This window comes from Pseudarthrobacter sp. MOO13 (assembly GCF_058267655.1).
Map to the genome: position 1 here is coordinate 732,385 of NZ_CM177848.1, position 453,942 is coordinate 1,186,326.

Genomic DNA, 453,942 nt, shown 5'->3' on the forward strand with positions numbered 1-453,942 from the left:
AGGCCCGGCGGATGGCGGTGGGGCTGGAGAAGCTCGAGCTCCGCCACGGTGCCGAGCTGGCTGCCGCAGAACTGCACGCAGAACAGGGCGTCCTCGACGAGATCGCAGCCACCTCGTGGCACCGCAAGGCCGGGGAGGGGGCGTCATGAGCATGGCCGAAATCATTGGGCGGATCGGAACCATCGAGTCCATGATCAGCGAACTCTCGCGGCCCCTTTCTACGGCGGCTCCGGCGGCGGCCGCCTCCGGCACGTCAGCGGCGAATGCGGCGGCGTTCGAATCAGCGTTGGCCGCTGCCGGTACGGATGCGGGCGCCGAGGCGGGACTGCTTGCATCATCCGGGCTGGCGGGGCTGGCGGGGCTGGCGGGACCGGGCGGCGTCACAGGACCTGGCGGCAGCACGGGCCTGTCCGGCATTGCCGGGACGGCTGCGGCGTCCGCTCCGGCAGCGCCCGGAAAGGCCACCGGCACCGATGTGGTGGCCACCGCCAAGAAGTACATCGGCGTCCCGTACGTGTGGGGCGGCACCAACCCGGCCACCGGAATGGACTGCTCCGGGTTCGTGCAGCGGGTCTTCAAGGACTTGGGCGTGGAACTTCCGCGCGTCGTCAGCGACCAGATGAAGGTGGGCGCCCCGGTGGCGTCCCTCGCCGAGGCCAAGCCGGGAGACCTGCTGGTCAGCTTCGGCGGGAACCACATCTCCATCTACCTGGGCAACGGCAAGGCGATCGACGCGCCCGTCCCCGGCCAGACCATCCAGGTCCGGGACGTCTGGGAACAGCAATCGAACCTGACGGCCATCCGCCGCATCGTCCCCGCAGGGCAGGGCGCCTGATGCCGGCGGCGGTCCTTCTTCCCACCGCCCCGCCCGCAGCGGCGCGGGGCGGGGCCTCTCCAGGGGCGGCGCCTGACCGGGACGGCGGGGCCGGGTTCGGCGCGGTGCTCGGCGGCGTGCTGTCCGGCCCTTCCCCGCAACCGAACGTTCCTGGCCAAGGCAACGGCGGGGACGCCAAAGACACCACGGACGACGCCGGTACCGCGGTGGCTGGGCAGCCCGCCGTTGTGGAGAATTCAGTTGCGGCGTTGCTGGCTGCTGCCGGGATGGTTCCGGCCCAGGCCCACGCAACCCCCGCACCAGGCACGACGGCAGCCACGGCAACAGTTACGACGGCGCCAGGGACGGTAGGAGTCCCGGCAGCAGGCCCGGTCGCTGCTGCTGCGGCCTGGGACGGCAGGCAGCAGCCCGCTCCGGCGGCGGCCCCCGGCGCTTTGGCAGCCGGTGCGGTGGTGGCAGGCGAAGTCGTGGCTGGCGCGGCGCCTGACGCCGGCGTGCTTCCTCCCATGTCTGCAGGCCCGGCAGCCGCGCGCGCTACAAGCCTTCACGCCCCGGCCCCCGGTCTTGCAGGATCCGTGCCGGAGGCGGCTGCGACCACGGCTCCTGAGCCGGCTGCCGCCATGGGGGGAGGGGCTTCCGGCCCCGCCGTGCCGGCCCTGGCTGATGCCGCCGGCACCGGCAAACCCGTGGGCCGGCCGGGGGAACTGGAGCCGGCCGCCGACTCCGGAACCGTTCAAGGCAACCCTGCGCCGGGCAACGGCGAACTGCCCCCGGTGGCTGTGCCCGCGCAGGTTCCCGCAGCACCCCAGCCCGCACCCACCGCCCTTCCTGCCGCGGCAGCCGGTCCTGCACCGTTCACCCACCCGGCAAGGCTGACACCGCAACTGGCCGGCCCGTTATTCTCGTTGGCCAGCGCCGCGCCCGGGGAACATGTGATGACCCTGAAGGTGTCCCCGGAGGCGTTGGGTCCGCTGACCGTGCGGGCCCACATCGACGCCACCGGGGTGCGCATTGAGCTGTTCGCCCCGGCGGACGCAGGACGCGACGCCTTGCGGACCATCCTGCCCGAGCTGCGCCGCGGCCTGGCCGAATCCGGCCTCGCCGCCAACCTCAACCTCTCGCAGCACGGCGCCCCGCCGGACCCGAACCCGGGGGGACCCGGCGGCCAGGCGCCCGGGCAGCACCGTGAACCGGCCGGCCAGCCCCGGCCAGGACAGCCCGCCGCGGCACCGTCCGATGCTGCCCGCCCTTCCCGGCTCCGCGCCGGCGTCGTCCTTTCCGGAAACCGCCCCGGTGTCCTGGACATCCTGGCCTAGCCCGCAACCCATGAAAGAGAGCCACCCATGACCGTCGAAGCCGTCGGCGCCACCACCGGAATCCAGGCAGGCGCCACCGCGCGCAAGCCCGTCCAGACCATGGATTCGGACGTCTTCATGAAACTCCTGGTCACGCAGCTCAAGTACCAGGACCCGGGCGCACCCATGGACACCAACCAGATGATGGCCCAGTCCGTGCAGCTGTCCATGATGGAGAAAATGACCGAGCTCTCCGGCGGCGCCAAGGAAAGCTTCTCCCTGCAGATGCGCACCGCTGCGGCCCAGATCGTGGGATCGGATGTGGGCTACACCCTGGCTGACGGGACCACCGGCAGCGGCGTGGCCAGCGCCGTGTCCTTCGCCACCGGGGTGCCGCTGGTGACCGTGGGGTCCGCCAAAGTCCCGCTCGATTCCCTCACCGGGATCAGCGCCCCCGCCCCGAAGCAATAGCTCCACGACGCCGCCCTACCCACCCGCCCCACCCGACGAAAGGCCCACCCATGCTGCGTTCCCTGTACTCCGGCATCTCCGGACTCCGCGCCCACCAGACCATGCTGGACGTCACCGGCAACAACATCGCCAACGTGAACACCACCGGCTTCAAGGCCTCCGCCACCCAGTTCCAGGACACGCTCTCGCAGATGACGCAGCCGGCCGCCGCGGGACAGGACGGCGGCGCCGGTACCAACCCGGCCCAGATCGGCCTGGGCGTGCGGGTGGCGGGCATCAGCACCGACTTCGGGCAGGGCTCGGCGCAGACCACCGGCAAGGCGTCGGACCTGATGATTTCGGGCGACGGCTTCTTCGTCACCGGCAAGGGTGCGCAGACGTTCTACACCCGCGCGGGCGCCTTCGAACCGGACAACGCGGGCCGGCTGGTCAGCCCGGACGGCGGCATCCTGCAGGGCTGGACCGCGGTCAACGGGGTGGTCAACACCGGCGGAGCGCTGGGCGCCATCGTGGTTTCGCCCAACACCACCTCGCCCGCCGTCGCCACCACCACGGCGGCCCTGGACGGGAACCTGCCGGCGGACGCCGCGGTGGGCACCGTGCTGGAACGCCAGGTCAAGGTGTTCAACGCCGACGGCGCCTCCCGCACCCTGGATCTGACCTTCAGCCGGACGGCGGGCGGCTGGGACGTGGCCGGCAAGGACGCCACCGGCGCCACCGGCGCCACCGCCCTGACGTTCCAGAACGGTGCGCTGGCCTCCGGCGGCACCCTGGCCGTTGGCGGCATCACCGTGAACCTGGGCACCGTCACCGGGTACGCGGGGATGAGCACGCTCACCGTCGCCGGGCAGAACGGGGCCGAGGCCGGAACCCTGCAGTCCTACACCCTGGCCCCGGACGGGTCCGTGGTGGGGTCCTTCAGCAACGGCAGCCGGGCCGTCCTGGCACGGGTGGCGCTGGCCAAGTTCGCCAACCCGGGCGGCCTGGAAAAGGCCGGAGGGTCCTCCTTCGTGGCGACGGGAAATTCAGGTGCTGTCCAGGTGGGAACGCCGGGCGCCGCCGGGATGGGCACCTTGGCCACCGGGTCCCTGGAAATGTCCAACGTGGACCTGTCCCAGGAGTTCACCAACCTGATCGTGGCGCAGCGCGGGTTCCAGGCCAACGCCCGCATCATCACCACCTCGGACGAGGTCCTCCAGGAACTGTCCAACCTGAAGCGCTGAATCTATGGAAGAACTGACTGTCTCCTAGGCGGCACCCACGGGCGGCTGCGGCCCGTGGTCACCTGCGGGGCAGGGGTGTCTCTTGTGCACTGCCCGGGTCAATGGGAGCGTCCCGTTGGTTGCCGGAAGCACAGCTCGGCGACGGATCAGCCGAACACCAAGCACTGAACGGTCGAAGCCCTCGCATCATGAAGAGAGCCGGAGGGCGGCAATTGGTGGCGAACCAGGGTCCTGACGAGCAGTCCTGTGTGGTCTCGGAGAGCTTGCAGGACATGATTTCCGATGAAACCAGTCGCGCCTATCAGCAGCACGACTCTATGGGCAGTTGTGAGAGGAGATACTTGAAGCGGGGTGGGCACGTATGCCTCCTCATTTGGAAGGTGGATAAGGATTGGCGTTACAGGACAGGGCGAAGGCCACCCGCGGTGCAATTATCGAAGGTGCAGCATCCATCTTCGAGACCCAGGGGTACGCCAGCGCTTCTTTGGCTGATGTTGCTGAACGTGCAGGGGTCACTAAGGGAGCACTGTACTTCCACTTCAAATCGAAGGAAGAGCTTGCCAAGGCTGTCATCCAAGCGCAGCATGACATGTCCCTGAAAGGTAGCGCTACGATTCTTGAGGCGCAGCACCCTGCGGTGACGTCCATGAAGCTCCTTTGTCGAAGCTTTGGTGAGCAACTCCAGGGCGAACCCATCATTCGAGCCGGGATAAGGCTCACCTTCGAGGCGTCCTCCTTCGGCTACGCCGTGAAGGAGCCCTATATCGACTGGCTCACGACGATGGAATCGCTTGTTCGCGCAGCACAAGCTGAGGGAAGCGTCCGGGAATCCATTGACGCTGCCGCCCTTGCCCGACATATCGTCGCGTCATTTACAGGGGTCCAGTTGTTGTCCGAGGTTCTCAACGGGCGCAAAACTCTTCTGGATGAGATCGACATCATGTGGGAGTTCCTCGAAGAGGGCATCCGTAGATGAACGAGGAGGGCCGTGTCGCTCCGAGACCCTCACAGGCTGCACGGGCCCGGGCCCATTGCGAGTTCAAATTCTGCTTTACGATCTCTGGCGGCATCGATTGTCAGTGACGCAGTGACGCAGTGACGCAGTGACGACGGCTCCGGCGCCTCGGGTAATTCGGCGCACCTGAACGTGCGGGTCGTCGCCGAACTCAACGATCTTGTCGAAGCGGCCAGAGAACTTCGTGATATCAAAGCCCGCCGACCACCGAATCAAGCGTCTTCCCCCAATCCCGCCAAACGGGGTAGAGCCTACGCGAACGCTCTCCTAGTGTTCAGAAAACAAAACCGGTCATCCAGCTTGTTTTGCCAGGACTGCTGTCGTAGTAACTAAAAGCCCGAGCAGCAGGTTATCCGAGGCCTGCGACCTGGCAGCGCCGGTTCCTTCGCGATGAACCTGCGCGCAATGGGGGGAGTTACCTGAACTTTGGAAGCTTTCCTCTCCAGCCGTCATGAATGTGTCGCCGCACTGGATCAGGTTCTACTACGGCAACCTCCGCACCGCTTCCGCCCGCGTTTAGCACTAGAGATCGGCACTGCAGCAGTGAAAAACAGCATTGTGAGTCTTGACGTGGTTGGTCTGGGACTGGCTGGCAGTGTTGGTGCCGGTCGTTCTGCTTGGCGCGTGACTCGAAAAACAATTTGCCCCATTGAGGGTGCGTTTCCCCCGACTTGTCCGCGCTGGGTGGAGCGGCCGGCGTTGGCCTGTCCCACGTCGGTGGCTTGATTAGAAGCTTGCCCAGCCAGTGGTGGTTGTGGCTCATCACAGTTTTGCCTCGAAGTGACTCTTTCCCAGGTTTAATTCCGGCCGTCATGCGGCCGTTCTTGCCCGTTTACCAGGAAGGAGGGTGGCAGCGTTGGCTATTGTTGCGCAGACCCGCCCGTTCGTCATTGGCGTGGATTGTCACGCCCGCACCCACACCTACGCCGTCATCGAGGCCAGCACCCGGCGACAAGTCGCTAGCGAGCAGTTCCCCACCACCGCGGCCGGGATTTCCCGCGCTCTTGCCTGGGCAGGCCGTAGGACGGGCGGGGACATGGCCTGTTTATGGGCCATTGAGGGTGTCGGCACGTATGGTGCACGTCTGGCCAGGGCAGTAACCGACGCCGGCTACGACGTCGCCGAAGCTCCACGGATGAACGCCCGTGGCCGCCGGGGTCTCGGAAAATCCGACGCGTTGGACGCTGCCGCCATCGGAACCGCAGTTTTGGGCCTGGAGGAGTCCGAGCTCCGCGCCCCACGCAAGGATGAAGGAACCCGTGCCGGGCTGAGGATCCTGAGCGCAGCACGGGATCAGTTGACCCGGGACCGAACATTGAACGCTAACGCCCTGCTGGCCTTGCTCCGGGTGCATAATCTCGGAATCGACGCCCGTAAACCGCTGGTTCCGGCCCAGATCTCCAGCATCACCAGATGGCGCGAACGCCAGGAACCGATCGAGCTCTCGGTCGCACGAGAGGAAGCGGTCCGGTTGGCGCGCCGCGTTCTAGAAGTGACCACCCAGCTCGCTGCGAACCAGAAGCGCATGACTGAGCTGATCCAGCAAAGCCCCGCGGCGCCGCTCTTGGAAATGGTGGGAGCCGGGGCTGTCACGGTCGCTACGGTCCTGACAGCGTGGTCTCATCCAGGAAGGGTCCGCAGCGAAGCCGCCTTCGCCTCACTGGCAGGAGTGAATCCCTTGCCTGCCTCGAGCGGTAACACTGTCCGACACAGGCTTAACCGGGGCGGTGATAGACGTCTGAACCGTGCCTTGCACACGATCACGATGTCCCGGATGGTCCATGACCCCGGGACACGGGACTACGTTGCTAAACGCACCCGAGAAGGCCGCAGCTACCGCGAAATCCGAAGATCTCTCAAGCGCTATCTCGCCCGTACCCTCTATCGGCAGCTCAACGTCCTCTACGCCGCAGCGGAACCGCAACCTGGTACGCCACCAGGGCAGACAGGCCTGGCCCCCCAAGGACCGTAATGGTCCTCGTAACGATGACTTTGTATGGGCTGCTGCGAGTTAGGTCAGTTTTTCATCAAGTTTGTCCAAGGTTTGGATCAAGATCGTTGCTGACTCTTGTGCTGTGCTTTAGCGTCGGGGCATCACTCGTTGGGGGTTCGGGCGTTCGGTGAACTGGGGATTGCCGCGGATCATTTCGTAGAAAGTTCGTGGGGGATGTCTACTGTTCCGAGCTCGATCCGTTCTGCCCTTTTTCGGCCAGTCTCAGCTGGTTTTCTTGGTGTGAGGCTGGTGATCGCCGCCGTTGTTGCTGTGTGCGTCATGGCCGCGGGGCTCTCTACCCCGGCCTTCGCTGCCCCGATAGTTGCCGAATCTGCTGGCGTCGCTTCAACACCTGTTCAGGCCCCGGCCATGGTGCCGACCCAGTCGACGCCGTCGGTCCAGGCCGGCGTGTTTGTCCCGGTCCAAGGGCGGGCGCTGGATACGAGGTCTGGTCTGGGCGGGATTACGGGGCCTGTTCCGGCGCAGACGTGGTTGCCGTTCCAGATTCTTGGCCGGGCCGGTGTGCCTACCACTGGCGTGGACACGGTGCTGGTGAGCCTGACCATTGTCGGCGGTACCAACGTGAACGTGGCCCAGCTGGTACCAAACACTGCACGGCATCACGACACCACTGACCTGTATTCGGGCAACGATGACACCATCTCCAACACGGTCGCGGTAGCGGTCGGCACGGACGGGATGCTGGCGCTGTATTCGAGCTCGTCCCAGCAGTTCATCGTCGATGTTCAGGGCTATTTCACCTCAGGGGACACGCCGGCGCCCGGTGCTTTCGTTTCTGTCCCAGCGTTCCGGGCCGTTGATACACGCAACGGGACCGGGTACCCCGCGGGCATGTGGTCCGGCGGCGGGATCAAGAGCCTCACACTCGAGGGCGGCGCCGTCCCGGATACCGCGACCGCGGTTTTCGCCAACATCACTGTCATCAATGACACTGACCCGTCTCAGGTCACCTTCACGACGCTGCCGGGCGGTGGTTTCGCTGGCGGCGCAGACCCTGGGACGACCATCAACTTCCGTGGCTCCTCCACCACCGCTGTCGCCGCTGTGCTGAACCTCAATGCCGCCGGCGTGGTCGATATTAAGTACACCCCCTCGTACACGACGGGTTTCCATGTCCTGGTCGATATCCAGGGCTATTTCGATGGGCAGGTTTCCAACAGCGCTTTCACCACCGTCGAGTCCCGGATTTACGATTCGCGCGTGACGAACACGCCCATCCCCGGCTTCAGCTCTACGGAGGTCCAGATCGCCGGGGTCGGCGGCCTGCCGGCCGCCTCAACGAACCTCGCCGGGGTGGCTATGAAATGAACATCACCCCGATCACCACCGGGAACGGCAACCTGACCGTGTGGCCCTCGGATGAACCGCAACCGAATACCAGCACGGTGAACTACACCGCTGACTCGGTGTCCAACACGGTCGTGGTCAGGCCCAGCACGACCACCGGGAAAGTGAAGATCTACAACGCTGGCCCCAGTAACGTGGACGTCATCCTCGATTCACAGGGCTGGTTCAGCAACGCGAACCTCCTGCCGCCGGTCACCGTTGATGGTTCGCAGTCCGGGGCGCGGGGCAAGGCTTCGATGGTCTCCCATAGCCTGACCGATGCGAGCAAACTCGCCCTGAACCCCACGAACGGCAACACCGTCTTCACCGGCCGGTTGTTGAATATCCGCGGTGTCGGGCAGGACATGAACGTGGCCTGGCGCTACAACACCAAGTATGACCACCGCCCGACCCTGTCGATGGGCCGGCTGGAAACCGCGCTGCGGGTCGACCCGACCACCGGGAACGTGATTTACACCGCCCCGGACGGTGGCTGGTACACCTTCACCAACACCGCCGGCGTGTACACGATGGCACCGGAGCTGAACGCTTCCCTGACCAAAACCTCCACCAGTGAGTACCAGCTGCGCTTCAACGACACCGGGGTCACAAACGTCTACCAGGACGATGGGACCAACTTTGCCCTCGTCCGGTCGGTGGATGCGAACACGACGACTCCGAACACCGTGACCTACACCTACGGCAACGGCCGGCTGACGCAGACCACGGACACCCAGGGCCGCACCATCTCCTACGTCTACAACGACACCCGGAACCTGAATCAGCCCTCCGCGATCACGGACAACTCCCTGAACCGCACAGTCAACATCGAATACGGCGGCGGCGAAGGCCGGCTGTCCAAGATCACCGACGCCACCGGAGCGGTCACCACCTTCGCCTACACGAACGGAAAGCTCAGCTCCTTCACCGACGGGCGCACCAACGTCACCGCTCTGGCATACGCCACAGACGGGTGGGTCAACACCCTCACCTACGGTCAGGGCTCGGCCTCGGCCGCGACCTGGACGCTCACGCACAACACCGACGGCAGTCTCTCCTACCTGACCGACCCGAACAGCAAACAAACCACCTACACCCTGGACGCCAGCAAAACCCGTGTCCTGACCATCACGGACCCGAACGGCAACAACGCCTCGGCCACGTTCGACGGCCACGACAACCGCCTCACCACCACCAACGGGCTGGGCCAGACCACCACCGCGGCGTACAACGCGAACAACTCCCTGACGAAGATCACCTCACCGCTGGCCGGATCCACCGGCACCGCCGGGGAGGTCTCCTTCACTTACCCGACCGCGAGCGGGGACCCGCTGCTGAACTACCGGCCCGACACCTCCACCAGCGGTGAGGGCAACACCGGCACCATCCAGTACGACCCGAACACCAAGAACCCGTCGGCGATCCTGACTCCTGACAACCTTGGTGGCACACCCCGCCGTTACTATCAGGGCGATGCCGCCGGGACGAGCTGTGGCGCAAAGCCCGGGTCGCTGTGCCGGTCCACGGACGGGAACAGTAACGACACCACCTTCACCTACGACGCTGCAGGCAACGTCACGACGGTGACCCCGCCGGCACCCCTGGGGCCCACGACCTACACTTATGAAGCCGCCGGCAGGGTCAGCACCGCCAAAGACGGGAAGAACCAGACCGCGACCTACACCTACGACAACAACGACCGGATCACCCAGATCCGCTACGCCGCGACCTGCGTCCCTGCCTCCTGCGTCGCCTACACCTACGACAACGCTGGGAACCTCACCACTCGGGTCGACGCTGCCGGGACCACCACTTACACCTGGGACGCCCAAAACCGGCCCACCGGTAAAACCATCGGTGGGACCACCACCAGCGTCACCTATGACGGTGCCTCGAACGTCCTGACCTACGTCGATCCGCTCGGGACGGTGACCTACCGGTACGACGGGGCGAACCGGCTCACCGCCCTGGCCGAACCAGGCGGGTCCTGCCCGGCCACCTTGGTGTTCCCGAACAGCACCAAATGCACCGGCTTCGACTACGACAACGCCAACCGGCGCACCGCCACCAAATACCCCAACGGGGTCAAGAACACCACCAGCTACGACGGTGCCGGGAAGATCACGGCCATCACCGCGACCAACAGCAGCAGCACCGTCCTGGCCAAACGCGCCTACACATACACACTGAACGGGGCCAAAGACGGCGGCCAGCGCAAAACCATGACCACCGACACCGGCGCTGTCACCACCTACACCTACGACAAACTGAACCGGCTCACTTCATCGGTCACGGGCACAGTCACCGATTCGTGGACCTACGACGCCAACAGCAACCGGCTCACTGAAGCCAAAGCCGGGACCGCCACCGTCTACACCACGTTCAACGCCGCCGACCAGCTCTGCTGGCACGGCACCACACCCGGCACCTGCGCCGCACCACCCACCGGCTCGGTGATGTACGGGTACGACGCGAACGGCAACACCACTCTCGCGGGCTCCACCGGCACCACGCAGGCCTACAACGTCTTCAACCAATTCACCACCAACACCAGCGGCTCAACCGTCACGAACTACACCTACGCCGGCGTTCGCAACGACGAACGGATCACCGCTGGATCCACCAACTTCCTCAACGGATCCCTCGGCGTCACCCAACAAACCAAGAGCAGCGGAACAACCTCGTTTATCCGCGGTCCGGACGGGAACCTGATCAGCATGCGCGACAGTGCCGGAGCGAGCTACTACTACACCACTGACGCACTCGGCTCCGTCATCCTGCTCACCGACAGTAACCAGGCCAAAGCCGCGACTTACGGTTACGACTCCTGGGGCCAAGCAACCAGCACCACCGGCGCCCAAGCAGCCACCAACCCCTGGACGTACGCCAGCGGCTACAACGACACCACCAGCAACCGCATCAAACTCGGCGCCCGCTACTACAACCCCGCCCGCGGACGCTTCACCCAGGTTGACCCCTCGGCACAAGAAAACAACGCGTACCTTTACGCCGGCGCCAATCCCGTCAACAATAGCGACCCAAGTGGGCTCCTGAACCTGGGCTGCCCGGATGGAAGCGCTGGATTCTTAGTCTGCGACCCTGTTTCTTATCCGTCCTATTCGCCGGCTTCGACGTCTGTAACACCCCTGACCTTGGACCCGCGTTCTCAGTGCATTTACGGGAGTGGCGTGCAGTCTGCCGGGAACACCGCGGCGGCCACGTTTGTGGGGTCTAGCTTCCTTGCGGCGTTCGGATTCGCCCCGGCCGCTGGCGTCGGACTCGCAACTGTGGCTGGAGGACTTGTTGGATACACGTCCGGCATTCTAAATGGGGTGGAGCACTGTTGAGCAGAAAACGCGTTCTACTGATTATCGCTAGTTTGGTAATCGCCACCATCGCCAGTGCGGTCTTTCTCATCTTAACAATAGGAACCTCCAGCGGCATGTTCTGGCCGACGCTGACTACGACTGTTGGCGTTGTAGCCATCATCACGATACTCACCCAAAAGGGCGGCAAGAAGTAAGGGGTCCACTGACTAGTGCCGGTAGCGGAGGCCTAAGCACTCGGTTTTTCTTCCGGTTCTGCGAGCAGTGTTCCACTTCCTTAGAACCGGGACATCTCCAGTGGTGTCATTTTCCGAAGTCGTCTGCACACGCTGCCCTGACCGGCGCCGTCAGCGACCCTGGCAAGGTACGCACCGAGCGGGCGGTGCACGGCTCCGAGCGCCACGATCAGGACCGCTATCTGGGTGATAAACGAGAGGACGTTGAACTCCATGGCTCAGCGGCCTCCCGGGCGGAACAGCTGGTCCACCAGATACACGCACAAGGCCAGGGCGAACCGCCGAAACCAGGAACTGGTTGATCGCGTACAACGGGGAACCCATCACCCCGCCAATCAGCGCCGACATCCTTGCCCCCACACGCGGCGCCACAGAACCCGCATGGTGGGCCGGTGACTCGGCGGACGGACCCCAACTGGCCGACGCGGCGACGGACTGGATCGAAACCATCGCAAACGGCGAGGACCCCGAACCGATCGAATAGGCAATACGGGGTCCTGAGTGCGAACGCACGAATCGCTGTCTCATCTAAGTACAGCTTTTCAAGACACTGTCTCGGGCCCTCGGGAGGGACTGCGACGGTGCACCGGGAGGCGGAATAACCAGCTGTTCAGCATCTCGTAAAGGTGTCTCGCGGGTAATCGTCTCGCCGCGGGTGCATCGGGGGCTTTTCGAGTCAGAATTGCGTTGTGAGGCTACTGGGTTACACCCGGGTGAGTACGTCCAGTCAGGACGCCCAGCTGCAGCTGGATGCACTGGTCGCCGCAGGTGTGCAGAAACGCGATGTCTTCACCGATGTGACTTCCGGCAGCAAGACGGCGATCGAACGGCCGGGGATGAAGAGACTCCTCGAGTACGCCGAGGACGGCGACACTGTTGTTGTGTGGCGGGTCGACCGGCTGGGCCGGTCGCTGATCGACGTTCTGAACACGGTGGCCCTGTTGCGCGGCCGCGGTGTCCAGGTCCGGTCCATCTCCGATGGCATCGACCCTGCAACCTCGACCGGCCGGTTGATGCTGAACATGCTCGCAACCCTTGCCGAGTATGAGCGCGAGCTCATTGTCGAGCGGGTCAATGCCGGCATTGCTGCGGCACGCCAGAACGGCACACGCTTTGGCCGGCCGCTGTCCGACCCGACAGTCATCGCGGACAAACTCGCGGTCGCCCGGGACGCCCGCGCCAGGGGCCGCACCGCCGAAGACGCTGCCCGTCTGGTGGGCTGGAGCCGTGCAACGCTTTACCGCCACCAGCAAGCCAGCGCTGCTCAAGAGAGCACCACGACGTAGTCCCGAAACTACGCGCTGCCTGAGGGGTTGGGTTTTCCAGCCTCGCCCAGCCAGCGCCCAGGTCCACTGCACGGACCTCGCTTCGCTCGGGCTGTAGAAGCGTTTGTCTGTTTTTTGCTGCTGTCCTGCGGATCGTACGTGCCCGCTCCACCGGCTCAACCGTCCTGCGGACGGCTGCGCAGCCGATGCCTTGTGTCGGCGCTTCGCTTATTTCCTCCCACAATCCATCCGCTGCTCGCCCTTCGGGTTGCCCCGGCTCCGTCGGGCACAGCTACGCGTTGCTCCGCCAGCAGGCAAAAAACGCCCGGGGGAGAGGGGACGCTGGCCGGTCACCAAGGCCGCCCCACCCACCGGATCCTCAGCAAAGGACGAGAGAAACCATGAACGATCGCATTGCACGCGCCGCCCTGACCCGCCTCTTCGAACCCGGCGATCGCATCGGCCAGGCCCTCGTGGGAAGGCTCGGCGCGTACGCCGCACTGCGGCTTGCCACCGGCGCCCAACCCGCCCACACCCTCCCGGACATCACGGCCGAAGAACTGTCAGACGCGTTGAAGCGCTGGGCGCCCCGCGTACCGGAGCTGGACCCGGAGAAGGACCTGGCCACCATCGAACGGCTGGGCGGAGGGTTCCTTATCCCGGGAGATGAACACTGGCCGGAAGGCCTGGACGACCTGCCAGACGCCCCATACGGGCTCTGGTACAGGGGCAACATCGACAACGGCATCCCAGCACCTTCGAAGTGTGTGGCGCTGACCGGGTCCCGGGACTGCACGAGTTACGGCGCTTCCGTGACAGGGGACATGGCGTACGGATTGGCGCAGCGTGGAGTCTGCATCGTCTCGGGCCTTGCCTACGGCATCGATGCGCACGCGCACCGGGCCGCGTTGGCCGGAAGCCAGGGAGACGGACCTGCGACCCTCGCGGTGCTGGCCGGAGGCCTTGACCGGGACTACCCGTCCGGCAACGCTGACCTCGCGGCCGCGATCCGAGGCAACGGCCTCACCCTCTCAGAACTCCCGCCCAGTTCCGCCCCCACCCGGTACAGGTTCCTGCAGCGGAACCGCATCCTTGCCGCCCTCGCAGGGGTGACCTGTGTCGTGGAAGCCCGCTGGCGGTCGGGGGCGCTGAACACGGCCCATCACGCTGAGACCATTGCCCGGCATGTCGCGGCCGTCCCCGGGAGCGTGCACAGCGCCAACTCGGCAGGATGCCACCGGCTCCTGAGAGAAGGCGGGGCGGTGCTGGTGGCCGATGCGGCCGAACTGGCCGAACTCCTCGCAGGCTAGTTCCTTTGAAGGTGGCCGTCCCCTTTAAGGGGGCGGTCACCGCGGCCGGTCCGCCGTCGTGGCCGGGTTGCGCCGTGGGTTGGCGCCGCCGGACCGCCCTTTCGCACACGCAGTGCCGGCGACCCGGGGGCGCGCGGCCACCGAAGCCAGAGATGCCATAAGCAGGGCCGGGGTGCTGAGGGAGGGTTCGCAGGGCTCACAGGAAAGGGCGTCCGCTGGCGCGGCCGGCTGTTGGGGCCAGTGCCGGCTCCGCAGGGCTCCGCCGCCCCTGGCCCTGTCTTGTCTTCGACATTTTGGCTGCTGTCCTGACGGATTGTACGTGTCCGCTCCGACCCGTCTAGCCCCTCCGTTCCTCCGGGGCCTGCGGTGCAGGAAATGTCCCTGCGGCGCTCCTTCGTCGCTGATTTCCTCCGGGAATTTCCCGCCCCTTGCCCAAGGTAGACAGGCCTCCGTCGGCCACAGCTCCGCAAGCTTCGCCAGCAGCCAAAACAACGGTGGGGGAGGGGAAGCTGGCCGGTCACCAAAGCCGCGCCACCCACCATCATCCTCAGCAAAGGACTCTCAAAACCATGACTGATGCAATCCGCATTTCCAGCCCCGCCGACATCCTCGGTTTCATCCCGCACTCCCTCGGGTTCATACCGCGTGAATCCTTCGTGTTCCTGACCATGCGGGGCAAGACGCTGGGCGCGACACTCCGTGTCGATGCCCCCGCGGCCGCGGAACCCGCCGGGTTCGCCGCCTCCATGACGGAGTACCTCGCACTGGACACACAGGCCACGGCGGTGCTGCTGGCCATCTACACGGCCACCACCCCCGCGCCCGGTAAGGAGCGCCCGTTTCACGACCACGTCGAGGCCGTCATCGAGGCGCTGGACTCTGCAGGTACCCCGCTGCAGGACGCCTGGCTGGTCACACCGTCGCACTGGCAAAACCTACTGTGTGACAGCGAAGCCGGGTGCTGCCCGCCCAAACCGCTCGAATCCATCACCGACGGACAACTGAACGCGGAACTGGTGTTCCGCGGCAGCAGCTACCAGAAGACGCCCGGCACCACCTACGCACCGTTCGCAGGCCCGGCAGACAGGGAGGAGCAGATCCGTTACGCGCTCACTGGAGTGCTCGGCGCAGAGCTGACTCCGGGCCGGGAACTGTGGGCCCAGGCCCTGACCCGGGGCGGCTGGTTGGACCCGCAGACCGCGGTGGAGCTGCTGGCGTGCTTCCAGCGCCCCGACCTGCGCGACACATTGTTCTGCAACGTGATCGACCCGGAGGCCCCGGACGCCGAGGGGAGCGGGAACCTGCTCGTGGGAGAGGGGATCACCCCGGACTGGGACCGCGTGGACCGGGGACAGGAAACCGCCCGCGACCTCATCGACGCAGCGCCCGAAGGGTACCGGGCGCCCCTGCTGACCCTGATCGGCTGGCTGGCGTACCTCAAAGGCCAATCATCAGTAGCCGGAGACCACTTCAAGCTCGCCCTGACTGACACGCCGGGGTACCGGCTCGCGGAACTGATGGACCAGCTGGTGAGCCGGGGAACCATCGCCCCCGTCGCAAAGAACCAGGACACCGCCTACAAGCGGCACCGCTAGGCGGGTGGGGCCGGGCCGGGACAACGGTCCGGCCCCTTTGGTGCGGTGGCGGCCTCCCCCGCGTGCGCTCCTCCGGCCGCCGATCACGCTGCCGCGGGCGCAGCTCCAGAAGCGGGAAACGGCCGAACGCCGGGCTACAGTGGAAAAGGAACACGATCCACTAGCCGCCTGGGGGCAGCACATGAGCCACGAATACATCCTCACGGACGACGACGCCGCCCCCGCAGACGCCACCCACGCCCAGGACATCCTCGAACTCTCGATGCTGACCATGCCGCAGCCAGGCGCCCCCATCGTCGATATCTCCTGGGAGAAAAACCCGCTGGACCCTTAAGTTTCTGCAGCGATGGCGCTGCAGCACTGAGTTTTCCTTTTGCTGAGGGAAAAAATGAGGCCGGCCCCAAGGGGCCGGCCTCACTTATTGCCAATATTGGCACTGCTTGAATGGTCAGCCTTTAAGGCTGGCCTCCGGGATGTCGGAGAACCCCGAGTGATAGCCGCTGTAACCGGCATAGCCAGGGTATCCGGGGTAGCCGGCGTATCCGGGATAGCCCGGATACCCGGGATACCCGCGGTAAGGCTGGGAATTCCGCTTGAGAAGGCGATTTCCTACGACCGTACCGAGATAGTTTCCATCCTTGTCGGCTGCGTCGTTATCACCCCATGGGAACCAACCAATCCAGTTGCCCGACTTGTCGAAGAGGAACTTGTCAGTGGGATTGCGCCGGAACGCGATGGGGTTGCCAGTGTTATCGAAGTAGAAGACCGCCACTTACTTACCTTTCCCCTTCTGGGAAAGGGCGCTAGCGGCAGCCCTCTTTGACGCTGCGCTGGTGCGACCGTCCCTTAGGACCTTGCTGGCAGCCGTTGCAGCTTTGCTGCTCGTCTGTTTGGTGTTCTTCGCCATTTTTGGTTGTCCTCTGCTCGGCTCTACTTGAGTGCGTCTGGGCCGGCAACGTCGAGTGACCGCTGTCGGCCCAGGATCTCCAACATCTAGCGTCGGACGGGGATGATTCGGATTGTCCGCTTGATGCGAATGCGGATCCTTTGAGTAGCCATAGCTACTCTCCTTTCCGGGATCGCCGGGCACAGAGGAACGTAAGCTGCCAACTGGATTGACAGGCTACAGACTCACTCGTAGTCTGTTGTGACGTTCCGGAGACATGGAAACGGCACAAAACAATTCCCTTGGGCGGCTTTGACGCAGGCGCCTTGCCTGCGAGGCATTGATCCCTATTTGTTTGTAAAAAGAAGCGCATGATCGGTTGCACCCGATCGTGCGCTTCTGTCGTAGAGGACACCATTGGGATGACCTCTACCTAGAACACTACATCTAGTGCAGACGCCTCTTAGGAACCCCTAGATGATGTATTACAAGTATGTCATTCAATGCACCGTTAATCCACAGGCAGTTGGCCTTCAAAAGAGCCGGAATCCGGGTTCTTTCCCGAATCGATTCCACATCCTGTGGAATACTTGGCAACATTTAGACCCCAGCGTGTCGCCCGAGACGGCGTGTCTAAAACATTGACATAGCAAGCTTGAGCACCACTTAACCTCCATCCATAGACATTCTTCGACGCGTTCTGCTGCTAGGGAGTTTGCAGCATTGGCGGCCATCTTTTCGATGCCTTTACGACTCATCTCGAAATCCAACGGACAGTTCAGGAGAGGGCCAACGATCCTCGCTTCGCTCGGGCTGTAGAAGCGTTTTTCTGTTTTTTGCTGCTGTCCTGCGGATCGTACGTGCCCGCTCCACCGGCTCAACCGTCCTGCGGACGGCTGCGCAGCCGATGCCTTGTGTCGGCGCTTCGCTTATTTCCTCCCACAAGCCTTCCGCTACTTGCCCTTCGGGTTGCCCCGGCTCCGTCGGGCACAGCTACGCGATGCTCCGCCAGCAGGCAAAAAACGCCCGGGGGAGGGGAAGCTGGCCGGTCACCCAAGCCGCCTCACTCGCCGGTCCGCTCCTCCTTTCAGCCGCTTGACAGACATAGAAGCGTCGGGTGGGAGTCGTCGGCCCCATCACCACACACGAATCGTTGGACGCCTGTCATTGCTGACTGCGGCCCTGCTTGCTTTCACTGGCTGCAGTGCCGGTCAAAACCAGCCCAACAACGAGATCTCCACAATCAAAGAAGACGTAGTGAAGCTCCGAGGGGCCAACGGCTTGTTCCGCATGCCGGAAGCCTCAGACTACGAATCCACGTTGGACGTCCAAGCAGCCCTGGAAATGAAGTCCACGCCAAAAAAGGACCCCGTCGTTCCGAACGACGGCTCCGTGCATGCAACCTACCTCGCTTCACGGCTTCTCGACACGAGTTTCCCGGACATCACAAATGAGCGGACGAAACAGGAGCTGGAACGCGTCCTCCAAATACCCGAGACTGACATTCTGACCAGGCTAAAGGCCCTCGTGGCACTTAAAAGGTCTGGCTCGGAAGCCTGGCATAACTACACCCCCGTTGTCGGCCAAGCGCAAGCCAACCTTCCGGCCTCTGTGACTGCTGAAAACCTCAACGAGTACGTCGAACTCATCGACGTGCTGATGCAAGCGGATCCAAGTACCACCCTCAGCAGCCTCAAATCCTTCGATGCCCAGCCCGGCAATGACTCTTCCCTTTCCAAGGCTCTGATTGCGCTTTCGAATTCGATGTACTTCAAAAACAGTGCTGAGGTCCGGTCCATGTTCCCTGCAGTCCAGGCGAAACTCCCGGAGATCATCGCTAACCAGGGAACAGGCGGACTGAACTACTTTAGAGCCCTGACGGCGATGACCAGCGCCAGCCTCTCAGGGCTGGACTCAAACGACTTTGACAGCGCAACGCAAAAGCTCCAGAACTTGAAAGGCTGCAAAGAGTTCTCGTCGCTCTACCGTCTGCAAACCGACGAGGCCTCACCGTGCAGCCTGTCCCTTTCAGCAGCGCTCATTGCCGTGCCGGGCGCCTATGACCTAGGAGCAAACAAGTGAGTACCGTTCTCATGCTGGAAAACATCAGCAAATCCTTCAGGGATGACCACCGTAACCGCCACACTGTGCTCTCCGGGGTCAGTCTGCGGCTCGACGCCGGCGAGATCGTTTGGCTCCACGGCGACTCAGGCTCAGGAAAGTCAACAGTCCTGAACATTGCCGGGCTTCTGTCGACCCCGGATGCAGGAAGTGTTTGGGTTGCTGGTCGTGACCTCACGCGTGCAGCTCCGAAAATCGCTGCTCGGACAAGGGCCGGCCGGATTGGAATGGTCTTCCAAAGCAGCAACTTATTGCCTGAGCTGACAGCGCTGGAAAATGTTCTTCTGGCGGCCCGCGAACGCCCCTCAAGGGACCAGCTCCTGCACGAACTGGACCGATTCGGTCTCACCGCAGTGGCCGATAGAAAAGCGAAGAAGCTGTCCGGCGGACAGCAACAACGCGTTGCATTCTGCCGTGCTGTTTTCAACAGGCCTGCCGTGCTCCTGGCGGACGAACCGACTTCAGGGCTTGATCCAACGAACACGGAACTCGTCCTCGAAGCTTTGCGATCGAGTGCCGCAAACGGCTGTGGTGTGTTGGTCGCGTCGCATGACCAGATTTTCGAGCAAGTCGCTCATCGAGAACTCCCAATGAGCGAGGTGCTGATTGAACAAGTATGACGTTTTTATCAAGAAGTCCGTACAGCTGACGCTTTCCAAACTGCGTCCGCTCGCGGTCCTGATGGCACTCGGCATAGCCGCCTTCGTCTTTGCGGACAGTGTGGTGGGGGCAGGAATATCCTCGTACTCGAACAACATCACCACCAATTCCGCTCTAAACTACGTTGAAGTGAGCTCTGTTGGCCCCGGCAGCGCTAAGGACATCACGGACGAGTCACTCGGGCAGTTTGATGGGATTTCACACGTTGCTGGTTCTACGGGATGGGCTCAGTTCGATCTGGCTCTCCAAGACCCGACCACGTGGCCGACCACTAACAACCCGGGAGCGTTTACCGCCACGCCCTTCATCAGCGGCGTGACGCCGAAAGTACTTCAAGGCGAAGTCCCGGAATCCGGCCCAAAGGCAGGCGAGGTGCTGCTCCCAGACACCGGACAGGGACAGAAATTCGGCCAGCTTCTCGGCAAAGAAATCAACTTCGTTTACACGAAAGTCATCGGCCCCGGGAACGGAGAGCCGGCGGCAATCGCACTGCGGGTAGTTGGCATCTACGACAACTCATCGCCGGGAACCGACGGAACCCAGGCCGCCTATGTCTCCGATAGCGTCCTTAAGTCCACGATCTCAGATTCCAGGATGGCCGGTGAAGAACTCACTTACCCCCGGGCTTTTGTTCGCGTCGACACAGCTGAAGAAGTAGTCAGCGTACAAAACGCTGTCCGTGAATTGGGCTACTCAGTCAACAGTGTGGCAGGGCAGATCAGGTCACTTACCGGACTCTTCGCACTTCTTGCCCTTGCCAGTTGGGTCATCGGAGCAGTCCTCGTCATATTCTGCCTGGGTGTTGGTATCTCAGTGGGTGGAAGTTGGATCAAGCAACGAGCTCGGGAGGTCGGACTCCTCAAAGCTGTCGGGTGGTCTGCGAAGTCGATCGGCGGGGCCTATTTGACTGAGCTGGCCGTGGTGGGACTGGCAATTGGAGTTGGGGGAGCGCTCTTGGGTTCGCTTTTGTCGATATTTGGGACAACTGTATTCAGCAGCCTCCAACTCGAACTCTTGCCAGTGACCCCGTGGGCAGCGCCGAACTGGCTTCTGGTCCTGGGTGCGCTGGGCTGTGTGCCATTGTTTCTATGCTTGGGCGCAGTGGGCCATATCGCTCGGCTCGCCCGCTTGGACGCGGATTCCTCCCTGCGCGATCTCTGAGTGCAGACTGCCGAAGGCGTGCTTTATCAAAAGCACGCGGCGCAGGCGTGCCTGGGACCCGGCGGCGCGCTTCGGCGCTGTGCTTTAGTTGTGCTTCAGGCGGCCCAGCCGCGGGCAACGGCGTCCAGGGCGGCGGCGTAGACGGCGGCCCAGTCGGCATCCGTTGGGCCGACTTGTGCCAGTTCCAGGCTGACCAGGCCATGGACCTGGCCCCAGATGGCGGCGGCGACCAGTTCCACGGGCGCTTCCAGGAGGGTCCCGGCGGACTGTGCAGAAGCGACGGCGTCCATCAGCGGCTGCATGGCATTGAGGGCAACGTCCGGGTCTGGCCGGCACTCGACGTAGGCGGCCAGCACGCCGCCAAACATCAGCCGGTAGAGTGCCTGGTGCTCCAGGGCCCAGGCCCGGTACGCCGTGCCAAGTCCCTGCAGGCCGCCAGCGGCTGCGGCCGCCTGCGATTCGCCGAACGAGCGGAAACCGTCCTCCACGACTGCGGTGAGCAGCTCTGATTTCCCGCCAAACAGCGAGTAAACGGCGGTGGTGGAGGTCCCGGCGGCGGCGGCCACGTCCCGCACCGTCACCCGCGCCGGACCAGTGCGGTCCACCAGTTCAGCCGTGACGGCCAACAGGTCGTGCCTCAGGGAATCGTTATGAACAACAGGTCTTGCCATGGACCCCATTGTTTCATAACCTTGTTTTGTAACAGCGTTACACAACACCGTGCCGAAGGGGTTCCCATGTCGCAGAAGGTATTTCCGGGCCGCTATACAGCCGATCCGGGCCGGGAGTCCGTCACGGTTTTCCTGATCGGGATGCGGGCCAACCGGTGGTGGAAGGTGGGGACCGTGGGGAGGGTTGGTGCCGCCATGGGGCGGATGCTTCAGCATTTGGGAGATGACCCGGCGACGGGGATGCTCGGTTACCAGCAATGGGTGGGGCGCACCACCATGATGCTCAGCTACTGGGAAAGTCCGGAGCACCTGCGGAAGTTTGCGGCGGACAGGGATGCGCCCCATCTGGAACCCTGGCGCCGTTTCATGAAGGAGCTCGCCGGAACCGGGGACGTCGGCGTCTGGCATGAGACCTATCAGGTGCCCGCTGCCGGCATCGAGGTCATCTACAGCGGGATGCCGCTCTTCGGGCTCGCCAAGGCCACGAACCATGTCCCGGTCGGAGCAGGCACCAACACCGCCAAGCAGCGGATGGGGCGGGCTGCCCGCCCCGCCGGCGGTTCCTGACCGCAGGGGTTTGACGACGCCGAACCGGGCTGGGGCCAGGCGTCCCCCGCCGCGGGGCAATGACGCGCGTTTCTTCCCGAGGTCCGGCTGCGCAGTAGAATCCGGATCTGACAGGAGAACAGATGACTGACGCAGCGAAACCATCCAGCCCTGCGCCGTACGTCCCGCGGCAGATCAGCGGGCCGGTGCTGATGGGCGTCGTGCCCGGCCAGCCGCTTGCCGTCGCGCACCGTGCCGCGGAGCTGGCGTTCAGCCTCGGAGTGAAGCTGGTCTGTGCCTACGTGGACGTCACCACCTACCTTGCCGGGGAGCCGGACGGCAGGGCGGAGGCCCGGCCGATCGACCCCGACGGGGTGGATGACGATATCGAAGGAATCGGTGCCACCATCGCCGCGGACCTCCGCGCAGCCTTCGACGGATCCGGGGTCGACTGGTCCTTCGTGACCCTTGCCGGTGACCCGGCCCGGGCGCTGGGACGCCTGGCGGAATCCGCCGATGCGTCCGTCATTGTGGTGGGCACCCGCGAGCGCGGACTCGGGGCCCGGCTTGAGGAAATGCTGGTGGGATCCGTGGCGGTGCACCTCACCCACCGCCAGCACCGGCCCGTGCTGGTGGTCCCGCTGTCGCCGCACAAGCACCAGCCCAAGGCGGGCCGATGATGGAACCGCCTGTCCCCGGCGCCCAGACGCAGGCGGGGAACGCGGACAAGCGGGGGGACGACGACGGGACCGGGCGTCCGGAGGCCGGCGGCCGGGAGGCTGCGGCGGACCAGGGGACGCTTGGTGCGGCGCGCCCGCACCGGCCGGTGCACCTGCATCCCGGGTTCCTGCTGGTCGTCATTGCGGGCGGCATCCTGGGGGCGCTGGCCCGTTTTGGACTGGCCGGCATCCTGCCTGCACCGGGTGGCTGGCCGGTTCCCACCCTGGCCATCAACCTTTCCGGCGCCTTCCTGCTCGGCCTCCTGCTGGAGGCCCTGGTGCGGCGGGGCCCTGACGCGGGGCGGCTTCGGCTGATCCGGCTGTTCGTCGGCACCGGGTTCCTGGGCGCGTTCACCACGTACAGCACCCTGGCGCTGGAAACGAACACCCTGTTCGGAGCCGGCCGCGTCGCGGACGCGCTGCTCTACGTGGCGGTCAGCGTGGTGGCGGGCGCGGCTGCCACCGTGGCGGGAATTTGGCTGGCGGCGGGCAACCACGCACGGGCAACCGGCAGCCGGAAGGCTCTGAAGAAGGAGAACCGGTGAACGTCGCCACCATTATCCTGGTCGGCGTCGCCGGCGGGCTCGGGGCAGCCACCCGGTTCGTGGTGGACGGCCTGGTACGGTCCAGGGCCCGCACCGCCCTGCCGGTGGGAACCATCATCATCAACGTCACGGGCTCGTTCCTGCTTGGCTTGCTCGCCGGCGCCGTGATCGTGCACGCAGCGCCGGTCGAGCTGCAGGCCATTGTCGGCACCGGGTTCCTGGGCGGGTACACCACGTTCAGCACGGCAAGCTTCGAAACCGTCCGGCTCATCCAGTCCCGCCGTACCGGGCTGGCCCTCCTCAACGGCATCGGCACCGCGGTGGCCGCGGTGGCCGCTGCTGCCGCCGGGCTTGCGCTCGGCAGCCTGTTCTAGCCGGGCAGGCCGGCGCGTCCCCAGGCGGCGCCTGTTGCCGCGGTTTAATTCCCGTGCGCGCCGTACTCTTCGATCACCACGCCCGACTGGAACGAACGGGTCCCCGTCGGGGCGAACGACTGTGCAGCGAAGGGCTTGTTGCCGAACAGCGGAATGCCTGACCCGAACACCACGGGGTTTCGCTTCAGCACGAGCCGGTCGATCTCCGGCAAGAGCGAGCCGGCCAGCGCGCCGCCGCCGCACAGCCAGATGTCCAGGCCCTCTTCCCGTTTCAGTGCTCCGACGGCGGACAATGGGTCGGCGGTCACGGTGATGGCGGGGTCCAGCGTGCGCGGGCTCCGGCTGGCCACAATTTGCCGAAGATGCGGATACGGGCTGCTGATTCCGGCGTCGAGTGCCGGGGCCAGGGTGTTCCACCCCATGATCACCGTATCGAACCGTGTTCCGGGTGGCTCCGTGCCGAGTGCACTGTGTGCGTGTGCGGGCAGGGCGTCGGCGTAATCGCCGAACACGAATGACATGTGGTCGCCGTCGGCAGGGAAGGCATCGAATCCGCCGGTTGGATCGGCAATGAAACCGTCGATGCTCACGGCAACGTAGTAAACGAGTTCTCGCATGGTTTCTCCAATCACGACATCTGTCGTAGTTAAAGTACAACAGGCGTCGTGGTTTGGCTAGCATGATCCGTATGGCCCGAAACGATGAACGACGTTCCACCCTTGCCGACGCCGGCATCCGCGTCCTCGCCGAGGAAGGCGTCCGCGGCCTCACGCATCGGGCCGTCGACGCCGCGGCCGGTGCGCCCCGGGGGACTGCCTCCAACTACTTCCCCACCCGGGACGACCTCATCGCCGCGTTGGTTGACCGGATCGGAGAGCGGCTGACTCCTGATCCGGCCGCCGGCCCGGGGCAGGGCCGGGAACCGGACAGGGCACTGTTCGCCGCGTACCTGCGTGACGTTGTGCGGCGGCTCGGTGCCGACCCCCACGTGTCCCTCGCGCTTTTCGAGCTGCGGCTGGTAGCTGCCCGGCGTCCGGCTGTTGCCGACTCGCTGGGCAAGTGGCGGCAACGCGCCTTCGAAGACGACGTGAAATTCAATGACCGGGCCGGACTGCCCGGAGGCCGAACAGAGCTGGCCCTGTTCCACTACGCCATCGACGGGCTCATGCTGGACCACCTCACCGTCCCGCTGACCACGGGACTCTCCCTCGACGCCGTCGTGGACGAACTGGTGGACCGGATCCTCAAATAAACCGTCGCCCCGCATTGTGCCAGGTCAAACGCCTGGCCAAGCGTTGATCGGGCGGCCGGGCGGTGTTACCGTGGGGCCCGATTGGGGGATGCATGGTGTTGTTGCTCGGGTGGGTCATGTTGGAGCACTTTGTCTGCGCCGACGTCGCAATCCGCACAACGCTCAGTGCAGGAGTGCCCCCGGTGACCGCCCTCGTCCTCGTGGCCCTGGTCGTTGCCCTGACAGGCCTCATGGCCTGCGCCTCGCATGCGCTGCTCCGCACCCTCCTGGCCGGACGCGGCCACGCCGCGGCACAGGGACTGGAGGTCCGGCGCGGTTCGCTCTCCGTGTCTTTGGTTTGCTCCGTGCCCGTCGGCGGGGCGGGTCCCCGCGCTCCGGGCGCGCGCCGCCGTCGCCCCGGGAGCCTCCCCGCAGCACTCTAGGACCCACTGCCGGGTTCAGTCCGCACATGGCAGGACCGCGGCTGCGTGCTGCGTGCGCCGTTCCTCCGGGCGACTTCAGGACACTTCCCTGACAGCCGCCACAAGGAGCCCATCGCCATGTCCCGTAATACGTTGTTCTCTGCCCTCCGCAACCAGCCCCCGAGATACCGGGCAGCAACCTCCCGCCGCCTCGGGCTGCTGTGGCTGCTGTGCCGCCGGGCCTGCCGCCGTGTGGCCTTGGGAGCCACGCTGTTCGGCGGGTGGGTGTGGTTCGCCGCCGGCTCGCTGATTGGATTCGAAACATTCGAGATCCTCTTCGGCACGTTTGCCCTGGCGCCCGAGCTGCTCCCGCTCGTCATCCTCGGCCTCGCGCTTACCTGGTGTGTCCGCCGCCAGCTGCGCCGGGCTTCGGTGCGTGTCCGCGCGTCTCGGCGCCGGGATCACCCCTGACCTAACGGCCCGGGCCGGGCGGCCGACAGTAGGGAGGGAACGCCCACCCAACAGAGCAGAAACGGCCCATGATCGTTGTCACCCGCCTCAACGGCACCCGCTTTGCCGTGAATCCGGATGTGATCGAGCGGATCCACGAGAGCCCGGACACACACCTGGTCACGCTCGACGGCGCCACGTACGTTGTGCGCGAAAGCCTGGCTGAGGTTGTGGAGCTGATTGCGAACTACCGGGCCTATGTCCTCCGCCGGGCACGTGACCTGCCGGCAGCCCCCGGGCATTCGCTCAGCCTTGTCCGGACGCCCGAGGAGTAACCCATGGATCCCGCAACAATCATCGGGCTGCTGCTGGCCTTCGGCTCCGTCTTTGCCATGGTCACCCTGGAAGGTGCCAGCGTCGAGGCGCTCCTGCTGCCCGCGCCCATGGTCCTGGTGTTCGGTGCCACCCTGGCGGTGGGCCTGGCCGGAAACACCCTCCGGGACACCCTCCAGGCGTTCAAGGACCTGCCCCGGGCATTCGTGGCCAAACCGGCCAAACCGCAGGACAGCATCGGCCAGCTGGTGGGGTTCGCGGAGATTGCCCGCGGCGAAGGCCTCCTGGCCCTGGAGGATGAGGCCGGCAAGGCCAAGGACCCGTTCCTGGCCCGTGCCCTGCAAAACATCGCCGACGGCACGGACGCCGAAGAGCTGCGGATGCTCATGGAAGACGAGATCGACACCAAGCAGCGCCGCGACCGGATCTCCAGCAAGTTTTTCGCCAGCCTGGGCGGGTACGCACCCACCATCGGCATCATCGGCACGGTGGTGTCGCTGACCCACGTCCTGGAAAACCTCTCCACCCCGGACCACCTGGGCCCCATGATCGCCACCGCGTTCGTGGCCACCCTGTGGGGCCTGGTGTCCGCGAACTTCCTGTGGCTGCCGTTCAGTTCCCGGCTCAAGCGCCTCTCTGACCTGGAAATCGAGCGGATGACCCTGCTGATGGAAGGCATGCTCGCGGTGCAGAACGGCACCCAGCCGCTGCTGCTCGCCGAACGGCTCAACGCCATGGTTCCGGCCGGGCAGGCCAAAGGCAAGGGCAAAACCAAGGGCGCCCCGGCCGCCGGCGAGCTCTCGGACCTGGGCCGGGCCGCTTGAGCAGGCGCCGCCGCCGGAGCCACGAGCCGGAGGAAGAACACGTGGACGAACGGTGGATGGCGTCCTACATGGACATGGTCACCGTGCTCATGTGCATGTTCATCGTCCTGTTCGCCATGTCCACCGTGGACCAGGCCAAGTTCGACAAGCTCCGGAACTCCCTGGCCACCGGATTCGGCGCCGTGGCCACGCAGACGGTGGACACCGCCAGCGGAACCGTGGTGCCGCCCGAGCAGATCAACAAGGATGCCGAAGCCTTCTCCTCCCTGGAACTGGCCATCAAAGAGGTGGACCGGCTCACCGCCCTGCAGCAGAAAATGCAGTCGGACCTCAAGGCCGGCCAGTTGGACGCCAATGTCCAGTTCCAGGTCACCGAGCGTGGCCTGACCGTGAAACTGGTGGGCTCGCAGGCCTTCTTCCTGCCGGACCGGCCCGAGCTCACGCCGCGCGCCAGCCAGGTCCTGGACACCATCAGCCCCACCCTGGCCCCGGCCGGCCTGGAGATCATGGTGGAAGGCCACGCCGCCAACGGCATCACCTCGTTCCCGTCCACCTGGGAGCTGTCCTCCGCACGGTCCGTCAACGTGCTGCGCTACCTGGTGGACCGCGGGGGAGTGCCGCCGGGGCGGATCGGCGCAGTGGCGTTCGGGTCCGCCCGCCAAGTCAACGACGATTCCACCGAGGAACTCATGGAACTGAACCGCCGGGTGGACGTGGTGGTTCTTTCGGACAAGGCGGAGGCCATCCGGGCGCTCATTCCGGAGGCCATCAAAGTGGAGGCCGCGAAACCGGCCCCGTAAGGCACAAGAACACCGGCCCAACCCGCTTACGCGCCGGGAACCGCTGCCGATAGTCCCACCCGTGAGTGAACTGGAGGACCGGCAGGCGCCGCGGCAACGGACCGTGGACGTCTACGATTTCCGCAGGCCCACCACCTTGCCCCGGCAGCACAGCCGCGTCCTGGAAGTGGCGTTTGAAACATTCGCCCGGCAGTGGGGCACCCAGCTCACCGCGAAGGTCCGGGTGAAGTCTTCCGCCACCCTGGACCAGCTGAGCATGCAGAGCTACGACGAATACGCCGCCTCCCTGCCGGCCGTCACCGCCATGGTCCTGTGCCGGATCGAGGGCAGCGAATCCCGGCTGGTCCTGCAGTTCCCGGCCACCGCCGCCCTGTCCTGGATCAGCCGGATGCTGGGCGGCGCCACGGACCCGGTGGTCCCGGAACGGAAGTTCACCCAGATCGAGCATGCCCTGGTGCGGCGCATGGTGGAGGACGGGCTGGAGGACCTGCGCTATTCACTGGGCTCCCTGCTGTCCGCGCCGCTGGCCATGGACGTGGTCCAGTACAACTCCCAGTTCGCCCAGGCGGCGGCGCCCGGCGAGCTGATGATCGTAGCCGCGTTCAGTGTCAAGGTGGGCGAGAACCACAGCGCCGCCACGCTGGCCATCCCGGCGGACGTGCTGCTCCCGGGCCTGGGTGCGGTCAACCCGATGGTTCCCACGGCCGACGCCGGCGCCCTGGTCCGTGCCCAGGTGGCGCAGGTGCCGGTGGACGTGGCCGTGCAGCTGGCGTCCGCGCCGGTGACGCCCGGGCAGATCCTTGGCCTGGCCGTGGGCGACATCCTGCCCGTGCCGCACCGCGAGAACAGCCCGTTCGACGTCACCATCAACGGCACCCGGCTGGCCACCGCGGCCCCGGCCCGGAACGGTTCCCGTGCCGCCGCCGTCATTGTCACCACCGAGGAGAACCAGCGATGACCATCACTTTGAACCTGCACGAATCCTCGGCGCAGCAACTGGCCCTGCACCTGCCGCATCCGGCGGTGCTGTCCGTTTCCGGCATCGTCCCGCCGCTGGCGGCCGCTGCGTACGTGCCGCATGGCATCGCGGCCACGTTCGTGGGCGCCGTGACGGCGGACCTGGCCCTGGTCCTGGCGGACCGTTCGTTCCTGGCCGCGGCCGGCGGTGCGGGAGCGGCGGCCGGCGGCGGGGCACCGGGCCTGGTGTCCGCCGTCGACATCCTGCGCCCTGCCATGGAAGCGGCTGCCGCGGTGTTCGACGCCGGCGTACTGGGCGATCTGCGGGAAGAGGACGCCGCCGGGCTGCTCTCGGACCCGGAAACCGCGGTGTTCGAATTGACGGACGGCACCAGCCCGGCCGGCTGGTTCGCGGTGCGGGTGCGCGAGCACGGCACCGTCCATGACGCCGGCCGCGGCTCCCGCCGGGATTCCGGCGTTCCGGCCCGGCTCAGCCTGATCAGCAACGTGGAAATGTCCCTCACCGTGGAGATCGGCCGCACCAGGATGTCCGTCCGGGACGCCTTGGCGCTGGAACCGGGCAAGGTCATCGAACTGGACCGCTCCGCCGGTGCCCCCGCCGACGTCCTGCTCAACGGCCGCCTGATCGCCCACGGGGAAGTGGTGGTGGTGGACCAGGACTACGCCGTCCGCATCACCCGCATCCTGGATACCGCCGAGGGACTGGGGTAGATGGATTCAGTCATCCTGGGGCTGCGCGTGCTCGTGGCCCTTGGTGCGGTGCTGGGCCTGATGTGGTACCTGCAGCGCCGCCTGGGCAAGGCGAAAGGCCACGGCCGCCGCCGCGCCAACCGCACCCTGAGCGTGGTCAGCCGCCAGAGCGTGGGCCAGAAGGCCTCCGTGGTGGTGATCGACGCCGGGGACAAGCGCTTCCTGCTCGGCGTCACCGAACACAGCATCAACGTCCTGCACGCCGGGGAGATCCCGGTGGAAGCAGTGGATATCACGACGCCGGAGCAGCGGGCCGCGCTCCCGGCACCCGGGCGGGTGGCGGCGGCGCCGTCGGAGAGTTTCGCCGCCGTGTTCCAGGAGGCGGCGGGCATGCCCCGCCGGGCCGAGCTGCACCGCCGCGTTGGCCCCGCGGCCCTGCCCGGATCAAGGCTGCCCGGTCCCGGTGTGCCGGCGTCGAAGCTGCACGGCTCCCTCCTGGCCGGTTCCACCTGGCGGCAGGCCGCCGAAGCGCTCCGCGGACGCCGGAGTTGACCGGAACCGCGGCCGCCAGCCAGCGGCCCCGCCAGGCCGCTCCGGCAACCCGGCTGCTGGCGGCCGCCGTCGCGGCGGTGCTGCTCGCCGTCGTCGTCCTCTGGCTGGGCGCCGCCCTGGCCGGAACCCCCGCGCACGCCGCCCCCGTCCCGGTGCCCACGCCCACCCCGCCCGCGGCCCCCGCCGAACCGGGCAACGGCAACGTGAGCATCAACATCAACGGCCTGGACGGCCAGCCCTCCACCGCCGTGGTCACCCTGATCGGCATCACCCTGCTGTCCGTGGCGCCGGCGCTGCTGCTGATGATGACGTCCTTCACCAAGATCTTCGTGGTGCTGGCCATGACCCGGAACGCCCTGTCGCTGCCGTCCATCCCGCCCAACCAGGTGCTTGCCGGGCTGGCCCTGTTCCTGTCCCTGTTCATCATGTGGCCGGTGATCCAGGACATCAACAGCGCCGCGGTGCAGCCGTACCTGAACGGCAGCATCGACTTCGGCGGGGCCGTGTCCGCCGGTGCCGCGCCGCTGCAGCGGTTCATGCTGGGCCACACCCGGCAGGAGGACATCGCCCTGATGACGCGGGCGGCCAAGATGGCCAACCCGGCCAACCCGGAATCGGTGCCGCTGCAGACCCTCATCCCGGCGTTCATGATCTCCGAGCTGCGGGCGGCGTTCATCATCGGGTTCGTCATCTTCATCCCGTTCCTGGTGATCGACCTGGTGGTCTCCGCCGCCCTGATGTCCATGGGCATGATGATGCTGCCGCCGGTGATGATCTCGCTGCCGTTCAAGATCCTGCTGTTCATCCTGGTGGACGGCTGGGGACTGGTCATCACCTCCCTGATCCAGAGCTACGGCTGATGGATACCAACGCCGTCCTGGACATCTGCCTCCAGGCCATGATCGTGGCGGCCAAGCTCTCCGCACCCGTGCTGGTCACCGCGCTGGTGGTGGGCCTGGCCATCTCGCTGCTGCAGTCCATCACCCAGCTGCAGGAAGCCACCTTGTCCTTCGTGCCCAAGGCCGTGGCCGTGGCCATCGCCCTGGTGGTGTGCGCGCACTGGATGATCACCGAGATGGTCTCGTTCACCAACGAGCTTTTCGCCCGCCTGCCCGGGTTGATCGGGGGAGCGTGAACATCCCCATCGACCAAGGCTGGCTGGAAGTGATGCTGCTGGCCTCCGTCCGGATGGTCGCGTTCCTGGTGGTGGCGCCGCCGTTCGCGCACCAGGCCATCCCGGCGCAGGTCAAGGCCATGCTGGGCATCGGGCTGGGCCTTGCCGTGTCCGGGCGCCTGGCGGCCGGGTACGTGCCGCTGGATACGGCCGGGTTCCTCACCGCGATCGTCCTGGAGCTGGCCACCGGCCTGTCCCTGGGGTTCCTGGTGTACCTGGTGTTCGCCGCCGTCCAGTCCGCGGGCAGCCTGATCGACCTCTCCAGCGGATTCCAGATGGCCCAGGCGTTCGATCCCCAGATGATGGTCAACGGCGCCCAGTTCACCCGGTTCCTGCAGATGGCGGCGCTGGCCCTGCTGTTCGCCTCGGACGGCTACCAGCTGGTGATCGGCGGCCTCACCGGCAGCTTCACGGCCTTCCCCCTGGCCGGCGGAATCGACCTCGCCCGGCCCGCCCAGGCAATGGTCCAGGCCGTCACCGGGATGTTCCTGTGCGCGGTGCAGATCGCCGGGCCGCTGATGGTCGTCCTGCTGCTGGCCGACGTCGGCCTGGGCCTGCTGACCCGCGTGGCGCCGGCCCTGAACGCGTTCGCGCTCGGTTTCCCGCTGAAGATCCTGCTCACCCTGGCCCTGGCGGGTTTCCTGTTCCTGGGGCTGCCGCGGATCGTGGCCGTCCTGGCGGGGCAGGCCGTCAACACGCTGATGGGGGTGGGCTGAATGGCGGACTCGCAGGAGCGCACCGAGCAGGCCACGGACAAGCGGATGCGCGAGGTCCGGTCCAAGGGCCAGCTCAGCCGCTCGCAGGACCTCACCGCTTGGCTGGGTGTCGGTGCCGGCGCCGTGATGCTGCCGGCCACCATCGACCGGGCCGCCAACGCCGCCGTGGACCAGGTGTTCAGCATCCGTTCCGTGATGGAAAGCCCGGACCCCGGCAAGGCCCTGCACGCCTTGGAACTGGGGCTGGGCGCGCTGGCCGGCATCCTGGGGCCCCTGCTGCTGGTGGTGTTCCTGGTGGTGCTGGCCGGATCCGCCGTGCAGGGCGGGGTGCATTTCAAGAAGTTCCGCCCCGAGTTCGGCCATTTCAACCTGCTCAGCGGGCTCAAGCGGCTCTTCGGGATGCAGGCGGTGTGGGGCGGGCTGAAGGCGCTCCTGAAGGCGGCCGTCGCCGGCGTCGTCCTCTATTTCGTGGTCCAGCGCCTCATCCCGGTGCTGCTCACCGCCGGCGGGCTGCCGGTGTCCGGGGTGATCGCCGCGGCCACGGACGGCATCGGCTCCCTGGTGCAGTTCGCCGTGGCGGCGGGCCTGGTGCTGGTCGCCGCGGACGTGCTGGTGGTGATGCGCCGCAACCGCAAGAAGACCCGGATGTCCAAGAAGGAAGTCACGGACGAGAACAAGAACACCGAGGGCGACCCCCTGGTCCGCTCGCACCGGCGCTCCCGGCAGCTGGCCATGAGCCGGAACCGCATGATCGCCGCCATCGCCGACGCCGACGTGGTGCTGGTCAACCCCACCCACGTGGCCGTGGCGTTGAAGTACGACGCCGGCACGTCGGCTCCGCGGGTGGTGGCCAAGGGGGCGGGGGTCATCGCCGCCCGGATCAGGGCCGAGGCGGAGGCCAAGGAGGTGCCCATGGTGCAGGACATCCCGCTGGCCCGGGCGCTGCATTCGGCCTGCGGGCTCGGCCAGGAGATCCCGGTGGAGCTGTACCGGGCGGTGGCCGGGGTGCTGGCGTTCGTGATGTCCCTCAAAGCCCGCGGCGCCGCCCGCGGGATGCACCGGATGGCGGAAGTGCCATGACCGCCGCGCTGCTTGAACCCGACCACCGTGAAAGGACCTCCGCATGAAGAAGCCGCTTGGCCCGTTGGCCGTTCCGGTGGGGATCGTGGGCATCGTGCTGCTGCTCGTGGTCCCCGTTCCGGCGCCGCTGCTGGACGTCCTGATTGTCTGCAACATCCTGCTGGCGCTGCTGGTGCTGCTGACCAGCATGTTCGTCAAGAAGCCGCTGGACTTCTCGGTGTTCCCCTCGCTGCTGCTGGTGGCCACCCTGTTCCGGCTGGGCATCAACGTGGCCTCCACCCGGCTGGTGCTGGGGCAGGGGTACGCGGGGCAGGTGATCGAGGCGTTCGGCCATGTCACGGTGGGCGGGTCCATGATCATTGGCGCGGTGGTGTTCCTGATCCTGGTGGTCATCCAGTTCGTGGTGGTCACCAAGGGCGCCGAGCGCGTGGCGGAGGTGGGTGCCAGGTTCACCCTGGACGCCATGCCCGGCAAGCAGATGGCCATCGACGCGGACCTCAACGCCGGCCTCATCACGGACGCGCAGGCCCGCACCCGGCGCGCGGAGGTCTCGGCGGAGGCGGACTTCTATGGCGCCATGGATGGTGCGTCCAAGTTCGTCAAGGGTGATGCGATCGCGGGCATCATCATTATCATCATCAACTTCATCGGCGGCATTGCCATCGGGGTGCTGCAGCGCGGCATGGACGTGGGGGATGCGCTGGGCACCTTCGGGCTGCTGACCATGGGCGATGGCCTGGTCACGCAGATCCCCGCGCTGCTCATGGCCGTGTCCACCGGCATGATCGTCACCCGGTCCAACGCCGAGGAGGACATGGGCCGCACCGCGTCCTCCCAGCTGATGCAGTCGCCCACGGCCATGATGATCGCCGGGCTGGCCGCGGCCGCCATGGCTTTCATCCCGGGCATGCCCATCCTGCCGTTCCTGCTGGTGGCCGCGCTGCTGCTCTTCGGTTCGCGGCGGCTGGCCGCGGACCAGAAGGCCCGGGCTGACGCGGCGGCGGCGGAGGAAGCCTCGCTGCTGCCGGAGGAGGACCCGAACGAGCGGCTGCTCGAGGACATGCGGGTCCACCCGGTGGAGATCCTGCTGGCCCCGGACCTGGTGGACATCGTCTCCGGAGCCTCGGATGACCTGCTGGCCCGGGTGCGTTCCCTGCGGCACAAGACCGCCATGGACCTGGGGCTGGTGATCCCGCCGGTCCGCACCCGGGACAGCGTGGAGCTGCCGCCGGCCACCTACGTGATCCGGATTGCCGGGGTGGAGGCCGGCCGCGGCACCGCACCGGCCGGGCGGATGCTTGCCCTGGGCGACTTCCTGGACGCCCTGCCCGGCGCCTCCACCGTGGAACCCGTGTTCGGGCTGGCCGGGAAGTGGATCCCGTCCGAGATGCGGCACAGCGCGGAAATGACCGGCGCCACCGTGATCGACCGCGTCTCGGTGCTGGTGACGCACCTGTCCTCGATCGTTACGGCCAACGCGGCGCGGCTGCTCTCGCGGGAGGACGTCCGGGTGCTCACCGAAGGTGTCCGGAAGCTGAGCCCGGCGGCCGTGGAGGAACTCACCCCGGGGCTGCTGTCCCTGGCGGAGATCCAGCGGGTGCTGCAGGGCCTGCTGGAGGAACAGGTCCCCATCAACGACCTCCCGCGCATCTACGAGGCCCTGGCGCTGCGGGCGAAGGCGTCCACTGATCCCGAGGCGCTGATCGAGGCGGCCCGGCAGTCGCTGGGCCCGGCGCTCGCCGCGAAGTTCCTGGACGGCGGAGTGCTGCACGTGATCATGCTCGATCCGCTGCTGGAGCAGTCCATGCTGGAGGACCTCCGCCCGGGGGAGGGCGGCACGCAGATCGTCATGAACCAGGCCCGGCTCGACGCCGTGCTGGGCTCGGTCAAGCAGTCCATGGAATCCGCCGCGGCGGCCGGTCGCCAGCCGGTGCTGGTGTGCGCTCCGGCGCTGCGGCCGGCGGTGCGGCGGCTGGTGGCAGGGCCCGAAGGCGGCGTGCAGGTTTTGTCCTACCGCGAGGTGACAGCCGCGAACGTGGGCATCGAGACGATGGGGGTGGTGCGGCATGCCGAAGCAATTCAGGCTTAAGGGGTCCTCGCTGGAGGCCATCCGGGACAAGGCCGTGGCCCAGTACGGGCCCGGCGCCCGGATTGTCGCGGCCGAGAAAGTGACCAACCCCGGGTTCGGCGGCCTGTTCGCCAAGGACCGGTTCGAGGCCACGGTGGAGGTGCCGGACGGTGCTGCCTCCGCTGGCGTTGGCGCGCCTGTGCAGGCGCTTTTGGCAACCGCGACGCCGGCACCGGGCACGGCTGCCAACGCCCACGCCGGACTCCGGCGCCCCGCTATTGCCGCCCTGCTGGAGCAGGCGGACCAGAGCGAGCTGCGGCTCCACGGCCGGGGTGGCGGGCTTGGCGCTGCTTCAGGTTCTTCGCCCTTCCCGTCCGCTGCCGCGCAAGCCGTGGAGCCCGTGGAGCCCGTGCCGGTTTCGACGGCGCGGGCCGACTTCGCCGGACTGTTGGCTCAGCTGGGTGCCGACTACGGCAAGCCGCTTGCCGCCGTCGAACCTTCCCTGGCGCTTCCCGCAGGTGCTCCGGGTGAGGCCGTTGGCCAGGCAAACACCCGTCCGAAAGCTCCGGCACCCCTCACCGGTGCCGGGGACCTGGTGCTGCTGCTGGGGCTTGGCGACGACGCCCTGGGCCCGGCCCTGGAGATGTCCCTGGCCGCGGGGGGCTGCGATGTCCGGACCAGCGGCAAACTGACCGCGTTCGGCCACCTGCACGTGGCGGACCGGCAGGGCGCGACGGCGGCGCGGGCCTCGGCCGTGGCCACCGGGCAGGCGGTGCTGCTGGCGTTCGGGCTGGGCAGCCCGCGCGACGTCGCCGGCCACGCAGCCGTGATCGCAAGCCTCGGCGCTGACCAGGCCTGGGTGGTGGCGGACGCCCGCCGGAAAACCGACGATACCGCTGCCTGGCTGACGGCACTGCGTAACCTGACCGCTGTGGACGCGCTCGCCGTCGTGGGTTCGCAGGACACCCTGACCCCGGGAACAGTGCACGGTTTGGGGCTGCCCGTCGGTTGGCTGGACGGCAGAAAGGTAGATTGAGTACATGTTGGTTCTGACGCGCAAGCCGGGCGAGAAAATCATGATCGGGGATGACATTGTCATCACCGTCATGGAGGGGCGCGGCGACGGCGTGCGGATCGGGATCGAAGCCCCCCGCGGCGTCACCATCCAGCGCAGCGAGGTGGTGGAAGCCATCGCCGCAGCAAACGTCGCAGCAGCGCAGGCGGGCCCGGAAACCGAAGAGCTCCTGAAGGCGTTCCTCCCGCCCGCGGACTGACGCTTCCGCTGGGTTGGGTCCTTGGCACGTGCGGCGGAAGCCTTACGCCGAGAGGACCGGGCGCGTGATGCCGCCGTGGGTAGCGGCGCCCATTTGGGCCATGTAGTCGTTCCGGCGGCGGGCGTTGATTCGTGACTCCGGCGCGTGGGTGGTGCCGGGGTCGTCGGCGTAGTGCGCGGCCAGGCCGTCGCGCATCAGCCGGATGGCTTCGGCACGCTGCTGGGAGACGGCGGCGTGGGTGGATCCGAGTTCGGCGGCAAGCTCCTTGACGGTGCGGCCGGCGAGGTAGATCTCTTCCACCACGTAGCGCATCTTGGCGGGCAGCGCCGTGACGGCAGCGCGAAGGTACTTGACGCGTTCATCCGCCAGCACTGCGTGTTCGGGGGACGCCGTTTCCGCAGCGAACGTTTCCACAATGACGTCGTCCAGCGGAGTGAGGGTCCTGGCGGCGTCGGCCAGGGCGGCTTCCACCACGCTTCGCTCCACTCCGAGGGATGACGCCATCTCCGACACCGTGGGGTTCCGGCCCAGGAGCCCGCGCAGGGTTTCCTCCACGGCCATGGTTTCCTTGATGCGTTTGCGGGCCGAGCGTGTGGCCCAGTCCTGGGAGCGCATCTCGTCCGCGAAGGCACCGATGATACGACGGCGGGCGAAGGCTCCGAAGGGAACGCCCAGGGCGGGATCGAAGGACTCCGCGGACGTGATCAGCGCGATGGACCCCACCGACGCGAGGTCGTCACGCGACAAATGGGAGGCTTTGGCGCACACCTCGGAAACCAAATAACCCACTAAGGGGAGGTGCTGGAGGACCAGCTCGTTGCGGTGTTCGCGATCCAAAAAAAGTCCCCCCACGAGACTGTAGTGATGGTGCTGCCGCGCAGCACTGAGCGAAGACTATCACCTCAACGCGGCCCCTTACGTGTACTGTCATGCAAAAGACGCCGCGGATTTCGCATCTCCGCGGCGGCAGAACTCCATAGTGATTGGGGAACCATTGGGGGCAGATGGACTTTCCGCGACGTTGTGGCGCGAAAGACGGCAACTCGAGCTGTTGAATTTCCGCTTGGAAACGCAGCTCCTGTACCTGGGCACGGGCAAAACCCAATGGTTAACGTTCACATCCGCGGACCTGGAAGCCGTCCTGGAGAAGCTCCGTTTCGAGACCCTCGCCCGCAATGTCGAGGCCGCCGCGGTCGCCGCTGAGTGGGGCGTTCCCGGCGAACCGGACCTTCAGCGCCTGGCCGCGGCGGCGCCCGAAGGCATCTGGGGCGAGCTCCTGCTGGACCACCGGCGCGACATGGCCCTGCTGCTCCAGCACATCCAGTCCGCGATAGAGGCAAACCGGGAGGCGCTGAAGTCCGCGCTGGAGGGCGTGGCCCGGGAGCTGGATGCGGTCGCGTCGTCCCCCGAGCCGGCCGAAGAACTGGCGATCCTGGCCCGGCAGGCCAACGCGTCGCATGCCCTGGCCGTGGTGGAAAATTGTGGGCAGCCGCTGGTGGCTGAGTTCCTGGGCGCCACCGAGTAAGAGCCCGGCGCAGGGCATTGCGGCCGGTCACGGCGCGGGGCTACGTTGTGGCGATGGAGCGCAAGGCAACACCGGGCGACATTGATGCCATCTGCAGGGGCCTTCCCGAGGTTGTGCTGGGGACCTCCTGGGGTGACCGTCCAACCTACAAGGTGCCGCAGGGACCCAAGGGCCGGGGCTTCGTGCTGTACCGGGCCCCGCACAAGACGGCGATTAATCCGGAATCGGGCGAGCCGTACCAGGACCTGCTGGTCATCGTGGTCCCGGACGATGCCGCGAAGTCAGCCCTGGTGGAGGACCCGTCGCTGCCGTTCTTCACCGTGCCCCACTTCAACGGGTACAACGCCGTCCTGGTGCAGGAGTCCCGGCTTGGCGAGATGTCGCACGAAGAGCTGGCGGAGATCCTGGTGGAAGCCTGGGCGGCCCGGGCACCCAAGAGGCTGGTCAAGGAGTTCTTCGCCGGCCGTTGACGCACGACGCCGGTCCGCGGCGTGCCCCGTGACGCCCCGTCCCTTGGGTGGGCGTCGGCCAAAAGGAGCCGCCGCACACTGTCAGGCCGCCAGGTGGAAGGTGTCCGCAAAGCGGCGGAGGAGTTCTCCCGGCCCGCGCAGCACCCGGATCGCGCCGCTTTCGATCGCCCGGTCCGGTGCCATGTCGCCGGAGATCAGCAGCCGGATGTCCGGCCCGGCGGCAAAGGCGAGGTCCGCCGCGCCGTCACCGCGAATGACGTCGAGGCTGGCCCCCTGGACCCTGATCAGGAGATCGGCGGAACCAAAGTGCGCTGCGTAGGCCGTGGCGGGCAGGGCGGCCGCCACATCCGGCCGGAACGCCGTTCGCAGGTCCATGGTCATCGAGTCGGGGCTGATGATCTGGTCCTCGCGTGGATCGCCCATGGCCTTGAAGCCCCAGGCGCCCAGCGCGAGGACCACCGGTTCCAGTTCCCGTCCGTACGGCGTGAGCTCGTAGACGATGACCCGCGAGCGTGGCGCACGGCGGATCACGCCGGCCGCCTGCAGTTCCTTGAGCCGCGCGGCCAGGATATTGCTCGGGATCCGTGGCAGGCCCTCGGCGAGCTCACCGTAGCGGCGTGGCCCTACGAGCAGGTCGCGGACGATCAGCAGGGCCCACCGTTCGCCGACGATTTCCATGGCCCGTGTGATGCCCGAGTACTGTCCGTAGTCGCGTGCGGCCATGAACCTCAGGCCTGCTGGTTCATGAAGGCTTCCGGGCCCTGTTCGGCGGCGGCGGCTTCCATGTAGCCAAACTCAAGGATGTTGCCGTCCGGGTCCGTCAGCTGGCGCTGGTACATGAAGCCGTAATCGGAAGCGGGCTGGGCCTCGGTTCCGCCTGCTGCCAGGCCACTGGCAACGCTGGCGTCCACTGCTTCCCGGCTCTCCAGGAAGATAGCCGTAGTGGCCGATACGGTCGCGGACGGGTCGCCGATGGGCCGGTCGCTGAAGGTCTGGAAGTACTCGCGGACCAGGAGCATGAAATAGCTGTGGTCTTCCTCCACCACCACGCACGCGGCGTTGTGGTCGGTGAAGAGCGGGTTGATGGTGAAACCCACCGCCGTGTAGAACGCCTTGGCGCGCTCCAGGTCTGTCACCGGCAGGTTTACGAACATTGAGGTCATCACAGTCTCTTTTCCCAAGATGGAGTGGATAACCACGATACTTGCAAAAAACAAGTGATGGGTCAATACCCCCTGACTGCATGCTTCAGTCCCGCGCCAGCGGCAGTGCCAGCCTCATGGTCGTGCCGTCGGATCCGGTCCGCTGTACGTCCACGGTGCCGCCGGCTGCGGTGGCGATGTCGCGGACCAGGGCCAGGCCTATGCCAAAGCTGCGCCTGCCCCCGGCTCCGTCCAACCCCGGGGCGCGGACGAACCGGTCAAAGATCCGGCCGGGGTCCACCCCGGTGATCCCGGATCCGGTGTCTGCCACCAGGACCAGGGCCCGGGATCCCTCAACTCTGGTGCTGATGGTGATGCTTCCGCCGGAGGGGGTGTGGGCCAGGGCGTTATCGGCCAGGGCCAGGATGGCGCGCCGCAGCGAGCCGGGATCCGCGCGCACCCACGCCGTACCGGCCCCGGAGAAGTCCAGCCGGATGCCCTGTTGGCCGGCCAGGGCCTGGAGGCTGTCGGCAGCGGACCGGGCAACCGCCGCGACGTCCACCGGCTCCGGCACGGCACCTCCGGGCGCGCCGGACGCGCCGGGGGAGCCGGTCGCCGCCAACAGGAGTTCGTTGACGATGCCCGTCAGCGTGGCCGTGTCCTCCCGGATCTTCGCCAACGCCTGCGCCGGCTCGGACCCGGGCTCGGCCTTGCGCTGCGCGAGCTGGATGCGGGTATCAAGGATCGCCAGCGGGGTGCGGAGTTCGTGGCTGGCGTCCTGGACGAAGCGCCGTTGCCTGGCCAGGGCCTCGCCCAGCGGCCGGATGGCGCTGCGGGCGCTGATCCAGCCCACCACACCGGCCAGCACGATGCCCGCCAGCCCCGCGAGGATCATGCCCTCGATCAGGTCCTTCGAATCCAGGTAGGTGTAGGCCTTGCCTGCGGTGGAACCGGGCGGCGTGGGATGGGCCAGCTTGTTCATGAGGAACACGGTGGCGGCGGCGAGCAGCACCAGCACCAGGACGGCCACGCCGGCGCTGATCCGCAGTGCCACCTTCAGCGACGCGCGTCGGAGGATGTCCTGGTCCGCGTCCCCGGAACCGGAGTGGGACACGCCGGTGGAGCCAGGGCCGGAGGAGCCAAAACCGGAAGAGGAAGAGGTCATGAGGGGTCGCCGATCTGGTAGCCCACGCCGTGGACGGTGCGGATGACGGTCCGGGAGATCTTGCGGCGCAGGTGGTGGACGTAGGTGTCGATGACGCCGGGCTGGTCCGTGGACTGGAAGTGCGCGGCGAGCAGGTCGTCGCGGGTGAACACCCTGCCGGGTTCGGCGGCCAGCGCCGCCAGGAGTTCGGCTTCCTTGGCGGTCAGCGTCACCACCTCGCCGTAGGCGGAACGGACAGCGCGCGACGCCGGATCGAAGTCCCAGCTGCCGATGCCCACCGGCCCCGCGGGCGGAGTAAACGTGCGCGTCAGGGCGCGCAGCCGCGCCGCCAGCTCGCCGGCGTCGAACGGTTTGGTCATGTAGTCGTTGGCGCCGGTGTCCAGCCCGCGGACCTTCTCGTCCGTCTCGCCCAGCGCGGTGAGGATCAGGATGGGGGTGGCGATGCCTTTGGCCCGGAGCGCCGCGATGACGGCCAGTCCGTCCATGACGGGCAGGCCGCGGTCAATCACCATCACGTCCCAGGGCTGCGTCAGGCCCAGGTGCAGGGCTTCCTGGCCGGTGGCGGCGAGCCGGATCCGGTAGTCGGGCTCCAGCAGTTCCGCGATCATTGGTCCCAGCGCGGGATCGTCCTCGGCGAGCAGCAGGGAGGGCCGGTCCGGGGTGGTCATGCGGCCTATTCTTCCGTGAAAGCGTCCTGCCGGGCGCTGGTGCCCACCGTGTCGAGGTGCGGCGGGGCACCCGCCGCAGCGTCGTCGCCGTACTCGTCGTCGTACTCTGCGGACGGCTCTGCGGCGGCGCGGCGGTTGGCGCGGCGGCGCTTGAGGTATTCCACGGCCCAGGGAACCACGGACACGAGGACCATGAGCACGGCGATGACGTCGATGTTCTTGGCGATGATGTCGTAGTGCCCCAGCCAGGTGCCCAGGAGGGTCACGGACGTGGCCCAGGCGGCGGCTCCCACGATGTTCCACAGCGTGAAGGCTTTGTACCCGTAGCGGGCGGTGCCGGCGGTCAGCGGCGCGAACGTCCTGATGATGGGGACGAAGCGGGCCAGGACCACGGCAGCGCCACCGTGCCGGCGGAAGAAGTCCTCAGTGGCGGTGAGGTGGGCGGTTTTCAGGACCTTGGCGTCGTCCTTGAACCAGCGCCGGCCGAACCGACGGCCCAGCAGGTAACCCACCTGGTCGCCGGCGATGGCTGCGGCCGTGATCACCCCGATTAGGACGGGGAGGGCCAGCTGCAGCTGCTGGTGCAGGAGCCCCGCGGTGAAGAGCAGCGAATCCCCGGGCAGGAACGGGAACAGGACGCCGGATTCGATGAAGACCATCCCGGCGATCACGCCCAGGGCTGCCGGTCCCAGGCCGCTGAGCAGGCCGGCGGGGTCCAGCAGGGACGGTGGTCCGGTGGTGGCCATGGCGGAGACCAGGTCAGGGGTGAGGAAGCTGTGCATGGGGGTCCTTTAGCGTCGGCTGGACGGGGTGGTGAGCGCGGCGGGCAGGCGGTCGAAGAGCCGGGGAGCATAGCGGTTCCAGAGCCCGGCGAGCAGCACGAAGGCGGCGCTCGCGGCCAGGAACGAGGCCGCCACGTCGGTGGGGTAGTGCACGCCGACGTACAGCCGGGACCATGCCACGATGACGGCGACGACGGCGCCGGCCGCGGCCACCAGCTTGGACCAGCGGGTGCCCCGGGCCAGGAAGTACAGGGCGAAGGCCAGGGCGACGGCGAAGCTGACGTGGCCGCTGGGGAAGCTGTTGGATCCGGTCTCCGGCGAGAGGGGGTCGAACAGCAGCGCCGGGTTGGGCCGCTGCCGGGCGACGATCAGCTTGAAGGCTTCGCTGGCCACCCAGCCCGAGCACGCCACCACGCCGAAGGCAACAGCCGTGGCCAGGTCGCGGCGCACCAGCAGCACCACCAGGGCGATGACGGCGATCAGGCCCAAGCCTGCCACCGGGCCGAACAGGAGGTTGATGCCCATCGCGACGGCGGTCAGCACGGCAACGTGGTGCGTGCTGAGGTCCTGGTCCACGTGCAGTTCGGCGGCGGTGTCGCCGGGCAGGAGCTGCACCGTGAAGCCGAGGGCGACGACGGCGGCGCACAGCAGCGCGCCCAGCAGCAGCCAGTGCCGGGCCTGGGGGAGCACGGGGAACCGGGTGCGGGCGGCGGCGATGGTGCGGGGGCCGGCTATTGTCTTGTGGGCTCGGGTTGGTCCGTTCACGAATCCTCCGGGATGGTCCTGCGGCGGACAGGGTTCTGTCCGTGGTCTCTGTTTCGATCCTTCCCCAGGGTTCCTAAGAAAGGCTTAAGAAACGTGGCCGCCGCAGGGCCGCCGAAGGCGCCAGTCAGGTCATGGGCCGGCCGAGATCGCGGTGAGGAGCGCTGCTCCGTCGGGGCTGCCGAGGCCGGTGCACGGGTCCCAGCCGGCGGCGGCCTTGTAGGTGCCGTTGTTTCCGGCGGTAATGTCGCGGAAGGCCGCCTTGTTGCGGTACAGCAGCGGCTGGATCTGCCCGAAGGTGCGGCTGGTGGACTCCGCCAGGAGGGCGATGAGTGCCGCCCAGAGCGGTGCCACGGCGCTGGTCCCGCCGATGACCATGTCCGTGCCGTCCACCCGCACTTTGTAGCCGGTCTGGGGGTCCGCCACTGCGCTGACGTCCGGCACTCCGCGGCCTTTCGTCCCTGTGGGGTGGTGGCCGCCGTGGTGCGCGGACTGGCCTGACTGCCAGGCGGGGACGGGGAAGGTGTCGCTGTAGCCGCCGCCGGTGGCTGAGTGCGGGCCGTCGTTCCACACAGTCTCGGACGTGATGGTTCCCGTGGCGGGGTCCGCGTCGAGGCGGGTTCCGCCGCAGGCCAGCGCGTGGGGGCTGGAGGCGGGGAAATCGGCGTGGTCTTTGCCGTCGGTGGCGCCGTCTGCGCTGCCGTTGTCCCCGGCGGCGGCGGTGACGGTCACGCCGAGTGCCGTGGCGTCGGCCAGGGCCTGGTCGAAGGCTGTCCGGGCCTGGGCGGTCCAGTCGTCCTCGCTTTGGCCCCAGCTGATGCTGATGGACGTGGGTGCCGGGGCGGCGTGGGAGGCGTTGATGATGGCGTCGAGGAATCCGGCGTCGGTGTTGGGCGCGAAGTAGACCGGGATGTCCGCCTGGGGCACCAGGGCGCCCACCACTTCGATGTCCAGGAGGACTTCGCCGTCCGCGCCCGTGGGGTCCTGTCCGGGATGGTTCGCCGCGCCGTCGACCCCCACTGCCCGCACCGTGGGCCCGGTGATGCCCAGTTCGGCGAAGTAGGCGTCCAGGTCGGATTGGGCGAAGCCGCCGCCGAGTTCGATGATGGCCACGGTCTGGCCGGCGCCGCCGCCGCCCGCGGGGAAGTTGTAGATCCGGGCAAGCTCGGGCGGTGTGTAGCTGGTCCCGGACGCCGCCCGCGGAATGGCATGGAACTGGGCGCGCGCCTGGGGCCGGTCATCAAGGCCCAGTACCGCCGTGACAACGCCGTCCAGTTCCGCGGGGATCTCCAGGCCACCGGTCCTGTGCCGGTGGGTGACATCGTGGCCGTGCGGACCGCTGCTGGTGACTTCCTCCAGGCTGGTGCCGAAGATCCGGCTCAGCACCTCCACCGTCCCGGCGAGGCGGATGCGGCGGGAGGCGGCGTCGGCCTCGACCACGTCGGCGCCGAGCCGGGTGAAGGTCTCGGTGGCCAGGCTCAGGTCAGCGTCGGAGGCGCCGTGGCGTGCTGCCAGTTCCTCGCGGGTCAGGGGCTGGGCGGGCTCGGTGAAGGCCTCCGGCAGCGGTTCCTGGCGGCGCAGGATCACGGTGACCTCGATCCTGTGCGCGGGATTGGCAGGACCCAGGGTGTTTTGGATCCGTGCCGCCGCGGGGCGTTCTGAGCCGGGGAGGGGGACACGGCTCTCTGCGTGCTCGGGGGTGGGGTTGGTGTGCTCAGACATGGGATGGCTCCGTTCGTGGTCAGGCAAGGCCAATTGTGCTCCGCGCCACTGACAATGAACAGGGAACTTTGGTCCCGGATGAGCCACCCAACGGACAGCGGCGCGGCTGGTACCTGGTCCGCGCAAAAAACACTCGCGCCGAGTACGGGCTGGGCTGGTGCTGTCAGTCCTTGGGGAGGGCGCGGACTGAGTTATTGCGTTTCTCGTGGGTGAGCTCGGCCAGTCCCAGAGCTTCCAGCAGCGGTGGGAGGTACATTCCGAACCGTCCGCGGTAGCCTTTCCGCAACCCGTACCAACCGCCCACCGGGTTCCCGGGATCCCGGCCCCATGCCTCGACGCTGCCTTCCGGGGCCGGCTTCGATTCATCGGCGGCGCCCAGGGGAACCCAGTCCCCTTGCTCGGTCAGCCACGCATGCAGGTCTTCGATCGCCCGGAGGCGGTATTTCAGGGTGGTTGAGCCCACCTGGCAGACCAGTGCCGGTGGGGCTGCCTCAGGGTCCCGGTACATCTGGTATTCGGATGACCCGGGCGCCGTCACCAGCTGCCACGGATCTGCCATCGTTCCCTCGGACACTAGAACCACGCACCTTCCACGTCGATAGCCTGAGTTTAAGACCAAAATCGCTGATTGCGGCGGTAATCAGTTAAGTGCTTCGCGCGGGTGCGCACGGGTCGCGGTGGCGCACCACGGCGGGCCTCGCCTTGGGAAGTCAGCGCACGACGGCGGCACGCGCCACGCGCAAAAGGTGAGCGCGCGTCGGTGGGAAGGCTGTCGAAGGTGAGCGGGCGTTGGTGGGAGAGCGGCAAGAAGTGAGCGGGCGTTGGGGGATGGGTGGTCGAAGGTGAGCGGGCGTCGGTGGGAAAGCTGTCGAAGGTGAGCGGGCGTCGGTGGGAAAGCTGTCGAAGGTGAGCGGGCGTCGGTGGGAAAGCTGTCGAAGGTGAGCGGGCGTCGGTGGGAAAGCTGTCGAAGGTGAGCGCGCGTCGGTGGGAAAGCTGTCGAAGGTGAGCGCGCGTTGGGGGAGGAGCGGTCGAAGGTGAGCGGGCGTTGAGGGAAGGCGGTCGAAGGTGAGCGGGCGTTAAGGGGAAGGCGGTCGAAGGTGAGCGGGCGTTGGGGAGGGTGCACGCTTGACGAGTTCCGCCGCGCCCGCATATCCTGAACGAACGGTCGGTAAATAATTCCGAGCCGCCCGACAGGTCTTTGCATAGGAGCAACCATGGCAGCGCAGAACTTGCAGTCAGTGCCGGCTGAGCTAACCCAAGAAGCGGACGCCGCGGGCCAGGCCCACTTCGACCGCATCATCGCCGAGGACTCCCGGATCGAGCCCCGCGACTGGATGCCGGCGGCTTACCGCAAGACCCTCCTGCGCCAGGTGTCCCAGCACGCCCACTCCGAGATCATCGGCATGCAGCCGGAGGCCAACTGGATCTCCCGCGCCCCCAGCCTGAAGCGCAAGGCCATCCTCATGGCCAAGGTCCAGGACGAGGCCGGCCACGGGCTCTACCTCTACAGCGCCGCCGAGACCCTGGGCCAGTCCCGGGACAAGATGATGGACGACCTCATCGCCGGCAAGGCCCGCTACTCCAGCATCTTCAACTACCCGGCCCTGACCTGGGCGGACATGGGCGCCATCGGCTGGCTGGTGGACGGCGCAGCCATCTGCAACCAGGTCCCGCTGTGCCGGGCATCGTATGGCCCCTACGGCCGGGCCATGGTCCGCATCTGCAAGGAAGAGTCGTTCCACCAGCGCCAGGGCTTCGAGATCCTGCTGGAACTCTCCAACGGCACGCCCGCGCAGAAGCAGATGGCCCAGGACGCGGTGAACCGCTGGTACGCCCCCGCCCTGATGATGTTCGGCCCGCCGGATGACGATTCGCCCAACTCCAAGCAGTCCATGGCGTGGAACATCAAGCGGTTCAGCAATGACGAGCTCCGCAGCCGCTTCGTGGGCATGATGGTGGAGCAGGTCCGGGTCCTGGGCCTCACCCTCCCCGATGACCAGGTCCGCTTCAACGAGGACACCAAGAAGTGGGAGCACGGCCCGCTGGACTGGCACGAGTTCCAAGAAGTCCTGGCCGGCCGCGGCCCCTGCAACGCCCAGCGCCTTGAGCGCCGGCGGGCAGCGCACGACGACGGCGCCTGGGTCCGCGAGGCAGCCGCCGCGTATGCGGACAAGCAGCGAGCAAAACAGCAGGCAAAAGAGTCGATGAAGACGAAGGAACACGCAGCATGACACCCCACGGCAACCCGGAAACCCCGGCCAGCTCCGCCACCGAGATCAACCGCGAAGTCCCCAAAGCATCCCCCGCGCCGCAGGAGCACCACGACCGCGGAGCGTGGGGCCTCTGGGAGGTTTTCGTCCGCTCCAGCCGCGGCCTGAGCCACGTGCACGCCGGGTCGCTGCACGCCCCGGATGCCGCCATGGCCCTCCGCAATGCCCGCGACCTCTACACCCGCCGCAACGAGGGCGTCTCCATCTGGGTGGTCCCGGCGGACGCCATCGCGGCCAGTGATCCCGATTCCAAGGGCTCCTTCTTCGAGTCCCCGCAGGGCAAGGACTACCGGCACGCCACGTACTACACCAAGAGCGAAGGGGTGAAGCACCTGTGAGCACCCCGGAAACCAGCACCCACGAAAGCACGGGCCACGGCGACATCTCCACGGGCTTGGCCGGCGGCGACTCCAACGCATCGGCAACAAGAATCACCCCCGGCAACGCCCTGCGCCCGGAGGACATCGCCCTGGAGGTAAAGACCGGCCTGGTGAAGCCCAGCGGGGACGTCGCCGAGTATGCACTGAGGCTGGGCGATGACGCCCTGATCCTCGCCCAGCGGCTGGGCCACTGGATTTCCCGCGCCCCGGAGCTGGAGGAGGACATCGCCCTGGGCAACATCGCCCTGGACCAGCTGGGCCACGCCCGCAGCTTCCTGACCTACGCCGGCGCCGGCATGCCCAAGGAGGACGGTACGGCCACGTCCGAGGATGAGCTGGCCTACTTCCGCCGCGAGCACGAGTTCCGGAGTGTCCAGCTGTTCGAGCAGCCCAACGGGGACTTCGCGGCCACCATCGCCCGCCAGTTCGTGGTGAGCTACTACCAGTACGAGCTCTACCGCCGCCTCACCGAATCCACGGACGCCACCCTGGCAGCCATTGCCGCCAAGGCCGTGAAGGAAGTGGATTACCACCGGGACCACAGCAGCCAGTGGGTGCTGCGCCTGGCCGGCGGCACCGAGGAATCCCGCAAGCGGATGATCCACGGCCTGCGCCTGATGTGGCCGTACGTCAACGAACTGTTCCAGGACGATGACCTGACGCAGCGCCTCGCTGCGGCGGGCGCCGCCGTCGTGCCTTCCAGCCTTAGAGGCGACTTTGACCGCCTGGTCACCGCCATCCTTACCGAGGCCGAGCTGGAGGTCCCGGAGGTGCCCGCAGCCCCGGGCGGCGGCCGGTACGGCAAGCACTCGGAGCACCTGGGCTACATCCTCGCGGAGATGCAGGTGCTGGCCCGCGAGCACCCCGGGGCCAGCTGGTGACTGCCATGTACATCTCGGACTTCGAAACCCGGACGCAGACGCCCCGGCAGAAGGCGTGGGACATCGCCGCCACGGTGGTGGACCCGGAAATCCCGGTGCTCACCATCGCGGACCTGGGGATTTTGCGGAAGGTCGACGTCGGCACGGACGGAAGCGTCACGGTCACCATCACGCCCACGTACTCGGGCTGCCCGGCCATGGACGCCATCCGGGATGACCTCTACACGGCCTTCAAGAAGGAGGGCTACGGGGACGTGCACGTGGACCTGGTCCTGGCCCCGGCGTGGACCACTGACTGGATGACGGAGGCCGGCAAGCAGAAGCTGCAGGAGTACGGCATCGCCCCGCCCAGCGGCCACTCCAAAGCCGGCGGCCACTCAGGCCCCATCCGGCTGAGCCTGGCGGTGAAGTGCCCGCAGTGCAACAGCCTGAACACCAAGGAACTCACCCGCTTCGGTTCCACGTCCTGCAAGGCGCTCTATGTGTGCCAGGACTGCAAGGAACCGTTCGACTACTTCAAAGTCCTGTAAGGAACCCCCCATGCCTGTTGTCCGCCAGACCGCCGCCGAAGAGGCTGAGGTGACCGGCCGCCGTCGTCCGTCCTTCCACACCCTCACCGTGCAGGAGGTGCGCCGGCTCACCGATGACGCCATCGAGGTCAGCTTCCACGTCCCCGCGGAGCTCGCTGGCAAGTTCGACTACCTGCCCGGCCAGTACGTCGCCCTGCGCACCACGCTGCCGGACGAGGACGGCGAGCCGAAGGAAATCCGCCGCAGCTACTCCATCTGCGCCGAGCCGCGCAGCTTCGAGGACGGCACCAGCGAGATCCGGGTGGCCATCAAGAAGGACCTGGGTGGGTTGTTCTCCACCTGGGCGAACGCCGAGCTGAAGGCCGGGGACACCTTGGACGTGATGAGCCCCATGGGCGCGTTCGTGTCCAAGCACGGCCGCGACGGCGTGGCCGTGGAGCAGAACGTCATGAATTCGATGAACCACCCCGAAGACCTCGCGGGGGAGGCCGGGAACTTTGTGGCCATCGCCGCCGGGTCCGGGATCACCCCGGTGATCGCGATCGCCCGGACGCTGCTGGCCGCCAATCCGGAGACCCGGTTCGACCTGATCTACGCCAACAAGGCCGCCATGGACGTGATGTTCCTGGAGGAGCTGGCGGACCTGAAGGACAAGTACCCGCAGCGGCTGGCCATCCATCACGTGCTCTCCCGGGAGCAGCGGATCGCGCCGCTGCTGTCCGGCCGGATCGATGCGGAGAAGCTGCAGCAGCTGCTGGGTACCGCCCTGCACGCGGACGATGTGGACGAGTGGTTCCTGTGCGGGCCGTTCGAGCTGGTGCAGCTGTGCCGGGACACCCTGGCCGAGCGCGGGGTGAAGCCGGAGAACGTCCGGTTCGAGCTGTTTACGTCGGGCAAGCCGGACCGCCCGGAGGGCCAGGCCGGCCGCCCCGTGGTGGTGGACGAGTCCAAGGAGACGTACAAGATCACGTTCAAGCTGGACGGCCTGCAGGGCGAGGTGGCCAGCCCCACGCACGCCCGCGAGTCCATCCTGAACGCGGCGTTGCGGGTCCGCCCGGACGTGCCGTTCGCCTGCGCTGGGGGAGTGTGCGGCACCTGCCGGGCCAAGGTGGTCACCGGCAGCGTGACCATGGACGAGAACTACGCGCTGGAGCAGGACGAGCTGGACAAGGGCTACGTGCTCACCTGCCAGAGCCACCCCACCAGCAAGGAAGTCACGGTCGACTTCGACGTCTAACCCGTTTTCACTACAAGGAGCCCCATGATTTCCCTTTCCATCGGCAACGGCATCGCAGAGGTCGTTCTGGACGCACCGCACAAGCTGAACTCGCTGGATGAGCAGGCGCTGCGGGATTTAACCCAGGCGTACGACGACGCTGCTGCCGCCGCCTCGCGCGGTGAGGTGCGGGCGCTGCTGCTGAGGGGAGAGGGCCGGGCCTTCTGCGCGGGCAGGGACATCGCCGGGGTCACCCCGGAAAGCGACGACGCCGCAGCCTACCTGGGCGGGCTGGTGGAGCCGTTGCTGAAGAAGATGGCTGCGTTCCCGGCGCCGACGTTCGCCGCAGCCCAAGGCGCATGCCTGGGCGTGGGGCTGGGGCTGCTGCTGGCCACGGACGTGGTGTACGTGGCGGAGAACGCCAAGTTCGGCTCGCCCTTTGCCAAGCTGGGCGCCACGCTGGATTCGGGCGGGCACTGGTACTTCACGGAGCGGCTGGGCATGCACCGGACGCTGGACCTGATCTACACAGCGGACCTGATCTCGGGGGCCGAGGCCGTGGCGCAAGGCATGTTCAGCCGTGCCATGCCGGCGGCCGAGCTGCTGGACTCCACCCGGGCCATCGTTTCGCGCGTCGCTGCCGGTGCCACGGGTGCCTTCGTTGCCTCGAAGGAGCTGGTGGCACACATCCGCGACCAGCGCCTGGGCCTGTGGCAGGCCATGCAGGAGGAGAACGAGGAGCAGGCGCGGCTCTGCAAGACCGCGGACTATGCGGAGGGTTTCCGGGCTTTCCAGGAGAAGCGCGAACCCCAATTCCGCGGTTGAGCCTGTCGAAACCGAACCGGTCGAAAACCACCGAAACCCGGTCCACGAAATCATAATTGCCCGCCGCTCCATCAAATTTGTTAAGGTTCAGCTATGACTATGGGGAGAGCTATCACCAAAGCCGTCATTCCTGCTGCCGGATTAGGAACTCGTTTCCTGCCCGCCACCAAGGCAATGCCGAAGGAAATGTTGCCGGTGGTTGACCGCCCGGCCATCCAGTACGTGGTTGAGGAAGCGGTGGATGCCGGCCTCACTGACCTGCTGATGATCACGGGCCGCAACAAGCGTGCCTTGGAGGACCACTTCGACCGCGAGCCCGGCCTGGAGGCTGCGCTGGAGGCCAAGGGGGATAAGGACAAGCTGGGCATGGTGGAGTACGCCTCCAACCTGGGTCCCATCCACTACGTCCGCCAGGGCGAAGCCAAGGGCCTGGGCCACGCTGTGCTCTGCGCCCAGCAGCACGTAGGGGACGAGCCCTTCGCGGTGCTCCTGGGTGACGACCTCATCGATGAGGCTGAGAACCTGCTGGGCACCATGATGGAGGTGCAGCAGAAGACCGGCGGTTCGGTGATCGCCCTGATCGAGGTTGACCCCTCGCAGATCAGTGCCTATGGCTGCGCGGACATCTCCGTGGTGGAAGGCGAGGACTACGTCCGCGTCAACAGCCTGGTGGAGAAGCCGGCGGTCGCGGACGCACCGTCCAACCTGGCCGTGATCGGCCGCTACGTGCTGCACCACTCGGTGTTCGGCGTCCTGGAGAACACCGCTCCGGGCCGGGGCAACGAGATCCAGCTGACCGACGCCCTGCAGACCCTCGCGGCCGGCGAGGGCGAAGGCTCCGGCGTGTACGGCGTGGTCTTCAAGGGCCGCCGCTACGACACCGGCGACAAGCTGAGCTACCTCAAGGCCGTCATCACGCTGGCGTCCGAGCGAGTGGAGTTCGGCGAGGACCTGAAGACCTGGATGAAGGGCTTCGTCGGGTAGTCCCGGCGTTCTATTGTTTTTGGGAGGCTCGTTGCCGGATGGCGGCGGGCCTCCCTTTTTGCATGGCCAGGAGTGCCAGCAGGGCGCCGATGACAGCGCCTGACGTGTTGGTCATGACATCTGACGGGCTTGCAAAGCGGCTGTGAAGAAACAGGAACTGTCCGAGTTCGATGCAGCCGGAAACGAGCATTCCGAAAGCTCCGATTTGCCACCATTTTTTGCTGGGAAATGCCAGGGCGGCAACGAAACCAACAGGAATGAACAGGCCAACGTTGGCGGACCGTTCCACAAAGTCGTAGTTAAACCAGCGGGGAATGCCGTGGTGGTGGAGGAAATTCAACACAATGGCCAGCTGCCCTGAGACGGGCTGGTCCACGGGCGTCGGCCAGAAGGCGACAAGCGCCAACGGAACCACCATGGCCGCCAGGATGAGCTGCCACAGCCGGTGGTTGTTGAGGATTCTCAAATGGGCCTCAGGACGTCCGTAGAAGGGCAAAAGCGGCGGTGGCGAAGGCGCAGGCCGCGAGGAGAACGAGAAGGGCGTAGCCGAGCACCTGTGGGCGGGGGAGTGGGACGATAAAGTCGTATTCGCGTGGTGCCCTGCGCCAATGTCTCCCCATAGCCCTAATAGTTACCACAAAACAAGCGTTGCCTTGGCTTGTCGAAGTCAAGGTTGCGGGAACCCGCAGCATCAACCCCAAAGCAAAAGGTGGGTGCATCTCCGTTTCCGGAGATGCACCCACCTTCGTTGGTGCTAGGAGTTGCTGCGGTTAGGCGGCAACCTCTGCCTTGGCGCGGCGGCGAACCACCACAACGGAGGTTGCGCCGGCGGCCAGTGCGCCTGCGCCCACCAGGGTCCACAGGATCAGGCCGGAGTCGGCGCCGGTGTTGGCCAGGCCGCCCGTGTTGGCCAGCGGAGCGCCGCCGGCGTTGCCTGCAACGGTGCTGCCGGTGTTGGCGAGTGCTGCGCCAACCTTGACAACTACGGGGCCGACCGTGATTCCGGACGTATCGCCCTTGGCGGTGACCGAGTACGTACCGGCTTCGCTGATGGCCAGCGGAACGGAGATCTTGCCCTGCGCGTCAGCTTTAGCAGAAAGCGTCTGCGGAGCCTGGAACACAGGGATCTTGGCGGACACTGCGGTACCGCCGGCGTTTGCGGCGCCGGAGGTTACAACGGTGATGGTGATGGTGACGGTTTCACCGGGCAGGAAGCCCTGGGCGGTGAAGACGAAGGTTTCGCCCGGTGCAACGGTTCCGTCAGAGACGCCAGCTGCCGGCGGAAGTGCCGGGTAGGTTGCGGCCATGGCAGGCGCGGAACCAACGAGTGCTATTGAGCCCGCAAGTGCGAGTGCGGCGAGTGTTTTCTTCATGTGTGTCCCCCCGGAGACGTTTCAGTTTTGATTACCCGATTTTGGGGAAATGTCCCCTCCGCACGAGACCATGTGCAGAACTACGGATAGATATCCCAGATAGAAGGTACCATCCCGGATCGGTTGTAACCAACCTCAATCCAGTCGGTTTACATAGTGTTAACGCGACCGTCACTGGCCTTGATCACAGGACGCGTTTTCCGCCGGAAGGACAACGTCCTTTACAGGCTGGACCGTCGGTGTGACAACCACGTTAGGTTCCGTGTGTTGAACGATCTTCCCGAAAGTGAACTCCACCGTTTTGCTTTCGCCTGGAGCAAGCTGTTGGGCAACGACACCCACCGGTCTGTTCGCATGGATGTAAGGAGCAAAAGGAGTCTTCTGGCCGTCAACGGTGGCTGACTCCACGTTTGCTTGTGCAGGGCCGTAGGCGACGACATTTGTTTGGACCGTACCCGGTGCGACTCCAAAGGCGCCTGCACCTGTGACGTAAGCGGGAAGTGAGGTGGCAGCATCGCTGGGCGCCGTGTTGGCGCTGGTCACTCGAACCGTCGTCTGTTCGTAGCCGTCTGCGGGACACTCTTTGATGAGCTGGACGGTGCGTTTGACGTAGTAGTCCATCTTGGCGCCTGTCCCGTCATTGAAGTACACGCCGAACTGAGCAGGGGAAACGCTGGGTCCGGAAATAGAGCCGCTCAAGGAGTACTTTGCGATCACGGCTTGTTCTGACGGCCGAGTTGACCACATCAGGACACGACCCTCTTCAGCTCCACGGGTGAGCCCAGTAACGAGGCCCTTCGCATTCCCCTTGCCATCGGAAAGAGCAGAAAAAACCTCCTTCGCTACGCTGGCAAAGTAGGAATCCTGCAGTTTCGGCTGCTCGATTTTAGAGTAAACATCTGATAGTAGGGTGCGCACAACATTGTTACCTGAGAGTTCGGTCGGCAGTCCTGCAGCCTTCACAGCGGCCAGTTCCGGGCCCGAGATAGAAACCGGTCCCGTGGACTGGAGGACATAGCTAAGAAGGACAGGGTCAACTGAGATAACCCCGTCAACTTTCTGATGCATTGCTCCCTCCCACATCGTCGCTGCAGTGGCAGCAGCTGTAGGGAAGTCAGGCGTGAGGTTTACATCCTGCATATACTTGCCGACGCGTCCCGAAAAAATTGCTCTCTGTTCATCGTCAACCGGTATGACCGGATCAATTGCTCCAAGCGCAGAGGCGCTGCTCTGTTTGCCCAAGGTGAGCTTGCCTCGGTCGGCGCTTAGAACTGCAAGTGCGCCTGGAATGCCTCCAGAAGCTCGCAGCTCGGCGTTATTTTGAACGATAAGGAGATAGGTCCGCGGTGCTTCGCTTCCGAGTAAGGACGGAACAAGCGACGCTGCATCCGATGCACTGTTAAGAGTGTGACTGATCTCCTTGAGTCTCTTCCTAGCGTCGTTTATGGGAATGCCAATTTCAGGAAGAAGCGCCGCGGTGTCGATCTGGTCGAGCTTCGCAGATGACACGCTAACAGCATGCGTAGCTGAGGCGATGCGGGGTGCGGCGTCGCCGATTTTCTGCAGGCTTTCGCCACTGCTATTGGACACAAGATTGTGCCAGTCAAACGATTCAAACACGCTAGACAAAGGAGTGACACCAAGCACTGCGATGTCGTTAGCAGATCGCGCAAGTTCACCTACCGCGCCAAAATTTGCTCCTAGGACCGGTATTGCGGAGGCCGCGTTCCACAGCGGGTCATCTGCTGCTGCCCGAGCGGTGCCAGTGTGAGCTCTAAGTTGACCCACGACAGCTTCGACCCTACCGTGGTCGTCCTCCTTGATGGCATTTTCAAGTTCGGAAGCCAGGGTCGTAGCAGCCGTAAGCTCTTGCCGCACCACACGTACTTTGTCTGCCACGTGAGCGGCAGCTAACACAGCAAGGACGAGCCCAGAGCTTACTACTAGCGCCCAAACGAAAAAGCGATGCTTCGTGTGCCGACGATGATCCTTGCGTGTCCTAACCAGTGCAAAACGCTTTGGTCTCACGGTTTGGTCCTCATAGTTCATCTGTCCGAAACTCCGGTTCCTATATAGATTGGTGACATCATCAATAGGCGCCGGTACTGAAAAAAACAGCTCTGACAGTGCGCAAAATAATGAGTAGATCTCCTGCGAGAGACCAGTTCTCCACGTAGTACAGGTCGAGTCGAACCGAGTCCTGCCATGACAAGTTAGATCTTCCGCTTACTTGCCAAAGCCCGGTGAGGCCCGGCTTCACCAGGAGCCGGCGACGTACATCCTGCTCGTACGCTTCAACTTCCTTAGGTAGAGGTGGCCTTGGACCCACCAAGCTCATGCTCCCAACAAAGATATTGAATAGTTGAGGTAGTTCATCGAGACTGTAACGCCGCAACACTCTGCCGATGCGCGTGACACGCGGATCGTTCTTCATTTTGAAGAGCACGCCATGCCCCTCATTCCGATGCTGCAGTTCTGAAAGTTGCTGCTCGGCGTCCATAACCATGGACCTAAATTTCAACATATTAAATGGGCGTCCCTCTATCCCGACTCTCTCTTGTCTGAATAAGACGGGTCCGCGACTGTCGATCTTGACCAGCACGGCGACCAAAGCCATCACGGGGGCCAAAGCCAAAATAATGAGTCCCGATACTGCAATATCAAAGAGGCGCTTTGCCACTCGCTGCCCCCCTTCGAGGGTTGGCGTGGTGACGTGGATCAGCGGAAGGCCGGAAACTTGTTGGGTATGGATCCTGGGGCCAGCAATATCAGTGAGGGCAGGGGCCATGATGAGTCCAACATTTCGTGCTGCCAATTCCCAACCCAGATGCCGCAGCGTCTGAGGGTGTAGTTGGACTCCGGCTGAAAGCGCCACCGCATCCGCTTTACACTCTTCGATTGCATGCAAAATAGACGCAGTGTCCGGACGATGCCCCAAAACATGGAGCCCTGAACGTGGCTCGATTATGCTCGACTCTGGATAACCAGGGATGTAGGCAGCAACTGGCTTATAACCAGACCTTTTCGCTCGCTCGAGACTTGATGCCAAGTGAGCCACCGCTCCGGGGCCACCCATTAGCATGAGTCGAGAAATACTCGTTCCTTTCAATCGATCGACATTCAGATGCTGCCGCAGATACCAACGGGAAAGAAGAAGCCCGCTGAGGCCGGCGGGCAAAGCCACTCCTACATAGCCTCGTGCCACATCGATCCGCAAAGCGTACGAGACGATAGCTATCAAGCCGAAGAGCCATAGCGACGCAGCAGCAACACGCTTGTACTCGTCACTTCCACTGCCCAGTATTCGGGTTTCGCGGCTACTCCAAGCGCCAAGCATCAACCACCAGATGGGGGCCAAAGCCATGGACAACAGCAGATATGTTGCGTCCTCTCGAGCGGCGCTTGGGTCAAAGCCGAAGCGTACTATGTAGGCGCCCGCCACTGCCCAACTGACTACTGCTGCATCAGCCGCAGCGAGCCGCCGCGAGTATTTTCCACGCCAATCTAGCGCACGTCTCATCAATCCCCCAGTGCCCTTAGGTGTTCACAAATCAGAATACTTGTCCAGCACCTAGGCTTTGACCGTCGCGCGCTCTCAGGTGAAGCTGACCGACTAGATTCTAGCCCGGAGGGCACTAACTACGATCCGCTCAGATGTGTGCTACCAGCACTGTGATAAAAATGGCGCTGCGCCGGAGCATTTTACGAGCTGCCAGCGAAAGCTGTGGCGCCCCAAGTGCAGCTCGAACCGGCATCCCGACGAACCTGCTCCACGCCATCAAATGGACATGCATGACGTACATGCATAATATCTAGCCAGTAGTCCTCTCCTCATCAGTCTCTAAGAATGGGGAGTCCGTAAGCCGCTCAGCGAGTAGGAAGCCCAACCTCACGACTAGTGATGTCGGCTCTTCCGCATGATGCTCAGACCACAGTAACGGCGCGACCAATGTATGCCCCCATGTGAGTTCCTGACATCATTGTGAGTTGCTGTCACATACCAGGGGGAATGTTACCGTGACAATCTTGTTCATTGCCGATGACTCCCTTTTTCCAACCAATAGTGGTGGCCGGGCGGAAGCCCTAGGGGAGTGCCAGGGGCTACTTGAACAGGGCCTGAAGATCAGGCTCATTGTCTCTCATCGTCTCGACATAACGGATGAAGACAAAGAACTTCATCGAAGCATCGATCCAGATGTAGTGTTTGTCAAACGGACGTCCGCTTTTTATGCAACGATGCGCTGGCCACACCTGCCCTACCAGTTGTCTAGCCGTCGCATGGATGAGAGTCTAGTCGGGCGGCTCATAAAGACCGGGGCGCCGACGGCGATTATCGCCTCACACGAGTGGACCCTCGGACTGGCAGGCGTAATTGCAGATGCCTTGGGGGTACCTGTGCTTTTGCGTAGTCACAATGACGAAGTTCAATACATGCGAAGCCTGGCTGCTGATGCAACCGGTGTGAAACGGTGTTACTACACCGCCGAGGCGATTCGGCTCAAGTGGGCCATGCCGAATCTGCTTAGTAGAGTGCAAATGGTCGCGCTGCTTTCCTCCACAGATAAGGGCCCATACAAAGCTCTCAACGCGCCCACCACTGTCGTTCCTCCTGTGTTAATCGATGCCCCTGATCACAATCTCCACCGCCCCAGGATAGCTCCAAAGTCAAGCGAGTTGTTGTTTGTAGGTTCACTTGACGCCCCTCACGCAGTACACGGACTTCGTTGGTTTATATATTCTGTTCTGCCTAAAATACGAAAAAGACTACCGGATGCGAAGCTAGTTATTGCTGGACGGCGGGCGAGTCAATCGTTGAAGCGCGAACTGAGTTTGAATGAATCAGTTTCCTTTTTAGGGGAAGTTTCAGATCTCGAAAGGTTGTTCGCTTCTGCTCGCATCTTTATCAATCCCGTTTTCGGGGGAAGCGGCGTCAATATGAAGGTCGGTCCGCCGAGTCAACGTGGTATACCCGTCGTAACAACTGTTATCGGAGCTCGAGGGTTAGATGCCATCGCAGCCGGGCTGAGTATTGGCGATGATCCAATCCTTTTTGCTCAACACTGCGTGGATCTATTGTCCGACGACTCGTTGTGGTCTGCAAAGTCTCACACTCTACGAACTAGAGTAGTCAAATTTTCCCCTTTGTCATCCGGCGCCGCTTTAGATTCGCTCATAAACGAAATATCGCTGAAGTGACTGACTCTTTGAGATTCAAGGTTTGTCGGCGTGGCAGGTAGAAGCTGATGACTGCCACGTTAGTCTGGTCTTTTATAGAGCGAATATTGCCGCGTGTTGCGACAGCTGGATTAATGTTCCTAGCCGCACTTTTTGTTTCGCCCGAGGTGCTGGGTCTTTATACTTGGGCCATCCTCGGGCTTACTTTCCTACAGTCGGTTTTTGATGTTGCAGTTCGGCAAGTTGCTGTTGGTGCCCTACAGTCTCGAGCAGGAACGAGATTTCTTAGGAGATACACGCGAGCGTTTGGGCTAGTCGGCCCATTGGCGCTCATTTTGATTGTGCTATTACTGATGGGTACTCACTCCCGGTCACTGCAGTCCGATATTTTGGTACTTGCTCCACTTGCATTGGCGCCGATGGCAATGGCCGTGGCCACCAAGCCTGTGGCCCTACTGCAGGCGGCTGGCCATTGGAGGACGCTGGCTTCGCTTCAGGCGACGGCCGCATTACTTTCCCTTCTTATAAGCCTTCCCGTACTACTTCTCACCCACAACATTTTTGGCTGCGTACTCCAGGTCACTATCGTTGAAATATTCTTGGCTTTGGCACTGGTCCGAAAGGTGCGAAATGACAAAGCCTTAGGTTCCCAGCCCATTCACGGCAATGTTGCAACACTAACTAGGATTGCTGCGCAATTCCGCGCTGCCTCCGCTTATTCAGCACTAGGGTGGGGACAAGGCCAGTCGGACCGGATCCTGGTTGGCTTCTTTGCAGGAACGGCTAAATTAGGCCAATACAACCTTGCTTGGTCTGTATCCCGCAGCTTAGGCGATGCAATCGTCAACGCGACGGTCAATGTGGTTCGTCCCCGGATCCTGGATGGCCATTCTCCCGGTACTATCGGACGACTTCTTTCTAGAGCAAGCATGCTAATAGGTGCCACGATCGCCACAACCATCTTGGGGACGGAATTTGTTCTCAAACCGATCCTAGGGACCAGTTGGGTGGACGCTCTGCAAGCAGTCCCGATTATGGCATTATGTACGTTTCCGCAGGTCTTGGCATATTCATCCACGATATACCTGACGAGACTTGGGCGACTCAAAGCTGGTCTACCGGCTAAGTTCCTCGGTCTTGTACTCGCGGTTCCAATCGCTTTTGCTGCGACTAGCAGTCTTGCCTTTGCCGCTTGGCTAGCGGTAGCACGCGAAGTGGTAGTGATGGTCTGGCTTGTCTGGCTAGTCCGCGGTTCGTTACCTCCGAAAGTGCTGCCAATAAGCGGAATATGGTTTGCTGTAACGACTATAGCGGTCATTATTTTTACTGTTTTGCGATGAGTTTAATTTAATGCGGCCGGTTGATCCAGTATGACCTTAAGGGCATGAATCATACGGCGATCAATGGGTCCTGCAGTTGGCCTATCGGAGTACACCTAGGAACGAGCGCCGTTATCGACTACGTTGTCCCATGCTCAATTGCGTGTGAGGAGGTGATTTTGAATCATCGAAACCTGCACTCGATCATGTGTTACTGATAATCCGTGAACCACGGCAAGTTGACGATGATCTCATCGGAAGGAGACAAACTTATGACTACACCTAATTCCTCAACTACAGGTCGTCCCGGGTTTTCGGTTGTGATTCCGTGCCTAAACGGAGAGTTAACCTTAGAGCGGCAACTGCGGGCGCTTGCACGGCAGACCTACGCTGGGCCCTTTGAGGTTTTGGTTGCTGATAACGGATCAACTGACTCCACACGTGATATCGTTGAGAATTTTGCTGAACACTTTCCGCAGCTGCGTGCTGTTGACGCTGGTAGTCGTAGAGGAATAAATCATGCGCGGAATCGTGGTGTGCAAGAGGCGCGCGGCGACTTCATTGTTTTTTGCGACGCTGACGACGAAGTGGACTCTGAGTGGCTTTCCCACATTGCAAAATCAGTTGCCGGCGGCACGCTCGCATTTGGTGGCGCATTGGATCGTCGGCTTCCATCAGGGGAGCGCGTATCGATTGAGCGAACCTTATATACGATGTTCTGGAATATTCCTTGGCCCGTGGGTGCAAATTGCGGTTTTGCGCGATCGATCTACGAGGTTGTAGGTCCCTTTGACGAAAGCCTCGTCGGTGGCGGTGATGAAACGGACTACTTCTGGCGGATTCACTTTGCCGGGTATAAGACTGAACTGATCGAGACTGCTATTGTCAAATACTACTTACGAGATAACTTGCGTCAGGTGTACCGCCAAGCAAGGAACTATGGTTCATCACACGTAAAGCTTTATGTTAAATACCGTAACCGGGGCATGCCGCGCGCTAACTTGCGGCGATCCTTGACCATTCTTTTGTATAGCCTTTTTAGGGCTGCCTTCTCTTCTTCCGGGTCAATACATCGTCGGAAAGCCGTGGAACGCTTAGGAGGACAGGTTGGACGTGTCCGCGGGAGTATCCGCGAGAAGGTTTGGTACCTGTAGCTGACTAGGCGCCGAAGTGTGATAGGTCTTCGTGATTCGAATCCCTGCTGCAGGTGCCCCGGCGCTCGGACTACACCAGATGCCTCCAGACCAGCTCTTGGGGATTCTGTCGTCCGCTACGGCCAGCGCGTGCCGTGGTGGTCGAAGTTGAAGTCGTCGAGTGATTTCCGGCCCGGGAAACCAGCTGCCCGAGCCCTGATCTCGGCGCCGGGGGCTTCCCTGGCTGCGACTTCCCGGGACAGCATAGCAGCGAGGTATTTCTCGTGCGTCCAGCCTCCTTCACGGGCCGGATCCGCGAGCCGGGTCGCTGCTTCGCGGATCCGGGGTGCTTTCATCGCACGGGAGTAGTACTCGATCTGGCCTACGGTTCCGTTAGCGGCCGGCATCAGGCAACCTGCCCATCATCCAGGACAACCCCGAACGCCCGGTCCGTAGTCCGCTAGGTCCCGCAACCCGGTTGTTTCGCCGACTGGGTGAGGGTTCTGGAAGGCCTTCCGCAGTCCCCTTGCCGCATTGGTGTGGTCCGGGATGCTGATGGTCAGAGCGGCGCCCCCAGACCGGGGCGGGTGCCACCCGGTCTGCCGTCCAGGCTGATCCACAGTGGCGAGATCCGCGATGACGTCGACAAACCGGCCGATGGCCTGCGAGTGGACGGAGTAGTCGTTGGATCCCATCCGGACGTAGTAGTCCCTCGGCAGCCGGACCCTTGCGGTGAAGCCGCTGACCGATGGAACCGGCGGCAGCGGCAGCATTGACGTTTTGTCCGCAGCGGGCAGGTCCGCCGGCGGTTGTCGGTCCTCCTAACTAGCCGGGCGTTGGCCTTCGGCGGCCACTGGCCGAGCTGGTTGTTGAAGTCCTCCGGAGAGGTGAAGGCCCGCCCGGGTAGGTAGGACGTTTGCATGAACTGGCTGGCCCGCTCCACCACGCCATTGCTCTCGGACCGTAAGGTTTGACCTGCAGGATTCGGGTGGTTAAGATACCGGCGAAGGCCGCGACTCCGGCGGCGTAGCTGTTCCGCCGGCCGATGCCCGTTCCGTTGTCCCAGATCAGCCGCCGCGGAACCGCACCCAAGGATCCGAGCAGTTCACACATCCCGGCCAGCAGATCTCCGGTCATCCGGGACCGGAGATCTGCTGGCCATGATGAACCGTGAATGCGAGAACACCATTAAAAGCACCGGCAACACCCTGGCTTTGCCGGGACCGACGGGTATCCGCACCTCCGGAAACCACAGATCGCACTGCGCCTGATCCCCGGGCTCGTAGATCCGGTCAGGAGGATCAGCCGGGGCATACTAGGGCCTGGCCAAGTTCTCCCGGGACTAGTCCGCAGAACCAGACCTGCCAGCCCCTTCAGCCAGCACCGTCGCCGGCATCCGCGGACTCTCCACCAGCAGCGCACGAATCGCCGGTTCCACAGCCTTGATCCCGGAGTCCTTCGGCGCTCGAACGTAAGTTGGCGGACCGTCAAGCTCCGACTCCATTCGCGGCCGTGTTCGTGGAGATCCCAACCGCGCATATCGACCTCGTCGACTCACCCTCGGCCAGACGCAACCGCCGAATACGCGCCCAATCTTCCACCGTGATCACCCACCCCTAGTTTGGAACAGGTGACTCCGTTTTCAACCGTCAAAATGGCTTACCTTCTGACCGTCACCGACATCTGCGATCGTGATCCGTTCTGATTCGAAAGGAACCGGGCGGAGATAGCGGCGGGCCTTTAGCAAGAGATGGGGAAACACTTTTTATGCCGCCGGAGCTGAAAGGATCCAACCGGGCGTGCCGTCTTCGAGTTCACGAGATCTGGCTGATCCACAACCCTGCAGGTCTCAGAATTGAATACACCCTGTTTCAGCAGCTAATCATAGGAGGCCCATGAAGCGTACTTTAGAGGGGCGTCTCAGGGCCTACTTGGTCTTCTAATCACTGCCAATTGCACTTTTTACAGGTCTAGGTGTTGCAACAACCAGTAGACACCAAGCCGTCGACGGCGGGCGATCGGCATAGCGCAGTCTTGGCCTTCAGGCGGTCTCCGGCTATTAGGTCTACAGTTGATCGATTCCGGCTGCTGTCTCGCTGGGAAACCAAGCCATACCAGACATCATCCTGCACTGGCGCAAGACCAGGTAAAAACGGCCATTGCCTCAAGCGACCCAGGTCAGGCGCTAACCGTAACCAACGGCTTGATCCGGTTGCTACTTTCAGTTATAGGTTGGCATAGGCACCAAAGAAGGATCGCTGAAGCTGGCTGGCCTAAAGCCCCCGATAGAGCAAAAGTCATAGCGAGCAACGTCAGCCGTGAAGCCAAGCTAAGGTTGGCGCTTTTGTATATAAACAGAGCGACGGCCACGGTTGCGGCGACCCCAAGTATAAGCCCATATTCAATAATCATTTTCGGGGTAAATGTATAATTAACACCGGCGCCATACGCAAGCGAAGTCACACTCACGCCGCCCGGTCCAATTCCAAAAAAAATAGCTTCAGGACTGTCAAAACCAAATTTGGCCAGATGCTCCCAAGGGTCAACGAATCTAAAAGAAGCGGACGTTCCGTCAGACTGAAACTCAGCACTCCTAGAGAACATAGTGTCACCGAGGCCGCTTACAGCCATGACGAATGTGCCGAGCCCTAGAGTCAAGAGGCAAAAGATTCGCTCCACACGTCTTCCGGTGATTGCTATGCCAAGGAGTCCCACTCCTAAAGCTAAAAGTCCAGTGCCGGAACCCGTAACGAGCACTGCCACTACAAATGCAGGCGCGAATAAAGGTTTTGAACGAAAGCTTGTAATTGCGCCCAGCGCAAAGAATTGAGAAGCAATGCTTGGTTCTAGGAAAACCATTCCGTTGGAACGAATGAGGCCTACAAATCCTGGAATCTCAAGGCTGGCCCGATGGACGTAGTTGGGAATTATTATTTGCTGCGGCATTATAGACATCAGATCTATAAATGGGCCACCAATTATCTGCACCGAGAACTGCAGGATTGCGACGACAGCGAAAGCCCCAACGACCCATATGAATGTGCCCGTCACGGCACGGGTAAGGGATTTGCTAGGAGGTATCACGAACAAGAACGGAAGCCAGCACGCCGTTACGTAGATTAAGGAGAAGAGAGACGGAGACGTTGTTGTCGAAATAAACCATGGACCCAGAGATATGGCCACTATGAACGACGCCCCAGCAGCGAAGCCCAAACGTTTGAAACCCAGAGCGATATGGCCCCTTATCCATAGAAATAATATGATCAGCCACAGAAGGCCGAGTGACAGAGGGACTCCAAAGCCAGGTATTGTAATCTGTTGGAAAATTATGGATGCTGCTAGCAGGAAGCAGATGGACTTTGTAAGTAAGGGGCTTGCTTCTGGCTTCTCAAAAGCTGTTGAGAGCCTCAACAATTTGTGGTCGGTAGAGTCCTTCACTGGGGCAGTATCTCGCTTACTCAACAAGGTCTACTACCACCAAAGGAGTTTGCTGGAACTTGCCCTCAGAGTGTACTGATCCACTTTCGGTCTGGAAGCTAGTATCCTCGCGGGGTTGCCACCTGCAAGGGACCACGCAGGAATGCTTTTGGTCACCACGGAGCCGGCGGCCAGCACTGCACCTGCACCCACGGAAGTACCGGGGATGATGATCACACGAGCGCTCACCCACGAATGGTCTCCTACATCCACAGGAGAGGCAGTGTACGCAAAATCGGATGATCGCCAGTCATGCTGCGCGGTCCAAATCTGCACGCCAGAGTTGACACTCACGTGGTCCCCAATGGTTAGATTTCCCCGAGCATCCAGGATGACGTCCTCGGCGATATAACAGTCATTACCAATTTTTAGGCGCCTAGCGCTTCGCACCTGCAGGCCATGGTGTATCGCCACGCCTTTGCCTACTTGGGCACCCCACAAACGGAGTACCAGTGTACGCAACCTGCTCGATGGTACAAAGCTTGCAAGCCATATGGAGTTCACCTCCACAGAGGAAACCAATCTCCGCAAAGCTTTCATGGGCACGAATTTCGGCATATCGCAATCCTAGAATTAATCTTCATCTTCTTGTCAGCGCTTTGGGGAGGACGCTTCTAAAAGTAATTTGCGAAGTTTGGACACGAACGCCTCTTGGGAGAAGCTCTCCGCATGGGCGCGGACCGCCCGGTAGTCCCATTGAATCCCTCTTAGTCGACCGAGGGCGTTCGTAACGCTTGTCGTTGTGTGCTCATCAAAAAGTACGCCTGTGCGGCCATCTTGAACGGTCTCCCGTGCGCCGCCCCCCGCGTAACCTACGACGGGGGTACCAGCAGCCATTGCTTCAAGCGGTACCATTCCGAAATCATCGGCACTTGGAAAAATCAAGGCCTCGGCATTAGCAATTATGCTATTCAACGCTGGGCCATGTTGCTTGCCTACAAATGTCACATTCTTCGGAGCGGATTGTTCAAGGAAATTACGGTCTCGACCGTCTCCAACTACCATCAGCCTCAAATCAGGGTTCTCACGAAAAGTCTCCATGAGAAGCCCAACCCGCTTGTAAGGCTCCACTATTCTACCTACCCATACAAAGTAATCACGCTTGGGATCTTCTACTGGGTGAAATAGGCGCGTATCAATGGGCGGAGGTACAATCGCATCCGGTTCCCGCCCCCAATACTTTCTGATTCGCTCGGCTACTATCTGATTTGTGGCAATAATTAACTCCGCCTCATTTGCGGCTTTTTTATCAATGTACCTGAAGGGTTGAAGAACTACTTTAAGCAATCTTTGCACGAGTGCATTTTTCGGAAAGTAGTCTTCAACGCCGCTATATATTTGCCTAAAAGGTGAGTGGCAATAAATAGCTTTAAAGCCCTTCGCGCGACGAAGATGAGCGAGCGCATATGAAGACGCAAGTAGGTTACCTGAAGTGGGCGGAATTAGTCTTAGTATCGGGTAGAGAGCGGGTGCAAGAGTGCGAACGATAGATCCTGAAAAACGATCCATCGGAAACAGCATCTTGATGTGATTCTTGTCGGCCTCTGGAAACATCCGATACGTGACCTCGGAGTTGCCGCTGATTACCCAGGGGGATGATCCACTCAACACCTCTGAGGCCAGGACCTCTGTACACTTTTCGGCTCCCCCCCAGGAATGTGAGAAATCATGGGTAATGGTCCACGAAGAGGTCTTCAGCATTTTAGGTCTACTCTGCCTTCGGAAAAGCACTTTACTCGGGTCCACATTTTATTGCCGTCTACTTGTTCGAACAGGGAAATTGGCGGCACTGCGGGCATCCGGATCCGTCTCATGAATGCTGTGGCCCTGCATAATATCAGGGTCTGACCGGTGGAGTCGGTCTAAGTTAGCCTCGACAGTGGCGCGTGCAACGTTTCCACGATCTGCTGAGGAGTTGGGCGTGCTGTATGACGTGTAGCTGTACGCGTAGGCATCCGGCCCCTTTGCAGGAAGGCGGTTGAGAACGACTCCTAGTAGGTTGGCTCCGACCAGTTGCAGTGCGTTTACGGAACGCTCGAGCTCCGGCAGTTTGAGTATTTGCACACCTACTACCACGACAACGCCGCCAACAAATTGCGACAACACGGCAGCGTCAGTAACCGGGAGCAGGGGAGGGGCGTCGATAATGACGACATCGAATGCCTCCTCCAAACGCGACAGTAGGTCTTGCATTGCTTGGGAACCAAGCATTTCGCTAGGATTTGGCGGGATTTGCCCTGCCGTTAGAACGTAGAGCGAGTCTTCGCCCCACGGATGCAACAAGTCGTTCACATCGGTTTTTCCAAGAAGAGCGGTGGTTAGGCCGAGGCTTCTGTCTAGGCCAAGGTATTCATTCACCATCGGCCGTCGCAGGTCCGCGTCGATCAAGCAGACGGACTGACCTGCCTGAGCTAGTGCTATTGCCAAGTTTGTCGCGGTGGTGCTCTTGCCTTCGCCTGGCAAGGATGAGGTGACAAGAACGGAGCCTGAAGCGCCCGAGACGTTTGCAAATTGCAGGTTCGTACGAAGTTGCCTGAACGATTCTGCTCTCGGGCTTTGGGCCGCCACCTGCGTTAGCAGAGGAAATTTGGAGGCATCCTGATCGAACGCAATGCCTCCAAGAACCGGTGCTGGGGTAACGCGAAGGAGGTCGGACTCACCACGTACGCGGTTGTCCAAGAGCGTCCTAACTATGGCAGCGCCGATGCCTGCTGCTATTCCAGCGAGGAGGCTGATTATGAGGTTTAGTCGCGTATTTGGCGATGAGGGTGAGGAGGGTGCAACCGCGGGCGTGATGATTGACAGACTTACGGGGGAGACCCCGCCTGCTTTCGGCCTTTCCAGGCTCTCGACTGTCTTTACTAAGCTATTCGCAATTCCCTGAGCGATGGCTGCCGCTTGTGCGGGAGACTGATCTGAAACTTCAATTCTGATCAGGACAGTGTTTAGGTCTGCAGAGGCTCTCACGCGTTTGGCTAACGTAGGTGACGACTCCTGCAGGCCCAGCTGGTCTATGACCGGCTGCAATACGGCAGGGGTCGTAACAGTTTGAACATATGACTTCACGCGCGCCTGACTGAAGGTGTTGCCTTGCTGCAGTTCCGTTATGCTGCCCGACCCTTGTAGGGCTACGAAAAGCTCCGTCTCGGCAGTGTAGGTGGGCTTTACCAGAATTGATGCAGCACCCCCCACCAGGAGGCCAGCCAACGCTAGGGACGTGATGAGTAGCCAGTTGCGGCGCAATAGGCGTAGATACTCGTGCAGATCCAAGTCTAGGCTCCCCGTGTGTAGATAGCTGGAGGTAGCCAAATGGTCCCCCACCAAACCGGCCAAATTTGCCGTCTTCAAGATTCTACCTGTTCTCAATATCGTGCTTGCCTAGCGGACGATGCCGAGGCTCCAGTGCGACGCGATGACTGGTCCCTGACATTGGGTCTCGGATACCGGGCGAGTAGTTATCTGCTCGAAAAGCAGGTATCGACTACCCTAGGCCTTCACTCCTGAGCTTTATAAGCTGCCCGCATGTCCCGTCATGGTCGTCGGCAAAAGTACTCTTGGCAGCGATATCTTCTTCGTCTCCAAGACGTTCTCAATCAGCGCAGCCTTAGACTAGGGAGAGCACGAAGCTGTAGTGGGTGTGAGGGTCCTTTTGTTCGGAACCGCACTTACAAGGGTCGTCTTTGCCCTGACTGCGCCCTCCACTTCGATATTGAGAAGTTTGGCCGGAGGCTTGCGTCTTACCGCAGCGACTAACTCTGGAGTCCGCTGGTTCCATTGGAACGCGCTGCCTGATCAAGCGCGTCCATCCAAGTAATACGCGACCGCCGGATGCATCGCCATGGAACATGCCACGTGGCTGGCGTAACAATGTGACTGTCGTCCCGTTTGCACGGGTTTCTGCAAAGAGCCGCCTCAGCCGTCTGGGCTTGTATACGATTTACGCGGGACGATATTTACCGGAGATTCGGAGACGCTATGTCGGAATGGCTCGAAGTTGGTGCGGACAACTATGTCTTGGCTACTGAAGAATGTTGGCTAAACACCGGGCTTATTGTTGGTTCCGAGCGTGCCATGGTCATAGACACCGGGTGTGGGCCCCGTCAGGGACGCCAGATCCTGAGAGCTGTGCGCGAAAAAACAGAGCTGCCCCTTGTAGCAGTGAACACCCACGCGCACTTCGACCACTTCTTCGGCAACGCCGTGTTCGCCCAAAGCGGGGTGACCGAGTTCTGGGCACATCAAAATTGCGCAAGAGGCATTGATAAGCGAGGCGACCTGCAACGCCGGCAGGTGGCGGCGCTGGAACCAGAGATGTTCGCTGTGGAAGGCGACAACGTTGAACTCGTGGTTCCGAACGCCTTGGTCAAGGACCAGCCTGTACTTGTCGATCTTGGCGGACTTACAGCAACTCTCTTCTACCTTGGGCGTGGCCACACCGATGGAGACCTGTTGGTTGGTACTTCCACCACTCTTTATGTTGGTGACCTTGTAGAACAGGGGAGCCACCCTTCCTTCGAGGACTCTTACCCGGAAGAGTGGGCAGATGTTCTGAGGCACATTTCAGCCCTGCGCCATCGCTATGAATTTCTTGTCCCCGGACATGGAAAGCCGTGTAGCGACCAATTCGTCAAGACAATGGCCGCCACCATGAGCACGGCCGTACGCCAAGCTCGTCAATCCATCCGCGACACCCCAAACGATGCCACTAAGGCGATTCCGGTGTTGCCTTATGGCCCGGAACAGTCCCGTTGGTTCATTAAGCGCCTCCAAGAAAATTGGCGCGGTAGCAATGACGGGGCGTGACCTGGGCGTCAAGTTTCTATAGATGGCCGGATACCCAAGTTGGGAAAGCCGCAGGGCTTGGCCCCGTCTGGCCTGTACTCGTCCAACGCTCCCTTATGGGCCACTCCTAGCGAATCCTTGTTGGCCTAGGCTGGCTCTACTTCTGCTCGAACGACCGATTGCTTTCTCGCCACGTCAGAACTTGTTGCGATAAGCCCTACAGAAAGAGTACGTAGGATAACCGAACTCAGGTACCTGGATCGCGGGCCAGCTCAATGCAGGGTCGCTGGTATTCTTTGGTCATGAACCTTGGGGATATCCAATCGCAAACTTTGTCTGTTCTTTCGAAGCATCTGAAGCGAGGAGACAAGGTTGCGCTCCTAGATTACCCACGGCACCAGAACGCTGGCGATGCGCTGATATGGCTTGGCGCCAAAGAGTATCTGAAGAAGCTGGGCGTCGAGGTTACCTACATTGCCAGTCTCAACCACTTCTCTGCGGACGTACTGCGGAAACGTCTGCCGAGCGGGCCGATCCTGATCAATGGCGGCGGAAACTTCGGTGATCGCTGGGTCGAAAGCCAAGCGTTCAAAGAATCCGTAATTGAGCAGTTCCCAGACCGCAAGATTTTGCAGTTGCCTCAAACGATGGAATTTAACACCCCGAGGGGGCTGGCTCGCGCGCAAGCCGTCTACGGGGCGCACCCTAACCTGACTGTCCTTATCCGCGACACGGCAGGATTTGCGACGGCGCAGAAGTTGTTCCCCAACAACACGGTAGAGTTTTGCCCGGACATGGCGCTGGGATATGGGCACAGGGAACGGGGCAAACCGAAGTACTCCCTGGTGGTCCTAAAGCGCACCGACAATGAGTCCGTGGACCAAGACACGCCGACGCTCCACGGTCCGAGCCACAAGGTCGTGGACTGGGGTTTCCGCGGCCCGCTTCGCGTGCCCACTTGGCGATCCTTGCGGCTCGCTGAGGATATCGTCCGGGTGCTTCCGAAGCTCACGCCGGTACTGTATCCGCTGATCGAAGCAAGCTTTAACGTAATGGCGGAAGCAAACGTCAGGTCTGCTGGCCGCATTCTGTCGGAAGGGGAGGTAGTAGTCACGGACCGCTTGCACGCCATGGTCCTCGCCGCCCTGCTCGGCATTCCGGTTTTCGCCTACGACAATGCGAACAAAAAGGTTTCTGCTCTGTTTAGGGACTATGTAGGGCAACTACCGAACGTGTACTTCGCTGACGACGCGAAGGCGGCATTGGCTCTGGCTCTCGATTTGCGTCCTGCGACACACGCATAGTGGGCGAGTGAAAGACCTGAAATCCTTTGGGGTTTTGAGGCCTTTTGCGCTCTGGCGGGTAAACCGCAGGTTTAGCCAACACTTGGCGCTGCGCGGTCTCTGACACTCTGGCTTCTGTGGGCTCACCGTCCTTTGACATCAGCTTTCTCGTGGACCTTCATGACTCGGTGCCTTTAGCGGTGTTCAGGGGTTGAAAATGAACTCCGCCTTAGGATGAATGACCAGAACCTGTGGCAGGTCATCTCCTTTCGGGTGCCCAAGCAGTCCTTCGTGCCCACCAACAACGCCGCCACATCTATAACGAATCTGCCTCGTGGTCCGAACAGTCCCGGTGGTTCATCAAGCGGCTCCAGGAGAACTGGCGCAGCAGCCACGACGCCTCGTAACAAACCGCCGTCCACAGCCAATCTTGAGGTTTGCTCCCTATGGTCAGCGCATGAGCCGGCACGGGGGAAGTTACGACGTTCGCTATTCGAAGCGGGATGCACGGCAGCGCAGGCTGCGGTTCATCTCCTATGTGGCACTGGCTGCGTTGGCCGTGGCCACCATCGGAGTGGTCCTGATGGCTGTGGAGCGGTAAGCGCGCCACCAGCACGCAGAGCCAAGAAAGTACCCCTGACCTGCACCAACACCCATTCTTGAGTCAACCTTGAGGGTAGACCGCAGGGTAAATTGAGTTCGCCCCGCCAAGGTGGAGGCATGCTCTCACGTCTCCGGGCAGGGAGCGTTGTTCTCACCTGCGCCCTGCTTGCCGCCGTCCCATTCCAGCCCGCCACCGCCGCAGCTCCCGCGGAACGCGTCGCCGCCACCCACACCAACCCGGCCACCGCCAAGGCCAGCCTGGGCTCCGTCTCCGCCATGCCCGGACAGTCCGGCCAACAGCTCGCCGTCCCGGTGGCCCCCGGCCTGCAGCCCGCCCGCATCACCGGCAGCATCGCCGTCACCGGCCAGCCCACCGCCGGCACCATCCGTGTCAGCGCCCAGGGCCGCACCCTTCTCGAAGCACCCGCCAAGGGAACCATCGCCCTGGACGCCCCCGTCAGCGCAGCGGACCTCACCGACCACCAGCTGGTCCTGGCCCTCGAATACACCCCCGCTGTCCGGGACGTCTGCACCGCCACCCAGTCCACCGCCACGCTCAGCGGCCTCAGCCTCACCACCCAGGGCACCGAAACCGCGCCCACCACCGTGGCCGAATTCCTGGCCCCCTCCGTGCCGGCCATCCTCATCCCCGTTCCGGCCGAGCCCGCCACGGACGTCTCGGCCGCCATCCTCGCCGCGTCCGCCGCCATGGCGCACCGCTACCCGGACGCCGCACTCAAGCTCGTGCCGCCGCAGGACATGGACGTCCAGGCCGCCGCCCTCCCGGCCGGCTCCCGCATCATCACCATCCGCAGCACGGACGGCGACCCCAGCACCACGCTCGGCACCCAGACCGGCCGCCCCGCCCTCACCATCACCGGCACCGGCGAGGGCCTCCGCACCGCCGCCCGCGCCCTGGCAGACACCAAATCCGCCTTGGCGGACGGCGCCACCGTCACCGGCATGACCGCCACCGTCCCCGCCGCCGCCGGACCCGAACAAACCTTCACGGACCTGGGCGCCCAGGCCATCCGGCTGTCCGGCTATGGAACCCAGGAAACCTACCTGGGTGTCAACCAGTCCCAGTTCGGCGGCCCCGTCTCCGCCATCAGCCTCCAGCTCCGCGGCACCCACACCGCCATCCCCACCAACGGGCAGGCCGCACTCTCCGTCTACTGGAACGACTACCTCCTCAGCTCCCAAATCCTCAACGGCGACACCTTCGACATCACCGCGGACGTCCCCGCCGGCCACATCCAGTCCCGCAACGGACTCCGCCTGCGCCTCACCGCCCTGCCCGCGGGCGGCGACTGCTCCGGCCCCGCAGGCCTGCTCCCCATGGAACTGACCGTGGACACCACCGGCAGCAAACTCACCGCCCAGCGCGGCCACTCCATCAAGCCCGGCTTCGCCCGCTTCCCCCAGGTCCTGGGCACCACCCTCCCCATCGCGTTCGACGCCGGTGCTACCGCCCAGGAAAACACCACCAACGCCGCCACGCTGGCGTTCTCCCTCCAACGCGACAACGACGCCCTCCTGGACGTCCGCCTCACCACCCCCGCCGCCCTGCTGGACTCCAGCGACTCCGGCCTCCTGGTGGGCGCCACCCCCGCCACCGCCGAACAGGCAGGCGCCCCGCTCCGGCTCGCCGGCTTCCGCACGGTGTCCAGCAAGGACATCGAATACGGCGTGGGCACCACCGCCCCCTACGGCGCCCTGGAAGCCTACGAACACAACGGCCGCAACCTCCTGCTCCTGGGCGGCTGGACCCCGGACACCACCGGCGGCAAATCCTCGGCAGCAGCCACCCCCGGAACCCTGCAGGCCAGCCTGGCCAGCTACATCCAGCAGCAGCCCGGCGGCTGGAGCTCCCTGTCCCGCAACCTCCTGGTCACCCAGACCACCGGCAACCCCGTGCTGCTGGAAACCAACGCCATCACCCCCCAGGCCGAAGTCACCGACGGCTTCCGGCCGCTGGCCCTATGGCTCGCCGCCGCAGCCGCCGCACTCATCCTGGCCGCCGGCACCCGGGTCCTGCTCCGCCGCAAGCACCGCCGCGCAGCCCGGGCCCACGCCGACGCCCTGGAACAGGCCGCCGCGGACACCGCCCATGGCCAGTGACCTGCAGGCGGCCCCCGCACCCCTGACGGACGCGCCGGCCGGACCGGCCGCGCCGGCGGGGGAGCGGACCCCACGGCTGCGCCGCACCTGGACCGCCCTGGGGGCCCCGGCTGCCGGGCGCCGCGTGCCCGGGACGGCCGCCATCGCCGTGGTGGCGGCCGCCGTCGGCTTCCTCGCCTGCCTCTACACCACCGGGCAGGGCAGCAACCTGGATTATTCGGACGCGCAAAGCCACCTCACTATCGCCCGGCGCGTGTTCGACAGCAAAGCCCCCGGGTTCGAACAGCTCGGCACCGTGTGGCTGCCCATGCCGCACCTGCTGCTCATGCCGTTCATCATCGACCTCTGGATGTTCAGCAGCGGCTGGGGCGCCTGCGTGCTGGGCATCATCGCCCTGGCCGCCACCGCCTCCGGGCTGTACCGGATCTGCGCCCGCCTGGGCTACGGGCGCACCGGCCGGCTGGCCGCCGTGCTGGTGCTCCTGGCCAACCCCGCCATCCTCTACACCTACACCACCGCCCTCACCGAGCCCGTGCTGCTCATGTGCCTGGTGGCCGGCATGGCTGGCCTGGCGCACTGGGCCACCAGCCGCCGCCGCATGAGCGCCGGCGAGCTGGCCGTGTTCGCCGGCATCCCGTCCGGCGCCGCCGTGCTCTCCCGCTACGAAGGCTGGGCGCTTGTCCTCACCGGCACCCTGTTCGTCCTGGTCACCGAGCTCCGCCGCTCCCGCCAGTGGCGCGAGGCCACCAAGATGGCCGCCGCCTACGCCATGGTCCCCGCCGCCGCCGTCCTCTGGTGGCTTTCCTACAACTGGGCCATTTACGGCAACCCGCTGGAATTCATGTTCGGCCAGTACTCCGCCTACGCCCAGCAGAAGAACATCACCGACGGCGGCCTGCTCCCCACCAAGGGCAACCTGGGCCTGACCCTCTGGACGTTCCACTGGTCCCTGCTCGAAACCCTGGGCGTGGTGGTGCTCGCCGCCGCGGCCTGCGGCGCCCTGGTGGTGGTGTGCCGGCGCGGGCTGGCCACCAGCACCCTGCTGGTGGCCGTCACGGGCAGCGCCTACGCCTTCGCCCTGGTCAGCCTCTACCTGGGCCAGACCGCCATCAACAACGACCATTCGCTCCCCAGCACCTGGTGGAACAACCGCTTCGCGCTCACCGCGCTGCCCCTGGCCGCGGTGCTCGTGGCGGCATTCGTGCACCAGGTGACCCGCCGCCGTCGGACCCGTTCCTGGGTTGTGGCGTTCCTCCTGCTCGCCCTGGCCGGGCAAAACGCGTGGTGGCTGCAGGACCCCGCCGACAGGATGGCCATCCTGGCCGAGGGCCGCATGTCCCACGATTCCAACACCTACTCCTTCGCCGCGGCCCGCTGGCTGAAACAGCATTACGACGGCGGCGGGATCCTCCTGGACGAAAGCGCCCGCGGGAACGCCGTGCTCCCCATGATGGGCATCCCGCTCGCCAACATCTACAACCGGGCCGCCGGCGACCACTTTGGCCCGGCCCTGCAGGACCCGGCCAAGTACGCCAAATGGGTGCTGGTAAACGTCGAAGGCGAGGACGCGCCCATGGACTCCGGGTTCACGGACCTGGTGCACCAGGCCATCAGCGCCAGCCCCACGTTCAACGCCCGCTACGCCGTGGTGTTCTCCAGCCCCACGCACCGGATCTACGAAAGGACCGTCAACTGATGGCAGAGCACGCCCCGGTCCTCTCCACCGCCCGCGCCGGTGGGCCCGCCGGTTCCTATGACGACGGCGTGGGCGTGCAGTCCGTGGCGCTAGGCCAGTCCCTGCTCATGGCAGGGCTGATCACCCCGGAGCAGCTGGGCCGCGCCCTGGACCGAGCCAACACCGAAGGCGGCCTGCTGGGCCGGCACATCATCCTGGAAACCGGGCTGAACCGGCGGCACGTCTACCAGGTGCTGGCCGAGCAATGGGACGCGCCCTTGGTGGACCTGGTGCAGCACCCCTCGGACGACGCCCTGCTGGAGCAGTTGAGCTTCACCGAAGTGTCCGAGCCCGGCTGGCTGCCCTGGCACCTGGAAGACGGCGTCCTCACCGTGGCCACCGCCGTCAAACCCAGCGACGAGATCCGCCGCGCCGCCCTCCGCATCCCCGGGGCCGAACAGGTGGTGTTCCGCACCACCACCGACTGGGACATCAACCACTCCATCCAGCGCGCCTTCCGCAACCACCTGCTCTACGAATCCGCCGAACGCCTGGCCGAGGAACAACCGGACGGCTCCGCCCGCACCGCCCTGAACCTGTGGCAGCGGCTCCTGCCCGCCGTCCTGCTCAGCTGCCTGCTGGGCGGCCTGCTCCTCGACGCGCAGCTGACCGTGATCGTGCTGCTCACCGCCGTGAACGTGGTGTTCCTGGTGAGCATCGGCTTCAAGACCCTGGCCAGCCTCCGCCAGCCGTTCGACGCGCTGCACGACAGGGCCGCCGCCAAGGCACAAGCCCGGGAACTGGAACGGCGCGGCGTGGGCACCGGGGCTTTAGGCGACGCGTCCGGGCTGGCCGGGCGGATCCCCGACGGCGAACTGCCCATCTACACCATCCTGATCCCGGTGTTCCGCGAGGCCAACATCATCAACAAGCTGCTGGCCAACCTGGGGCAGCTGGACTATCCGCGCTCCAAGCTGGACGTGCTGGTGCTGCTGGAAGAGGACGATACCGAGACCATCGAGGCCGCCAAGCGCTCCCGGCCGCCCGAATACGTGCGGATCCTGGTGGTGCCCCGCGGCGAGCCGCAGACCAAGCCCCGGGCCTGCAACTACGGCCTCACCTTCGCGCGCGGCGAGTACGTGGTGATTTACGACGCCGAGGACCGGCCGGACCCGGGACAGCTCCGCGCGGCCATTGACGCGTTCCGGCAGGACGCCTTCGAACGCCGCTACCTGGCCCCGGGCCGGCGGCCGCTGATCTGCGTGCAGGCCGCCCTGAACTACTTCAACGCGGACCAGAACGTGCTCACCCGGCTCTTCGCCATCGAATACACGCACTGGTTCGACTCCATGCTCCCGGGCCTGGACCGCTCCGGCATCCCGCTGCCGCTGGGCGGCACCTCCAACCACTTCGACACCCGGCTGCTGCGGCTCGTGGGCGCCTGGGACCCGTGGAACGTCACCGAGGACGCGGACCTGGGGCTCCGCGCCGCCGTCGAAGGCTACCGGGTGGGCGTCATCAACTCCACCACCTGGGAGGAGGCCTGCTCGCAGGTGCCGGCCTGGATCAAGCAGCGCACCCGCTGGATCAAGGGCTACATGGTCACCGCGGCCGTGAACACCCGCAACACCGTCCGCTACGTCAAGCGCACCGGGGTGGCCGGCGCCGTCGGCTTCCTGGGCCTGATCCTGGGCACCCCGCTGGCGTTCCTGGCCTACCCGCTGGTGCTCGGCTTCACGGTGGTCACCTATGTGGGCTACAACTTCGTGGGCCTGGTGCTGCCCGAATGGCTGCTGCTGGGCGGGGTGGTGTCCATGCTGTTCGGCAACGCCATGATGATCCTGGTGTCCGGCATCGCCACCTGGCGGCGGCACGGCTGGCGGATCGCCATCTTCGCGCTGCTCAACCCGGCGTACTGGGTGCTGCACGCCGTGGCCGCGTGGCGGGCGGCCTGGCAGATGCTCTCCAGCCCGCACAAGTGGGAGAAGACCCCGCACGGCCTGGACGAGGAATACCACGACGACGGGCGGTGGTCCGCGTGAGCGCGCACCTTTCCGTGCTGGACCCGCTGACCCTTCCGGTGCTGGACCCCCGGCACGTCAGGGACCTGGGGGAGGAGCTGGACAGCCCCGCCGGCGCGCACGCGTTCCTGGGCACCTACCTGGAGATGCTGCCGGACCGGCTGGCGTCGGTGTGCCACGCCGTCCGCGGTGGCGACTGGGACACCGCCATGGACCGGGCGCTCAGCCTCAAAGTCACCTCCACCATGGTGGGCGCCCTGCAACTGGCGGCGCTCGCCGAAACCATGGAGGCGCTGATGTGCCGGGGCGACTGGGCAGCCGCGGAACCCCTGCTCGAGGTGCTGGCACCCGCCGTCGCCGCCGTCCGGAAAGCCGGGACCGCCGTCGTCAACGGCCTGCTGCACCCCTGACCCGGGGTATTGGGGCGGCAGGTGGGCATGCCTGGGGAATCTTGCAGGTCCCCGCTGGAGTTTTCCCGCCGATAGGCTGGCAGGATGACTGATGTGGGGACAGTCCTTGAGGCTGAAGAGCTATTGGTGGGATACGCGGGGGCACCTGTATGCGGTGCGGTGTCGATGGCCTTGCGAGCCGGTGATGTGCTGGGAATTGTTGGCCTCAACGGTGCCGGCAAATCCACCGTCGCCCGGACACTCGCTGGACGGCAGGTTCCACTGGCCGGTGACGTCAGAGTCCAAGGGCTACCCGTGGATCCTGACACGGTCCAGTTTCGCCGGGGCGTATCTGCAGTCTTCGATGATGACCTGTTCTTTCCTTCCCTGACTGTCCGTGAGCACTTGCTGCTCGTGGCACGCGGGCATTCAATGAAAAACCCTGACGAGAGCGTTGACGCTGAACTAGCGTTCTTTGGCCTGGCTGCCCGGTCACACGTCGTACCGGGTGCATTGTCGTCCGGGCAACGGCGCAGGCTGCTGCTGGCAGCCGGCCTGATGCGTCCCTCGAACCTGCTCATCCTCGATGAGCCCGAACAGCGCCTTGACCCGCTGATGCGCGATGATCTCGGGCAGCGGCTACGCGACTATGCCAGGGGCGGGGGAACGGTGGTGCTGGTCACTCACGATCCCGTCCTGCTGAACACTGCCGCATCGACGTGCCTGGTCATAGACGACGCCGTACACACCGTCACACCGGAGCAGGGGGCGTCGACCATTGCCGGGAGTTGACGTTGAAATGCTCGATGGCCGGGCCGCAGCCGTGTCCCGGGCAGCATCGAGCCGGTCTCTTGCCTGGGAAATCGTCAGGTCAACCCGGAGATCTTCGCGCCGGTACAACCGCAGCCGTACATCCGTGGCGGACCTTTTCGCGGACCTTTACAGCTACGCCTTGGCGCTGGGCTGCGCCCTGACAGTGGCTGTGTCTTTCGTTATCGGCCTGCGCATTGAGATTGGTGACCGGGGTCCTGCCGGGCGAGGCGTCATCAGCCCGGAGTGGCTCGTGCTGCCGGCCCCGGTCCTCTGGACGCTTCTCACGTATGCGGCCCTTGCCGGGATCACGACACTTGCCCGGAGGCTCGGTCCGATTTCTGTCCGGGGACCCGAAGGGAATTGGTGGTTGCCCCTGCCGGTGGACCGGCGGCCGATGGTGCTACCGGCCTTTCTGCGCCGGTGCGTCCTCACATGTGCCGGCGCAGTTGCCGCATTCCTGCCCTTCAGTTTCCTGACCTCCCTTGAGCGCACCGCACCCGAACACCTGCTGGCATCAGCTACCTTCGGCGCAGTCAGCGTCCTGGCCGTAGCCCTGGCGGCACTGCAGCAGTTGGAGATAATCAACCACCGGTTCACCCGTTCGGCCTCCGCCGTTGTCCTGCTGCCGTGTGCTGTTCTCCCTTCCCTGACGTGGTCACCCTGGCCGCTGATCCTGGCGGCCTTGTCCGCCATCGTCCTCATCAGCGTCATCGCGCCACGTGCGGGCCAGGTTCGGGGAGCGGAACTGATCCGTGGCGGCGCCGTGGCCGGCCACGCGAGTGCATCCATTTTCTTCATGGACACCAACGAAATGTTCCGGGTGTTCCGAGGAAACCGGCACGCGGTCGAGACCGGGAGAGCAGCCCGGTTCTACGCCCGGCCTGCACGTGGCCCAGTCGGCGCGCTGTTCCGGGCAGACATCGTGGCATTCGTCCGCCTGCACTCGTCCATGGCTGCTCCGGTGTTCTGTCTGGGGGCATGCATCTCGGTTTTGCTCGTCGACGCCGGACTGCCCGCGCCCCTTCAGCTCGCCGTCATCACCCTTGCAGGCTGCGCTACTGCTTCCAGTGTTGGAACCGTGCCGCGCCGGACAGCCTTGGTTCCTGAACTCGACGCACTCCTGCCCGTAGCGCCGGCCCTGGTGAGGGCCAGCAGGACACTCATGCCGGCCCTTGCAATGTCCCTCTGGATGGTATGCCTGAGTGGCATCCTGGTGATGTTGGGGCCAGTTGAACCGGCGCTAATCCTGATGGGGGCGCTATCGGGTGTCGCGATGGGCGCCGGCGCGGTACGCAGCGCGACCCGCCCGGCACCTGACTGGTCCGTTCCCCCGGTCGAAACACCATTCGGGCCGGTGCCCCAATCACAATTTTCGTCCCTCCTGCGCGGGCTGGACGTAACCATCCTCGCGCTGGGCCCGCTGCTGCTCGCCCTCTACTTTGGCGCCGTCAACCCCTTCCTGATCATCCTGCAGGCGATCATCAGCACCGGCGTGGTGGCCGTCGTCGTACTCCGTCCTTTCAGCACGCGGTAGTCGCCGTAACACTGATGGCAACTCCTGCACCGCTGAGCCGCGGTTCCTGGGCTAGGACCCCGCTGGGCGGCACGTGGTCCCGGACCCGTATTGCAGCCAGTCCGGCAAGGCCGCGGTGAAGGCGTCCCGGATGGCGGGGGTGTTGGTGATGGTCCAGTCGATCCGGCCGTTGACCTCGGTCTCGTTCTTGTCCCACTCGAACCAGTTGATCATCTTCAGGTTGGGGAACTGTGCGTGGGTTTGGGCTCCGAACACCTGCTCCCACCAGGCGCGCTTGATCTCCGCCTCGGACGCGCCACCCACCGCAGGGTTGTATAGGGCGGCGGTTTCCGGGATGGCCACAGGCTTGTTGTGGTCCTTGCCGTACACGCCGTAGAAATCAGGCAGGAGGCTGTCATCGCCGTTGGCGCCGTCGTAGTTGCCGGTCAACTGGTCCGCGAACTTCTTCGCCTCCGGGATTTCGTTCTCGCCCCACGGGTACTTCGCGCCCCAGTGGTAGAGGGACATCCCCACCCAGTCCACCGCGTCGTCACCCGGGTAATACGGGGCGTAGGCGTCGTCCGCCATGGTGATCACGCCGTCGTGGTTGGTGTCCAGGGCGGCGAAATCCGCGGTGCCCGGCTTGGCCTCGTATTTGCCGCCGGCGAACGGGTAGCCGCCGCCATAGTTCGGCGCCCACATCATGGCCGACCCCGGCGCGGTGGTGTGCACCGCAGTGGCGAGGGTCTTGAAGGCGGCCACGTACTCCAGCGGCTGCTGCGACCAGGCATACCAGGAGCCGTTCATTTCGTGGGCGAACCGGACGATCACCGGGACGCCGTTCTTGTTGAACCGGTCCAGGTCCTTCGCCAGGGCCGTGGCGGTGGCATCGGTAATGGTGGACAACCCGTCGGCGGGCTCCAGGGTCAGGAGCATCATGTGGCCGTCGGCGCGGATCTGGTCCACCGCTTTGGCAAGGTCATCCTCATCCTTGGCTGTCAGCGGGAAGCCGGTGAACGACACACTGACTGCCGGTTTATGGCCCAGGTCCGCGGCGAACGTGGCCAGCGGCTTGGAGTGGAAATCCAGGTTCACGCCCAACAGGGCGCCGTCAGCCGGGGCAAGCGACGCGTGGGGCTCCACCTCGCACGTGGACGCGGCCGGGGATGACTGCGACTGCCGCTGGGAGAGGTCATTGGCGAAGTTCCATCCGGCAACGCCCAAAGCCACCAGTCCGATCAGAACGGGCAGCACGAACGCCCGGCGCAGTTCTGCCCTGTTCTCTTTCCTGGAATCATCGTCCCCGGCAGGAGATTTCCCCACGGCTACGACCCGGCGGGGCGGCAGTTGGTCCCTGCGCCGTACTCGAGCCAGTCCGGCAATGCAGCGGTGAAGGCGTCCCGGACGGCCGGGGTGGTGGTGACGGTCCAGTCGATCCGGCCGTTCACTTCGGCCTCGTCCTTGTCCCACTCGAACCAGTTGATCATCTTCAGCTGCGGGAACCGGGCGTGGGTCTGGGCGCCGAACACCTGCTCCCACCAGGCGCGCTTGATCTCCGCCTCGGACGCGCCACCCACCGCAGGGTTGTATAGGGCAGCCGTTCCCGGGATGGCCAGCGGCTTGTTGTGGTTCACCGCGTACTCGCCGTAAAAGTCCGGCAGGGACCGCTCGTCCCCGTTGGTGCCGTTGTAGGTGCCGGTGAGCTGGTCCGCGAACTTGCTGGCCTCCGGCACGGCGTTGGCGCCCCACGGGTATGTGGCACCCCAGTGGAAGAGGGACAGGCCCACCCAGTCCACCGCGGCGTCCCCGGGGTAATACGGGGCGTAAGGGTCATCCGCGATGGTGAGGACGCCGTCGTGGTTGGTGTCCAGGGCCGCGAAGTCCGGCGTCCCGGGCTGCGCGTCATTGAGGCGGCCGGGGTAGGCGTAGCCGCCGGCGTAGGACGGCGCCCACATCATGGCCGAGCCCGGCGCCCCCGCATGGACGGCGTCAGCCACCCTGGTGAAGGCCGCCCGGTACTCAATCGGCTGCTGCGCCCACGGGAACCAGAAACCGTTCATCTCGTGCCCAAAGCGGACGATCACCGGCACGCCCTGGCCGTTAAGGGCTGCCAGGTCCTTGACCAGGCCGGAGATGGCGTCGGGGGTGACGGCAGGCAGGCCGTTCTTGGGTTCGAGGGTGAGCAGCATCATCTGCCCGTCGTTGCGGATCTGGGCCGCGGCCTGCTGCAGGTTGGTGCGGTCCTGGTCCGTGTAGGGGAAGTCCACAAAGGAAACGCTCACGGCAGGCTTGTGCCCCAGGTCCGTGGCGTATTGGGCCAGCGGCTTGGCTGCCAGGTCCAGGTTCACCCCAAACAGCGCTCCCGACGACGGCACCAGGCTGCCGCGGTCCGCCACCTCACAGACGGGCAGGCTTGGGTCCGTGGAGGCTTGGCCCGCCGCGCTTTGGTCCGACGCCGGGGTGTCCCTGTTCCGGTCAGCCAGCCCGCTGGAGATGCTGGCCACCCCGAATCCCACGGCTAACACTGCGGCGGCCACGGGGAGGGCCCAGGACTTGAACCGGTCCGCCATGGCCCCCCGGCGGGTCACGGAATTGTCCGTGGACTGCTCTTCAGGCAAAGCGGAACCCCCTGGTGGCCTGCGGTTTTATCTCCCATCCTAAATGTCGTCCGGCGCCCGGCAGGGATCCCCGGACGGACGGCAGAGCGTGCGGCGATCCGCTACGCTCCGGACTATGCCTTCGTCCTGGACTGTGTTGATCTCACTTCATGCCATCGCCGCCAGTTATTCCCTGATCTTCGGCGCCGTGAACCTGTTGAGCCGGCCTAAAGGCGGCAGGGTTCATCGGATCATTGGTCGAATTTGGGTTGTTTCAATGTACGTCGTGGTGCTGACGTCGTTTGGTATCAGAACCATAGATGGCGGGTTCAATTGGCTCCACGCACTTTCCCTACTGACGTTTTGCACGCTGACCGCGGGACTCTTGGCCATCCGTACGGGAAACATCAAAGCGCACCGCGGTTTCATGACCGGCAGCTACTTTGGCCTGCTCGGAGCGTTCGTGGGTGTTCTGGCAGTGCCCTCACGCCGTATCCCGCAGCTTGCCATTCATGAGCTCCCGATTCTGGGACTGCTGATTCTCATTCTGCTGGGTACGGCTGCACTAACCATCACCGGCATTGCCCAGAGCCGCAAAGCCTCGTCCATCCGCGGCGGCCGTTAATCGTTCCCTACCGGGAGCCCCTGCGCCGACGGGGCCGTTAGGAGTTGGAGGATGCGGTCACGCAGATCTGCGAGTACTTCGGTTTCGGGAGTGCTGCGTGCGAGGGCCGCAAGGCCGCGGCAGGCAAGTCCAGCGTCGGTGAGTTCTCCGCTGACAAGAAAATCCATGAGCTCCGCTATAGGAAGAAGGTGCACGCGGCCGGATTCAGAATCATCCCAGGTCGTTGCAAACTCTTCCGATGCATTGGCCGCAATGACAAGATGCTTACGTCGTGACGAGTTCGCAGCAAACCATTCTGAACCAGCGTAGAAGGCCGATTCTGAGGAGTATCCGGTTTCTTCCCGCAGCTCGCGAAGCGCCGCATCCATGGGCTGCTCGGCGTCATTGAGGTATCCGCCGGGGAGTTCGAGTAGTGCCTTCCCGGGTCCAACGCGGAACTGTTCGAAAAGGACGACGTGACTTGCTGCAGGTGTGAATGCAAGGGCCGCTGCAGAATCACGACCGACGATGATGTCCCAGTCGGTCACGGCTCCACTCGGCTCTTCGTAAGTGTGACGGTTGACCGCCACGAAGCCTTTGTACGCGGTCGTCGTTCGAATCTTTTTCCAGGTGTCGCTGACAGGCACAGTTCTCCGTCTCTCAGTGTCTAAACGATCTCACCACGTCCCGTTGCGACAACCAAAGCCGGGGGCACCCGAGGCAGCGAAGGCGAAGATGACGGCAACGATCGGCACAGACCGTGGAAGACGTACCGGGCTATGAAGCGTTGGGCTTTTCAGCCGTGCGAATGGTCAGGATTGCTTTTGACGCAAAGATAATGCCGGCCAGAAGAAGAATGGCGGCCGAGAGCACCAGGTACCAGGTGCCAACGGATGTCAGCGCGATGTAGACGCCCAGGAGTGAAAAAATAACTGCCCCCAGCGACCAAATGAGCGTAGCTCTCTTGGAGTTATTCATGAGCCCAGCCTAGGCCAACGGCCAGGTCGTGAGTCCACTGGCGCGGCCGGGCGTGGATCCATACCGGCTCCGTACCTTTCGACAGAACTGTCGATGCGGCTGTGGCCACGTGCTGACCGAGGGTGCTGCATCTTGAGGAAACCTTGAGTTTTTGACTCAATTTGTCAATTTCGTTTTCATCTGGTTGGGTCTATGCGGGGGCTCACTATCACCAATGGAGACTGTTGTGGCTTTTTCCGACTATGCAATGGCGCTTGGCGCACTGCTCGGCACCTTGTTGATCCCCTTTGCAGTCCTCTACCAGATGCTGCGGCTCAAGCGCCGCGCACTCCGGATCCCCGTCCGTCCTGCACCCCGAGGTAACAAGCGCTGACATGCCGTATGTCGATATCAACCCCCACAAAGGCCGTCCCAAGTGGGTGGGCTACACCGTCCTGACCGTCCTCTTGGTGCTCACCGTCGCCGTCGTGGCAGCAGCGCTCACACACCACTAAGCATCCATTCCGGCCGGTGGAGCACCGCCGCGGCCAGGACGGCCGGGTCTCAGGCCTTGGGGCTGAGCTTTCCCCGCGCCACGCTGTCGTCCGAATGTGCCGGATTCCCGTCGTAGGCCTGGTTTGAAATATCGACGATTGGATATTGGGCCAGGTCGATGCCGGTGGGAATGGTGAACGTCCCCGTGCCGTCGGCCAGGACGCCCAGGCTGACCATCCCGGAGAGGTCGCTGGTGCCCACCCACACCTCCCGGTACCCCGAAGTCTGATCGGCGGAGAGATGGATGGTGAGTTGGCGGGTCCCGTCGGGCAGCTGTTCCATCTGTGCCTCGCCGCTGCCCGTATGCGCGGCCAGGGGAGTCAGCGGCGTTTCGGCGAGGACCCTCGCAACCGGACCTGACCGGGCGGGGCCGGGCGACGGCGTACCCCCTGTCCCAGGACCCCCGCGGCGGTCCACCGGCGGCCGTGCCGAGGACGATCCCGGCGGCGGCGGTTGCCATCCACAGCCTGGGGCGGCGCCGGTCCCTGGCACCCGGCCGCAGCGGAATGGGTGCGGCAACCTTGCCGTCGTCGGGCGATGACGGCGTCTCCACCTCGGCAGGCGGGGCGGCCGGCTGGTCAGGCTGGCTCCCGGGCGTGGCCACGGGATCGGGCCCGGCCAGGGGATCCGCTGCCAGTGCCGGTGAAAGTCCCAAGGCCTGATGGATGGCCGTCCAGGTCCTGGCGCTGGGTTGTTCGAGCACGATGCCCGCAGTATCCAGGGTGGCGATGTCGGTGACCCGCCGGAAACCCCGCAAGGTTGCGGCGCACTCCGGACAGGTGTCCAGGTGGTGTGCGTCGGCCTCCGTGCCCGGTGTCTCGCCCAGGGCGATGAGGCCCAACAGTTCCGCGTCAAGGTGTTCCATGCTCCACCTCCAGGCGGGTGCGCAGCCGGGCCAGGCTGCGCCGGATATGGCTTTTGACGGTTCCGAGCGGCAGGTTCAGCCGCGACGAGATCTGATCGTGGGTCAAGTCATCGTAGAACGCCAGCCTGAGTATCGCCTGTTGGGGGTCTCCCAAATGTTCCAGTTCATCGTCAAGGATCAGCCGCCGGTAGGCCTCCGCGAGGGCGTTCTCGTCCCCGCCGGCAAACGCCGGGTCGAGGCCGGGGTCCCATTCGCGTGTGGCGGCAGCCTCCATCGGGATGCTCCTTGGGCGGCAACGGGCCTGATTGGAAGCCCCATTATGCCGCTGCACGGGACGGTCCTCTACGGGCTCATGGCACTGGCGGGACCCCCGTGCTTGTCCCCGGCGGCGCCAGGGTGCGGGCGCCGCCGGGGACAAGTTGCAGGTGCGTGCGGCCGGACTGCGGGGGTTAGTCGCAGTCGCGTCCGCGTGAGGCGGAGTCCACCACCTGGACGGCCACGCCCAGGGTGTTATCGGCCAGGCTGCCCCAGGCGTACACGATCGTGTTCTTGCCCTCGGCGATGTTCACGTCGGCGGGGCCGATGAGAGGGGTGGTGGTTCCCGCTGCCGCCACCGAGGCAGAGACGGTTCCTTCCTTCAGGGTGAGGGTCTTCTGGTTCGGGTTGGTGAGCCCCTTGACGACGGCGGTCCCGCCGGCCAGGACATCGACGGCCGGGGCGGCGGCGACGTGCCGGACGGTCAGCTTCCCCTTGCCGTCAGGGCTGGGCTTGGTGTTGTTCTTGAAAAGCGTGGCTGTGGGGGTCCCGTCCGCGGCCAGGTGCGCCACCGCCGTGTAGTCCCTGCCGGCCTTGAGGTCCACGGTGACCGGGCCGATTACCGGGTTGTCGGCGCTGGTCGCGTCGGCGCCCGTGATGGCAATTTTGTGGTCTCCGTCCGGAACCTCCAGCGGCCCGGCCAGGGTGCCCGGCGTGAAGTTGTCCAGGGTGAGCTTGCCGTCCACCCAGACGTCCACTGTCAGGCCCGGGACGCCGTGGAGGACGGAGAGTTTGGCCGTTCCGTCATGGTCGTGGTGCCAGCCGGACGCCTGGGCGGGGGTGGCGAAAGCGAGTGCTGCCAGCAGCGTCGTTGCTCCTGCGACTGCAGAAAGTGTCTTGCGCATTCCAACTCCTAATGAGGGGCCCCGATGGGGCCGAGGTTCCGCTTACACCCCCTACTACCGGCTGAATGCCCTGGCCGGATGCAGCCCGCGGAAGAATCTTTGCCACTCTTACCCGGCTGATTCCCCTATGCGGCGCCAAGGAACTCTGCCTGCCCTGCGGTCCATCAGCGTTGCCGCGCCGAGGGCCCCTGAAATGACCACCATGCTGCCCAGCCAACCGGCGGCAAGGATCAGCAAGGTCATCCGGTCACTGGCTTCCACCGGCGCCAGCGACTGGCCGGCCACCACCACCTTGCCGGCCGCCTCCCGCGCGACGATTGCCATCCGCAGGCCGGTCTCCGGCTGCCACGTGACCGTGTCCGTACCCAGCGTCCGCGCCGCCTCAAGCACGCCGGTGGGTACTGCCGGAATGGTCCCGTGCAGCGTGACCGTGCTGGAGAGCGGGGTGTTGTCCTCTCCGTAAACAATGAGGAAGACGCCGCTGTCCGGCGCCAGTTCCAGCCAGGGGCCGGCCGCCGTATCGGGGCCCTCTTGCTGGAGCCGCGCCGCCGCTGCCGCCGCGGGAGCGGTGTTGGCCGCACGGCGTCCGATTTGCTGGAACGTGACGTAGGTGCTGCCGAAAGCGAAAGTGGCAATGATGGCTGCGGTCACGCACCACATGATCCTTCTCATGTGAATATGATCCGCCGGAACCCTGCGAGCAACAGTGCCAAAAGGAACAGGCGCCCGCCGCCCGGGGCCGGATGCTCCCGGCATAGCCCGTAGACTTACTGTTTGAACTAGTGCTGCATAACAGTTTGCCGATCGTCCGGGGGGACAGACATGCCACAACCGGCGGATCAGAATGCAGGCGCCCCAGCAGAGGATGCAGGGCAGCCGCAACTGCGCCGACGCCGCGACCTTCGTCGTGCCGACGGAACAGTGGACGATGCCTGGACAGGAACCATGCCAGCAGTAACCCCTTCCCCTTCCAGCCAGAACGACGCCGGAAAGCCGGTGACGCGCCGCACGTCCTGGGCCGAGGCGGCCGCCGCAGCCGACGCCACCAAGCCGTCCCGCGCCCCGGCCCCCACCCGCACCCCGCCGCCGGCACCCGAAGCCCCGCCCGCTGCGCCGGTGTCGACGCCCGCCGAACCCATCGCCTCCGTGCCGGGCACCTCCCGGCCGGGAACCGCCGAACCTGCCGCGGCTGAGCCAGCCCGCCGCGCCGGCGGGGTTGCTCCGGAAGCGGCAGCGCCGTCGTCGGACACTCCGTCATTCCGCCGCAGCCGGCCCACCGTGGCCGACACGATCGCGGAAAGCCCCATGCCTGACTTCATCAGCTCGCCCGGCCTGTTCGTCAAGGAACAGAAGCCGCGGCCCGTGGGCGGGTTCCGCGGGGCGCTGTACAACCTCACCGGCGGCGCCTGGAACCTGGGCCCCGGACCCAAGCAGCGCCAGGAGGACGAGCTGGGCCGCCGGATTTCCCGGCAGCTCCAAGGCAGCTACAACACCGCTGTCCTGAGCCTCAAGGGCGGCATCGGCAAGACCTCCACCACGGTGGGCGTGGGCCTGACCCTGGCCGAATACCGCGGCGACGCGCCGTGCGCCATCGACGCCAACCCGGACTCCGGCGACCTCGTGGAACGCGCCCTGGGGGAGGGCATCTACCAGCAGTCCAGCCCGCGGACCATCACGGACCTGCTGGAGAACATCGAATCCATCGACTCCCTCACCGCCCTGGCCCGGTACATGCACCACGCCGGCCGGCTGCACCTGATCGCGGGGGAACAGGACCCGGAGGTCTCGGACTCGCTGACCGCCGAGGAATACCTGCGGATCCGCAAGCTCATCTCCAGCTACTACTCGGTGGCGCTGACCGACTGCGGCACCGGCGTGACGCACAACGCGATGAGCGGGATCCTGCAGTCGGCAGACAACCTGGTGATCGCCGCAGGCTACGCCGTCTCCGGCGCCAAGCGGGCCCGCAGCACCCTGCACTGGCTGGCCAGCCACGGGTACGAGGACCTGGCCCGGAACGCGATCGTGGTGATCACGGACAAGGACGAGGTGTCCTCCCGGGTGGACAAGGACGCCATCGAGGAACACCTCTCCGGGATCTGCCGCGAACTGATCGCCGTGCCGCACGACCGCGGGGTGGCCGACGGCGACCTGGTCACCCTGGATGTTTTGAAGCCCGAAACGCGGCGCGCCTACAAGGAGATTGCCGCCGCAATCGTGGACGGGTACCGGTAACCAGTTCGTTATTTTTCGGCGCCGGGGCAGGTATCCCCGCCGCCGGATTCAGGTATCGGTTACTGATCACATTTTTCGGGCCGCTGCATATCCTGCATTCATGCTGAAAACCGTGCTTCGGAGTTTTCGTCCCAAGCCAAAGTGCAAGGTCTGCGGCTTGGTCCTCCCTCCCTCTCCCACTGCGGTGTTTTGCTCCCGGGACTGCTATGACACCTACCTGTCCACGGCTGACGGTGCCCGCCGCAGACAGTAGCTGATGATCGTCTGAGTAGTGCCCGGCGCGAAAGACAGGTAGCCGGTACCGGGGAAATCCCGGCGGCACGCTCGTAGCCTCGTCAGCATGATGGATCTCATGGATGGTGGGCGCCGCCGTCGCCGCCTGCCGAAGCGCGAGACGCTGGAACTCGTTGGGTTCACGGCGTTGTCCGTGGCGGCCGCGGCTGTACTGTTGCCCGTGATCGGGGTGAAGACGGTGGTGAGCTCGCTGCCGTTCGTGAAGCCCGCGCCCGGGCACGACGCCGAGGACAGTTACCTGATCAATTAGCGCCCGGCCCGGCAACGGTGCGCCCCGGCACTTTGCCGCGCGCCGCCGTCGTACTTCCCCTGGCCCGTTTACCGCGGGACGGTGGTTGCCCGCGGCAGCCGGATGCCAAAGCAGGCGCCATCCCCGCCCGGCGCCGTTGGTTCCACCGTGAGGCTGAGATTCATCCGCTGGGCCAGCCGGGCCGCGATGGACAAGCCGAGTCCGCTGCCGGTGGGCCGTTGTCCGCTGTACCGGCGTGCCAGGGCTCCACGGTCGAAGGCGATGGCGGCGTCCTCCGCGGTAAGCCCGGGACCGCTGTCACGAACCTGGATGGCGACGATGCCGCGCTGGTGGTTACCTGGCGCCGTCGCGGGGGAGGGCGGCTCATCTTCGATCATCACCTTCAGGGCCAGGGGTTTCCCCGGCGGCGTGACGCGCAAGGCGTTGCCGATGAGCCCGTCAATGATTTGGCGGAGCCGCTGGGCGTCCGTGGTGACCATCAAGGGTTCCCCGGCATCCGCAGCGGGCAGGTGGACTGTGACCTCCACGCCCGCCTGGGCCGCTGCCGGCTGCCAGGCGCGCTGCGTCTGTTTCAGGAGCGCGGAGACGTCGACAGGTTGGACGTCGAGCGTGAAATCGTCGGCCTCAAGCCGGGCCAGTGCCAGCAGGTCCCGGACAAAGCCGTCCAGCCGGTCCGTTTCCGCGGCCAGGGTTTGGCCCACACGGGCTTCGTCTTCGGGTGGCACCAATCCGTCCTGCAGGGCCTCGGCGTATCCGCGCAGCGCGGTGAGCGGCGTGCGGATCTCATGCGAGATGGACAGCAGGAATTCCCGTTGCCGGCTTTCGCTGGCCAGCAGCGCATGGTCCAGCGTGTTGATCGCCTCGCCCACGGCACGGACCTCGGCAGCGCCTGCGGGTTCAAAATGAACGGTCCGTTCACCGGCGGCCATCCGCCGTGCCGCCGCTGCAGTCCTGACGAGCGGGCCTGAGAGCCGGCGGGCAAGCAGGGTCCCGGCCAGGGCTGCGATCAGGAGCCCGGCCGCCAGGGCAAGGAGCGTTGGTTGCAGGAGCCGGGCCGATGCTGCGTTGACGTCCGAGAGCGACCGGGTCAGGACGATCCCGCCGCCTTTGGCGAGGGGCCTCGCTTCGACCAGGAACTGAACACCTCCACGGGTGACGGTGCGGGAGATTTTTTGCCCGGCGAGCACCGGGTGGACCGCGTCCGGGCCCAGGATCTGGGAGGCCGCACCGGTGACGGAACCGGCGGGAGTAATGGTGGAGAGATCGTAATTGTCCGGTCCGAGGAGATTGCGCTCCCGCAGGTCCAATGCCTGGGCGGCCACCGGGGCGGCGCTGAAGGCATCAGCCTGGCGGGAAAGCTGCTCCCGGGCCTGGTTGACGGCAGCGGAACGGATCAGCGGAAAGGCGACACTGCCGGTGACAAGGACTGCCAGGACGGCGACGGCGGCCGTGACGAGGGTGATGCGACCGGCCAGGGAACGCAGCCACAACATCGTGGCAGGTTCGGGGCGGCGCTCCCCGCGTACGCCCGGTCCGGGCGGCGGGCCACTCACGCCCGGTCGCCGTCCGCAGAGTATCCGACCCCGCGCAGGGTGCGGATGGGGTTGCCCGGACCGAGCTTGGAACGCAGCTGGGCGATATGCACATCCACGGTTCTCCCCGCCGAGTAGTCAGCCTGTCCCCACACCGCCGACAGGAGCTGCTCCCGGCTGAACACCCGGCCGGGGCTGGCCAACAGGTAGGCGAGCACATCGAATTCCCGCGCAGTCAACTCCACCGGCTTCCCTTCCACGCTGGCGGTGCGGTTCTCCCGGTCCAGGGCCACCGACCCGACGCGCAGGATTCCGCTGCCCGGGACGCCGGCGGTGCGGCGGAGCACCGTCTTGAGGCGCACCACCAGTTCCCGGGGCGAAAACGGCTTCGTCAGGTAGTCATCGGCGCCCAGCTCCAACCCCAGCAGCATGTCCACCTCCTCGTCGCGGGCGGTGACGAAGATGATCGGAGTCCAATCGTTCCGGGCCCGCATGCGCTGGCAGACCTCGATCCCGTCAATGCCCGGCAGCCCGACGTCGAGCACCACCGCCACCGGCCGCAGGCTCCGGACCCGCTCCAGGCCGCCTTCCCCGGTGGCCTCGACGTGCACGCCGAAGCCGGCCCGACTCAGGTAGAGGCGCTGCACGTCAGCGATGGCGCGCTCGTCCTCAACAATCAGCACGAGCCCGCGGGACGGCGTGGTGCCGGCAGCTGTTGATTGCTCCATGCATCCATTCAACGCCATGGCAGCACCGGCCCGGCCGGCCGGCGCCTGAACTTTACCGTCCTCTTACATTCGCCGAACACGGTCCTGACTTGCCCGCGCCACAGTGGAAAGGCAACACAGCGCAGGCCTGGCACAAACTGTCCGGGTCCACGGAACCATCGAGGAGATACGCATGAACACCAATCCCACCGCGCCGCGCAAAAGCGACGCACGCCGCTGGCGCGTTCGCGCAGGCGCGGCCGCTGCAGGAGCTGTCCTCATCGGGGGAGCGGTTCTTGGGGCGACGTCGGCCTCGGCGGCCGGCCAAAGCCCGGCACCTTCAGCCGGTGCCACCTCCGCGGCGGCGAGCCCAGGCAACGGGAAACAGTCCGCCGCCCATCCCTTCGCCCACGCCCTCCGGAACGAGCTCAGGGTGGACCTCCAGGGAGCCGACGGCTTCGGGGACAAGGCCCACGAGATCGCCTATGTGCTGATCCACCACACCAAAGCCTTCGAAAAGCTCCCGGCCAACCTGCAGGCAGACCTGAAGACCCTGGAAGCAGCCGCGGCTCCCGACCGTGACGGCGATGCGGCGAAGATCAAGGACACTGCCCTCAACGGCGGCTACGGGGACAAGATCCAAAAGGCGGCCAAGGCCATCCAGGCCAAAGCGGCCCAAACACCCGCGAAGCCGTAAGCGTCTCCACCGGACGTTGGCTTTGCCCCGGCACGTTGGCGCTGCCTTGGCCACCTCGGCCGCTGCCCCGGCCGCAGGGCCGGGGCAGCGGCCGCCGGCCCGTGTGGCTCAGGAAGCGCGGCCCGCAGGAATCTGCTCATCGCTTTGGCCCGGCTGCCCGCGGTGGAGCTGGAAGGCCGTGGTGACCATGGCAAAGTGGCTGAAAGCCTGCGGAGTGTTGCCCAGCTGGCGGCCTGCGCGTGCGTCCCATTCCTCGCTGAGCAGGCCCACGTCGTTGCGGAGCGCAAGCAGCCTTTCAAAGAGTTCCGTGGCTTCGGTCCGCCGCCCGGCGCCGAGAAGGGCGTCCACCAGCCAGAAGGAACACGCCAGGAAGACGCCTTCATTGCCGGGCAGTCCGTCGTCGCTCTCCTCCGGCCGGTAACGCAGGACGAATCCGTCCTGCGTCAGGTCACGCTGGATGGCTTCGATCGTCCCGACGACGGCCGGGTGGTCCGCCGGCAGGAAGCCGACCCGTGGAATGAGGAGCAGGCTGGCATCCAGTTCAGTGCCGCCGTAGGACTGGACGAAGGAGTTCAGCTCAGCGTTGAAGCCGTGCTCCATGACGTCTTTATGGATCGCGTCCCGCAAATCTTCCCACCGGTCCGCCGGGCCCGGCAGGTGGAACTGGCGGACGCCCTTGACCATGCGGTCCACGGCCACCCAGGCCATGACCTTGGAATGGGTGAAATGCCTGCGGGGTCCGCGGACTTCCCATAACCCGTTGTCAGGTTGCTGCCACACACCCTCGAGGTGTTCCATCAGCGCAGTCTGGATGTCCCACGAATCGTCCGGGACATGCAGGAGCGCGTTGCGGGTAAGGGAAAGCCCATCGATGACTTCGCCCCACACATCCAGCTGAAGTTGGTCCGCCGCGGCGTTGCCGGTCCGGACCGGCGAGGACTTTTCGTAACCGGCCAGCCAGGGCAGCTCGGACTCAGGAAGCCGGCGCCGCCCGTCGAGGGAGTACATGATCTGCAGGTCTGCAGGGTCCCCCGCCACCGCCCGCAGCAGCCATTGCCGCCAGGCCTTGGCTTCGTCCGTGTAGCCGGCCGTAATGAGCGACTGGAGGGTGAGGGTGGCATCCCGGAGCCAGCAGTAGCGGTAATCCCAGTTGCGCGGGCCGCCCGGCTGCTCAGGCAAAGAGGTTGTGGCGGCCGCTACGATCCCGCCGGTGGGGGCGAAGGTCAGCGCTTTCAGCGTGATCAAGGAGCGCTGGATGGCGTCGCGGTACGGACCGTCCGCCCCGCTGCGGGCCGACCATTCCTCCCAGTAAGCCACGGTCTGGGACAGCGCGGCGTCAGCACCGATCGTCCGCGAACGCTGGCGGTAGCTGGGGGCCCAGGTCAGGACGAACGGAACCGTGTCCCCGGCATGGACCGTGAACTCACTGACAGTGCGGCGGTGTTCGCCGTGCATGGGAACCGGTGAGGCGACGTGCACCGAGTCGGGCCCGGCGACGGCGTGGATCCCGGTCTTGGTGCGACGAACCCATGGAACCACGTGCCCGTAGTCGAAGCGCAACGCCAATTCGCTGTGCAGCTGGACTGTGCCCTCCAGTCCCTCAACGATCCGGACCAGGTCGGCGGCTTCATCCCGGGGAGGCATGAAGTCGGTGACCCGGACCCGCCCCGTGCCGGTCTCCCACTCGGTTTCCAAGACCAGCGTGTCGTGGCGGTAACGGCGGCTGGTGCAGGCTCCCGCATTCACGGGTGCCAGAAGCCACCGCCCGGCCTCCGGACTGTCCAGGAGGGCTGCGAAACAGGCAGGGGAGTCAAAATGGGGGAGGCACAACCAGTCGATGGAGCCGTCAGCGCCGACCAGCGCGGCCGTGTGCAGATCGCCGATGATGGCGTAGTCCTCGATCTTCCGCATCTCAGAGGTCCTGGAAGTCCAGGACGACTTTCACGTCGTCGTCCCTCCGCCGGAAGGCATCGTCAAAGTCAGCCAAGGGGACCCGGCGGGAAATCAACCGCTGAAGCCAGCCCTGGTCCGCCTTTTCCAACGCCTCAACCGCAGCCTCGTAGTGGCTGCGGTTGGCATTGACGCTGCCGAACACCGATTCGTTGCCCAGTACCAGGGTCCGGTTGACGGAACCAACGTCCACGGAATTGGTCTTGCCGGGTGAGGAAACCCCCGTCAGGCACGTGACCGAATCCACCGCACGGCAGGTCAGGGTCTCCATCACTACGGAGGCCACACCGGTGCATTCGACTAGCACGTCGGCTTCCACCCCGGAGGTCGCAAGGCTTTCCGAATGGTAAATGGCACCAAGGTCAGCGACGAGTTCGGGTTTGGGGCCGGTGGTCACCCGATCAAACACGTGCACTTCCAAACCGCGCTGCACGCCCAGGAGCGCTGCCAGCAGGCCCACGGGGCCGGCACCTGTCACCACGGCGGTTTTGGGCTCGAAAAAGGCGCGCGAACCGATCGCATCAATGTGCTGCCACGCCTTGGCGACGATGGTGGTGGGCTCCAGCAGGACACCCACATCTTCCAGGGACCCCGAAAGCCGCACCAGTGCGTGGGGGTCGGCGCGGTAGCGGTCACGGGCAAAGCCGTGCAGTCCTTTGATTCCATGTTCGGTGTAGCGGCCGTTGCGGCACATGTCCCACTGGCCGGCGGCACAAGCGGGGCACGGCACAGGATCCGGGCGCCTGACGATTCCCACCACCAGGTCACCGGCGCTGAGTCCGCTGCATTCCGGGGCTTCGAGGACCCGCCCGAGGTTTTCGTGGCCCAGGACAAGGTAGGGGGAGCCCTCCGGTGCTTCGCCGTACTCGCCGGCGGTGATTTCAATGTCCGTTCCGCAGAGGCCTATGGCCAGGGTTTCAACGAGGACCGAACCTTCGGCGGTGGCGGGTTCGGCGATTTCCCTGAGCTCCATTGAATCGACGGAACCGGGGATAACGGTTAAAGCTTTCACAATTTCCTCCCTGCCTCAGGACACTTTGTGGTGCCCGTTCCATTTGGATCCGTGCAGAAAACATGTGGTTTTCCCAGCGTTTGCCGTGAGCTTACGCAAATAGCCTGAATACCGGCCCGGAAAAGGCTGGGAGCCGCCACATCACTATTGACGGGTGGTCCACCTTGCCTCGATTTTTCGCTTGGACGGAGGGGGCGGAGTCCTGTGCCAGCAGGTCCTTGCGCAGTTGTGTATTCAGGTCTAACGTCTGGGCTAACTTTGAAATTCGTGGTGACTGGGCGCACGAATAAGAACCAGTGAAGAAATTGCTGATTATTTGCTTATTAGTGCCCAGGAGCCTTTTGTGAGCATCAAGCGTTCCCTGACATGGTTGTCCCAGTCCGTTGTTGCCGCCGCCTTGGTGGCCGGGTCCCTTCTGGCGATGTCGCCGGCGGCCTCGGCTGATCCGGTCTACGGTACGCAAAGCATCTCCTCACTCAGGGGTGGCGAATCCGCCCACCTCGGATAAACCCCAGAGCAAACTGTGGTGGAATGACGGCTCCTGGTGGGCGGATATGTGGACAACCGGCAGCGGCTGGCACATTTACCGCCTCGACCGTGGAACGCATACCTGGGTGGATACCGGATTACTGAATGACGCGCGCGGAAATACGCTGGCCGATGTGCTGTGGGACGGCACGCATCTGTACATTGCCTCCCACGTCGTTGCGGTTTCGACCAACTCAAGCCCCGTCGTTTCGGTGACCGGTCAGCCCGCCAACCTTTACCGGTACAGCTACGCCGGCGGCAAGTACACCCTTGACGCCGGATTCCCCACGGTCATCACGAACAACACCAGTGAATCAATGACCATTGACGAAGACAGTACCGGGGCCATCTGGGCCACCTGGACGCAGGTGGCCGGGAACTCCACCGCCGGCTACACCAACACCGTGTATGTGAACGACTCCGCACCCGGGGGCACCAGCTGGGCAAGCCCGTTTGTCATCCCGGTCTCCAACCCGAATGCCACACCAGATGACATCTCAGCGGTTGTCGCATTCAACAAGAACAAGATTGGCGTCATGTGGAGCGACCAGCTCACCGGGTCTGTCTGGTGGGCCACGCGGACCGACGGAACCTCGCCCACGGCGTCGTCATCGTGGAAACAACAGCCCGCCATCAGGGGTACTGGCCAGGCTGATGACCACCTCAACATCAAGTCGTTGCAGGCTGATCCCAGCGGGCGGGTCTTTGCCGCCGTCAAGACGAGCCTCAACGATACGTCCTCGGATCCCACGCTGCCCCAACTGTTGCTGCTCGTCTTCAAGCCGGGAACCGGCTCCTTCACGCAATCAACGCTTTCCACAACCGGGGACTGCGTCACCCGGCCGCAGATCGTCCTGGACACCCAAAACAACCTGGTCCACGCCTTCGAGACGGCACCGCCGACGTCGGTCAGCGGGTGCGCATTCTCGGGCGTGGCCGGAAGCATCTATGAGAAGACCGCGTCCATGGACAACCCGGTGTTCGGCTCGGGACGTGGAACGCCGGTCATCCAAAGCGCCTCCTCGTCCAACATGAATGATGTGACCACCACCAAACAGGGCGTTGACGGCACCACCGGCCTGGTGGTCATGGCCAGCGACAACGTGGCAAAGCGCTACTGGTTCTCGGACCGGTCCCTCGGCCCCGCCGCCCCTGCCCCGGTGGCGTCGTTTACGGCTTCGCCGACGTCGGGGACGGCGCCGTTGAACGTGACGTTCACGGATACGTCGACGGGCACCCCGACGTCGTGGGCGTGGGATTTTGGTGACGGCGGGACTTCCACGGTGCAGAACCCGACCCACAGTTATGCGGCGGCGGGGACGTATGTGGCCAAGCTGACCGCGACGAACGGCACGGGCCCGTCGGCGCCCGCTTCGGCGACGATTACGGTGACGGCGGCCGGGGTTGCCCCGGTGGCGTCGTTTACGGCTTCGCCGACGTCGGGGACGGCGCCGTTGAACGTGGCGTTCACGGATACGTCGACGGGCACCCCGACGTCGTGGGCGTGGGATTTTGGTGACGGCGGGACTTCCACGGTGCAGAACCCGACCCACAGTTATGCGGCGGCGGGGACGTATGTGGCCAAGCTGACCGCGACGAACGGCACGGGTTCAGGCTCGGCCACCAGCACCATCACGGTGACCACCGCAGGTACCAACACGCCGCTGGAGCTCAATGATGCCACGGTGGGTACGGGGCTGAACCAGTTCAATTACAGCGGTTCCTGGAGCGTCAGCAACCCTGCGACGGCGTACAAGTCGGACAACCACTTTGCCAACGCCACCAACGCCAGTTATCAGGTGCAGTTCAGCGGTACGCAGGCCAAGATCTTCGCCGAGAAGAGTTCGGCCCTGGGCATCGTGGGTGTCTCCATCGACGGTGGCCCCGAGACAATGGTGGACCCCTACGCCTCGTCCCGGTCTGAGCAGAACCTGCTCTACACCAGCCCGGTCCTGGCCAGCGGCACGCACGCCCTGAAGGTCCGCATCACGGGAACCAAGAACGCCTCCTCCACCGGCACCTACGCCGCCGCCGACCGTGTGGAAATCATGGCCAGTGGGACCACCCCGCCGCCGGCTCCTGCGCCGGTGGCGTCGTTTACGGCTGCTCCGACGTCGGGGACGGCGCCGTTGAACGTGACGTTCACGGACACGTCGACGGGCACCCCGACGTCGTGGGCATGGGATTTTGGTGACGGCGGGACTTCCACGGTGCAGAACCCGACCCACAGTTATGCGGCGGCGGGGACGTATGTGGCCAAGCTGACCGCGACGAACGGCACGGGTTCAGGCTCGGCCACCAGCACCATCACGGTGACCACCGCAGGTACCAACACGCCGCTGGAGCTCAATGATGCCACGGTGGGTACGGGGCTGAACCAGTTCAATTACAGCGGTTCCTGGAGCGTCAGCAACCCTGCGACGGCGTACAAGTCGGACAACCACTTTGCCAACGCCACCAACGCCAGTTATCAGGTGCAGTTCAGCGGTACGCAGGCCAAGATCTTCGCCGAGAAGAGTTCGGCCCTGGGCATCGTGGGTGTCTCCATCGACGGTGGCCCCGAGACAATGGTGGACCCCTACGCCTCGTCCCGGTCTGAGCAGAACCTGCTCTACACCAGCCCGGTCCTGGCCAGCGGCACGCACACCCTGAAGGTCCGCATCACGGGAACCAAGAACGCCTCCTCCACCGGCACCTACGCCGCCGCCGACCGCGTGGAAATACTCTCCAACTGACCGTGAGATTTCTTGAGGGGAAGAAATCCCTTGTGGAATGGAAAAGGTCCGACCAGGCATTCGCCGGGCCGGACCTTTTCAACCTCGCCCTGGCCGGCGGCCTGGCCGTCGTCGTCGCCTGTTTCTCGCGCCGGACGGCCGGACGCCTTGGCTGAAGCTTCGATGGGAAGTGTCCCGGCCCAGCGTCGAGGACACGCTTGGTCGGGCCGTTGTTGCTAGGCATGGGACTTGCCATCGTTAGCCTTGATTGACCGAGTAACAGGTGAACCGTTGAGAGCCATTCTTGAGGGGTATCCGTTGCGAGCGGCTCATCGCCACCCCGGGGGCAGTTGACCCCGCCGCCCTCTGAAAGGACCACCATGGACATCGTTGAAGTGATTCTGAACGACCACCACGAACAGCGGCGCCGGTTCGCCCTGCTGGACGAGATGCACGGCTCCGAACCGTCAGACCTCGATGCCGTCTGGAACCAGCTCCGCATCCTGCTGGAAGTCCATGCCAAAGGGGAGGAGGACCTGTTTTACCCCGAGTTGCTGAAATTGGGGGAGGGCGCAGGCGGGAAGGATTCCCCCGAGGACGAAACCACCGATGCGATTCATGACCACAACGAAATCAGGGACGCCATCAGTGAAGTCTCCCGGCACCAGGCGGGGACGCAGCAGTGGTGGGCGGCCTTGGCCAAGGTCAATGAAGCCAACGGTGAGCACATGGCGGAGGAGGAACGCGAAGGCCTGACCGACTTCCGGCAGCACGCGTCCCTGGAGCTGCGCCACCGCCTGGGCTTGTCCTTCGCCATCTTTGAGTCGAAGCACGCCTCGGGCATCAAGGCCCGGGACGTCAGCCCCGAAGATTACGTCCGCGATAACGAATAGCGCATGGCGTGACCGTCAGCGTGTGACCCTTGGCTCGACCGGTTTCTTGACCGTGGCCAGCAGGAAGACACCGGCGACGGCGGTGGCACCGGACAGCAGGAACAGGATGATGGCCAGTGGGGGAGCCGCGGCCGCCTCGCCGAGGATGGTGACGCCGATGGCGACGGCGACGAGCGGGTCGATGACGGTCAGGCCGGCCACCACCAGTTCCGGGGTACCTCTGGTGTGGGCATTCTGGACCAGGAAGCTGCCTGCCAGCGCCGCAATGAGCAGCCCCGCCAGGCACGTCAGGGACAGCCATTCGAAATCACCCTGGAACAGCCTGGCGATGACGGTCTTGGCTAAGGCTGCGACGAAACCGAACAGGATTCCGGCGCCGGCGGTAAACACCACGGCACCCGAGCGGTGGCGCCACAGCGCGTACGCCATCGCCACGCACGCGAGGACGACGGCGAGCACGATCAGGATGGTGACCAGGTGCCGGTCGCTGATTTCCGCATCCGCCGCCGAGAACGCCGCCACGGTGACGAACACACCCACCCCGCCGATGCAGAGGGCGACGGCGGTCAGGGCCCGGCGCCCGGGCGGCCTGCGGGTCATCCGGGCAGTCGCTAGAGTTGTGACCACCAAAGCGACGGCGCCAATGGGCTGCACAACGATCAGGGGAGAGAATCGGAGGCTGGTCAGCTGGAGGAGGACAGCCGCACCCAGCATCCCCGTCCCGGCGAGCCACACCGGCCGGCGTACCAGGGCCTGGAGGCGCCCGCCGCCCATGCTGCCCGCCGAACGCCCTGAGGCGGCCGGCTGGTCTTCTACGGCCCGGTGCTGGAACAGGGTTCCCAGCGCGAGCAGGACTGCTCCCGCCGCGGCGATGGGGATGCCCAGCCAGTTATAAGACGTCAGTGCGGACACAGCCGCTGCCTGGATCATGGTCTGACAGTACCCAAGGGCGGCATCCCCGGTCCGGTGCCGCTAGGCCCGCCCACAGCCCGGCAACCTAGCGTTGGGCGATCCTGAACAGCGCTCCCGTGGGATCGGCCAGGACGGCAATGCGGCCAAACGGCGTATCCTCGGCAGGATGGATCACCGTGCCACCCATGGACGTGGCCATGTCCACGCCCTTATCGGCGTTCCCAATCGCGAAATACACCTGCCAGTTCGACGGAACACCCTCGGGAAGATAGGTGGCCTCCATGATGCCGGCCCGTGATGATTCACCGGAGCCGAGCGTGGTGTAACGGAAGTCCTCCGTGTCGCTCATGACGTCGGTTTCCCAGCCGAAGACGTCCTGGTAGAACTTCACCGAAGGCGCGTATTCGCGGGTGTGGAGTTCGTGCCAGTAGGGGGTGCCGGGTTCGCCCTTCGCCTGGTACCCGGTGTGGCCGCCGAACTGCCATGCGCCCACGGCCGCGCCGCCGGTGTCGCCGAACATGGCCATGTGGCCCTGCTCCGGGACCTCCATGGGCGGCATGAAAACCTGGCCGCCGGCCGCGTGGGCAGCCTCCGCGGTGGCGTTGATGTCCTCCACCCGGAGATAGGTGGTCCACACGTCCGGGTAGCCGGATTCGGCGTCGTTCTTCATCATCCCGGCCACCGGCAAGCCATTGGCGAGGGCGGTGATGTAACCGCCGTATTTCTCCTGGTCGCCTTCCTGGTAGGTCCAGCCGAACAGCCGCGAATAGAACTCGCGGGCCCGATCAGTGTCCGAGGTCATGAGGTCGATCCAGCAGGGATCACCGGGGGCAAACGTGGGCTGGGGCATGGGGACTCCTGGGGTTCGTTGAGGAAAAGCAGGGTGGTCTGCTACCGACTCTAGTGCCGCCCCGGCCGCCCGCGACAGCCCTTGCCGGGAGGCCGCCGTCGTGCCCTGACATCGCAGTGCGGCGGTGCCTGCGTTGTTGCTGTCCGACGGCGGGCTCCGCCACAATGGTGCCCATGGCTCCCGTGTCCCTTCTCGCCTTCGCCGGGCTGTGCCTGCTGCTGTCTGTCACCCCGGGTCCGGACACCTTCCTGGTGCTGAGGATCTCGCTGCAGAACGCCGGGGCCGGAATTGCGGCGGCGTTCGGTTCGGCCGCGGCGGCCCTGGTGTGGGCCGCCCTGGTGGGTGTGGGCCTGGCCGCAGTGCTCGAGGAGTCGGCCGAGGTGTTCCGCTGGCTTAAGATCGCCGGCGGCCTGTACCTGCTGTACCTGGGAGTCTCGTCACTGATCCGGGCGCGGCGCACCTCGGGGACTGCCGGCCCCGAAGTCCCCGCCCGCCGGGCGTACAGCCGCCGGGCCGGGTTCGGCGCCGGTGCCTTCTCCACACTGCTCAACCCCAAAGTTGGGCTGTTCTACCTTGCGGTGGTGCCCCAGTTCATCCCGCACGGCGGCAACACCCTGAACACCGCCCTGGTGCTGGGCGCCATCGAAAGCGTCATCGGGTTCCTGTACTTGGCGGCCGTCGCCGTCGTAGCCGCCAAGGCAATGGCGTGGCTGCAGCGCCCCCGGGTGAGCCGGTCCTTGGAACGCGGGAGCAGTGGCATCCTCGCCGCCTTGGGCCTGGGGATGGTGGCCTCAAGCGCCGGCTCGTAGTTCCTGTGAATTGCCTGCCAGTGTCCCGCGGTCCGGGGTGCCGGTCCGTCACAGCCCTCTTCGCGGAGTAGGGTGAAAAGACGGTTGCCGGCGTGATGTGACGCGGGGAGCTGGCAACCGGTGCTGTACCACCACGCGCGGAACCGGAGACCCACATGCCCAAGGAATCCCCTGCCGCGCCGCAGCCAGCCAAGCGCCGTCGCACGAACCTTTTCCGCGCCACGGGAACCACCCTGGGCTGGATCACGCTTTTCCTGGGCGTTAGCGCGCTCTGTGGCGCCCTGGTGGCGGGCCTGATGATGCCCGCGGCGGCGGTGACCGAGACGGCGGTGGCGGACGGCGCCGCTGCGCTCAAGTCCGATCTGCCCAACGACGTGTTTTCGGCGCCACCGGCCCAGATGACGCGGGTGCTGGCCGCTGACGGGTCACTGATTGCCACCCTGTTCAGTGAGAACCGGACCCGGATTTCCCTGGACCAGATGTCCCCCAACATCAAGAACGCCATCGTGGCCATTGAGGACTACCGGTTCTACCAGCACGGCGGCATCGATCCCGAGGGCATCTTCCGTGCCTTGGTCATTGACGCCGGCGGCGGCCACCAGGGGGCCTCGACGCTGACGCAGCAGTACGTCACCAACATGCTCAACGAAAACCTGATTGCCCAGGGCAAGGACGCCCAGGTGGTGCTGAACGGGCAGAAAGGCCTGGACCAGAAAGTCCAGGAGATGAAGCTCGCCATCGGCCTCGAAGAAAAGTACTCGAAGGACCAGATCCTCGCCGGGTACCTGAACGTGGTGGGTTTCAACGCGAACGCCTACGGCATCGAGGCGGCCAGCCAGTACTTCTTCTCCGTCGACGCCAAGGACCTCACGCTGCCGCAGGGGGCGCTGCTGGCCGGACTGGTCAACGGCCCCTCGCTGTATGACCCCACCGTCCATCCCGAGGCCGCGAAAACCCGGCGTGACCTGGTGCTGGACGCCATGCTGCAGCACGGCTACATCGACCAGCAGCAGCACGACGACGCCGTGAACATGCCCCTCCAGCTCAAGGTCAATCCACCCAAGCAAGGGTGCGCCTACGCCTCCCAGGCCCAGTACTTCTGCGACTACGTGCTCCACCAGATCGAAAATGACCCCGCCTACGGCGCCACGCAGGATGAACGGGACCAGAAGGTCATGGCGGGCGGCCTGACCATCAAGACCACCCTGGACCCGCGGCTGCAAGGACCGGCACAGTCCCAGGTGGACGCCACGGCCGGCGCCAATCCGGACAAATGGGGCGCATCCCTGGTCACCATCGAACCCGGTACCGGGAAGGTGCTGTCCATGGCGCAGAACTCCAGGAAGCTGCCGGACGAAGGCAGCGGATTTGTCTCCGACTACAACTTCAACGTGGACAGCAGCGACGCCGCCGGGAACAGCCTCGGCGGTGTTGGCGGGATGCAGCCCGGTTCCACGATGAAGCCTGTCACCCTCGCTGCGTGGCTGGGGGAGGGCAAGTCCACCAACCAGGTGGTTGATGCCTCCAGGCGCCGCTACGGCATCAACTACCCGTGGAAGACAACCTGCCACCCCGTCCAGGGCTGGTTCGACAGCACCGTGCCGCAGTCCTCCGACCTGCAAAACGACGAGCCCAACTGGTACCGGCCCATGACGGTCCGGGAAGGCATCTACCAGTCGATCAACACGGCAACGTTCGCGTCGCTGGCCGGGTTGAACGATTTCTGCGACGTCCAGCGTGCGGCGGACGCCATAGGGCTGCACCTGGGCAGCGGGCACGACCAAAAGATCGACCTCTCCACCCTGGGCAACATCCTGGGCAGCCAGAACGTTGCCCCCCTGACCATGGCGAACGCCTTCGCAACCTTCGCCGCCAACGGCACCTACTGCGCACCCATCTCCATCACGGAAGTGGACGACGCCCAAGGCAAGAAGATCGGCGGACAGGCACCGTCCTGCCAGCCAGGCTCCCTGAATCCGGACGTGGCCAAAGCCGTCACCAACGTCCTCCAGGACGTCCTCACCAAGGGTTCGGGCCTGCTGATTCCGCAGAAGCTGGGGGTTCCGGACGCCGCCAAGACGGGCACCAACGAGTACAACAACCAGACCTGGGTGGTGGGCTACACCAGGGGGCTGGCCACGGCGTCGTTCTTCGGCGACCCCTTCAACGGCGGGCCCAGCCGGCTGGGGCGCAACATCACTGTCAACGGAAAGTTCTATCCGGCAGTGGACGGGGCCTACATTGCCGGACCGCAATGGGCGCAGTACATGCAGGGCGTGGTGGGCCTCTTCGATCACGGGAACTTTGACGCCCCGCCGCAGAGCCTGGTCAGCGCCCCCGGCCCGCAGCCCACCAGGAGCAGGTAACGGCGGCCCCTTCCGCCGGGTGCTGAAGGTTCCCGCATGCACTGTGGTGCGCGCCGCCGTCGTACTTCCCTGCCCTGCCGCCGGGGCCTGCACGGGCCTACGCGGTGGTTGCGCGGGGCAGCCGGATGCACAAGCAGGCCCCGGTTGCTCCGGGGTGGCTGGTTCCACAGCTCCCGCGGAAGGACCGTCATGGACATCGTTCAAACCGGTTTTGAATGACCACCACGAGACGACATCCGGGACAACGAATAGCGGCTGGCTCTAGGAAGCCGCGACGGCGAACAGCCCGGCAACGCCGAGCAGGTACAACACCAGGACCAGCAGGGAGTCCACGCCCATGCCCAGCAGCTTCTTTTGCGGCCGGAAGAGGATCCCCAGCAGGTAGACGAGGGTGAGCAGGATGGCCAACGCGGTGAGGTAGATGTCCGTTGACTGGGCTTGGGGGAGTACCGGCTTGCCCGTGATCAGCACCGCCAGCAGGAACAGCACCGGAAGGAAGGCGTTGCCGCCGAAGATGTCGCTGAACGCGAGTTTGTAGTCCCCCTGCTTCACGGACGTGAGCCCGGTGGAGATCTCCGGCAGTGAGGTTGCCAGCGCCAGGAACGTGGCACCGAACAGCACCCCGGAGAGTCCGATGTTTCCGGCGATCGCATCACCGCTGCGTTCCAGCACCACACCGGCGCCCAGGGTGGCAAGCGCGGCGACGCTGAAGATCAGCACCGAGGTGCCGGTGCGCAGGTGCTTGTTCTTCTCGGCGCCCTGCTTCTTGGAGTGCCCCCTGGGTTTGTCCTGCGCCCCGGGGGCGTCCCCTTGCTGGTGCCAGGGCAGGTCCTTCTGGGAGCGCTGCACCAGGATCAGGCCAACAATCCAGAACACCGCAATGAGGACCGCGGCGGGCGTGAGCCGGAACGCCACCAGGTTGCCGGGCATCTGGCTGCCGGCGATCACCACGCCCAGGACGGCGACGACGGTGACCGCCTCGATCACCAGCGTCAGGGATGCCGCGCGGTAGCTCAGCGGGTGGCCGCCTTTGGTGCCCAGGGCATCCAGGACCACCAGCACCACCGTCTGGATGGCAATGCCGCCCAGGATGTTGCCCACGGCCACGCCAATGTTGTTGGCCAGGGCTGCGGAGACGGTGATGGCGATTTCGGGCAGGTTGGTGGCGATGGCCAGCAGGATGAGGCCGCCCAGCGCGGAGCCCAGGTGCAGGCGGTCATCGAGGATGTCCGTCTGTTTGGACAGCTGGATCCCGGCCACCCAGATCACGGCCGCAGCGGCGGCAAAGATGAGCAGGAGGACTGCAAGGGGCAGTGATTCCAATCCGGGGTCCCTTCCTGGTGGGGTCGCTAAACCGCGTGACGTATTCCCCCATGCCTGGGCCGTACCCACATTTGTGCTGGTCACCCATCTTCACGCTGCTCAAACCCGCATTCACGCCCATTGGTTAGAGTCGTCTTTCGGGCACTGTGAAAGGGGTATGAGGCCATGGAGGGGAAGCCTTACGTGCCGAATGAATTGCTGTCACGGCTGGTGGGGGACCGGCTGTACTCGGTGGAGTTCGTCCTCAACGACTACGTGCAGCTGCGCTTCGACGGCGCTCCGGCAGGGATCTCAGGTGTTGGTGCCAGGATGCCCAACAGGCGTGCTTGTTGGACTGCCATGAGCCGGTCACGCACGTCCAGTTTGCGGTAAATATGCTCAAGGTGTTTGGTTGCAGTGCGTGGCGATATGGTGAGCCGCCTGGCGAGTGCTTCTGCCGTTAGACCCTCACTCAGGAGCGTGAGGATTGTCAGCTCACGACCCGTCAAATCATGTGCTGAGCTCTTCGGGACCAGGCTGGCCTGAGCCGAGGCAACAATCAGTTGGAGGGACAGCCCGGTGAGCACGGGTTGCAGCAGTCCGGCCAGCGCCATCTCCTGTTCAGTGAAGTCCCTGTCAGGCCGGGAGACAAGGTAGGCGTTATGGTCGGGGCCACCGAGTCGCAGCGGTATGGAGAGTTGATGGTTAACGCCCCAGGGGCGGGACAAGTCTTCCCAAACCCCTTTCTGGTGGTCGCTGGCCAACGCGGCGGGGACCCGGCCGTAGGACTGCGGCGCGGTCTGCCCAGTGAACACAAACCAGCGAAGCAGCGGTTGTTGCCTGAAGTCGTAACCGCCTGGAGGATCGTTCGGAATGTAGTCGAGCGGCCAACAGGAAAGGATATGGTTCTCCCACTCCGGGCTCACGTGGTTCCGCGATGCAAACGAACCGTTGAACGACTCGGCCATGAGCTTAAGAAGCTGTGCCTCGTAGTGCGTGGACGCGGCCGGCGGCCCCTGAAGGACGTCCCCCAAGAACTCCAGCCACAATTTGTAAAGCGCGTCATTGCGAACCACGCGAGAATCTTAGATCCAGGCGGCGCCCAACAACAGCCGCGATACTACCCATTTAAGCCCCTGTTTAGTGTTCCTTCCAGTACGTAGAACTGCTTAGGGAAACAGCCCGCAAACTTTTCTAAGCTGGACATAGCGGGCACAGAAACTTACCTCACTGTCCTGCATCTATTGAACTGGAGCCGCCTGCATCCCAGGGAGGCGGCGATCTAGGTCCGGTCGCACGGCTTGCCCGGAAGCGTGCAGGCACATTCCATTTCCGGAAAGACACATCGCACCAGCACCCAATTTTGAATAGAGAAGAATCATGAAAAATGGAGCCAAACCCTTTGCGCTCGTTGCGCTGCTGACGGCCACCGCGGTGGCCGCGGCCCAACCAGCCCGCGCGGACGATTCCCTCATCCTGCCTGCAGGTTTGGGCTGTGCAAACTTTGACCTGCAACTCCAGAGCTCCGGAGGTAATTTGCAGACAAAAGACTTCTACGACAGGGACGGAAGCAAGGTCCGTACCATTACGGCGGGAAAGGGCGTCCTGCTCACCTATACAAATTTGGCAAACCGGCGATCCATTTCTTTCAACACGAGCGGCTCGGTATCGAAGACCACGTACAACGCTGACGGTTCCTTAACCGTCAGAGCAAGTGGCCATAACGGATTGATTCTCTTCCCCACCGACGTTCCGGCTGGCCCAACCACCACCCAGTACATCGGGGCCATCGTTTACACGGTCGATCCCGCCACTGGCGTGTTCACGTTGGCCAGCACCTCAGGGCAAGCCGTGGACGTCTGCGCTGCGCTGGGCTAGCAAGGCCACAGGACGCCACACGGCAGTCACCGGGCCAGCGCAACAAGGTCGCGGCGAAGTGCTTCAATAGCCGGCATTTCCCGCCACTCTCTTGGGCTGGCCACCCATTACAGTTCATGCCGTACTTGGAGACAGCCATGATCGCACAACACAACTTAGTCATTGCCGCCCTTTTCCCTGCGCTCTTCCTCACCGGAGGAGGAACTGCCAATTCATCCGATTCCGGGGACAATCCACTGACTACATACGTGGACTGCCCGCTGGAAAGGATCGGGTCCCAGCTCGTGCGTTGCGACAATCTCACAGGCACGGGAGCGGAAGCACCTGCCTGGATCCCCGAGCAGAAGTAGGCCACGAAGCCGCTGAGGTCGGCCCCCGCCGCCGGGACGCTGGCGGTGCTTCGCAAAACTGCTAACCATGCTTACTATTGTGGGGCGCGGGCTGCCCGCTGGGGGCAGAGCACCCGCGCCGCACCGGAGGTCTCTCAAGCATGGACAACGAACTGCGTCCCCTCACCGATGATGAACTGATGTCTGAGCAGGCCACCGCCCTGCCGGACAAGGAAGTGGCATCCGTCCTGGACCTGAACGCGGACCTGGACCTGGGCATTAACGCTGCGGCTCCCATCGACCTGGCCGTAGCCGCCAACGCGAACGTGGCGGCCCCCATCGACGCGGCAGCCTCGGCCAACATTCTCTCCTTCGGCTCTGACGCGCAGGCGCTCTCGAACCAGGACGCCGCGATTGACCAAGGCATCGTGGCCGACGCCAATGCCGACTCCGCCCAGGACAGCGTGATCGGCCAGGGCGACGGCACCACCGTCACGGGCACAGGCACCACCGATGCTGGCACCACCGGAACCACGGATGGGACCACCGGAACAGCACCTGCCCCCACAAACACCGGTGGCGTCACCGACGCAGCGGGCGCGCTGAACGGCAACCTGCTGAACGTGGACGTGAACCTGGACGCCGACGCCGCCATCGCCGCCCCCATCAACGGTGCCGTGGCCGCGAACGCCAACGTCGCCGCCCCCATCGATGCGGCCGTTGCCGCGAACATCGGTTCCATCGACAGCCAGGCGTACGCCATCTCGGACCAGAGCGCCACCATTTCGCAGCACATCGACGGCGAGGCCAACGCCACGGCCGGCCAGACGTCCAACCTGCAGCAGTAAGCCAAGATGACCCAAACCCACGGCGGCCCGCCTCCCGAGGCGGGCCCGCCGTCGTCACGCGTTTCCCTCGCCCAGGAACCGCCGGGCCAAGGACGTACGACGGCGGGAGCCCACCTTCCGGCCCTGGCCGACGGCGTGCAGCTGCTTGGCACGGCTGAGGGCTCCGGCTACCGTGAGCCGCCCGCCCTGGTGCGCCGCGGCGACGGCCAGACCCTCCAGCTCACCCGGCTGCTGTACCTGGTGCTGGAAGCGGCGGACGGGAACCGGGACCTCGACGGAATCGCCCGGCACGCCAGCGAGGGATCCGGGCGGCTGGTCAGCGCGGAGAACGTCCGCACCCTGATGGATTCGCAGCTGCTCCCGATGGGCCTGCTCCGGCTTGCCGACGGCAGCCAGCCCGAGGTCAAGAAGTCCAACCCGCTGCTGGGCCTGCGGTTCCGCTACATCGTGACGGATCCCGAACGGACCCGCAGGATCACCGCGCCGTTCGCTGTCCTGTTCAACCCGCTGATCGTGGTGGCCGTGACCGCGGCGTTCCTGGCGGCCTGCTGGTGGGTGCTCATGGTCAAGGGCCTGGGCTCGGCCACCCACGAGGCGTTTGCCCAGCCCGCCCTCTTGTTGCTGATCCTCGCCGTCACCATTCTCTCTGCCGGCTTCCACGAATTCGGCCACGCCGCCGCCACCCGCAAGGGCGGCGCAACCCCCGGCGCCATGGGGGCCGGGCTGTATCTCTTGTGGCCTGCATTCTTCACCGACGTCACCGACTCCTACCGGCTGGGCCGCGGCGGCAGGATCCGCACCGACCTCGGCGGCCTGTACTTCAACGCGATCGTGGCGGTGGCCATCATGGGGCTGTGGTGGGCCACCGGCTTCGACGCGCTGCTGCTGGTGGTGGTTACCCAGATCCTGCAGATGGTCCGCCAGCTGATCCCGCTGGTGAAGTACGACGGGTACCACATCCTGGCCGACGCCACGGGTGTGCCGGACCTCTTCCAACGGATCAAACCCACCCTCCTGGGGATCCTGCCGTGGCGGTGGGGAAACCCGGAAAGCAAGGTGCTCAAGCCCTGGGCACGCGCCGTCGTCACCGCCTGGGTCCTGGTCACCGTGCCGGTACTGCTCTTCAGCATGGTGATGATGGTGCTGTCCCTGCCCAGGCTGCTGGCCACGGGCTGGGCCAGCGCGGGGAAGCAGCAGGAACAGCTCGCTGCCAGCCTGTCCGCCGGTGACTTCGCGGGCGTGGCGGTGCGGGCGCTGGCCATGGTGGTGGTGGCGGTGCCGGTGCTGGGCGTCCTGTACATCGTGGTGCGGCTGCTGCGGCAGCTGGTGACGGGGCTGTGGCAGAAGACCCGCGGCAAGCTGGTCCAGCGGACCATCGCCATGGGTGCCGTGGCCGTCCTGCTCGCCGGGCTGGCCTGGGCGTGGTGGCCCGACGGCGGGACGTACCGTCCGGTCCAGGCGTACGAACGCGGGACGCTCGGTGATGCCACCCGGGCCATCCTTCCCGTCCGCGACAGTGGGGCATTGCGGCAGGGCAGTGCCGGACGGACCCTTGCGTTGTGGCCCGCTGGAGCCGCCAAGCCCACCCGGGACAACCCGCAGCTGAGCATGGTCTTGGTGCCCGTTGGCGGATCCCCGGCGGGTGCATCGCCCGGCACTGCGTCCGGCGGTGCCTCGCCCGCATCCGCTCCGTCCTGGGTGTTCCCGTTCGACCGGCCAGCCGCGCCGGCCGCCGACGGAAACCAGGCGCTCGCCGTCAACACCACCGACGGCTCCGTGGCCTACAGCGTGGCGTTCGCGCTCGTATGGGCCGAGGACGGCGAGCCTGTGACCAGCACCAACGAGGCCTACGCTTTCGCCAACTGCACCGGATGCGCGGCCGTGGCCGTGGGTTTCCAGGTGGTGCTGGTGGTGGGGCAGGCCGATGTCATCGTGCCGCAGAACCTCTCCGCGGCCGCCAACTACAACTGCCTGGACTGCCTGACCTATGCACTGGCCAGCCAGCTTGTCCTCACCCTCGACGGTCCGCTGGATGCGGCCGCCAAGCAGCAGCTCGAGGCATTGTGGGCGCAGATCGCCGACTACGGGAGGCACATCCAGGACGTGCCGCTCTCCGAGATCCAAGCCACGCTGTCCGGATACAAGGACCAGATCACGTCCATCGTCAAGGGCAATTCCGTGGCCGGAGGGACCTCGGTGGCAACGTCCCCGGCGTCCGCGGGCCCGAGCGGCATTCCTACCACGGGGCCCACCGCCCCGGCGGTGGACAGCCCTGCTGCGGTTCCCGCGACAGCGCCCGCCGGTACCGCCGCACCTGCGCCGGCAGGGACCGGGGCGGCCACGGCACCGGCGGGCCAGTACGTGGAAGGCGGGCAGCCGACGTCGGCCGTTACGGGTGCGACGCCGGCACCCACCAACGACGCCGGGTACGGTGCCACGCCTGTTCCGGCGCCCACCTCCAGCGCCGGCTGACCACCGGACCGGTTGCACCTTGAGCCCGGCACCCTTGTGAAAAGGGTGCCGGGCTCAATGGGTTTCCTGTTGGGTTACTGTGCTTCCGGGTCAGCCGGCCTACTGCGTGGACCCGGCGATGAAGTAGCCCGAGATATCGGCGATCAGGTCCGTGGTGCCGGGCGAGTTGTTCTGCAGGGCGATCTTGTTATCGGCACCGACGGGGACGGTGACGTTGTTCGGGATGGTCTGCCCGGCGCTGAAGTTCACGTTGGACGTCACCGGGACTGGAGTTCCGGACGCCCAGGCAATGATGTGTCCGTAGGACTGTGGACGGGTCACCGTGAGGTTGAAGACGATCGCCGAAACTTTCGCAGGGACTCCGGCAACTCCCGAGGCTTGGAAGGAAACCGGGGAGAACGAGCCCGCCGGGGCGGTGTTGCGGGTGTCCAGGAGCCGGGTGGGGGCAACGGGGACGAACGCGCCCGGGACTGTCGGGGTTCCGGCGATGTAGTAGCCGGCGATGTCGGCGATCAGGTCCGTGGTGCCGGGTGAGTTGTTCTGCAGGGTGATCTTGCCGTCGGCACCGACGGGGACGGTGACGTTGTTCGGGATGGTGTCGCCGGCGTTGAAGTTTTCGTTGGAGGTGACCGGGACCGGGGTTCCGGAGGCATAGGCGATGATGTGGCCATAAGACGTCGGCCGGGTCACGGTGAGGTTGAAGACCACCGCCGAGACTTTTGCGGGTACCCCCGCCACACCAGCGGCCTGGAACGATACCGAGGAGAACGAGCCCACCGGGGCGGTGCTGCGGGTGTCCAGGAGCCGGGTGGGGGCAACGGGGACGAACGCGCCCGGAACTGTCGGACTTCCAGCGATGTAGTAGCCGGCGATGTCGGCGATCAGGTCCGTGGTGCCGGGCGAATTGTTCTGCAGGGTGACCTTGCCGTCGGCCCCGACGGGGACGGTGACGTTGTTCGGGATGGTGTCTCCGGCGTTGAAGTTTTCGTTGGAGGTGACCGGGACCGGGGTGCCGGAGGCGTAGGCGATGATGTGTCCGAACGACGTCGGCCGGGTCACGGTGAGGTTGAAGACCACCGCCGAGACTTTTGCGGGTACCCCTGCCACGCCAGCCGCCTGGAACGATACCGAGGAGAACGAGCCCACCGGTGCGGTGTTGCGCGTGTCCAGGAGCCGGGCGGGGGCAACGGGGACGAACGCTCCGGGGACAGTGGGGGCAGGAGCAACGGTGAGCGGCCTGTCGGCGAACCAGTAGCGTTTGGCCACATCATCGCTGGCCAGGATTACCAGCCCTGATGCACTGGTGACCGGCTGCTTGCTCGTGGTCACGTTGTTCATGTTGGGGGACGTAGGGTCCTGGATAACGGGAGTACCGCGGCCTGCCCCGAACACTGGATTGTCCATGGACGCGGTCTTTTCGTAAATGCTGCCCGCTTCCCCTGTGAAGGAGCATCCGCTGACGGAGGCGGCCGGTGCTGTTTGAAAGACATGCACGAGGTTGTTTTCCGGATCCAGCACCACTTGCGGGCGCGTCACGCAATCGCCCAGGGTGGCAATGGTGGTCTGCGTGAAGGCCCCGGTGCCCGGCTTGAAGACGAGCATCAGGAGTTGTGGAAGCTTGGGATCGGACGAAACCTGGTCGAGGCTGGTCTTCACTGCCGCGAACACGCGCCCGGTCGAGTCTGCCTGCAGTGACTTCAGGTTCAGGTGGTCATCGGCCAGGCCGTTGCCCTTGACGGCCGACTGCACCTTCCATGAAGACGCCGCTGCCGGAGCAGTTCCGTCGGTACGCGTAGCCCACCAGACGGACCCGGTGAGCTGATCGGTCCACATCACCCCGATCTTCTTGTTCCCGTAAGCGACCACCGAGGAAATGTCATCGGCTGCCGGGTGCGGGTTGGCCACGGGCAACACAAACGGTGTGGACCAGCTGGTTCCCCCGGGAGCTGAGTTGTTGACGTACACCGTGCTGGTGAAACCGTTGGTTGGATCACCCGCCACCTCCGTCCAGGTGGCCCACATGGTGCCCGTGCTGTCCTGGTCGATCGTCATGGACTCGCTGCTGTTGGGAGCGATGACTGTCGGGAACCCGCTGTCCAGCGTGTACTTGCCGCCGGCGTAGCTGTACCGGTAGAGGTAGGCAGGCTTATTGGGAACGGAGGCCTGCGGTACCGCCTCGGTGGATACCGTTACGACGTGGGAGGCAATGTACAAGTGGGTGCCGTCCCACAGGGTATCCGCCAGGGTATTGGGTCGGCTGTCATTCAGCAGGCCGGTGTCCACCCAGGTCTCGGTCCCGCGGTCCAGGCGGTAGATGTGCCAGCCGCTGCCGGTGGTCCACATGTCGGCCCACCAGGACCCGTCATTCCACCACAGCTTGCTCTGCGGCTTGTCCGCGGTGGGAGGATTTACGGCACCCGCATAGTTGATACTCGGATTCCCGTAGGTACCGTCCGCCGCCGCATTGGCTGGAGCGGCCAGCACCGTAGCGGTAAGGACGGCGGCCAGGGCCAGTAACTGGGCCAGCCAACTAACAGAACGCTTAATCTTCATCACAGCTCTCCCGCGCTTGATCGGATTACCCCAAAGCCGGCCACGTCAGTGTGGGCCGGCAGCAGTTCTTATCCGGTCGCGTTCCGGGCACAAACCCCAGCGTTTATCAGCACACAGGTCGTGGCCGGTCTGCCGAGCCTATGGGCAGGATCCCTGGGCCGTCATGAGTAGTAAGTACTCGATGTTTTGTGGCGGGTACTCTGTGCTGACCGGCAGAATTGGCCAATCAGTACCTGTTTCCTTTGGCGTGCTCTGCCGGAGGCGTCCTTGGGTCCGGTCCTTTGGGGCGTCGAGAAGCAGCGCGCCCGCTGCTAGCCGGACGCGCTGCTTCTCGACGCCGTTGGGGATCAGCCCTGCGGGCCGCCGCCGGGGCCGCCGGTTTCCGTGGAGGTCACGGTGAAGGAGGCGTCCAGGTAGACGGTGGCGCGCGTTCCATCCGACGTGATGATGTGGGCCTCGTAGGTGGCGCCTTCGGCGTCGTTTTCCACGCGCTGGATGGTGGCGCCGGGGTTCGCCGCCAGGGCTGCGTCCGTCACTTTGGTCGCGGTGTCCCCGGTGAGGAGCGTCTCCGTGATGCCGTTGGCCTGGTGGCCGCCCTTTGATTCGTCCCGCGGAGCCTGACTGGTGGACGTGCCGGTGCTGGACTGGCTGGTGCTCGAGTCCGTAGTGGCGGCATTGGCCGGCAACGCCGCACTGGCCAAGGCACCACCGCCGATGGCTGCTGCGAGGGCGAGGCTGGCGATCGCTGACTTTACGGTGGTCTTCATGTGGGGCTCCTTCTGGGTTGGCCCTCCGCTGGAGGGGGATGAATCAAGCATCCGGGCCCCGGCTGTTCCCGATGTAGGGCTCCGCTGTGCAACCGCTGTGGAGATTCTTGGGCCGCTGAACGTTGGTGTTTGTGCCCCTGACCAGCAGGAAGCCCCTGGCATGTGTGCGCCAGGGGCTTCCTTCGGATTCCGTGCCTGTGCCCGCTACTCCGCGAGCTTGGAGACGGCCTGGGCCCAGAGGAAGAACTTGTTGGTCCCCAAGTCCTTGACGGTCTTGATATTCAGCGCCTCTTTGAGCTTTTGGGCGTCGCCCTCGGAAAGGCCCTTCAGTGCTTCGACTGGCGCCGCAGCCAAGTCGTCGATGCCTTTGTCGAGGTATTCCTTGTCGAACTTCGCATTGATTCCAGCCATACTGTCCTCCTGGTGTTCGGGGTCCTGACCGTGCTGTGGGGCACAATCGCCATTGAACCACTGTGTTTATCAATACGCACGGGTTAATCAGTATTGGCGTTGCGGCACCGGAAGTGACCGGCACTCCACATATCTCGAAACACGCAACGGCTCCCCGGCGACGAATCGACGGGGAGCCGCTGCCCGGGCCTAGAAACGAGATGTTGCCGTGAGTGCGAATGAACCGAGCGGGTTGCCCGCCGGGTCGGCAAAGCCGGTCCCGGGGGTGTAGGTGGGAGCGTCCGGGGTAGTGGTGGTCCCGGAGGTCCCTCCGCCGGACTTGCCCAGTTTGATGGTGAGGATGCTGGAACCGTCCCAGGTTACGGAGCTCATGTTGCTCGCGTTGCCATTGCCGCTGAAGCTGAGGGCGCCGGCTGACGCGTACTTGGCGTTGGATCCCAGGGCAATCGAGCCCAGGTTCAAGGTGCAACTTGTACTGGTCACCGTCAGTAGGTTGGCAGTGCTGATGTTCACGGTGACGTTGTTGTTGCCGCTCAGAGTCTGAGTTCCGCTGTTGGTCCAGTTAGAGCAGATCTTCGTTGCGTCGATCTGTTCGGAGAACTGGATTGTCAGCGAGTCCCCTTGTTCCACCTTGCCCAACGTGCCCCCGCTGTTCACCAGCGTGACCGCGGTAACCGTCGGAGCCGCCATGTCCTTCGCGGTAATGCCGGAAGCAGTGGCCGTCCCGGGGTTTCCTGCAGCATCAGTTGCAGCCGCCGTGTAAGTCAGGGTGCCGTCGGTCAGGGTGGACAGGTCCATAGTGGTGGACCAGGCCGTCCCGGTGGCTGTGACCTGCTTGGTGACACTTTGCGAGACTCCGTTCCTGACCGTCACGTTCACGACCGTCCCCGCCTCCGTGGTTCCGCTGACTGGGACCGCCGCCACGTTGCTGCTGAGGTTCACGTACATCGGCGCCGTGATGGTCAGGACGGGTGCCACGGTGTCCTTCGTATCGGTCGCGGTGGCAGGGGCGCTAGTGTTGCCCGCGGAGTCCGCCACGGTGACCGTGTACGTCACCGTTCCGTCCCTCAGGGACGTGAGGTTGAGATTCACCGCCCAGCCTGAAGCGGTGGCAGTCGCCGTGCCGGTAACCGCCGCGGCTGAACCGAGGCTCATCGCCGAAACGGTCACCACCGCGCCGGTTTCAGCGGTGCCGGAAATGGGAACCGAACCAACCCCGGCACTGTTCACGTATTGCGGCACGCTCGAGAACTGCGCTGCGGCCGGAGCCACCGTGTCCTTCGTGGCAGTAGCCGTCCTGGCCGGGCTGGTATTGCCCGCGGCGTCCGTGGCCGTGGCCGAGTAGGTGACGGTGCCCTGGTTCAGGCTGGTCAAGTCCAGGGATGCAGACCAGGTACCCGCCCCGGATGCCGTCACGGTGGCCGTAACAGAATGCGCCGTACCCGCGTCACTGGCAACAAGCGTCACCTTGGACCCCGCCTCAGCGGTGCCTGTCAGCGGCACGGCTCCAACGTTGCCGGCATTCACGTACGCCGGAGGGGTGAACGCCGGCGCGGCCGGTGCCTGGGTGTCGATCCGCACTGTCTGGCTCTTCGCGGACCCGGCATTGCCCACGTTGTCCGTGGCGAAGTACGTGAGCGTGTGGGTCCCGTCGCCGCTGACGGGGACAACGGCCACAGCGCCGCTGACCGTCTGCTGCGCGCCGCCGTCGAGCACGTAGGAAATGGATGCGACGCCGGACCCGGCGGCCCCGTCATCTGCCGTGACCGTCACGCTGACGGGGCTTGTGGTGTTCCAGCCGGCCGCGTTGGGCGTGGGCGAGATCCCGGAAACGGTGGCCACCGGTGCGGTGGAGTCACTGCTGGTGCCGTTGCTCCTCGGGCTTTCGGCGCCGGTCCACAGGGCAATCGCAGGCGTCACCGTGTAGTACCAGATGCCGCCGGGCACAGACTGTTCCGTGCAGGTAAGCGTGGTGACGGTCCCGGCACAGCCGCCCGTGGCCGGGGTAGCCGTGCCGCCGGTGGCCGCCGAATAGCGTGCAACGGTGTAGCCGGTGGCGGCCCGACCGTTCACCGTGGTGCCGCCGGCCCAGGTGACCGTTAATGCGGAGCCGGCGGCGGTGACCGCAGGCTTCGATCCTGGTGAGAGCGTGTCTGCAGCGGCGGCCGCGTTGCTGCTGCTGGTGCTTGAGGCCCAAAACGCGTAGGCGGCGGTGCCCGTTCCCAGCAGGAGCAGCAGGGCGGTAACGATCCAAGGCAGCCGGCGGGACGGGCGGCGCAGCAGGAGGAACCTCATTTCCGCACCTCCGCCGTCACGGGGACGCTGAAGGTTGCGCCCTGGCAGGCGGCGAGGGAAGTGGTGTCCATGGTGGCCGCTCCGGGGAGGGTGATGAGTGCTGATGAGTTGGCGGCAACGTACGTTGCGGGAGCGAGCGGTGCGGCACCCGCGAAGCGGACACCGGTGGTGGTGCAGCCCGGATGCGCGGCATCAGCGGCGGCGGGGCCGTTCGCAGTGACGCCGTAAACCTGCACCGAATAGGGGTTGGGATTGGTCAGGCGGAGCACGACGTCGGCGCTGCCGCCCGGGATGAGGGCCGTCTTCGGGTTGTCGCCGGCCACCAGGGCGTCGACGGTGACTGCCTGCATGGTGCCGGCCGCGGCGGACCCGGAGCCTCCGCCTGCTGCGGACCAGTAGGCGTAGGCGGTACCGGCGCCGGCAGTGGCCAGGAGCCCGGCGAGGGCCGCGGCCTTGATGCCGCGATGCCTGTGGATGCTGGTCATCTCAGTTCCCCTGTCCTGATCCCGAGTACGTGAGCTGGAGGGTTGCGCCTTTGCAACCGTCCTGGTTCCTGGAACTGTCCAGCATCCCCACCCGCGGCCAAGCAGACTGTGCCAGGCGGAGACCGGACAGCGAACTGCTGCCAGTCGGCGCCATCAGGGGGTACGGGCCGCTGTACTGGGTGAGGGCGAAATCGGCCGCCGTGCACGCCAGGTTCCTCGCTGTGGCATCCGCGCTCCTGGTAACCCCCGCGATAGCTACGGACAGGTTGGTCAGGGAAACAGACTTGTTGTTCGGGTTGCTGATCTGCAGGTCCAGTGCGGCCGAGGTACCGGGCGACAGAGTCCCGGGCACGTTACCGGAGAGGGTGAACTGCTTGATGGTTGAATCCAAGACCAGTTGGACGTTCGCGTAGGCGTACTGCGACTTCCCGGCGGCGTCCTTTCCGGTCCCCACCAGGTACAGGTTGTAGCTGCCGGTTGGTGAGGCGGCCGTGGTTGCCACCTGGAGGGTGCTCGAATTTCCCGTTGTCGGGCTGGGAGAGAACGTTGCCGTGGCGCCGGCGGGCAGTCCGCCCTGGACGCTGAAGGAGACGGCGGCGGGGAAGTTGTTGCGGGCCAACTGCAGCGTGTAGACGGCCGTTGCCCCGGGCGGGACGGTGACGGAATCCGGTGTGGCGGCCACCGAGAGCGCGGAGGACGTCTTGTAGTTCACGGTGAGGCTGGCGTCCACGCTGCCGGACACCTTGCCGCTGGTCCCGGTAATGGTCAGGGCATTGGTCCCGGCCGGCGTGCTGGCGCTGGTGGTGGCGTTCAACGTTGCGGTCGCGGTGCTGCCGGAGGTCAGGGTGACGGACGACGGCGTGAAGGCGGCCGCCGCGCCGGCCGGGAGTCCCGCGGTGGCCAGGTTGACGGCTCCGCTGAAGCCTCCGGTGGACGTCACCGTCACCGTGTAGGAGGCCGACTGGCCCTGCTGGACGGACTGGCTGGCAGGGGAGACCTGCACAGTGATGCCCGGTTTTGGATTGTTCGATGCCGCGATCAGCGCCCCCGCACTGCCCAGCAGCAACAGCAGCGCTATCAGCGCTGCCTTGATGCCGTTCCTTGTGCCGTGCCGCGATGGCCCGTCCTGCTTGTGCACCTTGTGCCCCCTTGTTCCTTGGTGCAGACGACGGCAGGCCGGGGGCGGATTGCGCCGCCCCCGGCCAGCTGTTGGTTAGTTGCTGCCGACGGTCACGGTGATGGTTGCGCCCTTGCAGGCATCCTGGTTGACCGTTGCACTGTCAGTCAGGGTCAGGGTTCCGGTGCCCAGGGCAGTGGCTGTCGCGCCGGCAGGAACGTTGGTGGCGCCGGTGGGAGCGGTGGCCGTAAACCAGGCAGGCAGGCAGCCCTCAACATCGGTAGTGACGACGGGGGTTGCCAGCGTCACTTGGGTGTTGCTGGCATTGGGGTTGGCGGCGGTGTAGGTGATGTTCTTAGGCGTGCCTGGGGCAACGCCCGGCGCCACGGTCACGTTGATGGTGACGGGGCTGGTGCCGGAGGAGGCTGCCGCGGAGCCGTTACCACCGCCCGTGGTGCTCCAGTAGGCATACGCGGCACCGCCACCAACGGCCACCAGGGCGATGGAAGCGGCAGCTGCGGCGATCTTGTTCTTCTTGGTCATTGGGCGCATGGAAAGACTCCTTGTGTGTGTGAGTGAGAACCCGTTCCCCCATAGGTGGCTCCATCGAGGTGCCTTCCGGTGGATCGATGACCCAATATTTGCGAACGCAAAGGGGCGCAACAACACGTAGTGGTACCCGAATTTCCAGCGACTGGAGTTGACCGCTACTTGGATCGGGGGTCGAGTACTCGCGCGGGTGGGCAGCGCCCTGACGTGCGCGTCGGCATTACGTCCCGGCACCGGCGACGAACATGCTCGGCGACTTAGCCCGCTTCTACCGCGTATCCACGTCCTCGAACACCAGGAAAGTCTGCGTATCCAGGACGCCCGGCATGGTCTGCAGTTGGTCGAAAATGACCCGGCGAAGGTCGATGTTGTCCACGGCCCGGACCAGGAGGATCACGTCGAAATCACCGCCCACCAGGGCGATATGGTGCACCTCCGGGATGGCGCCCAGCTGGTCCCGAAGTTCCCGCCAGGAGTCCTGCTTCAGCTTGAGGGTGACATAGGCCGATGACTTCAGCCCTGCCTTGATGGGGTCTACCAGTGCGGTGAAGCGGGTCAGCACCCCGTCGCCGGTCAGCCGGGCGATCCGCGAGTAGGCATGTGCCCGGGAGATGTGCACGTTTTCCGCCACCTGGGTGACGGACATCCGTCCGTCCCGGGTGAGCTCACTGATGATCCGGCGGTCAATGTCGTCCAGCGGGACCTCGGCTGCTGCATCCTTGCCCGGCATTTCGTCCACGGCTCCCGTCGGTAATCCACGTCACAGTTACAAATCGTCTCCCATAGTAGGCACTTTGAAGCAGCTTCTCCACGATTTACCTACCCGGTAGATACGAAACCTGCTGCGGGACCATACTGGGAGCGAATAGTGGCAACCGAAGGACGGACCAATGACGATCTCCGCAGACCACACCGCTCCGGACACCACCAGCACCGAGCCAGCAGGAAACGCGCTGACCGAAGCTGTGAAGAAGTTCGGCATCACGGTGGAGGACTACATGCTCCCCGCCCGGCACCAGATCCAGATGGTGGACCCGGACGGCCGGCTCATCCCCGAAGGTGAGCAGGGCACCCAGCCCGGCCACGAATACCCCGTGCCCGGCGACAAGGAACTGCTGGCAGCCTACGAGCAACTCGTCGTCGGCCGCCGCGTCAACGACCAGAACTCCGCCTTGGTCCGGCAGGGCCGGATGGCCGTCTACCCCTCCAGCCACGGGCAGGAAGCCTGCCAGGTTGCCGCCGCCCTGTGCCTCTCCGACGCCGACTGGATGTTCCCCACCTACCGCGACGCCGTGGCCGTCATGACCCGTGGCGTGGACCCGGTGCAGGTGATGACCATTTTCCGCGGCGACTGGCACGGCGGTTACGACCCCCTCGAAAACAAGGTGGGCATCCAGTGCACCCCGCTGACCACCCAGCTGCTGCACGCCGTGGGGGTGGCCCACGCCGCCAAGCTCCGCGGCGAGGACACCGTGGTCCTGGCCATGTGCGGCGACGGCGCCACCAGCGAAGGCGACTTCCATGAGGCCCTCAACTTCGCCGCCGTCTTCCACCTGCCGGTGATCTTCTTCGTCCAGAACAACAAGTACGCCATCTCGGTGCCGCTGGCGCACCAGTCCGTGGCGCCGTCGCTCGCGCACAAGGCCGTGGGCTACGGCATGGCCGGCGAGCGCGTGGACGGAAACGATGTCGTGGCGCTCCTCGCCGTCCTGGACCGCGCCGTCAAGCTCGCCCGTGAAGGCTCCGGCCCGCTGCTGGTGGAAGCGAACACGTACCGCATGCAGGCCCACACGAACGCCGACGACGACACCCGCTACCGCGAAAACAGCGAGGTTGCCGAGTGGCGGGCCAAGGACCCGGTCAACAGGATGCGCACGTACCTCACGGACCGCGGGTTGTTGGATGACGACGGCGAGGCCCGCATCCGTGAACACGCCGAGGCCGTTGCCGCGCAGCTCCGCGAAGGCCTCAGCGAGGACGTTCCCGTCGACCCGCAGGAACTGTTCCGCCACGTTTTCGACCGGCAGACACCGCAGCTGGCGGAAGAATCCGCCATGCTCGCCGACGAACTCGCCCGCGACGCAGCAGCTACTGATTCACAGGAGGCCGGCAAGTGAGCCCCACCATCACCACCTCATCCGAGGCCAACGGCAACGTTTCCGCCGCCACCGCCCGGGCCGCAGCCTCCGCGGCGGCGTCCGCCGAAGCCGCCGGCCCGCAGCCGGTCACCATGGCCAAGGCCCTGAACACGGCGCTCGCCGACGCCATGCACGCCGACTCCTCCGTCCTGGTCTTCGGCGAGGACGTGGGCATGCTGGGCGGCGTCTTCCGCATCACCGACGGCCTCACCGCCACGTTCGGCGAACAGCGCTGCTTCGACACTCCGCTGGCCGAATCCGGCATTGTGGGCATGGCCGTCGGCATGGCGATCAACGGGATGCGCCCGGTGATCGAGATGCAGTTCGACGCGTTCGCGTACCCCGCGTTCGAGCAGATTGTCAGCCACGTAGCCAAGATGCACAACCGCACCAAGGGGGCCGTGAAACTGCCCCTGGTCATCCGCATCCCGTACGGCGGCGGCATCGGCGGAGTGGAACACCACTGCGATTCCTCCGAGTCCTACTACGCCCACACCGCCGGCCTGAAGGTGTACACCCCCGCCACCGTGGCGGACGGCTACCGGATGCTCCGCGAAGCCATCGACTCCGACGACCCCGTCATCTTCATGGAACCCAAGAAGATGTACTGGACCAAGGACCAGGTGGACTTGGGTGAGCTGCGGCGCCTTCATGCGGAAGGCACGACGACGGGACACACCTCCGAAGGCCGGGCCGCCGTCGCCCGTCCCGGAACGGATGCCACGCTGATTGCCTACGGCCCGTCCGTCCCCACCGCGCTCGCCGCCGCCGAGGCCGCCGCCCTGGAAGGGCGCTCGCTGGAAGTGATCGATGTGCGGACGATTGTGCCGTTCGATGATGAGACCGTGTGTGAGTCCGTCCGCAAGACCGGCCGGGCCGTGGTGATCGCCGAGGCCCACGGCTTCGCGTCCGTCTCTTCCGAGATCGTTGCCCGGGTCCAGGAACGCTGCTTCCACTACTTGGCCGCGCCCATCCGCCGGGTCACCGGGTTCGACGTCCCGTACCCGGCGCCCAAACTCGAGAAGTACTACCTGCCCGGCGTGGACCGCATCCTCGACGCCGTCGACGACCTTCAGTGGGAGAACTGACCATGAGCCAAGCACGTGTGTTTTTGTTGCCGGACCTGGGCGAGGGCCTGACCGAAGCCGAACTCGTTGCCTGGCACGTTTCGGTGGGGGACACGATTGTTGTTGACCAGCCGATCGCCGAGGTGGAAACCGCAAAGTCCGCCGTCGAGGTTCCGTCCCCGTACGCGGGGATCGTCACCGAGCTGCACGGGAAGCCGGGGGAGACCCTGGATGTGGGGAAGCCGCTGATCTCGGTGACGCCGCTCTTTACTGGTGTCGCCGGTGGGGCTGACGCGGATGACGCCGCCCCCGCCCCTTCGCCGGACGACCATGCTGCAAGCAGCATGTCGTCCGGCTCAGGAAGGCCCGATGCCACTCCCGGGGCGGCATCATCCGCGCCAGCTGCCTCAGAAGGCGGCAGCCGAGACTTACCGGGAAGAGGAGAAGGCCGGGTCGGGGAATGTGTTGATCGGTTATGGCACTCCCGGCGGTCACGGCGTTGCCCGGCGCACCCGTGCTCCCAAAGCCGCGCTCTCGGTGGTTGAGCCTGTCGAAACCAAGCCTGTCAACACCACCGAGGACGACCTCAGCCTCCTGCGCACCCGCGTCCCCGGCAGGCTCGGCGCGGTGATTTCACCGCTGGTCCGGCGCATGGCCCGGGAGCACGGCGTCGATCTCGGCGGCCTCCAAGGCTCCGGCGACAGTGGCCTCATCATGCGCCGCGACGTCGAAGCGGCCATCTCCACCCCGGCGGTCGAGCCGGCGGAAACCAGGCGCACCCCGGCGGTTGAGCCTGTCGAAACCAAAACCGCAGACCCCCGCACGGGTCTTGCCGTCTCCGCCCGCACTCCTGTCCGCGGTGTCCGGAAGGCAGTGGCCGCAAACATGGCGCGCAGCCGCTCGGAAATCCCGGAAGCGACCGTGTGGGTGGATGTGGATGCCACGGCGTTGATGGAGCTGCGGGAAGGACTCAAAGCCAAGGGTGGGGAAGCTCCGGGCCTGCTCGCCTTCATCGCCCGGTTCGTCACCGCCGGGCTGAAGAAGTACCCGGAACTGAACACGCGGATCGAAACAGCGGAGGACGGCTCGCAGGAGATCGTCTCGTTCGACGGGATCAACCTCGGCTTCGCGGCCCAGACCGAACGCGGCCTCGTGGTGCCTTCCGTCCGCGGCGCCGAGAAACTCAGCGCCCGGGAACTGGACGCGGAAATCCGCCGCCTCACGCAGGTGGCCCGGGACGGCAAGGCGACACCCGCCGAACTCGGCAGCGGCACCTTCACCCTGAACAACTACGGCGTATTCGGCGTGGACGGATCCGCTGCCATCATCAACCACCCGGAGGTGGGCATCCTCGGCGTGGGCCGCATCATCGACAAGCCCTGGGTGGTCAACGGTGAGCTCGCTGTCCGCAAGGTCACCGAGCTCACCCTCACCTTCGACCACCGGGTGTGCGACGGTGGCACCGCCGGCGGCTTCCTCCGCTTCGTGGCGGACGCCATCGAAAACCCCACGTCCTTGCTGGCGGACATCTGAGCTCCTCCACGTTCGACGAGCGCCGCCGGTAGGTTGGCCCTTAGCCGGCCAGCCCTCGGCGGATGTTCCTTATGTGGAGGTAGGCCATCAGCACCAGCAGGGGAGTGTGGATGGCCGGAAGGTTGTGGGCGAACCATTTTGGCAGGTAGATGTCCGTGACCGAGCCGGTTTCGGCGCCGTACCGTTTCGCGAGGCCGGTGAGGGGGCAATGGAATCCGTTGGCGGCAAATACCAGGGTTTCGGCGGTGACCACTGCCGCCGCCATGCCGACGCGCTTGTCGGTCCGCCCGGCCAAGCCGGTGACGAGCACGTAGACGACGCACAGCTCAATCGACAGCCACGCGAGAGTGTGGACTGCCTTGATTGCTGCCACGGCGGACGGATTGTGTTTCGTGGCTGTCACGTTGCCACGGCTTCCCACCGTGACCCCGGGGCTGCTTCGGGAGTCCCCTCGGCGGCCAGCGCGGTGTCCTTGGCCATTCTGCGTTTCCTTTCGGGCGGGATGCACTGGCACCTGCTGGTACCAGTGCATCTCCGGGGATGGTCCCGGACCAGAGGAATAGGTCCCGCCGAAAGGAAGCCTAGGGCGTGGTGTGGCCGGGGAGGTCCTGGCCGTTGGCGTCGCCGGGCTGGTGGGCGCGGTACACGAAGTGCTCCACGCGGCGGTCCGGGACCAGCCAGATCAGCGCCACCACCGTGTACACGGCGATACCCAGGAGCGGCTGGGCGAGGGTCAGGGCTATGCCGACGAGGTAGATCAGTGGCGAGGCCTTGCCTTTCCAGTCGCGCCCCAGGGCCTGGGCGACGGCCCCGGTTTTGCCCTGTTCGCGGATGAGTGCCTGCTCCAGGATGTAGAAAGCGATGGCTGCGGCGAGAAGGTTGATGCCGTAGACCAGCACCGGCACCTCTACGAACCCGGACTCATCCATCCACCGGGTGGTGAAGGGGAACAGGGAGAGCCAGAACAGCAGGTGCAGGTTGGCCCAGAGGATGGCACCGTTGACGCGGTCCGCAATCTGGATCAGGTGGTGGTGGTTGTTCCAGTAGATCCCCACATAGACGAAGCTGAGCAGGTAGCTGAGCAAGGTGGGCAGCACCCCGGCGACGCCATGCCAGGTGGGCTCCTCAGGTACTCGCAGCTCCAGCACCATGATGGTGATGATGATTGCCAGCACGCCATCGCTGAACGCCTCAAGCCGGTTTTTGTTCACAGTTCTGCCCTCCGTCAGAAGCATAATGCCCGGTCGCTGGCTTGGGCACCGGTCGCTGCGATGTCAGACGCCGGCCGCGCCCCGCCGTCGAACGCCGTGCCTTTTTTCGATTAGGGTCTTTACGCCCTAGCCGGAGGTCACTAAAGTGATTTAGGTCATAGTCCGGATGGGCGCCCGGGGGCGTCCGGGAAGGGGGAGTGCATCAACACCGACCACTATCGGAAGCCAAGTGACAACCACTACGTTGAAAGCCCCTCCTAGGAGGGGCTTTCCCTTTGCCGCGGGCCACGGCGAACCGGCAACCGGCGGTGTCAGCCGGCCAGGCCGGACAGGCGGGCACGGAGGAAACGCTGCTCGGCTTCGTTGTCCGTCAGGATCAATGCCTCCTCGAACGCCACCCGCGCCTCATCCGGCCGGCCCAGCCGGACCAGGAAGTCACCGCGCGCCGCAGCCAGGTACGGGTACCTGGCAAGCTGCGGCTCGGCACCAAGCGCATCGAGTTCGGCCAGCCCCTCGGACGGCCCCACGGCGAAGCCCAGGGCGATGGCCCGGTTGAGCCGGACCACGGGGGAGGGCCACCACTCCATCAGCAGGTCGTAAAGGCCAAGGATCTCCTGCCAGTCGGTGCCGGACCAGGACCCGCTCTCGTCGTGGACGGCGGCGATCGCCGCCATGAGGGCAAAGCGGCCCGGTGGCCGCGACACCAGGGCCTCGCGCAGGAGCGCCACTCCTTCCGTGACGGCGTGCCGGTCCCATTTGGACCGGTCCTGGTCCTCCAACAAGACAGGGTCCCGATTCCCGTCCACCCGGGCATCACGGCGCGCTTCGGTCAGCAGGACCAGGGCCAGGAGCCCGGCCACATCGGGGTCGGAAGGAAACAGTTCACGCAGCAGCCGGGCAAGCTCCACACCGCGCTCGGCAAGGTCCCGGCGCATCAGGTCAGCTCCTGACGGCGCCGTGTGCCCGGTGGTGTACACGAGGTACACCACCGACAGCACCCCGTCCACGCGCTCGTGCAGTTCGTCCGCCGACGGCACCCGGTAAGGGATGTTTGCGGCCGTGATCTTCTTCTTCGCCCTGGTGATGCGTGCCGCCATGGTGGCCTCCGGGACCAGGAACGCCCGCGCCACCTCTGCAGTGGACAGTCCGCAGAGCAGCCGCAGTGTCAGGGCCACCCTTGCCTCAAAGGGCAGGGCCGGGTGGCAACAGGTAAAGATCAACCTCAGCCGTTCATCCGGAATATCGTCCCCCTCCGGGAACATGCCGTCGTCGTCCTCACGGCCAAAGAGCTTCGGCAAAGCCCGTTGCGCGGTTGCCGCACGGCGCCGCATATCCAAGGCCCGTCGTCGTGCCGTCACCGTCAGCCAAGCCCCGGGATTGCTCGGGATACCGGTCCCGCCCCAGGTGGACAAGGCGCTGGCGTAGGCGTCCTGGACGGCTTCCTCGGCGGCGTCGATGCCCCCGGCAACCCGCACCGTGGCCGCCAGCACGAACGCCCACTCCCGGCGGTGCGCATCGGCAACCGCGGCAGCAACCGCCGAGCCGGCGGCCCGCGCCATCAGCTGACCACCCGGACCGGCCACACCTCAACCCCGACGCCGGCGGGAACCTCCTTGCCGATCTGCAGCGCCTCGTCGAGGTCGGCCGCCTCCACCAGGTAGTAACCGCCCAGGGTCTCCTTCGACTCGGCGAACGGGCCGTCCGTCACCACGAACCCGCCGGCCCCGTCGCGCCGGATGGATGTCGCCGTGGAGGACGGGTGGAGGGCGGCGCCGCTGATCAGGGACGCTCCGCGGCGTTCCATGAACTCCTGGTAGTTGGCGCTGATCGACTCGCCTTCGGCCTGCCTGGTCACCGCTTCGTCCTGGTAAATCAGGATCAGATACTTGGACATTTTGAACTCCCTTCGCTTGTCAATAAGAGCCCACTGTTGGAGCCCCTACCCATACGACGCGCGGGGGAAGCCCGGATCGACAACGCTCTAAAAAAGTTCGCCCGGGCAGCGGAGTTTATGCCGCCGCCCGGACGAGTGTCCGCCTAGCCCAGCTCAGCGCAGATGTTCCGCTGCGTGCCTGACTGCTGCTGGAAGGGCTGGGTCAGGGTGTAGTTGCTGTCAGTGGTGTACTTGACCACACCGGTGTACAGGATGGTGGACGGTCCGCCGAGGTCAACCTTGTCGAACAACAGGACCAGGTTTGCGCCGGACAGCGACCACGTAATGTCGCCGGTGGCGATGTCCGTGGCGCTCCTGGTGACCGAACCCTTCGTGCCGAACGTTACTGACTTTCCGGATTCGGCATTGGTCACCGTGATGGTTGTTCCACGGCCGGCGACGACGGTGTAGATGATTCCGTCCTTGATTCGTGTCATGCGGACGTCCTGTGTCCCACCGGTCGAACTGAGCGTGACGTCAAAACCGGGGCACGCAGGATACGCCGGGACCGGCGGGGCGGCCTGGACCGCTTGTGGAGCCAGCAGCGCCATCGCTGCCAAGAGCGTCGCCAGAAGCAGGCGCACTAGTATTTTCCTCATTTTTGGTTTCTCCATTTTTGCCTGAATTGAGCAATGTGGTTGGCGCACCACCAAGACGGGGAGGAGACCGTTCGCCATGCAAAGTCGGGGCTATGCCCTGTGTTCAGCACCGGAACGGCGCTGTGTGGCGTCCATGGCCGCTGTGCGGCCTACGCCACAGCGTACGGAGGACCGGTGTGGCGCAAACAGTCTTGACAGGTGTAAAGGCGGGTGAATTCGGCGTAAACGGCGTGCCCACCGGCCGATGACGCACGCGCGTCCTGGGGGCGGGCCGTTCCGCACGGCGTAAAGGAATTGTTAAAGTTTCGATCGAAAGAGCAGCTGGCGGGCTGTGCCGCAGGCGCCGGCAAGTACTTTGGACGCAGTGCCGCCTTCTCAGGGACCCCCAACCTGGAGAAGGCGGCACGCCTGCTTTAGAGGGGGCAGTCCTCCCTGTATTTCCAAGGTACCTCGCTCCGGGGGGCTTGCCGCAAGGCCCCCGGGCTGACGCATACTGGGTGCCGCATCCCGGCTGGCGGGTGCAGGAACGGGCGGGGACAACATGCATGATGTGGTGATAGTGGGGAGCGGGCCCACGGGGTTGATGCTCGCGGCGGAATTGCGCCTGGCGGGCGTGGAGGCGCTGGTCCTGGAGCGGCGGCCGTCCCAGGAACTGGCCGGTTCCCGCGGCGGTGGAATCCACGCGCGAACCATTGAACTGCTGGACCAGCGCGGCATCGCGGAGCGGTTCCTTGCCGAGGGCAAGACCGTTCAGGCGGCAACGTTTGGCGCCACCCAGCTGGACCTGGCCGGCCTGCCCACGCGCCACCCGTACACGCTGGCCCTGTTCCAGAACCACATCGAGCGGCTGCTGCTGGGCTGGGCAGAGGAGCTGGGCGTGCAGGTCCGGCGGGGCGTGGAGGTCACCGGCGTGGTTGCGGACGACGACGGCGCCGACGTCCAGCTCGCCGGCGGCGGACCCGTGCGGGCCAGGTTTGTGGTGGGCACCGACGGCGGACGCAGCGTGGTGCGGCGCTCGGCGGGTATCAACTTCCCCGGCCCGGACGCCACCCGCAGCAGCCTCATCGCGGAGGTGAAGGTGGCCGGCGAACCCGTGCAGCAGGGCACAGTGGATGCCCGCGGCATCCACGGGCTGTACCCGATGGGGGACGGCATGGTCCGGGTGGTGGTGACCGAAGCGGAGCTGGGCCCCGCCACAGAGCCCACGCTGGAGGACCTGCGCCGCGCCTTGACCGATGTGTTCGGCACGGACTTCGGCGTGCACAGCCCTGCCTGGCTCTCGCGTTTCACCGACGCCACCCGGCAGGCGGAGTCCTATCGGAAGGGCCGCGTCCTGTTGGCCGGCGACGCCGCCCACGTCCATTCCCCGACCGGCGGGCAGGGCATTGGCCTGGGCCTCCAGGATGCCGTGAACCTCGGTTGGAAGCTAGCGCAGGTGGTCCGCGGAATATCCGGGGACCACCTGCTGGACACCTACCATGCCGAACGCCACCCGGCAGGCGCCCGCGCGCTCAAATACACCATGGCGCAGTCCCTGTTCCAGAAGGCCGATCCCCGGCAGGAGGCGCTGCGGGACCTGCTGGATGAGGTCCTCCGCCGCGAGGGCGCCGCCGATCCGGTGACGGCACTGGTCACCGGCCTCGACGTCGCCTACGGTCCTGGCACGGGCCACCCCCTCGTGGGACGCCGGATGCCCGACCTGGATATCGCCACCGTTGGGGGATCCGTGCGGGTTTATGAGCTGTTGCACCAGGCGCGGCCAGTGCTGCTGGAACTGGGCGGTGCCGGCCTGGACGCGGGTGCGTGGACTGGGCGGGTGCGGCAGGTTTCCGGGACGTACGACGGCGCGTGGGAGCTTCCGGTGCTGGGCGTGGTGCCTGCACCGACGGCAGTGCTGGTGCGTCCGGACGGCTACGTGGCCTGGGCCGGCGGGCACTCGGTGTCGGGCCTGCCGGAAGCGATGGCGGAGTGGTTGGGTCCAGCCCGCTGAATCCTTGCATGATCTTGACAGAAAATTGTGCGCTTGCACGTTGTTGCCGGAAGGCAGGTGCTTGTAGGCTGGCCCAAGGTCAGGCAGACGGCCAGCAACGCACCGTCTGAGGATATCCGTGACCGCACTCCCCGCAATACCCGAGCCGCTTCCGGGCGTGCATCCGCCTCCCCCTAGCTGGCGCGGATGTGGCCCAAGGGAAATCCATGATTCGGGGGTGGGCCACATCCACGCCGTACACTCCGGGAGTAAGCAGCGTCGCTGGCTCCCGGGCCGGCGGGGAACGCCGCCGGCGTGCAACCTCAATCCTCGAAGTAGGCGGCTGTGGGCTGGGAGCCCGTGAACCGGTCCACCAGCGACTGGGCAAGATCGTTGAGCTTTTGGTTCCGCGTATTGGAGGCCCGGCGGAGCACTTCAAACGCCTGGTCCTTGCTGCACTGGTTTTGCGCCATGATGATCCCGCAGGCCACGTCGATCGCGGTCCTGGTGTCCATCGCGGCCTTCAGGTGCTCGGCACGCTGGTCCGCGGACGCTATCCGGATGGCCAGGCGCAGGGCCATGCCCGCCATGTCCGCAAACCGGACCGCCTCGGACACCGCCCGCTCACTGAAGAGCCCGCTGGCGGGTGCGAAAAAATCCAGGACGGCCCCGGCGTCGTCCTGCAGTTTCATGGGCACCCCCAGCGCGCTGGCGATGCCCGCGGCTGCGAGGGCCTGGCGGTACTCGGGCCACCGGGGGTCGGAGTCCACGTCCCCCAGCAGGACGGGGACGCCGGTCTCCAGCGCGTCGACGCAGGGCCCGTCTCCCAGTGTCTGTTCGATCCTGTCCAGCACCACCGCAGTATCGCTGCTGCCGCCAATGGTGGCCGTGTGCTTGCGGCGGCGCAGGGTCACGGCGCATTCAATAGGCGTGCCGGTGGTGTCCGTCATGGTGGCCGCCGCAAACGTGGTGATGGCGTCCAACACGGATTTGATGTCTTCCGTGCCGCCGATCAGTTCGACGAGCCGCTCGAAATCTTCTGCCATGTCCTGGTCCACCATGTGTTCAATGTAGAAGGCGCGCCGGCCGGCCACAAGCCACGATGTTGGGCCCCGTTTTCAGCGTCCGCCCAGCTTCCACACAGGGCAGTTATGGAAACGTTATATATGCTTGCTTAGTGGTTTTTAGGTCAAGCAGTGGAATTTTGTCAGCCGCGGAGCGCCCGGCCTTGCCCGGAACGGGGCTCATCGCCGGGCGCAAGCATGCCCTGGACGGGCTCCGCACCATCGCCGTGGCGGGAGTGTTCTTTTTTCACACGGCCACCGATCTTGTCCCCGGGGGATCCATCGGCGTCGACGTCTTCTTCACGCTCAGCGGCTTCGTGATCACGCTGCTGATCATGAAGGAGTGGAGCACCACCGGCCGCCTCCACCTGGGCATCTTCTACGCCAAGCGCCTGGCCCGGCTCTGGCCGGCGTTGCTGGCGCTCTGCGCGGTGATCCTCGTGGCAGGCCTCCTGTTCCCGGCCTCGGGCTGGGGCGGACAGGCGGGCTTCGTCCTGCCGGCCGCGGCCTACGTGATGAACCTGGCGCACTTTGGCGTGTTCGGCGACTCCGTCGCCGGGGAAACGCTGGGCCCCACCTGGACCCTGGCCGTCGAGGAGCAGTTCTACCTGGTGTGGCCGCTCCTGCTGCTGGTGATGCTCCGGTTGTGGAAGGTCCGCACCGTCGCCTTCGCCACGCTGGCGGTGGCCGGCGCGTTCCTGCTGAACCGGATCCTGCTGGTCACCGAGGGCCAGCCGCTGGCCCGGATCTACAACGGCCCGGATACCCGCGCCGACGAGCTGCTGATTGGCTGCGCACTGGCCCTGCTGTTCACCTCCGTGCGGACCGGCTCCCGGCTGCACGGTGGGTTGGTGTCCGTGGCCCGCTGGGGAGCCCCGCTGGCGGCCATCACTCTGGGGGCCGCCCTGTTCCTGTTCCGGGAACCAGACACACCTGGCGTGTGGTTCACGGTTTTCTGGGCTGCCGGGCCCGCGGTGCTCGCCCTGTTGTCAGCGGTGCTGATAGGAGCCTTGGTGCTTGAGCCGGCAGGGTTCCTGGCGCGGATCCTGAGCCACCCGTGGCTCGCCAACCCCGGCCGCGACCTGTCGTATGCGATGTACCTCTGGCACTTGCCGGTGTACCTGTTGCTGATGCGGCTGATCCCGGCTTTGCCCCTCCGGATCGCGTTGACCGCGGTCCTCACCGTGCTGGTGGCGTACGCGTCGTTCCGCTTTGTGGAGCGGCCGCTCCGGCAGTGGGCCAACGCAAAGCTGGAACCCGCCGTCGTGCCGGTACCACAGGAACGCACCAAGGAGCCGGTGGCCGCCTGAGCCACTCGGCTCGCGGCGGCCGAAGGCCCGGCCGGCAGGCGGCCTGTGCCGTCAGTGCTGGATGCTTTCCTGGTCACGGTGCGCAGCGGGTTCGATCTGGAAGGTGGAATGCTCGATGCTGACGTCGAAGTCCTTGGCCACGCAGCGTTGCAGGTCGGCCAGGATGCTTGCCGAGTGCCCGTCGCGCATGCACTGATCCTGCACGGTGACGTGGGCGGACAACACCGGAACGCCCGAGGCCACCAGTGAAGCGTGCAGGTCGTGGACGTCGATGACGTGCGGCAGGGCCAGGATGTGTTCCCGTACTTTGGCCAGGTCCAGGCCCGGGGGAGTACTTTCCATCAGCACGTTCACGGTGTCCCGGAGCAGGCTGAGGGTGCGCGGGATGATCAGCGCACCGATCAGCAGGGACACGACGGCGTCCGCCCGGGTCCAGCCGGTCAGGGCGATGACCAGTGCTGCCACGATCACCGCGATGGAACCCAGGGCGTCGTTGAGCACCTCGAGGAACGCGGCCTTCATGTTGAAGTTGTGGTGACGGCCGGAGGCGAGCACCACAAGCCCCACCGCGTTGCCGGCCAGGCCGATGACGCCGAACCACAGCATGAGGGAGCCGCCCACCTCGGGAGGGGCAAACAGCCGGCGGATGCCCTCCACAATGACGAATCCGCCCACGCCCAGCAGCAATGCGGCCTGCCCGGCCGCGGCGATGATTTCGGCGCGCTTGTAACCCCAGGTGCGGGTGTGGGTGGCAGGCTTCAGGGCAAGGGATGCCGCAATCACGGCAATGAGGAGCCCCGCGGAATCGGTGAACATGTGCCCGGCGTCCGCCAGCAAGGCCAGGCTTCCGGTCAGGACCGTTCCGAGGATCTCGGCCAGCATCACGGTAAACGTGATGCCGAAAACCAGCAGCAGCTTTCCGCGCTGGCCGTGGTGGTCGGCTCCGCCGTGGGAGTGGCTGTGTCCGCTGCCCACGGGTCAGCCTTTCCTCATGGTGGGCATGCCCAAGGACTGCGGAGCCGGCCCGCAGCAGTCGTCGCCGGCCGGGTCCTGCTCCGCGTGCGGAACCGCGCAGCAGGGGTCCCCGCGCCACGCGCTGACGCCTTCACGGACGGCGATTGCCGCAATGACCAGTGCTGCCCCGGCGTCCGCCCACCACCAGCCCAAGGCGCTGTTCAGGACCAGGCCAACCAGCAGCACGGCGGAGAGGTAGGTGCACAGCAGGGTCTGCTTCGAATCGGCCACTGCCGTCCGGGAGCCGAGTTCGCGGCCGGCACGGCGCTGGGCCCAGGACAGGACTGGCATGACGGCCAGGCTCAGGGCCGCGATGACGATGCCGGGAACCGAGTGCTGCGCTTCTCCCGCGCCTGCCAGCGAGCGGACGGCGTCCACGGCAACGAACGCGGCAAGGGCAAAGAAGGACACGGCGATGATCCGCAGCGTCAGGTGCTCGCGCCGCTCCGGGTCCTTGGCGGAGAACTGCCAGGACAACGCCAGTGCGGACGCCACCTCGATCACCGAGTCCAGCCCGAAGCCGATCAGGGCCGAGGAGTCGGCCACCCCGCCCGCCCACAGCGCCACGGCGGCCTCGATGACGTTGTAGGTGATGGTGGCCGCTGCAAAGAGCCGGATCCGGCGGCTGAGGACCCGCCGGCGTTCCGTGCCGGGCATGTGGAGTGCTGTCATCGCGCCACGTTCCCGTCGGGGCCGCAGCAGGTGGGGTCCACGGCCAGGACCACGTTGATCAGGTCCGTGATGGCGTGGCCGATCCGGGCATCCGCGAGCTCGTAGCGTGTGCGCCGGCCGTCCGGAACAGCAACCACCAAGCCGCAGCCGCGCAGGCACGCCAGGTGGTTGGACATGCTCTGCCGTGACACGCCGAGGCTGTCCGCCAGGTCCGAGGGGTACGAGGCTGCCCCGGAAAGCGCCAGGAGGACACGGGCGCGGGTTGGGTCTGAGACCGCGTAGCCGAACCGGGCCAGCACGGGAGCCTGCGTGAGGGTTTGCATGATCCCAAAGTACATAGCTGGCTGTATTCAGGCAACTGTGTACTTTGGGGACTGCGACGGTCCCCGGGTTGCTAGTAGCCGGAGGTGTTGGTGGCCTGGCAGGTCTGGTCGCTTCCGGTCTGCGCCACCACGCTCCCGGAATCAGCTGACGACGGCGGTGTGGCGGGCTTGGTGCCCGTCACGAAGTCGGTGCCGGCAGAGAGCTGCACGCCCTGGATGTTGGCCACCTGCTGGACGCTGCCGGCCGGCAGGCCGAACAGTGCGGCGACGTCCGCTGCCACGTCTTCATACCCGGCGCTGTAGTAGACCATGGTCTGGGTGCGGACGGTGGCCTGGAGCTTGGTCACCTTGGTGAAGCCGGCGTCGGCCAACAGGCCGGCGATGGCAGTGCTTCGGGCCGTCACGCCGGTGCCGTTGGCAACGGATACCGGCTGCAGCGCCTTGTCGTAGGCGGGTGCCGCGGGTGTCGCGGGTGCCTGGGTGGGGGCGGCGGTGGCCGGCTGGCTCAGGTCCGGATTGCTGCGCAGTGCAGCGAAGAAGTTGGCGGCCGCCGGCTCGTCCAGGGCCAGCCTGTTGGGGTCCTGCGGTGCCGGGACGGTGGGAGTGGTGATGAAGTTGACGCTCGCCGGATCGATGTTCTTCAGCCGGTTGGCGATGGTCAGCAGCGACGGCACGGAGGACAGCCCCGAATCCACGGTCAGGTTCTTGGTGACCGTATCAGCGATGGTCAGTACCTTTTGCGGGTTGCTGAGTGTTCCCTCGGACTTGAGTTTGCGGGTCAGCGAGGCCAGGAATCCCTGCTGGGCCTTGATCCGGCCCAGGTCCCCGCCGTTGGCGAAACCATGCCGGGTGCGCAGGAACGCCAGCGCCTGTTCACCCTGCACCTGGGAGGTGCCGGCGGGCAGGTGCAGCCCGGAATCGGGATCGTCCACGGCGTCGCTGACACATACGTCCACGCCGCCCACCGCGTTGGACAGTTCCTTGACGGCGTTGAAATCGGCCATCATGAAGTGGTCGATCTCCAGGCCGGTGAGCTTGTTCACGGTGTCCACTGCGCAGCCGATTCCAGCCTGCTTCATGGCGCTGTTGATCATGGCGCCCTGCTGTGCGGGATACTTCTGGCCGGTCTTCGGGTCCGTGCAGGCCGGGATGTTCACCAGGAGGTCGCGGGGAAAGCTCACCACGTTGACGTGTTTGTTGTCCGCCGAGATGTCCAGCAGCATCATTACGTCGGACTGTCCGTAGCCGGAGGAATCGTCCGCGCTGCCGTACTCGCTGTTGTTCCCGCTCCGGGTGTCCGAGCCCAGCACCAGGATCTGCATCCGGTCCGTGCTGTCATTGACCGCACCTTCGGTGCGTTCGCCACCGGCGGTCAGCGCCGCGGTGCTGATGTTGGACTGCAGGCGCCAGGCCCAGTAGCCGCCGAACGCCAGGACGCCGAGGAGGAGCACGGAGACGACGGCGACCACAGCCTTGACCCAGCGCGGGGCACGGCGGCGGGGCCTGCTGTGGCGGGAACTGGCGGCGTACAGCTCGCCTTGGCCCGGATAGGCAACGGGAGTGGAGCCTTCCTGTTCCGGGCCGGGAGATTTTCTGGAACCGAACACGACGAAATGACCTTCGGGAGGGGACAGGTTTCCGCTACCCTACAGGGCCAAGCTGGCAATTTCCCCAGAATGCCGGTTTCCCGGCCGCGCCGGTGCGGTCCCCGGGCGGCGGGGGCGTACTCTTTTTTCTCGGCGGTACCCGCCCCGGAGATGGGCCCGGCCGTGGAGGAAGCCCGGGGTGCAGGCTGAGGAACGGACAGATGGATACAGGTCAAAAGCAACGCAGCGCGGCCCGCCCTGGCCGGCCCGGATGGGGACGATTTACCCTCTGGCTGGAGGATGACTCGCCGGGTCGCCTCCGGCCGCTGATCTTGGCCGTGGTCCTCACGCTCTCGGCGATCGGGCTCGTGGAGGTGGCGTCGGCGTCGTCCGTGGAATCCGTGGCGGCAGGAAACAATCCGTACGATCTCCCGCTCAAGCAGGCCATGTGGACCGTTGCAGGCGTGGTGATCATGCTGCTTCTGGCCCGGATGCCCGTGCGGCGGATCCGGCGCCTGGGCTGGCCCATGCTGATCGGGTCACTGGCAGCGCTGGTCCTGGTGTTCACGCCGCTGGGCATGTCCGTGAACGGCAACCGGAACTGGCTGAGTGTAGGCGGATTCACCGCCCAGCCCTCCGAGTTCGCCAAGCTGGCGCTGATTGTCTGGGCCGCGGCCATCCTGGACCGGAAACAGGCCCTGCTGGCGAACTGGAAACATGCGGTGGTACCGCTGGGCCCCGCCGGCGGGCTGATCATGATCATCGTGGCGTTGGGGCACGACCTCGGCACCACCATGATCATCATGTTGATCCTTGCCGCCACCATGTTCTACGGCGGGGTTCGGATGAAGGTGTTCTCCGTGGCCGGCCTGATCTGCGTTGTGGCCGCCCTGGTCCTCGCGGCAACCAGCGGCAACAGGATGGGCCGGATCTCGTCCTGGCTGGGCATGGGTTCGGACGAGGACGCCCAGGGCATGGGTTACCAGGCGCAGCACGGCGCATACGCGCTTGCCTCCGGCGGCTGGTTCGGAGTGGGCCTGGGGCAGAGCCGGCAGAAATGGAATTGGATCCCGGAAGCCCACAACGACTTCATCTTCTCCATCCTGGGCGAAGAACTTGGGCTGGCCGGCACCCTCCTGGTCCTCGGGCTGTTCGCGATCCTTGCCATCACGGTCTTCAAGACGATTGCCCGCACCACGGACACCTTCTCGCGGATCGTTGCCTGCAGCGTGATCACCTGGATCCTGGGGCAGGCGGTGATCAACATCGCCATGGTGAGCGGGTTGCTGCCGGTCATCGGTGTCCCGCTGCCGTTCATCTCCTACGGCGGCTCGGCCATGGTCTCCTCCCTGGCCGGCATCGGGGTGATCCTGGCCGTGACCCGGCCGGAACATCCGGACACAAAGTCCCCGGCCAAAGCTGCCGCCCCGGCGAAGCGGGTGAGGGAACACGAATACCAGCGGTAGCGCCGGGAGGGCCGTTCCGGGAACGCCCATGACGGCTGTCCGCTTCATTGTGGCCTTCGGGATCGTCAGTGCCCTGATGGACATGGTGTACGAGGGCGCGCGGAGCGTCACCGGGCCCTACCTGGGCGCCCTGGGTGCCTCGGCCCTCCTCGTCAGCGTGGTCACGGGGGCGGGTGAGGCCGTCGCCCTGGTCCTCCGCCTGCTGTTCGGGCGCCTCGCGGACCGGCCCGCACTGCGTTGGTCCCTTGCCATCTCCGGCTATGCCCTCACGGCGTTGTCCGTGCCGCTCCTGGGCATCAGCAATGCACTGTGGATCGCCTGCCTCCTGGTCCTGGCCGAACGGCTGGGCAAGGCCGTGCGGAGCCCTGCCAAAGACACCATGCTGGCTGAGGCTGGTTCCGCCTTGGGCCAGGGCAAGGCCTTTGCGCTGCACGAAGCGCTGGACCAGGTGGGAGCACTGCTGGGGCCCCTCCTGGTAGGGGCGGCGCTCGCCCTGACGGGAAGCTACGGGCCGGGATTCCTGCTGCTGGCCATCCCCGGGCTGGCGGCCATGCTGTTGCTGTTCTGGCTGAAGAACAAGGTGCCGGACCCGGCCGCCTACGAGACCGTCCCGGGCCAGCCGCCCGCGGAACCCGCCACCCCGCAGGCCGATGCCCGTCCTGGGGCTCCACCCGCACCGCCCGGCAAGGCTGCCCCGTTGCCCCGGCAGTACTGGATTTACGCCGCGTTCAGCAGCCTCACCATGTTTGGCTACGCCACGTTCGGGCTTCTTTCGTTCCACCTGGTGCAGGCCGGACTGCTTCCGCCCGCGCTGGTCCCGGTCCTCTACGCGGTGGCCATGGGAGTTGACGCCGTCGCGGCCCTGGCCTCCGGGTGGCTCTTTGACCGGGTGGGCCTGAAAGTCCTCGTGGTCCTGCCGGTGCTGGCCGCAGCAGTCCCGTGGCTTGGCTTCAGCAACAACACAGCGCTTGCGGTGGCGGGGGTGCTGGTGTGGGGAGCGGCCATGGGGGTCCAGGAAAGCACCATGCGGGCCGGCGTCGCGGGGCTGGCACCCGCAGCCCGGCGGGGGAGTGCATACGGGATGTTCACTGCCTGTTACGGCCTTGCTTGGCTGGCGGGAAGCTTCCTCATCGGCCTGCTCTATGAACAATCAATTCCGGCCTTGGCGGTGACCATCACCGGGGTGCAGGCAGTGGCCCTGATGATCTTCGTCGTCGTCCGTCCGCACGCCGGCAGGCCATAAGCCGGCCGGAGGAGGCGCCGAAGGGACTCAGGCGACGGCACTCTCAATCTCGGGGCACTCACTGCAACGGACCTCCGCAACCAGCGAGCCGGCGTCGTCCTTGCGGAAATGCGTGACGTGCTTAGTGGCTCTGCCGCAGGTGGGGCAGTAGCTCTGGCTTTGTTTTGTCCACATGCATGAATAATACGGAACGCCCCGCCAAAGGGAAGATCGGGGAACCGAACTATGTGGATGCCCGCAGCTGATTTTCATCAGATCTTGACCAAACCTGCTGGCGATCCTTCGGGAAACGCTGAGACTCGGCGCGTAGCTTGGGCTCATCAGGCAGTTTCAGTGGCATGGACGGAGCGCAGGGCAATGACCATTACAGATTACTTCGTGGCTCTCGGCGGCATGTTGGCTTCCCTCGGAGCTGCCGGGCTCGTCGCGGCCGGGCTCATCCGGGCGCGGGCGCGCCACTAACCCCTCCGGGTACCGGTACGCCGCTGCCCTTCCGGTAGTCCTCAGGCAAACGCCTGGGGCTCAAACCGGGTGCCCGCGGCGCCGCTGGGCATGGTGCTGAGGATGCTGTCCGCAACGCTGCGGACCTTGAGGTTGCGGTGCCGCGACGCCCCGGCGAGCTTGCTGAAGGCCTCGGGGTAGGAACAGCGGTTTTGTGCCATCAGCACACCGCAGGCCACATCGATGGAGGTCCTGCTCTCCAGCACCTGCTTCAGGTTGTCCCCGGAGCGGATGACGCCGTGGACGTCCAAGGCCAGCTTCAGGCTCTGTGAGGCCACCCCGGCAAACCAGGCCGCCTCGTTGGTGATCCGGGTGATGAAGGCGTAGTTGCCGTGGGCCAGGAACACCAGGGCTCCCGACGATCCGGGCCGCAGTTCGAGGGGGAGGGCCAATGCCGCTCCGTATCCGCCGTCCAGCAACCGGTGACGGTACGCCTGCCAGCGCGCGGCGGAGCCCGTGGGGTTGACCACCACGGGCGCTGACAACGCCACGCCCAGCGCCGTGGGCCCGTCTCCGTGTTCCTCCTCGGCCGCCGCGAAGCGGGCTGCTCCCGGTGTGCTGCCGGCACCGGCGGCGTAGGTTCGCTGCCTGTGCAGCACGGCGCCGCACTCGATCGTTGAGCCGGCCGTCGTACTGAGCCACCTGGCCCCTGCGTCGGCGAGCGTCTGCAGGGAGCCGGCGTCGTCCTCGGTACCTGTTATCAGGTCCAGCAGGAACCCTTGCCGTTCGGGTCCCCTGTTATGTGCCGGGCCAACCGCCACCCCGCACCCCCATTCAAGTCGTACCCAGTGGCATCGGCCGCCGCAGGTTTCCCTGCAATTTATTGGGTGGCCAGGGCGCGTGCACGAGTAGCCGGTACTCTACTTTTTCCGGCGGCCGGCGCAGGTACTTGCCCGGGCTCTTCGGGGGCCGGGCCGGCGGATGGGCTACGATAGATTCGTTAGACAGCCAAGCAAGTAGGATATCGAAGGAATTCGCATGAACCCGCATGGTGCAAGCGAAGGCTACTCGTACCCCACCCTGGAAGACACAGAGCCCAGGGCCGTTGATGTGATCAACGCCCTCCGGGAGTTCCGCACATCCGAAACCGCCATGCGCCGGCGCACCCGCTCGTCGCCCGCCATGGGGGAGACCGATCTCCTGGCCCTGCGGTACCTCATTGACGCAGAAGCCGCCGGCGTGGGCGTACGCCCCACGGAACTGGCAGGCCGGCTGGGAATCACCTCGGCCTCCATGACCACGCTCGTGGACCGGCTGGTTGCCAGCGGCCATGTAACGCGTGAACGCCACCCGTCGGACCGCCGCGCCATCATTCTCCGGCCCGCACCCGGAGCCGACGAGGAAGTCCGGCATAACCTCAACCAAATGCATAAGCGCATGCTCGAGGCCGCCGAGTCCCTGTCGCCGGAGGAAATCAAAGCGGTGATGCACTTCCTGATGCGCATGCGCGAGGCGGTGGACGCCGTCAACATGGCTCCGCACATTGGATCCCGGTAGACAACGAAGTAATCCTAGTTAGACTAGCTACATTGTTAGTGAACTATCGGATGGTGGATCGAATGACTGCAGTACTTGAACCTCAGGCGGCCGGGCACTCGATCCCGGTGACGATAGACACCGAGACTCCCGCCCGGCCCGCGGAAAGCGTGGCGCTGGACATCACGGCACCCGCGGCCCCCATGCATTGCGGCGTGGAAATGACGGCCTCCCCGGTCCCCATTGCTTCCCTCGGCTGGGCTCCACTTGAGCTCGGCTCCTCCGAATGGTCATGTGCCTGCGGGTACAGGCTGGATAGCGAACCTGCCGGAGATCCACTGGAAGCGGTCCGGCTGGCCTCCGCGCGGGTGGAAAGCATCCAGTGGGAGCTGGATGCCGCGCAGGAGGGGTTTGCCAACGCCGTGCGCGGCGCCTCCCGGCTGGGTGCCGCGCCGGACGCCCTGAGCGACGCGGCGGGCCTGACCCAGATGGAACTCCGGGAGTTCCTCGCCGGCAGCGACCGGCTGTTGTAGGTCCAGGAGCTGTTCGACCCGAAACTCCCGGAAGAAAGCCATGACGTCACGAAGTGCAGCCACCCGTCTGTTCGGGTGCAGCTGCACTTCGTTGGTTAAAGCGGGAGAGGAAAATGTGGCCGGCCGGCTCTGGCCCGATCAGGGGGCGCGGCGAGCGGCCGGGACGGGCTATGCGGCCTGGCGGGCAGGCGTCGCGGAACGATGCCGCCGGTCAGCCAGCACGCTGATGGTGCAGGGTGCCTGGCCGGGATCGATCTTGGCCGGCAGGTGCCTGGACCGGGCTGCGGAACGGAGCATTTCCAGCGCATCCTCGTCCACCCAGGCGCTGGAGATATCAAGCTCCAGGTCCAGGCCCCCTTTGAGGGAGTTGGCACGCTTGGCCACGACATAGAGTGCGTTAATGCTGTGGATGGTGATATGCCCCTTTGCAATCACCTGGGCCTTGCTGTGGTCCAGGTCAATCCGGACCACGATATTAAGCTTCGAATTCACGTTGTAAAGCCTTCCCCGGCATTGGCTGCGACGCTGCAGCTTCTTGCATGGCCTGTTTGCTTAAGCCTCAACCAGAGTAGGGACAGAATGTGATGTGCGCAACACCGCGGCCTTTATGACATCGAAGCGAACGTTGGCCCTCCCGCTCTGATCCGTGATGTGATCAAGGCACGCCCAGTAGCACCGCCTCCGAAGGACATCCCATGAGCAAAGAACAGCTGATCATTATCGGTTCCGGCCCGTCCGGCTACACCGCCGCCATCTACGCCGCCCGCGCCGGACTGAACCCGCTGGTCCTGGCCGGCTCCGTCACGGCCGGCGGTGCCCTGATGAACACCACCGAAGTGGAGAATTTCCCCGGTTTCCCGGGCGGCATCCAGGGCCCGGAGCTGATGGACGGCCTGCAGCAGCAGGCGGAAAAGTTCGGCGCCCGTATCGAGTACGACGACGCCACCTCCGTTGAGCTCAAAGGCCCCGTCAAGCGCGTGGTCACCGGCGGCGGGGAGACGTACGAGGCGCAGGCGGTCATCCTCGCCACCGGCTCCGCCTATAAGGAACTCGGCCTGCCGGAGGAGAAGAAGTTCAGCGGCCACGGCGTCTCCTGGTGCGCCACCTGCGACGGGTTCTTCTTCCGCGACCAGGACATCATCGTCGTGGGCGGCGGCGACTCCGCCATGGAGGAAGCAACTTTCTTGACCCGCTTCGGCAAGACCGTCACTGTGGTGGTCCGCAAGGGCGAACTGCGGGCCTCCCGCATCATGGCGCAGCGGGCCAAGGACAACCCCAAGATCCGGTTCGCCTGGAACTCCGCGGTCAGCGCCATCCACGGCGACGGCAAGGTCACCGGCGTGACCCTCACGGATACCCGCACCGGCGAAACCCGGCACCAGGACGCCACCGGCATCTTCGTGGCCATCGGGCACCTGCCGCGGACCGAACTCGTGGCCGGCCAAGTGGATCTGGACGAGGAGGGCTACATCAAAGTGGATGCCCCCACCACCTGCACCAACCTCGCCGGAGTCTTCGCCTGCGGCGATGCCGTTGACCACCGGTACCGGCAGGCCATCACTGCGGCCGGCACCGGCTGCGCGGCTGCCCTGGACGCGGAACGCTTCCTGGCAGCCTTGGAGGACGCAGCCAGCATCGCGACCGCGCTGGTGGAGGAACCGACGCACAACTGAGGCAGTCCGGCGGCGGGCCCCCGGGGTCAGACCACTTCGGGGAGCCTGCCCGTTAATACAGAGACCGGAGCGGCAGACCAGCGCTCGCGTTCGGGCTCGTAGGAGATCACCATCGACGCGTCGTTCTCGCGAGCCTCGTCGATGGCGAGCAGCAGGGCATCCTCCATGTGCCGGGCATACTCCAGGCGCTCCTGCAGGGAACCCTGCAGGCCGGCGTCGTCAATCAGCACGTGGCCCTTGCCGTCCACAATGACCTTCAGTGAATACCCGCGGTCCTCGTGCAAGGACCCCCGGGTGGACGCAATCTCGGTGACCCGGTCTGCCCGGACCAACCCGTTGCCCAGAGTGCGAACCCACACTTCACCCATGAAATGACCTCCCCTTGGCGGTGGGCACGAATCAGCGCCCCATAAGGCGAACGCTACTCCTCGCCGGCCCTTTTGTGACCCCTGTATTTTTACCGCCGGGACGCACGCCGGTGGGGGGACCTTCGGCACTTTCGGCATGCGGTGGGGCCGGGGGAGGGTGGTGCCATGGCGGACCGGACTTCCACCGGCGGGAGCGGCAACGTTGGCTCCGCAGTGGTCAATGCCCTGCTCCTGTACGGGATCAACATCTGGCCCGGGTGGCAGGTGCTGCCCTTCCTCACCTCCGGCATGGTCCGCGTCCTTGACCTCATCAACGCGTCCCTGATCGCCGGCATCGTGGTGGGCGTGGTCTGCGTCCTGATCCGTGCCCGGGCCCTTTGGGCCGTGGGAAACCTGGTGGCGCTGGGCTTCGGCCTGGCCGCCACCGTCCGCGTCTGGGAGGTCTTCCCCTTCGACTTCACGGGCGGCTGGACCGGCTGGCCGGTGCTGGTGCGGGTGCTCCTGGTGATCGCCATGGCGGGCTCGGTCATTGGGGCTGTGGCGGAGCTGGTCAACCTGGTCCGGGCGTTGGCGGGCATCGAGCCCCGGCCCAGGAAACGTTAGGGGCCGGGGGCGCTGCCACACCCCGTCCTTCGCGTCACGGCCCTGATGCGTTGGCGGCGGCCATAGGATAAATCTGATGACTTCCCCGGATGACGCCCAGCCCTTCAACCTGCGCAGTATTGCGGTCGCCGCGTTCGGTCCCACGCTGCTCTTCGGAATCGGCCAGGGTGCCATCCTCCCGGTGGTGGCATTGTCGGCCCGCGAGCTGGGCGCATCAGTGGCCGTGGCAGCCCTCATCGTGACCCTCATCGGCCTGGGCTCCTGGTTCTTCAACCTTCCCGCGTCCCTGGTGACCCTGCGCTTCGGAGAGCGTTGGTCCATCGTGGGCGCCGCCGTCGCCGCCGGCCTGGCCCTCGCCGCCGCCGCCACCTCCGCGCTGGCCCCGAACGGACTCTGGCTGCTGGCCGTGGCGATGACCGTCGTCGGGATGTCCGGTGCGGTGTTCGGCCTGGCCCGGCAGAAATACCTCACCGAGGCCGTGCCCGTGGCGTTCCGTGCCAGGGCACTGTCCACCTTGGGCGGGGTGAACCGTATCGGAGTGTTCATCGGCCCCTTTGCGGGCGCGGCCGTGATGCAGTTCTTCGGCATCGCCGGCGCGTACTGGGTGGGCGTGGTGGCCATGGCCGCGGCAGCCCTGCTGTCCCTCACCATCCCGGACCTGGCCGTGCCGGACGCCCCGCCGGGCGGGGACGGCGCCGCCCAGCCCACGCTCCGGAGCGTCGCGGTTTCGCACGCCGGCGTATTCCTCTCGCTGGGCGTGGGCATCCTGCTGCTCAGTGCGTTGCGGTCCTCCCGGCAGGTGGTGATCCCGCTCTGGGCCGACCATCTGGGCATGGACGCCACCTCCGCGTCCCTGATCTACGGCCTCTCCGGTGCGATCGACATGCTGGTGTTCTATCCCGCCGGCAAACTGATGGACCGCAAAGGCCGGCAATGGGTGGCCATCCCGTCCACGTTGCTCATGGGAACCGCACTGCTGTTGATCCCGCTCACCGGATCCTTCACGGGACTGCTGCTGGCTGCGCTGCTGATCGGCTTCGGCAACGGCATCAGCTCCGGGCTGGTGATGACCCTGGGAGCGGACTTCTCGCCGGATCGCGGCCGCGGCCAGTTCCTGGGACTCTGGCGGTTCATGGCGGACGCCGGGTCCACCGGGGGCCCGGTGCTCCTCTCCGGGGTGACGGCACTGGCCTCCCTGGGGCCGGGGATCTCAGCCACGGGCATCCTGGGGTTCGCGGCGGCGGCCGTGTTCGGCGTCGTCCTTCCCCGCCTCAAGCATCGCCGGAACTACTGACGCCGGCAGGCTATTCTCGACACATGACCGACCCCGGCGTGAGCGCCCGCATCAGCCCCCTGCACAAAGCCGTGTGGTGGGCCCAGGATTATGCCTATGCCACCGGCTGGCAGGTCAGGGGGTTCCTCTCCCGCGTGCAGCCGGCCTCCTTCCGGACCGGCACCCTGCAGCCCGTGGTGATCATCCCCGGCGTCTATGAAAACTGGCAGTTCATGATGCCGCTCATCCGGGCCATCCATGATGCCGGGCATCCCGTTCACGTGGTCACTGTGCTGCAGCGCAACAAACTCAAGGTCCCGGACGCCGCCAGGCTGGTGGCCCAGCACCTGGAGGAGGCGGGCCTGCACAACGCCATCCTGGTGGCCCACAGCAAAGGCGGGCTGATCGGCAAATACACCATGCTGTCCCTGGATCCCGAGCACCGGATCGACCGGATGATCGCCGTGTGCGCACCATTCTCCGGTTCCCGCTACGCCCGGTACATGCTGCTGCCCAGCCTGCGGATCTTCTCACCGCGCAACGCGTTAACCCTGCAGATGGCGCGCGAGCAGACCATCAACAGCCGCATCACGTCCCTGTACGGCCCGTTCGACCCGCACATCCCGGAGGGCAGCGTGCTCCCCGGCGCCACCAATATCGAGTTGCCGGTGGCCGGGCACTTCCGGATCCTTGGCGACCCCGGGACCGCGAGGATCATTGTGGAGCAGTTGAGCCTTCCGGCCTGACCGCATCCGGTGCTGCAGTTGATGATCCCGCGGCTGCCGCCGGTGCCGCGGCTGCCGCGATCCTGCCGGCGATGAATTCCGCGTCGCGGCCCACGCCGTGGACCATGGAGGAGGCGAGCGAATGCTGGAAGGTGGCGCCGAGGAAGTAGAGTCCGCGCTGGCTGGCGGCCACGCCCCGGTCTTGGGCAGGCTGGCCGTCCGCGCCCATCACGGGCAGGTGGATCCAGTCCAGGTCCGGAGTGAATCCGGTACACCAGATGACGTTGGCCACTTCCAGTGTCCTCCCGCCAGCCAACAGCGGAAGGCCGTCTTTGGTGCCTTCCGTCCTGGCAACGCGTACGACGCCGGCGCGGACCAGGTCCCGGTTCTTCACCCTGACCAGTGGCCCGCTGTGCGAGAGGACCCGGGGCCGGGCCTTCCGGCCGGCGGGCGTGCCGAGCGTGAGGATATGGGAGAAGGCGAAGAAGACGGCCAGCGTCAGCGGGCGGGCGGCGGCGGCGTCGACGCGCCAGGGGATTTCGCCCGGATGGCGGCCGGACAGGTAAGTGGTGCGGGTGGAAGCAAGTTCCAGGGCGATGTCCGCGCCTGAATTGCCGGCGCCGACCACCAGGACCGGTCCCGGCGCGAGGTCACGGGGGCTCCGGTAGCTCCCGGCTGTGAGCTGCCGGATGGCCTGGCTGAGCTGCCCGGCGAAGGCGGGAATCCGGGGTTTCCGGTCCCAGCCGGAGGCGACCACCACGTTGTCGGCTTCGAACCGCCGGCCGCCGGCGTCGATGACGAAGGCGTGGCTGTCGTGGCGGAGGCCGGTGACCCGGACATTGTGCCGGACCGGCAACCTGAACTCTTCACCATAGCGGTCCAGGTAATCGGCGAACTCTTCGCGGGAGGGGAAGGACCATTGCGGTGCGGGGAACCGGCTGCCTGGCAGGGCGTCGTACCGGGCCGGGGTAAAGAGCCTGAGGGAGTCCCAGCGGGCGCGCCAGCTGTCACCGGCTGCCGATTGTTCATCCAGGATCACAAACGGCCGGTTGAGGCGGGCAAGGTGGTAGCCCATGGCCAGGCCTGCCTGGCCGCCGCCGATGACCACGGTGGTGAAGTGCTCCGACACGGTGTCCTGCCCTTCCGTCCGTGCCGCTCCGCTGCGGTCCCGGGCTTCCTGCTACAATTCATCCGAAAGATGTTCGGATGAATTAAGGCTAGGCCCGGCGATGAGTGAAGTCAATGCCCAGGCACGCCGCTACAACTCCCCATTGCGGAGGGAACAGGCGGCGGCAACCCGGGACGCGGTGCTCTCCGCTGCCCGGGACCTGTTCGTCGGCGAGGGGTACCGGTCCGCCACCGTTGCGGCCATCGCCCGGCGGGCGGGTGTCGCCGTCGACACGATCTACGCCACGATCGGGCGGAAGCCGGACCTCCTGCGCGGGGTGGTGGAGACGGCGATCTCGGGGACCGGCCAGGCCGTCCCGGCCGAGCGCCGGGACTACGTGATCCGCATACGCGAGGCGACGCGGGCGGCCGAGAAGATCTCCCTGTACGCCCAGGCCCTGGCACACATCCAGCCCCGGCTGGCGCCGGTGTACGAGGCGCTCCGTGATGCGGCCGGCACCGATCCGGACTGCGGCGCGCTCTGGCGGGAGATCTCGGACCGGCGCGCGGCCAACATGCGCCAATTCATCGCGGACCTCGCCACGACAGGGGAGCTCCGCACCGACCTGCCGGCCGCGGAACTCGCCGACGCTGTATGGAGCATGAACGGGCCGGAGTACTGGGGGCTGCTGGTGGGCCAGCGCGGCTGGGATCCGGAACGGTTCGCCGTGTGGTTGGGCGATGCCTGGTGCCGGCTGCTGCTGGACCGGTCCTGAGCCGGGGTTGCGCCTATAAGTGAAACGCTCCTCCGGAAAGCCTTGTCGGCCTTCCGGAGGAGCGTAACTACTGTGTCCCGGACGGTATCACCCGTCGGAGCCGGCCGGGGTGGTGGTGGCGGTGTAGCCCTCAAGCTTCAGCGCCGCCTGGGCATACTTCTGGTCGAACGTATCCGCCATGTTGACCTTGGAGGTATCAACCCCGATGGTCTTCTCCTCGTCAAAGACTGTCTTGGGGCCGCCGGCGGGCATGATGCCGTCAGGGAGGAACTGGCCCTTGTCCTGGTCCAATGCCTTGACGTAGTCGTCCTTGCTGATGGTGCTGTTCTGGACGAAGGCCGGCGGCAGCTTGTCCGCGATCTCCTGGGCGGAGTGGGTGCTGATCCAGTGCATGGTGTCCACCAGCGCATCCACCACTTTCTGGGCTTCATCCTGGTGGCTGTTGACCCAGTCCGCCTGGGCGAGCAGGCCTGCGGACGGCAGCGAACTGCCGAGGGCCGCCTTGGCACCATCCGCCGTAGCCAGGTCAATGGCGGGAACCGCAAGGTTCTTGGCCTCGAGGGCGCCCACTGTTGGCTGGGTGGTCATGACGCAGTCGGCGGACCCGCGCTGGATGGCGGCGATGGCGGTGGCGCCGGCACCGACGGCGATGGTCTGGTAGTCGCTCTTGGACAGGCCGGCCTTGGACGCAATGAACTGGGTGAGTTCGTCGGTACCGGAGCCGAGGTCCGTGACACCGACAGTCTTGCCCTTGAGGTCGGCTCCGGAGTGGACGTTTGCCTTGGGGCTGCACATGATGCGCTCGCCGGGGGCGCCGGAGAGCTGGATGAGGTTGGTGACCTTCTTGCCTTTGGCCTGGAAGTCCACGGTGTGGATGTACCACGCGCCGGCCATGTCCACCTGCCCGGACGCCATGGCCTCCTCCGCACCGACGCCGCCCTGCTGCTCGGTGGAGAGTTCCATCTTGACCCCGTACTTCTCGTAGTAGCCCAGCTGCTGGGCCAGTTGGTACGGGAGGTAGATCTGCTTGTCGATGCCGCCCACCATCATCTTCACAGTGGGCATGGAACCGGTTCCGGCGGACGCACTGCCGCCGGCGGAGCTGCCGCTGGCTGCAGGGGTTGAACTGCTGCCGCAGGCCGCCAGGCTGAGGGCGACGGCTCCGGCTGCTGCCGCGGCAAGAATAGGGCGCTTCATCATCATTGTTTTACGCATCCTTTTGTTTGTCCCGATCGGGACATGGGGGTGGGTTACGGGTAGTGCGGGTTGGAAAGCTGGGTCCGGGGTCAGATGGCCTGGGCCTCGGAACGGTTCGGCGGGCGCCATTTGAGGAGCCTGTGTTCGAGGAGGTTGATCAGGGATTCGGCAAAGAGAGTGACGACGGCGATGATCACCATGCAGGCGAAGACCGTATTGGGATCGAAGGTCCCCTGTGCCTGGCTGATGATCAGGCCGATGCCTTTCTGCGCGCCGAGCACCTCGGCCACAAGGGCTCCGATGATGGCGAAGCCGAAGGCGGTGTGCAGGCTGGCGATGATCCACGTCATCGCAGAGGGAATGGTCACGTGCATCGCCACCTGGTACGGCGAAGCGCCGAGCACCCGCACATTCGCCACCAGGTTCTGGTCCACCTCACGGACGCCTTGGAAAGCGTTGAAGAACACCACGAAGAAGACCAGCACGGCTGCGAGCAGGATTTTCGGGAAGACCCCGAGCCCGAACGCCACGATGAAGATCGAGCCGAGCACGATGCGCGGAATCGAATTCACGATCCGGATGTAGGGCCCGACGACGGCCGACAGGTACTTGTTGGACCCCAGGAGGATGCCGAGGATCACGCCGACGAAGGTTCCCAGCAGGAAACCAAAGAACGCCTCCTGGGCGGTGACCCCCAGGTTCTCCCAGATGGTGCCGAACGCCGTCCCTTCCGTGAAGAGCTTGACCAGGCTGTCCCAGATTTCAGAGGGCTGGCCGAAGAAGAATTTGTCAACCCATCCTTCCGTGGTGAACCACTGCCAGCCGCCCACCACCGCGACGGCCAGGACCACCCGGCCGATCCAGATGGACGTGGTGCGGCGCCGGGCTTTGATCCGGCCGGCGCTCTTCGCTGCTGTTTCTGGTTCCACTGGCGTCTCGCTTTTGCGGGTTTCGGGGTGGGCAACGGTTGTCATGCCGCACCTGCCGTCAGGGCATAGGCGCGGGTGACTTCGTCCTTCAGGGATTCCCAAATACGGCCCTGGAGTTCCAGGAACCGCTCCTCGTGCCGGATTTCCTGGACATTGCCGCGGGGCCGGGGAAGGTCGATGTCGAAGACGTCCTTGACGGACCCGGGGCTGCTGGTCATGATGACCACCCGGTCCGAGAGTGCCACCGCCTCGTCCAGGTCGTGGGTGATGAACAGGACCGAGGGCCGCAGTTCCTCCCAAAGCTTGAGCAGTTCGTTCTGCATGATGGCCTTCGTCTGCACATCCAGCGCTCCGAACGGCTCGTCCATGAGGAGGATCCGCGGATTATTGATCAATGCCGCCGCCATGGCCACGCGCTTGCGCATACCGCCCGAAAGCTGGTGCGGGTACCGGTCCTCGAAACCGGCCAGGCCCACCCGGCGCAGCCAATCCCGGGCAAGGTCCGTGGCCTGCCGCTTTGGCATGCCGAGCAGGATGGGCCCCATCATGACGTTGCTGAGGACGCTCTTCCAAGGGAACAGGGCGTCCGCCTGGAACATGTAGCTCACGCCGTTGGTGATGCCTTCCACCAGGTTGCCGCCCACCCTTACCGAACCGGCACTGGGCCGCTCCAGGCCGGAGACCTGGGCCAAGGTGGTGGACTTGCCGCAGCCCGTGGGTCCGACGATCGAGCAGAACTGTCCGGCCTCGACGGTTACCGTCACATCACGGATGGCCGTGAAGGTTTCGCCTTTCGGCGTCAGGTAACGCTTCGTCAGGCCGGACACTTCGATCCGTGCCCCTTCGGCGGCCTTCTGCGGAGGCCCGGGCGGCCTGGGTGTGGGGGTGCTGTCCATTGCAAGACCTCGCTGTCTCTTGTCCATGTAGTTCTGGTTCGTGATGTTGGTCACTGGAACTGTGTGAAGCTTAGGAAGTGATCATTCCGGCCAGAAAGACTTCCGTAAGATGTGTGCTTTAGCCGCAAAAGTGCACGTTTTGTGCATTTTCTGCCCCCATGCAAAAACCGTGCCTCCGAGGCTTCGATGAGCAACGAATCAGCGCCGCGCAGGCCACGGGCTGGCAGGCTTTTCACAACGCTGACGGCCCAAATCCTGCTGGCCTCGCTGTCGCTGCTGATCTTCACCGTGGCCTTGGGCGGTTTCCTCTTCTCGATGATCAGCAACCAGACGCTGGACCAGCAGTACCAGCTGCGCGCCCTCGGGATTGCGACCACCACGGCGCAGATGTCGGAGATCCGCTCCGCAGTGGCCTCCGGGGACCCCGGCCACCTCATCAACGGGATTGCCCGCCAGGTCATGGCAGCCGCCGGGACCGATTACGTCGTCGTCACCGACCGGGAGGGGATACGGTTCTCGCACCCGGATCCAGCGTTGATCGGCCACCGGCTGGAAGAACCGGTGGCGGTCCTGGACGGCCAAACCCATGTCGGTTTCGACCCCGGAAGCCTGGGCCGCTCCGCGAACGCCAAGGCCCCCATTTTCGGCGCAGACGGCTCGGTGGTGGGCCAGGTCTCGGTGGGGATCGAGGACACCCAGGTCCTGAGCAACCAGATGCAGAACATCTGGCTGATCACGGGCTTCTCCGCCCTGGTCCTGGCCTTGGGCATCGTGGGCTCCCTGCTCCTCTCGCGGCGCATCAAGCGGGTCACGTTCGACCTGGAGCCAGCCGAGATCGCCTCCCTCCTGCAGGAACGTGAGGCCCTGCTCCACGGAATCCGGGAGGCCGTCGTCGGCCTGGACGATGCCGGCAAGGTGACGGTGATCAACGAGGAGGCCCGGCGGCTGCTCCACCTGGAAGGGGAGGCCCTGGGGAAACCCATTGCCGAGCTGCTGCCGCACGGCCGCCTCCGGGACCTGCTGGCCGGCCGGCTCCCCGGTGCAGACCAGGTGGCGCTCACCGAGGATGCCCTGCTGGTTGTCAATAGGATGCCGGTGGCCACCGCCGGCCGCAGTATTGGGTCCGTGGTAACCCTTCGGGACCGCACCGAAATCGAAGGCCTGGTGCGTGACCTTCACTCGATCCAAGGTTTGATGGAGGCCATGCGGGCCTTGGAACATGAGTACGCGAACCGGCTCCACATTGTTGACGGCCTGCTGGAAATGGGGGACCTTGACCAGGCCAAGAAGTACGTCTCGCAGGTATCAACCATGTCCAGGTCCCTGGGGGAAAGGCTGCGCGCCAGCATTTCCCCGCCGGAGCTGGCTGCCTTGCTGCTGGCCAAGGTGGCCGTCGCCGCCGAACAAGACGTGCAGATGGAGGTGACCGCCGACTCCAGGCTGGAACATCCGGAGGCCGATCCCACCGAGCTGGTAACCATCGTTGGCAACCTCCTCGACAACGCCGTGGACGCGCTGGCGACTACGCCGCGGCCCCGCCGCGTGACGGTACAGTTCGATGACGCGGACGGCGTCTTCATCGCCGTCCGGGACAACGGGCCCGGCATCCCTGCCGACAAGCTTGACCAGGTCATGGTGGACGGATACTCAACCAAGGACCCGCGGCCAGGGATGCGTCGAGGCATCGGGCTGGCCCTGGTAAGCAGGATCGTGCGCAGGGCAGGCGGAACACTGGATGTGTTTCCAGGTCCCGGCGGTAACTTTGAGGTGTGGCTGCCGGCAAAGACGCAGGCAGCGGTTGAAGACAGGAGTGCAGGCGTTGATTAAGACGCTCGTCGTGGATGACGATTTCCGGGTTGCGGGCATCCATGCGGCCAGGGTGGAGCGGGTGGACGGATTCGAGTGCGTCGGCCAAGTCTACAGCGCCGCGGCCGCACGGGATGCCATCGTCCGTCTGAACCCTGACCTCCTCTTGCTGGACATCCACCTGCCGGACGAGGACGGACTCTCCCTCCTCCGGTCCCTGCAAGCAGCCGGAACCCAGGTAGACAGCATCGTGATCACCGCCGCGCAGGACCTGGCCACCGTCAAATCCGCGATGACCAGCGGCGCCATCTACTACCTGGTCAAGCCCTTCGGGTTCGACCGCCTCCGCACGCAGCTGGAGGCCTACAAGATGTGGCGCGAGGAGCTGGAAGCCGTTTCGACGGCAAGCCAGGCAACCATAGACAGCCTCTACAAGGCCCGGCTGGCAGGGATCAAGGCGTCGGCTCCAGCCCCGCGCCTCCAGCCCACCATGCAGAAAGTGTTCGACGCCGTCCGGGCCGCCCGCGGGCCCGTCAACGCCGCGGAAATTGCGGAGCAGCTTGGCGTCAGCAGGCCAACCGCCCAGCGCTACCTGAGCACCCTGGAACGGAAGGGCCTCCTGGTCCTGGACTTGGCCTACGGCAGTACAGGCAGGCCGATGAATTCCTACACGATTTCCTAACTGCCGCCCTGACCGGCCGGCCACCGCTGCCGGGTGGCAGTAGTGATATAACCGCAGGTCAAGCAGCAGTTGAAATTTCAAATACCTTGAGCATTTGTTGACTCTTTACCCCCTCGCTTCCTGAGCTTGGCCCTGCAAAGTAGTTCCCAGCTAGTCAAAACGAACACCACAAAGTCTGAGGGGACACCATGAAGAACAGCACTCTGGTCAAGGGAACTGCCGCTATCGCCGTTGGCGCCGCACTGCTGCTGGGCGGCGGGGGCACCCTGGCCAACTGGAACGCAGAAGCAACCGCCGCTCCCGGCACCATCGTTTCCGGCGACCTGAACGTCGTCAAGGCCGTCAACGGCGTCTGGAAAGACCGTACCGGCACCGTCATTCCCGACATCTCCGCTTACAAGGTTGTCCCGGGCGACAAGCTCACGTTCACCCAGGACCTGACCGTGACCCTGGTGGGCAACAAGATGGCCGCCAACGTCACCACCACCGGCATCAGCGCCACCAACGGCTTCACCCCGGCCAACGTCTCGGTCAGTGCTCCCGCGCTCACCGTGGGCAGCACCGCCGTCGCAAACCCCCTGGTTCCAACGGGATCGGACCAGACGGTCACCGCAACCATCACCTTCGAATTCCTGTCCACCACCACCGGCCGCGCGGACACCACCAAGAGCTACAACTTCAACAACGTGGCCTTCCAGCTGACCCAGGTCACCCAGCCCGGCCTCTCCTAGCCTGACGTGGCCGGGTGGCCCCAGGGCCACCCGGCCGGCAGTACCAGGAAACAGGACCAGGAGGAAGCCACATGCGCATCACGCGCTCACTAAAGGCAGCGGCATTGATCGCCGCTGCCGTGGTCCTGGGCCTGTTCACCGTGCAGGGAACTTTTGCCCTCTGGAACGCGTCCGCGGTGGCCGCTCCCGGAACCGTGACCGCGGCCTCGTTCGATGTGGCGCTGACGGCGGTCAACTCCGGCACCACCACGAACATGACCCTGGCCACCGGGGCCGCGGCGAACCTGGCATTGTCTCCAGCCGGCACGCTCGGGCCAGGGAGCCCGGTCTCCGGGGGAGTGGTGGTCACCAACAACACCAACGCCGGCGGCCAGTTCAACACCGCCACCACTTTGGGCCAGCCAACAGTGGCCAACACCGGCGGGGGCACGCTGGCCTCCTACATCATCGTGAGCGCGAAGACCGCCGTTTCCTCCACGGAATGCAGCTCCAGCACCGGCTACGCGCAGATCGGCGCCAGCGGCCTTGCCTCGCCCACAGTGGGCAAAGGCGGGTCCACCATCTTCTGCTTCCAAGTCAGCCTCGCCTCCGGCGCCCCGTCAACAGTGAAAGGACAAGCAGTGACCATCTCCCTTCCACTCACCGCACGTCAACTCTGCGGGGTGCCCAGTGGCTGCTGACCTGACCGAACGCCTTCTCGGCGGAGACACCGAACCCGTCACTCCGGCAGCCGAGCCAAAGCCGGCACGCCGGCGCAAAGGCGCCTGGGCCGCCGTCGGACGCATTCTGAGCATGGCGGCGATGCTCGTGGCGCTGTTCGCCGCCATTGTCCTGATCGTGGTGCCGGTGGCGACCGGATCGCAGACCTACACCGTACTGACCAAGTCCATGGCGCAGCACTACCCGCCGGGCACCTTCATGGTGATGAAGCCGGTGCCGTTCAACGAACTCAAGTACGGCGACGTCATCACCTTCCAGCTGTACTCGGGCCGGCCCGACGTGGAAACGCACCGGATTGTCGGGTTTGGTTCCACCCAGTCCGGGGAGAAGACGCTCATCACCAAGGGCGACAACAACGGGGCCAACGATCCCGAGCCCATCCGGGCCATCCAGGTCAAAGGCAAGCTGTTCTACGCCGTCCCGTATGTCGGTTTCGTGGCCAACTTCCTGGGCAATTCGGACCGGGAAATGTGGACGGTCATCGCGGCTGTGGCACTGATCGGCTACGGCTCCATCACGGTCTACAAGTCCGTTCGCAAGGCCCGCAAGCATGATCACCCCGCTGCCGAGGCCGCCTGAATGCCGCGGCTGAGGAGCATTCCAGGAGCCACGTTCGCCGTGGGGGCATTTTTGCTCACAGTGCTGCTGGGTGCCGGCGCCGGCACGGCCTCGGCCCTCTGGCAGCAAAGCGCGACGGCAAGTATGGCCGTCACGGCGTCCGGCACCTGGCCGACGCCGGTCCTGCCCACCCCTGCCTGCACCGCCGGGGACACCGCCAACAAGACCATCCAGTTGAGCTATTCCGGATTGTCCGAGGTACCAACAAAGTTCACCGTTTCTGCGGCCGGGTCCAACGGGACGTACGGATCCAGCCTGGACTTCGCCGGATCCGGCGGGACATCCGGGAGCTTCGTGGTTTCGGGTGATTCCGTGGTCTTTTCCCAGGTCAGTTCCGCCACCGCAACCGTGCGGGTGGTTGCCACGTTTGCCAGCGGGGCGCAGTCCACCGCATCGGTCAAGGTCACCCTGGACATCGGCACCGGAAACAGGAAAGTCTACTGCGCCTGACCACCGCCAGCCCGGCGGAAGAGGGCGCCGCTGCAGCCCCCCTTGCAGCGGCGCTCCCTCCCGCCGGGCTGGCCTGGCGGCAGCGACCTTTCGTGGCGACCCGGAGCCGCCCGGACGCCCCCGATATGTGGGACGCGCAAGGGAGACAGCGCCGCGAAAAGGGGTTTGCGCGTCGGTAGACTGCGGTCATGTCATCCCGAATCAGTGAACTCGTCCTGAATTGCGCCGACCCCGAACTGCTTGCGCCGTTCTGGTGTGGAGTCCTTGGCTACGTCGAGCTGGACCGCGAGGAGGGCTCGATCGAAATCGGGCCGGCGGCCGGTTTCGGCGGCCTTCAGCCCACCATCATCTTCAGCCCCAGCAGCAACCCGCGCGTGGGGCGGCTGCCGCTGCACATCGACATCAACCCGGTGGACCGGGACCAGGATGCCGAACTGGAACGATTGCTGGCACTGGGAGCGCGGCCGGCCGACGTCGGCCAGACCGGCCGGGAGCAGTGGCACGTCCTGCAGGACCTGGAGGGCAACGAGTTCTGCCTCCTTCGCAGGCGGCTCGAACCCTGAGCCTGGCTGGCCCCGGATACTGGAGTGCCTGGGGGCGCCCACTTCAAGACGCCACCAGGCACTAGCAACTATCGACGGCGGCGCTCAAGTTACCCGGAGTAAATTCCGCAAGGTTCGGTCAAGAGTTTCCGGCTGCGGGCCGGACCTCCAGGCTCCGACATAAAATGGCCTGCCGCCTGCCGACTGCGGTGCCGGCGTGTCCCGTTCAGGTACTAGGACCCTTTACCGGCGTGCCAGGGAAGGCGCTAAATTGTAGCTACCTATCCGGGCGACGCCCATGACAGCCCGCGGCTATGGAGGGACGAAAGTGGAACTCTTCGGCGACAAACCTGCCGTCGCTGCCGCAGCCCTGACCAGGCTCGTCGCCGCCGAGGCCCGGACTCCTGGAAAGCCGGCCGGCCGCCTCCAGGCGTACCTCAGCGATCTGGTGGTGCGGAACGGGCCCCGCATCGTCGAGCAGCTCGCCATCGAACTGGCACGCCAGCACTTGGCCACCTTGGATTTGCTGGCCAAGGAGACGGGAAAGCCCGCCGCCCGCTACCTTGACGAAGTTGAGCTGGCGGCCGCCATGGATGAGAGCATCGGCCGGGATTCGGCAGACCCCGGCGACGGTTACTGACGCCCGCCGGTGGCCCTTTACGGGCCGGTCGCGTCCCGTCGCCGTGCCGCGAACGCGAACAAGGACGTCGTTGCCACCGTAGCCAGGTACCCCGCGATCACAATCAGCGAGATCCCGGCCCAGAAGTAGTTCGTGGTGCTGGTTTCCTGCCACGGGCTGGGCGCAATCCGGATCAGCGAATAGACGGCCACCCCGGCCGAGGCCAACCCGATCAGCACCGGAAGCGTCAGCCAGATCCGGGCCGAGCCAAGGTGCCGGCCGAACCCGTCCCACTCGTTCCAGGAACCGCGGCGCAGGATCAGCCAGCCCGCAGGGATCATGAAGGCACCCACCAGCAGGAAGGCGGCCACCACGTCCGCGGGCCGGTGCCACTGGTTGATCAACGTGGAGGCGCCGGAGGCAATGGCAAACGAACCACCAATGAAACCGGCCATGGGGCGCCAGCGCGGGGATGCCATCAGGAACACGGCGGCCGCGGCGGAGGCCGCCAGCGTGGTGTGCCCGGACGGCAGGGAGTTGAGCTCAAGGGTCAGCACGCCTTTGTCCGGACGGGCAGGCAGCAGGTCCTTGAGCACCTGCGTGGCTACGTTGGCGCCGATGCACGCCGCCACCGCGATTCCCGCTTCCGCCCAATGCCGCCGGATCACCGTGACGAACAGGACCACGACGGCGGCCATCACCAGGGAGATGGTGGGCAGCCAGTCCAGGAACTGGGTGGCGGCCTTGCCTGCCGGTCCGTGGATGTCCACGGCTTCCACCAACGCGGACTCATCGATGAACTGGCCCGTTGCAGTCTGGACGAAGAAGTAGTACGTGGCAACCAGCCCGGCAATGCAGGCCACAGTGGACAGCACGAACAGGAACGCCGAGCCCGGAGCGGGCCGGGAGGGTGTCCTGGTGGGTAGTCGCTGTGAAGAAGTCATCGCGCTTAAGGGTGACACAAAAAGCTGGATGGCTGCTCAGGGGCCGGTGGCATCCGGCTTAATGGGGTCGAGCCGGGGAACGCTTGCTGCCGCCACCAGCACGGCGAGGACGCCCAGGCCGAACGGCAGAGCCGTGGCCGTTGCGATGCCGCCCACCAGGAGCGGGCCGCCGGCGTCACCCAGTTCGCGGCCGAGTTCGGCCGAGCCCATGGTCCGGCCCATCCGTTCCGGCGGCGTGGTGTCCGCCAGGTGCGCGAAGCCCAGCGGCGTGGCGGCGCCGATCCCGGTCCCGATGCACGCCGCGGCCACGAAAACGGTCACCACGCCCGGGGCAGCCGCAACGAGGGCGACGCCCGCGGCAATCAGCAGCAGGCCGACGGTGGTCCCCCTGTTGTCAGTGACGGCGTTCCGGTCACGCAGCCTGCCGATCCACGGCTGGGTCAGCACCGAGCCCAGCGCCACCACGCTGACCGCGGCCGTGCCGGCGAAGGCGTCCATGCCATGGCGGGCGGCCAGCGCCGGAAGGAAACCGACGGCGGCACCCAGCGCGCCGGTGGACGCGGCCAGCACCAGCGTGGGAACCAGGAACCGACGCTCGCCCACCTGCCGGGCCAGGTCCATCACCGTGTACCGCTTCCGGGGGAGCGGCTCCAGGTCCGCGACGGACACCAGCACCCACAGGGCCGTGAGCGCGGCAAGGACGGAGAGGGCGCCGAACAACAGCGGGAAACCGCCCGCCAGGATCAGCCCCGCACCCAGCGGCGGCCCGATGATGTAGCCCAGGCTCTTCCAGGAGCCATACCGGCCAAAGTAGGTGCCGGCCTTGCCGCCGCGTGCCATCCGGGCCACCATCGCGGACGACGCCGGCGAAAAGGCCGACGCCGCAGCGCCCTGTCCCAGCCGGGCCAGGGCAAGGACCAGGGGATCGGCCGCGCCAAGTCCGATCAGCGACAGCACGGCGAAGGCCAGCAGGCCGCCCACGACGACAGGTTTGGTTCCGATCCGGTCGCTGAGCGCACCGAAGACGGGTTTGAGGAACACCTCGGCAACGTCATACAAGGCCAGGAGGATTCCGAGGTTCAGCAGCGTCAAGCCAATATTTCCGCTTTGCGAGCCCAGCCCGGCCGCGATGCTGTGGGCGCCGAAGGCTGTGACGAATCCCGCTGCGTACAGTGGCGCCGAGGACGAGCGGACGGCCTGGCCTTCAGTGCTCATGATTGGGACTTTAGTACCTTCACAAACTTGTGAAAACTCCGAAGATTAATCCATGAACACTGTCATCCAAACTGTGGGCTTGCATAAAAACTTTGGCAAGGTCCGTGCCCTGGACGGGCTGGACCTTGACGTCCGGGCAGGGGAGATCCATGGCTTCCTGGGGCCCAACGGCGCAGGGAAATCGACCACCCTGCGCATCCTGCTGGGCCTGGCCAAGGCAACATCCGGTTCCGTCACCGTCCTTGGCATGGACCCCTGGACCCAGGCTGTTGAACTCCACCGGCGCCTGGCCTATGTCCCCGGCGACGTCAGGCTGTGGCCCAACCTCTCCGGCGGCGAAACCATCGACCTGCTCTCCCGGCTCCGCTGCGGTACAGCGGATGGTGCGGCGTACCGCCGCAGCAAGGACCGGCTGTGCCAGGCCTTCGACTTTGATCCGGCCAAGAAGGGGCGCGCCTACTCCAAAGGCAACCGGCAGAAGGTGGCCCTGATCGCGGCCCTCGCCACGGACGCCGAGCTTTACCTGCTCGACGAGCCCACGAGCGGCCTCGACCCGCTCATGGAGGAGGTCTTCCGCCGGGAACTGCTCGCCGTCGTCGAACGGGGCGCCACCGTGCTGCTCTCCAGCCACATCCTGACCGAGGTGGAGGTCCTGTGCCACCGGGTAAGCATCATCCGCGCCGGCAGGATTGTGGATGGCGGAACGCTGGACTCCCTGCGCCACTTGACCAGGACCGAAATTTCGTTCGCCGCCGATGGCCTGGACACAGCCTCCCTGGCACGGCTGGGGGCCGTGCATGACCTGACATTCGACGCCGGCCGGGTCAAGTTCAGCGCGGAATCGGACCGGGTGGCGGAGGTGCTGCCCGCCCTGGGCGCCCTGGCGGTGCAGGGGCTGACCATTACGCCGCCGTCGCTCGAGGAACTGTTCCTGCGGCACTACGGCGACCCGGCGGCAGGTGCCGAATCCGGGGCGCGGGACGATGACGGGGACCACCGGCACGGCGCGCGCCGGCACCTGCTGGGCGCCAGGGGACGTGGCTGACATGGCCGTCCTCATGATCCTCTGGGGCCAGCGGTTGCGCCGTGACCGCTGGCAGCTGCTGAGCTGGATCCTGGGAATCGGCGCCTTCGCCCTGTTCGCCGCCTCCGCCGTGACCCAGACGTACGGCAACGCCGCCAGCCGCGCCGAAATTTTGCAGGTGGCCATCGCCACCCCCGCCATCCTGATGCTGCGCGGCCTGCCCCGCGGCGCTGACCAGGGCGCCTTCACGTTCTTCCTGGTCTATGCCTTCCTGGCCCTGCTGGCCGGACTGATGAGCACGTTCCTGGCCGTGCGCCACACCCGTGCCGACGAGGAAACCGGGGGCGCCGAGCTGGTGGCCGCCACCCCCGCGGGCCGGCTCTTGCCCACAATTGCCACCGTCCTGCACGGTGCGGCGGCCAATGTCCTGGCGGCGCTCGCCGTCTTCGCCGGCCTTGCCGCCCAGGGCCTGGACCTGCAGGGGTCCCTCGTTGCGGGTGCGGCCACGGGCGCCGTCGGCCTTGCCTTCCTTGGCGTGGGCATCCTGGTGGCCCAGTTCATAAGCACCTCGCGCGGCGCCAACGGTGTCTCCTCCGCCCTGGTTGTCCTGGCGTACGTGCTGCGCGGGATCGGCGACGCCACCGGAACCCCGCACGCTGACGGAACGTCCATGACCGAAGGCGCCGCCAGCTGGTTCTCGCCCATCGGATGGGGCCAGCAGACGTTCGCCTTCTCCGGCAACCGGGCCTGGCCGTTGCTGCTGCCGCTGGGGCTCGGCGTCGCCTGCCTCGGGGCCGCATGGGTCATCCTGGGCACGCGGGACAGCGGCGCCAGCGTTTGGGGTGCCCGCCCCGGACGCCTCACCGCCCGGCCGGGCCTGCGCAGCCCTGCGGCCCTCGCCCTGCGCCTGCAAGCCAACTCGATCATCGGCTGGGCACTGGGTGGCCTGGCCCTCGGCCTGCTGGCCGGGTCGCTGGGAAAGGCGATTGCCGCCGTCGACACGCCGGACACCAATATCACCGCCGTCCTGAGGTCGATCCTCCAGTCGCAGGGCACTTCCCTGACCCAGCTCATGGTGTCTGTCCTGTTCTCGATGGCAGGGATCCTGGCCGCTGCCTGCGCGCTGCAGGCCGTGATCAGGCTCAGGCAGGAAGAGGCCGCCGGGACCGCGGAACTGCTGCTCGCCGCTCCGGTGGGGCGGATGCGCTGGCTGGCCGGCTACCTGGTGCTCGGTGCCGCAGCAGTGGTCCTGGTTATTGGCCTGACCGCGGTGGGCACGTGGATCACGTTGACCGGTTCCGGTGACCAGGCCATGCCGGCCGATGCACTCTGGCAAACCGCCGTGGCGCAGCTGCCGGCGGCGCTGGTCTACCTCGCCGTGCCCGCCCTGGTGTTCGTCCTGTGGCCCGCCGCGACCATCGGCGTTGGCTGGGCCCTGCTGGGGCTCGGGGTGTTCCTGGGGATCTTCGGCGGCATGCTGGGCCTGGACCAGAGCCTCCGCGACCTCTCCCCGTTTACCCACACGCCGGTCCCGCACGGGAACGCGACCGACTGGAGCGGGGCGTGGTGGATGCTGGCCATCGCCGTCGTCGCCGGCGCGCTTGCCGTCGCGGCGATGCGGCGGCGGGAGGTGGGGGCGGCATGAGCGCCGGGACGGGGGTGGCTGCCGCCCGGGACGCCGGGGTGGCGGCCGCGGCTGCCGAACGGACGGCTGCCGCGTTCGCCGCCGCCGGGTTTCCCAAGATGCCCGCCAGGACGCTCCTGGCCCTGGTGTCATCCGAGCAGGGGAGCCTTACGGCTGCAGAGCTCGCGGAGCGGCTGGGGGCCAGCGCCGCCGCCGTGTCCGGGGCGGTGCGCTACCTGCAGACCGTCGGCTTCGTGCACCGCGTATCGCAGCCCGGCAGCCGCCGCGACCTCTACGCACTGCACGACGACGAGTGGTACGTGGTGTCCATGCGGAACAGTCCCATTTACGAGAAGCTCGCCGAGCTGACGGACGCCACCGCCGAGGCCCTGCCGGAAGGTTCGGCGGCCCGGGCCCGGGTGGCCGAGATGGCCCGCTTCTACCGCTTCCTCAAATCAAGGATGCCGGCCCTGCTGGACGACTGGGAAAAGGAACGGGAGGCGCAGCCGTGACCATCATCGACAACGCGGTGTACGTGAACGGGCTGCGGACCGAGGACCCCGAGGACCTGGACGAGACCTATTTCCTGCTGCGGCAGCGTGAGGGGATGGCATGGATCGGGCTCTACCGGCCGGATGCCGCGGAACTGGAGTCCGTCGGCGAGGAATTCGACCTTAAACCCTTGGCCGTGGAGGACGCGCTCGCCGGGCATCAGCGCGCCAAACTGGAACACTACGGGGAGTGCCTGTTCCTCGTGCTTCGGCCCGCCAAGTACCGTGACGACGTCGAGAAGGTCGACTTTGGCGAGATCCACGTCTTTGTCGGCGAAGAATACGTCGTCACCGTCCGGCACGCCGAGTCCCCGGACCTGGCCCGGGTCAGGCGGCGGATGGAGTCCATGCCGGAATTCCTGGCCCTCGGCCCGGACGCGGTGCTGTACGGCATCCTGGACCAGGTGGTGGACGAATACGAACCCGTCGCCGCCGGGCTGGAAAACGATATCGACGAGATCGAGGACGACCTCTTCGGCGCAGACCCGGACGTATCCCGCCGCATCTACGAACTGTCCCGCCAGGTGATCATGTTCCAGCGCGCCACCAGTCCACTGGCCGGGATCCTGCAGGCCCTGATGTCCGGAACCCCGGACCGCGAGCAGGCATCGGAGCTCCGTGACCACTACCGGGACGTCCTGGACCACGTGCTCCGGCTCAACGAACGCGTGGCGGCCTTCCGCGCCCTGCTGCAGAACGCCCTCGCGGTCAATGCCGCCTTGGTGGCCCAGCGGCAAAACGATGAAATGAAGAACCTGACAGTTTCCAGCTACGCCCAGAACGAGGAGGTCAAAAGGATCTCCTCCTGGGCTGCCATCCTGTTCGCCCCGACGCTCGTGGCATCCATTTACGGCATGAACTTCCGCATCATGCCCGAGCTCGAGTGGGACTACGGCTACCCATATGCCATTGGACTGATGCTGCTCCTCGGGCTCATCCTGTACCTGGCGTTCAAGCACAACAAGTGGATCTAGGTTTTCCACACAGCCGTTGCCGCAGATCCGGGAGGACTCCGGCGCCGGTACAGTGAAACGCATGCCGCGCCACGATGCCCCGATACCCCCGCTGGACGAACTCCTTGCGGGAGCGCACGTGGTCAGCCTGCCCATGCGGGTCAAGTTCCGCGGCATCATGGAACGTGAATCACTGCTGCTCCGCGGCCCGGCCGGGTGGGGCGAGTTCTGCCCGTTCCCGGAGTACGGCGACGCCGAGGCTTCCCGCTGGCTGGCCGCCGCCATTGAAGCGGGCTGGCAGGGCTTCCCGGCGCCGCTGCGCACGTCCGTACCGGTCAACGCCACCGTGCCCGCCGTTCCCGCGGACCGGGTGCCGGAGGTCCTGGCCAGGTTCGGCCGGGTGGACGCGGTCAAGGTTAAGGTCGCCGAGCGCGGACAGTCACTGGACGACGACGCCGCCCGGCTTCACGCCGTCCGGGCGGCCCTGCCCGGGGCCGCCATCCGGGTGGACGCCAACGGCGGCTGGGACGTGCCCGCAGCGGTGGAAGCCCTGACCCGTCTGGCCGCCGTGGGCCTGGAATACGCCGAGCAGCCGGTACCCACCATCGAAGGGCTGGCCGAGGTCCGCTCCCGGCTGCGGGACGCCGGGACGCCGGTACTGATCGCCGCCGACGAGAGCGTGCGGAAGGAAACCGACCCCCTGCGCGTCGCCAGGGCCGGTGCGGCGGACCTGATCGTCGTCAAGGTGGCCCCTCTCGGGGGAGTGCGGCGCGCCCTGGACATCGTGGCGCAGGCTGGACTTCCCGCCGTCGTCAGTTCCGCGCTGGACACCTCGGTGGGGATCCGCGCAGGCCTGGCCCTGGCCGCCGCACTGCCGGACCTGCCCTACGCCTGCGGCCTGGGCACGGTGTCGCTGTTCGAATCCGACGTCACCCTGGACCCCCTGGTGGCCGACGACGGCGCGATCGGCCTCCGCGACGCCGTTCCCGACGCCGGGCTGCTGGAGCGGTTCGCGGCTCCGGCCGAACGCCGGGACTGGTGGCTGGACCGGGTCCGCCGCGTCCACGCCCTCCTCACCGCTCCCTGACACGCCCGCTCACTTTTGGCGGTTTTTCCTGGCACGCCCGCTCACTTCTGGCGGTTTTTCCTGGGACGCCCGCTCACTTCTGGCAACGTCCCTGCAGGTCACGGGCGGTTAACCATAACTTCATCAAATGGACGGTTTCCTGTAGGAACGGGCTGGAAGGGTGGGCGGGCACCCCAGAGACATTCCTTCGGAAGGCTCCCCATGTCTGAAACTGCCCGCAAGTTCACCCTGCTGCCCATGCTCGGCCATACGAAGGGCAAGCGCAGCCCGGTCACATGTGCACTCAAATGCGACAACGCCTGCGCCGGCGAGGTCTGCAACACCAGCTCCAACAGCTACTTCCGCGACATTGCCTCCGCCACCCTGTCCCGCCGTGCCGCCCTGGGCCTGGGCGCCGCCGGTGCGCTCGCCGTCGTCCTCGGTTCCGCGGTGAACTCCGCAGAACCCGCCTCCGCCGCGGGCCTGTCCAAGGCTGCCAAGGAGGGCTTCGGCAAGTCCAAGCTGCAGTTCACCGCCATCAAGCCGGTGGACAAGGCCGTTGATGCCTTCACCGTCCCGGACGGATTCACCTGGCAGCCCATCATCCGCTGGGGTGACCCGCTGTTCAACGATTCCCCGGACTTCGACCTGAACAACCAGACCGCGGCAGCGCAGGCCCGGCAGTTCGGCTACAACAACGACTACACGGACATCGTGGAGATCCCGGACAGCAAGGGCCGCCGCGCGGTGCTGTTCACGAACCACGAGTACACCAACGAGAACATCATGGTTCCCGCCGGCTACGACGCCAAGGAAACCCGCGCCATCGGACGCGCCGCCCATGGCCTGGCCGTGGTGGAACTCGAGCGCAAGAACACCACCAAGCCGTGGTCCTACGTCAAGGGCGCGCCGCTGAACCGCCGCTACCTCTCCGACACCACCTACGAACTGACCGGCCCCGTTGCCGGGTCGGCCCTGGTCAAGACCGTCGCCGACCCCTCCGGCCGCGCCATCAAGGGAACGTTCGGCAACTGCTCCGGCGGCACCACCCCCTGGGGCACCATCCTCTCCGGCGAGGAGAACTTCAACGGCTACTTTGTCTCCGGCGGCACCTCCGCCAGCGACAAGCGCTACGGCCTCACCGCCAAGCCCACCGCCCGCCAGTGGGAGTTGGACGATCCCCGCTTCGATACCCGCAACGCCGGCTACGAAAACGAAACCAACCGGTTCGGCTGGATCGTCGAAGTCGACCCGTTCGACCCCACCTCCACCCCCAAGAAGCGCTCCGCGATGGGCCGCTTCAAGCACGAGGGCGCCAACGTGATCGTGGCCGAATCGGGCCATGTGGTGGCCTACATGGGTGACGACGAGAAGTTCGACTACCTCTACAAGTTCGTCTCGGCCGGGAAATACCGCGAGGGCGACCGCAGGAACAACATGAACCTGCTCTCCGAGGGCGACCTGTATGTCGCCAAGTTCACCGGAAACTCTCCCGCGTCGGAAATCACTGGCACCGGGGCGCTTCCCTCCGACGGCGCGTTCGACGGCACTGGCGAATGGCTGCCCCTTGTGGTCGGCGGCAAGTCCGCCGTCCCCGGCATGTCGGTCGAGGAGGTCCTGGTCTACACCCGCCTGGCCGCGGACAAAGTGGGACCCACCAAGATGGACCGTTGCGAAGACGTCCAGCCCAGCCTGCACACCGGCAAGGTGTACGTCGTCTGCACGAACAACTCGGACCGCGGTACCGGCACCAAGGAAGGCGCCACCGAAGTCAACCCGCGCACGCAGAACCGCGACGGGCACATCGTGGAAATCACCGAAACCGGGGACCAGCCGTCCACGAAGTTCACCTGGACCCTCCTGATGGTCTGCGGCGATCCCGCCCAGGGCGATGTCACCTACTTCTCCGGCTACCCGGTGGACAAGGTTTCGCCCATCTCCTGCCCGGACAACGTGGCCTTCGACTCCGTCGGCAACCTCTGGATCTCCACCGATGGCGCCCCATCCGGGATCGGCTACAACGACGGACTCTTCAAAGTCACCCTGGACGGTGCAGAGCGCGGCAAGGTGGAACAGTTCCTCTCCGTTCCCCGCGACGCCGAAACCTGCGGGCCGGTCATCCACGACGACGAGCGCACCGTCTTCGTCTCCGTTCAGCACCCGGGCGAGGAAGGCACTTTCGAGGCGCCGCATTCCTACTTCCCGGACTATGTCCCGGCAGGTACGACTCCGGCACCCGGCAAGGTGCGTGCGCCCCGTCCCGCAGTGGTCCAGGTGTTCCGCGGCTAACGCCCGCCAACGCCCGCTCATCTTCGACGGGTTTTCCGGTAACGCCCGCTCACCTTCGACGGGTTTCGTGGCAACGCCCGCTCACCTTCGACGGGTTTTCCGGTAACGCCCGCTCACCTTCGACGGGTTTTCCGGTAACGCCCGCTCACCTTTGACGGGATTTCTGGTAACGCCCGCTCACTTTTGCCCTTCTTGGGCGCATAAGGTGAGCGGGCGTTTCCTTTTGAGTTGTCATAGGTGAGCGGGGGTTGGGGGATTGGTTGTCATAGCTGAGCGGGGGTTGGAGGGTGGCAGACTGGTTGGGTGACTTTGCCGAACGAACCCGCACCGGACACCTCCGCCGAAACCGATCCCGGGAACGCCAACGCGCCTGCCGACGCCGCGCCCGGGTTGGGCGCGCTTGCTGCGGCACGGATCGCCGTCGATGTCCTGCTCGACGGCGGCGTGCGGCACGTGGTGGTATCGCCCGGATCCCGGTCGGCCCCCATGGCCTATGCCCTGGCAGAGGCGTCCGCGGCCGGCCGGGTGGAGCTCCTGGTGCGGATCGACGAGCGGTCTGCCGGCTTCACGGCCCTGGGCCTTGCCCTCGCCACCGGAACGCCGGCTGCCGTCCTCACCACGTCCGGGACCGCCGTCGGGAACCTGATGCCGGCGGTGATGGAGGCCAACCACGCCGCCGTGCCGCTGATCGTCCTGTCGGCGGACCGGCCGGAGGAACTGCGCGGGACCGGCGCCAACCAAACCACCGTCCAGCCGGACCTGTTCGGCGAGCAGGTCAGGTTCGCCGCCGACATTCCCGCCGGGACAAGCCCGCAGCGCGCCGTGGAAACCGGGCTGTCAGCGGCCACCGGGGCATTCCCGGACCTGCCGCCGGGGCCGGTCCAGCTCAACCTCGCGTTCCGGGACCCGCTGGTTCCGTCGCCACGTGACGGGTTGCCCGAGGCGGTGGAGCGGCAACGCTACCGGGTGGGTTTCGAGCCGCTGGTCATGAACCTGCCGCCCGCCCCGGAGGACCTGCCCGAGCGGCGCACCGTGGTGCTCGCCGGGCACGACGCCGGGCCTGTCGCCGAGGCCTTCGCCCGCGCCCACAACCTCCCGCTTCTGGCTGAGCCCTCCTCCAACGCCAGGTTCGGACCCAACGCGGTGGGCCCCTACCGGCTGCTGCTGGAGCACTTCGGGCCCGGTTCCATCCAGCCCATAGAGCGGGTGGTGCTGTTCGGCCGGCCCACGCTGTCGCGCCCCGTAGCCTCCCTCCTTGCCCGCGCGGACATTGAATCAGCCCTGTACCAGCCGGTTCCGGTCGCCTGGTACGAACCCGGGCGCCGCACCGAACTGCCGCTGGAAAACCTCGCGGACCTGGCCGACTTCGCCGGCCGCGGGAGCTCCGCCTGGCTGGACACCTGGCTGCTTGCCGGGTCGGCCGCCCAGCACGCGCTGGACCAGGTGGTCTCCGAAGAGTCCGCCGCCACCGGCCCGTCCGTTGCATCCCTGGTGTGGAGGAATGCCCGCGGCCAACTGCTGCTCGGATCCTCCAACGGCATCCGGGACGTTGACCTCGCCGGTTTGCCGGCCCCGGATCCTGCCGCCACGGTTTACGCCAACCGGGGCCTGGCCGGGATCGACGGCACCATTTCCACAGCCACGGGCATCGCGTTGGGCGGGCTGCAGGAAACCACGGTCCTGCTGGGCGACGTGACGTTCCTGCACGACGCCGGCGGCCTCTTCCTCGGCGCAGGCGAGGAACAGCCGGACCTGCGGATCGTCGTCCTCAACGATTCCGGCGGCGCCATCTTCAGCCTGCTGGAGCACGGGGGAGTGGAAGAGGGAGGCCGCTACGCGGACGCCGTCGAACGCCTCTTCGGCACCCCGCACTCGGTGGACATCGCGGCACTTGCCACGGCGTACGGCGTCGGGCATTCACTGGTCAGTACGACGGCGGGACTCGCCGAAGCGCTCGGCCAGCCGGTGCAGGGGCGCAGCATCGTCGAAGTCCGCACGGACCGCCGGCAGCTCAGGCGGCTCCATGCCCGCATCAAGGACGCCGTGTCCGCCGCCGTCGCGGGAGTCCTCGCGGGCCGGTAAGCGCCGCCCCTGCGTCGGTGCCCCTCGACGGGTGAACTGCCCCGTGACGCAAAAATTCCCTGGCGCTGCCGGAATGACGGCAGCGCCAGGGAATGTGCGCATCGAACGGGGAATGCAGGAACGTCAGAGCACGCGGCCCAGGAACTCCTTGGTCCGGGCATGCTGCGGGTTGGCGATGATCTCCCGGGGGTCGCCCGATTCCACCACCACACCGCCGTCCATGAAGGTCAGGGTGTCGCCCACTTCGCGGGCGAAGCCGATCTCGTGGGTCACCACGATCATGGTCATGCCCGACTTTGCCAGGTCCTTCATCACGTTCAGGACATCGCCCACGAGCTCCGGGTCGAGCGCCGAGGTGGGCTCGTCGAAGAGCATGAGTTCCGGGTCCATGGCCAGGGCACGTGCGATGGCAACGCGCTGCTGCTGGCCGCCTGAGAGCTGGGACGGGTAGTGGCCGGAGCGGTCCGCCAGGCCCACCCGGTCCAACAGTTCCAGCGCACGCTTCTGCGCGGCAGCCTTGGACTGGCCCTTGACGTGCACGGGTGCTTCCATCACGTTCTGCAGCGCGGTCTTGTGCGGGAACAGGTTGAACCGCTGGAACACCATGCCGATTTCGCGGCGCTGGGCGGCGATTTCCTTGGTCTTGAGGTCGTGGAGCTTGCCGTTGACCTCGCGGTAGCCAATCAGCTGGCCGCCCACGGAAATCCGCCCGGCGCTGATGGACTCCAGCAGGTTCACGCAGCGCAGCATGGTGGACTTGCCGGAACCCGACGGCCCGATCACCACCGACACTTCGCCTTGCCGCACCGTCATATCGATGCCCCGGAGGACATGGTGGGGCCCGTAGAACTTGTGCAGGCCCTCGATCTTGACCAGCGGCTTTTCTGCTGTGACCGTCATCGTGCACTCTCCTCGGGGAAGTCCGTCTTCATGGACCGCTGGGCGTCGGCACCCGCACCTGCAGCCTTGGCCGCAGCCGGATTCACGGCAGCGGGAGCGAGGTTGTCCACGCCCTTGCCGTAGTACGCCTCGAGGTAGTGCTGGCCCACCATGAGGATGCTGGTGACGAGCAGGTACCAGAACGCGGCAACGATCAGCAGCGGAATCGGTAGGTAGATGCGGTTGGCCAGGGCATTGGTGGCAAAGGTCAGGTCCAGCGTGAACGGGACCGCCAGGACCAGTGAGGTGGTCTTCAGCATGCCGATGGTCTCGTTGCCGGTGGGCGGGACGATGATCCGCATGGCCTGTGGCAGGATGATCCGCCACATGATCTTGCCCTTGGACATGCCGAGCGCCTCCGCGGCCTCCTGCTGGCCCCGGTCCACGGACTTGAGGCCGGCGCGGAAGATTTCCGCCAAGTAGGCCGACTCGTTCAGCCCGAGGCCCAGGATCGCGGGGATCAGGCCTTTGCTGGGATCGGAGAGTGCATAGCTGAACAGTTCAGGACCAAACGGGATCCCCAGCGTGAAGGCCGGGTAGAGAACCGTAACAAGGCCCCAGAACACCAGCTGCGTGTAGACCGGGGTTCCGCGGAAGAACCACACCCAGACCCAACTGGACCAGCGGAAGACCGGGTTCTCGGACTGCCGCATGACTGCCAGCAGGATGGCCAGGACGATGGCCAGGACCATCGATGCCACCGTTAGAAGGAGCGTCCACCCCACGCCCTGGACAACCTTGACGTCCAGGATGTAGGTGCCCACAACGTCCCAGCGGAAGTTGGAGTTGGTGAACAGGCTCTGCACGAGCCCGGCCACCAGGAGGAGGATGATCGCGGCGCTGATCCACCGGCCGGGGTGGCGCACCGGCACTGACTTATTCAGGACCGGTGCGTCCCCTTGTTGATGGTGTTCCATGTGCACGCCTGACTTGTCGTCGGTAACGCGAAAACTCAAGACTTAACCGCCGGGTTGACCTCGGACTTGGTGATGGCGCCCTCGGCGTTGCCCCAGCCTTCCAGGATCTTCTTGTAGGAGCCGTCTGCCATCAGCTTGGTGACGGCCTTCTGGATGACGTCAGCCCAGGCGGTGTCGGCCTTGGCCACGGCGATGCCCTGCGGCGCCGAGTCGTAGACGTCGCCCAGCTTCTCCAGCTGGCCGTTGGTCTGGGTGAGGGCGTAGCCGATGATGGGGGAGTCGGCCGCCATGGCGTCGATGCTGCCGTTCACCAGGCGCGTGGTGACGTCGGTCTGGTTCTTCAGGGTGACGATGTCAATGGGCTTCTTGCCGTCGGCCGCACACTTCTTGTTGCGGTCGGCAAGGTCCGGGTCTTCCTGCACGGTGCCGGTCTGTACGCCGATGGACTTGCCGCAGACGTCGTCCAGCGAGAACTTCTTGGGGTTGCCCTTTTGTACCGCCCAGGCGGTGCCGGCGTTGAAGTAGCTGACCATGTTCACGGCCCCCAGGCGTTCCGGGTTGATGGTGAACGAGGAGATGCCCAGATCGTACTTGGGGCCGAGGGCCGGGAGGATGCCGGTGAACTCGGCAGTCTGGACCTGGACCTTGAGGCCCAGGGTGGCGCCGATGGCCTTGGCGATATCCACGTCGTAGCCCACGGGAGTCTGGCCGTCCGGACCGAGGAATTCGGCGGGGGCGTAGCTGGTGTCAGAACCAACGGTGATGGTGCCCTTGGACTTGATGGCGTCCGGGACCATGGCGGCCAGGGCGTCATCCTTCTTGACGGTGGTGGGATCAAAGCTGGCGCTGGCGCTGCCTGACGAGGTAGCCGCGCTGGAAGGACCCGTTTCCGAGGCATTGGTGCATGCTGAGAGGGCCAGGGCGCTGATGGCGATCATAGTGGCGGCGGTCAGCTTGGAGGTGCCCAGGAGGGTACGGGGAGTCTGCATTTCTTACCTTTTGTTGCAGGGGCTATGAGGTACTAACGCGGCTTATAGTGTAACGCTCAACAAGAGAGGTACGTCACACGCAACTAAGTTTCACTATTGGATAACTGTAGCGGGGGCAAAATCAAGCCTTCCAGAGCAGGACTTGTCTGTCATCCCAGACTCGGGGCCCAGACTCGGGGCCGCCGGAAACTAGCTGTTGATGCCCAGGGACTCCAGCATCGGCCGGAATTTAGCCCAGGTTTCAGCCAATTCGGCCTCCGGCAAAGAGCCGTCAACAATTCCGCACCCGGCATACAGCCTGACGGTGTCGGGTGACTCGATGACTGCGCCGCGCAGCGCGATGCCCCATTCGCCGTTACCCGCGGCGTCCAGCCAGCCCACCGGCCCGGCATACGGTCCACGGTCCAGGTGCTCCAGCTTGCGGATCAGCTCGCCCGCCACGAGGGTGGGCGTCCCGCAGACGGCAGCGGTGGGGTGCAGTGCGTTGATCAGGGCCAGGCACGTGGGGACGTGCCCTTCCACCTCGGTGAGCTCCGCCTTGACGTCGGAGGCCAGGTGCCAGACATTGGGCAGTTCCAGGATGAACGGCTCGTCGTGGGCATTCATCGCCTCGGAGAAGGGCGCCAGCTGCTTGGTCAGCGACTGGATGGCGATCTCGTGCTCATGGCGCTGCTTTTCCGAACCCGCCAGCACCCGGGTGGCGTAATCCATGGGCGCGCCGTCCTCACCGTGGGCGTCCCGCCGGTCAAGGGTGCCGGCGAGCACCCGGGCCTGGGCGGTGCGTCCTTCCACCTGGATCAGCATCTCCGGTGTGGCGCCCACCAGGCCATCTACCCCGTAGGTCCAGCATTCGCGGTACCTGGCGGCGAGCTCACGCAATACATCGGCGGCATGTACGCCGGAAGGAATGGTTGCCACCACATCCCGCGCCAGCACCAGCTTCTCCAGCGCTCCGGTACGGATCTCGGCGACACCGGCGGCCACAGCGTCCATCCAGGCTTCCTCGCTGAGGGACCCGGTGTGCAGTGTTGCGCCGGCGGCCAGGGGGAGGGGACGCACGACGGCGCCGCGGCCTTTGCCGGGCACGCCGCCCTGGGGAGCGTCCCCGGCGGAGTCCGCCGTCGTGGTGCCCTTAGCGTCCGGGTTTCCGGCGGCAGCACTGCCGAGCCAGCGGTCCAGTGCCGCAACCGCCGTCTCTTCGGTGAGCGGGCCGTCGTCGAACGTTAACTGGGTGAGCCACACCTGGTTGTCCCGGACGCCCACCACGATCTCCGGCACGATCAGCCGCGACTCGTGCCGCGAGGTCTTCGAGAAGGCGAAGGAACCGAAAGCGACAGGGCCGGTGCCGGGCAGCTCCACCCCATCCGTGACGTCCGCCTCAAGGACCAGGTGCCGCCACCAGATATCCGCTTCCAGGAACCGGTCCGGACCCGTGGCGGTGAAGCGTGAAATTTCGCCAAACCCGGCCAGCCCGGCTTCGCGGCGGGTCCAGCACAGGACGTCGTCCCGGACCAGAAACGAAGGCAGCCCCCCGGGGAATGTTTTGCCATCCAGGGGGACTGTCAGGGTGCGGAACGTGCTCGTCATGATGAGACAACACTACTCCCGCGTAGGCCGGGGCCATCTCCGGGTGCAGGGAGGGGCAAAAAGGAGATGGAGGCGCTGGTCCGGACCGCCGCGAACATTTGAGACAATGTCATGGTGAACCGAGCATCCTTGGATAAGCGTCCGGACGAAGTAGCCACGATGTTTGACGACGTCGCACCGAAATACGACGTCGTCAACGATGTCCTTTCCATGGGACAGACCCGCCGCTGGCGGAAGATCGTGGTGGACGCGATGGAAGTCTCCAAGGGCCAGCGCGTCCTTGACCTGGCGGCCGGCACGGGCACGTCCAGCGAACCATATGCCGACGCCGGCATAGACGTGGTGGCCTGCGACTTCTCCCTGGGCATGCTCAAGGTGGGCAAGCGCCGCCGCCCGGACATCGACTTCATCGCCGGTGACGCCACCAACCTGCCGTTCGCTGACAACACGTTTGATGCCACCACCATCTCGTTCGGCCTGCGCAATGTGAACGAGCCCAAGAAGGCGCTGGCCGAGATGCTGCGCGTCACCAAGCCCGGCGGCCGCCTGGTCATCGCCGAGTTCTCCCAGCCCGTGGTCCCGCTGTGGCGCACCATGTACACCGAATACCTGATGCGTGCCCTGCCGGCCATCGCCGTCAAGGTCGCCTCCAACCCGGATGCCTATGTCTACCTGGCCGAGTCCATCCGCGCCTGGCCGGACCAGGACCACCTGGCAGCCTGGCTGCAGGACAGCGGCTGGGAAAAGGTCACCTACCGCAACCTCACCGGTGGAATCGTGGCCGTGCACCGGGCCTTCAAACCCGCCGGCGCACCCGAGGGTGCCGCGGCCGCCATCGCCGCGCACAAAGGCCCGGTGGCCAAGCTGCGCCGCAACATCGTCCGCTGACCTGTGAAGGTACTGATTGTCGGCGCAGGTCCGGCCGGGTCCACCGCCGCGTACTACCTCGCCAAGGCCGGCCTTGAGGTCACGGTCCTGGAAAAGACGCAGTTCCCGCGCGAGAAGGTTTGCGGGGACGGCCTCACGCCCCGCGCCGTCCGCGAAATCCAGAAGCTCGGCCTGCCGCACCCCGAGAATGACGGCTGGCGGAGGAACAAGGGCCTGCGCCTGATCGCCGGTGGCCGCACCATCGAGCTGCCCTGGCCTGAGGTGTCCGACTTCCCGCAGTACGGCCTGATCCGCACCCGCCTAGGCTTTGACGAGGAACTGGCGCGGCACGCTGAGGCTGCCGGTGCCACCATCCTTGAGCGGCACAGCGTCACCGATGCCCTCCGGAACGACGCCGGCCGCGTCACCGGGGTCCGCGCAGCGCTCCTTGACGGGAACGGACGCAAGACCGGCGACACGCGTGACTTTGCTGCCGACGTCGTCCTCGCAGCCGACGGCAACTCCACCCGCACGGCCGTGTCCCTCGGAATCCAAAAACGCGACGACCGGCCCTTGGGCGTGGCCGTCCGCACCTATTTCACGTCGCCGCGCACCGACGACGACTGGATGGAAGGCTGGCTGGAGCTCCCCGGCCGCGACGGCAAGCTGCTGCCCGGCTACGGCTGGGTGTTCGGCGTGGGCGACGGCACCTCCAACGTGGGCCTGGGCATCCTGAACTCCTCCAAGGAATTCGGCAAACTGGACTACAAGCAGGTCCTGCGCGAATGGACCGCCGGGATGCCCGCCGACTGGGGCTTCACACCGGAAAACCAGGTGGGGGAGATCCGCGGCGCCGCGCTGCCCATGGGCTTCAACCGCACACCCCACTACTCTCCGGGCCTGCTCCTGCTGGGCGACGCCGGCGGCATGGTGTCCCCGTTCAACGGTGAGGGTATCTCCTACGCGATGGAGTCGGCACGATTTGCGGCCGAGTTCATCATCGACGCCTCCTCGCGTTCGGCTGCCTTGAGCGGAACGTACGACGCCGACGCACACCTGTCGCGGTACGCGGACTACGTGCGCGGCCAGTGGGGTTCGCACTTCACCCTCGGCCGGGCCTTCGCCGCATTGATCGGGAAGCCGGCCGTGATGAAGCTCGCCCTGCGGACCGGCATGCCCATCCCCGTCCTGATGCGGTTCGTGGTCCGGCTCCTGGCCAACCTCACGGACCCGTCAGCCAAGGGCTTCGAGGACCGGGTGATCCGCGTCCTGGAATCGCTGGTTCCGGCCACGTCCAATACCCCGTCAGCTTCGAATCAGCGGTATCCGCAACAAAAAGTTAGGGTTAACCCGTGACCAAATCCGCAGACCACAGCTGGACGCACGCCGGGCACGGCCTGCCGGACTCCGAACCCAGCCTCAATACCACCGCTATTGCCACGGGACTCCAGCTGCCGGCCGGTTTTGCCGCCATTGCGGAGGATGCCGAGCTTGGCCCGGCCATCACCAACAACCTGGCCAAGGTGGAGAAGAAGCTCCGGGAGGCGATCGCCAACTCGGACCCCCTGGCCGATGCCACGTCCCGCCACCTGGTGGAAGCCGGGGGCAAGCGCATCCGACCGCTGCTGACCCTGCTGTGCGCCCACCTCGGCGACGCATCCCTGCCCGCCGTGGTGCAGGCCGCCGTCGTGGTTGAACTGACGCACCTGGCCACCCTCTACCACGACGACGTCATGGACTCCGCCCCGTTCCGCCGCGGCGCTCCCACAGCCCACGAAGTCTGGGGCAACTCCGTGGCCGTCCTCACCGGCGACCTGATCTTCGCCCGGGCATCCATCCTGGTGTCCGAACTGGGCGGCCGCGCGCTGGGAATCCAGGCCCGCACGTTTGAGCGCCTGTGCCTGGGCCAGTTGCACGAGACCGTGGGCCCGCGTCCGGACGAGGACCCGGTGGAGCACTACCTGTCCGTGATCGCGGACAAGACGGGTTCCCTGGTGGCGGCCTCGGGCCAGTTCGGTGCCATCTTCTCCGGCGCCGACGAGGCATTCGAGGACATCCTGGTGGAATACGGCGAGAAGGTGGGCGTTGCCTTCCAGCTGGCCGACGACGTCATCGACGTCACCGGTGTCAAGGTCAAGTCCGGCAAGTCACCCGGAACGGACCTCCGCGAAGGGGTCCCCACCCTGCCGGTGCTGCTCCTGCGCAAGGCTGCCGCCGACGGCGACCAGTCCGCCGTCGAGCTCCTGACGCTGATAGACGGCGACCTGACCTCGGACGAAGCCCTGGCCGCCGCCGTCGCCGGGTTGCGGGAGCACCCCGTCACGGCCGAGTCCTGGGTAGTGGCACGCCGCTGGGCCGACGAAGCCATCGCCGCCCTCGCGCCGCTGCCGGACGGGGTGGTCAAGGAGTCGCTGTCCAACTTTGCGCTCGCCGTGGTGGACCGCGCCAGCTGACCTTCTGCGGGAGCCCGGCGCCTCTGGTCCAGCCAGCAGGTGCCGGGCTTCTTTTTTATGTGGCGTTAACGGGATAGCCCCGGTCCTCAACAACCGAAGCTGCTGTGAACCGGGGCTATCTCTCCGTTCGCATCAGACCCGCCGGAGGCGTTTAGCGGATCCGTGAATAGCTTATGACAGCTTTGTCACAATGCGCAAGTCTTCTGTAACTGCCTGTGTCAAAAAGTTTTTCCGCTGAGTCTGCCCGCCTTTCAGCGCCGGCGGGTGACCAACCCGGGCATGTTGCAGTGGCGCGCCGGGACGGCAGCCGGAACGTGAGGAGTTTCAGCGCCGCGGGTTACCCACATAGCGCGAATCAGGCTCCCCGGCGGGGGCAGCCGTCCGCTGTGCTGACCTCATGGATGTTTGTCACTTCCTTCGCAATGCCGGTTCTGTGGCCCGCACGGCAACAATCCTCAAGGCCGGGTTTTCCGACCGGGACATCCGCAACGCGGCGGCATCCGGTGAACTCTGCCGCCTGAGGCACGGGGTGCTGGCCCTCCGGGAAGCCCCTCAGGACTTTGTGGCCGCGGTGCGGCAAGGCGTGACGACCTTGCCGTACCTGCATCAACGGCTGCCGGGAAACCGGAATGGAACCGCGCGCCAAGTCCTGGACCTTGTCGACGGCAGCGCGGATTCGCCACTTGAAGTGGTGGCCCGCATCCTCTTTCGTGCGGCGGGAATCCATACCCAAACCCAGGTCGGGTTGCCCGGAATCGGCTACGTCGACTTCCTGCTGGAGGGGTTCCTGATCGTCGAGATCGACGGCGCCAGCCACCTGGAGCCGCGACAGGTGAAGAAAGACCGCTCACGGAACAATGCCAGCACCCTCAGCGGCTATGCGGTGTTGCGATACGGGTACGCGGACGTCGTCCACAACCCGCAGAAGGTGCTTGCCGAGGTCTGGCAGGTGCTCAGGGGCAGGGTCATCCGCTGAAATTCACCAACTTTCAACCGCAAAGCCGGGGACTCGCGGGCAAAACCGGGGAACACGCCGTCGGCACCCCTCAAAGGCGGGGATATTCAGCGAAGGCCGGCCCAGCAGGGGAGCGGGGAGCCCCTACTCTTCCTCTTCGTCGTCCTCGAAAGCCCACTCGAACATGTCGAACACGAACTCGGAGAAGGTGCCTTCCTCGGACTTCCACTGGCCGCGGGCGTTGTTGCGGCGGTAGACAATGGGGTCCGGGACGCCGAGGTCGCCCACGCGGAAGCCCCAGGTGAACTGTTCCTCTTCGTCTTCGAGGAACATCAGGAAGCCCTCGTCATCGACCTCGAGCTCTTCCGGGTCCCAGAAGTAGTGGTAGGCCTCCATCAGGTCTTCGCAGCCGCCCAGGGCAAGGTAGAACTCGCGCAGGACCAGCGGGATCTCGAACTGGTGCTCGGCGAGGGCGCTGTCCAGTTCCTCCGGGGTCAGGCCATCTGCTTCCTGCCATTCATCCTCGAGATACTTCGGAACAAGCGCGCGGAACTTCTCGAGGAACATGTCAGTCATGCTCATATCCTAGCCAATGCCGGACCCTCCAAAATGACACGGAGCAGCCACTACAGCCCCGTATCGCCAGCCCGCCGGTGCCACCCGCGGACAGCAAGCGGCGCCTGCCACGACCGCCGCCAGGCCAGGACCCGGAACGTGAAAACCAATGCCGCGATGGCCGCCGCCGTCAGCACGTTGAAGACGCCCAGCACCCACAACACGGCGGTCAGGGACGAACCCAGGAACGCCGGCAGCGCGTAAATGTCCTTGGGGTTGAAGAGTTCCGGCACCTCGTTGGCGGTGATGTCGCGCAACAGGCCGCCGCCTACCGCCGTCGTCACGCCCAGCAGCACGGACGCCACCGGGTTCAGCCCGGTGGCCAGGGCCTTGAGGGTGCCGGTCATGCAGAACAGGGCCAGGCCGGCGGCGTCAAAGAGGACCAGCAGCGACGTGTAGCGCTGGACGCTGGAGAACAGGAAATACACGAGCGCCGTGGCGAAGACCGGCGGGAACAGGTAGGCGGGGTTGGTGAATGCTGCCGGGACCACGGCGATGATGATGTCCCGGATGACACCGCCGCCAAGGCCCACCAGCGAAGCCAGCAGCAGGGAGCCGACAATGTCGATCTGCTTCCGTGCCGCAAGCAATGACCCCGATACGGCAAAGAAAAACACGCCCAGAAGGTCCAGCCATACCGGGGAGTTGTCAAAGGCGAATGTCATGGGGCGTCCCGGTATTTCAAAGAGGGCGGACAGGGCGGCTCCAACGTTACGCTAGCCCCTATGAACAGCCCCATCATGATCGCCTGCGCCCATGGGACGTCCAACACACAGGGAGCCGCGGAGGTCAACGCGCTGCGCGCCGCCATCGCTGAACTCCGGCCGGGCCTGGAGGTCAGGGAAGCATATGTTGACGTCCAGCAGCCGGACCTGGTGGACGTGGTGGCCGGCCTGCCGGAGGGGGAGTCCGCGGTGGTGGTCCCGCTGCTGCTGAGTGTCGGGTACCACGTGAAGGTGGACATTGCGCGGGCCGTGAAGAGCCGCCCCGGCAGCGCCGCCGCCGCTCCGCTAGGCCCGGACCCCCGGCTTGCCGCCCTGCTGGACCAGCGGCTGCGTGAGGCGGGCACCACGGACAACGACGTCGTCGTCCTCGCCGCGGCGGGCTCGTCCAATCCCAACGCCGCCGTCAGCGTCGAGGAGCTGCTGGGCCAGCTCCGGGAGCTCCGGTCCAACCGGATCGTGGCCGCGTACGGCGCCTCGGCCAAGCCTTCGGTGCCCGACGCCGTCGCCATGCTTCGGGAGGAGCTGGCAGGAGGTGCGGGCGCGGGGGAGTCCGCAGGAGCGGTCGACGTCGGCGGCCGGGTGGTGATTGCCTCCTACCTGCTGGCGCCGGGCTTCTTCCACGACCAGCTCGCGAAGGCGGGTGCCGACGTCGTCACCGAACCCCTGCTGCCATCCGCGACGCTCGCGGACATCGCGCTGGACAGGTACGACGCCGCCGTCGCGGCGATGCACGCAACCCGCTCCGAACCTGCCCCGGAAGCCGCGCCCGCAGCGCCGACGGCGGGAGTGCCCGGGGCGCCCGCCGATGCACAGCAGGGTGGCATCTTCAAGGCCGTTCGGCGTTTCGTGACGAAATATTTCCCTAGGTGACTCAGCATTTCCGGACCTTTGTGACGTAAATCGGGGGCACCCTACAGTCGTTGCATGACTGATACAGCTCTAGCCGGAGCGTCTGCGGACTCCGCTGCCCCCAAGCGCCCCGCACGCCCGTCCCGACCCGCCGCGAAGCCGCACGGCCAGTGGAAGGTGGACGGCAAGACGCCGCTGAATGCCAACGAAACCTGGAAGCAGGAAGACGACGGCCTGAACGTCCGCGAGCGTATCGAGACCATCTACGCCAAGGAAGGCTTCGACGCCATCCCGAGCCAGGACCTGCACGGCCGGTTCCGCTGGTGGGGCCTGTACACCCAGCGCAAGCCCGGGATCGACGGCGGCAAGACCGCCACGCTCGAGCCGCACGAGCTTGAGGACAAGTACTTCATGCTCCGCGTGCGGATCGACGGCGGCGCGCTCACCACCGAGCAGCTGCGCGTGATCGGCCGGATCTCGGTGGACTTCGCCCGCGACTCCGCCGACCTGACGGACCGCCAAAACATCCAGCTGCACTGGATCCGGGTGGAGGACATCCCCGAGATCTGGAACCGCCTGGAATCCGCGGGCCTGTCCACCACCGAAGCCTGCGGTGACGTTCCCCGCGTCATCCTGGGCTCGCCCGTGGCCGGCATCGCCAAGGACGAGATCATCGACCCCACCCCGCTCATCGCCGAGCTGGGAGAGCGGTTCATCGGCAACCCGCTGCTGTCCAACCTGCCGCGCAAGTACAAGACCGCCATTACCGGCCACCCCAGCCAGGACGTGGTGCACGAGATCAACGACTTCGCGCTCGTGGGCGTCGAGCACCCCGAACTCGGCATCGGCTACGACCTGTGGGCCGGCGGCGCCTTGTCCACCAACCCCATGCTGGGCAAGCGCCTGGGCGCCTTCGTGAAGCCGGAGCAGGCCGCCGACGTGTGGCTCGGCGTCACCAGCATCTTCCGCGACTACGGGTACCGCCGCATGCGCACCAAGGCCCGCCTGAAGTTCCTGATGGCCGACTGGGGGCCGGAGAAGTTCCGCCAGATCCTCGAGGACGAATACCTCGGCTACAAGCTGGCGGACGGTCCCGCCGCCCCCAAGCCCGCCACCCCGGGCGACCACGTGGGCGTGCACGAGCAGAAGGACGGCAAATTCTTCATCGGCGCCACGCCGCTGGCCGGCCGGCTCTCCGGCTCCGCGTTGGTCAAGCTCGCCGACACCCTGGAGGCACGCGGCTCCTACCGGCTGCGCACCACCCCGCACCAGAAGCTCGTGGTCCTGGACGTCGACAAGGACCAGGTGGAGCCGCTAGTAGCCGAACTGGACGCCCTGGGCCTCTCTGCACGGCCGTCGGTGTTCCGCCGCGGCACCATCGCCTGCACCGGCATCGAATACTGCAAGCTGGCCATCGTTGAAACCAAGATGACGGCCGCCACCGCCGTGGCCGAACTGGAACGCCGCCTGGCCGACCTCGCCGAATCCGGCCAGCTGCCGCAGGCACTGTCCCTGCACATCAACGGCTGCCCCAACTCCTGCGCCCGGATCCAGACGGCGGACATCGGCCTCAAGGGCATGATGCTGCCAACGCCCGACGGCGAGCCCTCCCCGGGTTTCCAGGTCCACCTTGGCGGCGGCCTGGCTAACAACACCCGCGAGGAAGCCGGCCTGGGCCGGACCGTCCGCGGCCTGAAAGTGTACGTCGACGACCTGCCCGATTACGTGGAGCGCGTGGTGCGCCGGTTCGTTGCCGACCGCACCGAAGGCCAGACCTTCGCCGAATGGGCCCACGCAGCAGACGAGGAGGCACTGCAGTAATGGCAAAACACCTGGCACCCGCACCCGCCAAGCGTCCGGTCGAGGAGCTCAAGGCACTGGCTGAAGCCGGCGCCGCGGAACTCGGCTGGGACGCCCCCGCCCGCGACGTCATCGCCTGGGCGGAACGCAACTTCGACCTGCCCGCCGTCGCCGTCGCCTGCTCCATGGCCGACGCCGTCCTGCCGGCCTTGGTCGCGGACCAGATGCCCGGCGTCGACGTCCTGTTCCTGGAGACCGGCTACCACTTCCCGGAAACCTATGCCACGCGTGACGAGGTGGCCGCAAACCTCCGCGTCAACGTGGTGGACGTGCTCCCCGAAAACACCGTGGAGCAGCAGGACCGGCTCCTGGGCAAGGACCTCTTCGCCCGCGACGCCGCCCAGTGCTGCGCCCTCCGCAAGGTGGCTCCGCTGCAGCGCACCCTGGCCGGCTACGAGCTGTGGTTCACCGGGGTCCGCCGCGACGAAGCCCCCACCCGCACCAACACGCCCCTGATCGGCTGGGACGAGAAGAACGGCCTGGTCAAGGTCAACCCGATGGCCGCCTGGACGTTCGACCAGCTGGTGCAGTACTCCGACGACAACCTCCTGCCCGTCAACCCGCTGCTTTCCCAGGGCTACCCCTCCATCGGCTGCCAGCCCTGCACCCGCAAGGTGGCACCCGGCGAGGACCCCCGCGCCGGCCGCTGGGCAGGAACCGACAAGACAGAATGCGGACTACACGTATGAGCACTTCACTTACCGAGGAGACCCAGGTGACTGACGCCGCCGTATCCACGCGCCTGTCCAGCCTGGACACCCTGGAGTCCGAAGCCATCCACATCATCCGCGAGGTTGTTGCCGAGTTCGAGAAGCCTGCGCTGCTGTTCTCCGGCGGCAAGGACTCCGTGGTGATGCTGCACCTGGCCACCAAGGCGTTCTGGCCCGGCAAGGTGCCGTTCCCCGTGCTGCACGTGGACACCGGCCACAACTTCCCCGAGGTCATCGACTTCCGCGACCGCACCGTGGAGCGGCTCGGCCTGAAACTCGTGGTCGGCTCCGTCCAGGAGTTCATCGACCGCGGCGAGCTGGCCGAGCGCGCCGACGGCACCCGCAACCCGCTGCAGACCGTCCCGCTGCTGGACGCGATCCAGCAGAACAAGTTCGACGCCGTCTTCGGTGGCGGCCGCCGCGACGAGGACAAGGCCCGCGCCAAGGAGCGGATCCTGAGCCTCCGCGACGAGTTCGGCCAGTGGGACCCGCGCAACCAGCGCCCCGAGCTGTGGAACCTCTACAACGGCCGCCACACCGTGGGCCAGCACGTCCGGGCCTTCCCCATCAGCAACTGGACCGAGCTGGACATCTGGCGGTACATCGAGCGCGAGAACATCGAACTGCCGGGCCTCTACTACGCCCATGAACGTGAGGTCTTCGCCCGCGACGGCATGTGGCGCGCCGTCGGCGAGGTCTCCCAGCCCCGCGACGGCGAGGACGTCATTACCAAGACCGTCCGCTACCGCACAGTGGGGGACATGTCCTGCACCGGCGCTGTGGAATCCAACGCCTACACCGTGTCCGATGTCGTGGTTGAAGTCGCCGCCTCCACCCTGACCGAACGTGGCGCCACCCGTGCAGATGACCGCATCTCCGAGGCCGCCATGGAAGACCGCAAGAAGGACGGGTACTTCTAATGACCACCGAAGCAGTTCTCCCGGCAGACCTGGAAACGGCCCTGCCCACCACCCTCTTCCGGTTCGCCACGGCAGGATCGGTCGACGACGGCAAGTCCACCTTGGTGGGCCGCCTCCTGCACGATTCCAAGGCCATCCTGGCTGACCAGCTCGACGCCGTCGCCCGTACCTCAGCGGACCGCGGTTTCGGCGGCGACAAGGGCGGCATCGACCTGGCCCTGCTGACCGACGGCCTGCGTGCCGAGCGCGAACAGGGCATCACTATCGACGTGGCCTACCGCTACTTCGCCACCGACCAGCGCAGCTTCATCCTGGCCGACTGCCCCGGGCACGTGCAGTACACCAAGAACACGGTGACCGGCGCGTCCACCGCGGATGCCGTCGTCGTCCTCATCGACGCCCGCAAGGGCGTGCTGGAGCAGACCCGCCGGCACCTGTCCGTGCTGCAGCTGCTGCGCGTGGCGCACGTGATCGTGGCCGTGAACAAGATCGACCTAGTGGACTTCAGCGAATCCGTCTTCCGCGGGATCGAAGCCGATGTGCAGCAGGTGGGCCGCGAACTGGGCCTCGGCTCGGAAGGCATCAGCGACCTGTTGGTTATACCGGTCTCCGCGCTCGACGGTGACAACGTGGTGGACCGCTCCGAGCGCACCCCCTGGTACACAGGCCCCGCCCTGCTCGAGGTCCTCGAAACCCTCCCCGCCGCTGATGAGCTCGAGAGCCACCTGGAAAGCTTCCGCTTCCCCGTGCAGCTGGTGATCCGGCCGCAGGGCGCCCTGGCTCCGGATGCCGTCGCCGCCGGCCTGGACGCGGAGGCCTACCGCGACTACCGCGCCTACGCCGGCCAGATCACCGAAGGCTCGGTCAAGGTGGGAGACAAGGTTTCCGTACTGACGCCGGGCCAGTCTCCGCGCACCACCACCGTGGCGGGCATCGACTTCGCCGGCGCTTCGCTGCAGGAAGCCGCCGCCCCGCAGTCTGTGGCCATCCGGCTGGTGGACGAGTTCGACGTCGCCCGCGGTGACACCATCGCCGCCGCAGGAACCGTCCGCGAAGCCTCCGCCGATTTGTACGCCGCCCTCTGCTGGCTGTCCCCGAAGCCGCTGCGCGAAGGCCAGAAGGTGCTGGTCAAGCATGGCACCCGTACGGTGCAGGCGATGGTCCGCAACGTCTCCGGCAAACTGGACTTGGCCACCTTCAAGCTGGAGGCCGCCTCGAACCTGGAGCTCAACGACATCGGCCACGCGCAGCTCCGGCTCGCCGCCCCGTTGCCGCTGGAGAACTACCTGCACCACCGCCGCACCGGAGCGTTCCTGGTCATCGACCCGCTGGACGGCAACACGCTGGCCGCCGGCCTGGTCAAGGACCACCCGGGCGACCACGAAGACGAGCGCTACAGCATCTAGCCCTCCTTCGATTCGCCGGAAAACTGCGGGCTCGCCGTTCCTGAACAGCGAGCCCGCAGGTTTCCGGCGTTTTCGCGTTCATGCGGCAATCCGCACGTTAACCGCAAAATGTGCCCGCCGGATCTTTCGGGACGAAGTGTGGCATGGGAAGCTCAGGCATTGTTGCTCGATGCCCGTGGATCCAAGCCCGGGCCATTCGTTCGGGAGGCGCGATGCCAACCATCCACCGGTGGCGGACCACAGCGGTACTGGCATGTGCCCGTGATGCCCGGGAGTGGCGGATCACCCGGCGGCAGGCAGTGACGCTCGCCCTGATCCCCGCAGGCATTTCGGTGGCGGCTGCGGCCACGGTCGTATACCCCCCGCTGTACATCTGGCTCCTCGCCGAGGACTCGCTGGTGGAGTGGCTGCAGTTCCTCAGCCTCCTGGCGGCGGCGATCTTCCTGACGTTCATCGCCGCCCGGCTCCCGGCGTCCGGACAGAGGGGCATGGCTGTTGTTTACGGACTGGTCGGCGCCGCGGCATGGTTCCTCGCGGGCGAGGAAATTTCCTGGGGACAGCGCATCTTTGGCTGGCAGACGCCCGAATCCATGGAGCAGATCAACCGGCAGGGTGAAACCACGCTGCACAACATCCGAGGCGTGCAGGAACTGGTCCCGGCAGCCATGCTCCTGGCCAGCCTGTACGGCGCGTGCGCCCCTCTGGTGTGGGCGGCGGTCCGGGCACGTTGGAAGCAGGCCGCGCCCTTGCACTTACTCATTCCGCCCCTGGGCCTGGTGCCGGCCTTTGGGCTTGCCGCGGCGTACCGCCTCTTCCGCCTCTTGGTGTGGCCGGCGGCCGATTACGGAATTTCTGAGTATTCCGAAGTGATGGAGTTCTGCCTGTACCTGGGACTGGCCTTGTTTTGCTGGCTCAACGTGCGCCGCCTGCTCCACCACCGGGCGAGCGTGGCAGGACCCCGCCACCGCGGTGGCGCACATGCCGTGGCAGTTGGTCAACGCCGCAGCGCCTGAATTTGTGAAACCGGGCCCCGGGGCGGCCTAATGTGACGCTACATGAACGTGCGTGACCCCCCGTTTCCGCGTCATTGAACGGGTTTGGGCCACTCCCTATGGTGAAACAATGACTAGTTCCAAGCCCGGGATGACCCGCATCGTGGCAGGCGAAAGCGCGGTTCCCAAGCGCAAGCGTGCCATCGAAGCTGCCCTGGCTATCGGGCTGGTCTTCCTGATCGCCGTCGGAGCCATTGTGGCCTCGAACGTCTCCCGCAACACCGAAGCCCAGGCCGCAGAGCCCAGCCCCGCGGCCGAGCTGAAGCTGGGCTACTTCGGCAACGTCACGCACGCCCCGGCCCTGGTGGGCGTCAAAAAAGGATTCCTCCAGCAGGCCCTTGGCAGCACCAAGCTCAGCACCCAGACGTTCAACGCCGGACCGGCCGCCATCGAAGCCCTGAACGCCGGTGCCATCGATGCCGCCTACATCGGCCCCAACCCGGCCATCAATTCGTTCGCCAAGAGCCAGGGCGAGTCCGTCCGGGTGATTGCCGGGGCGGCGGCGGGCGGTGCCCAGCTGGTGGTCAAGCCGGAGATCAACTCCGCCGCAGACCTCAAGGGCAAGACCCTCGCATCGCCCCAGCTGGGCGGAACCCAGGACGTCGCGCTCCGCGCCTGGCTTTCGAAGCAGGGCTACAAGACCAACGTGGATGGCAGTGGCGACGTCGCCATCAACCCCACCGAGAACGCCCAGACCCTCAAGCTGTTCCAGGACGGAAAGCTCGACGGCGCGTGGCTACCGGAGCCCTGGGCCTCCCGCCTGGTGCTCCAGGCCGGCGCCAAGGTGCTGGTGGATGAAAAGGACCTGTGGGACGGCACCGGGACGGGCAAGCCGGGCGAGTTCCCCACCACCATCCTGATCGTGAACCAGAAGTTCGCGGCGGACCACCCGGACACCGTCAAGGCGCTGCTGACAGGCAACGCCGAATCCGTGGCCTGGCTCAACTCCGCGTCTGCTGACGAGAAGGCGAACCTCATCAACGCCGCACTGCAGGAATCCGCCGGGGCAGCATTGCCCACCGATGTCCTCACCAGGTCGCTGGCAAACATCACCTTCACCCTTGACCCGCTGGCCGGCAGCTACCCCAAGCTCCTGCAGGACGGCGTGGATGCGGGAACCACCAAGAAGGCCGACATCAACGGGCTCTTCGACCTCCGTGCGCTCAACCAGGTCACCGGTGGCGCCGACAAGATCTCCGCGGCCGGCCTCGGCCAGGACTGACCCACCCACTACCTAAGGACGGCACCATGCCAGTCGTACTGGAAAACCTGGGCAAACGCTTCGGCGACGGCGCCCCGGTACTGGACGACGTCAACGCCAACATCAAGCAGGGCGAGTTCGTTGCCCTCCTCGGTGCCTCCGGCTGCGGCAAGTCCACCCTCCTGAACATCATCGCGGGACTGGAAGCGCCGACGTCGGGCGCCCTGGAAGTGCCCAGCGACGGCGCCGCCTTCATGTTCCAGGACGCCGCGCTCTTCCCGTGGCTCACGGCCCGGGAAAATATCGAACTGGCCCTGAAGCTCAGGGGAGTGGGCAAAACCGAGCGCCGCACCAAGGCCCAGGAACTCCTGGACCTCGTGCACCTCGGCTCTGCCGGGGACAAGCGTCCGCACGAACTCTCCGGCGGCATGCGGCAGCGAGTATCACTGGCCCGCTCGCTGGCGCAGGACCGGCAACTGCTGCTCATGGACGAGCCCTTCGCCGCGTTGGACGCCATTACCCGTGACCTGCTGCACGATGAGCTGGAACGGATTTGGAAGGAAACCGGACGCACCATCGTGTTCGTCACCCACAACGTCCGCGAGGCCGTCCGGCTGGGACAGCGCGTCCTGCTCCTGTCCTCCCGTCCCGGACGGGTGGTCCAGGAATGGTCCGTCACCGAGGAACACCGAACCGACGCCGGGCTCGCCGGCCAGCTGACCGGGGTCATCACGGCCCGGCTGCGGGAGGAGATTCGCCGCCATGCCAAGTAACCCACCCCTGGTTGAGGAGGAGCCGGTGGTTGAGCCTGTCGAAGCCACGGCCGCCGAAACCCGTCACGTCCACGCCGCCCTGACCAGGACCTCCACTGGCAAAGAGGACCTCCGGGAGCTGGAGTCCGGCCTGGATTCCCTGCAGTCCGACGCCGACCGGAAACGCCGGATCGACTGGAGCCGGATCCTCCTGCCCGTGGCTGCCCTGGTGGTCCTGGTGCTGGTCTGGCAGTTTTACGTCTCGCTGGGCGTCAAGCGCCGCGACCTGGTGCCGGGTCCGCTGGACGTCCTCGGCCAGCTGGGCGTCCTCTGGAGCGACGGCAAGCTGCAGGAGTCCGTCTGGACGTCACTGCAGCGGGGCGTGGTGGGCTTCCTCATCTCGGTGGCCATCGCCACGCCGGTGGGGCTGCTCCTGGCCCAGGTGGCGCCACTGCGGCGCGCCTTCGGCCCGCTGATCTCCGGCCTGCAGGTCCTGCCCTCGGTAGCCTGGGTCCCCGCGGCCATCATCTGGTTCGGCCTCACCGACGCCACCGTCTACTTCGTGGTGTTCATGGGAGCCATCCCCTCCATCATCAACGGGCTCATCTCCGGCGTGGACCAGATCCCGCCGCAGTACCGCAGGGTGGGCACGGTGCTGGGTGCGTCCCGGCTCCAGATGGCGCTGCAGATTGTCCTTCCGGCCGCGCTGCCGGGGTACCTGGGCGGCCTGAAGCAGGGCTGGGCCTTCTCCTGGCGTTCCCTCATGGCCGCTGAAATCATTGCGGTGGGCGGCACCGTCGGCTTTGGCCTGGGTTCGCTGCTGGACCAGGGCCGGACCCTTTCGGACATGGCCGTGGTCATGGCTGCCATCCTCCTGATCCTGGCGGTGGGCATCCTGATTGAGCTGCTGGTCTTCGGCCCCATCGAGAAGCGGCTCCTCCGCAGCCGGGGCCTCCTGTCCGGCAGTACCCGCTAGCCCACGCCGGCACCCAACCCTGCAGAGAGCCCGACGGCGAGTCCCGCCGTCGGGCTTTCTGCTGTCCTGCCCGCTCGGGTCGGGAACAGGTGGCAGACTGGCGCCATGACAGCCAGCTTCGTTTGCCGCACCGAGTCCTCGCTCCCCGCGGAGCAGCTCTTCGACCGGGCACGCAGCATCGACCTGCACGTGGACTCGCAGCAGGCATCCGGGGAGCGCGCGGTGGCCGGTGTCACGGGCGGGCTGATCGGGCACGGCCAGGAGGTCACCTGGCGGGCACGGCACTTCGGCGTCCCGCTCACCATGACCAGCCGCATTACCCATCTGGATTACCCGCGCAGCTTCACCGACGAACAGTTGAGGGGCCCCTTCAAGGCCTTCCGGCATGTCCATGACTTCGCGCCCACTGCCACGGGAAGCGTGATGACGGACCGGGTGGAGTTCACCGCCCCGCTCGGGGTCCTGGGTACCGCCGTCGAACGGCTTGTCCTGGCCCGCTATCTGAAGCGCCTGATCATCCGCAGGGGCGGGTTCCTCGCCGGGCGGCCCTAGGAATCGTTTGTGACGCAGCATTACCTTGCGTGAACTGGTGTTGCTCGGCCTTTGTTGGCGAATGTGACGCGGCCCTACCGTTGACCCATGGCAATTCAGGACATATACCCCACGGCGCTGCGGCTGCTCGGCCGCCCCGTGCTGGTGGTGGGCGGCGGCCCCGTTGCCGCACGCCGCGCCAAAGGCCTGCTCGACGCCGGTGCAGTGGTCACGGTCGTGGCCCCGGGTGCCTCGCCCGCGCTGAAGGAGATGGCCGACGCCGGCCTGCTCACCTGGGAAGCGCGGCCCTACCTTTCCAGCGACGTCGACGGCGTGTGGTTCGCCCAGACCGCCACCGGCGACCCGGAGGTGGATGCCCAGGTATCAACCGACGCCGAGGCGCAGCGGGTTTGGTGCGTCAATGCCTCCAACCACGAAGCCTCCGCCGCCTGGACGCCCGCCGTCGCCGAGGTGGATGACGTCAAGATCGCCGTGAACGCCGGGGGAGACCCGCGCCGCGCCATGGCCGTCCGCGACGCCGTCGCGACCGCCCTCGAAACCGGCGACCTCCCGCTGCGCCGCCGCCGCGCACACCGGGGAACCGTTGCATTGGTTGGTGGCGGCCCCGGCGATACCGGCCTCATCACGGTCCGCGGCCGCCGGCTCCTGGGGCAGGCCGACGTCGTCGTGGCTGACCGCCTGGGCCCCCGCGGCCTCCTGAACGAACTGGCTCCGGACGTCCGCGTCATCGAAGTGGGCAAGACCCCCGGCCACCACCCGGTGCCGCAGGCGGAGATCAACCGGATCCTGGTCGAAGAAGCGCTGAAGGGCCACCGCGTGGTCCGGCTCAAGGGCGGGGACCCCTACGTGCTGGGCCGCGGCGGCGAGGAAGCCGAATACTGCCGCCAGCACGGTGTGGAGGTTGAAGTGGTTTCCGGCGTTACATCGGCCATCTCCGTCCCGGCCGCCGCAGGCATCCCCGTGACGCACCGCGGCTTGGCCAAGGGCTTCAGCGTGGTGACCGGACACGAGGAACTCTCCGAGGTTCCCGCCCGCCCGGACCACACCATCGTCCTGCTCATGGGCGTCGGCCAGCTCCGGGAATCCGCGTCCGCGCTGGGCGAAGCGGGCATGCCGGCGGACACCCCTGTTGGTATCGTGGAAAACGGCTACCTGCCGGACCAGCGCGTCACCATCGGCACGCTCGGTTCCATCGCGGACCAGGCCGACGCCGCCGGTGTTGCCAACCCCGCCGTGATCGTCATCGGTGACGTGGTGCGCGTGAGCCCGTTCGCTCCGCCGCACTTCAAAACCGCCGACTACGGCACCACCACCCCGAACAGCCCCCGCAAGACCGTCCTCACCACCTAGCCCCACCCAACTGACTGGCAGTTGTTGTCGTTCTGAGCCGTCAAAACGGCAACGAATGCGAGCCAGTTGGGCCGGAACGAAGAAAAGGAACACAGCCGTGTCATCCAGCACCACCGTAGGAACTGCTGCGCGTCCGCTGCGCGTCGCCGTCGTTGGCTCCGGCCCGGCCGGCGTCTACGCCGCTGACATCCTCACCAAGAGCGAGGCCGTCAAGAGCGGCGAGCTGACCGTCAGCATCGACCTCTTCGACCGCTACCCGGCGCCCTACGGCCTGATCCGCTACGGCGTGGCCCCGGACCACCCCCGCATCAAGGGCATCGTCAACGCCCTGCACAAGGTCCTGGACCGCGGCGACATCCGCTTCTTCGGCAACGTGGACTACGGCACGGACCTCACCATCGAGGACCTGCGCACCCACTACGACGCCGTCATCTTCGCCACCGGCGCCATCAAGGACGCGGACCTGAACATCCCCGGCATCGAGCTGGACGGCTCCTACGGCGGCGCCGACTTCGTCTCCTGGTACGACGGACACCCGGACGTCCCCCGTGAATGGCCGCTCGAGGCCAAAGAGATCGCCGTGATCGGCAACGGCAACGTGGCGCTGGACGTGGCCCGCGTCCTGTCCAAGCACGCCGACGACCTGCTGGTTTCCGAAATCCCGGACAACGTCTACGCCGGCCTGAAGGCCTCGCCGGTCACGGACGTCCATGTCTTCGGCCGCCGCGGCCCTGCCCAGGTCAAGTTCACCCCGCTGGAGCTCCGCGAGCTGTCCCACTCCAAGGACGTGGACATCATCCTGTACCCGGAGGACTTCGAGTTCGACGAGGAATCCGACCGGCAGATCCAGACGAACAACCAGACCAAGACCATGGTGGGCACGCTCACCAACTGGATCGCAGAGCAGCCCGAAGACCTCTCCGAGCTCACGGCTTCCCGCCGCCTGCACCTGCACTTCCTGCACAGCCCGGTGGAGATCTACGACGACGCCGAGGCTCCGGGCAAGGTGGCCGGCATCAAGTTCGAGCGCACCGAGCTGGACGGCACGGGCAACGCCCGCGGCACCGGCGAGTACGTGGACTACCCGGTCCAGGCCGTGTACCGCGCCATCGGCTACTTCGGTTCCGCCCTGCCCGAGATCGAGTTCGACCACAAGCGGGGCGTCATCCCGAACGACGGCGGCCGCGTCCTGGACGCCGAAGGCAACCATGTGCCGGGTATCTACGCCACCGGCTGGATCAAGCGTGGCCCCGTCGGCTTGATCGGGCACACCAAGGGCGACGCCCTGGAAACCGTGACCTACCTGCTGGAAGACCGCGAAAACCTCCCGGTCGCCTCCGCGCCTGCTGAAGACGCCGTCGTCGAACTCCTCGATGCCCGCGGCGTGAAGTTCACGTCCTGGGAAGGCTGGCTGGCCCTGGACGCCCACGAACTCGCGCTGGGCGCGGCAGCCACCGAGGCCGGCGGCTCGCACGGCGTCGAGGTCAAGCGTGAGCGCATCAAGGTGGTCCCGCGCGAGGACATGGTGTCCATTTCCCGTGATGGCGTGTCCGCCCAGGTCTAGGATCCTGATGCTGCAGGAGCCGCGGAACCACCGTTCCGCGGCTCCCGCCATTTAACCCTGCTGCGCTATTTTCCCGCGCCGCCGATGGCCATGAGCTCGAGCCGGCGAAGGGTCTCGCGGTTCCGAGCGGAGATGACAGGATCCCGGAGGAATTTCGGCAGCAGCTTTCCCGGCCCGCGGATGGCGTCCTCGGCAATGGTCACCAGGCATTCGCCGCCGCGGTCCTCCAGCCTGATGTCCACCTTGGCCTCGCCCACGGGCCAGCCGCGCGCCACGAGTTCCAGGGAGCGGCCGGGATCCACCGCGGTGACACGGCTGCTGTCGTTGAGCACCAGCGGCCACGCTCCTACGGAGTGGTGGAGCCGGGCTCCGGGCCCCGGCCATTCGGGATCCACATCCCTGATCCGGGAGGCGCCCACCACCCAGCCGGAATACAGCCAGCCGTAGGCGATGACCCGCCAGACGTCGGCAGCGGGGCACGTGAACAGCTGCGAGACAGTGGACATGGGGTTCCTTCTCTCTTCATGGGCAAAAGGCGGTGCTACATGCGGCCGAACCGGGCCCGGATCATCGCGAAAATCCCGTAGGCGATGAAGCCAGCGCCAATGGCCACCAGCAGGGTGGGGCCGAACGGGTGGTCCTGGAGGGCCTTGAGGCTGCCGTCCAGTCCGGTGGATTCATCGGGCCGGTGCCGGGCTGCGGCGATCACGAACAGCAGGCCGGTCAGGACCAGGGCGATGCCCTTGGCTACATGGCCCGTGACGCCCAGGCTGTCGATCAGCCGACCCCGCCGGGTGCCGTCAAAGTGGAACAGCTCCTCCTTGAACCCGCGCCGGAGGCCCTTGACGATGAAGTAGATCCCAATGCCGAGGATGGTCAGGCCCAGGGCCACGAGGACCCAAGGCCCTGCGGGGTGCGCCATCACGCCGGAACTGAAATCCCTGGTGTTGTCGCCCGAGTCGCTGGGCTGCCCAACGGCGAATCCGGCAAAGCTGAGGCCCACGCTGCCGTACGCGATGGCAAGGAAACCCGACGACACCAGTTTGGCCAGCCGTTCCTTCCGGGGCAGGCTCCGGGCACGGAGGGTCGCTTCGCTGGCCTGCCAGAGAGCCAAGGCCAGGCAGGCCACCACGCACCCCCACATGACGACGGTGCCGAAGGGGTTGTCCGCCAGCCGGGCGATGGCCCCGGTTGGCTCGGCGTCCCCTTGGTGGCCGAAGCCGATGGCGATCGCGATGGCACCCACGATCACATGCAGCAGCGCCATGACGGCGAATCCCGCGCGGGCCAGGACATCGAGGACCTTGTGGTTGGACGCGTCTTCGACCGCGTCGGCTGCCTGCCTGAGGGTGGAATCGCCGTCGGACATGCCCTAGCCGTTCATGGGCCCTTCGGCCCGCATGTTCTCGGCTCCGGGGCCCTCGACATGGACAGTGCAGCGGACCACCAGCTGGCCGGGGGCGTTGTCCAGTTCCACCAGTGAATCGTGCCCGCTGAGGACGGTGAACACTTCGGAACCGGCGAGGACGCTGACGCCCTTGGCCTTGGCCGTTTCCCGGGCGTTCCCCAATGCCTGGCGCTCCAGCGCATCCACATAGCCGCTGTCACTTTCCCGGGCGGGGTTCCCGAAGGCCCAGCCGAACAATGTCCCTGTGTTTCCCATGGCGTTGATATTACGCGGTCGGCGGGGCCGGGGGCCGGGCTTTCGTAATATTAGTAAGTGTGCTTAGTATGAGCAGACCATACCTTGATTAGGACACGGCATGCGACACCCGCGGAGGGCAGCACGCCGGAACCCGTTCACAACGTTAGGAATGCACATCATGGCAGGAAATCTCTTAGCGCGTTCAGTTCACGACCTGACGGCGGCAGCATGGTTCGGCGGATCGCTGATGGGCGCCATCGGCCTGAACGGGGCGGCCGCGCAGGCCAAGGATCCCGCCGAACGCACCCGGCTTTCCAGCGCCGGCTGGATGCGGTGGGCGCCGGTCCAGACCGCGGCGTTCGCCGCGCACCTGGCGGCAGACCTCGCCATCGCCTGGGAAAACAAGGGCCGGATCGCCAAGCAGGACGGCGTGGCACGCGACACCGCCATCAAGACCGTCGTGACCCTTGCGGGCGCCGGGGTGACCCTGTACTCGGGCATCCTGGGCAAGAAAGTGGACAAGCTTGCCGATGAGGGGGCCAAGGGAGCCACCGAGCCGCAGCCGGCGGCATCGGACGAGCTGAAGTCCGCCCAGCAGCAGCTCAAGCTCCTGCAGTGGGCCATCCCCGGATTCGCCGCGCTGGTGATCATCCTGGGCGCCAAGCACGGCGAGATGCAGCGCCCCACGAACGTCCTCGCAGGCCTGCGCCGGAGCTGATTCACCGGCAGGCACAGGACGGACGACGGCGGCCCGGCACCACAGTGCCGGGCCGCCGCCATGCGCGGGGAGATTTACTCCGCCAGCCACTCCGCGCAGGAGTTCAGGTTCCGGTTCACGGTGGCGACGGCGTCGTCCTCGTGCCGCCGTTCTATGGCGTCCAGCAGGGTTTCGTGGCCGTCCCGCGGGAGCCCATTGAAGCCGGGCCGACGCTGTTGCGTGAGCAGGTCCTGGTGGAATGCCGTCCCGAAGCTGGCGTACAGCTCATGCAGCAGCGGGTTGCCGGAGGCCTGGGCCACTCCCTGGTGGAACTGCCAGTCTGCGTCGGCCCAGGCCTCGATGTCGCCGATCTTCCAGGCCTGGTCCCGGGCGGCGAGGAAGGCGCGCAGGGCCGTGACGTCGTCGTCCGTGGCATTGCGCGCGGCGAGCCGGGCAGCCTGGGTGTCCAACCCCAGCCGGACCTCGAGGATGTGCTGCTCGGTATGGTCCTGGTAGAGCCGCCGCGCGGCACCGGACATCTCATTCGTGGCCCGCACGTAGGTTCCGTCACCGCGGCGGACCTCCAGCATGCCCCCGTGGGCCAGGGCCTTCACCGCCTCGCGCAGGGTCCCGCGGGAAACCCCCAGCCGCGCCATGAGTTCGGGCTCGGGCGGAATGCGCTGATTCAACGCCCATTCGCCGGAGTGGACCATTTCCCGCAGCTTGGCGGTAACTTCGGCGGCCAGCGGCTGGCGGACGGACGGGCTCAAAGACAAGGTGCTACTTCCTTTCCGCAGGGCGGGTTCCGGACATCGGGCGCCCCGTGATCAGGTGGGCCACCACGATTTGGACCAGTGCCAGTGCCAGCAGCAGCACCAGAGGCAGGGTCCAGCCGCCGGTGGCGCTGTGCAGCAGGCCCATGCCGAAGGGACCTGCCGTCGCCAGCAGGTACCCCGAGGACTGGGCCAGGGTGGACAGCGCCGTGGTTTCGGCGGTGCTGGACCCGCTGCGGCTGATCATCACCATCACCAGGGGGAAAATGCCCAGGCCGAAACCGATCAGGACGGCCGGAATGGCGGCCAGTCCCACAGGCAGCACCAACAGCGCCGCGATCCCGGCCGCCATGGTGACGCTCACCAGGTAAAAGGCCGGGCGGAGCATGCGCGGGCGGGATCCGATGGCAATCAGCACCATGCCCGCCGGGACGGACACGAGCTGCATCAGCCCGAACATCAGTCCGCTGTCCGAGGCGCTCATTCCCATGGTGGTGAGCATGTACGGCAGCCAGCTCAGCAGCGCGTAGGCCAGGAGTGCCTGGAGGGTGAAGATCGCGGTGAGGAGCCGGCCTTTCCCGGTCCGCAGGAGCGGCCAGGGCGAGATGTGGGCTGCGGTGCTCCGGACGGTGTGGCGGTGGGCGTGCAGCGCCACGGGCAGGAAACCCAGGAATGCCGCCACGGCCGCGATGCCCACCGCTCCCACCGCGGCGGACGGCGACCCGAGGGCCTGTGCCAGTGGAACCACCAGGACCGAAGTCAGGGTGCCGCCGGTAGTCATTGTCACCGTGTAAACGGCGGTCATGAGCGACGTCCGGGAGGCGAAGTGCTCGCGGATGAAGGACGGCATGGCCACATTGCAGATGGCCAGCCCGGACATGCCCACCACGCTGCCGGCCACCAGCATGCCGGTTGCCGGGAGGCCGCGCAGCAGCAGCCCGCCGGCCAGCAGCGCCAGGGACAGCAGGATGGCCTTCTCCACGCCCAGCTTGCCGCTCAGCCAGGAAGTTGCGGCTCCGGCCACCGCGAAGCACAGGGTGGGAATGGACGGGATGATGGCCGCCACCAGTGCCCCGTAGCCCAGGACAGCTTGAAGGTCGTGCAGCAGGGCCGAGGCGCCGGTGATCCCGGCACGGAGGTTCAGTCCGATGAGCACCAGGGCAATCACGCCGAAGACGACGGCGGAGCGCGGCTTGGCGGGCACCGCGCCGGCGGTGCCGGCCGGGATGGTTGCGTTTGCTGCTGGCGCGGACGCGGGGGGAGTGGCGGACATACCATCCACCCTAAAGGTTAGACGTTTGATGTTTGCGATATTGTGGGCAACCTCTCGCCGATGCCGGGGCTGGCATAGACTGCGAACGGACTGTCGGAGGGCCTGGCATGGACCGGGCGGTGCGGAAGGACGGCTGTGGAGGCTTCGCGGGGACTTGAGATCGAGAAGAAGTACGACGTCGACGACGACGCCGCGGTGCCGGCGCTGGAACAAGCCGCCGGGGTGGCCCGGACCGGGAAACCCCACACCGACCTCCTCGAAGCGGTGTACTTCGACACCCCCGCCCACGACCTGGCGGCCCGCCGGATCACCCTGCGGCGCCGCACCGGCGGCACCGACGCAGGGTGGCACCTGAAGCTCCCGCCCACCGCCGCCGCCACCGCTGAAGGTCCCGCGCCGCGGACGGAGCTGCACGCGCCCCTTGGCCGTCCCGACGCCGTGCCGGACAGCCTGCTGGCCCACCTTCACGCCTACCTGCGGGGATCCGTTCCGGTGCCGGTGGTCCGGCTGGAAACCCGCCGCACCACCTACGCCCTGTACGGTGACGACGGCGTGCACCTCGCCGACCTCGCCGACGACCACGTCACCGCCGAGCGGCTGGCCGGCCGGGACAAGGGAACCAGCGCGCACGGGCAGTGGCGCGAGTGGGAGGTGGAACTGGTCCACGGCGGGCCCGCCCTCTTCGGGCCGGTGGAAGAACTCCTGACCGCCGCCGGCGCCCGGCCGGCCGGTCACGCCTCAAAGCTGGCGCGCGCCCTGGGCGCCGGCAAGTCAGCCCCGAAACGCTCCAACGGTGCCGCCCCCGACGACGATGCAAACGGCAGTGACGCCGGAAGCAGCCCCGCCCTGCTGGCAGGCAAGCGCGCCCCGGCAGCCGCCGTCGTCACCGTCTTTGTGGCGTCGCAGATCGACGAGATCCTCGCCATCGACGCCGCCGTCCGGTTGGAGGAGCCGGAAGCGGTGCACACCATGCGCTCCTCGGCCCGCCGCATCAGATCGGTCCTGGCAGCGTACGGCAAGCTGTACAGGGCATCGCCGGTGCGCAGGCTCCGGGGCGAGCTGAAGTGGCTGGGCCGGCTGCTCGGCGAACCGCGCGACGCCGAAGTCCTGCGCGCGCAGCTCCGCAGCCAGCTGGCCGACCTTCCGCCGGGGGAGGGCCTCGCGGCCGCCACGGCAGCGGTTGACCACCGGACAGGTGAAAATTTCGACGCCGCCTACCGCCTCCTGCAGGAATCGCTCGGCTCGGCCCGCTACTTCCGGCTCCTGGACAACCTCGAGGATTTCCGCGACAACCCGCCGGTGCGCGCCGACGCCGTCACCTCCGGCCGCAAGGCGGCAGCGAAAGCCGTGGACAAGGGCGCCAGGAAGTTGAAGCGCTCGCACAAGGCTGCCACGCGCGCCCGCCGCGGCACGGACCAAGAACTTGCCCTGCACCGCGTACGCAAAGACGCCAAGCGGCTGCGCTACGTGGCGGAATCAGCCGCCCTGGTCCGCGGCAAGCGCGCCGCCAAGGTGGCCAAGGCCGCCCGCCGGCAGCAAAAGATCCTGGGCAGCTTCCAGGACGCCGTGGTGGCCAGGGAACTGCTGACGGCCCTTGCCGGTGACGGCAGTGACCCGGCCACCGCGGACGTCTACACCGAGCTGCTCAGCCAGCAGGATGCGATCATGCTCGCCGCACACGCCAAATATCTGAAGGCCCGGAAGAAATCCCGAGACCTTTTCCGCCGCGGCATCATCTAGGGCGGGTTATTTGCCCTGTCGCGCCGACAACCGCGCCACGGCCAGGGCCAACCACAATTGCACCCGGTCCGCGGTGACGGCGGGGTCGTAGCCGGTCAGCTCGGTGATCTGGGCCAGCCGGTACCGCACCGTGTTGCGGTGGAGGGTCAGCTCTTCCGCCACCGCGGCCACCGAGCCGTTGTTGTTCAGGTAGCTCTCCAGCGTGGTCATCAGCTCCGAGCCGTGCGCGGCATCAAAGGCCCGCAGCGGGTTAAGCGACTCATGCGCCATATCCGCCAGCGGCACGTCCTCGCTGGCCAGCAGCAGCGAGGTCAGGCTCAGCCGCTCGGGTTCATTGACAGGCAGGCCGTGGCTTGCGGCGTCCCGCGCCTCGAAGTAGCTCCAGCGCAGGCCATTGGGCTTGGTGTATGCCCCGCCGATCCCTATCGTGGCGTGGATTCCGGCCTCGGCGAGGTGGTCGCTGAGCTTCCGTGCCAGCGCCGGCGCCGTCCCGCCGTCGTCATTGACCACAAGCACCAGGTCCTTGCCCACCACGGCGGCAACGGCCTTTTCGAGTTCCAGCGGCACCGAGGTGCTTCCCAGGGCCTTGCCGTGCGCGGCGGACACCGCCAGCAGCACCACGTTCTTGCGGGTGCTGTTCACGCCCACGCCTGCCAGGCGGCGCTGCGCCTCGCTGGTCTCCAGCGCGCCGTGGATCACGTCCTCCAGCACCTGGCCGCAGAGCGCCCGCTGGGCCTGGCGCTGCTTGACCATGTTGTTCAGCTCCACGCTGATCAGGTTCTGCGCATACCCGATGATGCCTGTGTCCTCGAACGGCTGGCGGACCCACAGCGTGCAGGCATCTCTCCGCCCGGTTGGGACGGGGTAGCTGGACCAGGCATCCGCGGACGGACTGGACGTGCTGCTGTTGTACAGCTGCGCGGCGAACTGGGTCAGGGCAACATCCGTGCGCAGCATGCCGCCCAAATTCTTCAACAACTCGGCCAGGCCGCCGCCGGTCAAAAGTGCCCGGGCCAGCACCTGGTGTCCGGCGATCAGCCGCTCAAGCTTGGCGTAGTGGTCTGCCGACTGGGCGTCCGCCACCAGCTTGGTGATGGCGATGAACGGAGTCTCGTACGGCACCTCCACCACCGGGAGGCCCCACCGGTTCGCCTCCGCCAGCAGGGCCGGCGGCACTGCCTCGTGCGTCAGGCCCACCCCGAATCCGATGCCCACGGCGCCGGCCCGCTGCACCTGGCGGACAAAGCGTCGCTGTTCGGGGGCGGACCGCAGCCGCAGGCCGGTGGTGAGGACCAGCTCCCCGCCGTTGAGGAACCGCTGGGGATCCTCAAGCTCGGTGACGGCCACCCAGTTGATGTCCTGGTTCCAGGTAGTCTCCGCCACGCCCGCCTTGGACAGCTTCAGGGACGTCACGCCCACCAGGGCAGCAAGGGAAATGGCCATGAAGCAAGGATAAACGTGAGCTGGGCAACCGCACTAAACCTGTTCCGTAAGGGTGTGCAGGTGGCTATTCACCGCGGTGGGGCCCTGGCATAGGCTCAATGCAGTTCCATCCATCCGTCCCGGCCTCCGCCCGGGCGCCGATGGCTCCTACGAAAGAGGTTGCACACCGTGGTCCAGACCTTGCAAAACTTCATCAACGGCACGTTCGTCACGCCGGCCGGCACCGCCCTGCTGGATGTGGTTAACCCCGCCAACGGCGAAGTGGTGGCACACGCCCCCGTTTCCGTGCAGGCCGACGTCGACGCCGCGATGGCTGCCGCGAAGGACGCATTCCGGACCTGGAAGCACGTCACCCCCGGCCAGCGCCAGCTGATGCTGCTCAAGCTCGCCGACGCCATCGAGGCCAACAGCGACGAACTCGTCGAGGCACAGCACCGCAACACCGGCCAGGTGCGCTCCCTGATCGCCTCCGAGGAAATCGCCGCCGGCGCAGACCAGCTCCGCTTCTTCGCCGGTGCCGCCCGCATCCTGGAAGGCAAATCCGCCGGCGAGTACTTCGAGGGCCACACCTCCTACGTCCGCCGCGAACCCATCGGCGTGGTGGCCCAGGTGGCGCCGTGGAACTACCCGTTCCTGATGGCCATCTGGAAGATCGGCCCCGCCCTGGCCGCCGGCAACACCGTGGTCCTCAAGCCCTCAGACACCACGCCGGAGTCCACCCTGGTGCTGGCCCGCCTCGCCGGAGAGATTTTCCCGGCCGGCGTCCTCAACGTTGTCCTGGGCACCGGCGAAACCGGGGCCATGATGGTGGAGCACAAGGTCCCCGGCCTGGTGTCCATCACCGGCTCCGTGCGCGCCGGCATTGCCGTCGCCTCTGGTGCCGCCAAGGGGCTCAAGCGCGCGCACCTGGAGCTGGGCGGGAAGGCTCCGGCCATCGTGTTCAAGGACGCGGACATCAAGAAGAGCGCCGCGGCCATCGCCGAGTTTGCCTTCTTCAACGCCGGCCAGGACTGCACCGCCATCACCAGGGTGCTCGTGGAGGAGTCAGTGCACGACGACGTCGTGGCAGCCATGGTGGAGCACACCAAGACCCTGCACACGGGCTCGCAGAACGACGAGGACAACTACTTCGGCCCGCTGAACAACATCAACCACTTCAATGCGGTCACCTCCGTGGTGGAGAACCTGCCTGAGAACTGCCGGATCGAAACCGGCGGCCACCGGGCGGGGGAGAAGGGCTTCTTCTTCGAACCCACCATCATCACCGGCGCCAAGCAGACCGACGACGTAGTGCAGAAGGAAACCTTCGGCCCGGTCATTACCGTGCAGAAATTCAGCACCGAAGCCGAAGCCGTGGAACTGGCCAACGACGTCGAATACGCCCTGGCCTCCAGCGTCTGGACCACCAACCACGGTACCGCCATGCGGCTGAGCCGGGACCTGGACTTCGGTGCCGTCTGGATCAACACCCACATCCTGCTCACCGCCGAAATGCCCCACGGCGGCTTCAAGCAGTCCGGCTACGGCAAGGACCTCTCCATGTACGGCGTGGAGGACTACACCCGCATCAAGCACGTCATGTCCGCCCTCGACGCCTGACCAGTTTCCGCGGGTTGGGCTCTCCGAGAACCGCGGTTTCGGCAAGCCCAACCACCAGCACAGAAAGAACCCCAATGACCACCACCGCATCAGACATCACCTACCGGCTCGAGCAGAAGCGCAACGTCCAGGCCGACTTCCCGGGCCCCAAGTCCGTGGCATTGACCGAGCGCCGCAAGTCCGTGGTGGCTGCCGGCGTCGCCTCCAGCGTCCCGGTCTACGTTGCAGACGCCGACGGCGGCATCATCCATGACGTCGACGGCAACTCCTTCATCGACCTCGGTTCCGGCATCGCCGTGACCAGCGTGGGTGCCTCCGACCCCGCCGTCGTCGGTGCCGTCAAGGAAGCGGTGGAGCACTTCACCCACACCTGCTTCATGGTCACCCCGTACGAAGGCTACGTCGCGGTCGCCGAGCAGCTGAACCGCCTCACCCCGGGTGACCACGAAAAGCGCACCGTCCTCTTCAACTCCGGCGCCGAGGCCGTGGAGAACGCCGTCAAGGTGGCCCGGCTGGCAACCGGCCGGGACGCCGTCGTCGCCTTCGACCACGCCTACCACGGCCGCACCAACCTGACCATGGCGCTGACCGCCAAGGCCATGCCGTACAAGACCAACTTCGGCCCGTTCGCCCCTGAGGTCTACCGCATGCCCATGAGCTACCCGTACCGCGAGGAGAACCCCTCCATCACCGGTGCCGAGGCAGCAAAGCGCGCCATCACCATGATCGAAAAGCAGATCGGCGGGGACCAGGTTGCCGCGATCATCATCGAACCCATCCAGGGCGAGGGCGGCTTCATCGTCCCGGCCGAGGGCTTCCTGCCGGCGCTGGCCGCCTGGGCCAAGGACAAGGGCATCGTCTTCATCGCGGACGAAGTCCAGTCCGGTTTCTGCCGCACCGGTGAATGGTTCGCCGTGAACCACGAGGGCGTCGTCCCGGACATCATCACCATGGCCAAGGGCATCGCCGGCGGCATGCCGCTGTCCGCCATCACCGGCCGCGCCGACCTCCTCGACGCCGTCCACCCCGGCGGCCTGGGCGGCACCTACGGCGGCAACCCCGTGGCGTGCGCCGCGGCGCTGGCGTCCATCGGGTCCATGGAGGAATACGACCTCAACGGCCGTGCCCGCCACATCGAGGAACTCGCACTGGGCCGGCTCCGCGACCTGCAGTCCGACCTGGCTGCTGCCGGAACCGCCGTCATCGGCGACGTCCGTGGCCGCGGTGCCATGCTCGCCGTCGAGCTCGTCCAGGCCGGTTCCACGGAACCCAACCCAGAGCTGACCAAGGCCGTGGCCGCCGCCTGCCTCAAGGAAGGCGTCATCATCCTCACCTGTGGCACCTACGGAAACGTCATCCGCCTGCTGCCCCCGCTGGTCATCACCGACGAGCTGCTCAACGACGGGCTGGATGTCCTGGCCGCGGCGATCAAGGCCAACGCCTAACCGGAACGACTCCCTCCGGCAACGCAAAGAAGGTGGGCTCCCCATTGGGGAGCCCACCTTCTTTGTGCCCGGGCAGCCTTTTCAGGCTGCGGCGCGGAGCGCGGCTCTTCGGACCAGCGAGTTCCGTCGTGCCGTCCGCAGCATGTCCACCGTGAGGAGCAGCAGGGCCAGCCACACCACTCCAAACCCGATCCAACGCTCCACGGTCATGGCCTCCCGGAAGACCAGCAGGGCCACCAGGAACTGCAGCACCGGCGCGAAGTATTGCAGCAACCCGATGGTGGTCATCGGCAGCCGCCGGGCGGAGGCGCCGAAGAAGAGCAGCGGCACCGCGGTGATGACGCCGGAGGCCAGCAGCAGCCAGAAATGCCCGGCCCCCTGCGTGGTCAGCGTGGCGGTGCCGCCGGCGGCCAGGACAACCATCGCCACGCCGGCCAGCGGGGCCAGGACCATGGTTTCCACGCTGAGGCTGGTAATGGCGTCCACCCTGGAGCCCACCCGGTTCTTGACGAACCCGTACAGTCCGAAGCTGAATGCCAGTGTCAGGGCGATCCAGGGAAGCTTTCCGTACGAGTACGTCAGCACGCCCACGGCGATGAAGCCGACGCCGACGGCGGCCCACTGGAGCGGCCGGAGGCGTTCCTTCAGCACGAACACGCCCAGCAATACGGAAACGAGCGGGTTGATGAAGTAGCCCAGCGAGGTTTCCACTGCCTGCCCGGTGGTCACGCCGTAGGTGTAGGTCAACCAGTTGATCGCGATCAGGAACGCCGCCAACGCGAGCGGAGCGAACACCCGCCGGTCCCTCACCGCGGCCGCAAGCACGGTCCAGGTCCGGGTCACCGTGATCAGGAGGGCGCAGAACAACAGCGACCACACCACGCGGTTGGCCACGATTTCGACGGCGCCGGCTGGCATGAGGATGAAGAAGTACAGGGGGAGCAGCCCCCACAAAACGTACGCGCCGATGCCGAAGAGCATGCCCGCCGTCGTGTCCTTTGCAACGGCCTTGGGGCCCGTGGTGGCCGCGGGCTTCTGCCCTGGGGCCGGGGACGTGGTGAGTGGGGCGGCGTGGGACGTTCGTTCTGGAATGGGCACGATGTCCATAACAGCAGTCCCGGGACAGGTATTCCAGCCCGAACACGGGCAAACCGCAAAACAATCAGTAGGCTTTCTTTTATGACATCCGCTAACCGGCCATCCGGCGCCCGATGAGACTCCGACGCAGCAACGCCTCCGGCCGCGGCTACCGCAGGGTGGCTGCAGGAACAGGCTTCAGTTACCGGGACCTTGACGGTTCCACCCTGCCGCCCGGACCCGTGCGGGACCGGCTGGAAAGCATCGGCATTCCCCCTGCGTGGACCGACGTCTGGATCGCCCCGTTCGAGAACGGCCACATCCAGGCCACCGGCCTGGACGCAGTGGGGCGGCGCCAGTACATCTACCATCCTGAGTGGCGCGAGCGGAAGGACCGGGTGAAGTTCGACCGGTCCCTGCAGCTGGCCGAATCGCTGCCCGTGGCCCGGCGCCGGGTCACCATGGACCTGCGAAGCGAGGGTTTCAGCCGTGAACGCGTCCTGGCGGCAGCCTTCCGGATGCTTGACAGCGGATCCCTGCGGGTCGGCTCCGAGCGCTACACCAACGAAAACGGCAGCCGCGGCCTGGCCACGCTGCTGTGTGCCCACGTCCGGGTGCGCAAAGACAGGATCCTGCTGAGCTTTCCGGCCAAGAGCGGCAAGGACTGGGAATCGGAAATCCGCGATCCCGACCTCGCCGACCTTTTGCGCCTGCTTAAGCGGCGCGGGTCCAACGCGCGGCTCCTCGCCTACAAGGAGGGCCGCACCTGGCGGCCCGTGACCAGCGCGGACATCAACGCCTACGTCAAGGAGCGGACCGGGTCCGACTTCACGGCCAAGGACTTCCGGACCTTGCGGGGAACGGCTGCCGCAGCGGCCAGCCTGGCACGCACCGGCGCCTTGCGCACGGCCGCCAAGCGGAAGCGCGCCATCAGCCGGGCCATGGTCGAGGCCGCGGAGACCCTGGGAAACACCCCCTCGATCGCGCGCAAGAGCTACGTGGACCCCCGCGTGGTGGACCACTACCACGACGGTGAAACCATAGATCCGAAGCGGCTGGACTCCGCCGAAGCCGAACTCCGGGCACTCCTGTACCGGGAAGGCCGGGTGGTGCCCCTGGCCGCCAACTAGAATGGGGCCTTGTGCGTTGCACCATGCAGCACATGAATCATGAGCAGGACCAGTTCAGAAGGGCTCCCGGTGACCAATCACAGCGAATCCGCCGCCAACCGTCCGCTCCGCGTCGCCATTGTCGGCGCCGGACCGGCAGGAGTCTACGCTGCGGACATCCTCACCAAGTCCAGCGGCGTCAAGGACGGCGACTTCCAGGTCAGCATCGACCTCTTCGAGGCTTACCCGGCACCGTACGGGCTGATCCGGTACGGCGTGGCCCCGGACCATCCCCGGATCAAAGGCATCGTCAACGCCCTGCACAAGGTCCTGGACCGCGGCGACATCCGTTTCCTGGGCAACGTGAGCTACGGCCGCGACCTGACCCTGCACGATTTCCGCGCCTTCTACGACGCCGTGATCTTTTCCACCGGCGCGGTCAAGGACGCGGACCTGGACATCCCGGGCATCGACCTCCAGGGTTCCTTTGGCGGAGCGGACTTCGTGTCCTGGTACGACGGGCACCCGGACGTTCCGCGCGAATGGCCCCTGGACGCGAAGGAGATCGCGGTCATCGGCAACGGCAATGTGGCCCTGGACGTGGCCCGCATGCTGGTCAAGCACCCGGAAGAACTGCTCAGTACCGAAATCCCGGACAACGTCTACCAGGGCCTGAAGTCATCTCCCGTCACTGATGTCCACGTCTTTGGCCGCCGCGGGCCGGCCCAGGTCAAGTTCACCCCGCTGGAGTTGCGGGAGCTCAGCCACATGGACGACGTCGACATCGTGCTCTACCCGGAGGATTTCGAATTCGACGACGCCTCGGACGAGGCCATCCGCAGCAACAACCAGATCAAGACCATGGTGAACACCCTTACCAACTGGCTGGTGGAAGAGCACGCCGAAGCCGAGAACCCGTCCTCCCGCCGGCTGCACCTGCACTTCCTGCACAGCCCGGTTGAAGTGCTCGACGACGGCACGGGCAAGGTGGGCGGCATCAAGTTCGAGCGGATGCAGCTGGACGGGACCGGAAACGCCAAGGGCACGGGGGAGTATGTCGAATACCCCGTCCAGGCCGTCTACCGCGCCATCGGCTACCACGGCTCAGCGCTTGACGAACTGGAGTATGACGCCAAGCGCGGGGTCATTCCGAACGAGGGCGGCCGCGTCCTGGACGCCGAGGGCAAGCCAGTCCCCGGAATCTACGCCACCGGCTGGATCAAGCGCGGCCCCGTCGGCCTGATCGGGCACACCAAGGGCGATGCCCTGGAGACCATCGGGTTCCTGCTGGAGGACCGGTTGAACCTCCCGGCGGCCCGCAACCCGGATCCGCAGGCCATCATCGACCTCCTGGAGGAGCGCGGCGTCGAGTACACCACGTGGGAGGGCTGGAACAAGCTCGACGCCCACGAGGCCGGCCTCGGCGCTGCCTGGACCGGCCCCGAAGGGCTGGACCACGTGGTGCGCGAACGCATCAAGGTGGTCCCGCGCGAGGAAATGATCCGCATCTCCCGCGGCTGAGCCTCCGGCCGGCGGGGTTAGAATAGCCGCCACACCCCTGCGCTTTCCGGGAGTTCGATGACGAACCTGATCCAGCCTGAACCGCGCCAGCGTGCCGCGCTGGCCGGACACGAGCGCCTGGACCATGCGTTCGCTGACGCCACCCCTGAAATACCCGGTTTGCGCGCCCTGATCCGCGAATCCTGGCTGCGGTCCGCCCGTTTCAAAGCGAACCCGGACAACGCCGCCGCGCCCCTGGCGTTCGACTGGGATGAACTGGAGGACTACCGCCGCCGGCACCCCTTGGCCGCGATCATGCCGGTCATCAACAAACTGCTGGTGCAACCCAGCCACGACAGCGGGCTCCTGGTGGCCGTCGGGGACGAAGTGGGCAGGCTCCTCTGGGTGGACGGCGATCCCGCGCTCCAGCGCCGGGCTGAAGGCATGATGTTCGTCGCCGGCGCCAACTGGTCCGAAGCGAGCGTGGGCACCAGCGCACCCGGAACGGCACTCGCCCTGGGCAGGGGAATCCAGATCTCCGGCGCAGAGCACTACCAGCGCGCCGTCCACCCCTGGAGCTGCACCGCCGTTCCGTTCCACGACCCCGACTCGGGAGCTGTCCTCGGCGTCGTGGACATCACCGGGACGGCTACCGCGGTGGCGCCGCACACCTTGTCGCTGGTCGAAGCAACGGTAGCGGCCGCGCAGGCGCAGCTGCGGGTGGAGCGCCTGCAGCACGCGGCAGAACTGGCAAGGAAACCCGTCCGACGCCGGAGCCCGGCTGCGGCGGCCGGGCAGGGCCGCGGTGCCACGGGAGGCAGCCTCTACCGGAACAGCCTGCAGCTGCTGGGCCGCGACCAGGCACTCCTCAGCCTCGGAGGAAAGACGGTTGCCCTGTCCGCCCGGCACAGCGAAATCCTTGCCCTGCTGTGCATGCATCCGGACGGGCTCACCGCCGAGGAACTCAGTTCTTTGCTGTACCCGGGGGAGGGCTCCACCATGACGCTCCGGGCCGAGATGGTGCGCCTGCGAAAGGTGATCCAGCAGCTCAGCCCCGAGGCCGTCCCCGGCTCGCGTCCCTACCGGCTTCCGGCGGACATCGTGGCCGATACCGGCCAGGTCCTCAGCTGCCTGCAGCGCGGAGCCCACCGGATTGCGCTGGAGATCTACCGGGGCGCGGTGCTTCCCCGCTCCGAGGCCCCCGGTGTCGTGGACCTCAGGAACAAGGTGTCGTCCCTGCTCCGTGAGGCGGTCCTGACGGACGGCAGCGCCGAGTCCCTGCTCAAGTTCGCCGCGCTTCCCGAGGCAGCTGACGACGTCGGCATCCGCCGTGCCGCACTCCGCCTCCTGCCGCCGCGCTCACCCAAGCGGGCCGCCGTCGTCGCTGATCTTGAACGGCTCGAAGCCGAGCTCCGCGCCTGAAACCCGGCCACCCGATGGTTGCGATCGTCGAAACCGGGTTCGGCAACCTCAACCCCCGTTGCAACCTGGCTGCAACCTCCCGGCTCCTACGCTGTAGGCATCGGCGGGCCCCCAGCGGGCCGGCCTCCTGCACAGCAAAGGAGCTAAGCAATGACCGTTTACGCACAGCCAGGAGCCGACGGTTCGAAGGTCACCTTCAAGGACCGGTACGAGAACTGGATTGGTGGCGAATGGGTTGCCCCGGTGAAGGGCCAGTACTTCGAAAACATCACCCCGGTCACGGGCAAGGCCTTCTGCGAGGTGGCCCGCGGCACCGCCGAAGACATCGAGCTGGCGCTGGACGCGGCCCACAAGGCGGCACCATCCTGGGGCAAGACCTCCGTGGCAGAACGGGCCGCCATCCTGAACAAGATCGCGGACCGCATCGACGAAAACCTCGAAATGCTCGCCGTCGCCGAAACCTGGGACAACGGCAAGCCGGTTCGCGAAACCCTCAACGCAGACCTTCCGCTGGCCTCGGACCACTTCCGGTACTTCGCCTCGGCCGTCCGGGCCCAGGAAGGCAGCCTGTCCCAGCTGGATGACAACACCACCGCCTACCACTTCCACGAACCGCTCGGCGTGGTGGGCCAGATCATCCCCTGGAACTTCCCCATCCTGATGGCCGTCTGGAAGCTGGCCCCCGCGCTCGCGGCCGGCAACACCGTGGTGCTCAAGCCCGCCGAGCAGACACCGAGCTCCATCCTGGTCCTGATGGAACTCATCGGCGACCTCCTGCCCGCGGGCGTGATCAACGTGGTCAACGGCTTCGGCGTGGAGGCCGGCAAGCCGCTGGCTTCCAGCTCCCGGATCCGCAAGATCGCGTTCACCGGCGAAACCACCACCGGGCGGCTCATCAGCCAGTACGCCAGCCAGAACCTGATCCCCGTCACCCTGGAACTGGGCGGCAAGAGCCCCAACATCTTCTTCAACGACGTCGCCCAGGAGAACGACGCCTTCTACGACAAGGCGCAGGAGGGCTTCGCCCTGTTCGCCTTCAACCAAGGCGAGGTCTGCACCTGCCCGTCCCGCGCCCTGGTGCAGGAAGACATCTACGAGTCCTTCATGGCCGATGCCGTGGCGCGGGTGGAGAAGATGATCCAGGGCAACCCGCTGGACACCGAAACCCAGGTAGGCGCCCAAGCCTCCAACGACCAGCTGGAGAAGATCCTCTCCTACATCGACATCGGAAAGCAGGAAGGCGCCAAGATCCTCACCGGCGGTGCCCGTGCCGAACTGCCGGGCGACCTGGCAGGCGGCTTCTACGTCCAGCCCACCGTGTTCGAGGGGCACAACAGGATGCGGATCTTCCAGGAGGAGATCTTCGGGCCCGTCGTGGCCGTGACAAGGTTCAGCGACTACAACGACGCCATGGGCATCGCCAACGACACCCTCTACGGCCTGGGCGCCGGCGTATGGTCCCGCAACGGCAACGTGGCCTACCGCGCCGGCCGGGAAATCCAGGCCGGACGCGTCTGGGTCAACAACTACCACGCCTATCCGGCCGGTGCCGCCTTCGGCGGGTACAAGTCCTCCGGCATCGGCCGCGAAAACCACGCCATGATGCTGGACCACTACCAGCAGACCAAGAACCTGCTGGTCAGCTACGACGAGAACAAGCTGGGCTTCTTCTAGGCCCAGCCGCACCACCTCCACTACAACGACGCAAGGATTTCGCCAATGACGACGACAATGCAAGCAGCAGTAGTAACCGAATTCGGCACCGAACTGTCCGTCCAGGACATCGACGTTCCGGTGCCCGGGCCAGGGCAGGCACTGGTCAAGGTGCTCACCACCGGCGTCTGCCACACGGACCTGCACGCCGCGGAGGGCGACTGGCCGGTGAAGCCCACTCCGCCGTTCGTTCCCGGCCATGAAGGTGTGGGCGAAGTGGTGGCCCTGGGCGAGGGCGTCACCGACCTCGCCCTTGGCGACCTCGTGGGCAACGCCTGGCTCTGGTCCGCCTGCGGCGACTGCCAGTATTGCCGCACCGGCTGGGAAACCCTCTGCGAGTCGCAACAAAACGGCGGCTACAGCGTGGACGGCTCTTTCGGGGAGTACATGCTCGTGGACTCGCGCTTCGCGGCCCGCATACCGGCGGGATCCGACCCCGTCGAGGTGGCGCCGGTGCTCTGTGCCGGCGTCACCGTTTATAAAGGCCTGAAGATGACCGAGGCGACGCCGGGCCAATGGGTCACCATCTCCGGCATCGGTGGCCTGGGCCATATCGCCGTCCAATACGCAGTGGCCATGGGCCTGCGTGTCGCCGCGGTGGATATCGCCGATGACAAACTCGCCTTGGCCAAGACCCACGGCGCCGAAGTGACGGTCAACGCCTTGCATGAAGACCCGGCGGAAGTGATCCAACGGGAAACAGGAGGCTGCCATGGAGTTCTGGTTACTGCGGTGCACCCGTCAGCGTTCGGGCAGGCGATCGGGATGGCCCGCCGCGGTGGCACCATCGTGTTCAACGGTCTGCCGCCTGGGGACTTTCCGGCGCCGATTTTCGACATTGTGCTCAAGGGGTTGACGGTCCGCGGCTCGATCGTCGGCACCCGGCAGGACCTGGCGGAAGCCCTGGATTTCTACGCCCGGGGGAAGATCCACCCCACGGTCTCCGTGCGGGAGCTTTCCGAGGTCAACGCCGTGTTCGACGAGATGAAGCACGCCAAGATCGACGGCCGCGTGGTGCTGAAGTTCTGATGCCTATCCATGGGCTTGAGGCCGCCGTGACGCTGCCCGGGGAAGACTTCTCCCGGGTGGCGCTCACGCCCGCGGCCGTGGACCTCCTGCGGATGCTCTGGGAGCGGCACGGTCCGCTCATGTTCCACCAGTCGGGCGGCTGCTGTGACGGGTCCTCGCCAATGTGCTACCCGGCAGGGGATTTCATCACCGGGGATTCGGACGTCCTGCTGGGGCTGTTCGACCTGTCGGACGGAGTGCAGCCCCTGCCCCTGGAGTTCTGGATGTCCCGGGAACAGTTCAATTACTGGAGCCACACGCATCTGACCGTCGACGTTGTTCCGGGCCGGGGAAGCGGCTTTTCCGTGGAGGCGCCCGAGGGCAAACGCTTCCTGATCCGCTCAACCCTGATGGACTGGCCCGTCTAGGAAGTTCGGCCAAGATGCTCCGGGCTCTCCATCAGGAGGGCCCCGGATGCGTTGGCGGAATATAGTTCGAGGTTTTGGCCGTCTCACTATTCGGGACAATTGGGACCGTCCAGTGGATGGACACTATCGTTGATAGGTCTGTTTCCATCACATACCAGGATTGTGACCCCCAATGAATCTTCTGCGGACAAAATCCATCGAGCAATCGATCGCTGACGCCGATGAACCCGGACGCAAGCTCAAGCGCTCCCTCAGCACCTGGGACCTCATGATCATGGGCGTCGCCGTTGCAGTGGGCGCCGGCATCTTTTCCGTTGGCGCCAAGGCTGCCGCGAACTTCGCCGGCCCCGCCGTCACGCTGTCCTTCGCCATCGCCGCCGTCACCTGCGCGCTGGCCATCATGTGCTACGCCGAGTTCGCCACCGCCATCCCCGTGGCCGGTTCAGCCTATGTCTTCACGTATGCCACCATGGGCGAACTCCTCGCCTGGATCATCGGCTGGAACCTGATCCTGGAGTTGTTCACCGCCGCCGCCGTGATTGCCAAATACTGGGGCATCTACCTCAGCAAGGTTTTCGCGCTCACCGGGGTCGATATCCCGCCCGCCATCTCGCTGGGTGGCGTGGACCTCTACTGGGGCGCCTTCCTGATCGTGGCCATCTTCACGGTGCTGCTGGTCCTGGGCACCAAGCTCTCGGCCCGGGTTGGCAATATTTTCACCCTGATCAAGATCGGCGTGGTGCTCTTCGTGATCGTGGTGGGCTTCACCTACGTCAAGGTCGAAAACTACACGCCGTTCATTCCCGCGGCGGAGCCCACCGCCGGCGCCGGCGGCGCGGATGTGCTGAAGCAGTCCTTCTTCGGTTTCCTGACCGGTGCCGCCCCGGCCCAGTACGGCACCCTGGGCATCTTCGCCGGCGCCGCCCTGGTGTTCTTCGCCTTCATCGGGTTCGACGTGGTCGCCACGTCGGCCGAAGAAGTGAAGAACCCACAAAAGACCCTTCCCCGGGGCATTTTCGGCGGCCTGGCCCTGGTCACGCTGCTGTACATTCTGGTGTCACTGGCGCTGACCGGCATGGTGTCCTACACCCAGCTGGCCGAGGCCAAGAGCCCCACCCTCACCACCGCCTTCGAGGCGGTCGGCGACACGTCGGCCGCCAAGGTCATCGCCTTCGGATCCCTGGTGGGCCTGACCACCGTGATCATGGTGCTCCTCATGGGCCTGTCCCGCGTGGTGCTCGCCATGAGCCGCGATGGCCTGCTGCCCCGGGCCCTGTCCAAGACCAGCGAAAAGCGTTCGACGCCGGCGCGCCTCCAGATCATCTGCGGCGCCGCGGTAGCCCTTGTTGCGGGCCTTACCAACGTGGACCTGCTGGAGGAAATGATCAACATCGGTACGCTCTCCGCGTTCGTGGTGGTGAGCCTGGGAATACTGGTGCTCCGAAAGAAGCGCCCGGACCTGAAGCCGGCCTTCCGTGTCCCGTTCGGCAAGGTGCTGCCGGTTGTCTCCGCCGTCCTGTGCCTGTACCTCATGACCAACCTCGCCGTGGAGACCTGGATCTTCTTTGCCATCTGGCTGGTCATCGGCCTGGCCATCTACTTTGCCTACGGCCAGCGCCACTCGCGGCTCAACGAGCGCTTCGCTGAAGCCAACGCGGCCGTCAACAGCCGTACCGGCACCGCAGAGGCAGCTGATGCGTCAGATGACGAGGACGAGCTGTCCCGGACCTGAGGTCCCTTCACCCGCAAGAACTGCCCGCCCGGCCCCTGCCGGGCGGGCAGCGGCGTTTCCGGCTCCTAGGATGGAGGTATGGCACGTCCCTCCCGTTCAGAACGCAAAACTGAACTGCTCGCTGCCATCCTTGACTACCTGATGGACAAGACCCTGGCCGAGCTGAGCTTCCGGAGCCTCGCCGAGGGCCTGGGGATGAGCTCCTACACGCTGGTGTACCACTTCGGCAGCCGGGAACAATTGATCAACGACATCGTGGTGTCCATCGAGTCGCGCCTGGACCGGATGCGCAATACCGATGTCCGCGATATTGACCGGGACGCGTGGCGGGCATTCCTGCTCGACTCGTGGCAGTGGACCATGGCCCAGCGGAACCGGCACCTGACCCGGCTCGAATTCGAGGCCACGGCGCAGGACATTGTGGCTGCGACGCCCCGGGGCACCGCGCAGGAGCATTTCCGCCTGCTGCACCACAAGACCCGCGACTGGCTGATGGTCCAGGGCATTCCCGAAGAGTACGCGGACACCGATGCCAGGCTCTTTACGTCCACCTTCTACGGCCTGCAGTTCGATTTCGTGGTGATGAACCAGCCCGATGCCGCCACCAAGGCCTTCGAACTCATGTTGGCCGTGTTCTTCAACAACCTCGAGACGCGCCTCGAAGCCGCAGCACAGCACCCGGCAGCACAGCATCCGGCAGCACAGCACCCCGCAGCACCATAGGCCGGAGGGTATCAGGGGGCTGCGTAGCGGCCCACCCACTCCACAAGCGGACGGAGTTTCCGCCACCGTTCCGCGATCTCCGTCTTGGCGTCCGGTGTGGAAACCCACTCCGGCTGGCCTACCTCGACCCCGGCGGACAGCGATTTGTGCTTGAGCAGCTCGGCGCGGGGGTGGTCTTTGGCGAAACCCCGCGGGACGGTCTTAAGTTTCTCGCCCTCGACGGCAAACCCTGCCCCGGCCACGGCATCCACGATGTCCTGCAGCGCGGACCCGCTGGCGGAAGCGTCGGCGGCCGATCGGAACCGGGCCAGCTGGGCAGGGGTGTGGGAATGGTAGCCGCCGCCGATCAACAGTCCGTCCGCATTGATCTGGAGATAGAAACCGACGCCTTCCTGGCGTGCGGCGAATGCTCCCTGGGCGGTTTTGTACGGCGACTTGTCCAGTGAAAAGCGGATGTCCCGGTTGGGACGGAACAGCTTGGCGGGGCCAAACTCGGGCTCCAGCTCGGAGAGAAGGGCGGTGAGCGGCTGTTTCACCGCCTGCTCATACGTCGCCTTGTGTTCCTGCCACCAGTCGCGGTTGTTGTTCTCTTCCAGCTGCGCGTAGAAGCCAAAAGCCTCGGGTGGAATGCCTGCGAAAGTGCTCATGTAGGGAGCCTAGGACTGCCTGCCGCAACCGGCCAGATCCGGTGGGCGTATGTGCAAAAACACCTGCCGGACAGCAGAACACCCCGTTCCCGGCAGTCCGGGAACGGGGTGTTCTGTGGCCCGCGGGCCTGAAGGCGGTACTAGCCGACCTTGTTGGCGGACTCTGCGGCCGACGTCGGAGCGGAGGGGGCATCCCCTGCGCCGAGGTTGGCGCGCAGCTTGGCGCCGAGTTCGGCGTCGACGTTGGTCCAGTACTGGATGGCCCGTTCCTTGATGTCGGCGCTCTTGACGCCGCCCACTGCACCGGAGATGGTCTCCAGGAACCGGGCCTTGGCGGCCTCGTCGTAGACCTCGCGGTACAGCGCACCGGCCTGCACGAAGTCGCTGTCCTCCGCGTGGAGGGAGTGCGCGGCAAGGGTCAGCTCGCCGTCGTTCTCCCAGCCGCCGGCCGGGTTCTGCGGCTCAACCGCAGCGGGGCCGCCCACGGAGTTCGGTGCATAGACCGGAACCGACGGGGCGTTGAACAGGTAGCGTCCGGCGCCGTCCTGGCTGTAGTTGTTGACCTGGTTCTTGGGCTGGTTCACCGGGATCTGGGCGTGGTTGGTGCCCACGCGGTAGCGGTGCGCATCGGCGTAGGAGAAGATGCGGGCCTGCAGCATCTTGTCCGGCGAGGCGGCAATGCCGGGGACGAAGTTCGACGGCGCAAAGGTGGCCTGCTCGATCTGCGCGAAGTAGTTCTCCGGATTGCGGTTCAGTTCCATGGTGCCAACCTTGATCAGCGGGTAGTCGCCGTGCGGCCACACCTTGGTCAGGTCGAAGGGGTTGAACCTGTAGGTCTTGGCGTCCTCGTACGGCATCACCTGGACGTGCAGGTCCCAGGAGGGGAAGTTGCCGGCGGCGATGTTCTCGGACAGGTCGCGGATGTAGAAGTCTGCGTCGGAACCGGCCAGCTGCTCAGCCTGCTCGCTGGTCATGGAGTTCACGCCCTGGTTGGACTTGAAGTGGTACTTGACCCAGAAGCGCTCGCCTGCGGCGTTGATCCACTGGTAGGTGTGCGAGCCGTAGCCCTGCATTTCGCGCCACGAGGCAGGCAGGCCGCGATCACCCATGAGCCAGGTGACCTGGTGTGCGGACTCGGGGGACAGGGTCCAGAAGTCCCACTGCATGTCGGCGTCGCGCAGGTGCGTGCCCGGGAGGCGCTTCTGCGAGTGGATGAAGTCCGGGAACTTGATGCCGTCGCGGATGAAGAAGACGGGGGTGTTGTTGCCCACGAGGTCGTAGTTGCCCTCGGTGGTGTAGAACTTCACGGCAAATCCGCGGGGATCGCGCCAGGTGTCCGGTGAACCGTTCTCGCCGGCGACGGAGGAGAAGCGGATCAGCATCTCGGTCTCGGCGCCCGGCTGCAGGAACGCGGCCTTGGTGTACTTGGAGATGTCCTCAGTGGCCTTGAACGTGCCGAATGCGCCGCCGCCCTTGGCGTGCACTACGCGCTCCGGAACCCGTTCGCGGTTGAACTGGGCAAGCTTTTCGATGAGGTAGTGGTCGGTCAGGATGATGGCACCGTCGGCACCAACTGACTTCGAGTGAGCGTCGGACGTAACCGGCGCACCTGACTGGGTTGTGGAAACGGCAGTCATTGTTCTCCTATTTCTCTTTTTCTTGCGAGGGACTATGGGGAGGAAGTTGCTGGGCCCGCTGGCAGTCCTGGCAGATGCCCTGGTACATGACGTCCGCGATCTGGATGGTCATGGGCTTGGCGTCAGGGTTCCAGTGGGGCGTGAGGCACGGGGCATGGCCGACGGCGCAGTCCACGTCCTCCACCCGCCCGCAGCTGATGCAGATGGCGTGGTGGTGGTTGTCGCCCACGCGTGTCTCGTACAGCGCGGGGGAGTGCGGGGGCTCGAAGCGGCGCAGCATGTGCAGGTCCGTCAGGTCGCCCAGGACCACGTAGACAGACTGGGCCGTCAGCTCGGGCAGTTCGGCCCGGGCGGCGGCCAGGATGCTTTCGGCAGGTGAATGCGGGTGGCGTTCGACGGCGGCCAGCACAGCGAGCCGCTGCTTGGTCACCCTGCGGCCGTGGGCGCGCAGGGCCGCAGCCCAAGCGTCCTGGCCGTCAAAGTGCTCCGTCATGGCTCCATTCAAACACTTATTTTGAATTTATCGCAATAAGGCGCGGCTAACCTCCCGCCAATTCCTGGTGAACGGCAGGCGGTCCAGGTGACATTAGGGTTGCAGGGTGGGGAAACTGCTTGCTGACATGACGCCGCTCAAGGAGAGCCCCGCATTCCGCCGGCTCTGGCTCGGCTCGGCGGTATCCGCCGTGGGCAGCCAACTCACCCTGGTGGCCGTAAGCCTCGAGGTGTACCGGCTCACCCAGGACAGCTTTTATGTTGGCCTGCTGGGCGTCTTTGCGCTGGTTCCGCTGGTGGTGGGCGGGCTCATGGGCGGCTCCATTGCGGACGCGCACGACCGCCGGCGCATCGCCCTGCTGGCCACTGCGGTGCTCTGGTTGACCACCGGCCTCATTGCCCTGCAGGCCTGGGTGCAGCTGGGCAACGTGTGGGTGCTGTACCTGCTGGTGGCACTGCAGAGCGGGGCGCAGGCCATCAACCAGCCGGCCCGCAGCGCCATCATCCCCATGCTCATCCGCAAGGAACTCCTGCCTGCCGCCAACGCCCTGAGCATGCTCTCCCTGGGCCTTGCCATGACCGCCGGGCCCCTGCTGGCCGGCCTCCTCGTCGCGTGGCTGGGCTTCGGCTGGACGTACACCATCGATTTCGTGAGCTTCGCGTTTGTGCTGTGGGCTGTGTACCGGTTGCCGCCCATGGCGCCCACCGGGGGCCGGCGCAAGGCGGGGATCCGCTCCGTGGTGGAGGGATTCCGGTTCCTTGGCACCCGGCCCAACCTCCGCATGACGTTCATCATCGACCTCATCGCCATGATCCTTGCCCAGCCGCGGGCGCTGCTGCCCGCCGTTGCCGCCGTGATGATCGGCGGCGGAGAGGCAACCGTGGGCATCCTGCTGGCATGCACCGCCGTCGGCGCCTTTCTTGCCGGGCTGTTCTCCGGCCCGCTGGGCAGCGTGCGCCGCCAGGGGACCGCCGTCGTGGTTTCCGTCATGGGCTGGGGCGCATCCATCGGGGCCTTCGGGCTGGTGGTTCTGCTGGCCGGCCGGGCGCCGGGCGGCGGCGCCACCCTGTGGTTGGTGCCGGCTGCCGTCTGCTGCGCCCTGGCCGGCATCGCGGACTCCATCAGCAGCGTCTTCCGCAACACCATTCTCCAGGCGGCCGCCCCGGACCACCTGCGCGGGCGGCTTCAAGGGGTCTTCATCGTGGTGGTGGCCGGCGGACCGCGGATCGGCGACCTGCTGGCCGGCGGCGCGACTAGGATTTTGAATGAGGGCTGGGTCCTGCTGCTCGGCGGTCTGTTGTGCATCGCGGGCGCCTGGCTGGCGGCTCAGCTGCGGCCGGGAATCCGCCGGTATGACGCCCGGAACCCGGTACCTTAGCGGACCGTTCCCTTAGTGAGGAGGAAACGTGCACAATCATCACAACGGCTTGAAGACGGCGGCCCTGTTCGGCGTCCTGTGGGCGGTGCTGCTGGGTCTTGGTGGCCTGATCGGCGTGGGGACACGCAGCTCGGCCCCCATCTGGATCATGGCCCTGATCGGCGTCGGTACCACCTTCTACGGGTACTGGAACAGCGACAAGATCGCCATTCGGTCCATGCAGGCTTTTCCGGTCACCGAAGCGCAGGCCCCGCAGCTTTACCAGATTGTCCGGGAGCTCTCGGCCCGCGCCAACCAGCCCATGCCGCGCATCTACGTCTCGCCCACCATGAACCCCAACGCGTTCGCCACCGGACGCAACCCGCGCACCGCGGCCGTCTGCTGCACCGAGGGCATCCTTCAGCTCCTGGATGCCCGCGAGCTCCGGGGTGTGCTGGGGCACGAACTCATGCACGTGTACAACCGCGACATCCTCACCTCCTCGGTGGCTGCCGCGGTCGCCGGCGTCATCACCTCGGTGGGGCAGATGCTCCTGTTCTTCGGCGGGGGAGACCGGCGGAACGCCAACCCGCTGGCCATGATCGCCATGGCTTTGCTGGCGCCCTTCGCGGCGTCACTGATCCAGATGGCCATCTCCCGAACCAGGGAATACGACGCCGACGAGGACGGTTCGCAGCTGACCGGCGATCCGCTGGCGCTTGCCTCAGCCCTGGCCAAGATTGAGCGCGGCGTCAGCATTGCTCCGCTGCCGCAGGACCAGCGCCTGGTCAACGCCTCGCACCTGATGATCGCCAACCCGTTCCGTGGGGGCGCCATGAACAAGCTGTTCGCCACCCACCCGCCTATGCGGGACCGGATCGCCCGGCTCGAGCGGATGGCCGGCCGTCAGCTGTAGCCGCTCCCTGCACGCATGTGCGCGCAGGGAACGCCTGCGGCGGCAGCCTAGCTGCGGAAGTTCACGAACTGCAGATCGGCTTCCTCGAAGTCCTTCAGGAGTGCCATGGTGGCCTGGAGGTCGTCACGGGACTTGGAGGAGACGCGCAGCTCATCGCCCTGGATCTGCGACTTGACCGACTTGGGGGCTTCGTCGCGGATCAGCTTGTTGATCTTCTTGGCCAGGTCCTGGGCGATGCCCTCCTTGATGGAGGCTTCCAGGCGGAATTCCTTGCCGGAGGCGTAGGGCTCGCCGGTGTCCAGTGACTTCAGAGAGATGCCCCGGCGGATCAGCTTGGACTGCAGCACGTCCAGGACGGCCAGGACGCGCTCCTCCGAGTTGGCCTTCATGAGGATCTTCTCGCCGCTGAAGTCCACCTCCGCGCCGACGCCCTTGAAGTCGTAGCGCTGCGTGAGTTCCTTCTGGGCCTGGTTGAGGGCGTTGGCCACTTCCTGCTTGTCCACTTTGCTTACGACGTCGAACGTTGACTCGCCTGCCATGACTCTCCTTTTGCTGATGGGAACCCTGCGCGTAACAGGGCCGGGATCGCTGGCATCAAGCCTAATACGGATGCCCCACCCGGGGGTGGCGATGAATTCACAGTTCCCTCTCAGCGGACGCACCGCGGGAACGAAGGCGCCTTGGCGAGAGTTGGAGCAGTTGTAAATGCTCGAAGGGAACACCATGCACCGCAAAGCCGCCCGTTACGTTACCCGGACCACCTCAGCAGCAGCCGGGGCGGTGGCAACGGCAGCAACCTCGGTGGCCGCTGCGGCGGTGGCGGCCTCGATCGTTTTGAGCCCGGTGGCGGACGCGTCCTCGCGGCTGGACGGCGTGCGGGCCGACCTTCAGCGGGCGGTGCAGTTGAACCAGATCACCGCAGAGCAGGCGCTCAGTTTCGAAGCCAAGCTCGCAGGGCGCATCCTGGGTGAAGCCTGACCGGGGGCGTCTTTTCCCGTCATTCCAGGGGATTATGGGTGCTGCAGGGCCCGATTCGATTCTTCGCCGGAAGTTCTGTAAAGTTGTCTTGCCCGCGGTTACTGGAAGCGGAACGGACCGGAAACGGACGCTCCGAACACTGCATCGGCGGGTACTTCTTTGAAGTTCGGCAGATTACCCGAGCGGCCAAAGGGGGCTGACTGTAAATCAGCTGGCAACGCCTACGGGGGTTCGAATCCCTCATCTGCCACCCTTGGAAAAGCCTCCGGAACCTTCAGGTTCCGGAGGCTTTTTCGTGTCTCCGGGCAGGTCCGGAGGACGCCCGGAAGCGGCGCCGGACCGTCGTCGACACCCTCCAACGGCCGGGCCGCCAATGAAGGACGCCGAACTCACCCTCCGGCGAAGCGTCATGGCCTTGTCCGCGGATCCTGCCGGTTAAGGTTCGGACCCGCGGACAAGCTTCTGAAATCCCGGTTCAGCGCCGTGGTTTACGTGCAGTCAGTTCAACGCGATCAGGAGCATCGTGCTGGTGCCCGGGATGCAGGTTTGCAGGATGGCCCGCGGGAACCCGCCGAAGACAGCAATCACGTCGTTGGTGGTTCCGGGGTTGGGGACGGTGCCGCGGCCGGTCACGGTGTAGGTGCCGTAGCCGGGGATGCTGAGGGTCTCACCCACCCCTATTCCGGAGAACCGCGCCCAGCCGCCGCAGAAGTCGTGCTCTGTGATGAACAGCGAGTACCCGTCGTTCGGGGTGAAGTGGATGGGGCCGATGCATGCGTCCACCATTGACTGGCCGCCCGACCCTGCCACATAGATGGTGCGGACAGCGGGTGCTGCCGGTGCCGGTGCCGGTGCCGGCGCAGGTGCAGGAGCCGCGGCGGGGGCCGGGGCTGCTGCCGGGGCAGGCGCGGCGGCTGGAGCCGGTGCCGGGGCGGCCACCGCTATGGCAGGGCCGGTCAGCAGCAGTGTTTGGCCCGGGTAGATGATGCTGTACGCGCCCAGGCCGTTGGCAGCGAGCATGGCATCCATGTCCACGCCGTGGCTGGCAGCAATCCCGCCCACCGTGTCGCCAGAGACCACGGTGTAGACGTTGGGGTCACCCGCCGGTTCGGGAGCTGGAGCCGGCGCTGGAGCCGGTGCGGGTGCTGGAGCCGGTTCGGGGGCTGCTGCCGGTGCCGGGGCTGCGTCCGCAGCTGGCGCGGCCACAGGCGCGGCCGCAGCGGCCGGAGTATCGGGTGCGTTCTCTCCGGAGGAGTCTGCTGCCTCGCCGGAGTCAACGTCGGGAGCCGGCGACGGAACGGCGGCCGCCGCCACCTGGACCGCCGCCGCAGGTGTGCCTCCGCTGAGGGACGCAGGCGGCGCAGCCATGGCACCGATGCCCATCGCGGCCACAACGGCCGCCGTGGCCATGCCGGCCCATAACTTGTTGCTGATGACCGGACGTCCGGTGGTGAGGTCCGTCCGGGGTTCGTCGGTGACAAAGCTTCTGCTGGTGCCGTCGGAAGGGGGGAGAGGCTGGTTCATGGGGGGCCCATCTGGGTTCGGTCCCGCCAGGACATGCGGTGCATGCCCACGGTCAAGGACGGATCGCGATGCCGTTGCACCGCCGGCCCCGGCGGGTGCCGAGGCCGCGTGCGGCGCAAGATGGAGGCATCCGCATACCCAGAAAATGCGGAGCTCCGCGTGATGGCAGGAACGTCCGGAAGCAACCCGGTGCACCTGCCGGTGCGTGGTGGTCCTAGGAATCCCGAGTCTAGGAATCCGGCCACCGAGCGGGCACCAGTAGGAATTACCCGAGTTTTCGGCACCGGTACTCGTCCCCGGCAGCGCCCCTACTCAGGCCGGGAGCGTGCGGTACTTGCTGCTACGGCGCCCGGCGGTCCCGCAGTTCCGCGATTTCCCGGCGCAGCAGGGCGATCTCAGCCACCAGTTCCGCCACTTCCACCCGCATGGGTTCTTCAACGGCTTCGGCAACCGATTCCGCTGTGTCCTCCACCCGCTGGACCAGCCACGATGCGATGGAGGCCGTTACCACGCCCAGCACGGCAATCCCGCTCATCATCAGCGCGGTCGCCACCAGCCGGCCAATGGGCGTGACCGGATACATGTCCCCGTAGCCAACCGTGGTGATGGTGGACGTGGCCCACCACAGGGCGTCGCCGAACGTGAGGATCTTGGCGTCCGGCGCCCACTGTTCCACGTCCAGGACTGCCAGCGCGCCCACGAAGACCAGCAGGGCGGCGGAACCGGCCACATAGGTGACCACCCGGCCGCGCAGCGTTTCGCCCACTGTCCGGTGCAGGACTGACAACAGGGTCACCAGCCGCAGCAGGCGCAGCGGCCGGAAGAACGGCAGCGCCACGATGACCAGCTCGTGGAGGTTGCGGATGAACCACTGCCGGCGGTTCTCCGCCAGCCACAGGTTCGCCGCGTAGTCCAGCACGAACACGCACCACGTCACCCACATGACCATTTCCAGCCAGTCCGCGCCGCTGCCCTCAAGCCGGCCGATGACCTGCCACGCGTAGGCTGCCAGGAACACCAGTGCCGTTGCCATCAGGGGCCACTCCGCCAGATCGCGGAAGCGTTGCTGCGTCATGCAGGAAATCCTACGGTGATGCCCCAGCCAACAGCAGGTGCCCAGCATGTTACCCGCGGGTAGCATTGGGGCATGCACCTGCTCCTGAGAACCATCCTCCTGCTGTTCCGTTCCGCCCGGCGCGCGCCCGTCTCCGTGTGGGAGTCCTCGTCGCTGCCACTTCGGGTCCTGCCCACGGACATCGACATCGCCATGCACGTGAACAACGGCATGTACCTCTCCCTCATGGACCTCGGCCGGTTCGACCTCATGGTGCGCAGCGGCGTCTGGAAGCGGATGCGCCGCCGTGGCTGGAGCCCGGTGGTTTCCGCGGAAACCATCGCCTTCCGCAAGTCGCTGCAGCTGTGGCAGGACTACACCATCGAGACCCGCGTCATCGGGCTGGACACCAAGGCGATCTTCTTCGAGCAGCGCATGGTGGCCGACGGCGAGATTTACGCACGTGCCTACATCGCCACCCGGCTGGTCACCAAAGGAGGCCCGGTCAGCCAGGAAGACATCATCGCGGAGTTTAGTGCCCCGCCGGCGGACCTGGTGCTGCCCGAATGGATCCACGAATGGCGCGCTACCAGCGCCCTCCCCGGCAGCCGCACCCCCGCCCCGCACCTGTGGGATGCCTACCGCTGAACCGTTGTGTCGTCGTCGTACGCCGGGTATTCCCGATGACGCGGGGAGCGAACACCCGCGACACGGACAGCCCCGGGCGCGTAGCGTAGTCGCATGGCTACCCTTGACATCACAGGTGAACAGTTCGCATCCACGATCGAAGGCAACGACATTGTCCTGGTGGATTTCTGGGCAGAATGGTGCGGCCCCTGCAAGCAGTTCGGCCCCACCTACGCCGCCGTTTCCGAGAAGCACCCTGACGTCGTGTTCACCAAGGTGGACACCGAAGCAGAGCAGCAGCTGGCGGCGGAGGCAGGCATCACCTCCATCCCCACGCTGATGGCCTTCCGTGAAAAGGTGCTGGTGTTCTCGCAGCCCGGCGCCCTGAACGCCCAGCAGCTGGAGCAGGTGGTGGACGCGGTTAAGGCCTTGGACATGGAGGAGGTCCACGCGCATGTGGCCCGCCAGCGGGAAGAAGCCGCTGCCGCGGCCGGGAAGCCCGCCGGCACCCAGGGCGGTCCACAGGACGGCACCCAGATTCCCGACTTCTAGACCCTCATTAACGCACACTGCGGGACCCCGTCCGGGGTCCCGCAGTGTGCGTTAATACGTCCCTAGACGCGTTCCACCTTGACCGGTTCGGCCAGCAGTGCGCTCAGCGATTCGTTCAGGTCCTGCACCGCGGTGCCCTTGGAGTGCTTGTCCAGCTCTTCCTGGGACGCCCACTGCTCGGTCAGCACCAGCTTCTCCTCCGTGGCTTCGGTCAGCTCGTAACGGATGCAGCCCGGTTCATTCACCACCTCATCAATTGCGATTTCCAGGGCAAGTTTGACGCGGAAGAACTCGCCGTCGTTGGGAATGAACGTTGCTATCAGGTCAATGGGTGCACTCATGGTTTTCACAATACCGGGCGCCGCCGGTCCGTCTCGTGCGTTGCGGCCGAGTCCGGCCCCGCCTTCCTTCTCCCGCCGGGATCCTGTTGGTAGCGTTCCACCATGCGTGCATATACAGCCGGGGACACTGACGTCCCGCTCCTGGAAGAAACCATTGGCGCGAATTTCGAGCGCGTCGCCGCGCACTTTCCGCTGCATGACGCGCTGATCGAGGCCGCGCCCGTGCCCGGCGCCGATGCCCGGCGCTGGAGCTACACCAAGATGAACGACGACGTCGACCGACTGGCGCGTGCGCTCCTCGCCCTGGGTGTCGCCAAGGGGGAGCGGGTGGGCATCTGGAGCCCCAACTGCGCCGAATGGACGCTCCTGCAGTACGCCACCGCCAAAGCCGGCGTGATCCTGGTCAACGTCAACCCCGCCTACCGCAGCCACGAACTCGAATTCGTCGTCAAGCAAAACGGCATGCGCATGCTGGTCACGGCGCCATCGGACAGCAACAGCGACTATGTCGGCATGGCTCGCCAGGCCCTGGCCGCGTGCCCGGACCTGAAGGAACTCGTCTTCCTGCCGGACCATGGCCTGGACGGGCTGTCGGCCGGCAGCCCCCAAGGCGGCGCGGAACTCACGTACGCTGAACTGCTCAAGCGGGCGGACGACGTCGGGCACGCTGCCTTGAAGGCCCGGATGGCTGAGCTCAGCCCGCATGATCCCATCAACCTGCAATACACCTCCGGTACCACGGGATTCCCCAAAGGCGCCACGCTGACCCACCACAACATCCTCAACAACGGCTACGCGATCGGCGAGTTGCTGGGGTACACCGAGCACGACCGGGTGGTCATCCCCGTGCCGTTCTATCACTGCTTCGGCATGGTGATCGGCAACCTGAACGCGCTCAGCCACGGGGCCGCCACCATCATCCCCGGGCGCGGTTTCTCGCCTGCCGCCGCACTCGAGGCCGTGCAGGACTTTGCCGGCACGTCGCTGTACGGGGTGCCCACCATGTTCATCGCCGAGCTGGCACTCCCGGACTTCGGCTCCTATGACCTTTCGACGCTCCGGACCGGGGTGATGGCCGGCTCGCTGTGCCCCATCGAGGTGATGAACCGGGTGATTTCCGAGATGAACATGGTGGATGTGGCCATCTGCTACGGCATGACCGAAACGTCCCCGGTTTCCACCATGACGCGCAAGGGCGACACGCTGCACCAGCGCACCGAGACCGTGGGCCGCACCATGCCGCAACTTGAAAGCAAGATCGTGGATCCTGCCACCGGTGAAGACCTTGAACGCGGGCAGATCGGAGAACTCTGCACCCGCGGTTACGCCGTCATGGCTGGATACTGGAACCAGCCGGACAAGACCGCCGAGGCCATCGACGCGGAAGGTTGGATGCACACCGGCGACCTGGCCCGCATGGACGACGACGGCTATGTGGTGGTGGAAGGCCGGATCAAGGACATGGTGATCCGCGGGGGCGAGAATATCTACCCGCGCGAGATTGAGGAGTTCCTGTATTCCCACCCGTCCATCCAGGACGTCCAGGTCATCGGGGTCCCGGATCCGAAATATGGCGAGGAACTGATGGCCTGCATCATCCTCAAACCCGGAGCGGAGCCACTGGACGCCGCGGCAGTGGCTGAGTTCTGCCGCGGCCGGCTGGCGCACTTCAAGATTCCCCGCTATGTGGAGGTCCGGGAGAACTTCCCCATGACGGTCTCCGGGAAGATCCGCAAAGTCCAGATGCGGGAGGAAGCGGTGGCGCGGCTGGGGCTCTGACTAGCCGGGCTGCTGCACCAGGTCGAATCGGACTTCGCCCTCGCAGATCGAGGTGATCCGGACGGTGTAGCCGTCAAAGGTGGCTTCCTGCCCGAGTGCCAATCCTGGAAAGTCCTTCGATGCCGGGCTGCTGACCTCGAACAAGGCTATCGACAGGTCCGCCGTCGGCGGGTCATTCTTCAGGTGTGTGCTGGACAGTCGCACGAGCGGTGTGGCATCCGGGCCCCGCGGGGAGTCCGGCAGAAGCGGAAAAGAGCCATTTGCAGACGGGATGATCCGGTAAGTTCCAGCGTGGGTGCAGCTTGCCGTTGACGTCATGGTTGGCTCCTTTGAGGCTTGGGATGAGTGCGGTTGGGACGGCTCCGCGGAGGTGGAGCAGCCGCTCAGAGTGAGTGCCAGAGGCAAAACCGTGCAGGCGAGAACGCGGCTGCGAAGCCGCAGGGCGGGACGCGGCATCAGCCCGCCACCGTGGCATCGCTGAAGAGCCTGCTGAATTCGTCCTGCGAGATCTGCATGCGCGGCTCGGAAGGGCCCCATGGATTTTGAAGGACGATGTTCCCCCGCTCGTCAACTCCGGTCACGAAATAGGCGTGGCCGGCATGGTATCCGTTGGGCGCCTCCTCCGGCGTTTCACCCAGTGTTGTGACCAAGGCCGGGCGTCCCCTGCGGGCCGCTTCCCACAGCTTCCCGGCGTCATCGGTGCGTTCCACGTCCGGTCCCGCCAAATACTGGAATGCGTCGGGACCCCAGTTGCCTTCAATGGCGCGGTAGTTCCCTGGCGGGTACGCCTGGTCCGGGGGTGCCCCTTCCGCTGTCCCGTCGTTTCTGTCGTCCTCGGTGTAAACCTGGGCCAGCGCTTTCTCAACATAGGCAGGCCAGTTGCCGCCAAACCCTGCTTTGGCTCCCATCTGTGCGCCATTGCTGTTTGCCGGCAGGTCCGAGGTGACGGTCACCCACTGCTCCTCTCCGTTCTTGTCGAACAGCAGGACGGAAACCGTGCCGTTGCCGTTATCCGTTACGTGCTCGCGGGCCCAGCCCGGATCGGCATTGACCATGGCCCCGGCGGCGGCCAAAACCACGCAGTCCCCGTACTGCCCCTGCCTGATGTCGCCAGTGCCCGGGCGTTGTCCGATCACCGGCCACTTGGGTTCCATCCACCGGTCCGTGCTGCTGGCCTCAGGGCCATCAGGCCTCGCTGCATCTCCCATGGCCTGCCCGTCCGGCTGGGCCCACGGGATGAGGTCCTTCAGGCGCCCCACCTGCTCTGCTGACGCCTTGGACAGGAACGGGTCCAGCAGTTGCTGACGTTCGAAAGGCGTGGTTCCCTCCCAGTTGAACAGTCCCTTGCCGTCGGCCGCCGCGCCGCTGCCCAGGCTTCGGAGCTCATCATCGGTTAACGACTCCAGCAACTGGTTCAGCTGGGCAGGTTTGAGCCCGGTCAAGGCGTCACGGAGCTTGTTGACGTCCGAATCGTTGCCCACAAAGAAGTTGTCGCCCGACGCAGCGTCCCTGACCAAGCCCCGGAGCCAGTCCAGTTCGGGCGCCGAAAGGTTCGCTTCGCCGCGGTCGGGGTGGCGCACCACGGAATGCTCCCCGCCGGTCAGGTAATCGGACGTCGCATCCCCGGCGGCCGTGCCGGGAGGGCCCCCGGCCGAACTGGTCCGGCCTGCCGCGCCACCGGCGCCGCTGGCGCGTTCCTGCTCGTCCGCGTGCCGTGCGGCTGCCTTCCCTGCGTCCGCAAGGGCCTCAATGACGCGGCCCAGCAGGAGGCTGTGCGTGCCATTCCAGTCGTTCCGGAACCCCTCGGCGTCGGCCCCTTTCCAGGTGCCTGGCTCGCCCACGTTCCTCGACAGCGCCGTGGCAGTGGACATCAAGCGCGCGGAGGAGGCGGTAAGGGCCTTCCCCAGGGCGCGAAGTTGGGCGACGTCCGCCCCGTAAATGCCTGCCATTATTCCCCCAATATCCAGGCGCAAGCTTACGCGAGGCGCCCCGCCGGAGGCATGGGGAGAACTGCCCGCTAGCTACTGCGGCCGGTTGGGCGGCGGGACAGCCGTAGCGCCACAACGGCGACGGCGCCCGCCGCCAGTGCGACCAAGGCCAGGACCGCTGCCCCGTTCCTTCCGGCCTGGGTGGCCTGCCGCGTCCCGCCGCCGGTCACCTCGTTGGCGGGAATCTGCCACTCCGACGGTGCCGGAAGGATTCCCTGCGGCAGTTGGGTCCCGCGCAGTTTCCGTCGGGCGGCCAGCCGCTCCCGCACCGCCTCATCGGGGGCAGCCTCCAGATCGTCGGCGGCGATGGCAGTTGGGTAGTCGATGATGTAGGGCTCACCGTAAAACGCAGAGGACGCCGCCGACTCCACCCAGGTGAACGGTGGTGGGGCAACGTCCCGCGCTGCGAACGCGGTCAGCAGCATCTCCCGGATTTCGTCAAGGCTCTTGCCCGTGGCCCCGCGGCGAATCACGTCGAAGATGGCCAGTTGCAGCTTCAGTTTGGCATCCCCGTCAGGATCGTGCGCCTCCGGGTCCACCACCGCGGGGTCTTGCCCGGTTGGATCCACGTCCAGGGGTTCTCCGCCGGCGTGGTTGGTGCGTCCTGGATCGGAGCTCATGGGGTTCCTCTCACTCGTGGTCCGGCCGTGCCTGGCCGGACGCCACACCCTAGCCTTACCCATCCCGGTCCGGATCAAGCACCGGTTGACCTGCCGCGGAGGGTTTCAGTGCCGGCGGTGGTCCTGGATAGTCATGCGCGGGCCAAAAGTGGGCTTGCGGTAACCGGTGCTCTGGATCATCCGCACCACCCGCTGCCGGTGCCCGCGCCAGGGTTCCAGCAGTTGGATCATGCCGGCGTCGTCGGTCCTGCGCCCCGTGAGCGCGGCCCCGATGTAGGCCGCCAGGTGGTAGTCGCCCACGGCGATGGAGTCCGGGCAGCCGTGGGTGCGCTGCACCACCTCGGCGGCGGTCCAGACTCCAATCCCGGGAATCACCTGCATTTTTTCTGCGGCTTCCGCGGCCGGCGACGCTGCCAGCCGCTCCAGGGCGGCGGCGGAGCGCAGCGCCCGCATGACGGTGGCGGAACGCTGGGGACCCACGCCGGCCTTGTGCCACTCCCAACTGGGGACCTGCAGCCATTGGGCCGCCGTTGGCGCCACGATGAGTCCTGCCGGAGTGGAGGCCCCCGCGCTCGGGGCCGGCGTCCCGTAGCGGTGGACCAGGTACCGGTAGGCGCGCCGGGCCTCCACCACCGTCACCTTTTGTTCCAGGATGATGGGCACCAACTGGTCCACCATGCGGCCGCTCGCGGGCAGGCGCAGCGCCTGGCTGCGCCGGCGTGCCTCCCGGACCATGCGGGGCAGCGTGGCATGGAAGGCGGGTTCGTCGAAATCCCGCCAGTCGTCGTCGGCCCCCAACAGCCGGGGTGCTGCCTGGACCGCGGCCGCAGCACCCGGGCCCCATGCCTGGACGTCCACCCAGGGGCCGCCCGCTTCGCCGCCCGCGGGGGACAGCCGCAGGGTGGCCGGGCCGGTGGGGGACGTAAAGGCATTCCAGATCACGTCGCCCTGGACGCAGAAAGACGGATCGCTGTTGCCCCGCAGCAGCGGTCCAAGGGTCCGGGACAAGCTGTAGGGCGCCTCCGGATACCAGCGCAGGGACACGTCCGCGGCGGCCGCCAGCCGGGGAGGTGCGTCTGCGATGGTCATGTCTTCCATGGTCCCACGGCCCACCGACACCGGCGGGACCATCGGCCCTTCTCCGCGTCGCAGCCCGGGACTAGGATCACTGCTGGCGCACGGGCAGCGGCTGCCCATAAGCCGTGCCGTCGAGAACCAGGAGGCCATGGTGGGCGGAGCAGTGCATTTTGAGATTCCCGCGGACGACCCTGAGCGGGCAATGAAGTTCTACCAGGAAGCCCTGGGGTGGCGGATGGAACCGGTGCCGGGGATGGACTACACCATGGTCATCACCACGGACATGGATGCGGCCACCGGGCAGCCAACCACGCCCGGGGCGATCAACGGCGGAATGATGGCCAGGGAAGGACGGATCACCGCTCCCGTCATCACCGTGGATGTTCCGGACATCAACGCCACACTGAAGACGGTGGAGGAGTTGGGCGGTGCAGTGGTCATGCCCAGGAACGAGATCCCCGGCATGGGCTACACGGCATACTTCCAGGATTCCGAGGGCAACGTGATGGGGCTCTGGCAGAACCTCGCGCCGCAGGCCACCGGAACCCCGGACGGCGCCTGAGCACCCTGGAAAGACGAGCCGTCAGGGCATCCCGGAAACCAGCCACAGCGCCAGCACGGCCAGCGGCACCGTCAGCAGGACTGCCACCAGCCCGGCCACCGCAAACCCGCCCCACCTGACAGGGACGTTCAGTACCCGCAGGCGCTCATGCCACAGCAGCGTGGCCAGCGAAGCCCAGGGGCTCACCAGCGGGCCCAGGTTCACGCCGATGAGCAGGGCGGCCAGCCTGGCCGGAGATCCGGCCACCGGCTCCAGGGCCAGGTAGGCGGGAAGGTTGTTCGCGGCGTTGGCCGCCCCCGCGCCCAGCCCGGCCAGTTGCAGGAGTGCCGGCAGTCCGTCGCCCGATCCGGCGATGCCTGCCAGCAGCGTGGTCAGCCCGTGTGCGTGCAGCGTTTCCATCAGCATGAACAGGCCCACTGTCAGCATCAGCGGCCGCCACGGGACCATGGACCACCGCAGGGCCGAGGGCCTGCGGTGCAGGAAGACCGCCAGCAGGACCGCCGCCGCGGCAAGGGCGGGGTACTGGACCGGGACGCCTGAGACCAGGGCCGGGAGCAGGACCAGGAGCGTCACGGCGGCGGCCTTCAACAGGGTGCGGTCGCGGACGGGATGCGTTGGCTGCGGCCCGTAGGTTCCGCGCAGGTCCCGCCGGAACGCCAACCAGAGCAGGACGAGGGGGACCAGCAGTCCCACGACGGCGGGCGCCCAGACCAGTCCCGCGAAGCGCCAGGGGCTCAGGCCAAGCCGGTCCTGGGCCAGGAGGTTGGTCAGGTTGGAGACGGGCAGCAGGAGTGAGGCCGTATTCGCCAGCCAGATGCTGGTCAGTGCGAACGGCAGGGGAGGGATCCGGGCGTGGACAGCCAGGAGGACAACCACGGGTGTCACCAGCACGGCGGTGGTGTCCAGGGACAGGAACACCGTGGCCACCGTGGCCACGGCCACCACCAACAGCCACAGGGTGAAAACGCGGCCCCTTCCCAGCGCCGCCAACCGGTCCGTCACCACGCGGAAAAGTCCTGCCTCGTCCACCAGTTCGGTCACCAGGGACATGGCCAGCACGAAAGCCAGGATGGGAATGGTGCGTCCGGCCAGTTCGCCGAAGGCCGGGACGGGGAGGGCGCCGACGGCGAGGGTGGCCAGGCCTGCCGCCAGGGTTGCGCCGGGCAGCAGGTAGCTGCGGGTGGCTTTCAGCCATGCGAACTGCATCACCGGGCTATCCTCGCATCCCGGGCGGGGAACGGCCTGCAGGAAGCGGTAGCTTAGTATCTATGAAGTACGCCCAGTCCATCCTGGACCTCATCGGCAATACGCCGCTCATCAAACTCAACCACGTGACCGAGGGCATCAAGGCCACCATTTTGGTCAAACTGGAGTACCTGAACCCCGGCGGTTCCATCAAAGACCGCATCGCGGCGCAGATGATCGAGGATGCCGAACGCGAAGGCAAGCTGAAGCCGGGCGGCACCATCGTGGAGCCGACGTCCGGCAACACCGGCGTGGGCCTGGCCCTGGTGGCGCAGCAAAAGGGCTACAAGTGCATCTTCGTGGTCCCGGACAAGGTGGGCGAGGACAAGCGGGCCGTGCTGCAGGCCTACGGCGCCGAAGTGGTGGTCACGCCCACGTCGGTCCCGCCGGAGAGCCCGCAAAGCTACTACGGCGTCTCGGACCGGATCACCCGGGAGACACCCGGTGCCTACAAGCCGGACCAGTTCTCCAACCCCGCCGCTCCGGGCAGCCACTACAAGACCACCGGCCCTGAGATTTGGCGTGATACCGACGGCAGGATCACGCACTGCGTCATCGGCGCCGGCACCGGCGGCACCATCACCGGGACCGGCCGCTATTTGAAGGAAGTTTCGGCTGACCGGCCGGAGTCCGACGGCGGCGTGGTCCGGATCATCGGCGCCGACCCCGAGGGCTCGGTCTACTCGGGCGGCACCGGGCGGCCCTACTTCGTCGAGGGCGTGGGCGAGGACATGTGGCCCGGCAACTACGACAAGTCCATCCCCGACGACGTGATCGCCGTCAGCGACGCCGACTCCTTCGCCATGACCCGGCGCCTGGCGCGGGAGGAAGGCCTGCTGGTGGGCGGTTCCTCCGGCATGGCGGTGGTGGCAGCGCTCAAGGCGGCGCGGGACCTGCCCGAAAGTGCCGTCGTCGTGGTCATCCTGCCCGACTCGGGCCGCGGATACCTGGCGAAGATCTTCAACGACCAGTGGATGCGCTCCTACGGCTTCCTCTCCGGGGGCGAGGAAACGTCGGTGGGTGAGGTCATCAAGTCCAAGACCGGCGAACTTCCGGACCTGGTACACATCCACCCCAACGAATCCGTGCGGGACGTCATCAACATCATGACCGAGTTCGGCGTCAGCCACATCCCGGTCCTCTCGCAGGAACCGCCCGTGGTCATGGGTGAGGTCCTGGGTGCCGTGGACGAACGAACGCTGACCGCCAAGCTGTTCCGCGGCGAAGCGAAGCTGACGGACAAGATTTCCGAACACATGGGCCCCAAGCTGCCCGTGATCGGGTCGCTGGAAACCATCTCCGCCGCCAGGGAGCTGCTCTCGGACACGGATACCCTGATGGTCACGTTTGTGGGCGCGCCCGTGGGAATCCTCACCCGGCACGACCTGCTGGCCTACCTGAGCAACTAAAGGAGCACCCATGACTGCCTCTGAGAACCAAGGCTTCAACACCCGGGCCGTCCACGCCGGCCAGGCTTTCGAGCCCCGTACCGGCGCCGTGGTCCCCCCGTTGCACTTCAGTTCCACCTACGCCCAGGACGGCATCGGCGGCCTGCGCAGCGGTTACGAGTACGGCCGCGGCGGCAACCCCACCCGGGACGCGCTGCAGGAACAGCTTGCCGCCCTGGAACTCGGGACGCACGCCTACAGCTTCAGCTCCGGCCTGGCTGCGGAGGACGCCCTTATCCGTGCCCTCACCCGCCCGGGCGACCACATCGTGCTCGGCAACGACGCGTACGGCGGCACCTACCGGCTGATCAGCCGCGTGCTGGGCGATTGGGGGATCGGCAACACCCCGGTGGACATGGCCAACCTGGACACCGTCCGCAGCGCCGTCGCTGCCAACAAGACGCGCTTCGTGTGGGTGGAGACCCCCTCCAACCCGCTGATGAAGATCACGGACATCGCCGCGCTCGCGGATATCGCCCACGCCGCCGGCGCCCTGCTGGTGGTGGACAACACCTTCGCCTCGCCCTACCTGCAGAACCCGCTGGCCCTCGGTGCCGACGTGGTGGTCCACTCCACCACCAAGTACATTGGCGGACACTCGGATGTGGTGGGCGGCGCCGTGGTGGTGAAGGACGCGGAGCTGGCGGAGAAGATCGGTTTCGTGCAGTTCGCGGTAGGTGCGGTTTCCGGGCCGATGGACGCCTTCCTGACCACCCGGGGGCTGAAGACGCTTGGCGTGCGCATGGACCGGCACAGCGAGAACGGCCAGGCGGTGGCCGAGTGGCTGCTGGAGCGTCCTGAAGTGGAGGCTGTGCTGTACCCGGGCCTGCCGACGCACCCCGGCCACGAACTCGCCAGGACGCAGATGCGCAAGTTCGGCGGCATGGTGTCCGTGCAGTTCAAGGGCGGTGAAGCCGCGGCCCGGAAGGTGGCGGAGTCCACCACCGTGTTCACCCTGGCCGAATCGCTCGGCGGCATCGAATCGCTCATGAACTACCCGTCAGAGATGACCCACGCCTCGGTGAAAGGTACCGAGCTGGCAGTTCCGGTCAACCTGCTGCGCCTGTCCTGCGGCATCGAGGACGTCGAGGACCTCATCGCCGACCTCGACCAAGCCTTTTCCGCAATACCGTAGCGGCGGCAGGGGAACCCTGGCTTTCTTGAAGAAAGTCAGCTAGGGTTCCCGTATGCCTCTCCGATCTGACTGGTCCCAACGCACCTGCAGCATGGCCCGCGGCCTGGACATCCTGGGCGACCCCTGGTCCGTCCTGGTCCTGCGCGAGGTCTTCTTCGGGAACGGCCGGTTCGACCCCATGAAGGCCCGCCTCGAAGTGGCCGACTCGGTCCTCACCAAGCGGCTCGCGGGTCTGGTTGAGTCCGGGCTGCTGGAGAAGAAGCCGTACGACGACGGCGGCCGTACCCGCCAGGAATACGTGCTCACCGCCATGGGTGAAGACGCACTCCCGGTCCTGAACGCGGTCACCATCTGGGCGGAGAAGCACCTGCCCGCGCCCTCGGAGCAGGCCCACCTGTACGTCATCCATTCGGGCTGCGGGAAACCCACCACCTCGGCCGACACCTGCACGAGGTGCGGGGAACGGCTCACCGCCGCGAACACCAGCTGGCACAGCCGGTCACGGTCCGAGCAGCCCATCCGGTTGTCCACCGCAGCCCGGGAGGGAACGGCCGCGTGAGCACCCTGCCCGAGGAAGCAGCCGAACTACCCGCCGAAGCCGCCGCCGGGCCGGACACGGTCCGGCGCCGCCGGCTGCACCCGGCATGGATCGTCGCCGCCGTGGCGTTCCTTGCGCTGGTCGGGGCGGCTGGATTCCGGGCGGCCCCCGGGGTGCTCATGGTCCCGCTCCAGCAGGAGTTCGGCTGGTCCACCACGGTCCTGTCGGCTGCGGTCAGCATCAACCTTGTCCTGTTCGGCCTGACCGCACCGTTCGCCGCCGCCCTGATGGAACGGTTCGGCATCCGCGCCGTCACGGCAACAGCCCTGGTCCTGATCGGCCTCGGCAGCGCCTTGACGGTGCTGGTGAACCAGTCCTGGCAGATCCTGCTGACCTGGGGCCTGCTGATCGGCCTCGGCACCGGTTCCATGGCCTTGGTCTTCGCGGCCACCATCGCCAACACCTGGTTCACCAAAAACCGCGGGCTGGTCATCGGCATCCTGACCGCCGGCAGCGCCGCCGGCCAGCTCGTCTTCCTGCCGTTCATCGCCCTCCTGGCACTGGACCCCGGCTGGCGGCAGGCATCCCTGCTGATCGCCGCGGGCGCCCTCGCCGTGGTCCCGCTGGTGCTGAAGTTCCTCAAGAACTCGCCCGCCGACGTCGGGGTGTTGCCGTACGGTGCCCTGCCCCCGGTGCCCCCGGTGCCCCCGGTGCCCGCGGACACCGTGATGCCGGACGGAGCCAAAGTCCCCGCAGCCGCGGACGGGCCCCGCGCCAACGCCGCCGTCCGCGCCCTCCAGGTCCTCCGCCGGGCCATCAAAGTCCGGACGTTCTGGGCGCTGGCGGCAGGTTTCGCCATCTGCGGAGCCACCACCAACGGGCTGATCGGCACCCACTTCATCCCCTCCGCGCACGACCACGGCATGCCCGAAACCACGGCCGCGGGACTGCTCGCCGTCGTCGGGATCTTCGACATCATCGGCACCATCGCCTCCGGCTGGCTGACCGACAGGTTCAATCCCCGCGTCCTGCTGGCCGTCTACTACCAGTTCCGCGGCATCGGCCTGCTGGTGCTGCCATTGCTGCTGAACGCCGAGGTCCAGCCCAGCATGATCGTCTTCGTGGTGATCTACGGCCTGGACTGGGTAGCCACCGTTCCCCCCACGGCCGCCATCTGCCGCGAAACGTTTGGTGCGGACGGCAGCGTGGTCTTCGGCTGGGTGTTCGCGGCCCACCAGCTCGGCGCCGCCGCGGCGGCCATCGCCGCCGGAGCCCTGCGGGATGCCACCGGGCACTACACCTACGCCTGGCTGGGTGCGGCGGCCATGTGCACCATCGCTGCGATCACCAGCGCCACCATCCGCCGGGACCGGAGTTCGCGGGCAGCGGAGCCGGCTGCGGCCTGAACCAGCGCCCCACAAGGCGGCGCTAGGCTGGTCGGATGGAATCAGACGCACCCGCCGCTGCCCGCCCCGTTGCCCTGGTCACCGGCGCCGGGCGCACCGGGAACATCGGTGCCGGCATCACCCGGCAGCTGGCCGCCGATGGCTGGGACCTCGTCCTCTCGTACTGGGCGGGCTATGACGCCCGGATGCCGTGGGGGAGTGAGCCGGACGATGTCCTCCGCCTTACCGCCGAGCTCGAAGCCATCGGCGCCACGGTCCACGCCGTACCCGCAGACCTGCAGGACCCCGGTGTGCCGGACAGGCTGGTGGCCGAGGCCGTGGAGCTGGCCGGTCCGCTGCGGGGCCTCGTGCTCAGCCATGCCGAATCGGTGGATTCGGGGGTGCTGGACACCAGCGTGGAGTCCTTCGACCGGCACTTCGCGGTGAACACGCGCGCCAGCTGGCAGCTGATCGCCGCGTTCGCCCGCCAGGCCCCGGACGACGGCGGCGCGATCGTGGCACTGACCAGCGACCACACCGCGTTCAACCTTCCCTACGGCGCCTCCAAGGGTGCCCTGGACCGGATCGTCATTGCCGCCGCACGCGAGCTGGGTCCACAGCGCATCTCGGCGAACGTCCTGAACCCGGGGCCCATCGATACGGGATGGATGACTCCCGACCTAAAGGAAGCGCTCACCTCCCAGCAGCCCACCGGCCGCCTCGGCACCCCTGCAGACGTCGCCGGAACGGTGGCGTTCCTGCTCTCGCCCGCCGGGCGCTGGGTCTCCGGGCAGCTGATCAAGGCCGACGGCGGCTTCTCCGCCTGAGCTCCCTGCGGCCCCGTTCGCCCCGCGCCCTCCCAACTGGCTCGCACTAGATGTCGTTTTGGACCGCCAAAACGACAACAACTCCGACCTGGTTGGGAAGAAGGGTCAGTGGAAGGCGCCCAACCCGGTGATATGCCTGCCCAGGATCAGGGTGTGGACCTCGTCGGTGCCTTCGTAGGTCCGGACCGACTCGAGGTTCGCGGCGTGCCGGAGCGGTGAGTAGTCGCCGGTAATGCCGTTGCCACCCAGGATGGTCCGGGCTTCGCGCGCCACGGCGATGGCTTCGCGGACGTTGTTCAGCTTGGCCAGCGAAATCTGCTCCGGCCGGAGGGCCCCGGCGTCCTTCAGGCGGCCCAGGTGCAGCGCCAGGAGAGTGCCTTTCTGGATCTCCAGCAGCATGTTCACCAGCTTCTCCTGCGTGAGCTGGTAGCCGGCCAGCGGTTTGCCGAACTGCAGGCGGTCCAGCGAATAGGCCAGCGCGGCCTCGTACGAGTCGCGGGCGGCGCCCATGGCGCCCCAGGCGATGCCGTACCGCGCCTCGTTCAGGCAGGTGAACGGGCCGCGCAGCCCGCGGGCCGCAGGCAACAGGGCCTCCGGGCCCAGCCGGACGTCGTCGAACACCACGTCGCACTGGATGGACGCGCGCATGGAGAGCTTCTGCCGGATGGGCGTTGCCGTCACGCCGGGGGTTCCCGCCGGCACCAGGAAACCGTGCACGCCGTCGTCCGTCATAGCCCAGACCACCATCACCCCGGCCACCGAGGCCAGGCCGATCCAGCGCTTGGCGCCGTTCAGCACCCACCCGGCGTCATCCCCGCTGCCGTCCCGCTCGGCGAAGGTGGCCATGGCGGCAGGATCTGAACCAGCGCTGGGTTCGGTCAGGGCGAAGCAGCCGATCACCTCGCCGGCGGCCATCCGCGGCAGCCACTCCTGCTTCTGCTCCTCCGAGCCCCAGGTGTGGATGGCGGTCATGGCCAGCGAACCCTGGACGGACACGAACGTGCGGATTCCGGAGTCGCCCGCTTCCAGTTCCATGGCCGCGAGTCCGTATTCGACGGCGGTCCGGCCCGGGCAGCCATAGCCTTCCAGGTGCATCCCCAGGACGCCCAGCTCGCCGAGTTCGGTGGCCAGTTCCAGCGGGAACACCGCGTCCTCGTACCAGCGGGCGATATCCGGTTTGATCCGTTGGCGGGTGTAGTCCCGGATGTGCTCGCGGAGCTCCAGCTCGTCTGCGGACAGCAGGGAGTCGAGGTCCAGGACATCGGACGGGCCGGCGCTCAACGCTTCACCTCGAAGTAGCCGCGGGTGGCCGGCAGGAACCTGCACACGGCTGCCAGGACCAGGCCCAGCGCCAGCAGCACCACGCCGCTGACAAAGGCACCGCCGACGCCGAGGATCCGGGTATTCCCGTACGCCGGGTCCCACATCTGCACGGCGGAGACGAAGAACGCAGCAGTCAGCAGCACCGCCCCGAGGAGGGGAAGGATGCCGCGGAACCAGAGGTTCCGTGCTGAGTCCCGCAAGGTGGTCCGGAAGTACCAGAAGCAGGCGTACCCGGTGAGGGCGTAGTAGAACGCGATGAACAGGCTGATGGCGCTGATGGAGTCTGCCAGCAGGTTCTCGCTCAGTAAGCTCATGGCCACGTAGTAGGCAGCAGCCGCCCCGCCCATCACCTGGGTGGAGAAACCGGGCGTCTGGTTCCGCTCGTGGACCTCCGCGAATTTCGCCGGAAGGGCCCCGTGGACCCCCATGGACAGGGTGCCGCGGGCCGTTGGCAGGATGGTGGTCTGGGTGGAGGACAGGACGGAAGCCAGGACCGCGACGACGATCAGCCAGCCCCAGGGTCCCAGGACCACGTCCTTCATGGCGAGGAAGACATCGTCCTTGTTTGCCTCGTTGCCCAGGCCGATGCCCTCGGAGCCCACGGTGGCGTACATCATCACCAGCAGTGCCACCGAAACGTAGATCGCCATCAGGACGAACGCTGAAATCACGGCCCCGCGGCCGGGCGTACTGGCGGGGTTTTCGGTCTCCTCGTTCACGGCAAGGCAGGTGTCCCAGCCCCAGTAGATGAACAGGGCAAGGAGGGTTCCATGCACCACGGCTCCGGGATCGGCGAAGGCTCCCGCCGGGTTGAACCACTCGAAGTCGAAGGCCTGGCCCTCCGGGGCGCCGCCCACGATCCGCGCCACCAGGGCAAGGGCGAAGACGCCCAGGGCGATGTACTGGACATAGGTCAGCACCCGCTGGACGTGCTCACCCAACCGGATACCGCGGTAGTTCACCAGGGTCATCAGGACGATGAACAGCAGGCCCGTGGCGGTGACCACCACCTTATTCTGCGCAAGCGATCCGTCACCCACCAGCAGCCACACATACTGGCCGGCCACCTGGGCAAGGTTGGCCAGGACCACGATCCCGGCCAGTGCCACTCCCCAGCCGCCCAACCAGCCCGCCCACGGGCCGAAAGCCTGGCGGGACCAGGTGAAAGTGGTGCCGCAGTCCGGGATTGCACTGTTGAGCTCGCGGAAGGCGTAGGCGATGAACAGGACCGGGACGAATCCCAACAGCAGGATCAGGGGAGTGTAGTTGCCGTTCACGGCAACGATCAGGCCCAAGGTGGCGGCCAGCGAGTACACCGGGGCAGTGGAGGCCAGCCCCAGCATTACCGAGTCGCCCAGGTCCAGGATCCCGGCCCGCAATCCCTTGCCCGGCACCGGGGCGCCGGGCCCGCTGCCGGGGCCTCCCGTCGTCGTGATATCCGTGCTCATGCTGTCTCCGGGTTCATAGGACGATACCTGCCATGCTGGAGTTGGCCACGGCCGAAAGCGGTGCCGGTGCGTCGATGGTGTTGGGTACGAAGCGGCAGAAGTAGTCCGTGACCGGGCCGTCGGATTCCCGGATGCCGCAGCCCACGGATTCGCCGTCCACCACCCAAAGGCCCAGCACGGGACGGTTGCCGTCGAAGTCGGGAAGGGCGTGGTACTGCTGGTAGCACCAGCCCTCGCGGCCGTAACCGCCGGGCTGTTCCACGGTGAGGCCGTCCGCGTGGATCCGGATGTTGTCGCCTTCACGGCCGTGCAGGGGCTTGGCCACCCATTCCTTCAGCGGCCCCGGGTCCGTGAGGTAGGCGGGCAGCAGGTTGGGGTGGTCCGGGTAGAGGTGCCACAAGGCGGCCAGCAGGGCTTTGTTGGAGAGCAGCATTTTCCAGGCCGGCTCAACCCATCGCGGATTATGGGCACGTTCCAGGAGGCGGGGCCCGAACTCTTCCTTCATCATCAGCTCCCACGGGTACAGCTTGAAGATGGTGCTGATCATGAAGTTGTCCAGGTCCACGAACCGGTTCAGGTTGGGGTCCCAACCGATATCCGACATGTTGATCCCGATGGTGGTCCATCCCGCCTGGCTGGCGACGTCGCGCATGTACGCGGCAGTCATCCAGTCCTCGCCGGATTCCTCCACCTCGGAGTGGGCCACGTGGAGGGTGCTCATGCCGGTGCGGTACTGGAACTTCTTCCACTGCCGGATCAGGGCCTCGTGGATGCCGTTCCACTGGTCCTTCTCCGGGAACACGTCCTGCAGCCAGAACCACTGCGCCACGGAGGCCTCGATGAGTCCGGTGGGGGTGTCGGCGTTGTATTCGAGCATCTTGGCCGGGCCGCCCCGGCCGTCGTAGATGAAGTCGAACCGGCCGTAGACGTCCACGTCGGCGGCCTGCAGGGATTCAGCCGCCAACTCCAAGGCCTGGGGGCCGATGCCGATGCTCCCCATGGCCCCGGTGGCCAGGAACTTCGCCGCCTCCAGGCACATCCGGTGCATGTCCTCGGCCGCGACCTCAAGAGTCTCCACCTCGTCCATGCTGAACTCGTAATACGCCGATTCGTTCCAGTACTCGATCCGGCGTCCGTCGTCCATGGTGGTGGTGGAGAAGACCAGGCCCTGCTCTTCGATCTTCTGCTTCCAGCCGGGCCGTGGTTGGGATGTCAGTCTCTTCACCGCTCAGCCTCCCGAGACCTTGCCGCCGCCGCCACTCGAGCCGCTCTTGGCGCTGGAACCAAACCCGCCGCGGCTGACCGTGCCGCCCTTGCTGCTGTACCCCGTGGAGGCCTTTGCCCCGCTGGGGATAGTCCGCGTGTAACCCGGCGCCGTGGACCTGTTCTGGCCCACCGGCGGAACGCTGGCCCCGCGGGAGTAGAAATACCAGGCGTAGACGCCGCCGCTGCGGCCGGCGGAGCTGTCGCAGTTGGTGTCCTCGACGCGCTCGCCGGTGTCGTCGTTGAAGCAGACCTGCGCGTATTCGGGGTCATCCTCGTTGCTGGCCACCACCGCCGTGATGGTTCCCGCCAGGAGGGCCGTGACGCCCAGGCCCACCACCACCGTGCGTCGCTGGGAACGCTTCTTCCGCGCCGCAGCGGCGTTGAGCTGCTTTTCGCGCTCGCGGGCAAACGGATCCACCAGCGGGACGGGCTCGTTGAGGAGGTCGGGGCGCAGCTCCGGCTTGGGGACCTGCCAAGGCGGCGGCTTGACGCTTCCGCCTCCCTCCGGAGGTGTTTTCTCCGGGTCCTCTTTCGGGTCTTTTTCGTTCGAGTCCACGGCCGTCCCCCTCGGTTGTCAACACTATTTGGGCGCAGCGCTGCACCCCCACCTGCAAGTCTCGACCCAGCGTAGTCCCTGCAACAGTGAGTTGACGAGATTGGCACCACCGGCAGGAACCCTAGACTGAAGCCATGGAACCAGCTTCTGTCCTCGCCGTCTGCCGCGTCCACCAGCTCCTGGGAGACCAGGGAAACGTTGGTGTCACCGCGATCGACAAACGCCCGTCCGAAGGTCCCGTGAAGGTGCACAAGTTGGGCGTGCACGGGGACATCCAGGCCAACCGGGTCCACCACGGCGGCGAGGACCAGGCCATCTACGCCTACTCGCAGTCCGACGCGGACTTCTGGACCGGGACGCTCGGACGCGAGCTGCCGCCGGGAATCTTTGGGGAGAACCTGCGGGTCTCCGGCATCGAACCAACCAACGCGGTGATCGGGGAGCGCTGGCAGGTGGGCGCCGACGTCGTCCTTGAGGTCACCTCTCCGCGCGTCCCTTGCGCCACCTTCCAACGCCGGATGAAGGAACCCCAGTGGGTGAAGCGCTTCACCGAGGAAGGGCGGGTGGGCGCCTACCTGCGCGTCATCCGCACCGGCACCATCCAGGCGGGCGATTACATCCACCAAACATTCGTGCCGCGCCATGGAGTCACCATCGGCCGGTGGTTCAGTGCGCCCGACGCGGAGGCCGTCGAGGCCCTCCGCGATGCCGAGGCCGACGGCGAAATCAGGCTCCAGGAGGAATACCACACCAGGTTCGAGGCACTGATGCGGAGGCTGGGGGAGTAGCCGCCACAAGCCCCGTTGCGCGCTGTTCCCGGGCCGTGTGCGCAAGCTCACCGCCGTCGTCGGGCCCTTGATTTCCCGCAGGCGGTGTCCGTCCCTTACACTTGAAATATCCCCCACTCCGGAAATCCCTTATTCCTGCCCAATTTTTGAGGCAGGACTGGCAAGTGTTGGGGCCCGCGCAAGCGATGCGGGCATTTTCATAGGGAGAGCCGGCTAAAGAAAACGCTGTACAGACTGCTGGGATAGCAGCCAAGAGATGCAGCGCGAAGTCCTGCCACGGGATTGCGAAAGCGCCGGACTTCTGTGACCGGCCGGTCAACGTCTGCCCGGCACCATCGGCACGTGTACTGCGGCTCCGCTCACCTCGGGTTGTGCCGCCTGGCCCCCTATGGATGAGGAATATCTCCCTATGCCCGAAAATCAGAACGAAACCACCGCTGTTGTCGAGGACGCCGCCGAGGCTCCCGTAACCGCTCCCTCCGCAGCCCCCGCTGTTGAAGCGCCTGCTGCCGAGGCTCCCGCCGCGGAAGCCCCTGCTGCTGAGGCGCCCGCCACGGCCACCCCTGCTGCCGAGGCCCCCGCCACGGCCACCCCTGCTGCGGACGAAGACGAAAACACCGTCAAGTTCGCCGATCTTGGCATCGATGGCCGCGTCCTGGCCGCCCTGCAGGACGTCGGGTACGAAAAGCCGTCCCCCATCCAGGCAGCCACCATCCCGCTGCTGCTTGAAGGCCGCGACGTCGTGGGCCTGGCCCAGACCGGCACCGGTAAGACTGCAGCATTCGCAGTACCGGCACTGTCCCGCCTGGCCGAACTCCACGACCTCAACGGCCCCTCCCGGAAGACCCAGGCCCTGGTCCTGGCTCCCACCCGCGAGCTGGCGCTCCAGGTCGCCGAAGCGTTCACCTCCTACGCCAAGCACATCGATGACTTCACCGTGCTGCCGGTCTACGGCGGGTCCGCCTACGGCCCCCAGCTCGCCGGCCTCCGCCGCGGCGCCCAGGTGGTTGTGGGTACCCCCGGCCGCGTGATCGACCACATCTCCAAGGGTTCCCTGGACCTGTCCGAACTCCAGTACCTGGTGCTGGACGAGGCTGACGAGATGCTGCGGATGGGCTTCGCCGAAGACGTGGAGCAGATCTTCCAGCAGACCCCGGAGGACCGCCAGGTGGCGCTGTTCTCGGCCACCATGCCGGGTCAGATCCGCCGGATGTCCAAGCAATACCTCAACAATCCGGCCGAGGTCCAGGTCAAGTCCAAGACCACCACCGGTGCCAACACCCGGCAGCGCTACCTGCAGATCATGGGCCCGCAGAAGCTGGACGCGCTGACCCGCATCCTTGAGGTCGAAGACTTCGACGGCGTCATCGCCTTCGTGCGGACCAAGATGGCCACCGAGGACCTGGCCGACAAGCTGAAGTCCCGCGGATTCCAGGCTGCCGCCATCAACGGCGACATCCCGCAGCAGCAGCGCGAGCGCACCGTTGACGCGCTGAAGGAAGGCCGGATCGACATCCTGGTGGCCACCGACGTCGCCGCCCGTGGCCTTGACGTCGAGCGGATCAGCCACGTCATCAACTACGACATCCCGCATGACACCGAGTCCTACGTGCACCGCATCGGCCGCACGGGCCGTGCCGGCCGTTCCGGCGAAGCGATCCTGTTCATGACGCCGCGGGAGAAGTACCTGCTGCGTTCCATCGAAAAGGCCACCCGCCAGCCGGTGGAACAGATGCACCTGCCCACGGCCGAGACCGTGAACACGCTGCGCCTGGGCAAGTTCGCCGAGCGCATCACCGAGACCCTCGCCTCCGAGGACGTCGCGGCGTTCCGCGACCTCATCGCCTCCTACGAGGAAGAGCACAACGTCCCGGCAGCAGAGATCGCTGCGGCCCTTGCCGTGATGGCGCAGGGCGGCCAGCCGCTCCTGGTCAAGGAGCTGCCCGCCGCTCCTGAATTCCAGAAGCGCGAGCGCTCCAAGGACGGCTTCGGTTCCCGCGGGCCCACCCGCGCGCTGACCGAGGGCAATGCCACCTACCGGATCGCCGTGGGACGCCGCCAGCGCGTCATGCCCGGCTCCATCGTGGGCGCCATTGCCAACGAAGGCGGCATCTCGTCCGCGCAGATCGGCGGGATCGACATCCGCTCGGACCACTCCCTGGTGGAGCTGCCCGCAGACCTGAGCCCCGAGCAGCTGCGCGCCTTGTCCCGTACCCGGATCGGCGGCGAGCTGATCCACCTCGAGCTGGACAACGGCCGCAGGCCTTCCGGCGACCGTCCCAGCTACCAGGGCAACCGCGGAGGCAACTTCAAGGGCAACGGCGGGTTCAAGAAGGAATTCCGGAAGAACGACGGCGAACGGTCCTCTGCTGAGCGCGGCGGACGTTCTTACACCGAGCGGTCGGAGCGGTCCTTCGGCGACCGGGGCCAGGCAGGCGACTCGCGCTTCGGTGGCCACGGCGACGGCTCCCGCAAGCCCCGCCACGGCGGCGACAGCGGACACCGCGACTTCAACCGCAAGGGCAAGTGGTAAACGCCCGGCGTTGAGGAATTGACGACGGCGATGGGCCGGCTTTCGAGCCGGCCCATCGGCGTTTAAGCGCGCGGGTGTGGGACTTGCCACATTCGTGCCCCGGAACGGTGGGCAGGGGGCCCTGAAAAGGCCGTTGCCGCCGTCGTCCTCCTTGCTGCCCTTTGCCCCTGCAGCCCCGGAATTACGGGGAAAAACAACCTTTCGCGGACCTCCAAAGAGCCTGTCCAACCGTCCGGGAGGGGCTCCAGGCGCCGATTTGTTGGTGCGGAAATCTTCCGGTAGAGTATTTACTCGTTGCCCCCCTAGCTCAGTGGTAGAGCGCGTTCTTGGTAAGAACGAGGTCACCGGATCGATTCCGGTGGGGGGCTCTGAATGAGGGCCTGCGTCAAGGCGGTTTTGACCGGCTTGACGCAGGTTTTTCTCATTCGTGGCGGTGTAGCTCAGTTGGTTAGAGCGCACGACTCATAATCGTGAGGTCGGGAGATCGAGCCTCCCCACCGCTACAGGCTAAGCCCCCGGAATCCGCAAGGATCCGGGGGCTTTTCTGTTTCCCGGATCGGCAGTAGCTTTGCAGCAACTGGCGGATGGGTGATTCGGTGGATGTTGTTGCTGCGGTCCTGGAGCCGTTCCGGTGGCTGGTGTCCGTCATCATGGTGGCTTTCCACGACGGGCTCAGTTCGGCGGGAATGCCTCCGGCGGCCGGCCTAACGTGGACCCTGGCCGTCGTGGGCCTGGTCCTGGTGATCCGTGCCGCCCTTATTCCGGTGTTCCTGGCCCAGGTCCGGGTCCAGCGCAGGATGAGCCGCCTGCAGCCGGACTTGAAGGAACTGCAGGACAGGTACAAGGGCAGGACAGACCAGGCTTCACGGCAGGCCATGGCCCAGGAGCAGATGGCCCTGTACCGGAAGCACGGCACCAATCCCTTCTCCGCGTGCCTGCCCCTGCTGATCCAGGCGCCGTTCTTCCTGGCCCTGTTCCAGGTCCTGTCAGGGGTCTCAAACGCCTCGCAGCAGGGGGCCGGCATCGGCGCCATGGGCCCGGCGCAGGTGGCCCAATTCGACTCGGCCAGCATTTTCGGGGCACCCCTGTCCGCGTCCCTGGTTCACGGCGGGGGCGATCCCGCCACCGTGGCCGTGCTCGCTGTCGCCATGATCCTGTTGATGATCGGATGCCAGTTCCTGACCCAGAGGCTCGTGGCTGCACGGGCCATGGGCACGCAGGACCCGGGGAGCCCGCTGGTCCGGCAGCAGAAGATCCTGCTGTATGTGCTGCCGCTGGTTTTTGGCGTGGGCGGCATTTTCTTCCCCATCGGCGTGCTGGCCTACTGGACTGTTTCCAACCTCTGGACTTTGGGGCAGCAGTACCTGGTGGCACGAAGTCCTGGGCCTGCATGAGTTCCACGTGCAGAATGGGCCCATGGCGCAGCTGATCTATTCCGGAATCATGTCCCTTGACGGCTACACGGCGGGCCGGGACGGCAACTTTTCCTGGTCCGCCCCTGACGAGGAGGTCCATGCCTTCATTAACGACCTCGAACGGGAGGTGGGTACGTACCTTTTCGGCCGCAGGATGTATGAGGTCATGTCGGCCTGGGAAACGTGGGACACATCGGATGAACCGGCCGTGATCCAGGACTATGCGCGGATCTGGAAGGGGGCGGACAAGGTGGTGTACTCGAGGACTCTTGACGCCGCGGCGACACCCAGGACCCGGGTGGAACGCCAGTTCCGGCCGGAGGATGTGCGGAGCCTGAAGTCCGCCGGCGGCAAGGACATCGCCATTGGCGGGCCCACGCTCGCGGCGCACGCCCTGGATGCCGGCCTCGTGGACGAGTACCGGCTGTTCATCACCCCGGTGGCCGTCGGTGGCGGCCTGCGTTTCCTGCCGGACGGCCTGGAGTCCGGGCTGGAGCTCGTCGATGAGCGCCGCTTCGAGGCGGGCACGGTGTACCTGCGTTACAGATGTCTGACCTAGCAGGCAGAATGGGGGCATGACACGCATCGCCATCATTGGCGGCCACGGGAAAGTGGCCCTCCTCCTGTCCGCCCTCCTGACCGGGGAGGGCCACAGCGTCACCTCGTTCATCAGGAATCCCGACCATGCAGCGGACGTGCAGGAGACCGGCGCCACGCCGGTGGTCCTGGACGTCGAGAATGCCACCACGGCGGACATCGCCGGCGCACTCCAGGGCCATGACGCCGTGGTCTGGTCCGCAGGCGCCGGCGGCGGCAACCCTGACCGGACCTACGCCGTTGACCGGGACGCTGCCATCCGCTCCATCGACGCCGCCGGCCAGGCGGGCGTCAACCGCTACGTCATGGTGTCCTACTTCGGCGCAGGCAAGGACCACGGGGTCCCCGAAAGCAACAGCTTCTTCGCCTATGCGGAGGCCAAGGCCGCCGCGGACGAGTACCTGCGCGGTACCGCGCTGGAGTGGACCATCCTGGGCCCGGGTGCCTTGACTGACAAGCCCGGAACCGGCCTGATCGACGTCGACCCGTCACCTGACGGGGACCGCGACACATCGCGGTCCAACACGGCGATCGTTGCGGCGGCGGTGCTGGACCTGCCCCAGACCGCTGGGCGGACCATCGAGTTCCGCGACGGCACCCTTCCGGTCTCCGCCGCCCTGGGACCGCGCGCCTAGGCGCCGGGCAGAAGCCGGATGGATCAGCTCGCCCTCATCATTGGCCTGCTGCTTGCCACGGTGGTGGCCGTCGGATTGGGCGACCGGCTGAGGCTGCCATACCCGGTCCTGATGCTGCTCCTGGCCGTGGCGTTGACGTTCATTCCAGGATTTCCGGATCTCGAGATTCCACCCGAGCTGATTCTTCCCATCTTCCTGCCGCCGCTGTTGTTCGCAACCGCCCAGCGCAGCTCGTGGGCGGTGTTCCGGGTCCGCTGGCGCACGTTGATCATGCTGGCCGTGGCCCTGGTGGTGATCAGTACCGCTGCGGTGGCCGGAGCAGCCTGGCTGATGATTCCCGGCATCGGAGTTCCAGCCGCCATCGCGCTCGGCGCCATGGTGGCCCCTCCGGATCCCGTGGCGGTGGAGTCCGTGGCCGGCCGGGTGCGCATGCCGCGGCGCCTGATTACCGTGCTGCAGAGCGAAGGCCTGTTCAATGACGCGGCCGCCATCGTCATTTTCCAGGCGGCCGTCGCCGCCGCCGTGGGCGGCACCAAGGTGGGGTCCGACGTCGTCCTGAACTTCCTCCTGGGCGCCGCGCTTGCCGTGGTGGTCGGTGTCGCCATGGGGTGGGTCATCGCCCTGGTCACCAGGCTGGTCACGTCCATGGTCGCCCGGAGCGCAGTGACCCTGGTGGTGCCGTTCGCCGCCTACATCCTGGCGGAGGAGGTGCACGCATCCGGTGTGATCGCCGTCGTGGTCACCGCACTCGAGATGCAGCGCCACGCCCGCCCCCAGGACGCCGCCGAGCGCGTCACGCGGAACGCCTTCTGGGACGTGGTGGAACTGCTGGTCACGGGGCTGGCCTTCGGCCTGGTGGGGCTGGAGATCCGGCACGTCATCCGGGATGAGGGTGCCGATATTTTTGGCATGACCGGTGTGGCCGCCGTGGTGTGCAGCCTGGTCTTCGCTGTCCGGTTCCTGTGGCTGGCCATCCTCGCCGCGGGTGCCCGGAAGCGCAAGAACGTCCTCCAGCCCACGTCGTGGAAGGAAGTCCTCATCCTGACGTGGTGCGGGATGCGCGGGCTCGCCACCCTGGCACTGGCCCTGGCACTGCCCCTGACCCTGGCAGACGGTGCGCCGTTCCCCGGCCGGGACTACGTGCTGGTGATTGCCTGTGCGGTGCTGCTGGCCACGCTGGTCCTTCCCGGCCTGACGCTGCCGTGGCTGATGCGCGTCCTGAAAGCCTCCGAGGACGGGACGGCCGAACGCGACGCCGTCCGGGTACTCGCCGCTCGCGCCCAGGCCGCCGCCGTCGCGGCCCTGAAGCAGCACCACCTGATGAAGGACCTGCCGCAGGAAAAGGTGGCCCTGGTCAAGGAGCGGATGCGCCGCCTGCAGGTCGAGCTGGCGGGCGGCAACCTGCCGGATGAGCCCTTGGCGGATAAACGGAAGCGCGGGCGGGAACTGGCCGTCGCGGTCCAGACGATTGCGTTGGATGCCGCGCGGCAGGAAGTGGTGGCGGCCCGCAACGAACCGGACATGGATCCGGAGGTGGCGGACCGGGTGCTGCGGCAACTGGACCTGCGCACCATGATCATGCCGGAATAGCTACGCCTGCGCCGGCAGAGCCAACTCAAGGTCGAGCGAATGCTTCTCCACGTAGTCCAGGGCGCAGCGCACCGCACCCACCGTCACGATCGAGTCCCCCAGCGGGGAGACGGACACCCGCGCGGGGGTGGCGGTAAAGTTCTTTAGCCGTGCGGTGATGGGGCCCAGCAGCACGTCCGCGGAATTGGCCACGCCGCCGCCGATCACCACGAGCTCCGGATTGAGCAAGGTGGCCACGGTCCCCACCACCCGGGCCATCCTGTCCGCCAGCCGGTCCAGGATGTCCCGGGCCACGGCGTCACCGTCCGCGGCGGCCGAGAACACCTGCTCGGCCTCGACCCGGCCCGGCTGGAAGGCCCTGAGTGCGGTGGGGGCGGACCCGGCCAGGGCTTCCGCGGCCCAGGTCCGGGCCAGGTGGGCGATCCCGTAGGTGTCGCCCACCCCGTCCACCAAATCCAGGTAGGCGAGCTCGCCGGCGCTGCCGCGGTTGCCGTGAACCAGCCGGCCCCCTTCCACGATTCCGGATCCCAGCCGTTCGCTCGCAAGGATCACCACGACGTCATCGATCCCGGCGGCCGAGCCCAGCCACCGCTCGCCCAGAGCGGCCAGGTTGGCGTCGTTCTCGAGCAGGACAGTCCACCCCCGGGCCTCCTTCAAAGCCGGCCGCAGTCCCAGATCGAACAGGCCCCAGAATTCCTGCGTTGCCAGCACCTCCCCGTGCCGGTCCACCGGCGCGGCCACGCCGGCGCAGACCGCCAGGACCTGGTCCGGTGCCGCTGCGGCGGAGCGCAGTGCGGCCGTGGCAACGCCATCAATGAACGCAATGCGTTCCGCGGATCCCACCTCGCCGGCCTGGAACGGCTGGCTGGCGCGTCCAATGGTTGTGCCCCGAAGGTCCGAGACCGCCACGGTGACCTTGGCGTATCCGATGTCCATGCCCAGCACTACGCCGGCGCGGTCGTTGAGTTCGAACCGGCGGGCAGGCCGGCCCTTCTGGTAGCCCCCGAACTCGCGCTGGTTCTCCCGCTCCAGGATCCAGCCCCGCCGGACCAAATCCTCGCAGACGGCAATGGTGGTGGCGCGGGTCAGGCCGGTGGCTGCCATGACGTCCGTGACGGTCACTGCCGCAGCGGAGCGCATGAACTCAAGGACCGCGCCGGCGCTGACCCGCCGCAGCAGTTGGGGAGTCGCCGGAACCAGCTCAGGCATGCTGTTGACCTTCCTGCACAATGCACCAGATAATACTTGGGGAAGTAAATTTAGATCCAATATAAATATACCCGCACCGACGAAAAGGACCGTTCCTTGTCCACCACCGCCACGCTGGCAACCCTGTCCGACTCCGACCGCCTTGCCGACCCCAACTGGTGGCGCCAGGCTTCCGTCTACCAGATCTACCCGCGCAGCTTCGCGGATTCCAACGGCGACGGCATCGGTGACCTGAAGGGCATCACCGCCAAGGTGCCGTACCTGAAATCGCTGCGAATCGACGCCGTCTGGCTGAGCCCGTTCTACCCCTCCGCGCTCGCTGACGGCGGCTACGACGTGGACGACTACCGCGACGTCGACCCCAAGCTCGGAACGCTGGCGGACTTCGACGAGATGGCCAAGGCCCTTCACGACGCCGGCATCAAGCTGATCGCCGACATCGTCCCCAACCACTCCTCCAACCGGCACCGGTGGTTCCAGGAGGCGCTGGCCGCACCCAAGGGATCCCCGGCCCGCGACCGCTACATCTTCCGCGACGGCAAGGGCCCCAACGGGGAGTTCCCGCCGTCGGACTGGGACTCGGTGTTCGGCGGACCGGCCTGGGAGCGGATCACCGAACCGGACGGCACGCCCGGCCAGTGGTACATGCACATCTTCGCCAAGGAGCAGCCGGACCTGAACTGGTCCAACCGCGAGATCCGCGACGACTTCCTGGAGACCCTGCGCTTCTGGTCCGACCGCGGCGTGGACGGCTTCCGTGTCGACGTGGCGCACGCGCTGACCAAGGACCTCACCGAGCCCCTGCTGTCCAAGCTGGAACTGAGCGCGGCCAACACCGGTGTGGACGGATTCGACGACGGCTCGCACCCGTTCTGGGACCGCGACGAAGTCCACGAAATCTACGCCGAATGGCGTGAGGTGTTCAACGAGTACAACCCGCCGCGCACCGCCGTGGCCGAAGCCTGGGTGCACGCCACCCGGCGCGCCCGCTACGCCAGTCCGCAGGGACTGGGCCAGGCGTTCAACTTCGACCTGCTGCAGGCCGACTTCGACGCCGCCGAGTACAAGGAGATCATCACCCGCAACCTTGCCGAGGCCGCTGCCACCGGTGCCTCCTCCACCTGGGTGTTCTCCAACCACGACGTCGTCAGGCACGCCACCCGTTACGGCCTGCCGCAGGTGGCCAAGGAGAAGGCCGGTGCCAAGGGCCAGGACGGCAAGGACTGGCTGCTCGCCGGCGGACCACAGGACCAGTTGGACGTGGAACTCGGCGAACGCCGGGCCCGTGCCGCCACCTTGCTGATGCTCGCAGTTCCCGGCTCCGCCTACCTCTACCAGGGCGAGGAACTGGGCCTGCAGGAAGTGGCTGACATCCCGGAATCGGAACGCCAGGATCCGTCCTACTTCCGCAACAAGGGCGTGGAAATCGGCCGCGACGGCTGCCGCGTGCCGCTGCCGTGGAAGGTTGAGGGAACCTCGTTCGGCTTTGGTGACGGCGGCTCGCACCTGCCGCAGCCGGACTGGTTCAGCAAGTACGCCGTCGAGGCACAGGACGGCACCGACGGCTCCACCCTGGAGCTCTACCGCAAGGCCCTGAAGCTGCGCCGGGAACTGCTCACGGGTGAAGAGTTGGAGTGGATCGAGTCCGGCGCACCGGATGTGCTGCACTTCAAGCGCCCCAACGGCTGGCAGTCGGTGACCAACTTCGGGACCACGGCTGTGGACCTTCCCGCCGGTGAAGTGCTGGTCAGCAGCTCGCCGCTGGAGGATGGCAAGCTGCCGGCGAACACCACCGCGTGGCTGCGCTGATGCACGGCAGCCGTGGAACCGGGTGCCCCTGATGCAGGAACTCATCTACGGGTGCATGGGACTGGGCGGCAGCTGGTCTGACGAGCCGCATGAAGCCAAGCATGTGGACCAGGCCGCTGCCGCCGTCCAGGCGGCGATGGACGCCGGGATCACCCTGTTCGATCACGCGGACATCTACCGGCGGGGCAAGTCGGAAGCAGTTTTCGGCGAGGTGCTGGCGGCCACCCCGGGCCTGCGGGAGCGGATCCGGCTGCAGACCAAGTGCGGCATCCGGCTCAATGAACGCGGCCTGCAGACCCACTACGACCTCAGCCGGGAAGGCATCCTGGAGCGGGTCAACGGCAGCCTCGGGAGGCTTCGGACGGACTTCGTGGACGTCCTGCTGCTGCACCGCCCGGATCCGCTGGCGGACCCGGCAGAGGTCGCGTCCGCCGTCGGGCAGCTGATGGCCGAAGGCAAGGTCCGGCAGTTGGGCGTATCCAACATGTCCGCCGCCCAGATCGAGGCTTTGCGGGACCGGCTGGAGACGCCGGTGGTGGCCAACCAGCTTGAGATGAGCCTGCTCAAGCGGGCATGGCTGGAAAGCCAGGTCCTGGTCAACCACCCGGACCACCTGGAGTACAGCTTCCCGCACGGCACGCTGGAGTACTGCGCCCGCAACAACATCACCCTGCAGGCGTACGGGTCCCTCGCCCGCGGCGCCTACACCGGGGCGGAGCTGGAAAGCCCGGCCCCTGCAGAGGCCGCCACCGCAGAACTTGTGGCGGAACTCGCGGTGCAGTACGGGACCACCGGCGAGTCGGTCCTGCTGGGCTGGCTGATGAAGCACCCGTCCGGCATCGCGCCGGTGATCGGGACGGCCAACCCCGAACGCATCCTCGCCTGTGCGGATGCGGAGAGGGTGGCCGGTGCCATGACCCGGGCCGACTGGTACCGGCTCTGGGTGACGGCGCGCGGCAGCAACATCCCCTGACCGTTCCGCAAGGGTGGCGGCGGGCGTCCCGATGCATGGTCATCAGGGCGCCCGCCGCTTCCGTATCCGGTCATAACGCGTTTAGTTCGTATTGATCCTCACAAGCCGGCCGTTTTCTTCGCCGTGCCGCTTCCCGGGCGGATACTGTAGAAACCATGACGTCTACCATCGCCGCCGAAACCGTAAGGCCGGAACGCAATATCCCCGCAGAGATCGCCCGTTCGTGGCTCCTCGTCAATGCCATGAAGCCGGAGCTCTTCGACCAGTCGGCCGTGTCCCGGGCCGATTCGATCATCCTGGATATTGAAGATGCCGTGGACCCGTCGCAGAAGGACCAGGCCAGGGCCAATGTGGTGGACTGGCTGACCGCCGGCGGCCAGGCCTGGGTCCGGATCAATGACGCCACCAGCCCGTTCTGGGCCGATGACCTCGCGGGCCTGCGCGGCACCCCGGGCCTGCTGGGGGTCATGCTCGCCAAGACCGAGTCGGCTGACCAGGTGACCGAGAGCTTCCACCGCATGGACGGCAAGACCCCGGTGATCCCGTTGGTGGAATCCGCGGTCGGCATAGAGGAAGCCAACAACATTGCCAAGGCACAGGGCGCGTTCCGGCTGGCGTTCGGTTCCGGCGACTTCCGCCGCGATACCGGCATGGCCGCCACCCCGGAGGCCATGGCCTACCCCCGCGCCAAGCTGGTGGTCGCCAGCCGGGTGGGCAACCTGCCGGGCCCCATTGACGGCCCCACCGTGGGCACCAACCACCCCATCCTGCGCGAACAGACCGGCATCACGGTGATGATGGGCATGACCGGCAAGCTCTGCCTGGCGATCGACCAGACCCCGGTGATCAACGAGGTCATCAGCCCCACCCCGTCCGACGTCGCCTGGGCCACCGACTTCATGAACGACTTCGAAGCCAACGGCCGCGTCATCCGTGACGGCTCCGACCTGCCCCGCCTGGGCCGCGCCGAGAAGATCATGAAGCTCGCCGTAGCCTTCGGGGTCCAGCCGGCCCTTTAACGCCGCCCCGTTCCCGCAGGAGACCCCGTTGACCGATACCCCCTATCTGGTCCACGGGGTCTTTTGGGATGGGGTGCCCGCCTCCCCGGCGGCGCAGGCGTCCACAGCAGCGCACGACGCCGGAAGCCCGGTTTTGCGCCTGCGGTCACCGGACGGGGACTTCCGGGAGCTCAGCCTCACGCCGCGGGCACGCCTGGGCTTCGAGGTGGCCCGTCCCGGGAAATCCTGCCTGGGGCATACGGTGGTTCACTCGTCAACGCGGCGGGACCATATCCCTTGCGCCTCGGCGGCGGCCGCAGCCCGCGGAAAACAGTGCGAGCGGTGCTTCGTGCTGGACGAGTCCCGGCTGATGCATGATTTCCATCGTGGCGGCCGGGTCACGCCCGGCTTGCGGGACTACCTGATGCAGGAACACTGGCTGTATGTGGCCACTTTCGCAGGCGGCACCACGAAGGTGGGAACGGCCTCCGGACCGCGAAAGTGGAACCGGCTGGCCGAACAGGGAGCCGCGGCGGCAACCTACGTCGCCAGGGCACGGGACGGAAAGGTTGTGCGTGTCCTGGAGGACCTGGTGACGGAGCAGGCCGGCCTGACCCAGCAGGTCCGGTCCGCGGCCAAGGCCGAGGCCCTGTTGTACCCCCTTCCGGCCGCCGAATTGACGGCCGTCAACGCCCGCGCCGCGGGTCAGGTGCGGGCCCTGCTGGCCCGCACCGCCGTCGAGGGCTTCGACGCCGTGTCGGAGCAGTGGGTACGGCCGGTGCATGCCGGGGCCCTCCATGCGGCCGGGCCACGCCACGCGTACCCGCACGCATTGGACCGGGGGTGCCACGGCTTCGACGTCGCGTCCCTGAGCGGAGCGAGCGCCCTGGCCCGGCTGGACGGCACGGACGCCGGGTTCGTGGTCAACCTGTCCCAACTGGCCGCCAGGACCATCGTGCTGGGGGAGTACGCCTCACCAGTGCCGGCACTTCAGGAAGCCCTGTTCTGACCCGCCGGGTTTGCCGGGCCCCCGGGCTCGGTAGACTTGGACGGTGCTGAACGAATTCTGGGCCACCGCGCCAACCCGCTACAAAGTCCTGGTCTTCAGCGCGATGGGACTGATTGCCGTCGGCATTGTCCTCAACCTCATCGGCAACACCGGCGGCAACCAGGGCCTGGCCATGGCTTCCCTGCCCCTGATCGGGCTGGGCCTGGTGCTGCACGTCGTCGGCATGGTGGTCCGCGGCCAGTCCATCCGGAAGAACCTCCGCCGGTAGCGTTTCGGCGCACGTTTCCTGCCGCCAACGCGCTGAGGATAGGCTGGAATCCATGACTATCAATCCGGACCTGCAGGGCCGCAGCTACCCTGCCGCAGAGGTGTACGACGTTGGCCGGGAGAAAATCCGCGAGTTCGCCCGCGCCGTGAAGGCCACGCACGCCGCACACTTCGACGTTGAGGCAGCAAAGGCGTTGGGCCACCGCGATCTCGTGGCCCCACCCACGTTCGCCATCATCATCGCCCAGCGGGCCGATGCCCAGCTCATTGAGGATCCGGAAGCCGGAATCGACTTCTCCCGCGTGGTCCACGCCGACCAGCGGTTCACCCACCACCGCGCCATCGTGGCCGGAGACCGCCTCGTCGCGGAGCTGCACGTCGACGGTGTCCGGGCCATGGGCGGCGGCGCCATGATCACCACCCGCTCAGAGATCTTTGCCCTCGGCGACGGGGATTCCCGCGAGCAGGTCACCACCACCACATCATCCATTCTGGTCCGCGGAGAGGGACAGTAACCATGCGCCCCAGCCTCACTGAACTCAGCCCCGGCCAGGACATCGGCAACCGCACCATCGAGGTGACCCGCACGGACCTGGTCAAATATGCCGGCGCCTCCGGGGACTTCAACCCCATCCACTGGAACGAGGCTTTTGCCACCAGCGTGGAACTGCCCGGTGTCATCGCGCATGGCATGTTCACCATGGGCTCTGCCGTCCAGCTGGTCACCGATTGGGCGGGCGACCCTGCCGCCGTCGTCGATTTCCAGACCCGCTTCACCAAGCCCGTCCTGGTCGCCGATACCACAGGCACCACGGAACCCGGCGCCACCGTGGAGGTCAGCGGCATCATCGGAAAGCTCGATGCCGAGGCCAACACCGCACGGATTGACCTCACGGTTGTGGCCGCCGGGCAGAAGGTGTTGATGAAGGCCCAGGCACTGGTCAAGCTGGCCTGACCAGGCGCTGGCCTCCAGCCCGGCCGTTTTCACGGGTGCGGCTGTTTAACGCGGTTGAGGGAGGACGCCCCGCGGGCATCCTCCCTCAACCTTTTTGGCACGTGTGGGTCAGGAAGCGGCGGCGGCGTTGTAGGCCGACTGGATGACCGAGCCCCAATACGGGCCGTACATGGTGGTGGAGTTGCTGCCGTAGCCATAGCTGTTGACCGAGTTCTGGTAACCGCCCGCGGAGGTGCCAATGAACCAGGGACCGCCCGACGAACCGCCGGTCATGTTGCAGGGGATGCCTTGGGTGTTGAACTGCGGGTTATAGGGATCGTTGGTGGCCGTCCCCGAGCAGCTCTTGAGGGATTCGCCGTTGAAAGGCGGCGCGGCCGGGTAGCCGAATGCCTTGTAGGCGAGGCCGCGGGCGGCATTGAACCGGACCCCGGAGGCGCCCACGACGTCCGCGAGGTTGCGGCCGTTCAGCGGCGACATAACGGCGAAACCGGTGTCGTACTGCATGTTGCCCGAGGAGCTCCACTGGGTGGGGGCGTAGAGGGCACGGGCCGTCCACTTGCCGTACGGGGCGGATCCGTTGAGGTAGGCGGGGACGAACGTGAACCGGGTGGCGAAGGCGCCGGGGCCCTCGTTGATGCAGTGGCCCGCAGTGGACACAGTGCTCCGGTTCGTGGCGGCCACCGAGTTGGCCGAGCACACATAGTCGGTTCCGCCCAGGGTGAAGAACACCTTGCCGATATGCGGGACGGGGCTTTCGCTGGCGTTCGCCATCGGCTGGACCGTTGGATCCGATCCCTTGATTTTGGTTTCGGTGCCATTACTGGGCGTTTCCCCCAGCGGGGCAGCATTGCCCTTTTGCCGCTGCAGTGCCTTCTTGGCGAGCGAATCGCCGGGGACGGCTGCCCGCATCCGCTCCGGCGTCCAGTAGTCCGCGGCGTCACCGGTTGTCCTGGTGCTGCTGATCCCGGGAGCTGCGTCGTTTCCGGGGGCGGAGGGTGCCGCTGTTGCGCCGCCGGCCGAGGAGAAAGCGAACACTGCGGCTGTCAATAGGCTCATGAGGCTCGTGGCCAGAGTCCTGGTAATGGTCATAGCAGTCCTATGCGGTATCGGGGAAAGCGGACCCAGGTCTGTGATCCGCTGGCTCGAAAATACGCACATATGACAAGTTTGTAAATATTCAACACTGAGGTTGTTAGTTAATTGTTGATTCTGTTACTCCTTGCAAGGCGGCGCTTGGCCGGGGCTCCTTGGGCGTTCCCTAGTATTGTTGATGGGTGACTGCCACCAAGCTTTCCCAGCTGACCACGTCCGCCGTCGGCGGCCCCGCCGGCACCTTCATCGAGGCCCGGACCGAGGGCGAGATTATCGACGCCGTCAGGTCGGCGGATGCCGCCGGCGAGCAGGTCCTGATCATCAGCGGCGGCTCCAACCTCCTGGTGTCCGACGACGGGTACCCCGGGACCGTGGTCAAGATCGCCTCGGAGGGCTTCACCGTGAATGCGGAGGACTCGTGCGGCGGCGTGGCCGTCGTGGTGCAGGCAGGCCACAATTGGGACCGGTTGGTGGAGTACGCCGTTCGCCATGCCTGGTCGGGGATAGAGGCCTTGTCCGGTATCCCTGGCTCCACCGGGGCCACGCCCGTCCAAAATGTGGGAGCGTACGGTGCCGAGGTATCCCAGACCATCGCCGCCGTCCGCACCTGGGACCGGGAACGGAACGCGGTGAAGACGTTTACCAATTCCGAACTTGAATTCGGCTACCGTGACTCCATCCTGAAGCGGACCACCGTTGACGGTTCCCCCCGGTACGTTGTCCTTACTGTTGAATTCCAGCTGCCGCTGGGCCGCATGAGCGCGCCCATCCGGTACGCCGAGCTGGCCCGCTCCCTCGGCGTCGAGGTGGGCAAGCGCGCTTACGCCAATGACGTCCGCCGGGAAGTGCTGCGCCTGCGCGCCTCCAAGGGGATGGTGTGGGACGCCGCCGACAGGGATACCTATTCCACCGGGTCGTTCTTCACCAACCCCATCGTCCCGGCGGACGTGGCCGACACGCTGCCCGAATCGGCTCCCCGCTATCCGGCAGGAGGGGACGGACTGGTGAAACTCTCGGCAGCGTGGCTGATTGACCAGGCCGGGTTCGGCAAGGGGTTCGGGCTGGAACCGGGAAGCGTATCCGCGGGCCGCGCCTCCCTGTCCACCAAGCACACGCTCGCCGTCACCAACCGCGGCTCAGCCAGCGCGGCGGACATGGTGGCCGTGGCGCGGGAGGTGCGCACCGGCGTCGAACGCCGTTTTGGGATCCTGCTGCACCCCGAGCCGCTGCTTATCGGACTGGAACTCTAAGGGACCGGGTGTAGCTCCGGGCAGCCGTCCCCGGCCTAGGATGGGGCCATGGCTGCACGAGGTGCCCTGCGCGACCGCAGGATGATAGGCAGGCTGCGGCTCGCGTCGCAACGGCTTGCGGGCGGAGGCGGCACGGTGCCGGAACTGGTCCGGTGGATGACAGCCTTGCAGGCGCAGGACCTGCCCGCAGCCCTGTGGGCGGTGGGAGTGCGGGTGCCGGGTGCCGGACTCACGGACGTGCGTGCCGCCCTCAACACCGGCGCGGTGGTGCGGTCCTGGCCGATGCGCGGAACGCTTCATCTGGTGGCCCCCGAAGACCTGCGCTGGATGCTCGACCTAACGGCCGAGCGGCTCACCCGGAGCATCGCTGCCCGGCACCGCCAGCTGGACATTGCGTGGGCGGACGTTGAGAAGGCGCGGGACATCGCCCTTGACCGGATCCTGGCGGATGGCCCCATCAGCCGTCCGGAATTGTTCCGGGAATTCGACGCCGGCGGCCAGCCGACCCAAGGGCAGCGGGGCGTCCACCTCCTGGGCTCGCTCTGCCGGCACGGCTGGCTGGTGCTGGGCCCCCTGGCCGGGAACCAGCAGCTGATCGCCGCGTACGACCAGTGGATACCCTCGTCCCGCCGCCTGGACCGGGAGGAGGCACTGGCGGAATTCCTGCTGCGCTACCTCCGCAGCCACGGCCCGGCCACGCTCCGGGACTTCGCCTGGTGGACGCAGCTGCCGCTGACCGAGGTGAGGTCCGCGCTCATGGAGGTCAGGGCGCAACTCGTTCAGCTGGAATGGGAGGGGACCACATACTGGATGTCGCCCGAGACGGCGTCCCTCATCGATACCGGCCTGCCGGGCGCCCGCTCCGTGCACCTGCTGCCCGGGTTCGACGAGTTCGTCCTCGGCTACACTGACCGCACGCCCGTCCTGGCCCCGGAGCACTTCGACCTGATCGTTCCGGGCGGCAACGGCATCTTCAAGAAAACCCTGGTGGCCGCGGGAATGGTGGCTGGCACCTGGATGGTCCGGGGCACCGGCCGGAGCGCCGTCGTCGTTCCCGAAATGTTTGACGCAGCCGCGGCGTTCGGCCCGGCAGCCCAAAGAGCGCTTGCCAAGGCCGCGCGGGAGTATCTGGAGTTCCTGGCCCGCTAGGTTGTCGGAAGCGGCTTCGCAGCTGCCGGCGGCGTCCACCGCCGGGCGGCACGCTGCCCTGCAAAGGCACTCGCGGCGATCGTGACCAAGGCCCCGAGCAGCACTGCGGCGCCCTCCCCGGGCAGCAGGACCCCCGTCCGGGTTCCGATGCTGGCCGCGGCCACCGGGATGCCAAGCTGGGCAGCGGACAGGACGCCGAGGATGGCCGGCACGCCCAGCAGGCGGAGGACCACATGAATGAGCAGTGATCCGCCGCCGAGGCACAGTCCCAGCAGGATCATGCCAGGGTGCGCCGCCAGCTCGCTTAGGTTCAGTGAGGCGCCCAGGCACACAAAGAAGACAGGGCCCAGGAACCCGTCGCTGACCGCGAACAACTGGTGGGCAAGGCGCCGGGGCTCACCTACGGCCGCCACCACCAGGCCGAAGGCGAAGCCGGCCAACATGATGGATACGTTGTTCAGCACGGCCAGTCCGGCCAGGGCGAAGAGGATTGCCAATTGGATCCGGAGTTCCAGGGCGAACCTCCGGTTTTCCGACAGTCTATGCAGCCTGGCCCGGGCGCCTGACTGCTCGGCGCGCCGCAGCAGCAGGAACAGCACCACTGAGCAAAGCGCGACGGCGAGGGAGCCTACCGCGGCCCGGCCGGCGTTCACGGGGTCCAGGGCAAGGGGGAGCGCCACGATGCAGGCGACATCGGCGATGGCCACCTGTGCCGTCATGGCCAGCACGGGAGGGCCGCTGAGGCCCAGGGAGTCAACGATCGGCAGGACCATCGCCGCCGAGGAGGAAGCGAGCAGGACCGCGTAGAGCGGGGCATGGCCGGTACCGAAGGCCGCCGCCACGGCAACGCCGGTGGCGGCAGCCAGGACCGCAGCCACCCCGGCCTGCACCGCACCGTGGCCGAGGGCTGCCCGGATCCTGGCGTCCCTGACGGGCACATGGGTACCGACGACAAAGATCAGCAGCGCAAAGCCGACGTCGGACAGGAGCCGCAGAGTGGGGTCGGAGGCGTCGACCAGGTTCAGCCCGCTACGGCCAATGGCGACGCCGGCGAACAGTTCGCCGGCCACCACTGGAACCCGCCATTTGGCAGGCAGCGCCAGCAACGGGCCGGCCATGGCAACCACGGTGATCAGGGCGAGGACCAGGAATGCCATGATCTGCCTGCGCGGCGGCCGGGCCGGCTGTTACAGGTTGCCGGTGGCGATGTTGAGCATGCGGCGCAGCGGCTCAGCGGCCCCCCAGAGGAGCTGGTCGCCCACGGTGAAGGCGCTGATGTACTGCGGGCCCATTTCCATCTTGCGGATGCGGCCCACCGGGATGTCCAGGGTTCCGGAGGCGGCGACGGGGGTCAGGTCCGCCATGGAGGCTTCCTTGGTGTTGGGAACCACCTTGGCCCACTGGTTGTCCTCGTCCAGCAGCTTCTCGATCTCGGCCACGGACAGGTCCTCGCGGAGCTTGAGGGTCAGTGCCTGGGAGTGGGAACGCATGGCGCCGATACGGACGCAGAGCCCGTCCATGATCACCCGGTTTTCGTCGGAGGTGCCCAGGATCTTGTTGGTTTCAACCCCGGCCTTCCACTCTTCCTTGGACTGCCCGTTGCCCAGGTCAGCGTCGATCCAGGGGATCAGGGAGCCGGCCAGGGGGACGCCGAACTGGGTGGCGTCGATGTCCGTGCGCTGGTGGGCGAGGACCTTGCGGTCGATGTCCAGGATGGCCGACGCGGGGTCGTCCAGCTCCGTGCTCACCTCGGCGTTGAGCGTGCCGAACTGGCTGAGCAACTCACGCATGTGCCGGGCTCCGCCGCCGGAGGCAGCCTGGTAGGTCATGGAGGTGCCCCACTCCACCAGCCCGTTCTTGAACAGGCCGCCCAGGCCCATGAGCATGCAGGACACGGTGCAGTTGCCGCCAATGAAGTCCTTGGTGCCGTTGACCAGGCCCTTGTCGATGACGTCGCGGTTGATGGGGTCCAGGACAATGATGGAGTCGTCGCTCATGCGCAGGGTGGAAGCGGCGTCGATCCAGAGGCCGTCCCAGCCACGGCTGCGCAGTTCGCCGTGGACCTGCTTGGTGTAGTCACCGCCCTGGGCGGTGACGATAATGGGCAGCTTGGCCAGCGTGTCGACGTCGAACGCGTTCTCGAGCTTACCGGCGCTGCCTCCTGCTGTTCCGGCAATCGACGGCGCGGCACCTCCGGCGTTGGAGGTGGAGAAGAACACCGGGTTGATGTTGGCGAAGTCGCCCTCGTCCTGCATGCGCTGCATGAGGACGGAGCCGACCATGCCGCGCCATCCGACCAGGCCGACGGAAGGGGTAGCTGCTGTAGTCATTCGACCAGTTTAGACTTCGGAACCAGCCGGGCGCAGTCGGTTACGTCACGCCCGGCCGGGCCCTCCCCGTCGAGGTGGCGGGCGCCTCGTGCGGCCATGCGGTTCATTCACTGAGGGGTCCTGCTCCGGGTTCCGGCGCATGCCTTTCCTTCCGCAGTTTCTTGGCCCGGTACTCGTCCCTCGCCATGCCGAAGGTATACCAGGCTCCAAAAATGCCGAATGCAGTGAGGACCAAGGCGCCCCAGAACGGCTGGCCGCCGTCCGGCAGGGGCCTGAGCAGTATAACGAGGGAAAGGAGGGTTAAGAGCACCATGACGCCGGTCAGGATCCCCATACCCCACCAGGTTTGGACCTGTACGTGGCCACGGCCTGGGGAAAACCCAATTTCGTCGGCGGGGTAACTGTGCAATTCGCCGGTGCTGGTGGTGCGCAGCACCCGCTTTTCACCCCGTGCAAGCGCGGCCTTGTGTTCGGCGTGAACGGCGTCGTTGCGCCGCTCGCGGTCACGGTCGAAGGTCACAGTCAGTCCTGACGGATGGCGCGGATTTGGTGAAGGAGGCCGGCGTCGTCCACGCCTTTGGTTTCAGCGATGTCTGCCTGCCTGGGTGTGGAGGTACCAGTGGTCCATGATCCGTCGCCGCCATTTTTCACGTACAGGGTCTGTCCGGTGGGATCCTCGCGGCGGCGGAGAGTGGCGCCGCCCCCCGGGTTGCTGTCCAGGTGCTGCTTGATAACCATGAGGTTGGCTTCGGCGGCGGTAACGTCCGGCCGCTGGGCCATTGCCCACCACGTGAAGTAGGAGCGGGGCTGGAACAGCAGATGGATGTCGTCATTTTCCATGAAGACCACGCTGTCGCCCCCTTCGGCCGTCAGCAGCGAGATCTCAATGCGACGGAGGGCGGAGGAGAGCAGGGCAGCCACGGCAGCAGTGGGTCCTGACACTGAGAGGAGCCCGTCATTTTCGGCTTTGGCCAAGCCTCGGGCCACCAGTGACGACGCGCCTGCACTCACCATGTCCGTATTGTCCATATAGCCGTCCACCCTCAGTGCTTCAGCGCTGAGGACCGCAGCGTCCCCGCCCTGGAGGCTTGCAAGGGTAACCATTTCGGCAAAGCCATATCCGATCGCATCAGGGATGGTGGCGGCTTCCGTCGCTGTCTCAGTCATCGTCCATACCTCTCGTTGTGGGCTCAGAATCCAAAGAAGTCGCCGACTTTTTCGGCGGCGTCCCCAGCGCCTTCCCAGACTTCCTTGGCACCGTCAGCGATGGACCCGCCGATGGCATTCACTGTTTCCTTGACTATGGGCACATTGTCATAGATGGCCAACGCTCCGGATGCGACCATGGCCGCCGTTCCGACAGGCGGGGGAGCGAAACTTACCACTCCGAGGCCGGCCTTGATTCCAGAGTAGACGGCGGCCCCTGTGTCGCCCTCCTTTGCGTTGTTGACGGTGTCCAAAACGTCAAGACCCACCCCGATTCCACCCAGGGCCCTGCCACCAAATTTGAAGAACTCCGCCGCCTTGCCACCTTCGGCGAGACGCAAGGCCGTATCCCACCTGCCGTCGAACAGTTCCGATGAAGTGTTGAAATACTGGCTCAACATGTTCGTGTTCTGGAATGCTTTTGCCACGTTCTGGAAGTCCCTGGAGAACAGGAACTCACCGAGGTTGTCTGCCTTGCTAATGAAATGGGGAAGATCGAACAGTCCTGCCCGAAGGTTCGGCAACGCTTTGGTGAGGTTGTAGATGTCCCAGCCGCTGCGGAAAGGGGAGTTGGGATCCGTGAGCCAGCCCGGGCCCCACGGATCATTGCTGCCCTGACCCGGGATTGGCGGGCGGGGACCGTTGTTGCCGGCGGGAGAGCCGTTGCCAGGTCCTCCGCCGGCGCCGGAGCCGGTGCTGGCCTTCTCCTGCTCGTCCGCGTTCCTGAGCAGGACTTTGGACTCCTGCTTCAAGCGGGCGACGGTTTGTTGAAGGAGCGTGCGGTGGCTGCTGTTCCAGTCAGACCGGAACCGCTGGGCGTCAGCGCCCTTCCATGCCGGATTGTTGTTGATCTGGCTGCTTAGCTGCGTCGACTGCTGCTGCAACAGGTCGGCTGTCTTGTTGAACTGCTGCGCAAGGGCCCGCAGTTGCACGACGTCGGCGCCCCACAAAGTTCCTGCCACCAGGATTCCCCCCAATATTTTATTCGACAGCCCCCAGAGTGCCGCGTGCCCAGCCTAGGCCAGGACCGGGCTACCCGCGATGGGGTGGCCTCCCCATGCCGCTGCCGTAAGCGCTAGCTTTGGTCCGACTGCTCCAGCACGGCAGCTTTCCGGGCGCGCAGCGCAAAGAACGCGCCGAAGGTGAACACCTGAGTGACCACCACCAGCACGATGGCCCCGGCGATCTTGTTGCCGCCCAGGATCATGGTCAGCCCCACGATCGCGGACAGCAAGGCCAGCAGGGGCAGCAGCATGTAGCCCAGGACGAACAGGGTTTCGGGTTTCTTCAGCATGTTCCTAGCCCTCGGTCCGTGACCATGTGGTGAATCGGTAGCGTGTGCCGTTGGCGGCAGTCAGCCAGCCGTCCGGCGGGACGGCGGCCGTGGCCTCCCAACTGGGGCCAAGCTCCGGGGCGAACGTGTCGCCGTCGGCTTTCACATCGATGGTGGTGACCACCGCGACGTTGGCGAGGTCCGTGGACTGGCGGAAAACATCGCCGCCTCCCAGGATCCAGACTGTCTCGCCGCCGTCGACGAACTGCGACTCAAGGAGCGCGTCATCCAGGGAGGGAACCACCACGGCGCCCTCCGCCTCCGGCGTGCCGGCCCAGCTTTTCTGCCGGGTGATGACGATGTTGGTGCGCCCCGGCAGCGGACGGTACTTGTCCGGGAAGGACAGCCAGGTCTTGCGGCCCATGATGACCGGGTGCCCGGTGGTCAGCCGGTTGAAGTGCTTGAGGTCCTCCGGCAGGTGCCAGGGCATGTCTCCGTCCATCCCGATGACCCCGTCAGAGGTCTGGGCCCAGACCAGGCCCACGCCGGTGACGGAGGCGGCCAGTTCCTCCGTGAAGGACTGCGGATCGGTGAAGTTTTCGGTGCTCATACCGCGATCGGCGCCTTGATGGTGGGGTGGTGCTGGTAGCCCACCACATCGAAGTCCTCCAGCGTGTAGTCGAAGATCGACGCGGGCTTCCGGGTGATCGTCAGCTGAGGATACTCGTAGGGCTCGCGTTCGAGCTGCTTGAGGACCTGGTCCATGTGGTTTTCGTAGATGTGGACGTCTCCGCCGGTCCAGACAAACTCGCCGGGTTCGAGCCCCACCTGCTGGGCGATCATGCAGGTGAGCAATGCGTAGGAGGCGATGTTGAACGGCACGCCCAGGAACATGTCAGCCGAGCGCTGGTAGAGCTGGCAGGAGAGCTTGCCGTTCGCCACGTAGAACTGGAAGAACGCATGGCAGGGCGGGAGCGCCATGTCGTTGAGCTCGGAGACGTTCCAGGCGGACACAAGGTGCCGGCGGGAATCCGGGTTCGACTTCAGGTTCTCGATGAGTTCGGCGATCTGGTCGATGTGGCCGCCGTCGGGGGTGGGCCAGGAACGCCACTGCACGCCGTACACCGGGCCCAGGTCGCCGTCTTCGTCGGCCCATTCGTTCCAGATGGTGACGCCTTGGTCCGTCATCCACTTGATGTTGGTCTCGCCGCGCAGGAACCACAGAAGTTCCACCGCCACGGACTTGAAGTGGACCCGCTTGGTGGTGATCAGCGGGAAGCTCCTGGAGAGGTCAAAGCGCATCTGGCGGCCGAAAACGCTGGTGGTTCCGGTGCCGGTGCGGTCCGATTTATGGGTGCCGGTGGCCAGGACATCGCGAAGGAGGTCTTCATAAGGCGTAGGGATGCTCACGCCCCAAGTCTACTGGGTGGTCCCAACGAAAGGCTGGCTTCGGGGCCCCGGGCAATGACGGAGACCGGGGCCACTGCGATCAGTACGGCGGTGGCGGTCAACAAGGCGCCGAGGCCGGATGCCCCCTGCCACACCGCGTCCCATGGGCCTGGACCGGAAGCCGCCGGCCGCCCAAGGGTGGGCCCCGCGCTCATCAGGAGCACCCCCGCTTGGGCAGCGAAGAAGGCTGTCAGCGTCCGCGCCACACGGTATACCGTGATGGCCCGGAGGGCTGCGTCGAGTCCCGGAACCCCGGGCGCAACACTGCGGCGGCGCCTCGCGAGCGCGAGGGGGACGGCAGAGAGGAGCGCTGTGCCTGCGCTGGCCCATACTGTCACTTCCCACGCGGCCTGCACCCCGAGTTCATCCTGCCGGCCCGCGACACAGGCGATCACCACCGTCAGGAGAGCTGCCGCTGCCACAAGAGCCACCATCAAGGCGGGATGCACGGGCTGCCGGGGCCAATGCCGGGGCGCGCCAGCCCAGCCGTGATTGCGGTGCATCACCAATTCCCCGAGTGAAACAACGGCCAGCACCGCAGCCGCTGACACGGCCGCCACCGGGGCGGCATGCCCTGTCACCGCCCACGGGACGAAAATAGCCACCGGCACGGGAACGAACGCCGCGAGCCCCATGGCCGGTCCCACTGATACAGCCAGCATCGTCTCGGGCCGGGCAGTGACCTGGGCGGACTTGCGGGGTGGCCGTTGGCCCGGGAGGGCAGGCGGGCGCCAGAGGAACATCACCACCAGGACCACCAGGTTTAGGGCACCGGCAGGATTGGCCCAACTGTTGGTTCCGGCGGCCGGATCGGGACGCGCTGCGTGGTTTCCGGCGATCGCCCCCAGCCCGGACGCCACAGTTGCCACCGTCCGGAGGAGGCGGTTGCCGGCGATTATCCGCAGCAGGTGATCCTCCCTCGGAGTCAGGCCGGTGAGAGGCGGCCGGCGGGCGGCCAAGGCCAGGACGAACAACGTCCCTGCCGCCAGGACGATCAGGGCGCCGCCCAGGTACGGTGCCAGCTCCTGGCCCGGGATGCGCCCTTCCCCACCGAAAGTGGTGAAACCCCCATGGCCGTCGGGCCGTGACTCGTAGGCGCGGGAAGGAAAACCCGGCAGCGCGGACATCCACGCGATGAGCGCGGCGGCTCCCGCGAAAATGGCCGCCACCGTCCATCCAAGGCGGCGCGGAACGATGTCACGGATCCGCCGCCGGGGTCCGCCTGGAGTGTCCGGTGGCGACTGCCGCCGGGGATAACTCAGTTGCCCAAGGACATGCGCAGCCAAGCAACCGAGGACCGGCCAGGCAAGGGCAGGAAGGATGGCTGCCGGGATGGCCGCTGAGTGGGGGAGGGGAATGATCCCTGCGTTCGCGGCGGGCACCAGGGAACTGGCAAGCCACCCGACCAGCCCCGCCAGGAAGGCGTGGCGCGACGCCGACGCCCTGGGGCTGCCCTCCCTCGCTCCCCGGATGACCCTCGAGAGGAGCCAGTACACTCCACCGGCCAGGACAAGGGGCCACAGCAGGGCCAGCGGTGGAACGTCGTCGAAAACAGCGATGGTGGCAGCGTGCACGTTATCCCCCCAGAACAGTGCGTGGTCCCCCAGTCAAGACGGACTGGAGCCCTCGGTCAAGCCGGTGCCCGGTTAATCGTCGAACGGCTTGAACTGTTCCACAGCCACGATCCGCTTCTTCCCGCCATGGGTTACATGGCACACCACCAGCTCGCCGGGGGAGAGGAAGGGCTCGTCCGCGGGCAACAATTTCGCCAGGTGCGAAGGCATGTGGCCGGCAAGCTGCTTGAGGACTGTCGGCAGGGCCGGCCGGTGGGTGCAGGCAACCACCGGCCGCTGCTTGTCGAAGAGCGATTCGATGACGGCCGCCGTTTTGCGCGGGCTCCGCTGGTGCCTGTGCTCGGTGAGGCCTTCGGCGAGCTTCACCTTTGCCCCGGTGGCCCGTGCGTACGGAGCAACGGTGGCAACGCAGCGCAGCCACGGGCTGGTGACCACCCGCATCGGCTTCCATGCCTGCAGGAGCCTGCCCACGGCCTGCGCCTGCCGGGTCCCGGTGGCAGCCAGCGGCCGCTCGCCCTCGGCCTTGCTCCAGGACGAACGGGGTTTGGCCTTGGCGTGGCGGAGTACCACCAGGGGCCACGTGTCCAGGCTGCCGCGGCCATGCGCGTCCCGCAGGTACTCCAAAGGGACGACGTCGGACGGGTTGGACAGCAGGCGGGCTGCCTTGTCGGGGCCGCACCACATCACGCTGTCCACCTCCTTGCCGTCCGGAACAAGCCCATTTCCGTTGACCTTGACCGCCCAGTAGTGGACCTTCTTGAGGCCGGAGGCGACGTGGTAGTGGATGGGCGGCAAGGGAATTCCCAGCGGCGCGTCGAGGCCGATCTCCTCGCGCACCTCCCGGACAGCGCATTCCGGGACCGTTTCGCCGTCGTCGATCTTTCCCTTGGGCCATGACCAGTCGTCATAGCGCGGCCGGTGGATCAACAGGACTTCCAGCCGGTCTTTGTTGACCCGCCACGGGATGGCACCCGCAGCCGTCACGGCTACGGGTTCCCCCGGGTGGTCAGTCTGGTCGGCTACGAGTGCATCGCTCGACAATGCGCTGCCTAGCGCCGGCTCAGGCTGCGCTGCCGCGGCCGGGACGCCAGCAACCAGGACTGGACATCCTCAAGCGGCTTGCCGTCGTCGGAAAGGTGGTGCCGGGTCCAGCGGCCCTCGTTGTCCAAGTGCCAGCTGGACGTTTCCGGGTCCATGTAGCGCTGCAGGAGGTCAAGGACATAGGTGATGTCGTCCGCACTGCTCAACTGGACCAGTGCCTCCACCCGGCGGTCCAGGTTGCGGTGCATCATGTCCGCCGAACCGATGTACACCACGGGGTCGCCGCCATTGGCAAAGGCGAAGACCCGCGAGTGTTCAAGGAACCTGCCCAGGATGGAGCGCACGGTGATGTTCTCGCTCAGGCCCGGGACGCCCGGGCGCAGCGAGCAGATGCCGCGGACGATGACGTCCACTTTTACGCCGGCCTGCGAAGCACGGTACAGCGAATCGATGATGGCCTCGTCCACCATCGAGTTCACCTTGATCTGCACCAGGCCGGGAACGCCCGCGCGCGCATTGCGGATCTCCGTCTCGATCCGGTCGATGAGTCCCGAGCGGACGGACCGGGGCGCTACGAGCAGACGCTTGAAGGTGGACTTGGGGGCGTAGCCGGAGAGCTGGTTGAACAGCTTGGAAAGGTCCTCGCCCACCTGGTCGTTCGCGGTCAGGAGGCCCAGGTCCTCGTAGTACCGGGCGGTCCGGGGGTGGTAGTTGCCGGTGCCGATGTGGCAGTAGCGGCGCAGCCCGTCAACCTCCTGGCGCACCACCAGCGAAAGCTTGCAGTGCGTCTTCAGGCCGACGATGCCGTACACCACATGGACACCTGCCTGCTCCAGCTTCCGGGCCCAGGAAATGTTGGCCTGCTCATCGAAGCGTGCCTTGATTTCCACCAGGGCCAGGACCTGCTTGCCTGCCTCCGCGGCGTCGATCAGGGCATCAACAATGGGGGAGTCCCCGGACGTGCGGTAGAGGGTCTGTTTGATCGCCTGGACCTTTGGATCCGACGCCGCCTGCTCCAGGAACGCCTGCACCGAGGTGGAGAAGGAATCGTACGGGTGGTGCAGCAGGATGTCCCGGCGCCGCATGGCAGCAAAGACGTTGGCGGCCTTGGAGGTTTCGGACTCGTTAAGGTACCGCGACGTGTGCGGCATGTGCTTGGGGTAGTGCAGGTCGGCGCGGTCGATTCCGGCAATGACTGACAGGCCACGCATGTCCAGCGGCGCGGGGACGGAATACACCTCGGATTCCTCCACCCCCAGTTCGCGGATCAGGAGTGCACGGATGTTTGGGTTGATGTCCGTGGTCACCTCAAGCCGCACCGGAGGGCCGAAGCGGCGGCGCAGCAGTTCCTTCTCCAGCGCCTGCAGGAGGTTCTCGGCGTCGTCCTCCTCCACCTCCACGTCCTCGTTGCGGGTAACGCGGAAGGTGTGGTGCTCCAGCACTTCCATGCCGGGGAACAGCTTGTCCAGGTGGACGGCAATGACTTCCTCAAGGGCGATGAACCGTGCCACCCGCCCGGGAACCGCACCGGCCCGCGGACCGTCGATGGAAATCAGGCGGGGAAGCTGGTCAGGCACTTTGACGCGGGCGAAGAGCTCCTTGTCGCTGACCGGGTTCCGGACCACGACGGCAAGGTTCAGTGACAGCCCGGAGATGTACGGGAACGGGTGCGCCGGGTCCACTGCCAGCGGCGTGAGGATGGGGAAGACCTTCTCGGCAAACATCACGCTGAGTTGCTGCTGGGCGGCGTCGTCCAGTTCGCCCCACTGCATGACGTGGATGTGCTCGTACGCCAGTGCCGGGCGGATCTGGTCGGCGAAAACCTGGGCGTGCCGCTCCTGCAGCCGGTGGGCTTCGTCGCTGATCCGCTCCAGCACCTCCACCGGGCTGAGTCCGGCGGGCGACGGAACGGCCAGGCCGGTGGCGATGCGCCGCTTGAGGCCGGCCACGCGGACCATGAAAAATTCGTCCAGGTTGGAGGCGAAGATGGACAGGAAGCTGACGCGTTCAAGGAGGTGAAGGGTGGGGTCTTCGGCCAGCTCCAGCACCCTGGAATTGAATGCGAGCCAGCTCAGTTCGCGGTCCAGGAATCGGTCCGGCCGGATGTCGCCCTCAGGCTGCAGGTTGGGCGCGAATTCCGGGATGTCGATGCGGTCCTGGGTGGCCCGTGCCGCAGGGACCTCGGAGGAGCCGAAGCGCGCCCGGGCAGGCAACGCAACATCCTGGGACGTGGCTGTTCCGGAGGGTTCCGGGTTCATGGCTTCTCCTTATGGCTGGCGCTGTGGTGCCGGCGCTTCCGCCCCGCGCGGCTCCATTCCAACCTTACAAGCATTCACCGGCCCCACGGCCCTGTTTAACGCACCGCCGGGCTTTGTTCCGGGGCCCGTAACCTAGCCTGCAGCCGGGCCATACATGACGTCCATGTCCCAACGGGTGAACCCCAGCCGCCGGTACAGCGCAACTGCCGCAGTATTGTCCGCATCCACGTACAGCATGACCCCGCTGAGGCCGGAGTCGCGCAGGTGCTTGATGCCGGCGATCGTCAGGGCCTTGCCCAGGCCCAGGCCCTGCGCCTCCGGCGCAACACCAACTACGTACACCTCGCCGATGGCCGGATGCTCTCCGTGACGCGGGTGGACCTTGGTCCAGTGGTAGCCGAGCAAACGCCCTTCACGGTCCTCGGCCAGGAAGAACCCGGCCGGATCGAACCAGTCCTCCGCCATCCGGGCGTCCAGGTCCGCCCGGGTCAGGTTTCCTTGCTCGGGGTGGTGTGCGAATGCCGCCCGGTTCGCTGCCAGCCAGGCCTCCTCATCCTTGCCGGGCACGAAGGCGCGGATGGCCACACCGTCCGGCAGGCCGGCGTCGGGCAGGTCGGCGCCGGCCGTCGTCATCCGCATCTTCCACAATTCGCGCACCGGTGCGTAGCCGTACCGGGCCGCGAGGTCCGCGGCTGCTTCATGGTTTCCGTGGGACCAGGCTTTCAGCCCGTCGAAGCCCCGCACCTCCTTGAGCGCGCCCACCAGCCGGTCCGCCACGCCCTGGTTGCGGTAGGAGGGGTGCACTGCGATCTCCAGGACACCGTTGCCGTCCGGCTCGTCCACCACCACGGCGAACCCGGCCAGGTCCTGGCCGGTGGCGGGGTCGGAGTCCTCGTCCGGCGCGTACAGGGCCAGCGTCAGCAGGGTGTGGTCCGGCGAGTCGCCGGCGCGCATGGTCACCAGGGTCTGTTCGGAGATCGAGGGATTGCCGTCCGATTCCTCGGCCGCCGCAAGGAGGTCGCGGCAGTCTTTCAGGAGCTGCTGGTCAACGCCGCCCCGGACAACATGGACGGGCCACTTCTGCGGATGCGCTGGAGTCATGAGCCAAGGCTATACGGCGAAGGCGTGCAGGGCTCAGGCTTCGGTAAGTTCGTCTTCCTGCTGCCTGACCAGGGTGAGGCGGTAGCCCACGTTCCTGACCGTGCTGATCAGGTTCTCGTGGTCCGCGCCAAGCTTGGCGCGAAGCCGGCGGACGTGGACATCGACGGTGCGGGTGCCGCCGTAGTAGTCGTAGCCCCAGACTTCCGTGAGCAGCTGCTGGCGGGTGAAGACGCGGCCGGGGTGCTGCGCGAGGTACTTCAGGAGCTCGAACTCCTTGAAGGTCAGGTTCAAGGGTGCGCCGTTGACGCGTGCCGTGTAGCTTGCTTCGTCGATGATCACACCGGCGGCCCGGATCTCGCTGGGCGCGTCCTCCTGTTCCGGGACGGCCCGCGCCACGGACAGCCGGATGCGGGCTTCCACCTCGGCGGGTCCGGCAGAATCCAGGACGATGTCGTCAACGGCCCACGCCGAGGAAACCGCCGCCATGCCGCCCTCGGTGAGGATCAGGACAAGGGGGGCGCTCAGTCCGGTGGCCTTCAGCAGCTGGGTGAGGGAACGGGCACCCACGAGGTCTTTGCGCGCATCCAGCAGGACGATGTCGCACGGGTCAGTCTCCAGCAGGGCAGTGGGTTCCGCGGGCAGGATATGGACCCGGTGGTTCAGCAGCTCAAGGGCAGGCAGGATGTCCACCGAAGAACCGGTGCTGTTCGTCAGTAACAGGATGTGCGACATTGTTCCTCCAAGGGCCGTCCGCGCATCTTTGGGCGACTGAACCGGATTCTCACCGGCCGGTACGGGCTTCCTGCGGGAGGTTTGTGGACCGTCAGCGCGCCGCCGGCCAGCCACCTCAGCAGGGAGCGTAGCTGAACCTTGAGTATACCCGGCACCCCCTTCCAAGCCACAGATTGGGGCCCTGGACAGGTACGTTTTGCGACATAAGCGGTTCATATAGGGCAGGATTGGAGCAGGGCGGACCAGCCCTGCCACGAGGGGGCGGACCAGCCTTCCAGCCGACGCCAGGATGGGAAATCAGCGCAGTGAGTGCACCGACAAAGCACAGGCCGGGCCCCGGATGACGGCGGAACTGCAGTCACCTGTGCGGTCACTTGGCTCCTGGACCATCGGGGTCGTCGGGATCGCCGGGCTCATTGCCATCATCGCCGGCGTCTATTCCTCCCCGGAAGCCCTGGCCGCCGTCGGCATCCTGATCGCCGCGGCCGTGGGCATCGGGTGGCCGCACTTCCTCCGTATCCCGGCGAAGAAGACCCTGGCCGCCGTGATCGCCCTGCCGGGAGCCGCCGCCGCCGTCTGCGCCTCCGTGGCCCCGCCCCCCGGCTACCTCGACTGGACGCCCGCCTTCGTCGCCCTGGGCATGATGGCCGTCTTCGTGGTGCAGCTCATCCGCGGCACCGGCCAGGCGCAACGGCTGGAATCCACCCTCGGGTGCTGTGTCGGTGTCCTCCTGTCCTGCCTCGGCGCCGGCTGGATAGCCGGCGCCCGGTTCAACGGTGTCCGCGAAATGCTCCTGGTGGCCGCGATCAGCGCCGCCGTAGCTCTCCTTGCCGGACTCATCCAATGGCCGGACAGCATCGTCGCGCCCCTGGGCGTTGTGCTGGCCGGCCTGGCCGGTCCGCTCGCCGGCCTGGTCCTGTCGGACATTGCTGTCCTGCCCGCGGCCGTCTTCGGCGTCATCGTCGGTGCGGTCCTGGCCAGCTTCCGCAGGCTCGCGACACTGCGCGGCGCACCGTTGAATATGCCGGCGGCCTTGAGCATGGGCCTGGCCCCGGTCTCAGCCGTCGGATCCCTGGCGTACTTCATAGACAAACTACTCATCTACTAACGGGTTAGGATTGCACCATGTCCGTACTTGCATTTGAAATCTTCTTCCTCGTCCTGCTCGGTATCGCGAGCGTTTCCATGGCCTGGTTTGCCGGTTTCGTGGTCTACCGCCTCTTCAAAGGCCAGAAGTAGCCACATCCTTTCCCACCGCCGTATCTCGAGGTAATAGACAGTGCCCATTGAGATTCCCACAGACCTGACTCCCGAACTCGTCCCCCTATCCTGGCTCATAGGTGAGTGGGAAGGACGCGGCCGGTTGGGCAGCGGTGACGAGGATTCCGAGCACTTCCTGCAGCACGTGTCCTTCACCCACAACGGGCTGCCGTACCTCCAGTACCGTGCCGAAAGCTGGTTGACCGACGACGACGGCACGCGGCTGCGGCCGCTCACAGTCGAGACCGGCTTCTGGGCGCTGGAGCGCAAACAGCTGGACGCCGACGGCGGCCCGGGGCTGGTGCCCGCAGACATCGTTCCGGTGTTGAAAAGCGCCGACGAGGTGGAGGCGCTGCGCAACAAGGACGGCGGCTTCGACATCTCCGTATCCATCGCCCACCCTGGCGGCATCACGGAGCTGTACTACGGCCAGATCAAGGGACCGCAGATCCAGCTGACCACCGACATGGTGATGCGCGGCAGCCATTCCAAGGACTACAGTGCCGCCACCCGGATCTTCGGACTGGTGGACGGGAACCTTTTGTGGCGGTGGGACGTGGCAACGGGTGGAGAGGCCGGAAAAGGGCTGGAGGCCCACGCCTCTGCATTCCTGAAAAGAGTTTCCTGACCCGGAAAGGCCCCGCCATGGAAGACGGAACGGAACACGCAGGCAAGCCCACCAGCTACAGCGACCTCAAGGCCGTCTTCTTCAACGGCACCCTGAAGAAGTCACCCCAGACCTCCAACACCGAAGGGCTGATTACCATCAGCCGCCGGATCATGGAGAAGCAGGGCGTCAGCACCAGGCTCATCCGCACTGTCGATCACGACATCGCCACGGGCGTCTACCCGGACATGACCGAGCACGGCTGGGCCACCGATGAATGGCCGGAGATCTACCCCGCCGTCCAGGAAGCGGACATCGTGGTGGTGGCCGGCCCCATCTGGCTGGGCGACAACTCGTCCCAGACCAAGAAGCTGATCGAGCGCCTCTACGCCCACTCCGGCCAGCTCAACAGCCAGGGCCAGTGGGCGTTCTACCCGAAGGTCGGCGGCTGCCTCATCACCGGAAACGAGGACGGCATCAAGCACTGCGCCATGAACGTCCTCTACAGCCTCCAACACATCGGATTCAGCATCCCGCCGCAGGCCGACGCCGGGTGGATCGGGCCGGTAGGGCCCGGCCCCAGCTACCTGGACGAGGGCTCCGGCGGCCCGGAGACAGACTTCACCAACCGGAACACGACGTTCATGACCTGGAACCTCCTGCACCTGGCCAGGATCCTCAAAGATGCCGGAGGCTACCCGGCCTACGGCAACCTGCCCGGTGAATGGGAGGCCGGTACGCGGTTCGATTTTGAGAACCCGGAATACCGCTAGCGTTGGCTGAACCTTCACAACCCGGAATACCCCGCTGCTAAAGGACGTTGCCGCCAATATGAGTACGCCCAGCCCTTTGTTGTCGCGTCCCGGCGCCGTTGAGGCCGCCGGCCCCGACGCCGGTGTCGCCGCCCACTACGGCGAGCCGTTGCGCGAGCAGCGCGCACTCGCTGCCGGAACCGCCGTCGTCGACCTGTCACACCGCGGTGTGGTCACCGTCACCGGACCGGACCGGTTGAGCTGGCTCAACACCCTCTCGTCCCAGCAGGTGGCAGCGCTGGCGCCGGGTGAGTCCAGCGAACTGTTGCTGCTCAGCGTCCAAGGGCGCATCGACTTTGATGCCAGGGTTGTTGACGACGGCGGGACCACCTGGCTGATCGTGGAGGCCGCCGAGGCTGCACCGCTGGCCGAGTACTTGAACCGGATGAAGTTCATGCTGCGGGTGGAGATCGCCGACGTCTCCGCCGATTGGGCCGTGGTGGGCAGCACCACGGCGGTTCCCGAATGGGCCGGACGCCTTGCCTGGCAGGATCCCTGGCCGCATGTCTCGGCGGGCGGGTACTCGTACGCCACTGTGTCCGAGGAAAACCACCCGGGCCTTGAGCGTCCCTGGTTCGAATACCTCATCCCCGCCGAGGAACTCGAGGCCGCCGTCGCCGGCCGCCCGCTGGCCGGAGTGCTCGCGGCCGAAGCCCTCCGCGTCGCTGCCTGGCGGCCCAGGATCGGCGCAGAAACCGATGACAAGACCATCCCGCACGAACTCGACCTCCTGCGCACTGCGGTGCACCTGGCCAAGGGCTGCTACAAGGGACAGGAAACCGTCGCCCGCGTGCACAACCTTGGCCACCCGCCGCGGCGGCTGGTGTTCCTGCAGTTGGACGGTTCGCAGCACACACTGCCCGCGGCCGGCAGCCCGGTCATGGCAGGGGAACGCAAAGTGGGCACGGTGACGTCCGTTGCGCAACACCACGAGATGGGTCCCGTGGCGCTGGCGGTCATAAAGCGTTCCGTGGCGCCGGATGAAATACTGACGGTCCTGGACGGCGATGAACCGTATCCGGCCGTCCAGGAGCTCATTGTCGCCCCGGACGCCGGCCAGGTTGTTGGGCGGCAGACCGGATTCCTGAGAGGGCCTCGCTGATGACAGACCACACCGCACCGGGTATTGCGCCGGAGGCCACGCAGGACAATGATGCCGCGGTGGCGCTGGCGCACTCGCTTTTCCAGGCGGCCCGCGACGGCAACGACGCCTTGCTTGGCGCCTACCTTGAAGCCGGGGCGCCGGCAACCATGACCAACGCCACAGGAGACTCCCTGCTGATGCTGGCCGCGTACCACGGCCACGCCGATACGGTGGAGTTGCTCCTTAAGCACGGCGCCGACGCCAGCACTGCCAACGACCGTGGCCAGACCCCGCTTGCCGGGGCAGCCTTCAAGGGCTACCCGGACGTGGCCCGTGTCCTGCTCGACGCCGGAGCCGATCCGGATGCCGGAGCGCCGTCGGCACGGGCCGCTGCCCAAATGTTCGCCCGCGCAGAGATCCTGGATCTGCTGGGCTAGCGCTTTCGCCGGGTCCGCCCGGCACCAACACCAAAATTTCAAAGGATGATCGAGTGGAAAACGTAGCGAAGCCCTGGCCGGCCCTGTGGTCCCTGGTGATCGGGTTCTTCATGATCCTGATCGACACCACCATCGTGTCCGTGGCCAACCCCCGGATCATGGAAGGCCTGGACGCGGACATCAACTCGGTCATCTGGGTGACCAGCGCCTACCTGCTGGCCTACGCTGTCCCGCTGCTCATCACCGGCCGCCTCGGCGACAGGTTCGGGCCCAAGAAGCTGTACCTCTCCGGCCTGGTGGTCTTTACGCTGGCCTCGCTGTGGTGCGGCCTGTCCGGCGACGTCCGGGTCCTGATCGCGGCCCGCGTGCTCCAAGGCCTCGGCGCCGCCATGATGACTCCCCAGACCATGGCTGTCATCACCCGCATCTTCCCGCCGGACCGCCGCGGCTCCGCGATGGCAGTCTGGGGCGCAACCGCCGGTATGGCGACCCTCGTCGGGCCCATCCTCGGCGGCGTCCTGGTGGACGGGCTCGGCTGGGAATGGATCTTCTTCATCAACGTCCCGGTTGGCCTGGTCGGGTTCATCCTGGCGTGGCGCAACGTGCCGGCACTGAGCACGCACCCGCACAAGTTCGATATCCCCGGGGTCCTGCTCAGCGCCGTCGGCCTGTTCCTGCTGGTTTTTGGCATCCAGGAAGGCGAGACCTACAACTGGGGCACCATCACCGGACCCATCAGCGTATGGGGCCTGATCATCGCCGGCATCGTGGTGCTGGCGGCCTTCGTGGCGTGGCAGCGCTTCAACAAAGGTGAACCGCTGCTTCCCTTGGCGTTGTTCAAGGACCGGAATTTTTCGCTCGCCAACATCGGGATCACCACGGTGGGCTTCACCGTGACCGCCTTCAGCCTGCCGCTGATCTTCTACTACCAGCTGGTCCGGGGCCTGACTCCCACCCAGTCCGCCCTGATGATGGTGCCCATGGCCCTGATATCCGGCGGACTCGCGCCCGTCGTGGGCAAGCTGGTGGACCGCGTCAACCCCAAATACATCACCGCCACCGGGCTCGTGCTGATGGCTGTGGCGCTGCTCTGGAACTCAGCCCTGATGCAACCGGACACACCCATCCTGATGTTCCTGCTGCCCAGCGCTGTCCTGGGCTTCGCCAACGCAGGCATCTGGGCCCCGTTGAGCACTACGGCCACCAGGAACCTGCCGCCACGGCAGGCAGGGGCGGGTTCGGGCGTTTACAACACCACCCGCCAGATCGGCGCAGTCCTGGGCAGTGCCGCCATCGCGGTGCTCATCCAGTCGCGGCTCGCGGCCGAACTGCCTGCGGGAGGCCCCGGCGGATCCGCCGGCGAAGGTCTGGCCATGGGCGGCTCGCTGCCCGAATTCCTGCACGGCGGATTTTCGACGGCGATGGGCCAGTCCATCCTGCTTCCCGCCGGGGTGATCCTGGTGGGGGCAGCCGTCGCGTTGTTCTTCGCAAAGCCGCAGCCCGTCCAGGGTTGGGGAGCGCCGGCCCAAGGCCAGCCGTCAGCGAAGGTGGACGCTGGTCTGGATTCCGCCGGCTGAGAGGCCAAGCTTCCGGGCCAACGCCAGGCAGCCCGTGTTGCTGACGTCCGCGCGCCACTGCAGCGTCAGTCCCGCTGCGAGTGCTTCGTGGGCCGCGATGGAGCCCGCCAGGGAACCAAGGCCGCGCCGGCGCCACTCCGGGTCGACCAAGACCCCCATGTTCGCCAGCAGGCCTTCCCACTCGCCGTAGGCCCCGCAGGCCAAGGGCACGCGCCGGCCATCCTGCTCGTGGACGATCGTGTACCGGTTTTCCAGCTCGGAGAGGCCAACTTCGTTGACGTCATCGGGCGGGCAGCGGCCCTCCAACTCGATGGCCTCGGGGTTGCCGTGGGACACGGTGAGCTCGTCGGAGGGCTGCTGCAGGGGCAGGTCGTCCGCGAAGAACAGTGCCGCGGCACCGAGGCCGTGACCGCCTCGGTCCCTGGTGAGGGTCAGGAGGGTCACGTGCTGGGCCATTTCCTCATCCGGGATGCCGGCGGCGGCGTCGATCACGCTCTGCGGCCCCACCAGCACCGAACTTCCGAAAAGCCGCACGAACTCAACGGTCCGGACTGACTCGTCGGCCCGCACAATCCGTTCGGCCGAGGCGAGTCCGGTCCCGAACGCGTCGTCGTCAAGGCCCAGCCGGCGTGCCCACGCCAACTGGATGATGGCAGCAGAGCCGGGGTCGAGTGTCATGGTCCCAGCCTAGGGCGGCCTTGCGGCTTATCCGAACAGGACAGCCGCTTCGTCGTACCGGTTCTGCGGAACGGTCTTCAACTGGCCGAGGGCTTCCTGGAACGCGACGTGGTGGATATCGGTTCCCTTCAGCGCCACCATGGTGCCCCAGTACCCCTCCACCACGGAATCGATGGCGGCCATGCCCAGCCGGGTGGCCAGGACGCGGTCGAAGGCGGACGGTACGCCGCCGCGCTGGATGTGGCCCAGGATGGTTGCCCGGGTTTCGATGCCGGTCCGGGCCTCCAGCTCGGGCGCCAGCTGGTCGGCGATGCCGCCCAGCCGGGGCCGGCCGAACGTGTCCAGGCCGCGCTCGGAGTGCGGGCTCTCCATGTGCTCCGGGACAAAGCCCTCAGCCACCACCACCAGCGGCGCGCGGCCGCGGGCGTGGGCTTCATTGACCCACTCGGTGATCTGCTCGATGCTGACTTTCTGCTCCGGGATGAGGATGGCGTGCGCACCCGCGGCCATGCCGGCGTGCAGGGCGATCCAGCCCACGTGCCGGCCCATGACTTCGGCGATCATGCAGCGGTGGTGGGACTCGCCGGTGGTGCGGAGCCGGTCAATCGCTTCGGTGGCGATCTGGACGGCGGTATCGAAGCCGAAGGTGTAGTCGGTGGCGTCGAGGTCGTTGTCCACTGTCTTGGGGACACCGACAATCTTCAGCCCGGCGTCGGTCAGGCGCTTGGCGGCGGCGAGCGTTCCCTCACCGCCGATCGCGATGATGGCGTCAATGCCCAGCCGGTCCATGTGGGCCTTGATGGCCTCGGGGCCGCCGCCGTTTTCGAACGGGTTGGTGCGGGAGGTGCCCAGGATGGTGCCACCCTGTTTCGCGATGCCGCGGACCATGGTGCGGGGGATGTCGATGATGTCGCCCTCCACCACGCCGCGCCAGCCATCGAGGAATCCGACGAATTCGTGGCCGTGGATGGCGATGCCCTTCAGCACGGCGCCGCGGATCACGGCGTTCAAGCCGGGGCAGTCGCCACCACTGGTAAGGATTCCAATTTTCATGTTCAGCTCAAATCCTGGGAGAAGGTTTACAGGCAGAGCGCCACGCTGAGCTCACCTAGAAGTGTAGTGGGGTGTGTGGGGTACGACACAAACCGGTTACATGCGGTGCGCTTTCCCGGCGGGTGGCCGCGGGCAGGAAAAAGCCCCCGCATCCGTGATCCGTTCACGAGGGCGGGGGCCTGGTCCCCCAGTGGGGGAGGTACCTTCCGTAGCTACATCCGTGGGCCGTTGGTCGAGCGGCGCTCCAGGAAGGTTTGCAGCGGGATCTCGTCGCGCTGGTCCGGAAGCACCACCCAGGCCAGCAGGTAGAAGACGACGGCGGGTCCCGGGAGGAGGCAGAACAGCAGGAACGCGATGCGCACGTAGGCCACGTCCACGTTCAGCTTGGCCGCGATGCCGCCCAGCACCCCGCCGAGCCAGCGCTGCGGGCCGCGCTTCAGGCCAAGGCCCCTGACAATGCTGAAGAACTTATCCATGGTTCAAGACTTCCTTTTCAGTGGGTCGTTGTCACGTTTGCGGGCAGAGAGCAGGCCGCCGGCCACCAGGGCCACTCCGGCGCCGATCATGAGGCCGATCAGGACGTAGGTCCCGTTGAGGGTGACGATGCCCAGTTGCGCCACGATGATCAGCGCGGCCAAAGCCAGGACGATCAGGCCCCACACCACGGTTCCCACCCTGGCCGGCGCCGCATCGGCAGGCTCGTGGCCCGCCGTCGTCGGAATGTTGCTGTCCATGTCAGTTGCCTTCCTGGATTGTGACGTTGCTGAAGGTGCCATCGATCCGCACCACCAGGTGGTTGCCGGGTTTGTCCGCGTTGTAGCTGCTCTCGCGGGTGGTGGTCCCGCCGCGCTGGCCTGTGGCCTCGTTCAGGTTGCCCATGGTCATGTCCGCCTTGATATCCACGGGCACGTTCTGCGGGATCACCACGGTGACGTTGCTGGCCGTGATATCGAGCGGAACCACGACGTCGGAGGTCAGGGGGGCTAAGGGGGACAGGTCCGTGAGGTTCACGGTTCCCCGTCCGGCGGTGATGTCGATGCCGCCGCGCGCCTCCTCGATGCTGGCGGGGTTCCAGTCCACCTGCTGGAAACGCATCCTGCCGTCGATCGCCACGTTGTAGACGCCGCCGGTAACCAGGGCGATCACGGCGAACAGGCTCAGGATCCCCGAGGTCCGGCCGCGCAGTCCCGCCACGAGGATGCCCAGGCCAAGGACTGCCGCGGCGCTGGCCCAGACAATCGCGTTGCCGGAGCCGCCAAGGTCGATGACATGCCCGGCGTCCAGTGCCTTGAGGCCTCCGCCCACCAGCAGGGCAGAGCCGGTGGCGATGGCGACGGCGGGGGCACCCGGGCCGGCCGGCCGGGGCTTGGGCGGCCGCGGCGGAACCCACGGCGCCGGGTATCCGTCCCCGCCGGAACCGCCCGGGCCGCCGGTCCCTCCGAATGCTCCCGGGCCATTCCCTGCGGGCCCGCCGGCGGTGCCGCCGCCATAGGCGGGCGCTGGAGGGAACGCCTGGGCGGGGCCGGACGTGGTGGCCGCGGAGAAGGACGACGTGTGTTCGGAACCTGGCCGTCCCGCCGTGTATGGCGCACCCGGAGCCGCCGGAGCATGGCCCGCCATGGTGGGACGTGCTTTGTTGCGCTGGGAGAGGTGGTAGATCAGGAAGATCGCGCCGGCCACCCAGAACACGGTCCAGAGGAGGCCGCTCAAGCCGTTGTGGCTCCACCCCCAGAACCCTCCGCCCAGGCCGGTGAATCCGAGGACGGTGGCGATCAGTGCGCCCGTCATGCCACTGGACCAGCGGCCCGCGCCGGCTTCCTGGACGTGGATCCGGCCGTCCGGTTCCGGGAGGAAGGCCCAGGCCAGGCCGTAGAGCAGTACGCCGATGCCTGCCAGGAGGGTCAGGACTATAAGGGCGCCGCGGATGATGATGGGGTCCACGCCGAGCCGGTGGGCTATGCCGCTGCAGACGCCGCCGATCCAGCGGTCGCTGCCCCGGGAGATGCCCTGGCTGCGGATCCAGCCGAAGAAGTCGCTTGAGGCTGCTGGCGGGGTGGGGCCGGCGTGGAAGGCATAGCCCTGTGCCGGGTCGGAAGCTGGGGGAGCGGTGGGGCCATCCTGCGAACCGCCGGGGCCGCCCTGGGCGGGGCCCGACGCCGGGCCCGGAGGAATCGCGTCGGAGGCCGGCAGCGGCTCGGTGGGCCGCTGGTTGCCGGAGCCGGGCAACGGCCCGGTTGGGTGTTCGTCGTCGGGGGAAGGGGTCTGCGAGTTCATACTTCGATCCTCCCGTCCAAGCCCGTCGCCGCTCTACTGGGGGAAACCCTGAACGGTCCCTGAGCCACCCCCGGGAAAGCGCACAACCCGGTCCGGGCCACCCTGATCCATGCTTGGATTGATCCATGACAACCCTCCCCGCGCGGCCGCCCCTGGCCCGGAGCAGTGACCGGGTCATCGCCGGCGTGTGCTCCGGCCTGGCCCTGCACCTCGGGTGGCCCGTGAAGACCGTCCGCTGGGGCATGGTCCTCGCGTCCTTCGCAGGCGGGGCCGGCCTGGTGTTTTACGCGTGGCTCTGGATCATGGTTCCCACCGCGGATGAGGCTGCCCGGCGCAATACCCGCCGCCCGGCGTCGCCCATTGCCCCGGCGGTGAGCCGGCCCGCCGCCGCAACAACGGACGACGACGGAAGTCCCACGGGTGCCGCGGGCTCCGGCCCGGCCGGCACGGGCGCAACCCCCGGCGCTCCCTGGTTCCGGGTGCGGGGCATGCGCTACGGCAAGGAGATCCTGCTCGGCTGCGGGCTCCTGCTGGTCGCCGGGATCATGATCGCCCAGTTGCTGGGTGTTGATGTGTCCCTGGGCACCCTCATCCCCGCCGCCGCTGTCCTGGGTGGCGCCTCGATCGCCTGGATGCAACTGGACGAGACCCGCCGGGCGGGACTGGTGGACAAGACCAAGGCGGACCAGGCCGGCGGCTGGGGCCGGCTCGCAGCGGGGCTGGCGCTGGTGGTTGCCGGTGTCCTGGTGATGGTGTCCGGCTCGGGTTCCTGGGAACAGACGTGGCTTGCGCTGCTGGCTTCCGTGGCGGTCCTGGGCGGCGTGGTGCTGGTCCTGCTGCCGTGGGCCTTGAAATTCTGGCGGGACCTCGAAGCCGAGCGTGCGGGCCGCATCCGGGAAACGGAACGCGCGGAGATCGCGGCCCACCTGCACGACTCAGTGCTGCAGACGCTCGCCTTGATCCAGCGGCGGGCGGGCAACGAGCACGACGTCGTCCGCCTGGCCCGCGCGCAGGAGCGTGAGTTGCGTGGCTGGCTCTTTCAGGACCACGGACGGGAAAGCGGCCAATTGTCGGACCGGATCAAGGCCGCAGCCGCCGAGGTGGAGGACCTGCTCGGCAACGCGGTGGAGGTGGTCACGGTGGGTGACGCCGCCATGACGGAGGCTCACGAAGCCTTGGTCCAGGCCAGCCGTGAGGCGATGCTCAATGCCTCCCGGCACGGCGGCGGAACGGTGTCCGTTTATCTTGAGGCTTCGGACGGGCAAGCCGAGATCTTCATCAAGGACAGGGGCCCCGGTTTTGAGCTGGGGAACGTTCCCTCGGACAGGCTTGGCGTCCGGGAATCGATCATCGGCAGAATGAAAAGGCATGGCGGCTCGGCTGCCATCCTCAGTACGGATGACGGCACCGAGGTTCGGCTGAGGCTGCCGGCAGCGGAGAACGCGGAAGGGAAACCATGAGCACCATCCAGGGAACAGGGGGCGCAGCCGCCCGGCCGGCCAAATCCGTGCGGGTGGTGATCGTGGACGATCACGCGATCTTCCGCTCCGGGTTGAAGGCCGACCTCGACGCCAGCATCCACGTGGTGGGGGAAGCCGCCACCGTGGAACAGGCCATCGCCGTGATCGCCGAGCAGCGGCCCGACGTCGTCCTCCTGGACGTGCACCTGCCCGGTGGGCTGGGCGGCGGCGGCCGGGAAGTCATCGCCGGCTCCGCACCCCTCCTCTCCGCCACCCGCTTCCTGGCCCTGAGCGTTTCCGACGCAGCGGAGGACGTGGTGGCGGTGATCCGCGCCGGGGCCAGGGGCTATGTCACCAAGACCATTTCCGGCGCCGAGATCACTGATGCCGTGTTCAGGGTGGCCGGCGGCGACGCCGTGTTCTCTCCGCGCCTGGCCGGGTTCGTCCTGGACGCATTCGGAACCGCTCCCGCGGACATTGCCGACGACGAGCTGGACAAGCTCTCGGCACGCGAACTGGAGGTCATGCGGCTCATCGCCCGGGGCTACAGCTACAAGGAAGTGGCCAAGGAACTCTTCATCAGCATCAAGACGGTGGAAACCCACGTGTCCGCGGTGCTCCGGAAGCTGCAGCTTTCCAGCCGGCATGAGCTGACCAAGTGGGCCGCCGAGCGCCGCCTCCTCTAACAACGCCAGCTCACCTTTGACGCCTTAGACACCGACGCCCGCTCACTTCCTCAAGGAAAGTGAGCGGGCGTCGGTGTCTAACCAGCCGGAAGTGAGCGGGCGTCTACTGGGCCTTGCCCAGGAAGTCCTGCAGGCGCTGGACGCCGGTGGCGAGGTCGTCATCGCCCAGTGCGTAGGAGAGGCGCACGAATCCGGACGGGCCGAACGCCTCGCCGGGGACCACAGCCACCTCTACCTCATCCAGGATCAGGGCGGCCAGCTCGGCAGACGTCTGAGGCGTGGCGGTGCCTGACGCGGTGGGGAATTCCTTGCCCAGCAGCCCCCGGACGTCCGCGTAGACGTAGAAGGCGCCCTTCGGCGTCGGGCATTCCACGCCGTCAATGGCGTTCAGGCCGGCGACGATGGCCTTGCGGCGGCGGTCGAAGGCCACCTTCATCTCATCGACCGCGGTCAGCGGACCGGACACGGCGGCGAGGGCCGCAATCTGCATGATGTTGGAGACGTTGGACGTGGCGTGCGACTGCAGGTTGGTGGCGGCCTTGATGACGTCGGCGGGGCCGATCATCCAGCCCACGCGCCAGCCGGTCATCGCGTACGTCTTGGCGACGCCGTTGAGGATGACCACCTTGTCGCCAAGTTCGGGGGCTGCAGTGGCGATGGAGGTGAAGGGGACGCCGTCGTAGGTGAGGTGCTCGTAGATCTCGTCCGTGACAACCCAGAGGCCCTTTGCTGCGGCCCACTTGCCGATCTCAGCCACCTGCTCCGGCGAGTAGACAGCGCCGGTGGGGTTCGACGGCGAGACGAACAACAGGATCTTCGTCTTGTCCGTGACAGCCGCTTCCAACTGCTCGACGGTTACCAGGTACTCCTGCTCGGGCCCTGCGAAAACTTCCACGGGCACGCCGCCGGCCAGGCGGATCGCCTCGGGGTAGGTGGTCCAGAACGGGGTGGGCACGATCACTTCGTCGCCCGGATCCACCAAGGTGGCGAACGTGTTGTACACAGCCTGCTTGCCGCCGTTGGTGACCAGCACCTGCGAGGGGTCAACGGTATAGCCCGAGTCCCGGAGGGTCTTTTCGGCAATGGCCTTCTTCAGCTCCGGCAAGCCGCCCGCAGGGGAATAGCGGTGGTACTTGGGCTGGCCGGCCGCTTCGATGGCGGCCTGGACAATGTAGTCCGGGGTGGGGAAGTCGGGTTCGCCCGCGCCGAAGCCAATAACCGGCCGGCCTGCTGCCTTGAGCGCCTTCGCCTTGGCATCAACGGCAAGGGTTGCGGATTCGGCAATTGCGGATATGCGCTTGGAAACGCGGGCGGCAGACATGGCAGGTCCGTTCTTCGCTTGCAGCCTGAAGGCTGGAATGTGGGTTTCGACGAGTTCTACTCTAAGCTGTTCAGCGGACCCTCCGGGGAGCCGGTTTGGTTTTGTGACTGCTGACTGCTGCACAAGTCGGACCGGCCGGCGGATGGGCCGGGTCGGGCCGGTTTTACCTACGCGGACTTCTTGCGTAGACTGGTTCACCGGTGTTGAAACACGGATGATGGCGTGCGCCCCAGTTCAAACTGGTGCATGGGTCGTCAAAGAGTGGCATTCACTCCATAGGGTAGTGGCGCAATTGGTAGCGCAGCGGTCTCCAAAACCGCAGGTTGCAGGTTCGAGTCCTGTCTGCCCTGCGCAAGCTGTCTCCGGGCGAAAGCCCGGGGCAGGCGCAGCAACCATGGTTCTGATCAGGGCCGGGTAATCCACCATTGCAAAGATGAGCGAGGACCAGGTGACCGAAACAGCTGCCAGCAGCTCCAAGGGCCGCCCAGCTAAGAAGGAAGCCAAGGCAAGCTTCTTCGCCCGCATTGCTCTCTTTGTCCGCCAGATCATTGGCGAACTCAAGAAGGTTGTGGCCCCCACCCGCAAGGAACTGATCAACTACACGCTCGTGGTGCTGGTGTTCGTGGCCATCATGATGGTCATCGTCAGCCTGCTGGACATTGGTTTCGGAACCGCTGTCAGCTGGATCTTCGGCGGTACCGGCTCGACGGACAGCTAAGGCTGGATGGTCCGCAGGCCGCGTGTTTCGTCCGGGAAACCGGAAGGGAAGCGCCGGTGTGCGGAATTGAGCCATTTAAATAGGCATGTTAGGCAATGAGGAAGCAGGAGACCAAGTGTCTGAGCAGGAGCTCGAGGTAACCGAGTCTGGGCTGGAACAGTCCCAGGACGTCGCGGCAGAAGCCGGTGAAGAGTCCGAGGTTGAGTCCTTCGCGCCCGAATCCGACGACGCCGGCTCCGATGCTGACGGTGCCGCCGGTGAAGAAGCCGACGCCACGGAAGACGGCGACGACGAGTCCGCCGACGCCCTCGCCGCCGCAGCGGCCACCGCAGCCGCTGATCCCGCCGAGGAGTTCAAGGCCAAACTGCGCCGCCAGGAGGGTGACTGGTACGTCATCCACTCCTACGCAGGTTACGAGAACCGCGTGAAGGCCAACCTTGAAACCCGCATCCAGACCCTGGACATGGAAGATTACATCTTCGAAATCCAGGTGCCCATGGAAGAAGTCGTGGAGATCAAGAACGCCCAGCGCAAGGTGATCAACCGCGTCCGCATCCCCGGCTACGTCCTGGTCCGCATGGACCTGACCGACGCCTCCTGGGGCGCCGTCCGCCACACCCCCGGCGTGACCGGCTTCGTGGGCAACGCCCACAACCCGGTCCCGCTGCGCCTGGACGAGGTCTTCTCCATGCTCGCCCCGGTCTTCGAGGAAGAGCAGGCCGAGAAGGGCAAGCCGGTCAACAAGCAGAACCAGGCTCCCGTGGCCGTCGACTTCGAGGTCGGCGAGTCCGTCATCGTCAAGGAAGGCCCGTTCGAGACCCTTCCCGCCACGATCTCCGAGATCAAGCCCGAGTCCCAGACCCTCGTGGTGCTGGTCTCCATCTTCGAGCGCGAAACGCCCGTCACCCTGGCGTTCAACCAGGTCACCAAGATCTGACCAACCGAGAATTCGTTCCGGCACCGCCCGCTTAGCGGCGCCGGAACGGCCGGCCGCCTTGCCATGGCGGCCACAAACCTGAGGCACGCTCCTGTGCCCCAGGACGTTATTGAGAGAAGGACCCTACATTGGCTCCCAAGAAGAAGGTCACCGGCCTCATCAAGCTGCAGATCCAGGCAGGTGCCGCCAACCCGGCCCCGCCGATCGGTCCCGCGCTTGGCCAGCACGGTGTCAACATCATGGAATTCTGCAAGGCGTACAACGCTGCGACGGAAGCCCAGCGCGGAAACGTCATCCCCGTGGAAATCACGGTCTACGAGGACCGTTCCTTCACGTTCATCACCAAGACCCCGCCGGCTGCAGAGCTCATCAAGAAGGCTGCAGGCGTTGCCAAGGGTTCATCCACCCCGCACACCGTCAAGGTTGCCAAGCTGACCCAGGCCCAGGTCAACGAGATCGCCTCCACCAAGATGGAAGACCTCAACGCCACCAGCCTCGAAGGCGCAGCCAAGATCATCGCCGGCACCGCCCGCTCCATGGGTATCACCGTCGAGGGCTAACCACCCTTCCCGCTGTCCAGCGTCAAGGTAATTGACGACGACGGGCGGCACCGCCGGGACACCGGCACCAAACACATTGAAATGTCGGTCATCCGGGCCGGATAACGAACCGGATCACCGACTGTGGCAGGGCCCAGCGCGGTCCGCAGACCACAACTGCACAAGGAGAAATAAGCAGCATGGCAAAGCGCAGCAAAGCATATGAGGCAGCAGCCGCCAAGATCGACGCGGAGAAGCACTACGCACCGTTCGAGGCAGTAACGCTGGCCAAGGACACCAACCCGTCCAAGTTCGACGCAACCGTCGAGGTGGCTTTCCGCCTGGGCGTTGACCCCCGCAAGGCTGACCAGATGGTCCGCGGTACGGTCAACCTGCCCCACGGCACCGGTAAGACCGCCCGCGTCCTGGTCTTCGCCACGGGCGACAAGGCTGAGGCAGCAATCGCAGCCGGCGCGGACTTCGTTGGTTCCGACGACCTGATCGAAAAGATCGCCGCCGGCTGGACCGACTTCGACGCAGCCGTTGCCACCCCTGACCTCATGGGTAAGGTTGGCCGCCTCGGTAAGGTCCTTGGTCCGCGTAACCTGATGCCGAACCCGAAGACGGGCACCGTGACCCCCGACGTCACCAAGGCCGTCAACGACATCAAGGGTGGAAAGATCGACTTCCGCGTCGACAAGCACTCCAACCTGCACTTCATCATCGGCAAGGTGTCGTTCGACGCCATCAAGCTGGCCGAGAACTACGCAGCCGCCCTGGAAGAGGTCCTTCGCCTGAAGCCGTCCGCTGCCAAGGGCCGCTACATCCAGAAGGCCACCGTTGCCACCACGTTCGGTCCCGGCATCTCCGTCGACCCCAACGTCACCAAGGTGCTCACCGAGGCTTAGTCCTTGATGAAAGTTCCTGCCCCGGGCTGATCCCGGAGCATCAGGAGCCCGCCCCGACGCGCATGCGCCGGGGCGGGCTCCTTTGTTGTCCGGCGTATTTGCCTAAGCTGGCTGCATGGATAATCCGGACCCCGCTGGCGTCCCGCCGCTGCCGGCACGTGACGTACTGGTGATTGGCGCCGTCGCGATCCCTGCCGCCGGAAGCGGCCAAGGTCCCTCCGGTACGTTGGCGGACTTCCGGGAGTGCCAGGCCATGCGGGCAGCGGAGGACATGGCTGTGTGGGGAAGCCTGGAGCGCTGCCTGACCGACAAGGAGGCGCTTGAGTACTGGCGTGGCAACCCCTATGAAGAACGGCAGCTCTTCCTGGCCCGGATCGGCAGCGAACCGGTGGGCCTGTGCTCGGTCACCTTCCCGCTGCGGGACAACACGGCCACGGCGGGCATTGAGGTCCTGGTGGTTCCCCGCTGGCGCCGCCGGGGGATCGGGCGTGCGCTGCTGGGCCATGTCGAGGCCGTGGCCCACTCCCGGGGTCGGTCATCCCTTGGCGGCTTCCATGAAATACCCCTGGACGCTTCGGGACATGGCGCCGGCAGGCTGGCCGCGAAGTCCGGGGCCGGGCACTTGCCACTGGACCACCCCGCAAGCGCTTTTGCCCTGTCCGCCGGCTACCAGCTGGAACAGGTGGAACGCTCCAGCCGGCTGGCCCTGCCCGTGGCTGGTGACCGGCTGGCCCGGCTCGAAGCGGAAGGGATCGCGCGTGCAGAGTGCTACACGCTGACGGCCTGGGATGATCGTTGCCCGGAAGAGCTTGTTGCCGCCTTTGCCCGGCTCAAGGAGCGGATGAGCACGGATGCGCCTACCGCGGGCATGGACTGGGAACGCGAGGACTGGGATGCGGCCCGGGTCCGGGGGGACGAATCGGCCCTTGTCCGCAGTGGCGTCCAGTCTTCCGTGGCGGCCGCCGTGCACCGGCCCACTGGCGAGCTGGTGGCGTACACGGTCCTCACCTGGCGCCCCGAGGTGCCGGAGTCGCTGATCCAGCAAGACACCTTGGTGTCGGCAGAGCATCGCGGGCATCGGCTGGGCATGCTGGTCAAGGTGGCCAACCTCCGCCGCGCGCAGGAAAAGTGGCCCCCGGCGCGCTCGGTCCTGACATGGAATGCCAGCGAAAACCAGCATATGCTGGCGATTAATACCGCACTTGGATTCAAGCCTGCCGGCTATGAAGGTGAGTGGCAGAAACGGCTGGGATGATGCCCGAATGGCGATAGACGTAAAGATCGAACAGCTGTGGATTCCGGATTCCCTGGACACCCCGGACGCAGCCGACTTCCTGGCCGCCGTCGAGGTGGGGCGCAAGGTGCGGATGCAGACCTGGGGGAGTGACGATCTCGCCTACGGTCCGCTGGAAAAACTGCTCGAGTTTGCTGATCCCTATGAGCGGCAGCTGATCCTCGTCGCCAAGGTGGACGGAGACATCGTGGGCACTGTGGACATCGCGCTGCCGCTGACGGACCACCTGGACCTTGCCGAACTCACCCTGGACATACTGCCCGAGTTCCAGCGCCAGGGCGTGGGCCGGCGCCTGCTTGAGGCGGCCGAACAGCTGGCTCGCGGCGAGGGACGCACCATGATCCTGGTGGACACCAACCACCCCGGCGCATCACTCCACGAATTTGGTCAGGCCCAGTTGGTCCCGGGCACCGGCCAGGGGTTCGTTCCCTTGGAAAGCCGGGAGGTGGAGTTCGCGCAGCGGACCGGGTACACACTCCAGCACATTGAGCAGTTCAGTTCCTGCCTGCTTCCCCTCGACACGAAGCTGGTGGCCGACCTCCAGGCTGAGGCCGAGGAAGCCAATGGCGGCCGGTACCGGCTGCACCATTGGACGGACCGCTGCCCGGACCAGTGGCTGGAGGCCGTGGCGGTCCTGGAGAACCAGGCGGGTGCAGACGTCGACCCCTCCCTGGACGTGCCGGTTGAGCAGGACATGGTGTTCGACGGCGGGATCCTGCGTGAGGCCGAAGACGTCGCCATCGCGCAGGGAAGGCGGACGGTGGTCACCGCCGTCGAGCACATCGCCACGGGATCGCTGGTGGGACTGACCACCATCACCGTGCTGGCCCACCGCGCCGACGTCGTTTTCCAGGACGATACCTTGGTCCTGCAGGAGCACCGCGGCAACAAGCTGGGCCTGCTGATCAAAGTGGCCAACATGGAGCGGCTCAGCGAGCAGTTCCCGGATGCCCGCATCATCTACACCTGGAATGCCCCCGAGAACCGGTACCTGCTTACGGTCAACAAGCAGCTTGGGTTCCAGACGGCAGGGGTGACGGGTATCTGGCAAAAGGAACTTCCCACCTTGCGGACCAGCACCAGCTGACGCCCGATTTGGCGGACCGGTGCTCCCTCACGTAAGCTGGGAGTACCAAAGACCGTCGGTTGTTGGAAATCCACTCTCCTGTTCATGGCTCAACTCTGCAGTTGTGCGCCGGAGGCCACAGTAGGTTTCCGGACGAAGGACCCTCAACGCAGGGCGGCCGGCGCAGGTGAACGAAGCAAAGCTCCACGGCTCAGCCGTGTTGAGCCAAGCCCCGTGCATCTGCGCGGGGCGTTTTTAGTTTTAGCTCTCTTGAGCGGGGACCGTCGAATACCGGCACTATCCCCGGAAGGAGGGTTATGGCAACGCCTACCAAGGTTTCAGCAGTAGCTGAGATCACTAACGATTTCAAGGAATCGAACGCCGCTGTCCTGACCGAATACCGCGGGCTCACCGTTGCACAGCTCAAGCAGCTGCGTGTTTCTCTCGGCCAGGACACCAAGTTCGCGGTCGTCAAGAACACCCTGACCGCCATTGCAGCCAAGGAAGCCGGCGTCGAAGCATTCGACGGCCAGCTTGCCGGCCCCACTGCAATCGCGTTCATCAAGGGTGACGCAGTTGCCGCTGCCAAGAGCCTGACGGATTTTGCCAAGGCCAACAAGCAGCTGGTCATCAAGACCGGTTACTTCGAGGGCAAGGCATTGGACGCCACCGAGGTTGCAGCCCTGGCTGCCCTCGAGTCCCGTGAGCTGCAGCTCGCCAAGGTTGCGGGCGTCCTCAAGGCACCCGCCGCCGCAGCTGCACGCATCATCGACGCACTGCGCCTCAAGCTTGAAGAAGAGAACGGTGCACCGGCAGCTGCCGAAGCGCCTGCCGCTGAAGAATCTGCTGACTCTTCAGCTGAAGCAGTAGCCGAGGCACCCGCCGAAGCTGCCGCTGCCGAAGAGAACTAATTCTCTTTACCCCACCAGACTCCGGTGTCAGGCCCGGCTCCGCGCCGCTCGGACACCACAACAGGAAGGACGCCAACCATGGCGAAGCTCAGCAACGAAGAGCTCATTGAAGCTTTCAAGGAACTGACCATCATCGAGCTCTCCGAGTTCGTCAAGCTCTTCGAAGAGACCTTCGAAGTTACCGCCGCTGCTGTTGCAGTTGCCGGCCCCGCCGGTGGCGGAGCTGCTGAAGAGGTTGAAGAGAAGACCGACTTCGACGTCATCCTCGAATCTGCCGGTGACAAGAAGATCGCCGTCATCAAGGAAGTTCGCGCCATCACCTCCCTCGGCCTCAAGGAAGCCAAGGACCTGGTTGACAGCGCCCCCAAGGCTGTTCTCGAAGGCGCCAACAAGGAAGCTGCCGAGAAGGCCAAGGAGCAGCTCGAGGCTGCAGGCGCCACCGTTACCCTCAAGTAACAACGCCTTTTCCTCGGGAAACCCCGCCCCACTGCGAGCCAGTTGGGCGGGGTTTCTGCTTTAAGCGGGCCCGAAGGGTCAGCCGGGATCTGAGATGTCGGCGACTACGGCATCCAGGGCTGCGGTCAGCGAGTCGGCGTCAACGAACGCACTGTAGCCGTGGGCTCCGGCGCCCATGGAGATCCTGCGCCCGGTGATCGTGGCGTCGGCATAGACAGGCCATGCCGTGGTGCTGCCCAGCGGCGTGATGGTGCCACGCTCGTAGCCGGTCGCTTCCAGGGCAACGTCTGCCGGTGGCAGCGAGAGCTTGTTGACGCCCAGCAGGGACCGGAGTTTCGGCCAGGAAATCTGCCGGTCGCCCGGAACCAGCGCGAACAGGAATGAACCGTCCTTGTGCTTGACCACCAGTGACTTCACAATGTCGGCCGGCGGGATGCCCAGGATATCGGCCGCTTCGGCGAGGCTGCGTGCCGGCGGACGTTCCACGACGTCAACGTGCAGGCCGCGCGCGGCGGCGTCGGCCAGGAAACGTTCCCGCCCGACGCCGTCCGTTCCGTTTGCGGTCAGGCCCGCCATTAGTCGCGGTAGAGCAGGAGCGCTTCGCCCTGCCCCCCTCCGCCGCACAGGGCCACCGCGGCCTTGCCCGTCCCGCGGCGCTTGAGCTCATGGGCGGCGTGCGCGGCCAGCCGCGCCCCGGAAGCCCCGATCGGATGCCCCAGGGCGATCGCCCCGCCATGGATGTTGCACTTTTCCAGGGGGTAGTCCAAATCCTTGAGCGACTGCACGGCAACGGAACCGAAGGCCTCGTTGATCTCGATGAAGTCCAGGTCGGCCGTGCCCCAGCCGGCTTTGCCGAGGGCATTCATGATCGCGTGCGAAGGCTGTGAATGCAGGGAGTTGTCCGGTCCGGCAACCTGGCCCGGCTTCCCGACGACGGCCAGGTACTCCAGGCCGTGTTCGTCGGCGTAGGCGCGGGAAGCGAGCACCAGTGAGGTGGCGCCGTCGGACAGGGGAGAAGAGTTGCCGGCCGTGATGGTTCCGTCCGTAACGAATGCGGCGCGCAGCCCGGCGAGCGACTCCACGGAGGTGTTGGGGCGCACGCCCTCGTCGGTGTCCACCACCAGTGGATCGCCCTTCCGCTGCTTCACGCTGACCGGGGCGATTTCGCCGTCGAACGTTCCGTTCTTTGCCGCGAGGGCCGCGCGTTGGTGGGACTGTGCGGCCACGTTGTCCTGGGAGGTCCGGTCGATGCCCAGGGTGAGGTTGCGCGTCTCGGTGGACAACCCCATGGACTCGCCGTCGAAGGCGTCGGTCAAACCGTCGTGGGCGGCTGCGTCCAGTGCCTGGATGGAGCCGTAGGTCCATCCCTGGCGGGACCCGGGGAGCAGGTGCGGTGCCCGGCTCATGGATTCCTGGCCGCCGGCCACCACCACGGCTGCTTCGCCGGCACGGATCATGCGGGCGGCGTCGATCACGGCGGTGAGCCCGGAGAGGCATACCTTATTGACCGTCACGGCGGGGACGTTCCAGCCGATCCCGGCGCCGATGGAGCTTTGCCGCGCAGGGTTTTGGCCGGCACCCGCCTGCAGTACCTGGCCCATGATCACGGCTTCCACATCGGCTGCATCAATGCCGCTGGCCGCCAAGGCAGCCCTGATGGCGTGGGCGCCGAGGTCCACCGCCGTCAGGCTGGACAGTTGGCCGTTGATGCGGCCCTGCGGGGTCCGCGCTGCTGCAAGGATGACAACGTCACTGTTGTCAGGAGAGTTGCCCATGGTCATCACTTTCAATCCGGTTCAGGTGTAAGCCACCAAGGCTATCGTGAGCCTGGTCACCCATATACTCAAACGCCGAATCGCCTGTGTGCATTCCGGCGTCCCGGTTGCGGCAGGAATCCTCCCCTCCGGGCGGGAGGCCGCGGCAGGCGGGGGAGAGGTCCCCATCCCGGCATTGTGCACGACGGCGGCGGCTTGCGTAGGGTGGTGGGCGAGGCTTTCCAGGGGGACACCGGTTCCGGGGCCGTGACGGACGGAGCGAGAACATGAAGACGACATTTGCCGCAGCAGCCCTTGCCGCCGTTGCCGCGCTCACCGGCTGCTCGGTATCGACACCGTCGCCGGCGGACTCAACTCAGCCGTCCGCTTCGCCCTCGGTCCGGTCCAGCGATGGCAGCACGCCCCGTGCGTCAGCAACGTCAACAGGCGCCGGCAACGCGGCTGCGGGTACCAAGGAAGCCTGTGAGCTCTTCAACACATTGTTCGCGGACTATGCTGCCGTTTCCCCCACCGATGCAAAAGGCTACGAGGACGTCTACCTGAAGGCCCAAGACGCCAAAGCCACGGTTTCCGGCGACCTTGAGGGACTCTTCGCCTCGCTCAGCCTGCTTGCGATCGACCACTCGGCTGCCGCTGAGTCCGGCGGCACGCCCGCCCAGGAGTCCAAGGACGCCGTGCGTGACGCCGTCTTCGCCAACTCGGGAACCTGCACGGCGGAAGGCGTCACGCTGCGCCTGTAGGGTGTCCGGTGCACAGCGCGAAAACAGGTGCTTGCAATCCGGCCGGATGTGGGGTAGACACGTAGGTTGTTTTGCCGTATCGTAGATATTTGCGTCTTCCCTGTTTACCTTCAGCCTTCATATAGCGGTGGGCTTTGCCTGGCAGCTGGCAATAAACGTGCCGTGACAACGTCACAGCATCGTCAGCGCGGGTCCCGGGTCATATAGCGGAACCGGATGGTAGCGCTGCGGAGTCACTCCGCAGGGTGCACAGCGGGGGAGATCTGAAAACGCCTGAAGGTCTGTGGAAGGATCCCTCTTGGTCGCCTCGAGCACCTCTAATAACGAAACCGCTAACACCGCCGACAGCACTGATGGTGCCACTCGCCGGCTCTCATTCGCAAAGATTCACGAACCCCTTGACGTTCCGAATCTGCTTGCCCTGCAGACAGACAGCTTCGACTGGCTGGTCGGCAATGAGCGCTGGCAGGCACGCGTGGCAAAGGCTGTCGAAGAAAACGATCTCAGCGTCGCCACCACGTCCGGCCTGTCGGACATCTTTGAAGAGATCTCCCCGATTGAGGACTTCCAGGGCACCATGTCCCTGAGCTTCTCCGATCCGGAGTTCGCTGACCCCAAGTACACAATGGCCGAGTGCAAGGACCGGGACGCAACGTACTCGGCTCCGCTGTACGTGAAGGCCGAGTTCATGAACAACAACACGGGCGAAATCAAGCAGCAGACCGTGTTCATGGGCGACTTCCCGCTGATGACCGAGAAGGGTACCTTCGTGGTCAACGGCACCGAGCGTGTCGTCGTCTCACAGCTGGTCCGTTCGCCGGGCGCCTACTTCGAGCGCGCCGCTGACAAGACCAGCGACAAGGACATCTTCACCGCCAAGATCATCCCGTCCCGCGGTGCCTGGTTCGAGCTCGAGATCGACAAGCGCGACCAGGTAGGTGTCCGCCTCGACCGCAAGCGCAAGCAGTCCGTCACCGTCCTGCTGAAGGCCCTCGGCTGGACCGAAGGCCAGATCCTCGAAGAGTTCGGCCAGTACGACTCCATGCGGGCAACCCTGGAGAAGGACGCCACCGAGACCCGCGAAGACGCCCTGCTGGACATCTACCGCAAGCTGCGTCCGGGCGAGCCGCCCACCGTCGAGGCTGCCCAGTCCCTGCTGGACAACCTGTACTTCAACTCCAAGCGCTACGATCTGGCCAAGGTTGGCCGCTACAAGATCAACCGCAAGCTCGGCATCGACCGCTCCCTTGGTGACAAGGAAGCCTCGGTCCTGCACGTTGAAGACATCGTTGCCATGATCAAGTTCCTCGTCGCGCTTCACGCCGGCGAGAAGACCATCAAGGGCACCCGCGATGGCCAGGAAGTGGACCTGCGCGTCGAAATCGACGATATCGACCACTTCGGCAACCGCCGCATCCGCGCCGTCGGCGAGCTCATCGAGAACCAGGTCCGCACCGGCCTGTCCCGCATGGAGCGCGTCGTCCGCGAGCGTATGACCACCCAGGACGTCGAGGCCATCACGCCGCAGACCCTGATCAACATCCGCCCTGTGGTTGCAGCCATCAAGGAGTTCTTCGGAACGTCCCAGCTGTCCCAGTTCATGGACCAGAACAACCCGCTCTCGGGCCTGACCCACAAGCGCCGCCTGTCCGCGCTTGGCCCGGGTGGTCTGTCCCGTGACCGTGCCGGCATGGAAGTCCGTGACGTGCACCCGTCCCACTACGGACGTATGTGCCCCATCGAAACTCCTGAAGGCCCGAACATCGGCCTGATCGGTTCGCTGGCGTCCTACGGCCGGATCAACCCGTTCGGTTTCATCGAAACCCCGTACCGGCTGGTCAAGGACGGCGTCGTGTCCGACGACGTCCAGTACCTGACGGCCGACGACGAGGCCGAGGTGCTGATCGCGCAGGCCAACGCCCCGCTGGACGAGAACAACAAGTTCGCCGAGGACACCGTCCTGGTCCGTGCCCGTGGTGGTGGAGGCGAGCCCGTCCTGGTTCCCGCCGCCGACGTCGAGTTCATGGACGTCTCCCCGCGCCAGATGGTGTCCGTGGCAACCGCCCTGATCCCGTTCCTGGAGCACGACGACGCCAACCGTGCACTCATGGGTGCCAACATGCAGCGCCAGGCCGTGCCGCTGGTCCGTTCCGAGGCCCCGTTCGTGGGTACCGGCATGGAACGCGCCGCCGCCGTTGACGCAGGTGACGTTGTCATCGCCAAGAAGGCCGGTGTGGTCACCGAGGTTTCCGCCGAGCTCGTCATCATGCTCAACGACGACGGCACCGAGACCAACTACCGCATCAACAAGTTCGCCCGCTCCAACCAGGGCAACTGCTACAACCACCGCGTCCTGGTGAACGAAGGCCAGCGCCTGGAAGTCGGCGGCATCATCGCTGACGGCCCGGCAACGGACCAGGGTGAACTTGCGCTCGGCAAGAACCTGCTCGTGGCATTCATGTCCTGGGAAGGCCACAACTTCGAGGACGCCATCATCCTCTCGCAGCGCATCGTTGCCGAGGACGTCCTTTCCTCCATCCACATCGAGGAGCACGAGATCGACGCCCGCGACACCAAGCTTGGTGCCGAGGAGATCACCCGTGACATCCCCAACGTGTCCGAGGAAGTCCTGGCCGGCCTGGACGAGCGCGGCATCATCCACATCGGTGCCGAGGTTGAAGCAGGCGACATCCTGGTCGGAAAGGTCACCCCGAAGGGTGAAACCGAACTGACCCCGGAAGAGCGCCTGCTGCGCGCCATCTTCGGTGAGAAGTCCCGCGAAGTGCGCGACACCTCCCTGAAGGTGCCGCACGGCGAGTCCGGCACCGTCATCGGCGTCCGCGTCTTCGACCGCGACAACGACGACGAGCTGCCCCCGGGCGTGAACCAGCTGGTCCGCGTCTACGTGGCCGCCAAGCGCAAGATCACCGACGGCGACAAGCTCGCCGGCCGCCACGGCAACAAGGGCGTTATCTCCAAGATCCTCCCGGTCGAGGACATGCCCTTCCTTGCCGACGGCACCCCCGTTGACATCGTCCTGAACCCGCTGGGTGTTCCGGGCCGCATGAACGTGGGCCAGGTGCTCGAAACGCACCTCGGCTGGGTTGCCAAGACCGGTTGGAAGATCGAAGGCGAGCCCGAGTGGGTCAAGCAGCTGCCGAACCTGCCGCGCGAGAGTGGCCCCACCACTGTTGCCACGCCGGTGTTCGACGGTGCCCGCGAAGAGGAAATCACGGGCCTGCTGGATTCCACCAACGTGACCCGTGACGGTGACCGCCTGATCAACTCCTCGGGCAAGACCCGCCTGTTTGACGGTCGCTCCGGCGAACCGTTCCCGGATCCGATCTCGGTCGGCTACATGTACATCCTGAAGCTCCACCACCTGGTGGACGACAAGATCCACGCGCGCTCCACCGGCCCGTACTCCATGATCACGCAGCAGCCGCTGGGTGGTAAGGCACAGTTCGGTGGCCAGCGCTTCGGTGAAATGGAAGTGTGGGCGCTCGAAGCTTATGGCGCCGCCTACACGCTCCAGGAGCTCCTCACGATCAAGTCGGATGACATCCACGGCCGCGTGAAGGTCTACGAAGCGATCGTCAAGGGCGAGAACATCCCCGAGCCGGGTGTTCCCGAATCCTTCAAGGTCTTGATCAAGGAAATGCAGTCGCTGTGCCTGAACGTGGAAGTGCTTTCCACGGACGGAACCACAATTGAAATGCGTGACTCTGATGACGCAGTCTTCACGGCTGCGGAAGAACTGGGCATCGATCTGTCTCGCGCAGAGCCCAGCTCCGTAGAAGAGGTCTAGCAGGAGGTTGACGACGGCGGGTGACCACCCGCCGTCGTACGCCCCCTCCCTCCTCCCGCAACCAGGGCGCCCGGTGGTTGAGCTGTCGAAACCCCGGCGCCGTCAAGACTTCAGAATTTAGAGAACAAGAGAGAACAGGGACCATATGTCCAGCGAATCCTCCTTCGGCCTCATGCAGATCGGCCTCGCCACCGCGGAAGACATCCGCGGCTGGTCGTACGGCGAGGTTAAGAAGCCGGAAACCATCAACTACCGCACGCTCAAGCCCGAGAAGGACGGCCTCTTCTGCGAGAAGATCTTCGGCCCGTCCCGGGACTGGGAGTGCTACTGCGGCAAGTACAAGCGCGTGCGCTTCAAGGGCATCATCTGTGAGCGCTGTGGCGTCGAAGTCACCCGCGCCAAGGTCCGCCGTGAGCGCATGGGCCACATCGAGCTGGCCGCTCCCGTCACGCACATCTGGTACTTCAAGGGTGTTCCGTCCCGCCTGGGCTACCTCCTTGACCTGGCTCCGAAGGACCTCGAAAAGGTCATCTACTTCGCCGCCTACATGATCACCAGCGTCGACGAGGCTGCCCGCCACGAGGAACTGCCCAACCTGCAGGTTGAGCACGACATCGAGAAGAAGCAGCTGATCGACAACCGCGACGCCGACATCGCCGCGATCGCCCGCGACCTCGAAGGCGAAATCGCACGCCTCGAAGGCGAAGGCGCCAAGGCAGCGGACAAGAAGAAGGCCCGCGACTCCGCCGACCGCCAGATGGCCAACGTGCGCAAGCGCGCCGACGCCGACATCGAGCGCCTCGAGCAGGTCTGGGACCGCTTCAAGAACCTCAAGGTCGCCGACCTCGAAGGTGACGAAGGCCTGTACCGCGAACTGCGCGACCGCTACGGCATGTACTTCGAAGGCTCCATGGGTGCCGAGGCCATCAAGAAGCGTCTTGAGAACTTCGACATGCAGGCTGAGTCCGACCTGCTGCGCGACATCATCGCCAACGGCAAGGGCCAGCGCAAGACCCGCGCCCTCAAGCGCCTGAAGGTGGTCAACGCGTTCCTGACCACCAACAACAGCCCGCTCGGCATGGTGCTCGACGCCGTCCCGGTGATCCCGCCGGAACTGCGCCCGATGGTCCAGCTGGACGGTGGCCGCTTCGCGACCTCCGACCTCAACGACCTCTACCGCCGCGTGATCAACCGGAACAACCGCCTCAAGCGCCTGCTTGACCTTGGTGCTCCGGAGATCATCGTCAACAACGAGAAGCGCATGCTTCAGGAAGCTGTTGACAGCCTCTTCGACAACGGCCGCCGCGGCCGTCCGGTCACCGGACCGGGCAACCGTCCGCTGAAGTCCCTGAGCGACATGCTCAAGGGCAAGCAGGGCCGTTTCCGCCAGAACCTCCTCGGCAAGCGCGTTGACTACTCCGGCCGTTCGGTCATCGTCGTCGGCCCGCAGCTGAAGCTGCACCAGTGCGGCCTGCCCAAGCAGATGGCCCTGGAGCTCTTCAAGCCATTCGTGATGAAGCGCCTGGTTGACCTCAACCACGCCCAGAACATCAAGTCGGCCAAGCGGATGGTGGAGCGCTACCGCCCGCAGGTCTGGGACGTTCTCGAAGAGATCATCACCGAACACCCGGTGCTGCTCAACCGTGCACCTACCCTGCACCGCCTGGGCATCCAGGCGTTCGAGCCGCAGCTTGTTGAAGGCAAGGCAATCCAGCTGCACCCGCTGGTTTGTGGCGCGTTCAACGCAGACTTCGACGGTGACCAGATGGCAGTCCACCTGCCGCTGAGCCCCGAAGCGCAGGCTGAAGCCCGCATCCTGATGCTGTCCTCGAACAACATCCTGAAGCCCTCCGACGGACGCCCGGTCACCCTGCCCTCGCAGGATATGATCATCGGCCTCTACCACCTGACCACCAAGCGCAAGGGTTCAGCCGGTGAAGGCCGCATCTTCGGTTCGGTTTCGGAAGCCATCATGGCGTTCGACGCCCGCGAGCTGCACCTGAACTCGCAGGTCAAGATCCGGCTCGAAGGCTTCGTGCCCTACGCCGGCTGGGAAGCTCCGGAAGGCTGGGAGCAGGGTCAGCCCGCTCTCGTCCAGACCTCCCTGGGCCAGGTCCTCTTCAACGAGACCCTGCCCGAGGACTACCCCTGGGTCGAGGCTGTTGCCGACAAGGGCGAGCTGTCCCGGATCGTCAACGACCTCGCCGAGCGCTACCCGAAGGTCGTCACCGCGGCAACGCTGGACAACCTGAAGGACGCCGGTTTCTACTGGGCCACCCGCTCAGGCGTCACGGTTGCCATCTCCGACATCGAGGTCCCGGCTGCCAAGCCGGAAATCCTTGCCGGTTACGAGGAACGGGCCGCCAAGATCCAGGGCCAGTACGACAAGGGCCTGATCGACGACGACGAGCGTCGCCAGGAACTGATCGAGATCTGGAACAAGGCCACCAACGACATCGCCTCGGTGATGCGCGAGAGCCTCTCACCGATGAACACCATCAACCGCATGGTGTCCTCCGGTGCACGTGGTAACTGGATGCAGGTCCGCCAGATCGCGGGTATCCGTGGCCTGGTGGCCAACCCGAAGGGTGAGATCATCCCGCGCCCCATCAAGTCCTCCTACCGTGAGGGCCTGTCGGTGCTGGAATACTTCATCGCCACGCACGGTGCCCGTAAGGGCCTGGCCGATACCGCCCTGCGTACCGCCAACTCGGGTTACCTGACCCGTCGCCTGGTGGACGTCTCGCAGGATGTCATCGTCCGTGAAGAAGACTGCGGCACCGAGCGCGGCTTGGTCACGCCCATCGCCGTCGCCGATTCCAACGGTGAGCTCGTCCTGGACGAGAACGTCGAGAACAGCGCCTACGCCCGTACGCTGGCCGTCGACGTCGTGGACTCCGAGGGCAATGTCCTCGCAGCCGCCGGCACCGACTGCGGCGACGTCGTCATCGCGGAACTCTTCAAGGCAGGCATCACCGAGGTCAAGGTCCGCTCGGTCCTCACCTGTGAGTCCAGCGTCGGCACCTGCGCCCTGTGCTACGGCCGTTCGCTGGCCACCGGCAAGACTGTGGACATCGGCGAGGCCGTGGGCATCATTGCCGCACAGTCCATCGGTGAACCCGGTACCCAGCTGACCATGCGTACGTTCCACACCGGTGGTGCAGTTTCCGCCGGCGGTGGCGACGACATCACCCAGGGTCTGCCCCGTATCCAGGAGCTCTTCGAAGCCCGTACTCCGAAGGGTGTCGCGCCGATTGCCGAAGCAGCCGGCCGCATCACCATCGAAGAGTCCGAGCGCCAGATGCGCCTGGTCATCACCCCGGATGACGGAACGGAAGAGATCGCTTACCCGGTCCTGCGCCGTTCACGCCTGCTCATCGAAGACGGTGACCACGTCACCGTTGGCCAGAAGCTGATCAACGGTCCCGTGGACCCCAAGCAGGTCCTGCGCATCATGGGTCCGCGTGCCGCCCAGAAGTTCCTGGTGGACGAGGTCCAGGGCGTCTACCGCAGCCAGGGCATCGGTATCCACGACAAGCACGTCGAGGTTATCGTCCGCCAGATGCTGCGCCGCGTCACGGTCATCGAGTCCGGTGAATCGGACCTGCTGCCCGGCGAGCTCGCCGAGCGGAGCCGGTTCGAGGAGGCCAACCGCCGCGTTGTGTCCGAGGGCAAGACTCCGGCTTCCGGACGTCCTGAGCTCATGGGCATCACCAAGGCGTCGCTGGCCACCGAGTCCTGGCTCTCGGCCGCTTCCTTCCAGGAGACCACCCGCGTCCTGACGCAGGCGGCCATGGAAGGCAAGAGCGATCCGCTGCTTGGCCTGAAGGAGAACGTCATCATCGGTAAGCTGATCCCCGCCGGCACGGGCCTCCCGCGCTACACGGAGGTCACGGTCGAGCCCACTGAAGAAGCGAAGGCCAACCTGTTCACCGGCCCCAGCGCATTCAGCGATTTCTCGTACGACACCCTGGGCGGTGACGGAGCTCCCGAGTTCCACGCCATCCCGCTGGATGACTACGACCTCGGCAACGACTTCCGCTAACCAGCAGAAGCCGGCTTGGCCGAAAGGGATGGTCCCGCACCGCACGGTGGGGGACCATCCCCCTTTAACCCGTCGATTAAGGCCTGGACACTGTCCGTGGTAGACTGGTTACCAATTGTTATTGTGGCAGTGGATGAGTGCGCCGGTATCAGCTGAAAGGCTGGACCAGAGCGACGTTTCCGGTTTGCAGGGTTCTTGTGCAACGTATGCCACATTTTTGCATGCCTAGGGACTGATGGGATCGCAAGCTCCTTCCCGGTATGCGATCCGACTATTAAAGGCTTCGCCTTCGCCGCCATGAAGATCCTCTTCAGGGCTCGGGCGGCGGGGCAACGCAACAAGAGAGTGGCCGGAAACAGCCACTCCGGATAAAACGGAGAACACGAGAGTGCCTACGATTAACCAGCTGGTCCGCAAGGGCCGCACGCCTAAGGTCTCAAAGACCAAGGCTCCCGCGCTTAAGGGCAGCCCCATGCGCCGCGGTGTTTGCACCCGCGTTTACACCACCACCCCGAAGAAGCCGAACTCGGCTCTGCGTAAGGTGGCGCGTGTTCGCCTCAATGGCGGCGTGGAAGTTACCGCCTACATCCCCGGTGTTGGCCACAACCTGCAGGAGCACTCCATTGTGCTCGTCCGCGGTGGTCGTGTTAAGGACCTCCCCGGTGTCCGCTACAAGATCGTCCGTGGCGCCCTTGATACCCAGGGCGTGAAGAACCGTAAGCAGGCCCGCAGCCGCTACGGCGCAAAGATGGAGAAGAAGTAATATGCCTCGCAAGGGTCCGGCCCCCAAGCGGCCGCTCGTTTCGGATCCGGTTTACGGCTCCCCGCTGGTAACCCAGCTCATCAACAAGGTGCTTGTTGACGGCAAGAAGTCCACTGCAGAGCGCATCGTCTACGGTGCCCTCGAAGGCGCACGCGCCAAGTCCGGTGGCGACCCCGTCGCAGCGCTGAAGAAGGCCATGGACAACGTCAAGCCTTCGCTTGAAGTTCGCTCCCGCCGCGTCGGTGGCGCCACCTACCAGGTCCCGGTTGAGGTCAAGCCGGGCCGCTCCACCGCACTCGCCCTGCGCTGGCTGGTTGGCTACTCCAAGGCCCGCCGTGAAAAGACGATGACCGAGCGCCTCCAGAACGAAATCCTGGATGCGTCCAACGGTCTCGGTGCCGCTGTGAAGCGTCGCGAAGACACCCACAAGATGGCCGAGTCCAACAAGGCCTTCGCACACTACCGCTGGTAATACTCCCCGGCCGCCGCCGGCTCAACAGAGCCGGCGGCGAACGTGTAGTCCATCCCAAAAGGAGACCCCGTGGCACAGGACGTGCTTACCGACCTTAGTAAGGTCCGCAACATCGGCATCATGGCCCACATTGATGCCGGCAAGACCACCACAACCGAGCGCATCCTGTTCTACACGGGTGTGAACCACAAGATCGGCGAAACGCACGACGGCGCTTCGACCACTGACTGGATGGAACAGGAAAAGGAACGCGGCATCACCATCACGTCTGCCGCCGTGACCTGCTTCTGGGAGAACAACCAGATCAACATCATCGACACCCCCGGCCACGTTGACTTCACGGTTGAGGTTGAGCGCTCCCTGCGCGTCCTCGACGGTGCAGTTGCCGTCTTCGATGGCAAGGAAGGCGTTGAGCCGCAGTCGGAAACCGTTTGGCGCCAGGCTGACAAGTACAACGTTCCGCGTATTTGCTTCGTCAACAAGATGGACAAGCTCGGTGCTGACTTCTACTTCACCGTAGACACCATCATCAGCCGCCTCGGTGCCAAGCCGCTGGTCATGCAGCTGCCCATCGGTGCCGAGAACGACTTCATCGGCGTCGTCGACCTGCTTTACATGCGTGCCCTGGTTTGGCCGGGCGACGCCAAGGGCGACGTGACCATGGGTGCCAAGTACGAAATCCGCGAGATCCCTGCCGACCTGCAGGAAAAGGCTGAAGAGTACCGCGCGAACCTCGTTGAGACGGTCGCCGAGTCCTCTGAGGAACTCATGGAGAAGTACCTCGAGGGCGAAGAGATCTCGATCGACGAGCTCAAGGCCGGCATCCGCAAGATGACCATCAACTCCGAGCTGTACCCGATCTTCTGTGGCTCCGCCTTCAAGAACCGCGGCGTCCAGCCGATGCTCGATGCCGTGGTGGACTACCTGCCGAACCCGCTCGACGTCCCCCCGATGGTCGGCCACGATCCTCGCGACGAAGAGAAGGAACTGACCCGCAAGCCTTCCTCGGAAGAGCCCTTCTCGGCTCTGGCCTTCAAGATTGCGGCCCACCCCTTCTTCGGCCAGCTCACCTTCATCCGCGTGTACTCCGGTCACGTGGAAGCAGGCGCCCAGGTGGTCAACTCCACCAAGGGCAAGAAGGAGCGCATCGGCAAGCTGTTCCAGATGCACGCCAACAAGGAAATGCCCGTCGAGGGTGCTACCGCCGGCCACATCTATGCAGCCATCGGTCTGAAGGACACCACCACGGGCGACACCCTGTGCGATGCCAACAACCAGATCGTGCTCGAGTCCATGAGCTTCCCGGAGCCCGTGATCTCGGTTGCCATCGAGCCGAACACCAAGGGTGACCAGGAGAAGCTCTCCACGGCCATCCAGAAGCTCTCCGCTGAGGACCCCACCTTCCAGGTGTCCCTCAACGAAGACACCGGCCAGACCATCATCGCCGGCATGGGCGAGCTCCACCTGGACATCCTGGTGGACCGCATGCGCCGCGAATTCAAGGTCGAAGCCAACGTGGGCAAGCCCCAGGTTGCTTACCGCGAAACCATCAAGCGCGCCGTCGAACGCCACGACTACACGCACAAGAAGCAGACCGGTGGTTCGGGCCAGTTCGCAAAGATCCAGATCGCGATCGAGCCGCTGGACACCGCCGAGGGCGAGCTGTACGAGTTTGAGAACAAGGTCACCGGTGGCCGCGTTCCCCGCGAGTACATCCCGTCCGTTGACGCGGGCATCCAGGATGCGCTGAACGACGGCGTCCTGGCCGGCTACCCGGTTGTCGGCATCAAGGCCACGCTGATTGACGGCGCGTACCACGATGTTGACTCTTCGGAAATGGCGTTCAAGATCGCCGGCCGCATGGCTTTCAAGGAAGCTGCGCGCAAGGCGAACCCGGTTCTGCTTGAACCGCTGATGGATGTCGAGGTCCGCACCCCTGAGGAATACATGGGTGAAGTTATCGGTGACCTCAACTCCCGCCGTGGCCAGATGCAGTCCATGGAAGATGCACAGGGCGTCAAGGTCATCCGTGCGCACGTTCCGCTGTCCGGCATGTTCGGCTACATCGGTGACCTGCGCTCGAAGACCCAGGGCCGTGCTGTGTACTCCATGACGTTCAACAGCTACGCCGAGGTCCCGAAGGCAGTTGCCGACGAGATCATCCAGAAGACCCGCGGCGAGTAGTCCTTCGGACTTTTCGCAGCGAAAAACTCGGGTGCGCTTGCCGGTTACGGAAAGCACAGCCGGTGCAGGTGGCCGGGGCACGGTCGGATTCGTCCGGTCAAGCCGGTTCCCGGCCATCTGCACGAACAGGCTCTAGGGACTAGTATTAGTTCCTGAATCTGCAATTTCACCAATCCAAAGCCCCCCAAGTAGACTTACCTGAGTTTCTGCCGCGACAAGAGCGGCAGGAGGGTATGTCATTTGAAAACGTTCTAGGAGGAACCTGTGGCAAAGGCAAAGTTCGAGCGGACTAAGCCGCACGTCAACATCGGCACCATTGGTCACGTTGACCACGGTAAGACGACGCTGACGGCCGCCATTTCCAAGGTGCTGTACGACAAGTACCCGACTCTCAACGAGAAGCGTGACTTCGCGTCGATCGACTCTGCACCCGAAGAGCGTCAGCGCGGTATTACCATCAACATCTCCCACGTGGAGTACCAGACCGAGAAGCGTCACTACGCACACGTTGACGCCCCCGGCCACGCTGACTACATCAAGAACATGATCACCGGTGCTGCCCAGATGGACGGCGCAATCCTCGTGGTTGCCGCTACCGACGGCCCGATGGCTCAGACCCGCGAGCACGTTCTGCTGGCCCGCCAGGTTGGTGTTCCCTACCTGCTGGTCGCGCTGAACAAGGCCGACATGGTTGACGACGAAGAGCTCCTCGACCTCGTCGAAATGGAAGTTCGCGAGCTCCTGAGCTCGCAGGGCTTCGATGGCGACAACGCTCCGGTTGTCCGCGTCTCCGGCCTGAAGGCCCTGGAAGGCGACCCCGAGTGGGTCAAGTCCGTTGAGGACCTGATGGCTGCAGTCGACGAGTCCGTTCCGGACCCCGTACGTGACCGCGACAAGCCGTTCCTGATGCCGATCGAAGACGTCTTCACCATCACCGGTCGTGGCACCGTTGTTACGGGCCGCGCCGAGCGTGGAACCCTCGCCATCAACTCCGAGGTCGAGATCGTCGGCATCCGCCCGGTCCAGAAGACCACGGTTACCGGTATCGAGATGTTCCACAAGCAGCTCGACGAAGCATGGGCCGGCGAGAACTGTGGCCTCCTGCTCCGCGGTCTGAAGCGCGACGATGTCGAGCGTGGCCAGGTTGTCGTCAAGCCGGGTTCCATCACCCCGCACACCGACTTCGAAGCCAACGTCTACATCCTCTCCAAGGACGAAGGCGGACGTCACAACCCGTTCTACTCCAACTACCGCCCGCAGTTCTACTTCCGCACCACGGACGTAACCGGCGTTATCACCCTGCCCGAGGGCACGGAAATGGTTATGCCCGGCGACAACACTGAGATGACCGTTGCGCTCATCCAGCCCATCGCAATGGAAGAGGGCCTCGGCTTCGCAATCCGTGAAGGCGGCCGCACCGTTGGTTCGGGACGTGTTACCAAGATCATCAAGTAGTTTCTGCTGATCACGGACCATCCGAATCCTTGATTCGGTAATCCACAGGAAACCCCGCTGCCCAGTGCAGCGGGGTTTTCTTTTGCTACCATTTATCCATTCGTTGGATAAATAAATGGGGATCGTTGTCTTATGGAAGAAGGCCCGACATGAGGGACGAGTCGTATGCCGCAGGGTACCGCGCCGGTCATCTGCAGGGGTGGCTGGACGCCATGGCTCAAGTAGACCAAATGCGGCGTCCGGCCAGTGCGGACCAACCCGCGGCGCAGGAAGTGAACCCGGCGCGCGTCTCTGTGGCCGCGGCTCCTCCTGTGCTTCCGCCAGTTGCCGGGACGCTCGCTGCGGCAGCCGCTTTCGGGCAGCCCGCGCCGGCATCCTCCGCACTGACCCGGCAGGCCGACGCCGACCGGTTGGGAATCGTCTCCGGCCCCGGACGGGCGGTACCGCCGCGGCCCCCCGCGCCAGTCCCATCGGGTGCCCGTGCCGTGCCGCGTGCCGTCACGCCGGCCGAGCGCCAGGCGCGCCGGGAACGCCGGGACCGGCAGAACATCAACATCACGCTCTACGTCGCAAGCATGCTCCTGGTGGCGGCTGCGGCACTCTTCGTCGGGAGCAGTTTGCCCCCGATGCTGCGCTTCGCCGGTGTTGGAGCCGTCACCGCAACTTTCTACTGTCTGGGCTTCGGGCTGCATGCAAAGATCGCCCGGTTGAGGCCGGCCGCCGTTGCCTTCACCGGCACCGGGCTGGCGCTGGTGCCGGTTTCGGGCCTGGCACTGTACAACTTTGCCTGGCACAACGGGCCGGCAACCTGGTTGCTGACGTCCCTGCTGGGGACCGCTGCCTATGTGGCGGCCGCCATCAGGCTGGACAGTAAAGTCCTGACCTACCTCTCGTTGACGTTTGTGGTGTCGACGGCGTGGTCGGGGGTTGCTGTCCTCGGAGGAGCACTCGTTTGGTATTTCGCGGCCATGATCAGCGTGGCCGTGGCCTTCACGTTGTTGTCGCATCGGCGCCCGTCTTGGCTGCCGCCTATTTTCGCCGGGCCGCTTGCCGCACTGCACCCCTATGTGGTGCCAAGTGTCGCGGTTGCGGCCACGCTATCGCCGTTCCTGCCCGGTGGCCCGGGATTGACCAAGGCCGAGTATGCGCTGGTCGTCGGCGCCTGCGGGGCATACTTCGCCGTGTTTGCAGTGACGACGGCTGGTCTGCGGGTGGCGTATTTCAGGGCCGCGAGGGTGGCTCTGACAATCGCGGCCACGGTGGGGATCTGGCACGTGTCAGGACGCGGGACGGTCGCCCTGTTCACCCTTGCCGTTGTGGTCGGCGCCCAGGCAGTGGCAGTGGCATTCATGGGCGGACACCTTGAAGGCTGGATCACGCGGGCAGCAAGCGGGTCCGGCGGGCACCAACGGACGGTCGACGCCGGCCCGCAGGCGGGCACGGCACGCTGGCGGCGTGACGCGTTCGTCACGTTCGGCATCCAGTTTGCGGCCACGGCCGGCTACGCGCTGGACGTCGTCGTCGCGGGCTTCTTCCTCCCGGCCAGGATATCTGCAAGTCCGGTGCCACTGTGGCTTCCAGTCCTACTGAGCCTTGCCACAGGCTTCGCGCTGGCTGCCAGGCTTCGCGGCCGCGCGGAGATCGCGCCACTCCCGGCACTGTTGCTGGCAGCCCTCGTCAGCCATCACCTCGGTGAGGGCGTGTTTGCGCTGATGGTGTTCCTGGCCTGCGTCTTTTGGGCAGTCCGGGCCTACGTGGCGGACGGGGCACTGCGGCACCGCATGGTGCTCAACGCGCGCCTGGCCTGTACGGTGCTGGCTCCTGCGCTGGCAGCAGCCCTGACCGAAGGCGCCGGGCAGAACCGGGCCGTGTGGTTCACGTTGCTGATCGCGGCGGCTGTGCAGCAACTTCTCTCTGCGGCGATGCAGCGTTTCGGAATAAGGGCCCTGGCGCCCAGCATGAGCCTGGTCGGCTTCACGCTCCTCGGCCTCGGGAGCATCGCCAGCCTCTCGTCAGTCGCGGGCCTCGGGTCCCAGGGGCTGGTGTGGGCGTCAGCGCTGATCCTGCTCACGGCTGCTCTCGTGACCGGCTTCTTGTTGACCGGCAAACCTGCGGACTGGCGCAACTGGCGGCCCGGCGCCGGAGAGGTACTGGCGCCGGTGGTGGGCGCGATGCTTGCGGCGTTCGCGTTTGGCAGGCTGACGGAGGGGGCCGGGAATGTGGTCCTCTTGCTGCTGCTGGCGTACCTGGTGGCTTCTGCGTCCAGGCTCCCGGCGCTGGGGCACCGGTGGGCTTATTGGTGGGTCGCCCGGGCGACAGGGACCGTTTTGGTGTTGACGGCGTCCTCCCAGTTGCAGCACAGCACCGGCAGCTTCGTTGTCGGAGGGGAGGCGCTGCATCCGGCCACCGTTCTCGTCGCCGCCCTCTTTGCCCAGATGTCCCTGCCGTTGGGCGCGAAGATCCTGCGACGGGCCCCGTCGGGCGTAGTTTTCGATGCTGCCGGTGTCATCGTGCTGCAGCTCGCCGCCTGTGCCGTCCTGGCGCTCCAGGCATCCGGGAGCTGGCAGCACCTTGCTGGCGTGTCCGGAGCTGCAGTTTCCGCCGCACTGACTGCCTACGTCTTGCGGACGGAGCCGGCCGCTGGAGTCTTTGCCCCTGTGTCCTTCATTGTTCTCGCGGGCCTGTCGCTCGGAAATGCCCGGGCAATGGAGGTTCTGCTGGGTGTCTTCGCGGTGTTTGCCGGCGTCATGGTGGCAGCGGTGCCCCGGCCTCGGAGCAAAGGGTGGTACTTCGTTGCCGCGCGCGTCCTGACTGCCGTCCTTGCCTTGGTGCTCAGCGACGACGTGACGGCGTCACCCACCGCTGTTTCCGTGACGTTTGCGCTCGTCCTTGCTGCCCAGCATGTCATTCGCTGGTTGATGCGTTTCCGGCTCGCTGCCGTGCCCTTCCAGCAGGCCGCCGTGTGGATCACCCTTGCAGGCCAGGCTCTGCTGCCCTTGGTGTACGCCGTGCAGCACGGGGCGTTGCGGCTTGGCCCGACCCTTGGTGCTCCGCTGCCGGGCGGTGGAACCGGGGTGGACGGCGCGGGCCGTTGGGTGTTGCTTCTAGAGCTCGGGCTGCTGGTGGTGTCGGCCGCCGTGGCCCGCAGGCTGTTCGTTGCCCGGGGTGCGCTGTACTTCGGCGTTTACGGGCTGCTCTTCGGCGTATTGTCCCTCAGCCCGGTGGTTGCTTTCGGGGACGTGGCTGCCTTCAGCTTCACCGGGACAGCCGTTGTGCTTCTGCTCCTGGGCCTTGCGGCAGCCGCCGCCGGTCCGGAGTGGCAGCGCCGCAGTGTCTCTACGGGCCCGGAGCGCCGCCTGTGGCTCGCCGCAGCAGGAACGTTCACCGCTGCGGCGTTGGCTGTGTCGCCCCAGGCTTCCCACTGGGTTCCGGGCGCTTCCGTGCTTGCCGTTGCGACGGTCCTGCTGACGGCGTCCCATGTGGAAGCGAGGCCGCTCCTTTATCCGCCGGCTGCGGCCGCCGTGCTCGGCGGAGCCTTCATGCTGGCGGCCGCCTGGCTGGGAGAATCCGAGGGCAATGGCCCGGGGGAGTGGGCACAGTACCTGCCATGGCTGGCAGGGCCAGGCGTGGCGGCAGCGGGGCTCTACGCCGTGCGCCGGGCACGGTCCAGGGCCCTAACGGATGATCCGTTCCGGCGCTGGTCCTTGGCCGGCGGCGCTTTTGCCGGCCTTCTCCTGGCAGCGCTTGCGGGCCTCTACCGTGATGGAACTTCCTGGACCGGTGTGGGCGTCCTCGTTGCCGCCGCCGCTGTTGGTGTCGCCGAAGCGACACCCCGCATGCGCCGGCCTGCAGCGGAGCTGGCGGCATTCGCGATCGTGGCTGCTGTCCAGCGGGCCGCCCTGTTCGAGTTCAGCGCGGTCCAAGGACTCCTGCCGTGGCCAGCCGATTCCCACGCGGACCCCTTCTGGGTGGCGCAGTGGTACATGCTGCTGGCCTCCGTGCTGGCTGGCCTGCGATACCTGGCGAACAGTCGCACCATCGGCCGGCGCTATGTGTGTGCCGCCGCGGCGCTGCTCAGCCTGTCAGGGGCGGGCACGGTGTTCGGGGGTGAAGCCTCACAGCAGTTGTGGGTACTGGTCTGGCTCGCCGTGCTTCTGGTCGCCGGGCTGGTCCTTGGTGACAGGCTCTTTGTCAGGTGGGGCGCCGCGGGGATTGCCGTCTGCGTCCTTTGGGCAATGCGGCAGTACACGTTTGCGCTCCTGACCGTGGTGGCCGTCGGCCTTATTGCTTTTGCGGTCTGGCGCCTCAACCGTGGCAACGCTGGTGAGGACAAGGCCGGGAACGCGCCCTGATACTGTTTCAGCACTGAAAGGAGTCCATCATGGGGTGGCTTATTTTCCTGATCATCGCGGTTGTCGTCGTCGCCGGGGCGTATTGGGCCAAAAGGTATTTCCGGCACGAGATCGATCGCGCCAAACGGATCAACAGGTCCAACAAGAACCAGTAACACCGTGCTGAGCAGATTCGCTGGTACACCGTAGTCCTTCTTTTCGGTATACCTAAATTCGCGCTATCCTCGTCTTGTAGATGCCCGCAACGATGAGGACACGTAATGGCTGCTCCCACACTGACGGCCGGACCTGTAGGCCCCAAGGCCTGGTCCCGGCTCCTGCTGCTCGGACCCGCCTTTGTGGCGGCCATCGCGTACGTGGACCCGGGCAATGTGGCCGCAAACCTGACGGCCGGGGCCAACTTTGGGTACCTGCTGGTGTGGGTGCTCGTGGCCGCCAACGCCATGGCGGTGCTGATCCAGTACCAATCCGCGAAGCTTGGTCTCGCCACCGGCATGAGCCTGCCGGAAATCCTGGGCAAGCGCCTGGGTACCCGGCGCCGCCGCGCCTACTGGGCCCAGGCAGAGCTTGTGGCCGGGGCTACGGACATGGCCGAAGTGATCGGTGGCGCTGTGGCGCTGAACCTCCTTTTCGGAGTGCCCCTGCTGGCCGGTGGATTCATCATTGGTGTTGCCTCCATGCTGTTGCTGGCCCTTCAATCGCACCGCAGCCAGAAGTCCTTCGAGATCGCCATCCTGACGCTCCTGGGCGTGATAGCGGTGGGGTTCGTCTCGGGCCTGTTCGTCAGCCCGCCTGACGCGGGCGGTGCGCTGGCCGGCCTTGTCCCGCGGTTCGAGGGGACAGACACGGTTCTGCTGGCCGCCAGCATGCTCGGGGCAACGGTCATGCCGCACGCGATCTACCTGCACTCGGCCCTGGCGCGGGACCGCCATGGCTTCTCGCCTGATCCCGGGGTCCGGTCCAGGCTCATCCGGGCAACGCGCGTTGACGTCGCCGGTGCCCTGCTTCTTGCCGGAATCGTCAATATCGCCATGCTGCTGCTGGCCGCCACCAGCCTCCGGGGGGTGGAAGGAACCGATACCATTGCCGGGGCGCATGCTGCTGTGACGTCGGCACTCGGGCCGGTGATCGGCGTCGTCTTTGCCGTAGGCCTCCTTGCCTCCGGCCTGGCCTCCACCTCGGTTGGCTGCTACGCCGGAGCCACGATCATGGGCGGCCTCCTGAAGGTGAGGGTGCCCCTCCTGGTCCGGCGGATCATCACCTTGATCCCTGCGCTGGTGGTCCTGGGTGCCGGGATAGAGCCGACGCTTGCCCTCGTCTTGAGCCAGGTGCTCCTCAGCTTCGGGATTCCATTCGCGCTGATCCCCCTGATCCGGCTCACCGGCAGCCGCGAAGTGATGGGCATCCATGTGGATTCCAAGCCGCTGCGGCTTGCCGGTTGGACCAGTGCCGCGCTGATCGTCGGACTGAACTGTGTCCTGATCGTCCTCACGGTGTCCGGACATAGCTGAGCCGGCGCCGGCAGCCCTGCGCTAGCTGTCCCGGCGTGCCCGGGCCCGCGAGAGGGCCTGGTACCAGTAGAAGGACTTCTTGGGGGTCCGTTCAAGGGTCTCAAAGTCCACATGAACCAGGCCGAAGCGCTGCGAGTAGCCGGCTGCCCACTCGAAGTTGTCCATCAGGGTCCACACGTAGTAGCCGCGCAGGTTCACGCCCTCCGCAATACCGCCGGGCGCCGTGGCCTCCAGCGCAGTTCCCAGGTGCGTCGCCAAGTAGTCCACCCGGTCGGCGTCGTCCAAAGTCTCGGACACGCGGTCGGGCTCGGGGAAGCTGGCCCCGCCCTCGGTGATGTACACCGGCGGCAGGGCGTCACCGTAACGGTCCCGCATTTCCTGCAGCAGGATCCCCAAGTGGTGTGGTGCCACCGGCCAGCCGAAACCGGTGCTGCCGTACTCCGGATACCCCACTTCGTGGAAGGGAAGCTTCGCCAGTTCCTGGTGCATGTCCGCCGGCAGGGGCGTAATGCCGGGCCCCAGCGCCACCTTGACCGGGAAATAGTAGTTGAGCCCATAGAAATCCAGCGGCTGGTGGATGGTCTTCAGGTCTGCGTCGGAGATCCTGCCGATGGAACGCAACCACGGCCTGGCATACAACGGCAGGGACGGGTAGCGGCCCAGCAGGACGGGGTCGGCATACAGCCGGTTCATCAGCAGGTCGTACAGGTGGGCGACCATCCGGTCGCCGATCTTCCGGGACGCTGGCCTGACCGGTGAGTGCAGGTTCGTCAGGCCGATGCCGCCAACAACTCCGGCGGCCCGCAGCGCCTGGACCCCCAACCCGTGCGCCAGGAGCTGGTTGTGGATGGCGGGCAAGGCATCGAACATCAGGCGGCGTCCAGGTGCATGCACCCCTAAGGCATAGCCGTTCAGGGTTACCGATACGGGCTCATTGAGGGTGACCCACTGCGGCACCCGGTCCCCGAACCGCTCGCCGGCCGCCCTGGCGTACTCGGCGAAGCGATGCGCCGTGTCCCGGTTCAGCCAGCCGCCCCTGTGCTCGAGCGGCAAAGGAGTGTCCCAGTGGTAGAGAGTGGCCATGGGGGAGATGCCGGCCTCGAGGAGTTCGTCGATCAGCCGGTCGTAGAAATCCAGTCCCTGGGCGTTGAAGCTGCCCTGGCCGTCGGGCTGGATGCGGGGCCAGGAGAGCGAGAAGCGGTACGAGCCAACGCCGAGCTCCTTGAGCAGCGCCACATCTTCGGGCAACCTGTTGTAGTGGTCGCAGGCGACGGCGGGGGAGTGGCCGTCCAGGATTGCCCCGGGCTTTTCGGCGAAGGCGTCCCACCCGGAGGGTCCCCGGCCATCCGCCTTGAGGGAGCCTTCGATCTGGAACGCCGCAGCCGCAACACCCAGGGTGAACGACGGCGGCACCCGCCCGGCCAGTTCGGTCACCGATTCCGTGCCTTCCATGGTCATGCCCCTATCATCCAGTGGCTTCCGGTCCACGGCAATGGCAGTTCATGGGGCTGAAAAGCGGCGATTCGCATCTGGCAGGGTTTTCCGGCATACTAGATGAGTTGTTCAAGCGCTTCTTCGCGTCCCGATCCGGATAATGCCGGGTGCAGGGTCCAAGCTGAAGACCAAACATAACCCACCCCCATGGAACTGCGGATTCATATGCGCGCCCAGCGCGACACGCCCGACCGCGGGGGTCGGTTACGCCGGCAAGGTGAGGAACCCGGATTTATCCGGATTCAGTTTGTGCGGCGGATGGTGGTTACGACCTCAAATGCTTCGGCAGCCATACAACAGGTAAGTGAACAGGGCAGCCCTAAACCGGGGAAGCACAGACTGAAAGAGAGTCAGGCGACATGGCGGGACAAAAAATCCGCATCCGGCTGAAGTCATACGACCACGAGGTCATTGACGTTTCAGCACGGAAGATCGTTGAGACGGTCACGCGCGCAGGCGCAACGGTAGTCGGCCCCGTGCCGCTGCCGACGGAGAAGAACGTGTACTGCGTGATCCGCTCTCCGCACAAGTACAAGGACAGCCGCGAGCACTTTGAAATGCGCACGCACAAGCGTCTTATCGACATCATCGATCCCACGCCGAAGGCCGTCGACTCGCTCATGCGTCTCGACCTGCCGGCTGACGTGAACATCGAAATCAAGCTGTAGGGAGGTGCTGAGAAACTATGACCGCAACCCGTAACGTAAAGGGCCTGCTGGGCACGAAGCTCGGCATGACCCAGGTCTGGGACGAGAACAACAAGCTCATCCCCGTCACTGTGGTCCAGGCAGATTCGAACGTCATCACCCAGCTGCGCAACGCTGAGGCCGATGGCTACGTCGCCGTCCAGATCGGCTACGGCCAGATCGATCCCCGCAAGGTCACCAAGCCGCTGGCTGGTCACTTTGAAAAGGCAGGCGTCACGCCTCGCCGCCACGTCGTCGAACTCCGTACCGCAGATGCTGCCGAGTACGAGCTGGGCCAGGAGCTCTCCGTAGAGGTCTTCGAAGCCGGCCAGAAGATCGACGTCATCGGCACCACCAAGGGTAAGGGCTTCGCCGGTGTTATGAAGCGTCACGGCTTCCACGGCGTTGGAGCTTCCCACGGTGCCCACAAGAACCACCGTAAGCCCGGTTCAATCGGTGGCGCATCCACCCCGAGCCGCGTCTTCAAGGGCATGAAAATGGCCGGCCGCATGGGCGCCGTTCGTCACACCACGCTGAACCTCACCGTTCACGCGGTTGACGTCGAGAAGTCGCTGCTCCTGATCAAGGGTGCCGTTCCCGGTGCCCGCGGCCAGGTCGTCCTCGTACGTACCGCCGTGAAGGGAGCCTAGTTCAATGGCTAACACTGTCCAGGTTGACCTGCCTGCAGAGATCTTCGACGTTCAGACCAACGTGCCGCTGCTGCACCAGGTTGTCGTTGCCCAGCTCGCTGCTGCCCGCCAGGGAACCCACAAGACCAAGACCCGCGCTGAAGTTTCCGGTGCAGGACGCAAGCCGTTCAAGCAGAAGGGCACCGGCCGCGCCCGTCAGGGTTCCATCCGTGCTCCCCACATGACCGGCGGTGGCGTTGTCCACGGTCCCACCCCGCGTGACTACAGCCAGCGGACCCCCAAGAAGATGATTGCTGCTGCACTGCGCGGCGCACTCTCCGACCGGGCCCGCAACGGACGCATCCACGTTGTCGCTGAACTGGTTGAAGGCACCAAGCCTTCCGCCAAGACCGCACTGGCAACGCTCCGCGGTGTTTCCGACCGCAAGAACCTGCTGGTCGTCATCGAGCGCGACAACGACGTTGCCGCACTGTCCGTGCGCAACCTCGCCGGCGTTCACGTTCTGTACGCAGACCAGCTGAACACCTACGACGTTCTCGTCTCCGATGACGTTGTCTTCACCAAGGCAGCCTACGAAGCATTCGTAGCCGCCAAGGCAGCTAAGAACGAGGAGGATGCCAAGTGAGTGCAGCCACCATCAAGGATCCCCGCGACGTCGTGCTTGCACCCGTCGTGTCGGAAAAGAGCTACGGCCTGATCGACGAGGGCAAGTACACCTTCCTGGTGGACCCCCGTTCGAACAAGACCGAGATCAAGCTGGCCGTGGAGAAGATCTTCTCCGTCAAGGTCGAATCGATCAACACCATCAACCGTGCCGGTAAGCGCAAGCGCACCAAATTCGGATGGGGTACCCGCAAGAACACCAAGCGTGCGATTGTCACCCTCAAAGAAGGCACCATCGACATCTTCGGCGGTCCGCTCGCGTAGCGGAGACCACTTTAACGAGGAAATAAATTATGGGAATCCGTAAGTACAAGCCGACTACCCCGGGCCGTCGTGGCTCGAGCGTAGCGGACTTTATCGAAATCACGCGGTCGACGCCGGAAAAGTCGTTGGTACGTCCGCTGCCCAAGAAGGGCGGCCGTAACAACACCGGTAAGATCACCACCCGCCACAAGGGTGGTGGACACAAGCGCCAGTACCGTCTGATCGACTTCCGTCGCCACGACAAGGACGGCGTCAACGCCCGCGTTGCCGAAATCGAGTACGATCCGAACCGCACGGCTCGCATCGCCCTCCTGCACTACGTTGATGGCACCAAGCGTTACATCATCGCCCCCAACAAGCTCTCCCAGGGTGACGTTGTGGAGGCAGGTGCCGGTGCAGACATCAAGCCCGGTAACAACCTGCCCCTGCTCAACATCCCGGTGGGTACCGTCATCCACGCAGTTGAACTGCGCCCGGGCGGCGGCGCCAAGATGGGCCGCTCCGCCGGTGCATCCATCCAGCTCGTTGCCAAGGAAGGCCGTTTCGCCCAGCTGCGCCTGCCTTCCGGCGAAATCCGCAACGTTGACGTGCGCTGCCGCGCAACCGTCGGCGAGGTCGGCAACGCCGAGCAGTCGAACATCAACTGGGGCAAGGCCGGCCGTATGCGGTGGAAGGGCGTCCGCCCGACCGTCCGTGGTGTCGCCATGAACCCGGTTGACCACCCGCACGGTGGTGGTGAGGGTAAGACGTCCGGTGGACGTAACCCCGTCAACCCGAACGGTAAGCGTGAAGGCCGCACCCGCCGCCCGAACAAAGAGAGCGACAAGCTTATTGTGCGTCGCCGTCGTACTGGCAAGAACAAGCGATAGGAGCCTGGACACATGCCACGCAGCCTGAAAAAAGGTCCTTTCGTTGACCAGCACCTCTTTGTGAAGGTCGCCAGGGAAAACGAAAAGGGCACCAAGAACGTCATCAAGACCTGGTCCCGCCGTTCGATGATCATCCCCGACATGCTCGGGCACACGATCGCCGTACACGACGGACGCAAGCACATCCCGGTGTTTGTCACTGAGTCGATGGTCGGGCACAAGCTCGGCGAATTCGCTCCCACGCGGACATTCCGCGGCCATGTCAAGGACGACCGTAAGGGCAAGCGCCGCTAGGCGCCTGCGTTTACGTCAAAGACGAGAGAAGGAAAGCAATGGAAGCCAAGGCAATTGCGCGCCACATCCGCGTAACGCCTATGAAGGCCCGGCGCGTCGTCAACCTTGTTCGTGGATTGCAAGCGAATGAGGCTCTGGCAATTCTGAAGTTTGCCCCCCAGGCAGCTTCGGAGCCGGTATTCAAGGTAGTTCAGTCGGCAATCTCCAACGCCCGGGTCCTCGCGGACCGCGACGGCGTGGCGTTTGACGAAGGTGACCTCATCATCAGCGAAGCGTTTGTTGATGAAGGCCCGACCATGAAGCGGTTCCAGCCGCGTGCCCAGGGTCGTGCATTTCAGATCAAGAAGCGCACCAGCCACATCACCGTGGTAGTCGCTACCCCGGAGAAAGAGGAGGCTCGCTAAGTGGGACAGAAAGTAAACCCGCACGGGTTCCGACTCGGCATCACCACCGATCACGTATCGCACTGGTTCGCTGACAGCACCAAGGCCGGCCAGCGGTACAAGGACTTCGTTCGCGAAGACATCCGCATCCGCCAGCTCATGTCCACGGGCATGGAGCGCGCCGGTATCGCCAAGGTCGAGATCGAGCGCACCCGTGACCGTGTCCGCGTGGATATCCACACGGCCCGTCCCGGCATCGTCATCGGCCGCCGTGGAGCAGAAGCAGACCGCATCCGCGGCGAGCTCGAGAAGCTCACCGGCAAGCAGGTCCAGCTGAACATCCTCGAGGTCAAGAACCCCGAGATGGAAGCCCAGCTTGTGGCCCAGGGCGTTGCAGAGCAGCTGACTTCCCGCGTGGCATTCCGCCGTGCGATGAAGAAGGCCATGCAGTCCGCACAGCGTGCAGGTGCCAAGGGCATCCGTATCGCCTGCTCGGGCCGCCTCGGTGGCGCTGAAATGTCCCGCTCGGAGTTCTACCGCGAAGGCCGTGTGCCCCTGCACACCCTCCGCGCGAACATCGACTACGGCTTCTACGAAGCCAAGACCACCTTCGGCCGCATTGGTGTGAAGGTCTGGATCTACAAGGGCGACGTCACTGCCAAGGAACTGGCCGCCCAGGCTGCCTCGGCACCGTCCCGCGGCAACCGTGGCGACCGTCCCGGCCGTCCGGGTGGCGCCGACCGCGGTGACCGCCGCCGTCGCAACGACCGCCCGGCCGCTGACGCAGCTCCTGCTGCTGAAGCTCCGGCAGCTGAAGCTGCACCTGCAGCAGCAGAAGGAGGACAGGCTTAAATGCTTATCCCACGTCGAGTCAAGCACCGTAAGCAGCACCACCCGGGTCGTTCCGGCGCTGCAACGGGCGGCACCGAGGTCTCGTTCGGTGAGTGGGGTATCCAGGCTCTGAGCCCGGCATACGTCACCAACCGCCAGATCGAATCTGCCCGTATCGCGATGACCCGCCACATCAAGCGTGGCGGTAAGGTCTGGATCAACATCTACCCGGACCGTCCCCTGACCAAGAAGCCTGCCGAAACCCGCATGGGTTCCGGTAAGGGTTCGCCGGAATGGTGGGTCGCCAACGTCAAGCCGGGCCGGGTTCTGTTCGAACTCTCCGGTGTCAATGAAGAGGTAGCTCGCGAGGCCCTGCGCCTGGCAATCCACAAGCTGCCGTTGAAGGCACGCATTGTGCGTCGCGAAGGTGGTGAGTAGAAATGGCAGTAGGATCCAAGGATCTGGCTCCCGCACAGCTGGACGGTTTCGACAACGAGCGTCTCGTTGAAGAACTCCGCAAGGCCAAGGAAGAGCTGTTCAACCTGCGCTTCCAGTCCGCCACCGGACAGCTGGAGAACCACGGTCGCCTGCGTGCAGTAAAGAAGGACATTGCCCGCATCTACACCGTTCTCCGCGAACGCGAGCTGGGCATTCGTGCCGAGGTTGCCGCACCGGTTGTGGAAGCCAAGGAAGAAAAGAAGTCCAAGAAGGCTGCAACCAAGAAGGCCGAAAAGGCTGAAACGGTTGAGACCGAGGAGGATGCCAAGTGAGTGAAAAGGACGAGAACGTGACGGAAACTGCTACCGCCGCCAAGGCTGGGGAGCGCGGTTACCGCAAGACGCGTCGCGGCTACGTGGTCTCCGACAAGATGGAAAAGACCATCGTTGTTGAGGTTGAGGACCGCGTAAAGCACGCCCTGTACGGCAAGGTTATCCGCCGTACCTCCAAGGTCAAGGCACACGACGAAGAGAACACCGCCGGTATCGGCGACCTCGTTGTCATCGCCGAGACCCGTCCGCTGTCCGCCACCAAGAACTGGCGGCTCGTGGAAATCCTCGAGAAGGCCAAGTAGCACCTGCTGCTTAGCTGTTGCCCCTGCTCCCTTCCGGGAGTGGGGGCTTCCTCGTTTAAAGGGCCGGCAGTGTCACGCCAGGCACCCTTCGGACGCCGCGGACGACGCCGGCGCCTGGGCCGGCGGGGGACAGGCACCATGGGTGGGCCGAAAGGCTGCCGTGCGTGACGCCGTCGTCCGTCTTGCGGTGCGGATGCGAGGGGTGATATGGGGACTGGCGGAAAACGTGCTAGGATATTGAGTTTGTATGGCGCCTTCTGTGCGCCGTCATCAACCTCGTAAACAAGCGTGCCACAGCATAGTGCCCCTGTGCGCCCGGGATCCGTCCCGGACCGGATGGGAGCAACTGCTTCTGGCACGGGCGTTTAGGCCTGGTCTGGCAAAATCCAGGCAGGTCAAGAGACACCCCGATCAACCGTTCCGCAAGGCTCATTCCGTAGCAAGACCACGGCCTGAGAACCGGCGCGACGCAAGGAGTAAATAGTGATTCAGCAGGAGTCGCGACTGAAGGTCGCCGACAACACGGGTGCTAAGGAAATCCTTACCATTCGCGTTCTCGGTGGATCCGGCCGTCGCTACGCAGGCATCGGCGACGTCATCGTCGCCACCGTCAAGGATGCAATCCCGGGCGGCAACGTAAAGAAGGGCGATGTGGTCAAGGCCGTTATCGTCCGTACCAAGAAGGAACGCCGCCGTGCGGATGGTTCCTACATCAAGTTTGACGAGAACGCAGCTGTGATCCTGAAGAACGACGGTGACCCCCGCGGTACCCGTATCTTCGGACCGGTTGGTCGTGAACTGCGTGACAAGAAGTTCATGAAGATCGTTTCTCTGGCTCCGGAGGTGCTCTAGTCCATGGCTGCAAAGATCAAGAAGGGTGACCTGGTTCAGGTCATCACTGGCGCCAAGGCTGAGCGCGGCGGCGACCGTGGCAAGCAGGGCAAGGTTCTGCGCGTTTTCACCGACACCAACCGCGTGCTGGTTGAGGGCGTTAACCGCGTCACCAAGCACACTCGGGTTGGACAGTCGCAGCGCGGCACCAAGACCGGCGGCATCGAGGTTGTAGAGGCCCCGATTCACGTTTCCAACGTGGCCCTGGTTGACCCGTCGACCAAGAAGCCGACCCGCGTGGGCTTCCGCCTCGACACTGTGGAGAAGAACGGCGTCAAGAAGACCGTCCGCATCCGCGTGTCCAAGAGCACCGGGAAGGACATCTAATGACCGAGACTATCGAGACCCCGGCAACGAAGATCGTTCCTCGTCTGAAGACCAAGTACGCCGAATCCATCAAGGCTGCGCTGCAGGATGAATTCAAGTACTCGAACGTGAACCAGGTACCCCGTCTGGTGAAGGTTGTTGTGAACATGGGTGTTGGAGATGCCGCCAAGGACTCCAAGCTGATCGACGGCGCTGTCCGCGACCTCACCCAGATCACCGGCCAGAAGCCGCAGGTTACCAAGGCCCGCAAGTCGATCGCACAGTTCAAGCTGCGCGAAGGCATGCCCATCGGTGCACACGCAACCCTGCGTGGCGACCGCATGTGGGAATTCGTGGACCGCCTGGTCAGCCTGGCCCTGCCCCGTATCCGCGACTTCCGCGGCCTCAGTGGCAAGCAGTTCGATGGCAATGGCAACTACACCTTCGGTCTTACCGAGCAGGTTATGTTCCACGAAATCGACCAGGACAAGATCGACCGCGTCCGCGGTATGGACATCACGGTTGTCACCACTGCGAAGACCGACGACGAAGGCCGTGCGCTGCTCAAGGCGCTTGGTTTCCCGTTCAAAACCGAAGCTTAATTAACTACGTAAAAGGTCCGGCTGCTCCGCTCCCCAGGGGACGGAACGGCGGAAACCGTTATGAGGAAGGGCATGAGCCCACATGACAATGACAGATCCTGTCGCAGATATGCTTACGCGCCTGCGTAACGCAAACTCGGCGTACCACGACTCCGTGACTATGCCGTACAGCAAGCTCAAGGCACGCGTTGCCGACATCCTCAAGGCCGAAGGTTTCATCGCCGGCTGGAAGGAAGAGGACGCAGAGGTTGGCAAGAAGTTGACCCTCGAACTCAAGTTCGGTCCGAACCGCGAGCGTTCCATCGCCGGTGTACGCCGGATCTCCAAGCCGGGTCTCCGCGTTTACGCGAAGTCCACCAACCTCCCGCACGTGCTCGGTGGCCTGGGTATCGCAATCCTGTCCACCTCTTCCGGCCTCCTGACTGACAAGCAGGCCGGCAAGAAGGGCGTGGGCGGCGAAGTCCTCGCGTACGTCTGGTAACGGGAAAGGAAGAGAATAATGTCACGTATTGGACGTCTCCCCATCACCGTTCCTGCCGGCGTTGAGGTCAAGGTTGACGGCTCTGTCGTCAGCGTCAAGGGTTCCAAGGGGGAGCTTAGCCACACTGTGGCCAGCCCCATCGAGGTTGCCCTGGACGAGAACACCCTGACCGTTACCCGCCCGAACGATGAGCGCGCCTCCCGTTCACTCCACGGCCTGACCCGCACCCTGATCGCCAACATGATCCAGGGCGTCACCGCAGGCTACGAGAAGAAGCTTGAAATCGTCGGTACCGGTTACCGCGTTCAGGCCAAGGGATCTGACCTTGAGTTCGCTCTCGGCTTCAGCCACCCGGTCAGCGTTTCCGCTCCGGCCGGCATCACCTTTGCAGTAGAGGGTCCGACCAAGCTCTCTGTCTCAGGCATCAACAAGCAGCAGGTCGGCGAAGTTGCTGCCAACATTCGCAAGCTGCGCAAGCCTGACCCCTACAAGGGCAAGGGCATCCGTTACGCCGGCGAAGTCATCCGCCGCAAGGTCGGAAAGGCTGGTAAGTAACCATGGCCATCGCCATTAACAAGAAGCGTACGAACAAGAGCAAGGCAGCTGCACGCAGCCGCCGCCAGCTTCGTATCCGCAAGCGCATTGCCGGTACGGCTGCCCGCCCCCGTTTGGTGGTTAACCGCTCCGCACGCCACGTATTTGTCCAGGTTGTCGATGACAGCATTGGCCAGACCGTAGCAAGCGCGTCCACTCTGGAAGCTGACCTTCGTGCATTCGACGGTGACAAGACTGCCAAGGCCAAGCGCGTCGGCGAGCTCGTTGCCGAACGTGCAAAGGCTGCCGGTGTCGAGGCTGTCGTATTCGACCGTGGTGGTAACAAGTACCACGGCCGGATCGCCGCCGTCGCCGACGGTGCACGCGAAGGTGGGCTGTCACTGTGACCGAAGCAAACAAGGAAAAGGACACTGTGTCTGCAGATCAGAAGGCGCCCGAAGCCGCAGCTGCTGAGACCACTGCCCCCGCTGCCGAGGACCGCCGTGGTGGCGCCCGTCGCGGCGAGCGTGGAGACCGTGGCCAGGGCCGCGGCGACCGCGGTGGCCGTGGCGGCCGCGACGGTGGCCGTGAAGCCGAAAAGAACCAGTTCGTAGAGCGCGTTGTCACCATCAACCGCGTTTCCAAGGTCGTCAAGGGTGGTCGTCGCTTCAGCTTCACCGCTCTGGTGGTCGTTGGTGACGGTAACGGCATGGTCGGCGTCGGCTACGGCAAGGCCAAGGAAGTTCCCGCTGCTATCGCCAAGGGCGTTGAAGAGGCCAAGAAGTCCTTCTTCCGCGTTCCCCGCGTCGGCAGCACCATCCCGCACCGTGTTCAGGGTGAAGCCGCTGCCGGCGTCGTAATGCTGCGTCCGGCCTCCGCCGGTACCGGTGTTATCGCCGGTGGTCCGGTCCGTGCAGTACTGGAGTGCGTGGGTATCCACGACATCCTCTCCAAGTCGCTCGGTTCCTCCAACGCCATCAACATCGTTCACGCGACCGTTGATGCCCTGAAGCGCCTCGAAGAGCCGGCATCCGTGGCAGCACGCCGCGGCCTGCCGCTGGACGAGGTTGCTCCCCAGGCACTGGTGAAGGCCCTTCTCGCCCCGAAGGCAGGTGCCTAGTCATGGCTAAGAACCTGGTCCCCTCCGACGCTCAGTTGGAGATCACTCAGATCAAGTCCGCCATTGGCGGCAAGCAGAACCAGCGCGACACCCTGCGGTCGCTCGGCCTGAAGCGGATCGGACACACCGTTGTCCGCACCGCCGACGCCGTGACCGTCGGGATGATCAACACGGTTCCGCACCTGGTAAAGGTAGAGGAGGCGAAGTAAATGGCAGAGAACACTGCTGATAAGGCACAGGCTGCTGAGAAGCAGAACGCCCTGAAGGTTCACCACCTGCGTCCCGCTCCGGGTGCCAAGACCGCCAAGACCCGTGTTGGTCGTGGTGAGGCATCCAAGGGTAAGACCGCCGGCCGCGGTACCAAGGGTACGGCTGCCCGTTACCAGGTGAAGGCTGGCTTTGCCGGCGGCCAGCTGCCGCTGCACATGCGCCTGCCGAAGCTGCGCGGCTTCAAGAACCCGTTCCGGGTTGAGTTCCAGGTTGTAAACCTGGACAAGCTCAACGAGCTGTTCCCGGAAGGTGGCGCAGTCACCGTGGAGAACCTGGTCGAAAAGGGTGCCGTTCGCAAGAACCAGCCCGTCAAGGTGCTGGGCACCGGCGACATCACCGTCAAGGTTGACGTCACCGCCCACGCATTCTCGGCCAGCGCCGCAGAAAAGATTGCCGCAGCAGGCGGAAGCACCACCGCCCTCTAAAGGGACGGCGCCAGCTGTTGAACTCCCGGTATCCGCGGGCTTTGGCCCCGGATACCGGGAGTTTTTCATATCCGCCGGGCGATTTTTTCCTGCCTTCCGGCGCACCCCGGCCGGGATGGATTGTTCGCATCGCGCATCCAACCGTTAGACTCGGATGTCGGGATTTATCAAGTTCCGCAACCCCACTCTTATTGACACCACAGGAGGACGCTTGCTTAGCGCATTTGGCCGGGCCTTTCGCACGCCTGATCTGCGACGCAAGTTGTTGTTCACGCTGGGAATCATCACCATCTTCCGCTTGGGTGCTTTCATTCCCTCGCCCGGTGTGAACTACCAGAATGTCCAGCAATGCTTGCATAACGGTCAGACTGCCGGCGGGCTGTACCAGCTCGTCAACCTTTTCAGCGGCGGCGCGTTGCTCCAGGTGTCCATCTTCGCCCTGGGCATCATGCCGTACATCACGGCCAGCATCATCGTCCAGCTGCTCCGGGTGGTCATTCCCCGGTTCCAGCAGCTCTACGACGAGGGCGCATCGGGCCAGTCCAAGCTGACCCAGTACACCCGCTACCTCACCATCGCCCTGGGCCTGCTCAACGCCACCACTTTGGTGTCCCTGGCCCGCTCCGGCCAGCTTCTGCCGGGCTGCCAGCTCCCGGTGATCCCGGACACGAGCATCATCACCACCATCCTGATCATCATCACCCTCACGGCCGGCACCGGCCTGATCATGTGGATGGGCGAGCTCGTCACCGAAAAGGGTGTGGGCAACGGCATGTCGCTGCTGATCTTCACCTCTATCGCAGCGCAGTTCCCCACCTCGCTCGGCGCGATCTGGACCTCCCAGGGACCGGGGACTTTCTTCCTCGTCCTGGTGGTGGGCCTTCTCACGGTTGCCCTGGTGGTCTTCGTGGAACAGTCCCAGCGGCGCGTTCCGGTCCAGTACGCCAAGCGGATGATCGGCCGCCGGACCGTGGGCGGAACCAGCACCTACATTCCCATCAAAGTGAACATGGCCGGCGTCATTCCGGTGATCTTCGCTTCCTCCATGCTTTACATTCCAGGGCTGATCGCACAGTTCAACCAGCCTCGAAACGGCGAGCAGCTCCAGCCGTGGGTTGAATGGATCAACAACAACCTGACCCGCGGTGACCACCCGATCTACATGGCGGTTTACTTCCTCCTGATCGTGTTCTTCACCTACTTCTACGTCGCGATTACCTTCAACCCTGAAGAAGTCTCGGACAACATGAAGAAGTACGGCGGCTTCATTCCAGGTATCCGCGCCGGCCGGCCGACCGCGGACTACCTGCAGTACGTGCTCTCGCGAATCACCCTGCCCGGCGCCCTCTACCTGGGTTTCGTGGCACTGATTCCACTGGTGGCACTGGTACTGATCAACGCAAACCAGAACTTCCCGTTCGGTGGCACCTCGATCCTGATCATGGTGGGCGTTGGCCTGGAGACCGTCAAGCAAATTGATGCGCAGCTACAACAACGTCACTACGAAGGGCTTTTGCGATGACGAGAATGCTGATTATTGGACCTCCCGGTTCCGGAAAAGGAACGCAGGCGGAGCGGATTTCAGAACGCCTTGGCGTTGTGGCCATCTCCACCGGCGACATCTTCCGCGCCAACGTGAAGGGCGAAACCCCGCTCGGCATCGAGGCGAAGAAGTACATGGACAACGGTGACTTCGTGCCGGACAGCGTGACCAACAAGATGGTCCGCGACCGGCTGGGCGAATCCGACGTCGAAAACGGCTTCCTGCTGGACGGCTACCCGCGCACCACCGCGCAGGTGGACTATCTTGACGAGATCCTCGCCGACGGCGACGAGAAGCTCGACGTGGTGCTGCAGCTGACGGCCGACGACGAGGAACTGGTTCACCGCCTCCTGGGCCGGGCCAAGGAAACGGGCCGGAGCGACGACAACGAAGCCGTCATCCGCCACCGCCTTGACCTCTACCACGAGCAGACGGAGGCCGTAGTGGCGAAGTATGCCGAGCGTGGCATCCTGACCCAGGTGGACGGGATCGGTCCCATCGACGAAGTAACCAACCGCGTGATGCAGGCCATCAAGGCCGCACAGGCAGCCTGACCCAAGGCGCCACGGTTATCGAGGCTCCTCCCGGAATCCGGGAGGAGCCTCAGCCATTTGAAAGGACACACCATGGCCTTCGGCCAACCCCGCATCGAATTCAAGAACAACGCCCAGATGCGCACCATGCATGAAGCAGGACTGGTCCTCAGCCGCGCGCTGGACGCCGCCGTCGCCGCCGCGGTGCCTGGCGTCACCACCAAGCACCTGGACGACGTCTTTGCAGCGGTCCTCAACGAAGCGGGCGCGAAATCCAACTTCCTGGGCTACCACGGCTTCCCGGCCGCCATCTGCACGTCCGTGAACGAGGAAGTGGTCCACGGTATCCCGGGCAGCCGGGTCCTGCAGGACGGTGACATTATTTCCATCGACGGCGGGGCAATCGTCAACGGTTGGCACTCCGATTCCGCGCGGTCCGTGATCGTGGGCACAGCGGATCCGGAAGACCTGCGGCTCTCCGACGTCACCGAGGCAGCCATGTGGCGTGGCATCGCGGCGCTGGCTACGGGAAGCCATGTGGGCGATATCGGTGCCGCCATCGACGATTACGTCTCTTCCATTCCGGGCAAGCCCCTGGGCATCCTGGAGGACTACGTTGGCCACGGCATCGGCTCCGAGATGCACATGGCCCCGGACGTGTTGAACTACCGCACCAACCACCGGGGACCGAAGATCAAGCCGGGCCTGTGCCTTGCCATCGAACCCATGCTGGTCCGTGGCGGCATCGACACCGCGGTTCTTGAGGACGACTGGACCGTGGTCACCACCGACGGCAAGCGGTCCTGCCAGTGGGAGCATTCGGTTGCTGTGCACGAGAAGGGCATCTGGGTGCTTTCGGCCCCCGACGGCGGCGCGGAGCACCTGGTGCCGCTGGGCGTCACACCCGTCCCCATCCCTTAGCCCGACCCGCCAAGAGCGGTACGACGCGAGTCTTCCTCAGCGACACACAAAAGCCCTGGCGAACCCAAAACGGCGTTCGCCAGGGCTTTCGCGTGTCGAAAAGCGCTAAGCCTTCAGCTTCGGCTTCACATCCCGGTCGTAGATTCCCTGCAGGGTGCTCTTCAGGTCCGTCATGGAGGACTTGACCTCGCCCTGCTGGGTGAGGATCTTCGCGGCAGCCTTGGCCATCTCCTGGTCTGCGCCCGGCAGGAACACCCGGGCGTTGTCCTGGACCTTCGTGACGGCCAGTTGGTCCATTGCCGTTTTGATCTGCGGCGTCTTGGCCAGGACCGCCGTCATGTCGGCAGACTTGCGGGTGGGCATGTAGCCGGTGGCGGCAGAGAACTCCGCGGTGCTCTCCGGCTGCGTGATGAACTTCAGGAACGTACCCGCGGCCAGCTGTTCCTCCTTGGTGATCCCGCTCGGAATGCCCAGGCCGGCGCCGCCGGTGGGGCATACGTTGGACTGCGCCTTCGGGCCGCCCGGCAGGAAGCCTACGCCCACATTGAACTTGGCGGACTTCAGGATTCCCAGCAGCGAGCCGGTGGAGGAAATAGTGGTGGAGGTCAGGCCGGCGGAGAAATCGTCAGCGGCTTCCTTGGAGGAGACGCCCGCCCACTTGTCCTTGTAGATCGAGTCCTGGGCCCACTGCAGCGCCGCCACGGACTCGGTTGAGTCGCACGTGATGTCCCATTCGTTGGACCAGCCGCCGCCCCAGCCCCACAGCATGTTCTGCAGCGTCCACCCCGCATAGCCGGCCAGGGCCGGGTAGATGTAGGCGTACTGGGCGCCGGAGCTCGCCTTCAGCTTGGGTGCCCATTCCCCGAACTCGTCCCAGGTCTTGGGGGCGCGGTCGGGCAGGCCCGCGGCGGCGAAGTGATCCTTGTTGTAGTAGAACAGGGGCGTTGAGCGGCCGTAGGGGAGGGCCCACTGCTTGCCGTCGTATTTGTAGTCGTCCACCAAGGACTTCTGGAAATCGTCCATCTTCATGTCCAGCTGCTTGGTGAGGCTGTCGACGGGGATGATGCTGCCGTTGGTGTAATAGCGGAACCACCAGACGTCGGACAGGACCACGACGCCGGGGAGGCCCGACTTGGCCGCCTGCGCGGTCTGGAATTTCTGGGCGATCTCCTCATAGTTGGCGCCGGCCGTAACCAGGTTGACCGTGATGTCCGGGTTCTGGGCGTGGAATTTGTCGATCAGGCTCTTTTCGACGTCCTGGGACTGGCCAGGGTGGCTGGACCAGAAGTCGATCTTGGCCGCAGGCTTTACCCCGCTGAAGTCGATGTCGGCCGCTTGGGACGTGGCCTGGCCGCCGCCGGTGGTTGAGGGTCCGCCGCATGCTGCCAGGGCGGCCGCGGAGGCGGTAGCCCCTGCCAGGCCCAGGAAATGCCTCCGGTCCAGATGCAATGCCATGAGAGTTCCTTTCGGTTGTTGCCTTGTGGAAGGTGGAAGTTCGACGGCGGCCGGCAGCTTAGCCGGTCACGCTGCCTTGGGTGAGGCCCGCCACGATGTAGCGCTGCAGGGCCGCGAAGATGATCAGGATGGGCACGATGACCAGGACGGCACCGGCCATGAGCACGCCCCAGCCGGCGGCGTTGCTCTCACTGTTTTGCAACAGCGTCAGGCCCACCGGGAGGGTCATGGTCTCCGGCCGGTCCGTGATGATCAGCGGCCAGATGTAGTCGTTCCATTCGGTCACAATGGTCACCAGCGCCACCGTGGCGATGGAGGGGACCGAGACCGGAACCACGATCTGCCACAGCCGGCGCCAGTGCCCGGCCCCGTCCATTTCCGCCGATTCCAGGATGGAGGCGGGCAGGGTCCGGAAGTGTTGGCGCAGCAGGAAGGTGCCGAACGCGGTGCCGAGGCCCGGCAGGATGATGCCCCACAGGGTGTTCTTTCCGCCGATCCCGGCGATCAGGATGAAGTTGGGCAGGATGGAAACCTGCGGCGGCACCATGAGGGCCACCAGGATCAACAGGAAGATGAAGTTCCGGAACGGGAAGCGGACAAAGACCAGCGCGTACGCCGTCAGGATCGCGAGCAGCACCTTGATGGTGGCCCCCGCCAGGGTAACGATGGTGCTGTTCAGGAAGAACTGTCCAAACGGGACGGTGGTCATGGCGGTCCGATAGTTCTCCAGGTTCAGGCTCTCCGGGAGGATCTTCAGGTCCGTGGTGACAATCTCCCCGGAGGACTTGAAGGAGCTGAGGACCATCCAGAGCAGGGGCAGGAACACCACCAGCGTGGCAATGAGCAGCGGCAGGTAGCCGCCAACAATCGTCTGGACAAGGTTTCGGCGCGAAAAGGGGCGGTCGGGGCGGAGGGCCGGATCCGGCGTCGACACCGCCGGGGCCGCCGGGTCCGAGTTGACCGGTGATAGGGACGTCACGAGTAGTGCACCTTTCGTTCCACGAAGCGCAGCTGCAGCACGGTGATCACCAGGAGGATGGCAAACAGCACCACGGAAATGGCTGCCGAATAGCCGGCCCGGTTGTACGCCCCGAACGCTTGGAGGTAGGCCTCGTAGATCAGGGTGCTGGTGCCGGCGCCCAGCGGCGTCATGATGCGGATGAGGTCAAAGGCCTGCAACGAGCTGAGCATGGTGGTGATGAGGAGGAAGAACGTGGTGGGGGACAACAGCGGCAGCGAGATGCTCAGGAAACGCCGGAACCCGTTCGCACCGTCGAGGGATGCAGCTTCCATGACGTCCTTCGGCAGGGACTGCAGCCCGGCAAGGTACACCACGGCGCAATAGCCAAGGTTCTTCCAGACGTACACCAGGATCACCATGACCAGCGACAACTGGGGGTCGTTGATCCACTGTGGGCTCTGCTGGCCGATGCCGCGCAGCAGCCAGGCGAGGACGCCGTAGCCGGGGTCGAAGATGAACAGCCACACCAGGCCTACGCCCACGCCGGAGAGCACGTAGGGCGCAAACACGGCGGACCGGGCAAACGTGGTGCCACGGATCTTCCCGTTCAGCGCCACCGCCACCAGCAGGCCCAGCAGCATGGATCCGCCCACCGTCACCACGGCGAACACGGCGGTGGTCCCCAGGACCTTGGGGGCGTCATTGCTGGTGAAGAAGGTGGCGTAGTTGGCCAGGCCCACGACGGTGGCGGTGGGGGAACCCAGCGTCCAGTCCAGCGTGGAGTAGTACATGTTGCTGATCAGCGGACGGTAGGTGAAGACGGCGATCAGCACCAGGTTGGGCAGCGCCATGGCAAGGAAAACAAAGAAGTCCCGGCGGTTCCTTGCGGTCCACCGCCGGTGCGGAATTTTCGCTGCGGGTCCTGGCGGCCGCTTGGGCTTGGCGGACGGATGCGGGGCGAGTTGACGGGTCATGCGTGTCTCTCCCGGGTCGGGAGCCTGCTCGTGGCGGGCACTGGCTGAATCTAGGGACTAACTACACCAGACCGTCAGTGGGCTGAAGCCCGCATTTGCCCTTCTCGAAGGACTGTTATCCGAGGCTTCGTCGCCCGTTAACGCTGTGTTGGATGCAGTCTCGCATAAAGTTTGCCCTTGCGGCAGGGGCGCGCCCGCGACGTGCAGAATAGGGGCATGGGAACCATTGCAGACGTCCCGGGCATCCGGGTAGGCCACCACCAGCGGACCGGCGATGGCTGGCTGACCGGAGTCACGGTGGTCCTGCCGCCGCCGGGCACCAAGGGGTCGGTGGACGTCCAGGGCGGCGGCCCCGCCACCCACGAAACGGATGCGCTCGACCCCACCACGCTGGTCAGCACCGTGGATGCGGTGGTCTTGGCCGGTGGCAGCGCCTACGGGCTTGCCGCCGCCGCCGGCGCCCAAGCCTGGTGCGAGGCCAACGGCCGCGGGTTCGCCGTGCCCGGGGGAGTCGTGCCCATCGTTCCGGCAGCCGCGATCTTCGACCTTGGCAGGGGTGGCGACTTCGCCGCACGGCCGACGTCGGACATGGGCTTCGCGGCAGCCGCCGCCGCGTCGGCACAACCGGAGGGGCACGACGTCGAGCGCGGCAACGTCGGTGCCGGCACCGGAGCCCTCATCGGCAGGGGACAGTTCAAAGGTGGCGTGGGAACAGCATCGGTCATGCTGGAGAACGGCGTAGTTGTGGGTGCGCTGGCCATAGTCAACGCACTCGGGCTCCCCGTGGGTGGGCTTGTCGAGAACCGAACCCTGGATTCCGACAGGCTCCATCACCGGGAGGACAAGCCGGGACGTCCGGCGCCGTTGAACACCACCCTGGTCGTCGTGGCCACCAATGCCGTGCTGGATGCGGCGGAGTGCAAGCGCACGGCATCTGCCTCACACGCCGGGATTGCCCGGGCCCTGAATCCGAGCCACACCCTCGCCGACGGGGATACCGTATTCTGCCTCGCGTCCGGCGCCCTGGCGCTGGACCGCACGGACGAAGCCGCCCGGCAAACCAGCCTCATTTCGCTGCAAAGCGCGGCAGCCGACGTCGTCCGCCTGGCCGTCCTGGACGGCGTGGCCAGCGCGGAGGCCGTGACCACTCCTGCGGGTGCGTATGGTGCATACGGCGACCGGATGCGCTAGCATGGCTGGATTTAACTTTCGCCGCCAGATGGCGTAGTGTTGTCTGTTGGTTGTCTGGACTGCCGCGCCCTTTTGGGCTTGGAGATGGCAATCGATCCAACAAAAACGTTCGTAGTCATGTCCGGTGCAATCCGGCGGGGCTGCGGCAACAACAGTTAGCGGAGGGTATGGCCAAGAAGGACGGGGTCATTGAGATCGAAGGCGTTGTGACCGAGGCGCTGCCTAACGCGATGTTTCGCGTTGAGCTCACCAACAAGCACATCGTTCTGGCACACATCTCTGGAAAGATGCGTCAGCACTACATCCGGATCCTCCCCGAGGACCGCGTAGTGGTGGAGCTGAGCCCGTACGACCTCACCCGTGGTCGTATCGTCTACCGCTACAAGTAAATTGCTGGGCAGCTGCAGCGCATGCTGACTGCTGCTCCAGCTGACCAACTGTTACACGCAAAGGAACGCCATGAAGGTCAAGCCGAGCGTCAAGCAGATCTGCGAAAAGTGCAAAGTGATCCGCCGTAACGGCCGGGTCATGGTGATCTGCGAGAACCCGCGCCACAAGCAGCGCCAGGGCTAATTTCCTTCCCTGAAGGAAATCCTGGGTTGCTAACCCACGCAAGTAAATAAAGGCAGCACAAGCTGATCTGGAACATTGAGCTCGAAAGAGTCCGGACAGCTAACCCCCGGTCGGAGGCTGGGGCCGTACGGAATGTGCGGGTGTACTGCCTACGACCTCCGGTTTATCAAGGAGTACTGCCACTATGGCTCGTCTCGCTGGCGTAGACATTCCCCGCGAAAAGCGGCTGGAAATTGCGCTTACTTACATCTACGGCGTGGGCAAGACCCGTGCACACGAAACCCTGGCTGCCACGGGCATCAGCGCTGACGTTCGCGTCAAGGACCTGACTGACGCCCAGCTGGTTGAGCTGCGTGACTACATTGAAGGCAACTACAAGGTTGAGGGTGACCTTCGCCGCGAAGTAGCAGCAGATATCCGCCGCAAGGTTGAAATCGGCAGCTACGAAGGCCTGCGCCACCGCAAGGGCCTGCCCGTACGCGGTCAGCGTACGAAGACCAACGCACGTACCCGCAAGGGCCCGAAGCGTACCGTCGCCGGCAAGAAGAAGGCCCGTTAAAATCCCCGCTCGGGATTTACGGACTTTCCCCAATAACTTTCTGTAGGAGAAAAAATGCCCCCGAAGACTCGTGGCGCGGTTCGCAAGCCGCGTAAGAAGGACAAGAAGAATATCGCGCTTGGCCAGGCGCACATCAAGAGCACCTTTAACAACACCATCGTTTCCATCACGGATCCCTCCGGTGCTGTTATTTCCTGGGCTTCCTCTGGCGAGGTTGGCTTCAAGGGCTCGCGCAAGTCCACCCCGTTCGCTGCCCAGATGGCTGCCGAAGCCGCTGCCAAGCGTGCGCAGGAGCACGGCATGCGCAAGGTTGACGTTTTCGTCAAGGGACCGGGTTCCGGGCGCGAAACCGCAATCCGTTCGCTGCAGGCCGCAGGCCTCGAGGTTGGCTCCATCCAGGACGTCACCCCCGCAGCGCACAACGGCTGCCGCCCGCCGAAGCGCCGCCGCGTCTAATTCTTTTCCGCAGCAGGAGCTTGCCCGGACCAGTGATGGCCCGGGCAAGCCCAGCGCGTTAAGTCTTCAGACCGAATTTCCACCACCTGTGTTGCGTCATATAGCGGATGCTCGCCGAAAGGAAACCTAAGTGCTCATTGCACAGCGCCCCACCCTCTCCGAAGAGGTAGTCTCCGAAAACCGTTCGCGGTTCATCATCGAACCGCTGGAACCGGGCTTCGGCTACACCCTCGGAAACTCCCTCCGCCGTACCCTGCTCTCCTCCATCCCCGGTGCTGCCGTAACCAGCATCCGGATCGATGGTGTGCTGCACGAGTTCACCACGGTTCCGGGTGTCAAGGAAGATGTCACCGAGATCATCCTTAACATCAAGAGCCTGTCGGTTTCCTCCGAGCACGACGAGCCCGTCGTGGCTTACCTGCGCAAGCAGGGCCCCGGAGTCGTCACCGCCGCGGACATCGCTCCGCCGGCCGGCGTCGAATTCCACAACCCGGATCTGCACATCGCCACGCTGAACTCGAAGGGCAAGTTCGAACTCGAACTGACCATCGAGCGCGGCCGCGGCTACGTTTCGGCAGCTCAGAACAAGTCCGGCGACGCAGAGATCGGCCGTATCCCGGTCGACTCCATCTACTCGCCGGTCCTGAAGGTTACTTTCCGCGTGGAAGCAACCCGTGTTGAGCAGCGCACCGACTTCGACAAGCTGATTGTCGACGTCGAGACCAAGCAGGCCATCGCCCCGCGCGATGCCGTCGCTTCCGCAGGCACCACCCTGGTGGAACTGTTCGGTCTGGCCCGTGAGCTGAACACCGCAGCTGAAGGTATCGAGATCGGCCCGTCGCCCACCGACGCTGCCCTGGCAGCCGACATGGCACTGCCGATCGAGGATCTGGACCTCACCGTCCGTTCCTACAACTGCCTCAAGCGTGAGGGCATCCACACCGTGGGTGAACTCGTTGCCCGCTCCGAGGCCGACCTGATGGACATCCGCAACTTCGGTGCAAAGTCCATTGACGAGGTCAAGGCAAAGCTGGTTGAACTGGGCCTGTCCCTCAAGGACTCGCCTCCCGGTTTTGACCTCGCAGCACGCGCCGCAGCAATCGAAGAGGACGACGCCGCCTTCGGCGACGACGAACTCTAAACCAGACCTTGGCCGCGGGCAGCACCATGGTGTGCCGCCCACGGCTTCCACATGAGGAGAAACAATTATGCCTACCCCCACTAAGGGTCCGCGCCTCGGAGGCGGCCCGGCTCACGAGCGCCTCATGCTCGCGAACCTGGCAGCATCCCTGTTCGAGCACAAGCGGATCACCACCACGGTGACCAAGGCCAAGCGCCTGAAGCCGTACGCAGAGCGCCTGGTGACCTTCGCCAAGCGTGGCGACCTCGCTTCCCGCCGCCGCGTTCTTGGCCTGATCAGCAACAAGGGCGTCGTCCACGAGCTGTTCACCGACATCGCCCAGGCAGTGGAGAACCGTGACGGCGGCTACACCCGCATCACCAAGATCGGCAACCGCAAGGGCGACAACGCTCCCATGGCTGTCATCGAACTGGTCCTGGAGCCGGTTTCCGCCAAGCAGGCCGTCGTAGCCGAGGCTACCTCTGCCGCCAAGCGCGACGCCGACAAGAAGGAAGCTGCCGCTGCCGCTCCGGCTGCCGAAGAGGCTCCGGCCGCTGAGGAAGCTGCCGCAACCGAAGAAGCACCTGCTGCCGAGGACGCCGCAACCGAAGAGGCTCCGGCCGCTGAGGAAGCTCCGGCTGCCGAGGAGAAGGACGCGAAGTAATTCGCTGACCTGCTTCGCATAGACTTAGGTCTGTGAACCACCAAAAACCCGCGGCCCCCGTCTTAGGGGGCGGCGGGTTTTTGCGTCTCCGGCTTGATCTTTCGTACGACGGCGGACCCTTCAGCGGGTGGGCGTTGCAGCCGGGCCTGCGGACGGTCCAGGGAGTCCTTGAGGAAGCGATCGAGCTGGTGGTGCGCCGCGCGGTCCGGGTCACCGTGGCCGGCCGCACCGATGCCGGCGTCCACGCCCGCGGCCAGGTGGTCCACCTGGACCTCACTGAAGCTGAATGGCTGGCACTGCCGCGCGGGCACGAACTCGATCCCGCCGTCGCCCTGCTGCGCCGGCTCCGTGGCGCGCTGAACCGTGCCCTGGGCGACCTCCACGGCGCCGTCGAAGTCCATGACATCGCGTTGGCGCCTGTGGGCTTCGACGCCCGCTTCTCGGCCCTCTGGCGGCGCTACAGCTACCGGATCGCGGACGGACCAGCCCTCTGGGATCCGCTGGCACGGTACTTCACGCTGTGGCACAAGAATCCGCTGGATGTTGGCCTGCTCAACCAGGGTGCCTCGCAGCTGCTGGGCCTGCAAAATTTCCTGTCGTTCTGCAAGCCGCGCGAAGGTGCCACCACCATCAGGGAGCTGCAGCGCTTTGAGTTCGCCCGCGGTGACGACGGCGTCATCGTGGCCACCGTGCAGGCCGATGCGTTCTGCCACAACATGGTCCGGGCCTTGGTGGGTTCGGCCCTTTACGTGGGGGAGGGCACCGTGGAACCGGGCTGGCTGCACGAACGGTTGCTCCTGCAGAAACGGGACGCCAAGTCAGTTTTGGCCGCCCCGCATCCGCTGGTGCTGGAGGAAGTGGCGTACCCGTCCGACCACGAACTGCTGGCCCGCGCGGAACAGACACGGGCCCTGCGCCAACATTAGAACGACGGCGGTGGGCCCTCGGCCGGCAACGTCACCGTGAAGGTGCTGCCTTGGCCTTCGCCGCTCTGGCACGTGATGGTGCCGCCATGCCGCTCCACGATCATTCGGGTGATGGACAGGCCGAGCCCGGCACCGGGTATGGCGGCCTGACGTGCGGATTCGGCGCGGAAGAATCTGTTGAACACCCTGGCGGCGTCCTCCGCTGACATCCCCATGCCGGTGTCCTTGACGCTGAGTGAGACCCACTGGGCGTCCGCTTCGGCGCTGATGCTCACCGTGCCGCCGTCGGGCGAGTATTTGATGGCGTTGGACACCAGGTTGTCCAGTACCTGGCCGATCCGGAGCGGATCCGCGTAGGCCCAGAGCGGTGAAGGGACGTCCGCGGCGAACTCCACGTGGGACCGCTGCGCCGACGCCTGCGCAGAACCGAGGCTGGTCTCCACCAGGCTGGCGAGGTCGGTCCGTTTCGGGTGGACGTTCATGGTGGTGGATGCCGAGGCCGTCAGGTCAGCCACGAGGTCGATCATCCGCTCCGCGTTGCGCTGCACCACCAGCAGGCGTTTGGCTGCGTGCGGCGGCAGGTCGGCGACGTCGTCGAGAACCAGGTCCACGTTGCCGATAATCGAGTTCAGCGGGTTCTTGAATTCATGCGACACGTTGGACACCAGGTCCTGGTTTGCCGCCAGCGACTCGACCCAGCCCGTCACATCGCTGTACACCACCACGGCGCCGGTGAGCTTGCCGTCTTCGCTTACCAGGGGACGGGCCGCGGTGGAGACTGCCCGCTGTTCCGGGCCCTCGCCCGCCCACACCAGGTAGTCGGCAAATGATTCCCCGGCCATCGCCCGGCTGATGGGCCGCCGGTCCGGTGGAAGCAGGGTCCGCCGGTCCTGGCCGTAGATCAGCTGGTGACCCCGGCCGGGGAATTCGTCGTCGGCGCCTGTGACCCGGCGGAAGTTGCGCTGCCGGCTGTTGGAGACCAGGAAGTGGCCTGAGCGGTCGACGGCGGCTATGCCGACGTCGGTGGCGTCCAGCACCGTTTCCAGCAGCTTCTCCCGTTCCCGGCTTGCGGCCAGCAGCTCACGGAGTTCCCGGTCCTTTTCGGCGAGTTCGCGTTGCTGCAGCCGCAGGTTCACGCTCGCGAAGCGGATGGCCAGGGAAACGGCGAGCATCATGAGGGGGAAGAGGACCACGGTGGTGAGGTCCGAGGCCGTGACGGACGGGAGGTGGGTCACGGTTGGCGGGACCATGATCAGGAAAGGGCCCACAAAGCTGAGCACCAGGCTGGTCCGGGTCAGCATTCCTGAGGCGGACAGCCAGATCACCGGGAAGACCACCAGCACGGCCAGGCCAGGCAGCAGCGGTGCGGCACCGTTGCGGAGGAACCCGATGGCCGCGAAGTCCAGTACCGGGATGATCAGGTAGGCCCGGTGCGTCAGGCGTTCCCAGGGGACCAGGAAACAGGCGAGGAACAGGATTGCGTGCAACGCAATGCCGGCCAGGTACAGGGGGCTGTGCGTGAGCGAGGGCCAGGCGAAGGGTGTGGCTACGGCAATGATGGCCACTATGACCGTGATGGGGAGTTGGCACAACGCCACTTGGGCGCGGGTTCCCAGCCTGCGGAAGATGCGGCCGGGTCCCCGGTGGAACAATGGCTCAGCCATGTTTCTGACTCGTACCCCTTTACCTGTGGAAAGCAAAGTGCCCGGGAGGCCTTCTTTACTGCTCCCATACCGGGCAGGTACCCCTTTCCGCCCGTATTGCACATGTCTTGTCATAATAATTGACTTTTCAATTTTTAGGGCTGTTGCGGATGTCATCAGCAGGGCTTACTAGTAGCGTATAAATGGTTGGAGCGGGTATGGCATTGGCGCTGGGCCAATGGGGGGCCATCTCCGCCTGGCGCAGGGATAGCAATGGACGATCTTGGTGTAGCTGTGGTCATCGAAGATGACGCCGATGTGCGGAACCTCCTTGAAGGTGTTTTGACCCAGGCGGGCTTTGAAGTGCATACAGCTGATGATGGGCGGTCCGGGGTAGAGGTGGTCCGCAGCAAGCAGGCCAACGTTGTGACTCTCGATATCGGACTGCCGGACATTGACGGGTTCGAGGTCTTGCGGCGGATCCGGACCTTCAGCAACGCCTACGTGGTGATGCTGACGGGGAGGACTGAGGAACCGGACCTCTTGTCAGCCCTGAACACCGGGGCTGATGACTACATAGCCAAGCCGTTCAGGCCCAGGGAGCTCCGTGCCCGGGTGGCGGCAATGATGCGCAGGCCACGCCAGGAGGTTAACGGGCCGCGCCCGTCACCTGCCGCGTGGGGCCAAGCAGCGGCTCCTGCCGCATGGGGCCAAGCAGCGGCTCCTGCCGCCGCGCCCGCCGAGTCCGGAATCCTGCAGCACAACGGGCTTCGCCTGAACCACCGGACGCGCACCGTGGAAGTCAGGGGGGAGCCGCTGGGCCTGACGCGCAGCGAATTCGACCTGCTCCATGTGCTGCTGAAAGGTGGCGGCGCCGTGTGTACCAGGGCTGACCTGGTGCGGGCGGTCCGCGGGGAGTTCTACGACCATGACACCTACATCAGCGAAGCGGACGAGCGGGCCGTCGAAGTCCATGTGGGAAACCTGAGGCGCAAGCTCAAGGAGGACCAGCTGGCGCCGCGCTGGCTGCAGACGGTCCGCGGGGTGGGGTACAGGCTCGCGCCGCGGCGGCCCGACGACGCCTGACCGGACAGCTACCCCTGCTCGAGGATGAAGGTTGACTGGAGCTCGGACACCGTCCGCGCGCCGTCATGGGCAACGCCGGCCATCATGGCCCGCCCTTGGACGAAGTCGCCTTGCCGGATCAGGGCTTCGAGGACCTCGGCGAGCTTGGCCAGCCGAATACCGCCCACCATTGCGGAACTGATTTTGAGGCTGATTACCGCGTCAAGGGCTGAGGCCTCGTCCTGGCTGTCGACTGCTGTTCCGAGCCGAGCCAGGCGCGTGTCCCACATGGCGGCGTAATCCCGGGCGAAGCGCCGGGCCAGCCCGGACCCTGCGAGTTCGTCGTCGAGTTCATCCAGCACGGATGCATCAATGAGAGGCAAGAGAGAGGCCGCCTTCAGCGAATGGGCCGCACCTGCGGCTGGAATGGACGGCGGCGCGATCCCGGCCGGCGGCAAATCCGCAGCGGGGCTGTTTCCGCTGGAGCCGGGATCGGGATTGTGCATTGTCCAAGGCTACTTCCTGGAAATCCTTCAGTGACCTGTTTCGGATGATTCTGTGTAAACCTTGAGGCAACCTTGCCGCCATGCTGAGCAACCCTACTGGCCAGTAAAGGTGGCGATGGTATTTATGACGGCCGGTCCCAAAATGGCAATAAAGAGCACCGGAAATATAAAGAACAACAGCGGGAAAAGGATCATAACGGGCAGTTTCATGGCCTTTTCCTCGGCCCGCTGGCGCCGCTTGACGCGCATGACCTTGGCCTGGACGCGCAGTACCCGGCTGATGGCGATTCCATACGTGTCGGCCTGCACCACGGCCTGCACGAAGCTGCGCAGTTCGGGAATGCTGGTCCGCTCCGCCAGGGCGATGTAGGACTCCCGGCGGCTGCGCCCCACCTGCATGTCCTGCAGGGTGCGCACCAGTTCCTCGGCAAGGGGGCCCTTGCCGTTCTCACCGGCCCGTGCCATGGCGCCCTCGAAGCCCAGCCCGGCTTCCACCGAAATGAGCATCTGGTCCAGGGTGTTGGCAAGTTCCAGCTGCATGGCCTTCTGCCGTTCCGACCCTTTGCTGTAGAGCATGAGGTCCGGGATGAAGTAGCCAAGAACCATGACGAAGAGTCCGGCCAGCTTCATTATCGGTGAGCTGCCGATCGAGGTCAGGTAAAGGCCAACGGCCGCGCCGGCCACACCAAGTCCGAGCTTGGACCCCAGCACCTTTCCGAGCGGCATGGATGCAGGCCGCCCGGCCAGGGCCAGGAGCCGGTCAAGGAAGGCGACGTAAGCGGGGGGAGTCAGGCGCCTGCCCAAGGCCTCGAGGAGTCCCGGCCCTGTTCCGGCGGGGGCGGCGGCAGTGGGCGGCGCACCACGCGAGAGCAACTCGGCGGCGGCGATCCGGCCCTGCTTGTCCACGGTCAGGACGGACCAGGTTAATGCGGCCAGGGGCAGGCAGACCAGCAGGATTGAAAGCACGACGGTCAGGTTCATGGCTTCCTCAGAACTTCAGGTCGATAATCTTGCGCATCCACAGCGCACCGATGGTCATCAGGACGAACGAGGCACCGATCATCACCCAGCCCAGGGGGTGGGTAAACATCGAATTCATGTAGTTGGGACTGACGGACAGCAGCATCGCCACGATGCCGAACGGCATGGCGATGAGGATGTAGGCCGAGAACTTGCCTTCGGCGGCCAATGCCTTGATGTGGCCCTTGATCTCCGCGCGCTCGCGGATGGTCTCGTTCACCTGGTCCAGCACTTCGGCCAGGTTGCCGCCCACCTCACGGTTGATCTGGATGGCTTGCGAGATCCACACAAAGTCCTCGTTCTTCATCCGTTCGGCGGTGTCGTTCAGTGCTGCCAGAAGGTCGCGGCCCAGGCTGGTCTCGGTGATCACGCGGCGCATCTCTTCCGAGGTGGGTTTTTGCGATTCCATGGCCGCGGCGTCGATGGCGCGCAGGATGCTGTGTCCGGCGCGCAGGCCGCCGGAGAGCAGTTGCAGGGTATCGCCGAGCTGACCGTCGAACGCAGCCCGGCGCTTGCCGGACAGGAACCCGAGGACAAGCTTGCCGGCGAACGGCGCCAGGAGCGCGAGGAGCAGCCCTGCCAGGGGTCCCACGGTGACAATGCCCACCAGCATTCCCACGCACGCTCCGATCCCCACCAGCAGGAAGAATTCCGCCTGGCTCAGCCGCAGCCCCGCGTTCTCCAGTTCCGCCCGGGAGAAGAGGTTAACGTTCCGGCCGGCGAGCAGCCGTTCGAAGGACTTGACCCCCGAGAGGGCCAGACGCGTCAGGGAGGACGGCGGCTGGGGTTCAAAGGGACGACGGCGGTCCAGCGGCACCGAGGGGGCACCCGGCAGGAGGACTGCGACGCCGAGCAGGCAGATTGCCGCCAGCAGGATGACGGCTCCAATGCCGATGATCATGAGTGTTGCCCCTGCTTCGCGCCCGGTGACAGCGGGCCGGCGAAAACTCCCGGCGAGACATGGATGCCAAGGTCCTCGAACCGGTCGATGAACCGGGGACGGATGCCGGTGGCTACGGGCTTGCCCATGAAGCGGCCCTGGGCGTCCACGCCTGCGGAGTAGTCGAAGACGAACGCGTCCTGGAGGGTGACGATGTCGCCTTCCATCCCCTGGACCTCGGTGACATGGGTAATGCGGCGGGACCCGTCGCGGAGCCTGGAGATCTGCACGATCAGGTTCACCGCGGAGGCGATCTGTTCACGGATGGCCCGCAGCGGAAGGTCCATGCCGGCCATCAGCACCAGGGTTTCGAGGCGGGCAACGGCGTCGCGGGGCGAGTTGGAGTGCACGGTGGACAGGGAGCCGTCGTGGCCGGTGTTCATTGCCTGCAGCATGTCCAGCGATTCGCCGCCACGGACCTCGCCCACCACGATCCGGTCCGGACGCATACGGAGGGAGTTGCGGAGCAGCTCACGGATGGTCACCTCGCCTTTGCCTTCGGTGTTGGGCGGCCGGCTTTCCAGCCGGACCACGTGGTCCTGCTGGATCTGCAGTTCCACGGCGTCTTCGATGGTGACGATCCGTTCATCGTGCGGCAGGAAGGAGGACAGCACGTTCAAGAGGGTGGTTTTGCCCGTACCCGTGCCGCCGGAGACGATGATGTTGAGCTTGGCCTTGACGCAGGCGTTGAGCAGCTCCGCCATTTCCGGGGTGAGCGTGCCGAAGTCAATGAGGTTGCGGACGGTCAACGGGGTCTTGGAAAACTTTCGGATGGTCAGCGAGGAGCCGCCAACGGCCAGCGGGGGGATGACGGCGTTGACACGGGAGCCGTCTTCCAAACGTGCGTCCACAAGGGGGGAAGACTCGTCGATGCGGCGGCCCACCTTGGACACGATCCGTTCGATGACTTTGCGGAGGTGTTCCTCTGAGCTGAAGCGCGACTCGGTAAGTGTCAGCTTGCCCTTCCGCTCGACGTAGATCTGGTCCATCCGGTTGACCATGATCTCGGTGACGGCGGGGTCGTCCAGCAGGCGCTGCAGGGGACCGTAGCCCAGCACGTCGTCAGCCACGTCGCGGACCAGGCGGGCGCGTTCCTCTGCGCTGAGCGGCACCTGCTCTGCATCGATGATGCGGGTGAGCTCATCCTTGGCGGTGCTCCGCAGTTCCTGCTCGGTGACGGCGGCGTCGTTGAAGCGCGCTCCCATTCGCTCGAACAGTGCGGTGGCCGCCCTGTCCTTCATGGCTGCGAAGACGTCCACGCCAGGTGCCTTGGGCACAAAGGAGGTGCCGGCGTCGTGCGTTGAATGCACGACGGCGGCGTGGGCGGGAAGGCGTTTTTCCGTACCGTCGGCGGTGGCCGGGACAGGCGCGGGGGCCGGGTTTGGAGACTCAAGCAGCGCGGTGCCGGCCGGTACCGCGGGACGGCCCTGGGCTGCGTTGATGCGTTCGGAGAGTTTCATCAGATAACCACCCTTCGGTGAAGCTTCCGTTGGGCCTGCGTGCGCCAGGCCGGGTTGAAGCGCTGGACCAGTTGGCGGAGGCTCTTGACGGCCGGGTCCTTCTTGGAGTCCTGGAGGACGGGGATGCCGCGGTTGGTGGACAATGCCACGGCCCGGGAGCGGGGGACGCTGACGTCCACGGGGGCGCCAATGGTGGATTCGACGTCCCGGACGTTCAGGCCTGCTTTGGCGTCGGCCATGTTCAGGACCACGTGGCGGGATTCGGGCATGATGTCCAGTTGGCGGAGGACTTCCAGGCCGGAACGGAGGCCGCGAAGGCTGGGGATGTCCATGGCACTGACCCAGACCACGTCAGTGCATTTTTCCATGGCGGCCAGCCCGATTTCCGGCATGCCGGGAGCGGTGTCCAGCACCACGTACTGGAACTCCTGGGCCAGCTGGTCCAGCAGGTGGCTGACCTGGTCCGGGGTGATGTGGTCCGCATCCACCGGGTTGGGTGGGGCGCACAGGGCGTAGATGCCGGCCGGGTGCACGGTGAGGAAGGCCTTGAGGACCAGGGAGTCCTGGGCTGCGGCCGGGGTGACGGCATCGGTGACGGTGTGTTCGGGGTTGAGGTAGAGGCCGGAGGCGACGTCGCCGAACTGCAGGTCAAGGTCAACGATGACCACGCTCATGGGCGCCACCTGGCCCAGGCCGATGGCAATGTTGGTGGCCAGGGTGGTCTTGCCGACGCCGCCCTTGGGGGAGAAGACGCCGATGACCAGGCCTTTGCCGCTCCCCGGCTGTTGCGCCTCCGGGCCGCGGTGCCGGGTGGCGAACGACTGGCAGGCGCGCTCCAGCAATACCCGGATTTCGGCGGCGTCCGCCTGGGGGCTGAGGATGTCGCGGATACCCGCCCGCATGGCGTGCAGCAGGCCGGCGGGGTCAACGTCGCTGACCAGGACCAGGCTGAGGCCGGGCAGCTGGACGTCGAAGACCTTGGCGAACCGGAGTGCTTCCTCGTACGGGACATCCGGGCCGATGATGAGCACCTCGGGCTGCTCCTGGTTCAGGAGGGCGAACAGTTCCGCAGGGCCCGCCGGAAGGATATCGCTCGAGATGGTCTGGACATTGCCGCGCAGGCCGTTGGCGACGGCGGCGCGCAGCTTCTGGTCAAAGTCGCCGTTGGGGGAGAGAAGGACGAAGCGGCTCACTTGTACACCGTGTCCTTCCTGGCGATGAAGCCGCCGTTGTCCTGGGCGTCCAGGGGTTCCTTGGTGAGCCAGAGATCGCCGTTGTTTGAGGAATAGATGATCTTGGTGGCGTCGATATCGCTGACGGCAACGGTGACCATGAACGACCCCTGCGGGAGGGTGGTGTCCTGCGGGTTGGTGCCGTCCGTGGGCTTTGCGCTGGGTTGCGGGGCACGCTGGACGGCGGTGACGAGGACTTTTCGGAGGGTGAGCTGGGTGGTGGCCTCGCCTGCTTTTGCCTTCTCCGCAGCGAAGCTGAAACCAATGCCTACATGGTCGCCCGCGTCGATCCTGCCGCCCACCACGCGCTTGGGTTCAAGCTCAAAGGTGACTTCCTGCATGCCTGTGGGCACTTTGATGGCAGCACTTGACTTAGCGTCCGCCGGATCAACCAGACGTTCGGCCAGAAGTTGCTCGCCGGGGACGAGGTCAACCGCGGCCACCTTGCCGGCTGAGGCCTCAAGGGTCTTCAGAGCGGTCCTTGAAACGGCGGTTGCCGGTACCTGTTGTTCGGTAACGGACGCCTTTACGATATCGAGGGAGGAACCCGCCGGTACGGCCTTGGTCACCACAAGCACCCCGACGGGATCCATGTCCTTCATGGCGCGGGCATCGGCGCCCTGGGCGTACGCGATGATGAGGACCGCTCCGATGATGGCCAGCACCACTGCTGATACACCGGCCAACATACGTGACTTCACTGACTGCTCCTGTTGCTTCTGGCTAGGGGGTGAGGCGTACGATCGAGGTCCCATAATTTGGGACGCTTCCCAGCGCGAACGCTTGAGCCAAGGACACGAACTTGACGAAATAGCCGCGGATTGTTTTGTTCTGGATATTGCCGCCGGTGGACCAGTTGTAGCTGGCAAAGTGGTAACCGGTGACGTGGAACGCGGCGAAGCCCTTCACGTAGTACTTGACGGCGGTGCCAGTGCCTGTCGCCAGATCAAAAAGCGGGAGGAGGACAGTCTGATCGTTCATCTGGTTGAAATCGGTGGCAGTGCAGGTTGACGGGGCGCTGGCACCCGGGTCACTGTCGAACCAAATCCCTGGGTCGTTCGACTGGCCTGCGGTCATGGTGACCGAACAGCTTGTCCCGGTGGTGGTGATCCAGCCGAATCCGCCCGGAAGTTTGTTATTGCACGCGGGTGTTTGTTGATCCAGTACCTGAACAGTGCCGGTTGATCCGTCGGCGGGGATGTCAAGCTTGCAATAGGCGATTGCCAGAGGCAGGATTGCCGGGCCCTTGGCGGGGGTGCCCCATTGTGCTTTGGAGGTTGCGTTCACTTCGGCCGATGAAATGCCGAGCGCGCGGGCGAAAAACAGCGACACCTGGTTGGGAGTCTTGCCGGCTTCCTGGGCACCCGCCGTGACCGTCACGGACTGGTTAGGCAAATCGACCGATGTTGCCTTCATGTTGGTGAGGCCGTCGTTTGCGTTGCCATTGGCAAGGCTCGCAGCCAGCGCGGAGGTACTTGTGCAGTCCGGGTCAGCGGTGCTCTTGGCGCACTTCTGAGCGATGGCGAGCGCAGCGGCGTCAGCGCCGTTTCGAACTTGAGTACGTTCTGAATACATCATCGAGACATCAACCGCCACGGCGGCGAAACCAAGGAGAGCCACCATCATGATTGCCACGATGACACTGACGGCACCCTGTTCAGAGCGGGAATTTTTGCGGATCTTCTTCAGCCGCCGCACAACATGGCTCCTTGGCCAGTCATAGTGAACGGTCCGGCTATACCCGTCAGCGTCGACAGTGTGTAGGTGATGGTGACAGCAATCCGGTTACCTGATGAGCAGGTTGTAGTGCCCGTGTCGAGGTTCTTGAAGGTGATGTTTGCATCAGCGAGAACGGGATTTAGGGAGACGGCCGTGTTTTCAGCTGCCGCCCGAGACGCCGCGGGATCATTGGTGATGGCCATCACCCGCACGCCTTCCCGTGCTGCGGCTGAGAGGGATGCCTGGGCGTTGTAGGCCCGGCTGAACTCCATGATGCCAAGAAGCATCGTGATGAGGACAGGAACGATGATGGCGAACTCAACGGCCGCCGCCCCGCGTTCTGATGACCTCACCATGTGCGGCTTTCCTCTCTAATCACTTTTGCGATGTGTCGATTTCCACGCGTGAAACAGTTTGTGCGGTGCAGTTGAGCTGCACCGCACAAACAGCCCGCCATGACAGGCTTGGGGGTCTTGCTTTAGGGGCCGGCTTCAGAGATTGGACGTGACGCCGGTGAACATGGTGTTCAGTTGGCCACCCAAGGTGCTTACAGCGACGATGATGACGACGGCGATGAGTCCGACCATGATGCCGTATTCGACAGCTGTTGCGCCCTTTTCTTCGTGGAGGCGGTTCTTGAGGTTGAGGGTATGAAAGGCGGCGAAGAGAGACAGCATTTGTTAACTCCTGAGCGAGTAGGCTTGACTGGCCCTGCACCAGCACTATGACGAATCTTGTGGGGCCTGATGCGGTGTTGACCGGGTCTTACAGGATCATTACGTGGAATCCCTGACGAAAACGTCGCCTGGTCGGCTGTACCGTTCTCGTCGCGGGAACCTGTTTCCTGGGCACAGGCCTTGCGTAAGTACAAGTGCCCAGTGCAAAAGATCTCCGCTTCGGTCACTTCAACGGGTTGGGTTCGGCGACGTCGAGCAGACAGTGCCAGGCCGTTCGTCCGAGCTAGAGCTTGGCTGTGACGCCGGTGAACATGGTGTTCAGCTGGCCACCCAAGGTGCTCACAGCGACGATGATGACAACTGCGATGAGTCCGACCATGATGCCGTATTCGACTGCTGTTGCACCCTTTTCGTCCTGAAGGCGGTTCTTGAGGTTGAGGCCGAGGGTCTGAAGGGTGGCGATGAGAGAAAGCATAATGAACTCCTGAGCGAGTGGTTTCCGGCTGGCCCTGCACCAGCACTACGACGAAGTTAGCAACGCTTGATGCGGTGTTGACCCGGTCTTGCAGGATCCTGTGCAAAGGCTTTTCAAGGTGTATCTTTCCTGCGCAATTGCGTGGAAAACCCTGCGGAACCGGACGCCTGCAGATTGGGAAGGCAAACCGGGCACCGGGAATAAGGTGGTCCCCGCTACCGGCTATTGTTGCGGTCACGCCGGTGAAGTTGGTGTTGAGCCGGGCTCCCAACGCGCTCACGAAGTAGCAACGAATTCCGCGCGCCGGCGCGCATCGTGGCACATCCCGGCTAAGGCTTCATGCTGGGTTGTTCCTGGGAATTACCCGCAACAATGCGGTATCAGCTCCAGTCCCAAAAATAATCCAAGACGATCTTTCCGCTGTTACGGCGACAGGTTGTAATACTGGGCGTCGCCGATTTGCTCGGCGTGGTAATGGCTTCTAACCCAGTCCACGATTCTGGCCGACTCTCCGCGGCCTTCAATAGTAAGCGGCGGCAGATCCTGAAACACCATGCAGGCCACCTGATGGTCGGTGACCATTCGCTGAAACTGCTCCAAGGTTGGGAATGGATCGGTGCCGTCAAAACCGCCCAGCGGCAGCACCGATCGCATGCTGGCCAACTGATAGTTAGCTGCTGTCTCAGAGCCCACCGTGGCCGCCGCCCATTTGGCAGTGGACGGCGTCGCGCGGAGGCGGGAAACGATTCCGGATTCAGGCACGTTGCCGAACATTACTTCAATGAAACTGGCTGGCACATCGGGACCCATCTGCTGACGGTCAGGATGATCCGTGCGTATGCCGAGGATACTGGGACCAGCCACGACGCCTGCACCCTCATGGGGACTCAGAACCGTGTTGATGGACCACACGAAAGGACCGACCAATAGCGCCACTGCCAAAAGTCCTGTTGTCATTTTCCGAAGGGCTGGAAAAGGCGGTGGCACCACAAGAAAGGTGATGGCCGCGGACCAAACGAGAAGCGCCACCAAAGGACCCAGCGGGAAATCAGCGGTTGAGCGACTCGCGGAGAGGAAGCTCAGAACCATCGTTATTAAGAGGGTCACAACCAGCATCCAGCGTGCGTTTCGTCGTCTACTAAGCCTGTATAGGTGCAGCAAGCCTGTACCTGCGAGGCAGCATAGCGGTGGTACAACAGTTAGGCAGTAATACGGATGGACTATCCCAGACATGAACGCCAAAACCGTTGAAGCGGAGAGAAACCAGAGAACGGACAGACTAAGGAAGGCCCGGTATTTGTGGCTGCCGCTCTGCCGCTTGATATGCCAGACGGCGACGCACATTCCTGCTACTGCCAGGGGCAGGAACCAGCCGAACTGGCCCGAGAATTGCGGTTGAAGGAAACGCTGAAAGCCAGGATCCAGTTTTTCCGCAAGGCTCGCTGTACTGGGAGACATCGTCCGGCTGGCATCCTCTCCGGTGAGGCGGTCCAGACCGTTGTAGCCCAAGCTTAATTCCACCGCGCTGTTAAGACGGGATCCTCCGACGAATGGCCGGCTGGCCGCCGGGACCATCTGCACAAGGACAAACCACCAGCCTCCGGTAACCATTGCGGTGAGCAGGGCGAGCGAGACGCGCGTTATACGCTTCAGGACTGGTCCGCGGGCAAAAGCCAGATAGGTAACAGCGACGGCGGGCAGCAGCAGCGCGATTTGAAGCTGCTTCGTCAGCAGGGCAGCACCCGTGAGCGCACCGGCCAGAATCAGCCACCTTAGCTTGTCGCGGCGAATTGACTCCAATGCGGTGTAGGCCACGCCGATCATCAGCAGGGTAAGCAGTGCATCTGGGTTGTTGTAGCGGAACATCACCACGGCAACTGGGGTTAAGGCGAAAAATGTCGCCGCGAGAAGTGCTGCGGCGCTCCCGACATAAGTGCGAACCATCCTGTAAAGCAGGTAGACGCTGGTAATTCCCATCAGGGCCTGCGGCACCAGGATGCTCCAGGGGCTTAGCCCGAAAGCGCGTCCGGAAGCCGACATTACCCACAGGCTTAGCGGTGGCTTGTCGACGCTAATGGCGTTGCCTGGATCCGAGGAAGAAAAGAAGAATGCGGTCCAATCCTGTGAGCCGGCCATGGCTGCAGCAGAATAGTACGAGTTGGCCCATCCGTTTCGATCCAGGCCCCAAAGATAGAGCACAGCAGTTAGGGCCAACAGGGCCCACAGAGCCAATGTTTCCCGCCGACGGCCTAAGTACGGTGGAAATGGTGTACCGCCGGTTTGGCGCAAACGAAGCCCCCCTGCTGGAAGCTCAGGGGGGTCCCATGGGTCAGGTGCCGCGGGCTTCAAGAGGCCTGCGCCGTTTGGGCACCTGAGATCACAACGCGGCTGTCTGCTGCATCGGCCCTGGGAACACGGAAAACCCAGACCCGCAACATGACGAAGCGCATAAGTGTCGCGAGGATATTCGCCGCGGTAAGTGTCACGAGCTCCATCGTAGGGGACGAGTGCGGTGCAGAAGCGTGCAAAATCAACAGCGACGATGATGTTATTGACCAAGCCAGTGTAAAGACGACAAGTCCTTGGAACTGTTGGGTGAAGAGCTTCTCCGGGCCGTTCATCCCGAAGGTAAAACGGCGGTTAGCGGCCGTATTGCCCACCGCCGTCAGGAGGAGGGCGAGGAAGTTGGCCGGCTGTGCGCCAAAAGGCTCCTGGAACAGCACATAGAGCAGGGCGAAGGCCACCGTTGATATGGCTCCGACAACGCCGAACCGAATAACTTGCCCAAAGAAGCTGGGCCTCGACTGTGGAACCACGGGGCGCCGCCCCAGCTCTGCATAAATCGCTTGAACGGGAATCGACCCCTTCACGAGGGAACCGGCAACCCGAATGAGACCGCGAATGTCATCAACTGCAGTCTGCATGATGTCCACTCGACTGTCAGGATCGTCCACCCAGTCCACCGGGATTTCATGGATCCGAAGGCCCGAGCGCTCCGCGATGATGAGGAGTTCCGTATCGAAGAACCATCCGTTGTCCTCCACGTGAGGAAGGAGCTTCTTCGCGACGTCCGCCCGGATGGCCTTGAAACCGCACTGGGCATCGGAGAATGCAACCTGCATGGTGCGCTTCAGCAGAAAATTGTAGGAGCGGGAAATGAACTCGCGCTGCGGGCCGCGGCTAACGCGGGAGCTCTGGCCAAGCCTCGTGCCGATAGAGATATCCGAGTGGCCGGACAATAACGGCGCAACCAATGGCGGAAGTGCTGCCAGATCCGTCGAGAGGTCCACGTCCACATACGCCAAGACTTCCGCGTCGGAGGAACCCCAGGCGTCACGAAGGGCCCACCCGCGGCCCTTTAGGTCTAGCCGACGGTAAGCGACGTTTGGCATACGACCGGCCAGGTTGGCCCCAATCACGGGGGTGCTGTCAGTGCTTGCGTTGTCGGCGATGGTAATCTGCCACGTCACCGCAAATTCGCTGTGGAGATAATTTGCGAGTTCGGTGATGCTTTTTTCGAGTACCGATTCCTCATTGAAGACCGGTACGACAATTTCAAGCGCCAGGCCCCCGTGGCTAAGTTTCATGCTATGTATGCTATGGACGGCTTGGGGGCCGAATGCAGAAACTTGGGGAATACTGATGAACTACTTGGGGAATCCTTGATCTCTTGGCTTGCGGCCCTGCCGGGCTTTTGTGCTGCGGGTGCTGTACTCCTGCTGCCCGGACTGGTTTTTGGCTGGGCCCTGGGCTTACGGCGAATCTGGATGATTTCGCTTGCCCCGGTCCTGACAGCATCACTCGTTGCCGTCTCCACACTTGCTTGCTGGTGGTTGCACGTTGACTGGCAGCTTGGCGTCTTCACCTTTGCCACAGTGGTGTGTGCCGGAGTTACGCTCTTTCTGGTCCGTGCAGGGGCGAGACGGTGGCCGAAGTTCTTCTTATGGGATCAAAGAGAACAACCGGTGGGCCGTGCATACTGGATTGCGCTGCTCACCAGCGGGATCCTCCTCTCTCTTCGATATGCCCAGATCGTTGAGGATCCGGCCAACATCAACCAAGGCATAGACACGCCATTCCACCTCAACCTGGTACAGCAGATCATCGATTCCCGTGACGGATCACCCTTCTCTGTACGGGGGCTCATGGGTGAGTCCGGAGGGTTTTACCCACAAATCTGGCACGCACTTGCTGCACTTATTGCCGAGGCAACCGGGTTACCGGTGGTTGACGCAGCGAACGCCTTAAACTTCGCTGTTGTAGCCATAGCTTGGCCAATCGGTGTACTTTCCTTGGTCAACGTCGTTGTGGGTCCCAAGATGGTCCCTTTGCTATCTGCCGGTATTGCGAGCGCCGGTTTCTTCGCGTTTCCTTTCACTGTCATGCAGAGCCAAAAGAGCGACTTTGGTCCGCTGTTCCCCTACATGCTTGCAGTCACGTTCTTGCCTCCCCTGGTGACGGTTGTGGCCTCACTACTTGGATTTGGCCGCACGTCACCGGTTCCTTGGCCGCTGGGCCTCACAACGCTCGTTGCCGGGCTGCCCGGGTTGGTTGTCACGCACATGTCGGCTTTGGTAGCCCTTGTGGGTCTTACATCGGGCTTCACCGCCATGGCCGCTGTGCGGTCTTTCAGGAAAATCAAACAGGTGAGGTCCGGCCCTTTTCCTTACCTGCAATGGATAGCACTTTGGACGAGCGTATTCACATTCGGCTTGATAGTTTGGGCCGGGGTGCGGCCTTTTACCACTACTTGGGATCCGATTGACACTTTTCCAGCCGCCCTTCGAAGTGTTTTCGAAGTAGCTCCCACACACGGGGACGTAAGCTGGGGCCTTGCGGCGCTCACTCTGCTGGGAACCGCGGTCATGTTCAGTCGCGCAAGCGAACGGTGGTTTCTGGCTGCGTACGCAGGCGCCGTCGCGCTTTATCTTGTTGCGGCGGCGCTGCCGCAGCCACTGTTGAGGCAAATCATTATTGGTGCGTGGTACGGGGACCCACCCAGGCTCGCTGCCCTCCTGCCGATGTTCTGGGCCGTCTTTGTCGGCCTGGCGGCGACCTGGTTCTCAGAAAACGTGGTCCCACGCTTCCGAATCAAATGGCTTGGGGTCGTTGCCATCACGGCGGTTGCGGTAACGACCATAGTGTGGCCAACAAATTCGCAAACGACACCAGGAAGGGAACGCACCTACGCTCTGGCAAGCGACTCGCCACTGGTGCGTCCCGATGAACTCGAATTGCTGGGACGGCTTAGTACCGAAGTGCCTGAGGGCGCCGTGATGGCTAACAACCCGTGGAACGGCAGTTCCACGGCGTTTGCGATCGCGAACCGGCGTGTGCTTTTCCCACACGCGTACACCGGTTCGAACGCGGACCGTCTGCTCCTGGCCACGACGTTAAACCAAGCCACACCTGGCTCTGAGGCTTGCGCGGCGGCAAAAAGGGAGAAAGTTGGATTCCTCCTTGACTTTGGCCAGCACTACATTGACCCGCTACGTACCGAGGTTAATGACTTTCCAGGGCTTAGTGTGCCGGCTAATTCGCCGGCGTTTGTGAAAGTGGACCAACAAGGGTCCGCGGTCTTATATCGATTCGTGGGTTGCGACCTGTAGGCCGCGACTATCTGTGGTGAATGGTAAGGATTCGCCTATATTTCCGTGGGCAAGCCAGGTGGTCGTTGACCGCCCTCTCCGCTCTATGAACGTAAAACGGACCCCCTCGGTTCTGGGTGCCGAGGGGGTCCGGACTTTGGAGCGCAGTAGCGCAAGTGGTGCTGTTGAGGAATTAGAAAACGCCGGCGAAGTTTTTCATGACGTTGATGGCCGCCGGTCCGATGATCACGATGAACAGCACCGGCAAGATGGAGAACATCAACGGGAAGAGCACCTTGACGGGAAGTTTCATTGCTTTCTCTTCCGCTCGCTGCCTCCGCTTGATCCTCATTTGTTTTGCCTGCGTCCTGAGGACCTTTGCGATGGCGATGCCGTAGATGTCAGCCTGAACCACGGAACGGACAAAAGACCTCAGGTCTGGTACGTCGGTCCGGGTGGCCAAAGCCTCATAGGCTTCGCGCCTGCTTCGGCCAACTTGCATGTCCTGCAGGGTCCGCATGAGTTCAAAGGCCAATGGCCCTTTTCCGTTTTGCCCTGCCCGGGCCATGGCAGCTTCAAAACCCAATCCGGCCTCAACCGAAATAAGCATCTGATCCAAGGTGTTGGGCAGTTCCAGCTCAATTGCCTTCTGTCGTTCGGCGCCCCTGCCGTGGACAAGAATGTCAGGCGTGAAGTATGCAAGGGCGGCTGCCAGGGCTACGAACAGCGCGGCAGATGGTGTCACGTTGTTGCTGATGAACACGATTCCCAAGACGGCGACGAGGAGCGCGAGGGCCGGTTTGGCAATCAGAAGCCGTGCGAGGGGCAGCTGAGCCGGCCTTCCGGCGCGCGCGAGGAGTTTGTCCAGCCAAGCCACGTAGCCCTTCGGCGTAACCCGCATTCCGAAGGGAACCGCGGGTTTGGCATCGGTATGCGAGGAAACGATCGCTCCCGGCACTCCGCTATCGATCAGCCGGATACCCTTGCCGAGGTTGCTCCGGACTGCCGCGACGCCCCGCCTGTCCACAGCGAGCAAAGACCACGCCAGAAACGAAATGGGGAACACGATCAGGCCAACAATGAGCCAAGCCATGGTTGTCATTGATTCCTCCTAGAACTTGATCTTGACGACGCGGCTTAGCCAGAACGATCCGAGGCCCAGAAGCACGACGGCTACGCCCAGCAGGATCCAACCCAGCAGGTTGGTGTAAAGCGTGCCGATGTAGGAGCTGTTCACCACCGACATGTAAAGGAACATGCCGACCGGCAGTGCGACGAGGATGTAAGCGGACAACTTTCCTTCTGCGCTGAGGGCCTTGACCTGGCCTTTGATCTGGCTGCGTTCCCTGATGGTTTCCCCGACCTGGTCAAGGACTTCCGCCAGATCGCCGCCCACTTCGCGGTGGATCTCAATCGCTTGCCCTACCCATTCGAAGTCCTCGCTGCGCAGCCTGTGTGCCGCATCGAGCATTGAGTCCCTTAGGTCCCGGCCGAGCCTGTTTTCGTTCACCAGCCTGGCGAATTCTTCAGAGGTTGGAGCGTCGGCCTCCTTTGCCACGGCATCAACAGATCGCAGAAGGCTGTGTCCGGCCCGCAGCCCACCTGAGAGCATCTGCAGGGTATCGCCCAGCTGAGACTCAAACTTGGCTCGCCGCCGGGAGGACAATACGTTCAAGGCCACCTTGGCCAGGAAGGGCGTTGCCACAATGACGAGAAGCGCCGGCAGCAAGCCCCCAAGAATGAAGCCAACGAAGCCTGCAGTGACGGCGCTGCAGGCGACGAGAAGCAGGAAGTCTGCCTGGCGCATCTTCAGGCCGGCCTGCTCCAACGAAGCCCTGCTGCCGAACCGGGCGTTCTTGCTGACGTTCCGTTCCAGGAAGGCCGTAGCTGTATCCGTGGCCCGTGTCAGCAGGGTGGGGCCATTGACCACCCCGGGACGTCGTCGGGAGATGGCTATTTCCCCGCTGGCGCTCTTGAAAGTGACCAGGAAAAGGACGGCCCCCGCAGCCAGGCAGAGGGTAATTCCCAAAGCGAGGAACACCGGGTTCGTAACTGTCACCGGAACCCACCGCCCACCGGAGACGAGCCGAAAACAGCGGGGGACAGCGGAATGCCCAGCTCAGCAAAGTGATCCACGAACCGGGGACGCACCCCGGTCGGGACCGGGCGGCCCAGGAACTTTCCGTTTGCGTCCACTCCCGCGCTGTAGTCAAAGACAAAGGCATCCTGAAGAGTGACAATGTCCCCCTCCATACCTTGGACTTCGGTCACGTGGGTGATCCGTCGCGAGCCATCCCGAAGCCTCGAAATGTGAACGATGAGGTTCACTGCCGAAGCAATCTGCTCGCGGATGGCGCGGAGGGGAAGATCCATTCCTGCCATGAGGACCAGCGTCTCGAGCCTGGAGATCGCATCCCGGGGTGAGTTCGCGTGGACAGTGGAAATTGAGCCGTCGTGGCCTGTATTCATCGCCTGCAGCATGTCCAGGGACTCCCCGCCACGAACCTCGCCGATCACAATCCTGTCAGGCCGCATGCGCAGTGCGTTGCGGACCAGGTCCCTTATGGTGATCTCCCCCTTGCCTTCGATGTTTTGCGGGCGGCTTTCCAGCCGGACGACATGGTCCTGCTGCAACTGAAGCTCCACCGCATCTTCGATGGTGACAATTCGCTCGTCTGAAGGCAGGAAGGATGACAAGACATTGAGCATGGTCGTCTTACCTGTTCCAGTACCTCCGGACACGATGATGTTCAGCCGGGCGCGGACGCAGGCGTGGAGTAGCTCCGCGATTTCCGGAGACATCGACCCCAAGGAGATCAAGTTGTTGACAGTCAGTGGTACCTGACCAAACTTGCGGATTGTTAGGGACGAGCCGCTGACGGCCAAGGGCGGGATGATGGCGTTGACGCGGGAACCATCGCTGAGGCGGGCATCCACCAGCGGTGACGATTCGTCAATCCGCCGACCAACCTTTGTCACAATACGCTCGATGACTTTCCGGAGATGATCCTCGTCGTTGAACCGGGAACCGGTGATTCCCAGTTTTCCCTGGCGTTCGACATATATTTTGTCCGGCCCGTTGACCATGATCTCGGTGATATCGCCGTCCTTGAGGAACTTCTCGAGGGGGCCGAGCCCCAGGACGTCGTCGATGATCTCCTGAACGAGGCGATTGCGCTCGCTGAGGGTCAGTGGAATGTCTTCCTCTTCGATGATCTTCCTCAGTTCGTCTTTAACGTACTGCTGCAGTTCGGCGTCATCAAGGGAAGAGTCTGTGATCCGGCTGCCCATCCGCTCATACAATGCAACGCCGGCGCGGTCCTTGACAGCGCTGAGGGCTTCATTGGGTTCGTTCGCATAGCTGGGCGGAGTGAGTGAATCGGAAGTCGGTGCGGCGTTTGGGTGCCAAGGACCTGCCGGCGGTGTGCCCGGACCACTGGTTTTAGTTTCATCGATTCCCCGGGCTGCTTCTAACCTTCGTGCCAGAGTCACTGGACTACCGCCCTTCTGTGGAGCTTCTTGTGCTGTTTTTCTTTCCAATCCGGCTTAAGCCGGTCCACCAATTGAGTAAGTCCGCGGGCGGCACCGTCCCTGCTGCCGTCCTGAAGAAGCGGCACTCCCTTGTTGGTGGAAAAGGGGACAGCGCGGGAACGTGGAAGGACCACGTCCACGGGACAGCCGATAGTGGCCTCGACATCTTGTACGGTCAGGCCGCTCCTGCGGTCGGCGAAATTGAGGACCACGTGGCGGTTTTCCGGGACGAGGTTCAACTCGTCAAGAATCCGAAAACCTGTTCTCAGGCCACGGATGCTCGGGATGTCCATGCCGCATACCCAAACCGCATCGGTCGCCCGGTCCAAAGTTGCCAGCACGTGCTCTCCCAGACCGGGAGCGGTATCGACGACAACATACTGGAACTCGCCGGCCAGTTGCGAGATGAGGTGTCCCACCTGGTCTCCGCTGATCTGATCGGCCTGCGCCGGGTTGAGGGGTGCGCAGAGTGCGTAGACGCCCGATGGATGCAGCGTCAGGTAGGACTTGAGCACCATGCTGTCCTGGACCGCAGCTCCCGTGACGGCATCCGCCAAGGTGCGTTCCGGCTCCAACATCAGACCCGAGGCCACATCACCGAACTGCAGGTCGAGGTCGACAACCACGACGCCGGTCGGAGCGACTTTGCCCAAGCCAACGGCCAAGTTGGTGGTTACCGTCGTCTTCCCCACCCCGCCTTTGGGAGACATCACCGCGATGATTCGGGTGCCCGTGGGAGCCTCTGCTACCGATGCCCCCAAGCCGCGGCGGCGGCCCGCGGACGCCAGGCTTGCCCTTTCCAGCATGGCCCGGATCTCGTCAACTGCGGCTTCCGGACTGAGCAGATCACGAATACCTGCGCGCATGGCAGGAAGGGCAACCTCGGATCCACCTTTGGTCACCAGGACCACGCTGATCTCCGGGAACTGCAGATCAAACAGGCTGGCCAGCCGGATAGCGTCGTCGGTGGGAAGCCCCGGTCCAAGAAGAATGACTTCAGCCGGATCCCCGTTGATCGCCCGAAGGATATCGTCCGGACTCGGCGGCAGGTAGTCGGCCTGCAGCGTTTGCAGCGTGCCGTGAAGGCCGCTGGTGGCTTGCTTGGTTTTCTGGACAAAGGCGCTGTCCGGTGTGATCAATACGAACCTGCTCATTTGAGCAACTCGGCTTTCTTGATAATGCTCGAAGCACTTTCCGTGGCTGAAGCGGGTTCCTTGGTGAGCCACAGCTTTCCGAACTCCGCGGCGAACGCGATCTTCTGGGCATCGACATCATTTCGAGCGAACGTGACCAACAGTTGACCCGTCGGAAGCTGCGTATTTGCTTGCTCGCTGGAGGCGCCCTGGGAACCGGCGGAGGCCTGCGCCGCAGCCCGTTGAACGCTGGTGACCAAGACCTTGTGGAAGATCTGCTGTGCCGTACCGCCGTCCGCATTATCGCCGGCGAACAAGGCAACGACCCCGACGGTGTCACCCGCCGCGATTCGTCCGCCGACCACCCGCTGGGCATCGAGCTGGACCGAGATCTCCTGCATACCGGCAGGCACGGGCACAGATCCTGGAGCCGCGAGGCTCGTCGGATCAACCAGGCGGACCCCAAGAAGGGGCTCTCCCGGGACCAGATCGGCAGATGCTACTTTGCCGTCCAGCCCATCCAGGCTCTTGAGGGCCCCGTTGGGAACTGACGCAGATGGAAGAGAAGTGAGCTTCACCGCTGACTTGATCTGGTCCAGCGTTGAGCCTTGCGGGATCTGCTTTTCAACCACCAGAACATCTATGGGCTGTAGATCAGCTTGGGCCCTGGCTTCAGAACCTTGGACGTATGAGACGAGAAGCAGCGTGCCTACCACAGCGAGCACGAGCGCAACGATGCCTCCCAGAAGGCGAGTTTTCAATTTAACCCCTTAGCTTGGTTCCTATTTAGTGAGTCGGGCAACGATCACGTTGCCGTTGGGAGTCCCCGTACCACCGGAGAACTGAGCTGGATCTGCCGAATATCCGACGAACGTTCCGTAGATCCCGGTTTCGCCTGGCCCGAACACACTGGGACCGGCGCTGGTGCTGGGGAATTTCCAGCCAAGAATTTTGAAGCCCGCCCATTCCTTGATGCGGTAGTAGACATTGCTTCCGCCGTTGCAGTTGCCCCATGCAGGATCGGAAGGGCCCGGGGTCATGCCGGCGCAGCTGTACATGTAGACGGGGAGAGCCACGGTTTTTCCTAGCAGGGTGGGATTGAACAGTGACATGCAACCGTTCGGAACGCTGCCGCCGGGACTTGTCTGGCTCCACTTGCCTACTTCAGCAGTGATGGAACAGGTGTTGCCTGGGGTTGAATCTGGTTTGAGCCAGGCGAAACCGCCCGGGATGATCTGGTTGGAAGGGTTTCGTCCGTTGCAGTCGGGCGCGCCACCGTGCGTCAGTATCTTGTGTGGTAATCCATCATCAACAAATTCGCATGGAGCGAAGGTCAATGGAAGAGCTGTGTAACCCTTCGTCGGATAAAACCATGTGGCCTCCGCCTGAGCTCCAATGTCCGCAACCTGGATCCCTAAGGCTCGCGCAAATACAAGGGAGAAGTGCGTACCGGAAGAGTCTTGGGACTGAGTAGTGACATTCACAACTGCCTGCGCCGGGTTGCTCGTATCGAGATTTGCGGTGAGGACGTTTGTCAAGGAGTCCAACGCGTTGCCATTTGCGTACGGTGATGCGGTGGGTCGGTAGTCTCCTGAAACACATGGAGAAGAACTCGGCGCAGTCGCGCATTTATTGGCAATGGCAAGTGCGGCAGCGTCAGCCCCGTTTTGAAGCTGGGCATGCTCTGAATACATGCTTGCGACGTCAACGGCGAAGGCAGCCATTCCCAGAAGGAAGACCATGATCAGGGCGGTCATCGGTGCAACGACACCACGTTCATCTCCATTGGAGTTCATCCGCCGCATCGCATGACACCCTTTCCTTGAATAGTGAGGGTGGCCGGCATCCCGGGAATGAGGTTGGGAAAGCCCGTCATCCATGGAGTTGTGTAGCTGATGCTGACCGAGACATCATTGCCGTCAGCACACGTGCCAGTGCCCGTGTAGGTAATGGCAATATCGGAGTTCGTGAGGGCAACAGATGGTGCCGCCGCCACCCCTGCCGCTTGTGCGCTGGATGGGGAGTAGCCGCCTTCAACGCAGTGGACAGCCGCGTATCGGGAAGCCTGCCGGGCCGCCTCGCTAAGAGATACCTGGATATTGAAAGCCCTTCCCATCTCAGCAATGCCCAAGACGAGGGCCAGGAAGATCGGAAGAATTAACGCGAATTCGACTGCAACCGCACCTGCCTCACGTCGGCGGCGCTGTTGGACATGTTGGGTGGAACGAGTCTTCATGATGAGGCAACCAGATTCTACGAATCCCGGAAGCCAAGACCGGGAGCTGTGCATACGTCCCGGCTTGGATCCTTCAGGGTGCTATGTCAGCCGGCGTTCCGGGGGTGACGTGAAAGGCGGGTGGAAGGCCAAAGGGCATTCGGCCTGCCACCCGCCTTCCTGTTCACGGGAGCGCGCTGCTGACGGAGGTGAACGCCGCGTTGATCTGGGTGCCGAGCGTCGCCACGATGACGATGATGACGGCTGCGATCAATGCAACGAGGAGGCCGTATTCTACGGCTGTAGCGCCTTTTTCCGACCCCAGGTGTTTCTTGGCGCCCGAGACAATGGTTAGGATGTGGATCAATAAGGCTGACATTGTCCCCCCAATAAGTGTTTCTGGCCCGTAACTAGGCGGCCGGAAGCTTGTTGGAGATAGTGGTGAACGCGTTGTTGATCTGCGTTCCGAGGGTGGCAACGATCACTACGATTACCGCCGCAATGAGGGCTACCAGCAAGCCATACTCAACAGCCGTTGCACCCCTTTCATCACGGGTGAAGCGATCCTTGACGCCGGCGACGAAAGCCATCATCGAGACCATGAGAGAAGTCATTGTATTTTCCTTAATTCGGTGAAATTGGATTGATTTTTATTTCAACGAATTTCCAGCTGCCCCCATAAATCCTTAGCGGCTGGACTTCGCTAAGAAGAGATTGTCATTTACGGGGATTGGCAACAATGCGTAGTGGTACTCGACTTTTAGGCGGCGCGCTGAAAGGACGTACTCGAATACTCGGAAAGGTACCTAGGGCGCGATCGGCCTGTTCCATCGACTACTTGGATGGGCGCGCTTCAACCCGAGCGCAAGGAGTCGCTCGGCTGCAGTTCCTGCTACTGGATGAGCAGGGCAGTGAGGGCCAAGGCGCCAAACATGGCGGGGCCGTGTGGCACTTCCTTGGCCATATTCCGGCGTTTTCCACTCAGGAGCACTGCTGTTGTGATTCCGTTCACGATGAAGCCCAGAAGGCCACCGTAGAGCAGCTGGCTCCAACCTAGGTACCCCAGGTAAAGGCCGACGGGCGCGGCCAGCTTCACATCGCCCATTCCGATGCCGCCAGGCGAAATCAACGCCAAAATAAGGTAGATAGCGAACAAAATCACCGCGCCAACGAGAGCTCTGATGAAATCGTCAGCCTGCTGACTAAATATCAGGGGGGCTGCCAACAGGACAATGCCGGCGACTAAAAGAAAAAATACGAGCTGGTTGGGCAATAAATGCAGCGCGATGTCCACCCTTGAAAGTTGAACACCTATCACCGCCAAGAGGATCAGGGCCGGCAGGCCCGGGATATTGCCAAAGCGCAAGACGAAGGCGACGCACGCGGCGCCGGTGACGGCCGCCGTCGTCATCCGAACCCGCGGCGCCGGCAGGGCGCCCAGCCGCGGCAGCAGCCGCGCAATCAGGATCTCAGCCGCGGGGGAGAGGAAACACCCCAACAGGCCTATGCCAACGACAAGGAGCCAAGCGGCCGATCCTCCGCCCTCTGCTGATGCCACTGCGCCCCCTGCGTTGATGGGGTTGGCGCATGACGAGCCAACCGCCGCTACCCCATTTTGACCCTGAACCACCTGACGCGCTAATCTAGGTAGTCGTTGTGCGTGTCCTATTCCGATGGTGCGTGCCCGCTTGAGAATCCGGTTGCAGGATAACTACTCAACGTGCACATTCGGAACCTCAGGATGACTGGTTACATGGAGCCCTCACCTCTGTTCCGGTAGCGCGCAGACAGTAGGTGCGCGAGCTAGCGACACCTAAACAAGAACGCCAGAACAAGAACGAGGCAAACACCGTGCGTACGTACACCCCGAAGCCCGGCGATATCAACCGCCAGTGGCACGTCATTGACGCCACCGACGTTGTCCTTGGTCGTCTTGCAAGCCAGACCGCAATCCTGCTGCGCGGCAAGCACAAGGCCACTTTCGCGTCCCACATGGACATGGGCGACTTCGTCATCATCATCAACGCTGAAAAGGTTGCCCTCACCGGCGCCAAGCTGGAGCAGAAGCGCGCATACCGCCACTCCGGCTACCCGGGCGGCCTGACCTCCGTCAACTACGCGGAACTGCTGGAAAGCAACCCGGTCCGCGCCGTTGAGAAGGCCATCAAGGGCATGCTCCCCAAGAACTCCCTCGCTGCACAGCAGCTGGGCAAGCTGAAGGTGTACCGCGGTGCTGAGCACCCGCACGCCGCCCAGCAGCCCAAGACTTTCGAAATCACCCAGGTCGCCCAGTAGTCCTGGCCACCAAACAACTTATCTATACAAGGAGAATCGTGGCTCAGAACGAAGAGACCACCGAGGCCGTCGAGGCCGAGGAAAACCTGACCAGCTACACCTCTGAGAGCTCAGCTTCCGAAGCTGCTCCCAAGAAGGAACGCCCGGCCCTGACCGTTGCCGGCGCAGCCGTTGGCCGCCGCAAGGAAGCCGTTGCACGCGTTCGCGTTGTGCCCGGCTCCGGCAAGTGGACCATCAACGGCCGCGAGCTGGCGAACTACTTCCCCAACAAGCTGCACCAGCAGGACGTCAACGAGCCCTTCAAGATCCTTGATCTGGAAGGCGCCTACGACGTCATCGCCCGTATCCACGGTGGCGGCATCTCCGGGCAGGCAGGCGCCCTGCGCCTCGGCATCGCCCGTTCGCTGAACGAGATTGACGTCGAAAACAACCGCCCGACCCTGAAGAAGGCCGGTTACCTGTCCCGCGACGCCCGTGTCATCGAGCGTAAGAAGGCCGGTCTCAAGAAGGCCCGCAAGGCCCAGCAGTACTCCAAGCGCTAAACCCGCTTGCACAGGAGCCCGTCCCGCTGTTCAGCGGGGCGGGCTTTTTGCTGTCTCATCTTTTGTTAGGGCATAAAATTCGACGCCATCGATGTCCTCAACAACAAAGCGCTCACGGACCCAGCTAACGATCCGCGCGGATTCGCCCTTTCCTTCGGCTGTAATGGGCGGCAGCTCATTTATTACCAAAGACCCCACCTTTCCCTCCGCGACCAGCGCCTGAAATTGCTCCAATGTAGGGAACGGATCTGTTCCATCAAAACCTCCAGCGGGCAGTACGGGGCGACCCATTTCAAGCTGGTAGTTTGCAGCTGTTTCTGCGCCGATAGTTGCAATTGCCCAGGTAGCCGAAGATGGAATGGCTTTCACAGCGTCCCTTAGAGCCGGAGAGGGTATATCGCCGAATATGAGCGCCGCCTGCCCCGGTAGCACTTGGTCGCTTAGTTGTTCTCTTCCCGGGTGGTCGCTTCGATATCCCAAAATGCTGGGGCCGGCCATCACTCCTGCTCCGACGTGCGGAGTCATAACAGTGTTCAACGACCACAGGATTGGCGCGGTAACCAGCACGGCAATCAGAACTGAGGTCACGGCCGCTCGAGTGCCGCGTCGGGCAGTCGAAGGCATGAATTGAAGTGCAATGGCGATCGCCCAAATTATCAGCAGAGCCTGAGGTAGACCAGGGAAATCAGATGTGGAGCGAAGAACGGATACGTACGCCATCGTCATTGTGGCAAGTAGCGTGACCATCAAGAGCGTCTTTATCTTCCGGGTTCGCGACTTCAGAAGGCTGGTAAACCCCGTGGTTGCCAGTATGCATAGAGGGGGGACCGCCGCCAAGCAGTAATAGGGGTGCACAATCCCGGACATGTAAGCCAAGACGGTTGCCGCCGTACAGAACCATGCCCCTGATAACAACAGCAGCATACGAGTGCCCGTGTTGCCCTCTTTTTTGGCTATCCATATGGCACCGAGGACAAGTCCGACGAGAGCCAGCGGCAGGAACCAGCCGAACTGGCCAGAAAATTGTGGTTCAAGGAACCGCTGGAAGCCGCCGGTGTAGTTATCTTCCAGCAGGTCGGTTGGAGTCGTACGGACAGCATCCTCACCTGTCAGCCGCTGCAGGCCGTTATAGCCTAATGCCAGTTCTATGGCGCTGTCGGTTCTGGAACCGCCGATGAAGGGACGCTTAGCCGGGTCGGTAAGTCCTACGACGGCGAGCCACGGGCCCGCTGCGGCAGTTGCCCCAGCCGCCAAGTAACCCAGGTGGAGAAAGCGCCGTGGCCAGCTGACCCTCGCATATGCCAGGTACGTGATGACAAAGGCCGGAAGGATTAAGCCAATTTGCAGTTGTTTTGTGAGGAAGCCGGCGCCAACCATCACCCCTGCCACGGCCATGAGCCGCGGTTGCTGCCTATCGATGGCTGAAGTAAAGGCTAGAGATGCCGCCACCATGAGGAGGATCAGCAGGGCGTCCGGGTTGTTGTAGCGGAACATCACCGTGCTTACCGGTGTAACTGCCATGAACATTGCTGCAAGCAGTCCCGTGGATACCCCGGCGTACCTGCGGACCAGGACGTACAGGAGGTATACCGTGAGGACTCCCATGAGTGCCTGCGGCAGGAGGATGCTCCAACTGCTGAGTCCAAACAGACGTACGGAGAGGGCCATGACCCAGATGCTGAGAGGCGGCTTGTCCACGGTGATGGCGTTGGCTGGATCTGAAGAGCCGTAAAAGAAGGCTGTCCAATCCTGTGCTCCTGACATCACAGCAGCTGAGTAATAGGCGTTTGCCCACCCGTTTATATCCAGGCCCCAGCAGTATAAGACAGCTGTCAGCATAAGCAGCGACAGCAGGGCGGGCCGTTCCCACGGGGTGCGGCCTGAGCCCAAGATGGCGAGGATGCGCGCCCTTGCCAGGAGAGCAGGCGGCGGCGAAGGCGCGAGGCGGGCCCGAATCTGCATGACAGAGGGCCTCACCTGACGGGGGTCCCTGCAGTGACCAGGGCCCGGCGTGCAGAGCTGCCGCCATTCTTCGTGCGGAAAACCCAGAGCCGCAGCAGGACAAACCTCATCAATGTGGCTAGGACGTTTGCCGCGGTCAGGACCATAAGCTCCATGTTGGGCGCAGCATCAGCATGCAGCGAGTGGAGCACCGCCAACGACGATGACGTAAGGGTCCACGCCAGGAGAAACACCACGAAGCCTTGGACCTGATGGGTGAACAGCTTCTCCGGCCCGCTGATACCAAACGTGAACCGCCTGTTGGCGGCCGTGTTTCCCACCGCCGTCAGCAGCAGCGCCAGGAAGTTGGCTTCCTGGGACCCGAAAGGCGCCTGCATCACGAGGTAAAGCAGCGCGAAGGCCAAGGTGGAAGCCACCCCGATCAGGCCAAACCGGAGGACCTGACCAAAGAAGCTTGGCCGACTCAGGGGCGCGATGGGCCGGCGTCCCAGCTCCGCGTAAATTGCTTGGACGGGTATGACGCCCCTCACCAGCGATCCAGCGACGCGAACAATGCCCTTCAAGTCATCCATGGCTGTCTGACTAATATCCACACGGCTATCCGGATCATCGACCCAGTCGACTGGAATCTCGTGAATGCGAAGCCCGGACCGCTCGGCAATAATCAAAAGCTCCGTATCAAAAAACCAGCAATTGTCCTGAACATGGGGAAGCAGCCGCTTTGCCACGTCAGCGCGAATGGCTTTGAACCCGCACTGAGCGTCGGAAAACCTCACCTGCATCGTGCGACGCAGCAGGAAATTGTAGGACCTTGAAATGAATTCCCGCTTGGGCCCGCGGCTCACCCGCGAACTCTGGCCTAAACGTGTGCCGATGGAGATATCAGAATGCCCGGACAGCAGGGGAGCTACCAAAGGTGGAAGCGCTGCCAGATCCGTCGAAAGGTCGACGTCCAGGTAGGCCAGGACTTTCGCATCGGAGGCGGACCAGGCGTCTCTTAGCGCATGTCCGCGTCCTTTGACTTCAAGGCGTCGATACTCGACGTTTGGAATGTGCCTGCTAAGTCGGGCGGCAATCACCTGCGTCCGGTCGGTGCTTGCGTTATCGGCGATGGTGATTTTCCACGTCGACGGCATTTCATTTGTCAGGTATTCGGCGAGCCTTGTGATGCTGCGCTCTAGCACAGCTTCTTCGTTGTAGACCGGTACTACAATTTCAAGCGCCAAGCCCCCATAGCTAGGTGTCATGCATGGATCGTAGGTGACGCCAAATGGGCGTGGCGAGGGTATTGAGTAAAGACAGGTAGCCAAGGACGAAAGCAAGTGGTCGCAGTATTGGGCCCCGTCGGCCGACAGGTACTCAATAGGTAGAACCGACCGGAAGACGCCATCTACGCAGGTCCCCGCGCCCCATCCTCTACACTTGACCGGTGTCTAGATTATTTGGAACTGATGGTGTCCGGGGGTTGGCCAACGGCTTGCTGACAGCTGAGCTGGCCCTGCAGCTGGCCCAGGCGGCCGCCGTCGTGCTCGGCCATGATCGCAACTCCAACGGCTCCCGCCCGCGCGCGGTGCTGGCACGTGACCCGCGCGCCAGCGGCGAATTCATCGCCGCCGCTGTGGAAGCCGGACTCTCCAGCTCGGGCATCGACGTCTATGACGCCGGTGTGCTGCCCACCCCGGCGGCGGCCTACCTGGTGGCGGACCTGGATGCCGACTTCGGCGTCATGATTTCCGCGTCCCACAACCCGGCGCCGGACAACGGCATCAAGTTCTTCGCCCGCGGCGGCCAAAAGCTGCCGGACGAAGTCGAAGACGCCATCGAAGCCCAGATGAACAAGGAGGCCGTCCGGCCCACCGGAGCCGACGTGGGCCGCATCCAGCGCTTCTCCGACGCGGAGGACCGCTACATCGTCCATCTCCTGCGTACGTTGCCGCACCGCCTGGACGGCCTCACGGTGGTCCTGGACTGCGCCAACGGCGCCGCCAGCGGCTGCTCACCCCAGCTTTTCAAGGACGCCGGCGCGAGCCTCATCGTCATCGGTGCCGATCCCGACGGACTGAACATCAACGACGGCGTCGGTTCCACCCACCTGGGTCCCCTCAAGGAAGCCGTGATCAAGCACGGCGCGGACCTGGGAATTGCCCACGACGGCGACGCCGACCGCTGCCTGGCCGTTGACCACGAAGGCAACGAAGTGGATGGCGACCAGATCATGGCCATCCTTGCGGTGGCCCTTAAGAAGTCCGGGAAGCTCAAGGACGACGTCCTGGTGGCCACGGTGATGAGCAACCTGGGTCTCAAGCTCGCCCTACGCGACGCGGGAATCACCATCATGGAAACGGCAGTGGGGGACCGCTACGTCCTCGAAGGCATGCGCGACGGCGGCTACAACCTCGGCGGCGAACAGTCCGGCCACGTGATCTTCTCCGACTACGCCACCACCGGTGACGGCCTCCTCACCGGCCTGCAGCTTGCCGCACAGGTGGCCCTCACCGGGAAGCCGCTCAAGGAGTTGGCCACGGTGATGACCAAGCTCCCGCAGGTCCTCATCAACGTCAAGGGTGTGGACCGCAGCAAGGTTGGCAGCAACGACGTGCTGGCCCAAGCGGTGGGGGCGGCGGAAGCGGCGCTCGGCGATACCGGCCGTGTCCTCCTCCGGCCTTCCGGAACCGAACCCGTTGTCCGGGTGATGGTCGAGGCCGCCGACGAGGAAACCGCCCAGTCCATTGCCGAGCACCTGGCACAGGTGGTCCGGGCGGAACTCGCCCTGGAACTCGTCGCCGACTAACAGGCAAGACCTACCAAATGTGGCCCGCCTCCCATCAGGGAGGCGGGCCACAAATGCTCAGGCGGCGTTAGGGCGTTACGGGTTCCGGCTCTGGAGGGAATCGCGGATCTCGGTCAGCAGCGCGATCTGCGGATCTTCGGCGGCTTCTTCCTTCACGCCCTGGTTGATGCCCAGCCGGCGGTTGCGCCGTTCGATCATGTGGTTCATGGGCATGACCACCACAAAGTAGATGGCACCCGCAATCAGCAGGAAGTTGACAATTGCGGTCAGCAGCACGCCGAACTCCACGGCGTTTCCCCTGAAGTCCCACCGGGCAAAGCTGTCAAAGTTCGGGGATCCCACAAGTCCTGCGATGAACGGCATGAGCACCTTGTTCACCAGTGCCGTGACAACCGCGCCGAAGGCAGTACCCATGACAACAGCGACGGCAAGGTCAACGACGTTGCCTTTCATGATGAAATTCTTGAATCCTGTCAGCATGGGAACCACGCTAGCCCAGGGAGGGAGTGCTACGGATAACGCGGCGGTAAATTTTTGTCGCGAGTCCGGAACTGGAACGAGGAGTTCGACGTTCAGGCATAGCTCGGCGCCGCTTCCAGTCCGAAATATTCCTCCAGCGTGCCGATGCCGCGCTTCGCCATGTCCGTGGCCGCCTCAACCCCCACGAACCGAAGGTGCCAGGGCTCGTAGTAGTAGCCCGTGATGGGGTGCAGCATCCACGGATACCGCACGACGAAGCCGAACCGGTAGGCGTTCGCTTTCGCCCAAGTGGCCGCCGGCTGGTCCGCGAAACATGGCTGGAAGCTGCAGGCCCCGCCGCCGTCCCCGATGTCGAAGGCCCATCCCGTCTGGTGCTCCGAGTGGCCGGGCCGCGCACTGGCGGTGTCGGCGTCGGCCTGTCCCCGCGCGGCGACGTACCCGTTGTAGGTGGTCACCTGGGTGCTGTACGAGCGGTAGCCGCTGGCCAGGACCATTGCCACGCTATCCCGCGCCGCAGCCGCGAACATCGCCTCGGCCGCTGCCGCCGTCGTGCTGTTCAGCAGGGCCGCTTCACCCGAGGCGGAAATGGCGACGGCGGGACGCACCAAGTCAGCCGGCGCATAGTCCGCGGGCGCCAGCGGCCGGTGCTTGTTGACGATGACCCACTGGCTTGCGGGGTCGTCCAGCGAGAACTGCCGCGCCAGCGTGGCCGAGGGCGACGGTGTGGGGGACTGCGCTACCGGCGACTGGCCCACCGTGGCGGCTTCCGCCGTCGGGCCCGCTGAAGCGGTGACCGCAGCAGGGGAGGGGGCTGCGGGAGGCGCAGCGGACGACGACGGCGCAGCCGGAGGTGCCGCGGGCGTGCAGGCCGCCAGGACCGTCAGCCCGGCCCCCGCCGCGAGGAAGCGGGCAAAGCTGCGGCGCGTGGCCGATCCGCATTCGTAGCACACGTGTGCTAGACCTTCCGGAGGAGCATGCGGCGGATGGAATGGTCGGCCTCTTTGGTCAGCACCAGTTGCGCCCGGCCCCTGGTGGGCAGGACGTTTTCCTCCAGGTTGGGCTCATTGATCCGCTTCCAGATGTCCCGCGCGGTGCTCTCGGCTTCCTCATCGGAGAGGGTGGCGTAACGGTGGAAGTAGGACTCCGGCTGCGCGAACGCGGTGCTCCGAAGCTTCCGGAACCGGTCCACGTACCACTCCTCGACGTAGGAGGTCTTGGCATCGACGTAGATGGAGAAGTCGAAGAAGTCACTCAGCGCCAGCCCCTGGCGTCCGTCATGCCGGGGCCGGGCCGGGGCAAGCACGTTCAGGCCCTCCACGATCAGCACGTCCGGCCGGCGCACCACCACTTCTTTTTCCGGCACGATGTCGTAGGTGACGTGCGAGTACCAGGGGGCCCGCACTTCCTCGGCCCCGCCCTTGATTTCGCTCACGAAACGCAGCAGCGCCCGGCGGTCGTAGGACTCGGGGAACCCCTTCCGGTCCAGCAGTTGCCGGCGCTTCAGTTCAGCAAGCGGATACAGGAAACCGTCGGTGGTGATCAGTTCAACATTGGGGGTACCGGGCCAGCGGCGCAGCATCTCGCGCAGCACGCGGGCGATGGTGGACTTGCCTACCGCGACGGAACCGGCCACCCCGATCACGAACGGCGTGCGCTGGGTCTGCTCACCCAGGAAGGTGGTGGTGGCTGCATGCAGCTGCCCGGCTGCCTCCACATACAGGTGCAGGAGCCGCGAGAGGGGGAGGTAGACGTCGCGGACTTCGTTCATGTCCAAGGGGTCGCCGAGCCCGCGAAGGCGCAGCACATCCTCTTCGTTAAGGGGCTGTTCCATCTGGGCTGCGAGCCGGGACCAGGTATGCCGGTCCAGCTCCACGAACGGAGAGGCACCCTCCCCGTTCGCTTCATTGCGTTGCGAAGTCACGCTAAAGATTCTGCCCCCCGCCCGGCGCATCGCGAAATGACGCCCCTGCTCAGCGCGGCGAGCTGCGTCACGTGGGCCGTGCGGCGGCGCTTACCGGTTTAGAGCAACCGGCACGCTGCCGATAGTCTTGTGCCTATGTGTGGAATCGTGGGTTACGTAGGCCGTTCGACCGACGGTGCAATTAATGGTCACAGTGCGTTGGACGTTGTCCTTGAGGGGCTCCGCCGCCTGGAGTACCGCGGTTATGACTCCGCCGGTGTGGCAGTGGTGTCCGAGGGCGCCATCGAGTCGCGGAAGAAGTCCGGAAAGCTGAGCAACCTGATCGCTGAGCTTGAGGCGCGCCCGCTGCCCGAGACGGTGACCGGGATCGGGCACACCCGCTGGGCGACGCACGGCGGTCCCACGGACCGCAACGCGCACCCGCACCTGGCGGACGGCGGCAAGCTGGCCGTGATCCACAACGGCATCATCGAGAACTTCGCCGAGCTCAAGCTCGAGCTGCTGGAAAAGGGAGTCACCTTCCTCTCCGAAACGGACACCGAGGTGGCTGCTGCACTGCTGGCCGACATCCTCCGGAACAAGCTGGGCGGCGACCCGGCGAACGGCGGACTGACCCACGCCATGGAGCTGGCCTGCCAGCGCCTCGAAGGCGCCTTCACCTTGCTGGCCGTGCACGCGGACCAGCCCGACGTCGTCGTGGCCGCCCGCCGCAACTCACCGCTGGTGGTGGGCCTGGGCGACGGCGAGAACTTCCTGGGCTCGGACGTGTCCGGGTTCATCGACTACACCCGCCGGGCCGTGGAGCTGGGCCAGGACCAGATCGTCACCATCACCGCGGACTCGGTGGACATCACCGACTTCTACGGCAACCCGGCCCAGGGCAAGGAATACCACGTTGACTGGGACCCGGCCTCGGCGGAAAAAGGCGGTTTCTCCTCCTTCATGGAGAAAGAGATCAACGACCAGCCCGACGCCGTGGCCCAGACCCTGCTGGGACGCTCGGATATCAAGGGCAAGCTGACCCTGGACGAACTCCGGATCGACCCGGAGCTGCTGAAGCAGGTCAACAAGATCATTGTGCTGGCCTGCGGCACCGCCGCCTATGCGGGGATGGTGGCCAAGTACGCCATCGAGAACTGGTGCCGGATTCCCACCGAGGTGGAACTGGCGCACGAGTTCCGCTACCGCGATCCCATCCTGGACGAGAACACCCTGGTGGTGTCCATCAGCCAGTCCGGCGAGACCATGGACACCCTGATGGCGGTCCGTTACGCCCGCGAACAGGGCGCCAAGACCATCTCCATCTGCAACACCAACGGCTCCACCATCCCGCGTGAATCGGACGCCGTCCTGTACACGCACGCCGGGCCGGAAATCGCCGTCGCCTCCACCAAGGCCTTCCTTGCGCAGATCACTGCCGCCTACCTGCTGGGCCTGTACCTCGCACAGCTGCGCGGCAACATCTTCTCCGGCCAAATCAAGGACGTCCTGGCGGACCTGAACAAGATCCCCGCCAAGATCCAGAAGATCCTGGACAACGCCGGGCCGCTGCGCGAACTGGCCCGCAGCATGGCCAGCGAGAAGTCCGTGCTGTTCCTGGGCCGCCACGTGGGTTACCCGGTGGCCCTGGAAGGCGCGCTGAAGCTCAAGGAGATCGCCTACATCCACGCCGAGGGCTTCGCTGCCGGTGAGCTCAAGCACGGCCCCATCGCCCTGATCGACGAAGGCCAGCCGGTGTTCGTAGTGGTTCCGTCCCCGCGCGGGCGCGACTCGCTGCACGCCAAGGTGGTCTCCAATATCCAGGAAGTCCGTGCCCGCGGCGCCCGCACCCTGGTCATCGCCGAGGAAGGGGACGAAGCCGTCAAGGCCTACGCCGAGTACGTCTTCTACGTACCGGAGACCCCCACCTTGCTCATGCCGCTGCTGACCACGGTTCCGCTGCAGATCTTCGCGGCGGAGCTGGCCGCAGCCAAGGGCTACGACGTGGACCAGCCCCGCAACCTGGCCAAGAGCGTCACTGTCGAGTAGCGGTGACTCCCTAACCGCTGGAAGCCCCGGGCCCGCAAGCCAGGGGCTTCCTGCGTTAAGCCACGCAATTGCGCTATCGGCGGACAACGGAAAGAACCCGCGCCAACGGCGCTGCACCCGGGCGTGCGGGGGAGGGTCCCACCGTAGAATGAGCCCATGATCGTTGGCATTGGGGTAGACGTAGTAGATATCGAGCGGTTCGGCCGCCAGCTGGAGCGCACACCCGGGCTGAGGGACCGCTTGTTCGTCCCCGCGGAGCGGGAACTGAACACCCGGTCCCTGGCTGCCCGGTTCGCGGCCAAGGAAGCCGTGGCCAAGGTCCTCGGCGCGCCCGCCGGAATGAACTGGCAGGACTGCTGGATCGGCCTTGACCAGAACGGGCCCACCGTCCAGGTCAAGGGCACCGTCCTGGCGGTAGCCGAGGCCAAGGGCGTCAAGCGCTGGCACCTGTCCATCAGCCACGACGGCGGCATCGCCACCGCGACGGTACTGGCCGAAGGCTGACCCGGCGGCCGCCGCATGATCACCGCCTATACCGGAACCCAGGTCCGCGCAGCCGAAGAACCCCTCCTCGCCGCCGGGCGCGGAGAGGAACTCATGCTCCGCGCCGCGCACGGCCTGGCCACCGGCGTCGTCCATGAGCTTCGTTCACGCGGTGCCCGCCTGTACGGCGCCAACGTGGTGGTGCTGGCGGGAAAGGGCAACAACGGTGGAGACGGGCTCTACGCTGCTGCCTTCCTCGCCGCCCGGGGAATGCGTACGACGGCGGTACTCACCGGGGATGCCGCCCATTCCGGCGGCCTCGACGCATTCGAGCGCGCCGGCGGCCGGGTGAACCGCCTCACCGAAGAGGCACTTCCGGAGCTGGCGGCGGAAGCCGCACGCGCCGACGTCGTCATAGACGCCGTTCTGGGAACCGGCGCCAAGGGCGGCCTGCGGGGACTCGCCGCAGCCTTCGTCCAGGCCCTTGCGGGCGCGCGGACAGCCGGCGGCGCCCACGGCCTGGTGGTGGCCTGCGACCTCCCCAGCGGCGTCGACGCGGACAGCGGAGAGACCGCCGGCGAGGTGCTCATGGCGGACCTGACGGTGACGTTCGGGGGAGCGAAGTCCGGGCTGCTGGCCGATCCCGGAGCCGACTATGCCGGCCGCGTCCAGGTGGTACCGATCGGGATTGAAGAGCACTTTCCGCAGCCGTCCCTGCGCAGGGTTGAAGATGCCGAGATGGCCGCCCTGCTGCCCCACCCCGCCCGACGCGCCCACAAGTACTCCCGGGGTGTGCTGGGAGTGGTGGCCGGCTCTGAGGACTATCCCGGTGCCGCCGTCCTCGCCTGCCGTGGGGCGCTGGCCGCAGGCGCGGGCATGGTCCGGTACCTGGGTCCGCCGTCAGTGGCCCACCTGGTCCGCCAATCCTGCCCCGAGGTCGTGTGCAGCACGGGGAGTGTCGCGGAAAACCGCGTGCAGGCCTGGCTGGTGGGCTCCGGCATGGGCCCAAAGGACCATGGCCAACTGGCCCGCGCCGGCGATGCCGTCACGTCCGGCCTGCCGGTCGTGGCTGACGCCGGCGCCTTGCCTGCCCTCCCGGACACGCTGGCGCCGCATGTGGTGCTGACCCCGCATGCCGGGGAGCTTGCCTCACTGTTCCAGCGGCTCGGTGGCGGCGAAGACCGGGAGGCCGTGGAAGCGGGTACCCTCGACGCTGTCCGCCGCGCTGCCGACCGTACCGGTGCCACCGTCCTGCTCAAGGGCGCCACCACGCTGGTGGCTTCGCCATCCGGCCAGACCTTCAGCCAGGCGGACGGCACCCCTTGGCTGGCCACCGCCGGGAGCGGGGACGTCCTGGCCGGTGTCATCGGCGCGCTGCTCGCCCAGGCGGGGTCCGCCGTCGAACCTTCCCGCCAGCTGGGCCTGGACGACGACGACCGCTGGGCAGCCCTGGCCGCACTCGGAGCCGCGCTGCATGGGCGCGCCGGGACGGCCGCGTCGGAGTCCGTGGCGGGCGGACCCGTCACGGCGGCCCGCATCGCGGAGGGTATACCTGAAATTTGGGGTAAAGTCAGCATGCTTAGTAAATATGGAGCCTGGAAACGTAATAGTCACAGCCAACCACTACGGTAGGCATTAGTTCGCACCAGCAGCAGGGGCGTTCCGATGCCCTCTGCTGCTGACCACAAAATGAGGAGCACGATGGAAGTCTGGCCTGGAACTGCCTATCCGCTGGGAGCGACCTTTGATGGCACCGGCACCAATTTCGCCCTGTTCAGCGAGCGGGCCGAGCGGGTCGAACTCTGCCTCCTGGCTGATGACCTGACCGAGACCCGGATCGAACTGACCGAGGTGGACGGCTATGTTTGGCACTGCTACCTGCCGCACATCCAGCCCGGCCAGAAGTACGGCTACCGCGTCCATGGTCCGTACGACCCCGCCAGCGGAAACCGTTTCAACCCGAACAAACTGCTGATGGATCCTTACGCCAAGGCCATCCAGGGCCAGATCGACTGGGACCCGGCCCTGTTCTCCTACGAGTTTGGCGACCCGGACTCCCGCAACGACGCCGACTCCGCCCCGCACACCATGCACGGCGTGGTCATCAACCCGTTCTTCGAATGGGACGGCGACCGCCAGCTGCGGATTCCCTACCACCAGTCCGTGATCTACGAAGCCCACGTCAAGGGCCTGACCGAACTCCACCCGGAGATTCCCGAAGAGCAGCGCGGCACCTACGCCGGCGTGGCGCATCCGGCCGTGATTGAGCACCTGAAGAAGCTTGGCGTCACCGCCATTGAGCTCATGCCGGTCCACCAGTTCGTCAATGACGGAACCTTGGTGGAGAAGGGGCTCAACAACTACTGGGGCTACAACACCATCGGGTTCTTCGCCCCGCAGAACACCTACAGCGCCACCGGCGACGTCGGGCACCAGGTCCAGGAGTTCAAGGCCATGGTCCGCGACCTGCACCGGGCCGGCATCGAAGTGATCCTCGACGTCGTCTACAACCACACCGCCGAAGGCAACCACCTTGGCCCCACGCTGTCCTTCAAGGGCATCGACAACCAGGCCTACTACCGCCTGGTGGACAACGACCTCAAGCACTACATGGACTACACCGGCACGGGCAACTCGCTGAACGTACGCCACCCGCACTCCCTCCAGCTGCTGATGGACTCCCTTCGCTACTGGGTCACCGAGATGCACGTGGACGGCTTCCGGTTCGACCTCGCCTCCACCCTGGCCCGCGAGTTCTACGACGTGGACAAGCTCTCAACGTTCTTCGAACTCATCCAGCAGGATCCGATCGTTTCCCAGGTCAAGCTCATCGCCGAGCCGTGGGACGTTGGCCCCGGCGGCTACCAGGTGGGCAACTTCCCACCGCAGTGGACGGAGTGGAACGGTAAGTACCGCGACACCGTCCGCGACTTCTGGCGCGGCGAACCGGCCACCCTGGGCGAATTCGCATCCCGCCTGACCGGTTCCGCAGACCTCTACGAAAGCTCCGCCCGCCGCCCGGTGGCGTCGATCAACTTCGTCACCGCCCACGACGGCTTCACCATGCGCGACCTCGTTTCCTACAACGAGAAGCACAACGAGGCCAACGGCGAAGGCAACAACGACGGCGAATCGCACAACAGGTCCTGGAACTGCGGCGTTGAAGGCGACACTGACGACGACAAGGTCCTGACCCTGCGGGCCCGGCAGCAGCGGAACTTCATCGCCACCCTGATGCTCTCGCAGGGCGTGCCCATGCTGCTGCACGGCGACGAACTGGGCCGCACGCAGCAGGGCAACAACAACACCTACTGCCAGGACTCCGAGCTCAGCTGGATCCACTGGGAAGCCATGGACCAGCCGCTGGTGGAATTCACCGCGTTCGTCAACAAGCTCCGGCACGACCACCCCACGTTCCGGCGCAGCCGCTTCTTCGACGGCCGCCCGGTAGTCCGTGGTGAGGGCGAAAAGCTCCCGGACATCGTCTGGCTGAAGACCGACGGCACCGAGATGCGGCCCGAAGACTGGGGAAGCGGCTTCGGCCGGACCATCGGCGTGTTCTACAACGGCGACGGCATCCAGGAGCAGGATTCACGCGGCCGCCGCATCACCGACGACAGCTTCATCATGGCGTTCAACGCCCACGACGACGTCGTGGACTTCTGCCTGCCCTCGGACGAATACTCCCAGTACTGGGAAGTCCTGATCGATACGGCAGCGCAGGCCGAAGCCTACGAACCGCTCAAAGCCGGCGCAACCCTGGCACTGGATGCCAAGTCGATGGTGGTACTGCGCGCCTACTCAGGCCCCGAGACTGAAGTGGATACCTCGGCAGCCGCGTCCCTGGCCTCCATGGCAGAACACGAAGAGGCCCAGGGGGAGATGGTGGAGGCCCAGACCAAGGCAGCGGAGGCGAGCGAGGCGCGGGCAACCGAAGCCACCGAAGCCGCCGACGCAGCTGACGAGAAGGCAACCGAAACGGGTGCCACAAAGGCAACCGACAAATGAGGACGCCGACTTCCACCTACCGGCTCCAAATCCGGAGCAGCTTCACCCTCTTCGACGCCGCAGAGAAGGTCCCGTACCTGAAGGACCTCGGCGTGGACTGGGTGTACGTGTCTCCCATCCTTACGGCGGAGGAGGGCTCGGACCACGGTTACGACGTAACCGACCCCTCTGCCGTCGATCCTGAACGCGGCGGCCCCGAAGGCCTCCTGGCCCTCTCCAAGGCGGCCCGCGAGCACGGCATGGGCGTCCTGGTGGACATTGTGCCGAACCACGTGGGCGTGGCCTCACCGCCACAGAACCCGTGGTGGTGGTCGCTGCTGAAGGAGGGCCGCGAGTCCCCTTACGCCGAAGCCTTCGACGTCGACTGGGAACTGGGCGGCGGAAAAGTCCGGCTTCCCATGCTGGGATCGGACGCCGACTTGGACAAACTTGAGGTCAAAGACGGCGAACTCCGCTACTACGACCACCGGTTTCCGCTGGCCGAGGGCACGTACACCGAAGGGGACTCCCCGCAGGACGTCCACGCCCGCCAGCACTACCAACTGATGGACTGGCGCCGTGCCGATGCCGAGCTGAACTATCGGCGCTTCTTCGCGGTGACCACCCTCGCCGGGATCCGGGTCCAGGTACCTTCCGTCTTCGAACAGGCGCATGCGGAGGTAGGCCGCTGGTTCACCGAGGGCCTGGTGGACGGGCTCCGTGTGGACCATCCGGACGGCCTCGCGGATCCCGCCGGCTACCTCCGGTGGCTCAAGGACCTCAGCGGCGGCGCCTACGTCCTGGTGGAAAAGATCCTGGAACCGGGTGAAGTCCTGCCCCAGGAGTTCGCCTGCGAGGGCACCACCGGTTATGACGCGCTGGCCGACGTGGACAGGGTCTTCGTGGACCCGGCAGGCCAACAGGCCCTCGACGCCCTGGATTCCGGTCTGCGTGGTACCGCGGAACCGGCGGACTATGCAGCCATGATCCGCGGTACCAAGCGCATGATTGCCGATGGCATCCTGCGTTCGGAGGTGCTGCGGCTGGCCCGGCTGGTTCCCGGGTCGTACGGGCTCAGCGTGGACCAGGCAGCCGACGCCATCGCCGAGATCATCGCATCCTTCCCGGTGTACCGGTCCTACCTGCCGGTAGGCGCCGACGTCCTCAAGGAAGCCTGCGAATCCGCCGCAGCGCACCGGCCGGAGCTGGACGTCGCGGTGGGCACCCTCCTCCCGCTGCTCCTGGACCCTGTCAACCCCATCGCCATCCGGTTCCAGCAGACCTCCGGCATGGTTATGGCCAAGGGCGTGGAGGATACCGCGTTCTACCGCTACACCCGGCTGGGCACCCTGACCGAGGTGGGCGCCGAACCCACCGAATTCGCCGTGGCCCCGGAGGAATTCCACCGGCGGATGCAGCGGCGCCAGCAGGACCTGCCGCTGTCCATGACCACCCTGTCCACCCACGACACCAAGCGCAGCGAGGACGCCAGGGCCCGGATCTCGGTCATCGCCGAACTACCGCGGGAGTGGGCGGAAACGCTGGACACGCTGCGTGGCCTGGCGCCGATCCCCGACGGCCCGTACGAGAACCTGCTGTGGCAGGCAATCATCGGCGCCTGGCCCGCCAGCCGTGAGCGGTTGCAGGGGTATGCGGAAAAGGCCGCCCGGGAGGCGGGCAACTCCACCACGTGGACCGATCCCAACGAGGACTTCGAGTCCAAGGTGAAGGCCGCCGTGGATGCGGTGTTCGACGACGCGAAGGTTGCCAAGGTGGTCGCGGACTTCGTGGCCCGCATCGACGCCTTTTCCGCAGCCAATTCGGTGTCGGCAAAGCTGGTCCAGCTGACCATGCCGGGTGTGCCGGATGTATACCAGGGCAGCGAGTTCTGGGAACGGTCACTCACGGACCCGGACAACCGCCGGCCAGTGGACTTTGCTGTCCGGCAGGCGGAGCTGGCAAAGCTCGACGCCGGACAGTTGCCGGCCGCGGGCACGGAAGCCAGCAAGCTTCTGGTCACCTCGCGGGCGTTGCGCCTGCGGCGGGACCGGCCCGAGCTGTTCCAGGGCTACGCTCCCGTGGCCGCCACCGGGGCCGCAGCAGATCACCTGCTCGCGTTCTCCCGCGGAACCGAGGCCTCCACCGGTGTGCTGGCACTTGCTACCCGGCTCCCGGCCGGACTGGAAGCCGGCGGCGGCTGGCGGGACACCGCCGTCGACCTTTCCACCGCCATGCGCGACGAACTGACGGGCGCCGGCTACGGACCGGGCCCGATTGCCGTGGCCGAGCTGCTGGGCACCTACCCGGTGGCCCTGCTGGTCCCCGTGGATGGAGGGAACGAATGACGCTCGTCAACGCTGGCCCCGGGCGGTTCGATGTGTGGGCGCCGGACGCTTCATCGGTGGTCCTGCAGGCCGATGGCCGTGCATACCCCATGCAGAAAATGGACACGGCTCCCGGATCCGAGGGATGGTGGACCGCACCTGACGCCCCGGCCGGCGGCGAGGTGGACTACGGCTACCTGCTGGACGGGGACTCGACTCCCGTCCCGGATCCAAGGTCGCGCCGCCTGCCCGCCGGTGTGCACAAGCTGTCCCGCACCTACGATCCTGCCTCCTTCGCGTGGCAGGACACGGGGTGGCGCGGCAAGGATCTGCAGGGTTCCGTGATCTACGAACTCCACGTGGGCACCTTTACTCCCGAAGGAACCCTGGATGCCGCGGTGGACAAGCTGGGCTACCTGGTGGACCTGGGCATCGACTTCGTGGAGCTGTTGCCGGTCAACGGGTTCAACGGAACGCACAACTGGGGCTACGACGGCGTCCAGTGGTACGCGGTGCACGAGGGCTACGGCGGGCCGGCCGCGTACCAGCGGTTCGTGGATGCCGCCCATGCCGCCGGGCTCGGCGTCATCCAGGACGTGGTGTACAACCACCTGGGACCCAGCGGCAACTACCTGCCCAAGTTCGGCCCGTACCTGAAGCAGGGCGATGCCAACACGTGGGGCGACTCGGTGAACCTGGACGGGCCAGGTTCGGATGTGGTGCGCGAATACATCCTGGACAACGCGGCCCTCTGGCTGCGCGACTACCACGTGGACGGACTCCGCCTCGATGCCGTGCACGCGCTGCGGGATGAGCGCGCAGTCCACATCCTTGAGGAGTTGGGCGCTTTGGGCGACGCTGTCTCGGCTGAAACCGGGCTGCCCAAGACCCTCATTGCCGAATCGGACCTGAACAATCCGCGCCTGATCTACCCCCGGGACGCCAACGGGTACGGCCTGGCCGGCCAGTGGAGCGACGACTTCCACCACGCGGTACACGTCAATGTCAGTGGCGAGACCACCGGCTACTACTCCGACTTCGAGTCCTTGGCCGTGCTGGCCAAGGTGCTGAAGGACGGGTTCCTGCACGACGGCAGCTACTCCAGCTTCCGAGGCCGGCACCACGGGCGGCCTATCAACGGTGCCCTGGTGCACCCGGAGGCACTGGTGGTCTGCAACCAGAACCACGACCAGATCGGCAACCGGGCCACGGGGGACAGGCTCTCGCAGTCCCTGTCCTACGGACAACTGGCCGTGGCCGCGGTGCTCACCCTGACCTCGCCATTCACGCCCATGCTGTTCATGGGCGAGGAATACGGTGCCACCACGCCGTGGCAGTTCTTCACCTCCCACCCGGAACCCGAGCTTGGGAAAGCCACCGCGGAAGGGCGCATCAGGGAGTTCGAGCGCATGGGGTGGGATCCCGCCGTCGTGCCGGATCCGCAGGACCCGGAAACCTTCCGCCGGTCCACGCTGGACTGGGCCGAGGCCACCACGGGCGAGCACGCCCGGTTGCTGGAGCTGTACCGGTCGCTGACGGCGCTGCGCCGCTCCCATCCGGAGCTCGCAGGCCTTGGCTTTGACGGCACCCAGGTGAAGTTTGACGACGACGCCGGCTGGCTGCGGTTCCGCCGCGGTTCCGTTGAGGTGCTGGTGAATTTCACCGACGCGAAGGTACGCCTCGACGCTTCGGGGAACGTCCTGCTGGCCACGGATGACGGGACCGGCCTGGACGGCGGCTACCTGGCCTTGGCTCCGTGGAGCGCGGCCATCCTCGCGTCCTAGGAAGGGAGAAGTTACGCCGCGGGCATCCGCGGCGTAACTTTTCTGCTGAGCGCTAACACATGATGTGCAGCGCGTCACAACTGGCAGGATGGAACCCATGACTTATTCAGCAGCGGACAACCGCTACGACTCCATGCCCTACCGCCGTGTCGGCCGCAGCGGACTCAAACTCCCTGCCATCTCCCTGGGCCTCTGGCACAACTTCGGCGACGACAAGCGCTTTGAAGAGCAACGGGACATCCTGCGCCGGGCCTTCGACCTCGGCGTGAACCACTTCGACCTCGCCAACAACTACGGGCCCCCTGACGGCTCCGCCGAAACCAACTTCGGCCGCCACCTCAAGGACGACTTCAAGCCCTACCGGGACGAACTGGTGATCTCCACCAAGGCCGGCTATTACATGTGGCCCGGCCCGTACGGCGAATGGGGATCCCGCAAGTACCTGATCTCCAGCCTCGACCAGTCGCTGCAACGCATGGGCCTTGATTACGTGGACATCTTCTACAGCCACCGGCCCGATCCCGAGACGCCGCTGGAAGAGACCATGGGCGCCCTGGACTACGCGGTCCGGTCCGGCAAGGCACTCTATGCCGGCATCTCCTCCTACACTCCTGAGCAGACGCTTGAGGCGGCCCGGATCCTGAAGGAGATGGGAACGCCGCTGCTCATCCACCAGCCCAGCTACTCCATGCTGAACCGCTGGACCGAGGACGGATCGCCCAACCTGTACGAGGCGCTGGACCAGGTGGGCGCCGGGTCCATCGCATTCTCGCCCCTCGCCCAGGGGATGCTCACCGACCGCTACCTCCATGGCATCCCGGAAGATTCCCGTGCCGCCAAGGCCCGGTTCCTTTCCGAGGACTCCATCACTGAAGAGAAGCTCGACCGGGTCCGCGGGCTGCGGCGCATTGCCGAGGGCCGAGGACAGTCACTGGCCCAAATGGCCATCGCCTGGATCCTGCGCGACCAGCCGAAGGGCTCACCGGTCACCTCTGCCCTGGTGGGCGCCTCCAGCGTCAGCCAACTCGAGGACACACTCTCCGCCATCAACAACCTCGAGTTTTCCGCCGACGAACTCACCGCCATCGACGAGTTCGCCGTGGAGTCCGATATCAACCTCTGGAAGCAGGAGTCGTAACGTCCGCTTCAACGGACAGCGCTGACGAAGCTTTCTTACGCAGCGGGACCCGGCGCAGCAGCGCCGGGTCCCGCTGCGTTGGGTAGTATGAAAAGGCGCCGTGCGGCGCCGTGCCAGCCGGCCGCCGTCGGACTTCCTGCGGAGCCATACCCGGCCGGCTGACGTTTGTTCCCAAAGGAGTTTTGTGTCTTCACATCCGATCCGTGTTGCAATCGTTGGCGTGGGCAACTGCGCCGCTTCGCTGGTGCAGGGCGTCCAGTACTACAAGGATGCCGATCCCGCGGAGACCATTCCGGGCCTGATGCACGTTGAGTTTGGCCAGTACCACGTGGGCGACGTTGAATTTGTCGCCGCGTTTGACGTCGACGGCAAGAAGGTCGGCGTTGACCTCTCCGACGCCATCCTGGCGAGCGAGAACAACACCATCAAAATCGCTGACGTTCCGCCCACGGGCGTGACGGTCCAGCGCGGCCACACCCTGGACGGGCTGGGCAAGTACTACCTCGAGACCATCGAGGAATCCACCGAAGAACCCGTGGACGTTGTCCAGGCGCTCAAGGACGCCAAGGTGGATGTCCTGGTCTGCTACCTGCCCGTGGGTTCGCAGAAGGCGGCAGAGTTCTACGCGCAGGCCGCCATTGACGCCGGCGTGGCCTTCGTCAATGCGCTGCCGGTCTTCATCGCCGGCACCAAGGCGTGGGCCGACAAGTTCACCGCCGCGGGCGTGCCGATCGTGGGCGACGACATCAAGAGCCAGATCGGTGCGACCATCACGCACCGCGTCATGGCCAAGCTGTTCGAGGACCGCGGCGTGACCCTGGACCGGACGTACCAGCTGAACGTCGGCGGGAACATGGACTTCAAGAACATGCTCGAGCGCGACCGGCTAGAGTCGAAGAAGATCTCCAAGACCCAGGCGGTGACCTCGAACGTTGAGGCGGAACTGGCTGCCAAGGACGTGCACATCGGCCCGTCGGACTACGTGCAGTGGCTCGATGACCGCAAGTGGGCGTTCGTGCGCCTGGAGGGCCGGAACTTCGGTGATGCCCCCGTCTCGCTGGAGTACAAGCTCGAGGTCTGGGACTCGCCGAACTCGGCCGGTGTGATCATCGACGCGATCCGTGCGGCGAAGATCGGCTTGGACCGTGGCATCGGCGGCCCGCTGCTGTCGGCGTCGAGCTACTTCATGAAGTCCCCGCCGGAGCAGTTCAACGACGACCTCGCCCGCGAAAAGGTCGAAGCCTTCATCCGCGGCGACCTCGAACGCTAGCACCCCTCGAACGCTCCCTCACCCGTACAGGTGGGGGAGCGTTCCTGCTTAACCACGCCCGCTCACCTTTGACGTGTTTTCCTGAAACGCCCGCTCACGTGTGACGTGTTTCCCGAAACGCCCGCTCACGTGTGACGTGTTTCGCCGGAACGCCCGCTCACGTGTGACGTGTTTCCCGAAACGCCCGCTCACGTGTGACGTGTTTTCCTGAAACGCCCGCTCACGTGTGACGTGTTTTCCGCGATTAGCTGAGGGTGCGGTCCTCTATCCAGCGGGTTTCACTCGTTGGCGAAGCCCGAGGCGGCCACAGGATTGGCGGCGGAATTTCTTAGGGCATGCCTGATTCTGTTGAGCGCTCCCGCAAAACCGTCCTCCTGATCGGCCCTTTCGACGATGATGACGGTCCAGCCGGCTCGTTCGAAGGCCTTGTTCCTGCGCCGATCGATCTGTTGCTGCGGTTCGAAAAGGTGATGGCCGCCGTCGTACTGAATAGCAACTCTGGGCAGACGAAAGCCGAGGTCGGCCGATGGCGAGCGGGGGTCCCCCGGACGAAGTTCTATCTGCAGCTCCGGTTCAGGAAGACCGGCGTCCAGCATGGACAATCGAAGGAATGTCTCCGGCGCAGAGTCCGCCCCTACCCGCATAAGGTCCAGTGCTTGCCGGGCGCGGACAACGCCTTGAAGATTTGGATGTCGGCCGACCAAAGCCTTTAGTTCCCCAAGTGTTGAGTACGCGCCCTCTCTGCCTTCGAGGTCAGGCCGTGGTCTCCGGATGAGCTGGTCTCCCGCAGCCACCAAATCGTTCAATGGGAGTAGCCGTGCCAAATCCAGCCACGTCCGGGCACGGGTGCTGAGCCACATCCCTTCAACGCACTCAATCTCGCCAGGCTTCACAATGAGCCGATGGCCGTGGATTCCCCTCCTGCGTGCGCCGGGAAGGGCGCTGGGTTTACTGAGGTGCAGCTCGTTGGAGTCTGACAGCCAAGGCGGAAGGAGGAAACTCCGGAGTCGAGCCGCGGTGACATGGGAAATCCACGCGCCAGGCGAAGCCTCCGACAGGCTGCGGGCGGCCTCCTCCAGACAGAAATCCCAACCGGCCGGACGGTAAAGCCCACGGCTTACATGCTCAACATCTGCGCGCCGTAAGCGGCTGTAGTGCAGCCCTGCGCGCCTGGAACTTTCGAGGGTGAACGGACTGCTTGCCAAGTGGGAGGGCAGGGGCGGCTGGGATCGCATACTGCATTCTTATTCAAGCAGCCGGAGCCCGTCGGAAGTTATCCACAGGCGCTCATTCGGTTTGGTCGAAAGTGAGCGGGGGTTTTGTTGGAGAGGGGCAAGAAGTGAGCGGGGGTTCGTTGGAGGCCGGTCGAAAGTGAGCGGGGGTTCGGTGGAAAGGGGTAAGAAGTGAGCGGGGGTTTCAGGTGAGGCCCACCGGGTTGCCGTCGGCGTCCACGTCCATGCGGAGCGCAGCCGGGACGGGCGGCAGGCCGGGCATAGTCATCACGGCACCCGTCAGCGCGACGATGAAGCCTGCCCCGGTTTTGGGCAGCAGGTCCCGGACGTGGATGGTGAAGCCCTTCGGGGCGCCGAGGCGGGAGGCGTCGTCCGTGAAGGAATACTGCGTTTTGGCCATGCACACGGGCAACCCGCTCCAGCCGTTCCGTTCGATATCTGCCAAGCGCTTCAAGGCCGGCACGGAGAAGTCCACCCCGTCCGCCCCGTAGATCTCCTGGGCGATGGTCCGGATCTTGTCCTCCACAGACAAATCCAACGGGTACAAGTGCCGGAATTTGCCGGGAGCGTCCACCGCCTTCGCCACCAGCGCCGCGAGCTCGTCACCGCCGTCGCCTCCTCCGCCGCGGCCCCATACGTCCGCGACGGCGGCCTGCACGCCCTCCGCGTGGCACCAAGCCAGAAGCCAGTCCAGTTCTTCCTGCGCATCGGAGGAGAACTTGTTGATGGCCACTACCGGGGTCACACCGAACTTCTCCACGTTGTGGACGTGCCGGCGCAGGTTCGCCACGCCGGCCTCAAGCGCGGCCAGGTCCGGGCGCGTCAATGCGTCCTTGGCCACGCCGCCCTGCATTTTGAGCGCCCGCACGGTGGCTACCACCACGACGGCGGACGGGGCCAGGCCGCCGTACCGGGCCTTGATGTCCATGAACTTCTCTGCCCCCAGGTCGGCACCGAAACCGGCTTCCGTCACCACCAGGTCCGCGAGCCGCCGCGCGGTTTGGGTGGCGATAAGCGAATTGCAGCCATGCGCAATATTGGCGAACGGCCCGCCGTGCACCAAAGCGGGAGTCCCTGCGATGGTCTGCACCAGGTTGGGCTTGACCGCCTCCTTCAGGAGCAGGGTCAAGGCACCCTCCACGCCCAGGTCCGCCACCGTCACCGGCGTCCGGTCGTAGGTGTAGCCGAACGTGATCCGGCCCAACCGCGTCCGCAAATCCGACAGGTCCGTTGCCAGGCAGAAGACGGCCATGATTTCGGACGCCACCGTGATGTCGAACCCGTCCTGCCGCGGCACCCCCTGTGTTGGACCGCCCAGCCCGATGACAACCTCGCGCAGGGACCGGTCGTTCATGTCCAGGACGCGCTTGAACGTCATCCGGCGCGGATCGATGTTCAAGGCGTTGCCCTGGTAGATGTGGTTGTCCACCAACGCCATGAGCGCGTTGTTGGCCGAGGTAATGGCATGGAAGTCACCGGTGAAGTGCAGGTTGATCTCGTCCATGGGCAGCACCTGCGAGTAACCTCCGCCGGTAGCGCCGCCCTTCATCCCGAGCACGGGTCCCAGGGACGGCTCCCGCAGCGCGATCATCACCTTGTGGCCGGCGCGGGCGAGCGAATCGGCCAGTCCCACCGTGGTGGTGGATTTGCCTTCTCCAGCCGGGGTGGGGGACATGGCGGACACGAGCACCACCTTGCCGTATGGTGCCGGTGCCTCGAGCCTGGCCGGATCGATCTTCGCCTTGTACCGCCCGTAGAGCTCCAGGGCGTCGGCGTTGATCCCGGCCGCTGCAGCGATTTCCCCGATGGGCCGGATCCGGGCGGCCCGGGCTATCTCAAGATCAGAAGGAAGACCAGACATCGTTGTCCTTTCCTGTACCGGCCGGCGCCGGACACCTGCCCCTAAGCTAACAGCACCCGGGCCGGCTCCGAGGGAACAGCCGTCAACGGGAGTGGCCTCCGAAGCAAGGGCGGAGGGTTGTCAGGAGGCCGGCACGGCCGGGGCGAGGCGGTGCCCCGAGTAATGGTCGACGGCGGCGTGGTAGCTTTCGAGCGTGATGGCGGCCGTGCGCTGCCAGCCGGAGCTCTGGGCACGGATGGCGGCCGCCCGGCCCAGGTCCTCGCGCGTGGCGGGATCGTCGTACAGGGCTTCGAGCGCATCCGCCCAGTCCGCCGCATGGTGTCCGTCCACCAGGAGCCCGGTCCGGCCGTGGAAGATTGCGCGGGACAGGCCGCCCACCCGGGTGGCCACCACGGGCGTCCCGCAGGCTTGGGCCTCAAGGGCCACCAGTCCAAAGGACTCGCTGAAGGAAGGCATCACCACCACGTCCGCCGCGCGGAACCAGGATGCAAGCTCAGGTGCCTTCACCGGCGGAAGCTGCGTGACGACGTCGTCCATTCCCGCCTCCGCCACCAGGCAGCGGAGGTTGAATTCCTTGTTGCCGCTCAAGGCGCCCAGGATGGTGACCCGAAGGTCGATGTCCGGGCGGCGTTTGCGCAGCAGTGCCGCTGCCTTGACCAGGACCTGGGGACCCTTGAGCCGCTGGATCCGGCCGGCAAACACCAGATGGAAGGTGTTGGGGCCAACGCCGTGCTCTGCCCTGGCCCGCGCCCGGAACGCCGGGGTGAAGGTGCTCAGGTCCACGCCGGGCGGCGCGATGTCGATCCGGTCGTAGGTGGCGCCGTAGTGGGACACGAGTTCGGCGGCCTCGGAACTGGTGTTAGCGATGAGCCTGGCCGCGCCCTCCACGATGCGGTGCTCGCCCAGCTCGCGCCGGCGGGGTTCGGGTTGTTCGCCGGACTCCAGCAGCAGGTTCTTGACCTTTGCCATGGTGTGCATGGTGTGGACCAGCGGAACGTCCCAGAGCCGTGACAGCTCAAGCCCGGCGATCCCGGACACCCAGTAGTGCGAATGGATGACGTCGTACCGGCCGTGCGGCTGGCGGCGGCGGATCTGCTCGATTTCCGCCACCATGGCGTGCAGCAGTCCCGGCAGCTCCTCCTTGGGGACCTTGGTGGGCGGTCCGGCCAGGACGTTGTGGACGCAGACGCCGGGATCCGGGTGTTCGACGGCGGGCTGGTCGGGGGAGGTGGCGCGGGTGAAGATTTCGACCTCAACACCGGCTTCCGCCAGCGCCGAAGCCAGCTCACGGATGTACACGTTCATTCCGCCGGCATCGCCGGAACCGGGCTGTTCCATGGGGGAGGTGTGGAGGGAGAGCAAAGCGACCCTGCGGATCAGTGCCACGGGACCTCCTTCCGGCCGCCGGCGCGCGTGAGCGGAGCCGGTCGAGTGCACATTCGATAAAACATTACTCCTTCACCCAACGCCCGCCGCCCGCCCAGATCTTCCCCAGTGCCGGAAACGCCTGCTCGTAACCGTCCAGCAGCCTGGCGGCCAGGTCCGTCGAAGCCACGAGCGGGTGCCGGGCAAAGGCCTGCACGGCGGCGTCGCGGCTGCCCTCGGCAGCGGCCAGGACGGTGAGCCGTTCGACGTCCTTGACCTGCCGGATCAGTTCGAGCTGCGGTCCGGCGGGCGCTTGCTGGGGCAGGGGGGCGGCGCCGGCGGGGGTGACGGTGCAGGGAACTTCGACGACGGCGTCCGCGGGCAGGCCGGGGATGGCCGGTGGGGGAATAGCCGAGTCTGCCGTGGCGGCCAGGGGAGCGGGACTTTCCTGGGCCGTTTCGGCTGCTTCGCCGGCGGCCGGGAGGACGTTGCGGGCGTTGAGGATCAGATGTGTGTCCCCGCCGCCGGCGAGGGCGCGCATGGCGGCCAGGGCAACGCGTTCATAGCCGCCGCCGGCCAAATCCTCCTCGTTCCGGCGCTCGCCGGCACCCCGGGCCTCGGCCAGGTATCCCTCTTCCCGGGACCTGCGTGCCTCTTCCCACAGCCGGTAGGCGTCCGGGCCGGCCGCGGCAAGCCGGGGATACAGCTCCTGCTGCTGGCTGTGGATGGCCTCGCCGCGGGTCTGCGCCATGGCGTCCATGGCCTGCCGGGCGGCGTCGCGCCGGTAGTAGTAGTACAGGTATTCGTTGGGGAGCATGCCCAGGCTGGCCAGGAACGGCTGTGGGAAGAGCCTGCCTTCTTCGAACGACTGGAGGGCCGGCGCGTTGGCGAGCAGGTCCGGGAGCACGTCCCGGCCGCCGGCTTCAAGGCGGTACAGCCAGCCAAGATGGTTCAGCCCGTAGTAGCCGACGCCGCCCAATCGTCCCTCCGGCAGGGGGACGCCGGCGGCCGAGGCAGCCCGCTGCACCAGGCCGGACGCTGAATCGCAGATTCCGATGACCCGGTGCCCCAGCACGGGGAGCAGCGCCTCCGTCACCATGCCCGCGGGGTTGGTGAAATTGATCAGCCACGCGTCCGCACAGTGTTCCCGCATCAGCCGGGCCAGCTCCAGCATGGGGGGAATGGTCCGCAGGGCGTAGGAAATCCCGCCGGCTCCTGTCGTTTCCTGGCCGAGCAACCCCAGGCCCAGCGGCACCTTTTCATCGGTGATCCGGCCTGCGGTGCCGCCGGGCCGGATCGCGGCGAACACCATGGAAGTGCCTTCGAGGGCCACGGCGGGATCCGTAGTGGCGTGCACGGCGGGCCCGGCACCCGAGCCGCCGGGCATGCTGGCCAGGACTGCGGTGACGGCTTCGAGCCGGGCAGGATCGACGTCGTAAAGCACCACCTCGGTGACCAGCCCGGTATAGCGGCCGGACGTCAGTGCCCGGTATATCAGGGGCACGCGAAAACCCCCGCCGCCCGCCATCATAAGCCGCATACCATGCAGTCTAGGACCCGTGCCGGCCAGCGTGTCCACAGCGTTCCTGCGCCCCTACCGCCGCATGGCGCCACGGCGTATTGTGCCGAACATGGACGCGATTCCCGCACGCCCGTTCGATCCCTTGGCCGCCGTCCGTTCACCCGTCGAGCCGGGATTCGATCTGTTGCTGGCCGGGACGGTTTTCCAGGACATCATCTTCACCGGACTGCCGCACGGGCCGGAGCCCGGGACGGAAGTCTGGAGCGACGGCATGGGCAGCTGTCCGGGCGGGGTGGCAAACCAGGCCATCGCCGCCGCAAGGCTGGGCCTGCGGACCGGACTGGCGGCAGCCTTCGGCGATGACGGGTACGGCGACTTCAACTGGAAGATCCTGTCCAGCCAGGAACACGTGGACCTCAGCCTCTCCCGCCGCGTCCCGGGCTGGCATTCCCCGGTGACGGTCTCCCTGTGCGTGGACCAGGACCGCTCAATGGTCACCCACGGGCATTCGGCACCGGTGACCAACTCCGAGCTGATCGGGGACCCGCCCCGGGCACTGGCCGGCATCGCGGAACTGGGTGTGGAAGTGGAACCGTGGGCGAAAGCGGCCCACGCGGCGGGAGTTCGGCTCTTCGGCGACGTCGGCTGGGATCCCAGCGGGGAGTGGGCGCCGGTGCGGCTCGAGAACCTGCAGCACTTTTACGCCTTCCTGCCCAACCAGCGCGAGGCCATGGCGCTCACCGGCAAGGACAACCCTTGGAGCGCCCTCTACGCGCTGGCGGACCGGGTTCCGGTGGCTGTGGTGACGCTCGGGGCCCAGGGCGCCATGGCGGTTGATTCCCAAACCGGGGAGGAGGAATGGGTGCCGTCCCTTCCGGTCAAGGCGCATGACCCCACAGGTGCCGGCGACTGCTTCGACGCCGCGTTCATCGTGGGTACCTTGGCCGGGTGGCCGCTCGGGGACCGGCTGCGGTTCGCCAACCTGTGCGCATCGCTGGCGGTGCAGGAGGTGGGCGGATCGCTGGCAGCCCCGGGCTGGGGCGACATCGCCGACTGGTGGAAACGCGCCAACGCCCGCCCCGAACGGCAGACGAGCCAGTGGTTGCGGCGCTTCGGGTTCCTCGCGGACATCGTCCAGGACGTACCGCTCGCTGCCCAGCGCCGGGCGGCCGCCACCATCGCCCACCTGTCGGACGCCTGAGGCCAGGCCGTCGCCGATTATTCGGCGCGGAGTGCCCGCACTAGAATCACTTAGGTGACTTACCCCGCAACAACCGGTGATTTCAGTGCTGCCTCAGGGCCGGACCCCCGCCACGAACGGTCCGCGGTGATCGACTTGGATGCCATCCGGCACAATGTCCGCCGGCTGGCCGACGCCGCGTCCCCCGCGAAAGTCATGGCCGTGGTCAAGGCCGATGCCTACGGGCACGGCGCCGTTCCCGTGGCCCGTGCGGCACTGCAGTCGGGTGCGGCCTGGCTGGGGGTGGCCCACATTTCCGAGGCCCTTGCGCTGCGCGCCGCCGGAATCGACGCACCGCTGCTGGCCTGGCTGCACACCACCGACAGCAACTTTGGCGCCGCCGTTGCCGCCGGCGTCGACATTGGCTGCTCGGGGTGGGAACTGGAACGGATCGTTGCCGCGGCCCGCGAACAGGAGCGTCCGGCCCGCGTGCACCTCAAGGTGGACACGGGACTGGGGCGCAACGGTGCCACCCCCGAAGCCTGGGACCGCCTGGTGGGCGAAGCCGTGGAATACCAGGACCAGGGACTGCTGCGCGTGGTGGGAATCTTCTCCCACCTGGCCGTGGCCGATGAACCGGACCGCCCTGAAACTGATGACCAGTTGGCGGCGTTCAGGGAAGCCCTCGCCATTGCCGAGGACGCGGGCGTGGACCCGGAAGTGCGGCACCTGGCCAACACCCCCGCCACCTTGTCCCGGCCGGATACCCACTTCGACCTGGTGCGGGTTGGCCTGGGCATTTATGGGCTCTCGCCGTTCGAAGGCCAGACGTCCGCGGAACTTGGCCTGCGCCCTGCCATGACGCTGCGCACACTGGTGTCCCAGTGCAAAGGGGTTCCGGCCGGGCAGGGCGTTTCCTACGGCCTGCACTACCGGACCAGGGAGGCCAGCACACTGGCACTGATTCCGCTGGGCTATGCCGACGGTGTCCCGCGCGTGGCCACCGGCGGCCCCGTCCGCGTGGCCGGGAAGACCTACCCGGTGGTAGGGCGGATCGCGATGGACCAGATGGTCATCGACCTTGGGCCGGAGGCCCGGGATTCCGGCCTGCTCGGTGCCGAAGCGGTGCTGTTCGGGACCGGTGCCGACGGCGGTCCCACGGCTGAGGACTGGGCACAGGCGGCAGGAACCATCAATTACGAGGTGGTCACCCGCATCAGCCCGCGGGTTCCGCGCCGCTTCATCAACGAGGACCAGCCGGCCGGCAGCAGCCCCGGACTGGCGGGCGTACCCGGCAAAGCGGGAGCGGCATGAGCGGCACAGGGCGGCCGGCCGCCAACTGGGAAGTGACGCTGGCTGCGACGACGGCGGAGCAGACGCAGGCGCTCGGCCGGCATATTGCGGAGGTGCTCCAGGCAGGAGACCTGCTGGTCCTCTCCGGTGAACTTGGCGCCGGAAAGACAACCTTTACCCAAGGCCTGGGGGAGGGGCTGGGTGTCAGCGCGGGCATCATCTCGCCCACCTTTGTCCTGGTCCGCATCCACCCGAACCTGCCGGACGGTCCGCGGCCCGGCGGCCCGGACCTGGTGCACGTGGATGCCTACCGCCTGGGATCTGCGGCGGAGATCGATGACATCGACCTCGAGAACACGATGGACTCTTCTGTGACCGTGGTGGAGTGGGGCCACGACCGGGTGGAGCACCTGAGCGAGAGCCGCCTGGAGATCGACCTGCACCGTGCCATCGGTCTTGGCACCGCCGCGGAAGCCGCAGGTGACCTCGGTGACGCCGGCACCACGGGCGGCCCGTCCGCAACCCTCGACTTTGACGACGACACCGACGAACCGCGCACCATCGTGGTGCGCGGCTACGGGCCCCGCTGGGCGACGGCACCGGCGCTGGGCGGTTTTGAAGGAGGACTCCCATGCTGATCCTCGCCATTGACACCTCGGCGGTGGCCAGCGCCGCCCTGGTGTCCGACGACGCCCCTGAAAGCGTGGTCGCGAGCTTCGCGACGGCGGACACCCGCAGCCACGCCGAGGTGCTCGCGCCCGGCATCCACGCCATGCTGTCCGAGGCCGGGGTCAACGGCGCTGACCTCGACGCCCTGGTGGTGGGCGTCGGCCCCGGACCGTTCACGGGGCTGCGTTCGGGCATTGCCACGGCCCGCACGCTGTCGTTCGTCTGGGGCAAGCCCCTGCATGGGCTGATGAGCCTCGACGCCGTGGCCTTGGAAGTGGCCGAATCCACCGCTGCCGTCCCGGAATTCCTGGTGGTCACCGATGCCCGGCGCAAGGAGGTCTACTGGGCCCGCTACAGCTTGGCCGACGGCCAGTTGCCGCTGCTCCAGGACGGTCCGCACGTCAGTGTCGCCGCGGACCTTCCCGAACTGCCCGCGTTCGGTGCCGGTGCCGGGCTCTACGGCGACGTCTTGGATGCCCACCCGGAATTCGCGGCCGAGCAGCCGGACGCGCTCTACCTTGGCCAGTTCGCCCTCGCCAGGCTGGCCTCCGGAGAAGCCCTGTTGGACTCCACCCCCCTGTACCTCCGCGAATCCGACGCCCAGGTCCCCGGACCACGGAAGAGGGCACTGTGAACACCATGCAGGATCCGCGGTCGGCGGGAATCACGGTACGCGACATGACTTTGGACGATGTCCCCGCCGTCGGACTCCTCGAACACCGGCTGTTCCCGATCGATGCCTGGCCAGTGCAGATGTTCCTGGATGAGCTGTCCCAGCCGGAAACACGCCGCTACCTGGTGGCGGAGGGCAGTGACGGCATCGTGGGCTACGCCGGCCTGATGTGCATCGAGCCGATCGCAGACGTGCAGACCATCGCCGTCGTCCCGGAGTACGAAGGGCGCGGCATCGGCAGCGACCTGCTCACCCGGCTCATCGGGGAGGCACGACGGCGGGGCGCGGCCGACGTCCTGCTCGAAGTCCGGGCGGACAATCCGCGGGCCCAGCAGCTGTACCTGCGGTTCGGTTTCGAGCAGATCCATATCCGTCCCCGCTACTACCGCGACGGCGTGGACGCCCTGATCATGCGGCTCCCCTTGGCCGCTCAAACCGCCGGTGACGACGCAACGGAAGCAGGCAGGCAATGAACCGTACGCAGCCCCTGGTCCTGGGGATCGAATCTTCCTGCGATGAGACAGGCGTGGGGGTTGTCCGCGGCACCACCCTTCTGGCCAACACCGTTTCCTCCTCCATGGACGAGCATGTCCGGTTCGGCGGGGTTATCCCGGAGATTGCCTCCCGTGCACACCTGGACGCCTTCGTTCCCACCCTGGAGCAGGCGTTGGCGGACGCGGACGTGCGCCTTGCCGACGTGGACGCCATCGCGGTGACATCAGGCCCTGGGCTCGCGGGCGCACTCATGGTGGGAGTCTGCGCCGCCAAGGCGCTCGCCGTCGCCACCGGGAAGCCGCTGTACGCGATCAACCACCTGGTGGCCCACGTTGGTGTCGGCCTCCTGGATGACCGGGCAACCGGCAGGACGCAGGGCCTGCCGGCCAACCTGGGCGCCTTGCTGGTGTCCGGCGGCCACACGGAGATCCTGCGCATCAACAGCATCACCAGCGATGTGGAGCTCCTGGGCGCCACCATCGACGACGCCGCCGGTGAGGCGTACGACAAGGTGGCCCGCATCCTGGGCCTGGGCTACCCCGGTGGGCCGGCCATCGACAAGGTGGCCCGCAACGGCAATCCCAAAGCCATCCGCTTCCCCCGCGGACTGAGCCAGCCCAAGTACATGGGCACGGCGGACCAGCCGGGGCCGCACCGGTATGACTGGTCCTTCAGCGGCCTCAAAACCGCGGTGGCCCGCTGCGTGGAGCAGTTCGAGGCCCGCGGAGAGGAGATCCCGGTGGCTGACATCGCTGCCGCCTTCCAGGAAGCGGTGGTGGACGTGATTTCGTCCAAGGCGGTGCTGGCCTGCCGCGAGCACGGAATCAAGGACGTCCTGCTGGGCGGCGGGGTGGCGGCCAATTCACGCCTGCGGGAACTGACCGGGCAACGCTGCGCGTCGGCCGGGATCCGGCTGCACGTTCCCCCGCTGGATCTCTGCACCGACAACGGCGCCATGGTGGCGGCCCTCGGTGCGCAACTGGTGATGGCCGGCGTGGAACCCAGCGGAATCGGCTTCGCCCCGGACTCGTCGCTGCCGGTCACCTCGGTGTCGCTGCCGGCCTGACGGCAGGGGGCCCGGCGAAAGCGAACCGCCGCGGGGCGCTTTGGCGGCCCCGCCGTCGTACATCACGACGGCGGCCGGCGTGTCCGTGCCGAAGTTCCCAACCTCGGCAGAAGCAGACTAGGCGGTGGGGCCGTTGCGCATCTGCTTGACCAGGTCCAGCACCACAGCCTGCAGGTTTCCGCCGTTTTCGGCTGCCACCCGGCGCTGGCGCTGGTATCCGGCGCCGCGGCGGATGATCTTCTCGACGTCGGCGAGCTCGTCGGAGCAGCGCAGCTTGGCTGCCACGGGCTCCAGCCGGTTCAGCGTCTCCAGCAGGTGGTCCGTGACCAGCTGTTCCTTGCCTGCGGCGTCCAGGATGATGATGGCATCCATGCCGTAGCGGGCGGCGCGCCACTTGTTTTCCTGGACATGCCACGGCGGCATGGTGGGGATGGTGCCGCCGTTGTCCAGGGTGGTGGAGAACTCATCCACCAGGCACTGGGTGAGGGCGGCGATGGCACCCACTTCCTCCAGCGTGGCCAGGCCGTCGCAGATGCGCATTTCGATGGTGCCCAGGGCCGGCACTGGCCGGATGTCCCACCGGATCTCGGAAATGGTGTCGATGACACCGGTGGTGAACATGTCCTGGACGTAGGACTCGTACTCCGCCCAGGATTTGAACTGGAAGGGCAGCCCCGCGGTGGGGAGCTGCTGGAACATCAAGGCCCGCTGGGACGCGTAGCCCGTGTCCTCACCGCCCCAGAAGGGACTGGAGGCAGAGAGCGCCTGGAAATGCGGGAAGTAGTTGACCAGTCCGTCCAGAACGGGCAGCGCCTTGTCCCGGCGGTCCAGTCCCACATGGACGTGGACGCCGTAAATGACCATCTGCCGTCCCCACCACTGGGTCCGGTCGATCAGCTTGGCATAGCGCGCCTTGTCCGTGACCGGTTGCAGCTGCGGCGGGCTGAACGGGTGGCTGCCCGCGCAGAACAACTCCACGCCCATGGGATCGGTGATTTCGCGGACCGCGGCCACGGACCGGCTGAGGTCCGCCTTGGCTTCGGCGGCTGTTTCGCAGATCCCGGTGACGAGTTCCACGGTGTTGAGCAGGAGTTCCTGCTTGATGTGCGGGTGCTCGTCGTCTTCGTTGAGTTCCGGGTGCCGGGAGGACACCCCGCGGAGCACCTGGTTGGCGACGGAGGCGAGCTCGCCCGTCTTTCCGTCCACCAAAGCGAGCTCCCACTCAACACCGAGGGTTGACTGCCTCGATGACGCGAAGTCGATCTTCACACAATTCCTTACTGTCCGGTTTGCCGCTGGCTGGTGCCGCTCACAGGCTGCAGCCGGCAGGCGAACGGATGGTCCAAGTCTAGTCCAGGGGTAGCATGGTACTGATGGCCTCGTTCCCGCTGCGTCACAGTCCCGCCAAATCCTTTCCCCTCATCCTCGCGTTGTCAGCCGTTGCCCTGGGCTCCTGCACCGCCTCGCCCAGCGCCGCGCCGCCGTCGTCGACGGCACCTGCGCCCAGCGCGTCCGCCTCGGAAAGTACGACGCCGGCGCCCCCTTTGGCTTCCCCGTCACCTGATCCGGGTTCCCGGCCCCTGGGGTGGGGCCCCGAGCAGCGGGACCAGGACGCCGCTGCGGCGGCTGTGGCGGCCATGACGCCGGAGGAAAAAGCCGGCCAGGTCCTGCTCCCGTTCTTCAAGGGCAACCAGGTGGAAGCCCACGCGGCGCTCATCCAGCGCCTCCACCTGGCCGGGTCCATCATCATGGGCGACAACGTCCCGCGCGACCCGCAGGGGAAGGTGGACGTGGCCGCGATGGGGGCCGTGAACCAGCGGCTGCGTCAGGCCGCTACCGCGGACGGCCGGCCATGGCCCGGGATCATCGGCGTGGACCAGGAAGGCGGCGCAGTGGCCCGCCTGGGCGCCCCGCTCACCGAATGGCCGGTGCCCATGAGCTACGGCGCCGCGGGCAGCGAAGACCTGACCCGCCAGGCCGGCAAGGCGTTGGCCGCCGAGCTGCTGCCGTTGGGGTTCGACCTCGATTTCGCGCCCGACACGGACGTGACCATCGGCCCCAAGGACCCCACCATCGGTGCCCGCTCGATGTCCGCCGATCCGGCAGTGGCGGCAGCGCAGGGCGTGGCGTTCTCCCGGGGCATGCTGGACGCAGGCATCCTCCCCACCGTCAAGCACTTCCCTGGGCACGGCTCGGTGACGACCGATTCCCACCTCAACCTCCCCGTCCAGCCGGCCTCCATCGACGAGCTCCGGGGCAGGGACTGGAAACCGTTCCAGGCCGCCGTGGCCGCCGGCTTGCCGGTCGTCATGACCGGGCACATCGCCGTGCCCGCGCTGGAACCCGGCGTGCCGGCGTCGCTCTCCGCGCCCAGCTACGCGGCACTGCGGAACCTGGGATTCCAGGGCGTAGCGGTGACGGACGCCCTCAATATGGGAGCCGTGGAAAAGCAGTATCCTGCCGGCGCGGCCGCCGTGAAGGCCCTGGCCGCCGGCGCCGACCTGCTGCTGATGCCCGAGGACGTGGAACAGGCGCATGCCGCCATCCTGCAAGCCCTCGCAGCTGGCAGCCTCCCGGCCGCACGGCTTGATGACGCCGCGAGGCGGGTTGCCACCATGATGATGTGGCATGCGCGCACAGCCGCCCCTGCGGGGACCTCCGGTGCGGGTGCTCCGGCCGGCAGCGGCGCAGCCCTGTCAGCCAAGGTCTCGGCATCCGCCGTGACAGTCCTCTCCGGCCCCTGCCACGGACCGCTGGTGCCGGGCTCGGTACGCGTCCAAGGCGGTGGCCCGGGGGACCGCGAACGCTTCGAAGCCGCTGCCGCCCGCGCCGGCCTGGCCGTCGGCTCCGGCCCCGTGGTCAACCTCATCGGCTTCGGCGGCACACCGGGAGCGGGCGACATCGCGGTAGCCCTGGACGCGCCCTGGCCGCTGCAGGACTCCAACGCACCGATCAAACTGGCGCTCTACGGCCGCAACGACACCGCCTTCGACGCCCTCGCCGCCGTCCTGGCAGGGAAGGCAACGGCGCCCGGAAAGCTGCCTGCCGCCGTCGGGCCCTATCCTGCCGGAACCGGCTGCACTCCGTGACTTGCGAGCGGGAGCGGCGGTGAGCGCGTTTAATGGTCGGGTGCCCATTCTGAATAAAGACATGACCCTCTGCATCTCGCTCTCCGCCCGCCCCAGCAACAACGGGACCCGGTTCCACAACCACCTTTACGGGCAACTGGACCTGAACTGGATCTACAAGGCGTTCGCGCCCACCAACCTTGAACAGGCCATCGCCGGCGTGCGGGGCCTGGGCATCCGGGGCTGTGCCATCTCCATGCCCTACAAGGAAGACGTCATAGCCCTGGTGGACGAGATGGACCCCTCCGCCAAGGCCATCGACTCCGTGAACACGATCGTGAACACCGATGGCCACCTCAAGGCGTACAACACCGACTACACGGCCATTGAGCAGCTCCTGGCCTCCAACGAGGTCCCCACCAGCTACTCCGTGGTGGTGCAGGGATCCGGCGGCATGGCCAAGGCCACGGTGGCGGCCTTGCGGGACGCCGGCTTCACCAACGTCACGGTCGTGTCCCGGAACGAAGCCTCCGGCCGGGCGCTCGCGGACCAGTACGGCTTCCAGTGGCGGGCAGCGCTCGACGGCAGGACGGCTGACCTCATCATCAACGTCACGCCCATCGGAATGGCAGGGAGTATGGCCGGCGGGGCGGACGCAGAGACCGTGTCGTTCCCGGCGGAGGCAATCGAAGCGGCCCGCCTGGTCTTCGACGTGGTGGCCTTGCCCGCCGAGACGCCGCTGATCCGGGCCGCCCGTGCAGCCGGCAAGCCGGTCATCACCGGCGCCGAAGTGGCCACCATCCAGGCCCTCGAACAGTTTGTCCTGTACACCGGGGTACGGCCCACGGCTGAGCAGGTGCGGGCCGCTGAGGAGTTCATGCGCGCCCAGTAGCGGACGGGCGGCCCGCCCGGCCGGCCCTAGGGCATGCCGGTCGGGACGGGTTCCACCACGACGGCCACCCGGTCCTCGCCAATCCGGGTCAGGACCAAGGTGGCGGCCTTGCCGGCGGCCTTCTTGCCGGAACCCTTGCCGGCCGCCTTTCCGCCCGGCAGCAGTTGCTTCCGCAGTTCTTCGGGGGTGACGGCAGTGCCCCGCTTCTTGATGTCCAGCACGGTGATGCCCTCCTGCTTCACCCAGGCTTTGAGCGCCTTGACGTTGTAGGGCATCACTTCCCGCACTTTGTAGGCGCGGGCGAACGGCGTGGCCACCAGTTCCGGCGCACAGATGTAGGCGATGTGCTCATCCACCAGGTGGCCGCCGAGTTCCAGCGCGACATCCGCCACCAGCCCGGCCCGGATCACGGCGCCGTCGGGTTCGTACAGGTAGCCCTCCACCGGTCCCACCGGTGCGGTGGGGCCTGCACCGAAATCGTTGCCGCTGGTCAGTTCGGCCGCACCTTCCGGGCCAAGGACAAGGGCGGCGCGGCGCACCCCGGGCCTGCTGACGGCGTTGAACCACAAGGTCACTTCGGTGACGTCTCCGGCTACCGACACCCACTGGGCTTCGCAGCCGGCGGGCACGGATTCGTGCGGCATGCCGGGCCCCATCTTGACGCCCACCGCCTTCCCTGACGCCGCGAGCGATTCAACGAAGGACAACGGCGGTGAGAACGCTTCCGGGTCCCAGATCCGCTTGGTGCCGGACGTGGAGGTGACCCGGCGTGCTGGATCCAGCCACACGCCGTCGACCCCCTCCAGCGGCACCGCTGCCGCGTCCGCGTGCACCACGGTGGCGTTGGGGAAGGGGATCAGGTTCACCGTGGCGCAGGCCGCCGTGGTCTCGTCCATTTCGACGGCGGTCACTGTGAGGTCAAGGGATGCCAGGGCCAGGGAATCGGCGCCCAGGCCACAGCCCAGGTCCGCCACGTGGCTGATCCCGGCGGCGGCGAACCGCTGTGCGTGGCGCGCCGCGACGTTCAGGCGGGTGGCCTGCTCCAGGCCTGCCTGGGTGAAGAGCATCTGGCGGGCGAACTCACCGAACTTCGCCTCGGCCTTGGTGCGCAGCCGCGACTGGGTCAGGACGGCGGAGACCAGCCCGGCAGGATGGCCGGCCTTCCGGAGCGCGGAGTTGAGTTCGAAGGAATCCTCGTCCCGGTATGGGCCCAGGGAGGCCAACAGCTCCCAGCCTTCGGGGGTCAGCAGCGGTGCGATCTGGTCCTGGGGAGCGTGAGCCATGGGTTCCAGCCTAGTGGAGGAGCGCATGCGGGGTTGCCGATAGTGTGGACACCATGGATGAAACCGCAGCCCCCGGGGACACCGGCGAACACGACCCCAAGGAACGGGGTCCTGCCCGGTTTGCCCGCCCGGTCCTGATCGCCGCGGCCGTGGTGGCACTGGTGTGCATCGCGCTTCTGGTGATCATCTTTGTCCTGGACACATTCAACGCCACTGTCTACTCGGTGGGCGGCAACGACATCTCGGACAACACGCAGGAAGCCCGCGACATCCGCGGACTGTACGACGGCGCGCGGGCAGGGAGCATCTTCTTCCTGGTGGCCGCACTGCTCGCCGCGGCCGCTGCGGGCTGGGTGCTGTTCCGTAGCCGGAAGCAGGGTGGCAGTGATGCCGACGGCGGCGAAGACGTGGACTTCGACGATCTGGGCCGCTGAAGCTGCCTGGGCCCCCGCTGCTTCCGAAACCGCGCCCAACGGAATACGCCGATGACGAAAAACTGGCACTCGCCTTGACCGAGTGCTAACCCTTACATAGAGTTTCAATTAGCACTCTCCCCCGGAGGGTGCTAACACATGAAGAGCTGCCAGCCAGGCTGCTGCCGGCACCGCGACGACGGTTTGCCAGCCACGGCGGAAAGCTTTCCAGTCCACGAATTTGCTGACGAAAAGGAGAGGTCCGAGTGTCGGTCTCTATTAAGCCTCTTGAGGATCGTATTGTTGTCCGCCCGCTCGAAGCCGAGCAGACCACGGCTTCCGGCCTGGTCATCCCGGACTCCGCACAGGAGAAGCCGCAGGAAGGCGAAGTTGTTGCAGTGGGCCCCGGCCGCTTCGAAGACGGCAACCGCGTTCCTGTCGACGTAGCCGTTGGCGACGTCGTCATCTACTCCAAGTACGGCGGAACCGAAGTCAAGACCGGCGGCACCGAGTACCTCGTGCTGTCCGCCCGCGACGTCCTGGCGATCGTCGTCAAGTAACTCTTTCGGATCCCCGTGCCGCCGGCCACGCTTATGCTGGCCGGCAGTGCGGGGTTTCTGTCTTTGAAAGGACAAAACCATGGCAAAGCAGCTTGCGTTTGACGACGCTGCACGCCGGGCCCTCGAGGCCGGCATCGATAAGCTCGCCAACACCGTCAAGGTGACGCTCGGCCCCCGCGGCCGCAACGTCGTCCTGGACAAGAAGTGGGGCGCCCCCACCATTACGAACGACGGCGTCACCATCGCCCGCGAAGTCGAACTGGACGACCCCTACGAGAACCTTGGCGCCCAGCTGGCCAAGGAAGTCGCCACCAAGACCAACGACGTTGCCGGTGACGGCACCACCACCGCCACCGTCCTGGCACAGGCCCTGGTCAAGGAAGGCCTGCGCAACGTTGCCGCCGGTGCTGCCCCCGGCCAGATCAAGCGCGGCATCGAGGTTTCGGTTGAAGCCGTCGCCGCCCGCCTGCTGGAGAACGCACGCCCCGTCGAGGGCACCCAGGTTGCCAACGTTGCCGCCATCTCGGCGCAGAGCGACGAAATCGGCGAACTCCTCGCCGAGGCCTTCGGCAAGGTGGGCAAGGATGGCGTCATCACCATCGAAGAGTCCTCCACCACCCAGACCGAACTGGTCCTCACCGAGGGCATGCAGTTCGACAAGGGCTACCTGTCCCCGTACTTCGTCACCGACGCAGAACGCCAGGAAGCCGTCCTCGAGGACGCCCTGATCCTGATCAACCAGGGCAAGATCTCCTCCATCCAGGAATTCCTGCCGCTGCTGGAAAAGGCGCTGCAGAGCTCCAAGCCGCTGTTCATCATCGCCGAGGACGTCGACGGCGAGGCCCTGTCCACGCTGATCGTCAACCGCATCCGCGGCACCCTGAACGTCGTGGCCGTCAAGGCACCGGGCTTCGGTGACCGCCGCAAGGCCATGCTCCAGGACATCGCCACCCTCACCGGCGCACAGGTTGTGTCCCCGGAACTGGGCCTGAGCCTGGACACCGTGGGCCTGGAGGTGCTCGGCACCGCCCGCCGCATCACCGTCACCAAGGACAACACCACCATCGTCGACGGCGCAGGCTCGGCCGAAGACGTTGCGGCCCGCGTCGCGCAGCTGCGCGCCGAGCTGACCCGCACCGACTCCGATTGGGACCGTGAAAAGCTCCAGGAGCGCCTGGCCAAGCTGGCCGGCGGCATCGGCGTCATCAAGGTGGGTGCTGCCACCGAGGTTGAGCTGAAGGAAAAGAAGCACCGTATCGAGGACGCCGTTTCCTCCACCCGCGCTGCCCTCGAAGAAGGCATCGTGGCTGGTGGCGGCTCAGCCCTGATCCACGCCCTGAAGGCACTGGATGAGGACCCGTCCGTCAAGGCACTCGAAGGCGACGCTGCTGCTGCCGTGGGCATCGTCCGCCGCGCCCTGGTCCAGCCGCTGCGCTGGATCGCCCAGAATGCCGGCTTCGACGGCTACGTCATCACCTCCAAGGTGGCCGACCTCGAAACCAACAACGGTTTCAACGCCAAGTCCGGCGAGTACGAGGACCTGATCGCTGCCGGTGTCATCGACCCCGTCAAGGTCACCCGTGCTGCCCTCCGCAACGCGGCCTCCATCGCCGCCCTGGTTCTCACCACCGAGACCCTGGTCGTGGAGAAGCCGGCCGAAGAGGACGAGCACGCAGGCCACAGCCACTGATCCTGCCCGTCTTCACCTGCAGAAAACCGGTCCAGCATCTGCTGGGCCGGTTTTTTGTGCACCAGGGGCTCGTATCAGGTTGCGGCCATCTCGGACGTTTCAACCCCGCCCGCGCGTTCGTAAACCAGCGAGACAGCCCCTTTCGGGAAGCTGCGTACCGGCTCGGCGAGGCGGTACGACGCCGGGACAGTGCCGGCGTCGAACAGGCGTTTGCCCTGGCCCAGCGTGACCGGATAGAGCCAGAGGTGCAGCCGGTCCAGGACATCCGCAGCCAGCAGCGAGCGGATCAGGACGCCGCTGCCGAACATGTGCACCTCCCCAAACTCGTCACCGAGGCGTCCTGCAGCCCGTTCATCCGGCAGGACTGTGGTGCCTGCCCAGCCTGGCCCGGACAGCGTGCGCGAGACCACGAACTTCGGTACCCGGTTGAGTGCATCAGCAATGTCCCCTGCCTGGTGCGGCCAGTAGGCCGAAAAGATGTCGTAGGTCCGCCGGCCGAGAAGCAGGGCATCCATGCGGCCAATCTCTGCGGCAATGGCGGCGCCGCCCTCGTCGTCGGACACCGGTGCCTGCCAGCCGCCGAAGGCGAACTCTCCGTAGGTGTCTTCCTCCCGGCCGCCGGGAGCCTGGTAGACGCCGTCGAGGGTGATGAACAGGTTTGCCACGATGAATCCCATGCGTCCAGTGTGGGAGGGGCCTTGGGCGCTGTCCAGAGCAGGGAGCCGGCGCGTGGCAGGATGGTGCCATGCTGCTCCTCGAGCTCGTCAAAACCTCGGACGCCGTGGCGTCCACCCGCTCCCGCCTGGCGAAGGTGGATGCACTGGCGGACCTGCTGCGCCGGCTTGAACCGGCGGAGATTCCGACGGCGGTGGGCTTGCTGGCGGCGAAGCCCCGGCAGGGCCGTGTTGGTGTCGGATGGCGCAGCGTCGCGGCTTCGAAGGCCGAACCGGCCCTGGAAGCAAGCCTCACTGTGGCCGACCTCGACGCGGCCCTGGACACGCTGCTCGCCACCGCGGGGGCAGGTTCGGCGGCCGGTCGCGCCGCGACGCTCGGGAACCTGATGCGGGCTGCGACGGCGGGGGAGCAGGGTTTCATCTCCGGCGTCCTGCTGGGTGAGCTGCGCACCGGCGCCCTCGACGGCGTCCTGACCGATGCCGTGGCCCGCGCTGCGGACAGGCCCGTTGCCGCCGTACGGCGTGCCGCGATGCTCTCCGGGGATCTCGGCGGGACCGCCCTGCTCGCCATGACCGGGACCGCAGCCGAGCTGGAGGCGGTGGGCCTCGTCGTCGGCCGCCCCGTGCAGCCCATGCTTGCCGCCACGGCGGCCAGTCCAGGCGAAGCCCTGGAAACCACGGGAGAAGCCTCGGTGGAATACAAGCTCGACGGCGCCCGGATCCAGGTCCACCGGTCCGGCGCCGAGGTCAGCATCTACACCCGCAACCTCGCCGATGTCACGCACCGCCTCCCGGAGGTGGTTGACCTGGTCCGCGGGCTGCCGGTGCAGGATGTGATCCTCGACGGCGAGACCCTGGCCCTCGATGAAGACGGCGGCCCGCGGCCGTTCCAGGAAACCATGGCCCGGTTCGGCGCGGATGCCGTGCGGGAAACGGTACTGCACCCCTGGTTCTTCGATGTTCTGCACATCGACGGGCGGGATCTGCTGGACGAACCGTTGTCGGTGCGCATCGACGCGTTGGAACGGATTGCCCCGGACCATCGGATCCCGGGCGAAATTACGGCGGACCCGGAGGTTGCTGAACGGGTGTCCCGCGAGGCGCTGGCTGCGGGTCACGAGGGTGTGGTGGTGAAGGCCATCGGGTCCGCCTACGCCGCCGGACGGCGGGGATCCAACTGGGTGAAAGTCAAGCCGGTGCTCACCTACGACCTGGTGGTGCTTGCCTGTGAATGGGGCTCGGGCCGCCGGACCGGGCTGCTCTCGAACCTGCACCTCGGCGCACTGGACCCGGACGGGGACTTCGGCGAACCAGGCGGCTATGTCATGGTGGGCAAGACCTTCAAGGGGCTCACCGATGAGCTGCTCCGCTGGCAGACGGAGACATTCCAGGAGCTCGAGGTGCGCCGCACCGCCGGCACCGTGTGGGTTGAGCCGGTCACCGTCGTCGAAATCGCCATCGACGGCGTCCAGCAGTCACCGCGCTACCCGGGCGGGATCGCCCTGAGGTTCGCCAGGGTGAAGCGCTACCGGGACGACAAATCGCCGGCCGAAGCCGACACCATCCGGACCCTTCGGGCCTTGCTGCGTCCCTAGCGGACTGTGCCTTGTCGGCTGTGCGGGTGCTGGGGCGGTCAGTGGCGCAGGCCGCTCCGTTGGCCCCGCACGCTGTGCGCCGCTGCCGCGGGCCGCCGCCTGGCCACCAACCGGTAGAAGAGAAGGACCGCGACCGCGGCCACGACAATGCCGACGAGGTTCAGCAACAGCTGCAGGGCCGAGCCGGCCGCCTTCGGGTATTCACCCAGCACCAAGGCAACTGCAACGTACCCTGCGGCCGGGACCGTGGTCACCGAGATGAATACGCCGATGAGTGCCGCCGAGCGCCTGCCGATAATCGACAGCATGCCCGCGATACCCGCCAGCACGGCAACGATCAGTGAATAAGGGCCCGGATGGTAGATGAATTCGACGGCCGAACCCGTATCCAGGGCATTGCGCGGGAAGAGTCCCAGCGGGATGGACAGCCATGCAGTCAATGCCGCCAGCAGCATGGCCACGGGGAACCCGACCCCCAATGCAATGGCGGCGCGGCGGCCAAGCTTCCACTGCCGGGTGGCCAGCGAAACGGCGAGGGCGGCCAGCGGCCCGAACTCCGGTCCCACCGCCATGGCACCCACAATTGCGATCGGCGAATCGGTCACGATGCCGATTCCGGCGAGCTGGGTTGCCAGCACCAGGAAGGCCAGGAAGTTCCAAGTCAGCCTGGAGTCCTCACCGGTTTGGCGCGTTACGTCGTCCCAGATCACCGCGTCCGCGCCGTCCCCGGGGGCGGCATGCTCCGCCCGGTCGGCACTGCTGGAGAGCACGAACTCCGGCGTCGTCATGGCCACGGATCCCACGTCGCGGATCTTCAGGACCTGGAGCTTCTCCAGGAGTTCCTCCACGGATTCCCTGGCGACCTGGACCTCGATGACGTCGCCCGCCGGCACCACGGACGCGCCGGGAACCAACGCCACCCCCGCCGTTCCCACCTGGTCCCGGCAAGTCTGCACCGTCACCTCGGACAATTCTTTGGGCACGCAAATCCGCAATTGGACAATCACGCCGGCTCCCTTCCACACCTCGGCCCAGCTTAGTTCGCGCCCGACCCCGGATTGGCCCTTCCAAACCCCGGTGCGTAGGCTTAATGTTTTGGCTGGCCGGCGGCGTGAGGGGTTTTGGAGTGTCGATGACAGGAACCCGGACAGCGCCGCAACCAGCGGGACAAGCCCCCGGACGCGACCGTAAACCGACCTTCCGGCCAGAGGTACAGGGACTGCGTGCACTGGCGGTCCTCATGGTCGTGGCCTATCACGTCTGGTTGGGACGCGTGTCCGGCGGGGTGGACGTATTCCTGCTGATCTCGGCCTTCCTGCTCACGCTCTCCTTTGTCCGCAAGGCAGAGTCCGGCCAGCCCTTCCGGCTGATGGCCCATTGGCTGCACCTCTTCAAGCGACTCCTGCCGGCCGCCGTCGTGGTGATCCTCGGGGTGCTGGCCGGCACATGGCTGATCCTGCCCCAAAGCCGCTGGCCGCAGATCCTGGACCAAGCCTGGGCCTCGCTGTTGTACAGCCAAAACTGGGTACTGGCTGACGCCGCGGTGGACTACTACGCCCAGGACCACGCAGGAGCCAGCCCGCTGCAGCACTTCTGGTCCTTGTCCATCCAGGGGCAAGTCTTCATCCTGTGGCCGCTGATCTTCGCCGCAACCGCCGCGCTCCTGCCCGCCGCCCGCCGGATCCCCCTGTTGCGCCGCATGGCCTACCGGGGCCTGCTGGCCGTGGTTTTTGGCGTGGTGTTCGCCGCGTCCCTGGCCTACTCGATTGACCAGACGGCCACCAACCAGGCCTACGCATACTTCGATACCGGCGCCAGGCTCTGGGAGTTCGCCCTCGGGTCGCTGCTGGCGCTGGCGTTGCCGTACCTGCGGCCCGGCCGCGCGCTGAGGGTGGTCCTGGGCTGGGCAGGGCTCGCCGGCATGGTCTCGTGCGGATTGCTCCTCACGGTCGACAGGTCCTTTCCCGGCTTTGTGGCCCTCTGGCCCACACTGGCCGCCGCCGCCATCATCGTCGCCGGGCAGTCCGGCAGCCGCTTCGGCGTGGACAGGCTCCTGAGCAGCCGCCCGGCGGTCGCCTTGGGCGACAACTCCTACGCCCTTTACCTCTGGCACTGGCCCCTGCTGGTGCTGGCCCTGGCGGCCACGGGGGTGGAGGCGCCCAACCTCAAGCAGGGCCTCGGGATCGTTGCAGCCGCCGTCGTACTTGCCTTCCTGACCACCCGCTTCGTTGAAAAACCGTTGCGCGACTGGCACTGGCCCAAGCTCCGGGCGTGGCGCACCGCCGTCGTCATAGTTGCCTGCGGTGCGCTGCTGGCCGGTCCCGTCGCCGTCTGGCAGACATCGCTCACCGCGGAGGAAAGCGCGACGGCGGCACAGCCCCGGGAGCTGACGCCGGGTGCGGTGGCGCTCACCCCGGAGAACGAAAACGTGCCGGCTCCCCGGGCAAGGACCATTCCCGGCCCGACTGCACTGGACAACGACTGGGCCGGAATCGACTCGCCCTGCACGGGTTCAAACGCCACGGACGACCCCATCCTGGAGGGGTGCCGCCAGGAGCTGCCGGAAGAACCGGCCACCAAACGCATCGTGGTGCTGGGGGATTCGCACGCCCAGCAGTACCTTGCCGCCCTGGCTCCGGTGGCCGCTGCACGCGGTTGGGAACTGGTGACATTACTCATGCCCGCGTGCCGGTTCGGCGCGGAATCGGAAACCCGCAACGCGGAATGCAACGCCTACAACAGGGCCAGTTCCGCCTACGTCCTGGAACATCGTCCGGATGCTGTCTTCACAGTGGCGTCGCTGACGCATGAGGACGCGCCCTTCGAAACGGAGGTGCCCGGCTACCTTGCAGGAGTCGCTCCGTTCGCCGAGGCGGGCATCGAGATCGTGGGCATCCGGGACAACCCCAGGTTCACGTTCAACATGCCCGAGTGTGCGCAACGCAACGGCGCCGACGCGCCGGAGTGCAACCCGTCGCTGGCCGAGTCCCTCGTGGAGCCCTCGCCGCTGGAGAACTACCGCGGCAAGGTACCGGGCCTTCACCTGATGGATATGAGCGACTTCATCTGCGCCCGCGGCGTCTGCCCTGCCGTCGTCGGGAACGTCTACGTCTACAAGGACGACAACCACCTGACCCGGACCTATGTGGAGACCATGATCCCCATGTTCGAGCAACGCCTGCTGGCCGCAACCGGATGGAGCTGAGTGCGGTTGCTCACATTGCGGGCCTGGAATAGGGGGATCGGGCCGGAGGTTCTAATATTTAGTCAACACTTTCTGCCCCCGGAACGCCGTATCCCACGGTGGTCCCGCAAGAACGTCTGCACAGGCCAGTTCCGTAATAACGGGCTGGTCATCGGCTGCAACCCCTACCCGTGACCCAGCAACCAAGGTAAGAGGCGCACTCATGACCGAGCCCGAACACAATCCTTTTGGCTTCATTGGCCTGACCTACGACGACGTCCTGCTCCTGCCGGGCCACACCGACGTCATCCCCTCCGAGGCCGATACCTCATCGCGGATCTCCAAGCGGATCAGCGTGCAGACCCCCCTGCTCTCGGCAGCCATGGACACCGTCACCGAGTCCCGCATGGCCATCGCCATGGCCCGCCAGGGTGGCTTGGGCGTGGTGCACCGCAACCTCTCCATCGCCGACCAGGCGGACCAGGTGGACCGGGTCAAGCGGAGTGAATCGGGCATGATCACCAACCCGCTGACCATCCGCCCCGAGGCCACGCTCCGGGAACTGGATGACCTCTGCGCCCACTACCGCGTGTCAGGCCTTCCCGTGGTGGACGAGGACAACCGCCTGCTGGGCATCGTCACCAACCGCGACACCCGCTTCGTACCGGAGTCCGACTTCCCGCTGCGGCTGGTCAGCGACGTCATGACCAAGATGCCCCTGGTCACCGGCCACGTGGGCATCAGCCGCGACGAAGCCTCCCACAAGCTGGCCACCAATAAGATCGAAAAGCTCCCGCTCGTGGACGAGCAGGGCCGGCTCAAGGGCCTGATCACCACCAAGGACTTCACCAAGGCCGAACAGTACCCGCTGGCCACCAAGGACGACGAAGGCCGCCTCCGCGTAGGTGCAGCCATCGGCTTCTTTGGTGACGGCTGGGAGCGCGCCATGACCTTGGTGGACGCCGGGGTGGACGCCCTGTTCGTGGACACCGCCAACGGCCACTCCCAGGGTGTGCTGGATATGATCCGCAGGCTGAAGTCCGATCCTGTTGCCGCGCACGTGGACATCATCGGCGGCCAGGCCGCCACCCGCGAGGGCGCCCAGGCACTGATCGACGCCGGCGCCGACGGCATCAAGGTGGGCGTTGGGCCCGGCTCGATCTGCACCACCCGCGTGGTGGCCGGTGTGGGTGTTCCGCAGATCACCGCCATCTACGAGTCCGCCAAGGCGGCCATCCCGGCCGGCGTTCCACTGATCGCCGACGGCGGCCTGCAGTACTCCGGCGACATCGGCAAGGCCCTGGTGGCCGGTGCCGACACCGTCATGCTCGGTTCCCTGCTCGCCGGCTGCGACGAGTCCCCGGGTGAGCTGATCTTCGTCAACGGCAAGCAGTTCAAGTCCTACCGTGGCATGGGGTCGTTGGGTGCCATGCAGTCGCGCGGCAAGAACACGTCCTACTCCAAGGACCGCTACTTCCAGGCGGACGTTTCCGGCGACGACAAGCTGATCCCGGAAGGCATCGAAGGCCGCGTGGCGTACCGCGGCCCGCTGTCCTCGGTGGCTTATCAGCTGGTGGGCGGCCTGCGCCAGACCATGTTCTACACCGGCGCGCCGACCATCCCCGAGCTGAAGGCCCGTGGCAAGTTCGTCCGGATCACCTCCGCCGGGCTGAAGGAATCGCACCCGCACGATATCCAGATGACGGTGGAAGCACCGAACTACGGTTCGCGGTAAGGCACAGGAGTCAACAAAGGAGGCAGGGTTTCGGCCCTGCCTCCTTTTGTTTTCCGCGGCAGGCCTTGACGTCTTTGAATGTCGGACCCTGGTTGGATGATGTTTCCATGGGAATCGGTTCTGATTTGGCGGTGGTGATGGGGGGTGTTTCTGCCTCTGTTGCTGCGCTCGATCTACTCACCCGCGAAGATGATTTCCTGGCTGCCGGTATCGGCACTGGCGCTGATGTGGATGTGTTGCAGCGGCGGTATGAGTTATGTCTGGGGCGGCTGGAGGTGGTGGCCCGGTTGGAGGCGCAGCTGGCGGCGGTGAAGGCGCGGGACGTGGCGGATGCCATTGGGTTCCAGCGTGCTTTGCTTCCGCCGGACGCCCCGGTGGAGGAGCGCACGTTCGCGGAGATGTCCGCGGTGGAGGAGATCGCCGGGATCCTCACCATCAGTTCGGGGGTTTCCGGGGCGCTGGTGGAGCAGTCCCGGCGGGTCTGTTCACTGCCACCGGTGTTCGAAGCCTTGGCTGCGGGTGGGGTGTCGTGGCAGCACGCCCGGATCGTGGCCGACGAAACCGAAGGACTGACCCCTGCAGGGGCGGCCGGCCTGGTGGCGCACTTCTTCGACCCTGACGCGCCCAACCCGGCCCGGGGCGCCGCACCCGGTGACCTTGTCCCGTCCCGGTTCCGGGCGAAGGTCCGGGCCTGGCGGGAACGCCACCACCCCGAAACCCTGGAAAAACGCCATGCCAAGGGGGTGGCGGACCGGCGGATGGATTACGCCCCGGACCGCGACGGGATGGCCTGGCTCTCGTTCTACCTGCCCGGGGACACCGCGTGCGCGATCTGGAACCGCAGCACCGCCACCGCCCGCGGCCTCCAAAACCCCGACGAGCCCCGCACCCTCACCCAGCTCCGCGCAGACGCCGCCGCGTCACTGCTCCTCGGCGCCGGGCTGCAGCCCACCACCAAGCACACCGCCGCGGCCGCCGACACCGAACCCGCCGCCGCGGCTGCGGGTTCCGGTAATGACGCAAGTCCGGGATGTGCTTCCACTGACATCGCCAAGATCCCCACGCCGCGGGCGGATGTCCTGGTCACGGTCCCGGTGTTCTCCCTGCTGGGCCTCACCGATGAGCCGGCCGTGCTGGACGGGTTCGGGCCGGTCCCGGCATCCATGGCGCGGAAGCTCGTCGCCGGCGGCGCGGAATCGTTCTACCGGGTCCTGGTCGACCCCCGCGACGGGGCACCCCTGGAAATAGGCCGCACCCGCTACCGGCTCCCGGAGACCATCAAACAATGGATCCGGCTACGGGACACCACATGCACCTTCCCCGGCTGCACCAACCACACCCCCGACAACGACACCGACCACCTCAACCCCTGGCACCACGGCGGCACCACCGGAACCCACAACCTGGCCCAACTCTGCCCCCGACACCACCGCCTCAAACACCACAGCACCTGGACCCCCGACCCAGCCACCAAAAACAAACCACCCGGCTGGACCTCACCCACCGGCCGACACTACAAACCCGAACAACACGACCCCCAACCAACCCACTGGCCACCAGGAACCCCGCCGGCCAGAACAAATGCAATACCCATCCAATTCCACGGCGAACAGGCAGGCATTGAAGACCTCCCGCCATGGGAACCGGACGACGCCAACCTCATAGACCTCAACGACCTCCCGGAAGAGGACCCCGTCCGGGCCGGATACTTCGCAAAACCGTTCGTGCTGTCGGTCCAGGTCGTGTCTGACGTCGTTCAGCAGATCGTCCGGTGTTGACCGTTTCAACCGGTGCCAGCACTAGGCTGATTCCATGTCCCAACCGCGCCATCCGGCGGAACTCACCCCAAAACGCGATCCGCAAAAACGGCTTGCCATCAGGCCGTACGCGCGCGCCGTAGCCCAGGTCCTCAGGGTCAGTTTCCGGGCGTCCCCGGGCGCGGTGATCATGAAGGTGCTCGGCTCGCTGATTTCGGCCGTCCTTCCCCTGGTCACCACCTACTTTGCGTCACGGACCACCACGGCGCTTGCTGCTGCATATGCGGGCGACGCCGGAGCCGGACGCCTTGCGATCGTCTACGTCGTGGTCACCGCGGCGCTGGGCCTCTTTTGGGGCGCCTTCAGCAGCGTCGACCGCTACATCCAGCAGTTGATGAGCTTCAAGGTCGGCGCCATCGTGGGCGACCAAATGTACGAACGATTCCTTGCGCTGGAATTCTGGCGCTACGACGACAAGGAGACGGTGGACCTCTACGACCGCGCCAAGCGGTTCTCGGACTCGTACGCCCGCGTCCTGGACCGGATCGCCGCCATTTTCACTCAGCTGGTCTCGGTCATCCTGGCCATCGGTGCCCTGCTGCTGGTGAGCTGGTGGATCGCCGTCATCGTGCTGGTGGCCATCATTCCCAGCGTGTACCTGCAGTTCAAGCTCTCCCGGGAGCAGATTGCGCACTGGAACACCCAGGTGGACTCACGCCGCCAGCGCCGAATGATCGAAACCAACCTGCTCCGCCCGCAGCACATCGCAGAGATGCGGCTCTACGGGATCGTCCGCTTCCTCATGGACCTCCGCTCCCGCCTCCGCGACGCGGACGAACGGCGCCGTCTTGATTACCAGCGGCGCTACATCCCCAGGCAGCTGGCTGCGGACGCCCTGCAGTACGGCGCCGAGGTGGTCTCGCTGATCTGGGTGGTGGGCCAAGTCATCGCCCGGGCCCAGCCCGTAGGCCAATTCCTGTACGTCCAGCAGATCGTCAGCCGCGCCTTGTCCACCGCCAACAACCTGGTGTCCTCACTAAGTTCCATTGACGAAGACCTGGCCAACCTGACGGACTACGAGACCTTCATGGGGATGCCCGTTCACGCCGAACATGCACCGCCCCTGTTGGAGGCTCCACAGGAAGTGGAACTGAAGGACATCCGCTTCACCTACACGGGCAGCGATATCGAGGTGATTCGGGGAATCAGCCTCACCATCAGGCGCGGCCAGCACATCGCCATCGTAGGGGAGAACGGCGCCGGAAAGTCGACGCTGATCCGCATCCTCGCCGGCCTCTACCGCCCGGACTCCGGACAGGTGCTGCTCGACGGCGTGGACCTCGCCGCCGTCGACGTCACCTCCTGGCACCGGCACCTGGCAGTCCTTAGCCAGGAGTTCCTGAAGTACGAGTTCGCCACGGCCGCGGAGAACATCTATTTCGGCGACGTCGACAGCCGGCGCGATGACGGCCGCATCCGGCGGGCGGCAGCAGACGCCGAAGCTTTGGAGTTCATCAACAAACTGCCCAACGGCCTGGACAACCACGTCAGCAACTGGATGGAGGATCCGCGGGGCCGTAAAGGAAGCGGCCTCTCCGGCGGCCAATGGCAGCGCCTGGCCATGGCCAGGAACTTCTACCGGGACGCCTCGTTCATGGTGATGGACGAACCGACGTCCGCCATCGACGCCCTCGCCGAGCACAGGATATTCACCCGCCTTTTCGCCGACCGCGACAGCACCATCATTGCCATCAGCCACCGGCTGGCCACCATCGAAAAGGCCGACGTCGTCTACATGCTGGAAGACGGCAGGATCGTCGAGCAGGGCACGCACAAAGAACTGGTGGCCCTCCGCGGCAGGTACTTCAGGATGTTCGAATCCCAGTTGACCGTCGAGGAACCGACCGGAACCTAGGACTGCACCACGGTGGTGCGGACCCGTGCCACGCTCGGCCTGGGCGGGACGCTGCTGAACCCGAACGTCACGGCGGGCCGGATGGGAGCCAGGGTCCCGGCGTCGGCGCCTTCCCAGCGGACGACGGCGGAGGTGACGTGGTGCAGGTCGCTCACCCCGTAATACTCCGCCCTGCCGCTGCCCGCCGTGCCGTAGGTGCGGGCTCCCGGGGCCGCCAACGCGGCAAGCGGACTGACGGCGGAAAGCCAGCGCGGGTGCACCGCAAGGCGCCGCGGTACGGCCCGCAAAGCCGTACCCAGGAAGGTCCTCGCCCCGGTCACGGCCCGGATTGCCAAGGGGCCGGCGTCGACCCTTAGCGCCCGTTCACCCAACACGGCGGAGACGTCAACCAAACGCACCTCATCGAACGTGTAGGTGGCCGCGATGAACTCTGCCACATCCGGCCGGGGTGCCAACAGCAGCCGGTGCCCCGAGGGTTGCTGCACCATGACGTCGGCAAACGAACCGAAGGGGGAGTCTTGCCAGATGCCCACCACGGCGCGGAGCCCGGATGCCGTGCCAATACCTGCAATATGCCCGTCGAAGATCCAGCGTTTGCCCATCACAATCCTGCCGCTGACCGGTTATCAGAGCGGTCCGTAGGCGGCATTGCCATGAGGATCGCGCCAGAGGGCCAAATCTTCTTCAACTGCCCGCCGAAGCTCTGGGTTGGATTGCACCCTTTCCCGGAACGACTGCCGGGCGCGGCCCATGACCGTTGACGGGACCACGATGCATGCGACCAGGAGAAGCAGGATGAGTACGAAGGCTCCCACGAGTGTTATTGCCGCACCATTGCCCTTCGCCGTGGCCGAGGGCAGGTAGAGGACCATGATGGCGCCCAGCGCGACTGCCAGTACGGACATCATGGCGACGCCACCACGGGCGGATCCCGGGCCACGGCTGATCAGGACCCTGTCGGGGGTGGGCAGGGTGGCCCGGGCACGCTTCCATCCAAAGAGGCCCGAAAGCATCAGGCCAACCCCCAGAGGGACCAGTACGAGCGCTGCGGCAGGGTTCCCCGACGTGACGGCAAAAAACATGCCCGCGAGGGCCAGGACGGGACCGCCGGCGATTGCGCTGCTCCAGCCGGCGGCTCCGGTACCTTGGGCGTCAGCCAGTTGACGCAGCCGGGACGGAGCGTTTGGCGGGCTGATCCGAGCCAGTTCCGGAGCCAGCCAGTGCTCGAGGGAGTGGACGGGCGCATCTGCGGGGAAGGGATTGTGATGTGTCATGCCGGAAGCAAGCCCAGTCCGTGGCGCAGCCGGTCCGCCAGGCCCGGGGCCGCGGTCGCAGGCTGCGTTTCGTCACCGGCGGCGATTTCAACGCCGGCCGCACCTGTACCGGCGTGTGCGTGCTGGTCAGCCTGCGGGAGGGGTGTCGTTGAGCCAGCTGGCAGGGACGGCGAGGTCTGCTTCATCATCGGCTGCCAGCGACGGATAGACCAGGTGGCCATGGTTGGTTCTCCTCGGAAGGTGGGCGCGGGGAGCGTTCACCGAATCCCCCTGCCCAAGGCTACGCGGTAGCCAGGCAGTTCTTCCATGGGCAGGGCTGCACCCTTGCATGCAGTCCGGACCCGGCCAGCGGAGCTGCTGGGATAACCTAGAGCAGTGACTTATGAGATCGAGATCGGCCGTGGCAAGCGTGGGCGTCGTGCCTACTCCCTGGATGACATTGCAATCGTCCCCAACCGTCGCACCCGCGACCCCAAGGACGTCTCCGTCTCCTGGCAGATCGACGCCTACCAGTTCAACATGCCTGTGATCGCCGCCCCGATGGACTCGGCCATGTCCCCGCAGACCGCCATCGCCCTCGGCAAGCTTGGCGGCCTGGGCGTCCTTGACCTGGAAGGCCTGTGGACCCGGTACGAGGATCCGCAGTCCGTGCTGGACGAGATTGCGGCCCTTCAGGACGAGGTCAACAGCCCCGCCGTGACAGGCCGGATGCAGGAGCTGTACCGTGCGCCCATCCAGCCGGAACTCATCACCTCCCGTCTGGCCGAGATCCGCGAGGCCGGCGTCACCGTGGCCGGATCGCTCACCCCGCAGCGCACCCAGGAGCACTACAAGACCGTCGTCGCCGCCGGCGTCGATATCTTCGTCATCCGCGGAACCACGGTGTCCGCCGAGCATGTCTCCAAGAACCACGAACCGTTGAACCTGAAGCAGTTCATCTACGAACTCGACGTCCCCGTCATCGTGGGCGGGGCGGCGGGCTACACCCCGGCACTGCACCTGATGCGTACCGGCGCGGCAGGTGTGCTGGTGGGCTTCGGCGGCGGCGCAACCACCACCACGCGTCGCGCCCTGGGCATCCACTCGCCCATGGCTTCAGCCATTTCCGACGTCGCGGCCGCCCGCCGTGACTACATGGACGAGTCCGGCGGCCGCTACGTCCACGTGATTGCCGACGGCGGCATGGGCACCTCGGGTGACATCGTCAAAGCCATTGCCATGGGCGCCGACGCCGTCATGCTGGGCAGCGCCCTGGCCAGGGCAGAGGAGGCGCCGGGCAAAGGCTGGCACTGGGGCCAGGAAGCCCACCACACGGAGCTCCCGCGCGGGGACCGCGCCAACGTGGGCACCGTGGGACCCCTGGAGGAAGTCCTGTTCGGACCCGGCCACCACACCAACGGCACGTCCAACCTCATCGGCGCGCTGCGCCGCTCCATGGCGACCACCGGCTATTCGGACCTGAAGGAATTCCAGCGGGTCGACGTCGTGGTCTCGCCCTACGCGGGGAACTGACCCGATTGGGCGGGGCGGCAGTCACCGCCGCCCTGCCCAAAGCGCGCTTCCAGCAAGTAGTGTGGGTTTACTACCGGCACTAGCGGCACTGGAGGCGTTCAATGAAGAGTGTTCCTGCAAACGGCGGAGTTCTCGGCCCGGAAGCCAGGGAAGCATCCATAGGGCGGTTGCGCGCCACCGCGGAACCTGGCCAGGAACTGGACATCCTGATCGTGGGCGGCGGCATCGTCGGTGCGGGAGCCGCACTGGACGCCGTTACCCGCGGGCTGAGCGTTGGCATCGTCGAGGCAAGCGACTGGGCCGCCGGAACGTCGTCGCGGTCCTCGAAACTCATCCACGGCGGCCTGCGCTACCTGGAAATGCTTGACTTCGCCCTGGTCAAGGAGGCCCTACAGGAACGCGGACTGCTGCTTTCGGAAATTGCCCCGCACCTGGCTCGGCCGGTGCCATTCCTCTATCCGCTGACCAAGCCGTTCATTGAACGGCCCTACGTCGGCGCCGGCATTGCGCTGTACGACGTCATGTCGATCTCCAGCGGGCACAGCCGCGGCGTGCCGTTCCACAAACACCTGAGCAGGCGTGGAACCCTCCGTGCCGCCCCCAGCCTGAAGGACGACGCCTTCGTGGGCTCGATCCGCTACTACGACGGCCAGGTGGACGACGCGAAGTACGTGGCCAACCTCATCCGTACCGCCGCCTACTACGGAGCCCACGCCGTCAACCAGATGGCCGTGGTGGACTTCCTTCGCGAAGGGGAGCGGGTGGTGGGAGCCAAAGTTTCCAACCGCGAGGACGGCACGGAGTTCAAGGTCCGCGCGAGGCAGGTCATCAACGCCACAGGCGTCTGGACCGACGAAACCCAGGCCATGGTCACCGACCGGGGCCAGCTCAAGGTCCGCGCCTCCAAGGGCATCCACCTGGTGGTTCCGCGGGACCGGTTCCAGTCAACGGTGGGGCTGATCCTTCGCACGGAGAAGTCCGTCCTGTTCGTCATCCCCTGGGGGCGGCACTGGATCATCGGCACGACCGATACTGACTGGCACCTGGACAAAGCCCACCCGGCCGCGTCCAGCAAGGACATCGACTACATCCTCGAGCACGTCAACAAGGTGCTGAAGCGGCCATTGACCAGGGAGGACGTTGAAGGGGTCTATGCCGGACTGCGGCCGCTGCTCGCCGGTGAAAACGACTCCACGGCCAAGCTCTCCCGCGAACACGTGGTGGCGCACCCCGTCCCGGGCCTGGTGGTGGTGGCCGGCGGAAAGTGGACCACGTACCGGGTCATGGCCAAGGACGCCGTCGACGAAGCCACCCGCACCATGGACGAACGGGTTCCGCCCAGTTGCACCGAAACCATCCCGCTTCTCGGTGCCAGCGGCTTCCGGGCCGCCTGGAACCGGAGGAACCGCACCGCCGAGGAATCCGGCGTGCACGTGGCCCGCATTGAACACCTCCTCAACAGGTACGGATCAATGACGCCCGAGGTCCTGGCCATCATCGCGCAGGATAAGGAGCTGGCCGAACCCATCCCCGGGGCCGATGACTACCTGCAGGCCGAAGCCGTCTACGCCGCCACCCATGAGGGGGCCCGCCACGTGCAGGACGTCCTGACCCGCCGTACGCGGATTTCGATCGAGGCGTGGGACCGGGGCGTGTCTGCTGCCCCCGTTGTCGCTAAACTGATGGGTGACGTTCTTGGCTGGAGTGACGCGCAGCGCGAAAACGAAGTCCGCCACTACATTGCCAGGGTGGAGGCCGAGCGCCTCAGCCAGCAACAGCCGGACGACGAATCCGCGGACGCTGCCCGCCTGGGCGTGGAAGACATCGTGCCCTTGCGCTGAGGGGCCGCTCGCCCCGCACTGCTGACTGAAGGGATACGCCTTGGCGGAACCACTTGACCCGTATGACGCCGAACTCACCACCCCCGAGATGGTGATTCTGGAACTGGAAGCGACGGACAAAACCGACGCCACCAACCAGCTGGCGGAACGGCTCCATGCCGCCGGGCGAATTTCCGACCTTGACGGATTCCTCAAGAACGTCAACGCGCGCGAGCACCAGCTGGCGACCGGCCTCCCCGGCGGGGTCGGTCTCCCGCACGCCCGCAGCGAGTTCGTCTCCCGGACGTCGATCGCCGTCGGCATCACCAAGTACGGCCATGCCCTGGACTTCGGCGCCACGGACGGCCCGGCCACCGTCATCCTGCTGATCGCCACGCCCGCCAGTTCATTCTCGGACCACCTGGAAGTGCTGGCCACGTTGGCCCGGTCGCTGTCCAAGGAATCCTTCCGGGAATCCCTGCGGCGGGCCTACGATGCAGAAGTCATCGCCGAGCTCATCAATTCCAGCCTGGTGTTCTTCGACCACTAAGCAGCCGGGTCCCTGCGCCGCATCCGAACGCACAGGCGTTTAGTTGTTCTACAGAAGTACGAAGTACGGTTAAGACGTGTGGAAAACAGCCCTCAAACCCCGATGGATCGCAGGCTTCATCTTCGCGATCGCGCTTTCCGGGGTCTTCGTGCTGCTCAGCCAGTGGCAGTTCGGCCGGTCCACCCAGCCCGAAGCGCCGGTCAACCCCGCCACCGAACAGGTCCAGCCGCTCACCAGCACCCTCCAGCCCGGCGAATTCTTCCACGGCAGCGTCTCAGACCAGATGGTCACCGCGGAGGGAACCTACAGTCCCGACAAGCAGGTGCTGGTCCCCGGCAGGCTGCACGATGGAAAGACCGGCTATTGGGTAGTTTCCGCTTTCGCCGTTAACGGCGCCCCCACCCTTAAAGGTGCGGCTGCCTCCCCACAAACCTGGATTCCGGTGGCGCGGGGCTGGGTGGCGGACCCTTCCGACGCGCCAGCCCCTCCGTCGGGCCTGGTGCAACTGACGGGGCGCTTGATTCCATCTGAAGCGCCGGTTCCCGGGAAGGCCCCCAAAACGGGGAAGGCCTCGGCCGTGTCTGTTGCCGAACTCATCAACTACTGGGGCGTCAGCAGCTACCCGGGATTCGTCTCGGCCACCGCGGAGGTGGCGGGCGGCAAAGATGTCAGCGCCGCGTCCGTGCCTGGCAGCCTGCTTCCGCTGAACATCGGCCCCCAGCCACCGTCGCAGCAGATCAACTGGCTGAACCTCTTCTACTCCATCGAATGGGTGGTTTTTGCCGGCTTCGCCCTCTTCATCTGGTGGCGGCTGGTCAAGGACGACTACCACCGGGACCTTGAAGAGGCCCTCGACGAAGCCGAGGAGTCGGATGAACCGGAACAGCACCAGAACGAACAGCAGCAACCTGATCAGCACCAGCAGAAGGTACAGCCATGATTGATCCGAAACCGGCCACCCCCTCGTCCCAGGCCTCCGGCGCCAAAGGATCCAGCAAGAAGCGCCGCTTCGGCGGCACCGAAGCGCAGATCCGGTCGGCCCTGAAGTTCTACAAGGTCATGGCCTACCTGACCGGCACCATGCTGCTCCTGCTGTGCGCGGAACTGGTGGCCCGGTACGGCTTCGGGCAGTACCTGTTTGCCGGCGGCACCAGCGCACTCACCGGCCAGCCCTTCGGTTTTGGCTTCGCCGACGCCGAACCGCCGGCGGTACTGAACGGTGTGAACGTCTCCGTCACGGTCCTGATCGTCCACGGCTGGATGTACGTGGTGTACCTGATCTCCAACTTCCGGCTCTGGTCCCTCATGCGCTGGCCGTTCCTGAAGCTGGTCCTGCTGGCCCTCGGCGGCGTGGTGCCGTTCCTGTCCTTCATCGTCGAAAAGAAGTTCCACGCCGAGGTTGAGGCCGAGCTCGCCGCCAACCCGCAGGCACCCCAGCGCTACTGAGCGTTTCCGCCTTCACTGACGTCTGCTCCGTCACAGGGAGGTCTCTCAAGGTGCGTCGGTGCAACGGCGCAAAGTAGGCTATTACGGTGACTACTCCCACTGCATCCCAGACTTCCCAGAAGCCGGTGCTGGTTGTTGATTACGGTGCCCAGTACGCGCAGCTCATTGCCCGCCGCGTCCGGGAAGCGAATGTGTATTCGGAAGTGGTTCCGCATACCTACACCACCGAGCAGCTACTGGCCAAGAATCCCGCCGCCATCATCCTCTCCGGCGGCCCCTCCAGCGTTTATGCCGACGGCGCCCCGAGCGTCGGTGCAGACCTCTTCGAAGCCGGCGTCCCCGTCTTCGGCATCTGCTACGGCTTCCAGGCCATGGCCAACGCCCTGGGCGGCAAGGTGGACAAGACCGGGCTGCGGGAGTACGGATCCACCGAAACCACCATCCTGGGTGACGGGCGCTCCGTTCTGGAAGGCATGCCCCAGCACCAGAAGACGTGGATGAGCCACGGCGACTCCGTCCACGAGGCGCCCGAAGGCTTCGATGTCCTGGCCACCACCGCCGGCGCTGAAGTCGCGGCCTTCGCCAATGAGGAGAAGTGCCTGTACGGCGTGCAGTGGCACCCGGAGGTCAAGCACTCCGCCTACGGCCAGCAGGTCCTGGAGAACTTCCTCTTCAAGGGCGCCAAGCTGGAACCCAACTGGACTACCGGCAACATCCTCGAGGAGCAGGTGGAGCGCATCCGCCAGCAGGTGGGAGACGCCCGGGTCATTTGCGGGCTCTCCGGCGGTGTCGACTCTGCCGTGGCCGCCGCCTTGGTACAGCGCGCAGTGGGCGACCAGCTCACCTGTGTCTTCGTTGACCACGGCTTGCTGCGTGAAGGCGAGGCAGAACAGGTGGAGCGCGACTTTGTCGCCGCCACCGGCGTCAAGCTCTACGTCGCCAACGAGCAGGAGCGCTTCCTTTCGGCACTGGCAGGCGTCAGCGATCCGGAAACCAAGCGCAAAATTATCGGCCGTGAATTCATCCGTGCTTTCGAGGAAGCGGAACTGGCCATCATCGCCGATGCTGCTGCCCACGGCGAGAAGATCAAATTCCTGGTCCAGGGCACCCTGTACCCGGACGTCGTCGAATCCGGCGGCGGCGAAGGTGCTGCCAACATCAAGAGCCACCACAATGTGGGCGGCCTCCCCGAGGACCTGCAGTTCGAGCTCGTCGAACCCCTGCGCGCCCTGTTCAAGGACGAGGTCCGTGCCGTGGGCGCACAGCTCGGCCTGCCGCAGGAAATCGTCGGCCGCCAGCCCTTCCCCGGCCCCGGCCTGGGCATCCGGATCGTCGGCGACATCACCAAAGAACGGCTGGACCTGCTCCGCAAGGCGGATGCCATCGCTCGTGCCGAACTGACTGCCGCCGGCCTGGACGACGAAGTCTGGCAAATGCCCGTTGTGCTTCTCGCCGACGTCCGCAGCGTCGGCGTCATGGGGGACGGCCGCACTTACGGCCACCCGATCGTGCTCCGTCCCGTGTCCTCCGAGGACGCCATGACCGCCGACTGGTCGCGCCTGCCCTACGATCTTTTGGCACGGATCTCCAACCGGATCACCAACGAGGTGGACGGCGTCAACCGGGTGGTGCTGGACGTCACCAGCAAGCCGCCGGGAACCATCGAATGGGAATAGTCCCCTGAGTGGCCGGCCTCCGCCAGCGGAGGCCGGCCACTGTTTTTCCCGGGAGAATCCCAGCAATTTACTGTGCTCCAGTGTTGCGGTCGCCAAAGTCCGGCACCGGAGCGGCTACTCTCGAATCTATGCCGGTATGGTCCAGGGCGTCACGTGCAAACGCAGAAAAGAAGGCAGAAGTGTCAGTTGGTCAAGGCCACCCGGAAGGCTCGGAAGAGCTTCGCAAATGGCTGTCCGGGCTTAAACCCGTCACTGGCGCGGACACGATGCTGCGCTTCACCAAGACCCCCGAAGGCTCCATCGACCTCACCTCGGCGCATCCCTCGGGGCTCGCCCAGCTCATGGCAGGGCGCCGCACACGCCTGTCCACGCTGATCCGGGACCGCCAGCAGTACGTCGTGGCAGCCAGGGCATCGCGCAACATCCGGTCAAAGATCTTTGAGCTCTCCAACGACCGCGGCATCGACGCCGGGTACCTGTCCGCCGGCACTGTGGTGTGGACGTCCGCCGTCGGAGGCAAACCCCAGCGCGTGTCCGCCCCCGTCATGCTGACCGCCATATCCCTCACCGTCCGTCCGGGGGAGGACGACTTCGAGCTGCAGCTCACCGAGCAGGCGCACATCAACCCCGCCCTGGTGCGCCACCTGAAGAACATCCACGGGATCGTCTTCGACGTCAACGCCGTGACCCGCCTCGCCTACAGCACCGCACGGTTCGACCCGCAGCCCGTCCTTGACCGGTTGGCCACGCTGATCCGGCCCATCCATGGCGCAGAAACCCAGCACAACCTGCTCGTTTCGACCTTCGCCGATCTTTCCGGGAACCTGGACGACCCTTGGATCAACGACTCCCACCCCATTGTGTCCGCGCTGGCGACCGCCGCCGGGGGCGAAGTTGTGGATGTCGAAGACCCGGACCCCTCGCGTTTCCCGCACCTGGACAACAGGCATCCCAAGGACGAGCTGTTGCTGCTGGACGCGGACACGGACCAGCAGTATGTGATTGATGCGGCCCGAGCCGGTGACTCCCTCGTTGCCAGCGCCCCGCCGGGTACCGGCCAGACGCAGACCGCGATCAACACCATCGGTGCCCTGGTGGACGCCGGGAAGACGGTGCTGGTGGTTGGTGACCGCCGGGCCAGCCTAAATGAAGTCTCCGGCCAGCTCGAATCCCTGGGACTGGAATCCATCCTGTTCCAGCTTTCCGGGAACGTCACGGCGCAGCAGCTGAAGGGCCAGCTGGTGCGGGCGATCGTCCGCAACGAAAAGTCCTTGGAACCGCAGTTGGGCAACCTGCACACCACCCTGACTGAGCACCGGCACGCGCTCATGGACCACGTGGCGTCGCTGCACAACGTCCGGGACCGGTGGGGCTGCTCGCCCTACCAGGCCATGCAGTCCCTCGCGGAGCTCACCTCGATCCATCCGGCGCCGGCCACCACGGTCCGGTTGAAGCGCAGTGTCCTGGACAGCATCCGCGACCGCGAGGAGCTGGCCGGAAGGCTTCGCCGTGCTGCCGAACTGGGCAGCTTCAGCAAGGCCGCCACCACCAGCCCCTGGCACGGCGCGCGGTTGCTGACCCGGAAGGAAACCGAGGAAGCGCAGGATCTGGTCCGCTCCGTGGCCAAGAGCCTCCCGGTGCTGCGCGACCGCATGGACGCCGTCGCCGAGCATGCTGAAATCCGGCTGGGGGAGTCCTTTGCGGAATGGGGCGAGCAGCTCGAGCTGCTGGTTGCCGTCCGCGGCAGCCTGGACAAATTCACGCCGGACATCTTTGACCGGCCCGTGACGGACCTGATTTCCGCCACGGCACCGTCAGCGTGGCGCCGTGAGCGCGGCATCGAAATGACGTCCATGCAGCGTTCCAGGCTTCGGCGGGTGGCCAAGGAATACGTCCGTCCCGGCGTGCACATCGCCGACCTGCACACATCCTTGGTCCTGGTCCAGGAGCAGCGCGCCCTCTGGGCCGGGTATGCCACCACCCAACGCCATCCGGCGGTTCCGTCCGGCCTTGCCGAAATGAACGCCATGTACCGGTCGCTGGACGCGGAGCTGGAACAGCTGGGCCAGGCGCTCCGGCACACGGATGCCGGCGGGTCGCTCGCCACTGCGCCCTACGGCCAGCTGATGGAGCGGCTGGAACGCCTCGTGGCGGACACCGATACCCTCAAGACCTTGCCCGAACGCACACTCCTGATCGAAAACATGCGTGAGCACGGTTTGGGCGAACTCCTTGCCGACCTCGCGGAGCGGGAAGTCCCGGAACGGTCCGTTGCAGCCGAGCTGGAATTGGCGTGGTGGCAGTCGGCCCTTGAGGCCATGATCAGCGGCGATGACTACTTGGCCATGTCCGACGGCGACGCGCTGCGCCGGCTCGAGGCCGAGTATCGGTTGGCGGACAACGCGCACATCGCCAGCGGCGCCGCACGCCTTCGCTGGGACTTGGCGGAACGCTGGCGCGGGGCGATCGCCGAGCAGCCGCGCCAGGCGGGCCTGCTGCGGAGCCTGCTCAAGGACGGCCGGGTATCGCTCCCGTCCTTGACCGCCCAGGCTCCTGACCTGATCGGCACGCTGGTTCCGGTGTGGTCTGTCAGCCCGTACCTGATGACCGGGCTGCTCCCGGCAGAGCAACACTTCGACGCCGTCGTGATCCTGGATGCCGAGGCCACGTCCCTGCAGGCCGTCCTGCCGTCGATCGCCCGTGCACGCCAGGTGATTGCGTTCGGCGACCCGCGCATCGCGTCGCCCCGGACCTTTACCGTGGGCGTGGAACGCCTCGCCGCCGGTGAGTCCGCCCACCACAGGGTGGAGAGTGCCTTCACGGCTCTCTCTGCGGTGCTTCCGGTTTGGCGGCTGAACGTGGTGTACCGGGCCGTGGACGAGGACCTCGTCCTGCAGCTGAGCAAGAACTTTTACGACGGCGGGTTGCGCCGGCTGCCCGAGGGCCAGTCGGCGACGGGCTTGGACCGGTCGCTGCTGGTGGAGTACCTGCCTGACGGAACCGGCTTGCCGAGCGCAGACCACGAGGGTGTGGAGTCGGTGGTGGCCGAGGTCAACCGGGTGGTCGAGCTCGTGTTCGAGCACGCCCGCCTGCGTCCGCGCACTTCGCTCGCCGTGGTCACCGCCAGCCTGCGGCATGCCGCCAGGATTGGCGAGTCCATCCGCCTCCAGCTGGCCAACCAGCCCGGAATGGCCAGCTTCTTCGGTGCCGGTCCTGAGTCCTTCAGGGTGGTGGACCTGGAGAGGGCCCAGGGGCTGGTTCGCGACCATGTTATTTTCTCCCCAGGTTTTGGCCGCACCCCGCACGGCCGGGCGCTGCACAACTTCGGACCATTGTCCGCGGAAGGTGGCAGGGAGAAGTTCGCCCTGGCCATGACGCGGGCGCGCCGGTCCATGCATGTGCTCACCTGCTTCCGGCCCGAGGACCTGGACCACACCAGGCTCACGCACGGGGCGGTGGACCTGTACACGCTGTTGAACCGCGAAATTTCGGGTAATACCGACCTCGGAACTCCCGCCTCCCGGGCTGCCGCCAGCGAACAGGCACTCGGTGCGGACCCGCTGGTCGCCGACTTGGGTGACCGGTTGCGCGCCCGCGGCGCCCGGGTTTGGCACCAGTACGACGGCGCCATCGACGTTGTGGCCGCGGCTGACCCGCTGAATACCATGGGCAAGGATGATGCCGACCTGCCACGACCAGTGGCGATCGAGTCTGACGGCACCGGGCAGTACCGCACCATGAGCGTCCGGGAACGCAGCAGGCTCCGCCCGGAGCTGCTGGAGCGCCTGGGATGGCGTTATATGCCGTTGTGGACCATCGAGGTATTTACCGACCCGTCGTCCTGTGCCGACCGCATTGCCGGGTACCTCGGCCTGGAAAACCTGGTGCTGCCGGGCAGGACCGGGCACTCGGCTGGATTCCTTGACGACGACGTGGACCAGGCGCTCAATGGTATCGATACAGCATCGGCCGCCGGTGTTGCCTATCTGCCGCGGAACGCCAATGGCGGGAACCGGAGTGACTCCGGAGACCCCGCCGCGGGCATCCGCCCCAGCCAGGGCCGGCGGGCCGGTGGCCTGGACACCAAGGAGGCCAACGGCATGGTCGCGGAAGACAGTGTCTCCGACGACAGTGTTTCCGACGTCAGCGTTTCCGACGACAGTGGTTCCGGCAGCGATATTTCCGACAACAATGGGTCCGCGGAAGATCGGGCCGGAGAAGATATGAGCGAGAACGAGAAGACGGAAGCGGTACCTGACGGCGGAAATCCGGCAGGTGCGCCTCACTCCACTCCAGCGCCAGGGCGGGCCACCTCAGGTACCGACGCTGTGCTGCCCAGCAAGGCTGCGGAGGACGACGCCCGCAGCTGGGGCGACCGGGAGGATGACCACGACGCGTGGCTGAAGGAACAGAAACCGCCGCACTGGGGCTGACCAGCAGCCAAGCCTTTGGGCCCGGGCAACCCGGAAGTTGTTGAGGGATCGTATCCGTGGTGTCACGGCGGACCAACCAGGACGAAGAAGAGCCTGCCCTGCGTTGACGCTCCAGCCAGCCGGGATGACTGTTCCGCGTTTGCTGCCACCACTATCAACCCGTCGGTCTCCGTTGTACCAAGCCATTGGCCACCCTGGCCGCCCTTGTTCGAAGTCCACAGCACGGGAACCGCAGACGCCAGCACCTCGGAGGGGCCTTGCTGGTCAAACCCGTTGGCAGATGTGAGCACCACATTGACCAACTGGCCCGGGGCCACCAGCTGAATGGAGGACGGGTCCGCCATGCGGAGCGGAACCGCGACCGAGCCCGGAGGCGTCCCAACGAGAAGGCCCGGTCCCAGGAGTTGGGCGTCGGTAACGAGCTGGCCCTTTCGTAACGGACCGGCGAGCTGCTTGCCGGCGGCTGCAGCAGTGTCTTGGAGGAAGCCCTCCGCCACCATCCCGGGCGGCACATGAACGCTGGCCAAATCTGCCGCCGTCACAGCGGTACCTGCCGGAAGATCCCGCGCAGCAGCAAGTGCTGTCACGGTCGAGAGCGGAGCCGGCGTCAGTTGATTGACAGTGATGGCCGCCGCTGCACACAGGACCAGGGCGGCGGCCAGGCGGCGGTTGCGGCCCAGCCAGGACGCAACCCGCGCCGGGATGGGGTGGTTGGCCTTGGCGGGACGGCCGGTGGTGCGGGACGTCGTGGGAATCCGGAGGCTGTCGCGGCCGCGGCGTGGATATGCAGGCATGCGCCCACGCTATGGGCAGCCGAAGCGGCAGGACAGTGGTGGCTGCAGCTATGTGGACAAAGGCGGCCGGCGCCCGAAGGTGCCGGCCGTCGTCGTCATCAGTGCTTGGGGCTAGCTGGCCGCTGCAGCCGGGGCTGGCGATGCCGCCGGCGTCGCTGCCGGGGCGGGGGAGACCGAGCTGCCCTTGGAGTCGCGGGAGTCGGTACGGTAGAAACCTGAGCCCTTGAAAACCACACCCACGCTGTTGAACTTCTTGCGCAACGTGCCCTCGCATTCGGGGCAGGATGTCAGGCTGCTGTCCGAGAACGACTGGACGATATCGAAGGCGTGGCCGCAATCCTTGCAGGCATAAGCATATGTTGGCACTGGTGCTCCTCCTCTTGGGCAAACGAGAGGTCCCGTGCTGCCACCCGGTAATCCGTTAGCAGTCGCAGGGCCTGAGTGCTAATTCTATCACTGCGCCCGGAAGGGACCGGGCTCAGCCGCCACCCGCCAGGCCCCGGTACCCGGAAGGCATCAGGACACCCGGGACCGGGCGGTCGAATTCCTCGGCAGGAATCCGCCCCGCGGGAAGCAATTCACTGTCGTAGATAACAGCGGCCAGCGGTATTTCCTTCCCGCCAGTGGCGAGATGCCCCAGGAAGGTGTCGTAGTAGCCGCCCCCCTGGCCGATCCTGTTGCCTGACAGGTCCACGGCAGTGGCGGGAATGATGAGCGCCGCTGCGCTTCCGGCCGCGTCGGGCCCGTGCCGTCTCCCGGCGGGTTCCAGGATGGGCGCGTACCGGCTGCGTTCGAAGCTGGTGTCCGGGGTCCAGAACACCCAGCTCAGCTCCCGGCCCGGCTCGCATACCGGAAGCAGGACCTCGTGGCCGCTGCCGTGCAGCGCCTTGACCAGCGGCATGGTGGGCGGTTCCTTGCCGACACCCAGGTAGACGCATACGGTGCCTGGGCGCCCCGCAGTGACGGATGCTGCCCAGGCTTCCCCGTGGCGAGCCAATGCCGAACCGGCGGCGTCCAGCTCCGCCTCCGTCAGCGCGGCGCGCCGGCGCCGGTGGGCCGCCCGGATATCGTCCTTGGCGGGATTCGTCTGCTCCTGCATGGTGTCCTTCCTTGGTACCGGCGTTCCGCGGCGTCACGGGCGGATGACGGCCCGCTGTGCCGGTGGTTACTGAAATGCTTGACGCTGACGTTAGATTAGTCCGGTGACTACCAGTAACCCCAGAGTCCGCAAAGCCGTCATCCCAGCAGCGGGCCTGGGCACCAGGTTCTTGCCGGCCACCAAGGCAATGCCGAAGGAAATGCTCCCCGTCGTGGACAAACCTGCCATCCAGTACGTGGTGGAGGAAGCCGTCCATGTGGGCCTGAACGACATCCTGATGATTACGGGCCGAAACAAGCGTGCTCTGGAAGACCACTTCGACCGCGTGCCCTCGCTCGAATCGACGCTTGCCGACAAGGGCGACACGGAGAAGCTCGCCTCCATCCAGGCAGCCAGCCAGTTGGGCGACATCCACTACGTCCGGCAAGGCGACCCGCACGGCCTGGGCCACGCCGTGCTCCGCGCCAAACAACACGTCGGCGACGAAGCCTTCGCTGTCCTGCTGGGTGATGACCTCATCGATGCCCGTGACGAACTGCTGAGCACAATGATCGACGTGCAGGCGAAGACCGGCGGGTCCGTCGTCGCCCTCATCGAGGTGGAGCCGGCACAGATCAGTGCCTACGGCTGCGCCGACGTCCAGGAACTCGACGGCGAAGGCTATGTCCGCGTCAACCGGCTCGTGGAGAAGCCCTCACCCGAGGAAGCACCGTCCAACCTGGCACTGATCGGCCGCTACGTCCTGCACCCCGCGGTATTTGATGTCCTCGAGCACACCGCACCCGGCCGCGGCGGCGAGATCCAGCTGACCGATGCCCTGCAGGAACTCGCGTCCGGAGACGGGGAGGGCTATGGGGTCTTCGGTGTGGTGTTCCGCGGCCGCCGCTATGACACCGGGGACAAACTCAGCTACCTGAAGGCCTGCGTCCAGCTGGCCGTCGACAGCGATGACCTGGGCCCCGGCCTGCGGGAATGGCTGCCCGGTTTCACCGCCGGCCTTTCCAGCTGACGCCGTGCGTACCGGTCCCATCTGGCCGGTCACCCTCGAATGCGGTGACCTGGTCCTGCGGCCCATCCGCTACCGCGACAAAAGGGAATGGACCGAGGTGCGGTCCAGGAACAGCGAGTGGCTGGCGCCCTGGGAGGCCTTCCAACCCCGAACCGGGAGGCGGGCTGCCCGACTACCGTCATATGGTGCGCTCATTGAACGCGCAGGCGGCCCAGGCCACGGCGCTTCCATTCGTCATCACCGAGCGGACGCCGGGACTTCGGAATCCGGCCATCGTGGGCCAGCTGACGGTGTCCTCGATTGTGTGGGGTTCGGCCATGATGGCCACGCTGGGGTACTGGGTGGATCAAGCCCGGGCCGGCCGGGGGATCGCGCCCACATCCGTGGCCCTGGTGACAGACCACTGCTTCCGGACCCTTGGCCTGCACCGGATGGAAATCAACATCCGGCCCGAGAACGCGCCCAGCCTGAGGGTGGTGGAGAAGCTGGGATTTCGGGATGAGGGATACCGGCCCCGTTTCCTGCACATTAATGGCCGGTGGGCGGATCACCGTTCGTTTGCCTTGACCTCCGAAGAAGTCCCGGCGGGCCTGCTGGCGCCGTGGCTGGCGTCCCGCCCGTCATAAATCCATCGGTTTGTGGACAGGGGTACGACACACCGGGGCTAATGCGGCCTGAGCAGGCATGATGCTCATACGGTTTTGAGTGTGGACTTCCCCCTAAGCAGCTCAGTGATCCTCGTGGTTGCCGTCGCGCTCTGGATCCTTTGGGTCGCCCCGTACGTCCTCCGGAACCGAAGGCGCCAGGTCCAGGCCGCCGGCGACTTCCTGGCAGACGTCCCCGCCGATGAAAGGCCGGACCAGCCCGCCGGCAAAGTGTTGAACGTCGTCGCCCAGCAGGAGAAAGCCATGGAACCCAACAAGAGCGCCGCAGCCGCTGCCGGCGCTGCCAGCACCCCGCCCCCGGCCCGGTTCCGCATCCGGTACGGCCGGACGGCAGTGGCCTTGGCGGGTCTGCTGTGCTTGGTGACCGCGTTCATCTCAGGTGTGCTCCTTCCCTTCGGTGTGGGATCGCCCGCGCTTCCCCTCACCGCCTTTGCGCTGGCTTTCGGCGCGGTGGCCCTGCTCCGCTGGCTGGCCCTCCGGGACCGCAAAGCGAAGGTCAACGCGGCCTTCCGCTCCGCCATGAATGCGCCTTCCCGGCGCCAGGAGCCGGACCCCGTCACCGTGCCCGAAACCGATACAGCTCCGGCCCGGCCGGAAAGCCCGTTGTTTGACGCCGAAGCGGGTGAGGCCAAGGCCAAACCGCTCACGGCAATGGAACTGCGTGAGGCGGCCCTCGCCGTCGCCGTTGCCGCCGGTGACACCAGTGCGGCCGCCGCGTCGGCAGTCGCTCCCGTGGGCAGTCCGTGGGAGCCTGTTGACGTTCCGAGGCCAACCTACGTTGAGGCAGCCAAAGCTGAGCGCCCCGAGCCGCTGCCGCTTGAACTGCCGGAGGCTCCGAAAGCGGTTGGCAAACCGTCGCTGAAGCAGGGGGCCGCCGGTGCCGACGCCCCGGAAGCCGCGTCCCAGCCTGCGGGTTCACCTCAATTGACCAAGGCACAGAGTGCCTTGAGCAACCTCGACGACGTCCTCCAGCGCCGTCGGGCATAGGCGGCCGGCAAGCATTCCCATCCGCTGTGCCGCACCGGGCGCGTCAATTTGGTGTTGGACACGGATTATTTGTAGCCTAGGGACACCGGTTCCGCACTGGCCTGGAGTACCACGCAGGCCGCGGTCAATTCCGGGGCTATAGCTCAGTTGGTAGAGCGCTTCGTTCGCATCGAAGAGGTCAGGAGTTCGAATCTCCTTAGCTCCACCAGAACCCTGCCCCCAGCGCAATGTTTATGGGCGAAACGCAGTCGAATGCCCGGGCCGTTACTGCATGGCGGGCCTAGAGTGGCCCCATGGGAATAATCATCGGACTTCTTGTCATTTGGCTCATTCTGTCCATCGTCGGCTTTGTCGTGAAGGGCCTGCTCTGGCTCGCCATCATCGGCCTGGTCCTGTTCGTCGCAACAGGTGTTTGGGGTTGGCTCAAGCGCAGGACCAACGCCTGACCTGATCCTGACGCAACGCGCCAAACGCCCAAGGAACCACCCTCCACAATGGGGTGGCGCCTTGGGCGTTTGGTTTAAATCCAGCCCTTCTTCTTGAAGATTCCGTACATGAGTGCCGCTGCGGCCACCATCAGGCCCAGCGCCATGGGATAGCCCCAGGGCCAGTGCAACTCAGGCATGTTGTCGAAGTTCATGCCGTAGATGCCGGCAACGAACGACGGCGCGAACAGGATGGCCGCCCAGGACGAGATCTTCTTGACCTGCTCGTTCTGCTCGGCGCTGACCTCGTTCTGCCGGTTTGCCGTCAGTGTCCCATCCAGGGTCAGCGCGTTCTGCAAAATGTCGCGGAAGGAGTCTGCGCGGGAGATCACCCGTTCCACGTGGTCCTCAACGTCCCGCAGGTTGTGCCGCAAATCGGTCTCCACCCCGTATTTTTCGAAACCACGCTTCAGCTGGTCCATCATTTCCGGCAGGGGATGGATGGCGCGCTGGAACTGGATGACTTCCCGGGCCAATTCGTAAATCCGCCGGGACACCGAAGAATCGCCGCTGAAGAGTTGGTCCTCGATTTCGTCGATGTCGTTCTCGAGCCCGGCCACCACCGGGGCGTAGTCGTCCACCACCCGGTCCAAAAGGGCGTACAGGACGGCTTCGGGCCCATGCTGGAGGAGGTCGGGCCGGGCCTCCAGACGCTGCCGCACCCTGGCTACGCCGGCCGTTTCGGCGTGGCGTACCGTGACCACAAAGTTCTTGCCCGTGAAGACGTGGAGCTCGCCGAATTCCACCGTTTCATCTGAGTCCACATACCGGGCCGGGCGCAGGACGGTAAAGAGATTGTCGTCGTACCGCTCCAGCTTGGGCCGCTGGTGGGCTGAGACCGCATCCTCCACCGCCAGGCCGTGCAGCCCGAATTCCGCCGCCACCGCCGCCATTTCCTCCGCCGTGGGCCGGTAAAGCCCGATCCACGCCATGCCACCATGCCGGGCAAGGGTTTCGAAGGTCTGCTCCAGGCTTTCGGGCTCCGCGTGGCGGACACCGTTGACGTAGACGGCGTTATCGATGATGGTCATTCAGGAAATCCTAGCCGCCGCGGACGCGGCATTGCTGAGGCCGCTGATGAGGGGCTCTGTCCGGTAGGGGATATGGGTGTGCAGGGCCAGCACCGTCTCAGTCCGGATGACCCCTTTGATCCTCAGGACCTGGCGCAGCGATGCCTGGAGATTGTGCGTGTCCGTGGCCACCACCCGGCACCAGACATCCCCGCGGCCGGAGATTTCGTGGACCTCCAGGACCTGCGGGATAAGCCGCAGCGCCGCCACCACCCCGTCCAGTTCCCGGTGGGAGACCTCGATGGTCACGAAGGCCACGACGTCATAGCCCACCGCATCCAGATCAACCTCGCGGCCGCCCGGACGCAGGACACCTGCGCGGAGCATTCGGCGCACCCGGGACTGCGCGGTGTTCCGGGCAATGCCCAGGGACTCGCTGAGTTCCCCGATCTGTATCCGCGGATCCTTGATCAGGGCCAGGAGGATCTTCAGGTCAGTGGGGTCCAACTTGTTCACGATCGTCACTCTCCACCACATTGGGATCTGATATTTGATGATTGTGCTCAATTATCCATCCAAGAACTGTTGGATCGCGCAACCCTGCCGCACCCTTGAAGCATCACAGTTGTATCCGCGCCGGCGTCCCACAAGGACTGTCCGCTGCGGCGATCCCTAAGGCGGCACGATGACGGTCTTCAGTGAGCTGCGCATGCGCCCGGCAGCGGCCACCCACGCCGGGTGGAATGCCTCCACCACGGCCCGGCTGGTTATTTCGGGTGCGGTCATTTTCATGCTCCTCGTAGGCGCCAACCTGGCCACACCGCTGTATCCCCTCCTGCAGTCCAGCCTTGGGCTCTCGAGCCTGGACGTCACGGCAGCGTTTGCCAGCTACGTCCTGGCGCTGGTGGGAACCCTGCTGGTGGCCGGCCACTGGTCGGACCACATCGGACGGCGGGCAGCCCTCCTGGTTGCTGTGCTGACGGGTCTGGCCGGCGGCTGGATCTTTGCGGAAGCGCAGTCGCTCGCTGCCCTCTGTGCCGGCCGGGCACTGCAGGGAACCGCCGTGGCACTTGCCACCGGAGCCAGTGCCGCCGCCCTGCGGGAGCTGCTTCCATCCCGGCCGGAGTGGGCATCGCGCTTTACGCTCCTGGCCTCCTCAGGAGGCGTCGCCGCAGGCCCGGTCATCGGCGGCCTGCTGTCGCTGCTTCCCGGCGCCACCACGGCCCCTTACGTCGTCCACTCCCTGCTGCTCGCCGGGCTCCTGGTTCCGCTGTACCTGATCCGTGCGCGCCCTGCCATCGTGGCCCCGGCACCGACCCGGCCGCTCCACGCCCTGGCGCCCCGGCGCCCTTCCGTGTCACGCCAGGCGCGCGGAGCCTTCTGGCTGGCATCCGGCGTCGGCTTCCTCAGCTTTGCCGTCTTTGGCTTCAGCCTTTCGCTGGCTCCCGGCTATTTCGCCCAGGTCCTGGCCACGGATTCCCGGCCGTTGATCGGCATCCTGGCAGGCCTGCCGCTGGGGGCTTCGGCCCTGAGCCAGCTGGTCACAGTTCGAGGCCGGTTCACGGTGCCGGCGGGCCTTGCTGTCCTTGGCGTTTCGGTGGTGATGCTGGGAGCCGCCGGTGCCTGGCACAACCCGGCGCTGCTGGTGGCAGCTGCGGTCGCCGCCGGCGTGGGGCAGGGACTGGCGTTCCGGACCGTCTTCAACGATGTCGCGGCCAGGGTGGAGCCCGCCCGGCACGCGCAGATCATCAGCACCGTCTATGTCATTACGTATCTGGGAAGCGCGGTTCCGGTCCTTGGCCTGGGGTGGGCCAGCGCTGCGGTGGGGATGGGCGCGGCGGTCCAGGGCTTCGTCCTGGTGTGCGGCGCGGCGGCGCTGGTCCTCTCCGCCGCGACGCTCGTTCAGTCCGCCAGGCGCAGCGCCGCCTGACGGCATTACCGGGCAACCCCGGTCACAGCCAGGCGCCCCGCTACTCCGGGAGCGGGCCGTGGTTGCCCTGGATGTGTTCGAAGACCAGGGTGGTTTCGGTATGGCCCACGACGGGGTCGGTAGCCAGGTTGTCCAGCACCCAGTCCCGAAGGTCTTCGGTGCTGCCGACGGCGATGTGCAGCAGGTAGTCCACCGACCCGGACGTATGGAAGGTGGAGAGGACAGCCGGCAGGTGCGGTACCCGTGCCGTGAAGCGGTCGATCTGGTCGCGGTCGTGGGCGCGGAGCCGCACGGCCACCAGTGCCTGCACAGACCTGCCGATCGCCGACAGGCTCAACTTTGCCTCGTAGCCCTGCACAATGCCCCGCTCAGACAAAGCGCGGGTGCGCATCAGGGCGGTCGACGGGGCTATTCCCACCATCTCGGCGAGTTGCTTGTTGGAGATCCGGGCATCGGCCACCAAGGCTGCCAGGAGCCGTTCGTCAATAGCATCCAGGGGTTCCAGGTGCGCCCCGGGCCTGATGTTCCTGGCATTCGTGCTCACAGCGTTTCCTTCCAACGGGTCCTCTGTTCATCCTAGACCGCAGAAACGCCGTCATCCGCGGTACAGGAGCACGCCCCGCCGAACATTCAGGCTGCCCGGCGGTGCCTTGAAGCCCGTTAATTCGAGTCCGTCCAAGGCCGTCAGGCGGCGGCGGGGTCCGTTCCAGGATGGACGACGGCGACAGTTGCGGCCGTCAGGCACGCCAGGACGATCACGGCTCCCGCCAGGGCGTTCCAGCCCCAGGCCTGGAAAACCAGGCCGCCGGCCCAGCCGAGCAGGCTGGAGCCAAGGTAGTACGCCAGGTTGTACAGCGACGCCGCCTGGGCCCGGCCGGTGCTGGCTATGGCGCCCGTCCAGCCGGAACCGATGCTGTGGGCCGCAAAGAAGCCCCCGGTGAACACCACCAGGCCGGCCAGGATGAGCACCAGGCTCGAGGCCAGGGTCAGGGCGAGTCCGGCCATGGCAAGGGCAAGCCCTGCCAGGAGGACGTTGCGACGCCCGAACCGGGTGGCCATGGTGGCTGCCCAGCGGGAGGAGAACGTCCCGGACAGGTACGCCAGGAAGATCAGGCTGATAACGGTGGCCGGGAGTCCAAAGGGGGCGCCCGACAACCGGAAACCGAGATAGTTGTAGACGGCCACGAAACCACCCATCATCAGGAAGGCCTGCGCATAGATGGCCAGCAAGCGGACATTGCGCAGATGGCCGCCGAGCATCCGCAGGGCTCCGCGGAGTCCGGCCACCTTCGCGGGCACGAAGCCCTGCGCCCTGGGAACGAGGACCAGGAACGCGACGGCGGCGGCTGTCGCGAGCAGGGAAACGGCCAGGGCCGCGGTCCGCCATCCCCACAGTTCGCCGACCGGGCCCGCCACCAGCCGGCCGGACAAGCCGCCCAGGGTGGTCCCGGCTACATAGCTTCCTGCCGCGAGCGCCGCGTGGGCTTTGCTGACCTCCTCGTTGAGATAGGCGATGGCAATCGCGGGGATGCCGCCCAAGGCCATTCCTTCCAGCAGTCGCAGGGCCAGAAGCATCGCGAACCCGGATGACAACGGCACCAGCAGTCCCAGGACGGTGGCCGTGGAAATGCCCCACATCATGGCTTTGACCCGGCCGATCCTGTCCGCCAGGAAAGACCAGGGAATGACGGTGGCTGCCAGGCCAACGGTGGCCAGCGAGATGGTGAGCGCGGCTTCGGCGGCGGTGACCTGCAGGTCGGATGCCAGCAGCGGGAGGACGGCCTGCGTGGAGTAGAGCTGCGCGAACGTCGCCACACCCGCGCAGGACAGTCCGGCGAGGATGCGCCCGTAGGCCTTGGATCCCTTGGCGTGGCCGGTCCAGCGTGGGGGAGCGGCAACGCCGCCGCGCTGAGTCTTTGGCATCCCGCCAGCGTAGTCCCGCCCCAACTGATGCATCCAATGCATGTTTTATGTCAAACTCATAGCAAAACCGAATTTGCCGACCAGATGCGCCGCCCCGCTGGCCGCTCGGAAGACAGGCGTTCCCCGGCGGGCAAGGAAGGAAGCGGAAGTGGAACCGGACCGCAAGCAACTGGCGCAGCTCCTGCCGCTTCTTCCGGTCCTGGCTGAACTCGGCCGGACCGAGCACGTCACGGAAACCGCCGAGCTTCTGGGCGTACCCCAGTCAACGGTGAGCCGAGCGCTGGCCCGGGCAAGTGCCGCCGTCGGCACCGAGCTCCTGGTGAGGGACGGACGCGGCGTCCGCCTTACCCCTGCCGCGCGCACGCTCCTGCCCTACATCGAGCAGGCGCTCGCGGAGTTCCAGGCCGGATTGGATCTGGTGCGCAATGAGTCCGAGGTGGTCCGCGGGACGGTTTCCGTGTCCTTCCAGCACACCTTCGGCGAGGCCACGCTGCCCCTGCTGATCAGCACCTTCCGCGCCCGGCATCCCGGGACCGGGTTCCGGCTGAGCCAGGGCGCAAGGGACTCCTGCATTGAGGAACTGGCAGCAGGGGAAGCCGACCTTGCCCTCACGGCTCCGGTTGCCGCCCCTGGACGCACCCTTGATTCGGCGGCGCTGTACCGTGAGCCGCTCCGGCTGGTGGTCCACCATGCCCACCCGCTGGCGCGGCAGCGGACGGCCCGGCTGGCCGACATCAGGACCGAGCCATTCGTAGCGCTCGGCCCAGGCTATGGTCTGCGCTCCCTGACGGACGCCCTGTTCCGGGACGCCGGGTTCCGGCCGCGCATCGCCTTCGAAAGCCAGGACTCCCACACAGTCCGCGGGCTCGTCTCAGCCGGGCTCGGCGTCGGCATCCTGCCACCCGCCGCAGGGGCACCGGGCTGGACCGGCCGCCCCAAAACCGGAGACCTCGGTTGGGTGGAAGTACCGCTGGATTCCCGGCTGGCCTTCCGGGAGGTCGGCGTCAGCTGGCGGCGCAGGAAACCCGGCGCCGAGCCTGCGCCGGCACGCTTGTTCCGCGAACTGGTGGTGGCCGAAGGCCCGGGCCTGGTGGCCGGCCTGGCCACCCGGGCAAGTACCCTTGTGACGTGACGAACACCCAGAACACCCCCACCACCCACGCCGGGCCCGCTGACAATCCCGCCAATCCACTGCACGGCATCACGATCGGGCTGGACATCGGCGGCACCAAGACGCATGGCGTCCGCTTCGAGGACGGCATCCCCGTCGCCGACGAGTCCGCCGGAAGCTCCAACGTCCAGAACGTCACCCGGGATGAGGCAGCCCGCAACCTGGCGGACCTCTTCGCCCGGATCGGAGCCGGCCCCGTGGCACGGGTATACGCCGGATCCGGTGGCATCGACACCGACCAGGACGCCGCCGCCCTTGCCGGCCTGATCCAGCCCCTCGTCCCGGGGGCTACCGTCACCGTTGTGCACGACTCGCGCCTCCTGCTCGCCGCCGGGCGGGCCGCAACAGGAGTGGCGGTCATTGCGGGCACCGGCTCGGCCGCCTGGGGACGCAATGCCGACGGCGGCGAGGCCAGGGCAGGCGGTTGGGGCTACCTTCTCGGGGACGAAGGCAGCGGTTATTGGCTGGGCAGGGAAGCGGTGCGGCACAGCCTGCGCCGGATGAACCAAGGACTGCCGATCGATCAACTCACTTCCGCCCTGCTCAAGAGCTGCGGACTGGACCACCCGAACAAGCTCATAGCGCTGTTCCACTCACCCGAAACCGGGAGGCGGTTTTGGGCGCAGCAGGCCAGGCACGTCGTGGAGGCAGCAGCAGAAGGACACGGGGACAGCGCAGCCCTGCTGGAACAGGCCGGCAAGGACCTTGCCGCGCTGGCCGGCCAGGTGCTGACACAGTTGGGACTCCACGCTCCGGTGATCCTTGGCGGCGGCCTGGGCATGAACGTGGTGCCCCTGCAGGAGGCCTTCCGCCGGAATTTGGCCGACGCCGGAGTCACGGACGTCAGGGTCCTGGACCAGGAACCTGTCTTCGGTGTGCTGGAGCTGGTGGCCCGGCCCGCCTAGTCCACGGTGCGTTTCCGGGGCGTCAGCCGGACCCCCGGAAGGGGCGGGGCCGGGATGCGGCCGGCTTCGGCCCCGGCATCCGGCCCGTGTCCGTGCACCAGGCCGTAGCGGGCGTCGGCGGCCATGGCGTCCGGAAGTGTTGCCTGGGCCTCCCAGTCCCCGCGGGCCTGTTCCACTTCCTCGTGCGTGCGGCCCACGAAGTTCCACCACATCAACAGTTCCTCGCCGAAAGGCTCACCGCCGATCAGCAGGAAGCGGGTGTCCGGGCGTGCCTGGACCTTCAGTTCGCTCCGCCCGGCGCCCAGGTAGCCCAGCGGCCCCGCATGCAGATCCTGCCCGTCCACCGCCAGGCCGCCGTCGAGCACCAGGACACCGTGCTCAAAGTCCGGGTTCAGCGGCAGAACCGCGTCCCCTTCACAGGCGACGTCTGCGCCCACAATTGGCGAGTACATCGTGGCGGGAGACACCACGCCGCCAAACTCACCCACCATGACCGTGGCTGAGAACCCGCGGCCATCCGCCACCGGCAACTCCCGGTGTTGTTCGAAGGCAGGCGCCCGGTGCCGGTGGGCATCGGGAAGCGCAACCCAAAGCTGCAGGCCCCGCTGCAGCGGCAACCCGCCGCCGTCGGCAGGAAGCACTGCGAACTCGGAGTGCGACACCCCGTGCCCGGCAGTCATGATGTTCAGCTCTCCAGGCCGAACAACCACGTCACTGCCCACGCTGTCCCGGTGCCGGATATGTCCTGCCAAGGGCCACGTCACGGTCTGCAGCCCGATGTGGGGATGGGGAAGGACCGACATCGCTGTCCGGTCCGGACCAAAACTGTCCAGGAAGCACCATGCCCCGATCGTCGGCAACCCGCGCTGCGGCAATGTGCGTTTGACGTTCATGGCGCGCACCCCGCCCAGCGGCACCTCGCGCTCCGGCCACAACTGCAGGCAGGGTCCGGATCTCCCTTCCGCCGGGGCCGGGGGACAGATTTCCTGCTGGGGTGAAACTTCCAAATTGGTCACGCCTCCACTTTAGGCGGGCCCCGGCCGGCCGGACATGCTCTTTCCCGCCCGGATACCCATCCGCCCCCGCCGCGGCACCGAATGGTCACAGTAGGGATTCCTTTGTGGGGTTTGGGGCCAGATCTGGTGAACCCGGCCCCTGATTGGGTTACCGTAACTATCAGCGTGCTGATGGCAAAGTCGCGGTGCTGGGATCAGCCCGTCCGAGAGAACAGGTAAGTCCGCACCATGGACCAGGCGATGATCGAGTTCCAGAGCGTCACCAAGCAGTACCCCGGCGGCCAGCCTGCCGTGGACGGGTTGTCCATGTCCATCGCCAAGGGCACCATTACCGTCTTTGTCGGTCCTTCCGGTTGCGGCAAAACGACGTCGCTCCGGATGATCAACCGCATGGTGGAACCAACGTCGGGAACCATCACGGTGGACGGCAAGGACGTCACCTCCGTCCCGGCCGCGGAACTGCGCCGCTCCATGGGCTACGTCATGCAGTCGGCGGGGCTGCTGCCGCACCGGTCGGTTCTGGACAACATCGCCACCGTGCCCCGGCTGAACGGTGTCTCAAAGGCTGACGCCCGCAAACGCGCCTCGGAACTCCTGGACGTTGTGGGCCTGGCGTCGTCCCTCGGCAAGCGCTACCCCTCCCAGCTCTCCGGCGGCCAGCAGCAGCGCGTCGGCGTGGCCCGCGCCCTGGCAGCAGACCCGCCGGTGCTGCTCATGGACGAGCCGTTCAGTGCAGTGGACCCCGTGGTCCGTGACGAACTCCAGCAGGAACTGCTGCGCCTGCAAAAAGACCTTGCCAAAACCATCGTCTTTGTCACCCACGATATTGACGAGGCCACCATCCTCGGGGACAGGGTGGCCGTCTTCGCCACCGGCGGCAAACTGGCTCAATACGCCACGCCGGAGGAGATTCTGCGGGCGCCCGCCAACAATTTCGTCGCCTCCTTCGTGGGGCGTGACCGCGGCTTCCGCCACCTTGGGTTCACCCCGTCCGACGGCGTGGTCCTGCACCCCGTACCTACGATTATCCGGGGGGCCCAAGGAAACGTGTCGGACCACGGTGCGGCCGGTGGCTGGCAGTTGGTGGTCGATGCCGACAAGCGGCCCCTGGGCTGGTCGGCGCCCGGCACCGAAACTGAACTTGTTCCCGGCGGGTCGCTGTTCCGCCCCGGCGAGAGCCTGCGGCGGGCCCTGGACGCGGCCCTGTCATCGCCGTCGGGCCTTGGTGTTGCCGTGGATCCCGACGGCCGGGTGCTGGGGGTAGTCCGCGGCGGCGAGGTCCTGGCACTGATCGAGGAAGCGCGGCAGCTGCGGCAGGCGGCACTCTGATGGAGTGGTTCCTGGCCAACAGCGGCATGGTCTTCGAACGCGGCGGCCAGCACCTGGTCCTGGCGCTCGTTCCCATGGTCCTGGGCCTGGTGATTTCCATCCCGCTCGCCCAGCTGGCCCGGCAGAGCGGTGCGCTGCGCTCCGTGGTGCTGACGGCGTCGTCCCTGCTGTACACCATTCCCTCGCTGGCACTGTTCATCATCCTCCCCACTGTCCTGGGCACCCGCATCCTGGACCCCGTCAATGTGGTGGTGGCGCTCACCATCTACGCTGTGGCGCTGCTGGTCCGCGCGGCGCTCGACGCGTTCGACTCCGTGGATGCCGAAGTCAGCCAGGCCGCCCAAGCCATGGGGTTTAAACCGCTCTCACGCTTCCTGAAGGTCGACCTGCCGCTCTCCCTTCCGGTGATGTTCGCCGGGTTGCGCGTAGTGTCGGTCAGCAACATCTCCCTGGTCAGCGTTGCCGCCCTGCTGGGGGTTGGCAACCTGGGCATGCTCTTCACTGACGGCCTCCAGCGGGACTTCGTTACCGAGGTGGTAGTGGGGATCATCGCCATCCTGGTCCTGGCGCTGGTCATGGACGCCCTCCTCGTCCTGCTGGAACGTATCCTCACGCCCTGGGAACGGACGGGTAAACGGCGCGGAGGCGGGGACGGCGCCGGCCGCACGGGGGCCTCCGCCGCCACGGGGCCCCTCGCCGCAAGCGGGACGGGAGGGGGAGCATGAGCAACGTCATCTCGGACACCGTTGCGTGGCTCGCCGATCCGATGCACTGGTCCGGAAGCATGGGCATCCCCACCCGCGTGGTCGAGCACCTGCAGTACACCGGGCTGGTCATGCTGATCGCCACCGCCATAGCGGTCCCGGTTGGATTGTTCGTTGGCCATACCGGGAGGGGGAGGGTGGCTGTGGTTGCCCTGGCCGGTGCGCTGCGGGCCCTGCCCACCCTGGGCCTGCTGATCCTGTTCGTGCTGCTGGCCGGTATCGGGCTGATGCCCCCGATCTGGGCCTTGGTGATCCTTACCGTCCCACCGCTCCTGGCCGGGACGTACGCCGGTATCTCCAGCGTGGACCGCAACGTGGTGGACGCCGCAAGGGCCATGGGCATGACGGAATTGCAGGTCCTGTTCCGGGCCGAGTTGCCCAATGCCCTCACGGTCATGTTCGGCGGCTTCCGGACCGGCGTGCTGCAGGTGATCGCCACGGTTTCCGTGGTTGCCTACATCAACCTGGGTGGCCTGGGCCGCTATCTCTTCGACGGCCTGGTCCTGAGCGACTTTCCCCAGATGCTGGGCGGGTCCCTGCTTATCGCTGTCCTGGCCATCGCCGTGGACCTGGTCCTGTCCCTATTCCAGAGGCTGTTCCTGGCAACAGGCACCTCGAAGCAGTCCCACCGCAGCCAGGAGGCTGCGGTTGATCTCACAGACCCCGTGGTTGCGGAGACTGTTGTACAAGGAGGTAAGTCATGAAAGATAGCCGTCCCCCACACCTCGGCAGGCGGGCCTTCGGCGGCCTGGCCGCCGGGCTTGGCCTGGCAGTGGCGTTGTCCGCCTGCGGTGGTTCGTCCAATCCGCTGAGCAACGCGCCGGCATCCAGCGGCGGCGCCTCCGGCGGGGCAACGTCCCTGGTGGTTGGTTCCGCTGATTTCCCGGAGAGCCAAATCATCGCCGAACTGTATGCCGGCGCCCTGAACGCCAACGGAATCACCGCCACCACCAAGCCGAACATCGGCTCCCGCGAGGTCTACTTCAAGGCCGTCCAGGATGGTTCCGTGGACGTGGTGCCGGACTACAGCGGCAACCTGCTGCTCTACGTCAACAAGGAAGCCACCGAGGTTTCCGCCGGCGACATTGCCAAGGCACTGCCGGGCAAGCTCCCGGACGGCCTGGCCGTGCTCGACGCCTCCAAGGCCGAGGACAAGGACGCCATGGTTGTCACCAAGGCAACCGCGGAGAAGTACCAGCTGAAGTCCATCGAAGACCTCGCCAAGGTCTGCAGCGACATCGTGGTGGGTGCTCCGGCGACGTTCGGTGAGCGCGCGTACGGCCTGCCGGGCCTGAAGAAGAACTACAACTGCGTGCCCAAGAAGCTGGAGCCCTTCAGCGACGGCGGCGGCCCGGTGACGCTCAAGGCGCTCCTTGAGGACCAGGTGCAGGTGGCGGATATCTACACCACCACGCCGTCGATCGCCGACAACGACCTGGTGGTGCTGGAGGACCCGAAGAACAACTTCATCGCCCAGCAGGTCCTGCCGCTGTACAACAAGGCGAAGATGACGGACAAGGCCAAGCAGGCCCTGAACTCAGTGTCCAGCATCCTCACCACCGATGACCTCATCAACCTCAACCGGGCTGTCAGCGGCAGCCAGAAGCAGGACGCCAAGACGGCCGCAGCCGCCTGGCTCAAAGACAAGGGCATCGTCAAGTAACAGCCCGCCTTCCCCGCCCACAGGGGCGGAGCAGCAGGTGATCGCGACGGCGGCTGCCGGACTTCCAAAGGTCCCGCAGCCGCCGTCGCGCGTGTGGCGGAGGTCTCAACGGTGATGCATCCTTCCTGTGGCATATTTGAGGGATGGCAGAATTCAGGCAGTCCACGAAGCTCAACAACGTCCTCTATGACATCCGTGGACCGATCCTGCAGGCCGCCCAGCAGATGGAAGCGGAGGGCCACAGAATCCTCAAGCTGAACATCGGCAACCCCGCGCCGTTCGGATTCGAGGCGCCCGACGCCATCCTCGTGGACATGATCCGCCACCTGCCCCACGCCCAGGGCTACAGTGACTCCCGCGGCATCTTTTCCGCACGCACCGCCGTCTCGCAGTATTACCAGACCCGAGGGATCCAGAACATCCACGTAGACGACATCTACCTGGGTAATGGCGTCAGCGAGCTCATCACCATGTCCCTGATGGCGTTGCTCGATTCCGGCGACGAGGTCCTCATTCCCACGCCGGACTACCCGCTCTGGACCGCCTCCGTGGCGCTCGCCGGTGGCAAACCGGTCCACTACCTGTGCGATGAGGAGTCCGGCTGGCAGCCGGACCTTGAAGACATGGAAGCGAAGATCACGCCCCGCACCAAGGGAATCGTGGTCATCAACCCCAACAACCCCACCGGCGCCGTCTACCCCGATGCCACGCTCAAGCGCATCGTGGAGCTGGCCGAGAAGCACGGGCTGGTGGTCTTTGCCGACGAGATCTACGAGAAGATCCTGTACGAAGACGCCGTCCATGTGAATCTCGCCAAGCTCACCGGCGACGACGTCCTGTGCCTGACGTTCAGCGGCCTGTCCAAGGCGTACCGGGTGTGCGGCTACCGGGCCGGGTGGATGGCGATCTCCGGGCCCAAGAAGGAAGCCGCCGACTACCTGGAGGGCATCAACCTGCTGGCCAACATGCGCCTCTGCGCCAACGTCCCGGCCCAGCACGCCATCCAGACGGCACTCGGCGGCTACCAGAGCATCAACGACCTCATCCTTCCGGGCGGCCGCCTGCTGGAACAGCGCAACAAGGCCTACGACATGCTGAACGCGATTCCAGGTGTCAGCACGCAGCAGGCACGGGGCGCCCTGTACCTTTTTCCGCGCCTTGACCCGGAGGTCTACCACATCAGGGATGACGAGAAGTTTGTCCTCGACCTCCTGAGGGAACAGAAGATCCTGGTGTCCCATGGCCGGGCATTCAACTGGGTGCGGCCGGACCACTTCCGCATGGTCACGCTGCCGAACGTGAAGGACATCGAGGAAGCCATCGGCCGGATGGGGGACTTCCTAAGCCGGTACCAGGGGAACTAGCCTGTGGTCACGGGCGCGCCGCGTCCATGACCCTCCCAGGGAAGGACCCCCGTGGCCAGCATTGTCGGTTTCGACCAGCACCCCTCTGACACCCTGCGCGTTGGCAAGGGATTTTCCCTGGCCGCGGTGGACCCCGACGCCACTCCGGGCTACAGCGGCAACAAAGCTGACGGCGAAGCGCTGCTGGCTGACCTGGACGGGAAGCTCACGGAGATGCAGGAGAAGCTGTTCGCGGAGTCACGGTTCGGCGGGAGGAAGCGGATCCTGCTGGTCCTGCAGGCGATGGATACCGCTGGCAAGGGCGGCATCGTCAACCACGTCATGGCCACCATGGACCCCCAAGGCGTCCAGTTCAAGGCATTCAAGGCCCCCTCCGAGCAGGAGAAGTCCTACGATTTCCTTTGGCGCATCGAGAAGGAGGTGCCGGCGGCCGGGATGGTGGGGATTTTCGACCGCTCCCATTACGAGGACGTCCTCATCCACCGGGTCCACAATTGGGCCACGCCGGAAGAGATCACCCGTCGCTACCGGGCCATCAACGAATTCGAGGGACGCCAGGCAGACGCCGGCACCAGGATCGTCAAAGTGATGCTCAACATCAGCAAGGATGAGCAGAAGTCCCGGCTGTTGGCCCGCTTGGACAATCCCGCCAAGCACTGGAAATACAGCAGCGGTGACTTGAAGGAACGGGCCTTCTGGGACGACTACATGGCGGCGTACCAGGCTGCTTTTGACGCAACCAGCACGGCTGCGGCCCCCTGGTACGTGGTTCCGGCCAACAAGAAGTGGTACGCCCGGATCGCCGTGCAGCAGTTGGTGATGTCGGCACTGTCCGATCTTCGCCTGGAGTGGCCCAAAGCAGAGTTCGACGTGGATATCGAACGGGAGCTCGTGGCCCGGTCCTGACCGGCGGCTGCGGCGGCTTAGAGCGGCTGGTCGCGTGCGGCTGCCAACCTCTTCCGTGCGCCCTCCAGCCACTCCTCGCAACGTGCGGCCAGCGCCTCCCCGCGCTCCCACAATGCCAAGGATTCTTCCAGGCTTGCCCCGCCTGCTTCCAGCCTGCCCACCACCGCGATGAGCTGCTCCCGGGCTTCTTCGTAGCTCAGCCCCGCGACGTCCGACTCCGGTTTTTGTTCGGTCATGCCTTCTCTTCCAATCCTTGCTGGTGGTCTGGTTTGCCTGGTTGCAGCACCCCGCTGGACGTGGCGCCAAATCGGCCCTCGGCCACCCGGATCGACAAAGCGGACCCTGCCGGCGCCTCAGCAGGGCGGCGGACGACGGCGTGGCCGGACGCCGCAATCCGGGCGCTCTGGTCACCTGCCAGTTCGACGACGGCGTACCCCCGGTCGAGCGTCTTCTGCGGTGACAGCGCGCGTACCTGGGCCTTCAGGTGCTCCAGCTGGTCGGCCGCCCGCACCACCGTGGAATTCACGGCCGCCGAGGAGCGCCGCAGCAGCCGCTCTATTTCCTCGGCGCGGACGGAAACCATACCCTCGGGTGCTGCCATCACGGGCCGCGAGTGGAGCGAGGCCAGGCGGTCCGACTCGCGGTCCACCAGCCGTTCCATGCAGCGCCGCAGCTGTTCCCGCGCCTGGCGGACGCCTGCCAGTTCTTCGGAGACTTCCGGAACGATCCGCTTGGCAGCATCCGTAGGTGTGGAGGCCCGAAGATCGGCAACGTAGTCCAACAACGGACGGTCCGCCTCATGCCCGATGGCACTGACCACGGGGGTGGCCGCGGCAGCCACTGCCCGGACCAGGTCCTCGCTGTTGAACGGCAGGAGGTCCTCCAGGGCGCCACCGCCCCGGGCAATGACAATGACGTCAACTTCCGGCAACCCATCCAGTTCACGGAGTGCCCGGACCACCTGGGACACCGCGGTGTTGCCCTGCACCGCTACTTCACGGATCTCGAACTCCACGGCCGGCCACCGTAATGCCGCGTTGCGCAGGATGTCCTTCTTCGCGTCCGAGTCGCGGCCGGTGATCAGGCCGATGCGGTGCGGCAGCAACGGCAGGGGCTTCTTCCTCGAATCGGCGAACAGGCCCTCCGCGGCCAGCGCCTGGCGCAGCCGTTCGATCCTGGCCAGAAGGTCGCCCAGGCCGACGGGACGGATGTCCCGCACCAGCATGTTCAACCGGCCGGTCTTCATCCAGAACTCGGGTTTCAGCAGCGCAACCACCCGTGAGCCCCGCTCGAGCGGAAGGTTCTGCCGCTCCAGCACTTTCGTCCAGACGGACGCGGGCAGCGATACTTCCGCATCAACGTCGCGAAGGGTGATGTACGCGTTGGTGCCGCGGCGGTTCAGTTCGATGACCTGGCCTTCCACCCATGCCGACGGAGTGCGGTCGATGTGCGCCTTCAGCTTCTGCGACAACAGCTGGAGGGGCCACGGATTGTCCGGGCTGGTTTCCGCTGCGGTGGCCGGCAAAGTGGTGGGTGCGGCACCCGGAAGGGATGCCTGGTCAGACATGCGGACGCCGGTGCGGGGCTGGTGCTGCGGGCATGGGGTCCTTCAACTGTTGTGGGCGGTCAATCAACCTTATCCATAAGGTCTAGCACCCGGGGCTGACAGGGACGGCCAGGCGGCCTGCCTAGGATGGAGTGAGGCCCCCAACCCCGAAGGACCTGCCGTGCGCACTTTCATTTCCGCCCTCGCCACCGTGCTGGGCATCCTCCTGGCATCCGTCGCCGTCCCCGCCATGTGGGTGGACCGGAACATCATCCAGGAAGACGGATTCGTCCGGCTTGCGGCGCCGCTGGGCAAGAACGCGGACTTCCAGAAGAAACTCGCTGCCGCGGCCGTGGGAACGATCGATACGGGTTCGGTTCCCGGCGCCCTGTCCGGGCTGGTCGATTCGGTCCTGGAGAAGGCCGCGGAGTCCCTGACCCAGCTTCCCGGCTACCCCGCAGCGTGGGAGGAGACCCTTCGCAGGAGCCACCGCCTGAACTTCGCAGGCCCGGCGGGGGAGGCCGGCAACGTTCCGGCGTCGTCGCTGACCCTTGACGTAGCCCCGCTGGTTGCCCTCGGTTCGGAGGAAATCTCCCGCACCACGCGGCTTCCCCTCAACCCGCCGGACCAGGCCCTCATCAACGTCGGCCAACCCGCACAGCGCGAGTGGGCGGAGCGGCTGGCCACCTACGCGCCCATGGGCTACATCGCCGCCGTCGGTGCCGGCATTGCGTTCCTGTTGGCACTCGTCGCAGCCCGCCGCCGCTGGACAGTCCTGTTCGGTGCGGGCCTTGGCGGCCTGGCCCTCGCCGGTCTCTGGTCGCTCGGACTGCAGCTGGGATCGGCCCGCGCCGCGACCGCAGACACGGGCAGTTCGGTGGCAAACATGTTTCGCGACGAATTCGTGGGCGTGGCAGCGGCTGACTTCCAGGCGTGGATCGGTGCCACCGCGGTGACTGGCGGGGTCCTGGTGGCAGTGGGAATTGTGACGTTGTTCGCCTCCCGGAAACGGGTGCAGGCCAGCCGGTAGCATGGAGGGATGACCACCTCGGCTGTACCCCTTTCGATGCCAACCGTTCCGCGCCGGCGCCGCTCTCCCCAGGAAGTGGCGGCCGCGGCCCCCGTGAACGGAACCAAGAAGGTGCTGCTGGCCGCTCCGCGTGGCTATTGCGCCGGTGTTGACCGGGCAGTGATCGCCGTCGAGAAGGCCCTGGAGCACTACGGTCCGCCCGTGTATGTCCGCAAGCAGATCGTCCACAATGTCCACGTTGTCAGCTCGCTCGAGGAAAAAGGCGCCATCTTCGTGGACGAAACTGACGAAGTGCCAGAGGGCGCGCTGGTGATCTTCTCGGCCCACGGCGTTTCCCCGGCCGTCGTCGAATCGGCGGAGAGCCGAGGACTGCGCACCATCGATGCCACCTGCCCCCTGGTCACCAAGGTGCACAAGGAAGCCGTCCGCTTCGCCAAGGACGACTTCGACATCCTCCTGATCGGCCATGACGGCCATGAGGAAGTGGAAGGCACCTCCGGTGAAGCGCCGGACCACATCCAGATCATCAATGGGCCCCACGAAGTGGACAAGGTGACCGTCCGCGATCCGGAGAAGGTCATCTGGCTGTCCCAGACCACCCTCAGCGTCGACGAGACCATGGAAACCGTCCGGTTGCTCAAGGACCGGTTCCCCACCCTGCAGGACCCGCCCAGCGATGACATCTGCTATGCCACCACAAACCGGCAGGTGGCCATCAAGAAGATCGCGCCCAAGGCAGACCTGGTGATCGTGGTGGGTTCCGCCAACTCGTCCAACTCCGTCCGGCTGGTCGAGGTGGCGCTGGAATACGGCGCCAAGGCCTCGTACCGGGTGGACTTCGCGAACGAGGTTGACGAAGCCTGGTTCGAAGGCGTTGCCACCGTGGGCGTCACGTCCGGGGCCTCAGTTCCGGAGGTCCTGGTGCAGGACGTCCTGCGGCTGCTGGCCGACTATGGCTACGGCGCGGTGGAAGAAGTGGTCACCGCCGAGGAGGATCTGCTGTTCTCGCTGCCCAAGGAACTCCGTGCAACCCTCAAGGAAGCCGGCGATGTCAGCCGCGCCCTGGGCGGCCGCCGGACCCGCAGCTGACCACCCCCGCCGCCGGGGACCCAGCACAGCAGGCCGACGGCGGCAATCAACAGTGTGAAGGAAGGGCCGGGCAGTTTCAAACAACTGCCAGGCCCTTCCAGCACCCCCAAGGTTCTCAGGCCGCTTCGTCGTCGCCCTGGAGTTCAGGCGCCACCAGCGCGCGCGGGGTTGCTTCCACCAAGGCCGGCGTGACGAGGCCTGAATCTTCCAGGGTGTTGAGTTTCCGGGCCGTGGGCAGGATCCGCGCTTCCAGGGTCCCCACCATGGCGTTGTAGCGATCCACCGACGACTTCAGGGACGAGCCGAGCTTCCCGACGTTCTCACCCAGCGTCCCCATCCGGTCGTACAGCTGCCGCGCGAGCTCGAACAGTTCGCGTGCGCTGTCCGTCAGGACATCCTGGCGCCAGGTGAACGCCACGGACTTCAATACCGCAAGCAGCGTGCTTGGCGAGGCGAGGACCACGTTGCGTGACAATGCATAGTCCAGGAGTCCGGCATCTGCCGTCAGCGCCGCCGCAAGAATCGATTCCGCGGGAATAAAGCAGACCACCAGTTCCGGCGAATTTCCCGGAATGTCCCAGTACTTCTTGGTGCCCAAAGCGTCCACGTGCGCCCTCAACGCTTTGGCGTGCGCTGCCAGCAGTGCCTGGCTGCGGGCATCATTCGCGGACCGCGCCCCGGAGGGCTGGACCGTGCGGGGATCCGCCACACCGAGATCCTGCGCCTCCAAGTAGGACGACAACGGCACCTTGGCGTCCACCACAAGTTGTTTCCCGCCGGGCAGCTGCACCACCAGGTCGGGGCGGACGGAAGAATCGTGGCCCGCACTGTGGGCCTGCTCCACGAAGTCCACGTGGCGGAGCATCCCCGCGGCCTCCACGACCCGCCGAAGCTGTACCTCGCCCCATTGGCCCCTGGCACTGTTTGACCGTAAAGCCGATTCCAGCGCGTGCGTGGAGCGGATCAGCTGCTCGTCGGACAGCCGGGCTTCCTGCAACTGCTGTGCCAGCTGGCCGTACTGTTCCACCCGGTCCCGTTCCAGGAGCGCCACCTGATGCTGGACCGCGGACAGTTTTTCGGCCACCGGGGCCAGGGCACGCAGCACGCTGCCGTCCTGCGTCCGCGCCTCACCGAGCTCACGGTTCTGGGCAGCCAAAAGCCGCCGCTCGGCGTCGGCCGCTGCCAACTGGGCCGTCACCTCCGAAAGCCGGGACGAGACAGCGTCAAAGTCCGCCTCCAGTCCGCGGGAGTTCCTGCGCAGCAGGACGTACATGGCCGCCGCACCGGCCAGTGCACCCAGCAGCAACATCAGAAGGGCCAAAATCAAGGCAAAAGCATCCATGGCTTCACTGTTGCACGGGCCTCTGACAATCACGGCCAGTGACATCCCCGGGTACTGGCGGCAGGGCCCCGGCGGGTAGAATCAATGCTCGTGGCTCTAACTATTGGCATCGTCGGACTGCCCAACGTCGGCAAATCAACCCTTTTCAACGCACTGACCCGCAACCAGGTGCTCGCGGCGAACTACCCGTTCGCCACGATCGAGCCCAACGTCGGCGTCGTCAACCTGCCGGACCCGCGGCTGGAAAAGCTGGCTGCCATCTTCGGCTCCCTGCGCGTGCTTCCCGCCGCCGTGTCCTTCGTCGACATCGCCGGGATCGTCAAGGGCGCCTCGGAGGGCGAAGGGCTGGGAAACCAGTTCCTGGCCAATATCCGCGAGGCCGAGGCGATCGCCCAGGTGGTCCGCGTGTTCGACGATCCCGACGTCATCCACGTCGACGGCAAGGTGGACCCCCGGTCCGACATGGAGACGATCAACACCGAGCTGATCCTCGCTGACCTGCAGACGATTGAAAAGGCCGTCCCGCGGATCGAAAAAGAAGTCAAGATCAAGAAGCGCGAAGCCGCCGAACTGGCCGCCGTGAAGGCCGCCCAGGCGGTGCTGGAACGTGGCGACACGATTTTCTCCTCGATCAAGAGCGACAAGCTGGAGATGGAGCACCTGAAGGAACTCGGCCTGCTGACCGCAAAGCCGTTCATCTACGTCTTCAACTCCGACGAGGGAATCCTCGGAAGCCCCGAGAAGCAGGCCGAGCTGCGCGCCCTGGTGGCCCCGGCCGACTGCATCTTCCTCGACGCCAAGCTTGAGTCCGACCTTGTCGAACTGGACGAGGAAGAAGCCCGCGAGATGCTCGAGATGAACGGCCAGGACGAATCCGGCCTCGACCAGCTCGCCCGTGTTGGCTTCCACACCCTGGGGCTCCAGACGTACCTCACCGCCGGGCCGAAAGAAACCCGCGCCTGGACCATCCGGCAGGGCGATACAGCACCTCAGGCCGCCGGTGTCATCCACTCCGATTTCCAGCGCGGGTTCATCAAGGCCGAGGTGGTGTCCTTCAACGACCTCGTCGAAGCAGGATCCATGGCCGAGGCAAAGTCCCGCGGCAAGGTCCGGATCGAGGGCAAGGAATACGTCATGGCCGACGGCGACGTGGTGGAGTTCCGCTTCAACGTCTAGTCCAGGGGCGCCGGTGCGATGGCTGCGAAGAACGATGGTTCTTGGCGGCCTTCGTTCTTTGGTCTCCGGTTGGCGGGCATCATGCGGCCACCCTCATGCCCGATGGCTGCGAAGCATCCGGGGGAAGTTCCTCAGAACAGCGGCCAAGGTACCGCCGACATCTCGCCGCTCGGAGCCGGAAACCGCCCCGTCTGGCGCAACCGGGCGCAGCGGGCGGCGAGCGATGCGATTTCTTCGGCGCTGATCAGGTCCGCCAGGTCCCGGCCCAGTTCGCCGTCAAGTCCCGCGCTGACACGGTCGACGCCGGCGCGCTCCTCGGCGGTCAGGGCCTCTCCCAGCCATCCCCACAGCACCGTGCGGAGCTTGTGGTCGCTGTGAAAGGTGAGCCCATGGTCCACGCCGTGCCGGTGTCCGCGCGGCATGGCAAGGATGTGGTCGCCCTTGCGGTCGGCGTTATTGACGATGATGTCGAACACCGCCATGCGCCTGAGGGCCGGCGAGTCTTCGTGGACCAGCGCGACCATCCGACCACGCTCGTCCTGTCCCTCGAGGATTTGTTTCCAGCCCGTCTCCGGCACCTGCTCCGTAGCGACCAGGTCCACGGGGCTCTGGGCGGGGTCCCGCTCCTGCCAGAGCTGGACCATCCCTTCGCCCATCGGACCATCGCGCAGCCAAGTGCGGGGCACGATGTCCCAGCCCAGGACCTGCGAGACCCGGTACGCGGCCACCTCCCTGCGGGCCAGGGATCCCGCGGGAAAATCCCACAACGGCCGCTCGCCTGCAACCGGCTTGTAAACGACGGCCACGTCGCCGATGCTGCCCAGGAACGTAGCGTTTGATGCCGTCGTGATGCGGCCGGTGAGAGTCAGCTCGGCGGCCAGCAGGTCCGGCGCCGGCATCAGGCCTCGGGAAGGGTGCAGGTGTGCCCGTCGGCGTCTATGGGGTAGCCGCAGATCGGGCACGCTGGACGTCCGGCGCCCACGATCTCACGGGTCCGCTTGGCGAAGGCACGGGCGGTGCCGACAGGCATCCGCACCACCAGCATTTCCGACTCGTTGGAGTCCTCGTCAAGCGATTCGTCGTCGTCATCGGCATCGGTAATGGGATGCGCCTCAATCACCACCTGGGCCGTACTGGGGTCCCACCCCAAGCTCATGGCCCCGGTGCGGAACTGTTCCTGGACGGCCTCAAGCTGGTCGTTGTCGGCAAGTTCAGGGGGCGTGCCCGTGGGAATGCTGAAGGGATTGCCCTCGACGGTGATGAGCTGGTCGAGGATTTCGTCGATCTTCTCCGCAAGCAGGGCGGACTGCTGCTTCTCCATGGCGATACTCACCAGCTGCGCCCCTGCCCGTACCTGAAGGTAGAACGTACGCGCCCCCGGCAGGCCAATGGTGCCAACAACCACCCGATCAGGCCAGTCAAACTCGTGAACACGTGTAGGCATGTCAGTATTCTAGGCACATGGGGTTCACGGCGCCTTGTGCCCCGCGCCGCCGCCTACCGGAGCGTCGACGGAGTCCATGCCCTTCGACAACCACGACAGGTCACCGGCATCGGTGTTGGCGGCGTAGACGCTCGGCCGGTTGGCACCGTAGCGCACGATCGATACGGACGCGGGACCGACGTTAATCCGCTGGAACAGATCAAGGTGCATGCCGAGCGCGTCAGCAAGGATTGACTTGATGATGTCGCCGTGGCTCACCGCTGCCCAGACGGCCCCCGGCCCGTACTCGGCTTCGAAGGCTGCGTCGTGGCGTCGGACAGCTGCCACCGACCGGGCCTGCATCCCGGCCATGGATTCGCCGCCCGGAAAGACGACGGCGGACGGTTGCGACTGCACGACCGGCCACAGCGCGTCTGTTGCGAGTTCGCTGAGCAGGCGGCCCTGCCACTGGCCGTAATCGCACTCGGTGAGATCCGGATCGGTCGGCGCATGCGGCGCACCGGCCTGGCGGTCCAGGATGAACCGGGCGGTCTGCAGGCACCGCTCAAGCGGACTGGACACCACGCCGACCAACGGCACCGGCGCGAGCCGGTCCGCGGTCAGTGCCGCCTGGTCCCGTCCGAGCTGGTCCAGGCCGACGCCGGCCGCCCGGCCGGCCAGCAGCCCCGTGGCATTGGCAGTGGTGCGGCCATGCCGCACGAGAATAACGGTCGCCATGCACCCAGCCTATCCACCCTGTCGAACGTTCACAGGCAGTGGCCGTCCGAGAGTCCAGCCTCAAGGTGTACCGGGCGTTTGTGCGGGTCCCATTGGCTAGAGTTGTCGGATGCTTGAGATCCGTCCCAATTGCGAATGTTGCGACCGCGACATTGCGCCGTCCGATCCCGCCTACATCTGCACCTTTGAATGCACGTGGTGCCCGGACTGCGTCGAGCGCTTCCCCAACAGGTCATGTCCCAACTGCGGTGGCGACCTGCAGCGGCGGCCTGTCCGCCCCGCGGCAGCCCTGGTCAACAATCCGGCGGGTACGGTCAGGGTGGTGTCGCCCGGTTGCCTCCAGCAAACCACCCGTAGCTGAGGCCGGCCGGGACCAGAACGGGTGCAGGCCCCGGCGGTCAGCCTGCCCTGGCGTCCCTCACAAGCAGGCCCAGGGCAGGTATTCCGGCGAACACTGCCGGAATCACCAGAAGCACGCCGTACTCGGGCACCAGGGCAGACGCGGCGCCGGCAGCGATACTTGCCGTCAGGGCAGCAGAAAGGGACAACCGCAGTGGCTTGCGCTCATCCCTCGGGTTGAAGAAACGGAACCCCCCGAGGCCGGCGGTGACAACAGCGCAGGCAACGACGACGACGGACAGCACCCCCGCCGTCGTTCCTGGAGAATCCTTGAGCCGGTCAATGAGGACAACCGGGACTGCGAGCATCCAGCCGCCGAGGAGCAATGCCAGGACGCAACCGGCCAGCCGTCCTTTCGGCACCGGTTCCAGGGCGGACAACTGTTCTGCCGGCAGGTCCGCCTGCCGGACGCGGCGATGGGCTGCAGGTGGTGGCGGCTGTGACGGCCGTGCGGTGTTTTCAAGCATTCTTCCCCCAATGCCATTGCCTGACGTCCGTCCACCCTACCGCCCGCGGCCCTGGCCGAAACCGAGGCACCATAGGGTTTCCCTATGACTGATGGACCACGCCTGCGCCTTGTCCTGCCCCATCAACTCTTCGAGAAGCACTGGGAGGAGACGGGCACGGACACCGTCTTCGTGCTCATCGAGCATGACCTCTACTTCCGCCAGTACGCCTTCCACTCCCACAAACTGGTGCTGCACCGCGCATCCATGGCCAGGTTCGCCCGCCGGCTTCGCGGGCTCGGCTACGACGTGGTGGTCCTCGCCAGCGACCGGACCCGGACGTCACGCGTCCAGCTTGCCGAGCTGGTCAGGCAACGGCGTCCGCTGTCCGTCACCTGGTTCGACGTCGTCGATGACTGGCTTGAGCAGGACTTGGCTGCGGGACTGGCCGACGGCGGGTACCGGCTGCGCAGCGAAGACGTGCTCGAGACGCCGAACTTCCTGACGGCCCGCACGCAGATCGACGACTGGTTCTCCCATAACCGGCCACGGATGCAGGACTTCTATATCTGGCAACGCCGGCGGCTGGACATCCTGGTCAATAACGGCGAACCGGCCGGCGGAAAATGGTCCTTCGACGCGGAGAACCGCAAGAAGCTTCCCCGGGGGCATGTTCCACCCACCGTCAGCCGCTTCAGGGACCACCCCGCTCTCCAGCAGCAAGGCGCGTTCGACCTTGATGCGCTGGCTGAGCCCTCCCTGGCGGCCCGAAGCCGGCACAGCGACGAGGCATCCCGCGAGGTTGGCCTTGCGATTGAATGGGTGGCGCACGAATTCCCGGATGCCCCGGGCGACCCGCGCCTGTTCGCCTGGCCTACCACGACCCGGGAGGCCCG

General features: G+C 65.7%; 441 protein-coding genes, 5 tRNA genes and 4 pseudogenes (2 of these 450 cut by a window edge). 275 read left to right on the top strand and 175 right to left on the bottom strand.

Going from position 1 to position 453,942, the window contains the following annotated elements; translation table 11 throughout:
• The 15 genes from AC4EEO_RS03375 to AC4EEO_RS03445 form a co-directional block, all read left to right on the top strand.
• A protein-coding gene (locus AC4EEO_RS03375) for a flagellar FliJ family protein (protein ID WP_491339873.1) crosses the window boundary here: on the top strand, window positions 1-149 show its 3' end. The gene continues 286 nt to the left of window position 1, outside the view; only the last 149 of its 435 coding nucleotides appear in the window; the start codon falls outside the window, past its left edge; it ends in the stop codon at window positions 147-149.
• Entirely contained in the window at window positions 146-835 is a 690-nt protein-coding gene (locus AC4EEO_RS03380; RefSeq protein ID WP_491339874.1) for a C40 family peptidase, read from the top strand. The genes AC4EEO_RS03375 and AC4EEO_RS03380 overlap by 4 nt, the downstream gene beginning before the upstream one ends.
• Window positions 835-2,151 (top strand): flagellar hook-length control protein FliK, encoded by a 1,317-nt coding sequence (locus AC4EEO_RS03385; RefSeq protein ID WP_491339875.1) that lies wholly within the window; start codon window positions 835-837, stop codon window positions 2,149-2,151. The genes AC4EEO_RS03380 and AC4EEO_RS03385 overlap by 1 nt, the downstream gene beginning before the upstream one ends.
• 27 nt (window positions 2,152-2,178) lie before the next feature.
• A complete protein-coding gene (locus AC4EEO_RS03390; protein WP_491339876.1) occupies window positions 2,179-2,601 on the top strand; it encodes a flagellar hook assembly protein FlgD in 423 nt (140 codons plus the stop codon).
• Between the two features lie 50 nt (window positions 2,602-2,651).
• Window positions 2,652-3,824 carry a flagellar hook protein FlgE gene (locus AC4EEO_RS03395; protein ID WP_491330480.1) on the top strand — a complete coding sequence of 391 codons (1,173 nt, stop codon included), beginning with the start codon at window positions 2,652-2,654 and terminating at the stop codon, window positions 3,822-3,824.
• Window positions 3,825-4,215: 391 nt separating this feature from the next.
• Entirely contained in the window at window positions 4,216-4,800 is a 585-nt protein-coding gene (locus AC4EEO_RS03400; protein ID WP_491330479.1) for a ScbR family autoregulator-binding transcription factor, read from the top strand.
• A gap of 895 nt (window positions 4,801-5,695) precedes the next feature.
• Window positions 5,696-6,811, top strand: coding sequence for an IS110 family RNA-guided transposase (locus AC4EEO_RS03405; protein WP_491330478.1), 1,116 nt, complete (start codon window positions 5,696-5,698; stop codon window positions 6,809-6,811).
• Between the two features lie 270 nt (window positions 6,812-7,081).
• Window positions 7,082-8,161, top strand: a complete 1,080-nt coding sequence (locus AC4EEO_RS03410; protein WP_491339877.1) for a hypothetical protein — start codon at window positions 7,082-7,084, stop codon at window positions 8,159-8,161.
• The gene (locus AC4EEO_RS03415) at window positions 8,158-11,526 is read left to right on the top strand and encodes an RHS repeat domain-containing protein (protein WP_491339878.1); all 3,369 of its coding nucleotides are present in this window, start codon (window positions 8,158-8,160) and stop codon (window positions 11,524-11,526) included. The genes AC4EEO_RS03410 and AC4EEO_RS03415 overlap by 4 nt, the downstream gene beginning before the upstream one ends.
• Window positions 11,523-11,702: a hypothetical protein gene (locus AC4EEO_RS03420; RefSeq protein ID WP_491330475.1), complete on the top strand. Its 180-nt coding sequence runs from the start codon at window positions 11,523-11,525 to the stop codon at window positions 11,700-11,702. The genes AC4EEO_RS03415 and AC4EEO_RS03420 overlap by 4 nt, the downstream gene beginning before the upstream one ends.
• A gap of 337 nt (window positions 11,703-12,039) precedes the next feature.
• Window positions 12,040-12,225, top strand: a complete 186-nt coding sequence (locus tag AC4EEO_RS03425) for a hypothetical protein (RefSeq protein WP_491330474.1) — start codon at window positions 12,040-12,042, stop codon at window positions 12,223-12,225.
• A gap of 205 nt (window positions 12,226-12,430) precedes the next feature.
• Window positions 12,431-13,027 (top strand): recombinase family protein, encoded by a 597-nt coding sequence (locus AC4EEO_RS03430; protein WP_491330471.1) that lies wholly within the window; start codon window positions 12,431-12,433, stop codon window positions 13,025-13,027.
• 380 nt (window positions 13,028-13,407) lie between these two features.
• Window positions 13,408-14,316, top strand: a complete 909-nt coding sequence (gene dprA, locus AC4EEO_RS03435) for a DNA-processing protein DprA (RefSeq protein ID WP_491330470.1) — start codon at window positions 13,408-13,410, stop codon at window positions 14,314-14,316.
• Window positions 14,317-14,885: 569 nt separating this feature from the next.
• Window positions 14,886-15,911, top strand: coding sequence for a DUF4192 domain-containing protein (locus AC4EEO_RS03440; protein ID WP_491330469.1), 1,026 nt, complete (start codon window positions 14,886-14,888; stop codon window positions 15,909-15,911).
• Window positions 15,912-16,092: 181 nt separating this feature from the next.
• Complete coding sequence (locus tag AC4EEO_RS03445) at window positions 16,093-16,245, top strand: hypothetical protein (protein ID WP_491330468.1); 153 nt, start codon at window positions 16,093-16,095, stop codon at window positions 16,243-16,245.
• A 114-nt stretch (window positions 16,246-16,359) separates the two neighbouring features.
• On the opposite strand, the gene AC4EEO_RS03450 is transcribed toward AC4EEO_RS03445, so the two are convergent.
• Window positions 16,360-16,683 carry a hypothetical protein gene (locus tag AC4EEO_RS03450; RefSeq protein ID WP_491330467.1) on the bottom strand — a complete coding sequence of 108 codons (324 nt, stop codon included), beginning with the start codon at window positions 16,681-16,683 and terminating at the stop codon, window positions 16,360-16,362.
• Window positions 16,684-17,964: 1,281 nt separating this feature from the next.
• Here AC4EEO_RS03450 and AC4EEO_RS03455 point away from each other — a divergent pair.
• The 3 genes from AC4EEO_RS03455 to AC4EEO_RS03465 are packed head-to-tail and all read left to right on the top strand — an operon-like array spanning window position 17,965 to window position 20,739.
• Window positions 17,965-18,879 (top strand): hypothetical protein, encoded by a 915-nt coding sequence (locus tag AC4EEO_RS03455; protein ID WP_491330466.1) that lies wholly within the window; start codon window positions 17,965-17,967, stop codon window positions 18,877-18,879.
• Window positions 18,876-19,538, top strand: coding sequence for an ABC transporter ATP-binding protein (locus AC4EEO_RS03460; protein WP_491339879.1), 663 nt, complete (start codon window positions 18,876-18,878; stop codon window positions 19,536-19,538). Before AC4EEO_RS03455 ends, AC4EEO_RS03460 begins: the two co-directional genes overlap by 4 nt.
• Window positions 19,525-20,739 (top strand): ABC transporter permease, encoded by a 1,215-nt coding sequence (locus tag AC4EEO_RS03465; protein WP_491339880.1) that lies wholly within the window; start codon window positions 19,525-19,527, stop codon window positions 20,737-20,739. Before AC4EEO_RS03460 ends, AC4EEO_RS03465 begins: the two co-directional genes overlap by 14 nt.
• Window positions 20,740-20,834: 95 nt before the next feature.
• On the opposite strand, the gene AC4EEO_RS03470 is transcribed toward AC4EEO_RS03465, so the two are convergent.
• The gene (locus AC4EEO_RS03470) at window positions 20,835-21,410 is read right to left on the bottom strand and encodes a TetR/AcrR family transcriptional regulator (protein ID WP_491339881.1); all 576 of its coding nucleotides are present in this window, start codon (window positions 21,408-21,410) and stop codon (window positions 20,835-20,837) included.
• A 66-nt stretch (window positions 21,411-21,476) separates the two neighbouring features.
• Here AC4EEO_RS03470 and AC4EEO_RS03475 point away from each other — a divergent pair, with 66 nt between their 5' ends.
• The 4 genes from AC4EEO_RS03475 to crcB all read left to right on the top strand — a co-directional run bounded on the left by AC4EEO_RS03475 (window position 21,477) and on the right by crcB (window position 23,594).
• Window positions 21,477-21,977 carry a DUF4188 domain-containing protein gene (locus tag AC4EEO_RS03475; protein ID WP_491339882.1) on the top strand — a complete coding sequence of 167 codons (501 nt, stop codon included), beginning with the start codon at window positions 21,477-21,479 and terminating at the stop codon, window positions 21,975-21,977.
• 122 nt (window positions 21,978-22,099) lie between these two features.
• Window positions 22,100-22,636, top strand: a complete 537-nt coding sequence (locus tag AC4EEO_RS03480; RefSeq protein WP_491330463.1) for a universal stress protein — start codon at window positions 22,100-22,102, stop codon at window positions 22,634-22,636.
• Window positions 22,633-23,220 (top strand): fluoride efflux transporter FluC, encoded by a 588-nt coding sequence (locus tag AC4EEO_RS03485; protein WP_347876394.1) that lies wholly within the window; start codon window positions 22,633-22,635, stop codon window positions 23,218-23,220. Before AC4EEO_RS03480 ends, AC4EEO_RS03485 begins: the two co-directional genes overlap by 4 nt.
• The gene (gene crcB, locus AC4EEO_RS03490; RefSeq protein WP_133830486.1) at window positions 23,217-23,594 is read left to right on the top strand and encodes a fluoride efflux transporter CrcB; all 378 of its coding nucleotides are present in this window, start codon (window positions 23,217-23,219) and stop codon (window positions 23,592-23,594) included. The genes AC4EEO_RS03485 and crcB overlap by 4 nt, the downstream gene beginning before the upstream one ends.
• Window positions 23,595-23,638: 44 nt before the next feature.
• On the opposite strand, the gene AC4EEO_RS03495 is transcribed toward crcB, so the two are convergent.
• Complete coding sequence (locus AC4EEO_RS03495; protein WP_491339883.1) at window positions 23,639-24,211, bottom strand: dihydrofolate reductase family protein; 573 nt, start codon at window positions 24,209-24,211, stop codon at window positions 23,639-23,641.
• 71 nt (window positions 24,212-24,282) lie between these two features.
• Here AC4EEO_RS03495 and AC4EEO_RS03500 point away from each other — a divergent pair, with 71 nt between their 5' ends.
• The 16 genes from AC4EEO_RS03500 (at window position 24,283) to csrA (ending at window position 36,186) form a co-directional block, all read left to right on the top strand.
• A complete protein-coding gene (locus AC4EEO_RS03500) occupies window positions 24,283-24,846 on the top strand; it encodes a TetR/AcrR family transcriptional regulator (protein ID WP_491339884.1) in 564 nt (187 codons plus the stop codon).
• A 92-nt stretch (window positions 24,847-24,938) separates the two neighbouring features.
• Window positions 24,939-25,268 carry a hypothetical protein gene (locus AC4EEO_RS03505; RefSeq protein WP_491339885.1) on the top strand — a complete coding sequence of 110 codons (330 nt, stop codon included), beginning with the start codon at window positions 24,939-24,941 and terminating at the stop codon, window positions 25,266-25,268.
• A gap of 117 nt (window positions 25,269-25,385) precedes the next feature.
• Window positions 25,386-25,718, top strand: a complete 333-nt coding sequence (locus tag AC4EEO_RS03510) for a hypothetical protein (protein ID WP_491339886.1) — start codon at window positions 25,386-25,388, stop codon at window positions 25,716-25,718.
• 68 nt (window positions 25,719-25,786) lie between these two features.
• Window positions 25,787-26,032, top strand: a complete 246-nt coding sequence (locus AC4EEO_RS03515) for a flagellar FlbD family protein (RefSeq protein WP_109045310.1) — start codon at window positions 25,787-25,789, stop codon at window positions 26,030-26,032.
• Between the two features lie 3 nt (window positions 26,033-26,035).
• The gene (locus AC4EEO_RS03520; protein ID WP_491339887.1) at window positions 26,036-26,854 is read left to right on the top strand and encodes a motility protein A; all 819 of its coding nucleotides are present in this window, start codon (window positions 26,036-26,038) and stop codon (window positions 26,852-26,854) included.
• The gene (locus AC4EEO_RS03525; protein ID WP_109045312.1) at window positions 26,851-27,654 is read left to right on the top strand and encodes an OmpA/MotB family protein; all 804 of its coding nucleotides are present in this window, start codon (window positions 26,851-26,853) and stop codon (window positions 27,652-27,654) included. The genes AC4EEO_RS03520 and AC4EEO_RS03525 overlap by 4 nt, the downstream gene beginning before the upstream one ends.
• A gap of 61 nt (window positions 27,655-27,715) precedes the next feature.
• Entirely contained in the window at window positions 27,716-28,612 is an 897-nt protein-coding gene (locus AC4EEO_RS03530; protein ID WP_491339888.1) for a flagellar motor switch protein FliM, read from the top strand.
• On the top strand, window positions 28,609-29,343 hold the full coding sequence (gene fliN, locus AC4EEO_RS03535) for a flagellar motor switch protein FliN (protein ID WP_491339889.1): 735 nt from the start codon (window positions 28,609-28,611) through the stop codon (window positions 29,341-29,343). The genes AC4EEO_RS03530 and fliN overlap by 4 nt, the downstream gene beginning before the upstream one ends.
• Complete coding sequence (gene fliO, locus AC4EEO_RS03540; RefSeq protein ID WP_491339890.1) at window positions 29,344-29,874, top strand: flagellar biosynthetic protein FliO; 531 nt, start codon at window positions 29,344-29,346, stop codon at window positions 29,872-29,874. It abuts the gene before it with no gap.
• The gene (gene fliP, locus AC4EEO_RS03545; protein ID WP_491339891.1) at window positions 29,871-30,734 is read left to right on the top strand and encodes a flagellar type III secretion system pore protein FliP; all 864 of its coding nucleotides are present in this window, start codon (window positions 29,871-29,873) and stop codon (window positions 30,732-30,734) included. Before fliO ends, fliP begins: the two co-directional genes overlap by 4 nt.
• Window positions 30,734-31,009, top strand: a complete 276-nt coding sequence (gene fliQ / locus AC4EEO_RS03550) for a flagellar biosynthesis protein FliQ (RefSeq protein ID WP_109045316.1) — start codon at window positions 30,734-30,736, stop codon at window positions 31,007-31,009. Before fliP ends, fliQ begins: the two co-directional genes overlap by 1 nt.
• Window positions 31,006-31,764 carry a flagellar biosynthetic protein FliR gene (locus AC4EEO_RS03555; protein WP_491339892.1) on the top strand — a complete coding sequence of 253 codons (759 nt, stop codon included), beginning with the start codon at window positions 31,006-31,008 and terminating at the stop codon, window positions 31,762-31,764. Before fliQ ends, AC4EEO_RS03555 begins: the two co-directional genes overlap by 4 nt.
• Entirely contained in the window at window positions 31,765-32,844 is a 1,080-nt protein-coding gene (locus tag AC4EEO_RS03560) for an EscU/YscU/HrcU family type III secretion system export apparatus switch protein (protein ID WP_491339893.1), read from the top strand.
• Between the two features lie 43 nt (window positions 32,845-32,887).
• Window positions 32,888-34,933, top strand: coding sequence for a flagellar biosynthesis protein FlhA (locus AC4EEO_RS03565; protein ID WP_491339894.1), 2,046 nt, complete (start codon window positions 32,888-32,890; stop codon window positions 34,931-34,933).
• Window positions 34,911-35,948, top strand: coding sequence for a hypothetical protein (locus AC4EEO_RS03570; RefSeq protein ID WP_491339895.1), 1,038 nt, complete (start codon window positions 34,911-34,913; stop codon window positions 35,946-35,948). Before AC4EEO_RS03565 ends, AC4EEO_RS03570 begins: the two co-directional genes overlap by 23 nt.
• 4 nt (window positions 35,949-35,952) lie before the next feature.
• Window positions 35,953-36,186, top strand: a complete 234-nt coding sequence (csrA, locus tag AC4EEO_RS03575; RefSeq protein ID WP_109045321.1) for a carbon storage regulator CsrA — start codon at window positions 35,953-35,955, stop codon at window positions 36,184-36,186.
• Window positions 36,187-36,228: 42 nt separating this feature from the next.
• Here csrA and AC4EEO_RS03580 read toward each other — a convergent pair whose 3' ends face one another.
• The gene (locus tag AC4EEO_RS03580) at window positions 36,229-37,023 is read right to left on the bottom strand and encodes a sigma-70 family RNA polymerase sigma factor (protein ID WP_109045322.1); all 795 of its coding nucleotides are present in this window, start codon (window positions 37,021-37,023) and stop codon (window positions 36,229-36,231) included.
• Between the two features lie 142 nt (window positions 37,024-37,165).
• Between AC4EEO_RS03580 and flgN the strand changes: the two genes are divergently transcribed.
• Complete coding sequence (flgN, locus tag AC4EEO_RS03585) at window positions 37,166-37,711, top strand: flagellar export chaperone FlgN (RefSeq protein WP_491339896.1); 546 nt, start codon at window positions 37,166-37,168, stop codon at window positions 37,709-37,711.
• A 53-nt stretch (window positions 37,712-37,764) separates the two neighbouring features.
• Window positions 37,765-38,181 (top strand): MmcQ/YjbR family DNA-binding protein, encoded by a 417-nt coding sequence (locus AC4EEO_RS03590; RefSeq protein WP_491339897.1) that lies wholly within the window; start codon window positions 37,765-37,767, stop codon window positions 38,179-38,181.
• A gap of 81 nt (window positions 38,182-38,262) precedes the next feature.
• On the opposite strand, the gene AC4EEO_RS03595 is transcribed toward AC4EEO_RS03590, so the two are convergent.
• From AC4EEO_RS03595 to AC4EEO_RS03630, 8 genes are all read right to left on the bottom strand, one after another.
• Complete coding sequence (locus tag AC4EEO_RS03595) at window positions 38,263-38,904, bottom strand: winged helix-turn-helix transcriptional regulator (RefSeq protein WP_491339898.1); 642 nt, start codon at window positions 38,902-38,904, stop codon at window positions 38,263-38,265.
• A gap of 5 nt (window positions 38,905-38,909) precedes the next feature.
• A complete protein-coding gene (locus AC4EEO_RS03600; protein WP_461840304.1) occupies window positions 38,910-39,344 on the bottom strand; it encodes a VOC family protein in 435 nt (144 codons plus the stop codon).
• 85 nt (window positions 39,345-39,429) lie between these two features.
• Entirely contained in the window at window positions 39,430-40,488 is a 1,059-nt protein-coding gene (locus tag AC4EEO_RS03605; protein WP_491339899.1) for a sensor histidine kinase, read from the bottom strand.
• The gene (locus AC4EEO_RS03610; RefSeq protein WP_491339900.1) at window positions 40,485-41,156 is read right to left on the bottom strand and encodes a response regulator transcription factor; all 672 of its coding nucleotides are present in this window, start codon (window positions 41,154-41,156) and stop codon (window positions 40,485-40,487) included. Before AC4EEO_RS03610 ends, AC4EEO_RS03605 begins: the two co-directional genes overlap by 4 nt.
• 5 nt (window positions 41,157-41,161) lie before the next feature.
• On the bottom strand, window positions 41,162-41,938 hold the full coding sequence (locus AC4EEO_RS03615; RefSeq protein WP_491339901.1) for a DedA family protein: 777 nt from the start codon (window positions 41,936-41,938) through the stop codon (window positions 41,162-41,164).
• A gap of 9 nt (window positions 41,939-41,947) precedes the next feature.
• Window positions 41,948-42,703, bottom strand: a complete 756-nt coding sequence (locus AC4EEO_RS03620) for a phosphatase PAP2 family protein (protein WP_491330445.1) — start codon at window positions 42,701-42,703, stop codon at window positions 41,948-41,950.
• A gap of 129 nt (window positions 42,704-42,832) precedes the next feature.
• Window positions 42,833-44,422 carry a S53 family peptidase gene (locus AC4EEO_RS03625; protein WP_491339902.1) on the bottom strand — a complete coding sequence of 530 codons (1,590 nt, stop codon included), beginning with the start codon at window positions 44,420-44,422 and terminating at the stop codon, window positions 42,833-42,835.
• 163 nt (window positions 44,423-44,585) lie between these two features.
• Entirely contained in the window at window positions 44,586-44,981 is a 396-nt protein-coding gene (locus AC4EEO_RS03630) for a DUF6855 family protein (protein WP_491340391.1), read from the bottom strand.
• 655 nt (window positions 44,982-45,636) lie between these two features.
• On the opposite strand from AC4EEO_RS03630, the gene paaA reads away from it, so the two are divergent.
• The 7 genes from paaA to galU (AC4EEO_RS03665) all read left to right on the top strand — a co-directional run bounded on the left by paaA (window position 45,637) and on the right by galU (AC4EEO_RS03665) (window position 51,508).
• A complete protein-coding gene (gene paaA, locus AC4EEO_RS03635) occupies window positions 45,637-46,653 on the top strand; it encodes a 1,2-phenylacetyl-CoA epoxidase subunit PaaA (RefSeq protein WP_109045331.1) in 1,017 nt (338 codons plus the stop codon).
• On the top strand, window positions 46,650-47,030 hold the full coding sequence (gene paaB, locus AC4EEO_RS03640) for a 1,2-phenylacetyl-CoA epoxidase subunit PaaB (RefSeq protein WP_491339903.1): 381 nt from the start codon (window positions 46,650-46,652) through the stop codon (window positions 47,028-47,030). The genes paaA and paaB overlap by 4 nt, the downstream gene beginning before the upstream one ends.
• Window positions 47,027-47,953, top strand: coding sequence for a 1,2-phenylacetyl-CoA epoxidase subunit PaaC (paaC, locus tag AC4EEO_RS03645; RefSeq protein WP_491339904.1), 927 nt, complete (start codon window positions 47,027-47,029; stop codon window positions 47,951-47,953). Before paaB ends, paaC begins: the two co-directional genes overlap by 4 nt.
• Window positions 47,954-47,958: 5 nt before the next feature.
• The gene (gene paaD, locus AC4EEO_RS03650; RefSeq protein ID WP_491339905.1) at window positions 47,959-48,483 is read left to right on the top strand and encodes a 1,2-phenylacetyl-CoA epoxidase subunit PaaD; all 525 of its coding nucleotides are present in this window, start codon (window positions 47,959-47,961) and stop codon (window positions 48,481-48,483) included.
• A gap of 10 nt (window positions 48,484-48,493) precedes the next feature.
• Window positions 48,494-49,720, top strand: a complete 1,227-nt coding sequence (gene paaE / locus AC4EEO_RS03655) for a 1,2-phenylacetyl-CoA epoxidase subunit PaaE (RefSeq protein WP_491339906.1) — start codon at window positions 48,494-48,496, stop codon at window positions 49,718-49,720.
• Window positions 49,721-49,744: 24 nt separating this feature from the next.
• On the top strand, window positions 49,745-50,524 hold the full coding sequence (locus tag AC4EEO_RS03660) for an enoyl-CoA hydratase/isomerase family protein (protein ID WP_491339907.1): 780 nt from the start codon (window positions 49,745-49,747) through the stop codon (window positions 50,522-50,524).
• A gap of 93 nt (window positions 50,525-50,617) precedes the next feature.
• Window positions 50,618-51,508 carry a UTP--glucose-1-phosphate uridylyltransferase GalU gene (gene galU, locus AC4EEO_RS03665; protein WP_026264556.1) on the top strand — a complete coding sequence of 297 codons (891 nt, stop codon included), beginning with the start codon at window positions 50,618-50,620 and terminating at the stop codon, window positions 51,506-51,508.
• 10 nt (window positions 51,509-51,518) lie between these two features.
• On the opposite strand, the gene AC4EEO_RS03670 is transcribed toward galU (AC4EEO_RS03665), so the two are convergent.
• The 4 genes from AC4EEO_RS03670 to AC4EEO_RS03685 form a co-directional block, all read right to left on the bottom strand.
• A complete protein-coding gene (locus tag AC4EEO_RS03670) occupies window positions 51,519-51,923 on the bottom strand; it encodes a VanZ family protein (RefSeq protein ID WP_491340392.1) in 405 nt (134 codons plus the stop codon).
• Between the two features lie 355 nt (window positions 51,924-52,278).
• Window positions 52,279-52,881, bottom strand: a complete 603-nt coding sequence (locus tag AC4EEO_RS03675; RefSeq protein ID WP_491339908.1) for an LPXTG cell wall anchor domain-containing protein — start codon at window positions 52,879-52,881, stop codon at window positions 52,279-52,281.
• Between the two features lie 171 nt (window positions 52,882-53,052).
• Window positions 53,053-54,780 carry a DUF4012 domain-containing protein gene (locus AC4EEO_RS03680; protein ID WP_491339909.1) on the bottom strand — a complete coding sequence of 576 codons (1,728 nt, stop codon included), beginning with the start codon at window positions 54,778-54,780 and terminating at the stop codon, window positions 53,053-53,055.
• Window positions 54,781-54,970: 190 nt separating this feature from the next.
• Window positions 54,971-56,401 carry a sugar transferase gene (locus tag AC4EEO_RS03685; RefSeq protein ID WP_491339910.1) on the bottom strand — a complete coding sequence of 477 codons (1,431 nt, stop codon included), beginning with the start codon at window positions 56,399-56,401 and terminating at the stop codon, window positions 54,971-54,973.
• 497 nt (window positions 56,402-56,898) lie between these two features.
• Between AC4EEO_RS03685 and AC4EEO_RS03690 the strand changes: the two genes are divergently transcribed.
• From AC4EEO_RS03690 to AC4EEO_RS03700, 3 genes are all read left to right on the top strand, one after another.
• Window positions 56,899-58,077 carry a glycosyltransferase gene (locus tag AC4EEO_RS03690; protein ID WP_491339911.1) on the top strand — a complete coding sequence of 393 codons (1,179 nt, stop codon included), beginning with the start codon at window positions 56,899-56,901 and terminating at the stop codon, window positions 58,075-58,077.
• Between the two features lie 47 nt (window positions 58,078-58,124).
• The gene (locus AC4EEO_RS03695) at window positions 58,125-59,396 is read left to right on the top strand and encodes a lipopolysaccharide biosynthesis protein (protein ID WP_491339912.1); all 1,272 of its coding nucleotides are present in this window, start codon (window positions 58,125-58,127) and stop codon (window positions 59,394-59,396) included.
• A gap of 251 nt (window positions 59,397-59,647) precedes the next feature.
• Window positions 59,648-60,529, top strand: coding sequence for a glycosyltransferase family 2 protein (locus tag AC4EEO_RS03700; protein ID WP_491339913.1), 882 nt, complete (start codon window positions 59,648-59,650; stop codon window positions 60,527-60,529).
• A 137-nt stretch (window positions 60,530-60,666) separates the two neighbouring features.
• On the opposite strand, the pseudogene AC4EEO_RS03705 reads toward AC4EEO_RS03700, so the two are convergent.
• The 6 genes and pseudogenes from AC4EEO_RS03705 to AC4EEO_RS03730 all read right to left on the bottom strand — a co-directional run.
• Window positions 60,667-60,915, bottom strand: a pseudogene (locus AC4EEO_RS03705) (IS21-like element helper ATPase IstB); the annotation flags it as partial.
• Window positions 60,916-60,930: 15 nt separating this feature from the next.
• A complete protein-coding gene (locus AC4EEO_RS03710) occupies window positions 60,931-61,281 on the bottom strand; it encodes a Mu transposase domain-containing protein (RefSeq protein WP_491339914.1) in 351 nt (116 codons plus the stop codon).
• A gap of 1,405 nt (window positions 61,282-62,686) precedes the next feature.
• Window positions 62,687-63,946: a hypothetical protein gene (locus tag AC4EEO_RS03715; RefSeq protein ID WP_491339915.1), complete on the bottom strand. Its 1,260-nt coding sequence runs from the start codon at window positions 63,944-63,946 to the stop codon at window positions 62,687-62,689.
• Between the two features lie 33 nt (window positions 63,947-63,979).
• A complete protein-coding gene (locus AC4EEO_RS03720; protein WP_491339916.1) occupies window positions 63,980-64,543 on the bottom strand; it encodes an acyltransferase in 564 nt (187 codons plus the stop codon).
• Window positions 64,544-64,576: 33 nt separating this feature from the next.
• Window positions 64,577-65,539, bottom strand: coding sequence for a glycosyltransferase (locus AC4EEO_RS03725; protein WP_491339917.1), 963 nt, complete (start codon window positions 65,537-65,539; stop codon window positions 64,577-64,579).
• A 195-nt stretch (window positions 65,540-65,734) separates the two neighbouring features.
• Window positions 65,735-67,255 (bottom strand): tyrosine-protein kinase domain-containing protein, encoded by a 1,521-nt coding sequence (locus tag AC4EEO_RS03730; protein WP_491339918.1) that lies wholly within the window; start codon window positions 67,253-67,255, stop codon window positions 65,735-65,737.
• Window positions 67,256-67,960: 705 nt separating this feature from the next.
• On the opposite strand from AC4EEO_RS03730, the gene AC4EEO_RS03735 reads away from it, so the two are divergent.
• From AC4EEO_RS03735 to AC4EEO_RS03780, 10 genes are all read left to right on the top strand, one after another.
• Complete coding sequence (locus AC4EEO_RS03735; protein WP_491339919.1) at window positions 67,961-68,788, top strand: MBL fold metallo-hydrolase; 828 nt, start codon at window positions 67,961-67,963, stop codon at window positions 68,786-68,788.
• A 281-nt stretch (window positions 68,789-69,069) separates the two neighbouring features.
• Window positions 69,070-70,071, top strand: a complete 1,002-nt coding sequence (locus tag AC4EEO_RS03740; RefSeq protein WP_491339920.1) for a polysaccharide pyruvyl transferase family protein — start codon at window positions 69,070-69,072, stop codon at window positions 70,069-70,071.
• A gap of 230 nt (window positions 70,072-70,301) precedes the next feature.
• Window positions 70,302-70,457 carry a hypothetical protein gene (locus tag AC4EEO_RS03745; protein WP_491339921.1) on the top strand — a complete coding sequence of 52 codons (156 nt, stop codon included), beginning with the start codon at window positions 70,302-70,304 and terminating at the stop codon, window positions 70,455-70,457.
• Between the two features lie 50 nt (window positions 70,458-70,507).
• Window positions 70,508-70,651, top strand: a complete 144-nt coding sequence (locus AC4EEO_RS03750; RefSeq protein WP_285319353.1) for a hypothetical protein — start codon at window positions 70,508-70,510, stop codon at window positions 70,649-70,651.
• 119 nt (window positions 70,652-70,770) lie between these two features.
• Window positions 70,771-72,774 (top strand): hypothetical protein, encoded by a 2,004-nt coding sequence (locus AC4EEO_RS03755; protein ID WP_491339922.1) that lies wholly within the window; start codon window positions 70,771-70,773, stop codon window positions 72,772-72,774.
• Complete coding sequence (locus AC4EEO_RS03760; RefSeq protein ID WP_491339923.1) at window positions 72,764-74,470, top strand: ArnT family glycosyltransferase; 1,707 nt, start codon at window positions 72,764-72,766, stop codon at window positions 74,468-74,470. Before AC4EEO_RS03755 ends, AC4EEO_RS03760 begins: the two co-directional genes overlap by 11 nt.
• Window positions 74,470-76,491 (top strand): glycosyltransferase, encoded by a 2,022-nt coding sequence (locus AC4EEO_RS03765; RefSeq protein ID WP_491339924.1) that lies wholly within the window; start codon window positions 74,470-74,472, stop codon window positions 76,489-76,491. Before AC4EEO_RS03760 ends, AC4EEO_RS03765 begins: the two co-directional genes overlap by 1 nt.
• Complete coding sequence (locus AC4EEO_RS03770; RefSeq protein ID WP_491339925.1) at window positions 76,488-76,880, top strand: Hpt domain-containing protein; 393 nt, start codon at window positions 76,488-76,490, stop codon at window positions 76,878-76,880. The genes AC4EEO_RS03765 and AC4EEO_RS03770 overlap by 4 nt, the downstream gene beginning before the upstream one ends.
• Before the next feature lie 84 nt (window positions 76,881-76,964).
• Window positions 76,965-77,651 carry an ABC transporter ATP-binding protein gene (locus tag AC4EEO_RS03775; RefSeq protein WP_491330418.1) on the top strand — a complete coding sequence of 229 codons (687 nt, stop codon included), beginning with the start codon at window positions 76,965-76,967 and terminating at the stop codon, window positions 77,649-77,651.
• Between the two features lie 7 nt (window positions 77,652-77,658).
• The gene (locus tag AC4EEO_RS03780) at window positions 77,659-79,206 is read left to right on the top strand and encodes a DUF6297 family protein (RefSeq protein WP_491330417.1); all 1,548 of its coding nucleotides are present in this window, start codon (window positions 77,659-77,661) and stop codon (window positions 79,204-79,206) included.
• A 51-nt stretch (window positions 79,207-79,257) separates the two neighbouring features.
• On the opposite strand, the gene AC4EEO_RS03785 is transcribed toward AC4EEO_RS03780, so the two are convergent.
• Together AC4EEO_RS03785 and AC4EEO_RS03790 are read right to left on the bottom strand one after the other, a co-directional pair.
• Window positions 79,258-80,508 (bottom strand): glycoside hydrolase family 26 protein, encoded by a 1,251-nt coding sequence (locus AC4EEO_RS03785; RefSeq protein WP_491339926.1) that lies wholly within the window; start codon window positions 80,506-80,508, stop codon window positions 79,258-79,260.
• Window positions 80,509-80,510: 2 nt separating this feature from the next.
• Window positions 80,511-81,803, bottom strand: coding sequence for a glycoside hydrolase family 26 protein (locus tag AC4EEO_RS03790; protein ID WP_491339927.1), 1,293 nt, complete (start codon window positions 81,801-81,803; stop codon window positions 80,511-80,513).
• Window positions 81,804-81,918: 115 nt separating this feature from the next.
• Here AC4EEO_RS03790 and AC4EEO_RS03795 point away from each other — a divergent pair, with 115 nt between their 5' ends.
• A complete protein-coding gene (locus AC4EEO_RS03795; RefSeq protein ID WP_491339928.1) occupies window positions 81,919-82,407 on the top strand; it encodes a DUF2306 domain-containing protein in 489 nt (162 codons plus the stop codon).
• Here the strand turns inward: AC4EEO_RS03795 and AC4EEO_RS03800 are convergent.
• Window positions 82,404-83,033, bottom strand: a complete 630-nt coding sequence (locus AC4EEO_RS03800) for an NUDIX hydrolase (RefSeq protein ID WP_491339929.1) — start codon at window positions 83,031-83,033, stop codon at window positions 82,404-82,406. The genes AC4EEO_RS03795 and AC4EEO_RS03800 overlap by 4 nt on opposite strands.
• A gap of 130 nt (window positions 83,034-83,163) precedes the next feature.
• On the bottom strand, window positions 83,164-83,364 hold the full coding sequence (locus AC4EEO_RS03805) for a hypothetical protein (protein WP_491339930.1): 201 nt from the start codon (window positions 83,362-83,364) through the stop codon (window positions 83,164-83,166).
• Window positions 83,365-83,590: 226 nt separating this feature from the next.
• Here AC4EEO_RS03805 and AC4EEO_RS03810 point away from each other — a divergent pair, with 226 nt between their 5' ends.
• Window positions 83,591-83,737, top strand: a complete 147-nt coding sequence (locus AC4EEO_RS03810; protein ID WP_461840348.1) for a hypothetical protein — start codon at window positions 83,591-83,593, stop codon at window positions 83,735-83,737.
• 170 nt (window positions 83,738-83,907) lie between these two features.
• Here the strand turns inward: AC4EEO_RS03810 and AC4EEO_RS03815 are convergent, their stop codons facing one another.
• On the bottom strand, window positions 83,908-84,180 hold the full coding sequence (locus tag AC4EEO_RS03815; RefSeq protein WP_491339931.1) for an anti-sigma factor: 273 nt from the start codon (window positions 84,178-84,180) through the stop codon (window positions 83,908-83,910).
• Window positions 84,181-84,323: 143 nt separating this feature from the next.
• Between AC4EEO_RS03815 and AC4EEO_RS03820 the strand changes: the two genes are divergently transcribed.
• On the top strand, window positions 84,324-84,560 hold the full coding sequence (locus AC4EEO_RS03820) for a hypothetical protein (RefSeq protein WP_491339932.1): 237 nt from the start codon (window positions 84,324-84,326) through the stop codon (window positions 84,558-84,560).
• Window positions 84,561-84,749: 189 nt separating this feature from the next.
• Here AC4EEO_RS03820 and AC4EEO_RS03825 read toward each other — a convergent pair.
• From AC4EEO_RS03825 to AC4EEO_RS03835, 3 genes and pseudogenes are all read right to left on the bottom strand, one after another.
• Window positions 84,750-84,947, bottom strand: a pseudogene (locus tag AC4EEO_RS03825) (RNA polymerase sigma factor); the annotation flags it as partial.
• Between the two features lie 265 nt (window positions 84,948-85,212).
• Complete coding sequence (locus AC4EEO_RS03830) at window positions 85,213-85,923, bottom strand: DUF4397 domain-containing protein (protein WP_491330412.1); 711 nt, start codon at window positions 85,921-85,923, stop codon at window positions 85,213-85,215.
• A 108-nt stretch (window positions 85,924-86,031) separates the two neighbouring features.
• Window positions 86,032-86,595, bottom strand: a complete 564-nt coding sequence (locus tag AC4EEO_RS03835) for a hypothetical protein (protein ID WP_491339933.1) — start codon at window positions 86,593-86,595, stop codon at window positions 86,032-86,034.
• 273 nt (window positions 86,596-86,868) lie between these two features.
• On the opposite strand from AC4EEO_RS03835, the gene AC4EEO_RS03840 reads away from it, so the two are divergent.
• Complete coding sequence (locus AC4EEO_RS03840) at window positions 86,869-88,158, top strand: MinD/ParA family ATP-binding protein (RefSeq protein ID WP_491339934.1); 1,290 nt, start codon at window positions 86,869-86,871, stop codon at window positions 88,156-88,158.
• A 340-nt stretch (window positions 88,159-88,498) separates the two neighbouring features.
• A complete protein-coding gene (locus tag AC4EEO_RS03845) occupies window positions 88,499-88,702 on the top strand; it encodes a hypothetical protein (RefSeq protein ID WP_231369825.1) in 204 nt (67 codons plus the stop codon).
• Between the two features lie 68 nt (window positions 88,703-88,770).
• Here the strand turns inward: AC4EEO_RS03845 and AC4EEO_RS03850 are convergent, their stop codons facing one another.
• Complete coding sequence (locus AC4EEO_RS03850) at window positions 88,771-90,195, bottom strand: sensor histidine kinase (protein ID WP_491339935.1); 1,425 nt, start codon at window positions 90,193-90,195, stop codon at window positions 88,771-88,773.
• Window positions 90,196-90,251: 56 nt separating this feature from the next.
• Window positions 90,252-90,962 carry a response regulator transcription factor gene (locus AC4EEO_RS03855; RefSeq protein ID WP_285319332.1) on the bottom strand — a complete coding sequence of 237 codons (711 nt, stop codon included), beginning with the start codon at window positions 90,960-90,962 and terminating at the stop codon, window positions 90,252-90,254.
• A gap of 172 nt (window positions 90,963-91,134) precedes the next feature.
• On the opposite strand from AC4EEO_RS03855, the gene AC4EEO_RS03860 reads away from it, so the two are divergent.
• On the top strand, window positions 91,135-91,638 hold the full coding sequence (locus AC4EEO_RS03860) for a hypothetical protein (protein ID WP_491339936.1): 504 nt from the start codon (window positions 91,135-91,137) through the stop codon (window positions 91,636-91,638).
• Window positions 91,639-91,746: 108 nt separating this feature from the next.
• Here the strand turns inward: AC4EEO_RS03860 and AC4EEO_RS03865 are convergent, their stop codons facing one another.
• Together AC4EEO_RS03865 and AC4EEO_RS03870 are read right to left on the bottom strand one after the other, a co-directional pair.
• The gene (locus tag AC4EEO_RS03865) at window positions 91,747-93,549 is read right to left on the bottom strand and encodes a glycoside hydrolase family 15 protein (protein WP_491339937.1); all 1,803 of its coding nucleotides are present in this window, start codon (window positions 93,547-93,549) and stop codon (window positions 91,747-91,749) included.
• Window position 93,550: 1 nt separating this feature from the next.
• Window positions 93,551-94,600 carry a glucose 1-dehydrogenase gene (locus tag AC4EEO_RS03870; protein WP_491339938.1) on the bottom strand — a complete coding sequence of 350 codons (1,050 nt, stop codon included), beginning with the start codon at window positions 94,598-94,600 and terminating at the stop codon, window positions 93,551-93,553.
• A 343-nt stretch (window positions 94,601-94,943) separates the two neighbouring features.
• On the opposite strand from AC4EEO_RS03870, the gene AC4EEO_RS03875 reads away from it, so the two are divergent.
• The 4 genes from AC4EEO_RS03875 (at window position 94,944) to AC4EEO_RS03890 (ending at window position 98,735) form a co-directional block, all read left to right on the top strand.
• Entirely contained in the window at window positions 94,944-95,108 is a 165-nt protein-coding gene (locus tag AC4EEO_RS03875; RefSeq protein ID WP_491339939.1) for a hypothetical protein, read from the top strand.
• A 106-nt stretch (window positions 95,109-95,214) separates the two neighbouring features.
• The gene (locus AC4EEO_RS03880; protein ID WP_491339940.1) at window positions 95,215-97,863 is read left to right on the top strand and encodes a PKD domain-containing protein; all 2,649 of its coding nucleotides are present in this window, start codon (window positions 95,215-95,217) and stop codon (window positions 97,861-97,863) included.
• A 32-nt stretch (window positions 97,864-97,895) separates the two neighbouring features.
• Window positions 97,896-98,018: a hypothetical protein gene (locus tag AC4EEO_RS03885; protein ID WP_285319325.1), complete on the top strand. Its 123-nt coding sequence runs from the start codon at window positions 97,896-97,898 to the stop codon at window positions 98,016-98,018.
• 204 nt (window positions 98,019-98,222) lie between these two features.
• Window positions 98,223-98,735: a hemerythrin domain-containing protein gene (locus AC4EEO_RS03890; RefSeq protein ID WP_491339941.1), complete on the top strand. Its 513-nt coding sequence runs from the start codon at window positions 98,223-98,225 to the stop codon at window positions 98,733-98,735.
• A 15-nt stretch (window positions 98,736-98,750) separates the two neighbouring features.
• Here AC4EEO_RS03890 and AC4EEO_RS03895 read toward each other — a convergent pair whose 3' ends face one another.
• Both AC4EEO_RS03895 and AC4EEO_RS03900 read right to left on the bottom strand, forming a co-directional pair.
• On the bottom strand, window positions 98,751-99,665 hold the full coding sequence (locus AC4EEO_RS03895; protein ID WP_491339942.1) for a DMT family transporter: 915 nt from the start codon (window positions 99,663-99,665) through the stop codon (window positions 98,751-98,753).
• A gap of 67 nt (window positions 99,666-99,732) precedes the next feature.
• Window positions 99,733-100,497 (bottom strand): VOC family protein, encoded by a 765-nt coding sequence (locus AC4EEO_RS03900; RefSeq protein ID WP_491339943.1) that lies wholly within the window; start codon window positions 100,495-100,497, stop codon window positions 99,733-99,735.
• A 173-nt stretch (window positions 100,498-100,670) separates the two neighbouring features.
• On the opposite strand from AC4EEO_RS03900, the gene AC4EEO_RS03905 reads away from it, so the two are divergent.
• Together AC4EEO_RS03905 and AC4EEO_RS03910 are read left to right on the top strand one after the other, a co-directional pair.
• Entirely contained in the window at window positions 100,671-101,306 is a 636-nt protein-coding gene (locus tag AC4EEO_RS03905; RefSeq protein WP_491339944.1) for a LysE family translocator, read from the top strand.
• A gap of 155 nt (window positions 101,307-101,461) precedes the next feature.
• The gene (locus AC4EEO_RS03910) at window positions 101,462-103,672 is read left to right on the top strand and encodes a transglycosylase domain-containing protein (RefSeq protein ID WP_491339945.1); all 2,211 of its coding nucleotides are present in this window, start codon (window positions 101,462-101,464) and stop codon (window positions 103,670-103,672) included.
• 261 nt (window positions 103,673-103,933) lie between these two features.
• On the opposite strand, the gene AC4EEO_RS03915 is transcribed toward AC4EEO_RS03910, so the two are convergent.
• Window positions 103,934-104,995 carry a sodium:calcium antiporter gene (locus tag AC4EEO_RS03915; RefSeq protein ID WP_491339946.1) on the bottom strand — a complete coding sequence of 354 codons (1,062 nt, stop codon included), beginning with the start codon at window positions 104,993-104,995 and terminating at the stop codon, window positions 103,934-103,936.
• Between the two features lie 251 nt (window positions 104,996-105,246).
• On the bottom strand, window positions 105,247-106,050 hold the full coding sequence (locus AC4EEO_RS03920) for a helix-turn-helix transcriptional regulator (protein WP_285319316.1): 804 nt from the start codon (window positions 106,048-106,050) through the stop codon (window positions 105,247-105,249).
• A gap of 304 nt (window positions 106,051-106,354) precedes the next feature.
• Here AC4EEO_RS03920 and AC4EEO_RS03925 point away from each other — a divergent pair, with 304 nt between their 5' ends.
• From AC4EEO_RS03925 to AC4EEO_RS03935, 3 genes are all read left to right on the top strand, one after another.
• Complete coding sequence (locus AC4EEO_RS03925) at window positions 106,355-106,852, top strand: hypothetical protein (RefSeq protein WP_285319315.1); 498 nt, start codon at window positions 106,355-106,357, stop codon at window positions 106,850-106,852.
• Window positions 106,853-107,342: 490 nt separating this feature from the next.
• Window positions 107,343-108,029 carry a peptidoglycan-binding protein gene (locus AC4EEO_RS03930; protein WP_491339947.1) on the top strand — a complete coding sequence of 229 codons (687 nt, stop codon included), beginning with the start codon at window positions 107,343-107,345 and terminating at the stop codon, window positions 108,027-108,029.
• 6 nt (window positions 108,030-108,035) lie between these two features.
• Window positions 108,036-110,501 carry a hypothetical protein gene (locus AC4EEO_RS03935; protein WP_491339948.1) on the top strand — a complete coding sequence of 822 codons (2,466 nt, stop codon included), beginning with the start codon at window positions 108,036-108,038 and terminating at the stop codon, window positions 110,499-110,501.
• A gap of 99 nt (window positions 110,502-110,600) precedes the next feature.
• Here the strand turns inward: AC4EEO_RS03935 and AC4EEO_RS03940 are convergent, their stop codons facing one another.
• From AC4EEO_RS03940 to AC4EEO_RS03975, 8 genes are all read right to left on the bottom strand, one after another.
• A complete protein-coding gene (locus AC4EEO_RS03940) occupies window positions 110,601-113,054 on the bottom strand; it encodes a hypothetical protein (protein WP_491339949.1) in 2,454 nt (817 codons plus the stop codon).
• A gap of 347 nt (window positions 113,055-113,401) precedes the next feature.
• A complete protein-coding gene (locus AC4EEO_RS03945) occupies window positions 113,402-113,821 on the bottom strand; it encodes a hypothetical protein (RefSeq protein ID WP_491339950.1) in 420 nt (139 codons plus the stop codon).
• A gap of 204 nt (window positions 113,822-114,025) precedes the next feature.
• Window positions 114,026-114,232: a hypothetical protein gene (locus tag AC4EEO_RS03950; protein ID WP_018760638.1), complete on the bottom strand. Its 207-nt coding sequence runs from the start codon at window positions 114,230-114,232 to the stop codon at window positions 114,026-114,028.
• A gap of 189 nt (window positions 114,233-114,421) precedes the next feature.
• A complete protein-coding gene (locus AC4EEO_RS03955) occupies window positions 114,422-116,527 on the bottom strand; it encodes a beta strand repeat-containing protein (RefSeq protein WP_491339951.1) in 2,106 nt (701 codons plus the stop codon).
• A complete protein-coding gene (locus tag AC4EEO_RS03960; protein WP_109044257.1) occupies window positions 116,524-117,012 on the bottom strand; it encodes a hypothetical protein in 489 nt (162 codons plus the stop codon). The genes AC4EEO_RS03955 and AC4EEO_RS03960 overlap by 4 nt, the downstream gene beginning before the upstream one ends.
• 1 nt (window position 117,013) lies before the next feature.
• Entirely contained in the window at window positions 117,014-118,150 is a 1,137-nt protein-coding gene (locus AC4EEO_RS03965; RefSeq protein ID WP_491339952.1) for a COG1470 family protein, read from the bottom strand.
• 75 nt (window positions 118,151-118,225) lie between these two features.
• Window positions 118,226-118,681 carry a hypothetical protein gene (locus tag AC4EEO_RS03970; RefSeq protein ID WP_491339953.1) on the bottom strand — a complete coding sequence of 152 codons (456 nt, stop codon included), beginning with the start codon at window positions 118,679-118,681 and terminating at the stop codon, window positions 118,226-118,228.
• Between the two features lie 265 nt (window positions 118,682-118,946).
• Window positions 118,947-119,408 (bottom strand): Lrp/AsnC family transcriptional regulator, encoded by a 462-nt coding sequence (locus AC4EEO_RS03975; RefSeq protein ID WP_109044260.1) that lies wholly within the window; start codon window positions 119,406-119,408, stop codon window positions 118,947-118,949.
• A 160-nt stretch (window positions 119,409-119,568) separates the two neighbouring features.
• On the opposite strand from AC4EEO_RS03975, the gene pdhA reads away from it, so the two are divergent.
• The 3 genes and pseudogenes from pdhA to AC4EEO_RS03990 all read left to right on the top strand — a co-directional run bounded on the left by pdhA (window position 119,569) and on the right by AC4EEO_RS03990 (window position 123,416).
• Window positions 119,569-120,795: a pyruvate dehydrogenase (acetyl-transferring) E1 component subunit alpha gene (gene pdhA / locus AC4EEO_RS03980; RefSeq protein ID WP_018760631.1), complete on the top strand. Its 1,227-nt coding sequence runs from the start codon at window positions 119,569-119,571 to the stop codon at window positions 120,793-120,795.
• The gene (locus tag AC4EEO_RS03985; RefSeq protein WP_491339954.1) at window positions 120,792-121,904 is read left to right on the top strand and encodes an alpha-ketoacid dehydrogenase subunit beta; all 1,113 of its coding nucleotides are present in this window, start codon (window positions 120,792-120,794) and stop codon (window positions 121,902-121,904) included. The genes pdhA and AC4EEO_RS03985 overlap by 4 nt, the downstream gene beginning before the upstream one ends.
• Before the next feature lie 2 nt (window positions 121,905-121,906).
• Window positions 121,907-123,416 (top strand): annotated as a pseudogene (locus AC4EEO_RS03990) (dihydrolipoamide acetyltransferase family protein).
• Between the two features lie 40 nt (window positions 123,417-123,456).
• On the opposite strand, the gene AC4EEO_RS03995 reads toward AC4EEO_RS03990, so the two are convergent.
• From AC4EEO_RS03995 to AC4EEO_RS04015, 5 genes are all read right to left on the bottom strand, one after another.
• Window positions 123,457-123,819 (bottom strand): hypothetical protein, encoded by a 363-nt coding sequence (locus tag AC4EEO_RS03995; protein WP_285248490.1) that lies wholly within the window; start codon window positions 123,817-123,819, stop codon window positions 123,457-123,459.
• A 178-nt stretch (window positions 123,820-123,997) separates the two neighbouring features.
• A complete protein-coding gene (locus AC4EEO_RS04000; protein WP_491339955.1) occupies window positions 123,998-124,627 on the bottom strand; it encodes a TMEM175 family protein in 630 nt (209 codons plus the stop codon).
• Between the two features lie 311 nt (window positions 124,628-124,938).
• Window positions 124,939-126,186 (bottom strand): RNA polymerase sigma factor, encoded by a 1,248-nt coding sequence (locus AC4EEO_RS04005; RefSeq protein ID WP_491339956.1) that lies wholly within the window; start codon window positions 126,184-126,186, stop codon window positions 124,939-124,941.
• Window positions 126,186-126,521, bottom strand: coding sequence for a YciI family protein (locus AC4EEO_RS04010; protein ID WP_018760625.1), 336 nt, complete (start codon window positions 126,519-126,521; stop codon window positions 126,186-126,188). Before AC4EEO_RS04010 ends, AC4EEO_RS04005 begins: the two co-directional genes overlap by 1 nt.
• 143 nt (window positions 126,522-126,664) lie before the next feature.
• A complete protein-coding gene (locus AC4EEO_RS04015) occupies window positions 126,665-126,997 on the bottom strand; it encodes a hypothetical protein (RefSeq protein WP_133830423.1) in 333 nt (110 codons plus the stop codon).
• 703 nt (window positions 126,998-127,700) lie between these two features.
• Here AC4EEO_RS04015 and AC4EEO_RS04020 point away from each other — a divergent pair.
• Window positions 127,701-129,149: an FAD-dependent monooxygenase gene (locus tag AC4EEO_RS04020; protein ID WP_491339957.1), complete on the top strand. Its 1,449-nt coding sequence runs from the start codon at window positions 127,701-127,703 to the stop codon at window positions 129,147-129,149.
• Between the two features lie 302 nt (window positions 129,150-129,451).
• Here AC4EEO_RS04020 and AC4EEO_RS04025 read toward each other — a convergent pair whose 3' ends face one another.
• Window positions 129,452-130,189: a GAF and ANTAR domain-containing protein gene (locus AC4EEO_RS04025; protein WP_043423694.1), complete on the bottom strand. Its 738-nt coding sequence runs from the start codon at window positions 130,187-130,189 to the stop codon at window positions 129,452-129,454.
• Window positions 130,190-130,332: 143 nt separating this feature from the next.
• Between AC4EEO_RS04025 and AC4EEO_RS04030 the strand changes: the two genes are divergently transcribed.
• A complete protein-coding gene (locus AC4EEO_RS04030) occupies window positions 130,333-131,502 on the top strand; it encodes an acyltransferase family protein (protein WP_491339958.1) in 1,170 nt (389 codons plus the stop codon).
• Between the two features lie 51 nt (window positions 131,503-131,553).
• On the opposite strand, the gene AC4EEO_RS04035 is transcribed toward AC4EEO_RS04030, so the two are convergent.
• The 4 genes from AC4EEO_RS04035 to AC4EEO_RS04050 form a co-directional block, all read right to left on the bottom strand.
• Complete coding sequence (locus AC4EEO_RS04035) at window positions 131,554-132,477, bottom strand: cation diffusion facilitator family transporter (protein WP_018760620.1); 924 nt, start codon at window positions 132,475-132,477, stop codon at window positions 131,554-131,556.
• Between the two features lie 3 nt (window positions 132,478-132,480).
• The gene (locus AC4EEO_RS04040) at window positions 132,481-133,188 is read right to left on the bottom strand and encodes a cation efflux transmembrane domain-containing protein (protein WP_018760619.1); all 708 of its coding nucleotides are present in this window, start codon (window positions 133,186-133,188) and stop codon (window positions 132,481-132,483) included.
• Complete coding sequence (locus tag AC4EEO_RS04045) at window positions 133,185-133,511, bottom strand: ArsR/SmtB family transcription factor (protein WP_026264332.1); 327 nt, start codon at window positions 133,509-133,511, stop codon at window positions 133,185-133,187. Before AC4EEO_RS04045 ends, AC4EEO_RS04040 begins: the two co-directional genes overlap by 4 nt.
• Before the next feature lie 71 nt (window positions 133,512-133,582).
• Window positions 133,583-135,118, bottom strand: coding sequence for an LCP family protein (locus tag AC4EEO_RS04050; RefSeq protein ID WP_018760617.1), 1,536 nt, complete (start codon window positions 135,116-135,118; stop codon window positions 133,583-133,585).
• Between the two features lie 200 nt (window positions 135,119-135,318).
• Between AC4EEO_RS04050 and ftsW the strand changes: the two genes are divergently transcribed.
• Together ftsW and AC4EEO_RS04060 are read left to right on the top strand one after the other, a co-directional pair.
• On the top strand, window positions 135,319-136,563 hold the full coding sequence (gene ftsW, locus AC4EEO_RS04055; RefSeq protein ID WP_491339959.1) for a putative lipid II flippase FtsW: 1,245 nt from the start codon (window positions 135,319-135,321) through the stop codon (window positions 136,561-136,563).
• Window positions 136,564-136,591: 28 nt separating this feature from the next.
• Entirely contained in the window at window positions 136,592-137,806 is a 1,215-nt protein-coding gene (locus AC4EEO_RS04060) for an MFS transporter (RefSeq protein WP_491339960.1), read from the top strand.
• A 503-nt stretch (window positions 137,807-138,309) separates the two neighbouring features.
• Here the strand turns inward: AC4EEO_RS04060 and AC4EEO_RS04065 are convergent.
• The gene (locus tag AC4EEO_RS04065) at window positions 138,310-139,068 is read right to left on the bottom strand and encodes an ANTAR domain-containing protein (protein WP_285319290.1); all 759 of its coding nucleotides are present in this window, start codon (window positions 139,066-139,068) and stop codon (window positions 138,310-138,312) included.
• A 217-nt stretch (window positions 139,069-139,285) separates the two neighbouring features.
• Here AC4EEO_RS04065 and AC4EEO_RS04070 point away from each other — a divergent pair, with 217 nt between their 5' ends.
• On the top strand, window positions 139,286-139,804 hold the full coding sequence (locus AC4EEO_RS04070) for a MarR family winged helix-turn-helix transcriptional regulator (protein WP_109044268.1): 519 nt from the start codon (window positions 139,286-139,288) through the stop codon (window positions 139,802-139,804).
• A 62-nt stretch (window positions 139,805-139,866) separates the two neighbouring features.
• Window positions 139,867-140,316: a hypothetical protein gene (locus AC4EEO_RS04075; protein ID WP_231369822.1), complete on the top strand. Its 450-nt coding sequence runs from the start codon at window positions 139,867-139,869 to the stop codon at window positions 140,314-140,316.
• 168 nt (window positions 140,317-140,484) lie between these two features.
• On the opposite strand, the gene AC4EEO_RS04080 is transcribed toward AC4EEO_RS04075, so the two are convergent.
• Window positions 140,485-140,808: an aminoacyl-tRNA hydrolase gene (locus tag AC4EEO_RS04080; RefSeq protein WP_018760610.1), complete on the bottom strand. Its 324-nt coding sequence runs from the start codon at window positions 140,806-140,808 to the stop codon at window positions 140,485-140,487.
• A gap of 203 nt (window positions 140,809-141,011) precedes the next feature.
• On the opposite strand from AC4EEO_RS04080, the gene trxB reads away from it, so the two are divergent.
• Window positions 141,012-141,989, top strand: a complete 978-nt coding sequence (gene trxB / locus AC4EEO_RS04085) for a thioredoxin-disulfide reductase (protein WP_133830412.1) — start codon at window positions 141,012-141,014, stop codon at window positions 141,987-141,989.
• A gap of 26 nt (window positions 141,990-142,015) precedes the next feature.
• Here trxB and AC4EEO_RS04090 read toward each other — a convergent pair whose 3' ends face one another.
• Entirely contained in the window at window positions 142,016-142,357 is a 342-nt protein-coding gene (locus AC4EEO_RS04090) for a thioredoxin domain-containing protein (protein WP_491330376.1), read from the bottom strand.
• A 165-nt stretch (window positions 142,358-142,522) separates the two neighbouring features.
• Here AC4EEO_RS04090 and AC4EEO_RS04095 point away from each other — a divergent pair, with 165 nt between their 5' ends.
• The 3 genes from AC4EEO_RS04095 to AC4EEO_RS04105 all read left to right on the top strand — a co-directional run bounded on the left by AC4EEO_RS04095 (window position 142,523) and on the right by AC4EEO_RS04105 (window position 144,979).
• Window positions 142,523-142,960, top strand: coding sequence for a hypothetical protein (locus AC4EEO_RS04095; RefSeq protein ID WP_491330375.1), 438 nt, complete (start codon window positions 142,523-142,525; stop codon window positions 142,958-142,960).
• 76 nt (window positions 142,961-143,036) lie between these two features.
• Window positions 143,037-144,254 carry an MFS transporter gene (locus AC4EEO_RS04100; protein ID WP_285319282.1) on the top strand — a complete coding sequence of 406 codons (1,218 nt, stop codon included), beginning with the start codon at window positions 143,037-143,039 and terminating at the stop codon, window positions 144,252-144,254.
• A gap of 23 nt (window positions 144,255-144,277) precedes the next feature.
• The gene (locus AC4EEO_RS04105; RefSeq protein WP_133830409.1) at window positions 144,278-144,979 is read left to right on the top strand and encodes an esterase/lipase family protein; all 702 of its coding nucleotides are present in this window, start codon (window positions 144,278-144,280) and stop codon (window positions 144,977-144,979) included.
• Here AC4EEO_RS04105 and AC4EEO_RS04110 read toward each other — a convergent pair.
• The gene (locus tag AC4EEO_RS04110) at window positions 144,948-146,087 is read right to left on the bottom strand and encodes a flavin-containing monooxygenase (protein WP_491339961.1); all 1,140 of its coding nucleotides are present in this window, start codon (window positions 146,085-146,087) and stop codon (window positions 144,948-144,950) included. The two genes, AC4EEO_RS04105 and AC4EEO_RS04110, sit on opposite strands and share 32 nt — an antisense overlap.
• A 100-nt stretch (window positions 146,088-146,187) precedes the next feature.
• On the opposite strand from AC4EEO_RS04110, the gene AC4EEO_RS04115 reads away from it, so the two are divergent.
• A complete protein-coding gene (locus AC4EEO_RS04115) occupies window positions 146,188-146,841 on the top strand; it encodes a TetR/AcrR family transcriptional regulator (RefSeq protein WP_491330372.1) in 654 nt (217 codons plus the stop codon).
• Between the two features lie 87 nt (window positions 146,842-146,928).
• Here the strand turns inward: AC4EEO_RS04115 and AC4EEO_RS04120 are convergent, their stop codons facing one another.
• The 3 genes from AC4EEO_RS04120 to AC4EEO_RS04130 form a co-directional block, all read right to left on the bottom strand.
• On the bottom strand, window positions 146,929-148,044 hold the full coding sequence (locus AC4EEO_RS04120; protein WP_491339962.1) for an ABC transporter substrate-binding protein: 1,116 nt from the start codon (window positions 148,042-148,044) through the stop codon (window positions 146,929-146,931).
• A gap of 83 nt (window positions 148,045-148,127) precedes the next feature.
• Window positions 148,128-149,012 carry an ABC transporter permease gene (locus AC4EEO_RS04125; protein ID WP_285248511.1) on the bottom strand — a complete coding sequence of 295 codons (885 nt, stop codon included), beginning with the start codon at window positions 149,010-149,012 and terminating at the stop codon, window positions 148,128-148,130.
• On the bottom strand, window positions 149,009-149,917 hold the full coding sequence (locus AC4EEO_RS04130; RefSeq protein ID WP_491330370.1) for an ABC transporter ATP-binding protein: 909 nt from the start codon (window positions 149,915-149,917) through the stop codon (window positions 149,009-149,011). The genes AC4EEO_RS04125 and AC4EEO_RS04130 overlap by 4 nt, the downstream gene beginning before the upstream one ends.
• A 132-nt stretch (window positions 149,918-150,049) precedes the next feature.
• On the opposite strand from AC4EEO_RS04130, the gene AC4EEO_RS04135 reads away from it, so the two are divergent.
• From AC4EEO_RS04135 to AC4EEO_RS04170, 8 genes are all read left to right on the top strand, one after another.
• Complete coding sequence (locus AC4EEO_RS04135) at window positions 150,050-151,690, top strand: ATP-binding protein (protein WP_491330369.1); 1,641 nt, start codon at window positions 150,050-150,052, stop codon at window positions 151,688-151,690.
• Window positions 151,683-152,351: a response regulator gene (locus AC4EEO_RS04140; RefSeq protein WP_491330368.1), complete on the top strand. Its 669-nt coding sequence runs from the start codon at window positions 151,683-151,685 to the stop codon at window positions 152,349-152,351. Before AC4EEO_RS04135 ends, AC4EEO_RS04140 begins: the two co-directional genes overlap by 8 nt.
• Before the next feature lie 188 nt (window positions 152,352-152,539).
• Window positions 152,540-153,082 (top strand): alternate-type signal peptide domain-containing protein, encoded by a 543-nt coding sequence (locus AC4EEO_RS04145; protein WP_018760602.1) that lies wholly within the window; start codon window positions 152,540-152,542, stop codon window positions 153,080-153,082.
• 71 nt (window positions 153,083-153,153) lie between these two features.
• The gene (locus tag AC4EEO_RS04150; protein WP_491330367.1) at window positions 153,154-153,762 is read left to right on the top strand and encodes a hypothetical protein; all 609 of its coding nucleotides are present in this window, start codon (window positions 153,154-153,156) and stop codon (window positions 153,760-153,762) included.
• Window positions 153,752-154,381: a signal peptidase I gene (locus tag AC4EEO_RS04155; RefSeq protein ID WP_491339963.1), complete on the top strand. Its 630-nt coding sequence runs from the start codon at window positions 153,752-153,754 to the stop codon at window positions 154,379-154,381. Before AC4EEO_RS04150 ends, AC4EEO_RS04155 begins: the two co-directional genes overlap by 11 nt.
• A gap of 39 nt (window positions 154,382-154,420) precedes the next feature.
• Window positions 154,421-154,870, top strand: coding sequence for a hypothetical protein (locus AC4EEO_RS04160; protein WP_166651650.1), 450 nt, complete (start codon window positions 154,421-154,423; stop codon window positions 154,868-154,870).
• Window positions 154,871-155,058: 188 nt separating this feature from the next.
• The gene (locus tag AC4EEO_RS04165) at window positions 155,059-155,433 is read left to right on the top strand and encodes a VOC family protein (RefSeq protein ID WP_491339964.1); all 375 of its coding nucleotides are present in this window, start codon (window positions 155,059-155,061) and stop codon (window positions 155,431-155,433) included.
• A gap of 277 nt (window positions 155,434-155,710) precedes the next feature.
• Window positions 155,711-156,052 (top strand): hypothetical protein, encoded by a 342-nt coding sequence (locus AC4EEO_RS04170; protein WP_491339965.1) that lies wholly within the window; start codon window positions 155,711-155,713, stop codon window positions 156,050-156,052.
• Between the two features lie 17 nt (window positions 156,053-156,069).
• On the opposite strand, the gene AC4EEO_RS04175 is transcribed toward AC4EEO_RS04170, so the two are convergent.
• Both AC4EEO_RS04175 and AC4EEO_RS04180 read right to left on the bottom strand, forming a co-directional pair.
• On the bottom strand, window positions 156,070-156,975 hold the full coding sequence (locus tag AC4EEO_RS04175) for a phosphatase PAP2 family protein (protein WP_491339966.1): 906 nt from the start codon (window positions 156,973-156,975) through the stop codon (window positions 156,070-156,072).
• Between the two features lie 36 nt (window positions 156,976-157,011).
• Window positions 157,012-158,190, bottom strand: coding sequence for an MFS transporter (locus AC4EEO_RS04180; protein ID WP_491339967.1), 1,179 nt, complete (start codon window positions 158,188-158,190; stop codon window positions 157,012-157,014).
• A gap of 52 nt (window positions 158,191-158,242) precedes the next feature.
• Between AC4EEO_RS04180 and AC4EEO_RS04185 the strand changes: the two genes are divergently transcribed.
• The 7 genes from AC4EEO_RS04185 (at window position 158,243) to menD (ending at window position 167,779) form a co-directional block, all read left to right on the top strand.
• A complete protein-coding gene (locus tag AC4EEO_RS04185; protein WP_491339968.1) occupies window positions 158,243-159,235 on the top strand; it encodes an ABC transporter ATP-binding protein in 993 nt (330 codons plus the stop codon).
• A complete protein-coding gene (locus tag AC4EEO_RS04190) occupies window positions 159,174-160,859 on the top strand; it encodes an ABC transporter permease (RefSeq protein ID WP_133830398.1) in 1,686 nt (561 codons plus the stop codon). The genes AC4EEO_RS04185 and AC4EEO_RS04190 overlap by 62 nt, the downstream gene beginning before the upstream one ends.
• Window positions 160,856-161,350 (top strand): GbsR/MarR family transcriptional regulator, encoded by a 495-nt coding sequence (locus tag AC4EEO_RS04195; protein WP_461840409.1) that lies wholly within the window; start codon window positions 160,856-160,858, stop codon window positions 161,348-161,350. Before AC4EEO_RS04190 ends, AC4EEO_RS04195 begins: the two co-directional genes overlap by 4 nt.
• Complete coding sequence (corA, locus tag AC4EEO_RS04200; protein WP_491339969.1) at window positions 161,347-162,363, top strand: magnesium/cobalt transporter CorA; 1,017 nt, start codon at window positions 161,347-161,349, stop codon at window positions 162,361-162,363. Before AC4EEO_RS04195 ends, corA (AC4EEO_RS04200) begins: the two co-directional genes overlap by 4 nt.
• Window positions 162,364-162,424: 61 nt before the next feature.
• On the top strand, window positions 162,425-163,429 hold the full coding sequence (locus tag AC4EEO_RS04205) for an o-succinylbenzoate synthase (RefSeq protein WP_491339970.1): 1,005 nt from the start codon (window positions 162,425-162,427) through the stop codon (window positions 163,427-163,429).
• 201 nt (window positions 163,430-163,630) lie between these two features.
• Complete coding sequence (locus tag AC4EEO_RS04210) at window positions 163,631-165,697, top strand: PhoX family protein (RefSeq protein ID WP_491339971.1); 2,067 nt, start codon at window positions 163,631-163,633, stop codon at window positions 165,695-165,697.
• A gap of 309 nt (window positions 165,698-166,006) precedes the next feature.
• A complete protein-coding gene (menD, locus tag AC4EEO_RS04215) occupies window positions 166,007-167,779 on the top strand; it encodes a 2-succinyl-5-enolpyruvyl-6-hydroxy-3-cyclohexene-1-carboxylic-acid synthase (RefSeq protein WP_491340393.1) in 1,773 nt (590 codons plus the stop codon).
• Between the two features lie 123 nt (window positions 167,780-167,902).
• Here menD and AC4EEO_RS04220 read toward each other — a convergent pair whose 3' ends face one another.
• The 4 genes from AC4EEO_RS04220 to AC4EEO_RS04235 form a co-directional block, all read right to left on the bottom strand.
• Window positions 167,903-168,679 (bottom strand): amino acid ABC transporter ATP-binding protein, encoded by a 777-nt coding sequence (locus tag AC4EEO_RS04220; protein WP_018760587.1) that lies wholly within the window; start codon window positions 168,677-168,679, stop codon window positions 167,903-167,905.
• A complete protein-coding gene (locus AC4EEO_RS04225) occupies window positions 168,676-169,635 on the bottom strand; it encodes an amino acid ABC transporter permease (RefSeq protein WP_018760586.1) in 960 nt (319 codons plus the stop codon). Before AC4EEO_RS04225 ends, AC4EEO_RS04220 begins: the two co-directional genes overlap by 4 nt.
• A gap of 35 nt (window positions 169,636-169,670) precedes the next feature.
• Window positions 169,671-170,624, bottom strand: coding sequence for an ABC transporter substrate-binding protein (locus AC4EEO_RS04230; protein ID WP_109044286.1), 954 nt, complete (start codon window positions 170,622-170,624; stop codon window positions 169,671-169,673).
• Between the two features lie 189 nt (window positions 170,625-170,813).
• Window positions 170,814-172,211: an isochorismate synthase gene (locus AC4EEO_RS04235; protein ID WP_491339972.1), complete on the bottom strand. Its 1,398-nt coding sequence runs from the start codon at window positions 172,209-172,211 to the stop codon at window positions 170,814-170,816.
• A gap of 114 nt (window positions 172,212-172,325) precedes the next feature.
• On the opposite strand from AC4EEO_RS04235, the gene AC4EEO_RS04240 reads away from it, so the two are divergent.
• The 4 genes from AC4EEO_RS04240 to AC4EEO_RS04255 all read left to right on the top strand — a co-directional run bounded on the left by AC4EEO_RS04240 (window position 172,326) and on the right by AC4EEO_RS04255 (window position 176,507).
• Entirely contained in the window at window positions 172,326-173,099 is a 774-nt protein-coding gene (locus tag AC4EEO_RS04240) for a demethylmenaquinone methyltransferase (RefSeq protein WP_231369820.1), read from the top strand.
• A gap of 3 nt (window positions 173,100-173,102) precedes the next feature.
• Complete coding sequence (locus tag AC4EEO_RS04245) at window positions 173,103-174,434, top strand: geranylgeranyl reductase family protein (protein ID WP_491339973.1); 1,332 nt, start codon at window positions 173,103-173,105, stop codon at window positions 174,432-174,434.
• On the top strand, window positions 174,431-175,531 hold the full coding sequence (locus AC4EEO_RS04250) for a polyprenyl synthetase family protein (RefSeq protein WP_018760581.1): 1,101 nt from the start codon (window positions 174,431-174,433) through the stop codon (window positions 175,529-175,531). Before AC4EEO_RS04245 ends, AC4EEO_RS04250 begins: the two co-directional genes overlap by 4 nt.
• 433 nt (window positions 175,532-175,964) lie before the next feature.
• A complete protein-coding gene (locus AC4EEO_RS04255) occupies window positions 175,965-176,507 on the top strand; it encodes an endonuclease domain-containing protein (protein ID WP_491339974.1) in 543 nt (180 codons plus the stop codon).
• 123 nt (window positions 176,508-176,630) lie between these two features.
• On the opposite strand, the gene AC4EEO_RS04260 is transcribed toward AC4EEO_RS04255, so the two are convergent.
• On the bottom strand, window positions 176,631-177,062 hold the full coding sequence (locus AC4EEO_RS04260; protein ID WP_018760579.1) for a hypothetical protein: 432 nt from the start codon (window positions 177,060-177,062) through the stop codon (window positions 176,631-176,633).
• A gap of 50 nt (window positions 177,063-177,112) precedes the next feature.
• Window positions 177,113-177,766: a trimeric intracellular cation channel family protein gene (locus AC4EEO_RS04265; RefSeq protein WP_018760578.1), complete on the bottom strand. Its 654-nt coding sequence runs from the start codon at window positions 177,764-177,766 to the stop codon at window positions 177,113-177,115.
• Window positions 177,767-177,826: 60 nt separating this feature from the next.
• Between AC4EEO_RS04265 and AC4EEO_RS04270 the strand changes: the two genes are divergently transcribed.
• The 12 genes from AC4EEO_RS04270 (at window position 177,827) to AC4EEO_RS04325 (ending at window position 191,018) form a co-directional block, all read left to right on the top strand.
• Window positions 177,827-178,696, top strand: coding sequence for a sirohydrochlorin chelatase (locus tag AC4EEO_RS04270; RefSeq protein WP_491339975.1), 870 nt, complete (start codon window positions 177,827-177,829; stop codon window positions 178,694-178,696).
• A 54-nt stretch (window positions 178,697-178,750) separates the two neighbouring features.
• Window positions 178,751-180,496, top strand: a complete 1,746-nt coding sequence (locus AC4EEO_RS04275) for a nitrite/sulfite reductase (RefSeq protein ID WP_491339976.1) — start codon at window positions 178,751-178,753, stop codon at window positions 180,494-180,496.
• The gene (locus AC4EEO_RS04280) at window positions 180,496-181,224 is read left to right on the top strand and encodes a phosphoadenylyl-sulfate reductase (protein WP_491339977.1); all 729 of its coding nucleotides are present in this window, start codon (window positions 180,496-180,498) and stop codon (window positions 181,222-181,224) included. The genes AC4EEO_RS04275 and AC4EEO_RS04280 overlap by 1 nt, the downstream gene beginning before the upstream one ends.
• Complete coding sequence (gene cysD / locus AC4EEO_RS04285) at window positions 181,221-182,165, top strand: sulfate adenylyltransferase subunit CysD (RefSeq protein ID WP_133830387.1); 945 nt, start codon at window positions 181,221-181,223, stop codon at window positions 182,163-182,165. The genes AC4EEO_RS04280 and cysD overlap by 4 nt, the downstream gene beginning before the upstream one ends.
• Window positions 182,165-183,571, top strand: a complete 1,407-nt coding sequence (locus AC4EEO_RS04290) for a sulfate adenylyltransferase subunit 1 (protein ID WP_491339978.1) — start codon at window positions 182,165-182,167, stop codon at window positions 183,569-183,571. Before cysD ends, AC4EEO_RS04290 begins: the two co-directional genes overlap by 1 nt.
• Window positions 183,572-183,783: 212 nt before the next feature.
• On the top strand, window positions 183,784-184,584 hold the full coding sequence (locus AC4EEO_RS04295; protein WP_491339979.1) for a hypothetical protein: 801 nt from the start codon (window positions 183,784-183,786) through the stop codon (window positions 184,582-184,584).
• A 130-nt stretch (window positions 184,585-184,714) separates the two neighbouring features.
• Window positions 184,715-185,845 carry an ABC transporter substrate-binding protein gene (locus tag AC4EEO_RS04300; RefSeq protein ID WP_285319606.1) on the top strand — a complete coding sequence of 377 codons (1,131 nt, stop codon included), beginning with the start codon at window positions 184,715-184,717 and terminating at the stop codon, window positions 185,843-185,845.
• A 26-nt stretch (window positions 185,846-185,871) separates the two neighbouring features.
• The gene (locus tag AC4EEO_RS04305) at window positions 185,872-186,597 is read left to right on the top strand and encodes an ABC transporter ATP-binding protein (RefSeq protein ID WP_109044296.1); all 726 of its coding nucleotides are present in this window, start codon (window positions 185,872-185,874) and stop codon (window positions 186,595-186,597) included.
• Window positions 186,587-187,552, top strand: coding sequence for an ABC transporter permease (locus tag AC4EEO_RS04310; RefSeq protein ID WP_491339980.1), 966 nt, complete (start codon window positions 186,587-186,589; stop codon window positions 187,550-187,552). The genes AC4EEO_RS04305 and AC4EEO_RS04310 overlap by 11 nt, the downstream gene beginning before the upstream one ends.
• Window positions 187,553-187,657: 105 nt before the next feature.
• Complete coding sequence (locus tag AC4EEO_RS04315) at window positions 187,658-188,104, top strand: SRPBCC family protein (RefSeq protein WP_491339981.1); 447 nt, start codon at window positions 187,658-187,660, stop codon at window positions 188,102-188,104.
• A gap of 87 nt (window positions 188,105-188,191) precedes the next feature.
• Window positions 188,192-189,454 (top strand): uroporphyrinogen-III C-methyltransferase, encoded by a 1,263-nt coding sequence (gene cobA / locus AC4EEO_RS04320; protein WP_491339982.1) that lies wholly within the window; start codon window positions 188,192-188,194, stop codon window positions 189,452-189,454.
• Window positions 189,455-189,551: 97 nt separating this feature from the next.
• Entirely contained in the window at window positions 189,552-191,018 is a 1,467-nt protein-coding gene (locus tag AC4EEO_RS04325) for an FAD-dependent oxidoreductase (protein ID WP_018760566.1), read from the top strand.
• Window positions 191,019-191,083: 65 nt separating this feature from the next.
• Here AC4EEO_RS04325 and AC4EEO_RS04330 read toward each other — a convergent pair whose 3' ends face one another.
• From AC4EEO_RS04330 to AC4EEO_RS04340, 3 genes are read right to left on the bottom strand one after another with little or no spacing between them, the layout of a single operon-like run.
• Window positions 191,084-191,524 (bottom strand): SRPBCC family protein, encoded by a 441-nt coding sequence (locus AC4EEO_RS04330; protein ID WP_491339983.1) that lies wholly within the window; start codon window positions 191,522-191,524, stop codon window positions 191,084-191,086.
• Window positions 191,525-191,559: 35 nt separating this feature from the next.
• Complete coding sequence (locus AC4EEO_RS04335; RefSeq protein ID WP_491339984.1) at window positions 191,560-192,387, bottom strand: DUF1206 domain-containing protein; 828 nt, start codon at window positions 192,385-192,387, stop codon at window positions 191,560-191,562.
• Between the two features lie 3 nt (window positions 192,388-192,390).
• The gene (locus AC4EEO_RS04340; RefSeq protein ID WP_026264322.1) at window positions 192,391-192,681 is read right to left on the bottom strand and encodes a hypothetical protein; all 291 of its coding nucleotides are present in this window, start codon (window positions 192,679-192,681) and stop codon (window positions 192,391-192,393) included.
• A gap of 160 nt (window positions 192,682-192,841) precedes the next feature.
• Here AC4EEO_RS04340 and AC4EEO_RS04345 point away from each other — a divergent pair, with 160 nt between their 5' ends.
• A complete protein-coding gene (locus AC4EEO_RS04345) occupies window positions 192,842-193,381 on the top strand; it encodes a hypothetical protein (protein ID WP_026264321.1) in 540 nt (179 codons plus the stop codon).
• Window positions 193,382-193,455: 74 nt separating this feature from the next.
• On the opposite strand, the gene AC4EEO_RS04350 is transcribed toward AC4EEO_RS04345, so the two are convergent.
• Both AC4EEO_RS04350 and AC4EEO_RS04355 read right to left on the bottom strand, forming a co-directional pair.
• Entirely contained in the window at window positions 193,456-194,136 is a 681-nt protein-coding gene (locus tag AC4EEO_RS04350; RefSeq protein WP_026264320.1) for a FadR/GntR family transcriptional regulator, read from the bottom strand.
• Window positions 194,137-194,140: 4 nt separating this feature from the next.
• On the bottom strand, window positions 194,141-195,406 hold the full coding sequence (locus AC4EEO_RS04355; protein ID WP_491339985.1) for an MFS transporter: 1,266 nt from the start codon (window positions 195,404-195,406) through the stop codon (window positions 194,141-194,143).
• Between the two features lie 135 nt (window positions 195,407-195,541).
• Between AC4EEO_RS04355 and AC4EEO_RS04360 the strand changes: the two genes are divergently transcribed.
• A complete protein-coding gene (locus tag AC4EEO_RS04360) occupies window positions 195,542-197,146 on the top strand; it encodes a CYTH and CHAD domain-containing protein (RefSeq protein WP_491339986.1) in 1,605 nt (534 codons plus the stop codon).
• A gap of 6 nt (window positions 197,147-197,152) precedes the next feature.
• Here AC4EEO_RS04360 and AC4EEO_RS04365 read toward each other — a convergent pair whose 3' ends face one another.
• Entirely contained in the window at window positions 197,153-198,589 is a 1,437-nt protein-coding gene (locus tag AC4EEO_RS04365; protein ID WP_491339987.1) for a PucR family transcriptional regulator, read from the bottom strand.
• 168 nt (window positions 198,590-198,757) lie between these two features.
• Between AC4EEO_RS04365 and AC4EEO_RS04370 the strand changes: the two genes are divergently transcribed.
• The gene (locus AC4EEO_RS04370) at window positions 198,758-200,188 is read left to right on the top strand and encodes an aminobutyraldehyde dehydrogenase (protein WP_109044309.1); all 1,431 of its coding nucleotides are present in this window, start codon (window positions 198,758-198,760) and stop codon (window positions 200,186-200,188) included.
• Between the two features lie 74 nt (window positions 200,189-200,262).
• Window positions 200,263-201,633: a 4-aminobutyrate--2-oxoglutarate transaminase gene (gene gabT / locus AC4EEO_RS04375; protein ID WP_018760556.1), complete on the top strand. Its 1,371-nt coding sequence runs from the start codon at window positions 200,263-200,265 to the stop codon at window positions 201,631-201,633.
• Between the two features lie 81 nt (window positions 201,634-201,714).
• Here gabT and rarD read toward each other — a convergent pair whose 3' ends face one another.
• Complete coding sequence (rarD, locus tag AC4EEO_RS04380; protein WP_018760555.1) at window positions 201,715-202,740, bottom strand: EamA family transporter RarD; 1,026 nt, start codon at window positions 202,738-202,740, stop codon at window positions 201,715-201,717.
• 104 nt (window positions 202,741-202,844) lie between these two features.
• On the opposite strand from rarD, the gene AC4EEO_RS04385 reads away from it, so the two are divergent.
• From AC4EEO_RS04385 to AC4EEO_RS04420, 8 genes are all read left to right on the top strand, one after another.
• Complete coding sequence (locus tag AC4EEO_RS04385) at window positions 202,845-203,840, top strand: DNA topoisomerase IB (protein WP_133830371.1); 996 nt, start codon at window positions 202,845-202,847, stop codon at window positions 203,838-203,840.
• Between the two features lie 39 nt (window positions 203,841-203,879).
• Window positions 203,880-205,340, top strand: coding sequence for an FAD-dependent oxidoreductase (locus AC4EEO_RS04390; RefSeq protein WP_491330349.1), 1,461 nt, complete (start codon window positions 203,880-203,882; stop codon window positions 205,338-205,340).
• Window positions 205,341-205,397: 57 nt separating this feature from the next.
• The gene (locus AC4EEO_RS04395) at window positions 205,398-206,741 is read left to right on the top strand and encodes a helix-turn-helix domain-containing protein (protein WP_491330348.1); all 1,344 of its coding nucleotides are present in this window, start codon (window positions 205,398-205,400) and stop codon (window positions 206,739-206,741) included.
• A gap of 150 nt (window positions 206,742-206,891) precedes the next feature.
• Window positions 206,892-208,415, top strand: coding sequence for an acetaldehyde dehydrogenase ExaC (exaC, locus tag AC4EEO_RS04400; RefSeq protein ID WP_491330347.1), 1,524 nt, complete (start codon window positions 206,892-206,894; stop codon window positions 208,413-208,415).
• A 45-nt stretch (window positions 208,416-208,460) separates the two neighbouring features.
• A complete protein-coding gene (adhP, locus tag AC4EEO_RS04405; RefSeq protein ID WP_491330346.1) occupies window positions 208,461-209,483 on the top strand; it encodes an alcohol dehydrogenase AdhP in 1,023 nt (340 codons plus the stop codon).
• A complete protein-coding gene (locus AC4EEO_RS04410) occupies window positions 209,483-209,890 on the top strand; it encodes a DUF779 domain-containing protein (protein ID WP_018760549.1) in 408 nt (135 codons plus the stop codon). Before adhP ends, AC4EEO_RS04410 begins: the two co-directional genes overlap by 1 nt.
• Window positions 209,891-210,062: 172 nt before the next feature.
• Window positions 210,063-211,622, top strand: coding sequence for an amino acid permease (locus tag AC4EEO_RS04415; RefSeq protein ID WP_491339988.1), 1,560 nt, complete (start codon window positions 210,063-210,065; stop codon window positions 211,620-211,622).
• A gap of 78 nt (window positions 211,623-211,700) precedes the next feature.
• Entirely contained in the window at window positions 211,701-212,345 is a 645-nt protein-coding gene (locus AC4EEO_RS04420; protein ID WP_491330344.1) for a TetR/AcrR family transcriptional regulator, read from the top strand.
• A gap of 11 nt (window positions 212,346-212,356) precedes the next feature.
• Here AC4EEO_RS04420 and AC4EEO_RS04425 read toward each other — a convergent pair whose 3' ends face one another.
• The 3 genes from AC4EEO_RS04425 to AC4EEO_RS04435 all read right to left on the bottom strand — a co-directional run bounded on the left by AC4EEO_RS04425 (window position 212,357) and on the right by AC4EEO_RS04435 (window position 215,122).
• Complete coding sequence (locus tag AC4EEO_RS04425) at window positions 212,357-212,992, bottom strand: DUF2461 domain-containing protein (RefSeq protein WP_491339989.1); 636 nt, start codon at window positions 212,990-212,992, stop codon at window positions 212,357-212,359.
• A 140-nt stretch (window positions 212,993-213,132) separates the two neighbouring features.
• Window positions 213,133-214,629 (bottom strand): catalase, encoded by a 1,497-nt coding sequence (locus tag AC4EEO_RS04430; protein WP_018760545.1) that lies wholly within the window; start codon window positions 214,627-214,629, stop codon window positions 213,133-213,135.
• Window positions 214,630-214,636: 7 nt separating this feature from the next.
• Window positions 214,637-215,122: a Fur family transcriptional regulator gene (locus AC4EEO_RS04435; RefSeq protein ID WP_018760544.1), complete on the bottom strand. Its 486-nt coding sequence runs from the start codon at window positions 215,120-215,122 to the stop codon at window positions 214,637-214,639.
• Window positions 215,123-215,228: 106 nt separating this feature from the next.
• Between AC4EEO_RS04435 and AC4EEO_RS04440 the strand changes: the two genes are divergently transcribed.
• Window positions 215,229-216,500 (top strand): MFS transporter, encoded by a 1,272-nt coding sequence (locus AC4EEO_RS04440; RefSeq protein ID WP_491339990.1) that lies wholly within the window; start codon window positions 215,229-215,231, stop codon window positions 216,498-216,500.
• A gap of 28 nt (window positions 216,501-216,528) precedes the next feature.
• Entirely contained in the window at window positions 216,529-217,395 is an 867-nt protein-coding gene (gene htpX / locus AC4EEO_RS04445) for a zinc metalloprotease HtpX (protein WP_491339991.1), read from the top strand.
• Window positions 217,396-217,442: 47 nt separating this feature from the next.
• Here htpX and AC4EEO_RS04450 read toward each other — a convergent pair whose 3' ends face one another.
• Window positions 217,443-217,934, bottom strand: coding sequence for a YajQ family cyclic di-GMP-binding protein (locus tag AC4EEO_RS04450; RefSeq protein WP_018760541.1), 492 nt, complete (start codon window positions 217,932-217,934; stop codon window positions 217,443-217,445).
• Window positions 217,935-218,118: 184 nt separating this feature from the next.
• On the opposite strand from AC4EEO_RS04450, the gene AC4EEO_RS04455 reads away from it, so the two are divergent.
• On the top strand, window positions 218,119-218,373 hold the full coding sequence (locus AC4EEO_RS04455; RefSeq protein ID WP_491340394.1) for a hypothetical protein: 255 nt from the start codon (window positions 218,119-218,121) through the stop codon (window positions 218,371-218,373).
• 168 nt (window positions 218,374-218,541) lie between these two features.
• Window positions 218,542-218,623 (top strand) — tRNA-Tyr (locus AC4EEO_RS04460).
• Between the two features lie 248 nt (window positions 218,624-218,871).
• Here AC4EEO_RS04460 and AC4EEO_RS04465 read toward each other — a convergent pair.
• On the bottom strand, window positions 218,872-219,897 hold the full coding sequence (locus AC4EEO_RS04465; protein ID WP_491339992.1) for a LysM peptidoglycan-binding domain-containing protein: 1,026 nt from the start codon (window positions 219,895-219,897) through the stop codon (window positions 218,872-218,874).
• Window positions 219,898-220,237: 340 nt separating this feature from the next.
• A complete protein-coding gene (locus AC4EEO_RS04470; protein WP_491339993.1) occupies window positions 220,238-220,972 on the bottom strand; it encodes a potassium channel family protein in 735 nt (244 codons plus the stop codon).
• 72 nt (window positions 220,973-221,044) lie between these two features.
• Here AC4EEO_RS04470 and AC4EEO_RS04475 point away from each other — a divergent pair, with 72 nt between their 5' ends.
• Together AC4EEO_RS04475 and trxA are read left to right on the top strand one after the other, a co-directional pair.
• Window positions 221,045-221,599 carry an acyl-CoA thioesterase gene (locus AC4EEO_RS04475; RefSeq protein WP_491339994.1) on the top strand — a complete coding sequence of 185 codons (555 nt, stop codon included), beginning with the start codon at window positions 221,045-221,047 and terminating at the stop codon, window positions 221,597-221,599.
• 93 nt (window positions 221,600-221,692) lie between these two features.
• Window positions 221,693-222,130 carry a thioredoxin gene (gene trxA / locus AC4EEO_RS04480; protein WP_018760536.1) on the top strand — a complete coding sequence of 146 codons (438 nt, stop codon included), beginning with the start codon at window positions 221,693-221,695 and terminating at the stop codon, window positions 222,128-222,130.
• A 62-nt stretch (window positions 222,131-222,192) separates the two neighbouring features.
• Here trxA and AC4EEO_RS04485 read toward each other — a convergent pair whose 3' ends face one another.
• Entirely contained in the window at window positions 222,193-222,471 is a 279-nt protein-coding gene (locus tag AC4EEO_RS04485) for a putative quinol monooxygenase (protein ID WP_018760535.1), read from the bottom strand.
• A 102-nt stretch (window positions 222,472-222,573) separates the two neighbouring features.
• Here AC4EEO_RS04485 and AC4EEO_RS04490 point away from each other — a divergent pair, with 102 nt between their 5' ends.
• Window positions 222,574-224,250: an AMP-binding protein gene (locus AC4EEO_RS04490; protein ID WP_018760534.1), complete on the top strand. Its 1,677-nt coding sequence runs from the start codon at window positions 222,574-222,576 to the stop codon at window positions 224,248-224,250.
• On the opposite strand, the gene AC4EEO_RS04495 is transcribed toward AC4EEO_RS04490, so the two are convergent.
• From AC4EEO_RS04495 to AC4EEO_RS04510, 4 genes are all read right to left on the bottom strand, one after another.
• Window positions 224,251-224,454, bottom strand: a complete 204-nt coding sequence (locus tag AC4EEO_RS04495; protein WP_491339995.1) for a hypothetical protein — start codon at window positions 224,452-224,454, stop codon at window positions 224,251-224,253.
• Window positions 224,455-224,705: 251 nt separating this feature from the next.
• Entirely contained in the window at window positions 224,706-226,199 is a 1,494-nt protein-coding gene (locus AC4EEO_RS04500) for a calpain family cysteine peptidase (RefSeq protein WP_018760532.1), read from the bottom strand.
• 68 nt (window positions 226,200-226,267) lie between these two features.
• On the bottom strand, window positions 226,268-226,858 hold the full coding sequence (locus AC4EEO_RS04505) for a hypothetical protein (RefSeq protein WP_491339996.1): 591 nt from the start codon (window positions 226,856-226,858) through the stop codon (window positions 226,268-226,270).
• A 105-nt stretch (window positions 226,859-226,963) separates the two neighbouring features.
• Window positions 226,964-227,947 carry a DNA-3-methyladenine glycosylase family protein gene (locus AC4EEO_RS04510; protein WP_491339997.1) on the bottom strand — a complete coding sequence of 328 codons (984 nt, stop codon included), beginning with the start codon at window positions 227,945-227,947 and terminating at the stop codon, window positions 226,964-226,966.
• 136 nt (window positions 227,948-228,083) lie between these two features.
• On the opposite strand from AC4EEO_RS04510, the gene AC4EEO_RS04515 reads away from it, so the two are divergent.
• A complete protein-coding gene (locus tag AC4EEO_RS04515) occupies window positions 228,084-228,497 on the top strand; it encodes a VOC family protein (RefSeq protein ID WP_018760529.1) in 414 nt (137 codons plus the stop codon).
• Window positions 228,498-228,518: 21 nt separating this feature from the next.
• Here AC4EEO_RS04515 and AC4EEO_RS04520 read toward each other — a convergent pair whose 3' ends face one another.
• Complete coding sequence (locus AC4EEO_RS04520) at window positions 228,519-229,703, bottom strand: ArsB/NhaD family transporter (protein ID WP_491340395.1); 1,185 nt, start codon at window positions 229,701-229,703, stop codon at window positions 228,519-228,521.
• Window positions 229,704-229,765: 62 nt separating this feature from the next.
• Here AC4EEO_RS04520 and AC4EEO_RS04525 point away from each other — a divergent pair, with 62 nt between their 5' ends.
• From AC4EEO_RS04525 to AC4EEO_RS04545, 5 genes are read left to right on the top strand one after another with little or no spacing between them, the layout of a single operon-like run.
• Window positions 229,766-231,151, top strand: coding sequence for a cystathionine beta-synthase (locus AC4EEO_RS04525; protein ID WP_018760527.1), 1,386 nt, complete (start codon window positions 229,766-229,768; stop codon window positions 231,149-231,151).
• 10 nt (window positions 231,152-231,161) lie between these two features.
• Window positions 231,162-232,325 (top strand): cystathionine gamma-synthase, encoded by a 1,164-nt coding sequence (locus tag AC4EEO_RS04530; protein ID WP_018760526.1) that lies wholly within the window; start codon window positions 231,162-231,164, stop codon window positions 232,323-232,325.
• A 52-nt stretch (window positions 232,326-232,377) separates the two neighbouring features.
• Entirely contained in the window at window positions 232,378-232,884 is a 507-nt protein-coding gene (locus AC4EEO_RS04535) for a winged helix-turn-helix transcriptional regulator (RefSeq protein WP_026264312.1), read from the top strand.
• Between the two features lie 5 nt (window positions 232,885-232,889).
• The gene (locus AC4EEO_RS04540) at window positions 232,890-234,269 is read left to right on the top strand and encodes an MFS transporter (RefSeq protein WP_491340396.1); all 1,380 of its coding nucleotides are present in this window, start codon (window positions 232,890-232,892) and stop codon (window positions 234,267-234,269) included.
• A gap of 35 nt (window positions 234,270-234,304) precedes the next feature.
• Entirely contained in the window at window positions 234,305-235,075 is a 771-nt protein-coding gene (locus AC4EEO_RS04545) for an SDR family oxidoreductase (protein WP_018760523.1), read from the top strand.
• 105 nt (window positions 235,076-235,180) lie between these two features.
• Here AC4EEO_RS04545 and AC4EEO_RS04550 read toward each other — a convergent pair whose 3' ends face one another.
• From AC4EEO_RS04550 to AC4EEO_RS04565, 4 genes are read right to left on the bottom strand one after another with little or no spacing between them, the layout of a single operon-like run.
• Window positions 235,181-236,356, bottom strand: coding sequence for an acyl-CoA dehydrogenase family protein (locus AC4EEO_RS04550; RefSeq protein WP_491339998.1), 1,176 nt, complete (start codon window positions 236,354-236,356; stop codon window positions 235,181-235,183).
• Window positions 236,353-237,846, bottom strand: coding sequence for an APC family permease (locus tag AC4EEO_RS04555; protein ID WP_491339999.1), 1,494 nt, complete (start codon window positions 237,844-237,846; stop codon window positions 236,353-236,355). The genes AC4EEO_RS04550 and AC4EEO_RS04555 overlap by 4 nt, the downstream gene beginning before the upstream one ends.
• A gap of 13 nt (window positions 237,847-237,859) precedes the next feature.
• Window positions 237,860-239,071 carry a glutathionylspermidine synthase family protein gene (locus tag AC4EEO_RS04560; RefSeq protein WP_491340000.1) on the bottom strand — a complete coding sequence of 404 codons (1,212 nt, stop codon included), beginning with the start codon at window positions 239,069-239,071 and terminating at the stop codon, window positions 237,860-237,862.
• A 3-nt stretch (window positions 239,072-239,074) separates the two neighbouring features.
• A complete protein-coding gene (locus AC4EEO_RS04565; RefSeq protein WP_491330315.1) occupies window positions 239,075-239,668 on the bottom strand; it encodes a Tat pathway signal protein in 594 nt (197 codons plus the stop codon).
• Between the two features lie 134 nt (window positions 239,669-239,802).
• Here AC4EEO_RS04565 and AC4EEO_RS04570 point away from each other — a divergent pair, with 134 nt between their 5' ends.
• From AC4EEO_RS04570 to AC4EEO_RS04605, 8 genes are all read left to right on the top strand, one after another.
• Entirely contained in the window at window positions 239,803-240,456 is a 654-nt protein-coding gene (locus AC4EEO_RS04570) for an MOSC domain-containing protein (protein WP_491330314.1), read from the top strand.
• Window positions 240,457-240,865: 409 nt separating this feature from the next.
• Window positions 240,866-242,989, top strand: a complete 2,124-nt coding sequence (locus tag AC4EEO_RS04575) for a DEAD/DEAH box helicase (RefSeq protein ID WP_491340001.1) — start codon at window positions 240,866-240,868, stop codon at window positions 242,987-242,989.
• Window positions 242,990-243,285: 296 nt separating this feature from the next.
• Window positions 243,286-243,357: transfer RNA gene (locus AC4EEO_RS04580), tRNA-Thr, on the top strand.
• Between the two features lie 61 nt (window positions 243,358-243,418).
• Window positions 243,419-243,492: transfer RNA gene (locus tag AC4EEO_RS04585), tRNA-Met, on the top strand.
• 81 nt (window positions 243,493-243,573) lie between these two features.
• Window positions 243,574-244,383 (top strand): membrane protein insertase YidC, encoded by an 810-nt coding sequence (gene yidC / locus AC4EEO_RS04590; RefSeq protein WP_491340002.1) that lies wholly within the window; start codon window positions 243,574-243,576, stop codon window positions 244,381-244,383.
• A 22-nt stretch (window positions 244,384-244,405) separates the two neighbouring features.
• Window positions 244,406-244,963 carry a dihydrofolate reductase family protein gene (locus AC4EEO_RS04595; protein WP_491340003.1) on the top strand — a complete coding sequence of 186 codons (558 nt, stop codon included), beginning with the start codon at window positions 244,406-244,408 and terminating at the stop codon, window positions 244,961-244,963.
• Window positions 244,964-244,979: 16 nt separating this feature from the next.
• Window positions 244,980-245,636 (top strand): SDR family oxidoreductase, encoded by a 657-nt coding sequence (locus AC4EEO_RS04600; protein ID WP_018760514.1) that lies wholly within the window; start codon window positions 244,980-244,982, stop codon window positions 245,634-245,636.
• A gap of 18 nt (window positions 245,637-245,654) precedes the next feature.
• Entirely contained in the window at window positions 245,655-247,226 is a 1,572-nt protein-coding gene (locus tag AC4EEO_RS04605) for a Na+/H+ antiporter (protein ID WP_491340004.1), read from the top strand.
• Here AC4EEO_RS04605 and AC4EEO_RS04610 read toward each other — a convergent pair whose 3' ends face one another.
• Window positions 247,227-248,435, bottom strand: coding sequence for an ROK family protein (locus tag AC4EEO_RS04610; protein WP_491330309.1), 1,209 nt, complete (start codon window positions 248,433-248,435; stop codon window positions 247,227-247,229).
• 96 nt (window positions 248,436-248,531) lie between these two features.
• Between AC4EEO_RS04610 and AC4EEO_RS04615 the strand changes: the two genes are divergently transcribed.
• The 7 genes from AC4EEO_RS04615 (at window position 248,532) to AC4EEO_RS04645 (ending at window position 254,446) form a co-directional block, all read left to right on the top strand.
• Entirely contained in the window at window positions 248,532-250,244 is a 1,713-nt protein-coding gene (locus AC4EEO_RS04615; RefSeq protein ID WP_491340005.1) for a glycoside hydrolase family 13 protein, read from the top strand.
• A 31-nt stretch (window positions 250,245-250,275) separates the two neighbouring features.
• Window positions 250,276-251,217, top strand: coding sequence for an aldo/keto reductase (locus tag AC4EEO_RS04620; RefSeq protein ID WP_491340006.1), 942 nt, complete (start codon window positions 250,276-250,278; stop codon window positions 251,215-251,217).
• A gap of 155 nt (window positions 251,218-251,372) precedes the next feature.
• On the top strand, window positions 251,373-252,236 hold the full coding sequence (locus AC4EEO_RS04625) for an HpcH/HpaI aldolase/citrate lyase family protein (protein WP_018760509.1): 864 nt from the start codon (window positions 251,373-251,375) through the stop codon (window positions 252,234-252,236).
• Between the two features lie 28 nt (window positions 252,237-252,264).
• Complete coding sequence (locus AC4EEO_RS04630; protein ID WP_491340007.1) at window positions 252,265-253,224, top strand: DUF2797 domain-containing protein; 960 nt, start codon at window positions 252,265-252,267, stop codon at window positions 253,222-253,224.
• A 43-nt stretch (window positions 253,225-253,267) separates the two neighbouring features.
• Window positions 253,268-253,492 (top strand): DUF3188 domain-containing protein, encoded by a 225-nt coding sequence (locus AC4EEO_RS04635; protein WP_018760507.1) that lies wholly within the window; start codon window positions 253,268-253,270, stop codon window positions 253,490-253,492.
• A 52-nt stretch (window positions 253,493-253,544) separates the two neighbouring features.
• On the top strand, window positions 253,545-254,006 hold the full coding sequence (locus AC4EEO_RS04640) for an FAS1-like dehydratase domain-containing protein (RefSeq protein ID WP_018760506.1): 462 nt from the start codon (window positions 253,545-253,547) through the stop codon (window positions 254,004-254,006).
• 2 nt (window positions 254,007-254,008) lie between these two features.
• A complete protein-coding gene (locus AC4EEO_RS04645; protein ID WP_491340008.1) occupies window positions 254,009-254,446 on the top strand; it encodes a MaoC family dehydratase in 438 nt (145 codons plus the stop codon).
• A 108-nt stretch (window positions 254,447-254,554) separates the two neighbouring features.
• Here the strand turns inward: AC4EEO_RS04645 and AC4EEO_RS04650 are convergent, their stop codons facing one another.
• The gene (locus AC4EEO_RS04650) at window positions 254,555-255,535 is read right to left on the bottom strand and encodes a trypsin-like serine peptidase (RefSeq protein ID WP_491340009.1); all 981 of its coding nucleotides are present in this window, start codon (window positions 255,533-255,535) and stop codon (window positions 254,555-254,557) included.
• A gap of 185 nt (window positions 255,536-255,720) precedes the next feature.
• Here AC4EEO_RS04650 and AC4EEO_RS04655 point away from each other — a divergent pair, with 185 nt between their 5' ends.
• Window positions 255,721-256,788 carry a UDP-N-acetylmuramate dehydrogenase gene (locus tag AC4EEO_RS04655; RefSeq protein WP_491340010.1) on the top strand — a complete coding sequence of 356 codons (1,068 nt, stop codon included), beginning with the start codon at window positions 255,721-255,723 and terminating at the stop codon, window positions 256,786-256,788.
• A 48-nt stretch (window positions 256,789-256,836) separates the two neighbouring features.
• Complete coding sequence (locus AC4EEO_RS04660) at window positions 256,837-257,937, top strand: winged helix DNA-binding domain-containing protein (protein ID WP_491340011.1); 1,101 nt, start codon at window positions 256,837-256,839, stop codon at window positions 257,935-257,937.
• Here the strand turns inward: AC4EEO_RS04660 and AC4EEO_RS04665 are convergent.
• The 13 genes from AC4EEO_RS04665 to AC4EEO_RS04725 all read right to left on the bottom strand — a co-directional run bounded on the left by AC4EEO_RS04665 (window position 257,934) and on the right by AC4EEO_RS04725 (window position 270,901).
• The gene (locus tag AC4EEO_RS04665) at window positions 257,934-259,094 is read right to left on the bottom strand and encodes a cation:proton antiporter (protein WP_491340012.1); all 1,161 of its coding nucleotides are present in this window, start codon (window positions 259,092-259,094) and stop codon (window positions 257,934-257,936) included. The genes AC4EEO_RS04660 and AC4EEO_RS04665 overlap by 4 nt on opposite strands.
• Before the next feature lie 30 nt (window positions 259,095-259,124).
• Entirely contained in the window at window positions 259,125-260,267 is a 1,143-nt protein-coding gene (gene asd / locus AC4EEO_RS04670) for an aspartate-semialdehyde dehydrogenase (RefSeq protein ID WP_026264309.1), read from the bottom strand.
• A gap of 103 nt (window positions 260,268-260,370) precedes the next feature.
• A complete protein-coding gene (locus AC4EEO_RS04675) occupies window positions 260,371-260,787 on the bottom strand; it encodes a hypothetical protein (RefSeq protein ID WP_018760499.1) in 417 nt (138 codons plus the stop codon).
• Window positions 260,788-260,789: 2 nt separating this feature from the next.
• A complete protein-coding gene (locus AC4EEO_RS04680) occupies window positions 260,790-261,434 on the bottom strand; it encodes a hypothetical protein (protein ID WP_133830339.1) in 645 nt (214 codons plus the stop codon).
• 23 nt (window positions 261,435-261,457) lie between these two features.
• On the bottom strand, window positions 261,458-262,435 hold the full coding sequence (locus AC4EEO_RS04685; protein WP_133830338.1) for a hypothetical protein: 978 nt from the start codon (window positions 262,433-262,435) through the stop codon (window positions 261,458-261,460).
• A 113-nt stretch (window positions 262,436-262,548) separates the two neighbouring features.
• A complete protein-coding gene (locus tag AC4EEO_RS04690; RefSeq protein ID WP_018760496.1) occupies window positions 262,549-262,767 on the bottom strand; it encodes an NF038396 family protein in 219 nt (72 codons plus the stop codon).
• 4 nt (window positions 262,768-262,771) lie between these two features.
• Window positions 262,772-263,356: a dihydrofolate reductase gene (locus AC4EEO_RS04695; RefSeq protein WP_491330301.1), complete on the bottom strand. Its 585-nt coding sequence runs from the start codon at window positions 263,354-263,356 to the stop codon at window positions 262,772-262,774.
• Window positions 263,353-264,156 carry a thymidylate synthase gene (locus AC4EEO_RS04700; RefSeq protein WP_109044344.1) on the bottom strand — a complete coding sequence of 268 codons (804 nt, stop codon included), beginning with the start codon at window positions 264,154-264,156 and terminating at the stop codon, window positions 263,353-263,355. The genes AC4EEO_RS04695 and AC4EEO_RS04700 overlap by 4 nt, the downstream gene beginning before the upstream one ends.
• Window positions 264,153-265,769, bottom strand: a complete 1,617-nt coding sequence (locus AC4EEO_RS04705) for a hypothetical protein (RefSeq protein WP_491340013.1) — start codon at window positions 265,767-265,769, stop codon at window positions 264,153-264,155. The genes AC4EEO_RS04700 and AC4EEO_RS04705 overlap by 4 nt, the downstream gene beginning before the upstream one ends.
• Window positions 265,770-265,841: 72 nt before the next feature.
• Entirely contained in the window at window positions 265,842-266,810 is a 969-nt protein-coding gene (locus tag AC4EEO_RS04710; RefSeq protein WP_026264307.1) for an NUDIX hydrolase, read from the bottom strand.
• An 8-nt stretch (window positions 266,811-266,818) separates the two neighbouring features.
• Window positions 266,819-269,068 carry an RNA degradosome polyphosphate kinase gene (locus AC4EEO_RS04715; protein ID WP_018760491.1) on the bottom strand — a complete coding sequence of 750 codons (2,250 nt, stop codon included), beginning with the start codon at window positions 269,066-269,068 and terminating at the stop codon, window positions 266,819-266,821.
• A gap of 132 nt (window positions 269,069-269,200) precedes the next feature.
• Window positions 269,201-270,169 carry a mycothiol synthase gene (gene mshD, locus AC4EEO_RS04720; protein WP_018760490.1) on the bottom strand — a complete coding sequence of 323 codons (969 nt, stop codon included), beginning with the start codon at window positions 270,167-270,169 and terminating at the stop codon, window positions 269,201-269,203.
• 33 nt (window positions 270,170-270,202) lie between these two features.
• Window positions 270,203-270,901, bottom strand: a complete 699-nt coding sequence (locus AC4EEO_RS04725; protein WP_018769102.1) for a winged helix-turn-helix transcriptional regulator — start codon at window positions 270,899-270,901, stop codon at window positions 270,203-270,205.
• Window positions 270,902-271,241: 340 nt separating this feature from the next.
• Between AC4EEO_RS04725 and AC4EEO_RS04730 the strand changes: the two genes are divergently transcribed.
• From AC4EEO_RS04730 to AC4EEO_RS04755, 6 genes are all read left to right on the top strand, one after another.
• On the top strand, window positions 271,242-272,009 hold the full coding sequence (locus tag AC4EEO_RS04730) for a hypothetical protein (RefSeq protein WP_018760489.1): 768 nt from the start codon (window positions 271,242-271,244) through the stop codon (window positions 272,007-272,009).
• Between the two features lie 171 nt (window positions 272,010-272,180).
• The gene (locus AC4EEO_RS04735) at window positions 272,181-272,789 is read left to right on the top strand and encodes a nitrobindin family protein (protein WP_018760487.1); all 609 of its coding nucleotides are present in this window, start codon (window positions 272,181-272,183) and stop codon (window positions 272,787-272,789) included.
• Window positions 272,790-272,806: 17 nt separating this feature from the next.
• The gene (locus AC4EEO_RS04740) at window positions 272,807-273,541 is read left to right on the top strand and encodes a flavodoxin family protein (RefSeq protein WP_109044346.1); all 735 of its coding nucleotides are present in this window, start codon (window positions 272,807-272,809) and stop codon (window positions 273,539-273,541) included.
• 58 nt (window positions 273,542-273,599) lie between these two features.
• Window positions 273,600-274,682 carry a CAF17-like 4Fe-4S cluster assembly/insertion protein YgfZ gene (gene ygfZ / locus AC4EEO_RS04745; RefSeq protein WP_491340014.1) on the top strand — a complete coding sequence of 361 codons (1,083 nt, stop codon included), beginning with the start codon at window positions 273,600-273,602 and terminating at the stop codon, window positions 274,680-274,682.
• Complete coding sequence (locus AC4EEO_RS04750; protein WP_491340015.1) at window positions 274,682-275,101, top strand: ankyrin repeat domain-containing protein; 420 nt, start codon at window positions 274,682-274,684, stop codon at window positions 275,099-275,101. The genes ygfZ and AC4EEO_RS04750 overlap by 1 nt, the downstream gene beginning before the upstream one ends.
• Window positions 275,102-275,154: 53 nt before the next feature.
• Window positions 275,155-276,678: a DHA2 family efflux MFS transporter permease subunit gene (locus AC4EEO_RS04755; protein ID WP_133830333.1), complete on the top strand. Its 1,524-nt coding sequence runs from the start codon at window positions 275,155-275,157 to the stop codon at window positions 276,676-276,678.
• On the opposite strand, the gene AC4EEO_RS04760 is transcribed toward AC4EEO_RS04755, so the two are convergent.
• From AC4EEO_RS04760 to AC4EEO_RS04780, 5 genes are all read right to left on the bottom strand, one after another.
• On the bottom strand, window positions 276,640-277,356 hold the full coding sequence (locus AC4EEO_RS04760; protein ID WP_133830332.1) for a GNAT family N-acetyltransferase: 717 nt from the start codon (window positions 277,354-277,356) through the stop codon (window positions 276,640-276,642). The genes AC4EEO_RS04755 and AC4EEO_RS04760 overlap by 39 nt on opposite strands.
• A 27-nt stretch (window positions 277,357-277,383) precedes the next feature.
• Window positions 277,384-278,409, bottom strand: a complete 1,026-nt coding sequence (locus AC4EEO_RS04765; protein WP_018760481.1) for an ATP-dependent 6-phosphofructokinase — start codon at window positions 278,407-278,409, stop codon at window positions 277,384-277,386.
• Window positions 278,410-278,621: 212 nt separating this feature from the next.
• Window positions 278,622-278,885, bottom strand: a complete 264-nt coding sequence (locus AC4EEO_RS04770) for a PspC domain-containing protein (RefSeq protein ID WP_018760480.1) — start codon at window positions 278,883-278,885, stop codon at window positions 278,622-278,624.
• A gap of 3 nt (window positions 278,886-278,888) precedes the next feature.
• On the bottom strand, window positions 278,889-279,143 hold the full coding sequence (locus AC4EEO_RS04775) for a hypothetical protein (protein WP_018760479.1): 255 nt from the start codon (window positions 279,141-279,143) through the stop codon (window positions 278,889-278,891).
• A 1-nt stretch (window position 279,144) separates the two neighbouring features.
• Window positions 279,145-280,683 carry a PspC domain-containing protein gene (locus AC4EEO_RS04780; protein ID WP_491330293.1) on the bottom strand — a complete coding sequence of 513 codons (1,539 nt, stop codon included), beginning with the start codon at window positions 280,681-280,683 and terminating at the stop codon, window positions 279,145-279,147.
• A 125-nt stretch (window positions 280,684-280,808) separates the two neighbouring features.
• On the opposite strand from AC4EEO_RS04780, the gene AC4EEO_RS04785 reads away from it, so the two are divergent.
• Both AC4EEO_RS04785 and AC4EEO_RS04790 read left to right on the top strand, forming a co-directional pair.
• Entirely contained in the window at window positions 280,809-282,143 is a 1,335-nt protein-coding gene (locus AC4EEO_RS04785; protein ID WP_018760477.1) for an ATP-binding protein, read from the top strand.
• Entirely contained in the window at window positions 282,140-282,829 is a 690-nt protein-coding gene (locus AC4EEO_RS04790) for a LuxR C-terminal-related transcriptional regulator (protein WP_208294350.1), read from the top strand. Before AC4EEO_RS04785 ends, AC4EEO_RS04790 begins: the two co-directional genes overlap by 4 nt.
• 103 nt (window positions 282,830-282,932) lie before the next feature.
• Here the strand turns inward: AC4EEO_RS04790 and AC4EEO_RS04795 are convergent, their stop codons facing one another.
• Complete coding sequence (locus AC4EEO_RS04795) at window positions 282,933-284,150, bottom strand: pyridoxal phosphate-dependent aminotransferase (protein WP_109044351.1); 1,218 nt, start codon at window positions 284,148-284,150, stop codon at window positions 282,933-282,935.
• Window positions 284,151-284,427: 277 nt separating this feature from the next.
• Between AC4EEO_RS04795 and AC4EEO_RS04800 the strand changes: the two genes are divergently transcribed.
• From AC4EEO_RS04800 to rplL, 9 genes are all read left to right on the top strand, one after another.
• A tRNA-Trp gene (locus AC4EEO_RS04800) sits at window positions 284,428-284,500 on the top strand.
• An 83-nt stretch (window positions 284,501-284,583) separates the two neighbouring features.
• Complete coding sequence (gene secE / locus AC4EEO_RS04805; RefSeq protein WP_018760474.1) at window positions 284,584-284,868, top strand: preprotein translocase subunit SecE; 285 nt, start codon at window positions 284,584-284,586, stop codon at window positions 284,866-284,868.
• A gap of 115 nt (window positions 284,869-284,983) precedes the next feature.
• A complete protein-coding gene (gene nusG / locus AC4EEO_RS04810) occupies window positions 284,984-285,805 on the top strand; it encodes a transcription termination/antitermination protein NusG (RefSeq protein ID WP_491330292.1) in 822 nt (273 codons plus the stop codon).
• 128 nt (window positions 285,806-285,933) lie between these two features.
• Window positions 285,934-286,365, top strand: coding sequence for a 50S ribosomal protein L11 (gene rplK, locus AC4EEO_RS04815; protein ID WP_018760472.1), 432 nt, complete (start codon window positions 285,934-285,936; stop codon window positions 286,363-286,365).
• Between the two features lie 179 nt (window positions 286,366-286,544).
• Window positions 286,545-287,252: a 50S ribosomal protein L1 gene (gene rplA, locus AC4EEO_RS04820; RefSeq protein ID WP_018760471.1), complete on the top strand. Its 708-nt coding sequence runs from the start codon at window positions 286,545-286,547 to the stop codon at window positions 287,250-287,252.
• Window positions 287,253-287,367: 115 nt separating this feature from the next.
• Window positions 287,368-288,507 (top strand): GNAT family N-acetyltransferase, encoded by a 1,140-nt coding sequence (locus AC4EEO_RS04825; protein ID WP_491330291.1) that lies wholly within the window; start codon window positions 287,368-287,370, stop codon window positions 288,505-288,507.
• A 7-nt stretch (window positions 288,508-288,514) separates the two neighbouring features.
• Window positions 288,515-289,633 carry a GNAT family N-acetyltransferase gene (locus tag AC4EEO_RS04830; RefSeq protein WP_018760469.1) on the top strand — a complete coding sequence of 373 codons (1,119 nt, stop codon included), beginning with the start codon at window positions 288,515-288,517 and terminating at the stop codon, window positions 289,631-289,633.
• Window positions 289,634-289,929: 296 nt separating this feature from the next.
• The gene (gene rplJ, locus AC4EEO_RS04835) at window positions 289,930-290,523 is read left to right on the top strand and encodes a 50S ribosomal protein L10 (protein WP_018760468.1); all 594 of its coding nucleotides are present in this window, start codon (window positions 289,930-289,932) and stop codon (window positions 290,521-290,523) included.
• A 78-nt stretch (window positions 290,524-290,601) separates the two neighbouring features.
• The gene (rplL, locus tag AC4EEO_RS04840; RefSeq protein ID WP_018760467.1) at window positions 290,602-290,979 is read left to right on the top strand and encodes a 50S ribosomal protein L7/L12; all 378 of its coding nucleotides are present in this window, start codon (window positions 290,602-290,604) and stop codon (window positions 290,977-290,979) included.
• Window positions 290,980-291,057: 78 nt separating this feature from the next.
• Here rplL and AC4EEO_RS04845 read toward each other — a convergent pair whose 3' ends face one another.
• The gene (locus AC4EEO_RS04845) at window positions 291,058-291,555 is read right to left on the bottom strand and encodes an aminoacyl-tRNA deacylase (RefSeq protein WP_491340016.1); all 498 of its coding nucleotides are present in this window, start codon (window positions 291,553-291,555) and stop codon (window positions 291,058-291,060) included.
• The gene (locus tag AC4EEO_RS04850) at window positions 291,555-292,754 is read right to left on the bottom strand and encodes an acetyl-CoA C-acetyltransferase (RefSeq protein WP_491340017.1); all 1,200 of its coding nucleotides are present in this window, start codon (window positions 292,752-292,754) and stop codon (window positions 291,555-291,557) included. Before AC4EEO_RS04850 ends, AC4EEO_RS04845 begins: the two co-directional genes overlap by 1 nt.
• A gap of 266 nt (window positions 292,755-293,020) precedes the next feature.
• Between AC4EEO_RS04850 and AC4EEO_RS04855 the strand changes: the two genes are divergently transcribed.
• The 10 genes from AC4EEO_RS04855 to AC4EEO_RS04900 all read left to right on the top strand — a co-directional run bounded on the left by AC4EEO_RS04855 (window position 293,021) and on the right by AC4EEO_RS04900 (window position 312,084).
• Window positions 293,021-293,494, top strand: coding sequence for a hypothetical protein (locus tag AC4EEO_RS04855; protein ID WP_018760464.1), 474 nt, complete (start codon window positions 293,021-293,023; stop codon window positions 293,492-293,494).
• A 298-nt stretch (window positions 293,495-293,792) separates the two neighbouring features.
• Complete coding sequence (gene rpoB, locus AC4EEO_RS04860; RefSeq protein WP_018760463.1) at window positions 293,793-297,302, top strand: DNA-directed RNA polymerase subunit beta; 3,510 nt, start codon at window positions 293,793-293,795, stop codon at window positions 297,300-297,302.
• Between the two features lie 145 nt (window positions 297,303-297,447).
• Window positions 297,448-301,347: a DNA-directed RNA polymerase subunit beta' gene (locus AC4EEO_RS04865; protein ID WP_018760462.1), complete on the top strand. Its 3,900-nt coding sequence runs from the start codon at window positions 297,448-297,450 to the stop codon at window positions 301,345-301,347.
• Window positions 301,348-301,735: 388 nt separating this feature from the next.
• Entirely contained in the window at window positions 301,736-302,110 is a 375-nt protein-coding gene (rpsL, locus tag AC4EEO_RS04870) for a 30S ribosomal protein S12 (protein ID WP_009358312.1), read from the top strand.
• A 1-nt stretch (window position 302,111) separates the two neighbouring features.
• Complete coding sequence (rpsG, locus tag AC4EEO_RS04875; RefSeq protein WP_003803829.1) at window positions 302,112-302,582, top strand: 30S ribosomal protein S7; 471 nt, start codon at window positions 302,112-302,114, stop codon at window positions 302,580-302,582.
• Window positions 302,583-302,651: 69 nt separating this feature from the next.
• The gene (gene fusA, locus AC4EEO_RS04880) at window positions 302,652-304,766 is read left to right on the top strand and encodes an elongation factor G (RefSeq protein WP_018760461.1); all 2,115 of its coding nucleotides are present in this window, start codon (window positions 302,652-302,654) and stop codon (window positions 304,764-304,766) included.
• Window positions 304,767-305,030: 264 nt separating this feature from the next.
• Window positions 305,031-306,221: an elongation factor Tu gene (gene tuf / locus AC4EEO_RS04885; RefSeq protein WP_018760460.1), complete on the top strand. Its 1,191-nt coding sequence runs from the start codon at window positions 305,031-305,033 to the stop codon at window positions 306,219-306,221.
• Window positions 306,222-306,370: 149 nt separating this feature from the next.
• Complete coding sequence (locus tag AC4EEO_RS04890; RefSeq protein WP_491340018.1) at window positions 306,371-310,573, top strand: hypothetical protein; 4,203 nt, start codon at window positions 306,371-306,373, stop codon at window positions 310,571-310,573.
• 29 nt (window positions 310,574-310,602) lie between these two features.
• Entirely contained in the window at window positions 310,603-310,728 is a 126-nt protein-coding gene (locus tag AC4EEO_RS04895; RefSeq protein WP_255414757.1) for a hypothetical protein, read from the top strand.
• A 105-nt stretch (window positions 310,729-310,833) separates the two neighbouring features.
• Complete coding sequence (locus tag AC4EEO_RS04900) at window positions 310,834-312,084, top strand: Nramp family divalent metal transporter (protein ID WP_109044355.1); 1,251 nt, start codon at window positions 310,834-310,836, stop codon at window positions 312,082-312,084.
• 21 nt (window positions 312,085-312,105) lie between these two features.
• Here AC4EEO_RS04900 and AC4EEO_RS04905 read toward each other — a convergent pair whose 3' ends face one another.
• Window positions 312,106-313,542, bottom strand: a complete 1,437-nt coding sequence (locus AC4EEO_RS04905; RefSeq protein ID WP_491340019.1) for a GH1 family beta-glucosidase — start codon at window positions 313,540-313,542, stop codon at window positions 312,106-312,108.
• Between the two features lie 395 nt (window positions 313,543-313,937).
• Between AC4EEO_RS04905 and rpsJ the strand changes: the two genes are divergently transcribed.
• From rpsJ to map, 23 genes are all read left to right on the top strand, one after another.
• Complete coding sequence (gene rpsJ, locus AC4EEO_RS04910; protein ID WP_003803825.1) at window positions 313,938-314,246, top strand: 30S ribosomal protein S10; 309 nt, start codon at window positions 313,938-313,940, stop codon at window positions 314,244-314,246.
• 17 nt (window positions 314,247-314,263) lie between these two features.
• Window positions 314,264-314,914: a 50S ribosomal protein L3 gene (rplC, locus tag AC4EEO_RS04915; RefSeq protein ID WP_013601833.1), complete on the top strand. Its 651-nt coding sequence runs from the start codon at window positions 314,264-314,266 to the stop codon at window positions 314,912-314,914.
• A 4-nt stretch (window positions 314,915-314,918) separates the two neighbouring features.
• The gene (gene rplD, locus AC4EEO_RS04920; protein WP_018760455.1) at window positions 314,919-315,539 is read left to right on the top strand and encodes a 50S ribosomal protein L4; all 621 of its coding nucleotides are present in this window, start codon (window positions 314,919-314,921) and stop codon (window positions 315,537-315,539) included.
• Window positions 315,536-315,841, top strand: a complete 306-nt coding sequence (rplW, locus tag AC4EEO_RS04925; RefSeq protein WP_011692807.1) for a 50S ribosomal protein L23 — start codon at window positions 315,536-315,538, stop codon at window positions 315,839-315,841. Before rplD ends, rplW begins: the two co-directional genes overlap by 4 nt.
• Window positions 315,842-315,870: 29 nt before the next feature.
• Window positions 315,871-316,710, top strand: a complete 840-nt coding sequence (rplB, locus tag AC4EEO_RS04930; protein WP_026264302.1) for a 50S ribosomal protein L2 — start codon at window positions 315,871-315,873, stop codon at window positions 316,708-316,710.
• 12 nt (window positions 316,711-316,722) lie between these two features.
• Window positions 316,723-317,004, top strand: coding sequence for a 30S ribosomal protein S19 (gene rpsS, locus AC4EEO_RS04935; protein ID WP_003803803.1), 282 nt, complete (start codon window positions 316,723-316,725; stop codon window positions 317,002-317,004).
• A 38-nt stretch (window positions 317,005-317,042) separates the two neighbouring features.
• A complete protein-coding gene (gene rplV / locus AC4EEO_RS04940; protein ID WP_009358304.1) occupies window positions 317,043-317,408 on the top strand; it encodes a 50S ribosomal protein L22 in 366 nt (121 codons plus the stop codon).
• Window positions 317,409-318,239: a 30S ribosomal protein S3 gene (gene rpsC, locus AC4EEO_RS04945; RefSeq protein ID WP_018760453.1), complete on the top strand. Its 831-nt coding sequence runs from the start codon at window positions 317,409-317,411 to the stop codon at window positions 318,237-318,239.
• The gene (gene rplP / locus AC4EEO_RS04950) at window positions 318,240-318,656 is read left to right on the top strand and encodes a 50S ribosomal protein L16 (RefSeq protein ID WP_015937848.1); all 417 of its coding nucleotides are present in this window, start codon (window positions 318,240-318,242) and stop codon (window positions 318,654-318,656) included.
• Window positions 318,657-318,658: 2 nt separating this feature from the next.
• Entirely contained in the window at window positions 318,659-318,988 is a 330-nt protein-coding gene (gene rpmC, locus AC4EEO_RS04955) for a 50S ribosomal protein L29 (RefSeq protein WP_018760452.1), read from the top strand.
• The gene (gene rpsQ / locus AC4EEO_RS04960) at window positions 318,985-319,290 is read left to right on the top strand and encodes a 30S ribosomal protein S17 (RefSeq protein WP_018760451.1); all 306 of its coding nucleotides are present in this window, start codon (window positions 318,985-318,987) and stop codon (window positions 319,288-319,290) included. The genes rpmC and rpsQ overlap by 4 nt, the downstream gene beginning before the upstream one ends.
• A gap of 483 nt (window positions 319,291-319,773) precedes the next feature.
• Window positions 319,774-320,142, top strand: coding sequence for a 50S ribosomal protein L14 (gene rplN, locus AC4EEO_RS04965; RefSeq protein WP_003803789.1), 369 nt, complete (start codon window positions 319,774-319,776; stop codon window positions 320,140-320,142).
• A 3-nt stretch (window positions 320,143-320,145) separates the two neighbouring features.
• Entirely contained in the window at window positions 320,146-320,508 is a 363-nt protein-coding gene (gene rplX / locus AC4EEO_RS04970) for a 50S ribosomal protein L24 (protein ID WP_018760450.1), read from the top strand.
• Window positions 320,508-321,089, top strand: a complete 582-nt coding sequence (gene rplE, locus AC4EEO_RS04975) for a 50S ribosomal protein L5 (protein WP_018760449.1) — start codon at window positions 320,508-320,510, stop codon at window positions 321,087-321,089. Before rplX ends, rplE begins: the two co-directional genes overlap by 1 nt.
• An 82-nt stretch (window positions 321,090-321,171) precedes the next feature.
• Entirely contained in the window at window positions 321,172-321,570 is a 399-nt protein-coding gene (rpsH, locus tag AC4EEO_RS04980; protein WP_018760448.1) for a 30S ribosomal protein S8, read from the top strand.
• Between the two features lie 18 nt (window positions 321,571-321,588).
• Window positions 321,589-322,125 carry a 50S ribosomal protein L6 gene (gene rplF, locus AC4EEO_RS04985; RefSeq protein ID WP_018760447.1) on the top strand — a complete coding sequence of 179 codons (537 nt, stop codon included), beginning with the start codon at window positions 321,589-321,591 and terminating at the stop codon, window positions 322,123-322,125.
• Window positions 322,126-322,127: 2 nt separating this feature from the next.
• Complete coding sequence (gene rplR / locus AC4EEO_RS04990) at window positions 322,128-322,511, top strand: 50S ribosomal protein L18 (protein ID WP_018760446.1); 384 nt, start codon at window positions 322,128-322,130, stop codon at window positions 322,509-322,511.
• Window positions 322,508-323,224 carry a 30S ribosomal protein S5 gene (rpsE, locus tag AC4EEO_RS04995; protein ID WP_018760445.1) on the top strand — a complete coding sequence of 239 codons (717 nt, stop codon included), beginning with the start codon at window positions 322,508-322,510 and terminating at the stop codon, window positions 323,222-323,224. Before rplR ends, rpsE begins: the two co-directional genes overlap by 4 nt.
• Window positions 323,225-323,226: 2 nt before the next feature.
• Complete coding sequence (rpmD, locus tag AC4EEO_RS05000) at window positions 323,227-323,433, top strand: 50S ribosomal protein L30 (protein WP_018760444.1); 207 nt, start codon at window positions 323,227-323,229, stop codon at window positions 323,431-323,433.
• Window positions 323,434-323,919: a 50S ribosomal protein L15 gene (gene rplO / locus AC4EEO_RS05005; RefSeq protein ID WP_013601817.1), complete on the top strand. Its 486-nt coding sequence runs from the start codon at window positions 323,434-323,436 to the stop codon at window positions 323,917-323,919. It begins immediately after the preceding gene.
• A gap of 211 nt (window positions 323,920-324,130) precedes the next feature.
• On the top strand, window positions 324,131-325,441 hold the full coding sequence (secY, locus tag AC4EEO_RS05010) for a preprotein translocase subunit SecY (protein WP_026264301.1): 1,311 nt from the start codon (window positions 324,131-324,133) through the stop codon (window positions 325,439-325,441).
• A 5-nt stretch (window positions 325,442-325,446) separates the two neighbouring features.
• On the top strand, window positions 325,447-326,016 hold the full coding sequence (locus AC4EEO_RS05015; protein WP_018760442.1) for an adenylate kinase: 570 nt from the start codon (window positions 325,447-325,449) through the stop codon (window positions 326,014-326,016).
• Between the two features lie 72 nt (window positions 326,017-326,088).
• Window positions 326,089-326,916 carry a type I methionyl aminopeptidase gene (map, locus tag AC4EEO_RS05020; RefSeq protein ID WP_491340020.1) on the top strand — a complete coding sequence of 276 codons (828 nt, stop codon included), beginning with the start codon at window positions 326,089-326,091 and terminating at the stop codon, window positions 326,914-326,916.
• Window positions 326,917-327,021: 105 nt separating this feature from the next.
• Here the strand turns inward: map and AC4EEO_RS05025 are convergent, their stop codons facing one another.
• The 3 genes from AC4EEO_RS05025 to AC4EEO_RS05035 are packed head-to-tail and all read right to left on the bottom strand — an operon-like array spanning window position 327,022 to window position 330,306.
• Window positions 327,022-328,371: an ABC transporter substrate-binding protein gene (locus AC4EEO_RS05025; RefSeq protein ID WP_285319137.1), complete on the bottom strand. Its 1,350-nt coding sequence runs from the start codon at window positions 328,369-328,371 to the stop codon at window positions 327,022-327,024.
• A 58-nt stretch (window positions 328,372-328,429) separates the two neighbouring features.
• Window positions 328,430-329,350, bottom strand: a complete 921-nt coding sequence (locus tag AC4EEO_RS05030) for a carbohydrate ABC transporter permease (protein ID WP_491340021.1) — start codon at window positions 329,348-329,350, stop codon at window positions 328,430-328,432.
• Complete coding sequence (locus AC4EEO_RS05035; protein ID WP_491340022.1) at window positions 329,347-330,306, bottom strand: carbohydrate ABC transporter permease; 960 nt, start codon at window positions 330,304-330,306, stop codon at window positions 329,347-329,349. The genes AC4EEO_RS05030 and AC4EEO_RS05035 overlap by 4 nt, the downstream gene beginning before the upstream one ends.
• 216 nt (window positions 330,307-330,522) lie before the next feature.
• Between AC4EEO_RS05035 and AC4EEO_RS05040 the strand changes: the two genes are divergently transcribed.
• From AC4EEO_RS05040 to AC4EEO_RS05075, 8 genes are all read left to right on the top strand, one after another.
• Window positions 330,523-331,497 carry a P1 family peptidase gene (locus AC4EEO_RS05040; protein ID WP_491340023.1) on the top strand — a complete coding sequence of 325 codons (975 nt, stop codon included), beginning with the start codon at window positions 330,523-330,525 and terminating at the stop codon, window positions 331,495-331,497.
• Between the two features lie 167 nt (window positions 331,498-331,664).
• On the top strand, window positions 331,665-331,886 hold the full coding sequence (gene infA / locus AC4EEO_RS05045; RefSeq protein ID WP_009358723.1) for a translation initiation factor IF-1: 222 nt from the start codon (window positions 331,665-331,667) through the stop codon (window positions 331,884-331,886).
• 70 nt (window positions 331,887-331,956) lie between these two features.
• A complete protein-coding gene (gene rpmJ, locus AC4EEO_RS05050; protein ID WP_009358722.1) occupies window positions 331,957-332,070 on the top strand; it encodes a 50S ribosomal protein L36 in 114 nt (37 codons plus the stop codon).
• A gap of 184 nt (window positions 332,071-332,254) precedes the next feature.
• Window positions 332,255-332,629, top strand: a complete 375-nt coding sequence (gene rpsM / locus AC4EEO_RS05055; protein WP_003803743.1) for a 30S ribosomal protein S13 — start codon at window positions 332,255-332,257, stop codon at window positions 332,627-332,629.
• Between the two features lie 54 nt (window positions 332,630-332,683).
• On the top strand, window positions 332,684-333,085 hold the full coding sequence (gene rpsK, locus AC4EEO_RS05060; protein ID WP_018760435.1) for a 30S ribosomal protein S11: 402 nt from the start codon (window positions 332,684-332,686) through the stop codon (window positions 333,083-333,085).
• 130 nt (window positions 333,086-333,215) lie between these two features.
• Window positions 333,216-334,226, top strand: a complete 1,011-nt coding sequence (locus AC4EEO_RS05065; RefSeq protein WP_013601812.1) for a DNA-directed RNA polymerase subunit alpha — start codon at window positions 333,216-333,218, stop codon at window positions 334,224-334,226.
• Window positions 334,227-334,293: 67 nt separating this feature from the next.
• Window positions 334,294-334,869 (top strand): 50S ribosomal protein L17, encoded by a 576-nt coding sequence (gene rplQ, locus AC4EEO_RS05070; protein WP_109044358.1) that lies wholly within the window; start codon window positions 334,294-334,296, stop codon window positions 334,867-334,869.
• 32 nt (window positions 334,870-334,901) lie between these two features.
• Window positions 334,902-335,795, top strand: coding sequence for a tRNA pseudouridine synthase A (locus AC4EEO_RS05075; RefSeq protein ID WP_491330284.1), 894 nt, complete (start codon window positions 334,902-334,904; stop codon window positions 335,793-335,795).
• Here the strand turns inward: AC4EEO_RS05075 and AC4EEO_RS05080 are convergent.
• The gene (locus AC4EEO_RS05080; protein ID WP_491340024.1) at window positions 335,792-337,459 is read right to left on the bottom strand and encodes a sensor histidine kinase; all 1,668 of its coding nucleotides are present in this window, start codon (window positions 337,457-337,459) and stop codon (window positions 335,792-335,794) included. The genes AC4EEO_RS05075 and AC4EEO_RS05080 overlap by 4 nt on opposite strands.
• 252 nt (window positions 337,460-337,711) lie before the next feature.
• Here AC4EEO_RS05080 and AC4EEO_RS05085 point away from each other — a divergent pair, with 252 nt between their 5' ends.
• Window positions 337,712-338,524, top strand: a complete 813-nt coding sequence (locus tag AC4EEO_RS05085) for a response regulator transcription factor (RefSeq protein WP_491340025.1) — start codon at window positions 337,712-337,714, stop codon at window positions 338,522-338,524.
• Between the two features lie 8 nt (window positions 338,525-338,532).
• Here AC4EEO_RS05085 and AC4EEO_RS05090 read toward each other — a convergent pair whose 3' ends face one another.
• The 12 genes from AC4EEO_RS05090 to AC4EEO_RS05145 form a co-directional block, all read right to left on the bottom strand.
• Entirely contained in the window at window positions 338,533-339,009 is a 477-nt protein-coding gene (locus tag AC4EEO_RS05090; protein WP_491340026.1) for an Hpt domain-containing protein, read from the bottom strand.
• 93 nt (window positions 339,010-339,102) lie between these two features.
• Complete coding sequence (locus AC4EEO_RS05095; RefSeq protein WP_461840496.1) at window positions 339,103-339,990, bottom strand: type II secretion system F family protein; 888 nt, start codon at window positions 339,988-339,990, stop codon at window positions 339,103-339,105.
• A 7-nt stretch (window positions 339,991-339,997) separates the two neighbouring features.
• Entirely contained in the window at window positions 339,998-340,930 is a 933-nt protein-coding gene (locus AC4EEO_RS05100) for a type II secretion system F family protein (protein ID WP_491340027.1), read from the bottom strand.
• The gene (locus AC4EEO_RS05105) at window positions 340,927-342,429 is read right to left on the bottom strand and encodes a TadA family conjugal transfer-associated ATPase (RefSeq protein ID WP_491340028.1); all 1,503 of its coding nucleotides are present in this window, start codon (window positions 342,427-342,429) and stop codon (window positions 340,927-340,929) included. The genes AC4EEO_RS05100 and AC4EEO_RS05105 overlap by 4 nt, the downstream gene beginning before the upstream one ends.
• Complete coding sequence (locus AC4EEO_RS05110; protein WP_491340029.1) at window positions 342,429-343,622, bottom strand: CpaE/TadZ family protein; 1,194 nt, start codon at window positions 343,620-343,622, stop codon at window positions 342,429-342,431. Before AC4EEO_RS05110 ends, AC4EEO_RS05105 begins: the two co-directional genes overlap by 1 nt.
• Window positions 343,619-344,362: a Flp pilus assembly protein CpaB gene (cpaB, locus tag AC4EEO_RS05115; RefSeq protein ID WP_491340030.1), complete on the bottom strand. Its 744-nt coding sequence runs from the start codon at window positions 344,360-344,362 to the stop codon at window positions 343,619-343,621. Before cpaB (AC4EEO_RS05115) ends, AC4EEO_RS05110 begins: the two co-directional genes overlap by 4 nt.
• 22 nt (window positions 344,363-344,384) lie before the next feature.
• Window positions 344,385-345,359 (bottom strand): pilus assembly protein TadG-related protein, encoded by a 975-nt coding sequence (locus AC4EEO_RS05120; RefSeq protein ID WP_491340031.1) that lies wholly within the window; start codon window positions 345,357-345,359, stop codon window positions 344,385-344,387.
• Entirely contained in the window at window positions 345,347-345,736 is a 390-nt protein-coding gene (locus AC4EEO_RS05125) for a TadE/TadG family type IV pilus assembly protein (protein ID WP_491340032.1), read from the bottom strand. The genes AC4EEO_RS05120 and AC4EEO_RS05125 overlap by 13 nt, the downstream gene beginning before the upstream one ends.
• Before the next feature lie 135 nt (window positions 345,737-345,871).
• Complete coding sequence (locus tag AC4EEO_RS05130) at window positions 345,872-346,057, bottom strand: Flp family type IVb pilin (protein WP_491340033.1); 186 nt, start codon at window positions 346,055-346,057, stop codon at window positions 345,872-345,874.
• Between the two features lie 283 nt (window positions 346,058-346,340).
• Complete coding sequence (locus AC4EEO_RS05135; RefSeq protein WP_491340034.1) at window positions 346,341-346,532, bottom strand: Flp family type IVb pilin; 192 nt, start codon at window positions 346,530-346,532, stop codon at window positions 346,341-346,343.
• Between the two features lie 423 nt (window positions 346,533-346,955).
• Window positions 346,956-348,668, bottom strand: a complete 1,713-nt coding sequence (locus tag AC4EEO_RS05140) for an ArnT family glycosyltransferase (protein ID WP_491340035.1) — start codon at window positions 348,666-348,668, stop codon at window positions 346,956-346,958.
• A 209-nt stretch (window positions 348,669-348,877) separates the two neighbouring features.
• Window positions 348,878-350,119 (bottom strand): bifunctional glycosyltransferase family 2/GtrA family protein, encoded by a 1,242-nt coding sequence (locus tag AC4EEO_RS05145; RefSeq protein ID WP_491340036.1) that lies wholly within the window; start codon window positions 350,117-350,119, stop codon window positions 348,878-348,880.
• A 3-nt stretch (window positions 350,120-350,122) separates the two neighbouring features.
• Between AC4EEO_RS05145 and AC4EEO_RS05150 the strand changes: the two genes are divergently transcribed.
• Window positions 350,123-352,141: a DUF6541 family protein gene (locus AC4EEO_RS05150; protein ID WP_491340037.1), complete on the top strand. Its 2,019-nt coding sequence runs from the start codon at window positions 350,123-350,125 to the stop codon at window positions 352,139-352,141.
• A gap of 172 nt (window positions 352,142-352,313) precedes the next feature.
• On the opposite strand, the gene AC4EEO_RS05155 is transcribed toward AC4EEO_RS05150, so the two are convergent.
• From AC4EEO_RS05155 to AC4EEO_RS05200, 10 genes are all read right to left on the bottom strand, one after another.
• Window positions 352,314-353,222 (bottom strand): type II secretion system F family protein, encoded by a 909-nt coding sequence (locus AC4EEO_RS05155; RefSeq protein WP_491340038.1) that lies wholly within the window; start codon window positions 353,220-353,222, stop codon window positions 352,314-352,316.
• Window positions 353,223-353,231: 9 nt separating this feature from the next.
• Window positions 353,232-354,179: a type II secretion system F family protein gene (locus AC4EEO_RS05160; protein WP_491340039.1), complete on the bottom strand. Its 948-nt coding sequence runs from the start codon at window positions 354,177-354,179 to the stop codon at window positions 353,232-353,234.
• Window positions 354,176-355,612 (bottom strand): TadA family conjugal transfer-associated ATPase, encoded by a 1,437-nt coding sequence (locus AC4EEO_RS05165; RefSeq protein ID WP_491340040.1) that lies wholly within the window; start codon window positions 355,610-355,612, stop codon window positions 354,176-354,178. The genes AC4EEO_RS05160 and AC4EEO_RS05165 overlap by 4 nt, the downstream gene beginning before the upstream one ends.
• A complete protein-coding gene (locus AC4EEO_RS05170; protein WP_491340041.1) occupies window positions 355,609-356,805 on the bottom strand; it encodes a CpaE/TadZ family protein in 1,197 nt (398 codons plus the stop codon). Before AC4EEO_RS05170 ends, AC4EEO_RS05165 begins: the two co-directional genes overlap by 4 nt.
• On the bottom strand, window positions 356,802-357,545 hold the full coding sequence (gene cpaB / locus AC4EEO_RS05175; protein WP_491340042.1) for a Flp pilus assembly protein CpaB: 744 nt from the start codon (window positions 357,543-357,545) through the stop codon (window positions 356,802-356,804). The genes AC4EEO_RS05170 and cpaB (AC4EEO_RS05175) overlap by 4 nt, the downstream gene beginning before the upstream one ends.
• Window positions 357,546-357,566: 21 nt before the next feature.
• Window positions 357,567-358,580 (bottom strand): pilus assembly protein TadG-related protein, encoded by a 1,014-nt coding sequence (locus AC4EEO_RS05180; RefSeq protein ID WP_491340043.1) that lies wholly within the window; start codon window positions 358,578-358,580, stop codon window positions 357,567-357,569.
• Window positions 358,577-359,020, bottom strand: a complete 444-nt coding sequence (locus AC4EEO_RS05185) for a TadE/TadG family type IV pilus assembly protein (protein WP_491340044.1) — start codon at window positions 359,018-359,020, stop codon at window positions 358,577-358,579. Before AC4EEO_RS05185 ends, AC4EEO_RS05180 begins: the two co-directional genes overlap by 4 nt.
• 163 nt (window positions 359,021-359,183) lie before the next feature.
• Window positions 359,184-359,378 carry a Flp family type IVb pilin gene (locus tag AC4EEO_RS05190; RefSeq protein WP_491340045.1) on the bottom strand — a complete coding sequence of 65 codons (195 nt, stop codon included), beginning with the start codon at window positions 359,376-359,378 and terminating at the stop codon, window positions 359,184-359,186.
• A gap of 31 nt (window positions 359,379-359,409) precedes the next feature.
• The gene (locus AC4EEO_RS05195; protein ID WP_491340046.1) at window positions 359,410-359,613 is read right to left on the bottom strand and encodes a Flp family type IVb pilin; all 204 of its coding nucleotides are present in this window, start codon (window positions 359,611-359,613) and stop codon (window positions 359,410-359,412) included.
• A 278-nt stretch (window positions 359,614-359,891) separates the two neighbouring features.
• Window positions 359,892-360,557, bottom strand: a complete 666-nt coding sequence (locus AC4EEO_RS05200; RefSeq protein WP_491340047.1) for a prepilin peptidase — start codon at window positions 360,555-360,557, stop codon at window positions 359,892-359,894.
• A gap of 293 nt (window positions 360,558-360,850) precedes the next feature.
• Between AC4EEO_RS05200 and rplM the strand changes: the two genes are divergently transcribed.
• Together rplM and rpsI are read left to right on the top strand one after the other, a co-directional pair.
• Window positions 360,851-361,294 (top strand): 50S ribosomal protein L13, encoded by a 444-nt coding sequence (rplM, locus tag AC4EEO_RS05205; protein ID WP_015937805.1) that lies wholly within the window; start codon window positions 360,851-360,853, stop codon window positions 361,292-361,294.
• A 38-nt stretch (window positions 361,295-361,332) separates the two neighbouring features.
• Complete coding sequence (rpsI, locus tag AC4EEO_RS05210) at window positions 361,333-361,836, top strand: 30S ribosomal protein S9 (RefSeq protein ID WP_018760410.1); 504 nt, start codon at window positions 361,333-361,335, stop codon at window positions 361,834-361,836.
• Between the two features lie 30 nt (window positions 361,837-361,866).
• Here the strand turns inward: rpsI and AC4EEO_RS05215 are convergent, their stop codons facing one another.
• Together AC4EEO_RS05215 and AC4EEO_RS05220 are read right to left on the bottom strand one after the other, a co-directional pair.
• Window positions 361,867-363,600: a glycosyltransferase family 39 protein gene (locus AC4EEO_RS05215; protein ID WP_491340048.1), complete on the bottom strand. Its 1,734-nt coding sequence runs from the start codon at window positions 363,598-363,600 to the stop codon at window positions 361,867-361,869.
• A 209-nt stretch (window positions 363,601-363,809) separates the two neighbouring features.
• Window positions 363,810-365,045 carry a bifunctional glycosyltransferase family 2/GtrA family protein gene (locus tag AC4EEO_RS05220; protein ID WP_491340049.1) on the bottom strand — a complete coding sequence of 412 codons (1,236 nt, stop codon included), beginning with the start codon at window positions 365,043-365,045 and terminating at the stop codon, window positions 363,810-363,812.
• Between the two features lie 182 nt (window positions 365,046-365,227).
• On the opposite strand from AC4EEO_RS05220, the gene glmM reads away from it, so the two are divergent.
• On the top strand, window positions 365,228-366,589 hold the full coding sequence (glmM, locus tag AC4EEO_RS05225; RefSeq protein WP_491340050.1) for a phosphoglucosamine mutase: 1,362 nt from the start codon (window positions 365,228-365,230) through the stop codon (window positions 366,587-366,589).
• 75 nt (window positions 366,590-366,664) lie between these two features.
• Here the strand turns inward: glmM and mscL are convergent, their stop codons facing one another.
• The 3 genes from mscL to coaA form a co-directional block, all read right to left on the bottom strand.
• Window positions 366,665-367,069 carry a large conductance mechanosensitive channel protein MscL gene (gene mscL, locus AC4EEO_RS05230; RefSeq protein WP_461840516.1) on the bottom strand — a complete coding sequence of 135 codons (405 nt, stop codon included), beginning with the start codon at window positions 367,067-367,069 and terminating at the stop codon, window positions 366,665-366,667.
• Between the two features lie 92 nt (window positions 367,070-367,161).
• On the bottom strand, window positions 367,162-368,019 hold the full coding sequence (locus AC4EEO_RS05235; protein WP_491340051.1) for a M15 family metallopeptidase: 858 nt from the start codon (window positions 368,017-368,019) through the stop codon (window positions 367,162-367,164).
• Window positions 368,020-368,024: 5 nt separating this feature from the next.
• Entirely contained in the window at window positions 368,025-369,020 is a 996-nt protein-coding gene (gene coaA, locus AC4EEO_RS05240) for a type I pantothenate kinase (RefSeq protein WP_491340052.1), read from the bottom strand.
• Between the two features lie 105 nt (window positions 369,021-369,125).
• On the opposite strand from coaA, the gene glmS reads away from it, so the two are divergent.
• The 8 genes from glmS (at window position 369,126) to AC4EEO_RS05280 (ending at window position 382,004) form a co-directional block, all read left to right on the top strand.
• Window positions 369,126-371,018: a glutamine--fructose-6-phosphate transaminase (isomerizing) gene (glmS, locus tag AC4EEO_RS05245; RefSeq protein WP_491340053.1), complete on the top strand. Its 1,893-nt coding sequence runs from the start codon at window positions 369,126-369,128 to the stop codon at window positions 371,016-371,018.
• Between the two features lie 156 nt (window positions 371,019-371,174).
• Window positions 371,175-371,522: a holo-ACP synthase gene (locus AC4EEO_RS05250; protein WP_018760400.1), complete on the top strand. Its 348-nt coding sequence runs from the start codon at window positions 371,175-371,177 to the stop codon at window positions 371,520-371,522.
• Between the two features lie 15 nt (window positions 371,523-371,537).
• On the top strand, window positions 371,538-373,133 hold the full coding sequence (locus AC4EEO_RS05255; protein WP_491340054.1) for an NAD(P)H-hydrate dehydratase: 1,596 nt from the start codon (window positions 371,538-371,540) through the stop codon (window positions 373,131-373,133).
• 69 nt (window positions 373,134-373,202) lie between these two features.
• Window positions 373,203-375,509 carry a glycogen debranching protein GlgX gene (gene glgX / locus AC4EEO_RS05260; RefSeq protein ID WP_018760398.1) on the top strand — a complete coding sequence of 769 codons (2,307 nt, stop codon included), beginning with the start codon at window positions 373,203-373,205 and terminating at the stop codon, window positions 375,507-375,509.
• The gene (gene treY / locus AC4EEO_RS05265; protein WP_491340055.1) at window positions 375,506-377,833 is read left to right on the top strand and encodes a malto-oligosyltrehalose synthase; all 2,328 of its coding nucleotides are present in this window, start codon (window positions 375,506-375,508) and stop codon (window positions 377,831-377,833) included. The genes glgX and treY overlap by 4 nt, the downstream gene beginning before the upstream one ends.
• Window positions 377,830-379,596 (top strand): malto-oligosyltrehalose trehalohydrolase, encoded by a 1,767-nt coding sequence (gene treZ, locus AC4EEO_RS05270; RefSeq protein ID WP_491340056.1) that lies wholly within the window; start codon window positions 377,830-377,832, stop codon window positions 379,594-379,596. Before treY ends, treZ begins: the two co-directional genes overlap by 4 nt.
• 97 nt (window positions 379,597-379,693) lie before the next feature.
• On the top strand, window positions 379,694-380,734 hold the full coding sequence (mgrA, locus tag AC4EEO_RS05275) for an L-glyceraldehyde 3-phosphate reductase (RefSeq protein WP_491340057.1): 1,041 nt from the start codon (window positions 379,694-379,696) through the stop codon (window positions 380,732-380,734).
• A gap of 184 nt (window positions 380,735-380,918) precedes the next feature.
• Window positions 380,919-382,004, top strand: coding sequence for an inositol-3-phosphate synthase (locus AC4EEO_RS05280; RefSeq protein WP_018760394.1), 1,086 nt, complete (start codon window positions 380,919-380,921; stop codon window positions 382,002-382,004).
• Window positions 382,005-382,282: 278 nt separating this feature from the next.
• Here AC4EEO_RS05280 and AC4EEO_RS05285 read toward each other — a convergent pair whose 3' ends face one another.
• From AC4EEO_RS05285 to AC4EEO_RS05300, 4 genes are all read right to left on the bottom strand, one after another.
• Window positions 382,283-382,606: a hypothetical protein gene (locus tag AC4EEO_RS05285; RefSeq protein ID WP_491330250.1), complete on the bottom strand. Its 324-nt coding sequence runs from the start codon at window positions 382,604-382,606 to the stop codon at window positions 382,283-382,285.
• 814 nt (window positions 382,607-383,420) lie between these two features.
• Entirely contained in the window at window positions 383,421-385,097 is a 1,677-nt protein-coding gene (locus tag AC4EEO_RS05290) for a formate--tetrahydrofolate ligase (protein ID WP_285319091.1), read from the bottom strand.
• Between the two features lie 120 nt (window positions 385,098-385,217).
• On the bottom strand, window positions 385,218-386,483 hold the full coding sequence (gene mshA / locus AC4EEO_RS05295; protein WP_018760391.1) for a D-inositol-3-phosphate glycosyltransferase: 1,266 nt from the start codon (window positions 386,481-386,483) through the stop codon (window positions 385,218-385,220).
• 64 nt (window positions 386,484-386,547) lie between these two features.
• Window positions 386,548-388,002: a family 4 glycosyl hydrolase gene (locus AC4EEO_RS05300; RefSeq protein WP_491340058.1), complete on the bottom strand. Its 1,455-nt coding sequence runs from the start codon at window positions 388,000-388,002 to the stop codon at window positions 386,548-386,550.
• A gap of 91 nt (window positions 388,003-388,093) precedes the next feature.
• Here AC4EEO_RS05300 and AC4EEO_RS05305 point away from each other — a divergent pair, with 91 nt between their 5' ends.
• The 6 genes from AC4EEO_RS05305 to tsaD are packed head-to-tail and all read left to right on the top strand — an operon-like array spanning window position 388,094 to window position 393,360.
• Window positions 388,094-389,185, top strand: a complete 1,092-nt coding sequence (locus AC4EEO_RS05305; protein ID WP_026264285.1) for a carbohydrate kinase family protein — start codon at window positions 388,094-388,096, stop codon at window positions 389,183-389,185.
• Window positions 389,186-389,239: 54 nt separating this feature from the next.
• Window positions 389,240-390,478 (top strand): alanine racemase, encoded by a 1,239-nt coding sequence (gene alr / locus AC4EEO_RS05310; RefSeq protein ID WP_491340059.1) that lies wholly within the window; start codon window positions 389,240-389,242, stop codon window positions 390,476-390,478.
• A complete protein-coding gene (tsaE, locus tag AC4EEO_RS05315) occupies window positions 390,475-391,095 on the top strand; it encodes a tRNA (adenosine(37)-N6)-threonylcarbamoyltransferase complex ATPase subunit type 1 TsaE (protein ID WP_491340060.1) in 621 nt (206 codons plus the stop codon). Before alr ends, tsaE begins: the two co-directional genes overlap by 4 nt.
• The gene (tsaB, locus tag AC4EEO_RS05320) at window positions 391,089-391,760 is read left to right on the top strand and encodes a tRNA (adenosine(37)-N6)-threonylcarbamoyltransferase complex dimerization subunit type 1 TsaB (protein WP_491340061.1); all 672 of its coding nucleotides are present in this window, start codon (window positions 391,089-391,091) and stop codon (window positions 391,758-391,760) included. The genes tsaE and tsaB overlap by 7 nt, the downstream gene beginning before the upstream one ends.
• Before the next feature lie 5 nt (window positions 391,761-391,765).
• Window positions 391,766-392,272: a ribosomal protein S18-alanine N-acetyltransferase gene (gene rimI / locus AC4EEO_RS05325; protein WP_043423681.1), complete on the top strand. Its 507-nt coding sequence runs from the start codon at window positions 391,766-391,768 to the stop codon at window positions 392,270-392,272.
• Window positions 392,269-393,360 carry a tRNA (adenosine(37)-N6)-threonylcarbamoyltransferase complex transferase subunit TsaD gene (gene tsaD / locus AC4EEO_RS05330; RefSeq protein WP_491340062.1) on the top strand — a complete coding sequence of 364 codons (1,092 nt, stop codon included), beginning with the start codon at window positions 392,269-392,271 and terminating at the stop codon, window positions 393,358-393,360. Before rimI ends, tsaD begins: the two co-directional genes overlap by 4 nt.
• Before the next feature lie 117 nt (window positions 393,361-393,477).
• Here the strand turns inward: tsaD and AC4EEO_RS05335 are convergent, their stop codons facing one another.
• Complete coding sequence (locus AC4EEO_RS05335; protein ID WP_109044400.1) at window positions 393,478-394,629, bottom strand: glutamate--cysteine ligase; 1,152 nt, start codon at window positions 394,627-394,629, stop codon at window positions 393,478-393,480.
• Between the two features lie 368 nt (window positions 394,630-394,997).
• On the opposite strand from AC4EEO_RS05335, the gene AC4EEO_RS05340 reads away from it, so the two are divergent.
• Entirely contained in the window at window positions 394,998-396,449 is a 1,452-nt protein-coding gene (locus tag AC4EEO_RS05340; RefSeq protein WP_491340397.1) for a glycoside hydrolase family 3 N-terminal domain-containing protein, read from the top strand.
• Between the two features lie 40 nt (window positions 396,450-396,489).
• Entirely contained in the window at window positions 396,490-397,320 is an 831-nt protein-coding gene (locus AC4EEO_RS05345) for a shikimate 5-dehydrogenase (protein ID WP_269208823.1), read from the top strand.
• Between the two features lie 26 nt (window positions 397,321-397,346).
• Here the strand turns inward: AC4EEO_RS05345 and AC4EEO_RS05350 are convergent, their stop codons facing one another.
• Window positions 397,347-398,603, bottom strand: a complete 1,257-nt coding sequence (locus AC4EEO_RS05350; protein ID WP_018760379.1) for a THUMP-like domain-containing protein — start codon at window positions 398,601-398,603, stop codon at window positions 397,347-397,349.
• Window positions 398,604-398,656: 53 nt separating this feature from the next.
• Here AC4EEO_RS05350 and AC4EEO_RS05355 point away from each other — a divergent pair, with 53 nt between their 5' ends.
• From AC4EEO_RS05355 to groL, 3 genes are all read left to right on the top strand, one after another.
• Window positions 398,657-399,037 carry a hypothetical protein gene (locus AC4EEO_RS05355; RefSeq protein WP_026264283.1) on the top strand — a complete coding sequence of 127 codons (381 nt, stop codon included), beginning with the start codon at window positions 398,657-398,659 and terminating at the stop codon, window positions 399,035-399,037.
• 245 nt (window positions 399,038-399,282) lie between these two features.
• On the top strand, window positions 399,283-399,576 hold the full coding sequence (groES, locus tag AC4EEO_RS05360; protein WP_003805290.1) for a co-chaperone GroES: 294 nt from the start codon (window positions 399,283-399,285) through the stop codon (window positions 399,574-399,576).
• Window positions 399,577-399,655: 79 nt separating this feature from the next.
• Window positions 399,656-401,266, top strand: coding sequence for a chaperonin GroEL (groL, locus tag AC4EEO_RS05365; RefSeq protein ID WP_018760377.1), 1,611 nt, complete (start codon window positions 399,656-399,658; stop codon window positions 401,264-401,266).
• A 74-nt stretch (window positions 401,267-401,340) separates the two neighbouring features.
• Here groL and AC4EEO_RS05370 read toward each other — a convergent pair whose 3' ends face one another.
• The gene (locus AC4EEO_RS05370; RefSeq protein WP_109044405.1) at window positions 401,341-401,943 is read right to left on the bottom strand and encodes a dihydrofolate reductase family protein; all 603 of its coding nucleotides are present in this window, start codon (window positions 401,941-401,943) and stop codon (window positions 401,341-401,343) included.
• Window positions 401,944-402,011: 68 nt separating this feature from the next.
• Between AC4EEO_RS05370 and AC4EEO_RS05375 the strand changes: the two genes are divergently transcribed.
• Window positions 402,012-403,535, top strand: coding sequence for an ATP-dependent DNA ligase (locus tag AC4EEO_RS05375; protein WP_491330242.1), 1,524 nt, complete (start codon window positions 402,012-402,014; stop codon window positions 403,533-403,535).
• 38 nt (window positions 403,536-403,573) lie between these two features.
• Here AC4EEO_RS05375 and AC4EEO_RS05380 read toward each other — a convergent pair whose 3' ends face one another.
• Window positions 403,574-404,497 carry a DUF389 domain-containing protein gene (locus AC4EEO_RS05380; RefSeq protein WP_285319073.1) on the bottom strand — a complete coding sequence of 308 codons (924 nt, stop codon included), beginning with the start codon at window positions 404,495-404,497 and terminating at the stop codon, window positions 403,574-403,576.
• A gap of 170 nt (window positions 404,498-404,667) precedes the next feature.
• On the opposite strand from AC4EEO_RS05380, the gene AC4EEO_RS05385 reads away from it, so the two are divergent.
• The 4 genes from AC4EEO_RS05385 to AC4EEO_RS05400 all read left to right on the top strand — a co-directional run bounded on the left by AC4EEO_RS05385 (window position 404,668) and on the right by AC4EEO_RS05400 (window position 412,126).
• Window positions 404,668-406,740 carry an acyltransferase family protein gene (locus AC4EEO_RS05385; protein WP_491340063.1) on the top strand — a complete coding sequence of 691 codons (2,073 nt, stop codon included), beginning with the start codon at window positions 404,668-404,670 and terminating at the stop codon, window positions 406,738-406,740.
• Between the two features lie 202 nt (window positions 406,741-406,942).
• On the top strand, window positions 406,943-408,454 hold the full coding sequence (gene guaB, locus AC4EEO_RS05390) for an IMP dehydrogenase (RefSeq protein ID WP_018760372.1): 1,512 nt from the start codon (window positions 406,943-406,945) through the stop codon (window positions 408,452-408,454).
• A gap of 107 nt (window positions 408,455-408,561) precedes the next feature.
• Entirely contained in the window at window positions 408,562-410,232 is a 1,671-nt protein-coding gene (locus AC4EEO_RS05395) for an HNH endonuclease signature motif containing protein (RefSeq protein WP_491340064.1), read from the top strand.
• A gap of 34 nt (window positions 410,233-410,266) precedes the next feature.
• Window positions 410,267-412,126: an ABC transporter ATP-binding protein gene (locus tag AC4EEO_RS05400; RefSeq protein ID WP_285320035.1), complete on the top strand. Its 1,860-nt coding sequence runs from the start codon at window positions 410,267-410,269 to the stop codon at window positions 412,124-412,126.
• On the opposite strand, the gene AC4EEO_RS05405 is transcribed toward AC4EEO_RS05400, so the two are convergent.
• The 3 genes from AC4EEO_RS05405 to AC4EEO_RS05415 are packed head-to-tail and all read right to left on the bottom strand — an operon-like array spanning window position 412,123 to window position 413,621.
• Window positions 412,123-412,728, bottom strand: a complete 606-nt coding sequence (locus AC4EEO_RS05405; RefSeq protein ID WP_133831038.1) for a hypothetical protein — start codon at window positions 412,726-412,728, stop codon at window positions 412,123-412,125. The genes AC4EEO_RS05400 and AC4EEO_RS05405 overlap by 4 nt on opposite strands.
• A gap of 24 nt (window positions 412,729-412,752) precedes the next feature.
• The gene (locus tag AC4EEO_RS05410; RefSeq protein ID WP_133831037.1) at window positions 412,753-413,400 is read right to left on the bottom strand and encodes a hypothetical protein; all 648 of its coding nucleotides are present in this window, start codon (window positions 413,398-413,400) and stop codon (window positions 412,753-412,755) included.
• A complete protein-coding gene (locus tag AC4EEO_RS05415; protein ID WP_133831036.1) occupies window positions 413,397-413,621 on the bottom strand; it encodes a hypothetical protein in 225 nt (74 codons plus the stop codon). The genes AC4EEO_RS05410 and AC4EEO_RS05415 overlap by 4 nt, the downstream gene beginning before the upstream one ends.
• A 154-nt stretch (window positions 413,622-413,775) precedes the next feature.
• On the opposite strand from AC4EEO_RS05415, the gene AC4EEO_RS05420 reads away from it, so the two are divergent.
• From AC4EEO_RS05420 to AC4EEO_RS05450, 7 genes are all read left to right on the top strand, one after another.
• On the top strand, window positions 413,776-414,912 hold the full coding sequence (locus AC4EEO_RS05420) for a GuaB3 family IMP dehydrogenase-related protein (RefSeq protein WP_491340065.1): 1,137 nt from the start codon (window positions 413,776-413,778) through the stop codon (window positions 414,910-414,912).
• A 101-nt stretch (window positions 414,913-415,013) separates the two neighbouring features.
• Window positions 415,014-416,753, top strand: coding sequence for a glycerol-3-phosphate dehydrogenase/oxidase (locus AC4EEO_RS05425; protein ID WP_109863693.1), 1,740 nt, complete (start codon window positions 415,014-415,016; stop codon window positions 416,751-416,753).
• 40 nt (window positions 416,754-416,793) lie between these two features.
• Window positions 416,794-417,282, top strand: coding sequence for a PTS sugar transporter subunit IIA (locus AC4EEO_RS05430; RefSeq protein WP_018760364.1), 489 nt, complete (start codon window positions 416,794-416,796; stop codon window positions 417,280-417,282).
• A gap of 76 nt (window positions 417,283-417,358) precedes the next feature.
• Window positions 417,359-418,222: an SURF1 family protein gene (locus tag AC4EEO_RS05435; protein ID WP_491340066.1), complete on the top strand. Its 864-nt coding sequence runs from the start codon at window positions 417,359-417,361 to the stop codon at window positions 418,220-418,222.
• Window positions 418,219-418,728, top strand: a complete 510-nt coding sequence (locus AC4EEO_RS05440; RefSeq protein WP_491340067.1) for a DUF3817 domain-containing protein — start codon at window positions 418,219-418,221, stop codon at window positions 418,726-418,728. Before AC4EEO_RS05435 ends, AC4EEO_RS05440 begins: the two co-directional genes overlap by 4 nt.
• Window positions 418,729-418,814: 86 nt before the next feature.
• Window positions 418,815-420,404 carry a glutamine-hydrolyzing GMP synthase gene (gene guaA, locus AC4EEO_RS05445; protein ID WP_026264280.1) on the top strand — a complete coding sequence of 530 codons (1,590 nt, stop codon included), beginning with the start codon at window positions 418,815-418,817 and terminating at the stop codon, window positions 420,402-420,404.
• A 128-nt stretch (window positions 420,405-420,532) separates the two neighbouring features.
• On the top strand, window positions 420,533-424,837 hold the full coding sequence (locus tag AC4EEO_RS05450) for an AAA family ATPase (RefSeq protein WP_491340068.1): 4,305 nt from the start codon (window positions 420,533-420,535) through the stop codon (window positions 424,835-424,837).
• 62 nt (window positions 424,838-424,899) lie between these two features.
• On the opposite strand, the gene cpaB (AC4EEO_RS05455) is transcribed toward AC4EEO_RS05450, so the two are convergent.
• The 3 genes from cpaB (AC4EEO_RS05455) to AC4EEO_RS05465 form a co-directional block, all read right to left on the bottom strand.
• Window positions 424,900-425,631 carry a Flp pilus assembly protein CpaB gene (gene cpaB, locus AC4EEO_RS05455; protein ID WP_491340069.1) on the bottom strand — a complete coding sequence of 244 codons (732 nt, stop codon included), beginning with the start codon at window positions 425,629-425,631 and terminating at the stop codon, window positions 424,900-424,902.
• A gap of 111 nt (window positions 425,632-425,742) precedes the next feature.
• The gene (locus AC4EEO_RS05460) at window positions 425,743-425,997 is read right to left on the bottom strand and encodes an FmdB family zinc ribbon protein (RefSeq protein ID WP_491340070.1); all 255 of its coding nucleotides are present in this window, start codon (window positions 425,995-425,997) and stop codon (window positions 425,743-425,745) included.
• 112 nt (window positions 425,998-426,109) lie between these two features.
• Complete coding sequence (locus AC4EEO_RS05465) at window positions 426,110-426,730, bottom strand: 5-formyltetrahydrofolate cyclo-ligase (protein ID WP_491340071.1); 621 nt, start codon at window positions 426,728-426,730, stop codon at window positions 426,110-426,112.
• 103 nt (window positions 426,731-426,833) lie between these two features.
• Between AC4EEO_RS05465 and galU (AC4EEO_RS05470) the strand changes: the two genes are divergently transcribed.
• The 5 genes and pseudogenes from galU (AC4EEO_RS05470) to AC4EEO_RS05490 all read left to right on the top strand — a co-directional run bounded on the left by galU (AC4EEO_RS05470) (window position 426,834) and on the right by AC4EEO_RS05490 (window position 429,837).
• Window positions 426,834-427,739, top strand: coding sequence for a UTP--glucose-1-phosphate uridylyltransferase GalU (galU, locus tag AC4EEO_RS05470; RefSeq protein WP_026264278.1), 906 nt, complete (start codon window positions 426,834-426,836; stop codon window positions 427,737-427,739).
• Between the two features lie 4 nt (window positions 427,740-427,743).
• Window positions 427,744-428,365, top strand: a pseudogene (locus tag AC4EEO_RS05475) (GNAT family N-acetyltransferase).
• Between the two features lie 105 nt (window positions 428,366-428,470).
• Window positions 428,471-429,391 (top strand): hypothetical protein, encoded by a 921-nt coding sequence (locus AC4EEO_RS05480; protein ID WP_491340398.1) that lies wholly within the window; start codon window positions 428,471-428,473, stop codon window positions 429,389-429,391.
• Between the two features lie 132 nt (window positions 429,392-429,523).
• A tRNA-Ala gene (locus AC4EEO_RS05485) sits at window positions 429,524-429,599 on the top strand.
• A gap of 85 nt (window positions 429,600-429,684) precedes the next feature.
• Window positions 429,685-429,837, top strand: a complete 153-nt coding sequence (locus AC4EEO_RS05490; RefSeq protein ID WP_018760353.1) for a hypothetical protein — start codon at window positions 429,685-429,687, stop codon at window positions 429,835-429,837.
• 74 nt (window positions 429,838-429,911) lie between these two features.
• Here AC4EEO_RS05490 and corA (AC4EEO_RS05495) read toward each other — a convergent pair whose 3' ends face one another.
• Entirely contained in the window at window positions 429,912-430,907 is a 996-nt protein-coding gene (corA, locus tag AC4EEO_RS05495; protein ID WP_285320027.1) for a magnesium/cobalt transporter CorA, read from the bottom strand.
• The gene (locus AC4EEO_RS05500; RefSeq protein ID WP_196803301.1) at window positions 430,908-431,402 is read right to left on the bottom strand and encodes an Lrp/AsnC family transcriptional regulator; all 495 of its coding nucleotides are present in this window, start codon (window positions 431,400-431,402) and stop codon (window positions 430,908-430,910) included.
• Between the two features lie 169 nt (window positions 431,403-431,571).
• On the opposite strand from AC4EEO_RS05500, the gene AC4EEO_RS05505 reads away from it, so the two are divergent.
• Window positions 431,572-432,816, top strand: a complete 1,245-nt coding sequence (locus AC4EEO_RS05505; RefSeq protein WP_018760350.1) for an MFS transporter — start codon at window positions 431,572-431,574, stop codon at window positions 432,814-432,816.
• Window positions 432,817-432,856: 40 nt separating this feature from the next.
• Here the strand turns inward: AC4EEO_RS05505 and AC4EEO_RS05510 are convergent, their stop codons facing one another.
• On the bottom strand, window positions 432,857-433,360 hold the full coding sequence (locus tag AC4EEO_RS05510) for an Lrp/AsnC family transcriptional regulator (RefSeq protein WP_018760349.1): 504 nt from the start codon (window positions 433,358-433,360) through the stop codon (window positions 432,857-432,859).
• A 140-nt stretch (window positions 433,361-433,500) separates the two neighbouring features.
• Window positions 433,501-434,739 (bottom strand): MFS transporter, encoded by a 1,239-nt coding sequence (locus AC4EEO_RS05515; protein WP_491340072.1) that lies wholly within the window; start codon window positions 434,737-434,739, stop codon window positions 433,501-433,503.
• Window positions 434,740-434,887: 148 nt separating this feature from the next.
• Here AC4EEO_RS05515 and AC4EEO_RS05520 point away from each other — a divergent pair, with 148 nt between their 5' ends.
• Together AC4EEO_RS05520 and AC4EEO_RS05525 are read left to right on the top strand one after the other, a co-directional pair.
• Window positions 434,888-435,871 (top strand): LysR family transcriptional regulator, encoded by a 984-nt coding sequence (locus tag AC4EEO_RS05520; protein ID WP_109863701.1) that lies wholly within the window; start codon window positions 434,888-434,890, stop codon window positions 435,869-435,871.
• Window positions 435,868-436,815 carry an N-acetylglucosamine kinase gene (locus tag AC4EEO_RS05525; protein WP_109863702.1) on the top strand — a complete coding sequence of 316 codons (948 nt, stop codon included), beginning with the start codon at window positions 435,868-435,870 and terminating at the stop codon, window positions 436,813-436,815. Before AC4EEO_RS05520 ends, AC4EEO_RS05525 begins: the two co-directional genes overlap by 4 nt.
• Here AC4EEO_RS05525 and AC4EEO_RS05530 read toward each other — a convergent pair.
• Complete coding sequence (locus AC4EEO_RS05530) at window positions 436,812-437,831, bottom strand: pirin family protein (RefSeq protein WP_109863703.1); 1,020 nt, start codon at window positions 437,829-437,831, stop codon at window positions 436,812-436,814. The two genes, AC4EEO_RS05525 and AC4EEO_RS05530, sit on opposite strands and share 4 nt — an antisense overlap.
• 228 nt (window positions 437,832-438,059) lie before the next feature.
• Between AC4EEO_RS05530 and AC4EEO_RS05535 the strand changes: the two genes are divergently transcribed.
• The 6 genes from AC4EEO_RS05535 (at window position 438,060) to AC4EEO_RS05560 (ending at window position 443,857) form a co-directional block, all read left to right on the top strand.
• Complete coding sequence (locus AC4EEO_RS05535) at window positions 438,060-439,160, top strand: ABC transporter ATP-binding protein (RefSeq protein ID WP_018760344.1); 1,101 nt, start codon at window positions 438,060-438,062, stop codon at window positions 439,158-439,160.
• Entirely contained in the window at window positions 439,160-439,885 is a 726-nt protein-coding gene (locus tag AC4EEO_RS05540) for an ABC transporter permease (protein WP_109863704.1), read from the top strand. Before AC4EEO_RS05535 ends, AC4EEO_RS05540 begins: the two co-directional genes overlap by 1 nt.
• Window positions 439,882-440,628 (top strand): ABC transporter permease, encoded by a 747-nt coding sequence (locus AC4EEO_RS05545; protein ID WP_018760342.1) that lies wholly within the window; start codon window positions 439,882-439,884, stop codon window positions 440,626-440,628. Before AC4EEO_RS05540 ends, AC4EEO_RS05545 begins: the two co-directional genes overlap by 4 nt.
• A complete protein-coding gene (locus AC4EEO_RS05550) occupies window positions 440,625-441,587 on the top strand; it encodes an ABC transporter substrate-binding protein (RefSeq protein WP_491340073.1) in 963 nt (320 codons plus the stop codon). Before AC4EEO_RS05545 ends, AC4EEO_RS05550 begins: the two co-directional genes overlap by 4 nt.
• A gap of 143 nt (window positions 441,588-441,730) precedes the next feature.
• A complete protein-coding gene (locus AC4EEO_RS05555; RefSeq protein ID WP_133831027.1) occupies window positions 441,731-442,951 on the top strand; it encodes a pyridoxal phosphate-dependent aminotransferase in 1,221 nt (406 codons plus the stop codon).
• A 51-nt stretch (window positions 442,952-443,002) separates the two neighbouring features.
• Window positions 443,003-443,857, top strand: a complete 855-nt coding sequence (locus tag AC4EEO_RS05560) for a polyphosphate kinase 2 family protein (RefSeq protein WP_109863707.1) — start codon at window positions 443,003-443,005, stop codon at window positions 443,855-443,857.
• Between the two features lie 17 nt (window positions 443,858-443,874).
• Here the strand turns inward: AC4EEO_RS05560 and AC4EEO_RS05565 are convergent, their stop codons facing one another.
• Complete coding sequence (locus tag AC4EEO_RS05565) at window positions 443,875-444,093, bottom strand: exodeoxyribonuclease VII small subunit (protein ID WP_109863708.1); 219 nt, start codon at window positions 444,091-444,093, stop codon at window positions 443,875-443,877.
• Window positions 444,090-445,424: an exodeoxyribonuclease VII large subunit gene (gene xseA, locus AC4EEO_RS05570; RefSeq protein WP_491340074.1), complete on the bottom strand. Its 1,335-nt coding sequence runs from the start codon at window positions 445,422-445,424 to the stop codon at window positions 444,090-444,092. The genes AC4EEO_RS05565 and xseA overlap by 4 nt, the downstream gene beginning before the upstream one ends.
• Before the next feature lie 160 nt (window positions 445,425-445,584).
• On the opposite strand from xseA, the gene AC4EEO_RS05575 reads away from it, so the two are divergent.
• Both AC4EEO_RS05575 and AC4EEO_RS05580 read left to right on the top strand, forming a co-directional pair.
• A complete protein-coding gene (locus tag AC4EEO_RS05575) occupies window positions 445,585-446,433 on the top strand; it encodes a hypothetical protein (protein WP_491340075.1) in 849 nt (282 codons plus the stop codon).
• A gap of 9 nt (window positions 446,434-446,442) precedes the next feature.
• Complete coding sequence (locus AC4EEO_RS05580) at window positions 446,443-447,522, top strand: 4-hydroxy-3-methylbut-2-enyl diphosphate reductase (RefSeq protein WP_109863711.1); 1,080 nt, start codon at window positions 446,443-446,445, stop codon at window positions 447,520-447,522.
• A gap of 115 nt (window positions 447,523-447,637) precedes the next feature.
• Here AC4EEO_RS05580 and AC4EEO_RS05585 read toward each other — a convergent pair whose 3' ends face one another.
• Entirely contained in the window at window positions 447,638-448,864 is a 1,227-nt protein-coding gene (locus AC4EEO_RS05585; protein WP_109863712.1) for a DNA recombination protein RmuC, read from the bottom strand.
• Between the two features lie 90 nt (window positions 448,865-448,954).
• On the opposite strand from AC4EEO_RS05585, the gene ychF reads away from it, so the two are divergent.
• Entirely contained in the window at window positions 448,955-450,040 is a 1,086-nt protein-coding gene (gene ychF / locus AC4EEO_RS05590; RefSeq protein WP_491340076.1) for a redox-regulated ATPase YchF, read from the top strand.
• A gap of 131 nt (window positions 450,041-450,171) precedes the next feature.
• On the opposite strand, the gene AC4EEO_RS05595 is transcribed toward ychF, so the two are convergent.
• From AC4EEO_RS05595 to AC4EEO_RS05605, 3 genes are read right to left on the bottom strand one after another with little or no spacing between them, the layout of a single operon-like run.
• On the bottom strand, window positions 450,172-450,939 hold the full coding sequence (locus AC4EEO_RS05595; protein WP_109863713.1) for an SCO1664 family protein: 768 nt from the start codon (window positions 450,937-450,939) through the stop codon (window positions 450,172-450,174).
• Window positions 450,939-451,484, bottom strand: a complete 546-nt coding sequence (locus AC4EEO_RS05600) for a DUF3090 domain-containing protein (protein WP_491340077.1) — start codon at window positions 451,482-451,484, stop codon at window positions 450,939-450,941. Before AC4EEO_RS05600 ends, AC4EEO_RS05595 begins: the two co-directional genes overlap by 1 nt.
• A 24-nt stretch (window positions 451,485-451,508) precedes the next feature.
• A complete protein-coding gene (locus AC4EEO_RS05605; RefSeq protein WP_491340078.1) occupies window positions 451,509-452,201 on the bottom strand; it encodes a histidine phosphatase family protein in 693 nt (230 codons plus the stop codon).
• A gap of 109 nt (window positions 452,202-452,310) precedes the next feature.
• Here AC4EEO_RS05605 and AC4EEO_RS05610 point away from each other — a divergent pair, with 109 nt between their 5' ends.
• Window positions 452,311-452,562, top strand: a complete 252-nt coding sequence (locus tag AC4EEO_RS05610; RefSeq protein WP_109863716.1) for a DUF1272 domain-containing protein — start codon at window positions 452,311-452,313, stop codon at window positions 452,560-452,562.
• A gap of 37 nt (window positions 452,563-452,599) precedes the next feature.
• On the opposite strand, the gene AC4EEO_RS05615 is transcribed toward AC4EEO_RS05610, so the two are convergent.
• Window positions 452,600-453,067, bottom strand: coding sequence for a hypothetical protein (locus AC4EEO_RS05615; protein ID WP_133831024.1), 468 nt, complete (start codon window positions 453,065-453,067; stop codon window positions 452,600-452,602).
• 84 nt (window positions 453,068-453,151) lie between these two features.
• On the opposite strand from AC4EEO_RS05615, the gene AC4EEO_RS05620 reads away from it, so the two are divergent.
• On the top strand, window positions 453,152-453,942 hold the start of the coding sequence (locus AC4EEO_RS05620) for a cryptochrome/photolyase family protein (RefSeq protein WP_491340079.1). Its footprint extends 841 nt past the window's final position; 791 of the gene's 1,632 nt are visible here — the first part of the coding sequence; its start codon is at window positions 453,152-453,154; the stop codon falls past the right edge of the window.

Bases quoted from the DNA above. Each gene is read 5' to 3' on its own strand.
- AC4EEO_RS03380 (WP_491339874.1), top strand. From the start codon at position 146: ATGAGCATGGCCGAAATCATTGGGCGGATCGGAACCATCGAGTCCATG.
- AC4EEO_RS03385 (WP_491339875.1), top strand. From the start codon at position 835: ATGCCGGCGGCGGTCCTTCTTCCCACCGCCCCGCCCGCAGCGGCGCGG.
- AC4EEO_RS03390 (WP_491339876.1), top strand. From the start codon at position 2,179: ATGACCGTCGAAGCCGTCGGCGCCACCACCGGAATCCAGGCAGGCGCC.
- AC4EEO_RS03395 (WP_491330480.1), top strand. From the start codon at position 2,652: ATGCTGCGTTCCCTGTACTCCGGCATCTCCGGACTCCGCGCCCACCAG.
- AC4EEO_RS03415 (WP_491339878.1), top strand. From the start codon at position 8,158: ATGAACATCACCCCGATCACCACCGGGAACGGCAACCTGACCGTGTGG.
- dprA (WP_491330470.1), top strand. From the start codon at position 13,408: ATGAACGATCGCATTGCACGCGCCGCCCTGACCCGCCTCTTCGAACCC.
- AC4EEO_RS03440 (WP_491330469.1), top strand. From the start codon at position 14,886: ATGACTGATGCAATCCGCATTTCCAGCCCCGCCGACATCCTCGGTTTC.
- AC4EEO_RS03445 (WP_491330468.1), top strand. From the start codon at position 16,093: ATGAGCCACGAATACATCCTCACGGACGACGACGCCGCCCCCGCAGAC.
- AC4EEO_RS03470 (WP_491339881.1), bottom strand. From the start codon at position 21,410: ATGGCAAGACCTGTTGTTCATAACGATTCCCTGAGGCACGACCTGTTG.
- AC4EEO_RS03475 (WP_491339882.1), top strand. From the start codon at position 21,477: ATGTCGCAGAAGGTATTTCCGGGCCGCTATACAGCCGATCCGGGCCGG.
- AC4EEO_RS03480 (WP_491330463.1), top strand. From the start codon at position 22,100: ATGACTGACGCAGCGAAACCATCCAGCCCTGCGCCGTACGTCCCGCGG.
- AC4EEO_RS03485 (WP_347876394.1), top strand. From the start codon at position 22,633: ATGATGGAACCGCCTGTCCCCGGCGCCCAGACGCAGGCGGGGAACGCG.
- AC4EEO_RS03495 (WP_491339883.1), bottom strand. From the start codon at position 24,211: ATGCGAGAACTCGTTTACTACGTTGCCGTGAGCATCGACGGTTTCATT.
- AC4EEO_RS03500 (WP_491339884.1), top strand. From the start codon at position 24,283: ATGGCCCGAAACGATGAACGACGTTCCACCCTTGCCGACGCCGGCATC.
- AC4EEO_RS03505 (WP_491339885.1), top strand. From the start codon at position 24,939: ATGGTGTTGTTGCTCGGGTGGGTCATGTTGGAGCACTTTGTCTGCGCC.
- AC4EEO_RS03510 (WP_491339886.1), top strand. From the start codon at position 25,386: ATGTCCCGTAATACGTTGTTCTCTGCCCTCCGCAACCAGCCCCCGAGA.
- AC4EEO_RS03515 (WP_109045310.1), top strand. From the start codon at position 25,787: ATGATCGTTGTCACCCGCCTCAACGGCACCCGCTTTGCCGTGAATCCG.
- AC4EEO_RS03520 (WP_491339887.1), top strand. From the start codon at position 26,036: ATGGATCCCGCAACAATCATCGGGCTGCTGCTGGCCTTCGGCTCCGTC.
- fliN (WP_491339889.1), top strand. From the start codon at position 28,609: ATGACCATCACTTTGAACCTGCACGAATCCTCGGCGCAGCAACTGGCC.
- fliO (WP_491339890.1), top strand. From the start codon at position 29,344: ATGGATTCAGTCATCCTGGGGCTGCGCGTGCTCGTGGCCCTTGGTGCG.
- fliQ (WP_109045316.1), top strand. From the start codon at position 30,734: ATGGATACCAACGCCGTCCTGGACATCTGCCTCCAGGCCATGATCGTG.
- AC4EEO_RS03560 (WP_491339893.1), top strand. From the start codon at position 31,765: ATGGCGGACTCGCAGGAGCGCACCGAGCAGGCCACGGACAAGCGGATG.
- AC4EEO_RS03565 (WP_491339894.1), top strand. From the start codon at position 32,888: ATGAAGAAGCCGCTTGGCCCGTTGGCCGTTCCGGTGGGGATCGTGGGC.
- AC4EEO_RS03570 (WP_491339895.1), top strand. From the start codon at position 34,911: ATGCCGAAGCAATTCAGGCTTAAGGGGTCCTCGCTGGAGGCCATCCGG.
- csrA (WP_109045321.1), top strand. From the start codon at position 35,953: ATGTTGGTTCTGACGCGCAAGCCGGGCGAGAAAATCATGATCGGGGAT.
- AC4EEO_RS03590 (WP_491339897.1), top strand. From the start codon at position 37,765: ATGGAGCGCAAGGCAACACCGGGCGACATTGATGCCATCTGCAGGGGC.
- AC4EEO_RS03595 (WP_491339898.1), bottom strand. From the start codon at position 38,904: ATGGCCGCACGCGACTACGGACAGTACTCGGGCATCACACGGGCCATG.
- AC4EEO_RS03600 (WP_461840304.1), bottom strand. From the start codon at position 39,344: ATGACCTCAATGTTCGTAAACCTGCCGGTGACAGACCTGGAGCGCGCC.
- AC4EEO_RS03605 (WP_491339899.1), bottom strand. From the start codon at position 40,488: ATGACCTCTTCCTCTTCCGGTTTTGGCTCCTCCGGCCCTGGCTCCACC.
- AC4EEO_RS03610 (WP_491339900.1), bottom strand. From the start codon at position 41,156: ATGACCACCCCGGACCGGCCCTCCCTGCTGCTCGCCGAGGACGATCCC.
- AC4EEO_RS03615 (WP_491339901.1), bottom strand. From the start codon at position 41,938: ATGCACAGCTTCCTCACCCCTGACCTGGTCTCCGCCATGGCCACCACC.
- AC4EEO_RS03625 (WP_491339902.1), bottom strand. From the start codon at position 44,422: ATGTCTGAGCACACCAACCCCACCCCCGAGCACGCAGAGAGCCGTGTC.
- AC4EEO_RS03630 (WP_491340391.1), bottom strand. From the start codon at position 44,981: ATGGCAGATCCGTGGCAGCTGGTGACGGCGCCCGGGTCATCCGAATAC.
- paaA (WP_109045331.1), top strand. From the start codon at position 45,637: ATGGCAGCGCAGAACTTGCAGTCAGTGCCGGCTGAGCTAACCCAAGAA.
- paaB (WP_491339903.1), top strand. From the start codon at position 46,650: ATGACACCCCACGGCAACCCGGAAACCCCGGCCAGCTCCGCCACCGAG.
- paaD (WP_491339905.1), top strand. From the start codon at position 47,959: ATGTACATCTCGGACTTCGAAACCCGGACGCAGACGCCCCGGCAGAAG.
- paaE (WP_491339906.1), top strand. From the start codon at position 48,494: ATGCCTGTTGTCCGCCAGACCGCCGCCGAAGAGGCTGAGGTGACCGGC.
- AC4EEO_RS03660 (WP_491339907.1), top strand. From the start codon at position 49,745: ATGATTTCCCTTTCCATCGGCAACGGCATCGCAGAGGTCGTTCTGGAC.
- galU (WP_026264556.1), top strand. From the start codon at position 50,618: ATGACTATGGGGAGAGCTATCACCAAAGCCGTCATTCCTGCTGCCGGA.
- AC4EEO_RS03675 (WP_491339908.1), bottom strand. From the start codon at position 52,881: ATGAAGAAAACACTCGCCGCACTCGCACTTGCGGGCTCAATAGCACTC.
- AC4EEO_RS03685 (WP_491339910.1), bottom strand. From the start codon at position 56,401: ATGAGACGTGCGCTAGATTGGCGTGGAAAATACTCGCGGCGGCTCGCT.
- AC4EEO_RS03695 (WP_491339912.1), top strand. From the start codon at position 58,125: ATGACTGCCACGTTAGTCTGGTCTTTTATAGAGCGAATATTGCCGCGT.
- AC4EEO_RS03700 (WP_491339913.1), top strand. From the start codon at position 59,648: ATGACTACACCTAATTCCTCAACTACAGGTCGTCCCGGGTTTTCGGTT.
- AC4EEO_RS03710 (WP_491339914.1), bottom strand. From the start codon at position 61,281: ATGCTGCCGCTGCCGCCGGTTCCATCGGTCAGCGGCTTCACCGCAAGG.
- AC4EEO_RS03720 (WP_491339916.1), bottom strand. From the start codon at position 64,543: ATGCCGAAATTCGTGCCCATGAAAGCTTTGCGGAGATTGGTTTCCTCT.
- AC4EEO_RS03725 (WP_491339917.1), bottom strand. From the start codon at position 65,539: ATGTTTCCAGAGGCCGACAAGAATCACATCAAGATGCTGTTTCCGATG.
- AC4EEO_RS03735 (WP_491339919.1), top strand. From the start codon at position 67,961: ATGTCGGAATGGCTCGAAGTTGGTGCGGACAACTATGTCTTGGCTACT.
- AC4EEO_RS03740 (WP_491339920.1), top strand. From the start codon at position 69,070: ATGAACCTTGGGGATATCCAATCGCAAACTTTGTCTGTTCTTTCGAAG.
- AC4EEO_RS03750 (WP_285319353.1), top strand. From the start codon at position 70,508: ATGAGCCGGCACGGGGGAAGTTACGACGTTCGCTATTCGAAGCGGGAT.
- AC4EEO_RS03755 (WP_491339922.1), top strand. From the start codon at position 70,771: ATGCTCTCACGTCTCCGGGCAGGGAGCGTTGTTCTCACCTGCGCCCTG.
- AC4EEO_RS03760 (WP_491339923.1), top strand. From the start codon at position 72,764: ATGGCCAGTGACCTGCAGGCGGCCCCCGCACCCCTGACGGACGCGCCG.
- AC4EEO_RS03765 (WP_491339924.1), top strand. From the start codon at position 74,470: ATGGCAGAGCACGCCCCGGTCCTCTCCACCGCCCGCGCCGGTGGGCCC.
- AC4EEO_RS03775 (WP_491330418.1), top strand. From the start codon at position 76,965: ATGACTGATGTGGGGACAGTCCTTGAGGCTGAAGAGCTATTGGTGGGA.
- AC4EEO_RS03780 (WP_491330417.1), top strand. From the start codon at position 77,659: ATGCTCGATGGCCGGGCCGCAGCCGTGTCCCGGGCAGCATCGAGCCGG.
- AC4EEO_RS03795 (WP_491339928.1), top strand. From the start codon at position 81,919: ATGCCTTCGTCCTGGACTGTGTTGATCTCACTTCATGCCATCGCCGCC.
- AC4EEO_RS03805 (WP_491339930.1), bottom strand. From the start codon at position 83,364: ATGAATAACTCCAAGAGAGCTACGCTCATTTGGTCGCTGGGGGCAGTT.
- AC4EEO_RS03815 (WP_491339931.1), bottom strand. From the start codon at position 84,180: ATGGAACAGCTGCCCGACGGGACCCGCCAACTCACCATCCATCTCTCC.
- AC4EEO_RS03830 (WP_491330412.1), bottom strand. From the start codon at position 85,923: ATGCGCAAGACACTTTCTGCAGTCGCAGGAGCAACGACGCTGCTGGCA.
- AC4EEO_RS03835 (WP_491339933.1), bottom strand. From the start codon at position 86,595: ATGAGAAGGATCATGTGGTGCGTGACCGCAGCCATCATTGCCACTTTC.
- AC4EEO_RS03840 (WP_491339934.1), top strand. From the start codon at position 86,869: ATGCCAGCAGTAACCCCTTCCCCTTCCAGCCAGAACGACGCCGGAAAG.
- AC4EEO_RS03845 (WP_231369825.1), top strand. From the start codon at position 88,499: ATGATGGATCTCATGGATGGTGGGCGCCGCCGTCGCCGCCTGCCGAAG.
- AC4EEO_RS03850 (WP_491339935.1), bottom strand. From the start codon at position 90,195: ATGTTGTGGCTGCGTTCCCTGGCCGGTCGCATCACCCTCGTCACGGCC.
- AC4EEO_RS03855 (WP_285319332.1), bottom strand. From the start codon at position 90,962: ATGGAGCAATCAACAGCTGCCGGCACCACGCCGTCCCGCGGGCTCGTG.
- AC4EEO_RS03860 (WP_491339936.1), top strand. From the start codon at position 91,135: ATGAACACCAATCCCACCGCGCCGCGCAAAAGCGACGCACGCCGCTGG.
- AC4EEO_RS03865 (WP_491339937.1), bottom strand. From the start codon at position 93,549: ATGCGGAAGATCGAGGACTACGCCATCATCGGCGATCTGCACACGGCC.
- AC4EEO_RS03890 (WP_491339941.1), top strand. From the start codon at position 98,223: ATGGACATCGTTGAAGTGATTCTGAACGACCACCACGAACAGCGGCGC.
- AC4EEO_RS03895 (WP_491339942.1), bottom strand. From the start codon at position 99,665: ATGATCCAGGCAGCGGCTGTGTCCGCACTGACGTCTTATAACTGGCTG.
- AC4EEO_RS03900 (WP_491339943.1), bottom strand. From the start codon at position 100,497: ATGCCCCAGCCCACGTTTGCCCCCGGTGATCCCTGCTGGATCGACCTC.
- AC4EEO_RS03905 (WP_491339944.1), top strand. From the start codon at position 100,671: ATGGCTCCCGTGTCCCTTCTCGCCTTCGCCGGGCTGTGCCTGCTGCTG.
- AC4EEO_RS03910 (WP_491339945.1), top strand. From the start codon at position 101,462: ATGCCCAAGGAATCCCCTGCCGCGCCGCAGCCAGCCAAGCGCCGTCGC.
- AC4EEO_RS03925 (WP_285319315.1), top strand. From the start codon at position 106,355: ATGAAAAATGGAGCCAAACCCTTTGCGCTCGTTGCGCTGCTGACGGCC.
- AC4EEO_RS03930 (WP_491339947.1), top strand. From the start codon at position 107,343: ATGGACAACGAACTGCGTCCCCTCACCGATGATGAACTGATGTCTGAG.
- AC4EEO_RS03935 (WP_491339948.1), top strand. From the start codon at position 108,036: ATGACCCAAACCCACGGCGGCCCGCCTCCCGAGGCGGGCCCGCCGTCG.
- AC4EEO_RS03940 (WP_491339949.1), bottom strand. From the start codon at position 113,054: ATGAAGATTAAGCGTTCTGTTAGTTGGCTGGCCCAGTTACTGGCCCTG.
- AC4EEO_RS03945 (WP_491339950.1), bottom strand. From the start codon at position 113,821: ATGAAGACCACCGTAAAGTCAGCGATCGCCAGCCTCGCCCTCGCAGCA.
- AC4EEO_RS03950 (WP_018760638.1), bottom strand. From the start codon at position 114,232: ATGGCTGGAATCAATGCGAAGTTCGACAAGGAATACCTCGACAAAGGC.
- AC4EEO_RS03955 (WP_491339951.1), bottom strand. From the start codon at position 116,527: ATGAGGTTCCTCCTGCTGCGCCGCCCGTCCCGCCGGCTGCCTTGGATC.
- AC4EEO_RS03960 (WP_109044257.1), bottom strand. From the start codon at position 117,012: ATGACCAGCATCCACAGGCATCGCGGCATCAAGGCCGCGGCCCTCGCC.
- AC4EEO_RS03970 (WP_491339953.1), bottom strand. From the start codon at position 118,681: ATGCGCCCAATGACCAAGAAGAACAAGATCGCCGCAGCTGCCGCTTCC.
- AC4EEO_RS03975 (WP_109044260.1), bottom strand. From the start codon at position 119,408: ATGCCGGGCAAGGATGCAGCAGCCGAGGTCCCGCTGGACGACATTGAC.
- pdhA (WP_018760631.1), top strand. From the start codon at position 119,569: ATGACGATCTCCGCAGACCACACCGCTCCGGACACCACCAGCACCGAG.
- AC4EEO_RS04005 (WP_491339956.1), bottom strand. From the start codon at position 126,186: ATGGCGCGGGCCGCCGGCTCGGCGGTTGCTGCCGCGGTTGCCGATGCG.
- AC4EEO_RS04010 (WP_018760625.1), bottom strand. From the start codon at position 126,521: ATGTCCAAGTATCTGATCCTGATTTACCAGGACGAAGCGGTGACCAGG.
- AC4EEO_RS04015 (WP_133830423.1), bottom strand. From the start codon at position 126,997: ATGACACGAATCAAGGACGGAATCATCTACACCGTCGTCGCCGGCCGT.
- AC4EEO_RS04020 (WP_491339957.1), top strand. From the start codon at position 127,701: ATGCATGATGTGGTGATAGTGGGGAGCGGGCCCACGGGGTTGATGCTC.
- AC4EEO_RS04025 (WP_043423694.1), bottom strand. From the start codon at position 130,189: ATGGTGGACCAGGACATGGCAGAAGATTTCGAGCGGCTCGTCGAACTG.
- AC4EEO_RS04040 (WP_018760619.1), bottom strand. From the start codon at position 133,188: ATGACAGCACTCCACATGCCCGGCACGGAACGCCGGCGGGTCCTCAGC.
- AC4EEO_RS04045 (WP_026264332.1), bottom strand. From the start codon at position 133,511: ATGCAAACCCTCACGCAGGCTCCCGTGCTGGCCCGGTTCGGCTACGCG.
- ftsW (WP_491339959.1), top strand. From the start codon at position 135,319: ATGGATACAGGTCAAAAGCAACGCAGCGCGGCCCGCCCTGGCCGGCCC.
- AC4EEO_RS04060 (WP_491339960.1), top strand. From the start codon at position 136,592: ATGACGGCTGTCCGCTTCATTGTGGCCTTCGGGATCGTCAGTGCCCTG.
- AC4EEO_RS04070 (WP_109044268.1), top strand. From the start codon at position 139,286: ATGAACCCGCATGGTGCAAGCGAAGGCTACTCGTACCCCACCCTGGAA.
- AC4EEO_RS04075 (WP_231369822.1), top strand. From the start codon at position 139,867: ATGACTGCAGTACTTGAACCTCAGGCGGCCGGGCACTCGATCCCGGTG.
- trxB (WP_133830412.1), top strand. From the start codon at position 141,012: ATGAGCAAAGAACAGCTGATCATTATCGGTTCCGGCCCGTCCGGCTAC.
- AC4EEO_RS04090 (WP_491330376.1), bottom strand. From the start codon at position 142,357: ATGGGTGAAGTGTGGGTTCGCACTCTGGGCAACGGGTTGGTCCGGGCA.
- AC4EEO_RS04095 (WP_491330375.1), top strand. From the start codon at position 142,523: ATGGCGGACCGGACTTCCACCGGCGGGAGCGGCAACGTTGGCTCCGCA.
- AC4EEO_RS04100 (WP_285319282.1), top strand. From the start codon at position 143,037: ATGACTTCCCCGGATGACGCCCAGCCCTTCAACCTGCGCAGTATTGCG.
- AC4EEO_RS04105 (WP_133830409.1), top strand. From the start codon at position 144,278: ATGACCGACCCCGGCGTGAGCGCCCGCATCAGCCCCCTGCACAAAGCC.
- AC4EEO_RS04115 (WP_491330372.1), top strand. From the start codon at position 146,188: ATGAGTGAAGTCAATGCCCAGGCACGCCGCTACAACTCCCCATTGCGG.
- AC4EEO_RS04120 (WP_491339962.1), bottom strand. From the start codon at position 148,044: ATGATGATGAAGCGCCCTATTCTTGCCGCGGCAGCAGCCGGAGCCGTC.
- AC4EEO_RS04125 (WP_285248511.1), bottom strand. From the start codon at position 149,012: ATGACAACCGTTGCCCACCCCGAAACCCGCAAAAGCGAGACGCCAGTG.
- AC4EEO_RS04135 (WP_491330369.1), top strand. From the start codon at position 150,050: ATGAGCAACGAATCAGCGCCGCGCAGGCCACGGGCTGGCAGGCTTTTC.
- AC4EEO_RS04145 (WP_018760602.1), top strand. From the start codon at position 152,540: ATGAAGAACAGCACTCTGGTCAAGGGAACTGCCGCTATCGCCGTTGGC.
- AC4EEO_RS04150 (WP_491330367.1), top strand. From the start codon at position 153,154: ATGCGCATCACGCGCTCACTAAAGGCAGCGGCATTGATCGCCGCTGCC.
- AC4EEO_RS04165 (WP_491339964.1), top strand. From the start codon at position 155,059: ATGTCATCCCGAATCAGTGAACTCGTCCTGAATTGCGCCGACCCCGAA.
- AC4EEO_RS04170 (WP_491339965.1), top strand. From the start codon at position 155,711: ATGACAGCCCGCGGCTATGGAGGGACGAAAGTGGAACTCTTCGGCGAC.
- AC4EEO_RS04175 (WP_491339966.1), bottom strand. From the start codon at position 156,975: ATGACTTCTTCACAGCGACTACCCACCAGGACACCCTCCCGGCCCGCT.
- AC4EEO_RS04180 (WP_491339967.1), bottom strand. From the start codon at position 158,190: ATGAGCACTGAAGGCCAGGCCGTCCGCTCGTCCTCGGCGCCACTGTAC.
- AC4EEO_RS04185 (WP_491339968.1), top strand. From the start codon at position 158,243: ATGAACACTGTCATCCAAACTGTGGGCTTGCATAAAAACTTTGGCAAG.
- AC4EEO_RS04190 (WP_133830398.1), top strand. From the start codon at position 159,174: ATGACGGGGACCACCGGCACGGCGCGCGCCGGCACCTGCTGGGCGCCA.
- AC4EEO_RS04195 (WP_461840409.1), top strand. From the start codon at position 160,856: ATGAGCGCCGGGACGGGGGTGGCTGCCGCCCGGGACGCCGGGGTGGCG.
- AC4EEO_RS04205 (WP_491339970.1), top strand. From the start codon at position 162,425: ATGCCGCGCCACGATGCCCCGATACCCCCGCTGGACGAACTCCTTGCG.
- AC4EEO_RS04210 (WP_491339971.1), top strand. From the start codon at position 163,631: ATGTCTGAAACTGCCCGCAAGTTCACCCTGCTGCCCATGCTCGGCCAT.
- AC4EEO_RS04220 (WP_018760587.1), bottom strand. From the start codon at position 168,679: ATGACGGTCACAGCAGAAAAGCCGCTGGTCAAGATCGAGGGCCTGCAC.
- AC4EEO_RS04225 (WP_018760586.1), bottom strand. From the start codon at position 169,635: ATGGAACACCATCAACAAGGGGACGCACCGGTCCTGAATAAGTCAGTG.
- AC4EEO_RS04230 (WP_109044286.1), bottom strand. From the start codon at position 170,624: ATGCAGACTCCCCGTACCCTCCTGGGCACCTCCAAGCTGACCGCCGCC.
- AC4EEO_RS04235 (WP_491339972.1), bottom strand. From the start codon at position 172,211: ATGACGAGCACGTTCCGCACCCTGACAGTCCCCCTGGATGGCAAAACA.
- AC4EEO_RS04260 (WP_018760579.1), bottom strand. From the start codon at position 177,062: ATGACTGACATGTTCCTCGAGAAGTTCCGCGCGCTTGTTCCGAAGTAT.
- AC4EEO_RS04265 (WP_018760578.1), bottom strand. From the start codon at position 177,766: ATGACATTCGCCTTTGACAACTCCCCGGTATGGCTGGACCTTCTGGGC.
- AC4EEO_RS04270 (WP_491339975.1), top strand. From the start codon at position 177,827: ATGAACAGCCCCATCATGATCGCCTGCGCCCATGGGACGTCCAACACA.
- AC4EEO_RS04275 (WP_491339976.1), top strand. From the start codon at position 178,751: ATGACTGATACAGCTCTAGCCGGAGCGTCTGCGGACTCCGCTGCCCCC.
- AC4EEO_RS04280 (WP_491339977.1), top strand. From the start codon at position 180,496: ATGGCAAAACACCTGGCACCCGCACCCGCCAAGCGTCCGGTCGAGGAG.
- cysD (WP_133830387.1), top strand. From the start codon at position 181,221: ATGAGCACTTCACTTACCGAGGAGACCCAGGTGACTGACGCCGCCGTA.
- AC4EEO_RS04290 (WP_491339978.1), top strand. From the start codon at position 182,165: ATGACCACCGAAGCAGTTCTCCCGGCAGACCTGGAAACGGCCCTGCCC.
- AC4EEO_RS04295 (WP_491339979.1), top strand. From the start codon at position 183,784: ATGCCAACCATCCACCGGTGGCGGACCACAGCGGTACTGGCATGTGCC.
- AC4EEO_RS04300 (WP_285319606.1), top strand. From the start codon at position 184,715: ATGACCCGCATCGTGGCAGGCGAAAGCGCGGTTCCCAAGCGCAAGCGT.
- AC4EEO_RS04305 (WP_109044296.1), top strand. From the start codon at position 185,872: ATGCCAGTCGTACTGGAAAACCTGGGCAAACGCTTCGGCGACGGCGCC.
- AC4EEO_RS04310 (WP_491339980.1), top strand. From the start codon at position 186,587: ATGCCAAGTAACCCACCCCTGGTTGAGGAGGAGCCGGTGGTTGAGCCT.
- AC4EEO_RS04315 (WP_491339981.1), top strand. From the start codon at position 187,658: ATGACAGCCAGCTTCGTTTGCCGCACCGAGTCCTCGCTCCCCGCGGAG.
- cobA (WP_491339982.1), top strand. From the start codon at position 188,192: ATGGCAATTCAGGACATATACCCCACGGCGCTGCGGCTGCTCGGCCGC.
- AC4EEO_RS04330 (WP_491339983.1), bottom strand. From the start codon at position 191,524: ATGTCCACTGTCTCGCAGCTGTTCACGTGCCCCGCTGCCGACGTCTGG.
- AC4EEO_RS04335 (WP_491339984.1), bottom strand. From the start codon at position 192,387: ATGTCCGACGGCGATTCCACCCTCAGGCAGGCAGCCGACGCGGTCGAA.
- AC4EEO_RS04340 (WP_026264322.1), bottom strand. From the start codon at position 192,681: ATGGGAAACACAGGGACATTGTTCGGCTGGGCCTTCGGGAACCCCGCC.
- AC4EEO_RS04345 (WP_026264321.1), top strand. From the start codon at position 192,842: ATGGCAGGAAATCTCTTAGCGCGTTCAGTTCACGACCTGACGGCGGCA.
- AC4EEO_RS04355 (WP_491339985.1), bottom strand. From the start codon at position 195,406: ATGTCCGCCACTCCCCCCGCGTCCGCGCCAGCAGCAAACGCAACCATC.
- AC4EEO_RS04365 (WP_491339987.1), bottom strand. From the start codon at position 198,589: ATGGCCATTTCCCTTGCTGCCCTGGTGGGCGTGACGTCCCTGAAGCTG.
- gabT (WP_018760556.1), top strand. From the start codon at position 200,263: ATGACCACCACCGCATCAGACATCACCTACCGGCTCGAGCAGAAGCGC.
- rarD (WP_018760555.1), bottom strand. From the start codon at position 202,740: ATGGACATCGTGCCCATTCCAGAACGAACGTCCCACGCCGCCCCACTC.
- AC4EEO_RS04385 (WP_133830371.1), top strand. From the start codon at position 202,845: ATGAGACTCCGACGCAGCAACGCCTCCGGCCGCGGCTACCGCAGGGTG.
- AC4EEO_RS04390 (WP_491330349.1), top strand. From the start codon at position 203,880: ATGAGCAGGACCAGTTCAGAAGGGCTCCCGGTGACCAATCACAGCGAA.
- AC4EEO_RS04395 (WP_491330348.1), top strand. From the start codon at position 205,398: ATGACGAACCTGATCCAGCCTGAACCGCGCCAGCGTGCCGCGCTGGCC.
- exaC (WP_491330347.1), top strand. From the start codon at position 206,892: ATGACCGTTTACGCACAGCCAGGAGCCGACGGTTCGAAGGTCACCTTC.
- adhP (WP_491330346.1), top strand. From the start codon at position 208,461: ATGACGACGACAATGCAAGCAGCAGTAGTAACCGAATTCGGCACCGAA.
- AC4EEO_RS04410 (WP_018760549.1), top strand. From the start codon at position 209,483: ATGCCTATCCATGGGCTTGAGGCCGCCGTGACGCTGCCCGGGGAAGAC.
- AC4EEO_RS04415 (WP_491339988.1), top strand. From the start codon at position 210,063: ATGAATCTTCTGCGGACAAAATCCATCGAGCAATCGATCGCTGACGCC.
- AC4EEO_RS04420 (WP_491330344.1), top strand. From the start codon at position 211,701: ATGGCACGTCCCTCCCGTTCAGAACGCAAAACTGAACTGCTCGCTGCC.
- AC4EEO_RS04425 (WP_491339989.1), bottom strand. From the start codon at position 212,992: ATGAGCACTTTCGCAGGCATTCCACCCGAGGCTTTTGGCTTCTACGCG.
- AC4EEO_RS04430 (WP_018760545.1), bottom strand. From the start codon at position 214,629: ATGACTGCCGTTTCCACAACCCAGTCAGGTGCGCCGGTTACGTCCGAC.
- AC4EEO_RS04435 (WP_018760544.1), bottom strand. From the start codon at position 215,122: ATGACGGAGCACTTTGACGGCCAGGACGCTTGGGCTGCGGCCCTGCGC.
- AC4EEO_RS04450 (WP_018760541.1), bottom strand. From the start codon at position 217,934: ATGGCAGGCGAGTCAACGTTCGACGTCGTAAGCAAAGTGGACAAGCAG.
- AC4EEO_RS04455 (WP_491340394.1), top strand. From the start codon at position 218,119: ATGCACCGCAAAGCCGCCCGTTACGTTACCCGGACCACCTCAGCAGCA.
- AC4EEO_RS04465 (WP_491339992.1), bottom strand. From the start codon at position 219,897: ATGAACCAGCCTCTCCCCCCTTCCGACGGCACCAGCAGAAGCTTTGTC.
- AC4EEO_RS04470 (WP_491339993.1), bottom strand. From the start codon at position 220,972: ATGACGCAGCAACGCTTCCGCGATCTGGCGGAGTGGCCCCTGATGGCA.
- AC4EEO_RS04475 (WP_491339994.1), top strand. From the start codon at position 221,045: ATGCACCTGCTCCTGAGAACCATCCTCCTGCTGTTCCGTTCCGCCCGG.
- trxA (WP_018760536.1), top strand. From the start codon at position 221,693: ATGGCTACCCTTGACATCACAGGTGAACAGTTCGCATCCACGATCGAA.
- AC4EEO_RS04485 (WP_018760535.1), bottom strand. From the start codon at position 222,471: ATGAGTGCACCCATTGACCTGATAGCAACGTTCATTCCCAACGACGGC.
- AC4EEO_RS04490 (WP_018760534.1), top strand. From the start codon at position 222,574: ATGCGTGCATATACAGCCGGGGACACTGACGTCCCGCTCCTGGAAGAA.
- AC4EEO_RS04500 (WP_018760532.1), bottom strand. From the start codon at position 226,199: ATGGCAGGCATTTACGGGGCGGACGTCGCCCAACTTCGCGCCCTGGGG.
- AC4EEO_RS04505 (WP_491339996.1), bottom strand. From the start codon at position 226,858: ATGAGCTCCGATCCAGGACGCACCAACCACGCCGGCGGAGAACCCCTG.
- AC4EEO_RS04510 (WP_491339997.1), bottom strand. From the start codon at position 227,947: ATGACCATCGCAGACGCACCTCCCCGGCTGGCGGCCGCCGCGGACGTG.
- AC4EEO_RS04515 (WP_018760529.1), top strand. From the start codon at position 228,084: ATGGTGGGCGGAGCAGTGCATTTTGAGATTCCCGCGGACGACCCTGAG.
- AC4EEO_RS04520 (WP_491340395.1), bottom strand. From the start codon at position 229,703: ATGCAGTTCGCATGGCTGAAAGCCACCCGCAGCTACCTGCTGCCCGGC.
- AC4EEO_RS04525 (WP_018760527.1), top strand. From the start codon at position 229,766: ATGAAGTACGCCCAGTCCATCCTGGACCTCATCGGCAATACGCCGCTC.
- AC4EEO_RS04530 (WP_018760526.1), top strand. From the start codon at position 231,162: ATGACTGCCTCTGAGAACCAAGGCTTCAACACCCGGGCCGTCCACGCC.
- AC4EEO_RS04535 (WP_026264312.1), top strand. From the start codon at position 232,378: ATGCCTCTCCGATCTGACTGGTCCCAACGCACCTGCAGCATGGCCCGC.
- AC4EEO_RS04545 (WP_018760523.1), top strand. From the start codon at position 234,305: ATGGAATCAGACGCACCCGCCGCTGCCCGCCCCGTTGCCCTGGTCACC.
- AC4EEO_RS04555 (WP_491339999.1), bottom strand. From the start codon at position 237,846: ATGAGCACGGATATCACGACGACGGGAGGCCCCGGCAGCGGGCCCGGC.
- AC4EEO_RS04570 (WP_491330314.1), top strand. From the start codon at position 239,803: ATGGAACCAGCTTCTGTCCTCGCCGTCTGCCGCGTCCACCAGCTCCTG.
- AC4EEO_RS04575 (WP_491340001.1), top strand. From the start codon at position 240,866: ATGCCCGAAAATCAGAACGAAACCACCGCTGTTGTCGAGGACGCCGCC.
- yidC (WP_491340002.1), top strand. From the start codon at position 243,574: ATGGGTGATTCGGTGGATGTTGTTGCTGCGGTCCTGGAGCCGTTCCGG.
- AC4EEO_RS04595 (WP_491340003.1), top strand. From the start codon at position 244,406: ATGGCGCAGCTGATCTATTCCGGAATCATGTCCCTTGACGGCTACACG.
- AC4EEO_RS04600 (WP_018760514.1), top strand. From the start codon at position 244,980: ATGACACGCATCGCCATCATTGGCGGCCACGGGAAAGTGGCCCTCCTC.
- AC4EEO_RS04605 (WP_491340004.1), top strand. From the start codon at position 245,655: ATGGATCAGCTCGCCCTCATCATTGGCCTGCTGCTTGCCACGGTGGTG.
- AC4EEO_RS04610 (WP_491330309.1), bottom strand. From the start codon at position 248,435: ATGCCTGAGCTGGTTCCGGCGACTCCCCAACTGCTGCGGCGGGTCAGC.
- AC4EEO_RS04620 (WP_491340006.1), top strand. From the start codon at position 250,276: ATGCAGGAACTCATCTACGGGTGCATGGGACTGGGCGGCAGCTGGTCT.
- AC4EEO_RS04625 (WP_018760509.1), top strand. From the start codon at position 251,373: ATGACGTCTACCATCGCCGCCGAAACCGTAAGGCCGGAACGCAATATC.
- AC4EEO_RS04640 (WP_018760506.1), top strand. From the start codon at position 253,545: ATGACTATCAATCCGGACCTGCAGGGCCGCAGCTACCCTGCCGCAGAG.
- AC4EEO_RS04645 (WP_491340008.1), top strand. From the start codon at position 254,009: ATGCGCCCCAGCCTCACTGAACTCAGCCCCGGCCAGGACATCGGCAAC.
- AC4EEO_RS04650 (WP_491340009.1), bottom strand. From the start codon at position 255,535: ATGACCATTACCAGGACTCTGGCCACGAGCCTCATGAGCCTATTGACA.
- AC4EEO_RS04660 (WP_491340011.1), top strand. From the start codon at position 256,837: ATGGCTGCACGAGGTGCCCTGCGCGACCGCAGGATGATAGGCAGGCTG.
- AC4EEO_RS04665 (WP_491340012.1), bottom strand. From the start codon at position 259,094: ATGGCATTCCTGGTCCTCGCCCTGATCACCGTGGTTGCCATGGCCGGC.
- asd (WP_026264309.1), bottom strand. From the start codon at position 260,267: ATGACTACAGCAGCTACCCCTTCCGTCGGCCTGGTCGGATGGCGCGGC.
- AC4EEO_RS04680 (WP_133830339.1), bottom strand. From the start codon at position 261,434: ATGACTGAGACAGCGACGGAAGCCGCCACCATCCCTGATGCGATCGGA.
- AC4EEO_RS04690 (WP_018760496.1), bottom strand. From the start codon at position 262,767: ATGCTGAAGAAACCCGAAACCCTGTTCGTCCTGGGCTACATGCTGCTG.
- AC4EEO_RS04695 (WP_491330301.1), bottom strand. From the start codon at position 263,356: ATGAGCACCGAAAACTTCACCGATCCGCAGTCCTTCACGGAGGAACTG.
- AC4EEO_RS04715 (WP_018760491.1), bottom strand. From the start codon at position 269,068: ATGAACCCGGAACCCTCCGGAACAGCCACGTCCCAGGATGTTGCGTTG.
- mshD (WP_018760490.1), bottom strand. From the start codon at position 270,169: ATGACTCCAGCGCATCCGCAGAAGTGGCCCGTCCATGTTGTCCGGGGC.
- AC4EEO_RS04725 (WP_018769102.1), bottom strand. From the start codon at position 270,901: ATGTCGCACATCCTGTTACTGACGAACAGCACCGGTTCTTCGGTGGAC.
- AC4EEO_RS04730 (WP_018760489.1), top strand. From the start codon at position 271,242: ATGACGGCGGAACTGCAGTCACCTGTGCGGTCACTTGGCTCCTGGACC.
- AC4EEO_RS04740 (WP_109044346.1), top strand. From the start codon at position 272,807: ATGGAAGACGGAACGGAACACGCAGGCAAGCCCACCAGCTACAGCGAC.
- ygfZ (WP_491340014.1), top strand. From the start codon at position 273,600: ATGAGTACGCCCAGCCCTTTGTTGTCGCGTCCCGGCGCCGTTGAGGCC.
- AC4EEO_RS04750 (WP_491340015.1), top strand. From the start codon at position 274,682: ATGACAGACCACACCGCACCGGGTATTGCGCCGGAGGCCACGCAGGAC.
- AC4EEO_RS04760 (WP_133830332.1), bottom strand. From the start codon at position 277,356: ATGACACTCGACCCCGGCTCTGCTGCCATCATCCAGTTGGCGTGGGCA.
- AC4EEO_RS04765 (WP_018760481.1), bottom strand. From the start codon at position 278,409: ATGAAAATTGGAATCCTTACCAGTGGTGGCGACTGCCCCGGCTTGAAC.
- AC4EEO_RS04770 (WP_018760480.1), bottom strand. From the start codon at position 278,885: ATGGATAAGTTCTTCAGCATTGTCAGGGGCCTTGGCCTGAAGCGCGGC.
- AC4EEO_RS04775 (WP_018760479.1), bottom strand. From the start codon at position 279,143: ATGGACAGCAACATTCCGACGACGGCGGGCCACGAGCCTGCCGATGCG.
- AC4EEO_RS04780 (WP_491330293.1), bottom strand. From the start codon at position 280,683: ATGAACTCGCAGACCCCTTCCCCCGACGACGAACACCCAACCGGGCCG.
- AC4EEO_RS04785 (WP_018760477.1), top strand. From the start codon at position 280,809: ATGACAACCCTCCCCGCGCGGCCGCCCCTGGCCCGGAGCAGTGACCGG.
- AC4EEO_RS04790 (WP_208294350.1), top strand. From the start codon at position 282,140: ATGAGCACCATCCAGGGAACAGGGGGCGCAGCCGCCCGGCCGGCCAAA.
- AC4EEO_RS04795 (WP_109044351.1), bottom strand. From the start codon at position 284,150: ATGTCTGCCGCCCGCGTTTCCAAGCGCATATCCGCAATTGCCGAATCC.
- secE (WP_018760474.1), top strand. From the start codon at position 284,584: ATGAGCGAGGACCAGGTGACCGAAACAGCTGCCAGCAGCTCCAAGGGC.
- rplA (WP_018760471.1), top strand. From the start codon at position 286,545: ATGGCAAAGCGCAGCAAAGCATATGAGGCAGCAGCCGCCAAGATCGAC.
- AC4EEO_RS04825 (WP_491330291.1), top strand. From the start codon at position 287,368: ATGGATAATCCGGACCCCGCTGGCGTCCCGCCGCTGCCGGCACGTGAC.
- AC4EEO_RS04830 (WP_018760469.1), top strand. From the start codon at position 288,515: ATGGCGATAGACGTAAAGATCGAACAGCTGTGGATTCCGGATTCCCTG.
- rplJ (WP_018760468.1), top strand. From the start codon at position 289,930: ATGGCAACGCCTACCAAGGTTTCAGCAGTAGCTGAGATCACTAACGAT.
- rplL (WP_018760467.1), top strand. From the start codon at position 290,602: ATGGCGAAGCTCAGCAACGAAGAGCTCATTGAAGCTTTCAAGGAACTG.
- AC4EEO_RS04845 (WP_491340016.1), bottom strand. From the start codon at position 291,555: ATGGCGGGCCTGACCGCAAACGGAACGGACGGCGTCGGGCGGGAACGT.
- AC4EEO_RS04850 (WP_491340017.1), bottom strand. From the start codon at position 292,754: ATGGGCAACTCTCCTGACAACAGTGACGTTGTCATCCTTGCAGCAGCG.
- AC4EEO_RS04855 (WP_018760464.1), top strand. From the start codon at position 293,021: ATGAAGACGACATTTGCCGCAGCAGCCCTTGCCGCCGTTGCCGCGCTC.
- AC4EEO_RS04865 (WP_018760462.1), top strand. From the start codon at position 297,448: ATGTCCAGCGAATCCTCCTTCGGCCTCATGCAGATCGGCCTCGCCACC.
- rpsG (WP_003803829.1), top strand. From the start codon at position 302,112: ATGCCTCGCAAGGGTCCGGCCCCCAAGCGGCCGCTCGTTTCGGATCCG.
- AC4EEO_RS04890 (WP_491340018.1), top strand. From the start codon at position 306,371: ATGAGGGACGAGTCGTATGCCGCAGGGTACCGCGCCGGTCATCTGCAG.
- AC4EEO_RS04895 (WP_255414757.1), top strand. From the start codon at position 310,603: ATGGGGTGGCTTATTTTCCTGATCATCGCGGTTGTCGTCGTCGCCGGG.
- AC4EEO_RS04900 (WP_109044355.1), top strand. From the start codon at position 310,834: ATGGCTGCTCCCACACTGACGGCCGGACCTGTAGGCCCCAAGGCCTGG.
- AC4EEO_RS04905 (WP_491340019.1), bottom strand. From the start codon at position 313,542: ATGACCATGGAAGGCACGGAATCGGTGACCGAACTGGCCGGGCGGGTG.
- rpsJ (WP_003803825.1), top strand. From the start codon at position 313,938: ATGGCGGGACAAAAAATCCGCATCCGGCTGAAGTCATACGACCACGAG.
- rplC (WP_013601833.1), top strand. From the start codon at position 314,264: ATGACCGCAACCCGTAACGTAAAGGGCCTGCTGGGCACGAAGCTCGGC.
- rplD (WP_018760455.1), top strand. From the start codon at position 314,919: ATGGCTAACACTGTCCAGGTTGACCTGCCTGCAGAGATCTTCGACGTT.
- rplB (WP_026264302.1), top strand. From the start codon at position 315,871: ATGGGAATCCGTAAGTACAAGCCGACTACCCCGGGCCGTCGTGGCTCG.
- rpsS (WP_003803803.1), top strand. From the start codon at position 316,723: ATGCCACGCAGCCTGAAAAAAGGTCCTTTCGTTGACCAGCACCTCTTT.
- rplV (WP_009358304.1), top strand. From the start codon at position 317,043: ATGGAAGCCAAGGCAATTGCGCGCCACATCCGCGTAACGCCTATGAAG.
- rplP (WP_015937848.1), top strand. From the start codon at position 318,240: ATGCTTATCCCACGTCGAGTCAAGCACCGTAAGCAGCACCACCCGGGT.
- rpmC (WP_018760452.1), top strand. From the start codon at position 318,659: ATGGCAGTAGGATCCAAGGATCTGGCTCCCGCACAGCTGGACGGTTTC.
- rplX (WP_018760450.1), top strand. From the start codon at position 320,146: ATGGCTGCAAAGATCAAGAAGGGTGACCTGGTTCAGGTCATCACTGGC.
- rplE (WP_018760449.1), top strand. From the start codon at position 320,508: ATGACCGAGACTATCGAGACCCCGGCAACGAAGATCGTTCCTCGTCTG.
- rpsH (WP_018760448.1), top strand. From the start codon at position 321,172: ATGACAATGACAGATCCTGTCGCAGATATGCTTACGCGCCTGCGTAAC.
- rplF (WP_018760447.1), top strand. From the start codon at position 321,589: ATGTCACGTATTGGACGTCTCCCCATCACCGTTCCTGCCGGCGTTGAG.
- rplR (WP_018760446.1), top strand. From the start codon at position 322,128: ATGGCCATCGCCATTAACAAGAAGCGTACGAACAAGAGCAAGGCAGCT.
- rpmD (WP_018760444.1), top strand. From the start codon at position 323,227: ATGGCTAAGAACCTGGTCCCCTCCGACGCTCAGTTGGAGATCACTCAG.
- rplO (WP_013601817.1), top strand. From the start codon at position 323,434: ATGGCAGAGAACACTGCTGATAAGGCACAGGCTGCTGAGAAGCAGAAC.
- AC4EEO_RS05015 (WP_018760442.1), top strand. From the start codon at position 325,447: ATGCTGATTATTGGACCTCCCGGTTCCGGAAAAGGAACGCAGGCGGAG.
- map (WP_491340020.1), top strand. From the start codon at position 326,089: ATGGCCTTCGGCCAACCCCGCATCGAATTCAAGAACAACGCCCAGATG.
- AC4EEO_RS05025 (WP_285319137.1), bottom strand. From the start codon at position 328,371: ATGGCATTGCATCTGGACCGGAGGCATTTCCTGGGCCTGGCAGGGGCT.
- AC4EEO_RS05035 (WP_491340022.1), bottom strand. From the start codon at position 330,306: ATGACCCGTCAACTCGCCCCGCATCCGTCCGCCAAGCCCAAGCGGCCG.
- AC4EEO_RS05040 (WP_491340023.1), top strand. From the start codon at position 330,523: ATGGGAACCATTGCAGACGTCCCGGGCATCCGGGTAGGCCACCACCAG.
- infA (WP_009358723.1), top strand. From the start codon at position 331,665: ATGGCCAAGAAGGACGGGGTCATTGAGATCGAAGGCGTTGTGACCGAG.
- rpmJ (WP_009358722.1), top strand. From the start codon at position 331,957: ATGAAGGTCAAGCCGAGCGTCAAGCAGATCTGCGAAAAGTGCAAAGTG.
- rpsM (WP_003803743.1), top strand. From the start codon at position 332,255: ATGGCTCGTCTCGCTGGCGTAGACATTCCCCGCGAAAAGCGGCTGGAA.
- rpsK (WP_018760435.1), top strand. From the start codon at position 332,684: ATGCCCCCGAAGACTCGTGGCGCGGTTCGCAAGCCGCGTAAGAAGGAC.
- rplQ (WP_109044358.1), top strand. From the start codon at position 334,294: ATGCCTACCCCCACTAAGGGTCCGCGCCTCGGAGGCGGCCCGGCTCAC.
- AC4EEO_RS05080 (WP_491340024.1), bottom strand. From the start codon at position 337,459: ATGGCTGAGCCATTGTTCCACCGGGGACCCGGCCGCATCTTCCGCAGG.
- AC4EEO_RS05085 (WP_491340025.1), top strand. From the start codon at position 337,712: ATGGACGATCTTGGTGTAGCTGTGGTCATCGAAGATGACGCCGATGTG.
- AC4EEO_RS05090 (WP_491340026.1), bottom strand. From the start codon at position 339,009: ATGCACAATCCCGATCCCGGCTCCAGCGGAAACAGCCCCGCTGCGGAT.
- AC4EEO_RS05095 (WP_461840496.1), bottom strand. From the start codon at position 339,990: ATGAACCTGACCGTCGTGCTTTCAATCCTGCTGGTCTGCCTGCCCCTG.
- AC4EEO_RS05100 (WP_491340027.1), bottom strand. From the start codon at position 340,930: ATGATCATCGGCATTGGAGCCGTCATCCTGCTGGCGGCAATCTGCCTG.
- AC4EEO_RS05105 (WP_491340028.1), bottom strand. From the start codon at position 342,429: ATGAAACTCTCCGAACGCATCAACGCAGCCCAGGGCCGTCCCGCGGTA.
- AC4EEO_RS05125 (WP_491340032.1), bottom strand. From the start codon at position 345,736: ATGGTGAGGTCATCAGAACGCGGGGCGGCGGCCGTTGAGTTCGCCATC.
- AC4EEO_RS05130 (WP_491340033.1), bottom strand. From the start codon at position 346,057: ATGCTGTCTCTCTTCGCCGCCTTTCATACCCTCAACCTCAAGAACCGC.
- AC4EEO_RS05135 (WP_491340034.1), bottom strand. From the start codon at position 346,532: ATGCTTTCTCTCATCGCCACCCTTCAGACCCTCGGCCTCAACCTCAAG.
- AC4EEO_RS05140 (WP_491340035.1), bottom strand. From the start codon at position 348,668: ATGGCCGGCTCACAGGATTGGACCGCATTCTTCTTTTCTTCCTCGGAT.
- AC4EEO_RS05145 (WP_491340036.1), bottom strand. From the start codon at position 350,119: ATGAAACTTAGCCACGGGGGCCTGGCGCTTGAAATTGTCGTACCGGTC.
- AC4EEO_RS05150 (WP_491340037.1), top strand. From the start codon at position 350,123: ATGTATGCTATGGACGGCTTGGGGGCCGAATGCAGAAACTTGGGGAAT.
- AC4EEO_RS05155 (WP_491340038.1), bottom strand. From the start codon at position 353,222: ATGACAACCATGGCTTGGCTCATTGTTGGCCTGATCGTGTTCCCCATT.
- AC4EEO_RS05170 (WP_491340041.1), bottom strand. From the start codon at position 356,805: ATGAGCAGGTTCGTATTGATCACACCGGACAGCGCCTTTGTCCAGAAA.
- AC4EEO_RS05180 (WP_491340043.1), bottom strand. From the start codon at position 358,580: ATGAACTCCAATGGAGATGAACGTGGTGTCGTTGCACCGATGACCGCC.
- AC4EEO_RS05185 (WP_491340044.1), bottom strand. From the start codon at position 359,020: ATGAAGACTCGTTCCACCCAACATGTCCAACAGCGCCGCCGACGTGAG.
- AC4EEO_RS05190 (WP_491340045.1), bottom strand. From the start codon at position 359,378: ATGTCAGCCTTATTGATCCACATCCTAACCATTGTCTCGGGCGCCAAG.
- AC4EEO_RS05195 (WP_491340046.1), bottom strand. From the start codon at position 359,613: ATGACTTCTCTCATGGTCTCGATGATGGCTTTCGTCGCCGGCGTCAAG.
- AC4EEO_RS05215 (WP_491340048.1), bottom strand. From the start codon at position 363,600: ATGTCAGGAGCACAGGATTGGACAGCCTTCTTTTACGGCTCTTCAGAT.
- AC4EEO_RS05220 (WP_491340049.1), bottom strand. From the start codon at position 365,045: ATGACACCTAGCTATGGGGGCTTGGCGCTTGAAATTGTAGTACCGGTC.
- mscL (WP_461840516.1), bottom strand. From the start codon at position 367,069: ATGCTGACAGGATTCAAGAATTTCATCATGAAAGGCAACGTCGTTGAC.
- coaA (WP_491340052.1), bottom strand. From the start codon at position 369,020: ATGCGCCGGGCGGGGGGCAGAATCTTTAGCGTGACTTCGCAACGCAAT.
- glmS (WP_491340053.1), top strand. From the start codon at position 369,126: ATGTGTGGAATCGTGGGTTACGTAGGCCGTTCGACCGACGGTGCAATT.
- AC4EEO_RS05250 (WP_018760400.1), top strand. From the start codon at position 371,175: ATGATCGTTGGCATTGGGGTAGACGTAGTAGATATCGAGCGGTTCGGC.
- AC4EEO_RS05255 (WP_491340054.1), top strand. From the start codon at position 371,538: ATGATCACCGCCTATACCGGAACCCAGGTCCGCGCAGCCGAAGAACCC.
- glgX (WP_018760398.1), top strand. From the start codon at position 373,203: ATGGAAGTCTGGCCTGGAACTGCCTATCCGCTGGGAGCGACCTTTGAT.
- treY (WP_491340055.1), top strand. From the start codon at position 375,506: ATGAGGACGCCGACTTCCACCTACCGGCTCCAAATCCGGAGCAGCTTC.
- treZ (WP_491340056.1), top strand. From the start codon at position 377,830: ATGACGCTCGTCAACGCTGGCCCCGGGCGGTTCGATGTGTGGGCGCCG.
- mgrA (WP_491340057.1), top strand. From the start codon at position 379,694: ATGACTTATTCAGCAGCGGACAACCGCTACGACTCCATGCCCTACCGC.
- AC4EEO_RS05290 (WP_285319091.1), bottom strand. From the start codon at position 385,097: ATGTCTGGTCTTCCTTCTGATCTTGAGATAGCCCGGGCCGCCCGGATC.
- AC4EEO_RS05300 (WP_491340058.1), bottom strand. From the start codon at position 388,002: ATGCGGCTTATGATGGCGGGCGGCGGGGGTTTTCGCGTGCCCCTGATA.
- AC4EEO_RS05305 (WP_026264285.1), top strand. From the start codon at position 388,094: ATGGACGCGATTCCCGCACGCCCGTTCGATCCCTTGGCCGCCGTCCGT.
- tsaE (WP_491340060.1), top strand. From the start codon at position 390,475: ATGAGCGGCACAGGGCGGCCGGCCGCCAACTGGGAAGTGACGCTGGCT.
- tsaB (WP_491340061.1), top strand. From the start codon at position 391,089: ATGCTGATCCTCGCCATTGACACCTCGGCGGTGGCCAGCGCCGCCCTG.
- rimI (WP_043423681.1), top strand. From the start codon at position 391,766: ATGCAGGATCCGCGGTCGGCGGGAATCACGGTACGCGACATGACTTTG.
- tsaD (WP_491340062.1), top strand. From the start codon at position 392,269: ATGAACCGTACGCAGCCCCTGGTCCTGGGGATCGAATCTTCCTGCGAT.
- AC4EEO_RS05340 (WP_491340397.1), top strand. From the start codon at position 394,998: ATGACGCCGGAGGAAAAAGCCGGCCAGGTCCTGCTCCCGTTCTTCAAG.
- AC4EEO_RS05350 (WP_018760379.1), bottom strand. From the start codon at position 398,603: ATGGCTCACGCTCCCCAGGACCAGATCGCACCGCTGCTGACCCCCGAA.
- AC4EEO_RS05355 (WP_026264283.1), top strand. From the start codon at position 398,657: ATGGATGAAACCGCAGCCCCCGGGGACACCGGCGAACACGACCCCAAG.
- groL (WP_018760377.1), top strand. From the start codon at position 399,656: ATGGCAAAGCAGCTTGCGTTTGACGACGCTGCACGCCGGGCCCTCGAG.
- AC4EEO_RS05370 (WP_109044405.1), bottom strand. From the start codon at position 401,943: ATGGGATTCATCGTGGCAAACCTGTTCATCACCCTCGACGGCGTCTAC.
- AC4EEO_RS05375 (WP_491330242.1), top strand. From the start codon at position 402,012: ATGCTGCTCCTCGAGCTCGTCAAAACCTCGGACGCCGTGGCGTCCACC.
- AC4EEO_RS05385 (WP_491340063.1), top strand. From the start codon at position 404,668: ATGACAGGAACCCGGACAGCGCCGCAACCAGCGGGACAAGCCCCCGGA.
- guaB (WP_018760372.1), top strand. From the start codon at position 406,943: ATGACCGAGCCCGAACACAATCCTTTTGGCTTCATTGGCCTGACCTAC.
- AC4EEO_RS05395 (WP_491340064.1), top strand. From the start codon at position 408,562: ATGGGAATCGGTTCTGATTTGGCGGTGGTGATGGGGGGTGTTTCTGCC.
- AC4EEO_RS05400 (WP_285320035.1), top strand. From the start codon at position 410,267: ATGTCCCAACCGCGCCATCCGGCGGAACTCACCCCAAAACGCGATCCG.
- AC4EEO_RS05405 (WP_133831038.1), bottom strand. From the start codon at position 412,728: ATGGGCAAACGCTGGATCTTCGACGGGCATATTGCAGGTATTGGCACG.
- AC4EEO_RS05410 (WP_133831037.1), bottom strand. From the start codon at position 413,400: ATGACACATCACAATCCCTTCCCCGCAGATGCGCCCGTCCACTCCCTC.
- AC4EEO_RS05415 (WP_133831036.1), bottom strand. From the start codon at position 413,621: ATGGCCACCTGGTCTATCCGTCGCTGGCAGCCGATGATGAAGCAGACC.
- AC4EEO_RS05425 (WP_109863693.1), top strand. From the start codon at position 415,014: ATGAAGAGTGTTCCTGCAAACGGCGGAGTTCTCGGCCCGGAAGCCAGG.
- AC4EEO_RS05440 (WP_491340067.1), top strand. From the start codon at position 418,219: ATGATTGATCCGAAACCGGCCACCCCCTCGTCCCAGGCCTCCGGCGCC.
- AC4EEO_RS05450 (WP_491340068.1), top strand. From the start codon at position 420,533: ATGCCGGTATGGTCCAGGGCGTCACGTGCAAACGCAGAAAAGAAGGCA.
- cpaB (WP_491340069.1), bottom strand. From the start codon at position 425,631: ATGCCTGCATATCCACGCCGCGGCCGCGACAGCCTCCGGATTCCCACG.
- AC4EEO_RS05465 (WP_491340071.1), bottom strand. From the start codon at position 426,730: ATGCAGGAGCAGACGAATCCCGCCAAGGACGATATCCGGGCGGCCCAC.
- AC4EEO_RS05490 (WP_018760353.1), top strand. From the start codon at position 429,685: ATGGGAATAATCATCGGACTTCTTGTCATTTGGCTCATTCTGTCCATC.
- corA (WP_285320027.1), bottom strand. From the start codon at position 430,907: ATGACCATCATCGATAACGCCGTCTACGTCAACGGTGTCCGCCACGCG.
- AC4EEO_RS05505 (WP_018760350.1), top strand. From the start codon at position 431,572: ATGACGGTCTTCAGTGAGCTGCGCATGCGCCCGGCAGCGGCCACCCAC.
- AC4EEO_RS05515 (WP_491340072.1), bottom strand. From the start codon at position 434,739: ATGCCAAAGACTCAGCGCGGCGGCGTTGCCGCTCCCCCACGCTGGACC.
- AC4EEO_RS05535 (WP_018760344.1), top strand. From the start codon at position 438,060: ATGGACCAGGCGATGATCGAGTTCCAGAGCGTCACCAAGCAGTACCCC.
- AC4EEO_RS05540 (WP_109863704.1), top strand. From the start codon at position 439,160: ATGGAGTGGTTCCTGGCCAACAGCGGCATGGTCTTCGAACGCGGCGGC.
- AC4EEO_RS05545 (WP_018760342.1), top strand. From the start codon at position 439,882: ATGAGCAACGTCATCTCGGACACCGTTGCGTGGCTCGCCGATCCGATG.
- AC4EEO_RS05550 (WP_491340073.1), top strand. From the start codon at position 440,625: ATGAAAGATAGCCGTCCCCCACACCTCGGCAGGCGGGCCTTCGGCGGC.
- AC4EEO_RS05555 (WP_133831027.1), top strand. From the start codon at position 441,731: ATGGCAGAATTCAGGCAGTCCACGAAGCTCAACAACGTCCTCTATGAC.
- AC4EEO_RS05565 (WP_109863708.1), bottom strand. From the start codon at position 444,093: ATGACCGAACAAAAACCGGAGTCGGACGTCGCGGGGCTGAGCTACGAA.
- xseA (WP_491340074.1), bottom strand. From the start codon at position 445,424: ATGTCTGACCAGGCATCCCTTCCGGGTGCCGCACCCACCACTTTGCCG.
- AC4EEO_RS05580 (WP_109863711.1), top strand. From the start codon at position 446,443: ATGACCACCTCGGCTGTACCCCTTTCGATGCCAACCGTTCCGCGCCGG.
- AC4EEO_RS05585 (WP_109863712.1), bottom strand. From the start codon at position 448,864: ATGGATGCTTTTGCCTTGATTTTGGCCCTTCTGATGTTGCTGCTGGGT.
- AC4EEO_RS05595 (WP_109863713.1), bottom strand. From the start codon at position 450,939: ATGCCGGCGCCGGACCTGCTGGCCGCCGAGCTGACTCTCACCGGCCGC.
- AC4EEO_RS05600 (WP_491340077.1), bottom strand. From the start codon at position 451,484: ATGCCTACACGTGTTCACGAGTTTGACTGGCCTGATCGGGTGGTTGTT.
- AC4EEO_RS05605 (WP_491340078.1), bottom strand. From the start codon at position 452,201: ATGGCGACCGTTATTCTCGTGCGGCATGGCCGCACCACTGCCAATGCC.
- AC4EEO_RS05610 (WP_109863716.1), top strand. From the start codon at position 452,311: ATGCTTGAGATCCGTCCCAATTGCGAATGTTGCGACCGCGACATTGCG.
- AC4EEO_RS05615 (WP_133831024.1), bottom strand. From the start codon at position 453,067: ATGCTTGAAAACACCGCACGGCCGTCACAGCCGCCACCACCTGCAGCC.